The organism is Psychrobacillus sp. FSL K6-2365 (assembly GCF_038003165.1).
Taxonomy (GTDB): domain Bacteria; phylum Bacillota; class Bacilli; order Bacillales_A; family Planococcaceae; genus Psychrobacillus; species Psychrobacillus psychrodurans.
Genome location: NZ_JBBOOO010000001.1, coordinates 2,998,917 through 3,460,289, shown reverse-complemented (window position 1 = coordinate 3,460,289; position 461,373 = coordinate 2,998,917). Strand labels below are relative to the sequence as shown.

Genomic DNA, 461,373 nt, shown 5'->3' with positions numbered 1-461,373 from the left:
AAGAAATCTTTGCAGCTAAAGGAAAAGGTGTTATGTATGTTAGATATCATGGCTATGCAGAGATGGATATTCTTTTAAAAAATGTCGCTCAGCAAATTAGATTAATAGGAGAGTAATACTTTTATAAATTACGATTCAAACTTGGAGGTATTTAGATTAATAATCGTCATAAATAAAAGCTCAAAACAAAAGCCTAGGGTATTTTCTTATAAAAAATTATTCTAATTTTACTACAGAATTTTAAATTAATGGTAGGTTATAAAATGCAAAGAGGTGGTGAAAATAGAAACAATGAATAAACAATTAGAAAATGAGATTACTATTCAAAAAAAAATGGTGGATGACCTTTCAAAGTATGAGAGTGGAGAAGTTGTTAATGATGAATTGCCACAGCTGGCAAACCCCAAACATTTGACAGAGTATATGAAAGAAGTGCTGGGTGATTGTAGGGAAGATTTGCAAGTCGCACTTTGTATAATCGATCTCGACCATTTCAAACGCTATAATGATTTTCACGGTTGTATAGAAGGAAATCGTTGTTTACAACAAGTCAGAAATTGTATTAAAACAATTTCAAGCGACAGACAAGGGTTACTTCTTCATGCTGATGGAAATGAATTTATTTGTTTTTTAACCGATATTAGTGCAGCAGTGTTTGTTCAATTGGGAGAGTCTTTAAGAGCCGCCGTTGAACAATTAAGCTTACTATTTTGTTGGGAGCAGCATTCTTTTCAAGTGACTGCTAGTGTGGGTGGTGTTCATGGTTTAAGGGGTAGCTTTAAGGACGAAGCTGAAATGTTTTCTATAGCATATGAAGAGTTATATAAAGCCAAATCTAATGGACGTAATAATGTGAAAATTAAATTCCAATGATTAAAGTTACTAGATTATATAGAAATCTAGTAACTTTTTTTGTCTCTACTACTAGGACAGGGATATTAGCAGAAGGTTAAGTTAAATGGTTTGTTCAAACAGGAAGATAGGATTATGAAAGCTCGTTGAACCTAGAACAGCATTTCTTTACTTTTTGGCGCATTCCTCTACGACTTTTTATGGTAGCTCAATTGACTTTTATAAAAGGACAGAAAGAAGGAAACCTTGCTCGTTGGAGAAGGGTTTTCTTCTTTGTAATTTATGAGGAAGATGCAAATCAACAATTTCTTTCCTCATCGGTAGGAAAAAAATTTGCCTTTATCTAAATTCAATGAAGGCTTAAGATTATAAGTATGAACAAATAGTTCAAATTTTGTTTATTTTCTAATACTTTTAACGCAGGTTATTTTGGTCTTTTAAAGTGCCAGACCTTTGAATACCTCGGACGCTCAGAGAATATGTAGAAAAGCCAAAGAACTAGAGGGTGGGATAAGAGTGCTAACCATAAGAGGGTTTAGGTTATTAACAAAGCTTTTAGAAGCCAGTGGTCCTATATATCTGAAGGATTTATCTGAAGAGTTTAATGTAAGCACGAGGATGATTAAATATGAAATGGATGACGTGAAAAAATGGCTCTGTGAGCAAGGAGGAAAAGTATTTTCACAACCAAATAAAGGGATTTGGCTTGATTGTGACGAGGAAAAACGATTAGCAATTATTCATGCCTTACCGGAAGTTGAAAGAAATAATGTTTATCTGAACCAAGAGGCCAGAGTAGGAAAAATGATTTTGTATATGCTGGTGAACACTGGATATGTAACTGCGGCTACTTTTTCCGAACAACTAGATGTAAGTCGAAATACTTCATTAAATGATATTAAACAAATGGATGAATTGCTCCGACCATGGAATATAGAGTTAGAAAAAATGCGCGGGACTGGTTATAAGTTAATAGGGGAAGAACTTTCGCTAAGGCTGCTGTTTGAACATTTGATCCATGCTGATTTGACGAATAATGATGTATATAAAATTATGAGTCGAGTAACAAGACGAGATGATTTAAGTGGTGGGGTGCAAATGATTAAGGATATACTTCCAATTTATAAAACTATTGAAAAGCAAATGGCTGAGTTAATTTCTTCCACACCCAAACATGTACTCTATGAATCAGAGGTATTGAGAATATTATTCCGACTTACCATCTCGATTACTCGTATGAACGCCGGATTTACGATGAAAGATTATCGGATTTTAAATAAAGCAGATCACAATGATTTAACAGTTCAACTAATGGAAAAGGTGTGTCAACAAATGCAGTATCCTTTGTTTGAAGAGGAATACCGCTATGTGTCGGGTGAAAGTGATAATGATCTCAATCAAATCGACATACTAAAGGTGACAAAAGAAATAATTCAGTATGTGAGTGAAATACAAGGTATTCACTATCATAAGGATCCAAAATTGTTTAATAATCTGTTTGCTCATCTTTCTCAGCGTTTCCAAAAAGGTGAAATCAATTTTACAGAGATTAATCCTTTTACGAAAGAGTTAAAGAGAGAATATTCAGCTCTATTCACAACCATACAGAGTGCATGCCAATTGTACCTTACACCTCAAAAAATTTCAGCGCCTGATTCATTTATATCATTAATAGTCCTCCATTTCATCGTCTCTTTTGAAAAGAAATTTGATCAAAAAGGTAAAATTCGTACTTTATATGTTTGCTCTACTGGAAAAGGTGTTGCACGCCTTATTAAAAATCGTGTTGAAAGAGAAATTTACGATATCGAAATCGTTAAAAATTGCTCGATTATGGAAGTAGATGAAATTTGCATACAAGAAGAGGTCGATTTCATTATTAGTGTCTTTCCGATTGAAACAGCTCTTCCGTTAGTAATCGTAGATTCCCTGCCAAGTAAGAGGGATATTGAAAACATTAAAAATAAAGTGAAGGAATTACTTCGATTTAAAAATTTTCAATTCAATAACTTGCTAGAAAGTACTGAGGAGAAAATTAGTGATAAAGATAATGAATTTATCAGTCAAGAAATTATCTTAAAAGGGTTTGAGGTTAACCAAGAAATTCAGTTAGCTTTTATAAATGAGATAAGTGAGTCAAAGAAGCAGGCACTCATGCTGCATATTTCTTTAATGGTCCATCGCTACTATTTCGATAAACAATACGATAACTATTCCTATTCAATAAACAACACTTATGACGTAGAGAATATTAAAACGATAAAAAAAATTTTAGATACACACGAATTACAGGTTCACGAAGCAGAGATTTATGCAATACTACATTATTTAAAATAGCTGGAGGTGTTCTTGTGCTAGAAGAAATCATCATAAAAAATGGGATTGTCATAGATCCAGAACAAGACACAATTGAAGTGAAAGAAATTGGTGTACGAGACGGGTTATTAGTAGCACCTCAAGATATAAGTTCTTCAAATGTAAAATATATCGATGCTGAAGGCTGCTATGTTTCTCCTGGTTTCATCGATATGCATGTGCATATCTTTACAGAACACACAGAACTAGGAATTGAGGCAGATCTTGTTGGTATTGAGCAAGGAGTTACAACAGTAGTGGACGCTGGGAGTTCCGGGTATTCAGATTACTCGACTTTTAAGGAAAAAGTAATTAAACCGAGTCGAACGGAAGTTCTTTCATTTCTTAATATATCACGAAAAGGCTTAACTAACGGCTTATCTGAACTTGCCAATCTGGAAGATTTAATGAGTTTGGGAGAAGCGAAAGAGATTTTTGAAAAGGAACCAAGCATCGTGGGGTTGAAAGCACGTATGAGTGGGAGTGTTGTTAAAAACAGAGGCATTAAACCTCTTGAACATGCTCGTATGGTAGCAGATCATATAAACGTTCCAATTATGGTCCATATCGGAAACCCACCTCCAAATTTGGAAGAAATCTTTCCTCTTTTACGTAGAGGAGACATTGTGACGCATGCATTTCATGGGAAAAAATATGGAATTTTAAATGCAGAAGGTTTACTGATCCCAGAAGCGATGGAGGCTTTAAAGAAAGGCATATTATTTGATATTGGACACGGCACCGATAGCTTCAGCTATGAAACTCTGATGAAGTTTAGAGATAAATACGATGATTCGTTTACAACCAGTACTGATATCTATCTTAAAAACTATCAAAACCCTGTTGGTAGCCTGATGAATACAATGTCCAAGTTGTTGGAATTAGGGATTCCCTTAATGGAAGTTGTGAAAACGGTTACATCGAGAGCAGCAAGGTCTCTAAGGGCAAGTGATATAGGGTCGTTAGCTTTAGGGACTACAGCCGATATCACGATTTTTAAAAAGATAAAACAACGAACGATATTAACTGACTCTATGGGAGTAGAACTAGAGGCGAGTCAAATACTCAAACCACACATGGTACTGAAAGATGGGAAGGTTGTACAACTATGAATACACAAAATTTAAAAGAGCAAGAGATAATCAGTAAAAGCGGGAATCCAGATTTATGCATAGATGTTTTAACGTATTCAAAAGATTTTTTAGAGTCTAAAAAAGTTCTCATGACAGTACCTCAATGGCTTTCATTTGTTTCACATATTTCTGGAATGGTTTATCGCTCAACGAATGAAGAACCAATTCAGTCGGTGGAAAAAGAAATATTTAATGAAGTCTCGTCAGAGTCTATTGAGATGGCAAGTGAAATTTGTAAGCAACTTAGTAATTTACATGAAGATGAAAAATATCTTTTATCAATTCACTTTGAAGCTGCAAAACTAAATGAAGAATAAATAGGAGGAATGTGTGATGAGCAAAGTTATTGTTGTGATTGGTGATCGATTGGGAAAAGGGCAAAATGTTGGGAAAGGCGTAGAGGCAGCAGGGGGCATTGCTATCGTTATTAGTGGAATGGCTGCTGATATGAAACTAGGTGACAAGATGAAGGAAGAGAATGCAGACTTGGGCATTTCTTTTTGTGGCAGTGGAGGAGCAGGAGCTATTACAGCACAGTCAAAGTATGGTTACCCAGCACAATACGGTATGCGTTCCATTGAAGAGGGGTTAACAGCTCTTAGGGAAGGTAAAAGAGTACTTGGTTTTGGGTTTAACGACTCTGAAGAGTTAGGAAGAAGACTAACAGAAGAGTTAGTAAAAATAAGGGGGTAATTTTATGAAAAATGTTATTGAGACAAAAGTACGTACCGAGGGCAAAGGTGATTCGAAAGAAAAAGCACTGAACATTGCCCTAGGCAATATTCAGAAAAAAGTTATGAAAGATTATAAGGGAAATATGATTATTCGGATTGAGCCTATTGACGTCGACGTTGTAGAGGCGAAAGAATTTTCGTATATAGAACGCTTTTTGTTCTTCTTTTTTCCACGAAAAAGAAGCAAATACAGTGTTGTATTAGATGTAAAGATAAATTTATTTCTTTTGAATGTAGAGGAAATCAATTTCAACAAGGTGGAACAAAAAAATAATATAAAAAGTCACGCAATGGGAAGTCTTTTTCCAAAATAAAAGGAGGAATGAATAGTGGAATTACTAGTGATTATCATTAAGTCAATCATCATTGGAGGATTTGTTGGCTTTGGTGTTGGTGCTGGTGCAGCTCGGATGTTTCATGCTCCAAGTTCACAAGGTATGGGCGCATTTCGGACTCTGGGAGAGCTAAATGCATGTGCGGGGGATGCTGCGTCACATTTTTCTTTTGGTTTAGGATTCTTTTTTAATGCTTGGGCATCTTCTGTTGGTGCTGGTGCATTCACGCAGGATGTGGATCATCGAATCATACCAAACTGGGCAGCTGCATTATTAATGAGAAAAGGAAAACGTCCAGAGGATACATTGCATAATCCGAAGAAGATGGCAATTACGGGAGCTATTATCGGGATACTCGTTGTTTCATTCTTAAATTCAACAGCATCGGCAATTCCTGAATCACTGCAAGCAATTGCACTAAAAGTATTAGTACCTGCGGCGAACTTGCTTATCAACCCTGTAATGCCAGTTATCTTCTGGTTAGCAGCTTTGGATTCTGGTAAACGATCTGGAATCTGGGGAACAATTTTCGGTGGAGCAGCACATTTGGTCATGGGAAATGCAGTTCCAGGTGTTGTTTTAGGGATATTAATAGGTAAAGGTGTAGATGACGGCGGTTGGAACAAGATTACGAAGACGTTATTGGTTTCTGTAATTTTACTGTTTGTATTAAGTGGGTTTTTCCGAGGATTTGATATTGCTTTTCTCCAAGGATTTAATCTAGAAGCACCTGAATGGTTGATCGATTTACACAAATTAATCGGATATGAGGTGAAGTAAATGGGTGGGAACAATGAAATTAATATGAAGAGTTTTTGGTATGCAGATTGGTCATTTCCACTTTTGGTAGCCCTATTGTCTTCAGGAGTATTTGCTGGTACACATATGTACTATGTATATAAAATTGGGGCATTTAATGATGTGGCGATTGTTGCGATGCTTGAAGTAGGTCTACAAGGAGGGGGCTATGGAGTTGCAGCAGCATTTGGAGCTAGTTTCCTATTTGCACGTATTCTAGAGGGTTCTCTTGTTGGGATTTTAGATATTGGCGGAGCTATCCAAACGGGAATAGGAATTGGAATACCAGCTATACTTCTAGCTTCAGGGATCACTGCACCACTTGAAAACTTCACACTATCTTTACTTACTGGAGCAGTTTTAGGACTTGCAATTGGTTATACAGTCATAGTAATTCGTAAATTTACAGTGGGGCAATCTAATTCCACTTTTGGTGCAGACGTAATGATGGGGGCGGGGAATGCATCGGGAAGGTTCTTAGGACCTTTAATCATCATTTCCGCAGCATCGGCGTCAATTCCAATCGGAGTTGGAGCTATTGTTGGAGCCGCAATTTTTTATGCTGGAAAAAAACCAATTGTAGGTGGTGCAATAATAGGAGCAATGCTGTTAGGTGCATTTTTCCCAATTTCATTAGACTGAGGTGAAAAAGATGGATGTTTTTACACGATTAGGTTTAAAGCAGGTGATTAATGCGAGTGGAAAAATGACGGCTCTCGGAGCATCAGCTGTGAGTGAGGAAGTTGCGCAAACATTGAAAGAGGCCTCGCAGAATTATGTAGATATAGATGAAATTATGGAACTAACAGGGACAGTGATTGCTGAAGTAACAGGGGCTGAGGATGGCTGTCCAACAAGTGGTGCAGCAGCAGGAATAGCGATTAGTGTTGCATCAGTGATTGCTGGTACTAATCTGACACATATTGAAAGATTACCATATTCAGATGGATTGAAAAATCAAGTGATTGTTCAAAAAGGACAGCAAATTCATTTTGGAGCAAGCATTGCACAAATGATCAGTTTAGGTGGAGGCAAAGTAGTAGAAGTAGGTCAAGCAAACAAAGTAGAAGCAGAACATATCGAAGAAGCCATTAATGAACATACGGCCGCACTTATGTATATTAAGTCTCATCACGCTATTCAAAAAGGTATGCAGTCAATTGAAAAAATGATTGAGATTGCAAAAAAGTATCAAATTCCTTTTATTATGGATGCTGCTGCGGAAGAAGACTTTCAGAAGTATATTGCGATGGGTGCAGACATCGTTATATACAGTGGCGGTAAAGCATTAGAAGGCCCAACATCGGGGTTTATTTGCGGTAAAAAAGTATTAATGGAAGCATGTAGGAAGCAATACAAGGGGATTGGACGACCCATGAAGATTGGAAAAGAAGGAATTGCCGGTTTGATGGTGGCGTTGAAACAGTATTCTCACAAAGATGAAAATATCGAGCTTCAAATTAGTAGAATGAAATCACTTTGTGAAGATTTAAATGGGGTTCCTGGTTTAACATGCATGATTAAACAGGATGAGGCAGGACGAGAAATTTACCGGGCAAATATCGAGGTGAACAGTAAGGAAGCAGGCATGGACGCAGCTGAATTACTGCATGCTCTAGAATCAGGAAATCCAGCCATCTATTTACGCCATCACTATGTGAATATCGGAATATTATCAGTTGATCCGAGACCTTTACTTAAAGGACAAGAAGAAACTATTGCAGAGAAGATTAGACTAATATTAGCTCGAGGAGTGAGATAATGCCATTTAAACATCGTGTTATTTTTAATGTATTAGCGAAGGATTTAAAAAATGCAAAGGAACTAGTGCAAATTGCTGGAGACCGTGTATTAGTCGGAGTGATGGTCAAGAACTTCCCGACAGAAGAGGCTGCTATCCAATTAGTAAAAGAATTCAAAGGAAATAATATCCCAGTATCGGTTGGGTTGGGTGCAGGAGACCCAGCGATGTGGAAAAAAGTGACCGAAGTGTCTGTAGCAACTCTACCAGATCACATCAACCAAGTGTTCCCTGCATCGGGTTATACGCTTGGAAGATTGGAACAAACTACAGAAAATGTTCCTCTGATCAACTCGATGATTGAGCCAACTGGCACTCCTGGGCAAGTATATATTTCCACAGGTCCATTGAGTTCTGCTCACCGCGAGAAGGTTACTTGTGAACTAGCCGCAACGATGATTGCTGAAATGGGGATTCCGTCCATTAAGTTTTATCCGATCGAAGGAGTAAAGTATCTCGATGAATTAGCAGAAATGACGCAGGCTGCATCAAAAGTAGGTATTAAAATCATTGAGCCAACAGGTGGAATTGACTTAAGTAATGTCCATGAAATTGTACAAATATGTCTCGAAAACGGTGCAGAACTTGTCATCCCACACCTTTACTCATCCCTTATTGACAAAGAAACGGGTGAAACTAAATCATCAGCGATGAAACAATTAGTGGAGCTAGAGTGGTAAAGATTTCTGTATAAGTTTGCGTAAGGAAATGGCTGGTGATGAAATAACATACGGCTGTTGCTCGGCTTAGGTACTGATGAATTATCAAAGAGTGCTTCCCCAATATTGATGTCCGTAACTCGTCAATGGAAGAAAAGGGATTTTAAACTGCTTGCAATAAGAGTGATTCAACTGGAAACTTTCGAAATTTAATTTTTTAACAAAATCTAGTTAATAAATGGTAAAATACAATAAAAATTAAATAAAGGAAGATAAAATATGTGCATTCAAAGAGCTACATTAAATGAGCTTGATTCACTGACGGAACTTTTTGATTTATATAGATTGTTCTATAAACAAGAATCGAATCTTGAAGGTGCGAGAGCTTTTTTAAAAGAAAGATTAGTAAAAGAAGAATCAGTAGTTTTCATAGCCTATGATGAGAATAGTCCAGTTGGTTTTGTACAGTTATATCCATCATTTTCTTCCGTAAGTATGAAACAATCATGGATCTTAAATGATCTATATGTGAAAAAGAGTGCACGCAATAATGGATTTGCAGAAAAATTAATAAAAATGGTCATTAATTTTGCAGAGGAAACAGATGCAAAAGGAATTTTACTTGAGACGGATAAGGAAAACATTCCAGCACAAAGACTTTACGAAAAAATTGGTTTTATAAGAGATTCAAATTACTATTACTATTTTTCTATTTAGCAAATTATTTAATGGCCTAAAATGTGAAAATTATATTCAAATGATGAAAGCTACTTGGGGTTGAAAACCAGTAGCTTTTTTATATTTTTTTCAAAGGAAATTCAAAAGCTTGTGCCGAATATAATAGAGTAGATTAAGAGTGGGGGAGACAGAAAATGGAATCTGCATTTGAAATGTTTTCAGCTGTTCATATAACTTCAATGATTACCTTGTGTTTTCTAATCCTTCTTTTATTTTATAATAGGAATAGATGGACTATTCAACAACAGAAAGTCCAATTCATGGAACGATTTTTCGCTCTTACTTTATTCATAATGGATGGTTGTTATTATATATGGCTTGTTCAAACAGGAAGATGGGATTGGGGTAACTCATTACCATTAGAACTATGCAGTATTAGTTTGATTATAACAATTGTTTTGCTTTGGACTGGAAAAAAGAAGCTTTATTCATTTGTTTTTTTCGCTGGTATTGGAGGAGCAATCCAGGCAGTTGCAACACCTGTTTTGGATTTAAACTTTCCTCATTTCAGGTTTTTCCATTTTTTCTATACGCATTTTGGAATCATTTTAACCGCGCTTTATTTTACTTGGGTGAGAGGTTACAAGCCAACCTTTAAAGGCGTTATCCAGACGATGATTACGTTAAATGTATTGCTACCATTCCTATTTTTTATAAACTTTTTAGTGGAAGGCAATTATATGTTTTTACAGGAAAAGCCAAGAGGTGGAAGTTTGTTGGACTTTTTAGGGCCCTATCCATGGTATATTTTATCACTAGAATTAGTTGCGTTTATTGTATTTAGCTGTTTATGGCTTTTGTTTAAGGAGCGTAACAAGCAAGGGGAGGGTGTAAATGTTAAATAATCCAACGACCTTTTCTGAATGGTTAACACCACATTCCATAGAGTGGTATCAACAGCTCTCAGAGTTACAGCGTATTTATAAATATACTTGGAACTCCAGCATTACTAAGCCCAGCGGAGAGTCTATTTTTGATGAAGAAGTATCAAAAATGATAAAAAACAAAAGAGTTCTAGATGTTGGTTGTGGACATGGTGATTTTACTAAATTTTGTAGCTCGATTGCAAAACAGATTGTAGGATTTGATGTAACTGAAAATTTCTTAGAAGTTGCTAAGGTGAATGAAAAGTCGAACCTTACATTCATTGTTGGAAATAGCAAACAAGGATTACCTTTTGAGAAAAATGAGTTTGAATGTGCATACACTCGAAAGGGACCTACATCTGCTTATCCAGCCCTTACAGAAGTAGTGATGAAGGGAGGATCAATTCTTGGACTTCATCCAGGTGATGGAGCAGCAAAAGAACTACCTCTAATTTTTCCAAATCTATTTGACTACTCTTTTGGTACACCAATACTAAATAAAATAAATCAACAATTGGAGATTAGTAGCTTCACTTCCATTGAACTGGAGCATGTAACAAGTATAGAATATTTGCATTCTCCTATCGATGTATTAAAGTTACGTTGCTTTGGTCAAAAGACATCTATTTACGAAAGGCTAAAGGAAGAGGATTTATCGAAAGTAACTAAAATATTTGATGAAAATAGTACAGAGCAAGGCCTAGCTGTAACTAATTCTTTCTATATCATTCGTTTAATTGTTTAGACGAATCGAGTGTTTTATATATTTCTGGTAGGGAACAGAAAATAGAAGACACTTAAGTAGGAGGAATAATTATGAGCAAAACTATTTTTATTACTGGTGCTGGAAGCGGACTTGGAAGAGGTGCAGCAATTGGACTTGCTAAGAAGGGTCATCGTTTAATCGCTACAACAGAAAACACTTCTCAAAAAACAGACCTATTACGAGAGGCCAATGAATTAGGGTTAAAGATGGAAATATTCAAGATGGATATTACGAACGAACGTGACCGTGCACAAATGGAAGATTATGATTTTGATATATTTGTTGCAAATGCAGCTATCAATGAAGGTGGACCGTTAGGAGAAGTACCGATGGATCGATTTCGTGCATTGTTTGAGGTGAACGTTTTTGCTACGTTAGAAACTGTACAAATTGCTGCTAAAAAATTCGTAAAGCAGGGCAGTGGGAAGATTGTATTTATGAGTTCCATTGCAGGTGTATCAGCAACACCATATGTAGGTCCATACACTGCTACAAAGCATGCAATCGAAGGAATTGCCAAGACCCTGGAAAAAGAGTTAAAAGAGTTTGGAGTGCAAGTGGCAACGATTAACCCAGGACCATATAATACAGGATTCAATGATAGAAGTGCAGAAGAAAAATATAAATGGTACAATGAAGACAGTAATTTTACTAACAAGGAAGATATGCAAAAACAAGAAGCACAATTAGAAAACCAATTTGATCCTAAAGATATGATTGAAAAAATGATAGATATCATACCTGCAGATCATCATAAATTTCGCACTATGCATCCAGAAGAAACTGAACAGCAAGCTAAGAAAGCTCAACAAGAATGCTGGGATATGGAAATTTAGAATCTTTCATATAGGAGGTAGAGCTAACCAATACATCGGTGCTCTACTTTTTTTATGTAAATAGGTTAAGATGTTTAGGTAATTGGGTTTTAAAAAAATTTTAATACATAAAGAAGAGGGGTTACGATATGAACTTATTTAAAAAATCGGGTTGGAGCAAAGTTATTCTAGTTATGTTAAGTATTATTATACTTGGAGCATGTTCGGATGAGGAAACACCAAAAGAAACAGATACGCCAGGTAAACAATTAGCAATAATAAAGAATTATGAACTTTCTACCAGAAATCTTGTTTTGGATGAGGTTGAATGGATAGAGGAATCGGACAAAGATAGGATTAAGGAGTTAGGGCTGGACGTGGAGAAGGACTTACCAACTGGTTTTGTGATGTATAATGAAACAAACGAAGAATCTACTATGAAAGTAGCCGAGGATGCAGAGTTCTTACTTGTTAATCAAGAGAATCCCTCGGAGCCTAGAGTAGTTGATGAGAAGGAATTTATCACCTACTTACTTGGTGTCAAAGGACCTTATTATGTGACAGTTGAAGATGATGTAGTAGTGAAAGTTGAAGAGAAATATATGCCATAATGGTGGAAAAGCACTCGAGTTACTGTTTAGAAACAGTAACTTGAGTGCTTTTTTGTTACGAGTATATAGATGTTAGGAATATGGGCTATTTTTAGATTTTATGGGCAGTGGTAATAGTTTTATGGGTTATATTGGTGACTTTATGGGCGATACCGTGATTTTGTGGCGGATAACAGCAGTTTAAGGGCTAATTCCACATTTTTATGGGCTATCTCCGGATTATATAAAAAACATCGTGTTCAAAATCACAGCTACAAGTGATTTAGAACACTTTTTAGTATGTGCTTTATTACTAGAATAGAAGTAAGAAGAAATACAAGGAGGACGAAATAGATGGGATTCAAAAATGTAAAAGAACAGAAGGAATCTTATAGTGGAGCATTATTTGCCTCTCTCGTTTTTGTTGGAGTACCGATTATTTTATGTATCGTTCTACTACTAGTTTTATATATGGATAGAGTTTGATAGGAGGAGAAACTGTATGAAAATGCATCGCTCAGAAGAGATTTGGCTAATTATTGGAGTAGCAATTTTAGTTATTTCGATGGCAATCACCGGATATCAAGCTTTCGCTTTGGATATGGGGACACCTAGTGGACTAGAGACAATAGATCCACAGAAAGTTGATGAAACAGCACCTTTTGATAAGCCTGGTGTTTATAAAACGGGAGACAATGAATATGAGGTCGTTATGACCCTACAAATATTCTCTTTCACTCCAATGGATATCGAAATTCCAGCAGGAGCAAAAGTAACTTTTGTCATGACATCTAAGGATGTTGTACATGGTTTCCAAGTGGCAGGCACTAACTTAAATGCAATGGTAACACCAGGGCATATCCAAAGGGCAACACAAAACTTTGATGAAGCCGGTGAATATTTAGTTTTATGTAATGAGTATTGTGGAGCGGGACATCAGATGATGAGTACTACGATCACAGTTAAATAGAGGAAGGAGGATCATCATGGAGGCAGTAGCAAAGAAAACAATGAAACAAAAAGTAAATAACGTGTTAGGAGCCAATCCTCTGGATGCACGATTTTCTATTGCACTTTTTATAGTAGCGTTTATCGCGTTTTTTATCGGAGGAGTATTAGGTTTGCTTCAAGGTCTTAACCGTGCTGGAATATTAGAATTACCAACATGGCTAAATTATTATCAAGTACTTTCAGCACATGGAGTATTATTAGTTCTTGTGTTTAGTACAACATTTACTATTGGATATTTTTATGCAGCATTATCTCACACATTAGGAGGATTACTTTCAAAGGTTAGAAAACTTGGATGGATTGGCTTTGGATCAATGGTAGTTGGGGTTGTCTTTGTTGCAACAACTATTATCATGGGTGATGCATCTGTTATGTATACGTTCTATCCACCTATGGCAGCATCTGGTTGGTTTTACGTTGGATTAGTATTTTTGGTTATAGGTATTTGGCTATGCGCTTTTAGTGCATTCATCAATGTGGCCGACTGGAGAAAGAAACATAAAGGACAGCATATTCCTTTACTCGCATTCTTTGCAGTTGGTGTGTTTGTGCTTTTGTTCTTCGGTAGTATAGGCGTAACAATTGAAGTATTAATGATTATTCCTTGGGCATTTGGTTGGACAGATACGATTAATGTTTTATTAAGTCGCACGCTGTTCTGGAGTTTTGGACATACGTTAGTAAATATTTGGTATCTGACCGCAGTATCTACTTGGTATATTGCTATACCTAAAATTATTGGCGGAAGACAATGGAGTGACACGCTCACTCGACTAGTTGTAATACTATTAGTAGTTTTAAATATTACTGGTGGATTCCATCACCAAATTGTCGATCCAGGAATTACTGAAGGTATTAAATTCATGCATGTATTTATGAGTCTATCTATTGGATTCCCTTCATTAATGACTGCATTTGCAATGTTTGCGATATTTGAACGCTCTGGTAGAAAGAAAGGTGCGAAAGGTCTGTTAGGCTGGATTAAAAAATTACCATGGGGCGATGTTCGATTCCTCGCACCAATGATCGCGATGATAGCTTTTATACCCGCTGGAGCCGGAGGTATTGCTCAAACAAATAACCAACTAAACACTGTAGTACACAATTCAATGTGGGTTGTAGGTCACTTCCACTTAACTCTAGGGGTTACGGTTGTATTATCATTCTTTGGAGTTGCTTACTGGTTGATCCCTCATTTGACTGGACGTGTTCTTACACCTCAAATGAATAAATTAGGGGTAATTCAAACATTAGTTTGGACAGTTGGTATGGCATTAATGTCTGGGGCTATGCACTATGTTGGCCTATTTGGTTCTCCAAGAAGAACTTCGTATACAACTTATGGAGATAATGCAACAGCTTTAGGATGGGATCCTTACTTATTGCTGCTAGCAGTTGGTGGTACATTGTTAATGGTTGGTGTCGTGCTAATGGTCTACATCGCATTCAATCTAATGTTCTTTGCACCAAAAGGACAAACGGAATTCCAAATCGCGGAGCCAGAGGAAAATGCTGCGCCAACACCGAAATGGACAGAACGCTGGACATTATGGATTGTCCTAATGATTTTAGTAGTTTCCATGGCATACGTAATTCCGGTGGTAGATATGATTGTAAATGCACCACCAGGATCACCACCATTTAGAACTTGGTAAAACGTAGTAGAGATAGTCTTTGAAGGCTATCTCTTTATTAATAAATATAAGGTTGTGATTGTTATGAAGAACAAACAATACAATTCAATAGCAATCTTTGTTGTCCTATTATTCGGAGCAATTTTATTTTATATCGGAACAGACGGATTTACTGCATATACAGTTGAAACTGCCAGAGTGAATAAATTAATGGAGGAAAATCGAGTTTTCCCTGAGGTTACATTAGAAGATAGCAAAGAAAGAGTATATTCCTTTTCAGAATTCGAGGGAAAATATGTGATGCTAACATTTATATACACTGCTTGCTCCGATGTTTGCCCACAATTAGAATTCAATTTAGCTGAGGTATATAAACAAATTCCACCCAAGTATATAGGTAAGGATATCGTCTTTTTAAGTATCAGCTTTGATCCAAAGAATGATGACCCGGCAACTCTTGAGAAGTATCGCTATTATTTTGATAGCGATGGTGAAACATGGAGACTGGCGAGAATCTCAGACCAGCAGCAGTTAGATGGATTACTGATGGATTTTGGAGTGACTGTCATCCCTGATGAAAACGGCAACTTCCAGCATAATTCTGCCTTTTATCTAGTAGATCCAAATGGAATTTTAGTCGAAGTGATGGATTATGAAGAAATTGAAATAGCGGCGGATAAAGTAAATTCTATTCTCGAATCGAAAGTGGGGGAGTAGTTTGAAGTACGGACTAGTCCTATATATTTTCTTGATGCTACCACCTGTTGCGAATTTAGCAGAATCAGTTATGGCTATTCATATGCATATGCAAATGACGTTGTTTGTTGTCGTTGGTGTACTAATGGCTCCACTTTATCAAAAGAAATTCCCTAGATTCTTTGAAAGATGGAATAGTAATGGGGTACCAGGTATTCTTCTCTTTATGGTGATACTCGGTTACTGGTTGCTTCCGAGAACGATGGATGAAGCACTGTCGATACCCGCAGTCGAACTATTTAAATTTATAAGCTTACCATTTTTAGCTGGAGTTCCATTACGAGACAGCTGGGGAAAACTAAGCAACCTAGGAAAAAATACATTATATGTTCTACTGAGTGTGATTTTTGGGGTCATGGCATGGGTATACATCGCATCACCCGTACAGCTATGCAATAATTACTTAATCATCGAACAAAAAACACTAGGCTGGGGCTTCGTATTTTTTGCAGTTAGTATTATGATTTATTTCATCTCAACACTGATAATTGATCCCTCTGATTACGAATGAAAATTCGGACAATTTGTGTATCAAATTGTCCTTTTTATATTGGATGGATTTCGAAAATACGTGAGAAATTGAAGATTATGCGAAAGTTCGAGTCATTTATGAGAAAACTCCTCTCATACGTAGTGCACCATCGTTTATCCGAGAAAATCCCTATCTTATCAGGCGGACTTGCGATTTGCGAGAGTGACCTTGCTATTTAACAGGTTGAACTTGCTATTCTATTGACTAAACTTGCGATTCTCCTATTTTCACAAAATCCCTAAAATAAAAATAGACTTGCCCATCAAGAGCAAGTCTATCCCTGACCTCTTCTATAACAGCTCTTTCGCTAGGTCACTCATTTTACTCGGACTCCATTCTGGCTCCCATACGAGATTTACCTCGACCTCTCCAACTTCTTCTAGTTGACTGACTCGGTGTTTAACTCCATTTGTAATACTGTCATGCATGGGGCAGCCGGGGGTAGTGAGCGTCATAGTTATTATTACATTGTTGTTCTCATCTGAACATACTCCGTAAACCAACCCTAAGTCCACGATATTAATACCTAACTCTGGATCGACAACATCATATAATGATTGTTCTACCAATTTCCCGTAAGACATTTATAAGAACTCCCTTCCTAAATGCTATCTAAATAAAATACGAATGATGGAAAATGCATATAAAAAGGATGTTACAGTTAGCAATGCTTGGAAAGTCAAAACGACTAAACTGATTTGTAATAATGCTCCTGTAGCCAATCCAATAATACTAACGACAAACAAACTAAATAATACAACGCTCATTTTTTCGTCAATCATATCCTTCATCGTTGGAACTTTTTCTTTACCGATTTTATCTGCGTATTTATGTGTCCACCATAGAAACGGTACAATCTTATACAAGTATCCTAAAATACTAAATATAATCCAGCTCATTACGTAAAGAAATATTAACCAGCTCCAAATGGATGAATCATTTATTCCAAACAGACTGAGTATTAAAGCAAGAGAATGAATTACTAGACCGTTTCCTATCGCAATTACCGAAAATGCAAAAGGCTTATCTAATTTCTTCTTTAAGCGTTTAAGTAAAATTGCTCTCATATCTAAGACAAAAAAAGAGAAACCGATAAAAAGAAATAGCCAGCCGATTGTAGTTAGTGCATCCAAATCAACCCAAAAGGACACAATTAGTATAAGCAGTCCGAACACATAGGTTGAGAAGGAAAGACTAGTCCATTTCAATGTAAATCCGTGAGAAAGGCTAAACATGGGCACTAACTTGTAAGAGAAACCGAATATTAAAAGTGTAAACCATCCTGCTACACCTAACGTAATATGAGAATATAGAATTGAATGATGGCTTTCTATTCCACCGTAGGCAATATTCCAAGCGAGTACAAAGCCTGCCAGAATAGTGAGGGCAAAGCTCGAAACAGCTGCAATGACGAAAAATGAAATCATATTTCTCTGTTTTTGTTTACTGATTGTCATAGCCATTTGGATGATAAATAAAGTAATACCAAAGATTGTTAGGATTCCTCCATAAATTGCGGATGTAGGCTTAAATCCAAGAGTTAGAGTAAGGCTAGTTATTCCTACAACTGTAATTACAAATTGGAGACAGCCCAGTTTTTGATTCCAAATTGGAGTTAAAAATGCAACGGGAACTAATTGATACATTGCCCCCATAGAAATCATTACTGCAAAGCCAAGCAACAGGAAATGTGCACCCATCCATGAACTAGGAAGTCGAAATTGACTCGATACTAACAAATCACTATTCAGCAAAAGAACACCTTGTGCTACAACAAAAGCTATTAATGCATATAAAATAAATGCTAATGGAAGTTTAATATTTGTATCCGATTTTAAACTTGTTGTTTTCATGTTATTCACCAGACTTTGTAATTGTAATTTTAAAGCTTCCATCTTCTAGTGCTTCTGTGTTATGTAAATAGCCAAGGTCATTTAACTCTTCATATAAAAACATTGGTCTACGATCATTAATAATAGTAATTGTTTCACCTACATGTATGTTTTCTAGCTTTGTTAATGTGCGCATCATTGGCTGCGGTGGTTCTAAGCCACGATTATCAAGAATCACTGTTATCCACTTCTTTCTGTATATAAGTAGTTTGCCAATGTTTTTTCTCTAGCTTAATCACTTCGTAGACGAATCCTTTTTTACTTAATAGTTTGTGCAATGGTATGGGATTGAATGGTGCATGAAGCACGAAAATCTGACCAGGCTTTAACTGTTTAACCGCTCCCATAATCTTGTCAAAAGGCTCTTTTTTAAGTAATAAATCCTCTCTCACGTCAAGCTCCACAATCTTTTGCATGTCCATAGTATCCCACCTTTATGTTGTTAACTATATGATAATCATTTTCAATTAACGATGTAGTGAGCTACGTCACTTAATGTAAAAAGGCTTAAGAAAGTCAGTATAAAGTTTATTATTAAAAAGGAATTAGATGCTATTAGTAGAATGTAATAGAGAATGTTCAATGAGTAAGTAGGTAGATCTATTTAACTACAACTGTGAGGGGGGCTTTTTATCAAATTAAAATTAACGATCGGCATCATATGTTTAATGGTTTTATGGGGGTGCACACAAAAACAGCTAATATCGGATGAAACGATTCGTATTGGAGTTATTGGCGATAATCTAGAAAAATTTGAGTATTCAAATGTCACTTATGAATCTTTAAAGGTTGAGGAATTGCTTACAAATGACGAATTGAAAACGAAGTATAATTTTCTAATGATTAGTAACGAACATTTTAATACTGTATCAGATAGTGATTATATATCTCGTTTTGACAGTATACAGATGCCTATTTTATTTGTTGATTCAACAAAAGGTTGGATGCCCTTTATTAGCCCACTAAACATGCAAATGCCTAAATTATATAATGAATATAACGATGAACCGTTTAAGAAATCAATCGTTTCAACTTATGAACTTTCAGGAGTGTTTAGTGGAATATCATTTCAATATGCAACAGATGAAAAATTATCACAAGAAGAATTTGAAGAACTAGCGACTTTTATTTCAGATAATAAGCTTGCGAAAGTGGAGTCCTAAACTTTTCAATTTTTGGGGGTAAAAATGCCAATCTTTCAGTCAATGAATAAAAAATATAGCAACGCAATTGGGTGGGTTAAAGAAAATTCATATGGAATAGATTCATTATCAGAATGTGGTATGGATCATTTTGAGTTTTTAGAACAAGTTCTTAAAGATAAGCGGATAGTTTGGCTTGGCGAAAATGGTCATGGAATTGCAGAGCATTCCTTACTAAAGACTAAACTGATAAACTTCCTATACCATAGAATGGGATTCAAAGTAGTGGCATTTGAAAGTGGATTAAGTGAATGTTATAGCTCTAACTACATTAAAGATAAACTTACAGTTAACGAACTAATGAGTAAGTCCATTTTTTCATTATGGAAAACAGAAGAAACATTACCATTGTTCCAACAAATAAAAGAGAGTGACGACTTAAGACTTATAGGCTTTGACTTTCAGCCATCCAGCAAAGAGAACTTACTTTTAGATTTCCTTGAAAGTATCGATATTAATTTCACATTAGAATTTAAAGAGCATATCAACAAGCTAGACTATATGTTAATAGATTGGTATAGGAATATCGGAAAATATAAAGCGACAAGAAAAAAAGTTCCAAAAGATATTTACACTAGTTTTCAAAAAGATAAAAAAGTGCTCTTTGACCTCATTACTCAGTTAGATATAGAGCTAGAGACTTGGAAAGAAGAATTTCATCGCAAAGACTTATATGTTCCATATATTGTAATTCAAAAGTTATTAGATAATAAACGGAAATTTATAGATAGATTAGACGCTAAACACGGGGATTACTTAAAATTTCGAGATCAAATAATGGCGGAGAACATAGAATGGATTTGCAATAAATTATATCCAAATGAAAAAATAATCATTTGGGCGCACAATACTCATATTTATAAAAACATTCAATCATTATATAGCTACAAGCCAATGGGTTCTTTAATGAGTCCTAATCTAACCAGTCAATCATATTATCTTGGTCTGTTTATGTATGAAGGAAATGCAGCTTTAAATAATGGTAGCGTTTATGAGTTAAGAAAACCTCCTAAGAAGAGTTTGGAAGATTATATGAATCATAGTCCCTCTCCAGCATCATTTCTAGATTTTTCTTGCGTTTTACCAAATGAATCTAATAAATGGATTTTTAATAAAACGATTATTATGGAATCAGGAACGATGCAACAGATAATTACTCCTGCAGAGCAACTAGACGGAGTATTCTTTACAAAAAAAGTATCACCACCTCGTTATATATAAATGTTTGCTGCAACGAAATTTTACTAAGAAATGGAGCAGAATTAATGACTACTGAAATCATAAAACAAAACAAGCAAAGTTGGGATGTGGTAGCTCACCATTTTAATGGAGTAGATGCTTTGCCTAATTATGGTCCCTTTGCGCAAACTGAAAAGGAATTAGGATTATTAGAAGACGTGGCAAACAAGAGAGTACTGGATATTGGTTGCGGAAGCGGACACTCATTATTGTATATGGCGGAAAGAGGGGCTAGCGAACTATGGGGAGTCGACCTTTCTGAGAAGCAGATTAAGACTGCGGAGAAAACGCTAAAAGGTTTAGAAACTCATTTATTTTGTTCCCCTATGGAAGTTGATATTGGATTGCCGAAATTGTATTTTGACTGTGTGTACTCTATTTATGCAATTGGATGGACTACTGATTTGACTACTACCTTTAGATTAATTTATTCCTATTTGAAGCAAGGAGGAAGCTTTGTATTTAGTTGGGATCATCCGTTATATCCTCATATAGCCAGTCAAAATGGGCAACTTAGTCTTAATGGTTCATACCAGGAGGAAGGAGTAACAACATATCCGAACTTCAAAGGTGAAGATGCTCCGATGGTAATTCCTAAAAGAAAGCTAAGTACCTATATAAATGAATTGATAAAAGTAGGATTCACGATTGACTCTGTAATAGAAAGTGATGTATCAGTAAATTATGAAACGGTTCCAGAAGAAGTATCTGATCGATATTATTCTTTATATAAAGCAAAGAGATTCCCGACTACTATGATTATTAAAGTCATAAAAAAGTAGTTTAAGATTCGCAATAAGTTCACTTTATATTTTCATACGATTGTAGGTGCATTAGATCTGATTCTTTTAACAGTAACTAACATCAAATATTATGAAACTATTGAAGTTAGTTCAGGTTATTTGCTACCATTCTTTGGGTTTATTTCTTACGTTTTCTTATATAAATTATCTGGAAAATAAAGCTGGTGTTAGTAAAAAAGTTATTTGGATCAGATCTATTTCGTCAATCGTTATATTGCAGTTAATTTCAAAGGTATTTTTTTTAAATATGTCAATTTCTAATAATCATAAAAAAGGCATCCAATTAATTTGGTTGCCTTTTTGTCTTAAAACAATTCATCTTTTAATTTGTCCATGTTCAAAATAATATTTCCTGCTGGATCAGAGCTTATTAGTTTTGACTTTTTTAAAGAAGTAAGAGTTCTGCTAACTGTTTCGCGGCTCGAGCCGATCATATTCGCTAAATCTCGGTTTGTGAACTGCGTTGTGAAAATATAGTGATTGTCATCACATTTCTTCCCATGACTTTTTACTAAGCGTAATAATAATAGAATAATTTGCTCGTATGTATTATGTAACATTTTTTCTTCTAAACGATTTTGTAAGTCTACGATTTTATCTCCGAGTATTCGGAAAATCTTTACACAGATTTCTGGATTAGTTTTTAGAAATTCCTCAAACAAATGAATAGGTATATATATTAAAATTGCATCCTCTAATACCTCGGCATGAGCGGGATAGGTGCCTTTTCGAAAGAATCCCATATGAGGAAACATTTCACCTTCGCCGAGAACATTGACGATTTGTTCTTTTCCTTGCATATCCGTACGATATATTTTTATCTGCCCTTGATGAATAAAGTAAACATTAGTTAGTGGATCGTCTTGCATAAAAATATGTGTTCCTTGGCGATATAACCGATTCTTTGCTAAGTCAAGTATTGGTTCTATTTCTGCATTGGTCAAATCTTTAAATAAGGAAAACCGTTGTAGAAGTGCTTGTATCGATTCTACGTTCATATAGCTCATCCTTTCCTTGCGATTGTCCTTTTCATTGTACCATCAATAGTTTCTCTTTGGAGACCAATGACAAGTGATTAAAATCATAGGGGATATGTGTTTATCCTCACTTCAGTTTAGAATGGTAAGCATTATGATATGAACAGAATCAAAAATATTGGAGGGAAACTAAAATGAGTAATATTCAATTTGCAGTAAAACTAAACGCACCAGATATTGAACCAAGAATTCGTCATCCTAGAATATTTGAAGCATTTGATGCTTTACAGTCTGGAGAGTTTTTGGAGCTTTCTAATGACCATGATCCAAAACCATTGCTCTATCAATTTATGATGGAACGTGAAGACACATACACATGGGAATATATCGTAAATGGTCCTGATCATTGGAGAGTCGCTATCGGCAAAAAATAATATTTCACTTAGAGATCCTAGAGAGAGCTATTTCGGGATCTTTTTGTTTATTATTTGTCATATCTTCCTATTTTTTATGTGAATAATATCACTTCGGATTAAAAGTGAAAATGTTAAAATCCAAGTATAAGTTAACTTACGGTCATTTTAGGAAATAAATTAGGAGGGAATAAGTATGTTTTCAAGAGATTATAATGAAAATCCATTTATCGTTATCTGGGAGTTAACCCGTGCATGTCAGCTTCATTGTTTACATTGTCGTGCAGAGGCTCAGCATCATAGACACCCATTGGAGTTAACATTAGATGAAGGGAAAAAGTTAATAGATGATATTTATGAGATGGAAAATCCATTGCTTGTATTTACAGGTGGGGATCCTTTGGAACGACCGGATGTATTTGATATTGCAGAGTACGCTATTAAAAAAGGAGTCCGTGTATCTATGACTCCATCAGCTACTCCAAATGTAACGAAAGAAGCAATGCAAAAGGCAAAAGATATAGGACTAGCTAGATGGGCTTTTAGTATAGATGGTCATTGTGCTGAAGTTCATGATCACTTTAGAGGTACAACTGGATCGTTTGATTTGACGATGAAGGCTATCGAATATCTAAATGAATTAGAGATGCCTTTACAGATTAATACCGTTATTTCAAGGTATAACTATGAATACTTGGATGAACTAGCAGAAATGGTGGAGAAGCTTAATTGTGTCCTTTGGAGTGTGTTCTTCTTAGTTCCAACTGGTAGAGGGAAAGAAACAGATATGATCTCACCCGCAGAGCATGAAAAAGTGTTTAGATGGCTTTATAACCTCTCTAAACGTGTGCCATTTGATATTAAAACAACTGCAGCACAGCATTATCGTCGTGTAGTTATTCAACAAAAACTACGTGAACAAAAAGGATTGAGCGATGAAGATCATATTTTCTATGAAGATGCATTGACTATGGGGGATACCGGTAAAATTGATGGATTGGGTCGAGCGCCAAAAGGAGTAAACGATGGAAATGGCTTTGTTTTTATTTCGCATACAGGTGATGTTTTCCCAAGTGGACTACTCCCGATAAAAGTTGGGAATGTCCGTCAAACACCATTAGCAAATATTTACCGTAATTCTGATGTATTCCAAAACCTTCGGAATCCCGATAAATATAAAGGGAAATGTGGAGTGTGCGAGTACAATAAAGTGTGCGGAGGATCCAGATCCAGAGCATACAATCTAACAGGGGATTATATGGAAAGCGAACCATACTGCGTGTATATTCCACAGTCCATGCGCAAGAAAAAAAAGCAACCATCCGTATAACGTGAAGACAAGTAATAGAGGAAAAGCTATTACTTGTTTTTGTTTTGTATGTGTCTAAAATCTGGGCAAGGGCAGACTAAAAAGAGTAATATAGGTATATTAGTCTGAAAAATAAATTATTAATTGAACACAGAATAGAGGGGAAGAAATGGATATATCTTTTAAAACTACAGAAGGTAGATTTAATTACCGAGTGGCGGGTTTAATAATGAAGGATAACAAGTTGCTAATTATGCAAGATAAAGGTCAGCCATACTTTTATGTTCCAGGTGGACGTATTAAAATGAACGAAAAAAGTGAAGATGCAGTGAAGCGTGAAATTCAAGAAGAGCTCGGCGTTGAAGTGAACGTAAACCGTATGCTTTGGATAAATGAAAATTTTTTCAAAGAGGTGACTTATGAAGAACAATTTCATGAAGTTTGCTTCTTTTATTTGGTAGAGTTAAAAGATAATGAACACCTCAAAGGCAATGAATTTGTAGTTGATGAGGAAGGGAAGATACATACGTATTATTGGAAAACACTTGATGAAATTAAATATATTAATCTATATCCACAGTTTTTAAGAGAGAAAATAGCAGACCTGCCTTTACATATAAATCATATTGTGGAAACTTGAAATAAGGTAAGTCACTACTATATGGGAGAGAATCTATTGATGAAAATTAAAGTGAAGCGTAGTGAATTGCAGAGTAACGACGATATCTGGAATGCTATTTTATCTGTTTATGGAGAGTATGATTTCCCAACAAAGGATGAGAAACTGAATGATTTTTTCATTTTGTTTAATTATTATTGTGAGATTGAAAGTGGAGGACATGAATGCTTGTTCAATTGGTTTTCAAAAGATATAGAGGAAATGGGTATTCAAACGTACTTAAATAGATTAACGAAAATGCTTCGTAAAGTGGGGGCTCCTGAATATGCAAAAATTGAAATGAATTATTTAGAGGAACTGTGGAGATTATTTTTAGCAGTAGAAAGTAGTGGAAGCGAAGAATCTTACTATGAATACTTGGAAGCAGAATTTTATATGCTCATTGAAAAAGCAGATGGTGAATATAGAAATTTAGGAGATAAATTAAGTGAAAGACTAAGTATTTATGCAACAGCTATTTACACGGAGATGCTTGAAATAGTGGAATAATAAAAAACGCTGAATATTCTCAGCGTTTTTATTAGGGTTTGGCATTAAGGAGATATTTCTATTTATTAATAAGTCGTCACTTTAGTAAACTTTTGCAATGTATAAATCCAACGTTGCCACCAAGTAAAGTTATCTTGGAACTCTTTCAACTCTACTGTGTACATAGCATCTTCATTATTCCAAAGTCGTTCAAAATAGCTTTCCATTTCTATTACTAACTCGCTATCATTTGGCGCAATTACCTTTAAATTATTTTCTAGATTATAATCGTCTAATGTTCTTTCGGTGTAGTTAGCGGAGCCATTCGAAATAATCGTATGCTCATCCGATTGAATCCAAATTGCTTTTGTATGATATTGACCGATAACGGTATTATACCAACGAACATTTAACTTTCCTTTCGTGTCTTCGACCATTTCCTGTACGACTGGACGATTTGGAAGTCCGGATTTTTGCTGGCCAAATGAATTTTCGTTTGGGTCGAGTATCATATTTACTTCTACACCACGATTTGCTGCATCAATTAGTGCATTAACGATATCTCGTTTAGCAACAAAAAACATCCCAAGCCAAATTTTGTCTCCCTTTTTTGTTGCTGCTAAGTCCCCAAGTAACGAATCAAGGATCTTTTTCTCAGTTAAATACTGAACTTTATACTGTCCGCCAGTTTCTTTCGTATCAACACGAGGCAATTTTGGTCCCCCTGAAAACAAAGAAACAGCTTCCTCTGATTTTAAAATATCATTTATAATAGGACCAGTAACTTTCAAAGCAATATTTCCATGAAATCCACTTGCATCATGAGGGTTAGAAGACGTTACCATAGCTTCTTTCTCCGTTACTACAGCCTTCCGATGATTGGCCTTCACATTAAGTAATGTCAAATAAGAGGCAACCGTCATCTTTGGTGCTTCACTTGCCATCGCATTCGAAATCCAGCCCTTGCCACCGAAGTCAAACCATTGGAAAAAAGTACGATAAATCCCCGAATAGACGGGTGTAGAATCTCGCAAAGGATCTAATTCGGTATAAACAATTTCTACGCCAGCTTCCCTCATTTTCTGAAACCATTTATTTTCATAGGATCCATAGCCTTTGTTCAATGGGTCAGTGATAAATATTACAGGCATTCCCGGATGATCTATCTTTTTTTGAGCTAATGTTGAAGACAAAGTATCAGCGATCTTAGGAAAATCTTCCTTTTCATCGTAAAAGCCATCAACCAAGAAAAAATCTACTACAACAAAATCCTCAGCCTCCTCGATCATGTTATATACTTCTTCAAATATATAGTTTTCGTGTATGATGCCAGTTCCTTTTCTGTCCTGTGCATACGTTAAATCAGTTATCATTTCAACTGAATCCGTATTATGTACCTCTCCTTTAAAGGAAAGTCCTTCTGGTAAAGGTTTATATGTATGCCACAGTATCACAGCAATATAAATAAGCGCAAATACACCTAAGGAACCCATCACGATTCTCTTTCTTTTACTCCATGGCTTGCTTTTCTTTTTAGCCATTTTTCTTCCCCCTACTAATTCTCTTTTTAAGTGCTTTTCCCCTATATAGATGAATACAAACCACTTATAGTAAACCACGTTGATATTGGTTATGAATATGGGAGTTGGTTCCATATATAACAATTAGTTCTGGATATTTATGTTAAAATAATAATAATATATTGTGAAAGTTCGCACTTAACCGAAGTTGGTGTGAATTAAAAAGGAGGAAATTATCTTGATAGTGGAAGATGCAAAAGAAACTCTATTGCTGAATAGCGACAAAAATTTTAAAGCATTGTTAGAAATTATTGAATCTGTACCTAGTAGAAAAAGAGGTATTCCTATTGAAACTCAAGATAGAGATAAGAATTTTCGTGATGTATTAATGCATCTGTATGAATGGCATGTAATGCTTGAAAGATGGTATAGAGAAGGTATGGATGGAGATATTCCTTTTATGCCAGCACCTGGTTATAAATGGAGTAATATCAAGCTACTTAATATGCAAATTTGGGAAAACTATCAAGATGTAACATTAAATCAAGCTATAAAAAAATTGAAGTTGAGCCATGAAAGAGTAATGGATTTAATTAGGTCACATACCCATGAAGAAATCATAACTAAAAAATTCTATAAGTGGACGAAAACAAGTAATTTATACAGTTATTTTGCAGCAAATACTTCCAATCATTACATTTGGGCTATAAAAAAATGTGAAGTAATTGCAATCTATTTAAAAGATGAAGAAGAGGACAAGCTTGTTAAATAATGCAATATCTAATGGTGCTTTACTTCAAGTTCAATAAGTAGTAGCACCTTTCTTCATTATTAATCTAATTGGCGTAGGTTAGTTGAAGAGTGTTTTTTCTTGTGTTCAACGATTGGGCAAGATAATGAAATTGCAAACTTATGTAATCATAGGGAGGAAGTATTATGTATTTAGTTTTATCAATTGTTCTAAGTACCATTTTAGGTGTTGTTCTAGTTTCTTTAGGTACATATATAGCTGGATTCATTGCTTTCGGAATTATTGTAGGCTGTTTGTTTAGAGGCCTGTATTTACTAAACGACATACGCAAGATCCTTGACAGTTCACCTAAAAAAGACAAAGTTCAAGCAGCATATGAAAGTTATTTGAATGAGAGGGATAATGGTATCCATTGAAATTATCAGCTATGAATGCTCTCGTTGAACAAGTGGCGACATTGTACGAATAGCTTTTCTTGTTGAACTAACCGGGTAGTTTAGTTCAAGAGTGTTTTATTAACTTGCATCGATACATAGATTGGGTTGTTTGAGGGAGGTTTTTTGAATGAAATTTTTTGTAGATGATGACCATTGGGATGTAATGGGCTATGTAGAGGAATTAAAGAAACTATTACCAAGATTTAATAAAGAGACATCAAATTTTTTGAAAAACCATTCATTTCATGATGGAAAGGTTGTTTCTCTTACTGTATTGAATCAAGAAAATGCGAAAACAAAGGACCCGACCGCAATTAAAATGGTTATTGATCAATATGAAGAGGGCGCGGGGATATATGAAATACACTGGTTAAACGTCCGCAAATTTCTAATGGATTTTGATATTACACGAAATGTTTACGGTAATAAGCCAAATAAAATTGTTTTCGGCGGTAAAAAGGGACTTGATGATTGGGGTTACGATGAAATTTTACTGTTGAGTAAGAAAAAATTACAACATGAGATTTTTTTATTTTCACAGACAAAAATACTTATACATTGCTCGGATATTAAGATTAGAAAAATAAAATCTTAGGAAACAAGCTGATCTTATTAAATGCTATGTTAAAGGCAAGGATTGACTTTTAAATATAATAAGTTATCTAATATCACGGCAGGTTAGTGAAAGAGGAATTAAAAAATGAGAATAGAATACAAACATTGAGGATTAGGATTCTTATCAATTATTCAACTTTAAATTATTTTAGGGGAGCGAATGACATTAATATTAATCAAAATGTAAAAACGTCGGGTGCGTACGTTTTATACAGGGGGTTGTTCATTTTTCAGGTTGGGCCAACAGAAGAATCAGATAACCTTGGAGTAGTTAGACTTGGTGGGCATAAAGAATTTGAAGAAACCGCATTAGAGACAGCTAAGCGAGAAGTTTTTGAAGAGGCTTCAATGAAAATAACTCCAATAAATTCTCCAATAACTTATCATATAAGTGAGTGGGGAAATAAGTCCTCCATATTACGTTTAGGCGAGGAAACAGCTCCAATTTTAATTAAAGGAAATGAGCAGGAATCTTTATCCATAATGTATCTTTCCTACTCTGAAGATGAACCAAATCCTTCTTCCGAAACAAATGGACTTCTTCTATTAACTCAAGAAGATGTTCATCTTATCTGTAATAATAAAATTACTTTAAATGATTTTATTAAACAAAATGGAAAAGCGATATTAAAAGAAAATATAAATAGAGATTTATTTTTAATACCTTTTCCTCAATTATTATTTCTTTCAAAATTGTTAAAAGAACATCAAGATTTATTCATCATAAAATAATATTAATTAAATGAGAATTTAGCTAAGCAGCAGTTTTGGTACCCCTCGCTGTGTTAATGATCAACAAGCCTTAAGACAGCAGTAAATTTAATATGCAGCTGTAGGCAAGCTTCATTTAGCAATTATAGTTCCTACCAAAAAGAACCTACATACAATTTCAAGTTTCAAACAAAATTATCTGTATGACTAGTATCTTCAAACAGTTCAAAATAAATTAAAGTACAGAATATTCAATTTAACTTGAAACTTCCCTATAAATCTAGCGTATTAAAACAATACAGAGAAATTTAATCAATGATTTAAGGGGGAATTATGAAAATTTTAAGTCTGTCCATACAAAAGTATATACTGGGTGTCGTTGGGATTATTTTATTGAGTTGTGCACCAATTCTCTTTACTCTAGGAAATCTTCTCAATTTTAAATTGTTTTTTAAAGAGTTTGGTAGTGTATGTAAGGCTTTGATAACCCCTGCTGAATGGCATCTCAGTTACTTAGAGATAACAACAATGGAAATGATTCCGTTTTCTTTAAGTAGTTACTTTAATGGGCCATATCTATACTCTATGGCAATATTAGTTCTTGCTTTATTATTGTCTCTATTCGTATCGTTCTTTTTTGCTGTAATGACGACAATTAGCAAAGGACCATTTAAAAGAGTTATGTCACATTTTTCTGAACTTTTAATAGCCATTCCTGATTTCTCTTACATATTTATTTTTCAAATTGCTGTGGTACAGGTTTATTTAATTACTGGCTACCGTTTTGTATCTTTTTATAGTTTAGGTGGAGAGGTAGTTTACGTTGCACCTATTCTCTGCTTATCTATTGTGCCGACTATACTATTTTACAAACTTTTCGTAGCACTGTTCGCGGAAGAGATAGAGCAGTCTTATGTAGCGCTGGCAAAATCTAAAGGGTTATCGAAAATGGAAATTTTGATAAGACATTGTACGTCAAATGTCTTAAAAAGTATCTATCATCAATCAAAATCAATCGTTTGGCTTACTTTATCTTCATTATTAATTATTGAACATCTTTTTGGTATTCAAGGAATTCTCTACTATTTACTCAATGATTTTAGTCCAAAGGGTATAACCTTTATATTAATTTCCATTTTCACTCCATTTTATATTTTTTATCAAATAGGAGAAAGAATAGTAAATAAGAAGGAAATGGAGCGAAATGCACTTTTTGAGAAAATGCAGGTGCCTTTATTAGACAAAAAACAATGGAAATCTATCTACCTTGTGAAATATAAAAAGAGTTTTAAGGTAAAACTCAATCCTTTTAATAATTTTATCTATAAGACTCCACTGTTCATTTTATTAACCTTGTTAACAATAAGCCTTGGATATTTCTTTATATATGATGATCATATTGAACAGGTTAATTTTGTCTATAATGAAACAGGAAAAATTGTGAGTAGAGCTCCACACCCACCTTCTTCAAACATGATATTCGGTACAGACACATATGGCTATTCTATACTCCAACAGCTATTAGTTGGTATTAAGTATACAATTCTCTTAACATTGATTATTGCGACCATTCGTGTAGTAGTTGGATATGTCTTTGGGGTTATATATGTTTTCTTTTTAAACGGAAAAGGCAGAAAAATTATCAACTCTATAGCTGATGGTATGCACTTTTTACCTCTGACATTACTAGTGTTTATTTTGCTTGCACCAGTCTTGACCACTTCTACGGGAACCTGGGATACAACTCTTGGGGAAAGATTATTTATTCAAATAATGATCATGTCCGTTATTGTATTACCGGTAACAACTAGCCTCATTGGAAATGAAATGAATGATGCACTGAAAAAGGAGTATGTACAAAGCTCGGTGGTTATGGGGGGCTCTCTCATTTGGATTATTATCAAACATTTGAACCCCCAATTATGGAATAAGCTTTTATTGTATTGGACACAACATATGGTTCAAGTTCTACAAATGTTTGTCCATTTAGGTATATTATCTATTTTTGTTGGGGGTGCAAGACGTTATCCAGACTCTCCTTGGCGTTTAGTTCCCGAAATATATGAACTATCAGGAATGATTTCTATTTCAAGGGAAGTATTTATGACGAAGCAATATTGGATGATTATTCCTCCTATTTTTGTATTTATGCTATTGATATATTGTTTTAATAAGTTAGCAGAAGGAATAGCAACCAAAGACTCGATAAAAGTTCCGGAAAAGAAACAAAATAGAAAGACATTAATGGTAAATGAAAAAACAGAAGTATTGACGAAAAAAACAACTTTTCCACGTGATTATAGTCGCATTTTTAATAGGCTGAAGTGATATCTTTTTTGTATCTCCTTAAATCTCTTTTGTTTTATCGATACTCTTAATGTTTATCGCTAGGGGGTGTTTAGTTGAACAATTGGCTACCTTTATGGCTAAAGATACTGCTTTTAGAGTAGACGTAAGAATGTTAGGAGCAATTTACTATGAAGCTAGAAGACTTGGAGAGCTTAATTGAGGGGGATTTTTCAATGAAAGATTATGGGGATAATTTATTTAAAGGTACAGCTTGGTATTATTCACGATATAGACCATTATATTCTTCAGCTTTAATTAGATATTTAAGATTTAAGTTTTCTCTAGATGGGAATGGCAACATGCTAGATTTAGGTTGTGGCGATGGGCGATTATCACTAAGGTTCTCTGATTGGTTTGAACAAGTAGTAGGGTTGGATAGTGAGCCTGAGATGATTCAGGAGGCTGAAAGAATCAGTAAGGAAATTAGAGGTAAAAATACAGAGTGGTTAATTGGTGATGTGGAAGAGTATAAACGTAATAATAACATGACCTTCAGACTTGTAACTATTGCAAAGGCATTTCACTGGATGGATAGGCCACGGGTTCTTGATAGTTTATACGAAATGATAGTTGATGGTGGGGGGATAGCTATTATAGATAATTACTCTCCTAATGAAGTACTTCTACCTTGGCAACAGACAGTTCAAGAGGTTGTAAAACAGTGGTATGGGAATGAAAGAAGAGCAGGTAATATTACATACAGTCATCCAACAGTTAGCCATGAGGAAATTATATCAAGATCAAAGTTCGAACTAGAAATTCATCAACTACCTTCATATGAGCAGATATGGACATTGGACTCTATAATCGGAAATCACTATTCTACTTCTTTTGGTGCTAAACGATTTCTAGGAGAAAAAGTTGATTTATTCGAGGAACATTTAAAAGATGAATTATTAACTATTGATAACAATGGTGTGTTTAAAGAGCAAATAAATACTTCGGTCAAGCTTGCTCTAAAAACCGTATAAAGAGTACTTTGTTCAACTAACGGCGTGCATTAGTTAAACATGTGGCTGCCTGAAAGGGTAAAACCATATATATATTTAAGAAAACAGCCATAATTAAAAGAGGAAGGAGTGAGCTATATGCCCATAAAAGTAAAAGTAACTTTATATGCTGTTTTAATAATTACGGCCATACTTATTGTACTAGGCATTATAGCAACCTTTAATCCCGTGGGCACAACTCTCTTTAGGTATTATTAGAAATGCCCAGACAGTAAGGAGATACGTGGAACAGATTATAATTTGTGAATACTTGTTAATGAAAAATAGAATTAGTTCATGCAATAATGTACTGATTTAGAACTCCAATTTCCGTTATGTCAACGATATAAGATACTATCTAATAATAAGAAAATCCCAGTACACCCTAAGAGGATATACGTGAAAATCCTAAATGCTTTTTGATTGAGATGTTTAAATAGAACTTGTCCTATTATCAATCCTATAAATACAACAGGAATAGCATATAAGCTTGAGCGCCAAATAATCATATCTGTTCCAGCTAAAAACATCTGAGAAATTAGACTAATGAAATATATAAATAAATAGAATGCTAGTGTTGTGGCTCTTGTTCTTTCTTTTACTGATTTTGTTCCAGCAAAATATATCAATAATGGTGGTCCCGGCATACCAATACTTATTGTTAAGAGACCAGATAATCCACCAATAATATAATCTCTTACTGTAGTTGATTTAAAACTAATATTTAAAATTAGCAACAAAGTTAAGATCAATAAAATGATACTAATGACTATTTTAAAAGTACTAATATCAATAGATATATAAATTAACCCACCAAATGGAATACCAATAATGCTTCCTAAAACCAACTTTTTCAATAAATGTTTATCTATATCCTTCTTAATTTTCATTATTAAAGCACAAGAGATAATTAATGAAAGGATAATATTTATTTGGATAGCTTCATGAGGGTTAAATATCATCAATAAAAACGGTGTGGCTAAAATCGAAAATCCAAATCCAGTACTTGTTTGTAAAATGGATGCCACGAGTATAATAAAAATATATACATAGAAATTTTCCAAAGTTATACCTCCTATAAGAATACGACAATATTCGATTCTACTAAACTTTATCAAATAATGATAGGTAAATACAGAAGGAGGAGAGAGAGGATACATCCGGAATGTGATACTGGCGTTCAACTATATTGTGTAATAAAAGATAAGAAGCTTATTCATCTAATAGGAGGTTTTTCGAGAATATAAATATCCTTTTTAAAAGTGAAATAAAATCTAATAATCTATTAAGATAGGATTTGGTACATAAGATGGAAGAAAAAAAGGTTAGTTGGCTAGAGTTATTTTATGATTTGCTAATTGTAGCTGCCATTGCTACTGCAACTCATGTTTTGCTTCATGTTGAAAATGGGTATATCCATTCAGACTATTTATTAAAATTTGTATTGATTTTTATTCCCATCTGGTGGGCTTGGGTAGGACAGACGATGTTTATCAATCGTTTTGGGGAAGATTTATTTCATCACCGTATATTTTTAATTCTTCAAATGTTCTTTGCGCTAGTAATGATTGCGAGTTTGTCGGTAGATTTCGATTCGTATTATAAATCTTTTTTAATAGGTTACATTGGGCTTAGGTCATTAATTGCAATTCAATATCTTGTCGTACAACGGTCAGAAGTAGGGACTCGAAAGAAAGCTGCACTCTTTTTTGGAAAATACTTTTGGGTTGGCATTATAATTTCATTGTGCTCCGTCTTTTTTGACTCATGGATTAGATATCTTATATTGTATACAGGTATTTTTGTGGATATTTTAATCCCAATTATTGGACGGAAGCGATTAGTGAAGGTGCCTACAAATACAGCTCATTTATTAGAACGATTTGGTTTATTTACTATCATTTTGTTCGGTGAAACACTAGTTAGTACGCTTTCTGGAATCCAACCGAAACAAGGAGATTGGAATTCTATATTATTTACTCTTGTTTCATTTATTTTGATCATATCAATGTGGTGGCAATACTTCGATAATTTGGAGAAGAAAGTCGATAAATCTAAAAAAACAGCGGGTCAAATGATTATTTATGGTCATCTATTCATTTTAATGTCCTTGAGCATGATCGCAGCGTCGATAAGATTATTGTTTTTACATGAGGTTAATTATTATTTTATTTTATTTTTTGTTTTTGGATCAGTATTACTCTACTTCTTATCAACTTCATTTGTTTTTCATCAATATAGGCATAAGGAACAAAGACTAAAAGTTTATCATTTAGGTTTATTTTTAGGTATTTTATTCGGTTTTCTCATTATTAATCTAATCTTTACAGTACCTACTATTTTAATTATGGGAGAACTAGTTATATTTTTTGTTATCTATGCTAAGTTAACAACTTGATAGAATTTTCTTGCAATCTCAAATTGATTTGATTTGTAGTTTACTATAAAATATAGAAAAAATGAGGTGTTATAAAATGAGCTACCGGGAGTATAAAGGGGAAGAAATTACAGTCTATTTCGATGGAGATATTTGTAAACACGCTGCTGAATGTGTTAAAGGATTACCAGAAGTTTTCAATGTAAAAGCTAGGCCTTGGATTTCACTTGAAAATGTAGATGCTAAAAAAGTGGCTGAAGTTATTAATAGATGTCCAAGCGGTGCATTAAAATACGAAATGTGAGGAGGGAATAAGCTTGCTGGAAATAAAACAAGGTAGTCAGTCATTTTATATTGGCGATGAGAAAAATAGTGAAGCAGAAGTCCATTTTGTTCGTGCAGGGGAAACTAGAATTATATTAGATCATACCCATGTGGCAGAACATTTAAGAGGAAAAAATGTAGGACAACAATTAGTAAAAGCTGCTGTTGAATATGCAAAAAAAGAAAAATTATATGTAACTCCACTATGTCCTTTTGCAAAAGCTGAGTTTGACAAGAATCCTGAATATCAAAAATTAGTAGGTTAATAACCTGTAAAGCAGAGAAGTAAATTAAGTTACTTCTCTTTTTTATATTATTTAGAAGTTTAATTAGAATTGGTACTTCTATGAATGGTTTGAGATATTCTTTACAGCATCTGTTGATCATACATTTAATTTTTATTGTTTGTATAAATTAAATGACTCTGCTTTCCCATCATATTTAACAGTCAATTTAACAACATCAATTTTAGGATGGCTAAAGTCATGCTATGAAAATAAATCAGATATTATTTATGGGATACTACCATTCGTAGAAGATTCTTCTTCTGAAATAGTAACAATGTTTACGTTTGGGAGTGGAACAACAAACAGGGAAAGAGAAGCATACTTTGTAGGTTGGGAAATCGTGCAATACATATTAGGAGAGGGAGTAACATTTAAAGAAATAGCAAGTATACAAGAAAAAGATATATCCAATTATTTACGTGAAGTCTATCCATTATTTAACTAGCATGTGCTTTACTTCAATGAAGAAGTAAAGCTTTTTTCTCTTATTAAACTAACGCAACAGTTTTGTGGAAATAGGAATCTCTTTTTCTTATTAAACTATGATTTTGGAGGTTGATGGGATGGTAAAGTTGAAATATTTTGGAGGGGGCTTAGTTGTACTAGCTTTGTATGGATTTATTTGGTTCGTAAACCCGGCAAAAGAACAAGTAAACCAATTGGAAAAACAAATGAGTCAACAATACTTTTACGCAAATTATTTACTGAGGGATACGGTCGATGAGCTTCTCGAATGGGACTTTAGTAAACCCTTAACAAGTGAAGACGAAGAATATTTAAGCGAACTTTCCGTTCAGTTACAATACATTACGGGTCTGACTTTTAGTGGGAATATGGTACATCAAGAATGGAGAAATCGAATGAATGATATACATGATTATTTATATAATTATTTGTACACCCATTCATTGTTAGAAGAAGATGTTGCTGATTTACGTCAGGTACTGCAAGCAACTCGTTTTATTACTATGGATTTTAATGATTTTATTGAGAACACTCAAGACTTTTATGACGGGATGCATGATGAAGAACATGAAATGGTCGAAAGAGTTAAAAGTCGTCTAACCACACAATATTAATCATATTGAAAGTAAGACTTCCTTTATTGAACTCACCATAAAATGCTTAGCTTTATACAATCGGATCTTCCCATATTTATACTTGATAAGCAACAATACTACTTAACAAATCCTATGATTTTTGAACACGTAATGGTATCTGAAGAAATTAATTTCAAATAGAGGTTGCTAGAATTACTTGGGCTTTTAAGTATGGTTTGTTTGATAACAGGAATCTTTAAATTTTTAACTCTGGAGAAGTAATTTCATAGAACCGAACGTACAATTCTCCATGAATAAAATGTTTATTGAATCATTTTTAAGTGCTTTATCCCTTAACTAAAGAGTATAAACCATCCTAAATACTACTCTTTTTAGTATTTAGGGTATTAAGTATGAGGATGACGCCTTTTTATTTATAACAAAAGGAATGCTGAATTTTTATATTATTTAGAAAACTTATTGACAGAAAATTTATAACGTTTTAAAATAACTTTAGTGATAAATTAAAGTGTCACTTCAAAATTATAAAAGGGGAGGTTTATAATGGATAAAAAACAAACAAACCGTATCTTAATTGCAAGTTTAGTAGGTAGTTCTATCGAGTGGTTTGACTATTTTCTGTATGGAACTATGGCGGCTCTCGTATTTAACCAACTGTTCTTTGTCAATGAGGATCCGACAGTGGGACTTTTATTAGCATATGCATCATTTGCTCTATCCTTTTTCATCCGCCCATTCGGAGGGATAATTTTTAGTCACATTGGTGACCGTATTGGGCGCAAAAAAACACTTGTCATTACTTTAACCTTAATGGGAGTTGCTACTTTCGCAATGGGGTTATTACCAACGTATGAAGCAATTGGTGTAGCAGCACCAATCTTACTGATTACGCTACGTTTAATCCAAGGATTAGGGATTGGCGGCGAGTGGGGAGGTGCGCTACTTTTAGCTACAGAGTATGCGCCAGCCGAAAAAAGAGGGTTTTTTGGTAGTATTCCTCAAATGGGCGTAACTATTGGGATGATGATGGGTACTCTTGCATTATGGATCATGACTTTACTACCTGAAAACTCATTTATGACATGGGGCTGGCGTGTGCCATTTATTTTAAGTGCACTATTAGTTATATTTGGTTTATGGATCCGTAAAGGTATTGATGAAACGCCTGAATTTAAAAAGGTAAAAGAATCTGGTGAAATTCCGAAGTTACCAATTGTGGAAACTCTAAGATACTACTGGCGTGAAGTATTAATTACCATTGGTGCAAAAGTGGTTGAAACAGCACCGTTTTATATTTTTGGTACGTTTGTAGTATCGTATGCTACAACCAATTTAGGATTCTCACGATCTTCTACGTTAGCTGCAGTTATGATTGCTACTGTAGTTACAACAATTTTAATTCCTATTATGGGGAGTTTGTCAGATAAAGTTGGTCGTAAGAAATTGTATATTACTGGATCAATAGGTATGATCGTTTACGCATTTCCGTATTTCTGGTTAATACACCAAGGTTCAGTGGCAATGTTAATTATCGCAACAGTTATTGGACTGGGAATCATCTGGGCACCAATTACAGCAGTACTTGGAACTATGTTCTCTGAAATTTTCGATGCAAAAGTTCGATATACAGGCGTTACATTAGGTTATCAAATCGGTGCTGCGGTAGCGGGCGGTACAGCACCACTTGTTGCAACTGCATTACTAGCAAAATTCGATAATTCCTATGTCCCAGTGGCAATTTATATTATCTTTACTGCACTTATTTCTCTTGTAGCAATTTGGGCTGTCAAGGACCGAGGTCGTCAACAAGAAGATATAAACAGAAAAGTTGTAGCAAAAGAGAGTCGCGCGTAAGCGACTCTTTTTTTCTAATCCGATAAAAAATATTGGTAAATCGAGAGGTAATACGTTTTCGTTGAACTTTGAACTTTGAACTTTGAACTTTCTGAGAACCTGATTTCTAGAATTTAGAGAGGAATAAAATACCTAGTGAAATTACTGATTGCAATTGATAAATATAATACTCTGAGTGGCATATTGGAAGGAAGATTAGGTAGAAAACTAGAAAAAGAGAATTGTATTAATTCTCTACTTTTCATTTCAATAAACAATGAAAAAGGGATATCTGAGGAAAAAAATCCAATACTGGACAATATTCTAAATAAAATTATCATCGAAACTACACAATACTGAAACTTATGCAAAGAATTTTACTACAAATCAAGTTGGTAAAAGCAACACAGAAATGATAAATCCACTTAACTAGTACATGGAATTGCATTAAGATATATTAAAAGTTAGTAGAGCTCAATCATATTCTAAATTGTCTACCTTTTAGACGATATTACAAGAAAACGTATCGTCTTATCTGAATAGTTATACCAGTAATGAGATTTTTTTGCATTGAACATAATGGATTGCTGTTCCTGTAATTCTTGTTTTTCCTCTTCTATAACAACGGTCAGTGTTCCCTCTAAGACAAATATAAACTCGTGTCCACCATGGGATAATGCATTTCCCTCGTTTTCGCCTGGTTGAAGCGTTACTAAAATAGGTGCATATGATGCTTCCCACTGACCGCATGATAAATCCTTATAATAGAACTGCTGTCTCCTTTTATCTAGCTCCTTTGTGTTCATATTTTCTGGGAAAAACATCGTTGGGTTCACATTTAATGCATCTGCAATTTTTTTTAGTGATTCAAGTGTAACACTCGATTTCCCACGTTCTACTTGCGATAGGAAGCTTATAGAAACACTGGTTTGTTCTGCAAGCTCTTTTAAGGTTAGCTTACGTTCTTTTCTTATTGCTTTTAAAATATTTCCAATTGAATGAGAAGTCATCTATCATTCTCCTTAGCTTTTATGTATATATTCATCATACAACAATTCAGTTTATTCATTCAATTTTAATTTCCTTTAGTATATTGACAGAAAATTTAAAAATGTTAAAATAAGTATAAGGTGAAAATTGAAGTGTCACTTTAATTTATATTCTAAGAGACTTGTAGATGCTAAAGATATTCAACTAAATGACGTCAAAGAAATGAGAAAAGACTAAATTACATAACTCATCTTTGTATTCGAGGGTGAGTTTTTCATCATTGGAGGAGTACATAATGTTAGTAGTGAATGAAAAACAAATTATGAGCACATATAGTATGAAAGAAGCTCTACAAGATGTGGAAGAAGTGTTAAAGGCAAAAGTAGCAGAGAAAATTTCAAACCCACATCGAACAGTTCTCGAATTTCCACAGCATGAAGCATCTGCACTGTATATGCCAAGTGCTGATTTGGTGGAGGAAGTAACAGCAGTGAAGGTAGTAACGATTTTTCCAAACAATCCATCCAATGGTAAATCAACAACTCAAGGGGTTGTATTATTATCGGATGCTAAAAATGGGGAGCATGTGGCAATGTTGAACGCCTCTTATTTAACGCGTTTACGTACAGGCGCATTGAGTGGTATTGCGACAAAATATTTGGCTAGAAAAAATGCTAAAGTATTGACAGTTATTGGAACTGGGGCTATGGCTTTCGAACAAGCTTTAGGTGTCCTTGCTGTTCGAGAGATAGAACGTATTATTTTATTTAATCGTACTGCCGAAAAAGCACAGAAATTCGGAGAGAAGTTAGCAAACTTTGGTGTTAGGGTTCCATTTGAAGTAGTGGTAGATGTATCGATTGCTGTTCGTCAGGCGGATATAATTTGTTGCGCGACTCGTTCCAACGACCCGGTATTTAATGGAGAGGATCTTCAGCCTGGAACGCATATCAACGGTGTAGGTTCCTATTTACCCCATATGCTGGAGATGGATGTGACAACTATCAAACGTGCTTCCAAAATAATTGTAGATGATTTAGCTGGAGTGAAGGATGAAGCTGGTGAACTTATGCATGCTGAAAAAATTGGCGAGTGGTCATTTAATGATGTGCAAGGTGAAATCGGACAGCTTGTTGTAAGAGACGTAACTGGTCGTGAAAATGAGGAAGAAATCACCTTGTTTAAATCAGTAGGAGCAGCTTATTTTGATTTGGCAGTAGCTAAAGGTGCATACGTAAAAGCCAAAGAACAAAATATTGGAACAAATATAGAAGTTTGATGAAAACTCGAAACTGTCTCAGCAATGAGGCAGTTTTTTATTGTTGAAAAAATAATTTAATAGGGGGTTTTATTTTATTATTAAGTGGAACGATAGCATTGTTGACATGGTTTTTGGTTCATGGTAAAATTACTTTGAATTAAAGATACTTAAATTAAAGATAAAATATTGGAGGAATATATATGAATCACTTAAAAGGTCTGCACCATGTTACTGCAATTACAAGTAGTGCCGAAGAAAATTACAAATTCTTCACTAATGTATTGGGGATGCGACTTGTTAAAAAGACAGTAAACCAAGATGATATTCAAACTTATCATTTGTTTTTTGCAGATGATGTCGGTGGAGCTGGTACGGATATGACATTCTTCGACTTCCCGAATATTCAAAAGGGGACGCATGGCACTAACGAAATATATCGTACTGGTTTCCGTGTACCAACTGACGAAGCATTAGATTATTGGGTAAAACGTTTTGATCGATTAGATGTGAAGCATACCGGTATCCAAGAGCAGTTTGGAACAAAGGTACTGTCATTTGTAGATTTTGATGAGCAACAATATCAGCTAGTATCAGACGAAAACAATAAAGGGGTTGCAGCTGGAACACCATGGCAAAAAGGTCCGATTCCACTAGAGTATGCTATTACTGGTCTTGGTCCAATTACTATTCGAATTGCTGAATTTGACTATATGAAAGAAGTGCTTGAAAAGGTTTTATTGTTCAAAGAAATAGGACAAGAGGAAGCATTTCACTTATTTGAAGTAGGAGAGGGTGGTAATGGTGCTCAAGTGATAGTGGAGAAAAATATTATTCTTCCACCAGGACGTCAAGGGTTTGGAACAGTTCACCATGCAGCATTCCGAGTAGAAGATAGAGCTGTGCTAGATGAATGGACAAATCGTATGGAAAGCTTCGGATTCCAAACTTCCGGATTCGTCGATCGTTTCTTTTTCCAATCATTATATTCAAGAGTTGCGAACGGAATACTATTTGAATTTGCAACTGATGGACCAGGATTTATGGGAGACGAACCATATGAAACACTTGGAGAAAAATTATCATTGCCTCCGTTCCTAGAACCAAAACGTGAACAAATTGAAGGGTTAGTTCGTCCAATTGATACAGTACGCAGCACAATTGAGTTTATAAAAGAATAATAACAAAGTGAGCCGCTTCCTTTAGGAGGCGGTTTTTCTATGAATTAAACTAGCGTTTTTGGAATAAATATCCTTTTAGCGAGTAAATAACCAATGGGAGCAAGTAAATCCGTTTCGAGAGCAAGTAACATAGCAAAGAGAGCAAATAAAGGTCCCGCATGCGCAAGTAAACAGTTGGTTAGAGCAAGTAACGACTAACTTTTATGGACAATACGAGCAGAGCATAAGCGTCGATTTTCACAAACCCAAAATTTTTTCGCAAAATAGAGTATTCTATGGCTTTATCTTCATGTTTTTAGGGTAAACATGGTTGGAAGTAAATATAGTAGAAGAAAGGAGGGAAGTGAGTTGATTCGTTTTGAAAATATTACGAAAGTGTTTCCAGATGGAACAAAAGCTTTGCAGAGTGTCACTTTAACAATTCCGAAAGAGCAATTAGTGGTCATCATTGGACCAAGTGGATGCGGTAAAACTACGCTTCTAAAACTTATCAATCGAATAGAAACTCCTACCTCTGGTGAAATTTATGTAGAGGAAAAAGCTATCTCTAGTGTAGATCCTGTTGAACTGAGGAAGACAATTGGATATGTTATTCAACGAATTGGTTTGTTTCCACATATGACCATAGAAAGAAATGCTGCGCTTGTTCCAAATTTAAAAGGGTGGCCAAAGGAAAAAACGATAACACGTATTCATGAATTAATGAATATGGTAGGACTTGAACCAGATCAGTTTTTGCGTAAATACCCACTTGAATTAAGTGGGGGTCAGCAACAACGAATAGGTGTCGTGAGAGCCTTAGCTGCGAATCCGGATATAATATTAATGGATGAACCATTTAGTGCATTAGATCCGATAAGTCGCGAACAATTACAAAATGAGATAAAGCACTTGCAAGAAAAGATCAACAAAACAATCATCTTTGTTACGCATGACATTGATGAGGCATTAAAAATAGCAGATATGATTGTCGTCATGAAAGATGGCATGATCGAGCAAGTTGCTACACCTACACAGATAATAGAAAATCCTATTAATGACTTCGTGAAAAACTTTATTGGAATAGAAAGAATCAATCGGAAAAAGTCTATTGGAAAAAGGGAACTACAGGACTTTGCGTCTTTTTTTGATAGCGAATGGGAATCATTCTATATAGAGGTCGATGCTTCTATGTTAGTGGAAGAAGCTATCGCTTTATTAGAAAATGAAGGTGCAAAGGGACTGCTAGTAAAGCACAGCAACGAGGTGCTAGGCTTTGTAAATCAATCTATACTTCTTCGAGCAATGCTTGCAAAGGAAGAGGTGGTATAAGTGAGTAACTTTATAGATACAATTCAAAGTCGTTCAGATTTAATACAAGAGGCGTTTATGCAGCATATTTACTTATCCTTTGTTGCTTTAGCTATCGGTATTGCAATTGCATTACCTTTAGGTATATTAGTTGCAAGGTATCGTAGAATAGCTGAGCCAGTTATAGGAATCACCGCAATCTTTCAGACAATACCAAGCTTGGCGCTATTCGGTTTCCTAGTTCCGTTAATAGGGATTGGCGCTAAAACAGCTTTGATTGCCTTAATCATTTACGCCCTCTTACCTATTTTACGTAATACATATACTGGTATTTCAAATATTGATGAATCTATGATTGAGGCTGGAAGAGGAATGGGTATGACGAAGAGTCAGCTTCTTTGGCAGATTGAATTTCCACTTGCTCTACCGTTTATAATGGCAGGTATTCGAACTGCCACAGTTCTGACTGTAGGAATTGCTACACTGGCAACATTTGTTGGAGCAGGAGGGTTAGGGGATGTAATTTACCGTGGATTGCAATCTTACAATAATTCGCTTGTTTTAGCTGGAGCATTACCCGTTGCATTATTAGCAATTTTGTTTGATCTGATATTAAAATGGATTGAAAAAAAGGCTACACCAAAAGGAATGAATACTGGAGGATGATGGGATGAAAAAGTTAATGGGGATAGTGGGACTTGTAGGAGTTTTGCTTTTAAGCGCTTGCTCGGATTCTGAGGAAACATTAGTAATTAGTGGGAAACCGTGGACGGAGCAATTTATACTACCTCAGATTTTAGGGCAATATATTAAAGAGAAAACTGATATTAATGTGGAATATAAAGAGGGGCTAGGAGAAGTAGCAATTATGACTCCTGCTTTGGAAAAAGGCGATATTGATCTATACGTGGAGTATACTGGCACAGGTTTAAAAGATGTGTTGAAGGAGGAATCTGAGGTAGGAGAGAGCTCAGATATTGTGTTGGAAAAAGTTAGAAAAGGTTATGAGGAACAGTTTGAAGCTACGTGGTTAAGTCCACTTGGTTTTGAAAATACGTATACATTAGCTTATACAAAAGATAATGAGTACAGTGCAGAAACTTACTCTGATTTAGTGGAGGCTTCCAAAACTGGAGGTATGATATTTGGGGCACCTCATGCATTTTATGAAAGAAAGGGAGATGGTTTTGACGATCTAATAAACACGTATCCATTTGTTTTTTCGGAAACACAAAGCCTAGATCCAAATGTAATGTATGAAGCATTGAAAAACGGAGATGTCGATGTTATACCAGCGTTTACGACTGATGGACGTATCGAACGATTTGATTTGCAAACGACAAAGGATGATTTAGGGTTTTTCCCTAAGTATGATGCAGCTCCAGTCGTGCGTATGGATGCTCTAGAAAAGTTTCCCGAGCTAGAGGATGTGCTAAACGAGTTAGCAGGTAAAATATCCGAAGAAGATATGCTAAAGATGAATGCTAGAGTAGATATTGACGGTGATAAACCAGAGGATGTAGCTCATGACTTTTTAGTTGAGAAAGGATTAATAGAAGAATAAAAAACACCCGGTTCTAGCTTTCTAGAATCGGGTGAAATTATTTAGAGGAGCGTTTTGAAATTTAGTCTTTTATTTAAAGCAAGCATAATTGGAATACCAACTGCTAGAACGACGAATTCACCAGCTGCAACTGTTAACCATGTATACAAGAATGGTATATCAAACCAAAGCATTAATTCAAATGCTATAATACACATTGTAAATGTAAACAGAATGGTATTGATAGCCAAACGTGCAAAGTTTCCTTTGACATATTTAGTAGCAAAAATCGTTAATGATAACGTAATAATAGAATGTGCTACTCCGAATGTAAGGTCGTAGGCCATCATTGGAGAGAACAGATTAGTGATGAATACTCCTAATACAATTCCAAAAAAGTATTTTTTATTAAATACGATTAAGTGATTAAACATCTCCGCAATACGAAACTGTACTGCACCAAATGCAAAAGGAGCCACTAGTAGAGATACCGCGACATAAAGAGCGGCAATAACACCAGTTACTGCTATAGTCTTTGTTTTCATTTTATTCATTTCTCCTTAGTTTTTTTCCGTGGGAGGTTCTCGAACCACGTTAGTTTTCACAAAGAGTTATTTTATGCGAATTGTTATCAACTGTCAAGGGAAATTGTAATATATGAATATTGTTATCCTATGATAGAATGGAACACAGCAACGAAAAGGAAGGTTTTTTATGAGAAAGATAGTAATGACAATTTGTATTTGTATAGTATTTTTGCTTTCTGGTTGTACTATAAATCAGCAAACGAACACGACAATTGAAACGTCTCAGACACCTGTAGGGACTAGTAATAAAATGAAAGTCCATTTTCTAGATGTAGGACAAGGTGACTCTATATTAGTACAATCCCCAAATGGAAAAAATCTACTAGTTGATGGAAGTACAAAAGATGCTGGAAAAGAAGTAGTTGCTTATTTAAAATCGCATGATGTCGAGAAACTCGATTATGTAGTAGCGACACATCCAGATGCTGATCACATCGGCGGACTTATTTCCGTTTTGAACTCTGTCTCTATAAAAAACTTTGTGGATTCAGGTAAAGTACATACCTCTCAAACGTATGAGGAAATGCTTCAGCTTATTTTAGATAAAAACATACCGTTCATTGTGCCGAATATTGAAGATACGATTCCCTTAGATGATGATTTAGATATTACTGTTTTAAATGTTGGAGAAGAATCAGATGATAATAATGAAGCATCTATTGTCTTAAAAATAACTTATGGGGAAGTTTCATTTTTATTGATGGGGGACGCAGATATTCGTATAGAGAAAGAAATACTAGAGCGGTCGAACGTAAAGTCAACTGTATTGAAAGCAGGACATCATGGTTCTGACACGAGTAGCTCGGAAGATTTTATACAGGCAGTAAAACCAGAAGTTACAATTCTTAGCTATGGGAAAGATAATTCTTATGGACACCCAGATGCAGAAGTCAAGTCAAGGTTGGAGCGGATTAGTTCACAAATATATGGCACTGCAGTAGTTGGCAATATAGTCGTGGAAACAGATGGAGTAGATTATAACGTATTGACAAATGGAAACGTAGAACCAACTGAAATTGCTGATACCGTAACTGAAGGGATTAATATTTCAAGTAAAGACCTCCGAGGTGAAATAGTAGGCATTACCAATTCTGGTGGTACTACTGTTAGTTTGAAGGATTGGCAATTAGTTTCCGTAGCGGGCAATCAAACATTCAAGTTTCCAAACATAAGCTTACTGGCTGGGGAGACGATTTACGTCACAAGTGGTCCGAAAGCAAAAGAAGGTTCGGGCTATTTGAAATGGACGACTGGACAAATGTGGAGAAACGATGGGGATGCAGCTACATTATTAAATAGCAAAGGAGAGGTTGTGAGTGAATTTGAATAAATACACGTTAGACCGTTTCGAAGGGGACTTTGCAGTCTTTTTGAAATACCCAAATGAAACCGAGAGCCTTCAAATCCATTGCTCTGATTTAAAGTCTAAGCTAAATCAAGGGGACATAGTGAATATTTCAGTAATACAAGATAAATATGAAATTGAGCTACTTAGTGAACAAACAATGGACCAGAAGGAAAGGGTCGGCCAATTACTTGAACGATTAAAAAAAAGAAAGTGAGCGAAATTACACTATGTAGGTTTTTAAAAAATTCTACTTGTATTAAAATAGTAAGTAGCGCAACTTGGAGGTGAGCAGAATGGCAAAAAGTATAAAATTGCTAGACAGTGCAACGCCTCATGCAAAGCCTAATGATGGAAAGGCGATCTTTGTATGAGAAGCTATAAATTAAATTATATCGCCATTTCATAATGTTGGCTTTGCACCTTATTTAAATAGTTAAAAATAAGGAGCGAGCGTAAAATGACATATATCAAGGCAACTTCCGTTTTACCTGAGGAGCTAGTGAAGGAAATTCAAAAGTATATTCAAGGGGAAACAATTTATATTCCTAAACCGGGAAAAACTTATAAACAATGGGGAACAGTTTCAGGTGAAAGGAAACGTATTGATGAGCGAAATAATTCTTTAAAGAAAGCGTATAGAAATGGTGTTTCTATGGGACAGCTTGCAAATGAGTATTATCTTTCGGTCGAAACTGTTAAGAAAATTGTCTATACAAAGTAAAAGTATATACTGGTAGCTCCTTTAGGGGCTATCAGTTTTTTTGTATTCATATGGTGAAAACAATTACTAATCATCTTATCCGTTTATTAATCAATTATTATTCGATACAATTGGACTAACGAAAATAATTGTGAATGGAGAGGTAAATATGAATCCTTTCATTAGAAGTGATCAATACAACTTTATCAAAAAACAGACACAGGCATTGGTAAATGGACATGCAACAGTAAATGATCGCGGAGTATTAAATGCCCTAAGAGCACTGTCATTAGAGAAAGTACTTGGGCTATTTGAGGAATCTACAGAAGCTCAAAAAAACCTATTGAAAGCAATTGTAGAAATAAAAGAAAAATTAGAAGCAGAAAGTTTTCTAGAAACCCTAAAGCCTTATGTTATCCCCTTTAAAGAGATAAGCGAGACTGCTATCAAAAAGATTTTTCCGAAAGCGAAGAAACTCAAAATTCCTTCATTAGAGAATATAGACTTTAAAGAATTATCTTATTTAGGCTGGTTGGATAAAGGGTCCAATAAAAAATTTCTTGTTATTGAATACAAAAATAAATTAGTAGGAATTTCTGGGGGTTATAAAAACTCCAATAAAAAAGGGATTTGTGCATTATGTAATCGAACTGAAGAAATTGGAATGTTTACTTCTTCGGTCAAGGGCATGACTCAGGATGCATTTATAACGCGAGGAAATTATATTTGCCAAGATAGTCAAAAATGTAATGAGAACATCATTTCCTTGGACAAATTAAATAAATTTGTAGAGCTAATTGAAAATAAATAAATTAAGAGGGATTATATGGAGCAGGAGCTACTAAAAGTATTTGACGAGCAGCATCAGCAAATAGGTGTAGATACCCGAGAGGAAATTCATCGTCTTGGATTATGGCATGAAACATTTCAATGCTGGTTCATTGGTAGTCATGAAGGAAAACAATATGTTTACTTACAATTACGCAGCAACTTGAAGAAGGATTATCCGGGATTGTTGGATATTACTGCCGCGGGTCATTTATTGGAAAGTGAAACAGTTTTTGATGGGATACGCGAGGTAAAAGAGGAGCTTGGAATTGATATCCTTTTTGAGGAATTGTATTCACTTGGTGTTATAAAATACTCTGTTACGACGGATGATTTAATAGATAATGAATTAGCCCATGTATTTTTATACGACTGCGCATTGGATTGGGAACAATTTACGCTACAGGTTGAGGAAGTGTCTGGCGTAGTAAGAGTGGAAATAACTCAATTTGTGAGTTTATGGCAGAGTGAAATAGAGGAAATAGAGATAATCGGTTTCGAGGTAGAGGAAGATGGAACAAGAAGACCAATTCATCAAATGGTTGATAAAGAGAGCTTTGTACCACATGAACAATCCTACTATGAAGTAATATGCGAAGAAATGATATCTTTTACATCAAAAAACCAACTTTCTAGTTAAGAAAGTTGGTTTTATCTATATCTAACTCCAGCACAAGTCGATGCTTGCACGTTTCTATTATTCTAAGATTTTAACTTTGACACTTTTACGACCCCATTTATAGGCTTCGCTTTTCGATGAAAAAAATACATCTATTTTATTCCCTTTGATAGCACTACCTGTATCTCCAGCTACTGCGTATCCATAACCTTCGACATAAACTTTGGTGCCAAGTGGAATTACTTTTGGATCTACTGCGATGACTTTTACATCTGGATTGCGTTTTAGGTTAATACCTGTGCTAGTGACACCAGAGCATCCGTTACAAGTTGCTGTGAATGCACTTGCAGAGACAACAATCTCTTTAACTACTTTATCCTCTGTTGTTCTAGAGGGAGTTTTCTTTTTCTTCGCAGCAGTAGCCGCTTTTGAAGAAATTTTTAAGCTTTGATTGAGTTTGATCGTATCTGATTTTAGATTATTCCAAGACTTTAAAGTTGATACAGACACTTTGTGTGTTTTAGCAATTTTATACAAAGTATCTCCTTTTTGTACAGTGTATGTTGAAGATGCGGCTAGGCTTGTGCTTGTCCCGCTAACCAATAGTGCAAATGTGATGATGAGTGTCCAAAGAATTCTTCTCAAATACTCTACCCCTTGCTTTTTCAGTCTAAGCACATCTTACCAATACTTTGTTACGAGAATATTACGACAACTTGGCAATGTCATTACAAATCTTAATAATTTTACAAACCTAAATTAACATTAGTAGATTATAGTCTATTAAAGAGATTGACGATTTATACCAATGTAATTAAAAATTATAGCCCATAAACTTTTCAATATAGCCCATAACTCCACTCTATTAACCGATAAATTGAAAAATAGCCCATTAGTTTCTAAATTTAGCCCATAACCGCTCACTAATAGCCCATAAAATAAACGACATAGCCCTTAACTCATCCCACACACTTATATAACATTAAAAAGAGCCTCACTAGTTTTCGCTAGAAAGGCTCTCACTCTATCATCTTAATACTACACTTCAATCTCACCATCGAAGACACTTACTGCAGGACCTGTCATATATACACCTTCATCGGTATAGCGTATGATAAGTTCCCCGCCTAGTAATTTTACGGTAATATCGGAATCTTTGTCGCAGTTACCATTTAAAACTGCCGCAACGACTGCAGCGCATGCCCCAGTTCCGCAGGCAAGCGTTTCTCCACTACCGCGCTCCCATACGCGCATATGAATAGTCTTACGATTCTCTACAGAAATAAACTCTGTATTTACACTTTCCGGGAAAAATGAGTGTTGCTCAAATTTTGGACCAATTAATGGTAAGTCTACCAACATTGGATCTTCCACAAAAATAACACAGTGAGGATTGCCCATAGACACTGTTGTGATGTGATATGTTTTGTCTTCCACTTGAAGGGGGAAGTTTATTAACGGATTTGTTTCCTTTGATTGGACGGTTATAAGTGCAGGTTCTAAAATGGCTTTGCCCATGTCTACTTTGGCAGAATTCATTTTGCCATTTTCGATATAGAGCTCAATCGTTTTAACGCCACTAAGGGTATCAATTGTTAACACTTCTTTTGTAGCGATATTATTATCGTACACGTATTTAGCAACGCAGCGGATAGCATTTCCACAAATTTTCCCTTCACTGCCATCTATGTTAAACATTCGCATCTTTGCATCTGCAATATCGGATGGACATATTAATACTATCCCATCCCCACCAATTCCAAAATGGCGGTCAGATATATGCTGGCTTAGTGTATTAGGGTCATCGATAGTATGCTCAAAACAGTTAATATAAATATAATCATTTCCGCAGCCATGCATCTTAGTAAAAGGTATTTTCATCTTCAGCGTAACTCCTTTTTGGCGCAATCTTCTTATTTGCCCGCATATGTAAAAGCCCGAACGGTTCGGTCATTAAAAAACCCGAACTGATGGAATTTTCACTTTTATCTTATTATAGCATAGGGGGCAATGAGAAAATACGTTATGGAGTTTTACTATTAAACGTGTCCCCACCTTGAATTGTTCCTTTTTCATAACCTTTATAAAACCAACCTTTACGTTGTTCAGAGGTCCCATGTGTGAAACTTTCTGGAACAACATAGCCCATAGCTTGTTTTTGAAGTGTGTCATCACCAACAGCACTTGCAGCGGTCAATGCTTCATCTAAATCTCCTTCTTCCAGATAGCCCATTCCTTGGGCATGCTTCGCCCATACTCCGGAGAAATAATCTGCTTGAAGCTCAAAGCGGACAAGGTACTTATTGAATTCTTCTTCACTTAGCTTCTGTCGAAGAGGCATAACTTGTTCAGTTGTCCCAAGTAAAGTTTGAACATGGTGGCCAACTTCATGTGCAATAACATAAGCCATTGCAAAATCGCCAGGAGCATTGAACTTCGTTTGTAGTTCCTGATAGAAGCTTAGGTCGATATATAATTTTTGATCACCTGGACAATAAAAAGGTCCAACTGATGCACCAGCTGCTCCACATGCAGAATCGACACTATCTGTATATAACACTAAAGTCGGCTCTATGTATTCCATTCCATTTTCTTGGAATATTTTAGTCCAAACCTTTTCAGTATCAGCTAGTACAACAGAAACGAATTCGGATAGTTCTTTTTCTTGTTCAGTTTCCTCATACGGAACATTGCTTGATTGATCTGTTGTACCAAGATTTCCAATCAAATCATCAGGGTTTCCGCCAAGTAAGGAAATGATGATAACAATGATTAAACCCAAGCCTCCGCCGACTCCGGCAATAGCTTTTCCACCACTCATACCCCTGCGGTCTTCTACATTAGAACTACCAGCTCTACCTCTCCATTTCATCTAACACACTTCCTCTTCCATTACAGTTTTATGTATATTGTTTTTATACCCAAAATTTTTCAAATTAGACATTCATTGTGGACAGATTGCTTTATAATGAATAAAAAGGGGGATTTGTCATGCTTAAAAAACCAAAAATGCTAAAAGCTGGAGACAAGGTGGCGACGATTAGTTTGTCATGGGGAGGAGCTGGGGAACCAGATCTTCGTTGGAGATATGAACAGGGAATAGGAAGATTACGCGACGTTTTTGGATTGGAAGTTATAGCGATGCCAAATAGCTTAAAGGGTGGAGACTATTTATACGAAAACCCACAGGCTCGTGCAGAGGATCTAATGAATGCATTTAAGGATCCTTCCATTAAAGGTATATTTTCTAATATTGGTGGTAGCGAAAGTATTCGATTATTACCATATATTGATTTTGATGTAATTCGAGATAATCCAAAAGTATTTATAGGCTATTCGGACTCCACTGTAACGCATCTATTCTGTCATAAAGCAGGAATATCCTCCTTTTATGGACCAGCTATATTAATGGATTTCGCAGAAAATGTAGAAATGCATGAATATACGGTAGAGGCTTTGAAGAAGACTTTGTTCTTGAGTGGTCCAATAGGTGAAGTGAAACCTGCAACAGAATGGACAAGTCAAAGATTAGAATGGATTGTTGAAAATAAAGATAAAAAACGTCAAATGAATCCAAATAATGGCTATGAATTATTACAAGGTTCAGGAGTAGTACAAGGCAGATTAATCGGAGGTTGTATCGAAGTTTTAGAATTTGCTAAAGGTACATCGCTTTGGCCGGCAGAAGAATATTGGAAAGATAGTATTTTATTTTTTGAAACGTCTGAAGAGCTTCCAACACCTGGAAATTTAGAGTATTGGCTACGCAATTATGGCACGCAGGGAATTCTTCAGCAAGCGAAAGGAATAATTTTTGGTAAGCCTCAAAATGAGAAGTACTACGAGGAATACAAGGATTCCATTCGTTTAATCATGAAAGAGCTTTCCTTAGATAATCTACCAATTTTATATAACTTGAACTTTGGACATACGGAACCTAAATTTGTGCTGCCATATGGGGCAAAGGCGGAGATTAATTGTGAAAATATAACGTTCTCTATTCTAGAAAGTGGAGTGGAGTAAACAATGTCCTCTTATATCGTAATAGGTGGCGGGATTCTAGGGGCGTCGACTGCGTACCATCTTGCAAAACGAAATGTGAGAGTTACGCTAGTAGATCGCCAGGATATGGGCCAGGCATCAGCTGCAGCTGCGGGGATAATTTGCCCATGGATCTCTCAACGAAGAAATAAAAAATGGTACACATTAGTAAAAAATGGAGCGTACTACTATAAACAACTTGTAGAGGAATTAGAAGCTCTAGGAGAGACTTCTACAGGTTATAAAAAGGTGGGGGCCATTGCTCTTCAAAATGATCCGAAAAAATTACAGAAAATGCTAGAGCGTGCGTTGGAAAAAAGAGTAGATGCGGCTGAAATTGGTGAACTGAAAATATTATCACCAGAAGAAACTAAGGAGCATTTTCCTCTAATTTCAGAAGACTTCACTTCTTTATATGTAGAAGGTGCTGCACGAGTGGATGGCGGTGCAATGCGTGATGCATTGATAAGTGCTGCCAAAAAACTAGGGGCGGAAGTAATTTATGGCAATGCTTCGATTTCGAATGGTATTTTAATAGTGGATGGTCAACAAATGGAAGCTGATGCCATCGTTTTAACTGCAGGTGCATGGGGCAATGAGATACCTCAGGAGCTTGGTGTTAATATGAAAGTTAGTTTTCAAAAAGCACAAATCATGCATTTTCAAGTGAATAATTTGTATACTGGAGAATGGCCGGTTGTCTTGCCACCAACAAATCAGTATTTATTGACCTTTGATAATGGCAAGGTTGTGGCTGGATCTACATACGAAGAAAACACTGGTTATGATGCCAATGTGACAGAAGCAGGTAAGAAAGAGCTTCTCAAGAGTGCTGTAAGTATCGCTAGTTCACTTAATAGTGCTTCTATTGCAGAGGTACGAGTGGGGTTTAGACCATATACACCAGACTTTCTTCCGGTAATTGGAAAGTTACCTGACTATGAGTCCATTTATTTCTCCAACGGATTAGGGGCATCAGGTTTAACAGCAGGACCTTTTGTTGGTGCTGAGTTAGCTAGATTAATCTTAGGGGAAGAAACAGTTTTAGATCTAACTGATTATGCACCAATATAAAGATAGATACGGGGGATGGGATTGTGAATTATTCACAAGTAGAAGAAGTAAACGATATGACTGTGGTTGAGGCTTTAGAAAAGAATTTAGCTATTATTCGATTTGATTTAGATCGCCGTGTAGCTTACGTTAATGAAAATTTTGCAAAAGAAATCGGCTATACTGCAAGTGAGTTAATGGGGAAACAGCATAGAGATTTATGTTTTCCAGCTTTCGCAAATAGTCCAGAATATGAAAAGTTTTGGAAGGATTTATTTGGTGGGAAAAACTTTCAAGATAAGGTGGAGCGTAAAACAAAACAAGGTAATAGTGTTATGTTAGAAGCGACTTATATGCCGATATTCGGCTCTGCTGGAAAGGTGCTCGGAGTTACTAAAGTTGCAACAAATGTAACGGAACGTCATGAAATATTAATGAGCGTGACTGAAGAATTGAAAGAGATGTCCATGGAATTAAGTACTCGCGCAGAGGTTGGAACAACTAGAAGTGAGGAATTATTGCAGCGAATTGATGAAATTGCAATTGGTTCAAAAGAAAATACAGATACTTTGCAAAGCTTACAAGTACAAGCAGATTCGATTCGAGGAATCGTCCAAACAATTCGAGAAATCGCGGCTCAAACGAATTTACTTGCACTGAACGCGGCTATAGAAGCAGCACGGGCAGGAGAGCATGGACGTGGGTTTAATGTTGTTGCCCAGGAAGTACGTAAATTAGCGGGAAGAGTAGAGAACTCAATCGTAGAAGTACGTGAAAACATCGAAGGAATAGCGAAGCAAGTAGAGAAAGTAACGACTAGTAATAGTAATTCTCAGACTAGTATAGAAAAAAGCCAGGAAGAAATACGTTCTGCTTTGGAGGAATTCAAAGACATCTCATCGGCAGCAATAAAATTAGAAAGCCAAACGGCAGAATTTGTGAAGCTGATTTAAAGTTGTCATAATGTATTTTCTCACTCCAATCATGCTAAAATAGTTGAGGTATAGGAGGTGCAACAAATGAGTAAATATCTCATAGGGTATATTGAAATTGAACGACAAATAGATTTCTACTATCAAATGAAACAGGTTGAAAAACAATTCGAACTTCATTTATCAATGGAGGGGTTCGTATCTGATCGACATAAGTTTAAATTACAGCATGTACATGATGTATCTCATAAGCCATTCTCATTTGGAGGCGGCTTATTATACCTTCACACAAATCAAGGTGTTTTTCCATTCCAAATTCAAGAAAATCCAACTAGCTTTATACAAGGCTTTAAGTCACTGAAAACTGAACACTCGTGAACATCTACGTTTTAGTAAAGCGTGGATGTTTTTTTGTGTCACTGATATTGCGAGTATAAGACTTCCGCCCGTGCTTATAGAGGTGTGTCACGGGCGGACACGCACTGTGTCTGGGCGCATGAAGTGAAATTGCGGGCGTAGGACTTCATTGGGAGCATAGTAATTTTAGGAGAGTTGATACATTATGCTACTTCAAATGAAAGTGGCCAAAGTTATAGTTTGCGACTGAATTTTATGAATCATTGAACATATTTGAGGGTGATTGTAAATAGGGATAAGCGTGCTATAATGAGAAATATTCAAATAGCAACAACTCGTATAATAGCAGGGATATGGCCTGCAAGTTTCTACCAGCTTACCGTAAACAAGCTGACTATGGGTGGCGATGAAATACTTGGTTTATGGCATTATTGTCATAATCTATTTTATTTCGATTCGACTTTTTTAGCTCGAATGACATTGCTCCACTCCATAACTGAGTGGCTGCAATATCATTCGGGCTTTTTATTTGTCCAAATTAAAACTGGAGAGGGAATGATTAATTATGAAATTACTACAAGATCAAATTATTAAAAACGGTAAAGTTTTATCAGAAAATGTATTAAAAGTAGATACTTTTTTAAATCATCAAATCGATCCTGTATTAATGCAAGCAATAGGTAATGAGTTTGCTGCACGTTATAAAGATTCTGGAATCACTAAAATACTAACGATTGAATCTTCAGGTATTGCACCTTCTATGTTTGCAGGACTTACATTAGGGGTTCCAGTTGTATTCGCAAGAAAGCGTAAATCGTTAACTCTTTCTGACAATCTATTTACTTCGAAGGTGCACTCTTTTACTAAAGGAGAAACGAATGATATTTCAGTTTCTAAGGATTTTATTAATAAAGAAGATACGGTACTAATCATTGATGATTTCTTGGCTAATGGACAAGCTGCATTAGGTCTTTTAGATATTGTAAATCAAGCAGAAGCAGAAACTGCAGGTGTTGGGATAGTTATTGAAAAAGGTTTTCAGCCTGGTGGAAAACTTATTCGTGATAAAGGTATTCGTGTAGATTCACTTGCCAATATTAAATCATTGTCAAACGGTAAAGTTGAGTTTTTTGAGGAGGAAACGATAAGATGAATAGCGCTTTAAAAAACACTGCGCTCGGTATTCAGCATGTCCTTGCCATGTACGCAGGAGCGGTAATTGTACCATTAATCGTTGGGGGAGCAATTGGTCTATCGACAGAACAGCTTACGTATTTAGTAGCTATTGATATATTAATGTGTGGTGTGGCAACCATTTTACAGGTTATAAGTAACCGGTTTTTTGGAATAGGGCTCCCTGTAGTATTAGGATGTACATTCACTGCAGTTGGACCAATGATCGCTATAGGTGAGGATTACGGGGTTTCTGCTATTTATGGAGCAATTATTGTTTCTGGTGTAGTTGTTATATTAATAAGTGGATTTTTTGGGAAGCTTGTAAAGTTTTTCCCTCCCGTTGTAACTGGTTCTGTTGTAACTATTATTGGAATTACGTTAATACCCGTTGCTATCAATAATATGGGGGGCGGACAAGGAGCAGAAGACTTTGGTTCCGTTTCTAACATTCTGCTAGCATTTGGTACCCTTCTATTTATTGTATTGTTATACCGCTTCTCTACAGGTTTTATAAAAGCTATTTCTACTTTAATAGGGATTGTTGGTGGAACAATTGTCGCAACATTTATGGGGAAAGTTGACTTTTCTCCTGTGCGAGATTCAGACTTTTTCCATATGATTCAACCATTCTACTTTGGTACCCCAACTTTTGAAGCTTCACCTATTATTACAATGACTTTAGTAGCGATAGTATCGTTAGTCGAATCGACTGGAGTGTACTTTGCACTCGGTGATATGCTTGGGAAGAAAATAGAAAAAGAGGATCTAACAAAAGGCTATCGTGCGGAAGGAATTGCCGTGGTATTAGGTGGTGTTTTCAACTCATTCCCTTATACAACGTTTTCTCAAAACGTAGGGCTTATGCAAATCTCAGGTGTTAAGACGAAAACAGTTATTTATATAACTGGAGCAATGCTTATCGTACTAGGCTTCATCCCTAAGATTGCTTCTCTTACAACAATCATTCCTGAGTCCGTGTTAGGTGGGGCAATGATTGCTATGTTCGGGATGATTGTAGCACAAGGGATAAAAATGTTAAGTAAAGTAGTATCTGATACTGAGGATAATTCGATGATAATAGCATGTTCAATTGGTATTGGTCTTGGTGTAACAGTGGTTCCTGAATTATTTGCTGAGTTACCAAAGAACATGAAAATATTGACGAGTAATGGGATTGTAGCAGGAAGCGTGACCGCAATCGTTTTAAATATCGTCTTTAACATGATTCCAAGAAGAAAAATTTCATAACTTTCTAGAGACTACGAGGGAGATAATCCTTTGTAGTTTTTTTATTTAGCTGTGTATAGTGTACTTCCTAGCTATTTTCTCCATACTAATGGAAGAGGTGATAAAAATGACAATTGTACGTCTTGGATATGTTGCGATGAGTATGGAACTAAAAAATGCTTCCCCATCCAAAACAATGACATTCTCTCAATTTCAAAAATACAGAGATCGTGAAGCTGCAATTTCTAAATTAGAACAGATTGCGCTGGCTAATTTAGAAAATACGCATAGACTTCTTAAACATAATATGTTTAGTGAAATTCATTTTTATCGCTTAACTTCTCGGTTAATACCGTTAGCCAACCATGTAGATCTTCCCGATTGGGATTTTATGATACCGTCGATAAAAGAAAAGCTAAATGAAATAGGTGAGTTTACGAGAAAACATAATATGAGAATTGATTTTCATGCAGACCATTTTGTTATACTGAATTCCTCCAAACCAGAAGTATTAATTAATTCATTAAAAACATTAAATATGCATTATTTGCTGTTAAAGGAAATGCAGATTGATCCTACACATCGCTGTGTTCTTCATATCGGTGGTAACTATAAAGATACAGAAAAATCATTGGAACGTTTTATAAATAATTGGAATGATGTTCATAGCTCCATTCAAAAGATGATCATACTAGAAAACGATGATACTTCTTTTACATTTGAAGATACCCTTTATTTGTGCGAAAAATTAAAAGTTCCGCTTGTTTTTGATTATCATCATCATCTTGCCCATCACCGAAACAAAAATTGGGAAGATAATTGGAGTCGAGCAGTGGCAACTTGGGGTGAATCTCCCCTGCCTATCAAAATGCATATTTCTAGCCCCAAAAATGAAGCTGAATTTCGTCATCATTCGGACTATGTGGATGTGAATATGTTTTTCCACTTTTTAAGAGAAATCAAGGGAACGGTTTCGCAGATTGATTGTATGATTGAGGCAAAAAAGAAGGATGAAGCTTTGTTTTTCTTAATCGACGAGATTAAAAAAAGGAAAGATGTTGAAATGATTGATGGTTCCTCTTTTTATTTAAAGTGATCAAATCCCGTCGAATTAAGGATTTATGAATCTCGAAAATTTTTCTTCGAGGTGGATATAGACACCAATGAAGGCATTTTTTCATACTATACTTTGGGGTGAAAAAAATGCCAAGAATAGCTTACCGAAGTAAAGACGTGGATTTAATGGCTAGGATGATGAGAGCAGAAGCAGAAGCTGAAGGACAGCAAGGAATGTTATATGTTGGAAATGTAATTGTTAATCGTGCTAACGCAGATTGTTTAGACTTTAAAGATGTAAGAACAATCGAAGATGTCATTTTTCAAGTACAAGGAAATAACTATTCTTTTGAAGCTGTTCAAAAGGGGAATTTGTTTTATGAAAGAGCGAGAACTGTTGAAAAAAGATTAGCAAAAAAGGCCCTAGATTATTGGAGAGACCATCCAGCGAAGTTTGCTCTTTGGTATTTTAATCCATATGGTCCATGCCCTCCGACATGGTACGATCAACCTTTTACAGGTCAATTTAAACAACATTGTTTTTATGAACCAGTAGCTGGAACATGTGAAAGTGTTTATAGGGGATAGGGAGCAAGAGCCTTACTACATTGTTTAATGTGGTGAGGTCTTTTTATGGGCGATTGTAATTGGTTTATGGGCTATAATCGAAAAATTATGGGGTATATCGGTATGTCTATGAGCTATAGTCGAAACATAAGGCTATATAAAGAGATTTATGGCCTATATTAGCCATCCGAAAGTAATCAATCATTCTTCAATTAGGTTGAGCTCAAATAAAACAGCTATTTCGTAAAACGAAATAATGTGATAATATAGTTTAATCTAGATACGAGTTGTGAGGAAAAAATGATGAGAATAAGAGATTGGGATCGTAGTTTGAAGGTCCGTTTATTTGGAGAGTTTTTTAGTAATTTAAGCTTTTGGATGGTATTTCCCTTTTTAGCGATTTATTTTGCTGATGAATTTGGAACGAGTATGGCAGGGATACTATTGGTAGCATCGCAAGTATTTTCGGTTGGAGCAAATTTAATCGGAGGATATTGTGCGGATAGGTTTGGTAGAAGAACGATGTTATTTTTCTCTGCAACAGCAGAAGGATTAGCATTTATTTTATTTGCTTTTGCAAATTCGCCTTGGTTCGATTCACCGATGCTCAGCTTTGTGGCCTTTACGATTGCAGGTATGGCTGGTTCCTTGTATCATCCTGCAAGTCAAGCAATTGTCGCAGATGTTGTGCCGGAGAAAGACAGAAGTACAGTATTTTCGGTGTTCTATACGTCTATTAATATTTCAGTAGTTATAGGACCTATAGTAGGAGCAGTATTATTCTTTAATTATCGTTTTGCTCTTCTATTGGTTTCAGGTATTATTTTCTGTTTGGTAGGATTGGCCATTAGATTTTTAACAGAAGAGACATTACCTACGGATGTACGAGCACAAATGGCAAGCGGCTCTAATAATTGGATGCAGATTATCGTCAAGCAGGTTAAAGCCTATGGATTAATAGTAAAGGATAAAGTTTTTTTCTTATTTGTCATTGCTGGTATTTTGTTAGCACAAACATATATGCAATTGGATATGCTTATACCAGTTTATATGAAAGAGGCTATCGATAAGCAGGTGCTTGGTAATTTGTTTAATAGAGAATGGGCTGTAACTGGAGAAGGATCGTTCGGTATTCTACTTTCGGAAAACGGATTGTTAGTAGTGTTATTTACAGTGTTTGTCACTAGATGGATGACGAAGTATCCGGAGAAGTGGGTGTTCTTTCTATCCTCGTTCTTATATGCAGTGGCAATGCTGATCTTCCCAATGACAGCGAACTTCTGGGTCTTCCTCATTGCAATGGCAATCTTTACATTAGGCGAATTAGCAACGGTTGGGTTGCAGGAAAGTTTTGTTTCAAAATTAGCACCTGACGATATGCGAGGACAGTATTTTGCAGCGGCAAGTTTGCGCTATACCATTGGTAGGACGATTGCACCTTTAGTATTTCCGCTAGTTACATGGATTGGGTTTACGTGGACATTTGTTATACTAGCAGCTTTAGCATTACTGAGTGGATTCATCTATCTGCTAACGTTTAAAGAATATAATAAACGTAATAAAGGGATGGTATTATAATACAAACTTCAATCAGTAGGAGTGTCATTCCTTTGGGTTTAATAAGGAACTTAGGCAACACCGGGTTGTGAGGTATCGCCTGAGTGACCAATATCTTGTGCTCGGGCCTTAATGAACAGTAGAATGACTACACTATGATTCAGAAGGCACCTAGTGCAGGGTTAAATGCCTGTTGATGCGTTATAAATTGGACAAGGGGTGTTCTCTTAATGAGAACACCCCTTGATTTTGTATAGGTATAACATAACTTTTGAATTTTAAATTTCATCCCGAAAAGCTCGGGGAATAATTTCCATGAAAGAAACACTTTCAATGCCGCGGTAAATTGTTCCACTGGTTGCCTTCTAACCTAAGCAACGTAAACCCTACCTTCTTTTACGTCCTTGCGACCCTGTAGCCGCTCCAGTGTGAATAAGTATTATCAAAAACACATATAGCAGAATGCCAATATCTAAAAACTATGCCGTACCAAATGTTAACTATTGAATTATCTCATACAAAAATATAAATGTCAAATATGGTCAAAAATTAGGGAATAAAATGATATACTATTTTAATCAAAACTGGGTAAAGTGGGTGAAGAAATGGAACAGTGGGATATTGTAAATGGGTTCAGAGAAAAAGTAGGAAAGACATGGATAAGAGGAGATGAAATGAGTGAAGGAGATTTTCATCAGGTAGTACATATTTGGATCATGAATAAAAATGGCCAGTTTCTAATTCAACAGCGACAGCCATGGAAAATAGGATGGCCAAATATGTGGGACTGTTCTGCTGCAGGTTCTGTTTTAATGGGTGAGACTAGTGAAATGGGTGCTATTCGTGAAACTAAAGAAGAATTAGGCATTGAGTTACAAATGGAACATGCAGAGGTGATATTTACTATAAAATTCTCTCGTGGTTTTGATGACCATTGGCTAGTAAAACAAGATATTGATGTGGAAAAATTAAATCTGCAATACGAAGAGGTAGCAGATGCAAAATGGGCAACAGTTGATGAAATACTTGAGCTTGTCGAAAGAGGAGATTTCATCCCATATCATATTTTAAAACCACTGTTTGAGATTAGCAGGTCATCTATTTCTCTAAGGAAGGCTAACTTAACAGATGCTGCGGAGTTATTTGCGATACAAAAAAAAGTTTTTCAACCTGTTTATGAAAAGTATCAGGATCATGACACAAGTCCAGTCTTTCAATCGTTCGAAAGATTTACAGAACGACTAAAAACAGGGGATTACTATAAGATTTATGAAGATGATTTATTGGTAGGAAGTGTTCACGTTTATCCGAAGTCCCCTGGTATTATGCGTTTACATATGATCAATATTTTACAACAGTTTCAAGGGAAAGGGATTGCTCAAGAAGTAATGAATCGATTAGAAAGTATATATCCTGAAGCGGAGAACTGGGAGTTAGATACTATAAAACAGGAACAGAGAAATTGTTATTTATACGAGAAGATTGGCTATATCCAAACTGGGGATGAATGGAAAGTAAATGAGAAAATGACCCTTGTTCATTATAAGAAGTCAATTGGATTTAACCATCTGAAACCAATTTCAACATGAATGGACTTAAAATTTAGCTGTGTAATATTAAATGGGTATTAACAATTTTTGTTATATGACGATACTTATTAGTGGGAAGTTTTTTTGTCTTCCGTGTCTAAAGTAGGTGAAATGTTATAAGTTAAAATACCTATTTAAATGAAGATGAAATTCAACTTTTTCATATTTTAATAAGGAAGTGTTAATAAATTATGGCAGAAGGAACTTACACAATGAAAGTAAATGTCGCGGAAAAGACTGTTGATATGACGGTGAGTGGGACTTTTACTCCTGAAAAAGCTAAACAATTTGTTGATGATTATCAGCTTAAGTTATCATCAGTTAATACAAGTGAATTCGTTCTGGAATTTGATTGCAGAGATTTGGACGTAGTAACAAAAGAAATGATACCAGACCTTGAAAATTGTTTAGCACTATATAAATCTTCTGGATTTAAGAAAGTAGAAGTAGGTATTAAGAAAAGTGCTATAATCTCCATGCAATTAAAACGTTTGGCGAGTAATGTAGGGCTAACTCAGTTTGAAGTAGTTCAAAAATATTAATACTTGCAAAAAGGTAGGAAGCTAGTTATAGGATCCTGCCTTTTTTATTTGATATTTACAAGAATCAATTTCATAAAGAATATTATATAGTTAAATCCGAACAAAGCTGATTTCCGCTCTAGGAGGACGCTTTCCGCGGGCCCGACTTCAATCTCCTCGTCACTAGGAAAACATATGCTCCTGTGGTTACTCGTCGCAAAGACATTGTCAAACAAAGTTCGACCAATGTCCTTCCTGCGGGGCTTTCAGCTCGCGCAGTTCCCGCTGGAGTCGCCGCCTGCCACTCCAATAAACGGGATCGCTTTTTAAAAAAACGAATAATATATTGCGATATTAAGTATACATTCGTATTTTTTAATGAAACAAGTAATTATGAAATTGACTCACATAGCAAAGATTATAACTTTAAAACACGAATAATGATTAAGTTAAGAAAATAAGATTTGTATTTCAGTATAATACTAAAATTAATTAGTGAGGTTTATTACAACTATGACTAACGTTAGAATAAAAGCGGTTGATGTTTACCATGCGAAAAAACAAGTAGATAATGACGTTTACCTTGAACATTTTAAAAAACAAGGAAAAGATATTACAAACTTCTTGAATATTATGGGCAGAAAAAAGCGTTATATCATTAATAATCTTAAAGAAAATACTATTACGATGGCGATTGAAGCGACAAATCAGGTGTTGAAAAAAGCGGGATTAAAAGGTAAGGATATAGATATGATTGTTTTTTCTACACAAGTACCAGAAGTGACTGTTCCAACCAACGCTATGTTCATTCATAATGCTATTCAAGCAAAAAAAGGAACTGTTATTTTTGATATGAACGCAAATTGTGCCGGTATGACGATAGCAGTTGAACAGGCATCACGATATATGAAATCTAATCCACATGTTAATACAGCACTTGTAGTAGGTTCTGATTATCTTTCATTAGTGGCTGATCCAACGGATGCAATGACTTATGCTAACTTTGGGGATGCTTCTTCTGCAATTATTTTAGAAAAAACTGAGAGCGATATAGGATTTGTAGACGCGATGTTTGAAGTGGACTCAAGTAACCGAAATAATATCTTATATCCACAAAAGGGACTATCTCAAACAATTAAAGCAGGTGAAAGTGCAGAATCCATGCTTTGGCTACCATTTGACGGAACAATGTCACTCCCTTATACGTATGAAATGTTTGAATTCATTTTAAAAAGAAATCAACTTAAAATTGATGATGTTGATGTTTTTTGCTTATCTCAATTTGCTAAAGTTAATATGGATGAAATTCAAAAACATTTTGATATACCCGAAGAAAAGGTTATTTATGTAGGAGATAAGTATGGTTATACTGGTACAAGCAGTCCATTTATTGCCCTTCATGAGGGAATCGAATCTGGAAAGATAAAGCGTGGAGACTTAATATTGTTTTGGACAATTGGTGGAGGGCACGAGTTCATTACTATGTTATTTAAATACTAAAGTAAAATGCAGCGGCAAAGATGCCCACTATGAAAAGCCAAAGAACTGAATTTTCACTAGAACTACAATTTGCCAAGAACATAGAAGCAGGCTATCTCTATATAAGAGGTAGCCTGCTTTGTTATCCAACTGTTACTGCAGAGAAAAATTCATTGTAAAGGGCACGCAGTATTTTGTTCTCATTGCTTTCATGAACTCCAAAAGAAAGGCTAACCTCTGAGGAACCTTGGTTAATCATTTCAATATTTGCGCCAGTGTTTGCTATGGCAGATGCAGCACGAGCTGCAAGTCCAGTGCTATTATTCATACCCTCTCCTACAATAACAATCATCGAAAAATGGTGTCGGAAATGTGCATCATCTGCATTAAGTTCATTCAATACACGATTCATAATACGTTCTTCTTTTTCTGCGTCTAATTGATGACTGCGCATGATAACGGAAATGTCGTCTAACCCCGATGGAGTGTGTTCATATGAAATATGCTCCTCTTCTAGAATTTGGAGCAACTTACGACCAAAGCCGATTTCTCGGTTCATCAAATATTTACTTACATATAAAATAGAAAATCCGTTATCAGCAGAAATCCCAGTTACAGGGCGCTTGTTAGCTTTACGTTTAGCTACTATCTTCGTACCGGGAGCTGATGGGTTATTTGTATTTTTAATACATACTGGAATTCCACTTTTGTATACCGGCATTAGGGCTTCATCATGGAAAACGGAGAAGCCTGCGTAAGAAAGTTCGCGCATTTCTCGGTAAGTTATTTCTTCGATTTCGGCAGGATGGTTTACTACTTTAGGATTAGCACAAAATACAGAATCGACATCAGTGAAGTTTTCATATAAATCCGCTTTGACCGCAGCAGCAAGGATAGAACCAGTGATGTCAGACCCTCCACGATCGAAAGTGCGTAGAATTCCGTTTGGTGTAAATCCAAAAAAACCTGGGAATACAACAACACCAGAAAGGTTGTTTAATGCATGTAGATTATCATATGCCAAAGATAGAGCTTGAGCTCGTTCAGGAAAATCGTTTACAACTAATCCAGCAGTCTTCGGATTAACATATTGAGAGTCAAGTCCAATGCTAGTGAAATAAGTAGAAATTAGCTTTGCATTGTTGTCTTCTCCACTTGCTTTAATATTGTCTATAAATAATTCAAGAACGCTTTGGTCCTCTCTGATACGTGCTCGTAAGTCTTCCTCAATGACGTCACAAATGGTCTCATCTAGCGCTAGCCCCTGTGCAATTTCTTTATAACGATTCACTACTTGGCAGAGTTTTTCTTCTACTTCTTCATTATGTATTGCGGCAACGGCTAATTCTATTAGTAAGTCTGTTACTTTTTTATCAGCATCGTAGCGTTTACCAGGCGCAGACACAACAACGAATTTTCGAGATGGATCTGCTTTAACAATTGCTGCCACTTTTTTTATTTGGGCTGCGCTTGCTACAGACGTTCCGCCAAATTTGCTTACTTTCATCTAATCAAATCCTTACTTTTTTATTATATTTGTACTTATGGAATAAACAAATGGTTTTTTACAGTGTACAAATTATATCGTTAGAGGTCAATAACATTGTAGTTATTTCTTTAATTTTATTTTTTCAATACGAACTTTAAATTGAAATTTAATATTAGTGTTCGTACTTGGCGGTATAATTAGTATATTAAAATTAATTTCATTGTTTTTATTATTAGAACACGAATTATAAAAATATAAAATATTTTTTTGAATGAGTGAAAATGCATAAAATCAATGTTTTTGGAATGTAAAAGAAAATGGTAGCGTTTACAAATTTTTTAACTATATTGACAATTCAATTGATGGTAAGTATGATGGTTTTAATTCAATAAAGCGTAAACAATATTGACGGAGATAGACTGTACTTGTTGAGATCTTAAGAGAGCTGATGGTTGGTGTAAATCAGTGGTTTCGTTTGTAGGGTAGCACTCTAGAATTGGTGGACTGAAACAGAGGATTTAGGTTCATCCGTAAATGCGCGTTAAGCATACTAATTGAGAATCTGCGAGATGATTGCAGTAAAATTTGGGTGGTACCGCGTGAGTTATTATAAGCTCTTCGCCCCTTACATAATTGTAGGGAGTGGAGGGCTTTTTTATGTTTTCAAAATAAGGGGGAGAATCATAATTTGTCTGAGGTAAGTATTCGTACAAAAATATTGTAGTAAAAGGAGAAGATTAATATGACATTCAATATTCTAATCAGTGATCCACTAAGCGAAGATGGTATTTTTCCTTTAAGAGAAGCAGAAGGATTTAATATTGTTGTAGATACCGCCCTAACTCCAGAACAACTAGGTGAAAAAATTGGTGAGTTTGATGCATTACTAGTTCGTAGCCAAACCCAGGTTACTCGTGAAATTATTGAAAAAGGATCTAACCTAAAAATTATTGGTCGTGCTGGAGTTGGAGTGGATAACATCGATTTAACAGCTGCAACAGAGCGCGGTATCATCGTAGTTAATGCACCTGATGGAAATACAAATTCAGCAGCAGAGCATTCTATCGCTATGCTTATGTCACTTGCACGTAATATCCCACAAGCTTTCCATTCTTTGAAAAACAAAAAATGGGATCGTAAAACATTTATCGGTGTAGAAGTGAAGAACAAAACTCTAGGTGTCCTGGGTTTCGGAAGAATCGGACAAGAGGTAGCTTTCCGTGCAAAAGGCCAACGTATGAATGTAATTGCATATGATCCATTCCTAACTGCTGAAAAAGCAGAAAAATTAGGTGTTCAATTTGGATCTGTAGAGGATGTCATTAAAGCTGCAGATTTTATAACAGTTCATACACCACTATTAAAGGAAACTCGTCATTTAATTAATAAAGAAGCTTTTGAAAAAATGAAAGATGGTGTGCAAATTATTAACTGTGCACGTGGTGGGATTATCGATGAGGATGCTTTATACGATGCAATCGTGGCGGGTAAGGTTGCAGGAGCAGCACTAGATGTATTTGAGGAAGAGCCATTTGTAGAACATAAACTTTTAACGCTTCCACAGGTCATTGCAACACCTCATTTAGGTGCTAGTACGGTAGAAGCACAGGAGATTGTGGCAATCGATGTATCCTATGACGTAGTAAGCTTCCTACAAAATGGGACAGTGAAAAATCCTGTTAACCTTTCTTCTGTACCAAAAGATGTCCTAGCTAAAATTGAGCCATTCTTCAATCTAGGTGAACAATTAGGTTCCTTCCTAAGCGATCTTGCAGAAGGAGTGCCAGAGGAGGTTAATATTACTTATTCGGGAGAATTGGCAAATTTAGATACTCGCCCATTATCACGTAATGCTATAAAAGGACTATTAAAAAGCAAATTAGGCGAATCAGTTAATGATGTAAACGCGAAATTCCTTGCAGACCGTTTGGGTATAACTATAAACGAATTAAAAACTTCAAAGTCAAAAGGATTTACAAGCTTAATCACGGTTGAAGTGAGAACGGCAACTGGAACGAGAAAAGTTGCAGGAACATTGTTAAACGGTCTAGGTGGTCGTATCGTACGTGTAGATGACTTTATCGTAGATGTAATTCCATCTGGTTACTTATTGTTCATCCGCCATAAAGACCAACCGGGTGCTATTGGTCGCGTAGGAACATTGCTTGCTTCGGAAGGTATCAATATCGCAGCGATGCAAGTGGGTCGTTCTGAAGTAGGTGGGGATGCGATTATGATGATTTCTATTGATAAGCATGTAGAAAAGTCTGGCATTGAACAGCTTAAAGGATTGGAAGACATCTTTGATGCAACACCTATTGATCTATAGGTGAACAGAGTGTCTTAGGTTGTTTTTTATACGATGATAAACATTAAAAAAATCTGACTCTCGGACAAGTGATTGTCTTGGAGTCAGTTTTTTTATGCTTTGTGATTTCCGTTTCATGAGGACGTTTTCCGCGGGCGAGGCCGAGCTTCCTCGTACGCTACCACCTGTGGGGTCTCGACTTTCTCGCTTATTCCGCTGGAGTCGCCACATTCCACTTCCATCAATAAGTGTGTAGTCTTCCCTACAATCAAAGACAAATCTATGGATCAGTTCTTAAAGGACTGGGCGTCTTTGTGCCTGGTTTTTCTTGTTATGCGAGCAGCGTCAATAGTTCGTGTAAATTCTCAATTGTATATGTAGGCTTTACTTCTTCACTGATAGGTTTTCCTTCGCGGTTGATCCAAACGGATTGCATACCCACCTTAGAGGAACCTAATATGTCGGTCATTAGATTATCACCGACCATCAATACTTCATCTGCCGTTAATCCAGTAATTTCTAATGCATGTTCAAAAATGGCTGGATCAGGCTTCCCTTTACCGAATGCTCCAGAGATGAGTATATGGTCAAAATAGGGAGATATTTCCGGTGTGATTTCCAATTTGATATTTTGTAAGCTAGGTGAGCCGTTTGTCATTAATAATAATACATATTTGCCTTTCAACTGGTCTAAAACTTCATAGGTATCTTCATATAAAAATGGGCTTTCTTTGCGCATTTTTGGGAAATATTCTGCTAGCTCTTTGCCTAAATCTTCATTTTCAATCCCCAACTTTTCTAATCCCGAGGTCCACGCTAATTGTTGATAAGCGGGTATGGTGGATTTCATTTTTTGGAAATCCTCTGAAGGGTCGTCAAATGTTCCCCATAGTCCTTCGAAAGGGTTAATACCGATCATTTGAGTGAATGGTCTTGTTTCATATGTATCGTACAATGCGCTTGCTTCTGCACGAACGGATTGTTCTAAAGCAAGTGGATCGACATTAACCTGTGTAGCAGCATAAGAACATGTTTTTTGAAATGCGACGGATACACTTTTGTTATCCCATAGTAAAGTATCATCTAAGTCAAAGAAAATTGCTTTTTTCATTATCTGAATCCTCCAGCACGTATTTGATTATTACTTTACCGTACTAAAGAGGGGTTGTCACTAGAACGGAATCATTTTTTCTAGAATTCCACCTTCCCGTATAATTCCTTCTATATCTTTGATGGTAATTGGAAAGTAGGGGAAGCCGTATACGTATGGAGTCCATTCATACACTTGAAAATAAATGACAAGGGAGTGATCAGCGATGTAAAAGTCTTGGTCACTACGTATTTGTGTAAAATCCTCTAAGAGGGGCACATCCCACTCTACCATTTTCTTTTCAATCATTTCAGAGAGAACTTTCACATAATTGCTATCCGGCTTAAACAGGTCGTTAAGTACATACTGTTTGCCAGTCTTGACATCGAAGGTGAGAGATTTGGTAATTGTAAGACCGTGTGCACCTCCTGTAAATGAATAGACAGTCAAACTTAAGCTCAGAACTCCTCGCTCATTTGTTTTAATCTCATAGGTGCCGACCATTTCTACTAAATGTTCACTGTAAAATCCTTGTTCTATTAAAAGCTTGTTTAGTGCATGAATAATATCTGCATTTATCTTTTTTTCTACTGCTGGATGAGGTAAGTTAGTTACAATAGGATAATAAACGTTAATACTTGGTGAACTTTTCTTAATATATTTCGTTTCTATACGAACAGGTAGATCCAAGGCAAACAACCTTTCTTAAGAAGTAATAATTAATGATATGAGTGGGAGAGTAATCATATGTTTTTAAATAGAGTATCCCTTTTCAAAGAGCCACAAGTGGAAAGTCAATATCCTTTCACAATTCCAGCTATTAGTAACTTTGAAAAACTAGAGTTAACCTCTCCTGTAACTTTTTTTGTGGGAGAGAACGGGACTGGAAAGTCCACTTTATTAGAGGGAATTGCAGATAAATGTGAATTTAATACCGCTGGAGGTAGCCGCAATAATTTATATGATGTGGACGCTGCAGAAAGTGCACTTGGGAAATACCTTAGACTTTCCTGGATGCCAAAAGTTACGAATGGTTTCTTTTTAAGAGCAGAATCCTTTTATCAATTTGCTTCACATATTGACCAACTGGAAAGAGACAATCCTGGTCGGGGTGTCCTTGATAGCTATGGTGGTAACTCTCTTCATGAGCAATCACATGGAGAATCTTTTCTATCTTTGTTTCTAAATCGCTTTAATGGACAAGCTATCTACCTTTTAGACGAGCCTGAAGCAGCATTATCACCGCAGAGGCAATTGGCATTTTTACGTATAATGCATGATTTGATCAAAGAAAATAATTGTCAATTTATCATTGCTACTCATTCACCAATAATATTAGGCTACCCAGAAGCGACAATCCTAAGCTTTGATGACGATGAAATTGAGGAAATCGACTATGAAATGACAGGTCATTATCAAATTACAAAATATTTTTTAGACAATAGGGAAAAATTTTTAGAAGAGTTATTTGAAGGTGAGTAGATGTATGTAATCATAAATTATCTAGATGATATGTTATTTTTTATAGGGATTGCATTTCCATTGATCGTCGTTTGGCGACTGTTTCGTTGGAAAAAGAGAGGGTTCCAGCTAAAAGAGTTTTTACATGAGCTTGGCATTTTAGTTTTTTTCTCTGTGCTTGTTGGTTTATTTTCACAAACAATAATACCAAAAATAGGTGAGGTGCCTGCCTATACCACTGGGGTCAATTTAGAGTTGTTTCGTGTTGTGAAAGAAACGTATAATGCGATTGTATACCTAGGATTTTGGCAACCTTTTTATATTAACTTTCTTGGTAATATAATTCTTTTTATACCTATTGGTTTTCTGTTACCCCTACTCTTTAGTAAAATGGAGTTTTTCATTTTTCCTATATTGACAGGTCTATGCATATCTTTATTTATTGAGATAATGCAGCTTCCTCAAAGCAGGAGCAGTGATGTCGACGACTTATGGTTAAATACGCTCGGTGCTTTTCTTGGCTATCTATGCTATTTCTTTATTCGCAAAGCTTTCCCATCATTTACAAAGGCTTTTAAAAAAAGTTTATGAAAGCTAAGAATGGGTAAATAGATAATTGTAATAACATTGTAAGGAGACATTCAGTATGATGAAAATTAGAGAATCAAAAACAGAGCAAAAACGGGATGAAATTATTGAAGAGTTTGTAAACAAAGGTATATTTAAAATTGATGGAAGACAACTATATGAGTTAAATTTTTATGAATTAATGAAAGAACATACAACTGAAGATGAAAGGAAATAAGTGCCTTTTCTAAAGGGCACTTTTTTTGAGAAAAAAGTAAGTCCAATGTATTATCTATAAACAATAGTCGATATAAAAAATATGGTACACTTGACTTAAATACGGATAAGGTGGAAACAAAATTGACTTTTATAACTAATTTAAACGAGACATTACAGAAAAAATGGCAGGATGCAAATTTTACATCTCCAATGCCTATACAATCTAAACTAATTCCACATTTCTTGGACGGCTCTGACGTAGTTGCAGAATCACCAACAGGAACTGGGAAAACACTAGCTTATGTGCTTCCAATCTTGCAGAAGGTTGATCCGGCCAAGAAACAAATACAAGCAATGGTGATCATTCCTTCTCAAGAACTTGGTATGCAAATTGTGGAGGTATTCCGTGAATGGGTTAAAGATACTAATATCTCAGTTGCCCAATTAATCGGAGGAGCAAATATTAATAGACAGATTGATGTTCTTAAAAAGAAGCCAACAATTGTTGTCGGAACTCCTGGTAGATTACAAGAGCTAGTAAAAACTAAAAAACTAAAAATGCATGAAATAAACATCGTTGTTTTAGACGAAGGGGACCAACTTTTAAGTAGAGAGCATCGTACAACTGTTAAAAGCTTAGTCGATGCAACAGTTGAAAGTCAGCTGATTGTGACTTCTGCAACTATTACGGAAGAAATAGAATTAGTTGCAGAACGTATGATGAAGAACCCGGTTCGCATTCAAGTATCCGCAGAGGACATTCCTTCGCAAGGTGAAGTTGTCCACAGCTTCGTGAAGACTGAACCTCGCGATAAAACCGAATTACTGCGCAAGATTTCTTATTTAAAAGGAATGCGTGGCCTTGCATTTGTAAATAGTCTAGATCAGCTTTTAATGAAAGACGCTAAACTTGCATACAGAGATGCACCGATTGTGTCTCTTCATTCAGAAATGAAAAAGGATGAACGAAAGAAAGCATTGGATGATTTTAAAAGCGGTAAGGTGAGTTTACTAATCGCTACGGATGTGGCAGCAAGAGGCTTAGATATTTCTGGTCTAACACATGTTATTCATGTAGATGTACCGCATTCAGTTGAACAGTATTTACATCGTTCAGGGCGCACTGGTCGTGCGGGGGCTGATGGAGAGGTTATGACATTGTTAACTTATGCCGATGAAAAGACTTTTAAAAAGTGGACAAAAGAGCTTCCTAAAAAACCAGTTCAAAAAGTTTGGTACCGTGGTGAATTAATCGAAGGATCGTCTAAAACTATCAGTCAAAAGGGGAAATAATGATGGATTTTCAACAAAAGCTTGAAGAGTATGCAGAATTAGTAGTAAAGGTTGGTCTGAACATACAGCCAAACCAACCACTACTTATAAATACGACAACGGACACAATCGATTTTACACGGTTAATAGTGAAAAAAGCGTATGAGGCTGGCGCGAAACGAGTTGACGTAAACTATACAGATGAAGTAAATGCACGTGCATTTTATGATTATGCACCTGATGAAGCGTTTAATGAATTTCCTAAATGGGCTGCTATGCAGCGTGATGAACTAATCGAAAATAAAGGTGCATTATTATGGATTGATGCAGATAACCCAGACTTATTAGAAGGCGTTTCGATTGACCGTATTTCTAGCTTTCAAAAGGCAAGTGGCAAAGCGTTAGAGAATTATCGTAAAGCAGTTATGAATGATGTTATTACTTGGTCTATCGTTGCAATGCCTTCAGAAAAATGGGCTGCAAAGGTATATCCAAACCTAAAGCCGGAGGAACAAATGCAAGCACTTTGGGAGTTAATATTCCAGGTTGTACGCATAGGAGAAGGAACAGCAGTTCAAAAGTGGAAAGAACATATTGATAACCTTGAAAGTAGAGCAACTCTACTAAATAATATGCGCTTTAAAAAGCTGCACTATAAAGCAGAAGGAACAGATATTCAAGTTGAACTTCCGAAAGAACATATTTGGATGTCAGGAGCAAGTAAAAATGGTCAAAACGTTCCGTTCATTGCTAATATGCCAACAGAAGAAGTATATACTGCACCACTTAAAACAGGAGTAAATGGCTATGTGAAAAATACAAAGCCTTTCGTCTATCAGGGAAATGTAATAGATGATTTTACTCTGACTTTTGAAAATGGAAAGATTACTTCTATAAAAGCTGCTACTGGTGAGAAGCTATTACAAGAGCTTATTGGAACAGATGATGGAGCGAAGTATTTAGGAGAAATAGCTTTAGTGCCACATAAATCACCTATTTCCGCTTCAAATGTATTATTCTTTAATACATTATTTGATGAAAATGCCTCTAACCATTTTGCTATAGGGGAAGCATATCCTACATGTGTTGAGGGTGCTCGTGGTTTAACTCAAAGTGAATTAGAACAAATGGGTATTAACACATCCATTGTACATGAAGACTTTATGATAGGTAGCGGGGACATGGACATTATGGGAGAACTAGCAGATGGAACAATGGAGCCTATATTCATAAAAGGTGCATGGGCTTTTTAAGGAGTTGGTCAGCTTGAAAAAATGGGTCTGTACTTTAATTATTCTAGTTGTTTCATTTGGAACTATCACAGTAAATGCCAAGGGCTCCGAAGTTTATATTGCGATTGGAGATTCCCTAGCAGCAGGACAAACACCGAATCGAGCTATAGATACCGGCTATACAGATTTAATAGCACAGAAGCTAACTAGGACTGGTCAACTTGCATTTTATTCAAAAGCGTTGGCATTCCCAGGTTATACAACTGCAGATGTGCTTACTAAGGTTCAAACGGACGAAGCAAAGAAAGCGTTGAAAAACGCTACATTAGTCACAATATCAGCGGGAGCCAATGACTTACTGCAAATGGTGCAAGTGAATTCATCAAGTGGTTCTATTGCTTATCAGCAACTCCATGCTGATTTTGCATTAAATAATGTACGAAAAAATATAGAGCAGATTATTAAAGAGGTACAGGCAATCGCACCAAAAGCCAAAATTTATGTAATGGGTTATTATTTTGCCTATCCTCATGTGAGAGCATCTCAAAAGGAAGGCATAAAAAAAGAGCTAGACCGATTGCATACAATTTTAAAATCGGAGTCTGAGATCAATGGTGCGACATATGTGTCTGTGGAAGAACCATTCGGTGTAAATGCTACTAAGTTATTACCAAATCCCGCAGACGTCCATCCAACGATGGAAGGATACCGTATAATGGCAAATGCATTCTTTTCGCAATACAACAGTGGATTAGTAGTTACACATAACGAATTGCCAACACCTAATCCGCTTACTTTTGAACAAATTTTGAATGCATCTAAAGAACAAGAGAAATCTCCTGTTTCAAAATCAGTTGAAATGGACCAATACTATTCTTTATCAGAAATGAAGCCATTAATTTAGTATTTTGAATGACTTAGTTGTTCATAAGAATTTGGACCTTACCCAATGTTTTGAATAAGTTGATGAATGTTGTGCGAACCTAAAAAAGCTGTCCTCCAAATCAAAAGAGGACAGCTTTTTAACGTACATTTTTTTTAGATTTTATGACTTTACGTATAATAGGATAAACAATTGGTGCCAATTTAATTGCTGTTTTGACTAGGTTTTTTACTTTCATCGGTATCGCTCCTTGGTTTTCGATATTAATAGTTATGTACCCTCAAACTCCAATACATAAACTCTCTCTTTATCGTAAAACTTTAATGCCTTGGACTATATTCCAAATCATTACTATTACATATACGAGCATGTAAATTGCGATAAGTATTAAAGGTCCGGCAGCCATCCATAGGGAAGGTTGTTCATTAAATCCCGATGCAACGGGGGTGAAGCTTGTAAAAACACTAATGAATAAAATTATTAACAATATTACAGGTATAATGTGGGAAATTAATGATTTTTTCGCATGATATTTTACATTAGAATCTTGTGATACAAAATAAACAATAATAGGCAATAAAAAAGGAGCAAACAATACACTAAAATAAGAAAGTGCTGATAAAATTTTAGGGTTATCCAGTCTATTCAACCTCCTTTCCTCAATTTTTAACGAAATACTCAGCTATATGTTTCATTTCTTAAATAAGGAAACTAAAATATTCTTGTAATTTTCCAGAGAGGAAATAGATACATATTCTTTTACACCATGCCAATCCCCTCCACTTGGTCCAAACTCAATTGCACCTGCTCCAGCTTCCGCGTAGAAGCGAGCATCGGCAGCTCCATGCTGCCCAAATAATACAGCAGGTTTTCCGATGAACTGTGAAGTAACATGTGCAATACGTTCGATAAAAGGATTAATGGCTTCAGTAGTTACTGCAGGAGCAGTCGCTTGAATCTTAAATTCACTTTTAGGGAATTTCTCTGCCAACTTTTTAATCTCTGAAGTAATACTCTGCATATTCTGTCCAGGAACAAAACGAAGATCATAGCTTATTATACATTCATCGGGAACAACGTTATAGCGATCACCTGCTTGTATTTTCGCCAAGTTTAAGGAAGGATAATCATAGAACTCATTGCTTGCAGTTAAAAAAGAGAGAGTGCGTAGTTGTTGGTCAAACAGAAAAGCTTGCTCAATTGCATTTTTTCCTTCCCATGGACGGCTACCATGACTAGGTTTACCTTTCAGTATTACATCAAACTGAATAATTCCTTTTGCCTGTAAACCAATTTGGAGGTGGGTAGGCTCGCCGCATATAACAAAGTCACCAGTATATCCTTGATCAACTAAAAACTTGGTAGTTTTACCGTCGGTTTCCTCATCCGTTACAATATGAAGCTGAATTTTTTTAGTAAGACTTTTAGATTCTTTAGAAAGCTCGTAAAAAGCTTGCATCATCGCAGCAACTCCTGCTTTCATATCAGCAGTTCCTCGACCATATAAAAGATCACCTTCTATAAATGGCTCGAATTGCTCTGGGTTACCTGGAACAACATCTACATGCCCATTCCAAATCATACATTCATCACCAATTCCTATTTCTGCCACTAGCATCAATTTTCCCTCATGCTGTAAGACAGTTGTATGAATTCCACGTTTTTCTAGCCAACTTTCACAGAATAATAAAGCATTATTTGCACTTTCGATTGTGTCACTTTTGATACGTACCAGATCTTTTAGTAATGTAATCATGTGAACATCTCCTTTTGCATATATTTATTTCATTAGTATAACAAATGAAACAAATAAGGTTGCATTAGGCATTTTATTCAGATACAATGAATTCGAACTAAATAATTCAAACCACAAGGGGCGCCACAATAGTGGCTGAGATAGTACCCTTTGAACCTGTAAGTTAGTGCTTGCGTAGGGATGTGGATGGAAACTGACAATCGCGCGATGTCTGGGTCTATCCCGGGGTCGTTTTTTTGTGGTCAAAAAAGGGGATTGTCATGAAAAATCAACGTGTATTAATATTAATGGAAATCGCTATTTTTGCGGCGTTAGGATATGTTTTAGATATGATTGGCTTTGGAATGCCACAGGGCGGCTCCGTAACATTCGTACTTGTACCTGTTATTTTAATGGCCTTTCGTCGTGGTATAGTTGCAGGTCTTGCTACTGGATTTTTAATAGGTGTGCTACAAGTGGTAACAGGGCGATTTTATGCAGCGCCATTATCATTTGAAATAGTTATTGCACAGGTTGCAATTGATTATTTCATCGCCTTTATGGTTGCAGGGTTCGCTGGGTTTTTAAGACCTGCATTTTTACAGGCATTTGAACAAAAAGATAAAGTGAAAATGATTACAGCGGTTGTCTTAGGAGCATTAATAGCTGCTTTTCTTCGTTATTTAGCACATGTGACTTCAGGTATTCTATTCTTTGGTGAATTTGCTGGCAATCAAAACGTCATTTTGTATTCATTAATCTATAATTCTACTTATATGATTCCTGTATTTTTAATTGCTGCTTTCATTTGTTCCATTTTATTTGTTAAAGCTCCGCGCCTTGCACTGCCGAATTCTCACTAAATATGATATGATTAGAGTACATTTAGTGAAGAAGGGATCTTGTTAAGATGATTGTACAAACTGACGAAGAGTTAGTGGCATTAAAAAAAATAGGGCGTATTGTTGCAGAAGTAAGAGATGTGATGAGGGCTGCAACTAAACCTGGTATTACAACGAAAGAACTGGATGAGATTGGCGGAAAGTTATTTACAGAGCATGGTGCGATTTCTGGACCAAAGGGTGAATATGATTTTCCAGGATATACTTGTATCTCCGTCAACGAAGAAGTTGCTCATGGTATCCCGGGTTCTCGCGTAATTCAAGAAGGCGATATTGTGAATATTGATGTGTCTGGATCTTGTGATGGATATTTTGCAGATACAGGTATTTCTTTTGTTGTTGGTGAGGGATATGAAGAGAAAGAAAAATTATGTGCAGTGGCAGAGAGTGCATTTGAACGGGCTATGTTGAAGGTGAAAGCAGGCTCTCGTTTAAACCAAATCGGAAAAGCGGTTGCTAGAGAAGCTAAAGATAATGGCTTGCATGTTATTATGAACCTAACTGGGCATGGTATTGGAAAATCGTTACATGAAGCTCCACAACATGTCTTGAATTATTATGATGCATGGGATCCTACGATATTAAAAGAAGGAATGGTTTTAGCGGTAGAGCCGTTTATTTCTGCAAAGGCAGAGCATATTGTAGAATCTGGTGATGGTTGGACATTTGTAACTCCCGATAAATCGTTAGTAGCACAGATTGAGCATACAATTGTTGTAACAAAAGGTGCTCCTATATTATTAACTAAATTAGACTAAAACAAAACGCCTTCGAAATTTACTTTTTCGAAGGCTTTTTTTAAATTAAGAATATGGATTAACATACTGCGGATTTCCGTGGGCGTTGAAGTTTTAGGAGAGTGGCGGATAGGCAATACGTCATAATATTAACAAAAAAAGGGATGCTTAGTTGTGATTCACAACTAAGCATCCCTAAAAAGTTTTAACTTTAAAGGGGTCTTGTGCTTTTCTTAAAGAATATAATCCCCACGATTAGGACGCAGCTTAGAAAAATGGATGCTGCGGTTAGGAGTAGTTCGCTAAAGTTGTGGTGAATTGCAACTCCAATGAAAGTCCAGATAAAAACAATTGGCATAAGACGGTCGAAATAATGATAACGAAAATGAAGAGCTATAGCTGTCGCAATGGTTAAGAAAATAACTCCCCAAAGTGATTTTGTCATACCAAATCCATCAAATTCATAAAACGTTAGGAGATAAGATAGGTTTGTGAAGAAACTGATAAATGTCCAACCTAAAAGGAAGGAAATTGGCAATCGATTTTTTCGACTTAAATCATCTAAAGGATAGGTTAGATACAATTTAAACAAGCAGCTTAGTAAGACTGTGAGAAAACCAAAAGTGTATCCAAACAGTTCGTAATGCCAGCTTAATATACATAAAATATATATCACAGAGGCTATTCCGTATAATAGAATACGCTTCGTAGGTATAGGACGAGAAGATTTATAATCCTTCATAATATTCCAAATCCACCAAGCTAATAATATAAAAATAACAATCCATATGTAAAACACATAATTTGCTGGAGTAAAAAATACGGGAAGTCTGTTGAATATTTCGCCACTAGTTTGACCATTTATGGGTAGTAAAATAGATAATAGTTTAACAATTACAGTAGATATAAAAAATAACATTAAAAGGATTATTTTAAACATTCAGCTGCCTCCTTCTATTTAATAAGTATACCTTTGATATATAGCAACAACAAATTAGAATTATGAATGTTATGTGACGAAAATCAAACAATCTGTATTAGAAAAACATGATATACTAGAATTCTAAAATAATTGTCAATATAGGAGGAATATTTAGATGATTGAACAAACTTATCCGGTTGTCTGGGATCTCGATCGCTTTTTTGAAGGGGGAAGTAACTCACCATCTCTAAGAAGCCATCTGGATAAAGTAAAAGAAAAGCTAAGCAGCTTTGAAACTATACTAAAAGACTTTGATTCACCAACATCTATTGCCGATGTCTCAAATATCGAGAAAATGGTTAATGAGCTAAAAGATATAGCTACTAATTTATCAGAGGGTGGAGCAGTAATTGGGTGTTTTTTAGCACAGGATACAACGGATAAGCAGGCAGCATTGTTACAGGGCGAGGTAGGGTCGCTATACGCTAAGTTCTCTTCTCAAATGCTAACCATTCAACAAGTGCTAAGTAAAACGAAGGAAACTGTGTGGGAGGAACTGCTTCAAACGACTGAACTCTCTCCTTTTGCATTTGTGTTAAATGAATGGAGAGATGAAGCAAAGCGAATGCTCTCTGAAAAAGAGGAAGACATGATTACGACACTTGGAGTGGATGGCTATCATTCATGGGGTCAACTTTATGATTTACTAGTCGGTGATATTCGCATTAAACTTACTATAGACGGTGAACAAAAAGAAATGTCGGTTGGTCAAGCAAATAATCTTAGTTCCCACGAGGATGCAATGATTCGTAAAGAGTCATTTGAAGCGTTAGAAGCTGCTTGGACAGATAAAGAGGAGTTCTTTGCGAAAACACTAAATCATATTGCAGGCTTCCGTCTTGCAATTTACGAAAAAAGAGGATGGGATTCAGTTTTAGAGGAGCCTCTTCATATTAATCGCATGAAAGAAGAAACACTAAATGCAATGTGGGGTGCTATCTCGAAAAATAAAGCTCCATTCGTAGAATACTTAAATAAAAAATCGGCAATGCTAGGCGAAAAACAAATGCATTGGTATGACTTAGATGCACCAGTTAGTACTTCTACAGAGAAAATGGATTATCAACAAGGTGCGGAGTTTATATTAAAGCATTTTAAAGAATTTGGACCGAAATTAGAATCATTTTCAAGAAATGCATTTGAAAAGGGTTGGATAGAGGCAGAGGACCGTCCAAACAAACGTCCGGGAGGATTTTGTACAGGAATGCCTGTATCAGAGGAATCACGTATTTTCATGACGTATAGTGGATCAATGTCCAATGTCTCTACATTAGCTCATGAATTAGGTCACGCCTTCCATTCATACGCTTTAAGACCAGTACACTGGATGAATCGTCAATATGCAATGGGTGTTGCTGAAACTGCCTCTACATTTGCCGAAATGATTGTAGCGGATGCTGCAGTAAAAGAAGCAAAAACAGATGATGAAAAAATTGCTTTACTGGAAGATAAAATTCAACGTAGTGTAGCATTTTTTATGAATATCCATGCTAGGTTCTTATTTGAAACTAGATTTTATGAGGAACGTAAAAATGGAATTGTTTCTGCTGCACGACTAAATGAATTAATGGAGTTAGCCCAACAAGAAGCATATGGTGATGCATTGGATACAATACATCCGCACTTTTGGGCATCAAAGTTGCATTTTTATATTACGGAAGTACCTTTTTACAACTTCCCTTACACATTTGGTTACCTATTCTCTTTAAGCATTTATGCAAAAGCTATAAGCGAAGGCGCAAACTTTGAGGAAAAATATATTGCTTTATTGCAGGACACAGCAGTAATGTCAGTAGAAGATTTAGCGATGAAACATTTAAATGAAGACATTACACAGGAAGCATTTTGGCTAAAAGGTATTGATCTGTGTATTCAAGATGTGAGTGAGTTTATCCAATTAACTAACGCAAAAGGGTGAAGGTGTTTGATTTATCTAGAAGGAGATACATGCTATTTACGAACATTAAATACGAAAGATGCACCAGCCCTAGCAGATCTTACTTATCGTAATAAGATGTATTGGTCCGTTTATGAACCCCTGCATCGGGATGATTATTACACAACTTCTGTTCAACGGGAGAAGATTCGTGAATCTCTCACGTTATCGAAGGAAAAAAGAGAATATAGCTTCGGTATTTTCGAACCTCAAACAGAAAGAATGATTGGTAGTGTATCACTATACAGTATTAAGAGAATGCCATTTTCAAGTGGGCTTATTGGATATTCCATGGATGAGCTTTATATTGGAAAAGGGATTGCTTCTGAAGCAGTTCACCTAGTAAAAATCTTTGGATTTGAGCACGTCCAATTAAATCGTATCGAAGCATATGTATCTCCGCATAATAACGGCTCTATTAAAGTTTTAGAAAAAAACGGTTTCATGCAAGAGGGACTTCTACGAAAACTGCTTTATATCAATGGTAAATGGCAAGATCATTATATATATGCATCCTTAACTGAAGAGCATTGAAAGGGCAAGAGTATACTTGAGAAATTTAAAAACGTCTTATTCATGAACAATGAATAAGACGTTTTTTATACTATTCATGTCGATTTCCCGGGAAATAATTTATTTTTTGTCGACATTACCGTCTGTCAATAAATCTAATCGACCAGTTTCAGGGTCAATAATTAGTCCGTGAACTGGAATTTCAGGAAGCATAAGTGGATGATTTCGAATCATTTCTACACTATGTAATACACTGCTTTCTACGTTAGAAAAACCTTCTAACCATTTTTCTAAGTTCACACCGGAATTATTTAGGATATCTAATACACGTGGATCTACTCCTCGAGTAATCATTTTATCCATAATTTTATCGGTTTGTATAGCACTCATACCACAGTCATGATGACCAATTACATAGATTTCATCGGCTTGTAACTCATAAACAGCTACGATAAGGCTCCGCATAATTCCACCAAATGGATGGTTAATGATTGCTCCAGCACTTTTAACTATTTTTACATCACCATTTTTAAAATTCATGGATTTTGGGAGCATTTCTGTTAACCTAGTATCCATGCAAGTTAAGATAACAATACGTTTATTTGGAAACTTGGTAGTTAAAAAAGGTTCATATAGTTTGTTTTCCACGAAGTGATCATTGTATTTTAAAATCTCATGTAAGCTTGGCATAGTATTCCTCCTTTAGGTTGTAATTATATTTTATAGGAAATGAAAGATAATTGCTTTACTTAATACTTGAACCTGACTAAAATTAGACTTTTGCTGAGAAGGACTTTCGACAAGAGCTCATAGTGACTACCTTGGAGAGGCATAGGGAGCATAGAACAGCTTGCATTCTAAATATAAAGAGCTATTACACCTTCCTAAACATTTACCTGCTTGGCACAAGAAGTTACTTGCTGAGGTTGATCTTTTATTAGTATTTGTGATTAAATACTACTTACTTGCGGAACTTTTATGGAGTTTATAATAATTAGAATGCAACATAATCTATAAGTATGTAAAAAGCAAGGGAGTTGTTCGCCATAGTGGACAACTCTCTTGCTTTTATAGTAGAGATAACTTTATTCGAAAGAGAAATAAACCAAATTTCAATGAATAAAGTTCCACTTTATTTTGCTAGTTTTTGTTTTCGGTCTGATACAAAGAAGGATTTTCCTGTCCCTATAACCACGGACTGTAATGGCTCAGGTGCTAGATGAACTGGTACTTCAATGACCTGGGTTAACCACTCGGAAATATCCTTTAGTAATGCTCCACCACCAGTTAATATTACTCCATGGTCAACTATATCTCCTGCAAGCTCAGGAGGGCAGGTTTCTAGTGTTGCGCGTATTGCTTCTAAAATAGTTTCCAATGATTCAGATAGAACACCCTGTATCTGAGTAGAAGATAAATGAATAGTCTTAGGTAATCCACTAACTACATCTCTACCGGTAGCTTGCATTTGTTCTACTGCATGAGGAACCAATGCATGTCCTATAGTCATTTTGATATTCTCAGCAGTGGCTTCACCAATAATAACATTGTACTCTTTTCGAACAAAGTGAATAATTGCTTCATCCATACGATCTCCAGCTGCCTTTACTGTATGGGACGCTACTACTCCACCAAAAGAAATAATGCCAACTTCTGTCGTGCCACCGCCAATGTCTACAATCATACTTGCGACAGGCTCATCTACTGGAAGACCAGCACCGATTGCTGCAGCTACGGGTTCTTCCATTAATTGAACATCTTTTGCTCCACTTTGTCTTACAGCATCTTGTATAGCTCTTCTTTCTACAGAAGTTGCACCAGATGGTGTACATACAATTACAGTCGGTTTTCTTAAAGAAGTACCAAGTTTTTTCCCTGCTTTTTGCATTATAAGTTTGAGTAGTTGTGTTGTAATGTCAAAATCGGCAATTACTCCATCCTGTAATGGACGTATTACCTCGATTGAAGTAGGTGTTTTGCCAATCATTTTTTTTGCTTCTTCACCGAAAGCTACGATTTCACGCGTTTTAGTATTAACTGCTACTACTGTAGGTTCATCTATTAATAAGCCTTTGCCTTTTGTATAAACTAATGTATTTGCTGTACCTAAATCTATTCCAATATGTGAGTTTGAAAACATTTGTCTTCCTCCTATTCCAATCATACTTAGTAATTATAATAGATAAATAGTAGGTTGCCATTTGTAACATAATGGAAGTTTACATATATTTCAGAGTATCTTAGGTCATTTGAAATAGTATAGCGCGATAAATTGAACGAATAGTAATAGTTTGTCATCCAAATGTAATAGAAATGAAGTTAATTTGAAAAGAAAAAGAGAAGAGATATCAAATAAAAAAAACAACCGTCAGCATACTCGACGGTTGTTTTATGAGTTATTGAAAAGGTTTTGGATCTATTGTAGATGCATCTTTAGAATTCATACCTTTTCCAAAGTAATGCAAAATTACATAGCCTACGATTCCCATAATTGCAGTAAAACCAAGCACTGTAACTGTGTATAAAGCCATTTTATAACACCTCACTTGTTTTCTTGTATTTATTATAACGTAAAAATGAAAGAATTGTAACTAGAAATATATAGAATTTAAGTTAACAATATTAAAATGCCCAGTTTCCATTTCGGAATATTGGCTCTGAAGTTCCATCTTCTTTAATACCGTCGATATCCATTTTTTCTGAACCAATCATGAAATCTACATGTGTAATACTTTCGTTTAAGCCATTTTCTGCTAATTCTTCGCGACTCATTTTCTTGCCGCCTTCTATACAGAAAGCATATGCACTACCGATTGCTAAATGATTAGAAGCGTTTTCGTCAAATAATGTGTTATAAAATAATAGATTCGAGTTAGAGATTGGTGAGTCATGTGGTACTAGTGCTACTTCACCTAAATAGTGTGACCCTTCGTCCGTTGCAACTAAGTTCTCAAGCACCTCTTGACCTTGTTCAGCTTCCACTTTTACAATGCGACCTTGTTCAAATGTAATAGTGAAGTTATCAATAATATTCCCGCCGTAGCTCAATGGTTTAGTGCTTGCTACATAACCGTTAACACCTGTTTTTAATGGAACAGAGAATACTTCCTCCGTTGGCATGTTAGCCATAAAAGAAAATCCTTTTTCGTTTGTGCTACCAGCCCCACACCATAGATGTCCCTTTGGTAATTCAATCGTTAAGTCTGTACCAGGAGCTGTATAATGAAGTTTTTTATAATTTTTCTCGTTTAGATAATCTACCTTTGTATGTAGAAGATTATCATGTTCAATCCATGCTTCTGTTGGATTTGCGACATCCGCACGCACTGCTTGGAAAATTGCTTCCCAAAGGGCAGGTACTTGTTCTTCCTCAGGTAATTTAGGGAATACCTTCTTAGCCCACTCTGTAGATGGAGATGCTATTACTGACCAACTGATTTTGTCCGATTGTACATATTGACGATATTTGCTTAATGCTTGACCCGCAGCCTTTTGGAACGCTGAAATTCTAGAGGAATCCACTCCTTTTAAAAGGTCAGGACTTTGACTAACAACGCTTATAAATGCAGCTCCGCCTTCTGCTAACAATTCTTTTTCTTGTGCTTTCCAAGAAGGAAAGAAATCAAATGAGTCCCCAGGTGCAAGTTCATAGCGTAATCGTGTGATTTCATCATCTGTTAAATCTACGAATACTTGTTTAGCCCCAGCTACATACGCTTTTTTAGTAATCAATCGAACTAATTCAACGCTATCAGTGGAAGCTGCAATAAATAAATTCTGTCCTGGTTGAATATTCACTCCTACTTCTACAACAAGAGAAGCATAGTTTTCTAATTTTGTATTAAAAGATGTCATATGGATACTTCCTTTCTATTATTATCTTCATAGTATCAGTTTTGCGCTTGTATTATCAATATTCAAATTAGTCGATAAGTTAAATTTTGTTCATAATTCGAAAATTTAATATAGTCAATCGGTAGATTATTATTAAAAAAATATGAATATAGCCGAAATAAAGGAAAGAAATAGAATGTGGGGGAAGTTGAATGGATAAGTCTACAGTATTCGGTTTAATAATAGGGTTTGTTTCATTATTAGTTGGGATGGTTTTAAAAGGTGTTACATTGGGTGCATTATTAAATCCTGCAGCAATCTTAATCATCATTTTCGGTACGATTGCTACAATAGTTATTGGATTTCCAATGGCAGAATTAAAAAGAGTACCTAAGATATTTGGAGTTATTTTTAAAGAAACAAAACTAGTACCAGATGTGGAAGTAATTAAAATGTTCTCAAGCTGGGCAGATTTAGCAAGAAGAGAAGGATTATTGGCACTTGAAAGTAAGTCAACAGATGTAGAAGATCCATTTTTAAAAAACGGTCTTACGTTAGCAATTGATGGACAAAATGCAGATTATATTAGAGATGTACTTACAGAAGAAATTGACGCACTAGAGGAAAGACATTCAGGTGGTGCTCAAATTTTTACTCAAGCGGGGACATATGCTCCCACACTTGGTGTACTTGGAGCGGTAGTAGGTTTAATAGCTGCCTTAAGTGATATGAGTGATATTGATAAATTAGCACATGCAATTTCTGCAGCCTTTGTAGCGACTCTATTAGGTATATTCACTGGGTATGTTTTATGGCATCCATTTGCGAATAAATTAAAACGTAAATCTAAACAAGAAATTAGACAAAAGACAATGATGCTAGAAGGTATCCTTTCAGTATTAGAAGGAGATTCTCCACGAGTTATTGAACAAAAATTAGCTTCCTATCTATCTATGTCAGAGCGTAAAAAAGTATTGAATGAAAGCGGGGAGGCTGGCCTTGGCAAAGAAGCATAAAAAACATAAGCATGAGGAAGAAGTAAGTGAAGCCTGGCTACTTCCGTACTCCGATGTTTTAACATTATTACTAGCCTTATTTATCGTATTATTTGCTACTAGTTCTGTAGACCAACAAAAATTGGAACAAATGTCTCAAGCGTTCAACGAAGTCCTTAATGGTGGAACCGGTATTTTTGAACAGCCATCTCCTTTGGAAGTGCCAGATGCTCCTGATGATTCAGGTCAGGGAGAAGATGGAGAGAGCACTGCATATATGGAAGACCAGCAAGCACTCTCCGAAATTCAAGATAGTGTGGATGAATATATAGCAGTAAATGCGCTAGAAAAACAGTTTGTTACTAAACTAACCGATGAAGGCTTACTTGTTACGATAAGAGATAGTATATTATTTGATACTGGCGAAGCAGAAGTAAAAGGTGAGTATCGTTCAATTGCTGAAGATATCTCCGATTTGCTTGTATTTGATCCTCCTAGAAATGTCGTTATCACTGGCCATACAGATAATATTCCTATCTCTAGTAGTGAATATTCTTCCAACTGGGAGCTAAGTGTAATGCGATCAGTTAATTTCCTGAAAATATTAGCAGGAAATAATACGATAGATCCGCTATATTTTAGTGCGAAAGGTTACGGTGAATTTAGACCTGTAGCTTCCAATGATACTCCAGCAGATCGGGCAAAAAATAGAAGAGTTGAAGTATTGATTCAACCACGCGTTCTAGAGGATGGTACTTTAAACGACCAACCTGAATAATAATAAAGACTGGCAACCGAAAGATGGTTGTCAGTTTTTATTTGACTTTATAAAACAAAAGTTTATAATTAAAACAAATGTTCAATGAGAAGAGAGGTGTAAGCAAATGAATACAAAAGAAGTGAGTATTTTAAAGTACCTGCGAGAAAATCCATATGCATCTCAAATGGAAATAGCAAACGAACTCAAAATGTCTAGACCGGCAGTTGCCAATATTATTTCCCAATTGATAAAAAATGGGAACATCACAGGAAGAGCTTATATTTTACCTGAGAACAAAGAAATTATTTGCATAGGTGGAGCCAATGTAGATAGAAAGTATACGGTAATCAATAAGCTCCAAATGGGTACTTCTAACCCTACATCTAGCATACAAAGTGTTGGAGGAGTTGCAAGGAACATTGCGGAAAATTTAGGTAGATTAGGACAAACTGTACGTTTATTATCAGTTGTTGGAACAGACATGGAATATGAAGCTATTGAAAAAGCCTCTAATAATTGGATGAATTTATTTTCCATTGAAAAGTTACCAAATTACACAACTGGAACATATTCGGCAGTGCTAGATTCAAGTGGAGAAATGCTTCTTGCCCTAGCAAATATGGATATCTATGAACAGTTGACTGTAGATTATTTGAAAAAACATGAAACACATTTAACGAATTCTCAGCTCATCATTATAGACATGAACTGCTCGAAAGAAGTGATTGAATATATCCGAACTGTTTCTATCGGACATAATATACCACTTGCTTTAATACCTGTATCCTCACCTAAAATGGATAGAATGCCTGATTCATTAGAGGGCATTGGATGGTTAATCGCAAACAAAGATGAAGCAGAAATGTATTTAGGTATAAATATTGTGGATAAAGGATCATGGGAAGAAGCAACAAGATTATTTGTCCAAAAGGGGATTTCCCATGTAGTTATAACCTGGGGTAGTGAGGGCATAATGTACGCAGGTAGTGACATGGAAACTTCCTATTTTCCAGCAATTAAGGTAGAGGATGTAATTGATGTCACTGGTGCAGGGGACGCATTTGTTTCCGCTACTTTATATGCTTGGTTGAATGGTGAGGATATTGTAACGACCATAAAAACAGGCATGATAAACGCAAGTAAAACTATTCGCTCCAGCGATACGGTAAGAACTGAGCTTTCTCGAAATAATTTAACTAATGAGATGGAGGAAAATAAAAAATGAAACAATATATCACTTATTCAGAAGAAGTAGCAAAAGGAATGCAAGAAGGAAAGGCAATCGTTGCGCTAGAATCTACAATTATCTCTCATGGTATGCCATACCCGCAAAATGTTGAAACTGCTAGAAAAGTAGAACAAATTGTGCGTGATAATGGTGCAGTTCCAGCGACTATCGCTATTATGGACGGAAAGATTAAAATTGGTTTATCCGATGCAGAATTAGAAACGCTAGGAACAAGTAAAGATGCAAGAAAAACTTCTAGAAGAGATCTTGCTTACGTTGTATCTTCAAAAGAAATTGGTGCAACTACAGTAGCAACAACGATGATTTGTGCAGAAATGGCTGGTATTAAGTTATTTGTTACCGGTGGAATTGGCGGTGTACATAGAGGCGCAGAAACGACTATGGACATCTCAGCAGATTTAGAAGAACTATCAAATACTAATGTTGCAGTAGTTTGTGCAGGTGCAAAATCTATTTTAGATATTGGTTTAACTTTAGAATACTTAGAAACTAAAGGTGTTCCTGTTGTAGGTTTCCAAACAGATTCTTTCCCAGCATTTTATACAACGACAAGTGAATTTGATGCAAACTTCCGTTTAAACAATGAAAAAGAAGTAGCAGAAATGTTGAAAGCTAAATGGGATCTTGGGTTAAATGGTGGAGCAGTAATTGCTAATCCTATTCCTACAGAACATTCATTGGAAGAGTCTTATATTAATACGATTATCCAAACTGCTCTACAGGAAGCTGAAGAAAATGGTATAAAAGGGAAAGACGTAACTCCATTCTTGTTAGGAAAAGTAAAAGAACTAACAGAAGGTAAATCTTTAGAATCCAATATCGAACTTGTTTATAATAATGCTCGTGTTGGATCTAAAATTGCAGTTGAATTAAATAATCTATAAGAAAGAAGGCTATCTATTGTCAGTAAAGATGACAATAGATAGCCTTTTATTAGTATTCAATTCTATAAATTAAGGCTGTGAATTCATGAGCGTTTGGTAAAATTATCCCCTTCCGCAAGTAAAAGGTAATGATCCGCAAGTAAATAAAGGGTTAGAGCAAGTAAATCATTCACGACAGTAAGTAAGTCATAGATGGAAGCAAGTAAACAATGGGTTAGAGCAAGTAACGAAAAATAGAATCCATTAAGCTATTATAAATAAGCAGGTACAAGAGTCTCCAGTGCATAAAGTCAGTGTTCCTGGTAATACGATAGTGATATAACTGTTATATTATAAAGGTTGTCCCAAAAAACGTATATTTTATATACAAAAAATGGTTAGTCGTGATGTTATTCACGACTAACCATTTTTAATGAACATGATTCTGGACTTATTTTCTTAAGTTTCCTAGTTCAGATGCAATTGCTTGCATTTCACTTGGGCTAAAAGTATCTCTTTTTTTAACCATTTCGTATAAGTAAACAAGATCATCATATTGTGTTGCATTGAAATCCTCTGATCTCATTGCATCTACATTGACCATACGAAGTTTCTCTTTAATTGTTTCAATCATATACGTGACATTTTCTGCTGAGGGTTGTGATAAATTCATTCGTAGTAACCTGCCTTTCATACATTAGAATTAATCATTTCACGCTAAGCCTGCAATGTCAAACACTAAATAGATTTTGCTGCCTCTTTTTCTTCTTTTAATTTCTCTTGAATTTTTTTCGTTTCATAAATAATTACACCAGAAAGTCCTAGTAGTCCTATTAAGTTAGGAATAGCCATTAATGCATTAGTTATATCTGAGAAAGTCCAGATTAAATCTAATGAAACAACAGATCCTACAAATACCATCAAGACAAAAGCAATACGATACACAATTAGAAGAGAAGGGTTTTTGAATAAATATTGGAAACATTTTTCTCCGTAATAAGCCCAACCAATTATCGTAGATGAAGCAAAGAATATCAACCCAATTGCTACTACAATTGGTCCGAAGTCACCTAAGAAGTGTCCAAACGCTCCAGTTGTAATTTCATTTGCAGCTAAATTTTTGTCTGTATATATTCCAGACATGACAATTGTGATACCAGTAATTGAACAAATGATAAATGTATCAAAAAATACCTGAGTCATCGAGATAAGCCCTTGGCGACCAGGAAGGTCTGTTTTTGCCGCAGCTGCAGCAATAGGAGCAGAACCTAAACCAGCCTCATTTGAGAATACCCCACGAGCAATACCATATCTAATAGCAGCACCGATTGCTCCACCTGCCGCAGCTTCAGTTGAAAATGCCATCTTGAAAATGGTTACAAATGCTTCAGGAATAGCTGTAACATTTAAAATCATAATAATTAATCCAGAAACAATATAGAAAACCGCCATTACAGGAACAAAAATCGCAGTAACTTTACCAATGGATTTAATACCACCTAGAATAACTAAAGCAGCAAAAATAGTTAATACAATTCCAGTTATCCATGTATCAACTCCAAAAGTATTATTTACAACTCCTGCAACAGAATTGGATTGTGTTCCATTTCCGATACCAAATGCTGCCACTGCCCCAAAAATTGCGAATAAAACAGCCAACCATTTTTGTTTTAAACCATGCTCTAAATAGTACATAGGTCCGCCGGCCATTTCACCATTGGCATCTTTAACACGATATTTAACAGCTAGTACCGCTTCTCCATACTTTGTTGCCATTCCAAAGAATGCTGAAATCCACATCCAAAATATTGCCCCAGGACCACCTAGAACTACCGCAGTGGCAACCCCAACTATATTACCAGTGCCAACCGTTGCGGCCAATGCTGTAGTGAGAGCCTGAAACTGAGAGATATCTCCTTCTGCAGACTTATCATGATTTTTGGAGAAAACTTGCTTCAATGCAGCAGGTAACAAGCGTAATTGTAAAATTCCTAAACGCAACGTTAAATAAATACCAGTACCTACTATTAATACTAAGAGTGGAATTCCCCATAAAAAGGATGATACCGTTCCTAAAAACTCATTCAATTGTTCCATCAACATTACCCCCTATGTTATTGTCTAAAAAGAAATCTATCATCCTTTCATATTATTTACCCTTGTTACAATATTCGTAAAATTCAGTGTGCTAGTCAAGACTATTTTTTAAATAAATGAAAATATTGTTTGATTCTATTTTGGTGAGGGTATAATTAAAGCATCTATATAGTTAAACTTGGAGGTAATTTGGATGAGTGAAAATAAATTTTTAAAAGGTATTATATGTGGTGCAGTTGTTGGTGGAGCTCTAACAATGCTTGACAGAAAAACAAGAGATTCAGTTATGAACAAAACAAGATACATTCGAAATGAAATTCAATATTACAGTAAAAATAGGGAAGAATTAAAAACAAATATCGAACATCAAGTAACAAAATGGAAATCGGTCTATGATCAGTTTTCATCAGATGCAATGTATTTAACTGAAAAAGTGAACGAGGCAAAGGAAATCACCCCTCAGGTTAAAACATTATTAACAGATACGAAAGATGCATTTTCTCAATCAAAAGAGGAGTACAAATCAATTGTAGTTCCAGAAAAGGAAGAAAAAAGTATTTTTGAACCAAAAAAGTAATCATTGCACAGAAAGGAGAGGATGGAGTGAAAGATATTCATGAGAAAAAAGATAATAAAAAAACTTCATCCTCAAGCCCCAGCTGGTTCGAGAAGTTAAAATTTCTAAATATAAAAAAGAAGAAAAAGAAGGAAGAAGTGCATCATGATCTTACTACATGGTCTGGTTACATAAAGCATTTAATACTACATATTCAGAAAACGGATATTGCAGGCTTTGCAGCACAATTAGCCTATTTCTTCCTATTATCCCTATTTCCATTATTAATTTTTATAATAACCTTATTACCGTACTTAAACTTAGACGAGGCACAAGTCTTTCGTCTCTTAGAAAACTATGCACCACAGGAAGTATATATTCTTATTGAGGAAACATTGACTGAAGTTTTGGTGAGTAGGAACGGTGGGTTACTATCTATCGGGATTATTGGTACGATTTGGTCTGCTTCAAATGGGATGAATGCAATTGTAAAATCTTTAAACCGTTCATATGCACTTGAAGAAACAAGACCCTTTTTCATCGTCAGACTATTATCTATCGTATTTACGTTATTAATGATTATGTTATTTATAGTAGCGCTAGTATTACCGGTATTCGGTCAACAAATTGGTACAATTCTATTTTCATACTTTGGTTTTGAAGAAAGCTTTGTAAAGCTTTGGAATAATTTAAGATGGACGATTAGTCCCTTAATTATGTTTGTGGTATTAATTGCATTGTACTGGATAGTTCCAAATACAAAATTATTCCTAAGAAGTGTATTACCAGGAGCTGCTTTTGCAGCATTTGGTTGGATTATCGTATCATTAGGATTCTCGTTCTATGTTAGTAATTTCTCTAACTATTCTTCTACGTATGGAAGTATCGGAGGGATTATTGTATTAATGTTATGGTTATATATTTCTGGCATCATTTTGTTGGTTGGTGGTCAGATAAATGCAGTTATGCAGGAACGTAAAATAGCTTTAGAAAAAAAGGAAACAGAAGGACGCGTCTAACCGACGTCCTTCTGTTTTTGTTTAAAGATTAACAAGGTATATAAAAAAGTCCAGTGAATACAGGGCTCATGGAGCATGAGAGAAAATAATACTGTGATTTCCGTTCCAGGGGGTCAGTTCATGCGGAGTCTCGAGACTTTCTCGCTGTCCCGCTGGAGTATCCACCTTACAATCTAATCAAACGGCGGGTAGTACTCCACTAGAAGATTTGGAGAAGCATATGGCTTAGATGATAATATTAGTCAAAGCAAATATAGGGATAAAATGATTGGTAATCGCTGATGAAATAGAAATACTATTTTTCGATGATAGAGGAAAGCAGACAATTTTATTCTACTAGTGGAAATAAAGAAAAATAGGGAGTGTTTACATACTAAAGAAGCGAAGTAGCAACAGAAATTGTATCTTCTGGCGCTTACCTATGAATAGGAAAGTATCTTTTCTCTAGTTATCCAAAAACGCACTAACCTGTTTCTAATTATTGTAGAAGAGCTAGGGACAGGCAACCGCCATAAGATTACCGAAAAAGTGAGTATTGTTTGTGACAGCTGTCACAAACAATACTCACTACAAATTCACTAGGTAATACTATAGCAAAACGGCGGTCTAAAGCACTTCGGAAACGATTGGAACAGGTTTTAACCTACAAAGATCGGCTATTTTTTAATTCTCTTAAATATTCCTATTGAGCATTCGCAATCCATTTAATATGACTAATATTGTACTGCCTTCATGACCTATTACCCCTAACGGCAGGTCTACTACTTGAAGGAAATTCGAGACGATTAAAAGTGCGATTATAGTTATTGAAAAAATGATATTCTGCTTAACGATTCGACGCATTTTACGTGACATTTTCACTGCATATGCAATTTTAGACAGATCATTTTTCATAAGAACGATATCTGCAGTTTCTAGTGCAACATCTGTTCCTTCTCCCATGGCAAATCCTGTTGTTGCTGTTGCAAGTGCAGGAGCATCATTGATACCATCTCCAACCATTCCAACAAAGCCATGTTCCTTAAGTAACGCTTTCATATGCTTCACTTTAGTTTCTGGTAGACACTCGGCAATATATTGATCAATTCCAGCTTCTTTTGCGATAACACTTGCCGTTTTGTTATTGTCACCTGTAAGCATCACTGTTTTAATTCCTAGTGCTTGGAGCTGCTTAATCGCGATTTTTGTTTCCTCTCTGACTGTGTCTTTTAAGGCAGCAACAGCAGCAATTCCTTTTCCATCTCGCATGAAGATGACAGTTTTCCCTTCTTCTGTAAGGGTAGAAGCAATTCCGTTATGAAAGGTAAAGGCATCGTTTTTATTAACAAAATCAGGTTTTCCTACTAATACTGATTCTCCGTCAATTGTAGCTTGTATTCCAAATCCAGGTTTATCTTCAATATGGATTAGTGGAACAGATCCTACACCTTCAATTTTTGCAAAAGCTGTAATTGCTATGGCTAGAGGGTGATTGGATTGTCCCTCGATAGTTGCTAGTGTTGTTAAGGTTGACATTCTATCTAAATCTGGTCGTACTAAGAAGTCTGTAACGACTGGCTTACCGGTAGTTAGAGTACCAGTTTTATCCAATGCAATTGCATTCATTTCACTGATGTTTTCCAGATGTACTCCGCCTTTGAATAATATACCAACTTTAGCACCGTTCGAAATTGCTGCTAAAGTGGCTGGCATAATAGATGCTACGAGAGCACAAGGTGAAGCCACTACCAATAAAACCATCGCTCGGTAAAATGTTGTGTTCCAGTCCCAATCAAGTAAAAAGTGAGGAAGGAAAAGCATGAATGCTACTGAAATTAAAACAATTTTCACGTAGGTACTTTCAAAGCGTTCAATAAACTGTTGAGCAGGAGATTTTTCATCCTGAGCTGTTTGCACAAGATTAATGATCTTTTGGAAAAGTGAGTCCTCATTTTCCTTTGTCATTTCCATCGTAATAGCACCGCTCATATTAACTGTTCCAGCGAATAGTTCATCATGTAACTGTTTAGTTACAGGAATAGATTCACCACTAATTGCGGATTCATCAATTGCAGTATTGCCACTTACAATTTTCCCATCTGCGGGGATTCGTTCACCGGGTTTTACAATAAGTTGATTACCTACAACTAACTCGCTCACCGAGATTCGTGAAGTAGTGCCATCATTATTTAATCGTAATGCCTCTTCAGGCTGAAGTTCCATGAGGGATGAAATTTCCTTTTTGCTTTTATTCATTGTGTACGTTTCAAGAGCACCACTTACTGCAAATATAAAAATTAGGATTGCTCCTTCTGTCCAATAGCCGATGATAGAAGAGCCTATTGCTGCTAGTATCATCAGCAACTCTACATTTAACTCTTTTTCTTTAAATGTTTCTACTAAACCTTCTTTGGCTTTTGCATACCCACCTATTACAAATGCTAGTAAATAGAAAATGATCGATGCTGTTTCTTGCTGTGCGTTACTTAATAGCCATGCTATAAGGATCAGTACCCCAGAAAAAAGTGCTGCTACCAATTCCACATGAGACATTAAATTCGAAAGAAATAGTGGGTTAGATTTTTTATTAGTTATCGTTGTCATATAAAAACCTCCTTGATAATGAATTTCAATATTAATAGTCCTTATAAATGAAGAAAATGGACTTCCGAATAGGAAACCCACTTTATATTCATTACTAATTTATAATTATTATAATCTAGCGGTTTTTATAAGTCAACAGATTGAATTAACTTTAAAAAAGCTTAATATTAGTTCGAAGCGAGCGCATTGATGCAGAAACAAGAGAACATTTTTCGCAAGCAATAACAAAGCCTCCTTGACTTGTATTTTTTTGTCAGGGAGGCTTAGTGCTAATACTATTTTGTTTTAATCGCAATATTTTACTTTAGACAATACAATTGATTAAAATTTGTTATTTAATATTTTGTTTTAATTTCATAAGTACTTATGAAATTAACTGAATCACATTAGCTAAAAACTTTTTCTTTATAGGCAGAAAGCTTTTCTAATGAAGACTTGTCCACGTCAGCATGTAAGCTATTTCCATGAGAGTCCATTGTTACAACTGCTGTGAATTTCTCAACACGAAGATGCCACATTGCTTCAGGGATTCCAAATTCCATCAGATCCACACCATCTACACCTTTAATACAATCTGCATAATACTGAGCAGCGCCGCCAATTGCATTTAAATAAACTCCGCCATGTTCGGAAAGAGCAGCAAGTGTTTTTGGACCCATTCCACCTTTTCCGATAACTGCACGGATGCCGAATTTTTTCATAATATCACCTTGGTAAGGCTCTTCACGTATTGACGTAGTTGGACCTGCAGCACGTACATGCCAATCACCAGCATCATCTTTTTGCATAACTGGACCACAGTGATAAATAATTTGTCCATTTAGGTCAACTGGTGCATCATGGCTCATCAAGTGGTGGTGTATTGCGTCACGACCAGTATACATACGACCAGTTATCGATACGACATCCCCAACCTGTAGTTCACGAATTTGTTCTTCTGTGATAGGAGCTTGTAATTCCACTATTTTTTTTGGAGCTTCTTCTGAGGATTGGTCCTTGAACTCAATTTTCTCTCCATCTTGGTAATGCCATTCGATAATTTCACCAGTTGTTGGGTTAATATTAATCGCCATACGACGATACGCCCAACAATTGTAAGCAACAGAAACATAGAAGCTAGCAGGGATACGGTGCATGACGCCAACTTTACAGCCTAGTAAAGTCGCTTCACCACCGAAGCCCATTGTACCAATACCTAATGTGTTAGCTTTTTCAACTATATATTGCTCTAATTTTGCTAGATCAGGATTTGGATTAGTATCTTCCACATGACGGAATAATTGTTCTTTTGCTAAATCATAGCCAGAAGAACGGTCACCACCGATTCCAACCCCGATGAATCCAGCAGAACAGCCTTGTCCTTGGGCCTGATAAACAGAATGTAGAATACATTTGCGAATCCCGTCTAAGTCACGCCCAGCACGACCTAAACCTTCTAATTCAGTTGGTAGGCTATATTGAATATTTTTGTTTTCACAGCCGCCACCTTTTAAAATTAGTTTCATTTCGATATAGTCTTTTTCCCACTGCTCAAACTTTACAACAGGGAGCCCGTCTCCTAAGTTATCTCCACTGTTCGCACCAGTTAAAGAGTCAACTGCATTAGGACGAAGCTTTGCATCTTTAGTAGCTGTAGCTATAGCGCGCTTAATAGCAGCTTTAATTTCTATTTGGTTAACGCCAATAGGTGTTTTAATCTTGAAAGTTGGTAAACCAGTATCTTGGCAAATAGGAGAAACATTATCATCGGCCATTTGAATATTATTTGTAATCGTATCCAGACTCATCGCAGCACGTGTTCCAGCATTTTCTGCTGCTTTTGCCTTTTTGATCGCACGACGAACATCTTTCGGTAAATTTGTAGAAGTTTCGGTAATCAAATCATAAATACTTTTCTCTAATTGCTCCAATTGCATGATGCAAACGCTCCTTTGATATGTATATAGGTAACAAACATTACAAGTATACTATTTTATTAGGATGAAAAAAAGAGTTGTCGGGGGAATAAATACTTGAGAATACGCTTTTGTGGTAGATGCGACACCGGAAAATTCATTCATCCATCCACATGAGAAGCGTAGTCATCCACGCACGGACCCATCGAACGCCGGAGGAACTGTAGTAGCGCCCGAGCGTTGTGGTTATCCGCTCGAGAATGGCAGTCATCCGCCCGCGAATCCGTCGAGCGCCCGAGGAACAGGAGTATGCGCCCGAGCGTTGTGGTTATTCGCTCGAGAATGGCAGTCATCCGCCCGCGAATCCGTCGAGCGCCCGAGGGAACTGTAGTATGCGCCCGAGCGTAGTGGTTATACTCACTAGAATGGCAGTCATCCGCCGGCGAATCCATCGAGTGCCCGAGGAACAGGAGTATGCGCCAAAGCGCAGTGGTTATCCGCCCGAGAACAGTAGTCGTACGCCAAAAACAAAAAAGATCGGAATGAAGTCATTCCGATCTTTTCGATTATTCTTTTGTGTTTTTAAACTGCTCCATTTTTAATTCAAGGTCATCCATCATTTGGATTAGACGGTCTATATCTTCAAGTTCAGTTGTCTCGGGCTCGATTGTGTCTAATACTTCTAAAAACATTTGTAGTCGATCTTTTAAATAGGATACTTGTTGTTCTGGATTTGAAATATGATTACCCACAGAAAAACACCTCACTTTATATGTATAGGATAAAGGAATTTTCAAAGAAAAGATAGGTCTAAAGAGTTAATTTAATGATTTGTGTATTTACAATCTTTACAATATTCTGTTTATATGATAAATTATCTTTAAGATACATAGAAGGGAGGCCGTAGTGAATAGTCGACCATTCTAATCAGTAGAAGGAGGGTGTTTAGACATTTCACCGGCAAACAAGCCGAAAATGCAGTTATGAATATACAAGTGAATAGTAGTTATATGTAACGGCTCAGTCCACTATCTTAAAAAGATACCGGCTGAGCCTTTTGTTGTGTAAATATTTATATTAACAAGACCTATTCTCTGCTAAACTAATGCTATTAGATAATTAGTTTGGATAAAAAGAGGTATTACTATGCATGAATTTACAGTAGAAGAAAAAAAACGTTTCAGAATTTTAGTCATTATTGTTTCCATATCTGGTTTTTCACAAGGAATGTTGCTACCTTTAATATCTGTTATTTTTGAACAAGACGGGATTAGTGCCACCTTAAACGGGTTGAGCGCTACTGGATTATACATAGGTACATTATTAATTTCTCCGTTTATGGAACCTCCATTGCGAAAATTTGGCTATAAGCCGATTATTATTATCGGTGGGCTTCTTGTTATTGTCTCCTTAATGCTATTCCCTTTGTGGAAAAGTGTAGCGTTTTGGTTTGTTTTGCGGTTATTGATCGGAATTGGTGATCATGCACTTCATTTTTCTACGCAGACTTGGATTACTAGCTTTTCCCCACAACATCGATTAGGTAGAAATATAGCTATTTATGGATTATCGTTTGGAATTGGTTTTGCGGTAGGACCTCTATTCGTGCAGTTGGTCGAAATTTTTGAAGGTTTACCATTCATTATTTCGAGTATTCTTTGTTTATGCGCTTGGGTCCTTGTGTTCTTCATTAAAAATGAGAAGCCAGAAGTTTTTACTGATAGTGCCTCGTTATCAGGGACATGGAAACGCTTTGGAGCAGCACTTGCAGTTGCTTGGATAGCATTTATACCCCCTTTTAGCTATGGCTTTTTAGAATCCTCTTTAAACGCAATTTATCCTGTGTATGGACTTCGAAATGCCTTGGAAATTAAAGATCTATCTTTTATACTTGCAGCCTTCTCTATAGGCGGTGTCGTTTCACAGCTACCGTTAGGAGTATTAAGTGACCGTATCGGTAGAAGAAAAGTGCTTATATTAGTACTAGCATGTGGTGCATTGACCTTTGGGGTAGCTAGTATGTTCGAAACCTCCGCTCTAGTAGTAGGAAGTTTGTTTTTTATAGCAGGTATATTTGTAGGTTCAACATTTTCACTTGGTATTTCGTATATGACCGATTTAACACCAAAAGAATTATTACCAACAGGTAATCTATTGTGCGGAATATTTTTTAGTTTAGGAAGTTTGTCGGGACCTTTCTTAGGTGGTCTATTTATTCAACTATTTGATGGATTAAGCTTCTTAGTTCTTATAGCACTATTGTTAGGCTCATTGTCATTTCTCATATTCATCTCAAATCCACAGAAGGCAGGTAAATTGCTATGAAGCAACATTCCTCTAAGTTAGGAAATAAAATCACACTATATTTTGTCATTGGAATACTTGTACTTGTGGCATTATTCATCTCTGTCCTTATATATAATACGAATAACACGGTCAAGGATACATTAGGGCAAAATGGTATAAATATAGCACAAAATATAGCTACGTTAGTTGATACCACAGCCTATGAAGAATTTAAAAAGAACCCTGAACAAAATGAAAAGTATTGGGAATTAAGAGAAGAATTGAATGATTTACTAATACAAAATGGGGTTATGTATGCTTATGTTACAGATGTTCCTAACAAAGGAGAAACTGCAACTATTATTGTTGATGCTGCAGACAAAAATGACGATAGCGCTTATTTGCCAGGAGATATAAGTGAAGGAACGGATTATAAAGCTGTAGAAGGTGCATTAAATGGAACTGGAAGCTACACAGATATAGTGGAGGATGAAGTATATGGGGAATACTTGTCATCATATGCTCCTTTAAAAAACGAAGCAGGAGAAACAATTGGAATTGTAGCAGTTGATATTTCTGCAGCAGATGTCCAAGTAATTCAACAAAAAAGCTTAAAAGAATCTGTTCCCTTTTCTTTGATAATGGTAATTCTTTTAGGGGCAATCATTTCTTTTATACTCTTTCGTTATATTGGAAATGCATTGAAGCCATTAACAAAAATGCAAGGTGCTTCTTCTAGTATTGCAAATGGAGACCTCCAGGGGGCTGAGGAGATATTAAAAACTGTTTCTTTAAAACAGAATAATGAAATATCGGATTTTGCGAAATCATTTCGAAAATCAATTGGACAATTATCCTCTATTCTAACAAATATGAATGGAACAGCAGGTTCACTATTAAAAGTATCTGATGAATTAGAGGAAGTAATGAAGTCAGTTAGAACTTCAAATGATGAAATATCTGAAAGTATTTATAAAATAGCTTCTGGTTCTGAAGTACAGAAAACAAATAATGATGAAGCATTAACAGCTATGGAAGAAATGACTATTGGTATCCAGAGAATTGCCGATTCTTCTACATCAGTAGCCACATCATCCAGTGACATGACAGAACTTGTTACTACAAGTGCAACAAATTCCAAGTCAGTCGTTCAACAAATTAAAAACGTGGAAGCTTCTGTACTTGCAACTGAAAAACATGTAAAAGATCTAGGGGATAAATATCATTCCATTGAAGAGATGGTTTCAGTTATTACTGGTATTGCCGATCAGACGAATCTTCTTGCATTAAATGCAGCAATTGAAGCTGCTCGTGCAGGTGAAGCAGGTAAAGGCTTTGCAATTGTTGCTGACGAAGTTAGAAAACTTGCAGAAATGTCGAGGAACTCTGCGGAAGAAATTCGTAATCATATACAAGGATTCCAAACAGTAACAGTTCAAGCTCTCGAAGAAATGGCTAAAAGTGCAGAAGATGTTCAGAATGGGTCACTAGCTGTGGAAGAAATCGGAAACGACTTAAATAAGGTGCTCAAATCTGTACTACATGTAAATGAAGAAGTACAGGATGTTTCCGCAGTAACAGAACAAATGTCTGCAAGCTCTGAAGAGGTTCTTGCATCAATGGAGCAGGTTGCAGCTATTGTAAATGAGGCAGTAGAACAGACGAAAACTGTGGCAATATCAGCGGATTACCAAGTATCTACTGTTGAAAATTTAGATAAAACCATTCAAACTTTACAACAATCAGCCGATGAGCTTCAGAAAGCAATTTCCCAATTTAAACTGTAATAACAAAAATACTAAGAGTTGTTCTATTTAGGAACAACTCTTAGTATTTTTTAATTATGTAACTTTTCTGTTAATAATACGTATAACTAGTAGAATATACGGCTTCAAAAAATGAGGTGAAAGTCATGTTGAAGATTAATACCGAAAAGAAATACAGATATAGATATATGCTTATATACTTCTTTATAGTTGTTTTTGGGATTGTCACATATTCGTTAGATTTATATCCAGGAGGACATCAAATAGAATATTTTAGTGATACGCAATCAATTACAATAACTAAAAAAGACATTTTTCACTCTGAGCAATATAAGATTGATAAAACAGAGATATCTACATTAAAAGTCGCACTTATAGAATACGAACTTACTTTCCTTAAAGAACTTTGGCTTTTTGGTATTTTCGTAATTGGCATGTTGTTCGTTAACCTTTTAAGCTTACTTGATCAAGATAAGATTAAACTTACACTATTAATTTATGCTATTTATATCATTATCTTTATAGTTGGTTTTTTTGTATATATAAACAGGTTAAATTTTATGAATGAAGTGATGGGGAAATTAATAGTCTGAAGAAAATTACAAAATTTAATATACAGATTTGTTAGATGTCTACGAGAAACTAAATTTTGTGATTAAAAAAAGAAGCACTAGACTCTCATAAAAGGGAATCTTAGTGCTTTGTTTCTTGAAGTGGTGGAATTCTCAGTGAATCTATAGTATAAATAGAAGAATATACCATTTAAATAAAAAGGAGGAATTATATTATCTTTAATGGGTAGGAACTCACTTATATACATATTTATTAATTCTATATTTTATTGACATATATTAGATAAAGGAAGGAAATGAGATTATCAGATGGAAGCAAATGAACTTAAAAAGATTTTAAATGAACTAAAAAGTGGAGAAAGAACTTGGGAAACAGCACAGGAAGACATGATTGTTTACTCAATGCTAGAACATATAGGTTCTACTGATGGTGAACTAAGAGATCAACTAATCTACAGCATGTTTTATCAATTAATAATAGAAAAGAAATTACTAGGGCCTGAACTTCTAACGGAATTATTGGAAGTGGCGTTAAATGATTTGTTATACAAAGGAATTGGAGAGAAGGAAACAGATACTGTTTTTACGAGATCTTTTACTACTCTTTTGATAGCACTTATCCTATATAGAGATAACGAAAATGCTTTTCTTGACCAAAATATGATACTAAGAGTAAAAGATAACTTGATTTATTATATTAATCTTGAAAAAGACTTAAGAGGCTATGTACCAGGTAAAGGTTGGGCTCATAGTATTGCGCATGTAGCAGATACTTTTGATGAACTGGTAAAAAGCAACAAAGTAGATTCAGAACACTTTGGAGAAATGTTAAATGCACTATGGAACAAATTATTTGTTTTCGATAGTGTTTACATACACGAAGAAGAGGAAAGAATTTTAATTCCAATATTGGAAATGCTCGAACGAGGTTTGAAAATAAAAGAAATAGAGTTACTGATACAACAAATACCAAACGAGTTAAAAAAGAAAAAGAGTATAATTAAGGAAGAAGAATATTGGTTCCTGTACGCGAACTGTAAGTTATTTTTAAAAAGCTTCCTTATTAAAGTTCAAAAAATACCCAAATTAGATCCTTTGAAAAAAAGTATAGAAGATTGTCTTAAATCAGATTGGAATCTTCTATCGTGATGGTGAGGACAGACATGTCAGGAAGTCTGTCCTCATCTTCACTTTAATTTTTTATGGTTTTAACACAAATTTAATACTTTCGTCCTCATGATCGTGGAAAGTTTTATAAGCATCACTTGCCTTATCTAGTGGTACACTATGCGTAATAATTTCTTTCGGGTCAAATTCGCCATTCGTAATTTTATCAAACAATAGAGGCATATAATGAATGACGGGTGCCTGTCCCATTTTTAGCGATACATTCCTTTCGAAAATATTTCCTAATGGGAACATATTATATAATGATCCATAAACACCAGTTAATTGAATCGTCCCAAATTTTCTTACTGCATTTATTCCTATATCAATAGCACTTAGAGTTCCACCTTGGAGCTTTAACTTTTGCTCTACTTTTTCGACCATCGACATTTTACCGTCCATCCCTACACAGTCAATGACAACATCTACTCCTCCATTGGTGATCTCTTTAATATGGGAGCCCATATCTTTATATTGTTCAAAATTGTAGACTTCGACGTTATTCATCTTCACAGAGTGCTTTAAACGATAATCTAAGTGATCAACTGCAATTACTCGTTTTGCACCTTTCATCCACGCAAATTTCTGTACCATTAAACCAACAGGACCTGCACCTAAAACTGCAATTGTGTCTCCTTCTTTCATGCCTGAGTTTTCAACACTCCAATATGCTGTTGGAAGAACATCTGATAGGAACAACAATGACTCATCCTCTAGTTCACATGATTCCGGTATTAAGAAAGGCATGTAGTTTCCATAGGGGACTCTTAAATATTCAGCCTGTCCACCTGGGAAATTACCATAACGTTCGGTGTAACCAAGATAAGCACCGGAGTCTAAGGCTGGATTATCATTTGAATTATCACACTGACTTTCCATCTCATTTTGGCAATAAAAACATTCTCCACATGAAACATTAAAAGGAATAACGACTCGATCACCTTTTTTAACTTTTGTTACCGCTGGTCCAACCTCTTCCACGATACCCATTGGCTCATGACCAATAACAAAGTCCTTTCGAGTAGGTATTCCACCTCTATAAATATGGAGATCAGATCCACAAATAGCCGTAGTAGTAATACGTACTAGAATATCATCCTGTTTCTCCAGTTTTGCATCTGGAACTTCTTTTACTTGAATATCTTTAGCTCCTTGAAATGTGACTGCCTTCACTTAAACTCCTCCTTTAGTTAAATGTTCACACTATTGATTCCCTTAACTTCTTCAAATAAAACGTGTCATACTATATTTAGGTTAAGTGGATTGACTCTGTGGTGCACCCCACAGTTTATAATAAAAAAAAGGGAGGCACAGAATGTATAAGATTAGTGAATTTGTCAACATAACTGGGTTAAGCAAGGAGACCTTACGATACTATGCAGAAGTTAAATTACTCGAACCAGCTTATATTGATCCACTCAATAATTACCGGTACTACGATGATGGCAGCTATTTTCTAGCCATCCTCTTAGTGAAACTGAGAAGTTTTGGATTTACTATACAAGAAATGATTTCTGTAATGGACGATAAATCATTTGCTAACCTTGAAAAAATATTACAGCAAAAAAGAAGTACAATATTGCTTCAAATAGATAATCTAACAGCCAAGTTAGGTGAGCTAGATGAATTTTTAGAATCAGGAAGGGAGAATGATTAATGATTAAATGGAGTGAAGAAACAGAAATCAAGGCAAACATCGAAAAAGTATGGAGCTTATTTATGGATAAAAACATACATAAGATTATGGATAAGGTGGAGGAGCACGTTCTTATAGAAAAACAGGAGAATGAGGTTGGCGCAAAGCATAGACAAAGTTACCGTGAAGGGAAGCGAGTAGAGACATATATCGTGGAAACAATGGCATATGAAGATCAACCAGATAAAAAGCACAAAAAAATAAGCTTTGTATTAGGGAAAGCGTTTGAAATTACGTTTAGTTTTACTTTATATAAATTGAATGATAATTATACAAAATTCATTTATGAGGGTCAAAACAAAGGCATAAATTTTGTAGGACGAGCAATGATGAAACTTGGTAGTGAGAAAAGTAATAATAAAGTGGTTGAAGAATTTATCGAAAGAGTGAATCGAGAAGCATTGAAGCTATAAAACCAGAAAAGCTGTCGGAAGAGTTTAATTCTCTCCGACAGCTTATATTTATTTTAATTCTAATAGCGTTACCGCTTCGACATGAGCAGTTTGAGCGAACATATCAACGGGTTGAATATACTTGATGTTGTATACATCTTTAAGCGCTGCTAAATCCTTTGCAAGTGTGGACGGGTTACATGAAGTGTAAACAAAGCGTTTTGGTTTAATATCTAATAACGTTTTTAACAGTTCATCATCTAATCCTGCACGAGGTGGATCAACTGTTAATACGTCAGGAATGAAACCTTCGCTTTTCCACTTTTGTAACCAATGCTGTGCTGTACCATGAACGTATTTTGTGTTTTTAAAACCATTTCGTTTAGCATTTTTTTTCGCGTCTTGAATAGATTCCTGAACGATATCCATCCCGCGAACTTCTTTTGCATTTTTGGCAAGCCAAAGTCCTATTGTACCAACACCACAATAAGCATCTACAATTGTTTCTTCACCTGTGAGTGCTGCTGCTTTTTCAATTTCATTGTATAAATGAACTGTTTGTTCCGGATTCAATTGGAAAAAAGCTCTAGCAGATAAGTCAAAAGCTAGTTCTCCAAGTTTTTCATGAATCGTTTCTTTGCCATGTAAGTTAAATGTCGTATCTCCAAATACCAGAGAAGTATCCTCTGGATTAATATTCTGACTAATGGACACAATATTAGGGTCGATTGCTCGTATTTTTTGAACTAGTTCTTCTTTATGTGGCATTTTCTTTTGAGTTGTTACAAGTGTAACTTGAATTTGTCCAGTTTTCATACCAGTACGAACGACAATCGTACGGACGATTCCTTTAGAATTTCTACCATCGTAGATAGAAATCTTCAGTTCTTCCAGGAATCTTTTTATTTCATTCGTAATATGGGTAGTGGCTGGCTCTTGAACCGAACATTCGTTAATATCGATTAACATATTGGATTCTTCAGCGTATAACCCCGCAATAACTTTATCGCCTAATTCTCTCACTTGGAACTGACTTTTGTTACGGTAATTCCATGGGTTTTCCATACCGATAGTTGGTCTTACATCAATTGTCGGAGCCAGGTCCTTCACATAACGTTCTAAAGCTTGTAATACTAAATCTCTTTTAACATGTAGCTGACTTTCATATGTCATATGCTGCAGCTGACATCCTCCACAAGCTTCATATACCGGGCAGGGGGGATTAACACGATGTGGAGAAGATTCTCTTAATGTTTTAATTTCCGCTTCGGCATACTTAGGGTTTACTACTGTAACCTTTGCAGTTATTACCTCTCCTGGAAGCGCTCCTTTTACAAAAACAACATTGCGCTTAAAAAATCCAACGCCTTCTCCGTTAATACCAAGTCGTTTAATCGTAAGGGGAAATTCTTGTCCTATTTCTATAACTGATTTTTCACTCATAACTTCACGTCCTTTATAATCTTCTTTCTATTATAAAGTAGTTTATTCAGGAAGCAAAGTAAGCGGAATATCCAGATTATTTATGATTAAATCATCCAGAGTACCAAATGAATAACCCATTTTTCTAGCCTCTTTGATGAACATCGGTAAGCCTTCTGCATTATCTGGTGAAACGGTATGCATTAAGATAATTGCACCAGGATGAATTTGGGACATTAATTGATCATAGGCATATTTGCCACCTTTTTTCTGATCCTTATGCCAATCAATAAATGCGACAGACCAAAATATATGTTGATGTCCTATTTCATTAGCAGCCTCAAGTACTTGTTCATTAAAAATTCCTTCAGGTGGACGAGTTACAGTAGTTCTTGTTAATGAAGTTAATTCACTCAGACGTTTATCAAATTTTTGTAATTCTTTTTGAATCCCTTCCTTGGAGAGCTTTGCTAAATTAGGGTGACCATAAGAATGGTTGCCGATTTGGTGGCCATCAGTAATCATACGTTTTACTAAAGGAGTAGCACTCTCTAAATAATGACCGGTCAGGAAGAATGTTGCTTGAATCCCTTCTGCTTTTAGGGTGTCCAAAATACTTTCGGTATAGCCGTTTTCATATCCATTATCGAATGTAAAATACAGTACTTTTTTATCCGCAGGACCTTTATAGATTGCACCATGCTTTTTAAGCATAGCATCCATTTCTCCACCAGCTTCAGCTTGCTGTTCATCAGTCGCCTTTTTTAAGCCCCAATGGATTTCCTCTGCTTGTGCAGAAAAAGGTTGATACACCAATCCAATACTTAAAATAATCGTAGCAATAATAATTCCTACAAAATGAGATTTCCACATAAAAACGCAACCTTTCTTTTTTAGTAGGTTGCGCCAATAGGAGTTAGTTATTCACTTATAAATATCACGCAATGCACTTTCCAAATTTGGCAAATAGAACGAATAACCTTCTTCTAATAATACTTGTGGGATAACATGCTGACCTTCTAACACGAGTTGGCTTTTTTCTCCTAATGCAAATTTTAAAGCGAAGGATGGAATAGGGAAATAATTTGGCCTTTTTAATATGGCAGCTAAAGTTTCTCCAAAATCATTCATCTTTTTTGCGTGTGGTGCTGTGATATTGAATGGACCATTAATAGGATTCTCTATTGCAAAAAGTAATGCACCTGCAACATCTTTTACATGTACCCAAGACATCCAATTATCTCCGGTCCCAACTGGTCCACCAACAAATAACTTATAAGGTAGTGCCATCAATGGAAGTGCACCTTCTGATTTTCCTAAAATAATTCCAAATCTACCGTAAGCAACCCGAATCTGAAGCTTGTTAGCACCTTGAGCTTTAAGTTCCCAATCTCGAACTGTGCGAGCCAGGAAGTCTGTTCCAATTTCATTGTTCTTTTCGGTGTATCTCGCACTAAGAGAGGCTGGATAGATGCCAATTGCACTCGCATTTACTAGAACTTTTGGTTTTACAGTTAAAGCATTTAGAATTCGGAGCACTTCATCTGTCGTTTTCATCCGACTATCGTAAATTTTCTGTTTTTGTAATTCTGTCCAACGTCCATTATTAATGGACTCACCAGCTAAATTTACAAAAGCATCGACGCCTTCTAACTGCTTTTCGGGATTTGCATTTTCCGAAAGCCACTGTACATAAGTTATGCCACGTTCTGTATTATCTTGTTTTGACCGAGTTAGAATAAATACTTCATGTCCTTTTTGTAAAAGTAAATCTGTTAGTTCTCTTCCTACAAAGCCAGTTCCGCCAGTAATTGCGATTTTCATTTGTCTCCAGCCTCCTTCTTAGCATTATCATAACAGTTCAATCATTTATCACCAACCAACTTATCGGTTATAATTGAGGAGTAGAGAAATGGAGAGATTTATATATGCCGGTTATTACTAAAATTGCACGACAAACAAACAATAACGAACGGTATAATTTATATTTGGATGAAAAGTATGCATTTAGTTTAGATGAAGCAGTACTGATCAAATATCAACTATCTAAAGGAAAAGTTATCGAAGAATTTACATTAGATGAAATTGTTTTTGATGATGAAGTTAGAAAGGCATTTAATAAAGCAATTAACTTTTTAAGCTATCGTATGAGAAGTGAGCATGAAGTAAAACAGAAACTTCTGCAAAATGAGTTTGGCGAAGCTGTCATACTGGAAGCAATTCGTAAGTTATATGAGTTTGGCTTTCTAAATGATGAAAGCTTTACAAAAGCATTAGTGGAAACTCAAAAGAGAAACAGTAAAAAAGGGCCTACTGCAATTCGTCAGGAATTAAAGAAAAAGGGAATTGAAAAAGATTTACAAGAGAAAGTACTAGGTGACTATTCAGAAGAAGAACAAGTAGGTATCGCGGTGACTTTGGCAGAGAAGATTATCAAACAAAGTCAAGATAAGACACCAAGACAAATTAAACAAAAGGTTCAAGATACACTGCAAAGAAAAGGATATAATTTTACTATAATCTCCCAAGCCCTTTCTGCCTTCGAATTAGAAAAAAAGGAAGAGGAATGGATCGAAATTATTGCTACCCAGGGAGATAAAATTTGGCGGAAATATGCCTCGAAATATAATGGGAATGATTTACGAAGACGTGTAAAGCAAGCGTTGTATCAGAAAGGATTCCCAGCAGAACAAATAGATCTTTATATTGAAAAAAAGGAGTTGGAAGACCAGGATGAGTGAGAAAAAATATAGTGATATGACTGTTCCAGAACTACGAACAGAGATTGGCAATTTGAAAGAAAAATCACGTAAAGCTGAACAACTAGGTATGGTAAATGAGTACGCAGTGTATGAAAGAAAAGCATTGATGGCCCAAGCCTTTTTAATAGACCCTGCTACTATTAAACAAGGAGAGATGTATCGTATAGTTGGAGATCCAGGAGTGTTTTTTCAAGTGGAATACTTGAAGGGTAGATTTGCATGGGGGTATAGATTAGGCGGAGATAAATATGAGGAAGCCTTACCAATCTCGATGTTAGAATCCTTAGAGGAAGGAAAATAGTATGCAAACAAAAATAGATGAATTAACTTTCGCACTAATTGAGAAGAATGATAAATTATCTGCAGCAAAAGCAAGAGCGTGGATAGAGCTTCTATGGTCAGATTTTGAATCCTCGTATGCAAAGGCCGGATATGATTATAAAGGTGCTGCTGTCACGGAAATGGTCATTAGAAAATGGATAGATGGCTATGGGGAGCAGTTGCATGAATTTGCAAACACGAATGAGAAGTATAAGCATTTATTAGAAACCGATGACTTTACCAATTAAAAACGCTAGGAAATACACCCTAGCGTTTTTCTTACGGATTAAGTATATTAATATTCAGTATGAATATTGGTTTTACAGAACTTTTAAGAATGACCGTTTCAGGTGGACGCTTTCCGTGGAGTGAGCAATGAGCTATCACCGTCGCTACGCGTCGCTGTGATAGCTCATCTGTCTCACTCGTCCCACTGGAGTCGCCACCAACTCCAGTGGGAATAGCGCGAGCTGAAGACCCTGGACAGAGCGTAGCGAAAATCTTTTTTGCGACGAGCTTGCGCAGGAGCAAGGGAAGCGGCTGAAGCCGTGCCCACAGAAAGCGTCCGCTCGGAGCGGAAATCAACGGTATATCTACATTTCGAAATAAGTGAAAAGTAAAAATTTACTTACTGTTAGTTATGTGGCATGAAATCTAACTTTTTGTGTAGCTTGTCTTCGCTAAAAATCCAACCAGTGTAAGAATTGACTATTTCTAGGTCCTCATTCAAGTGGGCTACAGCTACAAATGGATAATAGTCATTACTACGATAACGAAGATCAATTAACCTTACTTCATAAATATGATCAAATTCAGTGATCTCCCATCGATATATAGGAGAAAACGAAGTAAAGGCACTTAAGTTTTTATCCTTTAATGCTGCTTTTACTAAATCAGATTCGGGAAGCGGTTTACGTTCGAACTTATCATAAATAGTGATGGATCTACCGTATGCTCGTCCGACATAATGATGTGTTTTTGAAATTGCGGCTACTCTCCATTGTAGAAATTTCATCGTTGGTGCGACGATAATTTCATCTGCATCGGGAATAGTATGCTTTACAGAATTTTTTACGGCATGCTGTACAGCAAAACGTGAAATATAGTAGACGACTATAATGGAGTACATAGTAAGAAAGGTTGGAACAGGATTTAAGCCAAACATCCAAAGCAGTAGACCAACCACATGAATGCCAAATATAATTGGATCAAATGTATTAATAACCCCTAATGCAACCCATTTCCTTGAAAATGGTCTTAATGCTTGAGTTCCATAGGAATTAAATATATCAACAAAAACATGCACAAACACTGCTAAAAAGGTCCATAACCATAGATGCAGCAAATTGGCTTCTGGCAAAATAAGCCATAACACACCTGCTATTAGGATTGGCCATAAAATAACGGCAGGAATGGAGTGGGTAATCCCGCGATGATGTCGAATATAAACAGCATTATTACGTAATTTCAGAACAGTATCTATATCAGGGGCTTGTGAGCCTATGATTGTACCTGCTATTACTGCAGTCGTTGTAAGAGTACTACCAGCAACTACGGGGTCAATAAGAGATAGACCACCTAGTGCAATACCCATAACGACATGTGTACCTGTGTCCATACAACCAGCTCCTTTAGGATTACAACTAACTACATCTTAAAATAGATTTATTAAAAAACAAAGACACTACTATTCATATACCCATATTTATTGTCAATAATCGCAAGGAAGGATTTTACAGTGAACGAATTATATAAAGAGCAGGTTAGAGATTCTTTAGTTTCATGGTTTTTAGAAGAAAAACGTGATTTACCTTGGAGAAACACAACGGACCCATATAAGATTTGGGTTTCCGAAGTTATGCTTCAACAGACTAAGGTAGATACGGTTATTCCTTATTATGAAAGATTTATCGCAAAATATCCTTCGCTTGAATCACTAGCTTACGCAGACGAAGGTGAGTTATTAAAAGAATGGGAAGGACTGGGATATTATTCACGTGCTCGTAACCTTCAGACTGGAGTTAAAGAAGTCGTAGAACAATATGGAAGTGTTGTTCCGTCTACCAGAAAAGAAATTTCCAAGTTAAAAGGTGTAGGTCCATACACAGCTGGTGCTGTTCTTAGTATTGCTTATGGAGTCCCAGAACATGCCGTAGATGGAAATGTCATGCGTGTACTTTCTCGACTATTATTAATAAAAGAAGATATTGCGAAACCGAAAACAAAGAAAATATTTGAAGAGGCAGTGATGGATTTAATCGATTCTGAAAATCCTTCTGCATTCAACCAAGGACTTATGGAGCTCGGTGCAATAATTTGTACACCGACTAAACCAAAGTGCTTATTATGTCCTGTAAGAGAAAACTGCTCTGCATTTTTTGAGGGCATACAGGATGAACTGCCAGTAAAAACAATCCAAAAGAAGACGAAAATACATAAAGTAAAAACGGTCGTTGTACGAAATGGGAATGGCCAAATTTTACTGGAAAAACGACCTTCTAAAGGTTTACTCGCGAATATGTGGCAGTTTCCAATGGTAGAGCTACCAACGCCTAACCATACTGTAGAAGAGGTTGTCGAACATGATTACGGTGTAGCAATAACAAAAGGTCCGTCAATTATTGAATTTAAGCATGTTTTCTCTCATTTGGTATGGGAAATGGAAAGCTTTGAAGGAGTTTTAATAGAAGAAAAAGAGCTACCATCACAATGTAATTGGTTAACTATTGAAGAAGTAAATCAACAACCAATGCCAGTTCCAATGTTAAAAATATGGAATGCTTGGAAAGAAGGGGAGATTTCAGATGACAACAAGTAAAGTTGCTTTAGTTACAGGTAGTAGCAGAGGTTTAGGGAAAGCTATTGCTATTGAACTTGCCAAAAATGGCTATGATATCGTCGTAAACTATGCGAGAAGTAAAACTGCTGCCGTTGAAACAGTAAAGGAAATAGAAGCTTTAGGAAGAAAAGCACTTCTAGTGAAGACGAATGTAGGAGATGTTGAAAAGATAAGAGTCATGTTCCAAACCATCAAAGAAGAGTTTGGTCGATTAGATATTTTTGTTAGCAATGCAGCATCCGGTGTATTACGTCCTATTATGGAGCTTGAGGAGACACACTGGGACTGGACAATGAATATTAACGCAAAAGGGTTTCTCTTCGGTGCCCAAGAGGCGGCAAAGTTAATGCCAGAGGGTGGTAAAATATTAGGAATCAGTTCTCTAGGATCTATTCGCTATTTAGAAAACTATACAACGGTTGGTGTATCAAAAGCTGCTATAGAGTCACTAACAAGATATTTGGCAGTAGAACTTGCTCCTAAAGGTATTGTAGTAAACACTGTTTCAGGTGGTGCACTGGACACGGATGCGCTCAAGCATTTTCCAAATCGTGAAGAATTACTAGAGGATGCACGAGTGAATACACCTGCAGGACGAATGGTAGAAATCGAAGACATGGTAAAAACTGCAATGTTCTTATTATCAGACGACGCATCCATGATTCGTGGACAAACAATTATTGTAGATGGTGGAAGATCGATAAAAATGTAAGAGCAAGTCAATTGATTTTCTAACATGAATTGGTGTAATGAAGTCTCGCTATCTAAGGTATAGGTGCAAATGCAAATGTGCGCCTTCCAAGTCGCAAGAGAGCTAAGGTACGGAGCGACTCATCCTTGAAAGCTCATGCGCAGCACAAAGCCGGGCAGAAATTTCTTTATTGCTATTATTTTATTATCAAATAGGCTCAAGTTGTATGAATAAAATTTCACTACCTGCACATGATAGTTATGTACGGAGGTGAAAAATCCATGAAGAATAACAGAAACCAGCAGAACCGAAACCAAGAGTTTGCTTCTGAAACTGATATTCAAAAAGTTAAAGAACAAAATCGTCAAGCAGAGTTGAAAAAACAACAAGCTAGCGGTGCACAAGCAAATCGTTCTTCTAACCGAACTAAATAACATGGATTCACCAAAAATCAGCGAGGGTAAAAATACCCTCGCTGATTTTTTTACTATAGTTTTTTACAGTGAATTGCTATAATAAGAAAATAAGTATAAAAATTCTAAATTTGCGCTTGACCCCGTATTAACGAGCACTAGGGCTTCCACTTAGAAAGGGAGGTATTTACCTGCTTGTAAAAACCCGAATGGTCAACTAACAATCCGTGGGAAAATAGAAAATTTCCACGGATTAAGTTTCACTTGATGAAAAGGTGGCTAAATCATGGCGATTCCAAACGAAGGAGAAACTATTCAAATTCACAGCTACAAGCATAATGGCCGAATCCACCGTGTCTGGCAAGAAACGATGGTTTTAAAAGGAACCAAAAATATTGTAATAGGGGCAAATGAACGGACACTTGTAATTGAATCAGATGGTAGAACTTGGATTACAAGAGAACCTTCTATTTGCTACTTTCATGCGGAATATTGGTTTAACATTATTTGTATGCTAAGAGAAGATGGTGTATACTATTACATCAACATGAGTTCTCCGTTTGTCTATAACAATGGAATGCTAAAGTACATTGATTATGATTTAGATGTGAAGGTATTTCCTGATATGACCTACACAATTCTAGATGAAGACGAATACGAGCAACATAAATTAGAAATGAAGTATCCAGAAGAAATTGATGGCATTCTAAATCGTAATGTTGAGAAACTCATTTCTTGGATCAAACAAAGAAGAGGTCCATTTGCACCAGATTTTATCGAGGCATGGACAAGTCGTTATCATTTTCAAAAACAGTTGAATGAGTAGTTAGAGAGAAACCTGTTGAAAACATGCAACAGGTTTTTCTCATGGTAGAAAGGAGTTTTAAAATGAGTACGATGAAGAGATATATGCAATTTGTAAAACCGTATAATTTTCAAATTTTCTTAACGATAGTGATTGGGATTATTAAATTTGCAATTCCATTATTTATTCCAATTCTTATTAAGATTGTAATCGATGATATTATCGGAGCAGATTCATTAACAAATGATGAAAAACTAACTCAATTATTTTATTGGCTTGGAGGGACTGCATTAGTATTTCTAATTGTTCGTCCACCAATTGAGTATTATAGACAATATTTAGCACAGCTAGTAAGTAATAAAATATTGTTTGATATACGTAAAAAAATGTATATGCATTTACAAAAGCTAAGCTTGAAATATTATTCAAATACACGTGCTGGGGAGGTTATTTCTCGAGTTATAAACGATGTGGAGCAGACGAAAAACTTTGTCATGATTGGTTTGATGAATGTCTGGTTGGATTTAGCGACTATATTAATCGCTATCGGAATCATGTTAACAATGAATGTAAAGCTTACTTTAGTCACGTTACTTGCATTTCCATTTTATGCGTTCAGTGTAAAATACTTCTTCGGAAGGTTAAGGGACTTAACGAAGGAGCGTTCGCAAGCTTTAGCGGGGGTTCAAAGTTATTTACATGAGCGTGTACAAGGCATGAGTATTATTAAAACGTTCACGTTAGAAAAACATGAACAAAGATTATTTAATGAAACAAATGGAGAGTTTCTAGATGCAGCAGTAAAACAAACAGTTTGGAATGCAAAAGCATTTGCTGTAGTTAACACGATTACAGATATTGCGCCTTTACTCGTTATCGCTTATGCAGGTTACGAAGCTATCCACGGAAGACTTTCAGTTGGTACGATGGCTGCATTTATTGCGTATATTGAGCGTTTATATAGCCCATTAAGACGTTTAGTCAATTCTTCTACAACATTAACTCAGTCATTTGCTTCTATGGATCGTGTATTCGAACTAATGGATGAAGAGTACGATATTATCGATAAAAAAGGAGCTTCTACTTTAGGAATCTCTAGTGGTGAAGTGACATTTTCAAATGTTTCATTTCAATATGAAAAAGCTGGACAGATGATTTTAGAGGATGTCGACTTCCGTGTGAATGCTGGGGAAACAGTGGCTTTTGTAGGTATGAGCGGTGGAGGAAAGTCAACTATTATTAGCTTAATACCTCGGTTTTATGATGTCACTTCTGGACAAGTACTAATTGATGGTAAAGATGTTCGAGATATCACTATTGAATCGTTAAGAAAGCAGATTGGTATAGTGCTTCAAGATAATATACTTTTTAGTGACTCAGTCAAATCTAATATTTTAATGGGAAAACCAGATGCTACAGATGAAGAGGTAATGGAAGCAGCAAAAGCTGCAAATGCGCATGACTTTATCATGGAACTACCGGGTGGATATGATACTAAAGTTGGGGAACGTGGAGTGAAGCTATCAGGAGGTCAAAAGCAACGAGTTGCTATAGCACGAGTATTTTTAAAAAATCCACCTATTTTAGTTCTAGATGAAGCAACTTCTGCATTAGATTTAGAGAGTGAATCTTTAATACAGGATTCATTAGAGAGACTAGCTTCAAATCGTACGACTATTATTGTAGCTCACCGTTTATCTACTATTACTCATGCAGATAATATATTTGTTATTGAAAATGGTAAAGTAATGGAGCACGGATCGCATTCCCAATTAATGAAACAAAGAAATATTTATCATAATTTATTCCAAATCCAACAACTTGATAAAGAATAGTTATTCAAACATCTTATAAGTGTTTCTACAGCTTATAAGGTGTTTTTTTCGAACTTAAGAATATAGCACAGTCTTGTGATTTTTCAGAAAAGTATTGCATGTATGAATTTTTTGTGTAAAATATCATTTATAGTATATAAGTTAGAAGATTTGTAATTTTTGTGAAAAGAGGGAACATCATGGGAGAACGACAAACAATTTTAGAAGTGAAAGATCTTCAAACGTCCTTTTTCACAGATGATGGTGTTATTCCATCCGTAGATCATATTGATTTTCATGTTAGAGAAGGCGAAATTTTAGGCATTGTTGGGGAATCAGGTTGTGGAAAAAGTGTGACATCTCTTTCTATTATGGGACTAGTTCCTAGTCCACCTGGAAAAATTACTAGCGGTCAAATATTGTTTGAAGGTAAAGACTTAACAAAGTTTTCGGAGAAAGAAATGCGTAAAGTTCGTGGGAACGATGTTGCGATGATTTTCCAAGAGCCGATGACATCTTTAAATCCTTTGTTTACAATAGGAAATCAATTGCTAGAGGCGATTACCTTACATAAGAAAGACTGGAATAAAAAGAAAGCACATGCAAGAGCTGTGGAAATGTTAAAACTAGTTGGCTTACCGAGAGCAGAAGAGCTTATGAATGACTATCCACATCAGCTCTCCGGTGGAATGAGACAAAGAGTAATGATTGCTATGGCCTTAGTCTGTGATCCAAAGCTTTTAATAGCTGATGAACCTACTACAGCTTTAGATGTAACAATTCAAGCTCAAATACTAAAGTTAATGCGTGAGTTAAATGAACGACTCAACACAGCAGTAATTTTAATAACTCATGATTTAGGGGTAGTGGCTGAAACTTGTGAAAGAGTTGTAGTAATGTATGCAGGAAAAGTAGTAGAAGAGGGAACTGTGGATACAATTTTCAACAACCCTCAGCATCCGTATACAAAAGGGTTAATCGCTTCTGTTCCAGATATGCGTTATAAAAAACAAAGACTTTACTCTATTCCTGGTAGTGTTCCAAAACCTGGATCCATCAATCAAGGCTGCAGGTTTGCTGCCCGCTGTGAATTTGTATTTGGAAGATGCACGGAGGAAAATCCTCCACTATATGAAACAACGGAAGGTCATAAAACAAGATGCTTCTTATACGATGAGAAGGAGGTTTTGGCAGATGACAGAGCCGCTGTTAAAAGTTGAAGGTTTAAAAAAGTACTTTCCAGTCCGTTCAGGATTGTTAGGAAAGCATACGGGGAATGTGAAAGCTGTTGATGATATCTCTTTTTTTGTAAATGAAGGAGAAACCTTGGGCATTGTTGGTGAATCTGGATGTGGTAAATCTACCACTGGCAGAATGCTTATGAGATTACTAGAACCTACTGAAGGAAAAGTGACATTTAACGGAAAAGAGTTAACGAATATTTCCAAGGATGAAATGAGAAAGGCTAGACGTGAAATTCAAATGGTATTCCAAGATCCATACGCATCTTTGAATCCTCGTCATACGATTGAAAAGATTTTAATGGAGCCTTTAATTGTTCATAATATTGGAGACCCAAAAAGTCGGAAAAAGAAAGTACATGACTTTCTAGAAATCGTTGGTTTAAGTAGCTACCATGCAAAACGTTATCCACATCAGTTTAGTGGAGGACAACGTCAGCGGATAGGAATTGCAAGGGCTTTGATGACTAATCCGAAGTTAATAATAGCGGATGAGCCAGTATCTGCTCTCGATGTTTCGATACAGGCGCAGGTTTTAAATCTCATGCAAGATTTACAGAAAGAGCTAAAGCTTACCTATATATTTATAGCACATGATTTAGGAGTAGTTCGTCATATCAGTGATCGTGTAGGGGTAATGTACTTGGGTAGAATGGTAGAACTCGCTACAAGCGAATCAATGTATGCTGAACCTTTACATCCTTATACAAAAGCTTTGCTTTCTGCGGTACCGGTTCCAGATCCAGAATTTAAACGTGAACAAATTATTTTAGAAGGAGACATTCCAAGTCCCTCAAATCCACCTACTGGGTGTACCTTCCATACAAGATGTCCTTTTAAAATGGATATTTGTGCGAAGGATGTTCCACAATTACAAGAAGCTAAAACTGGTCATTTTGTTGCGTGCCATTTATACAATGAGCAACTGCAACATTGATAATAAATATTATGGAGGGGTCCAAATGAGTAAATCGAAATTATGGTCATTTTTGCTACTGATGTTCGTTGCACTTACTGTAGTACTTGCTGCGTGTTCATCTGACGATTCATCAGACGGCGATACAAAAAAAGATAATGACGAGGGCACGACAGAAACTGCTGAAGAAAAAGTATTAGTCTTCGGTCGTGGGGGTGACTCGGTTACACTAGATCCAGCAGGTGCTACGGATGGTGAATCGTTTAAAGTTACACAAAACGTATTAGAAACACTATTGAACTTTGGTGAACAAGATACAACTATTAATGAAGGATTAGCTACAAAATGGGAGCCATCTGAGGATGGACTTACTTATACATTCACACTTCGTGAAGGAGTAAAATTCCATGATGGAACAGACTTCAACGCAGAAGCAGTAGTGAAAAACTTTGAACGTTGGGCAAATGGTTCCGAAGATCTTTTCCCGTATTATAAGTCTATGTTTGGAGGATTTGCTGGTGACGAAAGCCGCGTAATTGATTCAGTTACTGCTGAAGGAGATTACACAGTTATCTTTAAGCTTACTCGTGCTCAAGCACCTTTCTTAAAAAATATTGCAATGAGTCCTTTTGCAATTGCAAGTCCGACTGCATTTGAAGCAGCTGGCGACAAATTTGGTGATAGCCCAGTTGGTACTGGACCATTCAAATTTGTAGAATGGAAACGCAATGATTCTATTACTATTGAAAAGAATGAAGAGTATTGGAATTCAGAAGAGCCTAAATTGGATAAAGTTGTTTTCCGTGCAATTCCAGACAATTCTGCACGTTTGAACGATCTTCTAACTGGAGCAATAGACTTAGCTGATGGAGTAAATCCTTCAGATGGAAATACAGTTGAATCAGAAGCAGCGTTACAATTGTTCGAGCGTCCATCTATGAATGTTGGATACCTTGGTTTAACAAGCACTCGTCCACCGTTTGATAACCAAAAAGTTCGTCAAGCTGTAAACTATGCAATTGATAAACAAGCGATTGTTGATGCTTTCTTTGAAGGGCGCGCAGAAGTAGCCAAAAATCCTATGCCATCAACAATAAGCGGATACAATGATGATATTCCTGGATACGAATATGATCCAGAAAAAGCGAAGCAATTATTATCAGAAGCTGGTTTTGCAGACGGATTTGAAATGGAACTATGGGCAATGCCTGTTCCACGTCCATATATGCCAGATGGAGCAAAAGTTGCAGAAGCTATCCAAAAGAACTTAGCTGATGTTGGCATAACTGCTAATATCGTATCTTATGAATGGGCTACTTATTTAGAAAAAGCTAAAAATGGAGAAGCAGATGCATTCTTATTAGGTTGGACAGGTGATAATGGAGATGCAGATAACTTCATCTATGTGTTACTTGACGAAGATAATATCGGAAGCAATAACTATAGCTACTACAGTAACGAAGAGACACATAAGCTTTTAATCGAAGCACAAACAGAAGTAGACGAAGAGAAACGTAATGAACTATATAAACAAGCGCAAGAGATTATTTTTGAGGATGCTCCATGGGTTCCACTTGCACACTCAACACCTTTACTAGCGGGAGATGCAGAAATAACTAATTTCTTCCCACATCCAACTGGTTCTGATAGATTAAACAAGGTCGACTTTAAGTAATATGCTTAAGGGGGGAGGTCTTCGTGATTTCTCCCCTTTCTTTATTTTAAATTAGAGAGGTGAAGAAAATGCTTCACTATATCGGTAAACGTTTACTACAATTGATACCCGTATTACTTGGTATGACATTTGTTGTATTCATGATCATACGAGCAATTCCTGGTAATCCAGCTCAAGTAATTTTAGGACAATTAGCATCTAAAGAAGCGATAGAAGCATTGGAGATTAAACTAGGCTTAAATGAGCCTTGGTATACACAATACTTTGACTACTTAATCGGTCTCTTAAAAGGTGATTTGGGTGAATCTATGCGAACTGTTCAACCGGTTGCTGAAGAGATTTGGCCATATTTAGCTGCAACAATGGAGCTTGCTTTCTTTGCGATTATTATAGCCGTAATTATTGGAGTGAATGCAGGTATTATATCTGCTTGGTTCCAAAATTCCTGGTTTGATTATATGGCAATGATTTTAGCGCTAATTGGTGTATCTATGCCAATCTTCTGGTTAGGTTTGATGGAACAATGGATTTTTGGTGTTGAATTGCAATGGCTTCCAACGACTGGTCGAGAAGAAGTCCGGGATCCCATTAATTCCATCACTAGCTTGTATATTGTCGATACAATTATACAGGGAAGATTCGATCAACTTGGTACTGTATTAAAGCATCTAGTGCTACCAGGTATTGCATTAGCTACAATTCCAATGGCAATTATTGCACGTATGACTAGATCGAGTATGCTGGAAGTAATGAGAGCAGATTATGTTCGTACTGCTAGAGCAAAAGGTCAGAAAATGTTTTTTGTTGTATATAAACATGCATTAAAAAATGCAATCATACCGGTATTAACTGTAATTGGTCTGCAAACTGGACTCTTACTTGGAGGCGCTATTTTAACAGAGACTATATTTGGCTGGCCGGGAATCGGACGGTATATATACGAAGCTATTTCGTTCCGTGATTATCCTGTTATTCAGTCTGGTATACTGGTTGTCGCTTTTATATTTGTAATGATTAATTTATTCGTAGATATTTTGTATGGGTTAGTAGATCCGAGGATCAAATATGATTAAAAGGAGGAATAGATATGTCCGAAATGGTTCCGAATTCGACAAATGATCAAGTAATAGCACCTAAAGAAACGTCGACCGGTCCTTGGCGAGATGCATGGCGAAGTTTCCGTAAAAATAAAGGAGCACTTGCAGGAGCAGGGATTGTCTTATTCTTCGTATTTTTAGCATTTGTTGGTCCTTGGCTTGCACCACAAGGTATTAATGAGCAGCTTTTAACTGATCGCTTAAAACCACCATCTGGTCAGTACTGGTTCGGTACGGATGATTTTGGTCGGGATATATTTTCTCGGATTATTCATGGAGCTAGAATTTCTTTAGTAGTAGGATTTTTCTCGGTTATTGGTTCTGTAGTAGTCGGTAGTATTTTAGGTATTGTTGCAGGTTACTATGGGAAATGGATAGATATGATTATTTCAAGAATTTTTGATATTATGCTAGCTTTTCCAAGTATACTATTAGCAATTGCCGTAGTATCTGTTTTAGGGCCATCTTTGCAAAATGCGTTGATCGCTATTGCGATTATTAATATCCCTAACTTTGGTCGACTAATACGTTCGAAGGTTCTAAGTATTAAAGAAGAGGAGTACATAACATCTGCTAAAGCTATTGGGATGAGAGATATTCGAATTTTATTTTCTCATATTTTACCTAATTCAATGGCACCGGTTATTGTTGCAGGTACACTTGCAATTGCATCGGCCATTATTGAAGCAGCTGCATTAGGGTTCTTAGGGCTGGGTGCTCAGGCACCAGCTCCTGAATGGGGAAAAATGCTTGCGGATGCTCGTATGTATTTAAGAAATGCTCCGTGGACAATGATTTTCCCAGGACTTGCAATAATGTTAACAGTAGTAGGATTTAACTTGATGGGCGATGGACTCCGAGATGCACTAGATCCTAAGATGAAAAATTAAAATGATGCCACTTAGTATATTTGCTAAGTGGCATGTTTTATGAAAAAAACTATAAAATTTTGTTAACAATGAACCTAGTGTATTTAGCATAATAGTTTGTAGGCGATGGACAGGCAAGACTTATAAGATTCCGTGAAAATAGAGGCTGGTTGTGACGTTAGTCACGACCAGCCTCTATTAAAAATCAATCAATAAAAATATAGCCAAAAATCTGTCCGAAGCCTTTCGTAGACGATAAAAACAGGCTTTAAACTAAATGGATACTTGCCATTTTCTAATAAGGTGTTTCTTCAATCTGAACAGTTAGTTCTTCACTATGAAAGTTTTGATATGATGTGATCAGTTTATCCACATGTTCTAATTGTTCTTCATATTTTAAAATAGCTGATAGTAAATGTAAGAGGTGGTAGGAGGAAAACTCTTCTTCCATTTGCGTAATGGTAATTTGCTTGACGAAAATATCCATTACCTCTTGTCTTTGTAAAAATGCCTCCGAGTCGTTCTCCTCAATATGCTCTGGTCTTAATTTACCAATGAATTTTAAATGAAGCTGTTCATGATAGGTTAAAAGAGTATCCAATCTTTCCTTTATCATCATCCGAAAATGTTCTGGTAGATCAGTTAATTCATGCTCATGGTGATGTAATTTTTTGAGTACGTCTAAGCTTTTATAAGAAGTGGATATTAACTCGCGGTAAACAACTAATTTTCTACCCTTAGTGTGATTTGCTTTTTTTGTATACCCACGTTCTTCTTTAAAGAAAGAGTATAATTGATCGACTCTAACAAGTCTTTCCTTTAATTGATGAATTGTTTGTTTAGTTGATTGATGATCTGACGCCTGTCTAACTGCTATTCGTAGCCAACGGATTATTTCATCCTGCGTAAAGTGAATGGCATTGAAAAGTTTCTTTTCAAACTTAGGTGGCAAAAATACTAAATTCACAATAAATGCGGAGATAACTCCAACAAGCATTGCTGCAAATCGTAACAAAGCAAATACTAAAAAGTCGTCTCCCTGTATTTCCATAATCGCGATAACAGTTACTAAAGCGAGTGAGATAGTTTTCTCTAGCTTTAACTTGAGCATTAGTGTTATCGCAACTATTGCTGCAAATCCAACAGCTATATAATCATTTCCAAAAACCAAGGTGAAAACGACCGCAATGACAGCCCCTATTAAATTCCCTTGAATTTGCTCGGTTACTGTTAAATAGGACCTATAAATAGAAGGTTGAATGGCGAAAATGGCTGCTATTCCTGCAAAAACAGGAGTAGGAAGCTGAAGTAATTCGGCTAAGAATAAAGAGAACACAATTGCTACCCCAGTTTTAAATATTCGTGCTCCTAATTTCATTAAATCCTATCCTTTCGTAAAAACAGTGTACCTGATTATTAGAGTTCGGCAAAGGCATTATTAACTGCCTTTAGTGTTTCGTGAATATCTCTTTCAGTATGGGCGGTTGTTATAAACCAAGCCTCATATTTAGAAGGTGCTAAGTTAATGCCTTGGTTTAGCATTAGCTTAAAGAATTTCGCAAACATTTCACCGTCACTTGCTTCTGCTTGCACATAATTTTCTACCCTTACATCTGTGAAGTAAACGGATAGGGCTCCTTTAATCCGATTAATAGTAATGGTTACATTATTTTTCTTGGCAGCTTCTAGAATACCAGCCTCTAGAATTGCACCTAGTCTATCTAATTCATCATATAATCCCGGAGTTTGTAGAACCTCTAAACAAGCAATCCCTGCTTGCATTGACGCTGGGTTCCCTGCCATAGTTCCCGCTTGGTATGCAGGGCCTAGTGGTGCAACCTGTTCCATAATTTCTTTTTTGCCCCCGTAAGCACCAATCGGAAGTCCTCCACCAATTATTTTACCTAAAGCAGTTAAGTCAGGCGTTTGTTCTAACATCGTAGATGCCGCACCGTAATGGAAGCGGAATGCTGTAATTACTTCATCGTAAATGACTAATGCACCTTTGTCTTTTGCGATTTTATGAACTAGAGGAAGGAAACCTTCATTTGGCTCTACCATACCGAAGTTGCCAACGATTGGTTCTACTAAAATACACGCCAATTCCTCTCCCCATTTCTCCATTGCTTCCTCATAAGCTTTTGGATCGTTGAATGGAATAGTGATCACTTCTTTTGCGATAGACTGGGGTACCCCTGCAGAATCAGGTGTACCAAGTGTCGCTGGGCCAGAGCCAGCCGCAACTAGTACTAAATCGGAATGTCCATGATAGCAACCAGCAAATTTCATAACTTTTGTTCTACCAGTGTAGGCACGAGCAACTCGAATTGTTGTCATAACTGCCTCTGTCCCCGAGTTAACAAAACGAACTTTATCCATAGAAGGAATAGCATCCTTTAACATTTTGGCAAAGGTTACTTCATGTTTAGTTGGGGTACCATATAATAGACCTGTTTGTGCAGCTTTTGTGATGGCTTCCGTAATATGAGGATGTGCATGACCAGTAATTATAGGACCGTATGCAGCTAAATAATCGATGTATTTGTTGCCATCAACGTCATAAAAATAAGCACCTTCTGCTCTTTCCATTACGATTGGTGCTCCACCGCCTACAGCTTTATATGATCTTGATGGACTATTTACACCACCAACTATATGTTCTAATGCCTCTACTTGTATCATTTCTGATTGTGTTTGTTTCAATTTAATTGCCTCCGCTCAGTTTGTTTGCCGATAGAAAGTATACCTTTACTATCCAATTATTGTCTAGTGTATTTCTTCTTTAAGTTCTCTTTAATTGTAGACAATTATAAGGAAAAATGCTAAGAAAATTGAACATAGAGACTAACTTCGATACGATATATATAGGAGGGATTATGATGGAAAAACTAGAAGGCTTGATAGCACCTAACTTTTCGTTGAAAAATGAAAAAGGAGAAATTGTTTCATTAAAAGATTTTGCAGGAAAGAAGTATGTAGTTTTATATTTTTACCCAAAGGATGCTACACCAGGCTGCACAACAGAGGCATGTGATTTTAAAAATGCATATACGAGTTTCACTGATTTAAATGCAGTTATTCTTGGAGTTAGTGCGGATGATGAAAAGGCTCATACAAAATTTATAAATAAGCATGGCTTGCCATTTTCTCTTTTAGTGGATGATACGCATGAAGTTTCCGAAGCTTATGGAGTATGGAAGTTGAAAAAGAATTTCGGAAAAGAATATATGGGTATTGAACGTTCTACTTTTTTAATCGATCCTACAGGGACGATCGTAAAAGAATGGAATAAAGTCAAAGTCGATGGACATGTCGAGGAAGCACTACTTACATTAAGATCATTAGTGACTGAAGGGCAATAAGTATGAAAATATTGTTTTCTTTTTTACCAAAACAGGAGCAACAGGTTGAATTAATAAGAAAGTTTCCAAATGCAGAATTTGTATTTCAAAAAGGTCTAAATGAAGAATTATTAATATCATCACAAATTCTAGTTACTTATGGAGAGGACTTATATGCAAGTCATCTTGAAAAAGCTGAACAGCTAAAATGGATAATGGTTGCTTCAGCTGGACTAGAAAAAATGCCGCTACAGGAAATTGCAAATCAAGGTATTGTCGTTACTAACGTGCGTGGAATTCACAAAACACCTATGGCTGAAACAATTTTAGCTCATATACTTTCTATTAAAAAGTCACTGCCGTTAATCAATGAAAATCAGCGTAACGGGGAGTGGTCTAAGCGAGTATTCCCTAATGAATTATTAGGTTCTACTGCGATAATATTAGGTCCAGGTGCTATAGGAGGGGAAGTTGGTCGAATACTGATGGCTTTTGGGGTACATACTATTGGATGTAATAGCAGTGGACGCCCCGCTCCATTTATGGAAGAAGTAGTTACCTTTGATAAATTAAATGAAGTCTTGCCAAAAGCAGATATTGTTATTTCGATTCTACCCAGCACGACACAAACAGTTAGGCTAATCACATACGAGCATTTACAGTCTATGAAACCTACAGCGATCTTTATGAACTTTGGACGTGGAGATGTGGTGAATGAAGAACATCTAATACGTGCATTAAAAGAAGAACAAATTGCATATGCTGTTCTAGATGTATTTGAGAAAGAACCACTTACAGAGGGACACCCATTTTGGAGTATGAACAATGTTATCGTTTCTCCGCATGTCTCTAGTCATTCTTCTCAATATGTGGTGCGGGCATTGCAAATTTTTTCAAGGAATTTAAACGCTTGGTTGGATCAAAAGCCACTTGAGAATGAGATCGACTTGGAAAAAGGCTACTAATCTATGTATTTCTTTCCTAAGGATGTAATAAGTTTGACAGTTCATACATTTTTTAATTATACTTATTGTAACAATTATAATCAAAGAATGAATATGAAAAGAGGTGCATTGCGATGACGGAAGTACATTTAAGAGATGCTTTAGATACATTAAAATCGACTGGTGTACGAATTACGCCTCAACGCCATGCGATACTGGAATTTATTATCCAATCTATGTCACATCCCACAGCGGACGATATATATAAAGCACTAGAAAGTAAATTTCCTAGCATGAGTGTTGCAACGGTGTATAATAACTTACGTGTTTTTAGAGAAGCAGGACTTGTAAAAGAGTTAACCTATGGGGATTCCTCTAGTCGTTTCGATTTTGTTACAAACGATCATTATCATATGATTTGTGATACTTGTGGCAAAATAGTTGATTTTCATTACCCAGGATTAGATGAAGTAGAACATTTAGCTTCTCATTTAACTGGCTTTGAAGTAAGTTATCATCGAATGGAAATATACGGTGTTTGTCCAACATGTAAAGAACATGCAACTAAAGTCCAATAAGCAATACCGAGCGTAGAATGAGACGCTCGGTTTTTTTTATTTGGCTCTGTTAAGAAAAAGGTTAAACATTTTTGCTACATGATGGTTAATACTAGATGCTATTTTCAAAAGTTAGATGAGCAAAATTAAGTTATAACTAGATATACTATTACTCATAACCCAGACCAACATATAGTGATGGTCTATTTTTATGTCCAATTGTCAAAGAGATTTTGGAGGTGCAATTTGAAATGTTACACTTAAACTAAAGTGGAAAGTTAGGTTATTAAGAGTAGAAGGAATTGGCAACCTCTTTATAGAAGTATTAATTCTTAGCTAGTATTTAGGGGAGGGGATTCAATGAAGGTAGAAAAAATATATGGTGAATTACCTATATTAGAAACAGAACGTCTTATTCTTAGAAAAGTCACTTTAGAAGATATTGAAGATATGCATCTATATGGTTCGGATGAAGAAGTATCTAAGTATGTAACTTGGAATACCCACGAAACAATATCTGATACAACAAAATTTGTGGAATTTGTATTGAATAAATATGAAAACAAGCAGGTTTCACCGTGGGGAATTGAATACAAGGAAAATGGAAAGTTTATCGGGACTATCGATTTTGTGTGGTGGCAACCTAATCATAAAATTGCTGAAATCGGTTATGTTATTTCTAAAAACTATTGGGGAATAGGCTTAACTACTGAAGTAACAAAGGAAATCATAAAATTCGGTTTTGAGGAAATGGATTTAGTTCGTATTCAAGCAAGGTGTGATGTAGAAAATATCGGCTCAGCACGAGTAATGGAAAAAGCAGGAATGACTCTTGAAGGAGTAATTAGAAATGGTATATTTGTAAAAGGAAAACATCGAGATTTAAAAATGTACTCTATATTAAAAGAAGAGTTTTAATCATTCTGTAAAAAATGGTGATAAAATTTCTTTTTCAACCACCGGATGCTTTACTTCAAGTAGGAGTAAAGCCTTTTTTCTTATTGAAATAGTGATACAAGGGAGATAATTATGGGATATAAGTTTGAAATTATGACACAGGAACAAGCGGAAGAAATTGCATTTAATTGGCACTATGATGCTGAGTATTCTTTTTACGATATGATGGCAGATAAAGAAGATTTAGTTGAGTTCTTAGACTCCCAAAAACGAGGTGACTCAAATTTCATTGTTACTAAAGACAATGATATTATAGGTTTCTTTAGCTTTACTAAAGTAGCTATAAATACTATTGATATAGGGATAGGGTTGAGACCAAATCTAGTTGGTAAGGGAAACGGAATGGGATTTTTAAAAGCAGGGATAGATTTTGCTGAATCAATATATAAGCCCCAAAAAATAACGCTATCAGTAGCAACTTTCAATCACAGGGCAATAAAAGTTTATAGAAGAATTGGATTTGAAGAAGTTGATACTTATATGCAGGATACAAATGGAGATAGTTTTGAATTTTTGAAAATGGTTTATCAATGCAAAATTAGATAGTAGGTTTTATTCAACTAACTGGAGCTTTGCTTCTAGGTTGGGTAAAGCTGCTTTTTTTCTTATTGAACTATAGAAGCAAGTAAGTTGAACAAAGCAGTTTAGTTCAATAAGAGGTATTATTATACAACTGTCGAATTAGTTGTTACGTAGGGACAATTTAGTCCGCATTTGAGGGGGAGTTATGTTGAGAAAAATACTTCTTTTGCTATTTTCAATGATTTTACTTGCAGCTTGTTCAAATCAAGAAACTATTAAAGCTACTGGTGAGGGAAATTTATGGAATGCACATCTAATATACGAAATAACCGATACTCATCTTTTAGATAGAGGAGGAATTGAATATACAGGTGATGAGGAACTTCTATATGTCACTTATTCGGTAGTTACTGATGAAGGTGGACGTACTGGTGAAGTTGAGCCTCAAGAAGAACAAACAGCAATATCCTTTGGAACGAGCGGAGGGAATAATCCCCCGGCTACTAAAGATGAAGCAATTATATCGTTAAACCATGCTACTATTGAAATTACTTGGCGAACTAATACAGGTGAATATGAAGAACAAATTAACCTTAAAGTAAATTAGTACTGACGAAACTTTTATTGACATATTCGGTCTTCCACTAAGTGTGTGCAATAGATTGAGGGGGAGTGAAATCCTATCCCTTTTTTATTTTCCAAGAAGTTATCAAGGTATTAGTATAGAAATCACTGATTATTAAGGGGTTCGTTATGGAAATTTCTTTAATTAGACATGGTAAATCACAATTGATAGAAAATGACAAAATAATTTTTGCAGAGTTTAAGAAGTGGGTTGAAAAATATGACTTTAACGGAGTATTTGAAGAAACAATATATCCCAAAGTGACAATTGAAAAAGTAGCAGCTGCAAAGGTTGTAGTTACAAGTGATTTAAAAAGGTCTATTATCTCAGCAAGCTTATTAAAACCAAAAACAAAAACAATTTCTGATCCTTTATTTCGCGAAACAGAATTACCTACTCTCGCTAATCCAACAATATTATTTAATGTAAAATTAAAGCCAAATAACTGGGCAGTCATTTTAAGACTACTATGGTTTAGTGGCTATTCAATTGAATGCGAGTCTTTTAGCAAGGCGAAATTGAGAGCAAAGAAGGCTTCACAACAATTAATTGAATATGCCAATGAACATGAATCAGTAGTTTTAGTTGGTCATGGTTTTTTTAATATGTTAATCGCCAAGGAATTGCGAAAAATGGGTTGGAAAGGCAAAAGAAAAGCTGGTGCAAAGCACTGGAATTGTACAACATATTCTGCGTTGAACTAAAGTAGGGTTTCACAGCATTAAGAAGAGACTCTTATGTGATAACGGTACATTTTAGTTAATGGGCTACAAATGAAATTTTATAAATTTATATAGGAAATTAATTAATAATTGGAACTTCTATATGTGTTGAACGTATAAAAGTAAATTGATAGGTGAATGAAAAATAAGGAGTTGATAATCCTTGATATTTTACGCAGAAGTCCTACGCACAGTTTCAATAGTTATACTTATGATTAGTTCTTCTTTCTATCTTCGGCATTTGGTAAAAACCAAAAAACAACGGAAACTTTCAGTCTTTGAATTTACAATGTACGCAACCATTCAGATTGCATATATCCTCTTTGCAATTAGTTTATTGATTACTGTATTCGTTAAGTGATCGGGAAGTTTAGAAGAAATTGTGTATGTATAAAAAAATTGGTCGCATGATTTCTACGACCAATCTTGTAATGCTTATTTTGCAGGTTGCGTTCCAAGTCCGTCATCTAAAACAATAGGCTTGAATCCACTTTCTGCTGCTTCAAGTTTACGTTTAAGGCCCCAGAAGAATCCGATAATGATTATTACGGTTACTACTATAGCTGCTATATAAGAAGTTTGCATCGATAAGTTAAACCCAATTTTAGCATTGAAGATATACGTAAATGTAGCCATTGTGATGAATGTTGCAGGTATTGCTGCAATCCAGAAATTTTTCTTTTGGAGTGCTAGGTACATTGCGCCAACCCAAAGTGCAATTGCTGCTGTGGATTGGTTAGCCCAAGAAAAGTATCTCCATAGGATTGTAAAATCTACTTGCGTAAGTGCAATCGAAATGACAAACATAGGTATCGCTATAACGAAACGTTTTGATGCTTTCTTCTGTGCCATCCCGATATAATCTGCAATGATCATACGGGCACTGCGGAAGGCAGTATCTCCGGAAGTGATCGGCAGAACAACAACTCCTAATACAGCAATTGTTCCAACTACAGCTCCAAGAGTTGTTACAGATACTTCTTTAACAATACCAGCAGTACCTACTGTATTTAGTAATGTATTTAAATCTTGACCATTGAAAATTGACATTGCAGCTGCTGCCCAAATCATAGCAATTATTGCTTCTGCAATCATCATTCCGTAGAAGATATAACGTCCTTGAGACTCTCCTTGTGTTGTACGAGAAATTATTGGTGATTGTGTTGCATGGAATCCCGATAATGCTCCACAAGAAATAGTTAGGAACAACAATGGGAAAATAGGTAAGTTATCTGGATGCATATTTTGGAATGATAGTTCTGGAATAGTATATCCTTGAATCAATAAAGCTGCTCCGATACCTATAGCACTGATAAGTAAAAGTGCTCCGAAGATTGGATAGAAACGTCCGATAATCTTATCAACTGGTAATATAGTTGCTAAGATGTAATAAGCGAAAATAATAATAATCCAAACACCGACGGACATCCAACCTTTCGTCAAGTCGCCTAGAAGTGCTGCTGGAGAAGAGACGAAAACTGTACCAACTAAAACTAATAGTAATAGTGCGAAAACGTTTACAACATGTTTGAAAGCTTTTCCTAAAAACTTCCCAGCAAGATCGGGTAAATGTGCCCCTTTGTTACGTAAGGAAATCATTCCTGTTAAATAATCATGAACTGCCCCTGCAAATATAGCACCGAGAACAATCCAAAGAAAAGCGATTGGTCCGTATAGTGCACCCATAATTGGACCGAAGATAGGACCAACTCCAGCTATATTTAATAATTGGATAAGTGAGTTTTTGTTTTTAGACATTGGAACGTAATCGACACCATCGGCAAGTGTATAAGCAGGTGTTTTACGTTGTTCCTTCACACCAAAAACCTTTTCTACGTATTTACCGTACGTGAAGTAAGCTACTATTAACAACACGATGGAAACTAAAAAAGTAATCATTGTCTTCCTCCTAAACTAATTAGTGTTTACAATTATCAGTCTATTTTAAAAACTCATGTAATAGTTAATTTAGGTGTGAGATGTTAAATTTTCCGTTTAAGATGTATAAATATCACCTTTACATGTTGTGTTCCTACATTTCTAGCAGCTCCCTTAATTCCTTGACATAATTTCTGCTTAAAGGAATTTGTTCTGAAATCCCGTTTACACGAACATGATAGATACTTGAACTCCATGTAGAAACCTCCACAATTTGATGAACATTCACTAAAAAGCTTTTATGTGTCCGGAAAAAGTGGTGATTTGTTAGTTTTTCTTCTAACTCCTTTAATGTATATTTGGAGGTAAATTCTCTTTTTGCGGTTCGAATAACCGTTTCTCTGTCATTACGCGAAATATACAAGATAGAACTAGGTTCTATATAAATAATACGATCATCTTCGTGTACTGCGAGTTTAAGTATTGCAGAGGGTGATACGGATGTTTTTGTAGTTGAATGAATTCGAGTCATCGTCTCCTTTAACCGTTTTTCCTCAAATGGTTTTAATAAATAATCAAATGCATTTGTCTCAAAAGCATCAAGTGCATAATTTGGAAACGCTGTTGCGAATATAATTATAGGAGGTTTTTTCATCTGCTTCGTAATCCTAGCAAACTCTATACCGTTCATCCCAGTCATTTCTATATCGACAAACACAATATCTGGTTCATATTTAGCCACAAGGAGTAGTCCGCCTTCAGCAGAGTCTGCTTCTGCAATTATTTCTATTTCTTTATAAGTAGAAAGTAAGAAAGCTAGTTCTTCACGGCTAAATCGTTCATCATCAATAATAATTGTTTTATAGGTCATGAAGTTCTTTTCACCCCTTGTTCATCATCTTTTGGGATAAAGAAGTAAATCTCTGTCCCGTTATCACTGCTTTTAATAGTAAGTCCTTCTGAGCGGTGAATCATTTTTTTGAGTCTTTGATGCAAGTTATAGAGACCAATTCCTGTACCATTTTCAGATTCTACCTTATCACTTAGGAGGGTGGATCTTCTAGATTCATTCATCCCCTTGCCATTGTCTACTACGGAAATATGGATGTAATACTGTTCATATCTAATAGTGATTTGAATTAAACCATCTTTTTTAATCTTTTGTAGTCCATGCTTAAACGAGTTCTGTACCAAAGTAAGAATAGCCATCGGTGGAATTGAGTATCTGAGAGTGTTTGAATCAATGGAATATTTCACTTGAATCCGATCACCAAATCTTGCTTCTTCTATTAATAAATATGACTTGATGAGTTCGACTTCTTCTTTTAGTGTAACCAAACCAGCTGTTGAGCTTTCTACGTTCTGCCGTATATAATTTGCAAGTGAAATTAATAAGCTACGTGCACGATCAGGATTGGTACGTATTAGAGAAACGATTGTGTTCATTGCATTGAACAGGAAATGGGGATTAACCTGTGCCTGTAATGCTCGTATTTCAGCTTCTTTTGCAAGTTCCTGTAATTGATCTAGTTCAGATAATTCTAATTGGTGGCCAAACATGCTTGTTAATCCTTGGACAAGCTCTATTAAGGAAGGAGTTAGCAAATTCTCGTTATGTACATAAATTTTTAATGTAGCCACTGTTCTATTTTTAATCTTAATAGGGGCAATTATTGCAGCACCCAAAGAACAATTGGGATGATTACATAAAATTTCATTTTTCCCTATAGATAGCATGTGACCTGACTGTATAACTTGTCTCGTTGATTCGGTTTGAATAGGACTTCCAGAGCTGTGATGATTACTTTCCATACCGACATGAGCTAAGATGGTATCCTTATTTGTCATAGAAACTGCAAGAGATGCAGTTTTGGAATAGATTAACTCACATACTTTTTCAGCCGACTGGAAAGTTAAACCTCCTCTAAGATGATCTAATGTCGTTTCAGCAATTTGTAAAGCTTTTTGAGCGCCATTAGCCTCCGTTCTTTCGTCATCCTTTAAGACACTTCTTATTATAAGAATGAAAAGAGCAGAGCCAATGCCATTTGTTACAATCATAGGGACCATTATTTCTTTTACTAAAATAACGGCTTGAGAGTATGGATCGGCGACTAACAAAATGACAATCATTTGAATAGTTTCTGTTGCTGTACCAACTATTAGGGCAGTCCAAGGCGAGAGGAGAGTTTGTTTACGCAGCTTAGTTCCGATTAGACCTGCTATTAAACCAGCGAGAATGGTTGCAACTCCACATGCAACGGCTGTAAAACCACCAAGAAAGAAGCGGTGCACCCCAGCAATTACTCCCGCTCCAAAACCAATTCGGAACCCCCCCAGTAAACCTCCAACAACCACTCCGAGAACGCGAGAATTAGCAATAGCCTCTTCATTATTTAAAGCTCTAGACCAGCGATCTTCCGTATTTTCAAATGGATTTACAATAATTCCAGTATAAGTGCCTATGATTCCGAATAATCCGAATATTAAAGTGAGAACTATTCTCTGTTTTGTAGACATTTGCGTATGATAATCAAATAACTTTCGGAAAAACTTAAATCTCGTTAAGAGAAAAGCGATTGTCGCAATAATAGCTAAGCGCTCAATCAAAGAAACGATTAACAAATAATCGACCTCCTTTTATATTAAGTTTATTCTATACTAATAAGAGCATATAAAAAACACTTTGCAAAAAGCAAAGTGCTAAGTTATCTTTTTTTATTCAATGCTTCATCAAATTCTTTTCCTTCAAGATTCGGGTCTAGCGTTAATGGTTCTTTACAGTACATGCACATGTCTACTCTACCTAAAACTTTAGTATGTTTGCCGCAGTTAGGACATACAACTGGTACTGCTTTCGTGGATAATAATCCTATCCATCCATAGACTGCAGTACTTGCTAAAATAGATAGTAAACCTAGTGTCACGAAGATGGTAACTAATATGCCATTATCTTTAAAGAATATTGCACCATACATTATGATAAAACCAAAGAATATAAGTCCTAGTGCAAAGGAACGTATACGATTTATTTTGTTTTTATAGGGTTTCATTTTTCAACCTCCTAATTTCTACATACACTATATCATATTTTAGTATAAAGTTATGTTTAGAAACAATTATAGAAGGAAATCTAGAAAAGTTGTCGAAAATTTATAAGAAGAAGGAAATAAAGGAGGCTTCATTTTGGAAGCATTACTGAGACCGATTTATCAAGAAAGAGCCAGTGAACCTAATACGCTAGGTATTATTTTAGTAGAGAAAAGGGCAGAATTTAGCCCTATTACTGATATGTTTGATTCTATTTTATTTATCATAACGAAAGACTCATCTGTACCTGTATTCACAAAGCATTACACGTATGGAGATAAAAAAACTGCACTACATATAATAACAGAGAAGCAGCTAAGAAAGTGGCTACTATTGGGGACTAATCCGAAGATGGTGGATTGGTTGATCAATGGTCGTGTGGTATTTGATCGAAATGAATATGTGGAAAGTTTGAAGCAAGAGCTATACGTGTTCCCGATAAATGGTAGAAAAGCTCGTATGGGTATTGAGTTTGCTAAACTAACAAGAAGATACTTAGAAGGTAAATTATTTTTTGAACAACATAACTATTTAGATGCTTATAATCATATGGTAGATTCTTTACATCATTTGGCTCGACTTGCTGTTTTTGAAAATGGCATGCATCCAGAGGTGATGGTATGGAAGCAAGTAAAGCAATTAGATCCTTCTATTTATAAATTGTATGATGAGTTAATCTCAAGTGAGGAAACTTTAGAAAAAAGATTAGAACTTCTATTCCTAGCAAGTGATTTCTTAATCCATTCCCGTACAAAGGATGGAGCACAGCACATTGTAGAAGTATTAGGATTAAAAGAGTTTTGGACTATCCAAGAAATTCATGAGCAAGAAGAACTTAAAAACTACTCTGTAGATTTAGAGGTTTTCATCGAGTTTCTAATAGATAAAGGATATATTTTAATTGAAAAACAACAAACAAAAAGCAATGAAATCATGCACAGATACTACAAAGTAAGGATGTAGAAACAACACATAAAAACGGACAATTAAATTTGTTCGTTTTTATTGTTGACATATGATTTTATTTCGTGCTATTATAATAAGCGTCGTCAAAAGCAATACAAACTATTTCAAGTAAATAGAACGAAAAAGTTTTTGAAAAAACTTCTTGACACTTGGTTGATACGGTGGTAAATTAGAGAAGTCGCAAAAAACGACACAGCAAATTGAACATTGAAAACTGAACATGCAAAACGTTAAGAAATATAGCTTATCAACTAACTTTGTTAGTCTGATAGCAAAACAATTTTGACATCATTAAATGATGATGCCAGCAAAACAAAATGAGCTTTTAAACTAGTTCTATTTGTTGGATTTCGAGATGCAAGTAGTTCGAGGAAACAAGTGAGTGAAAGAGGGAGCGTACTAACGTACGTGACCGACTGAGCGAACGAAGTTGACGAAGAAATGCGCCGCATATCGGAAGCCAACTATTATGGAGAGTTTGATCCTGGCTCAGGACGAACGCTGGCGGCATGCCTAATACATGCAAGTCGAGCGAATGACGAAGAAGCTTGCTTCTTCTGATTTAGCGGCGGACGGGTGAGTAACACGTGGGCAACCTGCCCTGTAGATTGGGATAACTCCGGGAAACCGGGGCTAATACCGAATAATCCATTTCCTCACATGGGGAGATGTTAAAAGACGGCATCTCGCTGTCACTACAGGATGGGCCCGCGGCGCATTAGCTAGTTGGTGAGGTAACGGCTCACCAAGGCGACGATGCGTAGCCGACCTGAGAGGGTGATCGGCCACACTGGGACTGAGACACGGCCCAGACTCCTACGGGAGGCAGCAGTAGGGAATCTTCCACAATGGACGAAAGTCTGATGGAGCAATGCCGCGTGAGTGAAGAAGGTTTTCGGATCGTAAAACTCTGTTGTGAGGGAAGAACAAGTACGAGAGTAACTGCTCGTACCTTGACGGTACCTCATTAGAAAGCCACGGCTAACTACGTGCCAGCAGCCGCGGTAATACGTAGGTGGCAAGCGTTGTCCGGAATTATTGGGCGTAAAGCGCGCGCAGGCGGTCCTTTAAGTCTGATGTGAAATCCCACGGCTCAACCGTGGAAGGTCATTGGAAACTGGGGGACTTGAGTACAGAAGAGGAAAGCGGAATTCCAAGTGTAGCGGTGAAATGCGTAGAGATTTGGAGGAACACCAGTGGCGAAGGCGGCTTTCTGGTCTGTAACTGACGCTGAGGCGCGAAAGCGTGGGGAGCAAACAGGATTAGATACCCTGGTAGTCCACGCCGTAAACGATGAGTGCTAAGTGTTAGGGGGTTTCCGCCCCTTAGTGCTGCAGCTAACGCATTAAGCACTCCGCCTGGGGAGTACGGTCGCAAGACTGAAACTCAAAGGAATTGACGGGGGCCCGCACAAGCGGTGGAGCATGTGGTTTAATTCGAAGCAACGCGAAGAACCTTACCAGGTCTTGACATCCCGCTGACCGGCCTAGAGATAGGCTTTTCCCTTCGGGGACAGCGGTGACAGGTGGTGCATGGTTGTCGTCAGCTCGTGTCGTGAGATGTTGGGTTAAGTCCCGCAACGAGCGCAACCCTTGATCTTAGTTGCCAGCATTCAGTTGGGCACTCTAAGGTGACTGCCGGTGATAAACCGGAGGAAGGTGGGGATGACGTCAAATCATCATGCCCCTTATGACCTGGGCTACACACGTGCTACAATGGACGGTACAGAGGGTCGCAACCCCGCGAGGGTGAGCAAATCCCATAAAACCGTTCTCAGTTCGGATTGTAGGCTGCAACTCGCCTACATGAAGCCGGAATCGCTAGTAATCGTGGATCAGCATGCCACGGTGAATACGTTCCCGGGCCTTGTACACACCGCCCGTCACACCACGAGAGTTTGTAACACCCGAAGTCGGTGGGGTAACCCTTACGGGAGCCAGCCGCCGAAGGTGGGACAGATGATTGGGGTGAAGTCGTAACAAGGTAGCCGTATCGGAAGGTGCGGCTGGATCACCTCCTTTCTAAGGATAATATCGGAATACGAATTTTTATTCGTATCTTAACGTTTTGCAGTTCAGTTTTGAATGTTCATATTATATATGGAAATTCAAAGAGGGCCTATAGCTCAGCTGGTTAGAGCGCACGCCTGATAAGCGTGAGGTCGATGGTTCGAGTCCATTTAGGCCCACCATACCTTTTTAAATTTCGGGGCCTTAGCTCAGCTGGGAGAGCGCCTGCCTTGCACGCAGGAGGTCAGCGGTTCGATCCCGCTAGGCTCCACCAAATTATCTTATTTGCTCCTGCGATTATTTGTCGCGAAGGAACAAAACCATTGTTCTTTGAAAACTGGATAAAACGACATTGAAACAATAAACAACAAGAAATTCAAGTTATGATTATTTACGTAATCATGACGTGTAAGACTTTTTAACTTTTAGGTTAAGTTAATAAGGGCGCACGGTGAATGCCTTGGCACTAGGAGTCGACGAAGGACGGCACTAACACCGATATGCTTCGGGGAGCTGTAAGTGAGCTTTGATCCGGAGATTTCCGAATGGGGAAACCCACTGTTCGTAATGGAGCAGTACATTTGCGTGAATACATAGCGCATCTGAGACACACCCAGGGAACTGAAACATCTAAGTACCTGGAGGAAGAGAAAGAAAAATCGATTCCCTGAGTAGCGGCGAGCGAAACGGGAATAGCCCAAACCAAGAGGCTTGCCTCTTGGGGTTGTAGGACACTCTACATAGAGTTACAAAGGAATGAGTTAGACGAAGCGATCTGGAAAGGTCCGCAGGATAGGGTAAAAGCCCCGTAGTCCAAAATTCATTCTCTCTTGAGTGTATCCTGAGTACGGCGGAACACGTGAAATTCCGTCGGAATCCGGGAGGACCATCTCCCAAGGCTAAATACTACCTAGTGACCGATAGTGAACCAGTACCGTGAGGGAAAGGTGAAAAGCACCCCGGAAGGGGAGTGAAATAGATCCTGAAACCGTGTGCCTACAAGTAGTTAGAGCCCGTTAATGGGTGATAGCGTGCCTTTTGTAGAATGAACCGGCGAGTTACGATTACATGCAAGGTTAAGTTGAGAAGACGGAGCCGCAGCGAAAGCGAGTCTGAATAGGGCGAATGAGTATGTGGTCGTAGACCCGAAACCAGGTGATCTACCCATGTCCAGGATGAAGGTAAGGTAACACTTACTGGAGGTCCGAACCCACGCACGTTGAAAAGTGCGGGGATGAGGTGTGGGTAGCGGAGAAATTCCAATCGAACCTGGAGATAGCTGGTTCTCTCCGAAATAGCTTTAGGGCTAGCCTCAAACGTTAGAATCTTGGAGGTAGAGCACTGTTTGGACTAGGGGCCCATCCCGGGTTACCGAATTCAGACAAACTCCGAATGCCAATGATTTATGTTTGGGAGTCAGACTGCGAGTGATAAGATCCGTAGTCAAGAGGGAAACAGCCCAGACCACCAGCTAAGGTCCCAAAGTATTTGTTAAGTGGAAAAGGATGTGGCGTTGCTTAGACAACCAGGATGTTGGCTTAGAAGCAGCCATCATTTAAAGAGTGCGTAATAGCTCACTGGTCGAGTGACGCTGCGCCGAAAATGTATCGGGGCTAAACAAATCACCGAAGCTGTGGATTGATACCTTTGGTATCAGTGGTAGGAGAGCGTTCTAAGGGCGTTGAAGTCAGACCGGAAGGACTGGTGGAGCGCTTAGAAGTGAGAATGCCGGTATGAGTAGCGAAAGACGGGTGAGAATCCCGTCCACCGTATGACTAAGGTTTCCTGAGGAAGGCTCGTCCGCTCAGGGTTAGTCGGGACCTAAGCCGAGGCCGATAGGCGTAGGCGATGGATAACAGGTTGATATTCCTGTACCACCAAACCACCGTTTGAGTAATGGGGGGACGCAGAAGGATAGGGTAAGCATGCTGTTGGTTATGCATGTCCAAGCAGTAAGGTGTGAATGTAGGCAAATCCGCATTCTATAACATTGAGCTGTGATGGCGAGGACGTATGTCCGGAGTTCCTGATTTCACACTGCCAAGAAAAGCCTCTAGCGAGGTGATAGGTGCCCGTACCGCAAACCGACACAGGTAGTCGAGGAGAGAATCCTAAGGTGAGCGAGAGAACTCTCGTTAAGGAACTCGGCAAAATGACCCCGTAACTTCGGGAGAAGGGGTGCTCTTTTGGGTGCATAGCCTAGAAGAGCCGCAGTGAATAGGCCCAGGCGACTGTTTAGCAAAAACACAGGTCTCTGCAAAACCGTAAGGTGAAGTATAGGGGCTGACGCCTGCCCGGTGCTGGAAGGTTAAGAGGAGTGCTTAGCGCAAGCGAAGGTGCGAATTGAAGCCCCAGTAAACGGCGGCCGTAACTATAACGGTCCTAAGGTAGCGAAATTCCTTGTCGGGTAAGTTCCGACCCGCACGAAAGGCGTAACGATCTGGGCACTGTCTCAACGAGAGACTCGGTGAAATTATAGTACCTGTGAAGATGCAGGTTACCCGCGACAGGACGGAAAGACCCCGTGGAGCTTTACTATAGCTTGATATTGAATTTTGGTGCAACTTGTACAGGATAGGCAGGAGCCTTAGAGCCCGGAGCGCCAGCTTCGGAGGAGGCGTCGGTGGGATACTGCCCTGGTTGTATTGAAATTCTAACCCATACCCGTAACCCGGGTAGGAGACAGTGTCAGGCGGGTAGTTTGACTGGGGCGGTCGCCTCCTAAAGTGTAACGGAGGCGCCCAAAGGTTCCCTCAGAATGGTTGGAAATCATTCGAAGAGTGTAAAGGCAGAAGGGAGCTTGACTGCGAGACCTACAAGTCGAGCAGGGTCGAAAGACGGGCTTAGTGATCCGGTGGTTCCGCATGGAAGGGCCATCGCTCAACGGATAAAAGCTACCCCGGGGATAACAGGCTTATCTCCCCCAAGAGTCCACATCGACGGGGAGGTTTGGCACCTCGATGTCGGCTCATCGCATCCTGGGGCTGTAGTCGGTCCCAAGGGTTGGGCTGTTCGCCCATTAAAGCGGTACGCGAGCTGGGTTCAGAACGTCGTGAGACAGTTCGGTCCCTATCCGTCGTGGGCGTAGGAAATTTGAGAGGAGCTGTCCTTAGTACGAGAGGACCGGGATGGACACACCGCTGGTGTACCAGTTGTTCTGCCAAGAGCATCGCTGGGTAGCTATGTGTGGACGGGATAAGTGCTGAAAGCATCTAAGCACGAAGCCCCCCTCAAGATGAGATTTCCCATTACGCAAGTAAGTAAGATCCCTCAAAGACGATGAGGTAGATAGGTTCGGGGTGGAAGCGTGGCGACACGTGCAGCTGACGAATACTAATCGATCGAGGACTTAACCAAATTTTGTTTAACGTAACAATGTCGTTTATCCAGTTTTGAGAGTACAAAAAAGTATAAAAAAAGCTTGAATTAATTTCTAGTTTTGTTATAATAAATATTGTCTTTCAAATTAATAATGTCTAGTGATGATGGCGAAGAGGTCACACCCGTTCCCTTACCGAACACGGAAGTTAAGCTCTTCAGCGCCGATGGTAGTTGGGGGTCTCCCCCTGTGAGAGTAGGACGTCGCTAGGCTGTATTATTCCGAAGTAGCTCAGTGGTAGAGCAATCGACTGTTAATCGATCGGTCGTAGGTTCGAGTCCTACCTTCGGAGCCATTTTAGGAGAGCTGTCCGAGTGGCCGAAGGAGCACGATTGGAAATCGTGTAGGCGGGTTAAACTGTCTCAAGGGTTCAAATCCCTTGCTCTCCGCCAGATAAGTTTTCTACATAAAAGTATGGCCCCTTGGTCAAGCGGTTAAGACACCGCCCTTTCACGGCGGTAACACGGGTTCGAATCCCGTAGGGGTCACCATTTATTTCAATTAAGTTGACACAGAGATACGAAGCTTATCTTATGTAAAATTAGGAAAAGGCAGTAGATCAAGGAAGCAATTGAGAGAATGAAGGAGCGTACTTATGTACGTGACTGATTGAACGAATGAAGCTGAAGCAGAGATGCGAAGCTTATCGTAATTTTACCCAGGAGGATTAGCTCAGCTGGGAGAGCATCTGCCTTACAAGCAGAGGGTCGGCGGTTCGAGCCCGTCATCCTCCACCATTTCTTTAAGAAATAAATTAGTAAGCATTCTATTGTCGCGGGGTGGAGCAAATCGCTTTACGAAGCAAGCGATTAACATCGATGCAGGCGTCAGCCGAAGCAGGTGTCCTACTTTTTTCAAGCGTAGTATCCTGGTGTTTGTAAGTATATTATTGTCGCGGGGTGGAGCAGTGGTAGCTCGTCGGGCTCATAACCCGAAGGTCGCAGGTTCAAATCCTGTCCCCGCAACCAAATGGTCCCGTGGTGTAGCGGTTAACATGCCTGCCTGTCACGCAGGAGATCGCCGGTTCGATCCCGGTCGGGACCGCCATTTATTTTATTTGAGATTTGAGATAAGCAAGAGGATCGAGGAAGCGATTGAGTGATGGAAGGAGCGTACTAAAGTACGTGACTGACTGAACGAATGAAGCTGACAAAGAGATTCGCAGCCTAGCACAAATCGAAGTAGGCTCAGTAGCTCAGTCGGTAGAGCAAAGGACTGAAAATCCTTGTGTCGGCGGTTCGATTCCGTCCTGAGCCACCATATTTATACGCCGGAATAGCTCAATTGGTAGAGCAACTGACTTGTAATCAGTAGGTTGAGGGTTCAAGTCCTTTTTCCGGCACCACTATACTGGTGGGGTAGCGAAGTGGCTAAACGCGGCGGACTGTAAATCCGCTCCTTCGGGTTCGGCGGTTCGAATCCGTCCCCCACCACCAGTTTTTATTTAGGGGCATAGTTTAACGGTAGAATAGAGGTCTCCAAAACCTTTGATGTGGGTTCGATTCCTACTGCCCCTGCCAAATTATAAGTTAACTTTGAATAATGGCGGTTGTGGCGAAGTGGTTAACGCACCGGATTGTGATTCCGGCATTCGTGGGTTCAATTCCCATCAGTCGCCCCATATTCCTTAGTAGTTAGCTCTTTTTTTATTTGTGGCGGTCGTGGCGAAGTGGTTAACGCATCGGATTGTGATTCCGACACTCGGGGGTTCAATTCCCCTCGTCCGCCCCATTGGGGTATAGCCAAGCGGTAAGGCAATGGATTTTGATTCCATCATGCCCTGGTTCGAATCCAGGTACCCCAGTTTTTTGCGGAAGTAGTTCAGTGGTAGAACACCACCTTGCCAAGGTGGGGGTCGCGAGTTCGAACCTCGTCTTCCGCTCCATTACTTAATTATGGCGGCATAGCCAAGTGGTAAGGCACAGGTCTGCAACACCTTTATCACCGGTTCAAATCCGGTTGCCGCCTCCAAATTTTATAATAACTGCCTAGTAGTATTTTATTTTGCCGGTGTGGCGGAATTGGCAGACGCGCGGGACTCAAAATCCCGTATCCTCTGGATGTGTCGGTTCGACCCCGACCACCGGTATTATTATGTGTTTTGCGTCAATATACGTAAAATTAAAGACACCCATTAACACTGTTAAATCAGCGTTAATGGGTGTCTTTTGTGTAGAGAGAAAAAGAAAGAGTTTTGAACTGAACTTCCACATGCATCAAAAATAACCTAGTCCTAAAAGGAATTTAAGAGAAGGTTAAGTTGAATAAAAATCTGTATTACTGTCACAATATCTCTGGAGCCTCTATTAAAATGTTAACAATACGGTGATCATCGTATGATATACTTTAGTAAACATTTTGGAGGGTTATCCGCTTGAGTACTAATTTTGAAGTGAAAAGAAATACCCACCTTTCTAAGCAACAGGTATATGATGGTTTGATTGATCTGGATGCTGCTAATTACTGGATGCAGGGGCTTGTAGGTATTGAACGATTGGATGTTGGACTAATGCAAGTGGGCAGTGAGTGGAAGGAATCTAGAAAGATGTTTGGACAAGTGGCTACGGAACATTTTGAAGTTGTTGAACTCAATGAGCCAGATAAAATTGTTCTTCGCTGTGATGGTAAGAAAGGAACAACTGGTAAAGGAGAATATATTTTTACCTATAAAGTAACTTCATCTGATAACCTTACGGAGATAAAGTTAATCGGAGAAATAAAAGGTCTCACAGGCATAACTAAACTTTTTGGTAAAATGATGGCTGGCACCTTTAAAAAAGCTTCTGCAAAGGATTTAGACGCATTGATAGCATTTTTAGAGAGATAATTAGTAGCAGCAGTCTTTATATGTTTTAGTGAACTTTAGTTATAAAATCTGTTAACGGTCATGTAGGTATTATTCAAATCAATTTAGATTGAAAGTTATAACTAGTAAACACTATATTGAATTGATTTAATTTTCAATCTTTATTACAATGATGAAGAAGGTTTGCGAGTTTTGAATGGTACAAGGCTATTTAAATTTAAAATGAATTAAATTGGGGGAGAATTATGGGGAGATTAGTTCATTTCGAAATTCATGTGGATGACATGGACCGTGCAAAAAAGTTTTATGGAGAAATATTTGGGTGGACATTTGAAGACTGGACTGATTATGCGGGGCTTCCTTATTTTGGGGCTATTACTGGCGATGCAAGTCAGCCTGGTATTGATGGGGCTTTAATGAAACGTCAAACACCTCCACCAGGACAACATCAGCCTATGAATGGCTTCTCTTGTACACTGGGCGTGGAAGATTACGATTCAACGGAAACTAAAATACTAGAGTATGGTGGACAGGTGGCAATGCCAAAGTATGCTCTGCCTGGAATGGCTTGGCAGGGATATTATTCTGATACTGAGGGTAATGTTTTTGGGATTCATCAGCCTGATAAGAATGCAAAGTAAAATCTATAAAGTAAGGAAGCTTATTCCTGCGTTTGAGATTACTCTGATCTCGAACGCATTTTTAAATTTTTACAAGATTATTGTATGGATAACATGGCAAAAGTTATATATTAGAATAGTGAAGGTGATACATAGTGGATAAACTAAACAGAACAATTCTAGATGTTGATACATTTATTCTGAATTTACCAGATGATATTCAGAGCATTACAAAGGTTTTAAGAGAAATTATTTTAGCTGCTTCACCTGCTCTTGTAGAAGAATATAAATGGTCGATGCCTAACTACTCATATAAAGGGTTAGTTTGTTATCTACAAACAGCTAAAAAGCATGTTAATTTAGGTTTTCATAAAGGAAATGAACTTGTAGAAAAAGACATAAATAATTTATTACAGGGTTCGGGTAAAACAATGAGACATATTAGAATTACAAAAATGGAAGATATCCAATCAGAAACTTTTATCTCTCTTATTCAAACTGCTATTACCTTAAATGAAGGAGAATTTAATGACTAATTTTGATGAATTATCAACTGTGAGTGTAGGAATGCTAATAAGAAAGCCAGTGCATGAGGTATTCGAAGCTTTTATTGATCCAACTATTACGACAAAATTTTGGTTTACAAAGAGTAGCGGGAGATTAGAAAAAGGAAGATGTATTCGTTGGGAATGGGAGATGTACGGAGTTTCAGCTGAGCTCGATGTGAAGGAAATTGAACAAAACAAGCGGATTCTTATCCAATTTGATGATGAAACAACTGCTGAATGGCTATTTACCCAAAGAGAATCAGAAGGAACATTTGTCGAAATCAAAAATTATGGCTTCAAGGGTAATCTAACTGAAATAGCAAATCAAGTAATAGATTCAACCGGTGGCTATACAATTGTTCTTTGTGGCCTTAAAGCATTGCTGGAGCATAAGATAAAGTTAAATTTAGTCGCTGATAAGTTTCCTGATGCAAACGTGTAAAATTATGAAAAGCAGGCTCTTCTATAGAGGAGCCTGCTTTTCATAATTTGAACAAATGAACCACATTGCATTTCTTCGTACCTGTCTCAAAAGAGTAAAGCACTTTTTGGTTAGGTTTGGAGGCCATTATATAAAATTTATCTATGTTGATCTAGAAGAATCTGATTGCCATCTGGATCTTCGATTGTAAAATGTGTAGGTCCAACTGTAGTTTCATCAGCTTCGGTCTGAAATTTTATTCCTTTTTGTTTAAGCTGATTTTGAAGTTCACGAACGTCAGTGAAAGATTCTAGGTTTTCCGCGTTGCTATTCCATCCTGGATTAAAGGTTAAAATATTTTTTTCAAACATTCCTTGAAATAAACCGATAATAGTATCTTCATTTTTCATAATTAACCAATTTTGAGTGATCTCCCCTCCAAGAGTTTGAAAACCAAGTTTTTCATAAAAATCTTTTGAAGCATTAATATCTTTAACATTTAAACTTAAAGAAAATACACCTAGTTTCATGTTTCTCCACCTTTCACAATTAATAACTGAAAATTATATCAATTATAAGTATAGAGTATTCTAATAATATTTACTATAACAAAAAGGTTCACAAGATAGCTTAGTAAGCTTTCCTGTGAACTTATTTCTTATAAAGCTTATCTATCCGATAAACTGTTTTATAAGTTCGTTAAACTTTACTCGTTCTTCCCAGAAAAGCCCATGGCCGCTGTAATGAAAGGGTACGAGATGTGAATTTTTTATTGTTTGATTTAGTATTTGAGCTTGTTCATATGGGATCACCTTATCATGTACTCCATGAACGATTAATGTAGGGACTGATATTTTGGGGAGATCTGCATTGAGGTTTTCATCCCTCAAGGTGTTGATGATTGCTGCCGTAGACCAACCTGCTGCTTGTAATCCTAACCCAGTAAACCAATTAGAGAATGGAGCTGTAATATATTGAAAGAAAAAAGTATCTGTTACTCCTTGCATCATTTTGGGGCGGTCATTTAATGCTTCTGTAAGTAGAGTATTCGCAGTTTCCTTTGTAAATCCAGTGGGAGCCGCGGCATCTATTAAAATTAGTTTTGACACACCAAAAGCATGGCGAGCAGTATAGCGTATAGCGATTGCTCCTCCAGTCGAATGGCCGATTAGTGTAAAATTATCTAGTTGGAGCGTTCGGACTACGGCGTAGATGTCATCTGCTAGTCTGTCGTAATTGTAGCCATTCATAGGTTTATCTGATTTTCCAAATCCTCTCCAGTCTATACCAATGCAGCGGTATCCCATTTGAGGTAAGGCATCAAATTGATATTCAAATTGTTCATGACTTAATGGCCAACCATGTAAAAATACAATTGTCTTGCTTGCACTTGGATTAATATCCTCGACAAATAATTTTACTCCTTGTTCAACGTTTACAAAGTATCCCACATTAATTCCTCCATAAAAATAGAATTACTAGTATAAGATACTCAAAAGGAAACATATGAGTGAATGGCAAAATGTGTTCTACAAACACAAGTTACACAAGAAGAATCGTAAGTCTATTATCTCACCTCTTTATATAAAATAGAAAATTATTGGCATTCCTTAATCCACATTGTATTAAAGTAGGTTATTTGGTATATTATTAGTAATACAATCTGCGAAGTGACCAAGTAGATGAGAATTGTGAAACAGAAAGTATAGCAAACGCTGAGAGCTATATCACCACTTCTTGTTGAAACCTATCACGGAGATGTTATGCAAACATAACCGATTCGTTTTCGTTACCAAACGTTTAGAGGGCTTAAATTTTTTTGAGCTAAACTAAGGTGGTACCACGTCTATTCAGCACAGAGACGTCCTTTTACGAGGATGTCCCTGTGCTTTTTTAATTCAATTTAGCAGTTGGAAGTACTCCGCTAATCGAATTAAAATATCTAGTGGGTGATACAGACTTTGAAATGGGTAGTACACATTTTAAAATCTGTACGGACTAAGCCGTAGTGTAATGGATTGACTTAAATAGGAGGAATTTAGATGACAAATCAGCAACAAAATGATTTTACAAAATGGTATATCGACACAATTCAGAAAGCAGATTTAATGGATTACACTCCAGTTCGTGGATGTATTGCCTTTAAACCAGATGGCTTTGAAATTTGGGAGCATATTCAAGATGAAATGAACAGACGTTTTAAAGAAACAGGACATCGTAATGCCTATTTCCCTATGCTAATTCCTGAATCCTTTTTTCAAAAGGAGAAGGATCATATTGAAGGATTTGCTCCAGAGCTTCCATGGGTAACGGAAGCAGCTGGTGAGAAATTGGAAGAACGTTTAGCGTTACGTCCAACATCAGAAACGATGATTGGTCATTTGTATTCAGATTGGATTAAGAGTTATCGTGATCTGCCAGTGCTTATCAACCAATGGGCAAACGTGTTCCGTTGGGAAAAGAAAACTCTTCCATTCATTCGTACTTCTGAATTTTTATGGCAAGAGGGGCATACAGCTCATGTAGATGAAGAAGAAGCACGTAACGAAACAATGCAAATGCTTAACATCTATAAAGAGGTTGTAGAGGAGCTTTTAGCTATTCCGGTATATGATGGTCAGAAAACACCTTCCGAACGTTTTGCAGGAGCTGTAGATACATATTCTATCGAAGCTATGATGAAAGATGGTAAAGCTGTTCAAGCTGGGACATCTCATTACCTTGGGACAAAGTTTGCGGAAGCATTTGATATCAAATATTTAAACAAAGAAAACAAACATCAGCATGTGCATACAACATCTTGGGGTACATCAACTCGCTTAATCGGTTCGGTTATTATGGTACATGGTGACGAGCAAGGGCTTGTATTACCTCCACGTGTTGCACCAACTCAAGTAGTACTAATTCCTGTTGGTCCTTGGAAGAAAAATCCAACGATAATGGAAAAATTAAATGAGCTTTATGCAGCGTTAAAAGCAAAAGGTATTCGTGTACGTCTTGACGATTCAGACCAATCTCCTGGATATAAATTCAACGAGTGGGAGCTTAAAGGTGTACCAGTTCGTATTGAGTTAGGGCCTCGTGATTTGGAAAACAATCAAGCGTTAATCAAAGTACGTGATGAAGCTGAAAAAGTTTCTGTGGAGCTAGCAACAGCTGTTGAATGTATTGAAGGTGCGCTAACAACAATGCAAACACGCTTACTTGAAAAAGCTCGTGCATTCCGTGATGAAAACTCCCATACAAATGTAGATTCCCTAGAGCAGTTAAAGCAACATCTTACGGATTCAACAGAAAAAGGAGAAATTCCTGGATGGATTCTTGCAGGATGGTGTGGAGATGACGCTTGTGAAGAGAATGTGAAGAATGAAACTAAATTTACGACACGTAATATACCATTCAATCCACCAGCAGAAAAAGCAACATGTATCAACTGTGGTAAGGATTCTAAACATACGGTATGGTTCGGTCGTGCCTATTAATAATTAGAGATTAACAAAGAAAAATCAACCATTGTTTGCTAAATGGTTGATTTTTTATTCTAAAAAAGAGGATTATGAACACTATCAAAATCCCCTAGTTTTTTATTTTGATCCGGCTACCCAGTTCATACCCCAGCTGTATGCATTATCCATCTCTTTATGCCCTTTATAGTACTCTACTAGACGCTCAATTTTGAAAGTCTCATTATTTACATTTTCAATCATTGCAACTGCACACATAATTTGCCCATTTCTATGTTCATCTAGCTTAACCTCGATATTGGGGCCAGCAGGATATGATAATGTAATAACTCCATCTGCTTCTGCCCAATTAGCTACACCTTTATAGATGAATGAATATACGAGAATACGTTTAATATCGGATATCTTATTTCCATCGATTCTAAGGTTTTCTCCTCCAGATATGGAGCCAGTACGATCATCGCCATCGAGTTCGATATACGGGGATTGTTTTAGTGTGCCAAAAGCATTTCCTAAAGCCTGAATACACCCTTTTTCACCATTATTTAATTCATATAAACAGCCTAAATCTAGATCCACACCTTTAGATTTACCACCTAGTAAGGTGGTAAAGAAACCAGTAGATTTTGAGTTGATCTGTTGATTCCATTGGAGATTTACTAAGATTTCACCAATATTATTATTGTTGCTCTTAGTGAGATTAATAGATTGTCCTTTTTTCTTAAGTTCGATTTTGTTCAAGTTCACCATTAATATATCACTCCTCTTTTATTCAACTATATGCCATTTAAGGTTAAGCTAATATAGCAGATTCTTTAGATGGTAAGATTACAGGTTGTTCAATATGAGTTGCTCTCACTCCAAACTTAGGAAGAAGAGCCTCCACATGCCCATTTAGTAATAACTTTATAGCATAATAGGGAATATTAATATCTGCAAGGCAGCTAATATGCATTCCTCCACTCATGCGGGGATTGATCTCAAGTAGTTTTGGTATTCCATCTTTATATTTGACTTGAATGTTATACACATAAGGAAATTTATATTGTGCAGCCATTTTCTCAGCAATTTCGATTAATTCTCTATTATATTCAATCTCACGGATTCGTCCATTTCCTTTTTTTCGAGGTATAGCAACAAGCAAAGTGCCATCTGTATCAGCTAAACAATCAATACTATACTCATGGCCATCTAAATATTCTATTACCATTAGATCCGAGAAATGCTCCTGCGTTTTTAAAATTTTATAAGCTGTATCATAAGAAATCTTTTGGGTAGAAGTTGTATTGTATATAAATGGAATGGTATCAGCGATGTCATCTATAATACGGAAACCACTTGCTCCTTCTCCGATTACTGGCTTAATACATAGTTTCGTATCATCCTTACCCAAATCGGCATAAGCCTGTTGGAAACCTGCAGCATTATTTACTATTCTATATGAAGGAATAGTCACGATAAAATTCCCTACTTTTTCCTGGTCCTGTAAAGACCGATACATCGCTGCTTTATCGTCTATCATGGCCATTAAATCACCATCTGGGCAAACTAACACTTTCACACCAATTTTATTGAACTTGTCTAAGTGTTTAGAAATGAGTACATTCTCTTTTCGCGGTACAAAAATATGTATCTGATTTTGTAGACAATAGTCAATACAAAACTGAAGATAGTCTTCGCCCGTAATATCTGGTTCAGTACTAAATACATCACAGTAATTAAAATACACAGTATCCGGATTAGGATGTGTACCGTAAATAACAAATTCCTGTTGATCCGGATTATGGCGAATCAGCTCCATATAATGTGACACAGTGGAAAACCATCTATTGAACCAAATATTGAGTACCATTATTATTCTCCTTTACTTTTTAGGAACATAACCAATTAAACTAGTATCAAATTCTCCACCATGTATTTGCGTGAACATGGTAGCCATAGAGTGAAGTAATTTCTTACTTTCCTCAATCTCTAATGAAGGACGTAGAAATACGACTTGTAGAGCCTCTGTAGTATTTTCAGTCACAGCAGTTCGAACAGAATCTACAAATGGGCTACCAAATGGTCCTATGTCATCTTGAAGAGTAAGTATATTGTTTAATTTATTTTCTCTACCATTTAAACCGTTATATACTGTTTCTTTATTGCCAATTGTAAGTGTTACATCACCTTCAATTTTTGCCACATCATAGATTCCCATTGGAATTTCATATTGCATAGAGAAAAAGTTATTTACATCCACAGCGGAATGCATCGGTGTGATATAATTTTGTTTTGCAATCCTTCTGTACATAGCTTCCATTGAAGGTCTATAACGATTTGGATCAGCACCAAACTTTTTCCAAAGTGCTCTCCATTCTTTTATCCCATCGAAATCAGTTACGACTTTGTCATCTAGTTCAAAGAAAAGTTGCTCCTGAAATAATTGAAGACGTCCTTTAAGCATTTGAGGCGAAGAAGTAACAATAATTTTGGTATAATGAATAATGCCTATTTTAAAGGTAGGTTCTATTTCAACTATTGAATCATCCAGTTTTACTATCATATCAACCATCCTTACACTTATTTTCTTTAGTGTAGCATAAGAAAGGAGAACATTTGTGAATATCATTCAGTTTCAACAAAACCTCATAGATTACGCTGCATCCATTGGAATTGATAAAATTGGATTTACTTCTGTTTCTCCATTTCATGAATTAAAAAATAGATTGATCAGGCAGCAGGAATTAGGGTATGCTTCCGGATTTGAAGAATCTAATATTGAGAAAAGAGTGCATCCTAAGATGTTGCTTGAAGAATCAAGTAGTATCATATCTATAGCAATTGCGTACCCCTCCAAAATGAAGGATGCTCCACAAAGTGTGAAGGGGGCAAGACGAGGAATCTTTGCCCGTGCGTCATGGGGTATAGATTATCATACCGTTTTACGAGAAAAATTAGCACTTTTAGAATTATATATTTTAACTCATATTCCAGATGCAAAACTCCGTTCAATGGTTGATACGGGAGAACTTTCTGATCGAGCTGTGGCGGAAAGAGCAGGTATTGGATGGAGTGCGAAAAACTGCTCTATTATAACTCCTGAGTTTGGTTCCTATGTTTATCTCGGGGAAATGATTACGTCAATTCCTTTTGCTCCGAGTGAACAGATGGAGGAACAATGTGGTGATTGCCGGTTATGCTTAGATGTTTGTCCGACTGGAGCATTAATACAAGGCGGACAACTTAATGCACAGCGCTGTATTGCTTTTATCACTCAAACGAAAACAATGGTTCCAGACGAATTTCGTACGAAAATAGGAAATCGGATATACGGCTGTGATACTTGCCAAACAGTTTGTCCAAAAAACAAAGGGAAAGCTAATCTCCACCAAGAATCGTTTAAACCAGACCCAGAATTAGTGAAGCCTTTACTTTTACCTTTACTTAAAATGACGAATCGAGCGTTCAAAGAAACGTACGGTCATATGTCTGGTGCGTGGAGAGGGAAGAATCCGATCCAGCGAAATGCTATAATCGCATTAGCTCATTTTAAAGAGCAAGAAGCTGTTCCAACGCTTATAGATTTAATGCAAAATGATGCTAGACCAGTAATTAGAGGTACAGCTGCATGGGCTATAGGTAAAATAAATTCAAAAGAAGGCTTACTTGCCCTCAAAAAAGCTGAACAGCATGAACAAGTTGAAGAAGTTTTAAAAGAGATTCGAAAAGGATTAGAGTACTATACAATTGAGAACTAGGAAGTGGAGTAATTGAGTATTAATGTTGTTTTATATCAACCAGAAATACCAGCTAATACTGGGAATATAGCTAGAACTTGTGCGGGAACAGGTGTTAAATTACATTTAATCCGACCTTTAGGCTTTTCTACAGATGATAAAATGCTAAAAAGAGCCGGACTAGATTATTGGGAACATGTAGACATTACCTATTATGATGGACTAGATGAATTTTTTGCTGCACATCCATCTGGAGAGTATTATTTAATCACTAAATTTGGTGCTAAGCCACACACTACTTTTGACTTTAGTGATTCGGAAAAAGATCACTTTTTTATTTTTGGACGTGAGACAAAAGGTTTGCCACGTGAGTTTATCGACGCACACCCGGATCGTGCTTTACGTATTCCTATGAATGATAATATTCGTTCGCTAAATTTATCGAACACAGCTGCGATACTAATTTATGAGGCATTACGTCAGCAGAATTATCCAAATTTACACTAGAAAAGCGCAAGTGCTTATGTTATGGAAGTCAGTCTAAGATCTCGACATCGTGTCGCGACGACTGACTGAACCACATCCTGTGGGCCTCCGACAAGCGTTGGAAGAATGACGGTAAAAGCGTTCTGTGCCTTTATCCGACATTCTGAAACGACTCGAGGGGCGAGGCATGTAGCTAGACAGATAAAAAAACGGACGATGTCATAAAAGACTCGTCCGTTTTAAATAGATTATTTTTCAGATGCACCTGGTTTGTCGTCGTATCCAGCTTTGAAAATTGCAGCAAGGAACGAAATACAAACACCAAGAATAAGGATTAATTTCATATGGAGTGCCTCCTCTTTAGTATTCTGCACCTAGTATACCCTAAATTGTTTGAAAAAGAAATAAAGCGAAAAAATGAAATTTGACAAAAATCGTTCATTTGAATGTTGCAACCTTTCGAATATTCTACTAACATTAAGAAAAGGAGTGATTTTTGGAATGAATGAATTCAAAAATGGTCCAGAGAACGGTTCAATGGCAACTAACATGGAAGAAGTAAAGCAATTAGGAAAACAGATGGATAGAATGAGGGACAATAAAGAGCTAGAAGAAGATAATCGTGTATCTGATCCTGCTCAATCTGAAGTCACTTCTTCCATGAAGAAAAGAGAAAACGACTGATTTATATCAGTCGTTTTCCTCATAAGAAAGGATGAAAAAATTGACTTTAAATATACATTCAACGAAACAATTAGCAAACGGAATTGAGATGCCAAGACTTGGTTTAGGTGTTTATAAAATGACAGAACCAGATATTGCTATTCAAGCAATTACAGCTGCATTGGATTATGGTTATCGTCATATTGATACTGCAAGTTTGTACGCCAACGAAAAAGAAGTAGGAGATGCCATCCGAGCATCAAATGTTCCGCGCAAAGACATATTCATTACAACAAAAGTATGGAACACAGATCAAGGTTACGATCAAACACTCAGAGCATTCGAAAAATCTTTAGAGTTATTAGGAATGGACTACGTAGATTTATATTTAACGCATTGGCCAGTAAAAGAAACTTTTGTAGATACATATCGAGCGATAGAACGTCTATATGATGAAAAGCTAATACGTGCTACTGGAGTAGCGAATCATCATGCACATCATTTAGAGGCAATTGCTGCAAAAGCAAACATTAAACCAATGGTCAACCAAATTGAATGTCATCCGCGACTTACTCAGTTTGATCTACGTGAGTATTGTGAAGAGCAGGGAATAGCGATAACTTCGTGGTCACCACTAGCAAGAGGTCGAATACTAGAAGAGCCAACATTGAAACGGATTAGTACAAAATACAGTAAATCGACTGCTCAAACAATTATTAGATGGCATCTGCAACATGATTTAATCGTTATTCCTAAATCAGAAAATCCATCTAGAATCGCTGAGAATATGGATGTATATGACTTTGAGTTATCCTTCGAGGATATGAAAAATATTGATGCGCTGAATTTAAATGAGCGGACTGGTAAAGATCCAGATAATTTTAGTTTCTAATCCTGTTTCAGTGAACGCTCTCCATGTACGAGACAGAACCTCCTTGAATTAGTAAACTTCGGCTGGACATATATAGCCTTTGTCCCAATGTATACTCCAAGCAGATTCGACTTTCTCGCTATCCCCACTTCTTAAAAGCAACTAATAATTCAATAATCAACAGCACGGTAGTTTTTCTTCAATCAAGAAGGAAACTATCGTGTTTTTATATTATTGGAAAATATTACTCTTTAATGAAACCTATTACATATTTTAACGTATTAGTAATATAGTTTAATAAATATTAGATGAGGTCCCTTGATGAATATATTTTTTGAAAAAACTAATAAGAAAAAAAGTAGTACACCATTCATAATACTAAAACTGTTATTGCTAGGCTTGATGATTGCAATGTTAGTAATGGCCATTATAAACGGTATTGATATTTTCTATGTGAAGTTAGTGTTCGTGTTTGTAGGAATTAATTCCATCTTAGAAGGAATAGAAAGTTATCTACAGAAAGAAAGTAAGAAAATTATAGGAAGAGAAATAGGATTAGGGGTTTTGTATATCCTATTCGCAATAATCCTGCATTGATGAAAGGCAATTGGTTAGGAATCATTTCTAACGAATGATGAAATAAAGCATTAGAAGGTGATAAATATGAAACAGTGGAAAATGTTAAAGTCTGAATATGTTCATAAAAGCCCTTATGGAAATATTAGAAAAGATATATGTGAGCTCCCAAATGGGATTGTGATCAATGATTATTATGTAAATGAATATTCCGATTGGGTGAATGCAGTTGTGCTTACAAAAGAAAACCAAATGGTGCTTGTCGAACAATATAGACATGCTGGAAATGATAATTATTTTGAAATTCCAGCAGGAAAAAAAGAAAACAATGAGACAGACGAAGAAGGCATTATTAGAGAAATTAAAGAAGAAACTGGCTATGTTTCACATCTGAAACCTATTTTGTTAGGTGAATTTATGATAAATCCCGCCACACAAAATAACAAAATTAAAACCTTTCTTTTACAAGATGCAGTTAAACAATATGAACAAGATTTAGATGAAACCGAACAGATAAATATAAAGCTGATTGATTTTGAGTTATTAGGATCGCTAATAAAAACGAATGAGATTAAAACGCAGCTTTTCTCTGCGAGTGCTTATTATATGGCAAAAAACTTTTTGTCCGAAAGCTGATAAGAGTTTGATTTTCAAGTGAAATAACTTTGAGGAGTGATTTTTATTTCTAATTCAACGATATTGATTTTTTGTGTAATTGCTGGTGTATGTATCTTTGTCAATATTGTTCTTTGGGTTGTTTATAAGAATGAACCTAAGACTGATAAGGGATTTGCATTTCCTTATTTTCAGTTGAGCTATAGAAGAAGAATGCTTCGCACGCTATGGTCACTTCCAATTTACATCGTATGTTTCTTTATTATATACCGATATCCATTATGGCCCACTAATATAGTCATTGTATTCTTCAGCATTTGTATTATCGGAGAAGTTATCCAATTTTACTATAACTTCAATAAATGGAATAAAAATGAGAGGCATGCCTCAAGAGAAGAATTATGATGGATGAACAGGATCGTTTTGAAGTCAGTTTTCGCAATCCCATTGTTCGTATGTGGTTTTATATTGTACTTCCAACAGGGATTATTTCAGCTGTTTTATTTTTAGTTTTACCAAGGGAAACGCATGATGTTATTAGAATTGGGGGTTACATTATACTATGTGGCTTTTTTATTTGGACTTTCATTTATAAAAGAAAGGGCAGAAATAAAAAGGGGGGTAAGTAGAATGATAATACCTACGCATATTGTAGCAGTTGGGGGAATTGTTGAAAATGAGCAAGGAGAAATTCTTTTAGTAAAAACGCAGCATGGAGGATGGGTCTATCCTGGTGGACAAGTGGAAGTTGGAGAAAATCTAATAGATGCTTTAGTTCGAGAAGTAAAAGAAGAAAGTGGAATTGATATTGAAGTAGGTCACTTAATAGGAACCTATTCAAATACAGGAATCTATAAATGGTATGACGAAGTTACAGATGTGCCTACTAAAGTAATGTTCGATTTTGTAGGTAAGCCTATTGGTGGAGTGTTAAGTATCTCCGAGGAAACTTCTGAGAGTTGTTGGGTTAAGAAGGAGAGAGTACTAGAATTCATAACTGCCCCTGCTGTTAGAGCACGATACGAGGCATATGAAAGCTTTAATGGCGAGGTAAAATATATGGAGTATGTAACAAATCCTAAGTTTGAAGTGAAGTTGGATAAAAACATTTAAGTAGCTTTGTAAAAAATAATAATTTTTACAAAGTTTGATTAAAGTCATCTCCCCTTTTAGATTTCCTAGAAGTGAGATGATTTTTTTATTACACAGTAATACAATAGAAAAGACTAAAGGAGAATACCTAATGTTATTTATATCCATTGAAAAAGCAACCATAGCGGATGCAGAAAAACTTACAGAAATTATGAAAAGAACTTTTGATGAAGAAGTGAAAAAGTGGCTACCAAATCAAGATGATGTAATTGATTATAATATTCAGCCACCTGGATATTCTTCTATTGAAATGACTAAGTATATGATTAGGGAATTGGAGTATTTTAAAGTCTTAAAAGATAAAGAAATTATCGGTGGAGTTATAATAACTATTTCTGGTAGAAGTTTTGGGAGAATTGATCGTATTTATATTGACCCGAACTTACAAGGCAAAGGAATTGGTTCAAGAGTAATAAATTTGGTAGAGGAAAAGTATTATAATATAAGAAATTGGGATCTTGAAACATCAAGTAAGCAAATTAACAATCACTACTTTTATGAAAAAATGGGTTATAGAACAAACTTTGAGTCTGAAGAAGAATATGGTTATCTAAAGACGATAGAGATTTCATCAGAAAGTGAAAACTTAGTTGAAAATAAAAATATTTCGAGTATTCAATACGTGAATTGCGATATGACAAATACGGAGTGTTATGGAGTAAATTTAGAAGGAAGCTCATTTAGTAACAGTAATCTAATGAACAGTCATATTAGCAATTGTAATCTTAGTCACTCAAAGTTCCAAAATATTAATCTTAGAAATTCCCTGTATGCCGATTTAAATTTATCCAACAGTGAAATGATATTTGTCACTTTAGGCGGGGTTAATTTCATTGATACAAATCTGGGGGATGAAAATAAGGCAATCTCATTTGAAAGATGTGACCTTGAAGGCAGTAAACTTAGTAACTGTAATCTTAGAAATGTAGAAATACAAAAGTGTGACTTGACTGGTATGAAGATAGATAATATTCCAGTAGAAAAGCTTATTGAAGCTTACTCTAAATTGAATAAAAAATAAACAATAAACAATAGTATTATTTTTAGGATTTATGAGTTTCTATTCTTAATGAAGAAGATGGAATTGGAATTAAGAATATACTTGAAAAAAGCAGATGAGATGTGAAATCCCTCATCTGCTTTATTGTTTGTGCAACATTTTCCGTTATTCTATTCCTATTATCTTTTATCTTCAACAACTAGCACTTCGCCTGTTATTGGGTGGTTAAATTGAACTTTAAATGCATGTAGCTCATACATTTTAGTAGGTGTTTTTTTAGCTCCATATAGTTCGTCCCCTACAATTGGATGTCCTAAGTGAGCTAAGTGGACACGGATTTGGTGCGTCCGTCCAGTTTCTAAAATTGCATGTATTTTCGTGAACTGTTCATGCTTTCCTGCAATTTCATAATGAGTGATCGCATTTTGCCCAGATGGTGATACTCTTTTTCGAGTTGGATGGTGACGGTCGTTTCCAATAGCTGCTCGAATAGTACCATGCTGATTTTTTACTTGGCCTTCTACTATTGCTTCATAGGTGCGGACGATTGTTTTATTTTCCAACATTCGATCAAGCATACCTTTGACAAGTGGATTTTTTGCAATGACGATTAATCCCTTAGTGCCTTCATCGATGCGATGTACATGTTCCCCGTAATGATGACCTTTACTGTGTAAATAATTTGTTACGGTGTTCATAAAGGTATGATTTTGACCTTCTTCGTTTGGATGCGTGGATACACCACGTGGTTTAGAGGCAATTAGTAAATACTCATCCTCATACGTCACATACAAAGGGATTTGATCGGAAAGAAGATAGTTAGAGGATTCTCCTTCCCATTTAATGACAAGTACATCCCCTTTTTTGTTCGGAAGTTTCCATTGAAGAAGTTCTTCGTTCTTATTGCTCACGGCCTTTTGCATACGTAGTTCATGTATTAACTTTTTACCTAGCTTCCACTTTTCTTGGAAAAGACTGTCGATAGTTAAACCATCCTCTTGGATAGTATAAGTGAATGTATGAATCATTAATTTTCCCGCTCCTTTAAAAAAAGGGCCTGTCTACTCGACATGACCCTTTTGGTTATTTAAAAACGACTTCATCAAAGAACTCTTGAATCTGTTCATTAGAAATGGCGCCTTCTACTCTTACAACCTCTTTGCCATCTTCAAAATAAATCATTGTTGGTGTTGCTTGGATAAGGTAGTCATTCCATCCTTTTTCATATTCAAGTACATTATATTTGACGATTTCAATGTCATTTTTTTCAGCAAGTGGAGATAGACGTGGTGTCATTTCTTGACAATGTACACATTCTGGGCTGAAGAAATAAGCTGTAACAGGTTCCCCAGTAGCAATCTTTTTCTTCAAGTCTTCTGGTAAAATAATGTTCTGATAGTTTGGGTCATCGATAAGATCGATGGTAGATTGCTTTAAGTTGTCAGTATCGTATGGGTTATTAGCTAACGCATCCTTGTTTTTCTGAGAGTTTAAAACAAAGATTAATACAAAGATTGCAATAATAATACCACCAAATATAAGTAGTTTCTTCAAGTTATTTTTCCTCCTTGATGTTTCTCCACACAATAACACTTGTAATTGCGATTAAAATAAATGCAACTAGAGCTAAAAATGGAATTGTTATAAAGCCTGCATAGTTTATATATTCCCCTGTACAAGCAACTCTCCCACAAGCTGGTGCCGATTCTTGCATGAAAGTCAGTTTTTGAATGCTATAATGATAGGCAGAAATACATCCACCGATCACAGAGAATACAAGTGAGGTTACTGCGATTTTCGGATTCTTTTGAACGTATGCAACTCCCAATATTAGCACAAGTGGATACATGAGTATACGTTGGTACCAACATAGATCACAGGGTTCGTACCCTCTTATCTCTGAAAAATAGAGGGAACCTAACGTTGCAGTTAAAGCAACGGTCCACATAAATAATAGTAGATTTTCTATTTTTTTTGTCATATGAACTCCTTTAAATTACTTTGAACTCAAATTAAAGTATAAGGCTTCTTTAATTACATGTAAAATATTTTATCTGAAGTGAAAAGAGCTATATAATGAAAGTTACTTAATAAAAGAGGAGCCGATAAAATGACAGAGGAATTTGATTTATCTCAGTTTGAACAAAGTATGATTATAAGACAAATGTCTTTTTCTGATATAGAGTCAATTTTAGAAATTCAGCGTTTATGTTTTCCGGGTATGGATCCATGGAAAGTTGCCCATTTACGTAGTCACTTAACTATTTTCCCAGAAGGGCAGTTAGTTGCTGAGCTGGACGGAAAAGTAATTGGTTCTTGTTCAAGTCTTATTATTAATTTTGATGAGTATGATGACCGCCATTCCTGGTCGGATGTGACAGATGCAGGATATATTACAAACCATAATCCCGAAGGATATAACTTATACGGGATCGAGGTAATGGTACACCCAGAATATAGAAGAATGAAAGTTGGTCAACGTTTATATGAGGGTAGAAAAGATATTGCAAGACAATTCAATTTAAAATCAATAATTATTGGAGGGCGTATTCCAAACTATCATAAATTTGCGGATGAAATGTCACCAAGGGAATACGTAACGTCTGTTTCTCGCCATAAAATATATGATCCAGTTTTAACATTCCAATTAATGAATGGCTTTACATTGATGCGTATTAATCCTAATTATCTACCAGATGACAGAGCATCTGCCAAATATGCGACCCTGATGGAGTGGAATAATGTTGATTATATTCCACTTTCGAAACGTCATTTCAAAACGAGCTATCCTGTACGAATTTGTGCAGTGCAGTATATGATGCGTAAAATTAATTCATTTGAAGAGTTTGCTAACCAATGTGAATATTTTGTTGATGTGGCGTCCGATGCTCAATCTGATTTTGTTGTGTTTCCGGAAATCTTTACTACACAGCTAATGTCTTTCTTGAATGAACCATCACCAAGTCAGGCGGTTCGTAAATTGACGGAGTACACTCCGCAATATATGGAGTTGTTTTCAGATTTATCGATTCGTTACAATATTAATATTATTGCTGGCTCTCACTTTGTGGAAGAAGAAAATGAGGAAATATATAATATTGCTTATTTATTCCACCGAGATGGTGCAATTGATAAGCAATATAAAATCCATATTACACCGAACGAACGCAAATGGTGGGGAATTAGTGCAGGTGACTCCGTTCAAGTATTTGATACGGATTGTGGTAAAATTGCGATTCAAATTTGTTATGATATAGAGTTTCCAGAGCTTGCACGTATTGCAACAGATATGGGTGCGAATATTATTTTCTCACCATTTTGTACAGAGGATCGTCAAGGTTACCTGCGTGTTCGTTATTGTGCACAAGCACGGGCAATTGAAAATCAAATCTATACAGTTATTTCAGGGACAGTTGGAAACTTACCGCAAACAGAAAATATGGATATTCAATATGCACAATCTGCTATTTTCGCACCATCTGACTTTGAATTTGCCCGAGATGGTATTGTAGGGGAAACTGAGCCGAATGTAGAAATGGTTTTAATAGGAGATGTAGATTTAGAAATCCTACGACGTCAACGTCAAGACGGGACGGTCAAACAATTAAAAGATAGACGTCATGATATATATAGTGTCAATTATAAAAAATGATAGAGAGGGGTTAACAAGCATATGCGATATAGACAACTATTTGACCAATGGAATAACTTCTCAGAGCTAGAGTCAAATTGGAAGGAGGATCTTCAACTCCTAACAAAAGATGAAAAAAAAATGGAAGATGCATTCTACCGTGATTTAGAGTTCGGAACTGGCGGGATGCGAGGGGAGATTGGTGCTGGTACGAATCGTATAAATACGTATACTGTTCGTAAAGCGACCACTGGACTTGCTTCTTATATTAAAGGGGCTGGAGCAGAAGCGATGGAGCGTGGAGTAGTTATTGCTTATGATAGTCGTAGGTACTCTCCCGAATTTGCGCTGGAAGCAGCTAATACATTAGCATCTAATGGTATAAAAGCTTATCTATTTAATGAGCCTAGAACTACACCCCAGCTTTCATTTTCAGTAAGACATTTACATGCATTCATGGGAATAGTCATTACTGCAAGTCATAATCCTCCTGAATATAATGGGTACAAGGTTTATGGCGAGGATGGAGCACAGTTAAATCTAGAAGACGCCGAAGTAGTTATCCAACACGTAAATGATGCGGGAGATGCAATTCATATCGATCAAAGAAATCCAGATAAAAAATTAGTAATACAGTTAGATGAGATAATGGATCAAGCATATATGGATGCGTTAAAAACAGTTCAGGAAAATGGAGAATTCGCATCATCTTCTGGCTTGAAAGTAGTATTCACTCCTTTACATGGAGCATCTGGAAAAACGGTTAAGAGAATATTAAGTGAGGTTGGCTACGAGCACATCTCCTATGTAGAGGAACAAATGGAGCCAAATGGAGATTTCCCAACAGTGGAATCTCCAAATCCAGAAGAGCAGAGTGCTTTTGAATACGCTATTCAATATGGAGAGAAAAATGGTGCTGATATTCTAATAGCAGTCGATCCAGATGGTGATCGCGTAGGTATTGCTGTCAAAACTGCTTCTAAATATGAGCTTTTAACGGGCAATCAAACCGGGGCAATATTAATCGACTATCTATTGTCACAGCGTAAAGCAAAAGGGAATATACCGGCAAATGGGCGGGTATTTAAAACCATTGTTACTTCTGATTTAGGACGAGTAATAGCCGAATATTACGGTGTTAGTACAGAAGATGTATTAACTGGTTTCAAATTTATCGGTGAAAAGATTAAGAAATATGAAGAGACCAAAGAGTTTGAGTTTTTATTTGGATATGAAGAAAGTTATGGTTATTTGATAAAAAACTTTGCACGTGACAAAGATGCAGTACAAAGTGTGCTTGCGATAATAGAAGCTGCTTCCTATTATAAAAAACAAGGTAAGACTCTACTCGACGTATTATCTCATTTATATGAAAGACATGGTTTCTATTTGGAAGGACTCAGATCTGTTACGAAAAAAGGAGTAAGTGGAGCGAATTCAATTCAAAACTTACTTGAGCAGGTTCGTGTAAATAGAATTACGGAAGTTGCCGGAATTACTGTTCTTTCCCAAGAGGATTACTTGCACTCAGTTAGAACATTCACAGATGGCCGAGAAACAGAGGAAATATTCCTGCCAAAATCAAACGTTATTAAGTTCTTCCTAGCAGACGGCTCATGGGTTTGTGTGAGACCAAGCGGAACAGAGCCAAAAGTTAAATATTATTTCGGAGTGCTTAGTGGGTCAGAAGAAGAAAGTTCAAAAAAACTAAAAGCTTTACAAGATGATTTTTCATTGAAGATGAATCGTTATCTAGAAGAATAATAGAGAAACAGGAAAAGTGAACTTGCTTTTCCTTTTTTTTGGTGATGTTAAAGATAAAGGTTGATTTAAAATACACATATAAAATGAGCTTAGATATGTTCTCCAAACTCATTTTATTCTGATGTCTTTTTTTACTAAAGCACCTCGTTAGTTGAAGAACAAAGTACGTTAAAACATACCAAAAAAGTTCGTTCTTAATATTGAAATTACTAGTATTATGCCAAATACTAACTGACTCAAAGTAAAAATATATGCGTTTTTATTATCAGCATATTTCCATTCCATCAATGCTCGAACTGCCTCGGACAATATGATTAAACCGAATAATAAATACCATGGCTCTAAGAACCAAAGCCTTTCTGTATCATCTCGGTTGGCATTGAGAATAGATCCCAATATTATAAAAGCGATGAAAATTATTCTAATCGACCAATCAATTTTACTGTGTTTGTCATTGACGTGGTTATGTGAAAAACGCTTCTTTTTTTCAACTTTCAACCACTTTCTCATAACTAATTCAAAAATATAAAAAAATAACAAAATAATTACTATCATGAAAATCAACCTAAGCCAGAATGTCGATTCAATACCATACACAATAACATTACCTCCTATTCAGGATACTTATAGATATTATTCTACGGTTAATAATCGCAATTGTTTCACCCTGTGACATTGATTCAACAAGAAAAAAGAGATGCATTTCGAACCCATCTTCTATAACTAAAGCACACCGTTAGTTTAAGTACAAACCTTCAAAATATTTATAAAGTAATAATATACCTGATGAGTTTGTTAATCCTTTTCCTTTTTGGACAGTATATATAGCCATACAAATACTACTGTAATGATTGAAGTGATTATAGAGTATCTAAAAATATGAAAGAAAAACTCTGGATAAGGCGTTACAACAAATGAAGTCATCCCCTCAAAATCAGTTGTGCTTTCTTCTCTTTTCATAAAGACTATTAATAAGAAGAAAGATAAAATCAATGAATATATCCCTGTTTTCACTAAGATTTTCTCCATATAAAATCCCCCTAAAATGTAACGTTCTTAGCTCAATAGAGGTAGCTGAACAAAAACATTTGAGTTATTGTTTATTTTAATTTTAATATTACCATATTCGTCCTAATATACCTTATTCAACTAAACTGCTTAGTTAAAAAAAGGCTTTACTCCTTCTTGAAGTAAAGCACCCGTTAGCCATCCATGTAGCGCAAAATCAGCGCTACACCACAGAGAATGAAAATGGGGAAACCTGGGTATAGGATACTACTGCTGGGAGAGGAAGGTCGATGAACTATGGTGCCATAGAGCCCATCCGTTAGTCTGACTCCAACGACCACTTTGCATCACAGACTGTCGCTCCATTACGGGAAGCACTCATGGGAGATTAATCCTACTCTGGTTATTGCACCAGCCTGCCTTTATTCTAAGAAGAATGGAGTTGGTACATTATTTATTAATTAACTATATATTGACATTCCGAAGGCTCAGCCCTTTTTAAAAAAGTTTTTTCTGAGTCTCTTTTGTTATGCAATTTTATAGATATTGAGTGTTTTTTAATTTTCATGGGAGTGGAAGAAGGGTTAGCCATTGCAGAAACCTCTACCCATAATACTAAACGAATATATTACTCGGGATTTAAAGGATTAAACTATTTCTTCCTCTGACGGATAGCAAATTTAGCACCTAAATAGGCAATTATTAAAAAAAACATATTCTTTATACCATAGTCACCTGTAATAACCCCTAGTATCAACCATGAAACAATTAAACCGAAAAGAAACAAAAAAATTGATTTCAATATATTTCCCCCGTTTGAGTGTACAATTTTACTTATTCATATTGAAGTAAAGCACGCGTTAGTTTAAGTACACTATTTCACAAGTGTTTTATGTAAAATATCTCAAATTATCTTTTAAATTTTATCACAATATAAATTATGCAAGAAATCAGTGCAGTTAATCCATAAAAGAAAAAATTATTAATATTAAATAAGTAAGATACCCCATTTTCAGCTTCAATTAAATTTAGAATATTGTTTAATACACATAGAAACAAGAGAATAGAAGATAAAATAAATACTAATAAAAGTATACTCTGAAAAAATTTCATAATGGACTCCTTTTAATTCTACATAATGTAGTAAACTACATAACTTTGCTGCTTTTCTACCTCCACAATAATACTCTTTGTTGAAGTAAAGCACCTCGTTACTTTAAGTATAATCCTTCACAGTTTAATGGCTCCCTTTCGGGATAGCCACTTTTTTATTTGATTTATTGTTTACTAATAAAACATATCCTAAAATACAAGGAAATAAATATATTACTAACATCGTTTCATCTAAGAATTTAAGCATTTCGTAATCTTGGAAATAAAAATTTCTTCTTATATATGCAATGAAGTTTGGAATAAATAAAACCCAGTAAATAACTGTCATTATTATTAATTGTATTTTTGTAGCGAATATCAAGGTTAATATGAGAACAAAAGTTGTTAGTGCTGCTAGTAAAATGAAGGACTTTAACTCTTCCATGCTATAAGTGACTGGTATAGAGGTAGTCAATAATAGTTTCCTCAAAAAACAAAAAATGAGTAAAACTAATGAAAAGTATACACTTATTGTAAAAGTTATAATTTGACTAAGTTTCATTTATATATTCCCCCTTCGATGAACTACAATCTTTTTTCATACCTGTTCCTTAAAATAAAAAAACACTCAATTACTCAATTTCTTCTTCAACTAAATGCTGCGTTAGTTTAAGTGTAACATTTCACAAACTATATAACCTCACGAATAATCAACCCTTACCTTTAACATAGCCTTTTTTTTTCGAGGGGAAAATATAAATTTTGTACATTGAATTCAGTGGTCCAGGGATTTTGAAAAGTAATACAATAATACTGCTGATTTCCGTTTCAAGCGGACGCTTTCCGCAGGCACGGCTTCAATCTCATCGTCACTGCGAAAACGTATGCTCCTGCGGGGCTTTCAGCTCGTGCACCTGTCGCTTCGCTATCGGTGCAGAAAACAATTGCTGTTCCCGCTGGAGTCGCCACCTTAAGATTTAATGGTCTGGGCGTCTTTTTACCCGGTTTTTCTTGTTCGGTCAAAAGTATGATGTCCAGATCCTACAGTGAATAGTCGATAAGTGATAATATGGAATTAGATGAATTACATACTTGGAGGAGTTTACATGCTATCAAATGAACTCTCGAACATTGAACTACTAAAAGAAATAGCAGAATTATTAAATGAAGAAACTGAAATGGAAAAAATGCTACAAGGTGCCTTGCATAAACTATTAGAAGGTACATTATTTGAAACGGGTTGGATATTTTTTATTGATGAAAAAGGTAAGCAACAACTAATTGCACATGAAAATTTGCCGAATGCATTAAAGCAAAATGACTGTAGACATTTACAGAAAGGTGGATGTTGGTGTGTTTCAAGATTTCAAAATGGGGAGCTAAAAAAGGCATCAAATATTATAGAGTGTAAAAGAATTGTCAACGCAAGAAAAATGAGTAATGAAGATAGTGGCGGTATTACGCATCATGCAACAGTTCCGTTACAATCAGGGCAAGAAAGCTTCGGGCTATTAAATGTAGCGACACCGAATACTATACGGTTCTCAGAGGGAGAACTTGCGTTACTAGAATCTGTAGCCTTTCAAATCGGGTCAGCTATAAAGCGAATCTTCCTTACTAAACAGGAGCAGCAGGTAGCTCTTGTACAGGAGCGTAATAGACTTGCACGAGATTTACATGACTCGGTTAACCAATTGTTATTCTCTGTAACTCTGACTGCTCGCGGAGGAGTAGAAATGACGGAACAGCAGGAAATAAAAGATACCTTTAAAGAAATACAGTATTTAACGCAGGAAGCACTTACAGAAATGCGTGCACTCATATGGCAACTACGTCCAAAAGGATTGGAATCAGGTATTATCGAAGGTCTTAAAGGATACGGAGATATTTTAGGACTTTCATTGACAGTGAAGGTAAAGGGAGTTATTAATCTCCCTGCAATTATTGAAGAAACACTATTTCGAATTGCTCAGGAAGCACTTAATAATGTTCGTAAGCATTCTGGTGTACTTCAAGCAGAACTATATTTAACGGTTACTCCTACGGATGTTTTATTAGTTGTAAAAGATGAAGGGTGTGGTTTCCATATGAAAGAGCCTAAAAAACTACATTCAATCGGTTTACAAAGCATGAAAGATAGAGCAAATTTTGTTGATGGAACGGTGGATTGGGTAACGGAGTGGGAAAAAGGAACAGAAATATTAGTGCGGTTACCTTATTAGGGGGGAATAGTTATGATACGTGTACTAATTGCAGATGACCATCACGTTGTAAGAAGAGGATTAATGTTTTTTCTAAAAACGCAGAAGGATATGGATATTGTAGGCGAGGCTACAAACGGGAAAGAAGCTGTGCAGCTAACAGCAAATTTGAAGCCCGATGTCATATTGATGGATCTAGTCATGCCAGTAATGGACGGAATAGAAGCAACGAAACGCATTAAGGCTACAGACCCAGAGATTCAAATACTAATGCTTACTAGTTTCTCAGATAGAGATCATGTGATACCTGCCTTAAAAGCTGGAGCAGCGGGATATCAGCTAAAGGATATAGAACCAGATGACCTTGCCGATGCAATTCGAAAGCTAATGCGAGGTGAAAATACATTACACCCGGAGGCAACAACGCAGTTAGAAAAGGAGTGGGAGCCAGTTGTACCTAATCCTCACGAGGAGCATCCGTTAACTCCTAGGGAGCAGGATGTATTATCTGAATTGACAAAAGGAAAAAGTAATAGAGAAATAGCATCCTCATTGTTTGTAACCGAAAAAACAGTTAAAACGCATATTTCCAATATATTCGCCAAACTGCATGTTCAGGATCGTACACAAGCCGCCCTTTATGCAGTAAAACATGGTTTAACAGAACCAAGCGGACAGTAAAAAACACGGAGAATCGCAATGAGCATGCGATCCACCGTGTTTTTTTGTTAGTTCGATTCGTTGCGCATACAAACAGAGATACGCACGGAAATAAAACTCACAAATCTTCTTAACCATCACCAAGCGTGTCCATATTTGGTTCAATATGCACTAGGATAACGGAAAATGGCTTTACCTTCATTATACGTTGTTCTATTTCCTCTGTAATACGATGGCTATTCACAACATTTAAATTTGGATCTACTGTTACAGTGAGATCGACAAACATCAAATTTCCATGCATTCTCGCTTTAAAATCCGTTAGTTCATCAACACCCTCGACGAGTCTTACTATTGTAGACAAAGATTCGGCTTCCTCTACATTAAAGCCATCAGATAATGTGTAGGCTGCGTCATGAAAAATGGTATAGGCCGTATAGATAATGATTACCCCGACTAGTAGGGCAGTTATTCCATCTAAAATTGGAAACCCTAAAATAGATCCGACTATACCAATGGTTGCACCGATACTAACTAATGCATCTGATCGATTGTCATAGGCTGCAGCTTTTAAAGCAGCACTGTTTATACGATTTCCTAGCTGTAAATTATATCTATAGACAACATACATAATAATAGCACTAACTAATCCAACAATAGCGGTTAGAAGTGAAGGAGTTTCTTCAATAGGGTTAGCAAGATGTTGAATTGCTTGAATAAGTACTTGGATTCCGATAAAAGCCATGATGAACGCAGCTACAAGCGAAGCAATAGTTTCAGCACGTAAATGTCCATATTGATGATGACTATCGGGTGGTTTTTGAGAAATACGCAGTCCGATTAATATAGCGACAGAGGCAATAATATCTGTAAAATTATTTAGGCCATCTGCTTTTAAGGCCTCTGAAGATCCGATGATACCAATGGTTAGCTTAAGTGTACTCAACAGTAGATAAATACTAATACTTATCCAGGCACCTTTTTCCCCTTCACGTAAGTTTGTATATAGCTCCACAAAGTTTCCTCTTTTCAACAATTATAGACATAGGAAAACGACCCTCAAATGAGAGTCGTTTTATTATGAGCTATAATGATTTTGTTATTCAACTATAGGTTCTAGTTCTTCAACTGGAGGAGCAGATTTAATAATCTCTAAGTATTGAATGTGGTGCCCGTCAACCTCTTTGATCATGAAATCATAGCCTTGTTCTTGAATTTTTTCACCTTTAATTGTTTCGTAGCTTTTCGTCATAAACCAACCACCGATAGTATCAATATCCTCTTCATCGATATCGATACCTAGTAGGTCATTAACATTTTCGATTAACATCTTGGCATCAACAATATAATGATTTTCTTCTAACTTTTGAACTTCTGGAAGTTCATCAGTATCAAATTCATCACGAATATCGCCAACGATTTCCTCGATAATATCTTCTATAGTCACAAGTCCAGAAGTACCACCATATTCATCCATTAAGATTGCCATATGAATTCGTTCACGTTGTATCTTAAGTAATAAATCAGCAATTGGCATATTCTCAATAACTCGGATAATTGGTTGCATATAATCGCTTACGGGTGTTGTTGCATTTGTAGGATCTTTTATATATGCCGTTAATAGATTTTTCATATTAACAAGTCCAATAATATGATCTTTGTCCCCATCAGTTATTGGATATCTTGTATATTGTTCTACACCGATTAGCTGAAATACCTCATCTAACGTAAAATCTTTATCAATAGAAGTTATTTCCGTGCGTGGAACCATAATTTCTTTTGCAATGCGATCATCAAATTCGAAAATTTTATTTACGTATTTGTATTCGGCTTGATTGATCTCTCCGCCTTTAAAGCTATCAGAAAGTATCATACGAAGCTCTTCTTCGGAATGAGCAACCTCAGATTCTGAAACAGCATCTAAACCAAATACTTTAGTTGCTAGAAAACGTGCGGAACCATTCATACCGTGAATAACTGGATACATAAGTTTATCAAAAATGATAAGCGGTTTTGCTACTGCTAATGTAATTTGTTCAGACCTTTGAATGGCAAAAGTCTTTGGTGTTAACTCTCCTACAACTACATGAATATACGTTACAAGAGAGAATGCAATAATAAATGAAAGTAAAGAGGCAACACTCTCTGGGAGCTCAAAATAATTAAATGCCGGATGTAGAATCCGTTCAATTGTCGGTTCTCCAAGCCACCCTAACCCTAAGGCTGTTATGGTGATTCCAAGCTGACAGGCAGATAGATATTCATCCAGATTGGAAACTACTTTTTTGGCATTTATCGCCTTAGTGTTCCCTTCAGCAATAAGCTGATCAATTCTTGTAGTTCTTACTTTTACAATTGCAAACTCACTCGCAACGAAAAATGCAGTGAATGCGATTAAGACAGCAAACGCTGTCAATCGTATGGCTATGTCCAAATAATTACTTTGTCCCTAACCCAAATGAGGGGTAAGACAAAGTGTACACCTCCTGTTTTCTAAAAAATAGTTTATACGTTTAATAATAAAATATAAAAAAAGAAATTACAAATCTTTCTACTTTATATTGAGATATTCTGTTAACAAAATTTACAAAAACTTAATATATATCATCTCATATATATTAGATAATAGAGATTAATATATTGAGGAGGTTCAGATGAAAAACAGATATTTAGAAATACTTAAGGCGTCAACAAAACTTGGTTTAACATCATTCGGAGGACCAGCTGCTCATATAGGATATTTTCGGGACGAGTACGTCGATAAAAGAAAATGGTTAGATGACAAATTGTATGCGGATATCGTTGCTTTGTGCCAGTTTTTACCGGGACCAGCCTCCTCTCAAGTAGGAATCTCTATTGGATTGATAAGAGGCGGATTACTGGGAGGCATTATTTCATGGATTGGATTTACTATGCCATCAGTAATACTATTAATGTTATTTGCTGCATTCATTTCAAGTTCAGGATCATTTGATAGTGGATGGATCCAAGGGTTAAAAATAGTGGCGGTTGCTGTTGTTGCACATGCCTTAATGGGTATGCAAAAATCATTAGCTCCAGATAATATAAGGATTACGATTGCAATAGGATGCGCAATACTCACGTTACTTTTTCCTACTGCAGTTGGACAAATAGCAATTATTCTTATTGCGGGCATTTTTGGTTATTTCTATTTCAAAAATGCTTCAATCGATTCCGCTCCTGAGATGAAGCTAAGCTTTGGGAAAAAGACTGGACTAATTAGTTGGATATTGTTTTTTGTATTGCTTACTTTACTGCCTTTATTAAAGCCATTTGTACAATCTGTATACTATACAATTTTTGATACTTATTACCGAGTTGGATCTATTGTATTTGGTGGTGGTCATGTTGTATTACCGATGCTACAAAGGGAAGTAGATGTGTCTGCGGATATGTTCCTTACTGGATATGGAGCAGCGCAAGCTGTACCTGGACCATTATTTACAATCGCTGGTTTTTTAGGACAAATAACTGCTGGTACAGGTGGAGCATTGATCGCAGTTTTTGCGATGTTCCTGCCATCATTTTTATTAGTCATTGGCACATTGCCATTTTGGTCAATTATTCGTTCTAAAAAAGGGATTCAAGCCGCTTTAAAGGGAGTTAATGCAGCTGTTGTAGGTATTCTTCTTGCAGCACTTTATGATCCGGTATTCACGAGCGCTGTGAATAGTCCTATTGATTTTGTTATTGTTTTAATTACTTTTACACTTTTAGTTGTGTTTAAATTAGCACCATACAAAGTGGTTCTCATAAGTGTTGTGTTAGGTGCAATTGTTCATTCATTATAAAAATTCGAAAAGTATTGACAATTAAATTTTCGGTATGCTACTGTTAATATACACAAAAAAATGGAAATGGAGGTATGACAAAATGATTCGTTTAAAAAATAGCGTTGTTGACTTAATAATTTTTTCATACCTACCATTAGACCGGAAATGATTTAATAGCAGACTTTTACGTATTGTATTGTCTATTATTAAGCGCATTACCTCTATATGGGTAATGCGCTTTTTTATGTCTTTTTACTTCCAATTTTTGGTGAAAAAATATGAAAAGGAGTGTTGAATATGAATATTCAACGGACAAAGCAAATTTTATTAAAGGAATCTCTTGAAGGTGGATAGCTATTAAGTAATGTGTAGAAAGAAGAAAAGAGGGGTTATACAATGTTTTCTGTTTTATTTAAATTGAAATGGTTTTTTAAAGATCATTGGAAGCGTTATACAGTAGCAGTTAGTTTGTTAATAATTGCTAGTGCATTTGAGGTTTTGCCACCTTGGTTAGTTGGTGAGGCGATCGATGCAATTACTATGGGAGAAATGACAAAAGAATCCTTAATGCAATATGTACTCTATTTTGTTGGAATAATTATTATAGGTTATGGACTTAACTTTGTTTGGCAATATCAATTATTTGGTGGTTCGATCACAATTGAGCGTATATTGCGTTCAAAGTTAAATTTAAAATTTTTGAATATGACTCCTACTTTTTATGAAAAAAATCGTACGGGTGATTTAATGGCCCGTGCAACAAATGATTTGAATGCAGTAGCAACCACTGCAGGATTTGGGATTATGACATTAATTGATTCGACCATGTATATGGCTGCACTTATTCTTGCAATGGGCTTTCTAATTTCATGGAAACTTACTATTTTTGCAATATTACCAATACCTATTTTAGCTTTTATAATGCAATACCTTGGTAAGATTATTCACGAAAAATATATGGTTGCACAGGATGCGTTTGGGGATTTAAATGACCGTGTATTAGAATCGGTTGCTGGGGTTCGAGTAATTCGTGCTTATGTCCAAGAAAGAGCCGATGAACAGAACTTTGCTAATATGAGTGAAGAAGTTTATGAGAAAAATATGATTGTAGAACGAATTGATGCACTCTTTGGACCAATTACTAAAGTGGGAACTGGTATTAGTTATGTAGTTGCCCTAGGATATGGTGCTTATCTAGTATCAAAAGGTGAAATGACTGTTGGGAATTTAATCACTTTTAACGTGTACTTAGGAATGGCAATTTGGCCGATGTTTGCAATTGGTGAGTTAATCAATGTAATGCAACGTGGAAATGCATCGCTGGATCGTGTGCAAGAAACATTAAACTACGATCAAGACGTAAAAGACCCTATTTCACCAGTTCAGTTAAATAGTGTGGAATCAATTGGGTTTACGGATGTTGGATTCCAATACCCGTTGTCCCAGGTAAAAAACCTTCAAAACATTCGAGTGAAGCTACAGAAAGGTCAAACACTCGGGATTGTAGGCAAAACTGGTTCCGGTAAAACTACTTTTATGAAGCAGTTATTAAAGGAATATCCAATTGGAGCGGGGCAGCTAACAATAGGAGAAACTGCTATTTCAGCGCAAACGAAAGATCAGGTTCTCGAATGGATAGGATATGTTCCACAGGATCATGTTTTGTTTTCTAGAACGATTCGTCAAAACATTCTTTTTGGTAAAGAGGATGCGACGGAAGATGAGTTAGAAGAAGCGATTCGTCTAGCACATTTCCAAAAGGATCTAATGAATTTACCGATGGGCTTAGAAACGTTAGTGGGAGAAAAAGGTGTATCCTTATCTGGTGGACAAAAACAACGTGTATCCATTGCTCGTGCCCTTATTAAAAATCCAGAAATTTTACTGTTAGATGATTCTCTATCAGCAGTAGATGCAAAGACGGAAGCTAAAATTATCGAAAATATACAAAATGAACGTAGTGGAAAGACAACAATTATTACGACGCATCGATTATCGGGAATCCAACATGCTGACCATATAATCGTTTTGGATGAAGGTCTTATTGTGGAAGAAGGATCTCATGAAGAACTTCTGACACAAAATGGTTGGTACAAAGAGCAATACGATCGTCAACAGCTAGAGGGGGTGTCGTCATGAGTACAGGAAAACGACTCTACCATTATGCGTTATTTTACAAAAAGCCAATTATTCTCGGTATACTCTTTTTAACTATTGCGGTGTTTGCTGATTTAACAGGTCCATTTATAGCTAAGAAAATTATCGATGATCATATTACTGAAGGAGCTATTAATCTTCAGCCTATATTAATGTTACTGGCAGTCTATTTTGGTTTAGCAATTGTAACAGCGGTTTTTAGATATTTTATGTTTATCAATTTACAGATTGGTGCAAATCGAGTTGTTCAGAAGCTCCGAAATGATGTTTTCGGGCATATTCAAACGTTGCCAATACAGTATTTTGACAACTTGCCTGCCGGAAAAGTTGTAGCACGTGTAACAAACGATACAGAAGCAATTCGTAATTTATATGTGCAAGTATTATCTCAATTTGCGACTAGTATTATTTCTATTGCAGGGGTTTATGTTGCTCTGTTCATCTTAAATGTACAAATGGCTTTAATGGCACTATTCGTAGTTCCAATTGTGTATATTTGGATGATCGCTTATCGAAAGTATGCATCTAAATATAATCATGTAGTTCGTACAAAGATTGCCGATTTAAATGCTATGTTGAATGAATCTATTCAAGGGATGTCTATTATCCAAGCATTTAAACGAGAGAAGCAAATGGAACGTGAATTTGAGGAGATGAATGAAGAACATTATAGATATCAGAAAAAGTTACTTACTTTAGACTCAGCAACTTCATTTAACTTAGTAAGTGTACTCCGTACGATTATGTTTGTTATGTTCATCTGGTATTTCGGAAGCTTATCTATGGAGCCGAATGCAATCATTTCAGCTGGTATGCTTTATGCATTCGTAGATTATACGACTCGATTATTTAATCCGATTACAGGGATTGTTAACCAATTAGCTCAGTTAGAAAGATCATTGGTTGCTGGAACACGTGTGTTCCAATTACTTGATGAAACAGGGGAAGAAGTAAAAGATGAACGTATGAAACGATATGAAGGAAATGTGGAGTTTCAAAATGTTTCTTTTGCATATAAAGCAGATGAATATGTCTTGAAAAATTTGAACTTTGTTGCGAATAAAGGGGAAACTGTAGCACTTGTTGGTCATACAGGATCAGGTAAAAGTTCTATTATGAACTTGTTGTTCCGCTTCTATGATCCTTCAAAAGGGAGAATTTTAATAGATGGTACAGATATAACAACATTACCAAGACAAACAATTCGAGATCATATGGGTATAGTTTTACAGGACCCTTATTTGTTTTCAGGAACGATAGAGTCAAATGTCAGCTTAAGTGATCCGCGTATTACTCGAGAGACGGTTGAGGCCGCTTTAGAGGCTGTCGGAGGAGAACGGGTTTTGAAAAATCTAGAAAAAGGCTTGGATGAACCCGTTATAGAAAAGGGGAGCACGTTATCTTCTGGTCAACGTCAGCTCGTTTCCTTCGCTAGAGCCCTTGCATTTGATCCGGCTATTTTAATTTTGGATGAAGCGACATCTAATATTGATACGGAAACGGAAGAAATTATTCAACATGCAATGGATGTATTGAAAAAAGGAAGAACTACTTTTATCATCGCTCATCGACTTTCTACTATTAAGAATGCTGATCGCATTTTAGTACTAGACCGTGGAGAAATTGTTGAAAGTGGATCTCACGACGAGTTAATACAGCTACAAGGTCGCTATGAACAAATGTATAAATTACAAGCAGGAATATCTCAGCATGTATAACACATGCGGGGATATTCCCTTTTTTGTTTAATTTGTTATCCACCAGAGAAACCAAGCCATGCGCCCAAGCGAACTGTTTATAAGTCCGGGCCAACAATTATATATTGAAATTTTCTAACGATAATCGTATATTTAGTGTATCGAAATAAAAAAGAAGAGGTACAATATGATGGATTGGTTTGCAGGTTGGAAAAAAAGCATCACATCATTCAATAGAAACATCAAAATGTTCATGCTTGCAAATTTACTCATTCAAGTAGGAATGGGTGTATTTTTAGTTATGTACAATTTATATATAAAGGAACTTGGGTTTCCCGAAACATTGAACGGTAAAATTATCTCTATGACATCTCTTGCTTCGGCAATAATGTTAATCCCTGCTGGATATCTAAGTGACCGGCTAGGTAGAAAAGGAATTATTATTACAGGTGCTATAGTTGCTGCTGGTACCTTATTTTACAGAAGTTTAGTTACGGGGGAACAATCACTAATTTATGCTGCATTTTTTACTGGTTTGTTTATGGCATTAGTGCAAGTGTCTGGTGTTCCTTTTCTCGCTGAAAACTCGAAAGCCAGTGAACGAATGCATCTTTTTAGTATTCATTTTTCATTAATGACCATAGCAAGTGTTGTTGGTAGTCTCGGTGGGGGAGTGTTAGCAGATGCACTTCATATAATTGGTAATATTTCTACTGTAGATTCTATTATGTACGTACTAATTATTGGAGCAATTATTTTTACGATTGGAATAGTTCCATTATTTCAGTTGAAACCAATACAAATAGAGATGGATTCGGATGAACATACAGAAGAATCCGGTGGAAATACTCCAAGTGGTTTTAGAAAAAATCTAAAGATTATTGTGTTATTTGGAGTTGCGAATCTATTAATTGGAACAGGTTCCGGTCTTGTTATCCCTTACTTGAACTTGTACTTTTCTAACCGATTCGATGCATCGAACACATATATTGGACTAATCTTGTCGTTAGGGTCTGCGATGGCTGCAGTTGCGATGCTACTTGGGCCAGCCCTTGTAAAGAAGGTTGGGAAAGTAAAGGCATTAGTGATTTTCCAGCTACTCTCGATACCATTTTTGTTTATCACGGGTTATACCAATTCTTTAATCATTGCTTCTATTGCCTTTTTAATGCGCCAGGCCCTCATGAATGCTGGTAATCCTATTCAAAGTGCAATTGCAATGGACTTAGTACAGGACAAATATAAGGGGCTTGCCAATTCAGTAAATCAAATGGTTTTTAATGTGGGATGGGCAAGTACTGGGGCTATATCAACGGGACTTGTCATGACATTTGGCTTTTACTGGGGATATGCTTATACATTTACGATTACAGGGATTCTTTATATTATTGCATCTACCTATTTTTATATTTTATTTGGGCGAAAAAGTACCCTAGGTAAGAAACAAACATGAAAAAAGAAACATTCACGTTTGTTCTGATAAACGTGAATGTTTCTTACACGAGGACACCTCAGTCATACACATGAAAAAGCATTAGTTCATGTATCATTTTTTTCACTGTTTCTTCATCTGCTGGTGTTTCACCGAGCCATTTAATCGTTCCATCCGGTTCATATTCTGCGGCGTATCTTTGTTGTTTATAAAAAAAAGATACAGACCAACCTGGAAGTTGTTTGTTTTCATAGAGTGGTTTAAAGCTAAAGTGTTGTAGCAAGGATATCAACCTTTCATGTGAGTGAATTTGTTCGCATACACTAATATAAATGATTAGTGAAGGAGCATCGAATTGTTTAATGAACAGTTAAGGCAGGCCATACTTAATGAATATCAAGATTATCATTTTTATCGTTCTATGTATAAATTGACTGATGATCCGTATTTTCAAGGTTTTATCGAACATATTTATGAGGATGAAAAAAGTCATTACGAAATGTTCCAACAACTCTATTATATGCTGACCGGTACATTTGTACAAAACTTTCCGGAACCTGTTTTATGTACAGATTTGAATGATTGCTTAAAAAATGCGATTAAAGATGAATTAGAAGCAGCGGAGCTTTATAAGGAGATGGTCTTGCAAATACCAATTCAACAAGCCTATGCACCCTTATTTGTTGCGATGCATGACGAGACCGAACATGCAATACGTCTGACTACCTTGCTGCATTTATTGTAAATTCTTTTAGTGTTTGCCTATCCTCTGCTATAATAATCTAGAAGCTAGAGGAAAAAGGTGAAATTGATGGATTTTTTATGGACAATCACATTCATGGCGATAGTTGGAGCAGCTATTGGATCAGTAACTAATCACTTTGCTATTAAGATGTTATTCAGACCGCATGAGGCAAAATATATAGGCTCGTGGCGCATCCCATTCACACCTGGTCTGATCCCTAAAAGACGTGATGAGCTTGCAAAACAACTGGGTAATACTGTTATCCAGCATTTATTAACGCCTGATATCTTTAAAAAAAAATATTTTAACGAAGAAATGAAAAATAAAGCAGCTCATTTCTTAACGGAGCAACTGAACGATAAAATCTTTCAATCGGACAAAACGATAAATGATTGGTTGAAACTTGCTGGACTAGAAAGCGTGCCTACTATTGTAAAGAGTAAAATAGAAGAACAGGTGGACGTGCAATTTAGTCAATTAAAAACTAGATTTGAAAAAGAAACAATACGTCAGCTTGCACCAATTGATTGGCAGCAAAAAGCGGATACTAAAGTTGGGGAAATCGTTTCGTACATTCTACTTAAAGGTGAAGGTTTCTTTGAATCGGATGAAGGTAAGCAAACAGTAAAAAATCTTATTGATGATTTTCTGTCTACAAAAGGGACATTAGGTAATATGATTCAAATGTTCATGGGTGAATCTTCATCACTTGCTGGAAAAGTTCAACCGGAAATATTAAAATTCCTAAGAGCGCCAGGAACGAAAAATATGCTAGAAAAAATAGTAAGAAGTGAATGGGAGAAATTAAAGGATCGCCCACTTAATGAAATGATGGAAGGCTTTGACTTTGAGCCTATTGTTAAAAATGTTAAAGTATATTTGACAGAGCAGTTGGCAATCGAAGAAAGATTGAATTATAGTTTCATTCATTACTTCCCAGGAGTAACTGGATGGACCGAGTCATATCTTATTCCGAAAGTGACGACATTTGCATTCCAGGAAGCAGAAACAAAGCTAGAAGAAGTCTTGCGTAAAATGAAATTAGAAGATATGGTAAAAGAGCAAGTAGATACTTTCCCAGTATCTCGACTAGAAGAAATTGTTCTTGGTATTTCAAAGAGAGAGTTCAAAATGATTACCATTTTAGGTGGTGTTCTTGGTGGACTTATCGGTATTATTCAAGGACTAATTGTATTCTTTACTACTTAAACTAAAGGAGCTTACTAACATGATTAACATTTATGATGACATTAACAAATTAGAAAAAACTCTACGCCAAACAGATGAATTTTCCAATGTACAGACTGCAGTAGAATCTGTAAAAGCGGATGAAGAGGCTCTAACTTTATTCCAAAGTTTCCGTAAGGTTCAATTGTCATTACAAGAGAAGCAAATGAATGGAGAAGAAATTTCCGGAGAAGAGATTGAGTATGCACAAAAAACAGCTCAGCTCGCGCAAGGAAACGAAAAAATATTCCACATGCTTCAAGCAGAAATGGCTCTAAGTCAACTAATTGAAGAAGTAAATCGTGTTTTGATCAAGCCTGTTCAAGAACTTTATGAAGGCATCTAAGAAATAAACGTAAAGAACTTTTCCTATTACAGGAGAGGTTCTTTTTTGTTTTTTAATAAAGTATATTCAAAAGTACGTGTACACTAAGTTGTTGATAATTAATGATACCGCTATTATTTTCACTTCAGTCGCCGACTTCCGCTACAATCAATCAATTAATATCCTGCCTTTGTGATGAACACCTGAATGCAAGATTAGCTAAAGATACTTTTCATTGCAGTCGACCTACTAATTAGAAAAAGACCTTTAGTAGCTCAATTCTACACATTTAGGCTTTGAATTAGTAAATTACTATGGTAATTTTATCCTTTCCTCAAGTAAATCGCTATCTAGCAGAAGTAACTGGGGAAGAAGCACAAGTTAACTACAGAGTAAAGCAAGTAAAAATAGTAGAAGAGCAAGTAACCGCCATGCCAACGCAAGTAAATAGTTTTTGCTTTTTCAGCAGGACTTAAAAGTTTAATGGCGAATTTAATAGAAGAATGAATGACTATTCACTTACAAAGGGGAATGTATATGTATAATACTTTATTGTTAGAAAAAGAAGGCCGTATTGCGACTTTAACAATGAATCGTCCAGAAGCAATGAATTCGATGAATGGAGTGATGATGAGAGAGTTGGCAGAAAGCCTAGAATCTCTTCAATCAGACACATCTGTTCAAGTACTAGTTATTAAAGGAGAGGGGCGCGCATTTTCTGCAGGTGGAGACATTAAAGCGATGCTAGATAAAGAGAATCCTTTTGATATTGATGAAGCGATGACTTACCTCACTCGGATTGCTAAAACTTTATATATGTTACCACAGATTACTATTGCATCTGTACACGGGGCAGCAGCGGGATTAGGATTTAGTATGGTATTAGGCTGCGATATTATCATTGCGGAAGAAAACAGCAAGCTTGCTATGAACTTTATCGGAATTGGGCTAGTTCCGGATGGGGGTGGTCATTTCTTTCTAAAAGAAAGAGTGGGTATCCCAAAAGCAAAACAGCTTATGTGGAGCGGAAAGCTTTTCACTGGAATAGAAGCACAAAAAATCGGACTTGTGGATGAAGTTGCTTCAGATGGTTTAGGATCTGCAACTGCAGCTTCCTATGCACAAAAGCTAATTCAGTCACCAATTGCTGCCATGATTGCATCAAAAGAAATTTTACACGCAACAAAATTAAAAGAACTACAATCCGTTCTAGAAAGAGAAGCTGTTGCACAATCAGCAATGCGAAAAACGGAAGATCATCAAGAAGGTATTCAGGCTTTTGTTGAAAAGCGAAAGCCAGAGTTTAAAGGTAAATAAGTAAACAAAAGTGAGAAGGTCATTAAATTGATCTTCTTTTTTTGTTAAATTTGAAATTTATCTGAACTTTGTGTCGTCTGAAGGTGTAGTTATAGGTTATGAAGGAAAAAGGATTGAATTGGAAGTCTGCTATACCCTCTACTCTAATTATTAAAAACTGAGTGTAAAAAACGTTTTTTAAATATTCTTAATATATAATTTACTATGTTATAATTTTCTTAGTAATACAAGGAGGTTTACGTCCAATGGTAAAAAAATAAGATGAGGAAATCTTAAATTATTTTATTAATTTTAGAATAAGCATGTAGATTTTCTCTTTCATAGAATTATATCTAGAATAGAGGAGAAAGAACATGTTAAATAAATTCAGTGATACTATTTATTATTTACCTAATAAAGATGATAATGAAAGACCAACATTAGGGCTTGTATGTGGTGACCAATATAGTTTAATAATAGATTCGGGTAATTCTACCCAACATGCTAAAGACTTTTTACGAGAAATCGAAAAGCTAAATGTACCACCAATTAAATATATGGTCATTACCCATGCACATTGGGATCATATCTTGGGCATGAATGAATTTGATGCAATTGTTATAACTAATAGCCTAACAAGCGAGAAGATAAAAGAATGGAATAGTTATTCTTATGACGATATTTCACTTCAAAACAATGTGAATAATAACCAAATTAGTACTATGTGTATGAAAATCATACAAACTGACATGCCGAACAGAGACAACTGTATGTTAAAATCTCCTGAGATAGTCTTTGAAAATACACTAACTATTGATTTGGGTAATAAAGTTTGTATAATTGAAAAAATCAACAGTACTCATACAGATGACTCCACCATTATTTATATTCCTAATGAAAAGTTTATCTTTTTAGGTGATTGTGCATATGGTACAACTACAAATTCTCTATTTCATTACAAGCAATCTATGTTATTAAGTATGATTAAAGACATTCAAAAATATGATGCTGAAATGTTCCTCCTTGGTCACGAATCTATTTGCGATTTAAAGGAAATGAACATCTACTGGGAAGAGTTATCAGCATCTAGTGAAGCTGTTAAATCGCCTTCTCTAGAAAATGCTTTAGAATTCTTTAGGGTAGAAAACAATAGGGAGCCAAATGAGAATGAATTGTTTTTCATAAAAGCATTTGTGAATGATCATGTGATTCAAAAATAATAATTCTATAGAACTTATAGAACCATAAAATGAAAACAAAAGCCACCTCATTTAAATCCAATGAGGTGGCTTTTTTTAGATGTTTGAAAATATGAATATGATGATCATTTTTATACATGAAATAATACTAGTTTTCCAGAGCTATTTACAAGGCGATGTGTTTTATTGGCAAATCCTTTTTCTTCAATAATTGCTTCCCCTTTTTGTTTTGCTTCATCATCATTTTCGTACTCCCAAGTTTCTTCTATAATTAGTTCACCTGTTGGTTCAAACGCAGTAAATTTGTATGGTTTCATGACCAAAACACCCCTTTATTATTCTACTATATATTATACACAAAAGATTATGAAAATAAAATGTAAAGTAAGCTTGACAATATAAAATGGAGTAAAGTATACTTTACGTAAAGTTAACTTTACAGAGAAGGAGGATGAAATTGAAAAACTACGTTCGAGATAAACGGATGTCATTTGGAATGACACAGGATGAACTCTCAGAGAAACTTGATGTGTCTAGACAAACAATCATATCTTTAGAAAAAGGAAAATATAATCCTTCTATTAATTTGGCATTTAAGCTATCTAAACTTTTCAAATGTACGATCGAGGATATATTTATTTATGAGGAGGATGAAAAGGATGTATGAAGAATTTGATTTGTTTACATTTTTGATTGGTTTGCCACTAGGAATTATTATTACGGGTATTGTTTTTATGATCAATCGGAAAATTGGAAAGAAAAAGAGATGGTTTGATGAACGATACAATAGAATTCATGGAAGAGCGCGGTCCTATTCGTGGATAGCGACGACTATTGCAATCCTAGTTGTGTGGATGATTGTTATAGTAATGGAAGGTCCTGGATTGACCTTTTTCCTACTAACAGGCCTATGGGTAGTTCATATGGTTTCCTATTCAATTGGAGCAATTATTGCTAATCAAGAAAACTAAATAAGGAGGAATATAAAATGCAAAATACGAAAGTTGCACTAATTGTTTCATTATGCGCTTTAATTGTAATTCCAGGATTGTTTTTGATTGTTTCGTTGATTACAGGCCAATGGAAGTTTTTACTATTTAGTGTTCCTCCTGCTCTGTTTGCCGGATTAACTGGACTAAACTTAACTATACGGCAAATAAAAATAGAACGTAAAAGTGTATAATGATAAAGTAGGGGACTGTATACATTTAGTTGTATACAGTCTTTTCTTTATGATAAAATAGGAACAAATATTCTATTTTTGAATGGAGGGTACTTGATGGCAAGAATACGATTTCTACATGTGGCAGATTTACATTTGGATAGCCCTTTTAAAGGTATTTCCTCTATCGCTAAGAACAGATGGAAAGATATACGAGAAAGTACTTTCCAAGCATTTCAAAACATCATTAAATATGCGATTGAAAGTAAGCCAGATTTTGTTTTAATAGTCGGTGATATTTATGATGGAGAAAACCGTAGTCTTCGTGCGCAGCATTTATTTCAAAAAGGAATGGAAGCATTGGAAGCAGATAATATTCCAGTGTTTATCTGCTATGGAAACCATGATCATTTAAGTGGTAATTGGGCTCGTTTTCAATTGCCGTCAAATGTATATGTATTCGATGAGAAAGTTGAAACCAGAACTCTACAGTTAACTGATGGATTAGTACATATCACAGGGTTTAGCTATAAAGAGCGTCATATTCAGGAACCTATGCATAGCTTCTATCCTGTTGCAAAACCAGGTGAGATTCATATAGGGATGCTCCATGGTAGTGTAGAAGGTAATAATGAGCATGATGTATATGCGCCGTTTAGAAAAAATGATTTGCTAGAGAAAGGCTATCATTATTGGGCGCTAGGTCATATCCATAAGCGCCAACTTATCCATTCAGAACCACCAATTGTTTATCCTGGAAATACCCAAAGCAGGCATCGAAATGAAAAAGGAGTGAAAGGATTTTACGATGTGTCAATGCTAAACAATCAGGCAGATCTTCAATTTATTCCTTCATCTGCTTTCATTTATGAAGAGCTTTCTATTGATTGTAGCGACATGATCCACGCTAATGAATTGATCGAATTTATTCAAAATGAGTTGATAAGGTATAGTCAAATACATGGCTCTGCGATTATAGAGCTTACTTTAAATGGGATAACAGAGGATACGATTGAACTACTACAGTCAACTAATATTGCCGACTGGCTATCATTGATACAAGAGAGCCTAGAACTTGCTAACATCTTTTTAATAGTAAAGGATTTACACATAACTTCTCCAATTGAGCAGAGCACGGAATCAGCAATGCTGCTATCTGCTCTTAGTAATTGGGATACATCTGAATGGAAGCTAGCTTTAAAAGAACTTTATCAGCATACAAAAGGAAGCCGTTATCTACAGCCAATCGATCATAACTTTATCGAGGAAGTTCTAAAAGAAGCCGATTTAATAGTTTCCAAGGCTATTACAAGGGGGAATAACAATTGAAACTTGTAAAACTTCATATATATGGCTTTGGAAAACATGAGAATGTAGAAGTTGATCTGAACAATGGCATAAACGTGTTTTTTGGTGAGAATGAAGCAGGAAAGACTACCATCCAACAATTCATCTTGCATATATTTTTTGGATTTCCACAAAGGAATGCACAGTTACTTCGATATGAGCCGAAAAGTAATGCGTCCTATGGAGGTAAAATTCAAATCATAGATGATCACGGACAACCTGTAACTATTGAGAGAGTAAAGGGCAAAGCGAGTGGAGACGTTACTGTATATTATTCAGATGGTAGTCGGGGAGGAGAAAAGGAACTAGGTAGTATTCTGCACTCGTATTCCCGCACAGATTTTGAAGCTATATTCTCTTTTTCCTTACTCCAGCTACAAGGCTTTGAGAAGATGACAGAAGAAGAGTTAACGAGAACGTTGTTATCATCTGGAACGACAGGAATCGATACCTTAACTATCGTCGAGAATCAGTTTTTAAAAGATATGGGCGAGCTATTTAAGCCATCAGGTAGAAAGCCTCATATCAATCAGAAAATTGAAGAGCTTCGTGAATTAGAAACAACCTACAAGCATCAGTTAGAGGAAGTAGAAAAATATGAACCTTCTATTAAACGTCTTAACGAACTTGATACAATTATTGAGGAACTAAATCAACAAGAGTTAGAGATTTCTAAGCAGTTACAAAGATATTTGGAATGGAAACAACTGAAACCATTGAAAGAAAAAGAAACCAAATTAAACCGCGAGCTAGAATTAGTAAAGCATCAGTTTTTTCCCTCAGACGGCATCCGTAGATTTGAGTTAATAAAAGATAAATTGACTCAAAACCATATAGATATGGAGCAGTTGAAAAAAGAGTTGGATACTTTAACAATCCAGGAGGCTAACTTATCCACTCAGCAATTAGAGGAATTACTGTCCTTTCTAAATCGAGAAGCAGAATGGCATCAGCTTCGTTCCAAAAGAATACAAATAGAAGAAGAACAAAGTAAAACATTACAAAACCAAATGCAACAGCTAGCTTTGGTAGGAGTTGACTGGGAAAAAAGCTTATCACATATAGTACAAGCAGATGTTTCAATCCAACAAGAGGACAAACTAGTTACGATTCTTCAAACAGAAAAAAACTTGGAGCTCGAGCTACAGCAGGAAAAACGATTATTACAAATGAAGGAACAGGATCTTCTACAACAACAGCAAAGAGCAACAGAGTCAAAAAGAGTAAATAAAACTTCTTCGAACAAAACAGCTAATAGAATAATGTTAGGCATTATTGCTGCCATTTTCTTAATCGGGATAGTTATAGGGGTTACACAATCGAATTGGATGGTTGCTCTTACTGCAATTATTATTAGTGGAATTGTATATGTAGGCTTCAGCTTGATGATGAATTCGTTAAAACAACCAAATGATGTACAAACGTATGCCGAGTTATTAAAAAAGGAGCAGGAATCTTTACAGCAAGCCATTTCTACGTTAAAGCAAAAGGTTAATGAAATAGAACACAAGAAGCTGGATGTAACACAAAAAGTATCCGTTTTTTTAACTAGTTATCATATTAATGAACAATTATCACCAAGTCTATTGCCTGAACTTTTTAAGCGTCTACGGATGATTCAGGAGCAACAAATGCAACTAGACCAAATGGAAACAAAGCTCTATGAAGTACGTTTACAATTACAGGACCTGTACGAACAAGCACAGAGAAAAATCCATACTAAACTAGTTGAAGATATGCTATTTCACCAATTAAGAGAATCCTATTTAGAAGAAAAGAAAAAATCAGAAGACCAGGACTATAAAGAGAAAAAGATAACAGAACTCGAAAAGAGGCAGCAGGAGTTATTTTTCCAACAGCAATCATTTACCGAACAAATCCACACTTTGTATAATGAGGCTAATGCAGAAACCGAAAGCGATTATTATATGGCATATTCTATTTATGAACAAAAAGTAGAGCTAGAAAAGGAATTACATCATATTCACTTGCAGTTAGCTGGAAAACAAATAAATCTAGATGAATTTGAAAATGGATTTGAGGACGAGTGTAAGGGGAGATTACTTCATCTTCAGCAAAAAAGAAATGTCTACAATGATGAAAAAGCTACTTTATCCTATCAAACGAAGAAATTATTAGAAGATGAAGAGCAGAGTGAACAATTACAATTAATAGAACAGAAAAAAGCAGAACTACATGAACTTGTGAAAAAATGGGCTGCTCAAAAAGTAGTCGTTGAATCGATTAAACAAATGATGAGGCAGTTAAAAGAAGAGCGACTCCCAGAAGTATTAGAAAATGCACAGTATTATTTTCAACTGCTTACAAACAAATCGTATGAACAATTGATCCTATCACCAGAAGAAAGCTTTGAAGTCGTTAAAACTTCTGGACAGCGATTTAAAATTGCAGAGCTAAGCCAAGCGACAAAAGAGCAAGCGTATATATCCTTACGTGTTGCACTAGCAGTCTCTTTACAAAGTAAAGCACCCTTTCCAATAATAATGGATGATCCATTTGTACATTTCGATCGTGTCAGACTTCAACAAGTGGTACAATTAATGGCAGAGTTACAAAAAGAACACCAACTATTGTATTTTACATGTCATGACAATATGCAGTTTGTATGGGAAGATGCATTAGTCATACAAGTAGCGACATTATTACCCAGAAAGGTAGGGATTGTGAAATGAAAGGCATTACACAATTACGAGTAGGCGATCCAGTTGATCATTACTTACTTATCAAACAATCAACAAAAGGTGTAACAACCGTTGGGAAACCGTTTATGTCACTAATATTACAAGATAAGAGCGGAGATATTGAAGCAAAACTTTGGGATACGAACGACGAGCATGAAAAACTTTATGGTGCTAGTCAAATTGTTCGTGTTGGCGGGGAAATACAGGATTACCGTGGAAAGTTCCAATTGCGTGTAAAAAGTATTCGACCGGTAAAATCAGAAGAGCCCATTGCGATAAATGATTTAGTACCATCCTCTGAAAAACCAAAAGAAGAATTGATGGAGGAGCTTTTACAATACTTCTTTGAGATGAAAAATCCATTGATTCAACGTATTACAAGACATCTTATGAAAAAACATCAGACAGAGTTTATGACATTTCCAGCAGCGACAAAAAACCATCATGATTATGCTTCTGGACTAATCGATCATGTAGTATCTATGTTAAAGCTAGGTAAAGCATTGTGTGATCTATATCCAACGTTAAATAAAGACCTTCTATACGCTGGAATCATCTTACATGATATTGGTAAGGTCATAGAGCTCTCCGGCCCTGTAGCAACGACGTACACAATTGAAGGGAATTTACTTGGACATATTACGATTATGGTCAACGAAATTTCTAAAGCAGCAGAAGAGTTAGAAATAGAAGGAGAAGAAGTAATGTTGTTACAACATATGGTTCTCTCTCACCACGGTAAAGAAGAGTGGGGAAGTCCAAAACGTCCTGCACTTCGAGAAGCTGAAATGCTGCATTATATAGATAATATTGATGCAAAGATGAATATGCTTAATCGTGCATTAGATAAAACAAACCCTGGTGAATTCTCTGAGCGTTTATTTCCACTTGAAAACCGTTCCTTTTATAAGCCTACATTTGAATAAGAGTAAAAAGCGTAAAGGTATAACTGCCTTTGCGCTTTTCCTTTTTGTATGAAACTCAGGAAATAAAAAAAGTTGGTCATGACCGAAGTCACGACCAACTATTATGCTTGTCTTAATTATTTTTCATCTTCAGTTGCATCTGTTTTAGCTTCCGCATCTTTTGCAGGTGCTTCTGTGTCAGCTGCTGCTAAAAACTCATCTAATGCTGTTTTTAAATCTTTGTCTTTAATATCGATTTTAGCATCTTTCATCATTTTAGCTACTTTTGGCAACAGTGTAGTTTGGTCTGCTTTTTCTAGCTTTAATTCTTTTTCAATTTGTGCTTTTTTATCTTCATATGATTCTTCGATTGTACGTTTATCAGTTACTTCAATGATATGGTAACCAAAGCTGGATTTAATAGGTTCACTGATGACGTTTTTCTCTAAAGCAAATGCTCCCTTTAAGAAATCCTCATCCATTGGAGATGCTTTTGTAATCCAACCAAGATCTCCACCAGTCGTTTGAGCTGGCTCTTCAATGGAGTATTCCTTTGCAACTTCTGCAAAGTCTTTACCTGAGTCAATTTCAGCTTTAACTTTTTTAGCTGTTTCTTCGTCTTTCACTACAACGTGACGAACGTTAATTTCATCTTTGGTATTTTCATATTGAGCTTTAATTTCGTCTTCTTCTACTTTAACATCTTCTATTAAAGCTTTTTCTTGCAATAGGTTTAGTTCTAAGTATTTTTTGTATGAGTCTTCTGTATAGCCCTGTTGAGCGATCATCGCTTCAAAGTTTTCACCTAACTGTTTTTTATCAGCTTCTAATTGAGTGTTTACTTCATCTTTAGTAACTTCGTACTTATCTGCAAGTACTTTTTCAATCATTAGCAATTGGAACGCTTGATCACCGATAGATGATTTCATTTCCTCATACAAGTCATTCTGTGTAATATCTCCAACTTTTGATGTTGCAATTACTTCACTTTTGTCCGCTGAATCCTCGCTACAAGCTCCTAAAGCAAGAACAGATGCTGCAAGTGTTAATGTTAATACAGTTTTTTTCATGAAATTTTCTCTCCTAACTTCTTTGTGTTGCCAGTTGTTACTATAACATAAACGATATAAAAACAAAAATAGTTCCCGTTCATTTGCCTACCGATTATTAAAATTACCGCATAGGATACATGGAAAAGGAGGTGTTTTAAATGAGCGGACAATATAACGGTGGCGGATATAGCGGTGGATCTGGTTTTGCTTTGATCGTTGTTTTATTCATTTTATTGATCATTGTAGGTGCAGCGTTTATCTACTAATTTGACAAGTGAAACTAAGATCGCCTAAAAATCGATCTTGGTTTCGCTTAATTGGTAGTGTGAAAAAAAGAAATGACCCTAAATCATGCATATGATTTGGGTCCACTTTTTTTCTCTTAAACTGTATAAACTAGCTCAACATAAAAGGAAACAAGAAGAATCGTGATCAAAATATTGATCGTGCGAAAAATCTTCGGATGTTTCTCTTCCGGAATTTCTTTTGACATTACTAAAGCATATGTCATTCGGTTAATTTGTAGCAAATAAAATGCTGAGAATAGAACTAACGTGAATATAATCATGTCTAGACTCCCTTCATATACTAACTAAGCATAACAAACAATGAGGGGGATATACAAGTGTTACATATTGTTAATAGTTTGGTTCCGCTATTAAAATTTCGTACCCAGCATCTGTTTCTTCGATTAAAGCGCGCTTTGGTGATTTACTTAAATTTTTCGCATAAATTAGATCAATTAAGCAAATTCCACAATGATAAGCAAATAAAATAGTGAAATAGTGTGCAAAAATGGGAATTGTTAAAGCTCCGATAATAAGTAAGACATTAACAAATATAAATGGCGCCATTAAAATAAAAAGAAATCTACTCTTACAAATTGGTTCTATAATCCGTAAATGTAAAGTAGGGAAATATCTAAATTGTTTAATAACGATGAATTTTATTTTATCCCGATGACGAAACATTGGGATAAAGTGAAATAATTTATGAATTGGATAGAGTCCTAAAAATGCTATCACAAATATCCAAAAGTAATCATCTGATTTATGAGTGTTATTAATAATTCCTAATAAGGCATATGCAAATGAAAAAACTATTATAACTACTAAAGAGGATAGTATAAACAATCTCTCCAAACCATATTGTTTTCTCACATTAATTGTTTTCCAGCAGTGCAAGGTATGCAACTCCTATATATATAAATTTGATTTAGATACATAAGATAATCCTTTTTATACTAAAAAGCAACCTCTTTATTTGTAAATATTTATTAAACGCTTTCAAACCATAGATTATTCGCTTTTGGAACTGAATGTATCCTCGATATTTTTTAAAGATCTTTCGAAGATATCCATGAAATCATCCCCGTAAATATTGCGAATAACTGCAGTTACATCCATGAAATCAGGAAATTTCCCATATAGTTCTTTTATAGGCAGGGATCCTTCCAACACAGCATGCTGTGTCACATGGTAATTTTCGTACATCTCTTCTAAAAGTATTTTTCCTTTTTTTGTAACGTCTACATACGTATTACGTTTATCTGTATCTCTTTTAGAAAAAGAAAGTAGACCGCGTTCTTCCAATTTTTTTGAAAAGTTAAAAGCAGTCGAGACATGCATTACTCCAAACTTTGCTATATCTGAAATAGTTGCACCTTGTAGGTGATATGATATCCATAAAATATGATGCTCATTAATATTTAAGTCATAAGGTTTTATCCATGTTTGCCAATCTTTTTCTACTGCTTTCCAAAGTGCTTTAGATAGTTGAGCTATTCGCTGACTATACAGCATTGCTTCTTTCATCGTATAAAATTGATCTGCCATGTAAACCCTGCTTTCTGTATTTAATTCTTTCAAACATTATAGCAAGAAAGTATGTTAGTGAATACCAGTTTAAATAATATTATTATATTTATAATAAAAAGTACTATTAGTCACATTGAAAGTAGTTTAAAATTTCGCTATCAAGAAAAAAGAGGACATACCACTATTTGAAATTTTGAAGTATATCCTCTTTTATAAATTTCGCTTTCCATAAACCTAATGATCTATTTGTATTGGAGAATAGAATATATACAAAAAAAAGGGATGCTAGTTGGTTGTGACGGACGTCACAACCAACCAGCATCCCTAAAAATTTACTCGTTAATCGTATTAACAATAAGCCTGTCCAAAGCCCATAAAAAACGATAGAAACAGGTTTAGACCATCAGACCGCTTGCGAATTTCGTATTAAACAGTTGCTTCTTGTTTCTTTGGTAACTTTTTTTCTAGTTCTGCCATTGCTTCTTGAATAGATGAAATTTCTGCTTGAAGCTGCGTTTGTAAAGGTGCAGTTTCATTTTTCCATTGAGCAATACTAGATTTAAGGTCTTCAATTGTACTTGGAATTACTTCTTTTGAAGAATTCGTAAGGTTGTTTATCGAATTTTTCACACTTGCTAGTTGAAGCTTTATGTCTGAGAGCTTGTCCCGAAAATCGTTGGAGGAAGCCTTAAAGGAAGATCGAACTTCCATACCTGATTTTGGAGTGGTCATAAGTACAGTAGAAGCCCCAACTAGTAGACCAGTTGCAAGACCGTAAAATAATGGTGCTAGTTTCATAAAATTCACTCCTTTGCTTATATGTATTATTCCTTACCTTGTAATAATTAAAACATATTATTTTAGACAAAAAAAGCTTTCCTTCGAAAAGGAAAGCAGATAGTTTTTTATTTAAGCAGTAAGCGCAGTGTCAAAATTAGTCCGTTTAATCAAACTTCCAATAATCGGATAGATGATAAAGAATGCTATCGCATTGATAGCAATAGCCGGAAGTACTACAATAACGAATAATTCTTGGAAAATAGCACCTGCACCAAAAACAAAAATGGCAGTTGATAGGAAAACCGTACCAGATATTAGTGTTCCAATTCCTGTAAGGATTACTCCGACTGCTACCTTATTGGCTAATTTGTTTAATATTAATACAAGTCCTAGAAAAACAAATGCAGTTACAGCTTTATCTATGATATTTGGAACGAAACCTCCTGGAAAAGTAGAAAACAGTCCTGAAATAACTCCTGTTGTAATACCAAGCAAGAAAGTACTTTTTACATTAGGGAATAATAGTATCCCTATAAACATCATCGTAAGCATAAAATCTGGTTTCATCCCACCATTAATTCCTGGGATAATAATGTAAAGAACTGCTCCAACACCTACTAAAAGGGCCATTAAAACTAAATTCTTCGTATTCATTTTCTCATCTCTCCTCAGCTATTCTAAGCTCTGTTTTTTGTTTTCTTCTAACGTATCCTCATGATCGTTAGCAAGAAACTTATTTATGATTGTACGTTCTCTGGATCATAAAAGCAAGAACTACTTCTTCAATTTTTCATACAATTCTGCTGCTAAATTTTGAATGATCTCAGGGGTAAATGTTTTCTCTTTCGTAATCCAAGTTGGACGGAAGCCATCGGTTTGATCGTAGCGTGGGATAAAGTGTAAATGGAAATGGAATACGCTTTGCCCTGCAGGGGCACCGTTGTTGTTTAATAGGTTCATGCCTACTGGCCCGAAGCTTTCTTTAAGTACGCTCGCAATTTTTGGGACAACCTTGAATAAGTTGCTGGCTTCTTCTTCGGATAAATCATAGATATTTTCTTTGTGATTTTTAGGAATAATTAGCGTGTGACCCTTTGTTAGCGGCATTATATCCATAAAAGCATAAACATGGTCGTCTTCATAGATTTTTGCACTTGGGATAGAACCATCGATTATTTTACAAAAAATACATTCACTCATCATATACCCTCCAAATTCATCGTTATGAAAAGTTTAACATATAATAGGACAGGCTGTTGGATCATAGAAGATTTTTTGAAATTATTTTGGTAAACTTATAAATAAGAAGTGAGGTGCTAGAAATGACTGTATTAGAGGTCAAAGATGTAACAGGGGGCTATACTAGAAAGCCTGTTTTACATGATTTAAACTTTTCGATTGAAAAGGGAGAACTAGTAGGATTAATCGGGTTGAATGGTGCAGGTAAAAGTACGACCATCAAACATATTATCGGTACAATGAACGCGTTGAAGGGTGAGATACTTCTAAATGGTAAAACATTAAAAGAGGATCCAGCACAATACCGTACATCCTTTTCCTATATTCCCGAAACACCAGTCCTATATGATGAGTTGACCTTAAAGGAACATCTGGAACTAACAGCTATGGCATACAATTTAGATGAATCTGTTTTTGAAGCGAGAAAAGAGGCTCTTTTAAAAGAATTTCGTATGGAAAAAAGGTTGAATTGGTTTCCAGCTCACTTTTCTAAAGGAATGAGACAAAAGGTGATGATAATGTGTGCGTTCCTTGTGAATCCAGCGTTATTCATTATCGATGAACCATTTGTAGGGCTCGATCCTTTAGGTATCCAATCATTACTGGATCAAATGAAGTCAAGAAAAGATGAGGGAGCATCGGTATTAATGTCCACTCATATATTAACTACTGCGGAAAGATACTGCGATCGTATTCTTCTATTGCATAACGGGAAAATTCGTGCACAAGGGACAATGGATGATCTACGGGCGGCATTTCAAATGCCTGATGCGACACTGGATGATCTTTATATCGAAATGACGAAGGAACAGCAAAATGAACAATTTGCGTGAAGTATGGAGTAAACGTTTTTTATTTTATATAAATGAACTGCAAAAATACTTGAAGTATATTATTTCTGGGCATATTGCAATTGTTATTGTATTCGTAATAGGTGCTGCAGGGTATACGTATAGTGAATGGTTAAATACAGCTCCAAAGGATTTTCCCGCCTTTTTAGTTGTTTCCTTCATAGTCAGTATTTTAATAGCGTTAAGTACGCCAGTTACGTTGATGAAAAAAGCGGATAGTGTTTACTTTCTTCCATTAGAAATTAAACTAGGCGAATATTTGAAACATGCTCTAACTTGGACTTTCTTTTCTTCTATTGTTGTTCCGTTAGCAGCGTTAGTAGTTTCGATACCATTATTAACAAGAGTAGCGGGTTCCACATCAGGCGAAATTTTGTACTTCTTCGGTGCAATCCTTATATGGAAGTATTGGAGTATACAAACTGAGTTCCAATATCGGTGGGCATCCAATGGAAAAAATGTTTGGGTAGATTATTTCATGCGAATGTTTTTACTCTTTGCAGGATTGTATTTCTTGCTAAGCGGTAGTTATCTATTTTTACTTGCAGTCGTTATTATTCAAGTGCTGTATTTAATAGCTTGGAAGAGGAAAAAAGCAGAAGTGCCATTTCCTTTTGATCATTTCATTGAAGTGGAGCAGGCACGTATGATGCGTTTTTATCGTTTCGCAAATTATTTTACGGATGTTCCGCATATCCAAGGTATGACGAAACGAAGAAAATGGCTTGATATTCTATACAAACTTGCACCTTATGAACAAAAAAATACACAATTTTATTTGGTTTTGCGTACGTTTATCCGTACGAATGATTATTTTTATCTGTGGATTCGTCTTACAGCGCTAGCTATTGTTGGAGCAATTTTCATACCTTTTCCAATAGTTGCGATTATTTTTACTAGTGCACTTTCATTTGCTACAGTAATACAGCTACGTCAGTCTTTATCATCAGGGTACGAGTTCCGTATGGATCTGTTGTTCCCTATCAATGAAGGAGCTCGGACAAAAGCAATTAACCGCTTAATCCGAATTATCCAATTGATTCAGGCTATCCTTGTACTGGTCGTAATCTTAGTACAAGCTGGGGTTATAATGGATTTAATTCTTATTCCGATCATGATGATAATTGTTTCTGAATTGACTTTACGGGTTAGTAAAATATAAGCAATACGTGTTTTGGACTGACTTGCATACTGGAAGACAATAGAGAGGTGGATCGTGACTTTGAATCACGAACCGCCTCTTGTTCTGCTTCTATCAAAATAACCACTATTTTACTTTGAGAATAGTTGGCGAACTCACTGCTAGCTTGACGGATGAGGCAAATAGTAATATGGATCAAGTGAGTGATATTGTTGCCTTGCCGCATATAGATGATAGCGGAGTACAGAAGGGAGTCATTAGTTCTAAGAGAAAAAGTGATGATACTTTAACTCAACTTTTGACAAGTAAGCCAATTCAATATGAAGTGGTCAACAAAGTAGAAGAGGAATTCGATGATAGTGGTTTCCGCGAGCTCGATGGGTACTTTGAAGGTACAAACTTGCATTTGTTGATTATCTAAAACCGAATACAATTGTCAAAAAAGCAGTTATTTATGCTTGACTAAAATGAACCATGCTTTAACAGAGCTTTCTTTTACTGCGATTACTTCCAGTGTGAGCATGGCTAGTGCCGCAAAAAATTTAGAAGGATTTACTTATACCTTTGTCGAATGAAGGAAATTAGTGAGGAACAGGCAAGTAAGGTTATGTTCATGAAGAATGGAAGGATGATTGTATGAAAGTTATAAAATTGATAATGGTACTCGTGACTGTGATGTTGCTTACGGGATGCAGTAAGAAAGAAGACTTTACTGTCATTTCGCAATCTGATGTAGTTGGTAATAGTGATGTGTCTATTAAGGAAGTAAAATACGAAACTGATAAGATGTACACAAATTTTCCAGGTTTTAACGAAGCAGACTTAGAAAATGGCATGTATATGTTTAATACAAGTGATGGTGTCACGTATATATTATTTCATTCAGATGGGGTCCATTACTCTGATATATCGTTTAGTATCGAAGATAAGATTTTGCAAATAAAATACCAATCCGAAGTTGAAGAGGGCTTTGGTACGAATGTTATGTTTTTAGTAAAAAAGAAGGATGAAAATGCTTATGATACGATTGATTTACAAAACAATGGAGGGTCTGACCATTTTAATATGTCCTATTCATAATTGTTGGGTGCTAGGCACTCAAATCAGACACTCAAATAATTCATCTAGTTAAGACTACAACTAACAGTTCATAAAAAGTTTTATGGGAAGATAATATAAATTGTTTATTCGTGAATATTAAGATACTTATGAATAGGTTGGGTTCGATGTAGAACGCTATCATTTCTGAACACAGCTTACTTTGATAACGTGTTAAATAAAAAGGCTATGTTAAACGAAAGGGTTAATTTATCGTAAAATTCTATACCCTACATTTGGTTTAATGATTTTCACCTAAACTGGATATTTATGTTAAAATTAGGGTGGGTTTATGAAGAGATTAGCTGAAGGAGCGGTAAATCAGCATTCGTTAAAAAGGAGGGATTTTTTGAAAGATATAGAGTTGGAATATAAGGTAGTTGGTAGTGGGAAGTCTATTCTTATCCTAGAAACAGGGATAGGTGGTTCTTTTTATAATTGGTATCCTTTTATTCAAGAAATCCAAGAAGACTTTACGATTGTTATGTACCATAGGGCTGGATATGGAAATAGTCCAGTTTCAAAAGAACTTCGAACAACTAAAAATATTGCTGAAGAACTTTATGAACTTATAGATAGAATAGGTATCACTGAAAAATTTGTTCTAATTGGTCATTCTTTTGGAGGCTTATGTGTACAGCAGTTCTCAAAAATGTACTCTCACAAAATAAAGGGAGTGATCCTTATAGATTCTACATCATATAATTTTAACAAGTTATACAATCTTGATATACCTGTAATGAATTCCTTAATTTCAATAGATAAGATGGTAGAAAATAATATGGAGAACTCTAACAAATCAAAAGAGGAACTGAATATTAAATTCAAGAATATGATTGTTGAGTACGAAAATACTTTACCTTATAGCGAAGCAAAAGATTATGAGGAATTGATAACAAATCCCCTCTTCTTCAAGACAATTGCCAAAGAATTTGAAAACTGGGGAATTAGTAGCGAAAATATATTAGAACTGGGTGATTTTCCTAACATTCCACTAATAGTAATCACAAGAGATAAAGCAGTATCAGTAAAGGCTTTTGTTGAACATGACATACCTGTGGAAGAAGCAATTTTATATGAAGATACTTGGCGTGAGTTGCAGATAGAATTATCTCATTCGTCTAAGAAAGGCGAGTTAGTTATTGCTGAAGGAAGTGATCATGACATTCACATAGACAGACCTGATATTATAATTCAGTGTTTAAAAAGATTTTTATAACAATGAACTTCGTTCACTTTATTTTGTTGTTAACTTTTTAATAAAGCACTTCGTTAGTTAAATAAAGACCACAACAAAATTTTATTTTATATATTCAAATATTCTAATGTCTACCTCATCTATACATCCAACCTGTTCCTTTAAATTTTCACTCCAAGCAACCTTATCGTACCTAATAATGAGAATCTTCACAATTATAATTATAATGTTTCTATCAAAGTAATCTTCTCGCTAGGTTATGAAGAGAGAAGAAAAGTATTTTCCCTATGTTCCATAAAAAATCCTTATTCAATTAAACTGTTGCGTTAGTTCAATAAGAAAAAAAGGCTTTACTCCTTCTTGAAGTAAAGCACACCGTTAGTTTAAGAAGAAAAATTTTTGATTCGATTCAATAATCAATAGAAATTGCTATTTCAACTAAGTTTTCGGGAGTAACTTTATCTAAAACTTGCTTATTGATGCTTAGCATATACTGCCAATTTTCACTTTCAAAAACAAGCACGTTAAAGCCTGAAATAGTCATATAAGTGGCTTTATTCCCATTATTTAATTCAAAGGTTTTTAACACAGACTTCTCTCGTTTAGGAATACCGTACTTAATAGGTCGAACATCAATTTTATAATGATTTTCAGATGATAAATCACTGATAAATTCTACTTCAAATGAGTCATTGGTGTCGCCCTCTAAATCATTAAATCTCCCGAAATGATGAGTGAAGCTTATCGGGGGAACTCTAAGTGGCAGCTTTAGTCTTTGTTTAAAATGTTGTTCAAAATCCTTAGATGCTTCTTCCACAGTCTTATATCCGATTTCAGGATATATTACTTCATAAGGATTGGGCTTATTGTTTGCAGTTGCAAAGACGGTCAATAAAAATAACAAACAAAATGAAAGTAGGAATAGGGAAATAGTTCTGGTCATTTTTCTTCACCTCAATGTATCATTAGGTGTATTGTTTCCAGATTAATGAAAATTATTTAATTGACATTTCTTATTGAAGTAAAGGACCTGTTACCTATCACACAAACTGGGGCTGTGGGTAAAAATTACACTGACCATTTTTTAAGCATGGCATTTGGCTTCTTTGACAATGAACTATTTAATGATTATGCTGAAGCGGTCGCACTTGGTGTATCGTAAGATGATTATCTTGGAGATTTCTTTGACCATACAGATTTAGATTACCTCCATGGAGGTTGTATCTTTATTCCTGTTTTTGGCTTTAGGAAATTTCTTATCAAGTGATATTCCTTATGAATCACCGCTTTATATTTTTTGTACTATCATAGTTATTTTGCTTTCAATTTTAATCTCCACTCTATTTTATATAGCAGACTTATTAAAGGAAAAAAGTTATACTGTTACATAGAATTTTTTTATTGATGTACAGAGCAATTAGTGTAAAAGTCGAAAGTACCAGGTTCGTATTGAAATCCGAATTGTTTGGAAACCTGACATTTACACGCAAGAGAGGGAGCTTTAATTAGCTTCCTCTTCTTGTGTGGATTGATAAGTGGAGATATACGGTGCGCTTGTGAATAGATTTTGCTTATCCGCAACCATACTAAAGTCTAGGTTGACTGATTTTTCCCATACTTCGTAGCTGCTTGGTCCAGACCATTCCGACAAAATGATATATGTATCGGATTTGATAGGTTTAAGAACTCTAAGAGCGATAAACCCAGGGTCATTTTGAGCGGTTGGACTTAAATTTGTATATTTATATTCAAATATGGATTTCCCTTCGTCTGAAAGGGGTATATTGTGAAGGACGAAGTAACCTTTATGAGAGAACTGACCAGCAGACTCTAGAATTTCGTATTTTCTTGGCACTTGAAAAATGGTCTTGCTAGATGTTTCGTGGATAAGGACGGAGTTACCAGTCCCATGTAATAAGAAGAGCTCTTCTTTCTGGTATTTCTTTTTTATGGATTGCATAAACTCCGGTGTACCGGATGTCATATATAAATTCATTTGGATACCTCCCCTTTTCTTTTTACTATATCATTCCCATAATAGCTCTTTAAGAAACATATTACCTACCTAACTACACTGAAACAGGACAATTTTATGACAAATACACTATATGGCTATACTTTAGAAATAAGAACGTCTATAGTTGAAACGTATAGAAAATAGTACGTTTATATAATGAGAGGCAGGTTCCTTTAATGACTAAATTTAACGATACACTCCTTCGCGCAGCACGAGGAGAGCAAGTAGATCACACGCCAGTTTGGTTTATGAGGCAAGCTGGAAGATCACAACCTGAATATAGAAAAATAAAAGAAAAATACTCTTTAGAACAAATTACGCATGAACCTGAATTATGTGCTTATGTTACACGTTTACCAGTAGAAAATTATAACGTTGATGCAGCAATTCTGTATAAAGATATAGTAACACCGCTTGTTGGAATAGGCGTTGATGTAAAGATTAAAAATGGAGTTGGGCCAGTAATTTCAAATCCGATTCGTACAGTTCAAGATGTAGCAAATCTAGGTGATTTATCACCCGAAGATGATGTGCCATTTGTTTTGGATACGATAAAATTATTGACGACAGAGCAGCTGAATGTTCCATTAATCGGATTTGCAGGGGCACCATTCACTCTTGCTAGCTATATGATTGAGGGGGGACCTTCTAAAAGCTACAACAAAACGAAAGCATTCATGGTTTCTGAACCACAGGCTTGGTTTGCACTGATGGACAAGCTTGCTGATATGATTATCGTATACATCAAAGCGCAGGTTAAAGCTGGTGCGAAGGCTATTCAAATATTTGATTCGTGGGTTGGAGCGTTAAATGTAGCGGATTACCGTATTTTCATCAAACCAGTAATGACACGTATTTTCACGGAGCTTCGTGAAACAGGCGTTCCGCTTATTACATTCGGTGTTGGAGCTAGCCACTTAGCAATGGAATGGCATGATCTTCCTGTTGATGTGGTTGGGATTGACTGGCGTTTATCAATAGAAGAAGCTCGTGCAAAAGGATTAACGAAGCCGTTGATGGGGAACTTAGATCCATCCTATCTTATTGGTGATTGGGCAGAGATTGAGAAGCGTGCGAAAATTATCGTTGAGCAGGGTGTGGCACAGCCGGGGCATATCTTTAACCTTGGTCATGGTGTGTTCCCAGAGGTAGATCCCGATACACTAAAACGTTTAACTTCATTTGTACATGACTATAGTAAAGAACTAATAGCAGCAAAATCAAACTAAATTTTTATGAGGTGAATATGATGAAAAAAACAATGGGATTATTAGTTATGGCTTACGGAACCCCATATTCAGAAGCGGATATTGAACGATATTATACACATATCAGACATGGTCGTAAACCAAGTGATGAGCAGCTAGCCGATTTAACTGGTCGTTACGAAGCAATAGGTGGGATTTCACCGCTTGCTAAAATTACTGAAAGCCAAGCAAGAGGATTATGCGACCGTTTAAATGAATTACAAGATGAAATTGAATTCAAGTTATATATAGGTTTAAAGCATATCGAACCTTTCTTAGAAGATGCAGTTGCAGAAATGCATAAAGATGGTATTACAGAAGCGGTATCTATGGTATTAGCACCACACTTCTCTACTTTCTCTATTAAATCATATAATGGTCGTATTAAAGAAGAAGCAGAAAAGCTTGGTAACCTAAAAATAACTTCTATCGAAAGCTGGTACGATGAACCGAAATTCATTCAATACTGGAGTGATAAAGTAAGTGCAGCATTCGCAGAAATGACAGAGGAGCAACGCGAAAAAGCATGCTTAATCGTGTCTGCACACTCACTTCCAGAAAAGATTAAAGAGCTAGGTGATCCATATCCAGACCAATTGCAAGAAACAGCTGACTTAATTGCTGGGGCAGCAGGTGTGAAAAACTACGCAGTGGGCTGGCAAAGTGCTGGACAAACTCCAGAGCCTTGGATTGGTCCAGACGTACAAGATTTAACTCGTGAATTACACGAAGAAAAAGGATATACAACATTTGTTTATACTCCAGTAGGATTCGTAGCAGAGCATTTAGAGGTTCTTTACGATAATGACTATGAATGTAAAGTAGTATGTGATGATATCGGAGCGACATATGTACGTCCTGAAATGCCAAATGCGCAGGCACAATTCATCGACGCTATGGCTGATGTTGTTTTGAAACACTTAAAATAATATAATAAAGTCAATTTCATATTGAAGTAATTAGTAGTAAAATCCGAGCACAGTTGATTTCCGCTTCAGGCGGACGTTTCCGTGGATACGGCTTCAATCTCCTCGTCACTGCGTTCCTGCGGGGCTTTCAGCTCGTACTGCTCCCACTGGAGTCGCCGCCTTGCGCTTCAATCAACGAGATCCACCTTAAATAAACGGGTAATATTAAAAAAAATTGTACTTTATGATGAAATAAGTAATCATTAAATAAATTGACTCAATACTAGTTAGGTTAAATGTCTTAAACATCTTTCGGTGTTTAGGACATTTTTTTAATAATCTTGTGGCAAATGCTGTCAGTCGTACCCCTGGAACTGTAAGAAAAAGATTAAGAAGCTTTTTTTTCTGATAACTAGCGAAAAAACACTTTCATATTCGTAAAGAAAGTTTAGGAAGGACAATTTTGGGATCTCTAGCACTACTCTATAGAATAGATGTTATCTAATTTTATGTCTGATACTCTGTTACTAATTCTAACTATAGAGTACTACTCTTACAATGATTGAAGAGAAAGGTGGCGACTCCAGCGGGAAATGCGTTAGGTGAAGACCCGCAGCGAAGCGAGGAGGCTGAGGCAACGCCCGCGGAAAGCGTCCACCTGAAAACGGAAATCAGCACGCACTTACGTTTGTCTAGTGAAGCTATATTCGCTTTGTCAAACTCTAACTCAGTTTGGTGAAACTCAAAAAATTGAAATCTATTTCAAACTTTTTTCACATGTTCTAGTTATAATGGAAGAAATGGGGGTGGATAGGTGAAGAAGTTATATATACTTTTGTTACTTTGCATTATTGGAGGTTGTTCAGAGGCAAGCTTTCCAGCCATCCCCTCAGATACTGATTTTGTCGCTAGCTTGAATACTCTAGGTGGAAGCATTGATTTTATATCCAAAGAGGCTGAAATACTGGAAACTTGGGAGCTAGAGGAGGCTTATACTGGTTTTACATTAGTGACAGATGATTTACTTCTAGTTTATGGATATGGCGTTGAGAAAGCAGCGCTAATTGAATTGTCTACAGGTAAACAGATTGCTTCGATTACTGTAGGTGAGGGTACTACCTACGCGTATGTATATGAAGAAAAAATTTATATAGCAAATGGCCAGAGTAATACAGTTTCTCTCTACAATACCAAAGGAAAAAAACTACAGACTAGTTTCACTGGTAATTATCCAATGGCGATGATTTCTGATGGAAGTAATATTTTTGTTGTTAACTTTAAAGATGAGTTTCTATCTGTACTGACTATGGATTTGGAGCAAGTGGATGAATGGATGATTCCGACCTCTTCTCATGGCCTTTTTTTACAGGACAATGAGCTTTGGCTAGGTGGTCATGGTGCAGGAAGTAGTCCCAATCGCACCATTAAGAGGATTAACATAAAAACCGGTGAGCTTATTGGCGAAATTGAAGCTCCATTAATGCCTATCAATATGGCAAGAGCACCAAATAGGCACATTTTCAGTGTAAGTCATGGAAGTAGCATGGTATATGAAATATCAGAAACCGGTGAAGTTCTAAACTCCATGAAAGTTGGAGCAAACCCGTTTTGGATAAGTTCATTTGGAGATAATATGGTGCTTGCTGGCTATGATGATCATCAATTATATTTTATCCAATCTAATGAAATTATAAAGGAAATACAGGTCGGGAAAGGCCCATTCCAATTAATAGTAAGGGAGGTTAAATGATGCCGACAATATTAGTCGTAGATGATGAACGGGAAATGCGTAAGCTAGTTGAACTTCATCTACATGAAGCTGGTCATCATGTACTCCATGCAGATAATGGCGAAGTCGCAATAGAAATAGTGCAAACCTCTCAAGTGGATCTAATACTCCTAGATGTGATGATGCCGGGCATGAGTGGCTTTGAAGTTTGTAAGGAGATACGTATATTTTCCTCCGTACCGATTATCTTTCTAACAGCATTAGATGCTAAAACAGACTTAGTCAAAGGGTTGAAGCTTGGAGGGGATGATTATGTCATTAAACCTTTCACTGCTATCGAATTAATGGCTCGTATAAATGCTATATTTCGTAGGGCAGGTATTTATACTAAAACTGATCAATATAAAGCAGGTATTATTGAACATGATCTAATAGGTAGACAAATTTCAGTTAATCATGCAAAAATTCAACTAACATTAAAGGAATACGAACTCCTCTATATTTTTATGAAGCATGAAGGAAAAGTTTTTTCTAGGGAGCAGCTATTAGAACGAATTTGGGGACTAGATTATGAAGGCGGAACTCGTACTGTTGATACACATATTAAGACACTGCGGCTAAAGCTAGGAGAACAAGCAGCTAAATATATTGAGACTGTGTGGGGTATTGGATATCGCTTTGAGGTTTTGGAATGAAAAAGTTATCCGTAAAAATTTGGATGCTACTTCTTTTATTCATAGCAATCACGATAGTGTTCTTAGTAATATTCACTAATTTTCTATATGAGGAGCTTTATGTCGAGGATAAGGAAACTTCGATGGTGGAGATTGCAGAAAACTTGCAAAAAACGTATAAGGGTGGAGCGGTTACAAATGAGTTCATCAAACAGACAGAAGACTTCAATCGTTTTTCTGACGTAGAGGTTTTTACAGTTCGGAATCCTCGGGAACTTAGCGCTTGCTTGCCATTTGATGTAGACTATGAGACCTTAATTGGACATGAGGAACGTGCCCAGCTGATTGAAGGCGAGGCGGTTATTAAGCGAGGCTATGAGAAGAGGTTTAATAGAGAAGTTGTATCCGTTATTTATCCATTAGTTGATGAAAATAGGCTAGAAGGAATTATTTATGTATATGTACCATTAACGAAAATGACCGAAATGGCTTCGAAGGATGTAATTTTTTTATTGATAACAGTATCTTTTCTTCTACTTATAATGGCATGGGCCAGTTTGAAGACATTGCAAAAAGTGCTTGTTCCGTTAGATAAGCTTAAATTAGCAGCCAATGAAATGACAGCAGGAAAATACGAGACGCGAGTTGACATAAAATCCTCTGATGAAATTGGAGAACTCGCCAAAACCTTTAACCTAATGGCAACGTCTATTCAAGAAGAGGACGATAAAAAAAGAGATTTCTTATCTATTGTCTCTCATGAGCTACGGACTCCTATTAGTTATATAAAAGGGTATGGGGAAGCATTTGAACAGGAGCTCGTTCCAGAGGAAAAGAATAAAGAGATTTACACACTTATTGTGCAAGAGGCAAATCGAATGCAGAAACTGACAAATGATTTACTTACTTTAGCACGTTCTGAACAGCATCAAGAAATGGACATAACACCATTAGTATTATCAGAGGTTGTACGCGAGGTATTGCAACTCGTAAAAACATTGGCAGACAAGAAGCAAATCTCTTTTACTGTTACAATAGATGAGGAAACAATTCTAAGAGCAGATGAGCAAATGACTAAACAAATATTGATCAATATTTTAGAAAATGCTATTCATTATTCCCCTGTTTCATCCACCATCGAGATAGGAAATGAAATGACAATGAGCGAAACAACAATTTTTATAAAAGATCAAGGCTGTGGAATTGCACAAGAGCATTTGGCGCATATTACCGAAAGATTTTATCGTGTGAATAAGGCCAGAAGTCGTATAGATGGGGGAACTGGACTTGGCTTATCCATTGCCTCTCAACTTATCGAAATGCAAAAAGGAAAGCTAGTATTCACAAGTCAAGTAGAAAAAGGAACAACTGTTTATATAACATTACCAACTTGGGGGGATTCATTTTTATGAAGAAAACATTAGCAGTTCTTGTATTTGCAACTATGACACTGGTGGGTTGTGGAGATAAAGAAGCAACTGAAGGGGCATCATCAAGTCATAATGAAGGTACATTAGAAGAAGTAGTAGTAGACATTCAAACGGCTAAAACACTATCTGTAGAAGATGTTGTATTATCTGCAAAAGTAAGCCAATCGGATGAAGCAGTAGATGATGCTACTGTTGAATTTGAGGTATGGGAATCAGGTTTGCGTGAGGAAGGTCATATGGTAGAGGGAAATTTAACCGAGGATGGCGTGTATGAAGCGAATTACTCATTTGATCATGATGGAGTCTATTATATGTTTGCCCATACAAATGCAAGGGGACTTCATGTTATGCCGAAGCAGGAACTGATTGTTGGAGAACCGGATATGAGTAAAGTAATTCCGGATGAAAGTGATGATTCAATGAGTCATATGAATCATGAATAAAAGGCTTGCCAAAGAAATAAGATGAGTGTATTATAATGACTAGATGACCGAAATGGTTTTCTAGTCATTTTTTTTATAGGAGTTGAATAAGAATGGATCGTAGGCAGGAAATATTAGAGGCTGCGACAAAATCTTTTTCTCTTTTTGGCTATAAAGCTACTACGATGGAGCAAATAGCTAAAATAGCGAATGTTGGTAAAGGGACAATCTACACTTTTTTTGAAAATAAAGAAGTCCTTTTTCAAGAAATTGTCCTTCGTATTATTACAGAGATGAAACAAGAAGCGACAAAAGTGATTAAAGAAGATGCTTCTTTCCAAGAAAATGCGTATGCAGCCTTGATGAAAATGCTAGAATTCCGGGATACTCATCAATTGTTTGCTAAAATTATTGCGGAAGAACAGGAATGGAGAACGCCAGCGGTAAAGCAGGTGAAGGCGCAAATAGAGCAAGCCATTGTTTCTTTTATCAAACAGAAGATTGATAAGTATATGGATCTAGGAGAAGTTCGCCAGGTAAATAGTGAACTAGTTGCATATTTACTCTTAAAAGGGTATTTGGCGTTTGTTAACGACTGGAATTTAACTCACGAAAAACCTTTAACAGAACAGGAAATTACAGACTTTTTTCAAGACACTATTTTCCAGAGTCTCATTATTTGAGACTAATTTTTTGGAATGAAATGACTGATTGAACGAATTGGTCATACAGTATTAGGAGGAGTATTAATGATTAAATCAGAATGGAAAAGTATATTTACAAATAGGAAGCTACTCATTCCTATAATTGCAGTTTTGTTTATACCTGTAATGTATGCAGGAATGTTCCTATGGGCATTTTGGGATCCCTATGCAAATTTAAGTGATCTACCGGTAGCAGTAGTAAATGCCGATGAGGGTGCTGAGTATAACGATACTAGTTTAACTTTAGGGGATGACCTATCAGAGAAGTTAAAAGAAAGTGGACAGTTCAAGTTTGTTTCAGTTTCAAAGGAAGAAGCAGATAAAGGATTAGTAAATGAGGATTATTATTTATTAATTGAAATTCCAGAAAACTTTTCTCAACATGCAACAACATTATTAGACGAAGAACCTCAAAAAATGGTCATTACGTATAAAGCTAATGAAGGATATAACTTCTTATCCTCTCAAATAGGGGAAACCGCAATGGACCGAATTCGTGCGGAAGTAAATAAGCAAGTTTCAGCAACTTATGCGGAACAATTATTTGATTCTATTACGAAATTAGGTGACGGATTTGCTGAGGCATCGGATGGAGCAGGCGCATTAAAAGATGGAGCAGTAGAAATAAATACTGGCGCATCTGATTTAAAAGGCTACTTAGAACAGTTGGCAAGTAGTACAGTCGAACTTCGAGATGGCACTAGTACAGTTGTGGATGGTATTCAGAAAGCCGCAACTGGTTCAACCGATCTAAATAGTGGTTTATCCACACTTACAGATGGAACAAAACAATTAGCAGACGGTGTCAATCAAACTGCTACAGGTGCAGAACAATTGAACAGTGGGATTCAAACGTATACAAGTGGAGTAGCTAAACTTAATGAAAGCTATCAATTGCTAAGTGAAAAAGAAAAAGAATTAATAAACTCCTTAGCTACATTACAATCAAGTAGTGTAACTATAAATAATAGTGCAAATCAGTTATCCGAAGGTTCTACTCAGGTAACTGCTGGAATTCAAGCATTATCACAACAATTAAATCAATTATCAGCGTCATTACCAGCTGAACAGGCAGCACAACTAACAGAAACGATGAAACAGCTAGAAACTGGTAGTTCTTCAGTATCATCAGGTTTAGAAAAGCTGGCTAATGGTACAGCAGCCCTATCAAAAGGAACTACTCAAGTAAGTAGTGGAGCAGGACAGATTAGTGAGGGCTATAAACAAGCACAGCAGGGAATATCGCAATTGAATAATTCTTCAGGTGCATTAAAAGAAGGTTCAGCAAGCTTAGCAACAGGAACTAGTACTCTAGCTTCTAAGATGAACGAATTAGCAACAGGTGTGCAACAAGCATATGTAGGCTCCAACAATTTAGTAGCTGGTCTAAACGAATTAGCGGCTGGCTCAAGTCAGTTAAAAACAGGTACAGGAACATTAGCAGATAAATCTGGAGAGTTAGCAGATGGTTCATCTAAACTAACAGAAGGAACGGAACAATTAGCAGAAGGAACGGAAACTTTACAATCCAGCTTAATGGATGCTAGTGAGCAATCAAAAGAGGTTTCAGCAAATGATTCAACCTATGACATGGTAGCGTCACCAGTTGACGTGGAAGTTGAAGGAGTGAACGAAGTACCGAACTATGGTACAGGATTTACACCCTACTTCTTATCACTTGGATTATTTGTAGGTGCATTACTTATATCTATTGTATTTCCATTTGTCCAGTCGGCGATTAAGCCTACAGGCGGTGCATCTTGGTTTATGAGTAAGGTATCGGTATTAGGGATAGTTGGGATTATTCAATCTCTAGTAGTTGTAGCTATTGCTTTGTTTGCCTTGAAATTAGAGACACAAAGTGTAGGATTATTTATATTATCAACAATCATTACAAGTTTTACTTATCTAGCAATAGTCCAATTACTTGTAACGGTACTTGGTGATCCAGGTCGCTTTGTTGCAATTGTTATATTAATACTTCAATTGACAACTAGTGCTGGTACGTTCCCATTGGAACTAATACCACAGCCATTGCAAATCTTTAATAAGTTCTTACCGATGACTTATTCAGTGCAAAGCTTTAAAGCTTCCATTTCGACTGGAGACATAAGCAACTTCTGGTCAACTAACGGCGTGTTATTAGGATTTATGTTTGTGTGTCTTGCTCTAACTTTGGGGTATTTCATGCTAGTGTTCAAAAAACGTCACTCTAAAGAAACAGTTGAAGCATAATAATTTGAAGACGCTGGGACAGAACCCAAAAACAGCATTTTTCTCTGTGAGAAAAATGCTGTTTTTTTTGCTGTGCACAAAATTGATTTCCATTCCTGGGACGCTTTCCACGGGCGTGGCCTGAGCCTGTAGTCTCAGGCGTCACGCTATTCCCGTAGGAGTCGCCCTCCATTCCAGAATGGTGTGGAAACCCATTTTGATGGGATTGGGGCTTAGCAGATGTTCTGGGAATGATTGTTTAATATGCGGCATGTCCTAGCATAATGCGACCATTATTAGATGGTCTATTTTTATATCCAAAACATTAAGGTGATCTCAGATAAGAATTGTGAAATGTTACACTTACACGCTGCATTTTAGTTTAAGAAGGAAAAACTAATTATTTTCTAGAACAGCGGTAGTTTTGTTAAAGAAGCTTAATTTTATAGTATCAACTATTAATACCTAGTGATAAAATTAATTAATAGTCTTAATAATATTGATATGGGGGATTAAATGATGTTAGATACTCAAAAAATTAAGGAAATAATTAGGCATCGATATCCATTTCTATTAGTTGATAAGATTTTGGAATTAGAAGAAGGAAAAAGAGCGGTTGGTATAAAAAATGTGACAGCAAATGAGGAATTTTTTAACGGGCATTTTCCCAACTACCCTGTTATGCCAGGTGTATTAATTGTTGAGGCATTAGCTCAAGTAAGTGCAGTTGTGATGTTAACTAAAGAAGGAAACCAAGGTCGATTAGGGTTATTAGTAGGAATAGATAAATGTCGTTTTAAACAGCAAGTAAAACCAGGAGACCAACTTCGTCTTGAGATTGAAATCACTCGATTAAAAGGACCTATTGGAAAAGGCACAGGTATAGCTACGGTTGATGGGACATTAGTTTGCGAAACAGAAATAACATTTGCATTTGGTGATTAAAAACTCGTGCAATATATGGGTAAATTCGTTTTTCTTATTGAATTAACGGTGCAAGTTAGTTGAATAAGGATATTTCCTATTTTAAGCGAATAATAATTTCAAACATCTTAACACGAATACATGTATTGAAAATAACAGGAGCATGGGAGGTATCAGATATGAAAATCAATAGAATAGATCATGTGAGTATAAACGTAAATAATCTTGCAGAGGCTAAAGCTTTTTTTCTTGAGTTAGGACTTGAAGTGCATGCGGAATGGGAATTAGATGGTAAGCAGTTGGATAAAATTGTTGGGCTTAATGATGTTAAAACGGCATGTGTAGGAATGGGGATGCCAGATGGTCAAACATGGATAGAGCTAGTCAAATTTTGTACGCAATCAGACGAAAAAGACCTTGAGCTACCCTCTGCAAATACACTGGGTATCCGACATATTTGCTTTGCTGTTGAAGATATTGATGCTGTTGTTGCAAAATTGAAAAAGAGGGGTACGGAAATCTTTAGTGAGGTACAGCAATATAAAGAAACTTATAAGTTATGTTACGTTCGTGGTCCAGAGGGGATTATTTTAGAGTTGGCGGAGAAACTAGGGTAAATATTCAATGGACTTATAACAATTTATATTTCAAACTTAAAGATCTCTTATTAAATTATCGGATGCTTTACTTCAAGAAGGAGTAAAGCATTTTTCTCTTATTGAACTAATTGCGGCAGTTTAGCGGAAGATGAGTAATCCTACAAAACGGTGCACAGAATGTCGGATGAATACATACAATTCCTGCTATTCTATTGATGAAAGGAGGTCGTATAATGGATTCGCTTAAAAACATGAACGATGCAATGAAGTATATTGAGGAAAACCTAACTAATGAAATAGACTTCAAGATGGTGGCTATGCTGGCTCATTGTTCCGAATATCATTTCAAAAGAATGTTTTCTTTCCTTGCAGGAATTACATTGTCAGAATATATTCGCCGTAGACGACTAAGTTTAGCAGCATTTGAGCTAAATATCAGTAACATAAAAATTATAGATATTGCGATTAAATACGGATACAATTCACCGGACTCTTTTACTAGAGCTTTTCAACATTTACACGGTGTAACACCATCTGAAGCAAGAAACAATGGAAAGCAGTTAAAGGCCTATCCACTAATGACCTTTCAATTATCAATTAGAGGAGGAAGAGAAATGAATTATAGGATTGAGCAAAAAGAAGCATTCAACATAGTCGGTATCATGAAAAGAGTTCCTATTATCTTTGAAGGAGAAAACCAGGGAATTACAGAAATGTGGAAGTCTTTGACCATGGAAAAAATAGATCAACTAAAAAAACTCTCTAATGTTGAACCTTTAGGGATGATTCAAGCATCTACAAATTTTTCTGAAGGCCGCATGGAAGAAAAAGGGGAGCTTGATCAGTATATAGGAGTTGCAACTACACAAGAATTCCCCGAACAACTTTCAAAACTAGAAGTTCCTGCTTTAACATGGGTGATATTTGAATCAACAGGACCTTTTCCTAGTACGCTACAAGAAACTTGGGGAAGGATTTATTCCGAGTGGTTTCCGTCTTCCAGTTATCAAGTAACAGTAGGACCTGAGATATTGTCGATTAAAACTAAAGATCTAACTTCACCGTCTGTGAAGAGCGAAATTTGGATTCCAGTTTTGAAAAAATAAATTTAATTAAAGATAAATGAGCTGTTTTGGCAGCTCTTTTATTAATAGATGGGATGATTGTGAAAGTATACACTTAAACTAATGCGGAAGGTTAGTGTAACTCTAAAACAAGCGGTGCAGGTTAGTGAAGAAAATTATAATAACTAAAAAAGGAGATATTGAATGAAGAAAAAGATTAACATAGGTTCATTTATCTTATCAATAATTTGTATTTTATTATTTCTCCTTGTTTCATTTTCAGGTCTGATTGATTATTCCGTTATGGGTACACACCCTTTAACTCTGGTTTTATATATTACATTGCTAACTTTAATTTTAGGAGTATTAGGTTTTTCAGGTATTCATGATTGGAAGGGAATGGCGAGGAGTGTGACTACATTAATTATTACATCAGGGTTATCAGCGTTTTTGACTTTCGTTATTTTTTTTGGAAGTTTATAGATAACTAGGTGCTTTACTTCATGAAGGAGTAAGGCTTTTTTTATTGAACTAAACGGTAGGTTAGTTCAATAACAAATTATATGTTTATTGTATTGAGAATAAAGTACCTTTAACTTGACAATAAAATTACCTAAATTATAATGGATATTACAGACTCCTGAAGTCTTTAATTTTGAGAGAGGATGAAACATATTGCAATCAAATTGAGGAGGGATTTTTTTATGGAAAAGAATTTATTTAAACATCAAGTATGGAAGTATGCTTGGGATAATAATCCAAACAATTCTTTAAGAATTATGCAAAGACTAGGTCAAGGTAATTTTAAACAGAAGAGTTCAAAAAATGGGCGATATCATATGAAATAGATTAATAAATGTAAATAACATTTTTTTTACTTTAATTATAGATATAAAAGATCTTTTATGGTTGTTATAAAAATAGGGAGGTAATAAAATGAATGTATTTGATTGTATCGTTATTGGTGGAGGTCCATCTGGGTTAAGTGCTAGTTTAACTTTAGGTAGGGCTATGAGAAAAATTGCATTATTTGACGATGGAACGAATAGGAATAGAGTCACACATGAGTCACATGGATTTATTACTCGAGATAGGATAAAGCCGCAAGAGTTCAAAGAAATAGGCTTAAAAGAATTGGAAAGGTATCCATCCATATCATATTTTAAAGCAACAATTACTGAAATAATTAAGGATATAGATAATGATAGATTTATTGTCAAAACACATGATGGTCAGGAATGTGTTACAGAAAAGATTATGTTGGCTACAGGTATTCAAGAGGTATTTTCTTTTCAAAGTGTAAGAGATTATTATGGGAAAAGCCTTTTTAGTTGTCCTTATTGTGATGGTTGGGAGCTAAGGGATAAGCCATTAATTGTAATGGCAGAAAAAGAAGAGCATGCACTGCATATGGCTAAATTAATTTATAACTGGTCGCAGGATTTAGTTGTCTTAACAAATGGAGTTCAACTATCTAAAGATGGAGTTACAGAGTTACAAAAACGCAATATCAAAATTAAATCAGAGCCGATTAAAAACTTAATAGGTAATAATGGTTATCTACAAAAAATTGAATTTGTAACAGGAGAAACGATCTTTAGATCAGGTGGGTTTGTTGTTCCATCTTTTTATCGTCCGAATAAATTTGCTGAGATACTAGAGTGTGAAATTCAAGAAAATGGTACAGTTGTAACAGATGGTGTTGGTAGAACTACACAAAAGAACATTTATATTGCGGGAGAAACTGAAAAATCGGGACCATCCTCATTAATTATTTCTGCTGCCGACGGCAATAAAGCTGCCGTTTCCGTTAATACCGATTTAACTATGGAACGTTTTTGATAAAGTAATAATCTCCTCCCTTTAGTCAAACCGAGTGATTTTTAAAAAATGACATCAAAATACAATGAGTTGGAGATGCACTTTCCAGCTCATTTAAATGTGCATTTTGAATCAACCTTATCTTTAACGTAGACCTTTTATTATTAAAATTAGAGCAATAGAATCTTAAGTATTGCATATTTCATCAATTTATATTATATTAATTGATGTATCAATTATTGACGTGTCAATTAATATAATAAAAAGGAGTAACTACAATATGCTTAAATATCAAAAAACAAATGATTTCAATGAAATTGTATACGGTCGTCGTTCCATTAAGGTATATGACCCCTCGGTTAAAATCAGCCGTGAAGAAATGACCGAAATTATAGCTCAAGCTTCAAAAGCTCCATCTTCTATTAATTTTCAGCCTTGGAGATTTGTAGTCATTGACAGCGAAGAAGGAAAAGCAAAGCTTGCAACACTTGCTAAATTCAACAAGGATAAAGTATTAAGTTCATCTGCGGTGATCGCTGTCTTCGGTGACCGAAATAATTTTGATTATGCCGAAGAGATATTTAGCAAAGCGGTTCAACTTGGATATATGCCTCAAGAAGTTAAAGAAGCACAATTAAATTATTTTAAACCGTTTTATGAAAATATGTCCGATGAGCAAATGAAAGATATAGTTATGCTGGATGCAGGTCTTGTTTCCATGCAACTTATGCTAGTAGCTCGTTCATTCGGGTATGATACGAATCCTATCGGTGGATATGAGAAAGACAATATTGCTGAAGCATATGGTCTGGACAAAGAACGTTATATACCGATTATGTTAATTTCCATTGGTAAAGCCATTAATGAAGGTTATCAATCATATCGTCTGCCTGTCGATACAACTACGATCTGGAAATAAGATAGAACCTTTTGAATATAAATTGGTGGATAAGTTACCATTTCGAGTTGTACTTTAAAAAATTTTGTATTATATTTTATTGACAGGTCAATAATTGAGGATTCAATAAAGTAGTAGACACTCGTATATGTTGGCCACATAAAACTATTTAGGAGGTCAAATGATGCGTTGTTCACTATCTAATCATGAACAAATCTTACATCTGCTTAAAGGGCTTAATAATCAAATTAGCCCTAAATTTGAACGGTGCACAGGCATTAGCTCTTCACGCTATGAATTGCTACACCAGCTGTATGAAACAGATGAAATCAATCAGTCCACGTTGCAAAAAGCTGTTAATATAGATAGTGCTGCTATTACTCGCCATCTAAAACAACTTGAGGCAAACGGAATGGTCGCTAGACGAAGAAATCCTAACGATAATAGAGTGATATTTGTTCGTCTTACAGAGGAAGGGCGCAAACAAATTGTTGGTTACAAAAAAGAAAAGGTTAATTTCGTAAACCAAATGCTTCATGATTTTAACCAAGAAGAATTGGAAACCCTATCTGACATGCTTAATCGTATGCAAAATAACATAAGTGAATACTAGAATTTTTAACTTCAATTGAATAGGATCTTATCAATTGTAAGTCTTAAGTATAAATAATCTAACATAAAGGATGATAACTATGATTATAATTCATGCACATCTCCAGGTAAAAATGGATCAAGAACAAGCATTCTTGGAAGAAGCAAAAACACTTCTTGCAGCAACAAGAGCTGAAAAAGGTAATATTAGCTACGATTTGATGAAATCTACTGACCAAGATTATCATTATACAATGATTGAACTTTGGGAAGATGTAGAGGCTACTAAAGCTCATAATACGAGTGAACATTTCACAGCTTTCATTCAAAAAGCTCCGTCTTTTATGGCCGCACCGATGGTCCTAAAAGTATTTGACGGAGAACTTGTACAAGCCTAAATTTTATATTAAATACCAAACACCCCAAGGATTAAATCCTTGGGGTGTTTGTTTTTGTTCATATTTTATATGATAAAAAATCCCACTAGACAGGGGAGAATCTAGTGGGCAGTTCTTTCAATTATTAAAGTGTCGTGCATTTATCACAGTGGTTCCCGTAGCATTCATGTTGTTCTTCTATTGTTTCACCACATGTTGCACATTTCTTAGCGGGCAGGTTACGGAAAAATTCAATTACGTTTTCTAACATAGTTGTTCCACCTCCATCTGTTATATAACTGTTTTAATTGTTTTTATTGTAGTATAACACAGTTCGATTTGTCAACATATTAACTGAACTTTTGATAAAATAATTATAAAGGAGAGATGAACATGTATTTTATTGATAATAAAGGAATTACAGATCCACGTATTAACTTAGCAATTGAGGAGTACGCATTAAACACAATGGACGTTGAAAAGGATTCTTTTCTTCTGTTTTACATAAATCAGCCTTCTATTATTATTGGGAGAAACCAAAATACAATTGAAGAAATAAATACTGATTTTGTAGAGAAAAATGGCATTATCCCAGTACGTAGACTTTCTGGAGGGGGTGCTGTGTACCATGATTTAGGAAACCTGAATTATAGCTTTTTAACAAAGGATGACGGAGAGAGCTTTCGTAACTTTAAAAAGTTCACACAGCCTGTTATAGATGCACTTGCAAAAATGGGTGTAAATGCAGAGTTGTCTGGAAGAAACGATATTTTGGCTGAAGGGAAAAAAATCTCTGGGAATGCTCAATACTCTACTCGTGGACGTATGTTCAGCCATGGAACATTGATGTTCGATACAGAAATAGATGCTGTTGTATCTGCCTTAAAGGTAAGCAAAGAAAAAATTGAATCTAAAGGTATTAAATCAATTCGTAGTCGTGTTACGAATATAATCGAGCTACTAGAAAATCCAATGACAGTCGAAGAATTCCGTTTAGAACTTCTCGCTTCCATTTTTGAAGGGGAAGAAAATATACAATATTGGGAGCTAACAGAGCAGGACTGGGAGAATATCCATATGCTTTCAGAAGAGCGTTATCAACAATGGGATTGGAACTACGGTAAATCACCTAAATTCAATATGAAGCATTCGCACCGCTTCCCAGTTGGAGGCGTAGATGTTCGTTTAGATGTAAATAAAGGAATGATTGAAGAAGTGAAAATCTTCGGAGATTTCTTCGGTGTAGGTGATATGGCTGAAGTAGAACAGCTTCTAACTGGAAAACCGTACAGCAAAGAAGGAATCGAAGCTGCATTAACAAACATAGACGTCCCTAAATACTTCGGTGGTATTACAAAAGAAGAGCTTGTTCAATTAATTTATTAATAAATGGAAGAGAGTCTGACGTATGTTGGGCTCTTTTTTGATATGATAAAGTAAGAACTGTTTTTGTGGAGGAGGATTATTGTGACAACGCATCGTGTGTTAGTTGTAGAGGATGATCGAAAGATAGCATCTCTACTTGCAGATACTTTAAGGAAATATCATTACGAGGTGCATACTATAGAGGATTTTGAACAAATAGTGGAGGAGTTTACTGCGTTTGATCCTCATATTGTGTTGCTGGATGTAAATTTACCATCGTATGATGGATATTATTGGTGTCGCCAATTGCGCCAATTAACTACTTGCCCGATTATATTCGTTTCTGCTAGATCTGGTGAAATGGATCAAATATTTGCGCTAGAAAATGGTGGAGATGATTTTATCACGAAGCCTTTTCATTATGAAATCGTCCTAGCTAAAATAAGAAGTCATTTGAGAAGAACGTATGGTGAATATGCCGCGAAGCAGGAAGAAAGAGTTATCAAGGTTGGTAGGTTACAGCTTTATATGGAACGAATGGAGTTACATACCGTACATGGTGAAATTCCACTTCAAAAGAAAGAGTGTACGATATTAGAATTATTGCTAAAAAGCCATCCGAAGCTGGTGACTAGGGAGCAACTATTAGAGGAACTTTGGGATGACCAGTCATTCGTTGATGAGAATACATTAAATGTAAATATGACAAGAGTTCGAAAAAAGTTAAGTGACTATAATGTTTTGTCTACAATTGAAACTGTCAGAGGAGCAGGATACAGATTAATCCTGAGCTCGGAGGAGTCATAATATGATTCGATTGTTTATAAAGGAGCATTTAGTTTTTTTAGTTTTTCAGGTTTTATTAGTATTATTTGTAATGCTGCTATATTGGCTGGATGGTTTCCGAAATGTAGATACTGCGGTGTATTCCATTGTTATTACTAGTATATTGACCATGACCTTTTTAGGGACATTATTTGTAAAAAAGTATGCATTCTATAAGAAGATTCTATCTGTGCCTACTAAGATTGAGGTTGTATTGCAACGAGAGGCGCAGTCCCCGGAGATAAAACAAATCGAGAAGTATTTGCAGCATATTTATCGTTTGTATCAAAAGGAAGTACAACTTCTATATGCTAGGCAAAATAGACATTTACAATTTATGAATAGCTGGGTACATCAGATGAAAACACCTATTTCGGTTATAGAGCTGATGACTCAAGGGAATGATCAAGTAGATGCAGCTGGTGTTTCTGAAGAAATGGATCGACTGAAGCGTGGTCTGGATGCAGTTCTGATGAATGCTCGGTTAGATACATTTGAAGAAGATATGCAAATTGAACAAATTGATATAAAACAGCTTGTTATGGAAGTGGTATCTAGTAATAAGCGATTATTTATAGGAAGTCATGTATTTCCGGTTATATCTATTGAAAAAGATTGTACGGTTACTTCAGATTCGAAGTGGTTACGGTTTGTAATAGCTCAATTTTTAACAAATGCGATTAAATATACTTTTGAGGAAAACAAAAAGGTATACTTTGAAACTACCTTTGAACATAATCAGGTCATTTTATCCGTAAGAGATGAAGGAATTGGCATACCTGTCTCAGATATGAAAAGAGTGACAAGAGCTTTTTTCACTGGAGAAAATGGCAGGAAAACTGGTGAATCTACTGGAATGGGATTATATTTGGCACAGGAAATTTGTCATAGATTAGGGCATGAGATGAAAATAATATCAACAGTGGGAGAAGGAACGACAGTATCGATTGTATTTGAACAACAAGAAACTTCAGAACGAGGTGAGCTCGATGTCGATATTAACACTGGAAGAAATAACGAAGGTATATGAGGGGAAAGTCGCGCATTTAGCGATAAATCAACTAAGCTTCGAGGTAGAAAAGGGAGAATTCCTTGCAGTTATGGGTCCATCAGGTAGTGGGAAAACAACTCTACTCAATTTGATATCAACAGTCGATAGCCCAACTTCAGGAGATATGACGATTAATGGCTTAGATCCTATGAAATTGAAAAGCAATGATTTATCATTATTCCGGAGAAGACAGCTTGGCTTTGTTTTTCAGGACTTTAATCTACTTTCAGCATTAACTGTGGAAGAGAATATGGTATTGCCATTAACATTAGATGAACAGCCGATAAATGTGATGAAACAAAAAGTTAATAGTATAGCGGAACAGCTTGATATTACCTCTATTTTAGAAAAAAGACCATTTGAAATTTCCGGGGGACAAGCGCAAAGAACAGCAATTGGACGCGCTTTAATACATGAGCCTTCTATTATACTGGCAGATGAGCCAACCGGAAATCTGGATTCAAAAGCTGCAAAAGATGTGTTAGAACTGTTATCTAATGTCAATAAAAGAAGTAATACGACCATTATTATGGTGACACATGATCCGATTGCTGCAAGCTATTGTGATCGTGTTTTGTTTATAAAGGATGGCGAGTATTTTAATGAAATATATAAAGATGACCGAAGACAAACGTTCTTTCAACGTATTTTAAATGTCTTATCTTTACTGGGTGGAAATGTAAATGACCTTTCGACAATTCGCTTATAATAATGTCATTCGAAATGCACGTGTATATGCTGCATTCTTATTGGCGAGTATTTTTTCAGTTTTAGTGTTTTTTGTCTATTCAATGTTAATGTTTCATCCCAATATTGAAGATCAATTTTTACAGAATATCGCTTTTGGCGGAATGTTCATTGCACAGGTTATTTTAATAATATTCACTTTGTCTTTTTTATTTTATTCGATGAGTGCTTTTCTAGAGGCTCGTTCACAGGAATTTGGAGTCCTATTAAATTTAGGGATGGACAAGCGTCAGCTTAATCGGATGATTTTCTTAGAAACGATGATATTAGGGTTTATATCAACAACTGTAGGTATCTTTTTTGGATTTGCTTTTTCTAAGTTTTTCTTTATGGTTATTCGAGAGATGTTTTTACTTGATAATCTACCGTTATATTTGTCATGGAAGCCTTTTACATTGACTATTCTTGTATTTTTATCATTGTATATCATTATTTCCTTTGGTAGCTCAGTATTTATACGTAAAAAGAATATAATTCAGCTTCTAAAGGGATATGGTAAACAAAATGAACAAGAGGCTTATAGTAAGGGAAGGGCAGTATTAGGATTATTGCTGCTTTTCACTGCTTATAGTTTAGTTTTATTATCTCTTTTTCAAATTAAAGTATATATGAGCTTTATCATTATTTTCCTGGCATTGGTTGGCACTTATCTGTTCTATACAGATAGTGTTTTGTATTTGTTAGGAATTATTCGAAAGCGTAAGAATTTGTACTGGCATTCATTTCGATTGATAGCATTTGCAGAAGGTTCTATTAAAATAAGAGAAAATGCTCGAATGTTTTTCATAGTTACGGTTGTTTCGACAATAGCTTTTCTTTCAGTAGGTGTTGTAACTTCGTTTACTTCTTTTACAGCGCAATATAGGGAAATGAATCCGGTCAGTATTTTCTATTCAAGTAATTGGGATAATCCTTTTGAGGAAGAGCATGTGATGAAACTATCTCAGGAGCTTCAAAGGGAGGGGTTGTCTTATGACTTAGTTAAGCTCTCTGTAAAAAAACAAACTTCTTCTAATTTGCGTAGCCAAGTAAATCTTATAAAAGAATCGGAAGTAAATAGTTTAGCGGTTGCATTGAAAATTCCTTTGATCGACCTGCAAAATGGGGAAGCATTGATCATACCGAATAGACGTGAAGACTACGAAGGCTTAAGGATTGAAGACGAGCAAACGGTGCTAGAGGAAAGCAGTGTACCTATTCAGATTAAAGGAATCTATGATCGCTTGATATTCCCATCCATTGCCCTTAAAAATAGATCGTTAATCATTAGTGATGAGGATTACGAACTTATTACTGAGCCTTTATATGGATATGGCTTAAGGGAGTCAAACATAACATTTTATGCTTTTCATGTTTCCGAGTGGCTTCGCACGAAGGATGTCGGCACTGACTTAGACAGAATTATGACTCAAACCATGGGAACTTCAGATATAAATCCCAATGCTTACTATTTCTTTAATCCTGGCTTAAATTATTCTATCATCCGTGCTACATTCTCTTTATTGTTATTTACAGGTTTGCTTGTAGCAGCAGTATTACTGCTTGCAGCTGGGAGTTTTGTGTACTTTAAGCTTTATACAGATTTAGAGCGCGATAAAAAACAATATGATGTACTTCGTAGAATGGGCGTTACGGATCGAGAGTTAGTGAAAATAGTAAATCGCCAGTTAATTCCTCAGTTTTTCCTGCCTTGGGGATTGGCTATGGTGCATAGTACGTTTTCGTTTATGTTTTTACAAGCATTTTGGGTCGACTTAGCAGCAGTTTCCATAGCAATGGAAATGTTACTTGTATTAATAGCATTCACTATTATTCAAGTTTCTTATTTCTTTTTGATTCGTTGGAGATACATTTCCCATATACAATAGTGAAAAGAAGGTTACAGGAGTAGCCTTCTTTTTTGGGTATAAGAACTTTTTAATACGGCAAATGAACTAGTAGTAATTTTCTTCAGCAATTCTTAAAGTATGAAATTAAAGTATTTAGAAATAGAATATTAAATCTGATTAGCGCAAGTACTATAGCATATTCTAGTTTTTCTTGAATTGTCAAAACTTTTCTTATATAATGAATACGGGGATAATGAATGGTCATTCATTCAAAAAAAGATGGGAGACGAGAGTATGAGTTTAGTTTCACGTGTTCAACAGATTGCTAGTGAGCATCCGGAGAAGGTTGCCTATCATTTTATGGGAAAAGATACTACATACGCAGAATTCGATCAGTCAGTTGAGCTATTTGCAGGGGCATTAAAGTCAATTGGTGTGGATAAAGGCGATAATATTGGTTTTTTACTAGGGAACTCACCACATTTTTTAATTTCTTTATATGCTACTATGCGAATTGGTGCGACGGCAGTTCCGATTAATCCAATTTATTCGCCAGATGAAATCAGTTACATTGTAAAAAACAGTGATGCTAAGGTAATTATTGCTCTGGATGCATTATTGCCTTTAGTAGAGAAAGCCGCTGGAGTTTTCACTTCGGTTGAAAATTACATTATTTGTGAAACGCAGCCGGCTACTGTTCAAAAACTAGCTGATTTACCAGAAGAATTGAAGACAAAAGTGAAACCGTTTTCAATGATGATTTCTTCATCTATACTGGGTACTTCTGCAGCGGATACAGACCCAGATGATATTGCTGTAATCTTATATACTTCTGGAACTACTGGTCATCCAAAAGGTGCAATGTTAACATACAATAATATTTACTCTAATGCTCGTGATGTTGCAGAATACTTGAAGATTAATACAGAAGATCGTGTAATAACAACTTTACCTGTATTTCATGTGTTTGCACTAACAGTAGTTGTGAATGCGCCATTACTAATGGGGGCAACCCTTCTATTAATTCCAAGATTTACCCCACAAGAAGTGTTTAGTGTTGCAAAAGAGCATCAAGCAACAGTATTTGCAGGTGTTCCAACCATGTATAATTTCTTGTATCAATTCCCGGAAGCCAATGTAGAAGATTTTTCAAGAATTCGCTTAGCAATTTCGGGTGGATCTTCATTGCCAGTTGCACTGTTACATAACTTTGAAAACAAGTTCAATGTTCGTGTATCAGAAGGATATGGTTTGTCGGAGGCATCACCGGTAACATGCTTTAACCCAATAGACCGTGATCGTAAGCCAGGTTCAATCGGAACAAATATCGTAAATGTGGAAAATAAAATCGTCAATGAACTTGGAGAAGAAGTTCCAATAGGTGAGGTAGGAGAACTGATCGTTCGCGGACCTAACGTCATGAAGGGTTACTACAAGATGCCGGAAGAAACAGAAAGTGCAATCCGCGATGGCTGGTTATATACTGGAGATCTTGCAAGACAAGACGAGGAAGGCTATTTCTTTATCGTTGACCGAAAAAAGGATATGATTATCGTTGGTGGCTATAATGTATATCCACGTGAAGTAGAGGAAGTGCTATTTACACATCCTAGTATAGTTGAGGCAGCAGTTGTTGGAATTCCTGATCCAAACTTTGGAGAGGAAGTGCTTGCATTTGTTGTCAAAAAAGATCCTACGTTGACAGAACAACAGTTACAAGACTATTGTTCAGAAAAACTAGCAAAATATAAAGTGCCTAAGAAGATTGAATTCTTAGAGGAACTTCCTAAGAATACAACGGGTAAAATCCTACGACGCTCTTTAAAAGCACAAACAGTTTAAATGATAAATTTATCGCTCCTCATGTAATCTTGAGGAGCTTTTTTTATAGACTTTCATAGAAACTAGAAGGAAAAAGATTTCGAATGTCGAAATAAATAGAGAGAGTAGATTTAAATAGAGGGGGATTTTTAAATGATTAAAAGAAAACTAGAAGCAACCGATTTATTTGCAATACAATCGATAACAAATCCTGTGATTTCACCAAACGGAAAGGAGGCAGTTTTCATTCGAACGGAAATGCACAAAGAGGATAATAAATACTATGCTTATTTATATCACGTAGATATCGAAACGGATGAAATAACACAATGGACCCATTCGAAAGAAAAAGTGTCATCCCCTAAATGGTCAGCAGATGGGAAACAACTAGCATTTCTATCAAATCGTGATAAGAAAAATCAGATTTACATTATGTCAGCTAGAGGTGGAGAAGCAAAACGACTTACAAAATTTAAAGACGGTGTTTCTAGTTTTATTTGGTCTCCTTGTAGTAAAAAGATTTGGTTCTCTGCTTCCTTTAAAGACGGGGAAAGTTGGACGGACGATGCTGAAAAGGAAGATAAGAAACTACCGGAAGCTTATATTGTTGAAAAAATGAAATATCATAGTGATGGAGTAGGTTTGTTACCTAAAGATACAAACCGACAAATTGGATCTATCGTTATAGCATCTGGAGAAGTTAAAGCTTTTACAGATGGTACATTTAATCATAGTCTTCAGGCAATTTCTCACGATGGGAAAAAACTAGTAATCGGTGTGAATCGTGATGAAAATCAAGATTTTTCATTCCGTGAGCCTATATTATTAATCGACGTTGAAACGAAAAAAGAAACGGTAATTATTGAAGAAAGCGGATATTTTGGAGGAGCAACATTCTCAGCAGATGATCAATATATTGCCTTTGGAGGAATGCTTCACACATTTAAAAATGCAACACATGCAGAGGTGTATGTATATGAAGTGAGAACTGGCAAACTTCAAATACTTACTGAAGGTATTGATGCTCCAGTAGGGGATTATGCAGGAGCAGATATCCAACAAGGAGCAAGTGCACCTGATGTTGTTTGGACAGAGCAGAATCACCTCTATTTCCAACTATCCACAATGGGGGATGTACGTTTGTATTTCGCGTCTCTTGAAGGGGAGATTTACCCAGCAACACCGGAAAACGAGCATGTATATGGATACGATATTGCGGGTAATGGAACCTTTGCTCTTGCGACAATAAGTAATGCAATATTTCCCGGGGAATTATTTAAACTAAATTTGGCGACTGGTGAAAGAATTGCTCTCACTAAATTTAACGAAGAGTTGTTAAATGAAGTAGAGCTTGTCGAACCAGAAGCCATTGTGTATAAAGGCCTTAATGATTGGGATGTCCACGGTTGGTTAATGAAACCGACAGGCTACCAGGACGGAAATAAGTATCCACTTATTGTAGAAGTCCATGGTGGACCTCATACGATGTATGCGAATACATTTTTCCATGAGCTACAACTATTAGCGGCGCAAGGATATGGAGTTTTATATGTAAATCCACGTGGAAGTCATTCATATAGTCAACAATTTGTTGACGCTGTGCGCGGAGATTACGGTGGTGGTGACTATGAAGATATCATGGCTGGAGTAGATTATGTGTTGAAGGAAAATGATTGGATTGACAAAGACCGCTTAGGAGTAACAGGTGGGAGCTACGGTGGGTTTATGACAAACTGGATTGTAGGGCATACAAATCGCTTTAAAGCAGCGGTTACGCAACGTTCGATTTCAAATTGGATCAGTTTTTATGGAGTTTCTGATATTGGATACTACTTCACACCATGGCAGATTGGTACCGATATGACGGATATTGATAAACTATGGGATGCGTCTCCACTCAAATACGCAGCTAACGTAGAAACACCTTTATTGATATTGCATAGCGAAAATGACTATCGTTGTCCTATCGAACAAGGGCAACAGCTATATATTACGTTAAAAGTTATGGGGAAAGAGACAAGTTTCGTGCGTTTCCCGCAATCCGATCATAATTTATCTCGAGTAGGACTGCCTAATTTAAGACAAACACGACTTGATCAAATCACGAGCTGGTTTGCCAAATATATTGGTTAACAGAAAAAAGACCCCGTCATTTCGATAAGGAAATGACGGGGTTTTGTTGGATTGGATGATTCCGCCAAATAATTGGTCGAATCCAATATAAATTACTTTTTATGAAATCCTTTTTTATAATAGACAATCACTAATCCGATTATCCATATGGGACCTACTATTAGGGCGATACGTGTATCGGGGAAGTAAGCCATGAGACCAAGTACCAATACTAAAAAAGCTAGTGCTAAATAGGATCCTACTGGATAGAACAAAGCCTTATAGGAAAGCCTTGATACTTCTCCTTTTGTAAGTGTTTTACGGAATTTTAATTGAGATAATAATATAATTCCCCATGTCCAAACGGCTCCGAATGTCGAAATACTCGTTACCCAGATGAATACTTTTTCAGGAACTAAGTAATTTAATACAACCCCGACTAACAATAAAACCGCTGAAAATACAATAGCTTTTGAAGGTACTCCCGATCTGCTGATTTTAGAAAATGAATTAGGAGCTTGTTTCTGCTGAGCCAAATTAAATAACATACGCCCAGTGCTAAAAATACCACTATTACAACTAGATAGTGCAGCTGTAAGGACTACAAAGTTAATAATACCTGCTGCTGGACCGATACCAATTTTCTCGAACATTAAAACGAAAGGACTTCCGTTAGCTCCTATCTCGTTCCATGGATAAATAGACATTATTACAAACAGTGCCCCAACATAGAACAGTAAAATACGCCAAAACACCGTATCGATTGCTCGTGGTATCACTGTTTTAGGATTTTTTGCTTCTCCAGCAGTTACACCGATCATCTCCACACCTAAATACGCAAACATGACCATCTGTAGGGACATGAATATTCCAGTAACGCCATTTGGAGCAAATCCACCGTTCGACCATAAATTGCTTATGCCAACTGCTATTCCATCATTACCGAGACCAAAAAGAATTACCCCCAGCCCTACAAAAATCATTGCTAAGATGGCAATAATTTTAATAAGCGCAAACCAAAACTCAAACTCCCCATAAGCTTTAACGGCTATTAAGTTAATAAGTGTCATAATAACTAATGCGCCTAATGCCCATATCCATGGAGCTGTGTCTGGATACCACATTTGCATATAAACTCCTACAGCTGTAATCTCTGCCATACAGGTAACTACCCATAAAAACCAATAATTCCATCCTGTTATGTATCCAGCAAGAGGACCTAAATAATCCTTTGCATACCGACTAAATGAACCCGAAACAGGATTATGAACAGCCATTTCTCCAAGCGCTCGCATGATGATAAAAATAGCCATTCCCCCGACGATATAGGAAATCAGAATAGCAGGTCCTGCAAGTTGTATTGCCGTTGCTGAACCTAAAAATAGCCCAACTCCGATTGCTGCTCCTAATGACATCAAGGTGATATGTCGTTGTTCTAAACCTCGTTGTAATTGATTTCCACCCAAGCTATGTCACTCCTCGTTATTTAATACTGTAAGATAAAACTTTATCACAATAATGTGCATATTGGGAACAGTCTATCATACTGATATTGTGGTAAAATTATGTATACAAAGCATGATAGAATGGAGTTAAATGATGAAAGATGTAACGATTCGTCCTATTATCGAAGGAGAGCTTTTTAGACTATGGGAATTAAGTGCAAAGGAAGAAGCACCAGAGTGGAAAAAATGGGATGCACCTTATTATCCGCATATTCCTACAACATTAGAGAATTTCTTAGAAAAGAAAGATCAATTGATCCAGCAAGATGATATGTGGGGTATTTATGTAAATGGAGAATTAGTCGGTTCACTCTGTTACTACTGGGAGCACGAGGAATCCCTCTGGTTAGAAATGGGGATTGTCATTTATGAAGCCAATTTTTGGAGTGGTGGAATAGGCACAGAGGCACTTCGAATGTGGATTAATCATTTATTTAAAGAATTACCACTTGTTCGTGTTGGTTATACAACTTGGTCTGGTAATGAACGCATGATTAAAGTCGGTGAAAAGTTGGGTATGTCTATGGAAGCAAGACTACGAAAATGTCGTTTCTATAACGGAGTATATTATGACTCTATTCGAATGGGTTTATTAAGAGAAGAATGGGAAGAACGTGTATGACACCATTAGTTGAATTAAAGCAGCTGATGAAAAAGCATTGGGATGCTCAGAAAAAAAGTGAACTATTTTCTGATGTAACTACTACTATCGAACAACCAGAACGTATTGCCTTACTCGGTAAATCTGGGCAAGGTAAGAGTACGCTCCTACGCATTCTAGCAAAATTAGAATCTGTTGATAGTGGAACGATTTACTTCAACGGTCAATTAATGAGTGAAGTAGATAGTAGAATATGGCGTATGAACATATGCTATGTTGCCCAACAAGCTACAATGCTTCCAGGGACCATATTGGATAATTTAATGATCAGCAGTAAAATACATAATCGAACTTTTGAAGAAAGTTACGCAAGACAGTTGATAAAAGCAGTAGGGTTAGATCATTTAGACTGGGGGAAGCATGCAGGAGATTTATCTGGTGGGGAAAAACAGCGTATTGCTTTAGTTCGCTCGTTGCTATTACGACCGAAAATATTACTTCTTGATGAAATTACGGCTTCTCTTGACCAACAGAGTAAGGAATTAGTAGAACAGCTACTATTCAAACTCCATCAAAAAGAGAAGATAGGATTTATTTGGGTGACACATGATATGGAGCAAGCCAAAAATGTTAGTGAACGTATTTGGTATATGGAAGATGGGACACTTGCAAGTGATGTAAAGACGTCTGTGTTTTTAGACGACCAAGCGAGCTCTCCAACACAGGTGAAACTATGAGCCTGCTAGCATTAAGTTTTACTTTACTGTTTGTCATTATTACGATGCTAGTATCGGTTTGGCAAAAGCTTGACTTAGAGAAGGACATTGCAATCGGAACGGTTAGAGCGGCAATACAGTTACTTGCTGTTGGGTATGTTTTGCAGTTTGTATTCCAGTCAGAAAATATTCTATTCATTATCATAATCATTTGCGTCATGATTGTTGTCGCAGCATTTAATGCAGCAAAACGGGCAAAAGGAATGGAAGGAGTGATATGGAGAATTATTCTCTCTATTGCTACGATGGAAATCCTAATGATGGGACTATTACTAAGCTTGCAAATCATAGACGCAACACCACAGTACATCATCCCGCTAAGTGGAATGACTATTGGTAATGCAATGGTTGCGTGTGGATTGTTTCTAACACAACTAAAGCGAGAAACGGAAAGCTCTAAAGGGGAAATTGAAACCTTACTTTCACTCGGTGCAACTAGTCGCCAGGCTGTGCAAGATGTGTTAAAACGCTCCGTCAAATTCAGTATGATTCCGACAATTGATGCGATGAAAACAGTGGGACTTGTCCAATTGCCGGGAATGATGACAGGAATGATTATTGCTGGAGCAGACCCAGTCGAAGCAGTTCGTTATCAAATATTGATTATTTTTGTATTTACTAGTTCCTCAGCCATTACAAGTATGATGCTAAGTGTACTTTGTTATAAAAAATTATTTACAAAGGATCTACAATTGAAGGATTGGAGATAAAAAATAATGAAGCCAATACTAATTGAAGAAGCACCAACTAAAATAATTGTTAAATATGATTCTATCCCTTTTGAATTACCATTAAATATAAGAGAACAACATCAACAGTTTTGGAATGAGCAAGTAAAGATAAATCCTCATTTTCGTAATGGAGAAGTTTTTACTACTACCGAAATTTTTAAATCTCCTAAGGAATTACAGATCACGGTAGTAAAAACAGACTATAAACACTACTTATATACGATTCGTCACGAAAATACTGATTTTCCGTGTAAAGTAATTTTTACTTGTGCGGCTGTTATAACAAATGACCATTACATTGCATTCGGAAAAATGAACAAACAAACTTCAACACCAGGTCGCTTACAATTTACTGGCGGTGGTTTAGACGAGTCGGATTTAGATGGTTCGTTATTTAATTTGGAGAAAAGTATCGAAAAAGAATTGATTGAAGAAATGGGCATATCAATTAATGAGTCTTATACAAAATCTTTTAGACCAAAATTTATAAAGCGCGGAGGGAAAAATGATTTTGGGCTATCATATTTGAATTAAAGGTTGATTTAACTGCGGATGAATTACAAGTATTATTAGATAAACATAATAAGAGTATATTAGAAAAAGGTGACTTGCCAGAATTTAACGAGTTTCTGTTAGTTTCATTAGATAAAGAGAGTGTTCATTCCTTTTTACAAAATGATCATTCTTTAAAAGAGGAATACTTAGAGCCAATTTTGAAGAAATATATTAGTAATTAACTTTTATAAATTGGTGGTAAAGTGAGAGTAAGTAGATTGTATGTAAGAATGAGCAGGAATAGAAAGCGTTTCAAAAAAGCGAAACGAATTCTCGTTTTGCTTTTTGGTTGTTACACTGTTTTAATTTTTGTGAGCATTGAAATAGCTGTGCCAATAAGCGCACCTATTGTAATACAAATAAATACAAAGAAGAAACTCATTGATGCCCAACCGTCTAACTTAAAAAAGCTTACGACAGCGATTATAAATGATATTCCTATAAGAAGAACACTAGGTATCCAATAATTGTGGTAACTCTTTTTTCGAAGTATTGAAGATAATATGGTAACTATGATGATTTTAACTATAGTTATATAAACAAAGTTTTGCGAATTATATGAAAATCCATTCATTAATGCGGAGTGTTTAGCAATATATATACTAATTAAACTCTTTTTTGTGACTTGATACTTAAGAGGAAATATACCACAATCAAAAAAATCTAATGTAAAATAATCTACTACGACTAGGTGTGCTTTGAAGGTGGAGGGAAATAAATGAGTACTAACCAAAAGGCTCTTGAACTATTTGAACAAAATGAATATGAAAAGGCATTAAAACTTTTTCGACAAGCAGTAGAGGAATCAAGAAATATCCAATCATTAAATAATTTAGCTTGGATGTACAGTTACGAAGAAGAAGATGATCAAAAAGCACTTAAATTATTGAAAGAAGTAATAGAAATGAAGCCTGCTTCTTATTTTCCATACAATTTATTAGGGGAAATTAACCTTAGACAAAAACATTGGAAACTCGCATCGGATGCACTTTCAGAGGCAATTTCGATTCAACCATCCAATGAAGCTTATCAGAATTTAGCAGTTGCAAAATATTATTTAAAAGAATTAGAGGAAGCATCTGATTATTTCTTGCGTGTGGCAGGAAATTCGGATGTTGTTATGTTCAATCATATTAAATGTCTAATCGAGCTTGATAAGAAAACGGAAGCAAAAGAAAAACTAGATACTTTTAGTGAAGATGCAGATGACTTTATAGGAGAGGTGGAAGTTGCCGATTTGTATGTTGAGTTAGGCTGTTTTAAAGAAGCAATTCAGTGGTTTGAAAAGGGGTGGGAAGAATACTGGAAGACCCCTAATTGGGTAAGCCGGTTTGTCTACGCTCTATTTAAAACTAATAATAATCTCCGCATCAATGAGGTAATTCAAGAGTCTATTTTAAATAAAGCTGAAGAAATCCAATCTGCTCATGAAGAAGAGTGTGATGATAATTGGACAGAAAGCGATAAGGAAACACATATGAAAGAATTACTAGAAGAAAAGAATGAATATGAGAATATGGTTAACCGAATGTCATCTGGATATATTCCCTTAATAGAATTTGATCCTGCAACTACTGGGGCATGTTATTTGTTTGGATGCAAGAGACATAACCACCCTGATTATCAAGAATAGGTTAAATAAATCGTTATAGACACAAGTGATGCTTATCACTGCTGATAAAAAATACTTGTATTAAACTAAACACTATAAAAGTATGTCGGGTAAGGCCAGATTTTGCTCGACTAAGTAAGGGGTAGTGTTAAGATGAAAAAATCGGATTTACCAATTGTTTATTCATGTTCTGGGTGTTCCTCTGCAGCACAAACAGCTAACTTAATCGCTATAAGAATGGATCGCGAGAATATTGCAGAAATGTCTTGTATTGCAGGTGTTGGGGGAGATGTTAAGCCGTTAGTTCGGACTGCAAAATCAGGAAGAGAAATAATTGCTATAGATGGCTGTCCACTAGCCTGTTGCAAGCATTCTCTTGCAAGACATGATGTTCAACCGACTCATCATTTTTTACTAAACAACTTTGATGTTCCTAAAAAAATAGGTGCAGACCCAGACCCTAATCTATTTGAAAGTGCATACGCGAAAATATTAGAGTTTAGTCATTAATTTTCACTGTGCATCATAAGAAGACTAAGAAAAGAAGTAACTATTCAGGAAACAAAGGATAGATACTTCTTTTAATGTTGGGTAAGATCAGGAAGAAATGTATTAATATGAATATTCTATATATATTTAAGCCTATTTATAATATTATAATAAATGAGTCAATTTCATAATTAGTAGGTTTAATTAAGAACAAAAATTATTACTTTATTATTCGATTTAAAAGTTGAACCTACTGACTGATGCGGAAAGAGTAGCCTGTTTCTCTACGGTTTAGCTAGCATCGAGACACGAAAGTGCGTTGGAGATTCCAATGTTGTTCGGATTTCACTTTTTAATATTTTTTTCAAATTGACTTAAATAGAGATGGAAATGGGGAGTATAAATGGTTTGGAAAGCAGATATTGAGTTTGTTAGTAAAGATGGTTTTTATATAAGTACAGACAAAAAATACTTGGATATTGATATTATCTATAATTTTTTAAGTCAAGAATCCTATTGGCTAAAAGGAACTTCAAAAGAACTAGTAGAAGCATCAATTGACAACTCTATTCTATGCTATGGTGTTTATGATGGCGATCCAACTAAGGGTTCTCCAAAACAAATTGGTTTTGCTCGTGTTGTATCAGATCTTGTGCGATATTCTTGGTTAGGAGATGTCTTTATACTTCCTGAGTATAGGGGGAATGGTCTAAGCAAATGGTTAATGACTATTATTACGGAGAACCCGAAATTGAAAGGCACTAGTTTTCATTTGGCGACAAGAGATGCTCATACACTTTACGAACAATTTGGTTTCAAGTCTGTGGAGAAAAGTGAAGTAAGTATGTCAAGGCCACTTGATTGGGATTCTATTAATGCAATTTACAATAAGGAAATGGTTTAAATCTCTTATGTACAACATGCAAAATCCATTTCTTTCGCAATTGCTGTTTCATCGAGCATGGCATTTGCAACTCCTGTAACATCTCAACCAATGCGTTAGTAATGACCGCAGGAGGGTATAAATTCTTTGATTTTATCAAGGCGGGGATTCCCTTACAAATAGTTATATTCATCATCATGATGATTGCATTTCCAATTTTTCCCATTGTAATTCGAAAGGAGTTTCTCTTTAAGAGAGGCTCTTTTTGTTTGGAAATATTCTTCTCCAATCAAGTTGGAGTAATATCCATACCATGATTATTTCTAAACTGCTTTGGGGTTAAACCAGTATATTTTTTAAAAGTTTTTATAAAATAACTTTGATCGTTAAAATTTAGCCAAGTACTTATTTCTGAAATTGAATACTTCGTTAACTCTAATAGTCTTTTCGCTTCATCTATTCGTTGTCGTTGAATATATTCACTTACTGGTATACCAACTTCTTTCTTGAAAAGAGATGATAAATAATTAGGACTTAGACTACATATTTTGGCAAGTTGATCAAGTGTAATGTCCCCATACAGATGCTTATAAATATAGTCTTGGCATGTAGTTATTGTTGCAGAATACTTTTCTACATTCAATTGTCGTACTCGCTTTGTATAATCTATTATAGCTTCTTCCATTAAGTTCAATATCGTCTTTAGGCTTCTTAATTCCTCGATTTGTTGAATATAAAAATCACTTAAGGTAAATGCTGTTTCCTCATTTAAGCCGCCTTCAATAGCAGCCCTGCAGACAAGTGCAACTCCAGTTATCATTAAATTTTTTTCACTTCTCAAGCGATTTCGTTTCGATAATAAACCCAATTCTGCCTCACCAACAATAGAGTAATCAAAGGTATCTTTTAATTTATCTATACGTCCATTTCTAACATAATCAAGCAAAACTCGTTCATATGAAAGATTTGAATGAAAAATGAAATTTCTTCTCCCTTTGGAAAGCTCAAGTTCCAGTTCCTCGGATTCAATTATGATTACGTTTAAAGATTTATTATTTTGAAGAACAATCGTTTCATCTAACATTTTGCGGTAAGCTAAATAATAAACCAAGAGGCTAGCCGTTAGAAGTTTTTTCTTATCAATAATTGGTACGGCTTGATAGTAGTCAATGAGCTTCCCTTTGTTTGTATTTCCTTTGAAAATATCCAAAACTTTGCTGATTTCTTCATCTTCTATTTCTGATTCCAACGTAGGGCCAACAATAATTGACCCTAAAAAAAGATTATTTTCTTTAAGATTGATAAAGAAACAGTTCAGATTTGAATTCGAGAAGAAAATGGGGAAATCATGTGGATCCTCCTCATAACTATATAACCTAATCTGCTCTTTGAATTGCTCATAGTATGGATTGTTACGCAGTTCATTTTTTGAAAGTTCATATTCAAACTCACCAAATTGATTGACATAATAAACAGGGATTTGATGGATGTCATAAATGAGCTGACAAATATATTGTAAATCTTCTTTGAATATTTTCATCTATCTTATATTCTCCTCTCACTTTTTTTACCGTGTGTTTTAATAATATTAAAAAAGTACCATTATACGTAAAATACTACAATATATAATTCTTTACACGCAATAATATAGAGGATGTAAGATATTATAACTAAAGGGGAGCTAAACATGGAATTAACAAACAAGATTGCAGTAGTTACCGGTGCTGGAAGTGGAATTGGAAGAGCAAGCAGTTTGAAGCTTGCTCAAAACGGCGCAACTGTTGTATTAGTAGATTACAATAAGGAAACAGGGGAAGAAACATTAAAATTAATCAAAGAACAGGGCGGAGAGGGAATTTTCTTTCAAGCTGATGTATCTAAAAGTGAAGATGTGCAAAACTATGTAAATAAAGCGTTAGAAGTATATGGACAAATAGATATATTTTTCAATAATGCAGGTGTAATCCAAAGGTTCGCGCCTTTCACTACAGTGGAAGAATCTGAATTTGATCGTATTATGGATATCAATGTAAAAGGGGTCTTTCTAGGACTGAAATACGTGTTAAAAGTTATGGAAGAGCAAGGAAGTGGATCGATTATTAACACGGCTTCTACAGCTGGAATTCGCCCAGAGCATAGTGTAGCTGTATATTCTGCAAGCAAACATGCGGTTATAGGATTAACAAAGGGTGCTGCGTTAGAATATGCAAATAAAGGAATTCGGATTAATGCACTTTGTCCAGGTGGAGTTCAAACAGCTTTAACCGCTGGTGTTGCTGATCAGTTTGCAGAGGGTGGTTACATTCCAGAAGAGATTTCAACTATGAGAATCGGGCGATATGCTGAACCGAATGAACTGGCTGAAATGGTAGCTTTTTTAGCATCAGACAAAGCAAGTTATATGACTGGTTCGGTTGTTCTTGTAGATGGCGGTTTAACATTATAGTCTAGAATTTAAGTGTTTCTCTTTTAGCAATAAGAAATTAGAGACCTATTTCACCTATCAGGAAAAGGGTGAATTTTATTTAGTAAAGTTTCTGCTGGGTACAATATTCATCAAACTGACTACACATGCTGGAAGTTTGTTATTCAAATAATGTAAGGAGTTGCTGCGGCAATTCCTTTTTTTTATTCTTAAGAAAAACACATTTTGTATATAATATTCTTTCTTAATTAACATTTAATACTTTCTTAAGACTTTGTTTTCAGGGAGTTAAGTATTAAAGGATACAATATAATTACGTCGACGAATAATAAGTGTAAATTGATAACAGTAGAAATGCTGGATAATTTGGAGGAATTAAGATGAAAAAGCTATTAATATTACTTATTGCAAGTATAGGCCTACTTGGAGCCTGTCAATCAAAAACAAACGAGAATGAAAATGCTAAAAAAGAGGGAGAAACGCAAAGTAATGAAATTAAAACTGCAGAAGAGGAGAACAAGTCAGAAAATAAGGTAACAAATGGGCAAGAAATGGCTAGTATTCTTAGTGACACAAATTGGCAAGGAACAAAGGTTTATGATAAAAATAATAATGACTTAACAAAAGAAAACACAAACTTCATCGGTCTTGCTAAATATGATTTGAAAACAGGAAGATATGAATTTTTTGATGCTATGACAAGTGAAAGTCGTGGTGATAAAGGAACTTTCTTTATCACTAATGATGGGACGAAGAGAATATTAATATCAGAGTCGATGAATTACCAGGCTGTTGTTGATATAACAGAGTTAAATGAAGATGTTTTTACTTATAAAAGAATGGGCAAAGATGCTAACGGCAGTGACGTAGAGGTATTCGTTGAACATGTTCCTTATAAAGAGAAAGAACTTTCTTTTACTGATTCTGACAAGCAGTTGAACACTACTACTGGAGATATTGTTAAAGACGTTGATGGAGATAAAGTTTTAGGTAGTACACTTTGGAACGGAACAAAGGTATTAGATGAAGAGGGCAATGATGTAACAGAATATAATTTAATGTATATAAGTCTGGCAAAATTCGATGACAAAACAAATAAATATGAATTTTTTAACATTGAAACAGGAAAAAGTCGTGGTGATTATGGCTACTTCGATATTGTACACGAAAATAAAGTTAGAGCTCATGTTTCAGTTGGAGATAATAAGTATGGTGCCACTCTTGAAATTACCGAACTAAATAATAATAAGTTTACGTATAAAAGAATTGGTAAAGACAAAGATGGCAAGGATATAACCGTATTCGTTGAGCATGAATCTTATAAAGGTGACCTTAAACCAACATTTACTATATAGTTAAAGTGGAACGGTGATTTCCGTTCCCTTTTTAGGTTGGCACAGGAAGTTGCCACAAAACTTGGAGAATTTTTCCTATCAATACGACTATTTTTACTCTTAGGAGGGATTGCATGTCAATCCGTATGAGAATGTTATTATCCTATACAGCCATGTTAGTTGTAACAATGGGGCTTTTTATAATTAGTGGATTGTTGATGATTTTAGCGATTACAGGGGATATAGGTAGTGTAAAACATTTATTTGCAAATCATTACACGCATAAGCCGATAACAGCACAAGAAGAAAATGTGTTTTTGGACTTAAAATATTTAGCGAAAAAACAACCAAATCAATTATTAAATGAAGGTCCTTTAAAGTTATATGATGAGATGTTAAAAGATGTACCAGCTGGTCTTATTATCCGTAAAGGTGATGAAATGATTTATAAGACAGATACGCTAATCTCGATAACAAGTGCAAATGACCTTCCTTCCTTTGAGCCTTCCAATATAAATGTTAGAGATACGATCAGTTTTGGAAAATATTATTTTTCTTATGTTAAATTTGACTTTTATTATCAAGATAAAGAAGAAGGTAGCATATTTGTCATAAAAAAAGTTAGCCCATATGCAGCATTATCAAAGAATCTATTTCCTATATTAGCTGGTGTTTTACTCCTTTTATTAATTGTAACTAATGGAATACTTAATTACTTGGTTACTAGAAGTATCGCAAAACCTTTAGATTCATTGAAATTTGCGACAGAAGAAATAAGTGAAGGAAATTTAAACTTTAAAATGACTGCAATTACAAAGGATGAAATTGGACAGCTTAGTATGGCTTTTGAAGAAATGCGTCAAAAATTAAAAGAATCAGTAGACATACAGTTGAAATACGAAGAAAACCGTAAGGAACTTATTTCAAATATTTCTCATGATTTGAGAACTCCAATTACGGCCATAAAAGGATATGTAGAGGGAATTAAAGATGGGGTTGCTGATACTCCCGAAAAAATGGACAAATATCTTTCAACGATTTACAGAAGAGCGTCTGATATGGATTCCCTAATTGATGATTTATTTCTTTTTTCAAAGCTTGATCTTAGAAAGATCCAATTTAACTTTGAAGAAATTAATATTGTTCGTTATATCGAGCACTTCATTGAAGAACTAAGCTGGGATCTTGAAGAACAAGGTATCCAAGTACAATTAAATGTTCATTTGGATAATTTTCAAGAGTTGGTGATAGCTGATAGGGAAAAATTAAGGCGTGTTTTAGCCAATATTATTCAAAATTCCATAAAACATATGAAAAATGAAGAAAGGCTTTTACGAATTTCTGTAGCCCATAAAGGTGAAAATATGGAGATTATAATTAGTGATAACGGCAATGGGATTGAACCTACAGCTCTTCCGTATATTTTTGATCGATTTTATCGCGAGGATAGTGCGCGAAATGTTACAACAGGTGGAAGTGGTCTTGGTTTAGCCATTGCAAAACAAATTATTTGTGAGCACGGTGGAGAAATTTGGGCAACGAGTGAATTAGGTAAAGGAACGGACATTTACTTCACACTTAAATATGTCAAAAAAAGAGGTGAACGGATTGAAAAAAATTTTAATTATTGAGGATGACCCTAGCATTGGAGAATTACAAAGAGATTATCTTGTCATTAATGATTATGAGGTTAACCTAGTTGACTCAGGAAAGGTAGGTCTCGAACAAGCGCTTACGGTTGAATATGATTTGATAATTATTGATCTTATGTTACCCCATGTAGATGGTTTTGAAATTTGTAGACAAGTACGGGAAGTAAAGGATATACCGATTTTAATCGTTTCAGCTAAAAAAGAAGATATCGATAAAATTAGAGGTCTCGGTCTTGGGGCAGATGATTATGTGATTAAACCGTTCAGTCCAAGTGAGCTTGTTGCTAGAGTAAAGGCACACTTAGCGCGCTATGACCGTTTAAGTGGTAATAAGCAACAAGATAAACAAGAAATATGTATCAGAGGATTAAGAATTGATGAGACATCACGTAGAGTTTATGTAAATAATAGTGAAGTCAATTTAACCGGTAAAGAATTTGATCTACTAGCATTTCTTGCGAAACGTCCAAATCGTGTTTTTAGTAAGGAAGAACTTTTTGAGTTAATATGGGGACTTGAATTAACGGGAGATACTACGACTGTAACTGTCCATATCCGAAAAATACGAGGGAAAATTGAAATTGACCCTGCAAATCCTCAGTTTATTGAAACTGTATGGGGTGCAGGTTATCGATTTTCTGTGTAAATATGAAAAATACCTTATAGGAAGAGGAGAAAAAGGTGATTTTGAAAAAAGTATTACTTTTATTCATAATTCTATTCTTTTTAATAGGGTGTCAAAACACGAAAGAATCGAATGAAATTGACAATTCTCCAGAGGTAGATGGGGACAAAGTGAATGAACAATTTTTTCAAGCAGCAGAACATGGAAATGTCTCTAAGATTAAGAGTCTATTGGAGTCAGGGATAGATATAAATATTATAGACAATAAGGGTAGAACTGCAGTCATGACTGCAACTTATGCGGACGATCCAGAAACAGTAAAGGTCTTAATCGATTATGGTGCAGATCTAGACATTCAAGATGATATGGAAAACAATCCTTTTTTATATGCAGGAGCAGAGGGCTTCATAGAAATTTTAAGGATGACAATTGACGCGGGTGCTAATCCAAACCTTTTAAATAGATACGGTGGTACAGCACTTATTCCTGCTTCAGAACATGGCTATGTGGAAGTAGTAAGGGAACTTCTAGAGAACACCGATATCGATGTGAATCTTGTTAATAATTTAGGTTGGACTGCCATGATGGAAGCGATTGTTCTAAGCGAAGGTGGTAAGATACACCAGGAAACAATAGAGTTATTAATTGAACATGGTGCAGATGTGAACATATCCGACTCAAGAGGAGTCACTCCACTTCAACATGCGAAAGATAGAGGTTTTGAAGAAATTGAACAAATTCTCCTGCATGCTGGGGCGGAGTGATGAAGTTTTGGTAGCTATTTATATTAAATAGGTCTTTAACTGTTGTAAATATGGTTTTTGTAGACGCAGTCTGCTCTGGTGAAGTTGTTGTAATTTTGGGGTACTGTTATTACAAATACTTAATGGATAGGAGAAGAATATGGAAAACTATTGGATAAAAAACGTTCGACTAGAAAAAGGTTATAAATATGAAAATGGTGTAATTTCAAGCACTTTAACAGAGATCTGTCATATTCGAATGGAAGATGGCAAGATTAAGAATATTGTTCCTTTCGACACGAATATGAATGACGATCTAATAAAATATGATGCAAACCAAATGCTAATGCTACCAACTTTTAAGGAAATGCACATACATATCGATAAAACTTATTACGGCGGTCCATGGAAGGCAATACAACCAGCTACAAGTATTTTTGATAAATTCGATGAGGAAAAAGAACTACTGCCAAAACTTTTACCAACTGCCCAGTACAGAGCAGAAAAAATATTGGAGACTTTACTTGGTTTTGGTTCGACACATGTACGTACTCACTGTAACATAGACCCGGTTATTGGATTGTCAAATCTAGAAGCAACAATGCAAGCACTAGAGAATTTTTCAGGAAAGCTTTCCCATGAAATTGTGGCTTTTCCCCAACATGGACTTTTACGCTCTAATTCTGTTGCCCAAGTTAGACAAGCATTAAAGCAAGGAGCAACAATAGTTGGTGGTGTTGATCCAGGGAGTGTTGATGATAATATCGAAAAATCATTACAAACAATCATGGATATTGCAGTAGAAGCAAATGCAGGTATAGATATCCACCTCCATGACAGGGACACGTTAGGAATGTTAGCTATGAACCGTCTTGCAGATCTCACAGAAGAGGCGAAATGGCATGGAAAAGTAACCGTAAGTCATGCCTTTGGTTTTGCTGGAGAGTCGAGTGAAGGTTCTGCAGAACTTGCTGAACGATTTGCTAAGCTAGGTATATCAATTACCTCATCAGTACCTATAGGTAATCTTATTATGCCAATTCCAATGCTTCGAGAAAAAGGTGTGAAAGTTGAACTAGGAACAGATAGCCTCACAGATCACTGGTCTCCATTTGGCAATGGGGATAATTTAGAGAAGGCTGGACGTTTAGCTGAACTTTACCACCATGTTGACGAATTATCTCTATCTCAATCGTTAGGCTATATCACGGGAGGTATAACTCCTTTAGATAAGGAAGGAAATCAAGTTTGGCCACAAGTCGGCGATAAGGCAAGCGTTGTATTTGTTGATGCCAGCTGTTCAGCAGAAGCTGTCGCTAGAAGGTCGAAAAATCGAGTTGTTCTTTTCAATGGGAATATTGTTGCAGGATCATTTTAAAAAAACTCGTTAACCAAATTAGAACAAGTGGTTCATGTTAAAGAAATCTTCTCTATTGGTCTTATGTGCAATCCATAGATTTTTAATCACTTAACTCCCTCTGTGTGCTCATTGGAAATAACCCATCAAAATGACTCGCAGTTGGACAGGAACTCTTTGCTATAAATTGTATTCATCATCTAGATACGTGCAATTCCTAATTTTATCCCAGTGTAATAACAAAAGAGTTTCTCTATATATTAGAGAGGCTTTTTTTTATTTGACAATTTGCTGGAATATGATATAACTAATACTATTAAGCCTAATACAAAGTATGCAGGTAGGAATAATATGTTTCAAAAAGGGGTTCTAAAAATGGGAAGAGAATTTGTCAATATTTTTGATGGTTGGGCAGACTCTTACGATGCATCCGTTTCTGGTAAAGATCCTGAGTATCGAGATGTATTTAATGGCTATGAAACTATTTTAAATGAGGTAGCTCAACGTGTGTCTGGCACTATTATTGAATTTGGAACAGGTACTGGAAATTTAACTGCGAAGCTAATGGAAGCAGGCTTTTCGGTTATTGGTATCGAACCTAATATTAAAATGCTTGAAGTAACCGCTAAACGTTTTCCCTCTATTCAAGTAATTGATGGGGATTTACTTGAATTTAAAGTAGTAAATGAACATATAGATGCAATTGTAAGTACGTATGTGTTCCATCATTTAACAGATGAAGAAAAGGGTTTAGCTCTAAAAAAATATGCGAATCTGCTACCGAAAAATGGAAAGGTTGTTTTTGCAGATACTGTTTTTCTTACAGAGGCAGCTAAGCAAGCACAGATTTCTAAAGAAAGAAACCGTGGCTTTTTAGATGTAGTAGAAGACCTAGAAAGAGAATACTATACGACTATACCTATATTAGAAGAATTATTTACTGAAGCAGGGTTTCAAGTAGAATTTGTGAAAATGAATGATTATGTTTGGTTAATGGACGCAACAAAAAAATAAGGAGTGATACTCATGAAAAAAATGAATGTAGAAAGCTTTAACTTAGATCACACAAAAGTAGCAGCACCATTTGTACGCCTTGCAGGAACTAAAGTAGGAAACAATGGGGATGAAATCCTTAAATACGATATTCGTTTTAAACAACCAAATAAAGAGCATATGGAAATGCCAGGCCTCCACTCTTTAGAGCATTTAATGGCTGAGAATATCCGCAACCACACAGATCAAGTAGTGGATATTAGCCCTATGGGTTGCCAAACTGGTTTTTATTTGTCTGTCATCAATCATGACAATTTTGATGAAATCCTTGAAATTTTAGAAAAAACATTACAGGATGTTTTAAATGCAACAGAGGTTCCAGCTTGCAATGAAGTCCAATGTGGTTGGGCTGCAAGTCACAGCTTAGATGGTGCGAAAGAAATAGCTTCTGAAATGCTAGCTAAAAAAGATGAATGGCGTCAAATTTATATAGAGGAAGCATAATGAACATATTTAGTAGTGTGCAAGATTTAATAGGCAACACCCCCGTAGTGGAAATAAAACATATACCAATTCCTAATAATTGCCGAATTTTCGCCAAGTTAGAATATCTTAATCCTGGAGGCAGTGTAAAGGATCGATTAGGCTTGTCTTTGATTGAAGATGGAGAAAAGTCAGGAAAGCTTTTGCCAGGTGGAACAATAATTGAACCAACTGCAGGTAATACAGGGATAGGAGTTGCTTTGGCTGCTATTGGCAAAGGATATAAGGTTATTTTTGTTGTTCCACAGAAATTTAGTGTAGAAAAGCAAACACTGATGCGTGCATTGGGGGCTGAGATTGTAAATACAGATACAGCGTTAGGCATGCAGGGGGCTATAAAAAAAGCGGCTGAATTAGAAGCAGAAACACCAAATGCTTTCTCTCCTTCTCAATTCTCTAATCCTGCAAATCCAGCTACGTATACGAAGACATTAGGACCGGAATTATGGCGTGATTTAAATGGTGAAATTGACGTCTTTGTTGCTGGTGCTGGATCTGGTGGAACTTTTATGGGTACTTCAACATATCTAAAAAAGCAAAAAGAATCGATTAAAACTGTTATTGTTGAGCCGGTTGGATCTATATTAAATGGTGGAGAATCAGGGTCTCATGAGACAGAAGGAATAGGAATGGAGTTTCTACCGGAATTCATGGATACTTCGTATTTTAATGCAATCCATACCGTAAGCGACGAGGAAGCATTTCAACAATTAAGGGTACTATCAAAAAGTGAAGGTTTACTAGTCGGAAGCTCTTCTGGAGCTGCTTTTCATGCTGCAATGAAGGAAGCAGAGATAGCGAAAGAAGGAAGTCATATTGTGACGATTTTTCCAGATTCGAGCGAACGGTATTTAAGTCAGAAGGTTTATGAACTATTCAAGGAGGAATAATGATGCGCACTAAAACGAAATTAATACATGCAGGAATTGTAGGAGACGAAACAACTGGAGCAGTATCGACACCGATTTATCAAGTGAGTACGTATAAACAAGAGGCAGTAGGTAAATTCAAGGGCTATGAATATTCACGTACTGGAAATCCTACTCGTCATGCATTAGAAGTATTAATCAGCGAGCTAGAAGGAGGAGTTGCAGGGTTTGCTTTCGCATCGGGAATGGCGGCAACTAGCTCTGTTATGATGCTTTTTGGCAAAGGTGACCATGTGATATTAACAGATGATGTATATGGCGGGACTTTCCGTGTTATTTCTAAAGTATTGAATCGCTTTGGCATTGAAGCGACATTTGTGGATACTGGAGATATTTCGAATGTAGAAGCAGCGATTAAAGAAAATACAAAAGCGATATTCTTGGAAACACCTACAAACCCACTATTAAAAGTCACTGATATTGAGGAAATTGCGAAGCTTGGGAAAGAAAAAGGACTATTAACAATAGTAGACAATACTTTCATGACGCCATACTTCCAACAACCGATTGCACTCGGCGCTGACATTGTCGTACATAGTGCGACCAAATATTTGGGAGGTCATAGTGATGTTGTAGCTGGTCTTGTTGTTGTAAACTCTGACCAGTTAGCTACAGATTTGCATTTTGTGCAAAACTCTGTAGGAGCAGTACTTGGGCCACAGGATTCTTGGCTACTAATGCGTGGTATTAAAACACTGGGGATACGTATGGAAGAGCATAATGTAAATGCACAACGAATTGCAGAATTTTTGAATAATCATGAAGCTGTTTCTAATGTATTTTATCCGGGAATAGCGACTCATCCTGGACATGAGTTGATGAAAAACCAGACAACAGGATTCGGGGGAATGATTTCCTTTGACGTTGGAAGTGCTGAGAAAGCAGATGAGCTTTTAGCGAAGCTCCGATTCTTTACACTTGCAGAGAGCTTAGGTGCAGTGGAGAGTTTAATCTCAGTTCCTGCTCGAATGACCCATGCATCTATCCCAAGTGAGCGTCGTGCAGAGCTGGGCATAACAGATGGGCTTGTCCGAATTTCAGTGGGGATTGAAGATGTAGAAGATTTATTGGACGATTTAACGCAAGCACTAGCATAATTTAAAATGGGAGGCTGGGACAGAACCCCAAAACAGCATTTTTCTCTGTGAGAAAAATGCTGTTTTTTGCTGTGCACAAAATTGATTTCCATTCCAGGGACGCTTTCCACGGGCGTGGCCTGAGCCTGTAGTCTCAGGCGTCACGCTATTCCCGTAGGAGTCGCCCCTCCATTCCAATCAATTTTATTAAATATCCATTATTTAGTAAAGGTTTCTCCTTATCCAATAAAATTTCTACTTCTGTCCTAGCCTCTTTTTAAAAAATATGTATACAATGTCTTTCCAGTAGGGCTTTCAGCTCGTACTGTTCCCGCTGGAGTCGCCACATTACACTTCAATCAACTAAATGAGTAGTACTCAACAAGAAGATGGATCAGCATCTCCAAAACACCATATTTCTACTAACACTTGTAACTTCACTGAGGTGTAGGCGACCTTCTCTATCCACGATTCTTACCCTTTTTCTATGATATTTACAACAGAGCTACAGTTTGTGTTGGCAATGAGGGCTTACTAAAGACAGTTGTCTATATTTCTGTGACTAAAAAAAAATAGAAACATATGCTATAAGACGAAAAAGGAGAGGGTTCATGTCGGTCAAAGAAACGAGAAACATGCTGACTACATTTGCGGAAAGATGCGAAGATCAAGATGGGAGAGGCGTAGAGACATTACAACGAGAGATTATATGCGATCCAGTTATGAAGTTTTTTCCGGAGGTAAATTCTGAGGTCATCCAATATGAACTTTTAAAAAATGGTTTATTTGAACCAACTGAATGGAAATCTTTAAAGAAAATCTTGAGAGAATTAGATTCCAAAAGTATTTGGGATATCGTTAAACAAGAATATAAATATTTGCGAGAATTATGGGATGGTCCAAAGGTTTCTATTTATATTTTCCCGATTAGAAAAGAGGGTACTAAACGGCGCAAGGACTCCCCACGTAAAAACGGCATTGCCTATAAAAGAGTACTTTTTCTTTTCGTATCTTCTGATCTTACCAAAGAAGAGATTAAGGCATTAGTAGCACATGAGTATAATCATGTATGTAGATTACAATTTTTAGATTCTCTTCCTGCAGCCATTACCTTAGATGATTCAATAATTATTGAAGGACTTGGCGAGTTTGCGGTAAAGCAATTGTATGGTAAAAAGTGGATAGCGCCTTGGACGAATATGTATCGTTTAGAAGAGGTAAGTGAAATATGGCAAAGACATTTTGTTCCTGCCTTACAGATAAAAGGGGTTAAAAATCATCAACTCTACTTATTTGGAAACCCTAACACACCGTTTTCTAAATGGATTGGATATCATATTGGCTATCAAATTGTGTATTCATACAACAAAAATTGCGGCCCTTTTATTATGACAGAATTGCTCCGTAAATCCTCCGATGAAATCATAGCAGGCTCTGACTTTGCAATATGAGTTAAGTTATATATTTTCCCATATAAAAAAGCGTCATCTCTATATTTGGGTAGATGACGCTTCGTTTTTACTTTAGGCTTTACATATGTCATCCTGCCCATTATCTAAAATGATAATAGTTCAGAGGTTTCTCCTATGCTCAATTCAATAGTTTCGATAAATTTTTCGACTGTCGTTGTTAAGTAAGTATTCGACCGCCTAATAAATACGGTTTTAATTTCACTATATTTGGTCGGTAAAAAATGACATTGGATAAGTCCACGGGCTTCTAAGTGAGAAACTGCTGATTTAGGGATTAAGGTAATTCCCAAACCTGCGACGACACTGCTTAAAATTGTTTCTAACGTTCCGAACTCCATTACCTTACTAGGAACTATATTTTCATCTTTATACCAAGCTTCTAATCTTGCTCTATATCCACAACCTTTGTTAAAGCATAAAAATGGTTCGTTTTTCAGCAGTTCCAAGGAAGTTGTGTCTTTATTGGATATTAAAACTAGCTCCTCTTGAAAAACATCATGAGAGACAAGTTCTGGGTGAGGAATAGTTTCAGTGACAAATGCCCCGTCTAATCGATGATTTAATACTTCCTCTTGTAGCTTCTCTGTTACACCTGAGAAAAGAGACAGGTCTACTTCCTTATACTTTTTAGTAAAGGAAGATAAAATCATCGGTAGTTTAATAACAGTTTCGACTGTCCCAATTTCTAATTTACCAGACGGCTGTTCTTTATTTTGTACTACTTTTTTCATTTCCTTAGTTAGTGATAAGATTTGCTCGCAATATACTAATAACTTCTTTCCTTCAGGAGTTAAGCTCATGCCTCTATTATGTCGATTAAATAATGGTGTGTTTAGTTCTGCTTCAAGTTTTTTTATACGTGCCGTAATATTTGACTGAACATAACTAAGTTCTTTCGCAACCTCTGTGACGGTTCCTTTTTGAGCAACAAGTTGAAATATTTCTAAGTCTTTTAGCTCCATCTTGTAATCCCTCCTTTGTATATCTTATGGTATCACTAAAAGTGATATATAACATCAAAAATAATCATTTTACATGATAGACACTTTTGACGTTTAATAGGTAAGGGAATACGAGAAGGAGATTATTTATTTATGAAAAACAATATTTTTTTAGGAGCTTTTCTATGTTTTATCGCAAGTGTATCGTGGGGAGCAATGTTTCCAGTTGCACATCATGCTTTTACATATATTGATCCGTTTTACTTTACTATTTTCCGATATGGTGCAGTGGCTATTATTTTGGTCTTGTTTTTATTATGGAAGGAAGGACCAAAGGCATTTCGTATGGAGGGGAAAGGAATGCTATTATGGTTTTTCGGCACAATGGCATTTACCGTCTATAATTTACTTATTTTCTGGGGTGAAGATATACTTGGAGAACCAGGTGTAATGGTTGCATCTATTATGGAATCATTGATGCCTATGATCTCAATTATAATCGTTTGGTTATTTTATAGACGTCGTCCCTATTCATTTACATTATTATGTGTTGTTGTTTCTTTCGTTGGAGCGATACTTGTTATCACGAAAGGGAATATAGGAGCGTTTCTTTCTGCAACTAACAATATTATTCCATCCTTATTTATATTAATCGCAGTAGTAGGGTGGGTTGTGTATACGATGGGAGGAGACAAATTTAGAGGTTGGTCTGTCCTTCGTTACTCGACATTAAGCTGTTTGCTAGGTACGCTTTCAGCAGTAATCATTGTAGGAATAGCGACAATGATAGGTTACGTCTCTATACCGACAGTTGATACGGTTCAAGCAGTTACTCCTCATCTACTATTCATGATTATCTTTCCAGGAGTTATTGCCTTAGTAGGTTGGAATGTTGGAGTTAGTATTCTATCACCTTTAAATGCTTTGCTGTTTATTAATTTTGTTCCTGTAACGACGCTTGTTATTTCGAGTATTCAAGGAAACCACATATCTGCCTTTGAAATTATAGGAGTAGGATTTATCATACTGTCCCTTCTTGCTAATAATATTTTTGTACGGTTAATTCAAAAGAAAGAAACATTGCAAAGTGTAAAACAAAGTTTACAAGAAAGTATTTCCTAAATATAAAGCGTCTTTTTCTACAACAAAAATATTGTAGAAGAAGGCGCTTTTTTTTGAATTCTTGCGATATACTAGTTTTAGTGAAAAAAGGTTGGTGGAAATAATGTTTAAATACATCGGAGAAATATTGCTAGTTCTTACAGCGATAATTTGGGGTAGTGGGTTTGTAGCAAGTGCAGTGGCTTTGGAACACTATACTCCTTACCAGATTTTAGCTGGTAGGTTTTTAGTCGGAGCAGTTATATTAAGCCTTATATTCTTCAAGAAGCTGAATAAATTAAAGAAAAGTACGCTAATTAAAGGAGCATTATTAGGTATATTTTTATACATAGCTTTTGCTCTTCAAACAGTGGGTTTACAATTCACAACACCATCAAAAAATGCTTTTCTAACAGCTGTGAATGTGGTAATCGTACCCTTTATAGGATTTCTATTATATAAAAGAAAAATAGATATGTACGAACTTTCAGGTGCTCTTCTGGCTATTGTTGGTATTGCTATACTTTCTTTAAAATTGTCTTCTGACGTGAATGTAGGAGATTTATTGACTTTAGGCTGTGCGGTAGGTTTTGCTTTTCATATTTTTTACACAGCTAAATTTGTTAAGACAGAGGATCCTGTTGTGCTAACTATTGTACAAATGGTTACTGCCGCAGTAATTGGTTGCATCGTCGTGGTATTTAGAGGAGAGACAAGCTTTTCTATGGAATCTGAGGGTATGATGAATCTGTTATACTTAGGAATTTTCTCCACAACCATTGCTTTTCTAATGCAAACAGTGGCTCAAAAATACATAACAGAAACAAAGGCAGCAATTATTTTAGCTACTGAATCTTTTTGGGGCATGCTCTTTTCCGTTATCATCCTGAGCGAGATTATGACGAGCAGAATGATTATCGGCGCCTTGATTATTCTATTAGCTATTCTTATTTCAGAAACAAAAATGGAATTTATGAAAAAGGATAAAATAAAAACTGTCCCTTAACATTGTATTTTACAATATCTATAAGTACTGATGAGTCAATATTATAATTACGCGTTTCAATAAATGATAAATATCTGTGTGATATCACAATTTTTTATTCATTATAACCGAACTCGTTGCTTTCAGCAGTAATCAGGATTTTTCGGATTTTGATTTCTCTTCATGTATGAATCGTTACTTCTGGTAAAAGATAAGAGCGAATCTTAGTTGTTTACGATATGTTATCCCATATCGTCGCTATCATTCATACAACTAATGAAGGAGGAGTTAATCAGTGGGATTTATACATCGGCTTGCTTTAGCCCTCGTTATAATTGGTGCTATTAACTGGGGATTGATCGGCTTTTTTGAATTCGATTTAGTTGCATCTATTTTCGGTGGGCAGACTGCACTATTTTCTAAAGTGATCTATGCATTGGTTGGCATTAGCGGCTTAATCTGCATTCCACTTTTATTTAGAACGTCCGAAGAAGAAGAGTTTGGGACGAGCAGACAAAGTTCTCGAAATCTTCAATATGGAACTGAATTTGGGGAGGAACCTGAATTTAAGGACATAAATGAAGACACATCGAAAGAGAACGAGCTGAATAAGTAGCTAAAAAAGGATAGATAACTGCTGTAAATTTTTGCAGATTATCTGTCCTTTTTTATTTATAAGAAAATATGTAAAAATGTTCCGTGAACACTGGTGGTTCCTGTGAACACCGAGTTCAAGGCACTTTCAAGAATGAATAATCTTGATGATTTTCGTTTCAGGTGGACGCTTTCCGCGGGGTGAGCGATGAGCTATCATCGTCGCTTACGCGTCGATGTGAAATCTCATCTGTCTCACTAATCCCGCCGGAGTCGCCACCTTGCACTACAATCAATCAGTGTGTGGTACTTCACTAGAAGATTCAGCATAGCTTATCGCTTAGATGATAAGATTGGTCAAATTTTAGAGGGAGAAAGTAGATTGTCTTTTACACTAGTGGAAGTATTTGCCCCATTAGTCATGACCAGCTGCTCTAAAAAACATTGGGTAATCAGACTGGGCAACTTTTTTCCTGGTTTTTCTTAAGAGATAGGAAAGTATATAAAAATTTCCTGTGAACACCGAGTTCAAGGCACTTTCAAGAATGAATAATCTTGATGATTTTCGTTTCAGGTGGACGCTTTCCGCGGGGTGAGCGATGAGCTATCACCGTCGCTTACGCGTCGATGTGAAATCTCATCTGTCTCACTAATCCCGCCGGAGTCGCCACCTTGCACTACAATCAATCAGTGTGTAGTACTTCACTAGAAGATTCAGCATAGCTTATCGCTTAGATGATAAGATTGGTCAAATTTTAGGGAGGGATCAAATTATTTTGTAATCGCTTTTGCATTTGAAATGCGATAATCCAATGGACTGGCGACTTTTTGTCTGGTTTTTCTTCAGGAATTTTTATTGATATATCTGTTAATTCTGATATTAAGGAATATGTGTGTGGTATACTAGAGGAAATAGATTGATAAACTCATGGGTGGTTGGCACCTGCTTTGTTCTTTCTGTCAAAGAGTTATAGACAGAGAGGGGGTGCTGCTTTTGACTGTTTTCGAATCGCTTGTAATAATGATTAGTTTTTCTTCGCTACTTGTAGCTCTTATTACACTTAGCTTTTCAATGACACGAAAAAAGTAATCCACCTATGAGTTAGCGCTCGGTTGGATTACTTTTGTCTGTCGTGCCATCCCCCTTGCAGGGAATCATTCTATTTGGCCGCTAAGATGGTTGCACATCTTAGCGGTTTTTATATTGTATCTGTTTTATGCATTTAGTATACCAACTTTTACACAGAGTAGCAAAGAAATCAAAAAATCTAACCCTATCATTAGTACTTATAATGGATAAATTTATTTCCCTTTAAAAACAGGTTTTCTTTTTTCAACGAAGGCTTGAAGTGCTTCTATACGATCTTCTGTAGGAATAGTTATTTCATATGCTTTTCTTTCGATATTTAAACCAGTTTGTAGGTCCACATTCATCCCATGCTTTACAGCAAACTTAGCTTGTTGTAAGGCAATAGGTCCATTTGCAAGCATCAGTGCAGCAAATGCTTCGGTTTCTTCCTGCAGTGTTCCTCTCGTTGTTACCTTTGTTACCAACCCATAGGAGAGTGCTTCTTCTGATTTTAGCCTTTTAGCAGTTAAAATTAGTTCTAATGCTTTTGATTCTCCGATAAGTCTTGGTAGACGTTGTGTCCCACCAGCTCCTGGTATTATTGCCAAACTTGTTTCAGTTAAACCAAGCTGAATATCATCAGAGGCAATTCTAAAATCACAGGCAAGTGCTAATTCTGTTCCACCCCCAAATGCATAGCCGTTTAGCATAGCTATTGTTGGTTGTGGAAGGTTTTCAATTGCAGTAAATACTTCTCCAATTTTGTATATATTACGTTTTACTTGTTGATCAGTTAATGTTTTTCGTTCCTTTAAGTCTGCACCTACACTAAATGACTTTTCTCCTGCCCCTGTGAAAATAACTACACGGATGTCTGGATTAATGCGAATAGATTCTGCAATATCTCCAAGTTCACGAAGCATCTCATAGTTAAATGCATTTAATGAGTCTGGTCTGTTTAAAGTGACATATGCTAAATTACCCTGTTGATTATAACGGATGTATTCCATGAATATTTCTCCCCTTTCGACTTTCTCTCCCCATTATCAAACATATCATGTTCCAAGTTTTCTGTCATCCATAGGAAATAAATAGAAAATATATCGATTTTCATGGAAAGATTTGTTATAATAGAAATACTGAATATTTATGGATTTGAGGAGTTTGTATGGATATTTTTGTGGCGAGACAACCTATCTTTACAAAAAAAGAGCATATTTTTGCTTTTGAATTATTGTATCGTGATAGTAGTACGAATGCTTTTCCTGTTATAGATGGCGATTTAGCAACTTTAGAGGTATTAACCCATTCATTTTTAACGATAGGTATAAATAATCTTGCGGGAGAAAAGTTGTGTTTTATTAATTTTACGGAAAATTTATTAGATAATACATTATTTGATAAACTTCCACCTAAACGTATAGTTGTGGAAGTTTTAGAGGATATTCCAATTACCCCTTCTTTAATTCAAAAGCTTAAATACATAAAAAAGTTAGGTTTTTTACTTGCTTTAGATGACTTTATTTTACATAAAAATATAAACTTATATGATGAGTTATTTAGTTTAGTTAATTTTATCAAAGTTGATTTTATTTTGAGTAAGCCTTCTGAGAGAAAAGTTATTGAAGAAATTGTGAAGAAAAATTATCCTCATATTGTACTTTTAGCTGAAAAAGTAGAGACGCGTGAAGAATTTTATGATGCCAAAGAGGCAGGATACGGATTGTTCCAAGGCTACTTCTTTGCCAAACCTGAAATTATTAAAGGGACTGATATTCCTGCTAATATGGCACAGTATTTCCGCATTATTAGTTTGCTTCGTAACCAAGTTTCCTCTATTGAGCAAATAGCAGAGGAAATCGAGCGTGATGTGTCCATTTCCTTTAAAGTTTTAAAAATCATTAACTCACCAGCCGCTAGAAAAAAATCTAAAATTCGTTCCATTAAACAAGCGGTAGTGATGTTGGGATTGGAAGAATTGAATCATTGGATATATGTATTAATGTTAAGAGAGTCGAAAGCAAATTCTAATGGAGATGGAATGGCTCTTATTGAAGCATCCTTATTCCGGGCCAAGTTTTGTGAGTTACTGGCTAAAAGACAGTTTTTACAAAACTCCTCTGAATATTTCCTAGTAGGTATGTTTTCTTTAATCGACACATTACTACACCGGAAGATGAGTCATTTACTTCAAGAACTTCCGCTTACGGATGAGGTAGTAGAAACGCTTTCTGGGAAAGCTACCGATATGACTCCTTATCTAGAGCTTTCCGTAGCTTGTGATGAAGTAAGATGGGATGACATAATTGCAGGTGCAGAGGCTATCGATATTGATCACGCTACATTAAACAAATATTATTTAGAAGCCCGTAGTTGGGCTATGGATATAATAGGTTAAGAACAACTGCCATTTTATAGATGGCAGTTGTTCTTTTTTTAGTGATTGTATTTTGTAGTTAAGATGGAAGATTTCCTGAAAATAGCCTCATTCCTATCCACTATTATTATTTTTTTGTAATTGTTTCATTTATATACCAATGACTCAATTGTTGCTTTTTTCGATAAAAGTAGTAAAATAAAAAACAGAACACACGTTCCTAATGAGGAGGAGTAGTTATGCCATTAATACCGGAAGAGGCAATTCCATATTTTGAAAACATGATCTATCTTCCAATGGTCCTGACTATCTTAGAAAAAGATCGAACTATTTTTGAAAAGGCTCCATTTAAATTGAAGCGTCCATACATCATTTTAGTGGAAGAAGCAGGAAAGCAAGTGCAGAAAGAACTAAAACAGACGCATATGTATATGAAGCGTCACAGTATGAAAGTTCTTCGAGGAGAAGGAGATGATATGTTCACAGAGTATGTATTTTTTCATGGAGGTTATGAAGAACATCGTCGTTACCTAAACGTTCGTCTCCGCAACAGAGTCGAAGAACTACTATCTATATATTTGGCTGTAGTAGAAAAACTTCGTTAGTACTGTGAGTCTTTTTGAAATTGTGGAATTTTAGTAATATAACCAGTATTTATCAGATGGCTCATCCGTTTTAGCAAATGCATATTTAGTATATTAGCAAATCCAACCTGTCTACTTATTGTCTGTGGAGATGAAGGTACAGTTATTTTTTGGCCATTTGTTAAAACGACTATACAACCATCTTTAGAAGGATAAAATGATTCTATTGCTCTAAAAGAGAACCAAACATTTAAATCCGATTTAGGAGAGAGTATTGGTATGAATATACACGGATTTCCAAAGTCATGAGCTATGAGAATCGGTAGCTTTAAATAGTTTCCAATCGCATCTCTCGATAATTGAGCAGTGTGTTGGAACGAAGAACCGTAAAAAGAGCAAGAGTGGCGAACGATATCAAAAGGCTTTTTACCTATTATATTTGATTCACCTGAAAAATTAGTTACTTTTGTAAATATCGTATTATTCACTACAATAGGTTGAAGTACAGCGGTTTCAAATGAAATAAAAAAAGATTTTTCTTCTACTTTTTTCGACATAAAAATCCACCCCTTTGTATTATATACCTCAATTATAGTTAATTTTGGAAGTAAATCAAGCATATATAACGAATTTTTAAAATATTCCTTATTTACTATCTAGTTGTAATTTTCTCAAAATGATTGCAAGTAGTTCGTTGCTTTTATATAATAGAAAAAAGACATCGGGGTGATGGAGATGGACAAACAATATTCATATGCAGATTTCTTAAAAGCAATGGGTCAAACGGGGAATGAAAGCTCTGCCGAAAAATTGTTAAACGAAATATATCTTGATATGTTTTTGAACATTATCCACCGGGAACAAAGTAGTAATCGTCTCTTTGCATTAATAGACGAAGCGCTAGATCGAAAAGATATGGCCGCATTTTTAGAGTATACAACAGCACTTCATCAACTAAACAGTCCAAGATAACAAAGTATTGCGAAAAAAACCACTTTCATTAGGAAGTGGTTTTTTTATATCACAAAATTCTATTTCTTTTGACAAAAAACTACGATAAGCTAGAGAAGTAAAGGTTTTCCACTATATGAGATAACAAGGGAGGAACAATAAATGAAACGTTATACGCTACTAGCATTATTCTTACTATTGCTTCTACCAACTATTGTCCAAGCAGAAGATAAGTGGAATATTAAAACGCTCGATAGCTATCAAGTATTATCAGATACCTCCAATGAATCTTCTATATTATTAGAAGGAACAACAGCGGTAGTATACGAAACGACAGGCTTAGTGGCTGGGTATTATCAAATTGATTTTAATGGAGTTCCAGGATTTATCTATAGTAATCAAGCGAGTGTTTTATTTGAACAGGAACAAATGAGTTTTAAGGTAGTCGATGAGCAAATCCCATACTATGTTATGAAAAAAGGGAAGCTTGTGCAAAAGGGCATAATATTAAAAGACGCAGTTTTAACTCGTACAAAAACTTCCTCAGTCTATCATTTAGTAGAAGTAGGTAAAGATGTCTTTTATATTCCTCTGGAGGGTACAATTCCTACTTTGAGTCCTTCTAATGATACTATAAAAAAAGCGACATATCCGATGAAACTATATAATCGTGTGGAGGTACCTGTTTACAATACACAGTCTATCCAAATTGGGACACTAACAGCCAATCAATCTGTGGATTTAATAGGAGTAGAGAAGAGTAATGGAATTATATATTTTCTAGGACAAGAGGCAAGGATAAATATGAATGATTTTGTCCACATGGATTTATTGCAACCGAAAAAAGTACTGAAGTATGAAGAAATGACATATCTACTGAATGTAATTGCAGCGTTATATCCTGAATTTACGAAGCTAGAGCAAATAGGTAAATCAGTAGAAGGTACTCCTATGTATGCGATGAAAATTGGAAACGGGAAAAAGGAAGTACTGCTGGATGGTTCCTTACATGCTCGTGAGCATATGACGACAAATGTGGTAGCAGAAATGATTGATACATATAGTATTCATTACGAAAATAAATCTGTTTATGGTGGATATAATGTTCGTCAGACTTTAGATCAAACTGCTATTTGGTTTATCCCTATGATGAACCCTGATGGTGTAAAACTTGTTCAATCAGGACCAACATCTATGAAGAATGGCGCACTTGCTACAAAGATTAATGGAAACTCTAATTTTAATAGATGGAAATCGAATATACGCGGGGTAGATTTAAACGATAACTTTGCCTCTGGTTGGGATAAGATCAAAGGAGGACAAAAGCAACCAGCATATATGGCGTATAAAGGACCGAGTGCTTTTAGTGAACCGGAGTCAAAGGCGTTTCGAGATTTCGTCAAGAAACATAAGTTTAAAACGTATATTTCTTATCACTCTTCGGGACAAATAATGTACTGGTTTAACTATCAAAAGACAGCAGAATCTAAGCGCGATCAAGCGCTGGCAAAAACATTATCGAAACTTACCGGTTATAAAGTAATGCCGCCTCAATATTTGCCAGGCTCTGGAGCATCTGCTGATTGGTTTATCCAGGAAACAAAAATGCCTGGTATTACATTAGAAATCTCTCCATATATTGGAGAGCAACCTGTACCTCTATCGAAGTGGGATGCAATTTGGAGACAAAACCATAAGGTAGGATTATATTTAGCACAAGAAGCATCGAAAAGATAAAAATAATGAAGTCGAAAGTCACTGGTATCAGTGGCTTTTTATTATATTTAAAAAACATATGTTCGTTTTAGTGGGAATCAAAAAAAGAGTATGTTAAACTGAAATTATTCAAAAAAATGGGAGGCTTATGTATGGAACAAACTTTTGACTTGCAAGCTCCGTATGAGCCAGCGGGAGATCAAATAGAAGCAATTAAAGAACTAGTAGAAGGGGTTAATGAAGGAAAAAGATATCAAACCTTACTAGGTGCGACAGGCACAGGTAAAACATATACTATTTCAAATGTAATTCAACAGATAAACAAACCGACATTAGTGATGGCACATAACAAAACACTAGCGGGTCAATTATATAATGAGTTTAAAGAGTTTTTTCCGAACAATGCGGTCGAGTACTTCGTTAGTTACTATGATTATTTTCAACCAGAAGCATATGTTCCATCAACCGATACATTTATAGAAAAAGATTCTAGTATTAACGAGGAGATAGATAAGCTCCGACATTCTGCTACTTCTTCTTTATTTGAAAGAAAAGATGTCATTATTATCGCATCAGTATCCTGTATTTACGGTTTAGGTAATCCTGAGGAATATAAAGAGATGGTCTTATCATTAAGAACCGGAATGGAAATAGATCGTAATCAGCTATTACGTAAACTCGTCGATATTCAATATGAACGAAACGATTTGAACTTCGTACGCGGAAAATTCCGTGTTCGTGGAGATGTAGTAGAAATTTTTCCGGCTTCACGTGATGAAAAGTGTCTTCGTGTGGAGTTCTTTGGAGATGAGATTGATCGTATTCGTGAAGTTAATGCGCTTACTGGAGAAATTTTAGGAGAACGTGACCACGTAGCTATATTCCCTGCGTCCCACTTCGTTACCCGTGAAGAAAAGATGAAGCTGGCCATAGCAAATATTGAAAAAGAACTAGAAGAACAGCTTGCGTATTTGAGAAGCGAGGATAAGCTTTTAGAGGCTCAGCGATTGGAGCAACGAACTAGGTATGATTTAGAAATGATGGAGGAAATGGGCTTTTGTTCAGGCATAGAAAACTACTCTAGACATTTAACATTAAGAGAAGCTGGAGCGGTTCCTTACACATTACTTGATTATTTTCCAGAAGACTTTTTACTCGTAGTAGATGAAAGTCACGTTTCATTACCTCAGGTAAGAGGAATGTATAATGGTGACCAAGCGAGAAAATCTGTGCTAGTAAATTACGGATTCCGATTGCCATCTGCTCTAGATAATCGCCCCCTTACATTTACTGAATATGAAAAACATATTAACCAAGCTATATTTGTTTCAGCAACTCCTGGCCCTTATGAGCTAGAGCATACACCGGAAATGGTGGAACAAATTATCCGTCCTACAGGACTATTGGACCCAGTCATAACGGTGAAGCCTATTGAAGGGCAAATAGATGATTTAATCAATGAAATACATGAAAGATCGGCTAAAAATGAGCGTGTTTTAATTACGACGTTAACGAAAAAAATGTCGGAGGATTTAACGGACTACTTAAAGGAAATCGGTATAAAGGTACAGTATTTACATTCAGAAGTAAAAACACTAGAGCGTACTGAAATTATTCGGGAACTTCGTTTAGGTACCTACGATGTACTAATAGGGATTAACTTGTTGCGAGAAGGAATAGATATACCAGAGGTGTCTCTAGTAGCAATATTAGATGCCGATAAAGAAGGGTTTTTACGTTCTGAACGTTCATTAATCCAGACTATTGGTCGTGCTGCTCGTAATTCTAATGGAGAAGTTATTATGTATGCAGATAAAATGACAGACTCTATGCGAAAAGCAATTGATGAAACGAAACGTCGCCGAACAATTCAACTGGAATATAACGAAAAACATGGCATCACACCAAAAACAATTCAAAAGAAAATAGGCGATGTTATCCGTGCATCACAGGTTGCAGAAGAGGAAGAAACATATGCACAACGCTTAATAAGCGGAAAACCATTAACGAAAGAAGAAAAGGCAACACTTCTAGAAAATCTAGAAAAAGAAATGAAAGATGCAGCTAAAGCACTTAATTTTGAACGAGCTGCAGAATTACGCGATGCAATTTTGGAACTGAAGCTGGAAGGGTGATAGAAGTTGAAAAATCAAGAAATCGTGATTCAAGGTGCACGTGCAAATAATTTAAAAAATGTAAGCTTGAAAATACCAAGAGATAAGCTAGTAGTCATGACTGGACTTTCTGGCTCTGGTAAATCCTCCTTAGCTTTCGATACAATTTACGCGGAGGGACAACGTCGATATGTAGAGTCATTATCAGCCTATGCACGACAATTTTTGGGGCAAATGGAAAAGCCAGATGTCGACGTCATTGAGGGACTATCACCAGCTATTTCTATCGATCAAAAAACGACGAGTAAAAATCCACGCTCTACAGTAGCTACTGTGACCGAAATTTATGATTATATGCGACTATTGTATGCGCGAGTTGGAAAACCAATATGTCCAAATCATGGTATTGAAATTTCATCTCAAACGATTGAACAAATGGTTGATCGCTTAAGTGAATATCCAGAAAAAACCAAGATGCAAGTGCTGGCACCAATTGTTTCAGGACGTAAAGGGACTCATGTAAAGCTTTTGGAAGAGATGAAAAAAGAAGGTTTCGTTCGTGTACGTATTAATGGAGAGTTAATCGATTTAGACGATGATATCAACCTAGATAAAAATAAAAAACATAATATTGAAGTTGTCATCGACAGAATTATTATGAAAGAAGGAGTTGCTGCAAGGCTTAGTGATTCTCTAGAGTCAGCTCTAAGAATTGCAGATGGCAAAGTTTTAATAGATGTTATGGAACACGAAGAAATTCTATTTAGTGAGCATCACGCCTGTCCGATATGTGGATTTTCTATCGGAGAATTAGAGCCACGAATGTTTTCTTTTAATAGTCCATTTGGTGCTTGTACTGATTGTGATGGACTTGGTACAAGGTTAGAGGTGGATCCAGATTTAGTTGTTCCAGACAAAAGCGTCACTCTAGCAGACGGAGCCATTGTTGCATGGCAGCCAACGAGCTCTCAGTATTATCCGAAACTCTTAGAGGCAGTATGTAAGCATTACAAAATAAAAATGAATGTTCCAGTTGAAAAATTGCCGATTGATCAATGGAACAAAATTATGTATGGGTCAGACAATGATAAATTCCGTTTTCGATATGAAAATGAGTTTGGACAAGTTCGAGATAGCATGATTTCATTTGAAGGCGTTCTTGCGAATATAGAGCGGAGATATAAAGATACGTCGTCCGATTATATTCGTGAGCAAATGGAAAAATATATGGAGCAGCATGACTGTCCTACATGTAATGGCTATCGCCTAAAAGAAGAAACACTTGCAGTTAAGATAAATTCCCTACATATTGGGGAAATTACTAAATACTCCATTGAAGAAGCAAATAAGTTTTTCAATGAGCTGAGCTTATCTGAAAAAGATATGCAAATTGCTCGTCTTGTGCTGAGAGAGATTAACGAACGTTTAGGTTTTCTGGATAATGTTGGACTAGATTATTTAACATTAAACCGTGCGTCAGGAACGTTATCAGGTGGGGAAGCACAACGTATTCGTCTGGCAACTCAAATTGGCTCAAGACTGACAGGGGTATTATATATTTTGGATGAACCATCTATAGGGTTACATCAACGAGATAATGATCGATTGATCGAAACATTAAAAAATATGCGAGATATTGGGAACACCTTAATAGTTGTAGAGCATGATGAAGATACAATGATGGCGGCAGACTATTTAATAGACGTGGGACCAGGTGCAGGAGTGCATGGCGGAGAAATAATCGCTGCAGGAACTCCTGAACAAGTGATGAAAAATAAAAAGTCTTTAACCGGACAATATTTAAGTGGTCAAAAGTTTATTCCACTTCCAGTGGATAGAAGAAAACCAGATGGTCGCTTTATCAAAATAAAAGGCGCTTCAGAAAACAACTTGAAAAATGTGAGTGTAGATATTCCATTAGGTGTATTTACAGCTGTTACAGGAGTTTCAGGATCAGGGAAAAGTACATTAGTAAATGAAATATTATATAAGTCATTAGCCCAGAAGTTAAACCGCTCAAGAGTGAAACCCGGCGTCAATAAAGGTGTCGAAGGTATGGAAATGCTAGAAAAAGTTATTGAGATTGACCAGTCTCCAATCGGTCGTACCCCGAGATCTAACCCAGCTACCTATACAGGAGTTTTTGATGATATTCGTGACCTTTTTGCAACGACAAATGAAGCAAAAGTAAGAGGATACAAAAAAGGTAGATTCAGTTTCAATGTAAAAGGCGGACGTTGTGAGGCCTGTCGCGGAGATGGGATTCTCAAAATTGAAATGCACTTCCTACCTGATGTCTATGTACCATGTGAAGTCTGCCATGGAAAAAGATATAATCGTGAGACTTTGGAAGTGCAATACAAGGGCAAGAATATTGCGGATGTCCTAAAAATGACTGCAGAGGACGGCTATGCCTTTTTCGAAAACCATCCGAAAATCAGTCGGAAGATAAAAACAATTGTAGATGTGGGACTTGGATATATGGAATTAGGGCAACCAGCAACGACTCTTTCTGGTGGTGAGGCGCAACGAGTGAAGCTAGCATCTGAATTACACAAGCGTTCTAACGGCAAGTCTTTTTATATTTTGGATGAACCTACTACAGGTCTTCATGTAGACGATATCGCAAGATTGCTAATAGTACTTCAACGTTTAGTAGATAACGGAGATAGCGTATTAGTGATTGAGCATAATCTGGATGTCATTAAAACAGCAGATTACATGATTGATCTAGGACCAGAAGGTGGAGATAAAGGAGGAACAATCGTTGCAGTAGGTACACCAGAGAAAATTATTGCATCGAAAGATTCATATACAGGGAAGTACTTGAAAACCATTTTAGAAAGAGATAGACAACGGATGGATCAAGTAGTAACTAAAGCGACTAAAAAGAAAAAAAGTCCCGTATCGACTACATGATGAAACTTTTTGATTTTTCAATCGTATATAGTAATGTAAGTAAAATGATTTATAGTATAAATTCATGAGGAGGCCTTTCACTATGCAAGAAGAACGAAAACGTATTTTAGATATGGTTGAAAATGGCACGATTACTGCACAAGAAGCTTTGGCATTACTAGAAGAGCTAGGAAAACAAACTACACCTGCAACACCGTTTGTACCTGAGGAAAAAGAATATAAAAAGTCACAAAACAATAATACCGATTTCGTGGAAGATTTGAAGCGCGACTTTAGCGTAATGGGTGAGCGATTCATGCAGTTTATGCAAGGCACAGTCGACAAAATGAAAGATTTTGAAATGCCATTCGGAGATCCAGTTACTTTTGAAGAACAATTCGTCAAAGAGGATGTAAATTTTACAGATATCTCTATTAATATTGCGAATGGTAAAGTTGAAGTTCACTCTACGGAAGAAGAGCATGTACGTGCTTCTGTTAAAGTGAAAACTTTTAGAAATTCAACAGAAGAAGAAGCAAAGGCACGTTTCCATGAAGAATTTATCTTCTCAACAGAAGGAAACAAATTACGCGTATATAGTGATATGAAAACAACTTCTGTCCAAGTAACGTTATATGTTCCAAAGAAAGAGTATAATTATATTTCTGCACGATTATTTAATGGTGAGTTCATCGCTAAAAATTTAGAGGCAAACTCATTCAAAGTGAAAACAACAAATGGTAAAGTGGAATTAGATGAATTGAAGTTTGAAAGAGCTGATATCGAAACGGTTAATGGATCGGTTCAAGTTCAGCAGGTTGAAGGAGAAACGATTGAAGTAGAAACGATGAATGGTCGTATTTACGTAGATGGTAAGCTCAAAGAAATAGAAGGTTCATCGGTAAGTGGACATGTTATTTTAACAACAAAAGATAAAGCAGCCCGCAAAATAGAAGGAACAGCAGTAGCCGGAACGGTCGAACTGTATATTCCAAAAGATGTTTCGATAAAAGGAGAAGCTACTTCTCAAATTGGTAAAATAGATGTTCAATTGGCTGATGTCACTCATCTGAACCAATCAGAGCAACTGTTAAACAAAAAAGTAGGATTCACAAAAGTAGTGGATTCAGAAGCTGTGCCTTTACGAGTATACGGTGATGCAAAAACAGGATCTGTTGTTGTTCGATATACAGTAGAAGGCGAATAAATAAAGTATTACTTCCATCATTTAGGATTTCTTCATCCCAATGATGGATAGTTAAACCAATAAAAAGTGGAGTGGGATATTATTCCCCTCCACTTTTTTATTTTGAAAAATAAGCATAGATAAATAAACCGGCCTCCACGCTTCGCCTAACTCTTTTCCCGCAGGAGGCGCTGACTTTCACTTCATGTGCACATTTCGAGTGTAAATCAACAAATAACTTTGGAAAAATTATCCGTTTCGCAAGTAAAAGGTAGAGTACCGCAAGTAAATATAGACGTAGAGCAAGTAGAGCGTCGTCGACTGCAAGTAAGTAACAAGTGATAGCAAGTAAACAATAGATGAGAGCAAGTAAAGATAAAATAAGGTCATCTTATAGGGTCGTGTACATACAAAATCATTACACCAGGCTCTTTGAATAATATGGATTGCATATTAAATGTAAGAAGGCTATCCAAAACCAACAGAAAACGATAGGAACAGGTTTTGCATCAAAAACCGGATTCTGGTTTTATAATATGCTTTTTCAAGTTTTTCCCTTGATTAACGCTTTTGCTGGATCCAACATAGAATTGCAAAAGCGATGGCTTTCGCACAGCGCTTTCTATATTCTATAGATTGTAATAAAGTTGATTCATTTTTATTCGTCATGAATCCACATTCCACTAACACTGCAGGCATTCGAGTATCTCGAACAACTGCAAAATCTGCCTTTTTTACTCCTCGGTTTGATCTTCCTGTAATAGAGCATACAGAGGTTTGGATTAACGAAGCAAGAATAATTGATTGCTCGGAAGGCTTCGTATAGGTAAAGGTTTCTATTCCACTAACGCTATTCCATGTGGTGCCATACGCGTTGGCATGGATAGAGATAAACGCGTCAACTCCCATTTTGTTAGCTAAATTGGTTCTCTCTTTAAGTGGAACATCTCTCTCCCTGTTATGACTATTCATAACTATCAGTCCAAAAGCAGTGAGTTCATTTTTTACAAACTGAGCAACCACCTCATTAAATTCAAACTCTTTCATTTTCCCATCTGGTGTTTGTTTTCCGATTGTGTCAGGTCCATGGCCTGCATCTAACATAATTTTCATCGAAAAAACCTCCTTTCTTCTTTTAAATAGAGAAGGAAAAGTTAAATGGATACAATTTAAGTTGTTAATCATGATAAAATAGATATTAGGTTTAAATTGTAGGACGAAGGGAGTTTAGGGGTATGTCTCATGTGACGACAAAGGATATTAAAGAACATTTGAATCTCACACTGATAAGTGGGAAAGAAGGCATCGGGCGTCATATTTCCGTAAGCGATATTTCTAGACCGGGAATTGAAATTGCAGGATATTTTACACATTATCCTTCAAATCGTATACAGCTTTTAGGGAAGACAGAGATTTCTTTTTTTGCTTTACTACAGCCAAAAGAAAAAAGTGAACGTATGAGGAAACTTTGTGCTCAGGATACACCGGTAATTATTGTTTCTCACGGAATGGAAGTGCCTCAGGAGTTAATCGATGCATCCAATGAAAGTTCAGTTCCTGTATTAACGACTAGTTTGCCTACGACAAGATTTTCAAGTATGCTCACAAACTTTTTAGAAAGTAGGTTAGCACCTTCTACTGCTGTACATGGTGTACTTGTAGATATTTATGGGGTTGGTGTGCTAATCACTGGAAAAAGTGGAGTCGGAAAAAGCGAAACGGCATTAGAGTTAGTGAAAAGGGGGCACCGTTTAGTAGCGGATGATTGTGTGGAAATTAGACAAGAGGGAGAGGATACGTTAGTTGGGAGTGCCCCACAGCTAATTGAGCATCTCTTAGAAATTCGCGGATTAGGCATTATTGATATAATGACATTATTCGGGGCCAGTGCAATTCGAAGCTATAAACGTATTACGCTTGTCATCGAATTAGAAATTTGGGATGAGAAAAAGACATATGACCGTCTAGGTCTCGAAGAAGAGAAAATGGAAATTATTAATACTGCAATTACAAAGCTAACTGTTCCAGTTCGTCCGGGTAGAAATATAGCAGTAATTATTGAAGTAGCAGCAATGAATCATCGATTAAAAAAGATGGGGGTAAATGCTGCAGAAGATTTCGCCAAACGTTTAAATGATGTTATAGAACAAAATGCAGAAGTAGATTATTAATAAATGTCTGAAGGGAGTTACATATGAGTTTATTACAAATAATTGATCCGGTAGCTTTTTCTCTAGGGCCGTTAGAGGTACGTTGGTATGGAGTAATAATTGCACTGGGTATAGTATTAGCATTTTTCGTGGCACAAAAAGAAATGGTAAAGAGAGGTTTCCATCCAGATTATTTAACAGATTTACTCATTTGGGCAGTTCCAATCGCTATTATTAGTGCACGTATTTACTATGTTATTTTTAAATGGGATTTTTATAGTCAAAATCCAGGGAAGATTATTGAAATTTGGAATGGCGGAATTGCGATTCACGGTGCATTGATTGGATCATTTATAACGGCCTATATTTTCACCAAAAAACGTGGCTCATCTTTTTGGAAGGTTGCCGATATAGTAGCGCCAAGTATTTTAATCGGACAGACTATAGGACGTTGGGGAAATTTCATCAATCAAGAAGCTCATGGCGGAGAAGTAACGAGAACTTTTTTAGAAAATTTAATGCTTCCAAATTGGATTATCGAGCAAATGTATATAGATGGGAAGTATTATCATCCGACATTTTTATATGAATCCATCTGGAACTTTGTAGGTGTTGTTATTCTAATATTACTTCGTAAAGTGAATTTGCGTCGAGGAGAAATGGTGTTATTTTACGCAGCATGGTACTCTATCGGGCGATTTTTCATCGAAGGGATGCGTACTGACAGTCTCTATTTAATAGGAGAATTACGAACTGCACAAGTCGTTTCTATTGTGACTATTGTAGTTGCTATTATTGTCTTTGTATATAGAAGAGTGAAGGTAAAACCCGTTATTCATTATCAAGATAAGTAAGAAAGCTGGGATAAGATGGGGACGTTGAAAAATGGACTGTTTGCTGGTCTTAAAACGACATGGACATTAAGCAAAGTAATTTTCCCAATTACATTAATCGTTGTGATTTTGCAATATACTCCTGTTCTACCTTGGATTATTGATATCATCTCCCCATTTATGGGGCTATTAGGACTTCGGGGAGAGGCTGCAATTCCTTTAGTGCTAGGTAATGCATTAAATTTATATGCAGGGATAGCAGGGATACTATCTCTGGAATTGACAGTTAAGGAAGTTTTCATACTAGCGACGATGTTATCCTTTTCTCATAATATTTTCATTGAAACTGGAGTCGCCCTTCGAGTTGGAGTGAAATTATGGGTTGTATTGGTTGTTCGCTTTGGTTTGGCAATTCTGTCTGCAGTCATTATTAACCTCGTGTGGCAAGGTGGAGGAGAGGTAGCGAAATATGGTGCGCTACAAGTAAGTCAGCAAGTTCCTGATGGATGGGGAGAAATTATTTTGTTTGGCTTACAAAAGGCGACGTTCGGCGTTATACAATTAGCGGTAATTGTCATACCGTTGATGGTAATTATTCAGTTTTTAAAAGACCGGAATTATTTACAAAAGTTTTCAGAAAAACTAGCTCCTTTTACGAAAATTATTGGTGTAAAACCAAACGCTTCCCTAACGCTTGTAGCTGGGCTGGTGATTGGACTTGCATATGGAGCAGGTGTAATGATTCAAGCAGTGCAAGAGGATGGAGTAAGTAAAAAGGATGCGACATTAGCATTTATTTTCTTAGTGGCATGTCACGCCGTGGTCGAGGATACTTTAATCTTCGTTCCGTTGGGAATTCCAATCTGGCCATTATTATTAATACGATTGCTAACTGCTTTCATATTAACGATAGTAGTTGCTTATGTTTGGAGGAAAGCGGAGCAAAGTAAACATAAGGAAGTGGTAATCCCGTGAAAAACTATAAAGCCCTACTTTTTGATTTAGATGGAACATTATTAGATACGAACGAACTAATTATTGAATCTTTTTTACATGTTTTAGGCGAAACATTTCCGGGGAAATATAGTCGGGAGACTGTCCTACCGTTTTTAGGACCCCCATTATTTGAAACATTTGATGCGATAGACCCAACTTTAACGGAGACTTTAACTGCTTCCTATCGTAAATGGAATCTGGAACGCCATGACCAAATGGTAGCTCCATTTGATGGAGTCGTAGAAACATTACGACAACTAAAAAAGGATGGCTATAAACTGGCAATTGTTTCTACTAAAAGACGGGAAATGATCGATAGAGGTCTAAAAATAATGGAATGTGAAACATTATTTGATACAATTGTTGGCTTTGACGATGTTACATATACAAAGCCTAATCCTGAGCCTATTCAAATAGCATTACAAAGAATTGGAACTAATAAGGAAGATGCGCTTATGATTGGCGACAATTTTCATGATATCGTAGGTGGGCAAAGAGCTGGAGTTGATACAGCTGCTGTAGCTTGGTCCATCAAAGGAGAAGCATTCTTGTCTACTTATAATCCTACTTATATGCTACATCGAATGAGTGACTTACTTGAAATAGCAAAAGGGCAGCGTGTATGAGGAGAACAGAACGATATCCTGTAAAAGGGGCAAATTCGCTTTGGCATGTGTATGATACTGTTCCATTTTGGAAAGTTATGAAGAACTTTATCTTTATTCAAGCCGCTAGATATTCACCTTTTTTAAGCTGGAAAAATTTTTTCTATCGTGTTTTTCTGAAAATGGAAGTTGGCAAAGAAACGTCTTTTGCCTTAATGGTAATGGTAGATGTAATGTTCCCAGAGCGTATTAAAGTAGGTGACAATTCCATTATTGGGTACAATACGACGATTCTTGCACATGAATATTTGATCGATGAGTATCGTATTGGAGATGTCATTATCGGTAATCGAGTACTGATAGGGGCAAATACGACAATTTTGCCAGGTATTACGATTGGGAATGATGCCATTGTTTCTGCAGCAACACTCGTCAATGCAGACGTTCCAGAAGGATGCTTTGTTGGAGGAAATCCAATGCGTATTATTTATACGAAGGAACAAATGCTAGAACGAAATAAAAAATAATGAAAAGCTATTCTACTTAGTGTTGAACTAAGAAGTATAGCTTTTTTTGATGAATAAAATCGGCGACGAGAAAAGTAATTAATAGTGGGGGTGAACTTGCGATTCGGAGCGACTATCTTGCGATTCAGATAATCTCGATAGAGAACTTGCGATTATCATGATTCATATTGCGATTAGCAGAGTTGAACTTGCGATTTGAACCACTGACCTTGCGATTCGAGGCGACTATCTTGCGATTCAAAAAATCCCAGTAGAGACCTTGCGATTTGCACGGTTTATATTGCGACTAGCAGAGTTGAACTTGCGATTTGGAGAGACTATCTTGCGATTTAGAAAATCCTAGTAGAGACCTTGCGATTCGCGGCGACTATCTGGCGATTAGCAATGTTAACCTTGCGATTTGAGACATCGACCTTGCGATTCGGAACGACCATCTTGCGATTCAGAAAATCTCCAAGGTGGTAAAGGACATGTTGACGAAAAGGTAAAAATAGTATAAAATTCAATTAATTCATCTTATTAGTTCTCTAGTGTGTTAAAGTAATGTAAGGGGTGTTCAAATGAGCAAAATTCAAATGTTCGAGAAGCCACTTGGAATGAGAGATTCATTTCCTGAAGTAAACGAACAAAAAGAATCTATACGATCGATTGCAAGGGATTTTATACGTACAAAAGGGTATGACTTTATAAAAACGCCTTCCGTGGAGTATTTTGAAACAATCGGAAAGGCTTCTGCTATTGATGAGTCTTCTTTGTTTAAATTAGTAGACAATCAAGGCGAGATGCTTGTATTGCGTCCTGATATGACGACTCCGATTGCTAGAATAGCAGCTTCTAAGTTATTAAAGGAAAAAAATCCGTTACGATTAGCGTACTATGCAGATGTATTTCGTGCACAACAACGAGAAGGTGGGAGACCGGCAGAGTTTGAGCAGCTAGGACTTGAACTTGTTGGGGATTTTAGCCCATACGCAGATAGTGAAATAATATATACTGCGATAGAACTATTGAAGGCTTTAGGGGTAGAAAGCTTCCAAATTACAATTGGACATGCTGAAATCCTAACTGCTTTCTTAACAAACAACACAGATAATACGAAACAGGTAGAAATGCTAAGACAATTATTAGTAGAGAAAAATTTAGTAGGTTTCTCACAAAAGTTAGAAAGCATGAACTTATTAGAAGAACAAAAAGAACGTCTTATGAAAATAATTGATTACACAATAGAGTCCAATACATTTACGGATTTCCGACAGTTCCTTAATGACGACCAACAATACCTAATTGATCAGGTGGAAGAACTTCAAAATTTATTAGAATTCCAATTGAATGACTTTTCGATTGTATCGTTCGATTTTTCATTAGCGAGTCATATGAGCTATTACACTGGTATGCTGTTTGAAATTCACGCTGCAGGAAGTGGATTCTCCATTGGGAATGGTGGACGATACGATGAGCTATTTAAAAAATTCGATGAAAAAGTTGGTGCTACTGGATTTGGAATTAGAGTAGATAGATTATTGGAGGTATTACCGAAACAAATAATAAAGGAAAAACATACACTTCTTTTATTTGATAGAGGGTCCTTTTCTAAAGCGAATGTATTAGCGGAAGCTAGAAGGAATGTATCGGAATACGTGACATTGCAATACATAGAAAGTGTAAATGATCTAGAAGCGTTTAAACAAATATTCGATGAAGTGGTTATCGTGTCCGAAGGTGGTTCTTTACGTGAATGAGTTAACAATTGCAATGCCAAAAGGTCGTATTTTTGAAGAAGCATATAAATTATTTGTGCAAGCGGGATTTAACTTGCCAGCAGAGATTAGTGATTCGAGAAAGTTAATCGTTGAGGCTCCAGATGAACGCATTCAATTCATATTGGCAAAACCGATGGATGTTCCTGTATATGTTGAACATGGTGTAGCAGACATCGGCATTGCGGGAAAGGATGTTTTATTGGAGCAGCACCGCGATGTCCATGAGTTATTGGATCTACATATTAGTAATTGTTATATAGCAACTGCTGGCATACCGAACACGAAAATGAATGAGATTGCTCCGCGTGTTGCAACAAAGTATCCAAGAATTGCTACAAACTTCTACAAGGAAAAAGGAGAGCAAGTGGAAATCATTGAGTTGAATGGCTCAATTGAACTCGCACCAATGATTGGTCTTGCAGATCGTATTGTAGATATTGTTTCCACTGGACAGACACTTAAGGAAAATGGCTTAGTTGAATATGAAAAGATTGTTTCTATCTCATCTCGATTGATCGTCAATCCTGTAAGCTATCGAGTGAAAAGTGAACGAATCAATATTTTCGTTGCACAATTAAAAAATGAATTGAACAAAAGGTAGGGAATCCTATGAAAATAGAAAAGCTTACAGATACAATTTCATTACTGCGTTCCGTTGAACAACCAGATCCAGATTATTTAATTACTGTTCGTGAGGTAATTGCGGATGTACGCCAGAACGGAGATGAAGCCCTTCTTCGTTACACGGAAAAATGGGATGGTGCCAAACTGGAGTCACTTAAAGTATCCAAAGAAGAAGTGGATGAAGCATACGCTAAGTTTGATAAACAATTGATAGGAGATTTAGAAGAGGCTGCAGCTAATATTAGAGCATTTCATACAGAGCAGGCTCGCAGTCAAATAGACTTTCCATTAGCTAAAAACTCATATATTCAATATAAAATTTCACCACTAGATGCGGTAGGTTTATATGTGCCGGGTGGAACAGCGGCTTATCCTTCTTCAGTATTAATGAACGCTATTCCTGCAATTGTAGCTGGGGTAGAAAGAGTGGTCATAGTATCACCACCAAATATGGAAGGGAATCTACCTGATTCTGTATTAGTAGCAGCACGTATTGCTGGCATTACAGAAATATATAAGGTTGGTGGAGCACAAGCAATTGCGGCTCTTGCCTACGGTACTGAAACAATTAAAGCGGTAGATAAAATAACAGGACCAGGTAATAGTTTTGTAGCACTTGCCAAAAGAGAAGTATTTGGCAGGGTAGCAATCGATATGATAGCGGGTCCTAGTGAAATAGCGATTATTGCAGATGATACAGCCTATGCGGATGAACTAGCGGCTGACCTTCTTGCTCAAGCTGAGCATGATCGATTTGCAAGTTCCGTATTAATCACAACGAGTACATCCCTTGCAAAGCAAGTGTCAAAAGAAGTAGAAAAACAATTAAAGCTTCTTCCTAGAGAAGAAATTGCTCGCAGTTCTATCGAAAACTTTGGGTGTATTTATATCGCTGAATCCATGGAACAAGCGGTAGCAGCAGTGAATGAGCTAGCACCGGAACATTTGGAAATTATTACAGAGAAACCCGAAGAACTAAGTCAAAAGATTAAGCATGCAGGAGCTATTTTCATTGGGAGATTCAGTAGTGAACCAGTAGGAGATTACTTTGCTGGTACGAATCATGTACTACCGACAAATAGCACGGCAAGATTTTCAAGTGGGTTAAGTGTGGACGATTTCGTGAAGAAAACAAGCATCGTCTATTATTCAGAAGAAATGTGGAAAGAACAATATCCTAAAATTGCCCGCTTAGCTAGACTAGAGCAATTAGAAGGACATGCTAGGTCTGTAGAGTCGAGGAGCTGGAAAAAGGAGGATTCAAAATGACAAATAAAAGAGCAGCGAAAATAGAAAGAATGACGAATGAAACAAAAGTATGGGTTGAAATAGACTTAGATGGTGAAGGAAAAGCGGAAATAGATACAGGTGTCCCTTTTATGGATCATATGCTGGACTTATTTACTAAGCATGGTTTATTTGATGCTTCTATTAAAGCTAAGGGAGATACATATATCGATGATCACCATACGACTGAAGACATCGGTATTGTTCTAGGGCAAGCAGTGAAACAAGCATTAGGAGATAAAATAGGTATTAAACGCTACGGAAATGCTTTTGTACCAATGGATGATGCACTAGCGCAAGTAGTAATAGATATTTCAAATCGTCCGCATTTAGAGTTCCGTGCACAATTCCCAACTCAAAAAGTTGGTAGTTTTGATACTGAGCTTGTACATGAGTTCCTCTGGAAATTTGCATTGGAAGCACGTATGAATGTCCATGTCATCGTTCATTATGGAGCAAACACACATCATATGATCGAAGCGATCTTCAAAGCGTTAGCTCGAGCGATTGATGAAGCTATTACAAAAGACGATCGAGTGAAGGGCGTTCCTTCTACAAAAGGTCTACTTACATAAGAAGGAGAGAATAATATGACGTCCATTCAAGTTTACCCAGCAATCGATATGAAAGGTGGGAAATGCGTCCGCCTGTATCAAGGGGATTATGAGCAAGAAACCATTTATGGCGATTCTCCATTCGAGATGGCTAAAAAATTTGCGGATGAAGGGGCAACTTGGATACATCTAGTAGATTTAGACGGTGCAAAAGACGGTGAGAAAATCCATGCTGGTGAAGTTATTCGTATCGCCAAGGAGCTGCCAGTTAGTGTGCAAATTGGTGGAGGAATTCGTACGAAGGATGATGTTCAATTTTATTTGAATAACGATGTAAATCGTGTAATTATAGGAAGTCTTGCTATTTCACAACCAGAATTAGTAGTGGGGTTAATAGAAGAATTCGGCGGTGATAGAATTGTCATCGGACTTGATGCAAAGGATGGAATGGTGGCTACACATGGATGGCTAGAAACCTCCACACAATCTGCCGTCGAAGTAGGACAGTATTTTGCTTCTAAAGGTGCTAAGCACGTAATTTTCACGGACATTGCAACAGATGGAACGCTTCAAGGTCCAAACTTAGTGGCAAATAAAGAACTAGCAGAAGAAACTGGACTATCTGTTATTGTATCGGGTGGAATAAGTTCCTTAGAAGATATTACAGCAGTAGCTAAATTAGCACAAACGACGACTGTTGCTGGTGTTATTACGGGTAAAGCATTGTACAATGAACGATTTACTCTAACTGAAGCTCTACAAGAAGCGGCCAAATAAGTACACAAGCATTCGTATACTTCGAATGAAAGAGGAGTAGAACAATTATGACTAATTTAACTTATGATGAAAAAGGCTTAATACCTGTAATCGTACAGCATGCCATTACAAGAGAAGTGTTAACACTTGCTTACATGAACGGGGTAGCCTATGCAAAAACAGTCGAAACTGGGGAAACTTGGTTTTTTAGCCGTAGTAGACAACAACTTTGGCATAAAGGGGAAACCTCTGGGAATACTCAAAAGGTAGTTTCTATTAAGTCAGATTGCGATTCGGATGCATTAGTAGTAGAGGTACTACCAACAGGACCAGCATGTCATACTGGAGAAGATACATGTTTTCATAATACATTAGAAAAACTAGATGACACCGTAGGATATAATACAATAACAACTCTCATCAATACTATAGAAGAAAGACAGCAGTCTATGCCAGAAGGTGCATATACGACGTACCTGTTTGAGAAAGGTGTAGATAAAATTTGTAAGAAAGTTGGAGAAGAAGCATCCGAAGTTATAATCGCTTCCAAAAATAATGATGGGGAAGAGTTGAAATGGGAAGCAGCAGATCTTCTTTATCATCTGTTAGTTCTTCTACAAAACCAACAAGTAAGCTTCTATGATCTACTGCAAGTACTGCAAAAAAGACATGATGCCAAAGCAGATAAAAAGTAAATATATGTGGTATACTGAAGGATATACTAATAAGGGACGTTTTTTTAAACGTTCCTTATTATTTTTCGGAGGATTATATTGAATAAAAAAAGTAAAAAAGTTCTTAGAGAAAATATAATTTCGTTTTTACCTACGGGTGAATACTACTATAAAAAAGCTTTAGATGAACTACAAAAAGAACAATATGAAAAAGCACATAAATATTTAAAACGAGCAGCAGAACTAAGTCCAAATGATCCCATGATATTACTACAGTACGCGATATTACAAATGGAAATAGATAATTTTGAACTAGCGCATGAGCTTTTGAGAAGTGCCCATGCAATTGACCATAACGAATCAGAAATTGTATTCTTTTTGGCGGAGGTAAATGCCCATCTAGGAAATTTTGTTGAAGCGAACAAATTCGCCCAAATGTATTTGGAGATGGATATCCAAGGGGAATACACGGAAGAAGCAATGGAGATTGTAGACTTCACGGAGCAAGAGGATGTGGTATCACTTCAGGTAGATACGCCTTCTGGTGAAGCGCTGTTTTTACAAGAAAAATCGAGACGATTGATGGAGCAAGGTAAGTTTGCTGAGGCGGTAGAATTATTAGAATCCATCGTAGTGGACCATCCAGATTTTTGGGCAGCATTCAATAATTTGGCACTTGCTTATTTTTATATTGGCGAAGAAGAACAGGCAAAGGCTTTGCTACATGATGTACTCAATGAAAATAGAGGAAATATCCACGCACTATGCAATTTAGCTGTGATTCATTACTATGAAAAAAATGAAGAAGAGCTGGAAGAAATCGTAGGATTACTAACCAAGATAAACCCTTATTTTGTTGAACATCGCTATAAGTTAGGTGCGACATTTGCGTTAATAGGCAAATATGAACAAGCATTTAAGTGGCTTAGAAGTTTACAACGAAAAGGTTTTGAAGGTGATCCAGGATTTTATTTTTGGCTTTCCCATTCGGCTTATTTTTCTGGGCATGAAGAGATAGCTAAAAATGCTTGGAAAGCACTATTGAAGCTAGATCCGGAAAAAGCTGGATTTGAACCGTGGCTACCAGTAAAAAGTGAATCTGATGAAGCTGCTTCTAAAATTCAAAAGGAATATATTTTAGAAAAGATAGAGCATAAGCATGTGAGTGAACGTATTTATGGATTTTATTTATTAGGAAAGTCTAAGCATCGTCAAGAAATTATTTCCCATCCTAAATGGATTGTTGTAGATGATCTAACAACGATGGAGAAACTATTCCTTGCTAATTCTTTAGGACATGATTTTGATGAAAAGTCTCCTGCAGAGAAAGCTTTTTTACGTGTTATTGCAGCAACAGACCTATTGTATGATAAATATAAGCCTTTAGAGCATGAAGATACATTTCTATTTCAAATGTGGTTTGTTCTAGTAGAACGTGGCTTAGAGAAAGCCTATGGATTCAAAAATCCACGTGCATTAGCAGCAGCAACGGAGTATATGTTTGAATCATCGCGCTCTAAAAATGTAACGAAAAAATATTATGCAGAGCAATATGGCATCACAACAAATACACTGACTAAATATATTAACGAACTGATGCAATTTTTGCCCCTTTTCGACTCCTAAGCAAAATAGTTGAAGCGTATGAAAAAATCCTATAGATTGAAGATAGTAGCAATGTAGGAGGAATCTAAATGACTGAAGATAAAATTTATGATGTAATTATAATTGGGGCTGGACCTGCAGGAATGACAGCTGCAGTATATACATCTCGTGCAAACCTTTCCACATTAATGATCGAACGTGGGATCCCAGGTGGACAAATGGCGAACACAGAGGAAGTGGAAAACTATCCTGGATTTGAAATGATCTTAGGGCCAGAGCTTTCTACTAAAATGTTCGAACATGCGAAAAAGTTCGGTGCTGAATACGCATACGGAGATGTTTCGGAAATTGTTAACGGTGAGGATTACAAAACAGTTAAAGTTAGTGGAAAAGAATATAAAGCGTTAGCAGTTATTATTTCCTCTGGTGCAGAATATAAAAAAATGGGTATTCCAGGAGAAACAGAGTTAGGTGGACGTGGAGTTAGTTACTGTGCAGTCTGCGATGGGGCATTCTTCAAACAGAAAAACCTTGTAGTTGTAGGTGGAGGAGACTCTGCTGTTGAAGAAGGTGCATTCCTAACTAAATTTGCGAACAAAGTAACCATCGTGCATCGTCGTGACGAGCTACGTGCGCAAAAAATTCTTCAAGACCGTGCGTTTGCAAATGAGAAAATTGATTTTATCTGGAATACTACATTAAAAGAGATTCATGGAAAAGATGGAAAAGTAGCAAGTGTTACTTTAGTGTCTACTGTGGACGGTACTGAAAGAGAATTTGAAACAGACGGCGTATTCGTATATGTAGGGATGCTTCCATTAACGAAACCTTTCGCGAATTTAGGTATTTTAAATGACGGTGGATATATTGTAACAAACGAGAAAATGGAAACAACTGTACCTGGGATATTCGGCGCAGGGGATGTTCGTGAGAAAATGCTTCGTCAAATTGTCACTGCTACAGGAGATGGAAGTATTGCTGCACAAGCTGCGCAACACTATATTGAAAATTTGAAAGACAAAACAATTACAAACGCTTAATTTAATTTTATCTTAACCGGATTGTAATAGTCTTGAAATAAATAAAGTGTATAGTAAAGAATATAAATTGACCCCCTTTTTATATAAGAAACATTTGGACAGGCTGTTTCGCGATTTTAATCGTGAAGCAGCCTCTTTTTATGAAATTTAATGTATAATATAATTTATGAAGATGAAAGATGCGGAGTGATGATTTGTGCAAAGAATAGCAAACCTACTCGTATGTAAAGATGATAAAGTTTTATTATTAAAAAAACCAAGAAGAAATTGGTATGTAGCACCAGGTGGTAAAATGGAGATGGGTGAATCTATTTTAGTTTCCGCGGTACGTGAATTTACAGAAGAAACGAATACAGTGCCTGTACAACCTCATTTAAAAGGAATATATACAATGGTCATAGAGGAAGATGGAAAGCGTATAGATGAATGGATGTTATTTACTTTTGTCGCTAAAGACATAAAAGGAATACCTTTCGAAGTAACAACAGAAGGTGTATTAGAATGGCATTCTGTCGAAGACTTACACCATCTTCCAATGGCTGAAGGCGATAGAACAAATCTATTATTTGCAGCTCAAGAAAAAGGTACACAATATGGAACATTTGTATATACACCTGATTTTTCTTTGATAAAGGAAACGATTCAGCAATCAACGGAGGGAGAATGAGCAATGGATAGTCTTCAAAAGCACGAAACGGAAGTTGTAATAATTACTGGAATGTCGGGTGCTGGAAAGACAGTGGCTATCCAAAGTTTTGAAGATCTTGGCTATTACTGCATTGATAATTTACCACCGGAATTATTGAGTACGTTCATCAAACTAATGATAGATTCGAATAAACAACCTCGAAATATTGCAGTTGTGATGGACTTGCGTGGTGGGGAAATGTTCCATTCTTTAGCAGACTCTGTTAATGAGCTACAGGAGACAACAACTGTTACGCCTAAATTATTGTTTTTGGATTCCGGTGATGAAGTATTGGTAAGAAGGTATAAGGAAACACGTCGTTCTCATCCGCTTGCAAACTCTGGATTACCTTTAGAAGGTATTAAAAAAGAAAGACAAATGCTCTCTGATTTAAAGGGGAGAGCACAATACATTTACAACACTTCCAAGATGAAACCTCGAGAACTGAGAGAAAAAATACAAGAAGAATTTTCTTCTAAAAGCAGTCAAGTATTTACTGTAAACGTTATGTCCTTTGGATTTAAGCATGGTATTCCAATAGATGCGGATTTAGTATTTGATGTACGTTTTCTTCCTAATCCATATTATATAGAAGAGCTACGCTTGAAATCAGGACTTAACGAAGAGGTATCCAGCTACGTATTAAAATGGGTTGACACTAAAACATTAATCGAGAAGCTAACGGATTTGTTCAATTTCATGATTCCTCAATACAAAAGAGAAGGAAAAACCCAACTAGTAATTGCATTTGGATGTACCGGAGGGCAGCATCGCTCTGTTACATTAGCAGAATACTTTGGAAAGTCATTGCGAGCAGAAGACAAAACCATTATTACGCATCGTGATGTCGTCATAAGAAAGGAATGAAGGAATGGAACCTACAAAACGCCGTAAAAAACTAGTTATACTCGGTGGAGGTACGGGTCTGTCTACGTTACTTCGTGGCTTGAAAAAATTTCCACTGGATATTACGGCAATCGTAACAGTTGCAGATGACGGAGGAAGCTCTGGGCGACTTCGCGATGAATATGATATACCACCTCCTGGAGATGTTCGAAATGTATTAGCGGCTCTTTCAGATGTCGAGCCATTAGTGGAGGAAATGTTCCAGTATAGATTTTCTCATTCAGCCGAATTGGAAGGGCATTCACTGGGGAATTTGATGCTAGCTGCATTAACATCCATAACAGGTGATTTTGCCCATGCCGTAACTGAAATGAGTCGAGTACTAAATATTCGTGGGAAAGTGCTACCGGCGGCCAATCAAATAGTAACTTTAAATGCTATATTTGAAGATCAAACGACCGTAAAGGGAGAATCTAAAATCCCGTGCTATGGCAAGAAAATTGAAAGAGTATTTATTACTCCTCCAGATGTGAAACCGTTACCAGAAACTATTAATGTCATTCGACAAGCTGATGTTATTGTTATTGGTCCAGGAAGTTTATATACAAGTATTTTGCCGAATTTATTAGTGCAAGATATACAAAAAGCGATTAGAAAATCTAAAGCGAAGAAAGTTTATATTTGTAATTTAATGACACAGGCTGGTGAGACTGGTAATTATTCGGCTTATGATCATGTAAGTGCATTGATCGAACATGTCGGTGAGAACTTCTTGGATGCTGTGTTAATAAGTAAGGAAGAAATTCCTGAAAATGTGAGATATTTATATAAACAAGAACAGGCATCTCCTGTTAGAATAGATATTGACCAACTAGAAAAGTTGAATATTGATATAGTAAAAAAAGACATTTCAGTCGTTCATGACGGTGCTGTTCGGCACGATGCAACGGAAGTAGCGAAATGGCTTGTAGAATACGCAGACGGGTTAAAAGTTTAACCGTCGAGGAGAAAGGGGGAAACGGAATATGTCGTTTGCTTCTGAAACTAAAAAAGAGATGACTCAGGAAGAGTCAGAACCTTGTTGTGCACGAGCAGAGCTTTCTGCACTCATACGCATGAATGGTTCACTTTCATTTAGCAACAAAATGTTAAGCTTAGACGTTCAAACAGAAAATGCAGCTATTGCTAGAAGACTATATACATTAATAAAATCGTTATACCCATATCAAGTTGAATTACTTGTTCGAAAGAAAATGAGATTGAAAAAGAACAATATATATATTTGTCGTATTCGCGAAGGGGCAAAAAACCTGTTAGAGGATCTTCAAATTTTAATGGATGGTTTTCAATTTGAATACTCCATTTCCAAAGAGCTTGTGCAAAAGAGTTGCTGTAAACGAGCTTATTTAAGAGGAGCCTTTTTAGCAGGAGGGTCGGTTAATAATCCGGAAACCTCATCTTATCACTTAGAAATTTATTCTTCATATAAAACACATAGTGATGCACTGGTAGATTTAATGAATGAATATGAACTGAATGCGAAAACAATAGAACGAAAAAAAGGGTTTGTCGCATATTTAAAGGAAGCAGAAAAGATTTCTGACTTCTTAAGTATTGTGGGAGCCCATAGAGCTTTACTGAAATTTGAGGATGTCCGTATCATTCGAGATATGCGAAATAGTGTAAACCGTCTTGTTAATTGCGAAACGGCGAATCTGAATAAAACAATCAGTGCAGCCATTCGCCAGGTAGACAATATTCGGTTTATCGAGAATTCTATCGGCTTAGATCAATTACCAGAAAAACTTCGTGAAATAGCTAGGTTACGAGTAGAGTATCAAGATGTTACACTAAAAGAACTAGGTGAAATGGTTTCTACTGGCAATGTGAGTAAATCAGGTGTAAATCACCGATTGCGAAAAATAGATGAAATAGCAGATGCGCTTCGCAATGGAGAGACAATTTAAAGAAATGGGGAGTAGACAATGGCAGAACAGCAGGTAGAAGTAAAATTATCTTCAGGACTTCAAGCAAGACAGGCTGCACTTTTTGTACAAGAAGCAAATCGTTATATCGCAGACGTCTATTTAGAAAAAGATACTAAAAAAGTAAATGCGAAGAGTATTATGGGAATTATGAGCTTGGCAATCAGCAAAGGAACAAAGGTAAGTTTAAGTGCTGATGGTTCCGATGCAAAGGAAGCAGTAGAAGCTCTAGCTAATTTCATCTCGAGTGAATCTTAAAAATGAACGGCCTCACTAGTCAATTTAGACGAAAGGGCGGTTTTTTTTATTTGAGAAAAAATGTGTCTTGAAGAGTAAAGACTATATAATATTCTGCTTATTTTCGTTTCAGGTGGCCGTTTTCCGCGGGCGAGGTTGAGCCTCCTCGGGCGGCGCTACGCTTCTTCCCTGCGGGGTCTCAACTTTCTCGCTTATCCCGCTGGAGTCGCCACCTTTCACTACAATCAATTAAGTGAGTAGTATCCAAATTGAAGATTTAGTATTGCTTTGTCTTGAACTCTTAACTAAGCTGAATTATCCAATATAAAGGAATTAGAAAGTATTTGCAGAATAACTATTTACATTGGGTGAAATAAACTGCTTACCATTCATTGAAGAGCAAAATAAGGTGGTGGTTGTATGAAAAATACTAAAAAAATATTCATTCTTGTGGTAATAACTCTCTTAATCTCAATTGTGTTAGTAAGAATTCAATTATCGAATAATATACAAATAGAAAACGTATTGACTGAGGAGTTTTTCAGAAGCGAAACTAGTTTAAGCATAGAGAAAATAAATAATTTAACTTTTACAGAAATTAATATATCTGAAAAAAATCAAACGGAAATTAAGGAACTATTTAAAGAACTGAAGCTAAAAAGAACGGATGATTCTTATTCTCCACTTGATGCAAAATACAGGATAGTATCAACATCGAATCCGGATGACCAAATGTATATATTTGTTGGTGAAAATAGAATTGTATTTCCCCATAAAATTAGTGCAGGGTATAGCATAAATAATAATGATGAGCTTATAGAGGAAATAGAAAAGTTATTGAATTAAGTATTTTCATAAAAAGGGTGTATCAAAATTTAGGTGAACCTTTTATGTAGAAATGGAAATATACCTTGTTTGTAAAGGAGATATGGATTGGAAAATATTAATAAACCAAATATCGCACTAATTTTAAAGTGCGCAAAGAGCACTTTTTCGTGCTATAACTAAAAATACAAAAGTTATTTACGCAAAAATTGAAAATAATAATCTTATTTGGAAAGTATATTTTGATGAAATTCCTACAGAGGAAGAAAAAGAAATGCTTAGTATAGCTGCGACAGAAATTATATGTGATTTTCCAGAGCTGATGAACAATATATTCACCATCCAGAACCAATAAACTTTAAAGATATTAAATATTATAATTGGCCATATACACGGTATTGATTGAGGATTAGATGCTTATAGTTAGTACCTAAATAAAAAATCAAGTACTATAAAAAACTCCCAAAGGAATATACCTTTGGGAGTTTAAATCAATTTATTATGATTTTTTCATTTCGCTACGATCGATAATGTGATCGATTAAGCCGTATTCTTTTGCGCGTTCAGCTGTCATGAAGTTATCACGATCTGTATCACGTGAAACGACTTCAATTGGTTGACCAGTGCGCTCAGCCATGATGTTATTTAATTTATCGCGTAAGAATAAGATACGTTTTGCAGCAATTTCGATTTCTGTTGCTTGCCCTTGTGCTCCACCAAGTGGTTGGTGAATCATTACTTCAGCATTTGGAAGCGCATAGCGTTTACCTTTTGTACCAGCTGTAAGTAGGAAAGCACCCATAGAAGCTGCCATACCGATACAAATTGTTTGTACATCAGGTTTGATGAACTGCATTGTATCGTAAATTGCCATACCAGCTGTGATACTTCCGCCTGGGCTATTAATATAAATAGAGATGTCTTTTTCTGGATCTTCTGCTTCTAGGAATAATAATTGAGCAACGATTGAGTTAGATACGTTATCATCAATACCACTTCCAAGCATAATAATGCGATCTTTTAATAATCGAGAGTAGATGTCATATGCACGCTCTCCACGATTAGTTTGTTCAATAACAGTAGGAATTAAATTCATCCTGATTGCCTCCTTCAAAGGTGGTTTAAATTAGTTAGTTACTGAGAAAGGTTCCCTCAGTTGTAACTTTATCATACACATTATGGTCAAGGAAGGTCAAATATTAAGCTTGAAAAAGTTCGCTTGAATTATATTCCTTCTATTTGTATAATAGATAAGTCGCTTGCCCTTGTAGTGTAATGGATAACACACAAGCCTCCGAAGCTTGGAATGTGAGTTCGATCCTCGCCGAGGGCATAAAGTAAAACTACCAACAGTGGGGATTTTTCATCCCCCACCTACTTTTCTCATAAAAGTGACGGTAGGTATAACAAGTTATGTAAAGCACCCTATATGCTTAGGGTGTTTTTTTGTTTTCTTTATTTCTTCTATCGTACGATACTGCATAAGACTCATGTCTAAAATGGAGAATTGGATCATCGGGTAATTCAATGCCTTTTCCAACGATAGTAGGGTCGAACAATAGGTTTTCTGTAGGAAATATTTTTTTATTAATTGTTAATTGACCGATTAAAATCTTTTGTCTGTCTGTTGGCCAAGTATCGGTAGGATCATCTGTTGCGTCTGTATCCTCTGCTAATCGAATAAATAACTCGAACGATACAGTTCCTTTATCGAGTCGTTTCTCTAAATCCTCACTTAAATAATTTGTGGACAAATTAATGCTGCTAAGGAAGGAAGATGATTTTTTCTCCTTTAAGGGACGCCACTCGTATTTTATGGCTTGCCGCTTACCTTCAGCATTCACAAGATAGAAAGCATGTATAGGATAATAATGCAGAGCAGCGTAACTAATAGGGGGTTGCTTTAGCTGTTCTTTTAGTGCGAGTAATGTTTTTTTATGTTCTGGGAAGGTAGTGAGAAGTTGTACAATTCCTAGACCTAGATCAATTGAATGAACCCCCGTTTTATGAGAGCCTAAAATTTTCAGCATTTCAATAAAAGTTTTTGGATCTTTTGTTATGAACATCGGAATGGTGGTACATACTTGATGACTAGTAGAACCATCTGGTTGATGAAAATGAATAGACATTCCTTTTGCCGGAGATAGGAAATCTGCTGCAGTAGGATCTGGTGGGCTATTAGAAAAACGGACTGTAGCGGGCACTGGTTCTGATTGAAGATGGGGTGCTGTTGTATAAGGAATTGCTTTCCCGTTTGGAGTAAAAACTGCTTCATAAAATTCGCCTTTTGCATGTGCACGACGATTGCCAGGGAATTTCCCTTGAAGCTGTTCCAACGTATTAATAGCATCTTGTGGTAGTGTATTGCTCATCAAAATCACCTCATTTTTTAGAATGCAAAGAAAGATATCATTTAATAATCATTACCACTGAATAAATTAACTAAACAATGAAGTACTGAAAAGTAGTCATTTGCAGCAAAAAGAATGCTCATCTTTGGAAAATCCAAACCTTTTTTATCTCCAATAATGTATTTACTTGCGATAGATGTTGGCTTACTTGCTCTTAAGTAAGAGTTACTTGCACTCTTTATCGGATACTTGCGTTCTGCTGAAGTTTACTTGCTTTAAGGAGGAGTTTACTTGCTAAACGGAAATTTCATCCAATTAGCATTCTCTCTTAACGATGATCACTCGGATACATGCTCTTCTTTTTATTAAGGAATAAAACAATGGATCCAATATTTAAAAGTAGTAATACATCAATTGAACATCATTACGGTAATTGAAACTTAAATTTCCTTATTCCGTAAATAATATTAGGTTTTGTATTTTCGAATTAAAGGTACAATAATACTATATTTACTGAAGAGGTGAGAGAGATGAAAAAGTTACTAGTGCCAATTATTATTGTCATTGTAATTATTGCTATTATTGCGGGCGTATTTATGGCAAGCTATAACGGATTTGTTGACAAAGAAGAAAATGTTAATAATGCGTATGCACAAGTGGAAAATCAGCTACAACGAAGAATGGATCTAATCCCAAACTTAGTTAATACTGTTAAAGGTTTTGCAGCACATGAAGAGGAAGTTCTTGGGAATATCGCAGATGCACGAACTAAGTTGGCAGGGGCTGGAACACCAGAAGAACAAGCTGAGGCGAATGATGAATTATCAGGAGCTTTGAGCAGATTATTAGTAGTTGTGGAGAATTATCCAGATCTTAAGGCGGACGCCAACTTTAAGCAATTGATGGATGAGCTTGCTGGTACAGAAAATAGACTATCTGTAGCTAGACAAGATTATAATACAGTTGTTTCGGATTACAATAAAAAAGTAAAGCGTATGCCAGGGAGTATAGTAGCTTCTATGTTTGGCTTTGATGAGAAAGAATACTTCCAATCAGCCGAGGGAGCGGAGGAAGCACCAGTAGTCGATTTTGAAGGAGATGGAGAGTGATGAAGAAAAGTGCTCGTGTCCTATCATTTGCACTTCTCCTCACTTCATTATTCCCATTATTAGCACTTGCTGAATCTAATTATCCAGCTGCTATACCTGGGGAACTATATGTCCAGGATTTCTATGATGTTCTCTCAGAAGAGCAGGAGCAGGAGATTGAAGCGCTTGGACAAAACTTAGAAAATGCTACTGGTTCTCAAATTGTTGTAATGACAGTCGAGTCTTTAGATGGACAGGATGTTGCGACCTATGCAGTAGATGTAATGCGTGGATATGGTATTGGTGATGAGGAAAAAGATAATGGGGTCCTATTAATCCTGGAAATGGATCCAAATAAAAGCGGTAATCGTGATGTTTATATTGGCGTTGGCTACGGTTTAGAGGGTGCCTTACCTGATGGAAAAGTTGGAAGGATATTAGATGAGTACACTTACCCTTTTCTAGAGCAAGGAAATGCACCGGGAGCTATCCTATCTACATATCAACTTTTATATAACCAGGTAGCTACTGAGTATGGTTGGGACGGCGAGTTGGCGAGTCCGGAGGAACCTTCCCCACTTGCAGGTTCTTCTGGTGGTGGATTCTCATTTCCTATGATTATCGTCGGCATAGTTGTTATTTATTTGATTATGCAGATGATGTCTGGAGGCGGTGGTGGTACCGGTTCAGGTAGAAGACGGGTATTCGGTCCAGGAGGCTTCGGTGGAGGTTTTGGCGGAGGCGGAAGAAGTTCTGGTGGTGGCTTTGGAGGTTTCGGCGGTGGTAGCTCTGGAGGTGGAGGAGCGGGTCGTAAGTGGTGAATGAAAAAAGCAATATCATTTTTGTAATTTCAGATTTAAAAACTAGCGTTAAAATTAGTTGATTCATGTTAAAAGTCTTTAAACAATAGGGCACTTCTTTCGTTTAGAATTTGGTAGTAGGATACTTAAATTTAAACAGAAGGTGTCCTTTTTTGATACTTGAAATTATGCAGGGATTTTCTTGATATAGAAGGGATAATAGTTGTCTGGAGTGAAGGCGGCTACTCCTAGGGGGCAAGCGCGTGGGAGAGACTACAAGCTCGACTCGTGCCCCCAGGAAAGCGTCCACCGTAACTGAAAACAATGGCTAAGAAGTATAAATAAAAATAAAGCAATTCAAATTTTGTGGGTTTTGTACCAACCTCTTTTCTTATTTTGGATCTCCGATTTATGTGATTACTTAAACTATTGTGATAAAGTAATATAATAGTAAAAAGTAATGTGTGGGGGATGTAGGATGAAACTAGTAGAGATCAACAAGGATAATTGGCTAAAAACGGTTCTTTTGACGACTAATGAAGATGGGAAGGCTACTGTAGTAGAAAAATTTGTAGCTTCCAATGCGCTGTCTATTGTGCAATCGATTTATGAAACTGGTTGGAATGTTAGAGGTATTCAGTTAGATGGTAAGATTATTGGCTTCACCATGTATGGATTAGATGAAGATACTAAGAATTACTGGATATGTCGATTAATGATTGATTACACCCAGCAGGGGAAAGGCTATGGTGGAAAAGTTATTCAATTGATCTTAGACGAAATGAAACAACTACATGATTGTAGATCAATTTATCTATCAACAGAGCCAGACAATGAAGTAGCCATAAAACTATACGAAAGCTTTGGATTCCAAAAAACCGGCAAGATGAATGAAGGAGAGGCCGAGTTTGTATTGAATTTATGAGTAGGATACATATCGATAAGAAAAACAAAAAACCAACAAATAAATGTTGGTTTTTTATTTGAAACCGAAATCCGATGCCGATTAACAGCACTACTCAGCCATTGGAGTAGGCGTCGATTAATCGCGTATTACTTCCCATTATCTCCAACAAATGCATTAAAGTTCTCTATTTTCACTCGAAGTTCTAAGCCCCCACCATCTTTAATTCCATTATAGCTCCCTATTTTTCCAGGCTCTGATGTAGATAATATAAATTCTTCTCTTAATGTATGAAAAATTTTCTCTCCTTGGCTATTTGTTAGGGAGACCTCTATCGTGGGGCGATAGATATTGGGATGTTCTTTCTCCTGTGCCATTTTGATGTTTTCTAGGTGCATTTCTATATCATTATCTATCAGATAATGATTATATTTGAACACCATAACTGAATTAACTGCTTTTGTGAGCATATCTTCAGTGAAGTACTCTCCAAAAGTGGTTGGATAATAATTCATTAAATCTTTATATTCCTTTGATTCTAGAAGTTGATCGTACTCTTCTTGGCTATCTGTTTTAGTTGTACTTTGAAGATTCCACCAATCGTCCATTAAGCGAGAAATCTCCATATTTGGACCATTGTATTCTCTTTCTAGCACTGCTGTAATAACTTCTTCATTGGATAGAGGCTGAGCTGTTTGTTCTGTCTCGGAGGGATTAGTATAAGTTATGAATAGAAAGGAGGCAATGGCTACAATTGCCAATGAAATAAAAGCTGGAATAATATTGCGTTTTTTCTTTGTTTCAATTCTACCCTTTAAGGCTATCCATGTATTATGCTTTGCTTCCTTTGAGCGCTCTACATCTTTCATTTCCTTAAAAAGCTTATCGAATTCTTTTAATGGTTCCATCTTCACGTCCTCCTTCCTGATGAAATTCCTTCTTAAGTGCCTCAAGTGCTCGTGTCATTTTCATCTTTACTTTTGCCTCTGTCCAGCCCAAAATATAGGATGTTTCTTGAATCGAACATTCTTGTATCTTGCGTAGCAGCAGCACTTTCTCCATGCCGGACAAGAAAGTAAATATAGCTATAAACTCTATCGCTATGCTCTTTGTATAGCTGTTCCATTTTCATCTTCTGACCTCCCCTTATTGCTATAGGCGAACGGATGACTGAAAAGTATCGCTATTACTGTATGTTAAAAACTAATTTGTATTAGAGTAATCATAACAAACGAATTTCTTTGTCAAAAAGACTATAATAAGATGTATAAAATGTTTTTTGGGGAGGGATAGTAAAATGATTGTCCATTTTTACACAAGACCAGGCTGTCATTTATGTGATGATGCAAGACTAATGTTGAAGCTTGTAAGGGAAGATGTTGTATTTGATATAAATGAAGTAAATATTGAAGAAGATGATGCACTGCATGAAAAATATATGCTGATGATTCCTGTCATCGTATTGGAAGACAAAGTTATACAATATGGACAAGTAGATTACGCGACTATTCTGGAAGCATTACTTTGACGGTAGTTAACAAGCTCAATCGCAAGATCTATTTTTCAAATCGCAATAAAGGAACTTATAATCGCAATATCCAAGGTGGAAACCGCAATATACGATAGGAGTATCGCAACAAAAGCCATTCATATAGATATACTAAAAGAATTTTTGGGAAAATTGAGCATTTTTAAGTTTCAAAATCTTGCTATTGGGAATATAATACTGTATTCTTAATTTAGAAATTAATTTTTTTTAAGTACATGGGACAAAAAATGTAGTGGTGGGACAAAAACGTCACAGGTAGTTGGGATGTGAAAAATGGATTCGTTATTACAGGCTCAGTTAAAGTTAATGCCTGAGATGAGTATCTTGTTACAGAAAAGATATCGAATACTTCAAATGATTCAATTATCTGCTGGGTCCGGCCGTCGAGTAATCGGTGAACTTTTAGGATTGTCGGAAAGAGAAACTAGAAAAGAATTAGACTTTTTGCGCAATCAAGGATTCATTGAAATATCGAGAGATGGAGCTAGTATAACTTCTTCTGGAAATGATTTATTGATAGAGCTTAAAGAAGTTGTACGAGAATGGTCTGGTAGATTGCAGCTCGAACAATCACTTGCAAGTTATTTAAATATAAAAGAAGTGATAATTGTTCCGGGAAATGTAGATACTAATACGAATACTGCGTTGCTCCAGTCAAAAGAAGCAGCAAAATATTTGGAAAGTATATTATCAGATGAGTCCATCATTGCTGTTACTGGTGGAACAACGATTGCTTCCATATCGAATTATGTTCATCAAACTGACAAGTGGAAGCAACTATTATTTATAGCTGCAAGAGGCGGGGTTGGTAAGGATGTTCGGCTTCAAGCTAACACAATAGCCTCGCTATTTGCGAACAAAATGAATGGTTCTTATCGAACATTATATATGCCAGATAGCTTAAGTGAAGAAGCTTATTCTACGATGAAAAATGAACCATTTATAAAAGAAATGATGGATTTATACGAACGAACTAATATCATCATTCATGGTATTGGGGACGCACTTGAGATGGCTCACCGAAGAAATTCTAGTGTAGAAGAAATGCAACGCTTGAAAGAAATTGGTGCAGTTAGTGAAGCTTTTGGGTATTACTTTAATAACCAAGGGGAAGCTGTACACAGAATTCGCACGATTGGTGTACAACTCAAGCAATTAGAAAATATGGAGCATCTTCTGGCAGTAGCTGGAGGCACAAAAAAAGCAAATGCTCTACTTTCATATTTTAAACAAGCACCAGCCCAAACGGTTTTAGTAACCGATGAAGGTGCCGCACAAGAAATGATGCAAATAATTGAACAAAACAACTAGGAGGAATTTAAAATGACAGTAAAATTAGCGATTAATGGTTTTGGACGTATTGGACGTAAAGTATTCAGAGAAGCTTTAGAGCAAACAGAGATTGAAGTAGTAGCGATCAATGACTTAACGGATGCTGCAATGCTTGCTCATTTACTGAAATATGATTCAGTTCACGGAATCTTCAATGCAGAAGTTTCTTCAGAAGGAGATTACCTTGTAGTAAATGGCAAAAACATTCGCGTATTCGCTGAAAAAGATCCTGCAGCATTACCGTGGAAAGAACAACAAGTAGATATCGTTATTGAGTGTACAGGAATTTTCAGTACAACTGATAAAGCTAGCAAGCATATTGAAGCTGGTGCTAAAAAAGTAATTTTATCACAACCTGCTAAAGACGATATGCCGACATTCGTAATGGGTGTAAATGCTGATCAATACAACCCAGCAACTGATCATGTAATTTCAAACGCTTCTTGTACGACTAACTGTTTATCACCAATTGCAAAAGTTTTACAAGATCAATTTGGTATCAAACGTGGAATGATGACAACAATCCATTCATACACAAATGACCAACGTATTTTAGACTTACCGCATAGCGATTACCGTCGTGCTCGTGCAGCAGCAGAATCTATGATTCCTACAACAACAGGAGCAGCTGCAGCAGTAGCTAAAGTACTTCCTGAGTTGAAAGGAAAATTAGATGGTATGGCAGTTCGTGTACCAACTCCAAACGTATCAATCGTAGACTTTGTTGCTGAATTAGATAAAAACGTTACAGTAGAAGAATTGAATGCAGCTTTAAAACAAGCTTCTGACAATGAGTTAAAAGGAATCTTGGATTATAATGAACTTCCATTAGTTTCTAGAGACTATAACGGAAATACAGCTTCATCTACAGTTGATGGACTTTCTACTATGGTACTTGAAGATAATTTAGTAAAAGTATTAGCATGGTATGACAATGAATCAGGATATTCTGCACGTTGTATCGACCTAGCACTACTTATGGCTAATAAAGGACTATAAGATTTTCGTATTTGACTAGGAAAGACACATAAGATGAATGTGGTTTTACGTGGCGAATCGATAGAATTACCTCTATAATAAAAGAGGGTAAAGGAGCCAGGGATTACCCCTAGCTCCTTTTTTTAACAGAATATCTGTCTGGCTACAGCGCCTAGCCCACAAGATGTGGGGCAGTAAGTGTTGCGACACGATGTCACGAACATAAATTGACGTCTAAAACCTAGGCGCTTGCGCTTTTCAGAAATATAAGGAGGCTTATCTCATGAAGGTAAAACAAACAATGAGCGATGTAGCTTTACAAGGAAAACGTGTATTTTGTCGTGTAGACTTCAATGTACCAATGGAAGATGGAGCAATCACAGATGATACGAGAATTCGTGCAGCATTACCAACGATTAATAATTTAATCGAACAGGGTGCTAAAGTAATTCTTGCTAGTCATATGGGACGTCCTAAAGGTGAAGTAAAGGAAGATTTACGTTTGACTAAAGTTGGAGAGCATTTAGCAAAACTTTTGGATAAGCCAGTAAAAAAACTAGATGAATCTATTGGAGGAACTGTAGAGAATGCAGTTTCAGCTATGAATGATGGAGACATCGTATTATTAGAAAATGTTCGTTTTCATGCAGGTGAAGAGAAGAATGATGCGGAGCTAGCAAAGTCCTTTGCAAAGCTTGCTGATGTTTATGTTAATGATGCATTTGGTGCAGCACATCGAGCACATGCTACGACAGAAGGTATCGCAAAATTACTTCCTGCGGTTTCAGGGCTATTGATGCAAAAAGAGTTAGATGTATTAGGCAAAGCTTTAGCAGATCCTGAGCGTCCATTTACTGCCATTATTGGTGGTGCAAAAGTAAAAGATAAAATCGGTGTAATTGATCATCTATTGGACAAGGTTGATAATATTTTAATAGGTGGCGGCCTTTCTTATACATTTACAAAGGCACAAGGGCATGAGATTGGTACATCTCTTTTAGAAGAAGATAAATTGGACCTTGCAAGAGGCTTCCTTGAAAAAGCAAAAGAAAAAGGCGTTTCTTTCTATTTGCCGGTAGATGTAGTAGTTGCAGATGAATTTTCAAAGGATGCTAACACAAAAGTAGTAGATATCGATCAAATTCCTTCTGATTGGATGGGATTAGATATTGGTCCAAAAACGAGAGAGCTATACGCGGACGTTATTAAAAATAGTAAGCTTATTATTTGGAATGGGCCTATGGGAGTATTCGAAATAGAAGCATTTGCTGAAGGCACAAAAGCTGTAGCAAATGCAATGGCTGAAACAGCAGGTTATACGATTATCGGAGGCGGCGATTCTGCGGCAGCTGTAGAAAAGTTCGAAGTCGGCGAGAAAATGGATCATATTTCGACTGGTGGAGGAGCTTCCTTAGAGTTTATGGAAGGTAAGGATTTACCAGGAGTTACTGCTTTAAACGATAAGTAATGGAGGAGATGTCATATGCGTAAACCAGTAATAGCAGGGAATTGGAAGATGTATAAAACACTTGGTGAGGCAAAGGAATTCGCGCTTCAGTTAAAAGAACTACAAGTGGATAGCACAAAAGTTGATGCAGTAATCTGTGCTCCAGCGCTATTTTTAGATCAGCTTGTTCAAGCGACAAAAGGTTCATTCATTTCTATCGGTGCTCAAACGATGCACGAGGAAAAAGAGGGAGCCTTCACTGGCGAAGTTAGTGGTCATCAGCTGAAAGATTTAGGAGTAGACTATGTAGTGATTGGTCACTCTGAACGTCGCCAGTATTTCAATGAAACAGATGAATCGGTCAATAAAAAAGTAAAATCTGCATTTGAAAATAGCTTAACACCAATCATTTGTGTAGGTGAAACATTAGAGCAACGTGAACAAAATGAAACAGAAACTATTGTTTCCAACCAAGTAATGGCAGCAATTGAAGGATTAACAGAAGAGCAACTGATCCAGTCCATTATTGCTTATGAACCTATTTGGGCGATTGGAACTGGGAAAACGGCTACTGCAGACGATGCAAATGACGTATGCCAAGCAATTCGTGAAACTATTTTAGATGGTTTTGGAGAAGAAGTGGCAAGTAAAGTTCGCATCCAATATGGTGGTAGTGTGAAACCTGAAAATATTGAAGAACTTCTTTCAAAGGAGCATATTGACGGTGCGTTAGTAGGAGGAGCAAGCCTGCAAGCAGATTCTTTTGTAAAACTATTGGAGGCTGGTGCAAATGCCTAAAAGTCCAGTAGCATTAATCATTCTTGATGGCTTCGGATTGCGTCATGAAACCTTTGGAAATGCGGTTGCTCAAGCAAACAAACCCAATTTCGATCGATATTGGAAAAGCTTTCCGAATGCAACACTTACAGCTTCTGGTGAAGCAGTTGGCTTACCAGAAGGTCAAATGGGTAACTCAGAGGTTGGTCATTTAAATATTGGTGCAGGTAGAGTAGTATACCAAAACCTAACACGAATTCATAAATCAATTCGTGAAGGAGAATTTTTCTTAGAACCTAAGCTTTTAGCAGCAATTGAGCATGTGAAGCAAACTGGTGGGAAATTACACTTGATGGGCTTACTTTCAGATGGTGGCGTTCATAGTCACTATACGCATTTATTTGCTTTATTGAAGCTTGCAAAAGAACAAGGACTAGAGGACGTATTTGTCCATGGCTTTTTGGATGGCCGCGATGTAGGACCTCGAACTGCGGTTGGTTATGTAGCAGAAACAGAGAAACAAATGAAGGATATCGGTATCGGAAGGTTTGCTTCCATTAGTGGTAGATACTATGCAATGGATCGGGATCGACGTTGGGAAAGAGTTTTAATAGCATATAAAGCAATTGTAGACGGGTTAGGTAGAACAGCAGAATCAGCAACAGCTGGTATATTAGCTTCTTATGAAGAGGATATTGTGGATGAATTTGTTGTTCCTTTCGTTATTGAAGAAGATGCGAAGCCTGCTGTAACGATTGATACAAATGATGCCGTTATTTTCTTTAATTTCCGTCCTGACCGCGCTATTCAATTATCGATGGCATTGAACACGCCTTCATTTGATAGTCTGCCTTTAAGTGATAAGCATCCAACGAATTTAAAATTTGTTACATTTACACATTATAGTGATGATGTTGTGGCAGATGTGGTATTCGAGAAAGCGGATCTCTACAACACAGTAGGAGAAGTTCTTTCAAAGCATGACAAAACACAATTACGTATTGCTGAAACAGAGAAGTATCCACATGTAACATTCTTTATGAGTGGTGGTAGAGAAGCAACCTTCCCAGGAGAAGAGCGTATACTGATCAACTCTCCAAAGGTCGCAACATATGATTTACAGCCTGAAATGAGCGCATATGAAGTAACAGATGCGCTGTTAGATGCAATTGCCAATGATCGCTTTGATGCAATTATCTTAAATTTTGCTAACCCCGATATGGTAGGACATAGTGGAATGCTAGAACCGACGATTAAAGCTATTGAAGCAGTAGACGATTGTTTAGGTAAAGTTGTCGATGCCATTTTAGCTAAGGGCGGACATGCAATTATTACAGCAGATCATGGTAATTCTGATGAAGTAACAACGATGGAAGGGCAACCAATGACAGCCCATACGACAAATCCTGTTCCTGTAGTTGTTACAGTTAAAAATGAAACACTAAGAAGTGACGGAATTTTAGCCGATTTGGCTCCAACCATGTTACACTTATTAGGGATAGAAACACCGCCTGAAATGACAGGTAAAACACTAATCGAAACGGAGAGTTAAAAATGCCAATTATTACACAAATTCAAGCACGTGAAGTATTAGATTCACGCGGTAACCCAACAGTAGAAGTGGAAGTATTTACAGAAAGCGGTGGATTTGGACGCGCAATCGTTCCGTCTGGTGCATCTACTGGTGAATATGAAGCAGTAGAACTTCGTGATGGTGACAAGTCAAGATATCTAGGCAAAGGTGTTTTAAAAGCAGTTGAAAATGTGAATAACATTATTGCAGCTGAATTAGAAGAGAATTACTCCGTATTGGATCAGGTAGAAATTGACCATGCAATGATCGAACTAGACGGAACTGAAAATAAAGGGAATTTAGGTGCAAACGCTATTCTTGGTGTATCTATCGCTGTTGCACATGCAGCTGCAGATTACTTAGATATTCCACTTTATCAATACTTAGGTGGATTCAACTCGAAACAATTACCAGTTCCAATGATGAATATCGTAAACGGTGGAGAACATGCGGATAACAACGTAGATATCCAAGAATTTATGGTAATGCCAGTAGGCGCAGAATCTTTCCGTCATGCACTACGCATGGGCGCTGAAATTTTCCATAGCTTAAAATCGGTATTAAAAGAAGCAGGATTAAACACAGCAGTTGGAGATGAGGGCGGATTTGCACCGAACTTAAAATCTAACGAAGAAGCTCTTTCTACTATTGTGACTGCGATTGAAAAAGCAGGATATAAACCAGGAGAAGAAGTACTTCTTGCAATGGACGTTGCGGCTTCTGAGTTATTCAACAAAGAAGATGGCAAATACCACTTATCTGGTGAAGGTGTTGTAAAAACTTCAGAAGAAATGGTTGCATGGTATGAAGAGCTTTGCGAAAAATACCCAATCATTTCAATCGAAGACGGTTTAGACGAAAACGACTGGGATGGTCATAAACTATTAACAGAGCGTTTAGGTAACAAAGTACAATTGGTTGGAGATGATTTATTCGTAACAAATACGAAAAAATTAGCTCAAGGAATTGAACAAGGTGTAGCTAACTCAATTCTTGTAAAAGTTAACCAAATTGGTACACTTACAGAAACATTTGATGCAATTGAAATGGCAAAACGTGCTGGTTATACAGCAGTTATCTCTCACCGTTCTGGTGAATCAGAAGATGTAACAATTGCAGATATCGCAGTTGCTACAAACGCTGGCCAAATCAAAACTGGTGCACCATCTCGTTCAGACCGTGTAGCAAAATACAACCAATTACTACGTATTGAAGATCAGTTATACGAAACTGCTCAGTACCTAGGCAAAGAAACATTCTATAACCTAAAAAAATAATAAAACGAAGCAGTTAGCGAAAGTTGCTAGCTGCTTTTTTTAATGCTAAAGAAAGTATAAAATTTCCTGAATTCAATGCTACTGCTGATTTCCGTTTCAGGTGGAAGCTTTCCACGGGCGTTGCCTCAGCCTCCTCGCTGCGCTGCGGGGTCTTCGCCTAACGCTTTTCCCGTTGGAGTCCCCACCTTTCACTTCAATCTATGTAGTGAGTATTTCTTAACGATAAGATTTAGCACAGGCTATCGTTAAGGTGAATGGATTATATTAAGTCTATGTAGGAAAATACAAACTTGTAATCGTTATTGTCTTCTATACTTGTTGAAGGAGTGAAAGAATAAAAATAGTGGAAAGATTTCCCGTTTCGCAAGTAAAGTATACTTGAGAGCAAGTATTTAAACTGTGAGCGCAAGTAAGTTATGGATGAAGGCAAGTAAACTTCTTGTGAACGCAAGTAACAGCCATACTGGAGCAAGTAAATAAACTACTAGGAACAATATAGAGGAGTCAGATTTTTTTAACTAAATATTTTGGCGATAGGTTGTCAATGTTCCTGTTTTTTGGTAAAATTATTTATGTTGTGAACGTTCTTATCAGGAGGTGGAATAAATGCACGCATTATTAATGACTTTACTTGTCATCGTTGCGATCGCATTAATCGTTGTTGTATTGTTACAATCAGGGAAAAGTGCTGGTCTCTCAGGAGCCATCTCTGGTGGGGCTGAACAACTTTTTGGAAAACAAAAAGCTCGAGGTATGGACTTAGTCTTACATAGAGTAACGATTGTACTTGCAGTTCTATTTTTTATATTGACTATTGCCGTAACTAAATTTTAATCCTAATCTTTTGATAGGATAATTTTTCTGGCGAGTGTATTATAGACCAAAGCCTTTTTGAATATAAAACAGATGCGAACCGCCTGACCGACTTCTGATTGGTTAGGCGTTTTCTTTTAAGTAAAATTATTTAAACATATCAATTTAATTTTAAAACAAGCATTCCGTTGATTTCTGCTTTAGGCGGACGCTTTCCGCGGGCACGGCTTCAATCTCCTCGTCACTACGAAAACCTATGCTCCAGCGGCGCTTTCAGCTCGCGCTATTCCCGCTGGAGTCGCCGCCTTACGCTTCAACCAACGAGAGCCGCTTAATAACGGAAGATTACATAAATATTTGTGTTTTATTTTTAAAATAAGTATTAATTACATTACATATGAAATATAAGACATTATTCGGGCATATTAAACTAATTAATGAAATAATTAGTATGGTGAATAATGCGAAAAGCTTATTATTGATGGAGGTTTTACATATGCGAATTTCAACTCCTAAGCCATTTTTCTTTGAAGCTGGAAAACGTGCCGTATTGCTGTTACACGGTTTTACTGGAAATTCCTCAGATGTTCGTATGCTTGGACGTTTTTTAGAAAAAAATGGATACACATCATTGGCTCCACACTACAAAGGACATGGCGTGCCACCGGAAGAGCTGTTGGAAACAGGACCACAAGACTGGTGGAAGGATGTTATGCGAGGATATGACCGACTAAAAGCAGCAGGCTATGAGGAAATTGCTGTTGCTGGATTATCACTTGGAGGAGTATTTTCACTGAAGTTAGGGTATACAGTACCTGTAAAAGGTATTGTCACCATGTGCTCCCCGATGACGATGAAGACGACGGATATTATGTTTGAAGGTGTACTAAAATACGCAAAAGAATATAAGAAATATGAAGGAAAATCCGAACAGCAAATAGAAGAAGAAGTAGAGGCTATTAGAAAAACACCGATGGAAACATTGGCTGAGCTAAGAGAATTTGTTTACAACGTCCGTGATCATGTAGATCATGTGTACGCACCGCTTTTAGTAACACAAGGGAATAAAGATAAGGTCATCGATATTACTTCTGCCAATTATATCTTTGAACAGGCAGAGTCCTTTGAGAAAAAACTAAATTGGTATGAGAACTCCGGGCATGTAATCACACTTGGCCCAGAAAAAGAACAATTACACGAAGATATATTAAACTTTTTAGAGTCGCTCGATTGGAATGTGTAAAACAGTTCAAATGTGCACACGCTGAAAAAGGAGGGATGTTAGATGGAAAACATGAAAGAACAATTACTCGAATTACTAAACACAGAAGAATATAAACCTTTAACAACAAAAGAGTTAGAACAGCATTTTAATCTGGTAGATGCAGATGATTTTAAAGAACTAGTGAAAACGCTTGTTCAAATGGAGGAGCACGGTTTAGTCGTCCGCTCTAGATCCAACAGATATGGGATTCCTTCCCGTATGAATCTAATAGTCGGGAAATTCATAGGACATGCAAAAGGATTCGGTTTCGTTACCCCTGAAGAGAGTGGAATGGATGATATATTCATACCGCCAACGGAAGTTAACGGTGCAGTCAACGGAGACAAAGTACTTGTACGAGTTTCTAAGGATTCATCGGGAGACCGCAGAGAAGGTTCTATTATTAAAATTACCCAACGTGGCATGACGCAAGTTGTTGGAACATTCCAAGACAATAAAGGCTTTGGATTTGTTATACCAGACGATAAGAAGGTCCCTATGGATGTATTTATCGCTAAAGGAGATACATTAGGCGCAATTGAAGGGCATAAGGTAGTCGTAGAAATTACCGAGTGGCCGAATGAAAGAAAATCCGCTACTGGGATGGTAACGCAAATCCTTGGTCACAAAAATGATCCAGGAGTCGATATACTTTCTATTATTTATAAGCATGGAATTACAATCGATTTCCCAGAAGAAGTGATTAACCAAGCAGAAGCTGTTCCAGATCAAATCGATGAGAAAGACTTAAACGATCGTAGAGATCTTCGAAATGAAGTAATCGTAACAATCGACGGAGCAGATGCTAAAGACTTGGATGACGCAGTAACTGTTACAAAAAATTCTGATGGTACATATAAACTTGGCGTCCACATTGCTGACGTAAGTCATTATGTAACGGAAGGATCTCCATTGGACCGTGAAGCATATGACCGTGGAACAAGTGTATATTTAGCGGACCGAGTTATTCCAATGATTCCTCATCGTCTGTCCAACGGAATTTGTTCATTAAATCCGCAAGTAGATCGTTTAACATTATCCTGTGAAATGATTATTGATGGTTCAGGTATGGTTACCTCTCATGAAATTTTCCAAAGTGTTATCCGAACGACAGAAAGAATGACCTATTCGGATGTATATAAGATTGTAGAGGAAAAGGACGCAGCGTTAATAGAACGTTATAAAGACTTAGTGCCAATGTTCGAATTAATGGCTGAGCTTGCAGAAGTTCTTCGTACGAAACGTGAGAGACGTGGAGCAATAGACTTCGATTTCCCAGAAGCAAAAATTATTGTCGATGAAGATGGCTGGCCAACAGATATTGCAACAAGAGAACGTACAGTTGCAGAACGTCTGATTGAAGAGTTTATGCTTGCTGCCAATGAAACAGTCGCTGAGCATTTTAAATGGATGGATGTACCTTTCATCTACCGTATTCATGAAGATCCAAAGCCTGAAAAACTAGAACGATTCTTTAATTTCTTAACGAACTTTGGAATAGTTGTTAAAGGTACCGGAAATGAAGTTCATCCAAAAGCGTTACAGGAAATTATCGAAAACATTGAAGGAATGCCAGAAGAACCGGTTATTTCTACAATGCTTTTACGTTCATTACAGCAAGCGAAATACTATGCTGAATGTCTAGGACATTTTGGTTTATCAACCGAATTTTATACACACTTCACGTCACCAATTCGTCGTTATCCGGATTTAATCGTCCATCGTTTAATACGTACTTACTTGGTAAATGAAGACGTGTCACAGCCTACCATTAATCATTGGGGAGCTATAATGGACGATATTGCAGAGCATACGTCTAAACGTGAACGTCGCGCAGTAGATGCAGAGCGTGATACTGATGCACTTAAAAAAGCGCAGTATATGGCTGACAAGATCGGTGAAGAGTTTGAAGGTATTGTTAGTTCCGTAACGAACTTTGGTCTGTTTATCGAGCTTCCTAATACAATTGAAGGTCTCGTACATGTTACGAATATGACCGATGATTATTATCGTTTTGACGATCGTCAAATGATGATGATTGGGGAACGTGCTGGTAAGCAGTTCCGTATTGGTGATGAGGTAACGGTTCGAGTATCTGCCGTAAAACCAGAAGAAGCCTCGATTGATTTTGAAATCGTAGGCATGAAAAAAGCGTTCCAACGTACTAGAAAAGAAACACCAAAAGTTATACACGCATCCAAAAAGGGCAGCGGTGGTTCTGGAAAAAGAGAACAATCTCAACCAGGCCCGAAAAAAGGACCAAAACAGAAACAAAAGTTTTACGAATCCGTTGCGAAAAAATCACAACGTCGTAAACGTCCAAAGAAAAAATAAAAGAGCGATGACCAAGTCGCTCTTTCTCAGTTTTTGAGGGGTGAATGAAATGGCTAAAAAGCATGACGACAAGGTACTTGCACAGAACAAAAAAGCAAACCATGATTATTATATTGAAGAAACAATCGAAGCAGGGATAGTTCTTCAAGGTACAGAGATTAAATCTATTCGTAATGGGAAGGTGCAATTAAAGGATGCTTTCATACGTATTCGTAATAACGAAGCATGGATCTCCAATATGCATATCAGTCCGTACGAGCAAGGAAATCGATTTAACCACGACCCGTTAAGAGCAAGAAAACTATTGTTACACAAAAAACAAATTAGTACGTTAATCGGCGAAACAAAAAGAGATGGCTATACCATCGTGCCGTTGAAAATGTACTTGAAAAGTGGCTATGCAAAAGTGTTAATCGGTGTGGGTAAAGGGAAGAAAGATTACGATAAACGGGATGTCTTGAAGAAAAAAGAGGCTAAACGTGATATTGAAAGAGCGTTTAAAGAACGTAATCAGTAAGTCTGTAACCATAACTGGTAGAATGTCTCACTTGAATTTTGACCATATTTGATGTATAGTAAGCTATGTAACTAAGCTTACATTTCATAAACGGGGACGTTATGGATTCGACAGGGATAGTCTGAGCTTGAGTTGCGCGTCGGAGGCTCGGCTCCGTAAAAACGGAACTTATAACAACAGGCAAAACAAACAACAACTTAGCATTCGCAGCGTAAGCTCGGATCTGCTTTATCTATCCATCGCCCATGTGGCTAGGTAGAGCTCAACTTTAGTGGGATACGGTAGCCAGTGCAACTTGAGCTGTCTGCAAGAGATTTCCAAGTTAGCGTACAGGACGCCCGCTTATCGGCATAATGCTACGCGAAACTTTAAATAGGTAAGATACACGCGTAGAAGCTTAAGTGTTAGAGTTTCTGGACGCGGGTTCAAATCCCGCCGTCTCCATATATTGAAATCATATGATTTCATACAGTGTCAAAACCCTTGGTATTCAAGGGTTTTTTCTTTTTGTCTATGTCATCTAGTTTCAATCAGTATCAATCGAACGTAGTCAAAAACGTAGTCACTAATTACATTTCAATATAGCTAGAGAACTTTAAAATTGCTTCATCTTTTGCTTTCTGTGTCACGTGTGTGTATACATCCATTGTTGTTTTTACATCACTATGACCTAAACGATCTTGTACTTCCTTCAAACTAGCACCCGCTTCGAATAATAATGAACAATGGGTATGACGTAAACCATGTGTTGTGATTTTACTTAGTTTGTATTTTTTTTGTATTTGGTCTATCCACTTAATAGTTTTTTGAGGCTTCACAAAATCATTTTTTTCATTACTAAATACAAGTTGTTTTGGTTGCATTGTATTAATTCCTAGAATGAAATAATCTTGCTTCTGCTTTTTCTTCCATTCTTTTAAGATTGCCATTGTCTTATCATCCATTTTAATTGTACGGGAATCACCTGTTTTTGTAGACTTTATATATAGTCTATTAAATTTACCTTCAGAAATGACCTTGTTGATACGCAGTTCGTTTGAAGTGAAGTTTAAGTCATTCCATGTAAGAGCCAGCGCTTCACCTTTACGCATTCCACTGAAAGCTAGTAAGCGGAATAGAACATAAGCTTTATGATTATTTTCCCGTTCTAAGCATGATAGGAACTCTTTAAGCTGCTCACGTGAGTAGAAGTTCTCTACTTTATCTTCATCTGCTCCTATAACCTTTTTAGAGTATTTAGTGGGCAAATCTATAAGGGCAAATGGATTTGTTTGTATATAACCACGCTTAATTGCAAAATCCAGCACCTTAGCAGCATAAGCTTTTACCATTCGGTACTTCTTTAACTTAGAGGCCCATTCATCCACATGCTTTTGACATACATCAACATGTATCTTTTCAATTTTATAAGTACCCATCTTAGGTAAAATATGATTTTTAAAGAGGCCTGTAGTTTTTACATATGTGCTTTCTTCCACAGTCTTCTCATATTGCTTCACCCATAGGTCGTAAACTTCTTGGTATGTTTCAGCACGTTGTTGTTGGTACGTACCATTTGCAACATCTAGCTTAATACGAGCTAATGCTAATTCCGCTTCCTTACGTGTTTTAAAGCCACGCTTCAATGTTCGCTTCTGTTTACCGGTTAGTGGATCAACACCTAAATAAGCTGGAAACTCGTATCGGGTCTCACCACTTTTCAGTTTATAGCTTTTGATTGGTGATACTTTTTTCTTTGCCATGATAATTCCTCCTGAATCAGTTGCGGGGGCAAATGATTAAAGAGAGGATTTACCTCTAGTGATATTATAATCTATCCTAAAGGTAAATCCTCATAAATTTATATTAAAAGCTATGATCTTCTAAAAAACGATCGATTTCTTTACGTGTCACACGTTTTATACCTTCTATTTCACACACTTGTAAACCCATTACACGGAACTTAATAAACGTGTTGTAGGAGACACCAGCGTACTTGGCTCCTTCTTTTAGTGATAGCCACTCACTATCCATAAACTGATGCTGTGTGGCTAGTAATGCCTTCTGAACAGCCTTCATTACTACTTCTTCTATATTTGTATTTATTAACTCTGCATTCATTTGTTATTGCTCCTCTTCATTTTAATCCCCGCAATGTTTTAATTGCTTACGAAGATTTATACGAGGATGGTGGAGGAGAGTTAAGTGGAAATAAAAATTCATATAAAAATGAGCTAGGAAATAAATTGAACTGCCCCCTGTCAAGTAGACAGTGGAAATAAATAAAAGACATTAGGCGGCTTTAACCCTGTATTCTAAGGGACTAAGGCCGCTTAATCTTTTTTGGTAATCTTTCAGTATTATAAAAATGAATATACTCATCAATATCTTCCTTCAACTCTTCAAACGTACTGTACTTGTTTAAGTAATACTTCTCACATTTCAATGTTCCCCAAAATCCCTCCATTGGTCCATTATCAATGCACCTTCCCACTCTTGACATACTCTGTACTATTTCTGCTTTCTCTATTTTCCTTTTAAATGTAGAGGAAGTGTATTGATATCCTCGGTCACTGTGAAGCAGTGGAGTTGCTCCTGTGTTAACTTCCAAAGCTAAATCGAGGGTTTTAAAAACCAATGAATTATTATTGGAAGTACCTATTACATAACTCACAATTGATCCATCATATAAATCCAAAATCGCACTCAAATAAGCTTTCTGTGAGACTCCGTATTTCATTTCGGTCACATCAGTTAGCCATTTTTCATTTGGCTTGTCGGAGTTGAATTTCCTGTTCAACACGTTTTCAGCCACATGCCGTGGTGTACTTGATTTATACTTCTTGCGCTTACATCGAATAACCGCCTGGATTCCAGCAATCTTCATCAGTCGGTAAACACGCTTATGGTTAATAGACTTCGATAAGGCACGTCTCAGATTCATCGTTATACGGCGATAACCATATATACCATCCACCTTATTGTGTAGGAGTAATATCTCCTCAAGAATTTCCTCATTCAACTTCTCATTTTCTGAAGGGGCACGATTAAGCCACTTGTAGTAGCCAGAGCGTTGAATTCTTGCAATCCCGCATATTAACACAATGGAAAATTTCTCTTTCTCATGAAGTTCCTGGATGGCTATATATTTATCGATTAATCGAGCTTGGCTTAAAGACGTCTCTTTCAACGCCTCCTTTCTAGTTCCTCCAACTTTTTTAAGAATGCAACTTCTGCACGAAGACACTCATTTTCCCGCTCTAACTTCTTCATATCACGCTGGTACTTCTCATCGGGAGTTAACTCTAGCTCTGCCTTAGTCCGGCCACGCTTGTCTTTAAGACCGTCTTCTCCTTCTTTCTCAAACTTCTTTACCCATTGATACACCTGTTGATAGGAAACATTAAACTGTTCCGATGCCTGATGATAATTTTTTCCATTCTGAAAGTAGTACATAACTATTTCCAAACGTTCTTCAAGTGCAGTGGACCGACCTTTAATCATAGAGTTATTCATCCTTTTCATCTCTTTTAAATCTCTATGATCATTATAAATCTTTATCCACCTTCGTAACACTGATCCACTGGAAATTTCGTACTTGCGTACAATCTCGGCTTGAGAATAGCCATTGGAAAGGTAGTCAAGGACCGCTGCCATTTTTACATCTTTAGAATACCTTTTCCATCCATCGGGATTATTAAGCCCATCCATTCCATATGTTTGAAATTGGTAAATCCATTCTTTAATTGTTTCGTCAGAAACATTGTATTGACGACAGAAGTCACTAATTGAAGTTTTTCTGTCCTCATAAGATACAATTACCTCATACTTTTGTTGTGCAGTAAAAGCACTTTTACCCATAGAAAAAAACCCCCAATAAAGGAAACAGATTTTTTATTATTTCATCTGTCTACCTTATTGGGAGCATATCAAATCTCCTAGCTTATTTTTTCTATTGTAAGTTTTTTACTTAAGAATCCGTTGCTTTAATAACTTCCTTATTATTCTACGTCTTTTGTTCATACTGTGCTTCAAATAACTTTGATTTGGAAACTATTAGTGATTTGTCTAATTCTCCATGTATTTAAACTCAGATATAACGTTAAAGTTCTTAACACAAATCCAAGAAAATAAAGTCTGTTTCCAAGGTTTTACCAAGAAAATGATTCTTAATGACGGTTCATATTCTGTTTAAGGAAGGGCTAAAGCTTGCTTTAGAGCCTTTAACCCGCTTTGAATCTAATCTAATTACCAACTTCAAAGGTTTAAAAAAGATGATAGAAAAAATCCAATCGCCTTCGTTAATAGGAATGATTGATGCAGTGGCAATGCAGTTAGCTGATGAAACGCCGGATGATTATTTTTCGATGTTGCCCGAGTTGAGTCACTTTCATTTAATAGATGGGGATGGCCAAAGTGATGCCCATTTATCTTTGGACGATGGTGTCCAAGACTGGCGAGAGCATTTAAAAAGCCTTCATAGCCATGGATATGAAGGAATTTGTACCTTGGAAATAATGGGTTCGGCTTATTATCAAGATCCTCAAACCGCACTTATGAACTCCCTTATAAAATTAAAAGAATTTAGAATCTAACCATTTGGAGGAACTCGTATGAACAATGGCGTACTAACTAGAAAGCTTGGTTTTTGGGCAGCTTTAGCAATTGCGGTCGGAACGACAATAGGATCGGGTATTTTTGTATCATCAGGAGATGTTGCCCGTGCTGCTGGAAGCCCTTCACTTTCAATTCTTGCTTGGGTAATAGGCGGGCTGATCGCCATTCCACAAGTTATGGTATTGGCCGAATTATCAACTGCCTATCCGCAAAATGGAAGCGGTTACGTTTACTTGAACAAAGCCGGGTGGCGGCCTTTAGGCTTCCTGTATGGCTGGGCAACATTTTGGGCTTTAGATCCTCCTTCTATTGCAATTATGGCGTTAGCGCTTGTTTCGTATATATCGACGTTTCTGCCATTTTTCGATGGTCTGCCTGGAAAGTTGCTTGGCATCGCCATTATTTTAGCTATTACTGCTATTCATTACCGCAGTGTCAAAGAAGGAGGGTTGTTCCAGGTTATTATTACAGTGGTTAAAATCGTTCCCTTTTTGATTGTTATCGGTTTAGGGTTAATGTATATGAATCCTGGGAATTTTTCATATACACCTCCTTCTGGATCGGGGCCAACAAGTTTAATCGGCGGTGTATCTGCAACTACTTGGGCTTACACAGGAATGGCCGCAATCTGCTTTATGGCAGGGGAATTCAAAAACCCGGGCAAGGTTCTCCCGCGTGCCCTAATCTCCTCCATCTTAATAGTTATGTCTTTATATACCTTGCTTGCGATTTGTGTTATCGGATTAATGCCTTTCGAGAGTCTTCTTGCTTCCAATGCGGCGTTGTCAGACGCTGTAAAGTTTATACCGGGACTGTCTGATATTGCTTCGTCATTTGTGGCGGTTACCGCCATTATTGTAATCTTGGGATCTTTGAGCTCATGCATCATGTTCCAGCCGCGCTTGGAATATGCGATGGCAAAAGACGGTTTATTCTTTCAACGTTTTGCGAAAGTCCATCCAAAATACGAAACGCCTAGCTTTTCGATTATTGTTCAAGTGACTTATGCATGTATTCTAGTTATGTTCAGCAACCTGACTGCTTTGTTAGGATATTTCACACTTATACAACTACTTATTAATATTATGGATTTTGCTGCGGTTTACAAATGCCGTAAAAGAGGAGATTATAAACCGGTTTATCGCATGCCAATGTGGAGAGCGACTACGATGCTGGCAATTCTGGGTGCCGCTTGGCTTGCATGGGGTACATTCACTTGGGCTCCAATTGAAGGCATGATTGCTGCCTTAATCGTTGTTGCAACAGGTCTACCCGTCTATTACTACTGGGAAAAGAAATACGGCGGCAGAACAAGCGAGAATACAGTAGCTTGGCAAGTTGAAGCAGAAAAAGTCAGTCCAGCTGAATAAGAAAGAAGAAATAAAAATAATTGTATAATTTGTTATACTAGACTATAATACAAGACATAACAAATTAGATATGAGGAGGAAAATAGTAATGCTAAAATATGATGAAGAATTATTTTTGAGGCTTGTCGAAGAAGAAGGCCTTGCTTACAGAGAACAAATTGAAAATTTTGTAGATGAGATTTGCAAGAAAGGATATAGCAATATTTTTTTGATCGGTGCTGGTGGAACGATTGCTATGATGTATCCTTACGAATATATTTTGAAATCTAATTCAACAATTGAAGTGCAGGTGGAAATAGCAGCAGAATTTATGGTGATGAACAATAAACGCTTTAGCAAAGACTCTGTTTGTATTTTCACATCCGTGTCTGGAACAACTGAAGAAACAGTCGCAGCGGCTAAACTTTGCAAGGAAAGAGGCGCTACTACGATTGCATTAGTAGCAGAGCCAAACACACCGCTAACTCAAGTTGTCGACTATTGCATCACGACTGGATCTGAAACACATTCGTTTGATACCTTCTTCATGCTTCTTTATATGGTAGTTTTCCGGTTCATGTATAATAACAATGAATTTCCGCAATATGAGCAATTTACAAACGAAGTTGCGTTGCTGCCAAAAGCGATTTTAAATTCCGTGAAGGCGTTTGATGCGAAAGCTGAAGAGTTTGCCAGTAGGCATAAAGATACCGATTATCATATGATGGTTGGTTCCGGTAACTTGTGGGGCAATACGTATTCCTACGCAATGTGCATCCTGGAAGAAATGCAATGGATTCATGCAAAATCGATTCATGCAGCCGAGTTCTTCCACGGAACACTCGAATTGGTTGTTGAAGACACGAGTGTCATTTTGCTGAAAGGCGAGGATGAGACTAGACCACTGATGGATCGTGTAGAGAGATTTGCTGAAAAAATTACAAAACAGCTTACTGTTATCGACACAAAAGATTTTGAAATGGAAGGAATCAGTGAAGAATTCAGAAAGCACTTTTCTGTCAGCATCAACTGGGCTTTATTAAGCCGGATCAGTGTTCATCTGGAGCGTGAAAGAAATCATCCATTAACCCTTAGAAGATATTACCGACAAATGGCATATTAAGAAACTGATGGGCGCTACTTTGTAGTGCTCATTCCTTAATAAGAGAGAAAGTAGGGGACTGATGAAAATTGTGACGGTCGGGGACAATTGCATGGATGTATATCAGCCAAATGATAGAGCATACCCCGGAGGAAATCCAGTAAATGTGGCAGTATATTTAAAGGGATTAGGCGCTGACTCCGCTTATATCGGCTGGGTAGGCTCTGATAAATACGGAGCCTTGATGAGGGAGAAAATCCAAGAAAAGGGTGTAAATATTACTCATCTTTCAAAGAAAGAAGGGAAAACGGCAGTCACACAGGTTGAGTTAAATGGAAATGACCGTTGTTTTGGAGACTATGATGAAGGTGTCATGGCTAGCTTCTTCTTAACGAGTGAAGAAGTAGATTTCGTTGGAACACACCAACTTGTACACGCAGGAATTTGGGGACATGTCGATAAAAAATATCCCCTTTTCAAAGAGATGGGTTTGCTTACTTCCTTTGACTTTTCCGATCAACTCGACCATGACTTGGTAAAAAGCTTATCGCCATTTGTAAACTATTCTTTTTTCTCATATACAAAGGACGATGACTATATCCGCCAATTATTAAAGAGTGTAAAAAATCAAGGATCTAAGATCGCAATAGCAACTTTAGGTGAGAACGGTGCCCTTGCCTATGATGGGAAACGATTCTATCGAAGCGAGATAGTGGAAACGGAGGTAGTAGATACAATGGGAGCGGGAGACTCTTTTATAGCAGGTTTCCTTTGTGGGATATTAAAAGGGTTTTCTATTGATGAATGCATGGAATTGGGATCTAAAACGGCAGCCAAAACAATTTGCTATTTCGGTGCTTGGTGACGGCCTTTGGAAATCTATGTATAATAGAGAATATATAATCTATTATGGATAAGGATGAGTAAGTATGAATTTAAATCCTTCAACTCCCCAGCCGTTATATATGCAAATAAGGCAAATGTTGAAGAATGATGTCCAACAGGGAAAATACAAACCAGATGAACAAATTCCAACTGAAGCTGAACTTTGTGAGATCTATAATGTAAGCCGTATCACAATCCGAAAAGCTATTGAGGAATTGGTGAAGGAAGGGACTTTGACGCGGGTTCCACGCAGAGGTACCTTTGTTACAACTAATAAATTCCACAATGAATTATTGTCTGTAAGCGGATTCTCAGAGTTTAGCCATCAATTAGGCATGATTCCGAACTCCCGTATTTTAAGAAGCGAAGTTATACCGGCATCGGAAGAAGTTGCAGGCCACCTTTTAATTGATGAAGGAAGTCCTGTTTTGGAGCTGGAGCGTCTCATGTATGTAAATGATCATCCGCTTTTTTATGATATCGCTCATTTTCCTTTAATTCGTTTTCCCGATTTAGAAAAGAAGATTGCAATGGATGAATCAACTTACAAAACCCTTTCCAAAGAGTATCAAACAGAAATTATTAGTAACGATAAAATCATTGATGTAATTGGTGCCACAACAGAATATGCAAAATTATTGGAATGTGACGTTGGTGCAAACTTGTTTAGAATTTTAAAGATTGCTTTTGATGCAGATGACGAACCTGTTCATCTTTCTACTTTTATGTGCGAAACAAACAAGGTGAATCTAACTATCCATCGGGCAAAATAAAAAAATGAAGCAAGTTTTGAGGTTTTTGATGGAAAGGGCATTATTCAGGCAGTTTAATAAAAGCAACCTGTCTTACACAATTAATATTGAAGCACAATTATTAAATGCTGGTATTTTGATATATATACCATTTCAGATACTTTAGATTTTAATGATTATACTTGTTTAAAAATGATTCATCATTATTAAGATTGCTTATTAATGTAGTCGTACCAAAGGTTTTCACGACAGGGAGTTTAAACGGGTGTTGCAAGAAAGATTAAAAAGCGAATTGCTCCTGATATATTTACGGTTTAAAAGTGTTCCTCTGTAATGAACAGTTCAGACTATTTTCTGCAAGAGAAATTTTAAAAATATGAGATATAAAAGATAGTAGAATTCTAACCTGTAAAAGTCGTTCTGAGTTACTCAGAACGGCTTTTCTATTCAGTCAACTTGTAATTTGGTCCATCACAAAATAACTTTAATATTATAATCTTCATGTTTTCGAGCGGAGTTGTACTCAATCCTCTTGCTCTTGAAAGAATTCAAATAACTTTTGTTTGCATAATTCTTCATAAACACCAACAAAGTAACCAGCGAGATTATAGACTTTCTTCTTTTTCGTATCATGTAAAGCAATTGTCAGTGCTTGATAACCAACACCTTCGTAAAACATTTGTTCCTGCGGGAGTAGCTGAATGATACGGTAAGTGAGACTTCGATAAACTTCGTATAAACTGCTGACTAATTGCTGATCAGCTCCCAGCATGGCGAAAACAGTAGACTTGAGGTGCTGGTAGAATGTAGGTTTTTTACTTGAGTTATCCACAGGACCTAGTGAACAGACGTTTTCTGTAGAATACGTATTATGTAATAATTCTTTTTTAGAGATTAAAGAGATATCGGTTTCTTTTCCCGAAATGATAGCCGAAACCCTTTGTGTGACTAGGTTCTCCTGCTCCCCCCGAACTGTCAAACTCGACTGGTCATTGAAAGGTAAAATGAATATAATATTAGCGCCATAGCCCTTAGAAACTCTTCGAATGGTCGGAATCTTTTTGATGATCAATAGCTTTACTAATTTACGTAGGGTTCTTCTAATCGCCGCCTCTGATTTATCCGACGCAACGCAAATCGTTGACACCTTCAAATGAGCAGCACCAGGAAACTTACAAGCATATTGCGCTACCAGAGACCAGTATATGTTTTTCTACATGCATATCCATTTCTGCAACTGTTTTAAAAGTTTGATAACCCATAAGATAACTAGTCATCTATTCCTTCCTCCCATTTCACGAATGATAAGTCGCTGTCATTAGTTAAATAGAAGTGTTTTGGAAGAAAGGATACATGAATGAGAGAGAAATTTCATTCATTATTATAATTATTTACTAATGTACTGCTAGTAATCACATTCTTTTAAAAGCCGAGAGGTTCATGTCCGGTTCTGAGAGGGGCTATTTTGGAGGCTCCGGTCTACTTGCCTTGTTTGTTGTTTCCAATATAAGAGCAAAGCTCAGTGGTCGGGAATTTCAGGAGAAGTCTTAACGATTCCGTTTAATTATTAATTAGTCAAATTCCATAATCGGGCGCAATTCTTTAAAAGAAATTGTGACTTTTTCAATCACTGGTTTTATTTTTAGATCCGAATAATATAATGCAATGGACTCTACTAATCTTTATTGAAATTTAACACTACATAATTCCACCCTAGTATTTAAAGTAATAAAACTAATATTGTAATATACTATTATAGATAGGTTAACATGTTAATTTATGTTTTATTCCAAGATCCATAGAATGATCAGTAAAAAATACAAGGAGTCCTAAAATGAAAAAGAAAATAAATTATTTAATCTTACTTTTAACAGCCATCTTTATAGTTGGTTGTACTAACGTAGAAGATGCATCAGTTATAGATAAAGAAACAGTTTCTCAAGAAGTAACAACAAATAATAGTGATACAGAAAAAACGGTAACTGAAGAATCAGTATCAGAAAAAACATCAACTCAGCCAAAAGAGGAACTGTTCAAAGGATATAAACTGATTGAAGTTGATGGTGGTGATTTGTCGGGACATCGCGAACCCAACGTCGTCGTGGACATTGGTTTTGAGGACCGAAAGAACTATTCTTTCACCAACGAATATGGCCAAGTAATCCGTGTCATAGCTGACGAAATCGTTCTACAAGATGACCGTACCGAACCTGTAACATCGTCGGGCAGATACTACTCCGATGAAGCAAAAGTTCCTGGTGTCGAGAGAGCGAATTTAGATGAAGGACATATTATTGCAGATTCTCTTGGTGGGGTATCAAACGCTTATAATATTACGCCACAAGATAGTACGCTTAATCGACATGGTGATCAAGCATATATGGAAGACGCTATTCGTAAAGCCGGTGGAGCTACTAATTTCGAAGCAATTATTACATATTCAAATACGGAAACGCAGATTCCTTCAAGTTATCAATATACCTATACTTTAAAGGGCAACGTAATCGTGGATACATTTGACAATGTGAACCCTGATGAAGTAAATGCATCCCTCGGTTTAACAGGAAGTGAACCTTCTGATTCGACTAGCTCAAACACAAGCGGTGATGTTTCTAGTGTTGATACAAACGGTAATGGACAGGTGACGATTAAAGAGGCAAAAGCAGCCGGTTTTAGTATGCCAATAATGAGTGATCATTGGTTGTATCCACACATGCAAGACAATGATAAGGACGGTATGGTAGGAGAGTAAGACCTTAGAGAGCAATTCTGAAAAATAATAAGTTAAATGGAATTAAAAATGTAATAAGCAAAAAAGGAGCAGGGATCAAATTCCCTTCTCCTTTATTTTTATTATATTTACTATTTTCTATACCCAATATACTCAGATGACTTGAAATTGTAAATTGGCTTTAGAATTTGTTTTACTTCAATAGTTTCCTTAGTGTTTTCAATAATTTCATTCATTGTCTTGTAAGCAAATGGAGATTCATCGATCGTGTCAATATCAACAGAAGTGGTGAATACATCTTTCATGGTTTCCTTAAAGTCTTCCATATTGAGAGTAGCCTTAGCCTTAGTTCGACTAAATATCCGCCCCGCTCCGTGAGGGCCCGAGTAATTCCAGTCTTCGTTTCCTTTCCCTTCGGCCAATAAAGAACCATCTCGCATATTGATGGGAATCAATACAAGTTCACCTTTTTGAGCTGATATTGCGCCTTTTCTTAATATCATATTATCTAGGTCAACATAGTTATGAACTGTATCTATTCTACCGACTTCTATAAAATTCATATTTTCTAAGATAACCTGTGCCATTGCTGCGCGATTCCACTTAGCATAATCCTGTGCTATTTTTAAATCGTGAAAGTATTCTTCCATTTGTAACCCTTCCAGATAAGATAGTTCTGCCGGAACAGTAACTTCTTTTGTTTTAAAAGATTGAATGGCTTTTTGTATTTCTTTTTGTTTTCCTTCTTTTTTCAAGTTCGCTATTATTTCTTTTAATTCTTCTTTATTGAATCTTAAAGTATCTATTGCACGTTTTTGGTGAAATCTTGCTACTTTAGCTCCTAAATGTCTAGAACCAGAGTGGATAACTAAAAAAAGTCTTCCATCTTCTGTTTGATTTACTTCGATAAAGTGGTTGCCACCACCAAGTGTACCTAGCGAAAGGGTAGCAGTATCAAGGGAGAAGGGAGCAATTACCTTAGAAAGTTCAATATTGGATGTAAATGAGTGAGGGTTCTGTCTAATACCTTGACCTGCTGGTACAAAGAGACGAATTACTTGATCAAGTTTTTCAAAATCTATATCTCTTTTCTGGACCTCCATACATAACATGCCGCAACCAATATCGACTCCTACTAGATTAGGAACGATTTTGTCTTTTATTTTCATGGTAGTACCAATAACTGCCCCTTTTCCTGCATGGCAGTCTGGCATAATACGTACATTACCACCCTTCACAAACTGCTGATCTAAGAATGTTCTAATTTGTTCAATTGTCACGTCATCAATATTTTCTGTAAATACTTTTGCATTATCAAATTTACCTTTAATTATTTTCATCGCTTCAAAACTCCTCCTTTTCAACTCCTATGTAACCATTCGGGTTCGGAATAGGAATCCCTTTTTCTTTTTTGCTACTTTAAAAAATAATAAAAAGCGTAGGGGGAAAAATACTTGCCTCCGCAATGTAAATTTATCAAACGTACACAATTTTATGTTAGCTAAAAACCTTCTAATCCAAAGCGAGAATTAGAAGGTTTTTAGAAGTATAATAGTAAATGGTATGCTCTACAAGAATAACTATTCCGATGTAACATTTCACTATAGTATATAGGATACTACAACAGATTAATGGAAATAAAAAAATAAAGAACATACGTGTGGTGTAATGAGAAGATAATAGCAGGTGACTCAAAAGGTGGTTGGCTCACTCCCATTTCGTGTTAGAGAAGGGCGGATTAAGTGCGCCACATCCTGTGGCAACATCCGCATGACCCGCATCGTGCGGGCCTGTGGTGCCGGTGACAGTATTTGAAGCATTAATGTTCGCAGGAACATTCGCAGCATTGATTGTATCAATTCTTTCATTTAACCATAAAAAATAACCCATCCTTGAGTTGAGTGCACTGATGGGTTATTACCTAATCAATAGTCAATCCCCTTGAAGGGAACCTGCTCCTGCGATTACTCGTCGCAAAAAGAATTTTGCTATTTTACTTGGCCGATTGATGCGCAAACATCAATTGGTCTTTTTTATTGTACTCTGATGTTAATGTTAATATACGTTTTTATACCTTTTTCAAGCATGATGGGTGCTAGGTACTCAAACAAGACTTTTACAACTTTACTTTATAAAGGTACTTTACAAGTTTCTGTTCTAGACTCAGTTTTGTCTTTTCGGGGATGGGCGAAGAAAGTACTTAATGAATTCATTTAAATTGTTTCAATTTAACCACTATTTTCCTTGGAAAGTAGTGTAAGAGTCACAGGTGATTTTATTATATTAATCCGTAAGGTTTATCTTTTCAAATATTGTAACTTTTCCCTTTACCTTCCTGATTAAAAATGGAATATTATAACTATTGGTAGTTTACTAGAGGAGGAGAAGAATGTTCACCTGTGGGGTAATAATGTATAATAAAGAATATTGTGAATTGATTATTTGTACATGCTCGATGAGGCAAATCCTATGAAAATATTGGATGTAGATTTATTTCAAGATGGGATACAGCGCAATATTACTATGTTAGATAGGCTAATTAGTGAAATGGAAGCAATTCATCATGCGGTGAATGGTCTAGTTCAGATGGAGGATCAACTTAAGGGAGCGGGAGGTAATGCCATCCGCTCTTTTTACCAGGAATGCCATTTACCGTTTCTTCACTTTTTCCAGTTGTTTTCTGAACAGTTTAAACAAGTGCTTAACCAGATGGAGGCAGCGCTTCATTCACTGGAACCTGATTCCTCCGGTTACATACTCGAAACATTCCTTGATGGAGAGCTAGAACAGGGACTTACGCTTATTGGTGAACTCACTGCTAGCTTAACAGATGAGGCAAATAGTATCATGAATCAAGTGAGTGATATTGTTGCCCTGCCGCATCTAGATGATAGCGGAGTGCAGGAGGGAGTCATTAGTTCTAAGAGAAAACGTGATGATACCTTAATGCAACTTTATGAATTTGATGCTCTCCAGACATTTGCACTAAATCCAATTGAACATGGTTTGCAGACGATGGACACGTGGCTGACGGATTTAGAAGGACTGTTTACGGACGGAGTCACAGACATAGATTTTCGATCGAACCAATGGGCTGCGATATCAATGAATAGTGGATTGAAGACGGCTATTGAACAACAGACCTCTCGGGTTAATGGAGGCCTAGAGTCCAGCAATCAGGAAAATCTGATAGGTACGGAAATCACGCCAGGAACGTTTCGGGCACTCGAGGGTAAAAAGACCAAGACAATCCATAGAGGTGCTTATGGAAGCTTTAACCTGTTAAAATTCCACCTGTACGAAAATGGTCTGATCATCAAAGAATACCAGCTTGGGACAAGCAAGCCAATTCAATATGTAGTGGTCAACGAAGTAGAAGAGGAATTCGAAGACGGTGGTGTCCGAGAGCTCGATGGGTACTTTGAAGGTACAAAACTTGCATTTGTTGATTATCTAAGACCGCATGCGATTGTCAAAAAAGGCTTCAAGCTCGCTTTTATCTCCGGAGCCAAGATATCTAAATATAAAGGGGATCTTTCTGTAAAGAAGACTCCTACGGTTGAAAACAAGTCTAAGGGTAGTGTGAATGGTAGTAAAGAGGCGGGAAATCCTAATAAGGTTACTGGTAAATATCAAGTTGGAGCATATAAAGATATTAAAGGAGTAGAAGGACTTGATGCTCATCATGCAGGACAGAAGGCAGCAATGAAGAAATTGGTAGATGATTATGATTTAAATACTGCACCCGCAATTAATGTTCCAAAGGTGGGGCACACCATTAAAGGACCTAATGGCATAGTTTCAAGAAGTACAAAAGGAATAGATAATCCTAGACAGTTATTGGCAAGAGATATTAGGGAACTTAGAAGAGTCTATGATGACATACCGAATTCAGATTTAAAAGAACTAATTGAATTAAATAAAAAAATGTATCCAGAAATGAGGAAATAAAATGAATGATATTTTTGTTAAATCACTTTATGAGTCTATCGTGAAAGATAACCTTCAACTATACAAAGACTTGTATGAAACAACGAATGTTACTTCTAAAACAGATGATTATTGGAAAAAGGCTATTGGTTTTTACGATAGTTTAACTGAGGAAAATAAAGATACATTAATAAAGATAATTGAACAAACTATGATTGATACTATTTCAACCATGCTAGGAGTAATTGATGGAAGTTCAACTTTAAAAGATTGTTCCTTAGAACCTAAATTACTGCTTGATTCTATTGATACGGAAGGAGAACTGCAAGATTCGTTTTTAGAATTCATAGAGGAAAGGGATAGTAACAGCTAATTCGATTTTTTATTACAAAGGTCTTTATAAAGAGCACAGTTAAAATATATATTAGTTTAAATGAATTCAATTACCTTGATTGGCTAAATGCCTTTCAAGGTTTCTTTTTTGTGGGGCTACCCAGTGCTGAACAAACCACTTTTTATTCAGATATTAGAAGAGGTATCACTTGTAACCCCTATATGGTGTTAGATCAAATCGTGATGGGTTTCAGGTACTCAAACAATAGAGACGTACAGTCCAGCCATCAGGAAAATCTGATAGGTACGGAAATCACCCCAGGAACGTTTCGGGCACTCGAGGATAAAAAGACCAAGACAATCCATAGAGATGCTTATGGAATCTTTAACCTGTTAAAATTCCACTTGTACGAAAATGGTCTGATCATCAAAGAATACCAGCTTGGGACAAGTAATCCAATTCAATATGAAGTGATCAACGAAGTAGAAGAGGAATCCGCTGATGGTGGCTTCCGAGAGCTCGCTGGGTACTTCGAAGGTACAAAACTTGCATTTGTTGATTAACTAAGACCGCATGCGATTGTCAAAAAAGGCTTCAAGCTCGCTTTCATCTCCGGAGCCAAGCCATTTAAATATAAAGGGAATCTTTCTGTAAAGAAGACTTCTACGGTTGAAAACAAGTCTAAGGGTAATGTGGATGGTAGTAAAGAGTCGGGAAACCCTAATAAGGGTATAGGAAATGGTTATCACTACTGGAATAAAACCACCCAATTTAAAAACGTGAAAGTTTACCAAAGAGATGATATTATAAATTCAAATATGAAAGACGCACGAGGTAGAACTAACCTTGAAAGGATGCATAAGGGATTAGCCCCACTTGGTCCAGATGGAAAGTCTATAAACCTTCATCACATGACACAAAGAAATGAAAGTTCGATAGCAGAGGTTACACAGACGTTTCATAAAGATAACAGTTCTGTAATTCACATCAATCCTAATACTATACCTTCAGGTATAAATAGGTCTGAGTTTAATAAATGGCGAACTGATTACTGGAAAAATAGAGCCAATGACTTTTAATGTTAAAGGGGAATGGAAATGAGTGTAGAAAATTATCAAAAAGCAAAGGAAATTATTGTGAGTGAAGAAGAGATTGCAGACTTTGTGGGTGGTCATACAGATGAATTAATTAGTTTGGCTGAAGAAAAATTAGGGTTAAAGTTTACTGGTTTATATCTTGATTATTTAAAGACATTTGGAGCAGGTAATTTCGGAGCACAAGAAATATACGGAATTATTAATGCTGATTTTGAAAATTCATCAGTTCCAGACGCTATATGGTACACTTTAACAGAACGAAGAGAAATTAATCTACCTAATAATCTACTGGTTATATATGATACAGGGAGTGACGAAATTTTTTGTTTAGACTATAATCAACTTGATGATAATGGTGAACCAAAAGTAGTATCTTTTGTACCTGGAGTTGACTTAGAGAGTCAAACATATGAAATAATAGCTAATGACTTTGGTGATTTTTTATTAGACTTAGTTAAGCTAGAAGTATAGATTTGAAAAACCTTGATTGGCTATATGCCTTTCAAGGTTTCTTTTTTATTGGGGGGCTATCCAGTGACGAATAGTTCACTTTTTATTCAGAGAATATGAGTAACTCTTGTAAGCCCTAAAGTATGTTCTTACAAATTATAAAGTACGTACAACACCTATAAAACGTATAACCTATTTAATGTATCCTAGCTATTAGAAGTAATCACAAAACCATCAGTTACCACCATCTATATTCTCCAATACTATACCTTTGCTTTCCCCCTGCCTTTTAAATTTTTCGCAACTTTTACGTACAAAAGAACGATTACTATGGCGAGAGGCTACTCCACCTCGATTAACTCCTGAATGTCGATGTCTAACACTTTGCATACTCTTTCTAATGTTGAGAGGTAAACTCTGTCCACATTGTCTGAACAAAGATGGCTTATTGTATTAGGGCGTAGCCCTGTCATTCGTGCCAATTCACGCTGTGAAAGGTCTCGTTCTTTAAGGATTTCCTTTAGCTTGATTGTAATAGGCATGGTACTTCCCTTCCTCTTATTCATGTTACCTTTTACGATACATCACAAACTTGTATCGGTAAAGGGGTTGATTGTATCGCTAAAGCCGCATACAATGAATTTATATTAATTATAGCGGCTAAGCGTTACGTTAATTGAGATTAGCGTAACGGAGGGGGAAAATACCATGAAAGTTATCGGATATATTCGAGTATCTACACAAGGACAAGCAAGAGATGGATACAGTCTTGCTTACCAAGAAGATGAAATCAAGACTTACTGTCAGACTCATGGATACACGCTTTTACGCTTGTTTAAGGACGAAGGTATCAGTGGGGCTAAGGTGGACGAAGAAGCGTTAGAAGTTGACAGATTAGGCTTTCAGGAGATGGTAAAGAGTGAAAATGACGAAATTCTTTATTACGAAGGTGGTATACCGACTAACTCTGCTTATATTTCAGAAATGAAAAAAGATTGGTCGAATGTTCCAGAATCAATTATGGAGTTCTACGAAAAGTTACATAATGGGTTTTATTATCTACCAAGTAGAGCTATGGGACTTGTACAAGTGGAACGCATTACTCATTTTGAGGGTCATGAATGGGGAATACTTGAAGAATTAGATGAACCATTAGGAATTAATATGTCTACAACATATGGATTTTTTGAAAATGGCATGGGGGGATATGTTGCTATAGATTTAAACAACTGTATTGGTGATGTAGCGACATTATGGTTTACCAATGATAAGCCTGAATATAATTTGAATTTCTGGGATATTGTCGATGAATGGATTGTAATAGGGCTTCAAGATAATTAAAAAATAATTTGGAAATGGCAATATTTTTTAGTCTACTACTCACAAAGTAATCTAACTCAGGTTATTCAAAATCAATAACTCATGAAGATTGTACCAAAGAATACTTTGTTTATGAAATGAAAAATAAGTATGATAACTGGGCGATACGACATTTTAAACTTACGAAATATTGTTACAGGGAACAAGCCAAAAACTTACGAAATTAAAAAGGCTCATGGGTTTACAGATAGAAATAGTAATGAGTTGCTTTGTATAGCTAACCATAAAGCACTTGGTTGATAGAGGTGAAGATGTAAGATATCTATCAATTCCAATTTATGAGGCAATACTTTAATGCCAAAAGTGTTACATTAAAAGCAAGGGGAACAAATGGCTTTTCTTTAGATGTAACAATATTAAATAAAAAGTAGGAGTGTATATATTTGAAAGAATTAATTAAAATTCTTCCTCCCCCAGAATTCCCACAAAAAACTGGAGATAAAGAACAATGGCGAAATTTTTTTGATACACTTGGTACGGAATTGCCTTCAGATTATGTGGAATTTATCGAAACTTATGGTACTGGTGGTATTGACCGATTTTTGTGGATATTAACTCCATTTGTAAATGATGATAATGTAAATTATCTTGGTAGGCAGAAGGAAATGACGGATGCTTATATTCAATCTAAAAAAAGTTATCCTCAATATTATAAACATGATGTTTACCCTTCAAACGGTGGCTTACTTCCTTGGGGATACACAGATAACGGTGATGAATTATACTGGTTAACCAATGGAGAGCCTGACGAGTGGGAAATTGTGGTGTATGAATCAAGATCACCTGAGAACTATACTTATTCAATTACAATGGTAGAGTTTTTATATCAAATACTAACGAAAGAATTAGTATGCAATGCTTTTCCAGATGACTTTCCAAGTGATGAAACTGCTTTTATTTCAGTAAAAGTTGAATAGTTTACTTTAACCTTGATTGGCTTATGCCTTTCGAGGTTTTTTTACTTATGAACTCTATGATTAAAAATCAATATCATTTTTGAGTCAAAAACTCATGATGGTTAGCAAACTTACGAGTTTGTTGCAGTGACATTTAAATAAAACAACCACACTTACTACTCGATTTAAATTTACACGATTATCTAAGACCGCATGCGATTGTCAAAAAAAGCATCAAGCTCGCTTTTATTTCCGGAGCCAAGATATCTAAATATAAAGGGGATCTTTCTGTAAATAAGACTCCTACAGTTGAAAATAAGTCTAAGGGTAGTGTGATTGGTAGTAAAGAGGAGGGAAACCCTAATAAAGGTACGGGTAAAGCAGCTACCAAGCAAACTATTAAGCAAAACGAAGTTACTACTTATAAGGATTTTGTTGATAGGTCTGTTGTTGGGGATAATTTAGAAGGGCATGAAGTTTGGCAACATGCAAATCTGAAGGCGAACGGTCTTGCTACTAATAGACTTTCTACTGAAGCATCGAAGAACAATCCAGTAATAGCGTTAGAGCGTGAACAACACAAGCTTATAAATAAAGTACAAAGAGGTATTGACGCAACCAATCAATTACCATTAGATAATATTACAAGTAATTCTAAAATTTTGCGAGATGCTGGTATTTCAGAAGATATTGTAAACGATATTACAAATAAAGCGTTAAATCATATGAAAAATACTCTAGAATAAGGAATGATAAGATGCAAAATGAATTAAAACAATTAATGATGAAGTTAGAAAAATCAATTATGAATGAGGATTTTATTGATGTTACATATGATGTTGTTGAAGAAATAGAAGAAAGGGAGGATGCTTTTGAAGCTATTCTGCCCATTTTTAAGTTGATGGAAAAATATCCAAATATAAATTTCGGTAGACCTGGGCCTCTTGTGCATTTTGTTGAAAAATTTTATAAAAATGGATATGAAGAAAAGCTTGTTGAATCACTCAAAAGGGAACCTACACAACATACTGTTTGGATGTTAAATAGAGTTATCAATGGTTCTCAAGGGGACAGAAAAGCATATTTTATAAATGTATTGGATAATATTATTGCGTTTCCTAATCTTGATGAAGAAATTGTATCACTTGCTAGCCATTTTAAGTCTTTACATGAATAAGTATTAAGTTAAAACTTTAATTTTCTTGGCACTGACTATCCATTTGCAGAGCGGAATAAAATACCCTATTATGCAGCCAATTGACGGTATTAAACCGGCGATTGGCTTATTAATTTCATTTGTATCATGAATCAAGTGAGTGATATTGTTGCCCTGCCGCATCTAGATGATAGCGGAGTGCAGGAGGGAGTCATTAGTTCTAAGAGAAAACGTGATGATACCTTAATGCAACTTTATGAATTTGATGCTCTCCAGACATTTGCACTAAATCCAATTGAACATGGTTTGCAGACGATGGACACGTGGCTGACGGATTTAGAAGGACTGTTTACGGACGGAGTCACAGACATAGATTTTCGATCGAACCAATGGGCTGCGATATCAATGAATAGTGAATTGAAGACGGCTATTGAACAACAAACCTCTCGGGTTAATGGAGGCCTAGAGTCCAGCAATCAGGAAAATCTGATAGGTACGGAAATCACGCCAGGAACGTTTCGGGCACTCGAGGGTAAAAAGACCAAGACAATCCATAGAGGTGCTTATGGAAGCTTTAACCTGTTAAAATTCCACCTGTACGAAAATGGTCTGATCATCAAAGAATACCAGCTTGGGACAAGCAAGCCAATTCAATATGTAGTGGTCCACGAAGTAGAAGAGGAATTCGAAGACGGTGGTGTCCGAGAGCTCGATGGGTACTTTGAAGGTACAAAACTTGCATTTGTTGATTATCTAAGACCGCATGCGATTGTCAAAAAAGGCTTCAAGCTCGCTTTCATTTCCGGAGCCAAGATATCTAAATATAAAGGGGATCTTTCTGTAAGGAAGACTCCTACGGTTGAAAACAAGTCTAAGGGTAGTGTGAATGGTAGTAAAGAGGCGGGAAACCCTAATAAGGTTACGGTAAAACATTCAAAGGATAAGATTATTTACCCTAGTAAACCACATACAAATAAAACTCCAGGACACTGGGAAGCAATGGTAGATAAAGCTAAAGAATTGGCTAATAATGATAATATAAGTAAAGTCTATTTAAATAAAGGTCTTTCAAATGAAATACCTGGAATTAAACCGAACCGAAGACCAGACATAATGGTTGTTCGAAGAGATGGGAAAATTGATCAATATGAGGTTCCAAGTAAAACTGATAATATAGAAGACTTGATTGAAAGAATGCAAGATAATCAAATGCTCTTGAAAGATAGGGCTGGAGATATATTTATTTTACCCCCAAAAAAATAATGAAAGATGAGGTTATATAATGGTAGAGAGGTTAACAACGTCCGTAGTATTATATGGCGAAATTGATTCCGTAGATTCTAAAAAGTGGTTAGATTTTTATAACTATGTATCGAATTTTATTAAGTCAATAAATTTGGTTCCAAATTATATGGCCCTTTCCAGTAAATCAATTAAAAGTAGCAAAATTTCTTCTGTTAAAAGATTAGAAAAGAACTTATTTAAAGCAGTAGAAAGTAAAGAAGAAATTTCGTCGTTATCTATATATAGCCTTCCAGATAATTTTGAAACAGCTGCTTTTGACTATAATGCATATATATGTAGGACTACTAGATTAAAATATTCACATATAATAGTTACAATACCTATTGAGATATTTGAAAAAATAGATCATAAAGAATTTATAATGGGATTAAAAAATTTTATAGACTTTAAAGATGGTGAAATATTTAATATGTCAATTTTGGAGAGTCCTCAATTATACGCTTCTAAAGCAAATGCTCCATCAACATTTAAAACTTTAGAAGTGACTGCAAATATATAAAAACTATTGTGCCTTGATTGGATTACCTTTCAAGGTTTCTTTTTTGAGGGGCTAATGGGATATGGGACCGATCCACCATGCGGTGAATGGTCTAGTTCAGATGGAGGATCAACTTAAGGGAGCGGGAGGTAATGCCATCCGCTCTTTTTACCAGGAATGCCATTTACCGTTTCTTCACTTTTTCCAGTTGTTTTCTGAACAGTTTAAACAAATGCTTAACCAGATGGAGGCAGCGCTTCATTCACTGGAACCTGATTCCTCCGGTTACATACTCGAAACATCCCTTGATGGAGAGCTAGAACAGGGACTTACGCTTATTGGTGAACTCACTGCTAGCTTAACTGATGAGGCAAATAGTATCATGAATCATGAGTGATATTGTTGCCCTGCCGCATCTAGATGATAGCGGAGTGCAGGAGGGAGTCATTAGTTCTAAGAGAAAACGTGATGATACGTTAAACCAACTCTATGAATTTGATTCTACCCAGACATACGCACTGAATCCTATAGAACAAGGTTTGCAGACGATGGACACGTGGCTGACAGATATAGAAGGACTGTTTACGGACGGAGTCACGGACATAGATTTTCGATCGAACCAATGGGCTGCGATATCAATGAATAGTGGATTGAAGACGGCTATTGAACAACAGACCTCTCGGGTTAATGGAGGCCTAGAGTCCAGCAATCAGGAAAATCTGATAGGTACGGAAATCACGCCAGGAACGTTTCGGGCACTCGAGGGTAAAAAGACCAAGACAATCCATAGAGGTGCTTATGGAAGCTTTAACCTGTTAAAATTCCACCTGTACGAAAATGGTCTGATCATCAAAGAATACCAGCTTGGGACAAGCAAGCCAATTCAATATGAAGTGGTCCACGAAGTAGAAGAGGAATTCGAAGACGGTGGTGTCCGAGAGCTCGATGGGTACTTTGAAGGTACAAAACTTGCATGCGATTGTCAAAAAAGGCTTCAAGCTCGCTTTCATCTCCGGAGCCAAGATATCTAAATATAAAGGGGATCTTTCTGTAAGAAAGACTCCTACGGTTGAAAACAAGTCTAAGGGTAGTGTGATTGGTAGTAAAGAGGCTGGAAACCCTAATAAGGGTATAGATAAAGCTAGACCATCATGGAGACAATCTGAAATTGATGTGGAGAAGGATTTCCCAGAGTATAATGCTCAAAAGTCTTTTAAAGATGGTAAAGAAGTACCTTATGGAGAAAAAGGTAGTTCTAGACCAGATTTGTATCAGACTGGGCATAGCATAGAGGTGAAAAATTATAAGATTACTACTTCAAGCGGACGGAGTAGATTGGTTAATAACGTGTCAAAACAGGTAGAAAAAAGATTAAGCGAATTACCTAACAGTACAAAACAGTCTGTTATAATTGATATTAGAGGACAGAATGTATCAGATGAAATACTAGATGAATTGTATGAAAAGATTATGAATAAAACAAATGGTAAAGTAGATATAAGATTTAAAACGAATTGATTGAGGTGAGAGAAATGGCTGTGGGATTTAAGGTGAAATATTATTGGTATCAAGTTGGGCATGGTGATTTCGTACATTCTTTTTTCTCTACAATAAGCTATCATTTAGAGCAAAATGGATGGGGAAATGAATTTCCCTATTTATTAAATGACCTCTATAACGGAAAACTTGAAAATAAGAATATTGATAGTGCAATAAATGAATTAGAAGAAATAAAAAAGAAATTACAGAATTATAGTCCATCACAAGTAATATGGGATATTGAAGACCTATCTAAAAGACCACCTTGGGGTGATAATATTAGTAAGGATATCACAAACTTATCTAATTACTTTGTCACAAGTGAGGGAGAAGACTTAATAGGTATGTTAATGAAAGCATTAGAGAAAGGACTAAAAACTAATTCAGATGTTTATATAGAAAGTTTATAAGTAATATCCTTCGATTAATGACCTTGATAAACGTATGAACTATATCAAGGTCATTTTTTATTTGAAAGTGATACGGAGTGTCGTATAAACGGTTTTATTTATAAAATAATGTTATACCTTTTGTAAGCCCTATAATGTTTTGCTGAATAATAAAGTGCGTACAAATACTTTAAAATGTATGCCTTATTTACTCCTTATTATGTTAAGCAAATACCATAATATTATCAGTTACCACCATTTCTATTCTTCAAAGCCATACCTTCGCTTTCTCCCTGCCTTTTAAATTTTTCGCAACTTTTACGTACATAGAACGATGATAAGGTACCTGAAGATGATATATTAAAAGCTGAACAAAGAATGGACATCAGTTTTTCAAATGATTTAAAACAGCTATATTTAGAAGTTGGATATGGTTTTATTAAAGGTCAAAGTGCTAATTCAATAAATAGAATATTGGGACCAGGGGCTGTAGCAGATATTAGATTAAGAGAAGGTATTTTTTAATTTGACCCAGATTTAGATGAACTTTTTGATGATGAAGATAAACTAATTTTTTTGGAAGTAAACGAGGGTGTTTATATTTCAATAGATTTACAATTAGTTAATAATCCAATACTTTATTTCGATATTCAAATAGCTGAATCGTTAGAGGATTTTTTAAAAAAATTTCTCAATAATAATGAATATTATATAGATTTAATTGAGGATTAGGCTTAATTGGTAGAAGAAGTAAAAAATAATTGACCTTGATTGGCTATGAAATGCCTTTCAAGGTTTTTTACTTTATTTGAATCATCTACTGTTAAGTAGACAAAGACAAAGACAAAGACAAAGAGAAAATGATTAAATTGAAAATCGAAAGATCATGATGGTTGTACCAACCTTTTAGAACGTGCTATATGTCGCAGCTTCTAGAGGGGAATTAGCAATTGTTAAAAAACTAATAGAACTTGGTATAAATGTGAATGTCCTTGGAAAAGTTTATGGTAAAATTCCCAAATGAGCATCAAGCTGGTATTCATGGAGCAGGTTCACCAGCAAGTACACTATTTAAAGGAGGTAAAAAATAATGAGCTATGAATTTATTAAGGCAAACCAAGCAAATAGTTTTTATCCAGTGACTGAAAACGAAATAAAAGAGGTTGAGAAGGAACTTGATTTAAAATTTCCTAAGGAGTTAGTTAAATTTTATATAGAGGTTGGCTACGGATTTATTAAAGGTTCAGAGTTTAATATTAATCGTATTATGGACCCATATTCAGTAAGGGATTTTCGATTAAAAGTTAATGATTTTGAGTTTTATCCCGACATAGAAATCTATCATGAATTTGAGAATAACAAACTAATATTTTTTGAGGGCAGTGAATCAGCTTTAATGTCAATAGAATTGAATGAAAATAATAGAAATGCAGTTTACTATTATGATATTCAAATTGCGACTTCTCTTGAAGAATTTTTAAGAAAGATAGAAGAAAATGATAAATATTACTTGGAGTTACTAGCTGATTAAAGAACGATAATAAAACATACCTTGAATGGTTTTCGACTTTCAAGGTTTTTTTCTTTCATTTATATTAAAATAATTGGTATTTGAGTGAGACAAAAAGAAAATAATTTGTTTGAGAATCGAGAGCTCATGATGGTAGTACCATCAAGGCATTATGTTTTAATACTTGGTTTGTGAAAATAATACGATAATTAGGCGAGATGACATTTTATATGCAGGAATTATTGCCTCATCAAGGTAGACATCCGAACGCATATCATGAATATGTGTTAGACAGGATAAATGAATATGATGCTATTGCACGTGGGAATCAAGAAATTTTTTTAGAGCTATTTGAAGGTTTAAAGAAAGAAGTCAGGGAAAATCCCGATATGCTTTACAAGAGTATTGGTTAAGTAAAAAATAGGTAGGGGATACAGATGAAATTTTATAAGTTAAGCATAGAAGTTTCGGGTGAAAATGATATAGTTTGTCATTATAAGGATGATTTAGGTATTCAACAATATGAATTTAAAACTGGGCAGCCGTTTAATAGATGGGATGGTAGTTTTAAATTTTACTATGATAAAAGTGAAGGAGAAATGCCTACAGACTATCTTGCAAATGATATGGGATGGTTTGTGGTATCTAGTAGATTGAAAACTATTATGGAAACTTTGAATACAAGAATTGAGTACTTTCCAGTTGACATTGTTGAGTTGAAAAGTGGAGATAGTTTAGAAGGATATTATATTGCTAATATTCTTAAAGTCGTTAATGCACTATGTCTAGAAGAATCAGACTACCGTGAAATACAGACTAAAAGTGTTGGGACGGTATATAATGTACGAAAATATGCAATTTATGAGAGTAAAGTAGAAAATAGTGATATTTTTAAATTGGGAAATAGACAGGAAATACCTATTTTTGTTTCAGAAATATTTAAAAAAGAAATTGAAAATAATGAATTAACAGGTATGGAATTTTACGAAATTAAAGCTATCTAAATTTTAGAATAGGAATTTTTCACTAGAATATATCTGAATTAATTAAGATGTTCGAAAATAATGACTCCATGAAGGTAATACCATCATGGAGTTTATTTCTATAGGATTGGTAAGAGAAAGTACGAGAAATGTTCGATTTGGCATTTTACATGTTATCGGTACTTACTGCAAAAACAATAAAATAACGAGATTGTAAAAGCTCTTAGTGCTAAAGGTGATAAAGATACGGATAAATAAAGATGGTGAATAGAAAGAAAGTGAGAATTTTATGTGTGAGACAATAAGAGAATGATTTTTGAAAATCAAGAGCTCATGAAGGTAGTACTATCCTGGAGTATCGTATTAATACTTGGACAGTAAGAAAAGTACGATAGTTAGACGAGATGGATATTTTCATAGAAGAAGTAGTTATGACATGGCATAATTAACAAACTAACGAGATTGACAACGCTCGTGGCGATAAACAAGAGATCCTAGCCAATATAATAAGGTTTCGCCTAAGGAGAGAATTTTAAAAAATGTATCCAGAAATGAGGAAATTAAATGAATGATATATTTGTTAAATCACTTTATGAGTCTATCGTGAAAGAGAACTTTCAACTTTACAAAGACTTGTATGAAACAACGTATGTTACTTCTAAAACAGATGATTATTGGAAAAAGACTATTGGTTTTTACGATAGTTTAACTGACGGAAATAAAGATACATTAATGAAGATAATTGAACAAACTATGATTGATACTATTTCAAACATGCTAGGAGTAATTGATGGAAGTTCAACTTTAAAAGATTGTTCCTTAGAACCTAAATTACTGCTTGATTCTATTGATACGGAAGGAAAACTGCAAGATTCGTTTTTAGAATTCATAGAAGAAAGGGATTGTAACAGCTAATTGGATTTTTTATACAAAGGTCTTTATAAAGAGCACAGTTAAAATTAAATAGTTTAAATGAATTCAATTACCTTGATTGGCTAAATGCCTTTCAAGGTTTCTTTTTTGTGGGGCTACCCCCAGTGCTGAACAAACCACTTTTTATTCAGATATTAGAAGAGGTATCCCTTGTAACCCCTATATGGTGTTAGATCAAATCGTGATGGGTTTCAGTTACTCAAACAATAGAGGCGTAGAGTCCAGCAATCAGGAAAATCTGATAGGTACGGAAATCACGCCAGGAACGTTTCAGGCACTCGAGGGGAAAAAGACCAAGACAATCAATAGAGAAGCTTATGAAAGCTTTAACCTGTTAAAATTCCACCTGTACGAAAATGGTCTGATCATCAAAGAATACCAGCTTGGGATAAACAATCCAATTCAATATGAAGTGGTCAACGAAGTAGAAGAGGAATTCGAAGACGGTGGTGTCCGAGAGCTCGATGGGTACTTTGAAGGTACAAAACTTGCATTTGTTGATTATCTAAGACCGCATGCGATTGTCAAAAAAGGCTTAAAGAGCGCTTTTGTCACCATAACCAAGCCATTTAAGTATAAAGGGAATCTTTCTGGTAAGAAGACTACTACGGTTGAAAACAAGTCTAAGGGTAGTGTGAATGGTAGTAAAGAGGCGGGAAGCCCTAATGAGGGTACGGGTAAAGAAACTTATCAACATCTAAAGGACTATAAGAATAATAAATATTTTCCTCGGAGTGTAGAGTATAATGCAGGTAAAGATGGCACAGGTTTTAATTACAAAGTATATTAAAGAGGAGATATTAATTGGGATATGGTCCGAACAAAAGTTGCTAAAAAAGGTCGCGGGTTAACAAATGCTGAAGCATCTGGGAAATATGGACTTGCTCCTATTCTTGATGATGCAGATAGTGTTGCAACATTGCATCATTCACAACAAAAGGGTGTTGGACCATTATATGAAGCTTCAACTAGGTACCATAATATCAGTATTGCTAAAAGAGCTCCACTACATCCTTGTAAAGGAAAGTTAAACCCATTTTATCCAATGGATGAGACAACTAGAGGGGCATTTCAAAAAGTAGATTCTATTAATTATTGGAAAATACGAGGAGAAGAAGCTTTAGGAGGAAAATAATATGAGTATTTTGCCTGAGAGACTAGATGAAGTTCTGGAAGAAGAAATATATAAACGTGAAGATAGCAAACTAGTACAGGATGCTTTAATAAGGCTAGGTGTAAACGCATCAGATACTTTCCAAGAATTTTATATCCAATATGCAGGACCCTTTTGGGAAGAACATGTACCCTTGAATTACTAGATATAGCAAATGAAGAAAATAATATTGAATCATACACACTCATTTCTAGAAAAGAACATGGTTTTCCGAAGCAATATCTTGTATTAAGTGAAATGTCAGCAAATGCTGTATTAGTGCTGGATACTGTAACAGATAAAGTTTATATAGTTAATTTTGAGGGTGGAGATGAACTGCTTTTAAAAGGAGAGTTAAAAGAAACTTGGTCATCGTTTTTTGATTTCTTGAAGGCATATTTTAATTGTTAATTAATGTTCAATAAAAGATAATTCATAGACACTTAAAACCTTGATTGGTAATATGCCTTTCAAGGTTTTTTAACTTATGAACTCTATGATTAAAAATCAATATCATTTTTGAATCAAAAACCAATATCATTTTTGAATCAAAAACACTCATGATGGTTAGCAAACTTACGAGATTGGTTGCAGTGACATTTAAATAAAACAACCACACTTACTACTCGATTTAAATTTACACGATTATCTAAGACCGCATGCGATTGTCAAAAAAGGCTTCAAGCTGGCTTTTATTTCCGGAGCCAAGAGTTTTACAATATATAAAAAGGGGATCAGGTACAGCCTGATCCTTTTTTTTTGTATTTGTTAATTGTTTCTGACACAGGGACCGAATTTTATTGACTTTGTACATACATATTTTATACAATTGTAACTCGACTGAAATTTTAGAAAGTTTAGGGGGGAGTATCATAATGAGCAATATATATGAAGAGGAATTAAAGAGATTGCAGGAAGTTTTATCTACACTGGATGATCGAATACACAAGCTAGAAAGTATTCCAGTTTATCACGGGGATAACTATACTGAGCAAGTACTTGAAAGTATGAGGGAGTTAAATCGGCAAAACTTACGAATTGGTGTACAAGAGCCATACTTTGGTCGGTTAGATTTTAGGGAGGATGGCCATTTAGAGCCAAATCCATTATATATTGGGAAAGTCGGTGTTTCGGATGAGGAAGCGAAGAAGCCAATAGTTATTGATTGGCGAGCACCAGTTGCGAGTATGTTTTACTCCTTCAATGGCGGAGAGGAGCTGGCTTATTATCAATCGCCTGATGGATTGGTAGAGGGAGAAGTGTATTTAAAAAGAAACATAGCCATTCGTAAACGAGAGCTAGAGCGTGTTGTTGATACGTATGTAAAGGGGAGTGAAGATGTATCCCTGACAGACGAATTTCTCTTATACCGATTAGGTGAAAATAAAGATAATAAATTAAAAGATATCGTTTCAACGATACAATCTGAGCAAAATGAAATTATCCGAGCTGAGAAAAATATACCGTTATTGATCCAAGGGGTTGCAGGGAGTGGGAAAACAACTGTCGCTTTACATCGCCTTGCTTTTTTGATATATGAATATCGTGAACAGCTACAAGCAGATAGAATGATCATTTTCGCTCCAAACAGTTTGTTTTTAGACTATATTTCTGATGTACTTCCTGAACTGGGAGTAGGAAATATTAAACAAACAACTTTTCCAGAGTGGGCGTTAAGTCTTTTAGATAATACGGTGAAATTAAAACATCCAGAAGAAAAGTTAAATGAAGCTTTTTCCATGAATCGAGACAATCATAAAGTTATGCAGGGTAAATTAAAGGGGTCAATCAAGTTTAAGTCATTTATTGAAAGAAGTCTCATTCAATTTGAAGAAAATCTAGTACCAACAACTAATCTCGAACTATGGGATCAAGCTGTGATAACAGTAGATGAAATTAAGAAGTGGTTATTGGTTGAATATAAGCATTATCCATTAACAAAGCGCAGGGAACGATTAGTTGCACGAATCAAGCGTTGGATAGAGATAGAACTTAAAAAGGTCGAAGGAACCGATGAGAAGAAGCTATTGAAAAAAGAAGCGAACAATAGATTGAATGTATATATGAAGTTTTGGCCAAAAATGAGTGCATTATCATTTTATACATCTTTGATGAATCAAAAAGAAATAATAGAATTATTACCTGAAGCACTTGTCCAAGAAACAGCGAAGAATTGCCAAAAGAAAGAAGTAAATGTAGAAGATTTAGCACCACTCGTCTATATTTATCATCAGCTAACAGGAATAGAAGGCAAACAAAAATTTCATCATGTTGTGATTGATGAAGCACAAGACTTTTCGCCGTTTCAAATTTCTATACTGAAAGAGATTACACAAGGTAATTCTTTTACTATTTTAGGTGATTTATCTCAGGCAATCTATAATTATCAGGGAATAGAGGACTGGAATGACTTTAAAGAAGTGTTTCAAGAAACGGGTTATTATGAACTGACGAGAAGCTACCGTTCTACAAAGGAAATTATCGAATTTGCCAATGAGGTCATTAAGCATGCCGAAGTTCCCGTGGGACTTGCAACACCAGTTTTTCGTAGCGGTGAAAAAGTGAAAGTGATTGCTACAGATGATCAAATTACTGAAATCATTAAGGTACTTCATGATTTACAAAAAGAAAATCTTAAGACGATTGCGATTATTGGTAGAACAGAAGCTGAATGCCGTTCCATACATATGCAGTTACAAATAGCAGGGATTGACGTGAACGTCATTGAAGCAAATCAAAAGAAATACGAAGGTGGTATTTCTGTAGTTCCTGTGTATTTAGCTAAGGGATTGGAATTTGATGCAGTGTTACTTATAGATGTGGACGCAAGTCACTATAAAGATTCAAAGTATGATGCCAAATTATTATACGTAGGCTGCACGAGATCACTCCACGATTTACGTATTTTCTATTCAGGTGAAGCTTCTCCATTAATTCAAGGAATACCAAAAGAATTTTACGAAAGTAATTAATAGATCTTTGAAGAAGATTACTCAGTTATATGTTAGAGGACCATCTTTTTTGCATTAATTTAGCGAGAGTAGTTGGTCTTCTTGGAGAAACTGTAACTTTTTAAAACCATGTCCTTGTGTCAGAAACATTCATGTTAATTCAAACAAACGTCAATCTTGTGATTTATATATATCATTACTAAAAGTTCAAGAACATTAGAGTTTCGCAGAATCGTTCATCAACATCCGCATGAGCCGTATTGTGTGGGCCTAAGGTGCCGGTGACAGTATATCGAAGATTATTGTTCGCGGTAACTTTCGCAGCGTTGATTGTATCAATTCCTTCATTTAACCATAAAAAAAACCCATCCTTGAGTTCACTCCGATGGGATAAGACCTATTCAATAGCCAATCCAATTGAAGGGAACCTGCCTCCTGCGATTACTCGTCGTAAAAAGGATTTGACTATTATATTGGACCGTTCTATGCGCAAACATCGAATGGTCTTTTTTATTGTACTCTGAGATTAGTTTTAATATCCGTGTTTATTTGGTGCTAAATACTAAAATAATTCAGAATTCAATAACAACCTGGTACTTTTTGCCAAGTTTCTGTCAATAACCTATGTTTCAATCCAGTTTCCTCATGTGTATCCATCATATGGTTATACTGGGTTACTTTTGTGATTTCAATTATTTTTTATATAGATTACGATAAACACCTAGGTTGTTAAGACCTAGCAAACAATTAACCTTAGGGGGAACTTAGTAAGATGAATAAAAAGACGGTAATTAATGTACTTAGCGCAACAGTTATTGCAGCATCAGCATTGACAGCAGCGGCACCAGCTCAAGGTGCTTCTAATTTAGATGCCTTAGTGCAAAAGGCAGTTAACGCGGGTACAGTTTTAAAATGGGCGATTTCTTTAGAAGGTTCTGCAGATGGTACTACTCGTCCATATCCTGAATATAATGCAGCTAAAAAAGCTCGTGATGCTGCTGTTGTAGCTGTAAGTAAGTCACCAGCTGCACAAAAGAAAGTATATATGGATAAAATTGGAAAGGATGTAAATATTCATATCACCCGTACAATGCAGTACATAGATGCTATTACAGCCGGTGAAAAAATGCAAGATAAACAAACTGTTCTAGAAGCACAAATTGAAAAAGGTCTAATTGTTGATGAAACGGAGAAAGCGTATCATGAATTATCAAATGAAATTCGTAAACAAGCGATTCTTTTAGATCGTGTATACGGTAAATCAACACGTGATGCGATCCGTGACCAATACAAAGAGGCTGCTCAAGATGTACGCGACAGTGTTATGCATGCCGTAACTGTTAAAATGAAACTCGATTTAGCAAATGCAGCTCTTGAAGCTAACAATATGGATGAAGTTGAAAAATATTTAGCTCAAGCGAATGAAAACATTGGTCAAGTTCAAAATGCTAAAATGAAAGCTACATTAATTGCCTCAATTGAAGCAGTAGAAGCTGGGTTAACTCCAGTAGTTAAATCAGTTCGTGGTGCGAATGCTAAAGAACTAGTTGTTGTTTTCAATAAAGCTGTTAACAAAACAGAAGCTGAAAAAATAGCTAATTATTCTTTAGAAGGCGAAAAATTTACTAAAGCTGTTCTTTCAGAAGATGAAAATACAGTTACATTAACAACAAAAGATGAATTAAATGTAAACAATGCAAAATTATCAATTGCTGCTATCCCTACTAAGGCTGACGATAAGGTTAAAACAGAAGCACATAATACATTATTCACTTTTGCTGACAAAACTGCACCAGTTGTAGCTTCTGTTGAAGCAAAAGGAACTACAGCGAAAATCACTTTTGCTGAACCAGTTCAATCCGAAGGTACAGTTAGCTTAAACGGTGCTGTAACAAGCAACTATACTGTGTCTGAAGACAACAAAACAGTAACAATAACAGGTGTAGAAGCTGAAAAATCTTACAAAGTTGCAATTGTCGGTGCAAAAGACTATGCGAACAATGTGGCAAATCCAATATCTTTAGACTTTACAGTTGAAAAGCCAGTCGTGGATGAAGTAAAACCAAGTGCAACTGTATCAGTTTTAAATAATGAAATAATAATTGATTTTACAGAAGAAGTAACAGTTGGCACGGTAAAAATCAATGGTACAGACTATGCAAATAAATTAGTTCAAGATGCGGATGATAAAACAAAATATGTTTTAGATGCACAAACAGCTGGAGCTCTAACTGGAGTTAACTTCTTAAATAATGCGCAAATTATTGTTGAAGGATTTAAGGATAAAGCTAATAATGTTGGTGAGAAAGTTTCTGTTACTGGAACTCTAACAGCAGATAAAAATGCACCTTCATTTGTTTCTGCAAATGTTAACGGTGATAGTAATAAAATCTTATTAACATTTGATGATGCTGTATCTAAAGGGAATCTTGAAGCAGCGAACGAGCTAGTTCTTAAAGTAAAAGATGGAGTACACCAAACAAACAGTGTAGTTGATTTAACAGCAACTGGCACTGCAAATATTGCCTATGGATACGATTTAGATGGAAAAGATGGAGTTAAAGGCAATGAAAAGAATATCGTTGCGATTGACTACACTCTTGTAAAAGATTCAACGTATTCATTCGAACTAGCAGGTAAGGTTGTTGAAGATCGTTATGGAAATCAAGTGGCTGACACTCTAACGTTTACAGTTACTGGAATTGAACATGTACAAGCACCTGCTCAACCTGAAGCTACAGTAGTACTTTCAGATGTAAATGTATCAGGTAAAGTACTGACTGTTAAGTATAATGAAGATATGAGTGATTCTGCATTAGTAGCATCAAATTATAAATTAGGTGGAAAAGCTCTAACTGGCGATGCACAGCTTAAATTTGTAAATGATAGAAAAACAGTTGAAATTACTTTACCAGAGGGTTCAATTACAGCTAACGGAACTTATGTATTTGAAGTTACTAGTGTAACAGCTAAAAATGGCAATACTTTATTAAATAACAAAGCTACTTCAAATGAAGCACTGACTGAAAATATTGCTCCAGTAGCTTCTAACATAACTGTTCTTAATAGCAAAACTTTTACAGTTAGTTTCTCAGAAGCTATTAATAATGCTGTTGCTAATACAGTGACAGGCGTGAATGTTGAAATCGATGGCAAGAAAGTAACACCTGCATCAGTTTCTGCTGCAAATGGACAATTAACTGTAACAACAACAGCAGACTTTGCTTTAAATGCAGCTATTTCTGTTGAATTCAACTCAACAACGAACCTTGTTGACGCTAACGGAAACGCAGTAAAACAAGGCATTGTTTCTAAATAAGGATTAATGGAACAGGTACCTTGTGCGGTTGATAATAGATAACAAGATATTTACACATTTTAAAAAGCCTCTAATTCAAATGAATTAGAGGCTATTTTCTATTTGAGCTTATACTAACCTGGTTTAGGATAAAGTTTTAAAACTATCTCTTGCATACTAATCTTTTATTTAATTAGTCGAACTAGGGCATCTTTTATCTTAATTTTTGCTTTCTCATCCACTGTGTTGCAACCCATTTTTCACCAGTTATAACTGGTGCTCCACCATGTAAAGTTAAATCGTTTAGGTTTTGCTCGTTATAGAAATACTCGAAATAAACGGCCATACCTTTTTTGGGTGTTACTGAAAAGTTCAGTTTAGGAAAAAAAGTTTCCCCGCCTTGTTCTACGTCGTTTAAGTACATAACGAGTGTACTAATTCTATTATTGCTTGCTACTTTACTTGTTGATGAAAAGAAATCATGATGAGCTTTATATTCCTGACCAGGGGTATACCGAAGAATTTGAAGACCTTCTCCATGTTCAATTGGGATATTCATAATAGATGAGACCCTTTTTTCGACTCTGGCTATAATTTCATTTTCACTTTCTTCCAAAAACATACTACTACTTGTTCTCAGTTCATTTTCTTCTCGTGTCGTTCCAATTTTTGAACGTTTCATTTTGTCCTTAGACAATCTGACTAGTTCATCGCATTCCTCGTTACTTAAAACATTGCCTAAAATCACTATCAGTGGCTCCTCTAATCTAGTGACTATGTCAATCTCTCTATCTGTCATTATTTTGTTCCCAGCGTGATCAAATATAGTTTGCTCTTTATTCTTCGTTATCAACTTGAAACCACCCTAAACTATTAAATTTTCAAAACTAGTACGTTTACTTTTCGTAATATTTTATGTGAAAATGATTTTTCTTTTACTTCAATTAATTGAATAAAAAGGCAAATTGTTATGGTTTATTTTGGAATTAATTTCAATTTATTTTATCATACTATTTTTATAAATCTAAAATATGAGAATATTGTAACAATATATTTTACAGCAATAGTTGTTGGTTGAGGATGAAAATAGCTATAAATAAATTCGCTTCATTGGTTCTAATAAAATACTTCATGTATGCTTAAGATAGAGAATTAACAAACCTTGTCTGGTATCGTACCTTATAGAAGAATGGTCACAAATAAGAGAAAGATGTGCCAAATATAACCTCCCTTTTATTTAATGCCATACTACAGAAATCTGTTTAATGAGGAGGATGCTCATGAAATGCGGAGCGAAATGCTTTATAGTTGAGGCTGAAATTAACGGTAAAGTGCAAACAATACCCGTGACAGCGAGAACTTCAATACAAGCTAGAAAAGTTGTATCCCTCGAGTATAGTGATCAATTAAAGATTATTGGCGTGAAGGTTAACAAAGATACACTGTGACCTATATCCAGTATATAAATCAGGAGGTGTTAGGGATGAGCGAAAACGTAGAAGATAATATGGTGAAGGAAATAATTTTAGATAATACATTAATCAAAGTGAATCACTATGAAGAAGAAAAAGTAAATGGTTTACACCAAATTTCAGTCGTATTTGATGTAACAAGTGAAGATTATCATGATATTGCTACTTTACTGTATAGAGGTACTTTTGAAGTTACTGTTCCGGACGCTGTTTTATTTTTCCGAGGAACGATTATTAATTACTCTACATCCATTACTAACCTATATGAGGAAGGGCAAGTTGGAGAATATAAGCTGAGTTTGCTGGAGACGGAGATATAAGAAGGGGGAATGGACAGTTGAAGTTAAGTATTCTAGATCAATCACCGATCTCTTCAAATCAAACAGCCAAAGAGGCTCTGGATGAATCGTTGAAGTTAGCACAGGCCGGAGAGGCCCTAGGTTATACTCGCTATTGGGTTACGGAACATCATGACTTACCTGGGTTAGCAAGCTCAGTTCCTGAGGTGATTTTAAGTTATATCGGGGCAAATACAAAAACAATTCGCATTGGTTCGGGAGCTGTTTTATTGCCTCATTATAAACCGTTTAAAGTTGCAGAAATTTATAATACACTCGCTACTTTATTTCCTAATCGTATTGATGTGGGTATAGGACGTGCTTCAGGAGGATCAGCTGAAGTAACGAATGCTTTATCGGATAACTTTTTACAGAACGTCTATAAAATGCCTAGCTTAGTGAAAGATTTACTCCATTTTCTAGATGATGATTTTCCAGCTGAACAGGAGTACTCTAAAATTTCTGCTACACCAATTCCAGAGGTGTCACCGCTACCCTGGCTGCTTGGGACTAGTAAAAAAAGTGCTTTACTTGCTGCGGAAAATGGGATTGCTTATGCATTCGGTCAATTTATGAGTAACAATGATGGGATTTCTATTATTCAGGATTACCTAGATGCTTTTACTCCTAGAAAACAAGGACAAACAGCTCAAGTTATCATAACCGTTTCAGTCATTTGTGCAGAAACAACTGAAAAAGCAAATGAAATATCATTAAGTGCACTCATCTGGGAACTGCAAAAAGCTAAAGGTGAAGGTGGTAGGGGAATTCCTTCTATAAAAGAAGCAATGCAATATAAGTTGGACGATCGAGAGAAAGATACATTCGATAAAATGAAAAAGAACATAATCATCGGTAATCCGCAGGTAGTAAAACAGAAATTAATCGAGTTGCAAGCTACATTCAAAGCAGATGAAATCATGCTAAGTACCATTACATATTCTGCTGAGGATCGAAGAAATTCATATAAGCTAATAGCAAATGAATTGCTTATGGAAGATTAATCAGGTTAGTGCAGTTACCCAGTATGTATTAAGTGAACTACAATCAAGGTAAGCGCCAAAAATGCCCGTGAAGTTAATACTTCACGAGCATTTTATTTATGTTCAATGAAGGTACAGGGGTTTCTTATTACTTTCCGCTTTGTGTAAGAATCATCTGATTTTTGGCAATGTCCTTTAAGCGGACAGCTTCGGCAACGTGAATTGGTAGGTTTTCGTCAATATTGATAGTGAAAGCTTGGTCGAGAATTTGTTTTTTTAGCTGTGCTACTGTTTCACATGTTGTGTGGAAGGTATTATATACGACCCCATATTGCATATAGTGATGGGTGTCGCTACCTGCGACTACCGGTTTATTTATTTGTTTGCTGAGCGCTTCTAAATCGGCGCAATTTTGTTTGATGCCACGGCTATATAAATCCTTGCCATTTAAATCGATAGCGTCGAGCTGACCAAGAAGTGCAGGGTCTAGATCTATTAAAGGTGTGCTTTCTCTAAACGGATGTGCTCCAATTACCAGCATGTCAGGATAAATCGCAGTTAACTGCAAAAGTGCAGCAAAGGGAATGAATTGTCGCTTGGTCTCATGACTATTCAGTGCCTCACGTAGTGCACGAATTTGTCCAAGCTCTCCTATGCACAATATATGACCGACCTCTCCGATATCAACCTCCATACCTGGAAATACCTTTAATCCCTCCATTTCATAATAGTGACCATTATAATGATAGTGCTCATCTAATGTACGATAAACGTCTGCAAAGTTTTTCGTATTAAAATGCTCTGTAATAGCAATCGCGTCCAATCCGCGCTGTACGGCAACCTTCACCATTTCCTGAAAATATGCTAAAGAAAAATCAACCTTTTTAGATAACTTTGCATGCGTATGAAGATCTATATTCATTGTTTTCTCTCCTTAAAGTATAAGTTGTAGGCAGTGTACTATCACTACATAGCACACTGTTAATAGTAGGAACAGCCAGTCCATTTGTGATGTTTGTAAGTAATTTGTTTTCATCCTTAATACACGCTTATCCTTTGCAGCATAGCTAAAGCCTTTAATTTCTAACGCTTCCACTGTTGTGCGGGAGCGTTTAGCGCTGTTTAAAATGAGCGGATAAAACGATTTAATAAGCATCGTGATATAATAATAAATTTTCCGAAAGTAGAGCACACCATTCTTACTTGGTGCTAATCCACGTAGGCGATATGAAAGTATAATCTGCTGAAATTCCTCTAGTAATGTAGGTAAAATTCGATAGGCATACGCTACACTAAATGAAAACTGAGCTGGCGCACCCAGACGGAGGAGTGCATCGCTAAATTTCTCCGGATTAATGCTTGAAAATACAGTCACGCTTGCTAAAGATATAACAGCAAGTTTAATGGAGAGCCAAAACATTGGTGCAACAATACTCAAATCTCCACCAAATAGGAGCGCAATAAAGCCGAGGAGTAGTATTTCACCAGCTAGACCAACTGCAAGAACAGTCAAGATTAAAGGACTTACCCGAGCGATAACCGTTAAAATGACCATGAATAGCAAGTAACCAACTAGTGTAACATGCTCATAAATAAACCAAGGCACAATCGCAAAGTAGCCATACCATGCCAATAAAATGCGTGGGTCGAGCTGTGTGAAGAAACTTTTTTCGGTACTAAAAGCCGTACGCAGCAATTCCTGTTTGATATATTCTAGTGAAATCTTATCCTCTAGTTTTTTAACCCATTCCAACGTGCACACCTCGCTCTAATTGCTGTAAATAGCCGGCTATAAATTGGCTAACCGATGAACAATAAGGTAGACTAAGCGCCGTTGTAAGCTGTACAACTTGAGGGGCTCTAATATGACCAGCAGCCATAATGCCGTGGTTTTGGAAAATGCGCTCGCTCGTATCATCAGCTAGTATACAGCCATTCGATAGTACAACGACACGGCTAGACCATTCTGCTACTAGCTCCATATCATGTGTTGCAATGACAATTGTCTGAACATATTTCTTCAGCTCCAGTAGCATGGTAAGAACGTGCTGCTTCGTAGCGATATCGAGATTTGCAGTAGGCTCATCCAACAATAAAATTTTAGGGCGCATTGCAGCACCTATAGCTAACGAAACACGACGCTGCTGTCCACCGCTCAAAAGCCGAGCATCTTGATCCTGTAAATCAACTAGCTCAAATGTTTCCAATAATTCATCCACATAGGTTTCATAATCATTAACTTTGCGTGATTTTAAATAGAAGCTAATTTCCTTCCGCACACTATCCTCAATAAACATTTCTTCTGGGTTTTGAAAAATAAAACCCACATCTTGAGCTAGTCTTTCAGGCATTGCGCGTGCAATTAATTGCTCCTGAATGTACATTTCTCCACTTGTCGGTCGAACAATACCTGCAATGACCTTCAACAAAGTGGATTTCCCTGCGCCGTTATTGCCGACGAGTGCGATATGCTCATGCGTAGAAAGCTCTAAAGAGATATTTTGTAACACGAGTTTATTGTTCTCAAGCCTTTGGTTATAGGCTAACTCAATATTGTTGAGCTGTACCATTGGCTTTGTATGCTGGGCTATATGATGCACAGTAGCCTGCTGCTTCCACGGACTAGCTTCAAATTTTTGGATTGACTGCTTTAAGGTAACAGGGTATGGCTGCTTTAGCTGTAGGGAATGAGCGATTTGCGTAACCTGTGGTGGGAAAATATTCCGTTCCAATAATTCCTCTACGCAATTGAGAGCAGCAACTGTTTCTTTCTTCCATAGAACCTGACCCTTATCAAGTAGCATCACATGACTACAATACTCCGCAATAAAATCAGTATGATGCTCGATTACAACAATTGTCATACCGTAGTCTGTATGAAGTTTTTTTAATACTTCATAAATTTGCTCTGCATGATGTGGGTCGAGCTGTGCAATCGGTTCGTCAATAACTAATAGTTTTGGTCGCATTGCAATTGCACCGGCAAGTGCTAATAAGTGCTGCTGACCGCCACTTAGGCGCCAAATGAATTCGTTCTTTACATCGAGAAGGCCAGTAACTTCGAGAGCCCATAAACCACGCTCTTTATAATCGTCCAGTCCATAGTTCAAGGGCATAAAGCAAGCATCTTCTAAAGCGGTAGGGCGTAGCAATTGGTTTTGAAAATCCTGATACACATAGCCAATTGACTGGGAAAGGGTGACGACATCAGTTGTAGTAGTACAAACTCCGTCTAAAGTCACTTGTCCCGTATAATCTCCAACGTAAAAGTGTGGGATTAGCCCATTGAATGCCTTACATAATGTCGATTTTCCAGATCCATTGCCACCGATAATTGCTAGAAATTCCCCTTCATTAATTGTGCATGTGAGATCCTTTAATATAAATTTTTCTTCCCCAGGATATCGAAAGGCCAAGTCTTGGCAATCTATTAGTGGTTTAAGAGAGGTCATGTGAATCTTCCCGTCCTTTTTTCATCATTAACCAAAGCGTTATACAAACACATATAACAGCGACACAAATAACTCCCCAAATAACCCCAATGCCGTAAGTATCTACAAACTCAGGCTCCCAACTCCCTAAGTTGAAGTCCATTTCAGATAACAAAGCAATCCCAAATGCTAACAGGGAAAGAAGGGTACTCACGATTAAAAATTTTGGTGTAATTACATTACTCACTCGGAAATTGGTAGCAGTTCGTGGCTTTAATCCGAGCAATGGCTCTACTTTACCGTAAAGGCGTGGCACTAAGTAAAGTGCAGGTAAAACTGTAAATAAAGTACCTGTTAATAAAAGATCCGTTAAAAACTCGACACCCTCCACAATGAAAATACTTTCTGCAAGACCAGGTACAGCCTCGAATTCTTCTACTCCAATGACAACTTTTAAAATATCTACAATTGTACTTAGAACAAGGAATAGTCCATAGCCTAAAATCGCCCCTACAGCGACCTGTGCTTTGCTTTTCGGATTTCGAACAAGCAAGCCGCCTACAATCATCCCAACTGAGAATAAAATGAATTTCTCGATTTCACCAATGCCACCAAACTGTCCAAGCATAAGTTCACCAAAAATAATTTCTCCAGTTGCAGCCCCGATTGCTGCGTAGAAAGGGTGGAACAACATACAAAGTGCTAATGGAATAAATGCAAAACAATCAATTTGGAGTTCAATCGGACCGAGCTGAACAGATGGTATCAATTCTGTAAACATGTTACTTAATCCATAAAGCGACATAGACAAAATAAAGATCATCATTTTTTGAGACTGTGTAAAAGTTGCTTGTTCTTTTAACATATAAATCCTCCTCTAATATTTTGAATTTATAGTCAGTATGAAGGTGCAATGTAAATGATTGATTACTAGAGTATTTTTGATTTGTAAATTTTCAAAATAATCATAAATGAAAAATATTTTTCATTTATACTATATAAAGAGGTGATGGATATGAATAATCAACATAACTTTTCTGATTTTACAAAAAGTGAGCGAAAAATAGCCGACTTCATTGAAAAAAATAAGAATGCTGTCATGTATTTAAACGAAACGGAGCTAGCGTCCACTCTAGGGAGCAGCAATGCCACACTCTCCCGATTTTGGCGTAAAATTGGATACCGAAATTTTAAGGAGTTCAAGAAACGATATTTAGAGCAGCAGGTGATCACTCCGAAAACAAAATTTGAACGTATTTTGGCAAAGGTAGAGGACAATGGAAAGTCGCTTCAACAATCGATATTCGATTTTGTACAATACCAGCTAACAGATACACTTGAACATATCGACGAAACGCAAAGTCAAATTTGTGTTAAGCGTATAGCTACATGTCGCAAGCTCTTTATATATGCACCAACCTCATCAACGGGGTTAGGCTTTTTACTGAAACATCGGCTAATGCGTTTCGGAATTGATGTAGTAATATTAGCGAGCTATGATCAGGAGCTTTTTGAGCAAATTCTACATTTACAAGAAAATGATTGTGTATTCGTATTTGGCTTTGTGAAGCTGACGAGGGAAGCGGCGATTTTACTGGATCATGCGAAAGAAATCCAGAGCCATAGCATAGTTCTTACCGATAACCTCGTGCATGAATTTCAAACACGTTGTACGCAAACTTTCTATGTGAACCGCGGCGATTTAGAGGAATTCCACTCTATGGTAGCAGCTACCTTTTTTATCGAACATTTAATCGTCTCATTAGGTCAAATGAAAAGTGAGAAAGCATTGGGCAATCTAGAGTATTTGAATAATTTACGTGAAAAATATAAAAATGGGAGGTAAGGGGAAGAATACGCTTGTCTTAATGTTCTAAGTGAACAACACCCATGATTAAATTAAATGTAAGCCACATATGAAAATGCTCAGGAAGTTATTAACTTCACGGGCATTTTTTCGTTCGTTAATTAGTTTCATAATTACTTAATCCAATTAATACTTTTTAGTCTTTTTTAGAGAGGTCGATCCAGTTGAGTGGAGTGGGAGGAGGCGGCTCCAGCCTCCAGCGGAAACACTGTAATTAAAATATTGTTTTAAATTAAATAATAGTGTATTATACACAGTATAATATAGTGTACGACGCATAGTATAAAGTAGTGAGGTGAAATATGGAAAAATTGCTAGGTTCATTAATAACTGAGTTACGCAGAGGAACATTGACACTTGCTGTATTGAGTCAGCTCCGAACACCGCAATATGGATATTCATTAGTGCAATTACTAGAAGAATCGAGTGTTACCATCGAGCAAAGTACCTTATATCCTTTGCTTCGCCGATTAGAAAAACAAGAATTAGTTGAGAGCAGCTGGGATACAACGGAGAGCAGACCAAGAAAATATTACGTATTAAGCGAATATGGTGTTGAGATTTTGGAGCAGCTAAAAGCCGAGTGGGAAAAATCAACGAAGGAACTTCAAAACTTATTAAAAGGAGATGTGGGGAATGCAACTGATTGATATTTATATACAGGAAGTGACGCGAAGACTTCCGGAAAAAAGTCGTGGTGACATCGCTCTTGAATTAAGGTCAACTATTGAAGATATACTCCCAGAAAATTACTCGGAGAAAGAAGTGAAAGAGGTTCTCAAAAATCTAGGAAATCCAGCATCACTTGCTAGTGAATACTCGGAACGACCGATGCATTTAATAGGTCCAAGATATTTTGATATGTATACGACTCTTTTGAAAATAGTTACACCAATCGTGGCGATACTAACATTTTTTGTTTTTATTGTGGAAAATATCATAACTTATGGTGGAGAAGAAGACATTGTTAGCGGTAGTATTAACGTAATCATACTGATTCTAGGGCATGGTACTTGGAGTATAATCAGTGCAGTGATTCAGACTTTCTTTTGGATTACGCTCGTTTTTGCTATTTTGGAGCGCACGGATACTTCGAAGGAAAAATCACCGCTTACACCGGGTTGGACAGAATGGACACCTGATGATTTAAAAAGTCTTCCACTTATTTCAAAAGAGAAAAAAATATCCACGTTAGATATTTTTGGCAGCCTGTTGTGGATTGCCATTTTTATCGGAGTCTATTTTAATGCTAGTCATTTAATAGGTATTTATGAAAAAGTACAAGGCAAAATACAGCTAATTATCCCTACATTCAATCAGGAAGTATTACAATCCTTTTGGCTAATTATAATAGTTGCTTTAATAATAGAAATTGCTTTTGTATTTTATAAACTAATCGCTCGTCAATGGACATCTAAATTGGCAATTATGAATACGGTTAGAAATATAGTCTCTACCATTGTATTTATCGTTATTAGTAGTACTGATCAGCTTATAAATGATGAGTTTTATATGTATATAGAGGATTTGTTGAATTTATCATTTGAACTAAAAAACTCTGTCATCATCATTAGTATTGTGCTGTGGTTATTCATTGGCATTCTCGATATTGTGCAAGGATTTAGAAAAGGTAAGACGAAATTGTAATCTCCCCTGTGTAAGAAACATTCATGTTAATTCAAACAAACGTGAATGTTGTAATTTTCACGTTTGTTTCTTACACAGGGAACCGGAGGTCTATTCATGTATTTCCTTAGAAGCATATTTAAAAAGGTGAGCTTCAAGCAGAAAATCTTTTTTACTGTACTCCTATGTTGTTTTATAGGTTCAGTTATTTTTGTTTTTAATAACCACTCTTTCTATGAACGCCCACTAGTTAAAGTAGTAAAAACCACTATAGAAGATGTGGCGAAAGTAAATAGTGTAAATGGTATTGAAGATAAATTATATACACAGCATATTATTGCTGAATTAAGAAATGGTGAGAATAAAGGCAAGGAGATTCACTTGATAAATGAATACTCCCTATCTAAAGCCTATGACCATGAGTTTCAAATTGGAAATGAATTATTTATAAAAATTGATGAGCAAATGGAAAAAGATACGGAATTAACTGGGACCATTCTGGAAGTTAAGCGTGATAAATATTTGTTGCTAGTTGGATGGTTATTTATTTTTATATTGTTGATAGTAGGTAAAAGGCAGGGGCTATTTTCATTCATTAGTTTAGCTTTTAATGCTGTAATATTATCATTTGCATTGGATATCTACATCCAAACCTCCAATCAAAGTCTATTATGGATTTGCGGGATTAGTGTAATTATATTTACGGTTGTTTCTCTTTTACTAGCTAACGGCTTAAACGATAAAACCTATGCAGCGATTATAGCAACTTTGCTAGGAACTTTTATTTCATTGTTGATTACATACCTGGTTCTATTAATAACAGGAGAAAAGGGGCTTCGATATGAGGAAATGCAGTTTATCACCCGCCCATATCGGCTAGTTTTTATGGCAGGGCTGTTCCTCGGTTCTTTAGGGGCTGTGATGGATGTAGCTATTACCATGTCTTCTTCAATTTTCGGATTGTATGAGAAAAATAATGACATCACAGTAAAAGCACTTATAACTTCAGGAATGGAAATTGGAAAAGATATTATGGGAACGATGACTAATATTTTGTTTTTTGCCTATGTAAGTGGTTCGATTCCCACTCTTGTTTTGTATTTTAAGAACGCCGCTCCGTTTGGTTATACGCTTTCCCTAACTCTTTCGTTGGAATTGGCTCGTGCGTTAGCTGGAGGAATCGGAATTGTGTTAACCATTCCTATTGGTCTCTATACGACATTATTTTTCGTGAATAGAAAGAGGGCAAGACAATGAATGTATTAGTGCTACTTGCAGGGATACTACTCTTCTTGATGACACTTATTGGAGGGAGAAAAGGAGTACGATCTTTTTTCGCTATATTTTTCAACTTTGGTGTCATCATGATCACGGTCGTTTTGATGAACGATCCGACTATTGATCCAGTGATATTAACAATAATTGCTTGTGTAGTAATTAGCTGTATCAATCTTTTCTATATTAATGGAGTGAACAGCAAAACAAAAACAGCTTTTCTCTCAACGATTATCTGTACCGTTATCTTACTTTTGTTTATAATCTTTATCACTAACAAGGCAATGATCCAAGGATTCGGGGAAGAAGAAATAGGGGAACTTGGAATGTTCTCTTTATTAGTAGAAGTGGATTTTGTGAAAATTACTGTATCTGTAATTATTATGAGTACGATTGGTGCTATAACCGATACAGCCATAGCCGTTTCATCTCCTATGCGAGAAATCCATTTTCATCATCCGAACATTACACGAAAAGAATTGTTTCTTTCGGGATTAAGTATTGGTAGAGATATATTAGGAACAAGTGCAAATACACTGTTTTTTGCCTTCTTTGGAGGTTATTTAGCATTACTTATATGGTTTAAAGATTTATCTTATTCTATAGGGGAAGTTGTAAATTCCAAGATCTTTAGTTCTGAAATGATTACCATCCTTTGTGCTGGAATTGGAGTAACACTGGTTATCCCAATTACCACGTGGATTACGGCTTACTTTTTTGTGAGAAACAAAGAAAATAGCTAAGGATATTAGATGAAAGTACCCTTATGATGGGTATGCATTAAAATACAACATATTTAACCTCCAAACTATTTAGTTTGGAGGTTTTCTTTGTAGTCTACCCTGTGTAAGAAACATTCATGTTAATTCAAACAAACGTGAATGTTTTAATTTTCACGTTTGTTTCTTACACAGGGAACATTAAGTTTAAATTTCTCTTAAAGAATATATTGACATGTTACCCAAAAAACATTAAATTTAAATGAGAATGATAATCAATATTATTTCATTGTATATGAGTATATTTAAGCATTAATAGAAATTATACATTTTAATATAGTTGATAATTTTATAGAAGAGGAAGGGTTACATATGCAAAACAAAAAATCTTTTATACTAATGCTTGCAATGGCTATTTTCGCTATTTTAGTACTAGTAGGATGTTCAGATGAGTCATCAACTAAAGAGGTAGATAGCAAAGAGAAAGATACTTCAACTGAAACTGAAAAAGCAACTGAAACAGAATCACAATATCCGATCACTATTAAACACGCATTAGGTGAAGCAGTGCTTGAAAGTAAACCAGAGCGTGTTGTAACGATACAATGGGCAAACCACGATATCGCTTTAGCACTTGGTGTTGTTCCTGTTGGTTTTTCAGCAGCAAACTTCGGTGTTCAAGATGATAGTGGTTTATTACCATGGACGAAAGAAAAGTTAGATGAACTTAAAGTTACAGAACCAAACGTTTTTCAAGATACGGATGGTCTAGATTTTGAAGCCATTTCAGATGCAAATCCAGACGTAATTCTTGCTGCATACTCAGGTATTACTCCAGAAGATTATGAAACATTAACACAAATTGCACCAGTTGTAGCTTATCCAACTTCACCATGGACAACTACTTGGCGTGAACAGGTTGAATTTAATGCAGCAGGAATGGGAATGAAAGAAGAAGGCGAACAATTAATTAAAGACACAGAAAACTTAGTTGCTGAAAAATTAAAAGCTTATCCACAAATCGAAGGCAAAAAAGTAGTATGGGTTAACTTCTCAGCGCAAGATTTATCACAATTACACATTTATACACCAGTTGATTCACGTGTAGCGTTTTTAGAGGAATTAGGGCTAACAATTCCTGAAAGCATTTCATCATTAATTACGGATCCAAAAAGCTACTCATTAAATTTAAGTACAGAAAATGTGGAAGCTTTGTTTGATGCAGATATCATCGTTGGATATGGTGATGAGGAATTATACAATACAATTAAAGCGGATCCTTTACTTGGGAAAATTCCTGCAGTTGAAAGAGGTTCTGTAGCGTTTATTACAAGTGATACTCCATTGGTAGCAGCTGGAACTCCAAATCCACTTTCTATCGCATATACAATTGACGAGTACCTAGAACTAATCGGAGGAGCTATAGACAAAATCAATGAATAGCACCACTGATTCCAAGAAGAAGCGATTAGATTTACATTTTCCAAAGCATTTTACGATAATTTTGGTAATTGCGATTATATTGCTAGTTGTTAGTATCATTACCTCGCTAATGTTAGGGGCACGGGTTGTAAGTTACCAAGAGTTAATGGATGGCTTATTTTATACAAACCAAGATTCATATGGCGCAAACGTAGTGCGCAAACGAATTTCCCGTACTATTTTTAGTTTATGTTGCGGTGTTGCCTTAGGAATTGCAGGAGTGCTGATGCAAGCAGTTACGCGCAACCCATTAGCAGACCCTAGTATTCTAGGAGTAAATACAGGGGCAACCTTATTCGTAGTATGTGGTATAACATTTTTCAATATCACAACAGCGGGGGAATATATTTGGTTAGCTTTAATCGGAGCGAGCATTACAGCAGTTTTCGTTTTTGGAATAGGTTCAATAGGGCGTGGTGGTGCTACGCCTATAAAGTTACTATTAGCAGGGGCTGCAACAAGTGCAGCTCTTTCTTCACTTGTAACCGCAATTATCATTCCAAGCGCCTATGCCCAAGATCAGTTTAGATTTTGGCAAGTGGGAAGTGTTGGGTCAGGAAACTGGGATTCCATCAAGATTTTTATCCCGTTTTTAATCGTTGGACTCTTCATCGCGTTTCTTTCAGCACCTGCTTTGAATGCTTTAGCCTTAGGGGACGATGTGGCAACTAGTTTAGGTATACGACCTGGTGTACTTCGTTTTTTTGCGATTGTTGCTGGTGTTGTTTTATGTGGGACTGCTACTGCATTAGCAGGTCCAATCGGATTTATAGGTCTCTTGGCAACTCATGCTATGCGTTTTGTCATCGGGCCGGATTTACGCTTCTTAATACCTATGTCAGCACTAGCAGGAGCAATTATTTTAACGTTCTCTGATGTTGTTGGTCGACTTATAGCTAGTCCCGGAGAGCTCGAAGTTGGTATTCTTACAGCGTTTATTGGTGCACCAATACTCATCATTTTAGCTAAGAAATCGAAAGTGCGGTCATTATGAAAAATCAATCTGTTGAAGTTAATTTTATTATGGAAGGTATGCGTCGGAGAAAACGACGATGGCTTTTTGTTACGACGCTCCTCGTCATTTTAGCAGGAGTGCTTTGCTGTGCAATGCTGTTGCTTGGCAATACAATTTATCCAATACATATTGTTGTCCGCTCCCTATTAGGAGAAGAGATTTCGGGAGCCAATTTTGCGGTAAATACTATTCGGCTTCCTAGAATGTTAGCAGGGGTATTTGCTGGGTTTGCTTTCGGTGTTGCAGGATATGTTTTTCAAACGATGCTGCGAAATCCTTTGGCAAATCCAAATATTTTAGGGATTACTTCTGGTTCTAGTGTAGCAGCGGTATTTTGTATTACTGTTCTTCATTCGAGTAATTCAGTGATATCTATTGCAGCAGTTATAGGCGGTTTACTTACTGTTATTGCTATGTATTTATTAGCCCGTGGTGGAGCATTTTCTATTGGTCGTATAATCATTATTGGGATTGGTATTCAAGCGATGTTAGATGCCGTCATTTCTTTTTTATTGCTTAAGAGTGCTCAACAAGATATTGCAGGAGCTATTAGATGGCTCGGTGGTAGTTTGAATGGCTCTAAAATGAGCGAGTTACCTCCATTAATATTAGTTGTCTTACTTTTCACACCTGTAATTATTATATTTGGGAAGCAATTAAGTATTCTAGAGCTCGGTGAGCAAATGGCTTCTTCTCTTGGAGTTTCAACCGATAGAATGCGTATTATTTTAATAGTAAGTTCAGTTTTTATGATTGCTATTGCAACAGCAACAACGGGACCAATTGCCTTTGTATCATTTTTAGCGGGACCAATCGCAAATCGACTAGTTGGTGTTAGCTCATCTAATACTCTTCCAGCAGGGTTAGTAGGGGTCAATCTTGTCTTATTTGCGGATCTTATTGGGCAATTTGCATTTGAATATAGATTTCCTGTAGGTGTTATAACTGGATTGCTAGGGGCTCCGTATTTAATATATTTACTAATCCGTATGAACCGAAAAGGGGAATTGTAATGGGGAACACACACAGTTTTCGAGCCGATAAATTGTTTTCTGGCTATGACAATAAAACAATTATTCAAGGAATTGACCTTGAAATACCTAAAAATAAAATTAGTGTAATTATTGGTGCAAATGGTTGTGGAAAATCTACTCTTCTTAAAACGGTGGCTAAGCTAATTAAGCCTTCAGAAGGTGATGTTACGCTCGATGGTAAAGCTATAAACAAATATCCACCTAAGCAATTAGCACGTATTTTAGGTATACTTCCACAATCACCTGTTGTTCCAGAAGGGATTACTGTAGCCGATTTAGTTGGAAGAGGACGGTTTCCACACCAATCCTTGTTTAGTGGGTGGTCGAAGAAGGATTATAAGGCAGTAGAGGAAGCAATGGAGTTTATGAATATTACTGAGTTTGCTAATCATGACATCGATGAGCTATCCGGTGGTCAAAGGCAGCGCGTTTGGATTGCCATGGCGCTTGCACAGCAAACGGATATTTTACTCCTTGATGAACCAACCACGTTTCTAGATATCACATATCAAGTAGAAATTTTAGATTTACTTACTAGTCTTAATCGGAAGTATGGTACTACCATAGTTATGGTACTTCATGATATCAATCTATCTGCTCGTTATGCAGATTATATATTTGCACTTCATAAAGGTGAGCTTGTTGCAGAGGGAAAACCATCAGATGTCATAACAACTGACTTGGTAAAATCGATTTTTGACTTGAATTGTGTTGTGATACAAGATCCAATCTCAGATACACCTCTAGTTATACCAAAAGGTCGCTATCATGTGAAAAGTTAATAAAAGTAAGAAGACCAGTTGAACTAACTACTGGTCTTTTTTATATGCGGGAATGAACTAGTGTAAAAAACAGTTATTTAGTAAGTAAGTCAATTTCATAATTACTTGTTTCATTTAAAAGTACGAATGTTTACTTAATATCGCAAATATATTATTCGTTTTTTTAGCGATCCCGTTGATTGGAGTGGCACGCGACGAGTAACCGCAGGAGCATATGTTTTCCTAGTGACGAGGAGATTGAAGCCGTGGCAGCTGAAAGAGTCCGCCTAGAGCGGAAATCAGCGTTGTTCCGATTTAACTATATAATATTCTTTATGAAAGTGATTCAAGTAAAACTAAATTGAATTGACGCTTTTAATGGTTGTCATATACAATAGTAAATGAAAGTGATAATCATTATCATTTGTTTGTTTGCAAACAGAGAAAACCAAAAACGAGGGAGGAACCTCTAGTGAATGAAAATTTTATAATACTAGAAATGTTTAAACAAGAAGTATTCTGTTGCTGTCCGGGACAGAAACACCAACATATCATTGAGTTCCATCAAGGTGATGTTTGGACAATAACAAATGAGCAGAAGTACGATGATGTTCTAGGATGGTATCTTCTAGTGGCCGTTAATAGAGAGTTTCAATTTCTAATTCAAGTGGATGATATCGAGAAACTGTTTAGCGAAGGTAGAATTTGCTCCATCTTGGACTTGGAACTAAAAATTATTCATTTGAATCATCAAGTGAATAAAGCCCTCGATGAACATGATAAGGAGTCATTTAATTTATATGCAAATGAACTCAGCAACGCTAAGAAAGTCATCGATAATAGATATATCTCTGTAGGTATACAAGCATTTTAAATAAAAGAATTAATGAATACTCGTCTAAATATTATGAGTAAAATATAAAAAAATATGTACTTTTAAACAACTGGATCCGAACGTCTCCAACAATTGCTAATAATAATTATCTCCATTATGGCAATCATAATTCTTGGAGGTGAAGGAAAATGGCAAATAACAATAACAACAAGCTTCCAAATGAAGCTCAAACAAATGCACAAGAAGTTAGAAAACAAAACGCACAATCTGCTCAAAAAGCTCAACAAAACGGACAAGGTGCATCGCAAAACATGTTTAATGAATTTGGTTCGGAATTTGGCGTATCAATTGAACGTCAAACAAATGTCCAAGAAGTTAAACAACAAAATGCTCAAGCAAATCAAAAAGCACAACAAAATGGACAAGGTGCATCTCAAAACTTGTCTAGTGAATTTGGTTCAGAATTTGGCGTATCAATTGAACGTCAAACAAATGCTCAAGAAGTGAAACAACAAAATGCTCAAGCTAATCGTAAAGCACAACAAAACGCTAACAACTTTAAGAAATAACAATTAGAGTTTAAAAACGCTGGGAGTTAAAATCCCCAGTGTTTTTTTATTTGGACTGGTAATAAGAATGCTAAATTATTTCTAACAAAAAATAACAATGCAAAATTCTAAAAATTTGTGCTAAAATAAAATATCAGTTTAATTAAAGTTAAAATAAGTATATATTATTTGACTGGGAGAAATTGATATTTTCATTTTTAATCAAAAATTTGGGGGAAAGTATCATGAAAAACTTATTAGTTAAATGGAATCAAGTAAGCCTTGTAAAAAGGATTGTTGTCGGTATTATTATCGGTGCGATCCTAGCTTTAACTGTTCCAAGTGGAGCAAGTTGGATTTCCATTTTGGGGTCTTTGTTTGTAGGTGCATTAAAGGCAGTTGCGCCAGTATTAGTATTATTTATAGTAATGCATGCGATTGCTGTACATAAAAGTGGTAAGAAGACGAATATGAAATCTATTCTTGGGCTGTATGCTCTTGGGACATTCCTTGCTGGAGCTGTCGCTGTAGTTGCAAGTTTTCTGTTTCCAATTACGCTAACACTGACAACCGGTGTAGATGATCTAACTCCACCTGAAGGTATTGCTGAAGTAATTGAAACCCTGCTATTTAATCTAGTTGCGAATCCAATTGATGCAATAGTTAATGCTAATTATCTAGGTATATTAATATGGGCAGTCGTTCTTGGACTTGCGTTAAAAAATGCAAATCAACAGACAAAAGACATGTTGGGTAATTTTTCAGATGCAATCACAAAAGTGGTACAATGGGTGATTAATTTAGCGCCGCTGGGTATTATGGGGCTTGTATTCGATGCTATTGTAACTAGCGGTCTCTCTGCTTTGCTTGATTATGGTAGGTTAATATTAATATTAGTAGGGTGTATGCTGTTTATCGCACTTGTAGTGAATCCATTAATCGTATTCTTCTATACACGAAAAAATCCTTATCCAATTGTATTTATGGTTTTAAGAGAAAGTGGTATTACGGCATTCTTTACACGTAGTTCCGCTGCAAACATTCCAGTAAATATGAAAATATGTGAAAAACTTGGCTTAGATGAGGATACTTATGGAGTTTCAATTCCTCTTGGTGCTACTATTAATATGGCTGGTGCAGCAGTTACTATTGCAGTGCTGACTCTTGCAACAGTAAACACGCTAGGTATTGAAGTTGACTTCTTTACTTCACTGATTCTTGTAGTTGTTGCAGCTGTCTCAGCAGCAGGTGCATCGGGTGTTGCAGGTGGATCACTTTTACTTATCCCACTAGCATGTAATTTATTTGGTGTTCCAAATGATATTGCGATGCAGGTAGTTGGTGTTGGTTTTATCATTGGTGTAATTCAAGATTCTTGTGAAACTGCATTGAATTCATCTTCTGACGTATTGTTCACGGCTACCGCGGAGTATGCTAAAGAGCGTAAAGAAGGTAAAGTAGTTACGATGAATTCTTAGGATCTACAAAACTAGTAGGAAAACGATAAAATCTAATTATTTGTCCTAATGTCCATAAAACTATTAATTTGATTGATTGTGATACATTAAATTTTAAAGCCACGATTACCGAAGATGATTCGGTGATCGTGGCTTTTTTGGTGTAATAATATATCCGTCTGGTTGATGACGTTGTTTAGATAATGAAATATATTCTTATATTGACATTTCCTCCTAAAATAACTAGTATTAGAAAGTGATATTGATAATCATTATCAATTATTTTTTGATCTTTTTTTCCTATTTCCTGATACATATTATTTTTATTTAACAGGATATATACGAATAGAAATTATTGAGTAGAGGATAGTAAGTTCCAGATATAACTAAAAATTAGTTGAGAAAGTCAGAGAAAGGAAGATCTATATATGACAGTGTTGAATATAGACCATGTAGCTATTGGTTATTCAAACTCACTTATTGTTGAGGATTTAAGTGTAACTATTCCTAAAGGAAAAATAACAACTATTATTGGACCAAATGGATGTGGCAAATCCACATTATTAAAAGCTATTTCCAGGTTGTTAAAAACTCAAGGCGGTAATGTATACCTTGATGGGCGAGCGATTCACCAGCTTCCAACGAAGGAGGTGGCAAAACGAATGGCGATTTTGCCACAATCCGCTAATGCACCAGGTGGTTTAACAGTATTTGAATTGGTTTCATACGGTAGGTTCCCACATCAAAACGGCCTTGGCAATTTTAAAAAAGAAGACTATGAGCATATTCATTGGGCAATAGGTGTAACGGGGTTGAATGAGTTTAAGGATCGTCCTGTTGAAGCATTATCAGGTGGACAAAGGCAGCGAGTTTGGATTGCGATGGCCCTTGCACAGGGGACTGAAATACTCATTCTTGATGAGCCGACAACCTATTTGGACTTAGCGCATCAGCTAGATGTTTTGTTGCTTTTACAAAAACTAAATGAAGAGGAGGGCCGAACAATTGTAATGGTCCTTCATGACTTAAATCACGCTTCACGTTTCTCAGACTATATGATTGCAATGAAGAAAGGCTCATTAATAGAGGAGGGAAGTCCTGAAGAAGTCATGACTCGCCTAAATTTACAGCGTGTGTTTAATATCGATGCAAGCATGGCGACATGTCCTTTTAGTAATAATCCTATATGTCTATCCTACCAACTCTATCAGAAGAGTGAATGAATGCTTATTCCGTTAAGAGGAATAGAAGAAGGTATCATGTCATAAAACAAAAAGTTATTTTTTAGGATAAAGGAGGGAAAGTATGACTACCTTAACAGAAGGATCTGCAGATATAGAAAAATTAGAAGAAATTAAAAAACATTCACATCCCCTAATAGCAATTTTTATTTTATTTGGAGGTATGGCTGCTTTAATAATTGCAATTGCCCTATCTATATCTTTTGGTGCAGCTGATATTAAATTAGTTACTGTCTGGACGGCCGTGTTTAATTTCAATCCAGAAATTACGGCACATCAAATTATAAGAGATATACGTATGCCACGTGTTCTAGGTGCTGCGATGGTTGGATCGTCCTTTGCGGTAGCAGGTGCTTTAATGCAAGGAATGACGAGAAATCCACTAGCTGACTCGGGTCTTTTAGGTTTAAATGCAGGGGCTTCATTTATGCTTGCTTTGTGTTTTGCATTTCTTCCGGGTCTTCCTTATATGTATTTAATCATGTATTCCTTTTTAGGTGCTGGTCTCGGTGTTCTCATTGTTTACGGTGTAGGTTCCTTGTCACGTGGAGGTTTAACACCTATGCGTCTGGTACTTGCTGGAGCAGCTGTTAGCGCATTGTTAGGTGCTCTTAGTGAAGGTATTGCTCTGCATTTTAAAATAGGTCAAGATCTAGCATTTTGGTATGCAGGAGGGGTATCAGGAACTAAGTGGATTAATCTTCAAATTATGTCCCCATGGATTATTGTTGCGATGCTAGGTGCTGTGATGTTATCTCGATCTATTACTTTGTTAAGTCTTGGCGAAGAGGTGGCTATAGGTCTTGGTCAGCGAATAAAAACTATTAAGGTGCTTGGTATGATTATAGTTTTAGTTTTGGCTGGAGCTGCTGTATCAGTAGTAGGTGCAGTAGGTTTTGTAGGATTAATAGTACCTCACCTTACCCGATCTTTAATAGGTCATGATTACCGCTGGATTATTCCTTGCTCGATTGTCCTTGGAGGTCTTTTAGTTGTATTAGCAGATTTAGCAGCAAGAATGATTAATCCTCCTTATGAGACACCGATTGGTGCATTGATAGCATTAATCGGAGTTCCATTCTTCCTTTATCTTGCTAGAAGAGGAGGTAAAGAACTTTGAAAGAACGGACATATATGACAGATAGCCAGCGGAAAACAATGAAGAAAAACCTTTTTATAATCAGTCTTCTTTTTATCCTTATAGTTATAGCTTTTATAATTAGTATGAATACAGGGTTTATAAGATTATCCCCTATTGAAGTCATTCAAACTTTGTTTGGATATGGAAATGAGAAACAGCATCTTATTCTTTTTGAATTTCGACTGCCAAGAATAATAATCTCTGTACTGGTTGGTATGGGACTAGCTGTATCTGGATGTGTTTTACAAGGAATCTCTCGTAATTCCTTGGCTGATCCTGGAATATTGGGGATTAATGCAGGGGCTGGCCTAACTGTTATACTCTTTATCTCTTTTTTTCCATCAACTACTGCTGCACCAGTATTTTTACTTCCAGTCTTGGCATTCTTAGGTGCAGGAATAACAGCAACCATTATTTATACACTAGCATATAAACGTAATGAAGGAATTTCACCTATGAGGCTAATACTCACCGGAGTAGCGGTTGCCGCAGGGATAAGTTCTGCAATGATAGTTTTAACACTTCGTCTAAGCCCAGAGAATTATCATTTTGTAGCAACTTGGTTAGCAGGCAGTATCTGGGGATCGAATTGGATGTATGTCCTTTCTTTGCTGCCATGGATTATAGTTTTAATCCCATTTGTATTTTCAAAGGCAAGAGTACTAAATGTATTGAATTTAGGAGATTTAGCTGCTACTGGGCTAGGAGCATCCATTGAAAAAGAGCGACGTATATTGTTAGCTTCAGCAGTTGGATTAGCAGGAGCAAGTGTATCCATCAGTGGGGGAATAGGTTTCGTCGGTTTAATAGGACCGCATCTAGCCCGTCAATTAGTTGGATCTAGACATCAATATTTAATACCAGCTTCAGCGTTGACTGGAGGTCTTTTGGTTCTTATTGCTGATACTATAGGGCGTTGGATATTGCAACCTTCAGAGATTCCAGCAGGAATTATAGTTGCAGTTATAGGGGCACCTTATTTCCTTTATTTACTCTCCAAATTAAAAGATTAAAGAACAGAATAGAATAACTTAGTTTTATTTTTTGTTATAAACAGATTGGAATTATTTGTATTGACTTCCGCTATCACAGTTGATAATATTGAAAATGAAAATCATTATCAATTAGAAAGGGGATATATAAATAAAATATAGTAATTGTTGAATGCTCGTGATACTATCTGCCATTTTATTATTGAGCGAAAAACCTGTCGGTGCTACGAAGGTCGACCTCTAGAATATACATAATTATTAATTTAAAACTTAAATTAGAGGCTGACTCTGCGTCTACATAGATGTCAGAAATAGTCTCTTTTTTTGTAGACTGACTTATCAAAATATCAATTTCAAAATAAATATCATAGAGGAATGTGATAGACATTGTTAAAACGTTTTTTTTCTTACTATCAACCATATAAAAGTCTATTCATTCTAGACTTTTCCTGTGCAATCATCGCTGCTGTTTTGGAGCTTGCTTTTCCGCTTGCTGTTAACCGCGTAGTGGATGATCTATTGCCAAGTTCAAATTGGAATTGGATTCTGTGGGGATGTATTTCGTTATTTGGGATATATATTATTAGTGCGGTACTTCATTATGTTGTCACTTATTGGGGACACAAACTGGGGATTAATATTGAGACTGATATGCGTAAAGAGCTATTTACACATGTCCAGAGATTGTCGTTCGGTTTTTTTGATAACAATAAAACAGGTCATTTAGTTTCTAGAATGACGAATGATTTAATGGATATCGGTGAAATTGCGCACCATGGACCTGAAGATTTATTTATCGCAATTATGACACTTACAGGTGCATTTGCTTTAATGTTCTCCATAAACTCGCAATTAGCCGTCCTTACATTCGTTATTGTTCCACTAATTATTTGTTTATCCTTATATTTCAGTAAAAAGATGACTGTAGCATTCAAACGCTTTTTTGCTGATATAGCTAATTTTAATGCACGTGTAGAAAATAATGTTAGTGGAATGCGAGTTGTTCAAGCCTTTGCTAATGAAGAGCATGAAATTGCTCAGTTTAATGAAAGCAATAGTCGTTTTCGTAAGTCTAAATTAGTAGCCTATAGAATTATGGCATGGAATTCATCCGTTAGTTATATTCTTATGAAAGTTGTCACTTTGTTCGTTTTACTTTGTGGGACTTGGTTCGTTATTAATAAGCAAATGACATACGGAGAGTTTATTGCATTTGTTCTCTTATCAAATGTATTTTTAGGACCTATTCAACAAATTAATGCTGTAATTGAAATGTATCCAAAAGGAATTGCTGGATTTAAGCGTTATGTTGAAATGCTTGAAACAGAACCAGATGTAGCGGATGCCCCTGATGCAAGTGATGTTAAGCATTTAAAAGGAAATATAAAGTACAGAGATGTGTCGTTTAGCTATGAAGGGAAAGAGAATGTCTTAGATAACATCAACTTAACGATTCGTGCAGGTGAAACAATAGCTCTTGTTGGACCGTCTGGTGCAGGAAAAACTACTATTTGTAGCCTGTTACCCCGCTTTTATGATATTAACAGCGGTTCGTTAACAATTGATGGTATTGAAATTAAACAAATGACACTTAAATCTCTTCGGTCTCAAATTGGAATTGTGCAACAGGATGTTTATCTCTTTGATGGAACCATTCGAGAAAATATTGCTTATGGTAATTTGGATGCTTCTGAAGATGAGATATGGGAAGCAGCAAAAAGAGCCCAGTTAGAAGACATTATTCTTTCTCAAACAGAGGGGATGAATACATTGATCGGAGAGCGCGGAGTTAAACTGTCTGGAGGACAAAAACAACGCCTTTCAATTGCTCGTATGTTTCTTAAAAATCCATCTATTCTTATTTTAGATGAAGCGACATCTGCACTTGATACTGAAACAGAGGTAGCGATTCAACATGGCTTATCTGAATTATCTCAAGGGCGTACAACACTTGTTATAGCACATCGTTTAGCAACGATTAAAAATGCAGATCGCATAGTTGTTGTAACTGAGAATGGGATTGTGGAACAAGGGAATCATGATGAGTTATTAGCAGTGAAAGGAGCTTATAAAAGACTTCACCTAGCTCAGTTTGGGGTTTAATAGGAAAAAGAAAATAGATAGTAAGGGAAAGATACAATGGAAGAGTATGACGTAATGTTTGTTGGACTCTTTAAAGTGGCTTGTGAGAGATATAAGGCACAGGAACGATACATTATTAACTCTCTATAGTAATAATCCAAATTAAAAAAATAGGTCACTATCCATATGTTAGTGGTAGTGACCTATTTTAAATTCCTAATAATCTATTACAAAGCTGAGAGGAGTATAACCTTGATCAATAACACATTAGAAAAAATACAATTACTACCCCATACATTTTATATACCTATAAGTTTAAACAGTATAAATGAATTCATGGATAGCAATTTGGAAGAAAACGATCCACACCCTAAAATTCTAATCGTATTTGGTGGGAGCGGAATAGTTAGTCTAAATGAAAAAGAACATGCAGTATCACGTGGTAGTATATTACTTTGTGATTCCTTCTCGGTACTAGAGTATCAACAAAAGTCCTGTACTACATCTCCTCTTCAGGCTATTCTAATAGGTTATCGTTGCATAACTACAGATGGTTCCCAGCCTCAGACAATAGAGAGTTATCAGCCAATTAAACAGACAGCCAAAATCATTAGGCTGGCAAAAGAATTTGAAAACGCCTGGAGGTACCGAAGTAGTAGAGGACCATTCTATATACAACAGATGTTCATTGAACTCTTAACCGAAATACATGGAGAGTTAATAGAAAATAAACAGTCCATTAGTACATGGATGGATCAAGTAATAAGTTACATTGATACTCACTATGAAGAGGATTTGAGTCGAGAGAAGATGGCTACCCTTGTACAGGTAAGCCCAGAGCATTTATCCCGTGCTTTTCGTAAGAGCACAGGTCGAACGTTTAGTGAATATCTATCCTTAATAAGAATTCGGGAATCTCAAAAAAGACTATTATATGAGATGCCTAAATTAGATGATTTAGCACAGGAGGTCGGCTACAAAGAAGGGACCTATTTAAGTAGAAAATTCAAGCAAGTGGTCGGTCTTTCTCCGACTTCTTATCACAATAAGCGCAAGAGAGTGGTAACGCTTAATACCAATCATACTGCAAGTTTATTAGCGTTAGGTATTACTCCTGAACTTGGTGTGTACTCCACCTGGATGGAGAGAGTTAATCCAGTGAAAACAGAGCAAAAGCTAAATATATGGAAAAATAGTGAAGCATTAATATATGAGAAAATCGCTGCTGTTAATCCTGATTTAATTCTCGATTATAAAACAACAAAAGAAAACAAATCTTTGTTATCATTGGCTCCGATGGTTACCCTTCCTTTTATGGAAATGAGCTGGCGAGAACAATTTCGGCTTATAGCTGATATTGTGGAAAGACAGCAGCAAGCGGAGGAATGGCTTAAGGATTACGATAGAATGGTATGGAGTTTCAATCAGAAACTAGATTGTAAGCTTGGAGAACGAGGGACAGCTGTTGTATGGGAAATTGGTACAAACTCGGCTTTCTGTATTAATAGTAGCCATGGTAGAGGTAGTCAAATCATATATGAAGATTTCGGATTTAGTTTACCGATTACACTACTAAATCACGGTATAGGAAATCGGGGCTACATTGAGGTGGAAATCGAAGCAATTAAAGATTATCCTGCTGATTTCGTCTTTATCACAGGAATGCCTTTAAATAAAGAGGGAATAGAGCGTATGAACCGCCTATTTCAGTCATACTCATGGATGAGCATGGAAGCATTCAAACAAAATCATGTTTATTTGATAGATAAATCAGATATATTCTTCGGCTATGACCCGTTATCATCCCATGCACAGATACATGAATTAATGAGATTATTGACATCATAAAAATGTATGGCAAGAGATTACTTTAGTGCATAGACACTATTGTAAAGACAACTTACAATAGTGAATGAGAATGGTTATCAATAATGGATGTGGAGGTTTTGAAGTTGAGTTTAAATAAAGACGTTTATAAAAAGAAAAAGATAGGGTTAATTTCTATTTTTCTACTTTTAGTATTACTTCTTTCCGCTTGCGGAAAGACGACAACAGCTGTAGATATTAATAAAGAAGAAACTACCGAAAATACAGGGACTACCAAGGATGACAAAATGAAAAAGATTTCCACAGTAAATGGAGAGATTGAAATTCCTGTTAACCCCCAACGTATAGTAGCAGAAGAATACTTAGGTAGTCTAATTGCATTAGATGTTATTCCGGTGGGTGCACCTGAACTTACGATCAACAATTATTATTTCAAAGATGATCTTACAGGTGTTTCGGATACTGGGGTGTATGGAAAACCATCCGTTGAAAATATCCTTGCCCTTAGTCCAGACCTTATTATTACAGCAAATGGTGACAACTACGAAATGCTAAGTAAAATAGCACCTACTATAGTTATACCGTATGGTGATTTAAAAGGAGTTCATGAAGAGCTAACTTATTTCGGAAACTTATTCGACAAACAAGAGGAAGCGGAAGCATGGCTACTAGATTACGATGACCAAATAGCGGATGCCAAGGCAAAAGTCGATGCTGCAATACCAGTAGATGCAAGCTTTTCTATTATGGAGGATGGCGGTAAGACAACATGGGTATATGGTGATAACTTCGGACGGGGTGGACAGCCAGTATATCAGGCTCTAGGACGTAAGCCACCTGCTAAGGTTGCGGATGAAATAATGGAGAAACAGTGGGCTGAAATTTCGGAGGAAATTATACCAGATTACTCTGGCGATTATATTATTATGACTTCTAACAATCGTACAGTTGAAGACTTTAAGGCAGATCCTGTCTGGGGAAGTCTTCCAGCAATTAAAAATAATCATTTCTATGTTTGGCCAGAAGAACGTTCATGGTATTATGATCCAATTGCGGTCCTTGCTCAGTTGGAAGAACTAACTACTTGGCTTACAAATCTTGAGAAATAGAGATGTAACTCTTGCATAGTATCAAAAGCTTTTTACTATTCCTGCTACTGATAGTAAATCTGTGTGTGCGAGTAAGATATAATGAAATCGAATTCATATAAAAAAAGCATTATCTCCAAAGAGATAATGCTTTTTTTCTAAAGAATTCTTTGTTCCTAAAGAACTCTTGCGGGTTTGGCACCCATTGATGTCGACTAATATAGTAATCAATAGTATGGATGTCAAATCGTATTTGTTGTTAGTAATCTAGTATAGCACAGATATTTACTAAAAACAATATTTCTTTGTAAAGATTGTACAAGGATACTCCAAGTGGTGGTATAATAACACATTAAGGTGGATTTAAAATTCATAAATCTAATTGAACGGAAGTCTCTTAATGTTTCTTCCAGTACTTAAATAATTACACCATCGGAGGTGTCGAGTTGAATAAAAAATGGACGATAGATCAAATACGAGACTATGTTAGTAAAAATTCAGAATGTACTTTACTTTCAAAAGAATATGTAGGGTATTCACAAAAGCTACTATTCAAATGTTCATGTGGAACTAACTTTGAAAAAACATTAACGAAGTTTAAAGGCAGCAATCAGAAAAAATGTTCTAATTGTTTAGAACCTAGACCATCCCGTTAAATTTTGTGAGGGATAATAAAGTCGCTCCACATTTTGAGAAATCAGAGGTGGGGCGACTTTATATTTTCTGCGCTTTTAGGTAATTTCTAAAACTGGTTATCGGGATGTAAGTTATTTTGCATAAGTTCCTGTACTTTGCCAACCTGTTCTTTAGAGGCAAGTTCGGTCTTGTACCATCCTTTATTTTCCATTATCTCAAAAAGTAGATAATGGTTTGAGCTCGCATTATCAAAAACTTGCTTATAAATTTCCCTTAGCTGCGGATGTTTAGTCTCTAATAAGGTGTTGCTGATGCTTCGGCAGCGTCCCTTCTCTAACTCCAAACAGAGCTGGAGCATTTCTCGGTCTGTTAAACCGCGTTCTGCGATATTATTTGGCATACTATATCCACCTTTTGCAATTATTGAATGTTGTTTGTTCGGTTAAAGTATTGGGATAGGTCCGCTATTTTTAACTGGTGTTTTTCTGCTATTTCTTCGAGTGTTGTTCTTAACTCCTGGTCTGAACATTGTGCTGCACACCAGTTCATCGTTTTTGCGGTTATCACCTCTGAACGGATTTCATCCTCCATAAATGCCAATTCTTTCATCGTTAGAACGGTCATCTTATTTCACCTCCAACCAACATAATGTATAGTCAGTATTATTTGTATTGAGTTATTTTAACCTTTTATTATTCTGTTATTAGGAGAAAATAGAGAGATTAAGTTAGTCCATCCCTACATTGAAACTCATCATACTTCTTCATCTCAGCAATCGTTCCTTCCATTTCATCTAAATAATCAGCAAATAGCTGATCCTTATCCACTTCAATGAAACTTTGTTTATCAATAGAGTTAAGTAAAGCAATAATTGCTTTAAATTTTAGGTCATCTAAAGATGGTATTTCTGGTTTTCCTTGAATTTGACCGCTGACGACTAGCTCTTTATTGTCATTTTCCAAACTAAATCTAAATGTTTCTATAGGGTTCATCTCCAACTCAAATCCCTCCTTATATTATTAATATTTCCAAAATAGCTTTTTTTACTCAAATAATGTTCTATTACTACTAGAGGTGGCACAGCTATTCAATCAAAAGGAGGTAGTTAAGATAGGTGCACAACTAGCATAGGAAAATAGTTTTTCACAAGAGTATAAAAACAGTGGACTTGGTTGTACATCTTCAAATTAAAAAATGCTTCAAGCACAGTGTCGAGTAGTTGGGGAAATAGGTTAACAATAATTGGTCTTATGGAATACAACATTACATATAGTTAAATAATATAGAAACCGGTTTATAAGAATTTTCTAAAAATTCATTGATTTTATTTTTAAAACGATTATAATGATAATTGAAAGCGCTTCATATTTTGGAAAACCTGGTTTATTACTTATTTTTTTTACTTTTATGGAAACCGGTTTCTATAAAAATATGAAGCAATACGACACCGAAGATGCAGATACTTGATGGACTAAATTAAAGATTGGAGGGCGTTTGGAGATAGGGTGGTTTTACTGGTATAAAAACTATTAAACTATTAAATTTCAGGGGGAAATCATAATGAAATTAAAAAAACTGCTAATCGCTTCACTATCCATTTTGTTCATATTTATCGTTGCAGCGTGTTCTTCCGATAATTCATCTGATGATTCAGATGAAGCGGGTGGAGATGGAGAAAAAATCACTTTAGATTTTTGGCTGTTTGGTGCTACCGGGTATGAGGAGCTTGTCAAAGAGTATGAGAAACAAAATGAAAATATAAAAATTAAAATAAAAACTTCAGAAACAGCAGATCACCATAACAATTTATTTACAGCACTTTCTGCTGGTAGTGGTGCGCCGGATATAGCTGCACTTGAGCTTGACCAACTCGATCGCTTCCGCGATGCACAAGACCGCTTTGTGAATCTATATGATATGGGCGCGGATGATGTGAAAGGTGAATATTTGGACTGGAAATGGGAAATTGCAGAGAATGATGATGGCAAGTTCCTAATGGGCCTTCCAACTGATATTGGTCCTAAGGGTCTTTACTACAGACTAGATGTATTTGAAGAAGCAGGTTTACCAACAACTCCCGAAGAGGTTTCTGCTTTAATCGCAACTCCTGAAGATTTTAAGGAAGCTGCTATTCAAATAAAAGAAAAAACTGGTAAACCTATGGTTGCTAGTATGGAAATGATGTACCGAGCACAGTTAGATGCGTTAGAGGAAAGTTATTTTGATAAGGAAGGTAACCTATTGATAGAAGAAAGTGGTAATGGAGTTAAAGAAGCGTATGACTTAGCTATCGAAATGAACGAACTTGGTTTGGTCGGAAATTATGCAATGTGGTCCGCTGAATGGGCAAGTGGAGTTGACAATGGAGACTTTGCAGTGGAATTAGGAGCTGCTTGGTTCAAAGGGTGGATGGAATCGAATGCTCCTGAAGCTACTGGAGAATTTAATATAGCTACTTTACCGACTGAGTACAGTGGAAACTGGGGTGGTTCTTACATTTCTATCCCTAAAGAAACAAAACATGCAGAAGAAGCATATGAGTTTGTAAAATGGTTGGTTTCACCTGAAAACCAATTAGAATCTTTTAAGAGTAATGGTCTTTTCCCTTCTGCACCTGCTGTATATGATATGGCTGAATTTAAAGAAGCAAGCGATGATTATTTTGGTGGGCAGTCGACACAAACAGTGTTTGCCGAGTCTGCACAAAAGATTGGAAAGGTATACAAAGGGAAGGATTATACAAGCGTACACGATGAAATTCTTGCTGCTTTAGTTAACTCACAGGACGGAGCAGATGCAGAGAAAGAATGGACTGAAGCTATCAAGCGTATTAAAACTAAACTAGATCGCTAAAGTTGAGAAAGTGAATGACATATTCGGCGGTTTTACCCGCCGAATATACTCTGTATGTAGGTAGGAGGACGAGTGTATGGTTTCTTTAGATGAAAAACATCAAAAAAGACGAAGGAAAGGTTTTTCATCGCAAGAGATGAAGGAGATGCTTTCGGGGTATTTATATATATCACCTTTTTTTATCATATTTGCGATTATTGGTCTCTATCCGGCAATATTTAGTTTAATCCTAGCATTTCAAAAATGGAATGGCATGGGAGAAATGGAGTTTGTCGGGTTAAGTAATTTTCAGGTAATACTAAGTGATCCGTTATTTTGGAAATCTGTTTACAATACAATTATTCTTGGGTTAATGGGGACTGCTCCTCAACTTGTCATTGGGCTAATCTTGGCTTTTTTATTGAATCTGTCTTACTTACGTTTCAAAGCTTTTTTTAGAGTAACTATTTTTATGCCATATATTACTTCAATGGTAGCGGTTGCTTTAGTATTTAGTGTATTTTTTAGTAACAATGAAACGGCTTTAGTGAACTATATTATTGGTCTATTTGGATTTGACCCGGTCAGCTGGAAGACCTCTGAATGGGGAGCTAAAATAGCGATTTCGACAATGGTTTTTTGGCGCTGGCTTGGTTACAACACGATCATTTATTTAGCGGGTATGCAAAGTATTCCGAACGAACTATACGAAGCATCTAGAATTGATGGAGCTAGTATTTTCCAACAGCTTCGATATATTACGATTCCGTTACTGAAACCATTTATTATACTGACGGTATTCTTTTCGACAGTTGGAGCGATGCAATTATTTACGGAGCCAACTGTGTTTCTAGGTAATACTGCTTTTGCAAGAGATGAAGCAATGACAGTTGTTATGTATTTATATCGCGATGCGTTTAGGTTATCTTCCTTCGGGACGGCATCTGCAGCTGCTATTGTTCTGCTGTTATTCATCGTAGTTGCCTCTGCTTTTAATATGATGCTCACTAAAAGACTCGGTAAGGATGGGGGGAAACATGTGTGAAAAGTGATGTAGGAAGTAAAAAGTGGGGCATTGGACGTATTGGAATGTACTTGTTTTTAACGGTAATATCGCTCTTTTCGTTATTCCCTTTTTACTGGATGTTCGTTATGTCCACGAGTCATAGCTCTGCATACAATTCAATTCCCCCGGCGATGGTTCCAGGTGATCAGTTGAAAGAGAACTTCCAAAAAGTATTGGATATGATTCCGTTTTTTCAGTCCATGTTTAATACATTGATCGTCTGTCTTACTGTAACTATTGTTGTATTATTTATAAGTTCGTTAGCTGGATTTGCATTTTCTAAATTAAAGTTTCCAGGGAAGAATATTCTTTTCTTCGCTATATTATTCACTATTATAATTCCGCCTCAACTAGGATTAATACCGCAGTATTTATTAGTTGCAAAAGCGGGATTATTGGATCATTTATTTGCAGCGATGGTCTTGTTTTTCTTAAATCCTTTAGGAATATTTTTAATGAGACAATATGTAAGTGAATCTGTGCCTGAAGAATTGATAGAAGCAGCAAGACTTGATGGTTGTTCTATATTCAGGATATATCGCAGTATTGTACTGCCTATCATTTTACCTGCTTTTGCAACGCTTGGAATTATTGTGTTTACCTCTGTTTGGGGAGAGTTCTTATGGCAATTTACGGTGCTGCGAGATCCTGAATCCTACACAATACAAGTTGCATTAGCATCATTGAATAATACATTTAAAGTAGATTTTGGTATGCTGCTGTCCGGTGTGTTCTGGGCTACGATACCATTGCTTATAGTGTTCTTACTGTTCAACAAACTGTTTATATCGAGTATTGCCGAGGGATCGGTTAAATAATAGTAATCAGCACATGGAATATGAGGGATGTAAAATGACTTTAACTATACGTGATATTGCTCAAATGGCGGGTGTCTCAAGAGGCACTGTCTCTAAGGTAATCAACAACTATGATGGTGTAAGTGAACAAACAAAGCGTAAAGTACTAGAAGTTATCGACAAAACTAATTATCAACCTACTTTTTCCGCAAAGTCCCTAGCGACGAAGAAATCTAGTCTAATTGGGCTGATATACGCGGGGAAGATAAACGTAGAGTTTAACCATCCCTTTTTCAATGAGGTTATATCATCTTTTCAAAAAACACTTGGTGCAATGGGTTATGATATTATCATTTTCTCCAATGAGATGTTTGATAAAGAAAATGTCGATTACTTAGCGAGAACAAGACATTTTCGTTTAGATGGCTGTCTAATAATCGCGGGTGAAGAAGTAGAGGATGCAGTGTCGAAGTTGGATGAAAGTGATGTCCCTTGTATGGGGATTGACCTTGAACTGACCGGGCAAAATTCTAGCTACGTTATGACAGATAACTATAAGGTGTCTCAGCTTGCAGTAGAATACTTGTACTTAAACTCCGTTAGAGATGTTGGTTATATTGCTGGGAAAGAAAGTTCTGAAATATCAAATCAACGATTAGAGGGATTTCTACAGACGATGAATCAATTCGGTATGCCGGCTAACCCTATATGGATTAAGCATGGGAACTTTTTTGAATCGAGTGGATACGAAGCAATGGAAGAAATTCTGCAGGGTGAATCTTTACCAAAAGCAATTATAGCTGCTTCTGATATGATGGCGCTAGGTGCAATGAGAGCGATAAAGGACTATGGACTTCGAATTCCACAAGATATTCAAGTGATAGGATGTGATGATGTTGAGGCTTGTCGATATATGGAGCCTGCTCTAACAACTATTAAACAAGATAAACAGAAAATTGGTAGATTGGCAGCCATTAAGTTAAACGATTTGATAAATGGAGTAACTGGCTTAAGGCCGTCACTCGTTGATCCGGAGTTGGTATTGAGAAATTCTTCCGGTGTTATAGGCGAAGCGTCGAAAGAACGATAAATGAAGGGTGGATTATAAATGGCGAATATAAAGTTTCCAAAGGATTTTAAATGGGGGGCGGCAACAGCATCTTATCAGATTGAAGGTGCAGCAAACGAAGATGGCAGAGGTGTCTCGATATGGGATACTTTTTCTAAAACACCGGGGAAGGTACATAATGGAGACACTGGTGATATTGCCTGTGATAGCTACCACCGATATGAAGAGGATGTAGATTTAATACATGATCTAGGGGCTGATGTGTACCGCTTTTCAGTTGCTTGGCCAAGGATCTTTCCAACTGGTACAGGAGAAGTGAATCGAAAAGGAGTCGACTATTATCACAAATTAGTAGACTCGATGTTAGCTAAAGGCATTGAACCGATGTGTACGTTGTATCATTGGGATTTGCCACAGGTGTTACAGGATAAAGGTGGTTGGGATAATCGGGAAACAATCGAGGCATTTGTCCAATATGCGGACTTTATGTTTAAGGAATTTAATGGGAAGATAAAAAAGTGGATAACTATTAACGAGCCTTGGTGCTCATCTTTCCTATCCAATTATATTGGAGAACATGCTCCTGGTAATCAGGATCTACAGCTAGCTACCGATGTTGGCCATCACTTATTAGTTGCACACGGTCTTGCAGTGAAACGTTTTAGAGAAAGTAATGTAGAGGGTGAAATTGGATACGCTCCAAATGTTACTTGGTTTGAGCCTTACAGTACGAAAGAGCAAGACGTAGATGCGTGTAATCGAGGAAACGCTTGGAATTTAGAGTGGTTCTTTGATCCAGTGTTTAAAGGGAGCTATCCTCAATTCATGTTAGATTGGTTTAAAGAAAAAGGTGCTGTTCCAACTATTTTAAATGGGGATCTAGAAATAATATCGCAACCAATTGATTTTTTAGGGGTAAATTATTACACCGGCAATGTAGGGCGCTACAAGGAAAATGAAGGGTTATTCGATTTAGAAAGTATAGATATGGGATATGATAAAACAGATATTGACTGGTTTATCTATCCAGAAGGTTTCTATAAAGTTCTAGTTAAAATTAAAGATCTTTATGGTAGTGTGCCAATCTATATTACAGAGAATGGTGCTTGCTATAATGATGAACCAGAGAATGGTAAAGTCGACGATCATAAAAGAATTGACTATATAAAGACACACCTGACAGCTTTAAAACGAAGTATGGATTCTGGTGTTAATATAAAAGGGTTCTTATACTGGTCCCTATTGGATAACTTTGAATGGGCATTAGGGTATAGTATGCGTTTCGGTATTGTACATGTGAATTACGAAACATTAGAAAGAACAAAAAAGGATAGCTATCATTGGTATAATGAAACGATTAAAAAAGGTGAATTTGAATTATAATCTTATAATGAAGAGGCAAACACTAGGCAGACTATGTGTTTGCCTTTTTTGGTGAGAGCAAGTAAAAGAGTGACCGCAAGTAAAAGAAGCGACCGCAAGTAAATATGGAGCTAGAGCAAGTAAAAAAAACGACCGCAAGTAAATATGGACCTAGAGCAAGTGAATCCATTGCGTCCGCAAGTAAATCCCGGATGGAAGCAAGTAAACGATAGGTGAGAGCAAGTAAAAAAAACGACCGCAAGTAAATATGTGGCTAGAGCAAGTAAATCCTTTGCTTCCGCAAGTAAATCCCGGATGGAAGCAAGTAAACGATAGGTGAGAGCAAGTAAAAGAAGTGGTCGCAAGTAAAAATGGACCAAGAGCAAGTAAATCCTTTTCGTCCGCAAGTAAATCCCGGTTAGAAGCAAGTAAACGAGGGGTGAGAGCAAGTAAAAAAAGCGACCGCAAGTAAATATGTGGCTAGAGCAAGTAAATCCATTTCGTCCGCAAGTAAATCCCGGTTAGAAGCAAGTAAACGATAGGCGAGAGCAAGTAAAAGAAGCGACCGCAAGTAAATATGGACCTAGAGCAAGTAAATCCTTTTCGTCCGCAAGGAAATCTCAGTTGGGAGCAAGTAAACGAGGGGTGAGAGCAAGTAAAAGAAGCGACCGCAAGTAAAGTTGGACCAAGAGCAAGTAATCCATTGCGTTCGCAAGTAAATCCCGGATGGAAGCAAGTAAACGATAGGCGAGAGCAAGTAAAAGAAGCGACCGCAAGTAAATATGGACCTAGAGCAAGTAAATATGGACCAAGAGCAAGTAAATCCTTTACGTCCGCAAGTAAACTCCGGTTAGAGGCAAGTAAACGATGAACGAGAGCAAGTAAAAAAAATGCAAGTCTGTGTCCGAAGGAACTTCACACATGATAATCATAGGTTTGACTTCAAAGAGGCTTCCTGCGCCTTCCATATGAGAATTGTATTTAATAAAGTTTCCAGTGTATGATAGCAATTACCATTGAAGGATTTTAGGAAGTTTTATAGAATGTTATCGGAATAGGAATTTAAGGAGGTTTTGCAAAATGGATTTCATCGCTACATTATTTAATTCGCATTATGACTTATATATTCGTTTAGGTGTAGCAACTTTTATAGGGTTTTTTATTGGTCTAGAGCGAGCGATAAAAAATAAACCAGCTGGTATTAGAACGCATATTTTAGTATGTTTAGGATCGACCTTAGCTATGGCATTGTCGTCACTAAATCAAGGGGCGTATATGGATCCGATGCGTTTAGCTGCACAAGTAATCAGCGGTATTGGTTTTCTTGGAGCAGGTGTAATATGGTTAGATAAGGATAATGTAAAACGAGGACTTACAACGGCAGCGAACCTTTGGATTACTGCTTGTGTAGGATTAACCATTGGGTATGGTGCGTACGATTTAGCACTCATAACGGTTGTATTAATGTTCATTGCGATGAACTTACCAAAAGTAGCGGTTAAAATGGGCATTCTTCCTGTTCGAGGAACAGAAGAAGAGGATAGCGATGGGGAATGAAATTAGATAAATACATGATAGAAAAACTGTCATCACGCTGAAGAGCTGTGTAGGCAGTTTTTTTATGTGTAAATATAATTTTTGTAAGAAAAGTGCTTTAAATAAGGGGAAGTGAAGACTACTAAACTAAAAATAAAATATATTCAGAAAATTGTGTTGACAAATTTTCAGATTTGAATAGAATAAATAATATAAACGATGTTACTTTTTCTAACATAGAAAGATAGAAAATGTAACATCTCACAAAAAGGAGAGATGACAATGGAGGATGTAATGTATTTAATGAACAGCTTGTGGACAATGATAGCTGCAATTTTAGTTATATTTATGATTGGTGGATTTATATTACTGGAAGCTGGTTCGACTAGAATGAAAAATGCTGGTCATGTTGCCGGTAAAACCATATTCACATTTGGTTTAGCATCAATGGTGTTCTGGGCAGTAGGTTATGGATTTATCTTCGGGGGAGATGCGAACTTCTTCGTAGGTATGACAGATTTTTTCTATAGTGGAGAAATTATTGAGGGAGCAGGTCTTGCAACAACCGTTTTCTTTGTTTTCCAACTAGCATTTGCTGGTATTGCTGTAACTATCGCATTAGGTGGATTTGCTGAACGTGCAAAATTATCGGCATACGTAATTTTCACAATACTTTTTGGAATAATTGTTTACCCTGTAATTGCCCACTGGATTTGGGGTGGAGGTTGGTTAGCTGAACATGGCAAACAGGATTTTGCAGGATCAACGGTAGTTCATTTAACTGGTGCGATGGCTGCACTTGCTGCAACAATAATTCTTAAACCAAGAATTGGGAAGTTCAATAAAGACGGTTCATCAAACAATCTTGCTGGACATAACCAAGTTTATACAGCTTTAGGAGTACTCATCCTTTGGGTAGGTTGGTTTGGGTTTAATGCTGGAAGTACGGTATCTGTAGATGCTGCTTTTTTTGGATTTGTAGCATTAAATACAACACTTGCCGCTGGAGCAGGAGCTGTTGCAGCCACCCTTATTTCATGGGTTGTATTAGGTAAATCAGATATCCCAACGATTTTAAATGGAGCTTTAGCTGGATTAGTTGCCATTACTGCTTCCTGTGCATTCGTAGACGTTTGGGCATCTGTTGTCATTGGTTTAATCGCTGGAGTATTAGTTTTCTATAGCGCTAGATTTTTTGAAAAGAGAAAAGTCGATGATCCAATTTATGCGTTATCTGTTCATGGAGCTGCTGGAGTATGGGGAACATTATCTACTGGTTTCTTTGCTACACCAGAGCTTGCATCCGTTGGTAAAGCAGGATTATTTTATGGAGGCGGACTAGATCAATTAGGTGTTCAGCTAATGGGTGTTGTGTCTTGTGGTTTATTTGCTTTCGTAGTTTCCTATGCTATCCTTTTTACAATGAAAAAAGCTATGGGTGGTATTCGTGTAACGGAAGAAGAGGAACTAATGGGTCTAGATATGAGTGAACACGGCAACTATGGTTATCCCGAACAAATGGTTTTAGAGGAATCAAAATCACTTAATTAAATAAAAAAAGCCTCTGAAATTGGGAGGCTTTTTACATAAAAGGGCGTGTACTTGTGGAAACGTATGAATCTATTCGGAACTGGAAGGAACTAAATATTACAAACTTCCTAGATGACATCGTTTCTCTCAATGATTTTCATGATCAGGTGATGATTAAAGTTTTGGAAGAAGCGATTAAGAAAATAGGTTCACCTCCATGTGACTTTTCTTGGTTTATAACAGGCAGTGGGGGGCGATTAGAACAAGGATTAATAAGTGATCAAGATCATGGAATTGCCTATGAAATAGCTAATGATGAAAATGATGTGTATTTTCAGGTGTTTGGAACAGAAATTTCTAATGGTCTTTATGAAGTGGGCTATCCTTATTGCGAAGGTAAAGTTATGAGTTCTAATCCAGAGTGGTGTAAATCCTATGAAGGTTGGAACAAACAACTTCATGATTGGATGGTTGACGAAAGCTGGGAGTCCATGCGTTTTCTTCAAATCTTTTATGATGCCAGAGTGCTTCATGGAAAGGTAGGAATTATCCATCAGTTGAAAACATCCATATATGATTACCAATTACAACATCAAATTTTACTAAGTCGATTTACTGCTAATGTAGAACATATAAAAAATGTAATTGGTCCAGTTGGTCAGTTATTGTTGGAAAGACATGGTTTATACCAAGGTTGCGTAAACTTAAAATACTCTGGATTCCTACCATATGTAAATGCTGTTCGACTCCTTTCAATAAGAGAGGGAATAGTAGAAACTTCAACTCTAGTTCGGATGAGTTATCTGATTCAAATGAAAGAGTATACATGCTTACTAAAAAATAGTGAAAGAAATTTTTCGGATCTATTAAAATATCGTTTGTCATTAACTCAAGTGAAAAGCTATTCAGATACTCATTATTTACAGTTTGATAAACTGAGCAAAATCGAACAGAAAGATATTAAACGTATTATTAAAGGCGGAATTAACTTACATCGTGAAGTGATTGCTTTGATGAAAAAAGGTGTTCGCCATGGCATTTGAACCGTTCATGCAAATACTCAGAGGCATTCAAGGAAAACGTACGAATGTTGGCATAGGTGATATTCAAAGTGCCCAGCAAATGGCTTTTTTAAGAAACCTGCAAAAAGAATTGAAAAAAGAGGATTCACTAGAAATCCCTTTAGATGAGCTTAAAATTGTCGTGTTCGATATTGAGACAACTGGCTTTAATCCAGAGCAAGGAGATGATATTATCTCCATTGGTGCCATTAAAATGCATGGCTCTTCTATACGAGAGGATGATACTTTCTACTCGCTTATATACTCAGAGAAAGAAATTCCTTTGGATATTGTAGAACTGACAGGCATTACAAATGAACAATTGGAGGATGCTAGTCTAGTTGGGGATGTACTAATTGAATTTCTTCAATATACAAAAGACTGTACACTTGTAGCACATCACGCTAATCACGAAAGAAATTTTATGCAATTCACTAGCAACAAAGTATTCCGCACACCTTTTAGAAATCGGATAGTTGATACATCTTTTCTTTATAAAATTGCTGAGCCCAAAATACAACTAAGTTCGTTAGAAGACTTGTGTGAACATAACAGCATTCCAATAGTAGGCCGACATAATGCATTAGAGGACGCAAGAATGGCGGCTAAGCTTTGGAGTATTTATATAGAAAAAGTTAAAATGCTTGGCTGTGAAACATTGCAGGATGTATACGAAAAGTTTGCAAGAATTTAAAAAGCACTACAGGTTAAATTTTCCTGTTGTGTTTTTTTGTTTGTGGAGAATTTTTTCTGTAGTTAATATACTAGCGCACAATCTTCATGAATAATATGCTCTACCCCATAAACTGTAAAAAACAGTTAGAATAACTTGTCCTAAGTACATAGAATTTAGTTCTTTTTTAAGGGGTATACTGAATATACTTTTTAGTACCTTGCTTTCTACAATATTATTAAAAGGAGAACAGCCCCTGGAGAGTATAGATCATACATTAACTCAATTACATGACACGCCTTTTTTTTATCGACGTTTTGCCAAACGAGCTTTAGACGTATTAGCTAGTTCCTTATTACTTTTTTTATTGTTTCCAGCTCTTATTTGTTTGTCCATAATTTTATTCATCTTTACAGGTGGTCCCGTTTTCTACAAGCAAAACAGGGCAGGGTTATATGATCGACCTTTTATCATCTGGAAGTTTCGAACAATGCAGACAGAGGGTATGGAGTCAAGCTCACACCAGTACGAATGGAAAGACGAAGTCCCGCAAGATTTTTCCTTTACAACACCGCCAACATTAACGATCACTAAGCTTGGGAAAATATATCGAAAATATAGTATAGATGAGATCCCACAGCTTTGGAATGTCTTAAAAGGTGAAATGAGTTTTGTAGGTCCAAGGCCAGAAATGATTGAAATTACTAATCATTATTCTCCTATCCAAAAGAAGCGTTTATTAGTAAAGCCTGGCATCACGGGGTATGCCCAGGTCCATGGTCGATCAGCAATCACCCATGGGGAAAAAGTTAACTATGATTTATATTATGTTAAGCATTGCTCTCTGTTTCTTGACCTGAAGATAGTGATACGAACGATATTTATAGTGATTATGGGAAAAGGGGCTTGGTGAGAGCTGGAGAGCCATGTCATTTTGACTTCTAAAAAAGGAACCCATATATATAAATTCCACCAGCACAATAAAGATTAAAATTGTGACATTTACACTCTGCTATTAAAAATTCCTTGTCTCTAACTTCTTAGAAATCTTATTCTACAAGCATTTGCATTATTAAAACGTATCAGTAGGGGCTAAGTCTTGCTAATATGTGGATTTAGGAAGGGGTGTAAATGATTGATTGTTAATGAAAGGCTTCGGGAAATTGATATTGTGAGAGGGATCACTATATTCTTGGTAGTTCTAGGGCATACTGGGGCTGCCGAGGTTTCGGAAGGATTAGTATCAGAAATACTAAGAGGTTTTAGAATGCCGTTATTTTTTATGGTTTCTGGCTATCTATTTAGTTCTTCAAAATATCTTGGAAATACTAAAAAACTAGTAATCGACAAAACCCGAACCTTGATTATACCTTATATCTCCTTCTGTTTCTTGTCAGCAGGAATATGGATTTTGTTACTAATTTTAAATAAACAAGAAATAGCATGGGGGCAACCCTTAATAGGGATGCTTTATGGAAATGGTAATTGGATAGTTGAAAATACTCCAATCTGGTTTTTGGTTTGTTTGTTTAGTGCTTTTATCATTTTTAATATTATTTTAAAGATTTCCATAAGATTATCTTTATTAAGTAAGACAGTTCTATTTATTGTTCTAGGTGTAATCGGTTATGGAGTGAGTAGAATAATCTGGATGCCCTGGAGCTTTGATATTGCTTTGGTAGCACTGTTATTTATGTATATTGGAAATATCCTAAAGGAGAAGCGCATTTTATATAATCATAAAATGATGTTAACACTTACTAGTATTTCTTTATGTATGTTTATTGCTGTGTTAATTTTTAATGTGCCTGCGGATATGAATAATAGAGTATATGGAAACGTCTTCTTGTTTTATATAGGAGGTATTTCTGGTAGTTTATTAATTTTGTTTATTTCCAAATATCTACTAACCAAAGTAAAACTAATTTACTCCGTACTCTCGTATTTGGGAAGACAATCTATACTAATTTTGGGTTTGCATTTCAGTGTAGGTTTTTATTTTGCTGATTGGCTAGCATATTTAACGAGGTTAAATAGTTCTTTGTTTATAGCGTCTATTGCGATTTCAATTTCTCTTTTGATGGGATTGGCAATAGATAGGATACCAATTTTCTCATTTTTATTTAAAGGAACGACTATATCAGTTGTAAAAATCTCTCCAATTTCTCAACAAAGTATGTTAAAACAGGTAAAATGATTTAATAAAGGAATATTAAATAATTATAATGAGAAGAAAGTCTTGAAAAAGGCGTTCTTTTTTTTTGCGTCAGGTATGGCGACTATCTAGGTGGTGATAGTCCAAAGTGGGGGTACACTTATGTTTATTATCTACTGCAGCTTACAAATTAATATAAATTTCAAATTTCCCATTATTCTTCATGAATTGCCGTCTGGATCAGTTAAACAGATTTGTTTTATATTATCCTCTTTAAGTTTTTCCTTTATCGTATTTAATTGAATTCGTTCTATTGGGTTCCGTGATCTGGGGTAACTTTACGAATTAAACCCTAAGCTCAATGTTTCGTTTAGCCTCAGTTTCGATAGTGCGGGACGAACGAATTCTATTCATTTAACAATAAATGTAAAAATGCTTCTTATAGATTTTTTGATCAGCCTTATTTCCAGAATATACTACAAATCCTAGTTCTTCTAAATCTAGACTATCAATATATGGATCAATTACTCTCACAGGATTCTCTTCATTTACAAAGTCATCCAAGTGTTGGGTTGAAGGTTTATTCGATAACGATATTCACCTCCACTAAATGCCATCTAATCAGCTCCCTTAAATTTATAAAAATTGTTAGACAGACTCACGTACGTTTGTATGAGAGGGGCGGAAAGTTATTAACTTTCCCTTCTACTCGATTGATATTTGTACTTAATCATATCAAGGATCGAAACTAAAACGAAGGAACTTATAGTGTAGCGCTTATTTTTGAAACGATTAACTTGTCCCAAAACAAAATTATTAGTTCTTTTTTAGTATAGTCCGTGAATATACTCTTTTAGTAGCTTTAATTAAAGGAGTCTGCTATGTGGAAAGTGTAAAGGAATTTGAGTTGCATCAATATAATCATTACCTAAATCACCGTGTTGGTAAGTGAATTCGGGATATATTATAGAAATATATTATGGAGACCCCGACCTGAAATAATAGAAATTAAGAATCATAATTCAATTAAACAAAAGAGACGTTTACTTGTAGGACCTGGAATCAGGAGTATGCTCAGATTTATGGGAGGGATTAGGCATGGAGAAAAAATCGTACATGATTTGTACTACTTACAACACTACTTTTTTTAATTAGATTTAAAAACTGTAATTCGAACCACTTTACTAGTTCTACTAGGAAAAGGAATCTATTAAATATATAAATAATGTAGGAAGAAGAGATGATGATTATGGGGGGAGAAGGAGTGAATGATTGTTGATATTCATAATCATGTCTTACCAGGACTAGATGATGGCCCAGAGTCTTTGGAAGAGGCAATTCTACTTGCTGCTAACGCGGTTGCTAATGGTGTAACACATATTATAGCCACTCCTCATCATAGAAATGGTAAATTTACTAATTCATCAAACGTAATAAAAGAGAATGTTGTTAATTTATACAGAGAGCTTTCCCAAAAAAATATTCGTGTAAAAATACTTCCAGGACAAGAAATATATTTATATAAGAACATTCTCGATGATATAGACGTAGACCTTATAACTTTAGCTAACAGTAGAAAATATCTATTAATAGAGCTACCAAGAAATTACCTCCCTACAGATACATTTGAGGTTCTTTATAAAATACAGCTTAGAGGATATATTCCAATCATTGCGCACCCAGAAAAAAACTCCGTACTTAGAAAGGACAATCAAAAGCTTTACGAATTGGTAAGTAAAGGTGCTCTTATTCAAATAACAGCAGCAAGTTTGGTTGGTGTCCATGGAAGATGTTTAAAAAGGTACACCAAGATTTTAATAAAACACAATTTGGTACACTTCATCTCTTCGGATGCGCACCATTATAAAAAGCGTCCATTTTTATTAAAAGATGCTTATCAATATGTCGGGAAAAAGTATTCGGAAAATCTTGTTGCTTATTTTATTGAAAATGCAAAACATGTAGTTTTCGGTACAGATATTCAAGCGTTGCAACCAATAAGTTTTAATAAAGATTATAAGTTAATAAGCTATAGTTAATACTTTTTGGTATGTCTGAACAGAAAGGATCATGACTCTTATGGAGGAAACATTTAGTCTACAAGAACTATTAAAAATAATGAAGAAACGTCTTGTACTCATAATAAGTATCTTCGTTCTAGCAGTATCGATTACAGGAGTGATTAGTTACTTCTTTTGGACACCAATTTACGAAGCATCAACACAAATTCTTATTAATCAGAAAGAGCTCGATCAAAATCTATATAGCAGCCAAGACATAGAAACGAATCTTCAATTAATAAACACATATAATGTCATTATTAAAAGCCCAGTTATTCTTTCAAAAGTGATCGATAATTTGGATCTAAGTATTACTCCAGAATTACTAAATAAGAAAATAACCGTGAGTAATGAGCAAAATTCACAAGTTATTAACGTTAGTGTAGAAGATCCAGAATTACAAAAAGCAATAGATATCGCCAATATGACTGCCGAAGTCTTTCAAGAGGATATTAGGACATTAATGAACGTAGATAATGTCAATATTCTTTCCATGGCAGCAAAATCAAAAAATGGTCTTCCTGTTAAACCGATTCCACTACTTAACATGGCAATAGCTGCAGGAATTGGATTAATACTTGGTATTGGAATAACCTTTCTAATAGAGTATTTGGATACTACTGTAAAAACAGAGCAGGATATTGATGATTTATTAGAGTTACCTATTCTCGGACTCATAAGTCCAATCTCCTACAAACAATTAAAAAGAAAAGAAAAAATTATTAATCTCAATAGAAAGAGGGAGATCTAAGTTTGTTTAAAAAGAAAAAAAAAATGAAACAAATAGCAACAAGAAAGCTAGTTACATCTGTTGCTCCGACCTCAATTATTTCCGAGCAATTCCGAAAAGTTCGTACGAACATCAATTTCTCGATGGTAGAAAATGAGCTTCAGACGCTTCTTTTTACTTCTACATCCATTGGAGAAGGAAAGTCTACAATAGCAGCAAATGTTGGAATTGTTTTTGCACAAGAAGGAAAAAAAGTGCTTCTCGTCGATGCAGATTTGAGAAAACCGACAATGCATTATACTTTCCATAAGCCAAACTCACCAGGTTTAACTAACTTATTGTCAAGTCATTGCAGTCTTGATCAAGTAGTTAAAGAATCAGGGATTGATGGATTATATCTAATTACCTGTGGTCCGATACCTTTCAATCCTGCAGAACTTCTGAGCTCGACTTCTATGGATATTTTTATAAAGGAAGTAAGAGCAAAGTACGACATAATAATTTTCGATGCCCCACCAACCCTTTCAGTTTCAGATGCGCAGATTCTTTCAAATAAATGTGATGGCACTATTCTAGTTATTAGCTCAGGGGAAGCGGAAAAAATTGATGTTTTAAAAGCTAAAGAAGCTTTGCTAAGTTCAAAAGCAAATATAATCGGGACAATCTTAAATAACTATAAAATTGACAAGAATCATTACTATTATCAATATTACGGTTAGTGGAGAGTATTCTATCAAAGAAAGGGAATATTTATTTTGAATATTAATAGTAAAAAAGTGAAGCAAATTTCATTTCAACTACTATTTATTACTATCTATGTACTTTTTCTTTTTATTCAAGATAAAACTTTTTTCTTTTTGCCGATAAGTATAATCTTCTTCATGACTGTATATAAAATATATCGTTCTAGATTTAATACAATAAGTGAAATTTTCGTTGTATTGCTAATATATTCTATTCCAATATCATTTTTTAATATCTTTGGTATGTCATATGGTTCGTTTCCCTTATCTTGGTTTAATCTCTTTTTTCTTCTATTTCTATTTTCATTCATTGTAAATAAGTCTATATCAAGCATTATGTTGAATAGACTTTCATTAGTTTCTATTATGTATAGTTTATATTTATGCTTATTGATTTTAATATCTTTCGACAAAATAGATGCGATCCACCAATTAATAAATTTAATAATGTTTATAGTAACAATTACTTTAGTAAACAATAAAAATATTTCTATAAATAGTAGAGATTTCTTAACAATTTTTAGTGATGTAACCTTTTTTGTATCTGTGGCAGTGATTTTCCAATATGGATATTTTTTATTTTCTGGAAACATTATTGGAAACATAATGTTCTTTTCGTCAAGGCTTGCTATTGGTTATTTATTTAGTGATTTCAGCTTTTTGTCTATATATTTAGCATCTGGTTTATTAATAATTATTTTAACGAACAAGAGATACTATTTACATTATTATTTTCCAGTTATATTTATAGCTTGTATTATTACATCCGCAAGAACAGGAATCGTAGCCCTTGCAATCATTTATGTTGTGATTCTTATTATTAAATCTTTAAAACATTTAACTAGTAATCCTTTAAAATACTTTTTCTCATTATTAATAACACCCGCTATTTTATTATTTCTATTATTTATCATCAAGCAATTTAGACCTAATGATTTTAATCTTTCCTCTGGCAGATTTGAAAGCTATATTTCTAGTTTTCACCTATTAAAGGAGAACTGGGCTTTAGGATTGGGACTAGGAGTCGGTTCCTACTCGATAAATACAGGACAAGTTATTCCACATAATATTTTTATTCAATTTTTAGTTCAAACAGGTGTTTTAGGTGTTACTTTCCTAATTATCATTCTTTCATTGATAACTATTAATATTTATCAAAGCAATAGAAAATATCTTTGGATTTGGTTTTTAATTTTATTAGGCGCTCAATTTATTCCAGATATATTTCATTCAAGATTTATTATTGTTGTTGCAATTATTTTATTGTCAAACAATACTTCTACCAAAAAGGGAAAGGATGACTAGTTGGAATTGGTGACCGTTATTATAACTGTTTTTAATAAAGAGAAGGATTTAAGTAGTTCAATAAAAAGTGTTTTGAATCAAAGTTATCAAAACTTAGAGATAGTAATTATCAATGATGGTTCAACTGATCGTAGTGAGGAGATAATCCTAAACTTTCAAGTAAAAGATTCTAGAATCAAATATATCAAACAAAAAAATCAAGGTGTATCCGCTGCAAGAAATACCGGAATTGAGCTTGCGCAAGGAAAGTATCTTAGTTTTCTAGATGCGGATGATTATTTTGATCCATTCTTTATAGAAAAAATGGTTGGGAAAATAGGGAAATGCACCGCTTGTTATTGTGGTCATTATTTTGTCTATCCAGATAATAGAAAAAAAAAGAGTTGGCAAAATTTTTTGAAAGGGGATGTTTTAGAAGAATATCTACTAAATAAATGTAGTCCTCATACAAATTCTTGGCTAATTAGCAGGGATTTTTTAATGTTAAATAACCTCTTTTTTGAGGTGGTTCTGGACTGGGGAGAAGACATGCTGTTCTTCGCCAAGCTAATGGCATTAAATACAGAACTACAATGTGTAGAAGAATACTTGACGTTTTATCGACTAGGCGTTAGTGATTCCTTAAGTACTACTGATATTAACAAGATTAATAAAGATATATTATGGCTAAATATGTATATGAAGTTTTTAAATGAGACAGATATAGATATATCTAGAAAGCAGAGGGTTTTAGAGTCAATTAATAATTATAGACTACCAGCTTTAGTAGTTTATCAATTATGGTCAAATAGAAACTTACTTAATAAAGATGATTTCTCACTTGTTCACAATGAAATGGAGCGGTACATTCATAATATTAAATTAAACAATGGGCTAAGAAGTATTAAATTATACATCTACAGCTTATTTTTGAAGTTTCATATAATTAAGTTGAAAGGACGTTTGATGTGAGAATTCTTCATATAATTCCTCATCTTGATAGCGGGGGAGCAGAGAAAATGCTAGTTGATATTGTAGAAGAAATGAAAAAACTAGATTTATCAATTGAAGTCCTTGTTCTTTCTGATAAAGATGATATTTATAGTGAAAAAATAAGGAGTTTGGATATTCCTGTTCATTTTAGTCCTGTTAATATAGTCTATCATCCTCTGCAATTCTTTATAGTAAGAAAGTTTTTAAAGAAAAACTTCGACATTGTGCACACTCACCTGTATGCACCACAGCTTTATGCAGCACTTGTTCAAAGATTTATAAATGTTAATACGAGTTTCATAACAACTGAGCATAATACTCATAATAGGAGAAGGGAAGCAAAGATATTCAAGTTATTGGATAACTGGATGTATAAAAAATACACCAAAATAATAGCAATTTCTGAAGGAACAAAAATAGAATTAAACAATTATCTTTCAAATACGTATGATAAAACACTCATTGTTTCAAATGGAATTCGTTTAGAACATTATATAAATGCGGTACCTTTAAAACGTGAAAGTCTTATTACAAATTATCTTGAAAATGATAAATGGATTATTATGGTTGCTGCAATGAGGGACCAAAAAGATCATGAAACATTAATTAGGGCATCAAAGCTTCTACCCCCAAATTATCATATCCTTTTAGTTGGCGAGGGAGAAAGATTTAGCAAAGTTAAAGAATATGCAAAGAAATATGAAGATAATAAAATTCATTTTCTAGGTAGGCGTTTAGACGTTCCTTCAATATTAAAGACTTGTGATATTTTTGTCTTAAGTTCCAAATGGGAAGGATTCGGATTAGTCGCAGTAGAAGCAATGGCTGCTGGCTTACCACTAATTGTAACAAATGTTCCCGGTCTTAGAGAAGTAGTAGACGGAGTAGGAAGATTTTTTGAAGTAGGTGATGAAGAGGAACTCGCGAAACAAATTTTAAATACAGCAAACGAAACGATTGATGAGAGTAAAATTAGCAACATAAGGAAAGAAAAGTTTCATTTATATAGTATAGAAAATACGGTTTCTAATTACTTAGATGTTTACTTAGAAGCAACAGGTAATGAAGGGTAAAATAAAATCTGCGTTTAAATCTCTATTTAATTACTTCAAAAGAAGTTTACTAATATAGCTCTATAAATATAAAGAAAAGAAGGACAAACCATTGAAACCATGAAAAAGACAGCCGTTCTTTTGATGATTATCGCTGTTTTATCAAAAGTATCCGGATTTCTGCGCGATATAACACTATCCTTTTTTTACGGTGCTACTTCTACTAGTGATGCTTATATCATTTCAATTACAATTACATCCGTATTATTCAATCTTATCATTTCAGGGATATCAACTGCATATATCCCAATGTTTAAACAAATTGAGCATGAAAAAGGTCATCAATCGGCATCCATTTTTACAAATAATCTAATTAATATTGTGTTGTTAGTTACAACAGCTGTCATTGTAATGGGATTTCTTTTTTCAAATATATTAGTAAAATTATTCGCTTTAGGTTTTGACGGGGAGACACTAAAAACTACAGTACTCTTCACTCGTATTGGATTAGTAGGTATATATTTTACAAGTCTAACCCAATTCTTCACAAGTTATCTACAACTGCATGGAAAATTCACCATACCCGCTATGATTGGTTTTCCTTTCAATATCATTATTATCCTTTCAATTGTTATAAGTTCTTCTCAATCGAATATTATGATTTTGGCGATTGGGAGTGTTTTAGCAGCTGTGATTCAAATGTTTTTTTTAGTTCCTTCATTAAGCAAAACAAACTATCGATATACTCCAATTTTACAGTTTACAGATAAGAATATAAAGAAAATGGCTGGGATCGTTTTTCCCATTATGATCGGTATATCCATCGACCAAATAAACTTGATGGTTGATAAAACACTTGCATCCAAGTTAGTGGAAGGGGGAATTTCCGCTTTGACGTATGCCAGTAGACTGAATGATTTTGTTCAAGGTATTTTTGTACTTTCATTCGTAACGGTAATGTTTCCTCTTATTTCGAACATGGCAGCTAAAAAAAATACAGAAGACTTTAAGGCATCTATTAGTGAAGTTATTTCTAGTGTGATCCTCATTGTTGTACCTGCAAGCATTGGAATAATGATTTTAGCAGAACCTATTATTAGAATGCTTTTTGGACATGGACATTTTGACGACCGAGCAATTGATATGACCTCTCATGCGCTGTTTTTTTATTCTATCGGGATGATTGGTTATGGTTTTCGTGAAATTTTAAATCGAACATTTTATTCCCTTCAAGATACGAAAACACCTATGTATAATGCATCTTTGTCAGTAGTCTTAAATATTGTTTTAAATTTCATATTATCTTCTTATATGGGAATCAGTGGACTTGCACTTGCAACGAGCATTTCTGCACTTTTTTGTTCTACTCTTTTAGTTATCAAGCTTCGAAAAAAAATTGGATCGTTCGGTTTAAAAGGGAACTTTATCACTTTTATGAAAGTAATTTTTGCTGCAACTGTAATGGGGATTATTGTATATGTAATGAATGAATATGTATTAACCGGTTGGAATGCTTTATTTAAGATGACGGTAGTCATCTTTACTGGAAGTGTTATCTACTTCATTCTAATTATTCTACTAAAAGTGAAGGAGTCAAAATTATTTCTAAACTATTTGCGGAAGATAATTCATTTATAAAAAGAAAATAAATTATTTATTGGAATGGGGAGAGCTTCTGAAAACATGGAATTAATAACGATATCATCGCTAGAACAACTGAATCAATTTCGGGAAGATTGGTCCTTTATTTTGGAGGAGAACCAAAATACAAATCCATTTATCGAATTTGACTGGGTATATGAATGGTGGAGACATTTAGGAAGAGAGAGTAATGTGGAGATTATTACCGTTTTGGATAATGAAGAAATAATTGCTTTTTTCCCATTTATGTATGATAAAAAGGGATGGTTATACAAATATAGTTTTATCGGGTTTGGTCAGGCAAATTATATGAATTTTATCGGATACGATCATTCATTGGGGCTTGCAATCGAATTTGTTATAGATGGCATTATTAGTAAAAGAAAGCACGTTCTATTTAATATGCATGGGTTATTAAATAGTTGCGCGACACCTGGAACTCTTGAAGCATATTTACGCAAGAAAAGTATATCCTTTTCAACCCATTGCGTTATTACACCATTTATAAATTTAGATAAAATACAAATGGATGAATATTTAAAGAAAAGACAAAAGTTGCATCGCCTTAATAGAGGGGAAAAAAAGTTGCTGGAAAACGCGGATATGGAAGTGTTGAAAATCGGAGCTGAAAAAATGGATGCAATTTTTCAACTCCATGAAAAGAGATGGAAGAAAAAACACGACACTAGTGGTTTTACCAATCAGAAGGAGAAGAACTTCTTTAGAAGTTTAACACAACTTCAAGGTGGACCAGTCAATATAGAATTAGATGGACTATATATTGATGATAGAATGATTGCGTTTAACTACGGTTTCAGATGTCGAGAAAGATATGTGAGTTATGTATTAGGATTTGATGATGACTTTGAAATTTTTAGCCCTGGTAAAATTCTTGAAAAGGAAAAAATTCTTCAATGTAGTAAGAAAAAAAATAGTATCTTTGATTTGAGTATCGGATATGAGGCATATAAGTTTGAATTGAATACAGATGTCGATTTCACAATCAAAATGATATTTTCGTCTAGAACTCTTTTAGCTAGGACAGCTCGTACTGTGATCTCAATGAAAGAAAGGGTAATTCATCGTATAAAACAGAACCAAAAAATAGTTTTGTATAAACGAAATAAAATAGGGAAAATGTTATTTGTTCTGAAAAACATTTTGAAAGCAGAAAAGTCCAAAGAGGCATGGAATGAAATATCTTATTTCCTATTAAAAATTAAAAAGTTTTTATTTGAATGGGAGCGATATAGAATTTATGAGATGCCAAGAAAGAATGGTCCCGAAATAGAAAATGATAGTTTTGTAGCATTATCTTTAAAGAATGCTATTCAAAACGATGAAATAGGAAAATATCATATGAAAAAGATATGTACGAAAATATACGGTGCCTACAAAGGATATTATAAGTCAAATAATTTACCTTTTGAGTCGGTGTTCTGGATAAATGAAAGAGTCATTCGAATAAATGAAATCTCCTTTTTAAAAAACTTTAAAAAAAAGTCAGTGTTTATAGAAAATTGGAAACCTGAAAATCTTAGGGAGATTTGTTCTTTTGTAAAAAAGCAAAATAAAGCCAATACAATGTTTGTATGCGTGAAGGAAAACTCTAAAAAAAAGATAATTGCGGTTGAAAGTTTAGGATTCACTATAGATGAAAGGGTTTTCAAAAGGACGATTTTGGGTTTTAGCAAGACAATTATCTACTAGGTTTGAACTTTTGTAGTTTCTCTAATATAGAAAATGAGGGATAGTGGATGAGAATTGTTCAACTAATCACACATATGAATGAATTAGGTGGAGCTCAAGTGCATGTCCGTGATTTGGCTAGACAACTTGCAAAGGATGGTCATACGGTGACTATTGTTTCTGGTGGGGAAAAGAAAGTTCCGAAGGATTTAGTTGTACCTTCCATCACTTATGTGCATAGTAAGTTTTTAATACGTAATATTCATCCGATAAAAGACTTTATAGCATTATTAGATATAAGGAAAAAAATAAAAAAATTGCGTCCAGAAATTGTAGCCATCCATTCTTCAAAAGCCGGAATACTAGGAAGGATTGCTTGTTGGTCGCTGCGTATTCCTTTTGTATTTACTGCGCACGGTTGGTCATTTACAGAGGGTGTGGAAAAAAAGCAGCAACGCTTTTATAGGAAAGTTGAAAGGTGTATCGGAAAAATAAGCTCAACCGTAATTACTGTTTGTGATCATGATAGAAATTTAGCATTAAAACATCAAGTGCTTCCATTTGCAAAGATAAAAACAATTCATAATGGTGTAATTGATACGAAAAATGCAGGGCTAGAAAAAGGGAACAGGGAATTTGTGAATATTTTGATGGTTGCTCGTTTTGAAAAACCTAAAAAACAACAAGAACTGTTAGAGGCGCTTATATCACTAAAGGACTTGAATTGGCATATGATTTTTGCTGGTGATGGGAGCTTGAAACAGAAAACTGCTCAATTTGTACTGGAAAATAATCTAGGTCATAAAGTAACTTTTCTAGGTAATCATTCAAACGTTTCGGAGTTATTAAACGAGGCGGATATTTTTGTTCTAAACTCTTCTTGGGAAGGCCTTCCTTTAAGTATTTTAGAAGCTATGGCACAGGGAGTTCCCATTATTGCGTCCAATGTCGGTGGAGTGAAAGAGGCTGTTAGAAATGGGGAAAATGGATTTTTAATACATGAAAACTTACAAGAGCAACTATCCCTATTAATAGAAGGGGAGTTACTTCGCAAAAAAATGGGAGAGAAAAGCCGAGAAATCTATGAGGGTATTTTCACGTTTGAAAAAATGTATCAAAAAACACTAAATACTTACTACAACATAACTGTAATGGGGGAGAAAAATTGAAAGTATTAGTAACTGGAGCAGCTGGATTTATCGGTTCCTACGTAGTACAGGCATTATTAGAACAACGATTTACTGTCGTTGCTGTAGATAATTTGTCAACGGGTAAGCAAAGTAATCTTTCATATGATACACAGTTTTATGAAATAGATATAACAAATAATGACATAGAGCGTATATTTGAATATGAGCGACCAGATTATGTCATTCATTTAGCTGCCCAATCCTCCGTATTTGAATCAATGATAAAACCAATGGAAGATTGCCAATCAAACTTAGTTGGTACACTTAATATTCTGCGTTTCTCCAAACAGTATAATGTGAAAAAGTGCATATTTGCATCGACAGCTGCAGTATACGGAAATCCCACTACTTTACCTATTAAGGAAGATTCAAAACTCGCTCCTTTATCTTTTTATGCTTTGTCCAAGCTCTCTGCAGAAAAATATGTTCAATTATATGAAAAGTTATTTGGTCTAAAAAGTTGTATATTACGATTTTCAAATGTATATGGTCCGCTGCAAGCAGGCGGGGTAATTACAAAATTTCTTGACTGTATAATTAATAGAAAGAATCCAGTCATATTCGGTGGCAATCAAACAAGAGATTTTATATATGTAAAAGACGTTGCAGCCGCTTGCGTTCAATCATTAATAGCAGATCAAACAGGTGTATTTAATATTAGTTCCTCCACCGAAATATCTATTCAACAAGTTTACGAGCAATTATCAGAACTTACTGATGTGAAATCAAAGCCAAGCTATGATTCTTTAGGAGAAGGAGAGATTGTAAGAAGTATTCTCTCAAATAAGAAGGCTATTTTCACCTTTGAGTGGGAGCCATCGTATAGTTTTGTAGCAGGCTTAGAAGAAACTATTCATCACTATACTCAGTTAAAACAAATCTAGTCGAAAGGGGATTGTGTGGAGCATATTCTGATTAACACCTACAAGCATTTTAGTTTACACGAAAAAGAATGGTCAGCTATTTTGGAAGCGAATGAAAATACAAACCCGTTTTTAGAATATGAATATGTTTATAATTGGTGGACTTCTTTAGAAGTAGGTAGAAAGGTAGAAATACATGCAGTTAAAGATAATAACAGAGTCATTGCGTTTTTCCCGTTCGAAGTGAAGAAAACAGGGGGTGTGCATGTTTTTTTCTTTTTGACACTTTTTGAAAATCAAGTAATGGATTTGATTGTTAAAAAAAGTGATGCCAGTCGAACTATAATGTTCTTATTTGATTCCATTATAAATGAACGTAAGCAAATTGTATTTCAGTTAAATGAATTAAAAGAAAGAGGAAAAACATTTTTAAAACTCTCTGAGTATTTAGTAGCGAGGAATATCAAAGCTAAAGATGTTAACAAAAAATTAAAGATGATATATGATGAGTTACCTAATTTAGAAACACCTGGAGACAATCAAAGTTATAGTTATAAGCATGATGGTATATCATTAATTTTTTCAACGAATACGGTCCGTTCTCTTCTATATAGAAATTTTTTATGGGTAAAAGAAGTGTATTTTTCAAGAAAGAGTTAAAAGAATGAAATTCTAATCATATAATTTACGATATGCGATGTCTTACACGGTGATTTTAATTGTAGGTTAGTTTGTCCATCGTTAAGGTCAATTAAAATGAAGGAAGGGTGAGGTACTGGGAGCTCTAATTGTTTCTTTAGATATGGAGCTAAACTGGGGAGTACATGATGTGTTTACACTTGAAGAGTATGGAGGAAATATACTTGGGGCTCGTCTAGCCATCCCAGGGATTCTGCAGCTGTTTCTCAAGTATGATATTCACGCTACTTGGGCAATTGTTGGAATGCTTTATTGCGAAAGTAAGAGAGAACTTTTGACCAAACTAGAGGATTTAGATTTTCCATATGAAAAGGATGCATTTTCTCCAAAGTCTAACTTATGGCAAGTTGGAGAAGATGAATTACAGGATCCTTATCATTATGGGCTCTCACTTATTGAAGCGATTAAAGCAGTACCCAATCAGGAAATTGGAACACATACGTTTTCTCATTATTATTGCTTAGAAGATGGGCAACAAATAGGGAATTTTGAAAAGGATTTAAAAACGGTTGTTCAACTAAAGGAAAAGATTTCATCTTTAGTTTTCCCACGAAATCAAACGAATATCGATTATTTAAACGTATGCAAGAAGTATGGAATCACTGCTTATCGCGGCAATGAAGAAAGTTGGATTTATGGAGCATACACAAGTAAAACAAACACAATGACCAAAAGAATTCTGAGATTAATAGATGCATATGTGAATATATCAGGGGAACATACTTATAGCTTGAAGAATATCGAGACAGATCCAATTGTCAATATTCCTTCTAGTCGCTTTTTAAGACCTTATAGTAGCAAATTTTCTTTTTTAGAGAAACTTCGTCTTCGCCGAATTAAAAAGGGATTGACTAAGGCTGCAAAGAAAAATGAACTCTATCACTTATGGTGGCATCCACATAATTTTGGGAGAAATACAAAGGAAAATCTACAGTTTTTAGAGGAAATCTTAAAGCATGTAGATTACCTGAAGCATAAGTATAACTTTCAAAGTATGCATATGAGGGATGTTACAGAAGTTTTAAAAATTATTGCGTCAAAAGTAGTTGAAAAAAGCTACTACTTCCCGTTTATTGTTGTTTTTTAATATCTATAGTTTTAGCTTTAAAACTAATAAAATTTAGGGGAATTATTCATTAGAGTCGATAATTTTATATCAAGATGAATAGAGGATCATGTGTGCAACGTGATCCTCTCTAAGATTTCCTATGATATATCTAAACAAAACAAGTTACTTCACGCCATATTTCCGTTCAAGTTGAAAAAGATCGGCATCTTCGTTTCGATTACCTGTTATTAAATCTTTTAAAATATGTGAACCTAGCATGCTATATACAGTACCATTTCCGCCATATCCAAGTAAGTAAAACTGATTTTTTTTAGTCGGGTGCTCACCAATGAATGGAATATTATCAATAGATTCGCCAAAGCTTGCGGCATATGCATAATCTATCTGAATATCATAGTCAGGGAAAAGCTCTTTCGCTTGCTGTAATAAATTTTCGGTTCGTTGCTGAATTAGTTCATCTGATTGAGGTGCTTCAGGCTTATCCTCATCCAAACCCCCAACAATTAGTCTTCCGTCAACTGCTGTGCGAATATATAAATAAGGACGCTTTGTCTCCCATATTAACGCTTGTTCGTACCAATCACTAAATTCTGCGATTCGATTGCTGACAAATGCATAAGAGCGGTTAATATCAGCTCCGACCCGCTCACCCACGGGAGTAGTTTCATAACCAGTTGTGTATATGATATTGCTAGCATACAAAGGGTGTCTGTTAGTACGGATATCTAAAGAATCGTTATCCTCAAATACATCTATTACCTCCGTGTATGGAAATAAATGTACACCTAACTCCTCTAATTTAGAAAGTATCCCGTGGACAAACTTGAGTGGATTAATCTCCGCATCACCATAAGTTACTAAGGCGCCATGTTTGGTAAAAGGCATTTTTTCTGCCATTTCATTTCTTCCCCAATAATCACATGGAAACCCATAATTTATTAATGTATCATATTCAGCTTTTATTTTTTCTACATCGTTTTCGTCGCTCGCATAACATATACTTGGTCTTCGTATGAAGTCTACTTCAATTGGTAATTTCCTTGCAATTCGTTCAAGATCATCCATTGCTTCATAACAGAGCTGATAAAAGCGAACAGCATCTGTTTCTCCGATTTGGCCGATGAGTTCGTGCAGCATAATATCATTGGAGTATTGTAGAAGGCCAGTATTCGCACTTGAACTTCCTGTTGCCAACTCACGCTTATCAACTATAGCAACCTTAAGTCCACTTTCTGCTAATGCAAGTGCAGTAAGCGTTCCAGATATTCCCGAACCAACTATTACAACATCGTATATATCTAGTTTTTCAGAAGTAGTTTTAGGGGTGAAGGGTATTGTAGTAGTTGGCCAATAAAGAGAACCATTATGTATATTCATCTATTCATACTCCATTCTATTAGTTTCCAATTTATATACCCCCTATTTAATAGATTGAATCTACTCATGTTATAATAAGTTAACTTTAAAAAAAGGGTGTTTAAAATGACTCAGGAAAAACCACATGTATTAGTAATAGATGGAATGGCATTATTATTTAGATCGTTTTTTGCAACAGCAATGTCTGGCAATTTTTTTAAAAATGACAAAGGAATTCCAACAAATGCCGTGCAAGGGTTTGCTCGCCATGTATTGGCAGCACAAACTTTAATGCAACCGACCCATATGGCAGTTTGCTGGGATAAAGGGATGCTTACATTTAGAAATGAGCTATATGATGGCTATAAAGCAAACCGTCCCAAGCCAGCCGAAGAGCTTATTCCTCAATTTGATATGGCGCAGGAATTATCAGAGCATTTGGGATGGATGAACTTTGGGATAGCTGGAATGGAAGCGGATGATACGATTGCATCCATTACGCATAAATGGAAGGAAGACGCGAGGTTTACAATAGTTAGTGGAGATAAGGATCTTCTGCAATTACTAGAGCCTTCTACGGAAATTGCATTCACTAAAAAAGGGTTCACCATATATGATGTATACAATGAAGCTCGTTTTCTTGAAGAATACGGCATTTCTCCATTACTTTTCCCAGATGTGAAGGCATTTATGGGAGATTCTAGTGATGGCTATGCAGGTGTGAAAGGAATAGGTCCGAAAACCGCACTACAGCTTGTCCAAACTTATGGAACAGTCGATAAAGTATTGGAGGCACTGCCACTTTTGAAAGCAGGTCAGCGAACGAAAATCGAGACCGATTTGGAGATGTTAAAACTCTCCAAAGAGCTAGCTACGATTCGAAGAGATGTACCGATTGGAGCAGAGCTAGAACATTTATTAATTAAAGATATACCATCGGCGAAGCATGATTTTTTATATGAACATGGTTACACTATCTTAGCAAGACAGCTTCAAAAATAGTTATTCTCCGATCGGAGTAATTTGAATAAACGTAAGGATCGAAGCATTTTCTGAATAGTGAACTCTTCTAATTTGACTGGGACGGTTTCTACCTCCATTGTCATGGAGGATTAGGACCAGTTCACTATTTACGATTTCATAGCCAATAAGCGGGACCCAGTGGTAGGAGAAAGTGAAACTTTTATTCCACTGTAGCGAAAAGTATTTGTCAAACTTTAATGCGACGGGTCTTCCATTTTTCAACTCGTTTAATGCTACTTGGAGTGTGCATTTATTTACTTTCCAATTTGGTCCGAGCAATTTACGCATGTTACGAATAAAACGGTAGGTAAATAACCCAATGCGTGTTCCTCCCAATTTTTTATATAATTCATTAGGCTGATAAGGATTTGCATTAGTGAACAAAAAATTTAACAAAACATAAGCAGTAACTGGGCCACAAGCAGAAGCACGATAATTTGCTTGAATCGACGTGTCATATTGAGAGTAACCTTGAACTGGCAGTTGTGTTTTCATATCAGACCTCCGGGTACAAAGAGTTTTTCCTATTTAAATATGGGAAAAACTTTTTTGTTTTTTTGGAAATAATTTGTATTTGTATTTTCAAAATTGTTTACCTAATCTATAATACAATTTATCACAATCGATAAAAAAAGGGGGAATCGTATGATTCGTTTACTTCAAATAGAAGACTTGACACAGGCGGCAGATATAGCAGCACTTGCATATCCCGGGATGCTAATACAGTCAGATGAAAAGAAAAAAGAATTCATAGAGCGATTAGCAACTGAACAAAAAAAAGATAATGGTATAGAGTTTTTCGGCTGTTTTGATGAACAGGGTGAGCTTCTAGGGATATTTCGTGTAAATGATTTTGAATGTAATATAAATGGAAAGTTTCAACGCATATTTGGTATTGGAATGGTTGCTGTCCACTTATTACATAAAAAAGAAAAAGTGGCGTTTCAACTCTTATCTTATTTTCATAACTACGCTAGACAAGAAAATGTGGCGCTTGTCTCACTCTATCCCTTTAATCCTAGTTTCTATCGGAAAATGGGCTATGGCTATGGACCATTAAGATATGAATTTAAGTTTAAACCAGGCGAAATGATTGCGGACGGCAATAAAAGTAAGGTGAAATTTTTAACACCATCGGATGAAGATGCCATCGTTTCTTTATACAATGAATACGCTCAAAATAATCATGGAATGTTAAAAAGGACTTGGAAGGAAAAGGAGTATATTAAAACAAGAAAAACATATTATGTTGGTGTAGAAGAAGAAAACTGTTTAGTTGGGGCACTAGCTTTCACTTTGGATCCAGTAAAGGACAGTCATTTTCTACATCAACATATGATTATCCACGAATGGATTTGGAGTAATCCAAGTGCCTATAAGCAACTTGCTTCTTGGGTAAGTTCACAACAGGATCAAGTAGATCGAGTTATTTTCCGTACGAATGATCAATCATTTGTATACAGTCTTTTTAATCCATTAAATGATTCAAATCATGTAATTCCGAGCGTTTATCATGAAGTGGCTACTACCGGTTCAGGGATTATGTATCGAATAACAAATATACAATCATTTGTTAATGGAACTAATTTTAATGGACTAGGAAGACCGCAGGAAAATACACAGATTTTGTTGGAAATAGAGGATTCATTTATTACTGAGCAGCACGGGGTATATAAATTATCATACAGTAGAGAACGATGGGAAATTCAAAAAGTTGAAAAAACGCATGAACAAGCGGGTATTACAATTGGAATACATGATTTAAGTTCTTGGTGGATGGGTTCTGTAACCTTAGAGTCACTATATAACTATGGGGAAGCAAAAGTGCATCAATTGGAACCTAAAATGTTAGATGAGTGGTTTAAACCGAGGAATGGACCTATTTGTTTTACAGCTTTTTGAGCTATTCATAATGGTTAAGGGATAACGGAGAGTCGCTATAGTATATGCGGCTCTCCGTTATATTTATTTAATACCGATGAACTGATTTGATTCAACTAAAATTTTGTTTAATGCCTCACGGAAGCTTTTATATGTCTCAATATCCACTTGAATACTAGCATGAACAATTTCACGGATAAAACGCGGATTAAAACCAACATAAATTGGTCGAATTCCCATTAATCGAAGTGAGCTGTTCAAATTTGTAATAGACATGGCAAGTTCATTGTAATCGAAAGCTTCTACATCTTCTACATTAACCCCAGTAAAATCAAATACTGCTTGTTCAATTTCTTTATGATCTCCTATGTACTGGAGAGTTTTCGTCTGAATATTTTCAAAGCGCTCCCTAAACATATAGCCTGCAATAGGAATTAAGATGGTTTTAGGAACGATAGATGGAATAATAGGAGTAGAAATTGTCTTAATAATTCGCTCATAATAAGCGAGTTTTTCTTTTAATGCAATCATTTCTTGTTCGTGTGACATATAAAGAAGCACCTCTGTTTTTTTCTTATTATAACGATTACAAATACTTGGCCCCAATTAAAAAAGAAAAGGCTGCTTCCGAAAGAAACAGCCATTCTATACTATTAGTTTTGTGCATCTAAAAATTCAGTAACAGTGCTCCTGCGCACAGCTCGTCGCAGTATAACATTTAGATGCTTTGACTTATAGATACTATTTTACTTAGTTTTGTGCATCTAAAAATTCTGTTACTTGCTCAGGAGATTTTGCATTTGCACTATGAAGGTGAGCTTTTTTCTCGCCGTTTTGGTAAATAAGAAGACTTGGAATTCCCATTACCTCATATTTTTCCGCAACTTCCGGAAGTTCATCACGGTTTACTTCGTACCAAGTATATTGGTTATATTTTTCGACTATTGGATCAATGAACATTTCCATACGACGACAATCAGGGCACCAACCAGCTTCAAATTTTACTAATACTTCTTTGTCCCCAGAAATAATCTCGTTGAATTGTTCAGTAGTTGTAATTTTTTGCATGTTTTTATACCTCCTATGACTTTGTTTACAGTTTACACTGTTTCTTATGTTGGAGAAAGAAAAAAGAATTATTTATTCATTTTATTATTGCGAAAATTTAAATATTGTTCTAAACTAATAGACATAGAGATTGCTTCTATTTTTTTTGTTATCAAAATGAATGAGTATTCATTCAAGACGAAGGGGAGGCTGTGCACGTGACATATCAAATTAAAAAGGCAGCTGTTTTAGGTTCCGGAGTAATGGGCTCAGGAATTGCTGCTCACTTAGCGAATATTGGTATACCTACATTATTATTAGATATCGTACCTAAAGAAGTTAGTAAAGATGAAGAAGCAAAGGGAATAACTTTAGAGCATCCAGCAGTAAGAAATAAATTTGCAGAGACAGCTATTCAAAAATTGTTGAAGCAAAAACCGGCACCACTTACTGCTAAGAAAAACCTACAGTTAATAACTGTTGGAAACTTAGAGGACGATCTTGAAAAATTAAAAGACGTGGACTGGATTATCGAAGTTGTTGTTGAAAACTTAGAAGTTAAAAAAAGCTTATATGAAAAAATAGATGCAGTTCGTAAGCCTGGAACAATCATTAGCTCTAATACATCGGGAATTAGTATTAATGCAATGGTGGAAGGGCTCTCAGAGGACTTTGGAAAGCATTTCTTAGGAACACATTTCTTCAATCCTCCACGTTATTTGAAGCTATTAGAAGTAATTCCTGCAACAACTACTGCTCCTGAAGTTGTAGAGTTCATGAAGCAATTTGGGGAAGATGTGTTAGGAAAAGGTGTTGTAATTGCAAAGGATACTCCGAACTTCATAGCAAACCGTATAGGGACATATGGTTTACTTGTAACATTGCGTGAAATGCAAGCTAGAGGTTATTCCGTTGGAGAAGTAGATTCTGTTACAGGGCCACTAATCGGTCGACCGAAGTCAGCCACGTTCCGTACATTAGATGTCGTTGGTTTAGACACATTTGCACATGTTGCGAAAAACGTATATGACCAAACATCTGGTGAGGAACAAAAAGTATTTGAAGTGCCTGCATTTATGCAAAAAATGCTTGAAAACAAATGGCTAGGAGCTAAATCTGGGCAAGGTTTCTTCTTAAAAGAAGGTAAAGAAATCAAAGAACTAAATCCTGAAACACTTGAATATGAGGCAATGAAGAAGTTGAAAACGCCTTCAATGGAAATGGCGAAGCAACAAAAAGGTCTTGCAGCAAAAGTGAAAACATTAACTTATGCAAAAGATAGAACTGGTGAATTACTTTGGAGTATTTTAAGTCCTACATTAATCTATTCAGCTCAGCTTCATGGGGAAATTGCAGATGATATAGTTGCGATTGACCAAGCGATGAAATGGGGATTCGGTTGGCAACAAGGTCCATTTGAAATATGGGATGCAATCGGTGTAAATGAATCAGTTGAAAAAATGACAGCAGAGGACTTGGAAGTTCCTGCATTCGTCCAATCATTATTGGATAAAGGATTTACATCTTTCTATAAAGAAGAAAATGGTGATCAATACTATTTCGATGGATCTGATTATTCATTAGTTTCCGTAAACGAAAAGGTAATTGACTTAAAAAGGTATAAGAAGAAACATGGTGTTATTAAATCTAATTCTGGTGCAAGCTTAATAGATTTAGGTGATGGAGTTGCATTGCTTGAATTCCATTCGAAATCGAACTCTATTGGTTTAGATATCCTTCAAATGATTAGCTTTGCCGTAGATGAAGTAGAAAAGAACTTCAAGGGCCTTGTCATAGGTAACCAAGGTAAAAACTTCAGTGTTGGGGCAAACCTAGGAATGATTTTAATGGAAGCACAGGACGATAATATTTTCGAATTAGATTTTGTTGTTCGTCAATTCCAAAATGCAATGTTGAAGATTAAATACTCTGCTAAACCAGTAGTAGTTGCTCCATTTGGAATGACATTAGGTGGTGGAGCAGAAACTTGCTTACCTGCTGCTCATATCCAAGCATCTTCTGAGACATATATGGGATTAGTAGAAGCTGGGGTTGGTCTTATCCCTGGTGGAGGAGGTAACAAAGAGCTTTATATTAAGCACTTGAAGGGACTTCCAAACGGTGTTGAGATAGATTATCTTACAGTTGCAAGCAAAGTATTTGAAACAATTGCAATGGCAAAAGTTTCAACCTCGGGTGAAGAAGCGCGTGAAAATAACTTCTTGAATTTTGTAGATGGAATTAGTGTAAATCCTGATCATTTAATATACGATGCGAAACAAGTGGTATTAGCTCTTGCAGAAGGCGGATATAAAGCACCGATTCGTGAAAAAGTACCAGTTTCTGGATCTCCAGGATATGCAGCACTTATTTTAGGAGCAGAAGGTATGCTTTTATCTGGATATATTAGTGAGCATGATTTGAAAATTGCTAAAAAGCTTGCTTATGTTATTGCAGGTGGAGAAGTTCCATACGGTACTTTAGTCGACGAGCAATATTTACTGAACTTGGAGCGAGAAGCTTTCTTAAGCTTAGTTGCTGATCCAAAATCTCAAGCAAGAATGCAACACATGCTAGTGAAAGGCAAACCATTACGCAACTAATCTTGCATAAAGGTAAAGGAGGAAAACTCATGCGTGAAGCAGTCATAGTAGCAGGGGCAAGAACGCCAGTAGGTAAAGCGAAAAAAGGATCTCTAGCAACAGTGCGTCCAGATGATTTTGGGGCACTGGTTGTAAAAGAAACATTACTAAGAGCGGGCGGTTATGATGGTCCGATTGATGATTTTATATTAGGATGTGCAATGCCAGAAGCAGAGCAAGGGATGAACGTTGCTCGTAATATTGGTGCATTAGCAGGTCTACCAGATACAACACCAGCGATTACAGTAAACCGTTTCTGTTCATCTGGTCTACAATCAATTGCATACGGAGCAGAGCGTATTATGTTAGGTCATGCCGAAGCGATAATCGCTGGTGGGGTGGAGTCTATGAGTATGGTTCCAATGATGGGTAATACGATTCGTCCGAACGCACATCTAGCACAAACAGCCCCTCAATACTACATGGGAATGGGCCACACAGCTGAACAAGTGGCAACTAAGTATAGTATTAGTCGTGAAGATCAGGATGCATTTGCAGTAAGATCACATGAACGAGCAGCAGCCGCAATTGCAGCAGGAAAGTTCAATGATGATATTGTCCCAGTAGAAGTTATAAAGCATTTTGTAGACGAAAACAATAAAGCACAGCAGAAAAAATTCATGTTTGAAATGGATGAAGGTGTACGTGTAGGAACTACAGTAGAAACACTTGCTAAATTACGTCCTGCATTCAATGTTCGCGGATCAGTAACAGCAGGTAATGCTTCACAAACTTCAGATGGAGCAGGTGCTGTATTAATCATGGATCGTGAAGTTGCAGAAGCACAAGGATTAAAGCCGCTTGCGAAATTCCGTTCATTTGCAGTTGGGGGAGTACCACCAGAGGTAATGGGAATCGGACCAATTGTAGCGGTACCAAAAGCATTAAAACTTGCAGGATTATCAATCGAAGACATTGATCTTTGGGAAATCAATGAAGCATTTGCTTCTCAATCTATTCAAGTTGTTCGTCACTTAGGTATAGATATGGAAAAGGTGAATGTAAACGGTGGAGCAATTGCATTAGGCCACCCACTTGGAGCTACGGGAACTATCTTATCATTGAAAATGATGAGTGAATTGAGACGTCAAGGAAAGCAATTTGGAGTTGTTACAATGTGTATCGGTGGTGGAATGGGAGCTGCTGGAGTGTTCGAATTACTTTAAAAAAAATATAAACTAGGGGGAATATACATGAACGAATTAAAAGATGCAATTAAAGGCGGAGCATTTTTAGTTGAAGACTTAGACGCAAGTCGCATATTTACACCAGAGGATTTTAATGATGAGCAAAAGATGATTGCGAAAACGACGGAAGAGTATGTAAAAAATTCGGTACTTCCAGTAGTAGAAAACTTGGAACATCATGAATTTGACCACTCTGTACGTTTATTAAAAGAAGCGGGAGACCTTGGCTTACTTGCAGCTGATATTCCTGAAGAGTACGGCGGAATTGGCTTAGACAAAGTTTCCTCTGCACTTATTGCAGAAAAAATGTCTGTAGCTGGTGGTTTTTCTATAACACACGGTGCTCATGTAGGAATTGGTACATTACCAATCGTTCTTTTTGGTAATGAAGAGCAGAAACAAAAATATCTTCCAAACTCAGCATCAGGTGAAAAAATTTCTGCCTATGCATTAACTGAGCCAGGTTCAGGGTCAGATGCATTAGGAGCAAAAACTACTGCGAAATTAAATGCAGAAGGTACACACTATGTATTAAACGGTGAAAAACAATGGATTACAAATGCTGGATTTGCAGATGTATTTGTTGTTTACGCTAAAGTAGATGGAGACAAATTCACTGCATTTATCGTAGAAAAAACATTCCCTGGAGTTTCTGTTGGGGCAGAAGAGAAGAAAATGGGGATTAAGTCTTCTTCTACTCGTACACTAATCCTAGAGGACGCTCAAGTTCCTGTAGAAAACCTATTAGGGGAAATCGGTCGCGGTCATATTATCGCATTCAATATCTTAAATATTGGTCGTTATAAATTAGGGGTAGGTACAATTGGTGGATCTAAACGCGCATTAGAATTAGCAATTTCTTATACAAATCAGCGTCAACAATTTAAGACACCAATCTCTTCCTTTAATTTAACGAAAAACAAACTGGCTACTATGGCATCTAAATTGTATGCAACTGAAAGTTTAATATACCGTACTGTTGGTTATTTTGAAGAGCGTATGAGTCAATTGAGTGCAGAAGAGCAAAAAGACGGCAAAGCAATTGCTGCTTCAATCGCTGAATATGCAATTGAATGTTCTATCAACAAAGTAGTAGGATCTGAGGTTCTAGATTATATCGTTGATGAAGCTGTTCAATTACATGGTGGTTATGGATTTATGCAAGAGTATGAAGTAGAGCGTATTTACCGTGATTCGCGTATTAACCGTATTTTCGAAGGAACAAATGAAATTAACCGCCTAATCGTTCCAGGAACATTCCTGAAAAAAGCGATGAAAGGTGAATTACCACTTCTTCAAAAGGCTCAAGGCTTACAAGAAGAGCTATTAATGATGATGCCAGAAGAGGTTGGTACGGAAGCTCTTGCACAAGAAAAAGTATTAGTAGCTAATGCGAAGAAAATTGGCATTCTAGTTGCTGGTCTTGCTGCACAACCTTTTGGTACAAAGTTAGAAGCAGAACAAGAAGTACTTGTGAACATCGCTAACATAGCAAATAACTTATTTGCAATGGAATCAGCAGTTCTACGTACAGAAAAAGCAATTGGACGTGATGGAGAAGAAAAAGCAGCACAAAAACTTCTTTATACACAAATCTTCACACAAGAAGCTTTTATTGAAATCGAACAGGCAGCAAAAGAGACACTTATTGCATCTGTAGATGGAGATAATCAACGTATGATGATTTCCGCTTTACGTAAATTAACACGCTACACACCATACAATGTTATTGAGAAAAAACGAGAAGCATCCGTTAAACTAATCGAAGCAGAAAAATACGTTCTTTAATCAAATAAACGAAAAAGCCGATTCTAGTAGATCGGCTTTTTTATTTATCCCTAATTAATAATAATACAGTTGATTTTCGTTGCAAGCGGACGCTTTCCGCAGGCGAGGCCGAGCCTCCTCGGGACAATGGGATTCCGTTCACAAATTAACGACACACGATGTATTAAATCTTTCGTATTTATGAATCCTCCCTGTGGGTCTCGACTTTCTCGCTTATCCTGCTGGAGTCGCCGCTTTCCACTACAATCAATTAAGTGTGTAGTCATTATTCATCAATTAAAATCAAGCCTTTATGAAAAACACGTTAAATATGCAGGGGCATCTAAAGACACTATCAATTGCAGTCGACAAATTGAGTGGAAAGCAACTATTAGTCATTCAATTCTACAGATTTTGGCTGTGAATGAGTAATGAAATTTAGTAAAATTATCCACTCCGCGTGTAAAAGGTAAAAGTCCGCAAGTAAATATAGGCCTAGAGCAAGTAAATCGTTTACGACCGCAAGTAAGCCACAGAAATGAGCGAGTAAACAATAGGTGAGAGCAAGTAAAGATAAATTAAGACCAAATCATTCATTAGATATAAGGATATTTATGCATCTTGAGTATATAAAATCAGTCTTCCTGTTGATATAGAATACAGAGGATTGCATGCAATGTAGAGGCTCTGGATTTGTTATCAAAAATTTTTAATTAGGGCATTTCTTATGGATTTCTTCAACTAATAAAAAAGTATACGACATAAAAATAGACGGTATCTATCGTATAGAGTAGCGTTAGAGCCCCCGAAATTGTATCTTCGGGGGCCTGCTCCATGAATAGGAAAGTAGCTTTTCTCTAGTTATCCAAAAATGCACTAACGTGTTTCTAGAAGTTGTAGAAGAGCGACGGACAGATAAGCGCCATAAAATTACCGAAAAAAATGATGCTGGTTGGTTGTGACGGACGTCACAACCAACCAGCATCACTAAAAATTCAATCGGCAATAATATAGCAACAAGTTAGTCCAGAGCATTTCGGAAACGTTGGAAACAGGTTTTGAACTTAAAGGGTGGGCATTTTTTTTGAGTCTTAATTTCTTAATTCGAGGTTGAATCCTTAGTCACCGTTCAAAATGATTGCTCATCTCTTACACTATTATGTATGATAAAAAGAAAAAGGTGGTACAACATGACTATTCAATATTATGGCTATCCTAAATGTACAACGTGTAGAAAAGCGAGCAAATGGTTAAAGGACAATGATATAGAATACATAGACAACCATATAGCTGAAAATCCTCCAACTAAAGATTTGCTTCAAAAAATGTTCGAAGTAAGTGGCTTAGAACTCAAAAAATTCTTTAATACTTCTGGTATGAAATATCGAGAACTTGGTCTAAAAGACAAGCTTCCAACGATGTCAGAAGATGAGCAATTAGCCTTGCTTGCTTCTGATGGAATGCTTATTAAACGTCCAGTTGTTTTTGATGGTGAAAAATTAACGCTAGGCTTCAAGGAACAACAGTTTGAGGATGTTTGGAAGACTTCTTAAAGTCACTTGTTTTTACTATAAAAATATGTGAATATAGTAGATGAATGTATTATTAATGGAGAGGGGTATATATATGAACGCACCTAAAGATTTAAAATACTCAGCAGAGCACGAATGGGTAAAGACTGAAGGCGGAAATATCCGTATCGGTATTACTGAATTTGCACAATCAGAGCTTGGAGATATCGTGTTTGTCGAGCTTCCACAAGTCGGAGATGATATTAAAGCAGGAGATCCATTTGGTAGTGTAGAGTCTGTAAAAACTGTATCTGAACTGTATGCACCAATAAGCGGTAAAGTAGTAGATGTAAATACAGAATTAGAAGATAACCCTGAATATGTAAACGAATCCCCTTATGAAAATGCATGGATGATTGTTGTAGAGCCAGCTGATGTAACGGAAGTCGATGGTTTACTTTCTCCAGAAAAATACGAAGAATTAATTTCAGAATAATTATGAAAACGCCGCTTAATGTCGGCGTTTTTTTCATATAATATTGGAAAGGGCATAGTTGGGAGAGATGCTGAATGGCTATTGTCTTTAGTGAAAAAATAATTATAGTTGAGGGAAGATCAGATAAATTAAAGCTTTTAAAATTACTTGATGAATCAACAGAAATTATTTGTACAAACGGAACGATATCCAATGTAAAGCTAGAAGAGATTTTAAGTCCTTACGACGGTATTCCTATTTATGCGTTTTTAGATGCGGATAGATCAGGCGAGCAAATTCGCTCCATCGTCAGGAAAGAATACCCTGAAGCTATTCATCTATATACCAATCCAATGTATTGTGAAGTGGCGACTACACCGTTCAAAGTTTTGGCATCTATATTAAAAAGTGTTAATATAAAAGTGAAGAGACAATATTTACTTTAGGATGATGTAATGTGAATGAATGGACACTTGAACAGTGGAACGACCATAAGAACAGTGGACAGCTTACAATGTTCTATATTTATACACCCTTATGTGGAACATGCCAAGTTGCAAGTAAGATGATGCAAGTTGTACAAGAGATGATGCCTTTTTCAATTGGCCAAGCAAATATTAACTATCTAGAGAATTTTGCAATGGATTATCATATTGAAAGCGTACCATGCCTGATAATCGCTAAAGGTGGAACTGTATATAAAAAGATATATGCATTTCAATCAGTTCCATTTATATTAGAGACAATAAAAAGTATTGACGAGCAAGTAGTCGTGTGATAACATTCGATATACCAACAAATTAAATAGTGTTACTCTTATTAAGAGTGGTGGAGGGAAGTGCCCTATGAAGCCCGGCAACCGTCATGTAAATGAAATGGTGCCAAATCACGCAAAGCTGTTGCTTTGGGAAATGAGAGAATGGATGAACGTTATTAAAATAAATAACTTAAAACCCTTCTGCTCTTTTGCAGGAGGGTTTTTTTAGATAGAAATGGGAAGTATATGTATTTACATAGTAACTGTTGACTCATTGAGTAGTTTTAAAATGCAGGATTAAAAATTCATACAATATTTCTTGAAGATAGATAGGCAATTGAGCATTTCGTAGAAAGGTGGCAAGTTTCCCATGATTAGTTTAAATAATGTTTCGAAAAAATTTAGCACGAAACAAGGTACAATCGTTGCAGTTGAAGAGGTGAATCTTGACATAAAGAAAGGTGAAATTTTCGGCATCATTGGATACAGTGGTGCAGGAAAGAGTACACTTATTCGATTATTGAATGGATTAGAAAAGCCAACTTCGGGTCAAATTATCGTCAACAATCAAGATATTACTAAGATAAATGAAGTGAAGCTTCGTCAAGTAAGACAAAAGGTAAGTATGATTTTCCAACACTTTAATCTGTTATGGTCAAGAACGGTTGCGGAAAATATTGCTTTTCCATTAGAAATTGCTGGTGTTCCACAAGCACAACGTTCTTCAAGAGTAGAGGAACTAATTGATTTAGTTGGTTTAGAAGGTCGCGGACATTATTATCCTTCACAGTTATCAGGAGGACAAAAACAACGTGTCGGAATTGCGCGGGCATTAGCCAATCGTCCAGAAGTGCTTCTCTGTGATGAAGCAACCTCTGCGTTAGACCCAGAAACTACAGACTCAATTTTAGACTTATTAGTTAGTATCAATGAAAAATTAGGGCTGACAATTGTTTTGATTACCCACGAGATGCAGGTTATTCAAAAGATTTGCGGTCGTGTTGCAGTAATGGAAAAAGGTCATGTAGTAGAAGAAGGAAAAGTACTAGATGTATTCCAAAACCCGCAACAACCTATTACAAAACGTTTTGTCTCGCAAGTAAGTGATTCCAATAAAGCAATACAAACAATACAGCATTTAAAAGAGCTATATCCAAATGGCAAGCTGATAAAGCTAGTATTTGTTGGAGAGCAAACAGAACAACCAATATTGTCGAGACTTATTAAGCAATTTGATTTAGAAGTCAATATTGTCCAAGGTAATATTTCGCATACACAAAATGGCGCATTTGGTACCTTAATCCTTCAACTAGAAGGAGATGCATTATTGGTGGATGAGGCAATCCGCTATATACATGAACAAAAAGTAAATACAGAGGTGATCAACAATGATTAATGATTTATTTCCTAATGTTGATTGGCCAAAAATGTGGGAAGCAACCGTTGAAACATTATATATGACTGCAGTATCTACTATACTGACAGCAATTATTGGGCTAGTGCTCGGTCTTTTACTTTTCTTAACTAGTCCTCATCAAGCATGGGCGAACAAGTTAGCGAACTGGTTAACAGGAGCTTTCGTTAATATATTCCGTTCCATTCCATTTATTATTTTGATTATTTTATTAATCCCATTAACGAAGTTTTTAGTTGGAACAATGCGTGGGCCAAATGCTGCATTCCCAGCTTTAGTTATTGGAGCTGCTCCATTTTACGCTCGTATGGTGTTGATAGCTCTACGAGAAATTGATAAAGGAGTACTAGAAGCAGCTAAATCGATGGGCGCTAAAACTTCTACTGTTATTTGGAAGGTTCTATTGCCAGAATCTATGCCCGCATTAGTATCAGGTATTACGGTTACGGGGATTTCACTAGTTGGTTATACAGCTATGGCCGGTATTATCGGTGCTGGGGGACTAGGAACGCTAGCATTCTTAGATGGATTCCAAAGAGGTAGAACAGATGTAACACTTGTTGCCACAATACTAATATTAATCATGGTATTTATAATTCAGTGGATAGGCGATTTAATTACTACAAAAATAGATAAACGATAATAGGTGTAAACGAGAGTACTCGATCACATAGAAAACATAGGTAAAAAGGGAGAGATTTGAAAATGAAGAAGTTATTAGCTGGAGCTTTATTATCAGTGAGTGCATTAACACTTGCAGCGTGCGGAGAAGAAGAGGGTAGTAAACTTGTAATAGGTGCATCGAACGTACCTCATGCAGTTATATTAGAAGAAGTTAAACCAATTCTTGAAGAACAAGGAATTGAACTTGTTGTAGAATCGTATCAAGATTATGTATTACCAAACAAAGATTTAGATTCAGGTGACTTGGATGCGAATTATTTCCAACATATCCCTTACTTTGAGTCACAAAAAGCTGATTTTGGATATGATTTTGCTAACGCTGGTGAAATACATATTGAACCAATCGGTTTATATTCTAAAAAATACGGTTCTATTGAAGAGCTTCCAGAAGGTGCAACAATTCTAATGAGTAACTCTGTTGCAGATCACGGTCGTATTCTTGCTATGTTAGAAGCAAAAGGACTAATTAAATTAGCAGATGGTGTTGACAAAACAAAAGCTGAAGTGAAAGACATCGTTGATAATCCTAAAAATCTTGAATTTGACGCTAACTATGAATCAGCACTGATGGTTCAGTTATATGAAAACGAAGAAGGCGATGCAGTATTGATCAACTCTAACTACGCAATAGACGCTGGTATCAATCCATTAGAAGATTCTATTGCAATTGAAGAATCTAATGAATCTCCATATGTGAATATCATTGCTGTAAACTCAGGTGATGAAGACAATAAAGAGATTAAAGCTTTAGTAGAAGCATTGAAATCTGAAGAAATTCAAGACTTCATCCTAAGCGAGTGGGGCGGATCGGTAGTACCAGTAAAATAATAATATTATTTGAGGAAACAGACATCTTCGGGTGTCTGTTTTTTTTTGTGCAGGCGAATGGCGAAAGCCCAAAAGGAAGTCGCAACCGCCCGCTCGAGTATTTTAAGCGCCCGAACCAACCTGCTATCCGCCCGGGGGTAGGACGAACGCCTGAGAGGAAGTCGCAACCGCCCGTTCGAGTATTCTAAGCGCCCAGGCCAACCTGCTATCCGCCCGGGGGTAGGACGAACGCCCGAGAGGAATTCGCAACCGCCCGATCGAGTATTCTAAGTGCCCAGGCTAACCTGTTATCCGCCCGGGGTAGGACGAACGCCCGAGAAGAAGTCGCAAGCGCCCGATCGAGTAGTCAAAGTGCTCGAGCCAGTCTGGTATCCGTCCAGCAGAAACTGAGCACTAAAAAGAGTCAATACCGCTTTTCAAGCATTCTTTATTCACCAATCTGCACAATAAAAAAATTTAGTCTAGAAAAGACTAACTATTCGTGATATTGTGTTGAAGAGGTGATGATAATTTGATAATTAAACCGTATTTCCCTTCAAAATATGTAGCAAGAATGTCTGATTTAATAGAAAGACTTTCTCCGCAACATCCACAATATACAAGAATTTCTAAAGAGATAGGTGCTATTAAAGCAGGAGATTATGGTGAAGAGGTTATTTACAAAGTGCTAGAGCAAATGAAAATTCCATATAGATGTTATATTTTTCACAAGGTGTTTCTCTTTGCGGAATTTGCATTTGAATTAGACTTCCTGATAATAACCCCATATGGAGTAGTAATTCTTGAAGTAAAAAACATCATTGGGGAATTAGAGTTTTCGACTAATCCATCACAACTTATCCAACGAAAAGAGGATGGAAGAATAACTAAATATCCTTGCCCCGCAAATCAGTTGAATGAATATAAATATCAACTTTCTCAGTTCTTCCTCCAGTATAATATTTCAGTCCCAATTCATGGTGTAGTAATCTTTGCGTCTCGTAATAGTTTTGTTAAACATTCAGTCAGCGGCGTTAAAATAATGTATAGGAATGAAATGCGTTCCTACCTACGACATTTCCCCGAAAATAGTTCAACCCTAAGTCAAAAAGAAATGGAGAAAATAAAAGAAGTAATTCTAAGAAGTACCTATTCGCCTCCATCCATTCCTCTTATCGAACATTTCTCAATTTCACTTAAAGATTTAAAGCTCGGAGTAAAATGTGAAAGCTGCGGATTTATTGGAATGCAGAAAATAGCCCGAACTTGGTATTGTCCTACTTGTAAAGAAAACAATTCATATGCACACAAAAAAGCAGTTTCCACTTATTTTTCGCTCTGTAAAGAAACTATTACTAATAAAGAATGTAGAGAGTTTCTACTTTTAAACAACAGGTATGAAGCAAAAAGAATTCTATCAAGCTCTGACTTAGTAAAATACGGAAAAGGCTCTAATACTTACTACACGAACTACAGTTCAAAAAAATGTTAATAGAATATTATGTATACTACTAATCCTATTCACTTTAATAAGTGACTGTGCTAAAGTGTATAAATGTTATTAATAATACATTTGTGCATATGAGGAGGACATCTTATGAAGAAGTTTGGGTTATTGCCGCGAATAGTGATAGCGATAGTATTTGGTGTTTTATTGGGACTAGTTGTCCCTAAAATAGTGGTAGAGATAATGGCTACTTTTAATAGTATTTTTAGTGCCTTTTTAGGGTTTATTGTTCCTTTCATTATTATTGGGTTTATTGTTCCAGGGATAGCTAAGCTTGGAAAGGGTTCTGGTAGATTACTTGGTATTTCTACGGGAATTGCCTATTTATCTACCATTGTAGCAGGCTTGATAGCATTTTTTGTCGCATCAAATTTACTGCCTAAGCTTATAGGTGGTAAAGAGAGTGTTAAGTTAGAGAATCCGGAAGAATTTTTAATTGGGGGCTTATTTGAAATGCCGATACCTCCGATGATGGATATAATGACAGCATTAGTTTTCTCATTCATTATGGGGATTGGGATTTCCAAACTAAAAGGAAACATGTTACAAAATGCATTTGAAGAGTTTAGCGAGATTATTGAGAAGGTAATCTCTTATGTTATTATCCCATTATTACCGATACATATTTTTGGAATCTTTATGAATATGGCGTACGGTGGACAAGTGGCTAAGGTTTTATCGGTTTTTGGAGTCGTGTTTGTCATGATTATTGCGCTGCATCTTGTCATGCTTTTATTACAATATACAGCAGCTGGTACGGTAACTGGGAAAAACCCTTTGAAACTCTTAAAAACAATGTCCCCAGCTTATTTTACAGCTTTAGGTACACAGTCATCAGCTGCAACAATTCCGGTGACGCTAAAGCAGGTACAACAAACTGGTGCATCTGCTAAAGTGACAAACTTTACGATTCCTCTATTTGCAACAATTCACTTGTCAGGTAGCACGATTACACTTGTCTCTTGTTCAATCGGTGTATTGCTTATAAATGGACAGGATATTATGCTATCTTCATTTGCACCTTTTATATTTATGCTTGGTGTAACGATGATTGCAGCTCCTGGAGTTCCAGGTGGAGCAGTTATGGCGGCACTGGGATTATTGGAAACAATGCTTGGATTCAACGGGGCAATGATTGGATTAATGATTGCACTATACATTGCACAGGACAGCTTTGGAACGGCGACAAATGTAACTGGTGATGGAGCACTTGCGATTATCGTAGACAAATTTTCAAAAACTGCATAAGTTATTAAAGAAATATGTTTAAGACCCAAATAGTTGGGTATATAAATGATGAACTTAAAAACAGAGAGGGATGATTCATTATCAGTTCGGAAGACTTACCTTATACAGAACAGATGGACCACGCATTTAGAGGAGTACATGGTTTTGGATATGATGAATTGAGACAAAGTCAAGAACTAAGATTGCAAGTTGAAAACAAACGGCAAGAGGATCATGAAAAATGTATGCAATTAGCGGCTAAACTTGATGCCCAAGCATTTAGGGGATAATATACAAGAATCCACGGAGAATTTCTTCGTGGATTCTTTTTGTTTTCACTAGCTTCATAGTGAAATCGATTCTCATTTAGACTATTCTTAATGAAAATAAAGAAAGATTACTATTTACCTAATAATTTCGTTGTAAAGTCAAGAGAAAACAGGAAATCTGTATATTCTACAATATTAAATAGAATATGCTCCAAAAGATTTGCAAGGTACTTCAGTTTGGGTTAAGATTAGAATGATAATAAATTAGAATGGTTATACATTCATATTTACTTAATGGAGGTTATTAAATGTCGACTTTAGTTATTAAAGATTTACACGTTGAAATAGACGGTAAAGAGATTTTAAAAGGTGTTAATTTAACAATTAATACGAACGAAATTCACGCAGTAATGGGTCCTAATGGTACAGGTAAATCTACTTTAGCTTCTGCTATTATGGGTCATCCAAAATATGAAGTTACATCTGGTTCAATTGAATTGGACGGAGAAGATGTTTTAGCAATGGAAGTAGACGAACGTGCTCAAGCTGGTCTATTCCTGGCGATGCAATATCCAAGTGAAATTACTGGAGTTACAAATGCTGATTTCCTACGTTCAGCGATTAATTCACGTCGCGAAGAAGGCGATGAAATCTCTTTAATGAAATTCATTCGCGAGCTTGATAGCAAAATGGAATTTTTAGAAATGGATTTAGATATGGCACAACGTTATTTAAATGAAGGATTCTCAGGCGGGGAGAAAAAACGTAATGAGATTCTTCAATTAATGATGTTGCAACCTAAATTTGCTATTTTAGATGAAATTGACTCTGGTCTTGATATTGATGCATTAAAAGTTGTTTCTAAAGGTATCAACGAAATGCGTGGAGAAGGATTCGGAAGCTTAGTAATCACTCACTATCAACGTCTTCTTAACTACATCACGCCAGATCATGTACATGTAATGATGCAAGGTCGTGTAGTTAAATCCGGTGGTCCTGAACTTGCTCAAAGATTAGAAGCAGAAGGATACGAATGGGTAAAAGAAGAGTTAGGAATTGAAGACGAAACAGTTGGACAAGAAGCATAAGAAAGGGGACGAATCAGCATGACGGTTGAAACAAAATTGGCATTAACCGAGCAAGATATTCGCTCCTTTTCAGAAGGTAAGCAAGAACCAAGCTGGATGACAGAACTTCGTCTGAAAGCATTTGGTGAACTTGAAACACTTCCGATGCCAACACCAGACAAAACAAAAATTACTAATTGGAATTTCACAGAGTTTCCAGTTCATACTGTAGATAGCAGTAAATTTACTTCTTTAAACGAACTACCTGATGAAGTGAAAGCAGTTGTAAATGCGGATGAACAAAAAAATATTTACATCCAGCATAACAATACACCTGCATTTCTTTCATTATCAGAAGATCTAAAAGCTAAAGGTGTTATCTTAACTGATATATACACTGCAATTCGTGAGCATTCTGATCTTGTTCAACAATACTTTATGACCGACGGTGTCAAAGTAACAGAACATAAATTAACTGCACTTCATGCTGCATTATTAAACGGTGGTGTATTCTTATACGTGCCTAAGAATGTTGTAGTAGAAGAACCAATTCAAGTTATTTATTTACATGACGATAAAGCAGCTTCACTTTTCAATCATACTTTACTAGTAGCGGATGAAAATAGTTCTGTAACTTATGTAGAGAACTATTTGTCTACTGTTGAACATGCAGAAGGTTTAGCTAATATCGTGACGGAAGTTATTGCTAAAGACAATTCAAAAGTTACATTTGGAACTGTTGATGTTCTAGCAGAAGGATTTACAACATACGTTAATCGTCGCGGTGTAACAAGTCGTGATGCGGTTCTTGAATGGGCACTTGGTATGATGAATGACAGTGATACTATTTCTGAAAATACAACACATTTAGTTGGAGATAACTCAGAAGGTCATGTGAAAATGGTTGTTGTAGGTCGCGGTAAACAAAAACAAAACTTTACAACAAAAGTAATTCATTGGGGCAAACATACAGAAGGTCAAATCCTTAAGCACGGAGTTATGAAAGAAGAAGCATCATCTATATTCAATGGTATTGGTAAAATTGAATACGGTGCGACTAAGTCTAATGCTGAGCAAACATCTCGTGTATTAATGCTTAGCGAAAAAGCACGTGGAGATGCAAACCCAATTCTTTTAATCGATGAAGATGATGTAACAGCAGGTCACGCAGCATCAGTTGGCCGAGTAGATCCACTTCAGTTGTACTATTTAATGAGCCGTGGTATTTCTCAACATGAAGCAGAGCGTCTAGTAATTCATGGATTCCTTGCTCCTGTAGTTAACGAATTACCTATTGAAGGCGTGAAGAAACAGCTGACGGAGGTTATTGAAAGGAAAGTTCGCTAATGCTCAATACTAAAGAGATTCGAAGCTATTTTCCGATTTTAGATCAAGAGATCAATGGTCATCCATTAGTCTATTTAGATAATGGTGCTACTTCTCAAAAACCTATTCAAGTGATAGAGGCTATTAAAAAGTATTATGAATTTGAAAACTCGAACGTGCATCGTGGAGTTCATACGCTTGGTAACAGAGCAACGGACAGTTACGAAGGAGCACGTGAAAAGGTACGTAAATTCATAAATGCGAAGTCTACTAAAGAAGTTATTTTTACACGTGGTACAACAACCGCTATTAATACGGTGGCGCAGAGCTATGGCCTTGCTAACCTAAAAGAGGGCGACGAAATTGTTATTACACATATGGAGCACCATTCCAACATTATCCCTTGGCAACAATTAGCTAAGAAAACTGGTGCTGTATTAAAATATATTGATTTAGAAGCAGATGGTACACTTTCTTTAGAAAAGGTTAGAGAAACAATTACTAATCAAACAAAAATAGTGTCTATCGTTTATGTATCGAACGTATTAGGGACAATGAATCCAATAAAAGAAATTACGCAGATTGCACATGAGCATGGAGCAGTAATGGTAGTTGATGGAGCGCAAGCTGCACCTCATCTAAAATTAGATGTTCAAGCTCTTGATTGTGATTTCCTTGCATTCTCTGGACACAAAATGTGTGGACCTACCGGTATAGGGGTACTATACGGGAAAGAAGCATTACTGGATAAAATGGAGCCAATCGAATTTGGTGGGGAAATGATTGACTTCGTAGGATTGTATGATTCTACATGGAAAGAGCTTCCTTGGAAATTCGAAGGCGGTACTCCAATAATTGCTGGTGCCATTGGTCTTGGAGCTGCAATTGATTTCTTAGAAGAAATTGGCCTAGATGAAATTGAAAAGCATGAACATGAGTTAGCTGCTTACGCTATGGAAAAAATGTCTACTATTGATGGTTTATCCATCTATGGACCCGTTGATGCTGCTAAGCGCGCTGGAATTGTTACATTCAATTTAGATGATGTGCATCCACATGATGTTGCAACAGTATTAGATATGAGTGGAATTGCAGTTCGTGCAGGACATCATTGTGCGCAACCGTTGATGAAATGGTTGCAATGCGTGGCAACTGCTCGTGCTAGTTTCTATATATACAATTCAGAAGAGGATATAGATCGTCTAGTTACTGGATTGCTTTCAGCAAAGGAGTATTTTAACGATGTCTTCTAATTTAGATCAACTTTATCGCCGTGTCATTATGGATCACTATAAAAATCCTCGTAACAAAGGAAGTATTGAGGATGGAGCTTTGACAATTGATATGAATAACCCTACTTGTGGGGACCGCATTCATTTAACACTTCAAGTGGAAGATGGCAAAATTCAGAATGCGAAATTTGATGGAGAAGGATGTTCCATCTCGATGGCATCTGCATCTATGATGACACAAGCAGTTAAAGGAAAGACTGTAGAGGAAGCTTTACAGCTTTCTACAACTTTTTCAGAAATGATGCTTGGGAAAGATTACGATGATTCTATTGAACTTGAAGATATAGAAGCATTAAGTGGTGTTTCTCAGTTTCCAGCGCGTATCAAGTGTGCAACACTAGCGTGGAAAGCAATGGAAAAAGGCGTCTCAGAAGAAACAGAATAACAGACGAACGGAGGAAATACGATGGCTAAAAAAATGCCTGAAATTGGTGATTATAAATATGGTTTCCACGATAAAGACGTATCCATTTTCCGTTCTAAACGTGGATTAACGAAAGAAATCGTGGAAGAAATATCACGTATGAAATCAGAACCACAATGGATGCTAGATTATCGCTTAAAAGCTTTAGAAATTTTTTACTCAAAACCTATGCCTCAATGGGGTGGAGATTTAGGGTCATTAAACTTTGATGAAATTACTTATTATGTTAAGCCTTCAGAACAAACAGAAACTTCATGGGATGAAGTGCCAGATGAAATCAAAGCTACATTTGATAAATTAGGTATTCCAGAAGCGGAACAAAAATATCTTGCAGGTGTTTCTGCACAGTATGAATCAGAAGTTGTATACCACAATATGAAGCAAGAGCTTCAAGATTTAGGGATTGTATTTAAAGATACTGATTCTGCACTTCGTGAAAATGAAGATATTTTCAAAAAGCATTGGGGTACAGTAATTCCTTCATCAGACAACAAGTTTTCTGCACTTAACTCAGCAGTATGGTCGGGTGGATCATTTATCTATGTACCACCAGGCGTTAAAGTGGAAACACCACTACAAGCATACTTCCGAATTAACTCTGAAAATATGGGTCAATTCGAACGTACGTTAATTATTGTAGACGAAGGCGCTTCTGTACATTATGTTGAAGGATGTACTGCTCCTGTTTACACAACAAACTCACTTCATAGTGCGGTTGTTGAAATTATCATTAAAAAAGATGCTTATTGCCGTTATACAACAATCCAAAACTGGGCAAACAACGTTTATAACTTAGTTACTAAACGTGCAGTTTGTGATGCAAATGCAACGATGGAATGGATTGATGGAAATATCGGATCAAAATTAACGATGAAATATCCAGCAGTTATCCTAAAAGGTGAAGGCGCTCGTGGTATGACTCTTTCTATCGCTATTGCTGGTAAAGGTCAACATCAAGATGCTGGTGCGAAAATGATGCACTTAGCTCCGAATACTTCATCCACTATTGTTTCTAAATCTATTTCGAAACAAGGCGGTAAGGTAACATACCGTGGTATCGTTCATTTTGGACGTAAAGCTACTGGTGCTCGAGCAAACATCGAATGTGATACATTGATCATGGATAATCAGTCTACTTCTGATACAATTCCTTACAACGAAATCTTGAACGATAATATTTCTTTAGAGCATGAAGCGAAAGTTTCTAAAGTATCTGAAGAACAATTATTCTACTTGATGAGTCGTGGTCTTAGCGAAGAAGAAGCAACAGAAATGATCGTAATGGGCTTCATCGAACCATTTACAAAAGAACTTCCAATGGAATATGCTGTAGAAATGAACCGTCTTATCAAGTTCGAGATGGAAGGCTCTATCGGTTAATCCATTTATATAAATACAGCAAGGTGTACAATTCACCTTGCTGTATTTTTTTATTTGTTTGTTTTAACTGAGATAGGATAGGACTAGGTAAAAAATGTCCATACTTAGTAAAATTAGTTTGAAATAGTTTTATAAGTGGTACTTTAAAAATAAGACAACTTGTATAGTTCTATACAGAAAGGAAAATTGAAAATGATTATATTCGAACGAGAAAAGAGCTATATTATGGTTGCTCAAAATGATCATGCAAAAGTTTCAAAGGATATTGCTCAAAATTGTAAAGAGGATTACTTTTTTTCTCCAAATCGAAAAAAAGAAGTGATACTTGCAGTTGGAGAACATGACAGAGGTTGGATTGAGCCAGATACTTCTCCGATTTGGAATGATAAAAAGGAAATACCTTACTCTTTTATTGATTATCCTACCGATCTCAAAATTTCTTTTTATAAAAAAGGACTGGATGAGGTAGAGGAAATGAGTAATTACGCTGGTCTATTATGCAGTTTACATTATTCCTCCTTCATTCAGGATGCTGATGAATCAGTAGTGAAAGAATTTTGGGAAGAAGAAAAGCAAAGACAGAATCGAATTTCAGATGAATTGGGTATAATAGAAGACGAAGATATGAAGGAAACGATGATGTATCATTTAGATTTATTGAAGTTTTCGGATTTCATTTCCCTTTATATTTGTTTGCATGAACCTGGAGACAACAAGAACAAACATCCCTTTTTCCAAAACGGCTTTCCACAGCTATTCCTTTTTGCCACAGATAAACCCATCATTGCTCATTGGGAAAGTAAAGAAGCTGTGTCGCTTTCGTTTTCCCCTCTAAATGGTGAAACAGAAGTGGAGCTGCCTTATAAGGAAGTAATGAAAGAGCAAATAGATAAAGATGGTATCCTACAGGCATATAAAGACACCCTTTTTTCTACAAGAAAAGTGATGTTTAAATAAGATGAATAACACAAAAAAACCAGTCATTTGACTGGTTTAACAATATAAATTAAATCATGACAACAAATTGAGAAGCAAAAGATTGTTCTTTTTCAATTTGGATTGCTTGAATTTTGGCCACTTCTTTTTTTCTTGTCGTTGCACAATCAGCTAAATTGAGCTGATCAATTGTATTATTATCAATTAAATTTGCTAGAAAATCGGCGTCCTTTAATGCACTATTTAATCCAAAAGCTCCTGTTGGTGTCATTGTATGAACTGCATCACCGATTAATGCGAGGCCTTTTTTACCCCAATTTTCACTAGTGCTACTATACACATCTAATACAACGAAATCCTTCCAGGATTGAATATTTTCACGAACGGTTTGTTCAAGTTCTGGAAACGCAAGTATCAGTTGTTCGATAAATGGCGTAAAGGGCTGTTTTCTTAGAGAAACAAAGGAGCCTTCTTCAATATTCCAACCGATCTGAATGTATCCATTTACTTGTGTAAATAATGATATTTGTTTATCTTCAATCAGCGCCATTTTAATAGTCGGTTCCCAATTTTTTGGTGCAGGAATTCTTGCCCAAAGCAAATCGAAGCCATGTTTACGGATAGTTACAGCTAGATCTGCTTGTTTTCGAACGGTCGAATTACGACCATCTGCACCAATAACAAGTTCACTTTCAATGATTATTATTTCTTCATTGCGTGAAGCTTTGACGCCGGTGTATGTTCCTTCTTCATCTTGTAGTAGTTTATCTACTTTCGTGCTCAGCATTAAATGGAAGGTTGGGTATTGCTCCGCTGCTGTTATTAGTACTTGTAACAAATGTGCTTGTGGTACATGAATGCCGAGATGTCCTATAGCTGAATCTGCTAAAATTGTTTTATATAACTCACCATTCTGCCAATACTCAAGTTTCTCCATTCTCAAAAGCCCTAGCTTCTCGACTTCGTCAAATAAATTATATTTTTTTAAAATCGCTTCGCCTTCTTCATTTAAATGCTCTCCACGAAACGTCTTACCAATTTGATTTGTTCGCTCTATTAATACAACGGAAACATTCTTTCTAGCCAACAAATAAGCAAGAAGTGCTCCCCCTGGACCTGCACCTACGATACATACATCAACTTTCACGATATTAATTCCTCTCTTTGTTTCTAATTAAATAAGCAAAATGGGTCATTCATATTATCATATGTATATTTTAGCGAAACAAAAGCTTATAATCCATCTTTTCAAGGCTAAATACAATGTTCGTCAGCGAATATCCGACTAAAATAAGAAAATAAGGGTATTTATATATCTGAAGTAAACTGAATGGTATGATATTATTGAATAAATAGCGAGGTGATGAAATGATTCAAATCGGTCTAACTGGTTGGGGAGATCATCCGGACTTGTACGTGTCATCTGGTAAGGAAAGATTACAAGATTATAGTTCACACTTTCCCATTGTGGAATTGGATGCGGCATTTTACGCAATTCAACCAATAAAAAATAGCTTAAAGTGGATTAAAGAAACACCTGATAATTTTCAATTTGTGGTGAAGTGTTATCAGGGAATAACTGGTCATTTGCGTGGAGATTTTCCTTTTAGTTCGCTCGAGGAAATGTTTGAATTGTATCGACAGTCGATTTTGCCATTTAAAGAAGCAGGGAAATTATCGATGATACTTGCTCAATTTCCACCTTGGTTCCAATGCAATAAGGAAAGCGTACAATATATACGGAAAGTTAGAGAAGAGTTAAAGGATTTCGATGTGGTTGTTGAGTTTCGACATCAATCCTGGTATGCTCCTGAATTCAGAGCTTCCACACTTCAGTTTTTGAGGGAGAATCATCTTCATCATAGTGTTTGCGATGAACCACAGGCTGGTGAGGGGAGTATACCTTTAGTTCCTATTGCAACAACAAACAAGGTACTCGTAAGACTGCATGGCAGAAATACATATGGATGGGTGAATCCAGGCAATAACGTTAAGTGGAGAGAAGTAAGGTACTTATATGATTATAATAATGAAGAACTTTCTTCTATTAAAAATGTTTGTGAGGATTTAGAGAAACAAGCAACTGAGGTTATTGTCTTATTTAATAATAACTCTGGTGGCCATGCGGCAAGCAATGCAAAAACATTCCAGCACATGCTAGGAATAGATTTTGAAGGGCTTGCTCCAAAACAATTAGATTTATTTGAAGGAGATTTTTAAATGGAATGGCTTATACTTGCAGTTAGTGGTCTTTTCTCAGGAATTGTCGGTGCTTTGGTTGGTCTTGGTGGAGGGGTTATTCTAGTACCTGCTACACTGTTTTTTGGAGCGACTCTTGGCTTGATACCAAATATTACACCTCAGAGTGTTGTGGGCTTATCTGTTATTATGATGATATTCACAGGATTGTCCTCTACACTATCTTATATGAAGAACAAAACGGTCGACTTTAGAAGTGGGTTTATTTTCTTTATTGGTAGTATTCCTGGGACAATATTAGGGGCGTTTGTGAATAAGGGCTTGGATTTACCTTCTTTTAACTTATATTTTGGTATTTTACTTGTTATCTTATCCACTTTGTTATTAGTTCGAGATCGTTTAAAGCCAGTTCGATGGTTTGTGGAAAATGGGAAAAAGAAAACCTTTAATGATGGAAATAATTCATATGTTTACGGATATCCAATTTGGTTTGCATTATTATTAACTTTTGGCGTTGGATTTGCATCAGGTCTATTTGGTATAGGCGGAGGTTCTATTATCGTACCAGCAATGATTTTATTATTCCTATTCCCCCCACATGTAGCAGTTGGTACATCTATGTTTATGGTATTCTTATCAGCAATGGTAAACTCTGTTACGCATATATCATTAGGCAATGTACCTTGGTTGTATACTATTCCAGTAATTCCTGCTGCATATATTGGAGCAAAAATAGGAGCAAAGCTAAACAAAAAGCTGAATTCTGATACACTTGTTTTGGCTTTACGTATTGTACTTCTATTATTAGGTATACGTTCTATTTTAGATGGACTACTTTAACTTTATTCATCTCTATAAGTAGTGAGATGTATGCAAAGTATATACAAGTGACAGTGATGGTTCACAAACTAATGGTCTTTGGCGGATGTAACTATTTTTAAAGAAATTATCGAGCGAGCTCAATAAAAATCTGGACGCAAATATGCCAATTCTTATTTGATTAAGGTGGGTGAAGAATGAGAGAGACGATTTATATATACCATACAAATGACTTACATAGTCATCTAGAAAATTGGCCAATTATTCATCAATTTCTCAATGATAGACGGAAAAACCATAGTTCAGAAGCTTCCTATTTAACGTTAGATATTGGGGATCATTTGGATCGGTCTAATATATTTACAGAAGGTACTCTTGGTAAGGGAAATGTACAACTGTTAAATGACGCTCAATATGATTATGTAACGATTGGAAACAACGAGGGAATCACCTTAAGTCATAATGACTTGGAAGCGTTATACATAGATGCTAATTTTGAAGTGATCGTATCCAATTTTACTGATTTGGAAGGGAATATTCCTACATGGGTATTACCGTATAAAATACATGTGACACCAACAGGCATTAAAATAGGAATTGTTGCGGCAACTGCAGATTATGGCATTTATTATGAAAAGTTAGGTTGGCATATTCAAGATCCGATTCCACGTCTGAAAGAGGTATGTACTATACTTCGTCCACAAGTGGATGTACTTATTTGTATGTCTCACTTAGGAATGTCACAGGATGAAATAATTTCTTTGGAAATTCCACAAGTAGACTTGGTTTTGGGGTCACATACACATCACGCCTTTGAAGAAGGTAAGGTTATAGGGGATTCGTTGCAAGCAGCGACAGGTAAATTTGGTATGAATGTTGGACTTGTAACGTTGGAGTTTGATCATGTGAAAAGGGTTATCCAATCTAAGAAAGCGGTATTAATTCGAACAGAAACATTGCCAGTTCCCTCTAACGCAAGTGATACGCAGTTAGCTTGGGAAAATGAAGGAATAGCTGAAATGTCTAGTATTGCTTTCTACAATCCTTTCAGATTAAAGAAGGAATGGTTTATGGAATCCGATTTATCTCATTTTTTTGGAAAAGCATTACTTTCCTTTACTAATGCAAACTGTGCTATGTTTCCGGCGGGTATCTTCTTAAAGGATCTTCATCAGGGGCCAATTACTGCAAGGGACTTACACCAATGTTTGCCTCACCCGATTAATCCATGTGTTATTACATTAACTGGAGCAGAGCTACTCGAGGTTATTCGTACGGGAAAAAATGAAAAATGGCCAAAGCTTGAAGTAAAGGGGCTAGGGTTCAGAGGGAACTATCTTGGAGCAATCCTATATGAACAGCTTAAAGAGCTGGAAGATGGAACTGTGTTAGTCAATGAAATACCACTTGAAATCGAGAAAATCTATACATTGGCAACTTTAGATATGTTTACTTTCGGTTACTTTTTTCCTTCATTAAAGTTCGCTCCAAAACAATACTTTATGCCTGAAATGATTCGTGATATCGTGAAATGGTATGGACAGCAAGAAAAAAATGAATATAAGTCATGAAAGTCCTCCTCCTTACATATGTAGTAATTAGGAGGATTGTTTTTGTTCTATAGAAAGAAAAAAAAACGATTTGCTTTCTTTACTAATCAGCGTAAAATAGCTATTTTTTTAACTGCTTTCTTGTTATCAGTTGGAGGTCTCATCTATTATATTAATGAGCAGTTGACTACTACCTATCTACAATATGCAGAAGTTCAAACGAATAAAATAGCATCTATGGTAATCAATAAAGCGATTAACTCAAGAATTTCCAATACGCTCGATGTAAATGACATAATCGAAGAGGTTCCTTCAGATAGTACCACAATGGTAACTACACGATTTAATACAGAAATAATTAATCGTGTATTGGCTGATACAAATCAATTAGTTCAGGCCCATTTGGAGCAGGCTGAGCAGGGGGACTTTTCAAGCCTACCTTACTTAGATGACATCGAGTACGATAAACAAACGATGGAGGATCAAGGTGGAGTCGTATTTTTCGTGCCAATGGGGCAAGCGACGAATATTCCCCTTATCGGTAATTTAGGCCCGAAAATTCCAATACGCTTTCACGTCATCGGTAATGTACAATCGAATGTAGTACCTTCGATTACAAAATTTGGTATTAATAATGCGTATGTAGAAGTCAATATTCACATTAAAGTAAATGTACAAATAATCGTTCCTCTAGCAAGTAAAATGAGTACAGTTGAACAGAGTATACCTGTTGCAATGGGGATTGTACAAGGCCAGGTTCCTTATATATACACAGGTGGCGATGGTGATGCAGCTCCATCAATAGAAGTTCCACTACCATTACCAGAAAAATAAAAAACCTTAAAATTATAGTATTTACTGCTATACTAGTGGAAATGAATAAGAATAGGTAGAGGCCGCATGACTTAAGAGTAGTTTACAGGAGAATGACAACTGTGATTGTAAACGGAAGGAAGTTATGCCGAAATTAGATGCTGATCGTCGAGACAAATCTAGTTGGGGTTATTTTGAACAAAAATAACACTGTCATTTATACACTTGTATAAATGGAGAGCTACAGAGTATAAAATTTATGCTTAAAATTTTAACTAAAAGCCAACCTATATATACATTAGGTTGGCTTTTTATATTTAGGAGGATTTGTTTTGGAAAATACGATATTTTCGATTTTACCGCCACTGCTAGCGATTGTAATGGTGCTTGTTACGAAGAGAGTTTTATTATCATTAGGGGTCGGAATCGTTTCGGCAGCTTTATTAGTAGAAAGTTTTTCGCCAATTGACTCATTAAACATTCTTTGGGATTCCTTTATCACATCGTTTTGGGAAAATGGATTGAATGTGTACAATATCTTTATATTATCTTTCATATTAATGCTAGGCGTAATTACCGCCATTGTCAGCTTATCAGGTGGAAGTACCGCCTTTGCAGCATGGGCTGTTAAACGTATTAAAACAAATCGTGGATCTAAGCTATTAACAGTCTTTTTAGGAATTATTATTTTTGTAGATGATTATTTTAATGCACTTGCTGTTGGACAGATTGCACGTCCAATTACAGATTCACATCGAGTATCACGTGCAAAGTTAGCTTATTTTATAGACTCTACATCAGCACCAATTTGTGTAGTTTCTCCAGTTTCTAGCTGGGGAGCATTTCTAATAAGTCAGTTAGGTGTTATTTTTGCTACTTATGCAGTAACAGACTATACACCACTTCAGGCATTTCTGATAATGGCCCCGATGAATTTCTATGTTATTGCTGCTCTTGCAATGGTATTTTTTATAGCATGGACAGACAATGACTTAGGTGAGATGAAAAAACATGAAAAACGTGCAAAAGAAACAGGAGTGCTTTTTGATCCAAATAAATCTAATCCAGGTGATTTACAAGGTAATTTCCCGGAAAATAATTATGGAAAAGTGAATGATTTAATTTTACCGATTTTATCATTAATAGCTGTTACACTAGCTTCAATGTTTTGGACAGGGTACCAGGCTTCAGGTAAAGTGATGAACTTATTTGTTATTTTTGAGAACACAGATGTACCACTTTCATTATTTATAGGTGGAATCGTATCGAGTATATTAGCAATACTATTATACACTCGTCAATTCAAACAAAATCCAGAAGCGAATGTTGGGTTGTTAGGGAAAGCAGTTATTTCTGGTATTAATTCAATGTTACCGGCTATTTGTATTTTAATATTTGCTTGGTCACTTTCATTTTTAATCAATGCACTGGGGACTGGTGAGTTTTTAGCTAAAATCGTTACAGAAAATAATATTCCAGTAGGGATAATCCCATTCCTACTATTTGTTTTAACAGCATTTATGGCTTTCGCAACTGGTTCATCATGGGGGTCGTTTGGGATTTTACTGCCAATAGGTGCAAGCATCATTATGGTAGTAGAGCCAGAATTACTACTACCTGTTTTAGCAGCAGTTTTAGCAGGTGCAGTATTTGGAGACCATTGTTCGCCTATTTCTGATACAACCATTATGTCTGCAACTGGTGCAGGCGTTAACGTAATTGACCATGTAATGACCCAGTTACCTTATGCAATTGTTAGTGCAGTCATTGCTGCAATTGGATATTTAGTATTAGGTCTTACTGGTTCCGTTATCTTTGGATTTATAACGGTAGTCATCATCCTTATCTTATTATTCTCTATATGGAGTCTTAAAAGTAAAAGAGTAGTTTAGCAATTTTAATATTGGATGTCTCTGGTAATTGTATGGTTGTTTGCAATTAAATAATATGTTACATTGACAACAGTGTAGTTAGTTTATTTAGAATGGGGTCGAGATGAAATGACATCGTGTAAACCAACGAAAACAGAGTACCAAAGAAAACCAGAGTGGCTAAAAATTAAGTTAAATACGAATGATGAATACAAAGGTCTTAAAAAGTTAATGCGTGAAAATAATCTAAATACAGTATGTGAGGAAGCAAAATGTCCAAATATACATGAGTGTTGGGGTTCACGTAGAACAGCTACATTTATGATTTTAGGAGCTATTTGTACACGTGCATGCCGTTTTTGTGCAGTGAAAACTGGACTACCTAATGAGTTGGATTTGGCTGAACCAGAAAGAGTTGCTGATTCGGTTGTTATTATGAATCTAAAACATGTTGTAGTAACAGCAGTTGCTCGAGATGATTTAAAAGATGGTGGATCTGAAGTTTTTGCTGAAACTATCCGTGCGATTCGACGAAAAAATCCTTTCACTTCAATAGAAGTTTTACCTTCTGATATGGGTGGGATTGAGCAGAATATCCGTAATATTATGGATGCAAAACCTGATATTCTTAACCATAATATTGAAACCGTTCGTAGACTTACTCCAAGAGTTCGTGCAAGAGCAAAATACGATCGATCCCTTGAATTACTGCGTCGAGCAAAAGAAATGCAACCAAGTATTCCGACAAAATCTTCGTTAATGTTAGGTTTAGGGGAAACACATGAAGAGATAATAGAAGTGATGGATGACCTTCGTGCTAACAACGTAGATATAATGACGATCGGTCAATACTTACAACCTAGCAAAAAGCATTTACCAGTTCTTAAATACTATACCCCAGCCGAATTTGGAGAATTGCGCAAAATTGCCATGAGCAAAGGATTCTCACATTGTGAAGCTGGTCCACTTGTTAGAAGTAGTTATCACGCAGATGAACAGGTTAACGCTGCGGCTAAGCAAAGACAATTGCAAGGTGAGGAACTTCTAGCTACTCCAAATAGCTAATGGATGGTGATTAAATGATAGTTGCAGAAGGCTTTACTTATGAGATTATAGAAGATTTTCGTGAGGCATTTAAAGAAGAAGCCTTTTTAGATCGTTACAGTGAAATCTTAACTAAATACGATTATATTATGGGCGATTGGGGTTATGGTCAGCTTCGTCTTAAAGGTTTTTTTGAGGATCGTAGTCACAAAGCTACATTTGATACGAAAATAGGGACGATGAAAGATTATTTATATGAATACTGTAACTTTGGCTGTGCCTATTTTGTCGTGAAGAAAATAGGAGTAGCCCCGAAAGTAGTTCCTGTAGAAACTATAAAAGAAGTAAACGAAAACCTTGAGCAAGATCAATTATGATCTGCTTAAGGTTTTTTTGTTGTTGGAAGATGTTTGATGTATGGGCGCTTCTCTCACATTTATGGGCTATAGCACGAGGCTTAAGGGCCAATATAGTAAGTTTATGGGCTATCAGCTGATAATTACAAGCTAAGACATAGTTTAAGGGCTATTTTGGAGTTTTTTAGGGCTATCTGCAAGTCCGAAGTGTAAGGAAACACAACTAGCCTCCTCATATTAACTTAATAACTCGCGTAAATAATCTCTTAATTCCAGCGCTTCTTCTTCTGATCTATTAAATACATGCTCCAGATAGCCTGGTTCGTCCACATCATCGGGACCGATTATAGCTGCCCGTCCATATTGTATATCCATCACGAGTACTTTTCCAAAAAAACGAGAGCTTTGGGAAATAGCTAAATCATATCTTTGGGATTCCCCTGTAAAACCTACAAATCGTGTTTTGGTATCCTCTACATCATCGTACAAATAAAATCGTTCCACTAGTGACACTCCTTCCTACCATAGAATTATGGTACTATAGAATAGGAGTATATATCAACTGAGCAACTATTAGGAGGCTTTTCAATGTATTTTGTAGATAGAAAAAAAATTGCTTTAACATTGGCACATATGAACCAGTTGTTAAACATTATAGAGACAAAAAAAGATTGGCAAGCAGATGAAGTATCCAAATTAGCGTTCGAGCGAATTGGTCAAAATATTATTGAATCTGTTATCGATGTAGGGAATTCGATGATCGACGGATTTATTATGCGTGATCCAGGTGGGTACGATGATATTATCGATATTTTAACAGATGAAAAAGTTATCACCGTTGAAATGGACGGCCCTTTAAAAGAAGTTATAAATTTTAGAAAAGTACTTGTTCGTCAATTTTATGCGGTAGATCACAAGCAATTAGAAGGAATTCTCGTCAAGAATTTACAATACTTAAAGGAATTTCCTAAAGCTGTAGAAACATATCTAATAGACGAATTAGGACCAGTTTCAGCTTTTTTACCTGAGGATTCTAATGTTAAATTATAAAGCATATTTTATTGATTTAGATGGAACTGTCTATAGAGGTAAAACGCCAATTCATGAAGCTGTGGAATTTATACATTATTTACAAAGCAATGAGATCCAGCCTTTTTTTGTTACAAATAACTCTTCTATGACGCAAAAGCAGCTGCAAGAAAAACTAGCTATTATGGATATTCATGTAGATACTGAACATATTATTTCATCTTCTATTGCTGCAGCAAATTATATTAGCGAGTATATACCGCACAAAGAAGTTTTTATGATTGGTGAACTTGGATTAGAAGATGCTCTTAAATCGAGAGGTATTTCGATTACTAAAGGTATGGCAGATGTTGTCGTTCTTGGAATTGATCGTGACATTAATTATGAAAAGCTGGCTACTGCCTGTCTTTCAGTTAGAGCTGGAGCAGCGTTTCTATCAACAAATAGTGATCATGCTTTCCCTACAGAAATAGGGTTTTTGCCAGGTAATGGGGCTTTTACAAAGTTAGTCGAGTATTCTACTGGAGTCGAGCCTTTGTATATGGGAAAACCTCAGTCATTTATGTTAGAGTTCATACAAAAACAGTATGGCTTCAACAAAGAAGAGATGGTTATGATCGGAGATAATTATCAAACAGATATTTTAACTGGAATTCATATGGGGATTGATACAGTGCACGTGAATAGTGGGGTAAATAGTACAGCAGAAGTAAAGCTTCAAGCGGAGCAACCTACCTATTATTTGGAATCATTAAGTGAATGGACAAAATAAAAAGACTGAAGCACAAAGCCTCAGTCTTTTAAAATAGAGGATTGTCCTCTATATATTGATAAATCTTTGCAACAAGTTCGCTTGGGGTATTTGCTTCTACAACCTCTCCATTTACAATGGCAAATAAAGTTTCAGAACAGAGGGAGCAATAACTCAAGCAACCATACTCTAACACATCTAAATTAGAGTCCTGTTCTAATATATCAAAAGCTTCTTGGGACCCGTTTGCAAGGTTGCTTATACAAAATTCAACCATAGGATTCACAGCTGTTCACCTCACTACATGGTCATGCTACTCTTTTTTAAAGAGAACGTCAATTAAGATGTTCTATTGTGAAATGTATCACAATCTATTATAATTTGAGATGACATTAAATTTAAGGGAGAATATTATGCGAAAATTAGTATTGTTAGGTGGGGGATATGGAAATATGCGAATATTACTTCGCTTATTACCAAATAATATTCCTGATGATGTAGAAATTACTTTAATAGACAGAACACCATTTCATAGTTTAAAGACTGAATTTTATGCTCTAGCTGCTGGAACATCTCCGGATAGTGGTATTCGAGTAGCCTTCCCAGAAAACGAAAAATTAAAAGTTACCTACGGAGAAATTATAGAAATTGATGTAGAAAGCAAACAAGTCTTACTAGCTGATGGTCAAGCGATTTCTTATGATGATTTAGTAATTGGACTTGGATGTGAGGACAAATATCATAACGTACCTGGAGCAGATGAGTTTACTTATAGTATTCAAACGATAGGGCGTTCAAGAGATACTTACAATAAAATTGGGGGACTAGCTTCTGGTTCTGTTGTAGGTATTGTGGGAGCGGGACTTAGCGGAATAGAACTTGCAAGTGAACTTCGTGAAAGCCGTCCAGACTTGTCAATCAAGTTATTTGACCGCAGTCCGCGTGTTTTAAGAGACTTCCCAGAAAGATTAAGTAATTATGTACAAAAATGGTTTGATAATAACAATGTAGACGTAGTTAGTAATTCTAACATTACAAAAGTAGAGCCGAACAAATTATACAATCACGAAGAAGTAATTCCTGTAGATGTAGTTGTTTGGACTGCAGGTATTCAACCAGCAGCGCCTGTAAGAGCACTACCAGGTGAAAAAGATAAAACAGGTCGTGTTATTTTAACACAATATCATGATTTACCAAGCTATCCGAATGTATATGTCGTTGGAGATGCTGCATCTCTACCATTAGCGCCAAGTGCACAATTAGCGGAAGAACAAGCTGAGCAAATCGTCAAAGTACTTCAAGCACGCTGGAAAGATGCACCGCTTCCAGAAAAGATGCCCGAAATCAAACTAAAAGGGTTCATGGGCTCTCTAGGGAAAAAACAAGGATTTGCATACTTGGCAGACATCTCAGTTACTGGAAGGATCGCACGTTTGATGAAATCTGGCTTACTTTGGATGTATAAGCGTCACAACGGGTAAAATATAATGTAATTATGTAGGTATCATTATACCTATAGTTTAGGGACCTTCTCTTAATTGAGAGGGTCTTTTTTTATTTGGATAAATTTGCTTCTTGATAAAATAAGACTGAAATTCTGTATCTATTAAAAATAGTGCGTGATTCGAGCAGTTTCCCCTTTGCGGATTGTTGCATATGCTGATATGAAATAGTTTTTAAGTAAAGGAGGTATATATATGAGTAATTTACCTGAGAAACCAGAGAAAATTTCTAATAAAGTCGTTGATTTGCTAGTAAACAATGCTTTCCGAAAAAATGGTGTCGATATCGAGAGTGTAAAGGGAAATTTGTTAGATGAACAAAAACAAGAAATTAAAGAGTTGTTAGAAGAGTTGACCCAGCAAGTGGAAGCATTTGTTAAACAAAAACCAAACAAGTAATAGAGTTGAAATGAATATTCTTTTATTCTAAGACGCCTAAGATTAGGCGTCTTTCTATTTGAAAAAATTAACTTTGCCGTTCCTCATAGATTAGGAAATGCATATCTTGCAATATAGAAAAGAAAAGGGGGTGTAGATATGTCAAGTTATAATTGTGGAAATCCAGATTGTAGGAAATGTAAGCAAAGAAATAACCAAGAGTCTGCAGAAGATATGAGATATAGAAATGAAGAAAATGTTCAAGATACTTCCGAAAATAATGATGCGGTAACTAGGGAAAGTCTAGATGCAACAGTTGGGCAAGGGGCCGATCAAATTTCAATCTTAGATCAAGAATCTGATGAATTAATATGGATTAAAGATTCATGCAACGTCGTAGTACAAACGACAGATACTCAAGCAGCAGTTTCATTACAAGTAGGCTTGCAGTTAGCTATTGCATTAGTAATCAGTATTACAATCGGTGATAGTGACCGTGGACAAACGATAACACAAGAGTTATTTCAACAATTCAATTCAGAACAAACAAATAGACAGAGAATCTATATTGATAATTCAAAAGATGTAAATATCACAACTACTGATATCGACTTAGCTGTAAATATTGAGGCTATGCTTCAGATATTACTTGCATTAGTTGTCAAATTAGATGTTCTTTAATCGATGTTCTTAACTTTAAAACGAATAGAGGTGAATGATATGGAGAATAGAGAAAGATGGAGAGCACTGGATTATTGTGATAATAATAACAATGCGGTCGATCCGCAAGAGAGTGTTCAAGATGCTGAAATTGAGCAAAATTCATTTGAAGTAATTATCATTAGGGATTCAGAGGGTGTTAATGTAAACACGACAGATACACAAGTGGCTGTTTCTTTACAAATAGCGATTCAAGCAGCTATAGTGGCAGTTATCATTGCAACTATCGGAGATTCTGAACAAAGTAGAGCTGTGGTTCAAGACATTAAGCAATTTACAAAGAGTAGACAACGAAACACTCAAAGAACTATTGTTGAAGGATCCAGAAATGTGACAGTTACTACGACTGACATTGATGTGGCGGTTAACATTCAAGCTTCACTTCAAATCCTTGTAGCAATAATTGCAAAATTAGATATTTTATAATGGAATAGACAGAAACAATGATAATGGATATATATTTTTTGTGAGAAATAACTATACAATCCTCGGAGAAGTTATGCGTAAAGATAATAAACATTACTTTAAGAAGTAGGGAAATACTTTGAAAAAGTTCGAAATGCTCTAGATCGAGCGTTTCGAACTTTTTTGTGCATTAGGAAACAATAAAATCAGTAGCATGTGGATGGATTTCTATTCAAAAGTGATTCAATTCTAGGTCCAATCATGCCTAATGGAAAAAGCTGCTAGAACGTTTGATATTGAATCATTCTGTATAGCCATATTTCTCAAGTGCAGCATAGACTGGTTTTAATTGAATATAGCCTTCTCCAATCATTTCATCATTAACCATCACAAGTGGATAAAAGAACTCATCCTCGGCAATTCGATTGGCAATAAGTTGTTGTCGCTCATTCTCAATTGGCTTTTCGATATCGATATAGCTGAAAGTAACTTGGTGATTTGGAAATTTACGGTCGATGGCTGCTTGTAGCCATTCATATGTATCCTTAGAAGATGGTGCATTTACGCAACTTGCGCATACGACATCTGCTCCATAAACTTCTATATTTAAAGATTGAAACGACATAATGGTGACCTCCTTAGAATTCTTTATTGGATTTTTTCCTTCCTTCACATTATAATGATTATAGCGAAAGGAGTCGATAGAAATGACTGATACAATGAATGAACAAGTTCAAGAAGTTTTAGATAAATTGCGTCCATTTTTACTTAGAGATGGTGGAGACTGCGAGCTTGTCGATATTGAAGATGGTATTGTAAAACTACGCCTTCTAGGGGCTTGTGGCAGTTGCCCAAGTTCAACAATTACACTTAAAGCCGGTATTGAGCGTGCACTTTTGGAAGAGGTTCCAGGAGTAGTGGAAGTAGAACAAGTATTTTAAATTATAAAAAAGAAGCCTTTTATAGGGCTTCTTTTTCTTTTTGAGCACGAATCTCTTGCCAACGGTCTTTTGCCATTTCAATAATGGTTGGTTCTATGGACGTATTTTGTTTCTCAATTACTTTAGAGAAGTAACGAGTAGCATATTCAATATCACCGATTTTCCTTGATAACTCCGCTATTAAATAGAGCATTCGAGTTTCGGACATTTGTGTGCCATTGTAGTCATCATTTGAATAGGAATCAGCATAACGATCCCGAGCGATTTCCATGAATCGAATTTCTTCTTCGTGCTTACCCTGTATGCGGTATAACCAGGCTATACGGATTGCAAAACCTGCCATAGTTACAAATTTTTCTTTTTTCAGTGTTCCAGAAAGAATTCCTAGTTTATATCCCATAATTCCCTCTTCAATCGTTCGTTCATTGCCAAGCGATCGAGTTGTCCATTTATTGGAAATTTGTTCTTGGATTATTTCCTTTGCCCCAGGCGCAAAATATTTTGTGAAGTCATCTGTAAATGAAAATCCACAATGCTCACAAACAAAAATGTTGTATAACAAAGGGTTTACTTCTTTGTTTTCATATATAGGCTGAAAATCCGAATTGTGAGATACAACTTTTATGAATTTTGAACGAACCTTTGTTGTTTTGAACTTTTGTTTGCAATGTAAGCATTCAATGTCTTTTTGATAATAGGGAGTCAGTTCCATCTTTAGTCCTCTTTTCACTCAACCACGTTATAGTTCTATTATACTTGATAAATGTCTTGAAAGCTAAGTAAATATTCAAGCGGTTTTCCTTGTCTAGATAGTAAAAACATTGATATGATATAAATAAGAAAGGAAAGGTGATTCAGATGACCGAAGTAGTTATTTTATCTGAAGCGGCAGCTTACCGTGTAAAAGAAATGATGACGCATAACGGAGAAGAAGGCTCTGCCCTTCGTGTTTCAGTAAATGGTGGTGGATGCAGCGGTCTTTCTTATGGAATGGGATTTGAAAAAGAAAAACAGCAAGAAGATATAGAGCTTCATCAGCACGGAATAGATATCGTAGTTTCAACCGAAGATGCCTCGATACTCAATGGAACCACAATCGATTATAAGGAGTCATTAATGGGGGGCGGGTTTACAATAGAAAACCCAAATGCTATTGCTTCTTGTGGTTGTGGAACATCATTCAGAACAGCTAAAAAAGAGGGTACGCCTGAAAGTTGTTAATATATGAAAGAACATTTTCTGTTATAGGAAATGTTCTTTTTTAACGAAATTATATGAAATTCCTGCTGCTATATCAGTGATTATAGTAATTTAAGAAGTAAAAAATATCGCTTATTTTGGTTTTTCTTTTATTTTTTGTAAGAATTTGATCAGTTGAATTATAGGTCTATTGAGGCTCAATCACAGTATTTTCAGACCTTTACAATAAAATAACATTGTATTGAAATCATATGAGAAAAGGTCTAATATAGGAAGTAAGAGTTTTTGTCGAACACTAGACAAAGATGAAGAGTTTAATGATGTATATTATGTGTCATAACTTTTCTCAAAAAATATAAAAAGGTGGTTGCGATCTTCGTGAAAAGACCAACAATTCTAGTATTAGGTGCAGGATATGGTGGATTATCTACAGTAGTAAACCTTCAAAAATTAGTAGGTGCAAATGAAGCCGATATTACATTAATCAATAAAAATGATTATCATTACGAATCTACTTGGTTACATGAAGCTTCAGCTGGTACATTACGTCCAGATCAAGTTCGTTATGATGTGAAAAGTGTAATCAATTCTAGTAAAGTAAACTTTGTGAAAGCTACAGTCGATGCTATTGACGTGAATACTAAAAAAGTTACAACGAGTGCTGGTGAGTATACATATGACTACTTAGTTATTGGTTTAGGCTTTGAAGGTGAAACATTCGGTATCCCTGGCTTAGATAAATATGCACTTTCAATTGCTAATGTAAATGCTGCACGTCAAATTCGTGATCATATTGAATATCAATTTGCAACATGGTCAACAGAAGAAGTACAAGATGATACTCGTCTAACAATCGTAGTAGGTGGAGCTGGATTCTCAGGTATTGAATTCTTAGGTGAATTAGGTAATCGTGTTCCCGAACTTTGTAAAGAATACGATGTGCCAAAAGATAAAGTTCGTGTAGTTTGTGTAGAGGCAGCTCCAATGGTATTACCAGGATTTGATCCGGAGTTAGTTGAATATGCAGTTAGACAATTAGAAGCTAAAGGAATTGAATTCTCTATTGGAACTCCAGTAGTTGAGGCAACTCCAGAAGGCGTTAAAATTAAAAAAGGCGAAGAAGAATTCGAATTCATTAAAGCTGGTACTGTAGTATGGGCTGCTGGGGTTCGTGGTAATCGCTTAATCGAATCATCAGGTATTGAGAATATGCGTGCACGTGTTAAAGTAGAAAAAGATATGAGAGCTCCTGGATTCCCAGATGTCTTCATCGTTGGGGATTGTGCTCTAATGATCAATGAAGCTGTTAACCGTCCATACCCACCAACAGCTCAAATTGCAATGCAACAAGCAGTGACTGTCGCAAAAAATATTGTAGCGCTTATGAATGATACTCCGACAGAAGAATTTATACCAAGTTTAAAAGGAACTGTTTGTTCTCTTGGAGAACATGATGCAATTGGAGATGTAATGGGAAGAAAACTTACAGGTACAAAAGCATCAATCATGAAAAAAGTAATAGATAATCGTGCACTTTACATGATCGGCGGAATTCCTCTAGTAGTGAAAAAAGGTAAATTCAGTTTATAATTAGAAGAAACTATTGTAGCCCTCACTTTTTTAAAAGTGAGGGCTTTTCTATGAAATGAAAATATAAAATTTTTCATTCTATAAATTTAGTATTTACAAAATAAAGAAGCATTCTCACAGTTGAACTTAAATTATCGTATATTTGTGTTAAGCATATTAACTCTTTACAAATTATTTTGTATGTGATATATTATCTGAATATTACAAAAAGGTGTAAAAGGAGACGATTAATATGACAAGAATGAAAACTGAGACAAAAAGTGCACATTGCCCATATTGCAAAGGGGAGGGCTACTTTCAACTTCGATTAGGTGGATCTGAAACATGTAATTGCTGTAATGGATCAGGAAGAAAGTGAACAAGATATGACAAAAAAGTGAAAACAAATATGTTGATTGAATACTAACCTCCGTTAAGGTAAACTATTTACAGATGTTACGGAGGTTATATAATATGGAGTTTATGTTAGTTCAAATGATACTTTCAGTTGTTATATTTTTTGTCATGTTTTTTGGAATCGCCTTCCTACTGAATATGTTACTACGTATGACATGGTTTATGGCAATTCTTTATCCGATTGTTGTGGTGCTAATCATAGATGAAGTTGGATTTTTTGATTATTTTACAAAGCCAGGGTCTGCTTTTTCTGCTTTAGGGGAAAAAATTGTTTCTCTTCATGCTGCTGATATTATTATTTTAGCTGGCGGGCTTGTTGGTTCAATTGCTGCAGGATTTGTCATAAAATATTTAAGAAAAAATGGATATCAAATGTTTTAATAGAAAAGGATGGCTCAATTGAGCCATCCTTTTCTTATTGTATAAAGTTATAAATTACAATGGAAATTAGTATACCAGTTATGGCACCCATGAAAACTTCAATAGGTTTATGACCAAGTAAGGTCTTAAGTTCTTCCATCTTTTCTTCATTTTTCTTATGTGACCAATCTTTTGTTTGCTCTACAAATAATTGGAAGTCTAGTCGCATTTGATTGATCATAATTGCTTGCTGACCTGCCTGAAAACGAACACCTGTTGCATCGAACATAACAATTACTGCAAAAACTGTAGCTACTGCAAACAAGGGGGAACCAAGCCCGGTTTCAAAAGCAATAGCGGTACACAGAGATGTAACAGCAGCAGAGTGAGAACTAGGCATTCCACCAGTTGAAGTGAATAAAGACCAATCCAATTTTCTCGTCACTAAAAAGTGAATAGGAATTTTGACGAATTGTGCAAATATAATAGAAAAAAGAGCAGCCATAAGTGGAGTATTTTGGAGGATTGCCAAAGTAGACACCGCCTTTCATTTGTACTTATATTATAGATAGTATAACATACTCCTACTAGTCGAAAAATAAGTAAGGTTCCTATATAATAAAATTATATCGAAAATAGTAGGGGGAAAAATGATGATTATCCATACAAATGAAGTATTATTTGAAGAAGTACAATCTGAAACACTTGTAGTTGGGGTTTCTAAGCATGTAGAAAATACACCAAAATGGGATACTTTTTTAAATAGCTTTGGAGAGCATATTGGGGACTGGGTAAAAAGTGGGGATATATCTACAGAGTTAAAGAAAATCGTCAAAATTCCAGTTTCAAACCATGAGTCAGTAAAAAGAGTTTTATTTGTTGGGATCGGTGATCGAAAACAATTAACACAAGAGAAAGTACGAGAAGCATTTGGTCTTGTGGGGAAAGAATTACTAACTAGTAAACCAGAGTCACTAGCAATATGGCTACCTTCATTTACTTCTGAAGCTATAGTTGTAGCAGATGTAGCTTATTTAGCAGCTGAAGGAATTGGGATGGGTTCATTTACATATGAAGGATATAAAACTACTTCGAATGTTCCGGACTATTATTTACCTTCTATCGAGCTCTTAATGGATGAAGAAGATGATGAAGTCGTTTCATATTTTGAAGTAGGTACTATATATGCAGATGCTGTAAATGAGGCAAGAATTCTTGTTAACACACCTGGTAATGTATTAACTTCGACACAATTAGGTGAATATGCAAGAGAGCTTGGTGAAACATACGGATTTGAAACCGAAATCCTTGGGAAGAAAGAGATTGAAGAGCTTGGTATGGGCGCACTTCTTGCTGTAAATCAAGGCTCTGTTGAGGAACCAAGACTTATTGCTTTAAAATATCAAGCAACAGATGATTGGACTGATGTTGTAGGGTTAGTAGGGAAAGGTATCACATTTGACACAGGTGGTTACTCTATTAAAACTAAAACTGGAATAGTTGGAATGAAAGGCGATATGGGGGGAGCAGCAGCTGTTTTAGGTGCAATGCAAATTATTGGAGAGCTTCGTCCAAATAAAAATGTCATTGCTATTATTGCTTCTACAGACAATATGATCTCAGGCAATGCTTTTAAACCAGATGATGTTATTACATCAATGAGTGGGAAAACTATTGAAATTTTAAATACAGATGCAGAAGGACGCTTAGTTTTAGCAGATGCTGTAACATATGCTAAGCAACAAGGAGCTAACTATATTGTGGATGTTGCAACGTTAACAGGCGGTGTTATTACAGCATTAGGATACGATAAAACAGGTGCTTTAACGAATAATGAAGAATTTTTCGAAACCTTCATGGAATCATCACTAGAAACAGGAGAGTTCGTTTGGAGACTGCCACTAACTGAAAACGATAAAAAACGTATTCGCAAAAGTGATGTAGCAGATTTAAACAATTCACCTGGTGGAGATGGTCATATGATTTTCGGTGGTGGATTTGTAGGGGAATTTGTAGAGGAAACTCCTTGGATTCACCTGGACATTGCAGGTACATCCGATACAAAAGCAGCTCATGACTTTGGTCCAAAAGGCGGTACGGGAGTTATGGTACGTACGCTTGCTACTTTAGTAGAAAGAATGGCTGACGAAGAATAGGCGAAACACTTATAGGTTGCTTCCCTAAACGCATACACTGTGTTGAAAGGGGGAGCAACATGCCAAGAAGATATAATAGAGGTAATTATTGGGGAGGTCCTTTTATAGGTTCGTTTGGGGGACCATTGTTAGGTAGTTTTGTGGGAGGTCTTTTAGGTTCTTCTCTTGGAAATTATGGAGGGTATAGACAGCCGTTTCCATTTTACCCGAATCCATATCCAAACTATTATCCATATACGCCATTTCCTTACCAACCATTTTACGGTGGTTTTTACTAGGAAAAGTGTATCTAAAAAAGCTGTTGTGTCCACGGTTATTTCGTGGATACAGCAGCTTTTTAAAAGAATAAAAGTGTACATAGAAATGCTCCGTGAGCACTGGGTTCAGAGAACATTAAATTATGAATTACAGCTGATTTCCGTTACAACGCATTTTCATGCTTCGCAGTTTCTCTTTTATACTGTGAACACTTACTACTTCTTTTTATTTCTACTCCTTTTTCAAAAGTTGCAGGAGTGGGATGGATAGACAAACGCCATAAGATTACCGAAAAAGGATGCTGATTAGTTTTGTCGGACGTCACAACCAACTGGCATCCCTGAAAGTTCAATGGATACTTATATAGCAACAAGTCGGTATTAAGCATACTAAAACGCTAGAAACAGCTTTTGACCTTAAAGGACAGGGTGCCCTTTTCCGGTCTTTTCTTTTTTATTATGGTTGGTCAAATAGTAGAAACCAGTACAAGCTCTGATTTTTAGTCACTTTCTATTAGTCAATCAAGTTCAGAAACAGTTACAAATGTATAACCTTCACTAGTCAAATATGCAAGCACACTTTCTAAACCTTGGGCAGTTGATAAATGAATATCGTGCATTAAAACGGTGCTTCCATCATGGACACTACTCTTCACAGATGTTAATAGATGATTGGCATCACGGTACTTCCAATCTAGTGTATCGACATCCCATAGCACAACGGGTAGGCTCAAAATGTTCATTAAGTCATCATTAAAAGCACCGTAGGGAGGACGGAAAACAGTAGGTTCTTGTCCAGTGGCCTGTTCGATAATGTTATTAGTTCTAGAGACTTCTTCCGTGATTAGGTTCGTCGTCATATTGGTCAAATTTGCGTGAGTCCAAGTGTGGTTGCCTAGCTCATGACCAGCTTCCAATACATCTACAGCTATTTCTGGATAGAATTCAACTCTACTGCCAAGCATGAAGAAGGTTGCTTTAGCATCATACTTTGCTAAAGTTGCAAGAATCTTAGGTGTAACTTTAGGATCTGGGCCATCATCAAAAGTCAAAGCTACTTGTTTCGTCTTTGCATTTCCAATTTGTACGTCAACTTGAGTAGAAGTCTCATCATTACTGTTTTGTTCTACTTCAACTTCTTCAGAATCTTCTTCAACAGAAGGTTTCGGCAATACATCTTTTGTGTCAATTGGTTTAAAAGGTGCTACTAGTTGTTCAGACAGCTCGGCAATAGGAACGGCAATAATAGGTGCGCCTGCAGAGCCATTTGCTATCTCGTACTCTTCAAAATACATAACAAGTGTATCCTCTATTAACGCAAATTCCTTAAAGTTACTCCATTTTGGTTCGGTAGCCAGCATCATTTCTTCTTCCAGTATTTTATCTTTAAGGCTAGGGTCTTTCTTAATATTGTCTCGTACAAGTGATGATAGTTTGATAAGTTTAGATTCATCATGACCAAATAAATCATCAATCTCTATAACTTCCCCGGAAGCTGTACGGAGATGCGTGGTGTGAAAACTTGTGTATCCATTCGCTCCCCCTATATATGTACCTGTAACCATTACAAATGAATAAGAACCTGATGTGTGTGGGAATATTTCAAATGCGATGTTCAACTCTCCTGGAGCTTTACTACCAATTCGTTTATTTTCTTGCATGGCGATTAAATAAGTATCTAGTTGTTCATCTATGTAATTTTTTATCTGTGTATTAAATGATTCTACCTTACTATGTGGATATTGTATTGAATAAGGGGAATATTCATCATTGGACACCTCCGTTTTAATAAGTATTCCTGGAAAAGCCGATTCTATAGTCGATTCCTCTTTTGTTATTTCTGGAGATTTTTTGTTGTCGGTTGTAGATTGTTTTGCATTACTCTTTGTTGAGTAACTGAGGAAGATGAGGCTTATGCTTAGAAGTGCAATCATACTAATAAAAGCAGCATCAATCCATGGTTTTCGATGTTTGTAACGTGATTTTTTCATAATTAGATCTCCTTTCATTAATTAGACGTGTAGCTTGATATAAAAGTTTGCTAAAACAATCAAATAAAAGCATGTTTTGAAAAAAAATTCAAAACATGCTCTTTAGATTTGTTTTTTATCGTTACCTATTTAAGTTTTTCTCTTTTCTTTTTAATCACTTCGGCTAAATCGTCTCGTACTGTTTTATCGGATAATTTTACACCAGACAGGTAAGCTGCACGACCCATCATATGACCTCCAACAGGTCCCGTTATGAATATAAAAACAATCCCTAGTAAAATACGGGAATTGAAATGGCCTTCAATTAACCAAAAATGAAGAAATACCCCTAGTAATATACTCATAACCCCTAAAGTTGCGCTTTTTGAAGCAGCATGGGCTCGAGAGAATGCATCTGGTAGGCGTATTAAACCAATAGCAGTAACTAAGATGAATATGGTCCCAAAAGTAATGGTAGCAATAATAAGTGTATTAGCTATTACGGTCACGTTGAATGATTTCTCCCTTCTCCGTGAATTTAGAAAAAGCTACAGTTCCAATAAAGGATAGAACTGCTAGTAACAAGATAACCTCTAAGAAAAAGACTGTATCAAACAGAATGGATATTAGCCCAATCAGCGTTATAAGTCCTACTCCTATAGCATCCAGTGCAATAACACGGTCTGGAGTAGAGGGACCTTTCACTAAGCGATAAACAAAGGCTAAGATAGATAAACTAATTAACACTACTATTATCCATAGAAAGGTTATCATGATCTACTCACCTCCAAAATGGCTTTTTCAAATGTATTACGAATGGAATCTACTGCTTCATCGATATCTTCAAAATCTAATGAGTGGATATAGAGTGTTTTATTGTCATCTGAAATATCAATAACTACTGTACCGGGTGTTAAAGTGATCAAACTAGATAAAAGGGTAATTTCCCAATCTTGTTCGAGTACAGTCGGCATAGCAAAGATTGCTGGACGAATAGGCATTGTTGGTTGCACGATTAACTTCAAAACAGAGAGGTTGGACAACAAAAGTTCCTTTAGAAAAAGGCTAGCTAACTTTATGACAGCCCATATCCGATCCATATAAAATCTAGAGCTAAAGGATTTACGAAGCATGAAGAGCATTAGTAAACCAAGTAAATAACCGACAATAAATGTCGTAGGCTTAAAAGAAACTGATAAGAACATCCAAGTAAGCCCGATTAATACATTCAATAAAATTTGGAAAGCCATATTATTTCACCCCTTCGAATACAGCATCAATATATATAGAGGGATCGAGGAGTACATTTGTCGCATCAGTCATAAAAGGCACTAAATACTCTGCACCAACACCATACAGGACAGTAAGAATTGCTAATGTGATGGCTGGAGCTAATAAATGACGGTACTTTTCCTTACTAATAAGATGTTGTCCTTTTTCTTCACCCCAGAATGCGTAAATGAAAATACGAATTGCTGAGAGGAGAACTAGAAGACTGGAAGCTAGAATGAAGATGCTTTGCCACAAAAGATCTCCTTCAAATCCACCTTGTACGATTAATAGTTTCCCTATGAAACCACTTAGGGGAGGAATACCGGCCAGTCCAAATGCAACAATTAAGTAGACCCAAGCGAGCAAGGGATAACGCTTCATAAGACCGCCCATTTTACGTAAATCCGAGGTTCCTGTTATCTTAATAATAATTCCTATTAGCAGGAACAGTGCGCCTTTAATAAGAATATCATGGATTAAATAAAAGACAGACCCCATCATTCCACTTTCATTCATCACAGAGGCTCCAAACAATATAACACCTACAGCTATGACGATGTTGTATATAATAATTTGCTTAACATTAAAATAGGCTAAAGCTCCAATACAACCTACTACGATAGTTAAAATGGATAGTATCATTAACAAGTTATGCGTATACCCAACATCAGTTGTGAAAAACAGTGTATAAGTCCGCATAATTGCATACACACCTACTTTAGTAAGCAATGCACCAAATAATGCAAGCACTGGGATAGGCGGTGCTCCATACGATCCTGGCAACCAGAAAAATAAAGGAAATATACCACCTTTAATCCCAAATACGATGAGAAAAAGTACCGCTATAACTGTTACAATTCCAGATGGTCCTATCTCTGCTAGCTTCACAGAAATGTCTGCCATATTTAGCGTTCCAACTACTGAATATAAATAACCAACTGTTATAACAAACAACGAGGAAGATACAATATTAACGATTATGTATTTAATTGATTCTTTTAACTGAATCTTTTCTCCTCCTAAAACGATTAAAACGTAAGAGGACATTAATAACACTTCAAAGAATACAAACATATTGAAAATATCGCCGGTAGTAAATGCACCATTTACACCTGTAAGCATGAATAATATAGCAGGATAATAGAATGCTTTTTCACGTTCCTCTTCTATAGAAGTGAAGCTATACCACACAACAAATAGTGCGATGAGTAGGGAAGAAGTAACCAATAGTGCAGAAAACATATCAGAAACCATTGTAATTCCAAATGGAGGTGCCCAGCTACCTAATGTAAGTGCTTGTACACCATTTACTTTTACTTTATAAAGTAAGGCAATAGAAGAAGCTAAAGCAAAGGCCAAACCTATCATCGTTACAACTCGCTGAGCTTTCACTTTTTTAGGGAAAAGTAGTAGAACAGCAGCAAACAGAAAAGGAATTAGGACAGGGAGTAATAATAAGTTAATCATTGTCTTCATTTCCTTTCATCAAATCCATATTGTCAGTACCAACAACTTTGTATGCACGATAAGCTAACACAAGCGAAAATGCAGTTACTCCAAAGCTAATTACAATTGCGGTTAAAATAAGAGCCTGTGGTAATGGATCTGCATAATCGGTAATTCCTTCTGCTAAGACTGGAGCAGATTCCCCGCCTAATCCACCCATTGTCAGTAACAGTAAATGTGTACCATGACTTAGCAAACCAGTGCCAATAATTATACGTAACAAGCTTCTAGAAAGTATTAAATAGACGGCAGCCATAAATAGAAAGCCGATTAAAATGGACATGAGGATCTCCATTATTCATCTCCTCCTATCATTTGGATGATGTTCATCGTAACTCCTACCACTACTAGGTATACGCCTGTATCAAAAAACATAGCAGTGTGGATGGAGGTTTCCCCAAGTAATGGTAAGTTAAAGTAATCATATACATGAGTGAAGAATGGAACATTGAAGAAAATAGAACCTGCTGCAGTCAACAATGAAATTATTAATCCGATAGCAGTAATTACTGTGTAATTGACCGGTAACATGTCCTGTACCGTTTTCAAATCAAAAGCTAGCATTAGCAAAACAATCGCGCTAGACATGACTAATCCGCCTACAAATCCTCCGCCAGGTGTATAGTGACCTGCAAAAAAGATATGGATGGAGAATAGAAAGATGATGAAAAACACTACTTTTGTAGTCGTTTGAATAATTAGATCATTTGTCTTCAACTTTTCTATCTCCTTTCTTTTTTGCTAGTTGCACCGTAATCATCCCGATAATCCCAAGTGACGCGATAGTAAGTACACCAATTTCAAATAATGTATCAAAGCCACGGTAATCTACTAGAATTACATTTACGATATTTCCACCACCAGCTTCTGAATATACAGTTTCCTTGTAGTATCCAGATATGGACTCGACTAACTTTTGTGAATGAGAAGCGATTGCTATTAACGTAACCATGATCCCTACACCTAAAGCAATTAGGAAATTATTCAATCGGAAACGGCGATCTTCTTTCCCTTTTTCATACTTGTTCATCTTAGGAAGATGATAAAAAGCACCTAAAAATAGTGCAACTGATACAGTTTCAATGACTAACTGAGTTAATGCTAAATCTGGTGCCTTAAATATGATATAAAATAAAGCGACTGTATATCCAACTGCTCCAAGAGCAATTATTGCTGTTAATCTTGACTTGGTTACCAAAATAGTAACAGTGCTAATTATCAATATAAGAGAAATTAACACTTCAAAAAATTTAATTGGCGCCAAATTAGTTAAATCCATTACGAATGCATTTTTTATCCACATTGTAAGTGCTAATAAAATGATTAACGCTGCGAACATATAGATTAAATACGACCGAATAGATCCAGTCATATAACTGGAAGATAGTCGGTTTGCGCCTTTGTCTGAAAGATTCATCAGGCCATTGTAAAATCTATTAAGTGATATTTTAGCAGGTATTCTTTCATATACTGGAGCCCATTTGTCAATCGTTTTATATAAGATGAAACCGATTAAAAAGACGCCTAATGTCATATACAATGCCGGTGAGTCAAAACCATGCCATGCTTTAATCTTAAATCCAATATCTGCTGGAACTTGATATGCAAGTGGCTGAATGGCAGCTACAGCTGGCTTGATAAACAAACTACTGAAGTAGTTAGGAACAAAGAATATTACTATCACAAGTATTGCTAATATACTTGGAGACACAAGCATCCCCCAAGGGGCTTCGTGTGCTTTTTTAGGTAAAAGCTCAGGCTTATGCTTTCCTCGGAATGTATGGAATACGAAGTACAAGCTATACACAAAAGTGAAAACGCTAGCAATCCAAGCAACAATAGGAAACAGAATCCACCAAGATTCCAAAGAATGAACGTTAAAATGCTGCAAGGAAAGAGTAGCATCTAAAAACATTTCTTTACTTAAGAAACCATTAAATAGTGGAATTCCAGCCATAGAAAAGCTGCCAATCATAGCTATAGTAAAGCTAATAGGCATCAAGCTCATCAATCCGCCGAGTTTACGAATATCTCGTGTACCCGTTTCATGATCAACAATACCTGCAATCATAAACAAGCTACCTTTAAACGTTGCATGGTTCATTAAGTGGAATATTGCTGCAAAAGTAGCGATCGTAAAGGTAGTGACTAGAGTTCCGGTAACGTGATAGGAGATAGAACCAATACCAAGCAAGGACATGATTAACCCAAGCTGACTTACTGTTGAGAAAGCTAGTATGGCCTTTAAATCTGTTTGTTTTACAGCAAAGACAGAACCCCAAAATAATGTAAGTAATCCTACTCCAGTTACGAGCCAAACCCAAACTTCTGATAAAGCAAATATTGGTGTGAATCTTGCAACTAAGTATAAGCCTGCTTTAACCATTGTTGCAGAATGCAAATATGCACTAACCGGAGTTGGTGCTTCCATTGCATCCGGTAACCAAATGTAAAAAGGAAACTGAGCTGACTTTGTAAATGCTCCAATTAATACGAGAACAAGTGCCCAAACAAAGAACTCATGGCCAACAAGAATTGGAGCCTGATCGATTAATTCACGAATTGAGAACGTTTCTCCCATAATTCCAAGTAATACGAATCCACCCAACATCATTAAACCACCGAATACAGTGATCATCATCGATTTTAAAGCTCCAAATCGAGAACGATCCTTTGTATACCAATATCCGATAAGTAGGAAGGATGAAATAGAAGTTAATTCCCAGAAGAAATATAAACTTATGAGATGATCTGATTGAACAACTCCTAGCATTGCACTCATAAACAATAATAGGTAAACGTAGAAGTTACCTAGTTTCTCCTTCTCTTTATCCAAATAAAAGATAGAGTAAAGAACAACTAGTGCACCTATTCCAGTAATGAGCAATGAAAAAAGCAAACTTAGCCCATCTATGTATGAAACTAATGAAATATCCAATGATGGAACCCAAGATAACTCTTCTATGTATGTGTTACCATCCATAACAGTTGGTATATAGGTGCCGTAAAAGAATACTAAAACAAGTGGAACAAGTAGTACAAACCAACCTGTATGAATATTAGAAACTTTCTTGAACAAAAAAGGAATCACTAGCGCTATTATTATGGGCAAAAAAATTGCGAAAATTAGGGACAAGGAAATCCTCCTCTCGATTAAATAAGGTTTAATGTACCCTAAAATTATAACCCAAATAAGCAATGATTGCATGGAAAGTAATACAGGCTATTGCATATAGTCTCTTTCTTTCGTTATGATATTTAGGATTAGTTAAATAAGTAGAACATCGTATTTTTAATTGTCATAAAGAATTCACTTGCTTCAACAATTGTCGAACAAAAAAGAAAATATAACAGTAAGCAAATTAAAGGAGCATTTATGAAAAACCCTTATGTTTTTGGCTTTTTACCACTAATAACAATAGTATTATTTAGTTTATCTTTCGCTACATTTACGATGAATAAAGTTATAGATCTTTTTAAGGTAATTGGTGTTTACGGGGGAATGAGAGAATTTCTGTCTGATCTGGAACTAAAACTGTTTTTGCTGATCATACTGGTATTAATTTATTTTATGGTTTTTTCTGCATTGAAACTAATTGCAGAGACAATTCATGAAATTGGTATGTTATTTTTCTCCAAGGATTATGAAGGGAAAACTATGTCGCAGGCTCGGGGAGGCTTTGTAATCTTTTTTGTTGGAGCTGTTATCTCTCTAGTTGGATTTCAATCAATACAACTATTACTAATTGTATTTTTGTTAACTACTTTTATCTACTTTGTTTATGTAGTTTATAAATTAAGCAGTTCGATGAGTCTTGTCGGTACTCTTGGTATAGTCATGTTTGAAATCATTATTTGGAGTCTCTTCATCGCGCTTGTTATTTATATAATTATCAAGTTATATAATGGGATAGTTGCGAGTCTACCATTTCTTTAAGTTTTTTGAAAATTCGCCATAGGGAGAAGAGTCATCAACGCATAGCGGTTGTGAGGTCTCATCTATATCACTCATCCTGCGAGCGTCACCATGCTTAATGTGAATTGTATTAAAAACTCCACCTCAAGACTTAAGTGTGGTGTCTACCTTGATTTATGTAAATGCGATAGTAACTACCTTTTATCATAGCTTTATATCTATTTTAGTATTGGAGGGTAATCTTGAAGTTTAGAATGGGGGAGGGGTCTAGTGAACAGATTAGCAATTATAACTGTAGGAAAAACGCATAGTGGCAAAACGACATTTGCGAAAGCGCTAGAAAAAGAGCTTCTCAACTCAGTTGTGATTGATCAAGATAATCATGCGGAATTCCTGCATACATATTACCAATCATTATTGCCCCAGCAAGGGAGTAATACGATTAAATATGCACTTACACAGACGATTGTTCATCATGCGGTTTATGAGACTAATTGCCATCTAATTCTTTGCAATTCCAATAGAAATCGTAAAGGCCGTATAAGCCTAATTGATTATTATCAAAGCAAAGGTTTTACTTGTATTCTTGTGAATTTTGAAATACCAGATCATATTTTGGAAGAGAGAATCTCTGAAAGTATGCGTAGTACAAGTATATTAAGGACCGCCTCTACTTTTGACGAAGTACTTTCTAGGCAGCAGGCAGAGACCAATACAGGTGATATAATAGCACCAAGTGAACATGAAGCAGACCATTTATTTGTTATTAAAATGCCTGATGAAGTTCGGTTTGTTATTCGAGAAATTGTAGGATTTGCTTAAGATTAAAATTAGTGGGTGTCAGAAATAGTTAGCATTCATTAAATAAGCAGTGAAAACATACTAACATTAGTAGCACAAACCAAGGCCATGGTTTGTGCTACTATTTCTTTATAGTAGAAGTGAAGAAAAGCCGACCAAGGAGAAACCTTTATTAAATAATGGATATATAATAAAATTGATTGGAATGGAGGGGCGACTCCTACGGGAATAGCGTGACGCCTGAGACTACAGGCTCAGGCCACGCCCGTGGAAAGCGTCCCTGGAATGGAAATCAATTTTGTTCACAGCAAAAAAACAGCATTTTGTTCACAGCAAAAAAACAGCATTTTTCTCACAGAGAAAAATGCTGTTTTGGGGTTCTGTCCCAGCCTCTTTCTTTTCATTAAGAGTGGCTTTTTTTCTTTTCACTAATTTCACAAAAGACACTAATCTTTTTCCTAAAGTTGTAGGCTGGCGAAGATAAAATTACCGAGAAATGAAAGTCAGTCACGACCAACTTGCAAAAAACAAGTTGGTAAGAAGATAGCAACAAGTCTATCCTAAGCCCTTCGAAAACGATAGAAACAGGTTTTTCTTAATTCATTATTTGGTTAAATATTTTATGGTGAATCTTTTTAGATTCTATTGGCTTCATATTTTTCGGCATATCATAGCCAATCCATACTGCTGCTGTATAAGTATCGGTAAGACCTGTAATCCAGTAGTCATAAAAGTCATTTGTTGTACCTGTTTTAGCCCCAACATAAGATGACCTAACGTTAATCCCTTTGCCAGTTCCGTTAACTACAACATCTGAAAGTAAATCTCTCATTATATTTACAGTTTTAGGGGACCATACTTCTATCTTTTCTTCTTTCCATTCATATAAAGTATCGCCATTCTTATTCGTAACTTTGCGAATAGCATGAGCGGGTTTATACATTCCGTCAATAAAACTTGTGTAAGCATCCGCCATCTCAAGTGTGGTTACTCCATTTGTTAAACCACCTAGAGCTGCAGGGTAAGTATGGTCACCCTCTATTAAATGGTTGAACTGGAATTGGTCTAGCTTCGCAAATGCTTCCTCAATTCCAACAGTTTGTAATAGGCGCACTGCTGGGGTGTTATGACTAAAACGAAAAGCTTGTTTTAAGGAGACATTTCCATATACGGACCCCCCATAATTTTGCGGACAATAACTCGCAATACATAATTTACCGCCACTTATTTCATTGTTTGGAGTTAAAGATGTCATTTCAAAAACAGGACCATAAACTAGTAATGGTTTTAAAGCAGAACCAGGTTGTCGTACAGCTTGATTAGCCCGGTTAAAATCAAACTTTCGATAATCTCTACCACCAAACATGCTAACAATTTCTCTTGTTTCATTATTAATAACAACAGAGGCAGCCTGTAAGTCTTTAGTGTTTTTTAAAAGGTTATCAATATATGAGACATCCTCTTTTTGTTTGTTAGGGTCTAATGCGGTATGAACGACTAGCCCTTGAGAAATTACTTCATTCACGCGAGTTTGTAATTCATTTTTATGAAACACTGCTTGCTGCTCATTGGAAGCCGATTCGATTTTCTCTTGAAATCCCTCGCTAATACTGATCAAGGACTTTAGTTCGTCTAATACGTACGTACTATAGACAGGGTACAATTGTGTCTTTGTTTTTGTTTGAAGAACAATAGGCTCATTTTTTAACATATTCCCATGCTCTGTAGAAATTTTATCGTTTTTCACTAAAATATCAATCAACAATTCTTGCCGCTTTTTAGTTGCTTCAAAATTTTTCAATGGGTTATATACACTGGGGTTATTTGGAATAGCGCTTATAAATACTTGCTGCGCTTCAGTTAATGCATTTAACGGTTTTCCAAAATAATAGGTTGCGGCTGCGCCAATTCCATAAACCTTGTTGCTAAAGTATATTTCGTTTAAATAATTTTCTAGTATTTCCTCTTTGTTAGATTGTTTTTCCATCTCGTAGGCGTAGACTAGTTCAGTGACTTTACGTTCATATGTTTTTTCTGTTGACAAGTAACGTAACCTTACTAATTGCTGAGTGATTGTACTCGCACCCTGGTCGCTTGAATTCGCTGCTGCATTTGCAAAAACAGCACGAAAAATCGCACTAAAATCAAAGCCAATATGATTATAAAATTCTACATCTTCACTTTGAATCAGTACCTCTTGAACGAAGAGGGGGATGGATTCTAATGGCAAGGGATCTCGCCACTCGACATAATCCTCCGAAAAAATTACCTTATCTTTATCTAAAAGAACGATAGGCGAAGTAATTGCTGGTGGATTAAGGGGAATAGCCCCTTTCAAATCTTCTTTAAACTCAGAGGCAGTTAAAATCTCACTATGGATAAACGAATATAAAATCCAAATGAGAGGAAAGCAAAGAAGAACGATAATATATCCGATTGCTTGTCGCATAAACTTGCACTCCAATTCCAATAATCTTATAAGAAAAGCGCAAGCACCTAGGTTTGTCCTGGATTAAGGGACACCACAAGTTGGAAGCCATCCGATGGTCTAGGGGCTGGGGCTGGACAGTAGTAAAAAGAATATTATTCTTTTCTAATAAAAAGAATAGCACACTTTCGGTATTGAAAGTGTGCTATCTTCACGATAATTTTGCATGCATTTCTTCTTCTATCAATACATCCTCAAAATCTTTTCGAGGTTTCTTTCTAGCAAAGTAGATGATTGTAAATGCGATTAAGAACAATGCACCGGTAACAAAAAAGACTGATGAAATACCGATATACCCACTTATAAAGCCTCCAAACATTGGCCCGATTATATTACCTAAAAAGCGGAAACTTGTATTATAGCCCATTAGTTCACCTTGAACCTCAATCGGGGCTTCTCTTCGTATTAAAGCCGTAGTAATCGGTATTAATCCACCTGAGGCAATGCCGAATAAGAACCGTAGAATTATTAGTTGCCATAGTTCTGACACGAATGCCTGAGGAATGATAAACACAAAGGCAAGAATTAGAAGGAAGGATAATATCTTCTCATATCCAATCGAATCACCGAGCTTCCCCCAAGTTCTAGCAAACAATAGACTTCCGACTCCGGTCGCACTAAAGGTTACACCAGCGAGAAGTGCAACTTCCTTAGAGTCAGTTAATTGAGAAACATATAAGGATAAGAGAGGTTGAATACTAAACAGTCCAATTTGTATCAACGAAGAAATCATTAGAACATTTAGGACGAGACGGTGATGAAATATACTTGAAATAACAGTCTTTCTAGAATATTCGTGGTCACCAGCTTTTTTCTCTTTTCGAATCTCATGTATACCCAAAAGTACGATTAACGCCGCAATAGAAACAGCTGTTGCTGTAATAATGAATGTGTATTGGAAACCGAATGTATCTGCTAGAAATCCACCAATAATAGGACCGAAAAGAGTACCAGAAACACTTCCCATCTGTAATGTACCCATCGTTTTTCCAGCGATATTCTTTGGAGTTTGGGAGCTTATAAAGGCCAAGGAGGTTGGGATAAATCCAGTAACGATTCCCATAAATAAACGGAGGACAAAGAAGGCTTCAACAGAATTAACAAACCCCATTAGCAAGACACTTAGAGCAATCCCAAATCCATTAATGATAAGAATTGGTTTATACCCGTATTTATCTGCGATTCTTCCCCAGATAGGTGACATTAAAAATGCAGACACAAATGTAGCTCCGAACACTAGTCCAGACCACTTTTGCACATAAGCCTCGGAGAAATCTCCCATCGTATTTATATATAATGATAAAAATGGCATTATCATCGTCATAGTGGCAGAAACTAGAAAGATAGAAAACCACATGATCGTAAAATTTCGTTTTTGTACGCTCATTGAAATCCCTTCTTTCTATGGTAGCGTAACTGTTCTATTTCTATTATAGAACATTTAGTGGGTCGAAGAAAGTTAGATACTTTGTCACTGAATTATGGTGTATTGTTATGGTAAACTAATTTGGGGTGAATAATTCATGAAAAAAATATTATTACTAATAGGTATAGCAACAACTATTTGCTTTTTAAGTGCGTGTGGAACAGATGATTCTAACGCACAGAAGGAAGAGGTAGAAAAAGAGGATTCTACTGTAAATTCTGATACCCAACAAGAAGGAGAGAAAATAATGTATCCACAACTTTCAAAAGAGATTGCTTCAAACGAAGCTTTAGTAACAATGAATACATCAATGGGACCAATTAAGATAAAATTATTCCCTGAACTAGCACCAAAAACAGTGGAGAATTTCTTAACACATGCAGAAAACGGTTATTATGATGGAATGATATTTCACCGAATTATTCAAGATTTCATGATTCAAGGTGGAGATCCAACTGGTACTGGTATGGGTGGAGAAAGTATTTACGGAGCAGAATTTGAGGATGAGTTTTCCATGAATCTTTTTAATTTAAGAGGGGCTCTTTCAATGGCAAACGCAGGACCAAATACAAATGGTAGTCAATTCTTTATCGTTCAAGCTTCTGAACCACCTGCAACAGCACAGCAAATGATCGATGGTGGATGGCCAAAGGAAATTGCTGAAGCATACGAAAAAATGGGTGGTACGCCTCATCTTGATCAAAAACATACAGTATTTGGACAAGTAATTGAAGGTTTAGATATAGTAGACCAGATGGCAGCAGTTGAGACTGATGCAAATGATAAGCCAGTTGTTGATATTACTATAGATTCAATCGAAGTTGTTCAGAAATAATTAGAGGAGTGTAAATATGTTCTCGTTTTTACATCTAGCTTTTTTATATTTTCCAGAAGATAAATCGGAATATATACCTGTAGTAATAGAATTAGTTGTTTTAATGATTATATGCGTGCTCGTTTTTAGATGGCTGCTAAAAAAATCTAAAAAAGATGCAGAAAAAGCAAAAGTTTTAGAAGAAAGAATTATGCAAGCAAAACAAGATAAACCTAAATGAAAGTTTCCATTATGATAATAGAAATACTAAAAGACCTTTCGTGATGGAGGGTCTTTTAGTGTGTCAATTTTAATAGATAAGCTTCACAAGATCACCGAAAAAAGAGAGGTTGATCGTGATATTCATCACGATCAACCTCCTGATATCCCGCGTAGCACTTCGAAGACAGTAAAAAATAGGTTTAATTCTCTTAAAGAGTGCATACGCTTTTCTTAAAGTAGATATTGTTATTCATATTATGTCTATTGCAATGATTTTACGAAACGGGCAACTCCATCTTCTACAGTAGAGAGGGGACAAGCCACATTCATCCGTAAAAATCCATCTCCAGCTTTTCCATACTTAGAACCAGGCTCTAAAGCGAGTTTTCCAACTGATAAAAGGCGATCCATCATTTCTTTTTCTGAAAGGCCAGTCCCACGATAATCGATCCAAAGTAAATATGTACCCTCTGGTTTGGAAACCTTTATGCCATCTAATCTCGAGAGGTTTTCTACCACGTAATCCATGTTTACTGTCAATACTTCTAACAGTTCCTCTAGCCAAGGATTCCCCTGTTCGTATGCTGTTTGGAGTGCTGTAAGAGAAAATATATTTAATCCCATATATCCACGGTTCATCTCAAGATTTTCTAAAACCTTCCGTTTTTTCTCATCGGGAACAACCATAGTAGCAGCTTGAATTCCTGCTAGGTTAAATGTTTTTGTAGGTGCTAAAAAAGTTATGATGTTATTTGGATCTGCCGCCACTTTAAGCATTGGTATATGCTTATTTGGTTCGAAAATAAGATCGGAGTGAATTTCATCTGACAAAATTAAAACATTATATTGTTGACAAAGTTTAGCTATCTTTGTTAAGTCTTTTTCGCTCCATACCTTTCCACCAGGATTATGTGGATTACATAAGATAAAAGCTTTCACATCATTTTTTAAACAGTCTTCAAATGATTCCCAGTCCATCTCGTAGGAATTATTCTTTTCTAATAACTGACTAGTGACTACTTTTCTACCTAAATTTGTAGGTACACTCATGAATGGAGGATATACCGGCGTATGGATAAGAACTTTATCCCCAACTTCAGTGAATGCTTCAATAGCTTCTGCTATTCCAGGAATGACCCCATGAAGAAACAGAATCCATTCATTTTTTATAGTAAGTTGATGCTTTTCAGCTACCCAATTAGTAAGAGATGATTTTGTTTCTTCAGGCGCCATGGAATAACCAAATACTGGATGTTCCATTCGTTTATGTAGCGCATCAATGATAACGGATGGGATGGCAAAATCCATATCCGCTACCCACATAGGTAGTACCTCCGAAGCATCGTTGATAGAATATACTTGCTCTAACATATCCCATTTGGCTGAATATGTATTTCGGCGATTAAAAACAGTAGAAAAAATAGACAAAGTAATTTCCCCTTTCAATTTGTATTTATTATGTTATTATAACCCTATCTAATAAAACTAGTAAGGTGAAAATAAATGGACACAATTGAGATGAATAGAAGAGCAGTTTGGACATTACAACAATGGGACCCATTTCACATTGGAGAAAATGCCTATGAAACAGAAACTGCAGACGTAGTCGCATATTTGCAAAATATTGATCACCCATCTGAATTGGCAAAACGAATTCAGGAAATTTATGAACATTCTTTTGAAGAATGGATTCCTTTAGAAAAATGTGTGGATATATCTTATAAACTAATAGCGTTAAAGTATGAAATGAAATGTATTATATAAAACGAAAAAGCTTTCGGTTTTTAAACCGAAAGCTTTTTTTATAAATTAAACTTCTTGAAGACCGTCTAATAAGTTAGAAGCTGGAACTTCAAGTGCATTCGACAATTTCAATATTGTTTGTACTGATGGAGTTTCTGCGCCTGATTCATAGGCTTCTAACTTTCCAGTACCAATTCTTGTTTTTAATGCAAGAGTTTCTAGCGTAATGTTACGCTCTTCTCTTAATTGACGTAATTGCTCATGTAAATCTTTCTTCATGATTCCATCCACTCCTGTCTTAATTATTATTATATTATAACACAATTCTTCGTAGAACTTTTGATATTATTGTCAGAAAAAGTACAATTTTTACATTAATAACTTCAAAGCACCTTGAATAAAAACGATGATTATTGCAAGCGGAGCGACAAAACGTACAATAATATACCAAGAATTTAATAAAAAATTATTCATTCTAAGCTCATGGATTAGCATGGACTTAGAAAAATGGAAACCAGCAAATAATGAAATAAATAATGCTCCTAACGGTAATCCGATACTACTTGTAAGGAAGTCAGCGAAGTCAAAGATGGACATACCTAGGATATCGACGTCTGATAGTACACCAAAAGATAAGGCACTTGGAATTCCAACTAAGAAGATGAGGAATCCGTATACCCAGGCTGCTCGTTTCCTTCTATCATATTTTGATTTGATCCCAATTGATACAATTATTTCTAACATGCTGATAGAAGAAGTTAGTGTAGCAAACAAAAGTAATATGAAAAATAAAATTAAGAAAAATTGACCAAAAATAATCTGCTCGAATACTGCTGGAATTATTATAAATGCTAAGCCAGGTCCTGCGTCGGGGGAAAAGCCTAATGCAAACACTGCCGGAAAAATAACGAGCCCTGCCATAATAGATATTCCGATATTCAAGACAGATACACTCATTGCCGACGATCCCAGTTTAGTTTCTTTCGGTAAGTAAGATGCATAAGTAATCATTCCAGAAACACCAACACTTAAAGAGAAGAAAGCCTGACCTAAAGCAAGTAAAGCAGTTTCCCATGTGAAGTATGACCAATCTGGTACGAATAAAAACTTAATCCCTTCGATAGCGCCATCTAAAGTAAGAGACCGAATTGCTAAAATAACAAAGAAAATGAGCAGGATTGGCATCATCCATTTACTGGCTTTCTCAATTCCACCCTTGATCCCACCCGCTACAATCCAAATAGTGAGTAGAATGAAAGTGGCCTGAGCAATTACAACCTCCCATGGATTTGAGATAACTGTATTAAACAAGTCATTAAAGAATGTTTCATTATTCCCATTTAAACTAAATGTAACAGCGCGGAACAAATAAGATAAGATCCAACCACCAACAACACTATAGAATGATAATATGATAAAAGAAAATGCAAAACCTGCCCAACCGATTAAAAACCAAGGTTTTCCAGGTGCCAGTTTTTTAAAGCCACTAACAGCATCTGCTTGGCCTTTTCTTCCAATTACAAATTCAGCAAGCAAGATAGGTAGACCAATAAGAAAAGTACATAGAATAAACAAAATTACGAATACACTACCTCCATTTGTACCCGCCATATATGGAAATTTCCAAATCGCACCTAGTCCAATTGCACTTCCGGCTGCCGCTAATATAAATCCAATTTTAGATCCAAAATGATCTCGGTTTGTCACGAGAATTCCTCCTTTAATAGGACTGTCTTATTGTACACGAGGACTTATAGAAAATGTAAACTGATTTGTGAAACAATCTAGAACAATCTTTCGTATCATCAGTAGAGTAAAGAGAAAGAGGGAGGATTATGTTAGAGCTTGAGTTAATAGAACGAGCACAACAGGGGGACAAAGCAGCATATACAGAACTTATACATATACATCACAGGACCGTTGAAAAGTTTGCATTTCAGTGTGGCGTTCTGGTTCATGACATTCCGGATGTAACTCAAGAAGTTTTCGTGAAGCTATACCGATTTTTACATCAATTTCAGCGTGATCGGTTTACCACGTGGTTATACAAAATCACATTAAACACCGCTAGAGATTATTACAGAAAAGAAACAAAGGAAAAAGAAAAGAGTCATAAGCTAAATACAGGAATAAAAGAAACTTATATGTCTAAATCCGCAGAAGATCGAGTTTTAGTATTTGAAGAAGACCGCGAACTCCATAAAGCCATTCAATCACTCGATGAAAAATATCGTCATCCTATCATTATGTTTTACTTTCATGAATTATCCTATGAACAAATTGCAGAAGTATTAAATGTACCCCTATCGACGATAAAAATACGTCAATTGAGAGCTAAGGCATTATTAAAATCAGCGTTACAGTTGAATGGAGGAGTTAGACATGGACGATAAACAATTAGAAGAACGCCTAAACCTTTTAAAGTCATCCTATGATCGCTTGCCTTCATCTGTAGATACTGAAGAGATTCTACAGAAAATAGAAAATGAAAATAATATAGCTCCAGTTGAAAATAAAAGTAAAGGATCCAAATGGCAACGAATTACTGTGTGGGCAGTGAGTATTGCAAGTGTGTTTGTCATTGGGATATTGGGAACGACTTACCTAAATGACTCAGATGATTCAATTACTAGGAATGAAAATTATAGTGATAAAGAGATTGAGAAACTTAAAAAACGATATAATGACGAACGATTAAAACGTCAAAAAATTCTACATATGAATGAGGTAGAATTTAATACTTTAGGATTTGTGCAGTACGCTGATAATATTTTCACGTCACAAATAGACCCAGGTACTTTAGAAGGGGAAAATGATAATATATCTATTAGTGAAGCTTATGATTTAGCTATTGAGGGATTAAATCTACCTTCAGAAATGATAGAGATAGCTAAAAAATCAGGTAAAGTTAATAGTAAAGAAAGCTCCTATTTTGTGGATGATTTTGTCACTAAAACGGAGCATTTGATCTTCTACTATGAAGAAATCATTCGAAACAATGAAGAAGTACTTCATACTATTGCAAAACATGATGGAAGACTAAGTGAGCATATTATGATTGCCAATCGTTATAATCTCCCAAAAGAAATACAAAGCATGATTGAAGTATTACCTAAGGAAGGATTAAAATTAGCAGTTAATGTAGATGGAACAAAATTTCAAATTTTACCTGACTGGGTATTATTTACAAGAGATCTTTTCGCAGTTTTAGATGAGAATGAAGCAAGGTATTTAGCGCTTTACAACTCAATTCCTGCCTCTGATGGATTATCCAAGCTAATGGAGGAAAAGGAGTTATCTCTACTAGGATATTATTTAGCAGATATTGAATTTACTTTACTAAATACAAGTGAAAATACGGCTATGCATTCGCTCTTTGAAAATTATTACTTTGAACTTGCTCAAATGATTGTATTCCCATCGGATGAAGGTGATATCTTAAATGAAAACAGTAAAATTAATATGGATATCCGGAAGGCCTGGGAGTCGTTAGTAAATATTCCTGGTGCATCACCATTAGCTGCTTTGATGGAGCCAGTCGTCGCTTCAATGAAATCAAATGATTGGACATATAATGAGATTTATAAACAGTTAGACATAGAGCAACTGCGAGATTTTTACCTCTTAGCTTTAGATAATAAATTAGAAACCAACAAATTAGACTGGATTGCTATATTACCTGACGAAGTAGAGAAAAGCTTAGTTACTCCCTATTCAAGGTATGGAATACATGAGTTATATAAAAAATTTAATGAGAACCTGAATCCGTTAATCTTACACGGAGTAGGACCAGTAGATATCATACTCCTATATCACTATGCTGATGAGCAAGATAACCATGAAATGATGTGGGAGTTGATGACTAGTGCTTTTAAAAATCAGTATGATAAAGAAGAATTTTTAGAAAATCCAGTGCTTCAAAATATTATTCGTGAAAGCTCTAAAAATCTCTACTTTAATAAAGACTATTTAATCCAAGATGATGAATATATAAAGACTTATATTGGACAGGAAAAAGAAAATCAAATCAGCTACGATTTACTTCTCCGCCTTGAAAGTGATGATATTTGGAGGATTCAAGGGATAGAGGATTATTTTGTAACAAACGCAACTGTAGTGGACGATGAATTTGTTCAGCGAGTGCATGCATTATATAAGTCGTTTGCAGGAACACATGATCAAACAGCATTAAAGGAGGCCACACCTGAGGAAATTGTGGGATTGTATTACTACTCAATTCAGCTAAAGGATTACGAAACGCAATACGAGTTGTATATAAAAGATGATACACAAATACAAATTCCAAAAGATGAATATCTAAATGGAAAGCATCAGGTTATTGATAATATTAAACTTGAATTTAAAGAGCTGGAGTTTATACAAAATGCTGCGGACTATGGAGTAGTAATCTTAACGAAACAATCCGATAGACGGAGTTCTGATGAGAATGAGGTAATTGGATTTCAACTCATCAAAACGGAAAATGGATGGCGACCGCCCTTTATGCCTATACAGTGATTTTTGCCGTTATACTTCCTACTATGTTATAATTTAACATGACTATAACGTATATAAGAAAGTAGGAACGAAATTATGACTCAAAATTATAAGGTAGGAGATGTTGTCACGGGTAAAGTTACAGGGATTCAGCCATACGGAGCCTTTGTTAGTTTAGATGAGCAAACACAAGGCCTAGTGCATATTTCAGAAATAACATACGGGTATGTAAAAGAAGTGGAAGAATTTTTAACTGTAGGGCAAGAGGTAGAGGTGAAAATTCTAGAAATTGACGATGAAGCAGGGAAAATTAGCTTATCAATGCGAGTACTTCAAGAAAAGCCAACACTACCAAAACGTGATGATAGACCTCGGAAATCACTTCAAGATCGCGTAGATGAACATGATGAGGAAGGATTTAATACATTGAAAGAAAAATTAGCCGACTGGATTAAAAAATCGGCACTATAAAAGGATTTATACAGTGATGAAAACCACTGTATAAATCTTTTTTGCTTTTAGATAATTGGGGAATTTATCCGTTTAGCAAGTATATGCTACTCATGAGCAAGTATTAGAAGTTAGAGAGCAAGTATTTTAACCATTAGTGCAAGTAAACCAGAATGGAGAGCAAGTAAATAACAAGTGGAAGCAAGTAAACGTAGATTTGGGTTAGCGGTAAGAGCAAATCACGACCAACCCTGAAAAAGTCCAAGCCTTACTTCTTCATCTTACGTATCCTGTATTGCAAATTTTGTCTGCTCATTCCGAGGGCTTCGGCAGCTTTGGTAATATTCCCATCGAATTTATCTAAAGCTTTTTGCAGATAATACATTTCTGCAGAACGTAAATACTCATCAAGTGGAACTAATTCCTTATCAGAAGTAATAACAAAATCCTCTGCTTTTCCTAGAGTCTCGTTAAAATCCTGAACCTTCATCTTAAAGTGTAGAGGCAACATATCAAACTTTAAAATTTGCTCAGTAGTTACCATTGAGCTTATTTCATCCAAAAGTAATTCCAATTCTTTTAGATTTCCTGGCCATTCATACATTAAAAAAGCTTGGATAACATCGTCATCAATTTCATTAATAGTGGAGCCATAGCGATTTAAATATCGATTAAAGTAATCATACGTAAAGGGTAAAATATCCTCAGTTCGTTTACGTAAAGGAGGAATGCTTATTGTTACCTGGGCGAAATAATAATATAATTCCTTGCTTAACTTATTAGTGGATATAAGATCTACCGGATCATCGCCAATACTTGCAATGTATAAATTTTGTCGTGCTTCGTTTGAAGTAAGAATTTGCAACAGTTCATTTTGTAAATCGAGGGATAATAAATCAATTCTTTCACAAAATATTGTACAGTGCGAGATATCAGAAAGCTCTTTTTGAAATTTGTTTATTAAAAAACTATCTGAGCTATGGCAAAAAAGAGAGATAAACTGTTTATTTACAGGCGAAAGCTGATTGTGAATACCTTCAGCTATTAAATCCTTGCCAGTACCAGCTTCTCCAACTAAGAGAACTGGCATTCTTACATGTGCTGCTTTAACCGAGCGTTCTAATACTTCCTGCATATCCGTCGAAACAGCAGTAATGCTAGAAAGGGTGATTGCCTCATTGTATCGTTTTAAAGGCTGATAAATTAGTCTTTCTAAAGCAGTTATATCACGAGAAAATTCAACTGCCCCTATAAGTTTTTCATCTTGCCATATAGGGTATGTATCATTAATAGTGGTTATTTCCTGACCATTTCGATTCCAGTAGGTCTGTTTAGCACGTAAAACTGGTTCCCCACTATGTAAAACTTTTAATAATGTACTCTCTTGTTGTTCAAATTGGAATAGTTCAAATATGGAACGGTCGACAACATCTGTTAAATTTAGCCCTTCAATTTCTTTCATTTTTTCGTTGTAAATAATCGTTTTGCCGGATAAGTCGACAGCGTGAATGCCTACTGCTACTTGCTCAGTTGCAAATTTATAAAACGGCAGAAAATCTTTTATTTGTTCGTCCAAATGGCTCACCTCAAAAAAATATTTCACATTTTAGAATTTTTTACTTGAAAAACGCAACAATCTTTTGCATTATTATATATGTAAACTAAAAGAAACTGCAAATTTTTTTTGCGCCCAAATTAAAGGAGGATATACATTTGATACCTTACAAACATGAAGCATTCACAGATTTTTCAAAAGAAGAAAATAAAAAAGCAATTCAAGAAGGCTACAAAGTAGTTGATGCATACCTAGGAAATGATTTTCCATTAATCGTTGGTGGGGAACGTATTACTACAGAAGCTAAAATAAAATCTTATAATCCAGCAAAAAAAGAAGAACTAGTTGGTGCTGTTTCAAAAGCATCAAAAGAAATTGCTTCTAAAGCTATGGATATTGCAGATGAAACATTCAAAACTTGGAAAAAAGTAAAACCTGAAATACGTGCAGATGTTCTTTTCAAAGCTGCAGCAATCATTCGTCGCCGCAAATTTGAATTCAGCGCATTATTGTCAAGAGAAGCAGGGAAAACTTGGGTCGAGGCTGACGTAGAAGTTGCTGAAGGAATTGACTTCTTAGAATATTATGGTCGCGAGATGTTACGTATAAAAAATGGTGCACCAGTTGAAAGTCGTCCAGGCGAATATAACCAATATAACTATATTCCACTAGGTGTTGCTGTTGTTATTTCACCTTGGAACTTCCCATTTGCAATCATGGCTGGTACTACTGTTGCTGCTATGGTAGCAGGTAACACTGTACTATTAAAGCCGGCTTCTACAACTCCAGTTGTTTCCTATAAATTTGTAGAGGTATTAGAAGAAGCGGGTATGCTTCCAGGAGTAGTTAACTTCATCCCAGGTTCTGGTGCTGAAATTGGTGATTTCATGGTAGAACACCCACGTACGCGTTTAATCAGTTTCACTGGTTCACGTGATGTAGGTCTTGGAATCGTTGAAAAATCTTCTAAATTAGCTCCAGGGCAAATTTGGATTAAGCGTTCTATTCTTGAAATGGGTGGTAAAGATACAATTATAGTGGATAAAGAAGCTGATTTAGAATTAGCAGCCCAATCTATCGTGAAATCCGCGTTTGGATTCAGTGGTCAAAAATGTTCTGCATGTTCACGTGCAGTAATCGTAGAAGATGTTTACGATACTGTATTAAACCGTGTAGAAGAATTAACAAACGCTTTAACAGTTGGTATTCCTGATAAGGATGAGCATTTCGTTGGTCCAGTTATTGATGGTGCTTCATTCAAAAAAATTATGAGTTATATCGAAATTGGTAAAGAAGAAGGTCGTCTGATTACTGGTGGTACTGGTGATGATTCTAAAGGATTCTTTATCCAACCAACTGTAATTGCTGATCTATCTCCAACAGCACGTATTATGCAAGAAGAAATATTCGGACCAGTTGTCGGTATTTCTAAAGCAAAAGATTTCGATGAGGCGCTTGAAATTGCTAATAATACTGAATATGGTTTGACAGGAGCTGTTATTACAAACAACCGTTTAAACCAAGAAAAAGCGCGTGAAGACTTCCATGTTGGTAACTTATACTTTAACCGTGGATGTACTGGTGCTATTGTTGGGTACCAACCATTCGGTGGATTCAATATGTCTGGTACAGATTCAAAAGCTGGCGGACCAGATTATGTACAACTTCATATGCAAGCAAAAACAACATCTGAAATGCTTTAAGATTTTCAAGGCAGACTTGATTTAAAGTCTGCCTTCATTATAAATAAAAGGGGTAATGAGTGAATGACTATTTCATCACAAGTGATTGAGCAAACGAACAAATTTGGTGCAAACAACTATAACCCACTTCCAATCGTAGTATCAGAAGCTGAAGGGGTTTGGGTAAAAGATCCTGAAGGCAACAAATACATGGATATGCTATCAGCATATTCGGCAGTAAACCAAGGGCATCGCCATCCAAAAATTATTCAAGCGTTAAAAGACCAAGCTGATCGTGTAACTTTAACTTCTCGTGCCTTCCACAATGATCAATTAGGTCCTTGGTATGAAAAAGTTAGTGAGTTAACAGGAAAAGATATGGTATTACCAATGAATACTGGTGCAGAAGCAGTTGAAACTGCATTTAAAGCAGCTCGTAGATGGGCATATGATGTTAAAGGCGTTGAAGCTGACCAAGCAGAAGTAATTGCTTGTAATGGAAACTTCCAC

At 36.1% G+C, this 461,373-nt stretch carries 471 protein-coding genes, 19 tRNA genes, 3 rRNA genes, 1 other RNA gene, 4 pseudogenes, 5 riboswitches and 2 other annotated features (2 of these 505 running past the window's edge); of the genes and pseudogenes, 386 read left to right on the top strand and 112 right to left on the bottom strand.

All coding sequences use genetic code 11. The features are described from left to right. From MKY29_RS17485 to MKY29_RS17385, 21 genes are all read left to right on the top strand, one after another. Positions 1–116 carry the final stretch of a DUF2812 domain-containing protein gene (locus MKY29_RS17485; protein WP_241598401.1) on the top strand. 1,075 nt of this gene lie to the left of the window's left edge, so the window shows 116 of its 1,191 coding nt (coding positions 1,076–1,191); the start codon falls outside the window, past its left edge; it ends in the stop codon at positions 114–116. A 175-nt stretch (positions 117–291) separates the two neighbouring features. Beyond that, a complete protein-coding gene (locus MKY29_RS17480) occupies positions 292–873 on the top strand; it encodes a GGDEF domain-containing protein (protein ID WP_340880384.1) in 582 nt (193 codons plus the stop codon). Positions 874–1,368: 495 nt separating this feature from the next. Next, the gene (locus MKY29_RS17475) at positions 1,369–3,189 is read left to right on the top strand and encodes a BglG family transcription antiterminator (protein ID WP_241598403.1); all 1,821 of its coding nucleotides are present in this window, start codon (positions 1,369–1,371) and stop codon (positions 3,187–3,189) included. 14 nt (positions 3,190–3,203) lie between these two features. Further along, positions 3,204–4,319, top strand: coding sequence for an amidohydrolase/deacetylase family metallohydrolase (locus MKY29_RS17470; RefSeq protein WP_269915752.1), 1,116 nt, complete (start codon positions 3,204–3,206; stop codon positions 4,317–4,319). Further along, positions 4,316–4,657 carry a PRD domain-containing protein gene (locus MKY29_RS17465; RefSeq protein ID WP_093495155.1) on the top strand — a complete coding sequence of 114 codons (342 nt, stop codon included), beginning with the start codon at positions 4,316–4,318 and terminating at the stop codon, positions 4,655–4,657. The genes MKY29_RS17470 and MKY29_RS17465 overlap by 4 nt, the downstream gene beginning before the upstream one ends. A gap of 16 nt (positions 4,658–4,673) precedes the next feature. Then, entirely contained in the window at positions 4,674–5,033 is a 360-nt protein-coding gene (locus tag MKY29_RS17460; RefSeq protein WP_093495154.1) for an SFCGS family glycine-rich protein, read from the top strand. A 4-nt stretch (positions 5,034–5,037) separates the two neighbouring features. Continuing rightward, a complete protein-coding gene (locus MKY29_RS17455) occupies positions 5,038–5,388 on the top strand; it encodes a DUF4312 family protein (protein WP_090568180.1) in 351 nt (116 codons plus the stop codon). 15 nt (positions 5,389–5,403) lie between these two features. Next, the gene (locus MKY29_RS17450; protein ID WP_093495152.1) at positions 5,404–6,189 is read left to right on the top strand and encodes a DUF4311 domain-containing protein; all 786 of its coding nucleotides are present in this window, start codon (positions 5,404–5,406) and stop codon (positions 6,187–6,189) included. Next, positions 6,190–6,849, top strand: a complete 660-nt coding sequence (locus MKY29_RS17445; protein WP_340880383.1) for a DUF4310 family protein — start codon at positions 6,190–6,192, stop codon at positions 6,847–6,849. It abuts the gene before it with no gap. Between the two features lie 10 nt (positions 6,850–6,859). Continuing rightward, positions 6,860–7,969: a DgaE family pyridoxal phosphate-dependent ammonia lyase gene (locus tag MKY29_RS17440; protein ID WP_093495151.1), complete on the top strand. Its 1,110-nt coding sequence runs from the start codon at positions 6,860–6,862 to the stop codon at positions 7,967–7,969. Continuing rightward, positions 7,969–8,688: a KDGP aldolase gene (locus MKY29_RS17435; protein ID WP_340880382.1), complete on the top strand. Its 720-nt coding sequence runs from the start codon at positions 7,969–7,971 to the stop codon at positions 8,686–8,688. The genes MKY29_RS17440 and MKY29_RS17435 overlap by 1 nt, the downstream gene beginning before the upstream one ends. A 258-nt stretch (positions 8,689–8,946) precedes the next feature. After that, on the top strand, positions 8,947–9,384 hold the full coding sequence (locus MKY29_RS17430; protein WP_340880381.1) for a GNAT family N-acetyltransferase: 438 nt from the start codon (positions 8,947–8,949) through the stop codon (positions 9,382–9,384). Between the two features lie 155 nt (positions 9,385–9,539). After that, positions 9,540–10,250: a YwaF family protein gene (locus MKY29_RS17425; protein WP_340880380.1), complete on the top strand. Its 711-nt coding sequence runs from the start codon at positions 9,540–9,542 to the stop codon at positions 10,248–10,250. Continuing rightward, positions 10,240–11,016: a class I SAM-dependent methyltransferase gene (locus MKY29_RS17420; protein WP_093495147.1), complete on the top strand. Its 777-nt coding sequence runs from the start codon at positions 10,240–10,242 to the stop codon at positions 11,014–11,016. Before MKY29_RS17425 ends, MKY29_RS17420 begins: the two co-directional genes overlap by 11 nt. A gap of 71 nt (positions 11,017–11,087) precedes the next feature. Continuing rightward, a complete protein-coding gene (locus MKY29_RS17415) occupies positions 11,088–11,873 on the top strand; it encodes an SDR family oxidoreductase (protein ID WP_340880379.1) in 786 nt (261 codons plus the stop codon). Between the two features lie 128 nt (positions 11,874–12,001). Continuing rightward, entirely contained in the window at positions 12,002–12,463 is a 462-nt protein-coding gene (locus MKY29_RS17410; protein WP_093495145.1) for a hypothetical protein, read from the top strand. 333 nt (positions 12,464–12,796) lie between these two features. Next, positions 12,797–12,928, top strand: coding sequence for a hypothetical protein (locus tag MKY29_RS17405; protein WP_269915753.1), 132 nt, complete (start codon positions 12,797–12,799; stop codon positions 12,926–12,928). 16 nt (positions 12,929–12,944) lie between these two features. After that, positions 12,945–13,412, top strand: a complete 468-nt coding sequence (locus MKY29_RS17400; RefSeq protein WP_093495144.1) for a cytochrome c oxidase subunit II — start codon at positions 12,945–12,947, stop codon at positions 13,410–13,412. A 16-nt stretch (positions 13,413–13,428) separates the two neighbouring features. After that, positions 13,429–15,108 (top strand): cbb3-type cytochrome c oxidase subunit I, encoded by a 1,680-nt coding sequence (locus MKY29_RS17395; protein WP_340880378.1) that lies wholly within the window; start codon positions 13,429–13,431, stop codon positions 15,106–15,108. Between the two features lie 63 nt (positions 15,109–15,171). Then, positions 15,172–15,804 carry an SCO family protein gene (locus MKY29_RS17390; RefSeq protein WP_241598417.1) on the top strand — a complete coding sequence of 211 codons (633 nt, stop codon included), beginning with the start codon at positions 15,172–15,174 and terminating at the stop codon, positions 15,802–15,804. Between the two features lies 1 nt (position 15,805). Next, positions 15,806–16,354, top strand: coding sequence for a hypothetical protein (locus MKY29_RS17385; RefSeq protein WP_340880377.1), 549 nt, complete (start codon positions 15,806–15,808; stop codon positions 16,352–16,354). Positions 16,355–16,665: 311 nt separating this feature from the next. Here the strand turns inward: MKY29_RS17385 and MKY29_RS17380 are convergent, their stop codons facing one another. The 4 genes from MKY29_RS17380 to MKY29_RS17365 are packed head-to-tail and all read right to left on the bottom strand — an operon-like array spanning position 16,666 to position 18,689. Beyond that, positions 16,666–16,959 (bottom strand): metal-sulfur cluster assembly factor, encoded by a 294-nt coding sequence (locus MKY29_RS17380; protein WP_093495141.1) that lies wholly within the window; start codon positions 16,957–16,959, stop codon positions 16,666–16,668. 24 nt (positions 16,960–16,983) lie between these two features. Continuing rightward, on the bottom strand, positions 16,984–18,228 hold the full coding sequence (locus MKY29_RS17375; protein WP_241598418.1) for a hypothetical protein: 1,245 nt from the start codon (positions 18,226–18,228) through the stop codon (positions 16,984–16,986). Position 18,229: 1 nt separating this feature from the next. After that, entirely contained in the window at positions 18,230–18,445 is a 216-nt protein-coding gene (locus tag MKY29_RS17370; protein WP_241598419.1) for a DUF2249 domain-containing protein, read from the bottom strand. Continuing rightward, positions 18,435–18,689, bottom strand: a complete 255-nt coding sequence (locus MKY29_RS17365) for a DUF2249 domain-containing protein (RefSeq protein ID WP_336285524.1) — start codon at positions 18,687–18,689, stop codon at positions 18,435–18,437. Before MKY29_RS17365 ends, MKY29_RS17370 begins: the two co-directional genes overlap by 11 nt. Positions 18,690–18,935: 246 nt before the next feature. Between MKY29_RS17365 and MKY29_RS17360 the strand changes: the two genes are divergently transcribed. Genes MKY29_RS17360 through MKY29_RS17350 form a run of 3 tightly spaced genes read left to right on the top strand, consistent with a single transcriptional unit; the run spans position 18,936 to position 21,490 of the window. After that, positions 18,936–19,430 (top strand): hypothetical protein, encoded by a 495-nt coding sequence (locus MKY29_RS17360; RefSeq protein ID WP_340880375.1) that lies wholly within the window; start codon positions 18,936–18,938, stop codon positions 19,428–19,430. Between the two features lie 42 nt (positions 19,431–19,472). Continuing rightward, positions 19,473–20,690, top strand: a complete 1,218-nt coding sequence (locus MKY29_RS17355; RefSeq protein WP_340880374.1) for an erythromycin esterase family protein — start codon at positions 19,473–19,475, stop codon at positions 20,688–20,690. A 44-nt stretch (positions 20,691–20,734) separates the two neighbouring features. Beyond that, on the top strand, positions 20,735–21,490 hold the full coding sequence (locus MKY29_RS17350) for a class I SAM-dependent methyltransferase (protein ID WP_340880373.1): 756 nt from the start codon (positions 20,735–20,737) through the stop codon (positions 21,488–21,490). A 326-nt stretch (positions 21,491–21,816) separates the two neighbouring features. Here MKY29_RS17350 and MKY29_RS17345 read toward each other — a convergent pair whose 3' ends face one another. Further along, positions 21,817–22,509, bottom strand: a complete 693-nt coding sequence (locus MKY29_RS17345; protein WP_093495135.1) for a Crp/Fnr family transcriptional regulator — start codon at positions 22,507–22,509, stop codon at positions 21,817–21,819. A 173-nt stretch (positions 22,510–22,682) separates the two neighbouring features. On the opposite strand from MKY29_RS17345, the gene MKY29_RS17340 reads away from it, so the two are divergent. The 4 genes from MKY29_RS17340 to MKY29_RS17325 all read left to right on the top strand — a co-directional run bounded on the left by MKY29_RS17340 (position 22,683) and on the right by MKY29_RS17325 (position 25,378). After that, a complete protein-coding gene (locus MKY29_RS17340) occupies positions 22,683–22,922 on the top strand; it encodes a DUF2249 domain-containing protein (RefSeq protein ID WP_093495134.1) in 240 nt (79 codons plus the stop codon). A gap of 175 nt (positions 22,923–23,097) precedes the next feature. Beyond that, positions 23,098–24,231, top strand: a complete 1,134-nt coding sequence (locus tag MKY29_RS17335; RefSeq protein ID WP_241598422.1) for a TIGR04053 family radical SAM/SPASM domain-containing protein — start codon at positions 23,098–23,100, stop codon at positions 24,229–24,231. A 148-nt stretch (positions 24,232–24,379) separates the two neighbouring features. Further along, complete coding sequence (locus MKY29_RS17330; RefSeq protein WP_241598428.1) at positions 24,380–24,850, top strand: NUDIX hydrolase; 471 nt, start codon at positions 24,380–24,382, stop codon at positions 24,848–24,850. A gap of 36 nt (positions 24,851–24,886) precedes the next feature. Then, complete coding sequence (locus MKY29_RS17325; protein ID WP_241598429.1) at positions 24,887–25,378, top strand: DMP19 family protein; 492 nt, start codon at positions 24,887–24,889, stop codon at positions 25,376–25,378. A gap of 65 nt (positions 25,379–25,443) precedes the next feature. On the opposite strand, the gene MKY29_RS17320 is transcribed toward MKY29_RS17325, so the two are convergent. Then, positions 25,444–26,898 (bottom strand): phospholipase D family protein, encoded by a 1,455-nt coding sequence (locus tag MKY29_RS17320; protein WP_340880372.1) that lies wholly within the window; start codon positions 26,896–26,898, stop codon positions 25,444–25,446. Between the two features lie 217 nt (positions 26,899–27,115). On the opposite strand from MKY29_RS17320, the gene MKY29_RS17315 reads away from it, so the two are divergent. From MKY29_RS17315 to MKY29_RS17290, 6 genes are all read left to right on the top strand, one after another. Next, positions 27,116–27,649: a ClbS/DfsB family four-helix bundle protein gene (locus MKY29_RS17315; RefSeq protein ID WP_241598430.1), complete on the top strand. Its 534-nt coding sequence runs from the start codon at positions 27,116–27,118 to the stop codon at positions 27,647–27,649. A 164-nt stretch (positions 27,650–27,813) separates the two neighbouring features. After that, complete coding sequence (locus MKY29_RS17310; RefSeq protein ID WP_090568265.1) at positions 27,814–28,044, top strand: hypothetical protein; 231 nt, start codon at positions 27,814–27,816, stop codon at positions 28,042–28,044. A gap of 148 nt (positions 28,045–28,192) precedes the next feature. Then, positions 28,193–28,660, top strand: a complete 468-nt coding sequence (locus tag MKY29_RS17305; protein WP_093495129.1) for a hypothetical protein — start codon at positions 28,193–28,195, stop codon at positions 28,658–28,660. A gap of 185 nt (positions 28,661–28,845) precedes the next feature. Then, a complete protein-coding gene (locus MKY29_RS17300; RefSeq protein WP_093495239.1) occupies positions 28,846–29,412 on the top strand; it encodes a DNA mismatch repair protein MutT in 567 nt (188 codons plus the stop codon). A gap of 312 nt (positions 29,413–29,724) precedes the next feature. Continuing rightward, positions 29,725–31,719, top strand: coding sequence for a hypothetical protein (locus MKY29_RS17295; protein ID WP_340880371.1), 1,995 nt, complete (start codon positions 29,725–29,727; stop codon positions 31,717–31,719). Between the two features lie 194 nt (positions 31,720–31,913). Continuing rightward, positions 31,914–32,711 (top strand): class I SAM-dependent methyltransferase, encoded by a 798-nt coding sequence (locus tag MKY29_RS17290; RefSeq protein ID WP_093495128.1) that lies wholly within the window; start codon positions 31,914–31,916, stop codon positions 32,709–32,711. Positions 32,712–33,067: 356 nt separating this feature from the next. Here the strand turns inward: MKY29_RS17290 and MKY29_RS17285 are convergent, their stop codons facing one another. Continuing rightward, the gene (locus tag MKY29_RS17285; RefSeq protein ID WP_093495127.1) at positions 33,068–33,793 is read right to left on the bottom strand and encodes a sulfite exporter TauE/SafE family protein; all 726 of its coding nucleotides are present in this window, start codon (positions 33,791–33,793) and stop codon (positions 33,068–33,070) included. A gap of 245 nt (positions 33,794–34,038) precedes the next feature. On the opposite strand from MKY29_RS17285, the gene MKY29_RS17280 reads away from it, so the two are divergent. The 6 genes from MKY29_RS17280 to MKY29_RS17255 all read left to right on the top strand — a co-directional run bounded on the left by MKY29_RS17280 (position 34,039) and on the right by MKY29_RS17255 (position 38,632). Next, positions 34,039–35,127 carry a low temperature requirement protein A gene (locus MKY29_RS17280; protein WP_093495126.1) on the top strand — a complete coding sequence of 363 codons (1,089 nt, stop codon included), beginning with the start codon at positions 34,039–34,041 and terminating at the stop codon, positions 35,125–35,127. 76 nt (positions 35,128–35,203) lie between these two features. Next, positions 35,204–35,410 (top strand): (4Fe-4S)-binding protein, encoded by a 207-nt coding sequence (locus MKY29_RS17275; protein ID WP_241598440.1) that lies wholly within the window; start codon positions 35,204–35,206, stop codon positions 35,408–35,410. A 13-nt stretch (positions 35,411–35,423) separates the two neighbouring features. Continuing rightward, complete coding sequence (locus MKY29_RS17270) at positions 35,424–35,696, top strand: GNAT family N-acetyltransferase (protein WP_241598444.1); 273 nt, start codon at positions 35,424–35,426, stop codon at positions 35,694–35,696. A gap of 139 nt (positions 35,697–35,835) precedes the next feature. Next, positions 35,836–36,162 (top strand): hypothetical protein, encoded by a 327-nt coding sequence (locus MKY29_RS17265; protein ID WP_093495124.1) that lies wholly within the window; start codon positions 35,836–35,838, stop codon positions 36,160–36,162. Between the two features lie 118 nt (positions 36,163–36,280). Beyond that, positions 36,281–36,796 carry a hypothetical protein gene (locus MKY29_RS17260; protein WP_093495123.1) on the top strand — a complete coding sequence of 172 codons (516 nt, stop codon included), beginning with the start codon at positions 36,281–36,283 and terminating at the stop codon, positions 36,794–36,796. Positions 36,797–37,321: 525 nt separating this feature from the next. Further along, entirely contained in the window at positions 37,322–38,632 is a 1,311-nt protein-coding gene (locus tag MKY29_RS17255) for an MFS transporter (RefSeq protein WP_093495122.1), read from the top strand. A 473-nt stretch (positions 38,633–39,105) separates the two neighbouring features. On the opposite strand, the gene MKY29_RS17250 is transcribed toward MKY29_RS17255, so the two are convergent. Next, positions 39,106–39,621 carry a helix-turn-helix domain-containing protein gene (locus tag MKY29_RS17250; RefSeq protein ID WP_093495120.1) on the bottom strand — a complete coding sequence of 172 codons (516 nt, stop codon included), beginning with the start codon at positions 39,619–39,621 and terminating at the stop codon, positions 39,106–39,108. A 275-nt stretch (positions 39,622–39,896) separates the two neighbouring features. On the opposite strand from MKY29_RS17250, the gene MKY29_RS17245 reads away from it, so the two are divergent. The 5 genes from MKY29_RS17245 (at position 39,897) to MKY29_RS17225 (ending at position 44,894) form a co-directional block, all read left to right on the top strand. Next, a complete protein-coding gene (locus MKY29_RS17245; protein WP_093495119.1) occupies positions 39,897–40,880 on the top strand; it encodes an ornithine cyclodeaminase family protein in 984 nt (327 codons plus the stop codon). 182 nt (positions 40,881–41,062) lie between these two features. Next, a complete protein-coding gene (locus MKY29_RS17240; protein WP_093495118.1) occupies positions 41,063–42,040 on the top strand; it encodes a ring-cleaving dioxygenase in 978 nt (325 codons plus the stop codon). Between the two features lie 348 nt (positions 42,041–42,388). Next, complete coding sequence (locus MKY29_RS17235) at positions 42,389–43,351, top strand: ABC transporter ATP-binding protein (RefSeq protein WP_093495117.1); 963 nt, start codon at positions 42,389–42,391, stop codon at positions 43,349–43,351. Beyond that, a complete protein-coding gene (locus MKY29_RS17230; RefSeq protein ID WP_269915755.1) occupies positions 43,352–43,996 on the top strand; it encodes an ABC transporter permease in 645 nt (214 codons plus the stop codon). A gap of 4 nt (positions 43,997–44,000) precedes the next feature. Next, on the top strand, positions 44,001–44,894 hold the full coding sequence (locus MKY29_RS17225; protein ID WP_093495116.1) for a glycine betaine ABC transporter substrate-binding protein: 894 nt from the start codon (positions 44,001–44,003) through the stop codon (positions 44,892–44,894). Between the two features lie 41 nt (positions 44,895–44,935). Here MKY29_RS17225 and MKY29_RS17220 read toward each other — a convergent pair whose 3' ends face one another. Next, positions 44,936–45,418 (bottom strand): QueT transporter family protein, encoded by a 483-nt coding sequence (locus MKY29_RS17220; RefSeq protein ID WP_093495115.1) that lies wholly within the window; start codon positions 45,416–45,418, stop codon positions 44,936–44,938. A gap of 9 nt (positions 45,419–45,427) precedes the next feature. After that, a riboswitch (PreQ1 riboswitch) is annotated at positions 45,428–45,472 on the bottom strand. A 115-nt stretch (positions 45,473–45,587) separates the two neighbouring features. Between MKY29_RS17220 and MKY29_RS17215 the strand changes: the two genes are divergently transcribed. The 5 genes from MKY29_RS17215 (at position 45,588) to MKY29_RS17195 (ending at position 48,976) form a co-directional block, all read left to right on the top strand. Beyond that, entirely contained in the window at positions 45,588–46,790 is a 1,203-nt protein-coding gene (locus MKY29_RS17215; RefSeq protein WP_093495114.1) for an MBL fold metallo-hydrolase, read from the top strand. Beyond that, entirely contained in the window at positions 46,777–47,022 is a 246-nt protein-coding gene (locus MKY29_RS17210) for a DUF3006 domain-containing protein (protein ID WP_340880370.1), read from the top strand. The genes MKY29_RS17215 and MKY29_RS17210 overlap by 14 nt, the downstream gene beginning before the upstream one ends. A 243-nt stretch (positions 47,023–47,265) precedes the next feature. Further along, on the top strand, positions 47,266–47,529 hold the full coding sequence (locus MKY29_RS17205; protein WP_090568295.1) for a CD3324 family protein: 264 nt from the start codon (positions 47,266–47,268) through the stop codon (positions 47,527–47,529). A 148-nt stretch (positions 47,530–47,677) separates the two neighbouring features. Then, the gene (locus MKY29_RS17200; RefSeq protein WP_093495112.1) at positions 47,678–48,319 is read left to right on the top strand and encodes a FusB/FusC family EF-G-binding protein; all 642 of its coding nucleotides are present in this window, start codon (positions 47,678–47,680) and stop codon (positions 48,317–48,319) included. A gap of 15 nt (positions 48,320–48,334) precedes the next feature. After that, positions 48,335–48,976: an NUDIX hydrolase gene (locus MKY29_RS17195; RefSeq protein WP_241598457.1), complete on the top strand. Its 642-nt coding sequence runs from the start codon at positions 48,335–48,337 to the stop codon at positions 48,974–48,976. 57 nt (positions 48,977–49,033) lie between these two features. Here the strand turns inward: MKY29_RS17195 and MKY29_RS17190 are convergent, their stop codons facing one another. From MKY29_RS17190 to ypfJ, 3 genes are all read right to left on the bottom strand, one after another. After that, positions 49,034–49,600 carry a 3D domain-containing protein gene (locus MKY29_RS17190; protein ID WP_093495110.1) on the bottom strand — a complete coding sequence of 189 codons (567 nt, stop codon included), beginning with the start codon at positions 49,598–49,600 and terminating at the stop codon, positions 49,034–49,036. A gap of 393 nt (positions 49,601–49,993) precedes the next feature. After that, entirely contained in the window at positions 49,994–50,836 is an 843-nt protein-coding gene (gene dapF / locus MKY29_RS17185; RefSeq protein WP_340880369.1) for a diaminopimelate epimerase, read from the bottom strand. 142 nt (positions 50,837–50,978) lie between these two features. After that, a complete protein-coding gene (gene ypfJ / locus MKY29_RS17180) occupies positions 50,979–51,827 on the bottom strand; it encodes a KPN_02809 family neutral zinc metallopeptidase (RefSeq protein ID WP_241598465.1) in 849 nt (282 codons plus the stop codon). 119 nt (positions 51,828–51,946) lie between these two features. Between ypfJ and MKY29_RS17175 the strand changes: the two genes are divergently transcribed. From MKY29_RS17175 to MKY29_RS17120, 12 genes are all read left to right on the top strand, one after another. Beyond that, a complete protein-coding gene (locus tag MKY29_RS17175; RefSeq protein ID WP_093495108.1) occupies positions 51,947–52,978 on the top strand; it encodes a S66 family peptidase in 1,032 nt (343 codons plus the stop codon). 3 nt (positions 52,979–52,981) lie between these two features. After that, complete coding sequence (locus tag MKY29_RS17170; protein WP_340880368.1) at positions 52,982–54,070, top strand: NAD(P)/FAD-dependent oxidoreductase; 1,089 nt, start codon at positions 52,982–52,984, stop codon at positions 54,068–54,070. Positions 54,071–54,093: 23 nt separating this feature from the next. Further along, the gene (locus tag MKY29_RS17165; protein ID WP_241598469.1) at positions 54,094–55,002 is read left to right on the top strand and encodes a methyl-accepting chemotaxis protein; all 909 of its coding nucleotides are present in this window, start codon (positions 54,094–54,096) and stop codon (positions 55,000–55,002) included. A gap of 66 nt (positions 55,003–55,068) precedes the next feature. Next, complete coding sequence (locus MKY29_RS17160; RefSeq protein WP_093495106.1) at positions 55,069–55,359, top strand: hypothetical protein; 291 nt, start codon at positions 55,069–55,071, stop codon at positions 55,357–55,359. 294 nt (positions 55,360–55,653) lie between these two features. Then, a riboswitch (purine riboswitch) is annotated at positions 55,654–55,755 on the top strand. A gap of 148 nt (positions 55,756–55,903) precedes the next feature. Further along, positions 55,904–56,491 (top strand): xanthine phosphoribosyltransferase, encoded by a 588-nt coding sequence (locus MKY29_RS17155; protein WP_241598471.1) that lies wholly within the window; start codon positions 55,904–55,906, stop codon positions 56,489–56,491. Beyond that, positions 56,488–57,762: a nucleobase:cation symporter-2 family protein gene (locus MKY29_RS17150; protein ID WP_340880367.1), complete on the top strand. Its 1,275-nt coding sequence runs from the start codon at positions 56,488–56,490 to the stop codon at positions 57,760–57,762. The genes MKY29_RS17155 and MKY29_RS17150 overlap by 4 nt, the downstream gene beginning before the upstream one ends. Before the next feature lie 106 nt (positions 57,763–57,868). Beyond that, on the top strand, positions 57,869–58,837 hold the full coding sequence (gene uvsE, locus MKY29_RS17145) for a UV DNA damage repair endonuclease UvsE (RefSeq protein WP_093495103.1): 969 nt from the start codon (positions 57,869–57,871) through the stop codon (positions 58,835–58,837). Between the two features lie 107 nt (positions 58,838–58,944). After that, positions 58,945–59,385, top strand: a complete 441-nt coding sequence (locus MKY29_RS17140; RefSeq protein ID WP_093495102.1) for a cell wall hydrolase — start codon at positions 58,945–58,947, stop codon at positions 59,383–59,385. 282 nt (positions 59,386–59,667) lie between these two features. Further along, positions 59,668–60,942 carry an MDR family MFS transporter gene (locus MKY29_RS17135; protein WP_093495101.1) on the top strand — a complete coding sequence of 425 codons (1,275 nt, stop codon included), beginning with the start codon at positions 59,668–59,670 and terminating at the stop codon, positions 60,940–60,942. Positions 60,943–61,526: 584 nt separating this feature from the next. After that, a complete protein-coding gene (locus MKY29_RS17130) occupies positions 61,527–62,510 on the top strand; it encodes a bifunctional NUDIX hydrolase family protein/GNAT family N-acetyltransferase (RefSeq protein ID WP_340880366.1) in 984 nt (327 codons plus the stop codon). A 191-nt stretch (positions 62,511–62,701) separates the two neighbouring features. Continuing rightward, the gene (locus MKY29_RS17125) at positions 62,702–63,052 is read left to right on the top strand and encodes a hypothetical protein (protein WP_090568336.1); all 351 of its coding nucleotides are present in this window, start codon (positions 62,702–62,704) and stop codon (positions 63,050–63,052) included. A 492-nt stretch (positions 63,053–63,544) separates the two neighbouring features. After that, on the top strand, positions 63,545–64,531 hold the full coding sequence (locus MKY29_RS17120; protein ID WP_340880365.1) for a ketoacyl-ACP synthase III: 987 nt from the start codon (positions 63,545–63,547) through the stop codon (positions 64,529–64,531). Between the two features lie 121 nt (positions 64,532–64,652). Here the strand turns inward: MKY29_RS17120 and MKY29_RS17115 are convergent, their stop codons facing one another. After that, entirely contained in the window at positions 64,653–66,017 is a 1,365-nt protein-coding gene (locus MKY29_RS17115; protein WP_340880364.1) for an aspartate kinase, read from the bottom strand. A 378-nt stretch (positions 66,018–66,395) separates the two neighbouring features. Beyond that, positions 66,396–66,628 (top strand) — a binding site (T-box leader). A gap of 113 nt (positions 66,629–66,741) precedes the next feature. On the opposite strand from MKY29_RS17115, the gene serA reads away from it, so the two are divergent. Further along, the gene (gene serA, locus MKY29_RS17110) at positions 66,742–68,328 is read left to right on the top strand and encodes a phosphoglycerate dehydrogenase (protein WP_093495097.1); all 1,587 of its coding nucleotides are present in this window, start codon (positions 66,742–66,744) and stop codon (positions 68,326–68,328) included. A 310-nt stretch (positions 68,329–68,638) separates the two neighbouring features. On the opposite strand, the gene MKY29_RS17105 is transcribed toward serA, so the two are convergent. Beyond that, on the bottom strand, positions 68,639–69,418 hold the full coding sequence (locus tag MKY29_RS17105) for an HAD family hydrolase (protein WP_340880363.1): 780 nt from the start codon (positions 69,416–69,418) through the stop codon (positions 68,639–68,641). 60 nt (positions 69,419–69,478) lie between these two features. Continuing rightward, positions 69,479–70,087 carry a DUF3298 and DUF4163 domain-containing protein gene (locus MKY29_RS17100; RefSeq protein WP_093495095.1) on the bottom strand — a complete coding sequence of 203 codons (609 nt, stop codon included), beginning with the start codon at positions 70,085–70,087 and terminating at the stop codon, positions 69,479–69,481. Positions 70,088–70,144: 57 nt separating this feature from the next. On the opposite strand from MKY29_RS17100, the gene MKY29_RS17095 reads away from it, so the two are divergent. The 6 genes from MKY29_RS17095 to MKY29_RS17070 all read left to right on the top strand — a co-directional run bounded on the left by MKY29_RS17095 (position 70,145) and on the right by MKY29_RS17070 (position 75,052). After that, positions 70,145–70,879 carry an AAA family ATPase gene (locus MKY29_RS17095; RefSeq protein ID WP_340880362.1) on the top strand — a complete coding sequence of 245 codons (735 nt, stop codon included), beginning with the start codon at positions 70,145–70,147 and terminating at the stop codon, positions 70,877–70,879. Continuing rightward, complete coding sequence (locus MKY29_RS17090; protein ID WP_093495093.1) at positions 70,880–71,449, top strand: VanZ family protein; 570 nt, start codon at positions 70,880–70,882, stop codon at positions 71,447–71,449. Between the two features lie 55 nt (positions 71,450–71,504). After that, a complete protein-coding gene (locus MKY29_RS17085; protein ID WP_241598488.1) occupies positions 71,505–71,663 on the top strand; it encodes a Fur-regulated basic protein FbpA in 159 nt (52 codons plus the stop codon). 122 nt (positions 71,664–71,785) lie between these two features. Continuing rightward, positions 71,786–72,937, top strand: a complete 1,152-nt coding sequence (locus MKY29_RS17080; RefSeq protein WP_090568361.1) for a DEAD/DEAH box helicase — start codon at positions 71,786–71,788, stop codon at positions 72,935–72,937. Positions 72,938–72,939: 2 nt separating this feature from the next. Continuing rightward, positions 72,940–74,169 (top strand): aminopeptidase, encoded by a 1,230-nt coding sequence (locus tag MKY29_RS17075; protein WP_340880361.1) that lies wholly within the window; start codon positions 72,940–72,942, stop codon positions 74,167–74,169. Positions 74,170–74,182: 13 nt separating this feature from the next. Continuing rightward, positions 74,183–75,052, top strand: a complete 870-nt coding sequence (locus MKY29_RS17070) for an SGNH/GDSL hydrolase family protein (RefSeq protein WP_340880360.1) — start codon at positions 74,183–74,185, stop codon at positions 75,050–75,052. Between the two features lie 286 nt (positions 75,053–75,338). On the opposite strand, the gene MKY29_RS17060 is transcribed toward MKY29_RS17070, so the two are convergent. Both MKY29_RS17060 and MKY29_RS17055 read right to left on the bottom strand, forming a co-directional pair. Beyond that, entirely contained in the window at positions 75,339–75,671 is a 333-nt protein-coding gene (locus MKY29_RS17060) for a DUF4870 domain-containing protein (protein WP_093495234.1), read from the bottom strand. A gap of 51 nt (positions 75,672–75,722) precedes the next feature. Continuing rightward, positions 75,723–76,787 (bottom strand): M20 family metallopeptidase, encoded by a 1,065-nt coding sequence (locus tag MKY29_RS17055; protein WP_093495089.1) that lies wholly within the window; start codon positions 76,785–76,787, stop codon positions 75,723–75,725. Between the two features lie 106 nt (positions 76,788–76,893). After that, positions 76,894–76,985: riboswitch (TPP riboswitch) on the top strand. A gap of 62 nt (positions 76,986–77,047) precedes the next feature. Here MKY29_RS17055 and thiT point away from each other — a divergent pair. Both thiT and map read left to right on the top strand, forming a co-directional pair. Next, positions 77,048–77,629: an energy-coupled thiamine transporter ThiT gene (gene thiT / locus MKY29_RS17050; protein WP_340880359.1), complete on the top strand. Its 582-nt coding sequence runs from the start codon at positions 77,048–77,050 to the stop codon at positions 77,627–77,629. 47 nt (positions 77,630–77,676) lie between these two features. Further along, on the top strand, positions 77,677–78,426 hold the full coding sequence (gene map, locus MKY29_RS17045) for a type I methionyl aminopeptidase (protein WP_093495088.1): 750 nt from the start codon (positions 77,677–77,679) through the stop codon (positions 78,424–78,426). A gap of 190 nt (positions 78,427–78,616) precedes the next feature. Here map and MKY29_RS17040 read toward each other — a convergent pair whose 3' ends face one another. Further along, a complete protein-coding gene (locus MKY29_RS17040; protein ID WP_340880357.1) occupies positions 78,617–79,345 on the bottom strand; it encodes a tryptophan-rich sensory protein in 729 nt (242 codons plus the stop codon). Positions 79,346–79,502: 157 nt separating this feature from the next. Between MKY29_RS17040 and MKY29_RS17035 the strand changes: the two genes are divergently transcribed. Next, a complete protein-coding gene (locus MKY29_RS17035) occupies positions 79,503–81,305 on the top strand; it encodes a M3 family oligoendopeptidase (RefSeq protein ID WP_340880356.1) in 1,803 nt (600 codons plus the stop codon). 6 nt (positions 81,306–81,311) lie between these two features. Then, a complete protein-coding gene (locus MKY29_RS17030; protein WP_241598495.1) occupies positions 81,312–81,857 on the top strand; it encodes a GNAT family N-acetyltransferase in 546 nt (181 codons plus the stop codon). Between the two features lie 99 nt (positions 81,858–81,956). Here MKY29_RS17030 and MKY29_RS17025 read toward each other — a convergent pair whose 3' ends face one another. The 4 genes from MKY29_RS17025 to MKY29_RS17010 all read right to left on the bottom strand — a co-directional run bounded on the left by MKY29_RS17025 (position 81,957) and on the right by MKY29_RS17010 (position 85,691). Next, positions 81,957–82,526 carry a beta-class carbonic anhydrase gene (locus MKY29_RS17025; RefSeq protein ID WP_090568385.1) on the bottom strand — a complete coding sequence of 190 codons (570 nt, stop codon included), beginning with the start codon at positions 82,524–82,526 and terminating at the stop codon, positions 81,957–81,959. A 442-nt stretch (positions 82,527–82,968) separates the two neighbouring features. After that, positions 82,969–83,976 (bottom strand): rod-share determining protein MreBH, encoded by a 1,008-nt coding sequence (gene mreBH / locus MKY29_RS17020; protein WP_090568387.1) that lies wholly within the window; start codon positions 83,974–83,976, stop codon positions 82,969–82,971. 256 nt (positions 83,977–84,232) lie between these two features. Further along, positions 84,233–84,367, bottom strand: a complete 135-nt coding sequence (locus tag MKY29_RS17015) for a hypothetical protein (protein WP_269915757.1) — start codon at positions 84,365–84,367, stop codon at positions 84,233–84,235. Between the two features lie 91 nt (positions 84,368–84,458). After that, complete coding sequence (locus MKY29_RS17010) at positions 84,459–85,691, bottom strand: aminopeptidase (RefSeq protein ID WP_093495085.1); 1,233 nt, start codon at positions 85,689–85,691, stop codon at positions 84,459–84,461. 191 nt (positions 85,692–85,882) lie between these two features. On the opposite strand from MKY29_RS17010, the gene motA reads away from it, so the two are divergent. The 4 genes from motA to MKY29_RS16990 all read left to right on the top strand — a co-directional run bounded on the left by motA (position 85,883) and on the right by MKY29_RS16990 (position 89,558). After that, on the top strand, positions 85,883–86,686 hold the full coding sequence (gene motA, locus MKY29_RS17005; RefSeq protein WP_269922350.1) for a flagellar motor stator protein MotA: 804 nt from the start codon (positions 85,883–85,885) through the stop codon (positions 86,684–86,686). Continuing rightward, positions 86,670–87,443 carry a flagellar motor protein MotB gene (motB, locus tag MKY29_RS17000; protein ID WP_093495083.1) on the top strand — a complete coding sequence of 258 codons (774 nt, stop codon included), beginning with the start codon at positions 86,670–86,672 and terminating at the stop codon, positions 87,441–87,443. The genes motA and motB overlap by 17 nt, the downstream gene beginning before the upstream one ends. A 106-nt stretch (positions 87,444–87,549) precedes the next feature. Beyond that, positions 87,550–88,650: a carbohydrate kinase gene (locus MKY29_RS16995; protein WP_340880355.1), complete on the top strand. Its 1,101-nt coding sequence runs from the start codon at positions 87,550–87,552 to the stop codon at positions 88,648–88,650. Next, the gene (locus tag MKY29_RS16990) at positions 88,647–89,558 is read left to right on the top strand and encodes a pseudouridine-5'-phosphate glycosidase (RefSeq protein ID WP_090568401.1); all 912 of its coding nucleotides are present in this window, start codon (positions 88,647–88,649) and stop codon (positions 89,556–89,558) included. Before MKY29_RS16995 ends, MKY29_RS16990 begins: the two co-directional genes overlap by 4 nt. 430 nt (positions 89,559–89,988) lie before the next feature. Here MKY29_RS16990 and MKY29_RS16985 read toward each other — a convergent pair whose 3' ends face one another. Together MKY29_RS16985 and MKY29_RS16980 are read right to left on the bottom strand one after the other, a co-directional pair. Continuing rightward, a complete protein-coding gene (locus MKY29_RS16985; RefSeq protein WP_090568404.1) occupies positions 89,989–90,210 on the bottom strand; it encodes a DUF1128 domain-containing protein in 222 nt (73 codons plus the stop codon). 65 nt (positions 90,211–90,275) lie between these two features. Next, positions 90,276–91,634 (bottom strand): alanine/glycine:cation symporter family protein, encoded by a 1,359-nt coding sequence (locus tag MKY29_RS16980; protein ID WP_340880354.1) that lies wholly within the window; start codon positions 91,632–91,634, stop codon positions 90,276–90,278. A gap of 193 nt (positions 91,635–91,827) precedes the next feature. Between MKY29_RS16980 and MKY29_RS16975 the strand changes: the two genes are divergently transcribed. Further along, positions 91,828–92,211 carry a YtxH domain-containing protein gene (locus MKY29_RS16975; RefSeq protein ID WP_340880353.1) on the top strand — a complete coding sequence of 128 codons (384 nt, stop codon included), beginning with the start codon at positions 91,828–91,830 and terminating at the stop codon, positions 92,209–92,211. Positions 92,212–92,237: 26 nt separating this feature from the next. After that, positions 92,238–93,209, top strand: a complete 972-nt coding sequence (locus MKY29_RS16970; protein ID WP_336285543.1) for a YihY/virulence factor BrkB family protein — start codon at positions 92,238–92,240, stop codon at positions 93,207–93,209. A 672-nt stretch (positions 93,210–93,881) separates the two neighbouring features. Here the strand turns inward: MKY29_RS16970 and MKY29_RS16965 are convergent. The 3 genes from MKY29_RS16965 to MKY29_RS16955 form a co-directional block, all read right to left on the bottom strand. After that, positions 93,882–95,792, bottom strand: a complete 1,911-nt coding sequence (locus MKY29_RS16965; protein WP_340880351.1) for a heavy metal translocating P-type ATPase — start codon at positions 95,790–95,792, stop codon at positions 93,882–93,884. A gap of 386 nt (positions 95,793–96,178) precedes the next feature. Continuing rightward, a complete protein-coding gene (locus MKY29_RS16960) occupies positions 96,179–97,708 on the bottom strand; it encodes a fumarate hydratase (protein ID WP_090568415.1) in 1,530 nt (509 codons plus the stop codon). A 545-nt stretch (positions 97,709–98,253) separates the two neighbouring features. Then, a complete protein-coding gene (locus tag MKY29_RS16955; protein ID WP_090568418.1) occupies positions 98,254–98,439 on the bottom strand; it encodes an SE1561 family protein in 186 nt (61 codons plus the stop codon). 394 nt (positions 98,440–98,833) lie between these two features. Here MKY29_RS16955 and MKY29_RS16950 point away from each other — a divergent pair, with 394 nt between their 5' ends. The 4 genes from MKY29_RS16950 (at position 98,834) to MKY29_RS16935 (ending at position 103,460) form a co-directional block, all read left to right on the top strand. Continuing rightward, on the top strand, positions 98,834–100,012 hold the full coding sequence (locus MKY29_RS16950; RefSeq protein WP_093495077.1) for an MFS transporter: 1,179 nt from the start codon (positions 98,834–98,836) through the stop codon (positions 100,010–100,012). Continuing rightward, on the top strand, positions 100,009–101,760 hold the full coding sequence (locus MKY29_RS16945) for a methyl-accepting chemotaxis protein (RefSeq protein ID WP_340880350.1): 1,752 nt from the start codon (positions 100,009–100,011) through the stop codon (positions 101,758–101,760). The genes MKY29_RS16950 and MKY29_RS16945 overlap by 4 nt, the downstream gene beginning before the upstream one ends. A 125-nt stretch (positions 101,761–101,885) precedes the next feature. Further along, positions 101,886–102,332 (top strand): hypothetical protein, encoded by a 447-nt coding sequence (locus MKY29_RS16940; RefSeq protein WP_340880349.1) that lies wholly within the window; start codon positions 101,886–101,888, stop codon positions 102,330–102,332. Positions 102,333–102,620: 288 nt separating this feature from the next. Then, the gene (locus tag MKY29_RS16935) at positions 102,621–103,460 is read left to right on the top strand and encodes a DUF2785 domain-containing protein (RefSeq protein ID WP_340880348.1); all 840 of its coding nucleotides are present in this window, start codon (positions 102,621–102,623) and stop codon (positions 103,458–103,460) included. A 51-nt stretch (positions 103,461–103,511) separates the two neighbouring features. Here the strand turns inward: MKY29_RS16935 and MKY29_RS16930 are convergent, their stop codons facing one another. Next, the gene (locus MKY29_RS16930) at positions 103,512–104,651 is read right to left on the bottom strand and encodes a zinc-dependent alcohol dehydrogenase (protein ID WP_093495073.1); all 1,140 of its coding nucleotides are present in this window, start codon (positions 104,649–104,651) and stop codon (positions 103,512–103,514) included. 142 nt (positions 104,652–104,793) lie between these two features. On the opposite strand from MKY29_RS16930, the gene MKY29_RS16925 reads away from it, so the two are divergent. Continuing rightward, the gene (locus MKY29_RS16925; RefSeq protein WP_090568442.1) at positions 104,794–105,135 is read left to right on the top strand and encodes a MerR family transcriptional regulator; all 342 of its coding nucleotides are present in this window, start codon (positions 104,794–104,796) and stop codon (positions 105,133–105,135) included. Next, positions 105,135–105,587, top strand: a complete 453-nt coding sequence (locus tag MKY29_RS16920) for an SRPBCC family protein (protein WP_093495072.1) — start codon at positions 105,135–105,137, stop codon at positions 105,585–105,587. Before MKY29_RS16925 ends, MKY29_RS16920 begins: the two co-directional genes overlap by 1 nt. A 48-nt stretch (positions 105,588–105,635) precedes the next feature. Here the strand turns inward: MKY29_RS16920 and rlmD are convergent, their stop codons facing one another. Genes rlmD through MKY29_RS16905 form a run of 3 tightly spaced genes read right to left on the bottom strand, consistent with a single transcriptional unit; the run spans position 105,636 to position 108,812 of the window. Continuing rightward, positions 105,636–107,009, bottom strand: coding sequence for a 23S rRNA (uracil(1939)-C(5))-methyltransferase RlmD (gene rlmD, locus MKY29_RS16915; RefSeq protein WP_340880347.1), 1,374 nt, complete (start codon positions 107,007–107,009; stop codon positions 105,636–105,638). A gap of 42 nt (positions 107,010–107,051) precedes the next feature. After that, positions 107,052–107,861, bottom strand: a complete 810-nt coding sequence (locus MKY29_RS16910) for a polysaccharide deacetylase family protein (protein WP_340880346.1) — start codon at positions 107,859–107,861, stop codon at positions 107,052–107,054. A gap of 51 nt (positions 107,862–107,912) precedes the next feature. Then, positions 107,913–108,812, bottom strand: a complete 900-nt coding sequence (locus MKY29_RS16905; RefSeq protein WP_093495069.1) for a TIGR01777 family oxidoreductase — start codon at positions 108,810–108,812, stop codon at positions 107,913–107,915. A 104-nt stretch (positions 108,813–108,916) separates the two neighbouring features. Between MKY29_RS16905 and recX the strand changes: the two genes are divergently transcribed. Genes recX through MKY29_RS16890 form a run of 3 tightly spaced genes read left to right on the top strand, consistent with a single transcriptional unit; the run spans position 108,917 to position 110,319 of the window. Further along, positions 108,917–109,729, top strand: a complete 813-nt coding sequence (gene recX / locus MKY29_RS16900) for a recombination regulator RecX (protein ID WP_340880345.1) — start codon at positions 108,917–108,919, stop codon at positions 109,727–109,729. After that, a complete protein-coding gene (locus tag MKY29_RS16895) occupies positions 109,722–110,051 on the top strand; it encodes a YfhH family protein (protein ID WP_090568460.1) in 330 nt (109 codons plus the stop codon). The genes recX and MKY29_RS16895 overlap by 8 nt, the downstream gene beginning before the upstream one ends. Before the next feature lies 1 nt (position 110,052). After that, entirely contained in the window at positions 110,053–110,319 is a 267-nt protein-coding gene (locus tag MKY29_RS16890) for a YfhJ family protein (RefSeq protein ID WP_090568464.1), read from the top strand. 386 nt (positions 110,320–110,705) lie between these two features. On the opposite strand, the gene MKY29_RS16885 is transcribed toward MKY29_RS16890, so the two are convergent. Continuing rightward, entirely contained in the window at positions 110,706–111,689 is a 984-nt protein-coding gene (locus MKY29_RS16885) for a metal-dependent hydrolase (RefSeq protein WP_340880344.1), read from the bottom strand. A 120-nt stretch (positions 111,690–111,809) separates the two neighbouring features. Here MKY29_RS16885 and mutY point away from each other — a divergent pair, with 120 nt between their 5' ends. The 10 genes from mutY to nikC all read left to right on the top strand — a co-directional run bounded on the left by mutY (position 111,810) and on the right by nikC (position 122,452). Beyond that, positions 111,810–112,889 carry an A/G-specific adenine glycosylase gene (mutY, locus tag MKY29_RS16880; RefSeq protein WP_340880343.1) on the top strand — a complete coding sequence of 360 codons (1,080 nt, stop codon included), beginning with the start codon at positions 111,810–111,812 and terminating at the stop codon, positions 112,887–112,889. Further along, the gene (gene fabL, locus MKY29_RS16875) at positions 112,876–113,622 is read left to right on the top strand and encodes an enoyl-[acyl-carrier-protein] reductase FabL (RefSeq protein WP_090568475.1); all 747 of its coding nucleotides are present in this window, start codon (positions 112,876–112,878) and stop codon (positions 113,620–113,622) included. The genes mutY and fabL overlap by 14 nt, the downstream gene beginning before the upstream one ends. A gap of 260 nt (positions 113,623–113,882) precedes the next feature. Then, the gene (locus tag MKY29_RS16870) at positions 113,883–114,035 is read left to right on the top strand and encodes a gamma-type small acid-soluble spore protein (protein ID WP_241598517.1); all 153 of its coding nucleotides are present in this window, start codon (positions 113,883–113,885) and stop codon (positions 114,033–114,035) included. Between the two features lie 265 nt (positions 114,036–114,300). Continuing rightward, on the top strand, positions 114,301–114,840 hold the full coding sequence (ntdP, locus tag MKY29_RS16865) for a nucleoside tri-diphosphate phosphatase (RefSeq protein ID WP_090568481.1): 540 nt from the start codon (positions 114,301–114,303) through the stop codon (positions 114,838–114,840). A 62-nt stretch (positions 114,841–114,902) separates the two neighbouring features. Next, complete coding sequence (locus tag MKY29_RS16860; RefSeq protein WP_340880342.1) at positions 114,903–116,654, top strand: ABC transporter ATP-binding protein; 1,752 nt, start codon at positions 114,903–114,905, stop codon at positions 116,652–116,654. Positions 116,655–116,833: 179 nt separating this feature from the next. Continuing rightward, positions 116,834–117,853, top strand: a complete 1,020-nt coding sequence (locus MKY29_RS16855; protein WP_093495065.1) for an ABC transporter ATP-binding protein — start codon at positions 116,834–116,836, stop codon at positions 117,851–117,853. Further along, a complete protein-coding gene (locus MKY29_RS16850) occupies positions 117,828–118,811 on the top strand; it encodes an ABC transporter ATP-binding protein (RefSeq protein WP_090568490.1) in 984 nt (327 codons plus the stop codon). Before MKY29_RS16855 ends, MKY29_RS16850 begins: the two co-directional genes overlap by 26 nt. A 25-nt stretch (positions 118,812–118,836) precedes the next feature. Further along, entirely contained in the window at positions 118,837–120,465 is a 1,629-nt protein-coding gene (locus tag MKY29_RS16845; RefSeq protein WP_241598524.1) for an ABC transporter substrate-binding protein, read from the top strand. 68 nt (positions 120,466–120,533) lie between these two features. Then, complete coding sequence (locus MKY29_RS16840; RefSeq protein ID WP_241598527.1) at positions 120,534–121,538, top strand: ABC transporter permease; 1,005 nt, start codon at positions 120,534–120,536, stop codon at positions 121,536–121,538. A 14-nt stretch (positions 121,539–121,552) separates the two neighbouring features. Beyond that, positions 121,553–122,452, top strand: coding sequence for a nickel transporter permease (gene nikC / locus MKY29_RS16835; protein ID WP_090568504.1), 900 nt, complete (start codon positions 121,553–121,555; stop codon positions 122,450–122,452). Between the two features lie 274 nt (positions 122,453–122,726). Here the strand turns inward: nikC and MKY29_RS16830 are convergent, their stop codons facing one another. Both MKY29_RS16830 and MKY29_RS16825 read right to left on the bottom strand, forming a co-directional pair. Continuing rightward, positions 122,727–123,809, bottom strand: coding sequence for an FUSC family protein (locus tag MKY29_RS16830; RefSeq protein ID WP_090568508.1), 1,083 nt, complete (start codon positions 123,807–123,809; stop codon positions 122,727–122,729). Between the two features lie 38 nt (positions 123,810–123,847). Beyond that, positions 123,848–125,134 (bottom strand): glutamate-1-semialdehyde 2,1-aminomutase, encoded by a 1,287-nt coding sequence (locus MKY29_RS16825; RefSeq protein ID WP_276517595.1) that lies wholly within the window; start codon positions 125,132–125,134, stop codon positions 123,848–123,850. 176 nt (positions 125,135–125,310) lie between these two features. On the opposite strand from MKY29_RS16825, the gene bcp reads away from it, so the two are divergent. The 7 genes from bcp to MKY29_RS16790 all read left to right on the top strand — a co-directional run bounded on the left by bcp (position 125,311) and on the right by MKY29_RS16790 (position 130,081). Then, the gene (gene bcp / locus MKY29_RS16820; RefSeq protein WP_090568515.1) at positions 125,311–125,793 is read left to right on the top strand and encodes a thioredoxin-dependent thiol peroxidase; all 483 of its coding nucleotides are present in this window, start codon (positions 125,311–125,313) and stop codon (positions 125,791–125,793) included. Between the two features lie 2 nt (positions 125,794–125,795). Further along, the gene (locus MKY29_RS16815) at positions 125,796–126,737 is read left to right on the top strand and encodes a D-2-hydroxyacid dehydrogenase (RefSeq protein ID WP_340880341.1); all 942 of its coding nucleotides are present in this window, start codon (positions 125,796–125,798) and stop codon (positions 126,735–126,737) included. A gap of 113 nt (positions 126,738–126,850) precedes the next feature. Beyond that, complete coding sequence (gene perR / locus MKY29_RS16810; RefSeq protein ID WP_139176021.1) at positions 126,851–127,294, top strand: peroxide-responsive transcriptional repressor PerR; 444 nt, start codon at positions 126,851–126,853, stop codon at positions 127,292–127,294. A 339-nt stretch (positions 127,295–127,633) separates the two neighbouring features. Next, positions 127,634–128,191 (top strand): GNAT family N-acetyltransferase, encoded by a 558-nt coding sequence (locus MKY29_RS16805; RefSeq protein ID WP_241598531.1) that lies wholly within the window; start codon positions 127,634–127,636, stop codon positions 128,189–128,191. Between the two features lie 111 nt (positions 128,192–128,302). Then, entirely contained in the window at positions 128,303–128,776 is a 474-nt protein-coding gene (locus tag MKY29_RS16800) for a GNAT family N-acetyltransferase (RefSeq protein WP_340880340.1), read from the top strand. A 184-nt stretch (positions 128,777–128,960) separates the two neighbouring features. Continuing rightward, positions 128,961–129,359, top strand: coding sequence for a hypothetical protein (locus MKY29_RS16795; protein WP_340880339.1), 399 nt, complete (start codon positions 128,961–128,963; stop codon positions 129,357–129,359). 146 nt (positions 129,360–129,505) lie between these two features. Next, a complete protein-coding gene (locus MKY29_RS16790) occupies positions 129,506–130,081 on the top strand; it encodes a histidine phosphatase family protein (RefSeq protein ID WP_340880338.1) in 576 nt (191 codons plus the stop codon). 453 nt (positions 130,082–130,534) lie between these two features. Here MKY29_RS16790 and MKY29_RS16785 read toward each other — a convergent pair whose 3' ends face one another. The 4 genes from MKY29_RS16785 to MKY29_RS16770 all read right to left on the bottom strand — a co-directional run bounded on the left by MKY29_RS16785 (position 130,535) and on the right by MKY29_RS16770 (position 135,030). Then, positions 130,535–131,998: a carbon starvation CstA family protein gene (locus tag MKY29_RS16785; protein ID WP_340880337.1), complete on the bottom strand. Its 1,464-nt coding sequence runs from the start codon at positions 131,996–131,998 to the stop codon at positions 130,535–130,537. A 133-nt stretch (positions 131,999–132,131) separates the two neighbouring features. Further along, positions 132,132–132,848: a LytR/AlgR family response regulator transcription factor gene (locus tag MKY29_RS16780; protein WP_093495052.1), complete on the bottom strand. Its 717-nt coding sequence runs from the start codon at positions 132,846–132,848 to the stop codon at positions 132,132–132,134. Continuing rightward, complete coding sequence (locus tag MKY29_RS16775) at positions 132,845–134,602, bottom strand: LytS/YhcK type 5TM receptor domain-containing protein (protein ID WP_340880335.1); 1,758 nt, start codon at positions 134,600–134,602, stop codon at positions 132,845–132,847. The genes MKY29_RS16780 and MKY29_RS16775 overlap by 4 nt, the downstream gene beginning before the upstream one ends. Before the next feature lie 83 nt (positions 134,603–134,685). Beyond that, the gene (locus tag MKY29_RS16770) at positions 134,686–135,030 is read right to left on the bottom strand and encodes a YgzB family protein (RefSeq protein WP_093495050.1); all 345 of its coding nucleotides are present in this window, start codon (positions 135,028–135,030) and stop codon (positions 134,686–134,688) included. Between the two features lie 133 nt (positions 135,031–135,163). On the opposite strand from MKY29_RS16770, the gene MKY29_RS16765 reads away from it, so the two are divergent. The 26 genes from MKY29_RS16765 to MKY29_RS16640 all read left to right on the top strand — a co-directional run bounded on the left by MKY29_RS16765 (position 135,164) and on the right by MKY29_RS16640 (position 145,837). Further along, positions 135,164–136,030: a nucleotidyltransferase-like protein gene (locus tag MKY29_RS16765; RefSeq protein WP_093495049.1), complete on the top strand. Its 867-nt coding sequence runs from the start codon at positions 135,164–135,166 to the stop codon at positions 136,028–136,030. Between the two features lie 469 nt (positions 136,031–136,499). Then, a 16S ribosomal RNA gene (locus MKY29_RS16760) occupies positions 136,500–138,054 on the top strand. Positions 138,055–138,147: 93 nt separating this feature from the next. After that, positions 138,148–138,224: transfer RNA gene (locus MKY29_RS16755), tRNA-Ile, on the top strand. 16 nt (positions 138,225–138,240) lie between these two features. Next, positions 138,241–138,316 (top strand) — tRNA-Ala (locus tag MKY29_RS16750). Between the two features lie 154 nt (positions 138,317–138,470). Continuing rightward, positions 138,471–141,399, top strand: a 23S ribosomal RNA gene (locus MKY29_RS16745). A gap of 118 nt (positions 141,400–141,517) precedes the next feature. After that, positions 141,518–141,633 (top strand): 5S ribosomal RNA (gene rrf / locus MKY29_RS16740). Together the 16S, 23S and 5S rRNA genes with 18 tRNA genes alongside form the textbook arrangement of a ribosomal RNA operon. An 8-nt stretch (positions 141,634–141,641) precedes the next feature. After that, positions 141,642–141,716: transfer RNA gene (locus tag MKY29_RS16735), tRNA-Asn, on the top strand. A gap of 5 nt (positions 141,717–141,721) precedes the next feature. Beyond that, positions 141,722–141,813: transfer RNA gene (locus tag MKY29_RS16730), tRNA-Ser, on the top strand. Between the two features lie 24 nt (positions 141,814–141,837). Next, a tRNA-Glu gene (locus MKY29_RS16725) sits at positions 141,838–141,912 on the top strand. 170 nt (positions 141,913–142,082) lie between these two features. Then, positions 142,083–142,158, top strand: a tRNA-Val gene (locus MKY29_RS16720). A gap of 156 nt (positions 142,159–142,314) precedes the next feature. Next, positions 142,315–142,389, top strand: a tRNA-Met gene (locus MKY29_RS16715). A gap of 3 nt (positions 142,390–142,392) precedes the next feature. Continuing rightward, positions 142,393–142,468 (top strand) — tRNA-Asp (locus MKY29_RS16710). Between the two features lie 137 nt (positions 142,469–142,605). Then, positions 142,606–142,681, top strand: a tRNA-Phe gene (locus MKY29_RS16705). Positions 142,682–142,690: 9 nt separating this feature from the next. Next, positions 142,691–142,766, top strand: a tRNA-Thr gene (locus tag MKY29_RS16700). Between the two features lie 7 nt (positions 142,767–142,773). Then, positions 142,774–142,857 (top strand) — tRNA-Tyr (locus MKY29_RS16695). Between the two features lie 10 nt (positions 142,858–142,867). Further along, a tRNA-Trp gene (locus MKY29_RS16690) sits at positions 142,868–142,941 on the top strand. Positions 142,942–142,966: 25 nt separating this feature from the next. Next, positions 142,967–143,042: transfer RNA gene (locus MKY29_RS16685), tRNA-His, on the top strand. A 34-nt stretch (positions 143,043–143,076) separates the two neighbouring features. Further along, positions 143,077–143,152: transfer RNA gene (locus MKY29_RS16680), tRNA-His, on the top strand. Between the two features lies 1 nt (position 143,153). Next, a tRNA-Gln gene (locus MKY29_RS16675) sits at positions 143,154–143,225 on the top strand. 6 nt (positions 143,226–143,231) lie between these two features. Further along, positions 143,232–143,306 (top strand) — tRNA-Gly (locus MKY29_RS16670). 12 nt (positions 143,307–143,318) lie between these two features. Then, positions 143,319–143,392 (top strand) — tRNA-Cys (locus MKY29_RS16665). Between the two features lie 35 nt (positions 143,393–143,427). Next, positions 143,428–143,510, top strand: a tRNA-Leu gene (locus MKY29_RS16660). Between the two features lie 285 nt (positions 143,511–143,795). Then, positions 143,796–144,248 (top strand): SRPBCC family protein, encoded by a 453-nt coding sequence (locus MKY29_RS16655; RefSeq protein WP_093496436.1) that lies wholly within the window; start codon positions 143,796–143,798, stop codon positions 144,246–144,248. A 224-nt stretch (positions 144,249–144,472) separates the two neighbouring features. After that, entirely contained in the window at positions 144,473–144,868 is a 396-nt protein-coding gene (locus MKY29_RS16650; RefSeq protein WP_093496437.1) for a VOC family protein, read from the top strand. A gap of 134 nt (positions 144,869–145,002) precedes the next feature. Further along, the gene (locus tag MKY29_RS16645; RefSeq protein ID WP_093496438.1) at positions 145,003–145,383 is read left to right on the top strand and encodes a DUF1801 domain-containing protein; all 381 of its coding nucleotides are present in this window, start codon (positions 145,003–145,005) and stop codon (positions 145,381–145,383) included. Further along, the gene (locus MKY29_RS16640; RefSeq protein ID WP_340880333.1) at positions 145,376–145,837 is read left to right on the top strand and encodes an SRPBCC family protein; all 462 of its coding nucleotides are present in this window, start codon (positions 145,376–145,378) and stop codon (positions 145,835–145,837) included. Before MKY29_RS16645 ends, MKY29_RS16640 begins: the two co-directional genes overlap by 8 nt. 137 nt (positions 145,838–145,974) lie before the next feature. Here MKY29_RS16640 and MKY29_RS16635 read toward each other — a convergent pair whose 3' ends face one another. Together MKY29_RS16635 and MKY29_RS16630 are read right to left on the bottom strand one after the other, a co-directional pair. After that, positions 145,975–146,346 carry a VOC family protein gene (locus MKY29_RS16635; RefSeq protein ID WP_241598925.1) on the bottom strand — a complete coding sequence of 124 codons (372 nt, stop codon included), beginning with the start codon at positions 146,344–146,346 and terminating at the stop codon, positions 145,975–145,977. Between the two features lie 141 nt (positions 146,347–146,487). After that, complete coding sequence (locus tag MKY29_RS16630) at positions 146,488–147,267, bottom strand: alpha/beta fold hydrolase (RefSeq protein ID WP_340880332.1); 780 nt, start codon at positions 147,265–147,267, stop codon at positions 146,488–146,490. A 205-nt stretch (positions 147,268–147,472) separates the two neighbouring features. Beyond that, positions 147,473–147,688, top strand: a binding site (T-box leader). Positions 147,689–147,858: 170 nt separating this feature from the next. On the opposite strand from MKY29_RS16630, the gene proS reads away from it, so the two are divergent. Beyond that, on the top strand, positions 147,859–149,298 hold the full coding sequence (gene proS, locus MKY29_RS16625; RefSeq protein WP_340880331.1) for a proline--tRNA ligase: 1,440 nt from the start codon (positions 147,859–147,861) through the stop codon (positions 149,296–149,298). 102 nt (positions 149,299–149,400) lie between these two features. Here proS and MKY29_RS16620 read toward each other — a convergent pair whose 3' ends face one another. The 3 genes from MKY29_RS16620 to MKY29_RS16610 are packed head-to-tail and all read right to left on the bottom strand — an operon-like array spanning position 149,401 to position 151,825. Next, positions 149,401–150,030 carry a TerD family protein gene (locus MKY29_RS16620; RefSeq protein WP_340880330.1) on the bottom strand — a complete coding sequence of 210 codons (630 nt, stop codon included), beginning with the start codon at positions 150,028–150,030 and terminating at the stop codon, positions 149,401–149,403. A 43-nt stretch (positions 150,031–150,073) separates the two neighbouring features. Beyond that, on the bottom strand, positions 150,074–151,132 hold the full coding sequence (locus tag MKY29_RS16615) for an ATP-grasp domain-containing protein (protein WP_241598931.1): 1,059 nt from the start codon (positions 151,130–151,132) through the stop codon (positions 150,074–150,076). 12 nt (positions 151,133–151,144) lie between these two features. Further along, positions 151,145–151,825 (bottom strand): B3/B4 domain-containing protein, encoded by a 681-nt coding sequence (locus tag MKY29_RS16610; protein WP_241598932.1) that lies wholly within the window; start codon positions 151,823–151,825, stop codon positions 151,145–151,147. A 55-nt stretch (positions 151,826–151,880) separates the two neighbouring features. On the opposite strand from MKY29_RS16610, the gene queG reads away from it, so the two are divergent. From queG to MKY29_RS16565, 9 genes are all read left to right on the top strand, one after another. Next, positions 151,881–153,020, top strand: coding sequence for a tRNA epoxyqueuosine(34) reductase QueG (gene queG, locus MKY29_RS16605; protein ID WP_340880328.1), 1,140 nt, complete (start codon positions 151,881–151,883; stop codon positions 153,018–153,020). 12 nt (positions 153,021–153,032) lie between these two features. After that, on the top strand, positions 153,033–153,506 hold the full coding sequence (trmL, locus tag MKY29_RS16600; RefSeq protein ID WP_090570269.1) for a tRNA (uridine(34)/cytosine(34)/5-carboxymethylaminomethyluridine(34)-2'-O)-methyltransferase TrmL: 474 nt from the start codon (positions 153,033–153,035) through the stop codon (positions 153,504–153,506). A 480-nt stretch (positions 153,507–153,986) separates the two neighbouring features. Next, complete coding sequence (locus tag MKY29_RS16595; protein ID WP_090570266.1) at positions 153,987–154,169, top strand: hypothetical protein; 183 nt, start codon at positions 153,987–153,989, stop codon at positions 154,167–154,169. Positions 154,170–154,200: 31 nt separating this feature from the next. Beyond that, positions 154,201–155,040, top strand: coding sequence for an aldo/keto reductase (locus tag MKY29_RS16590; protein ID WP_093496447.1), 840 nt, complete (start codon positions 154,201–154,203; stop codon positions 155,038–155,040). A gap of 300 nt (positions 155,041–155,340) precedes the next feature. Next, the gene (locus tag MKY29_RS16585; RefSeq protein WP_093496448.1) at positions 155,341–155,616 is read left to right on the top strand and encodes a hypothetical protein; all 276 of its coding nucleotides are present in this window, start codon (positions 155,341–155,343) and stop codon (positions 155,614–155,616) included. A 66-nt stretch (positions 155,617–155,682) separates the two neighbouring features. Beyond that, entirely contained in the window at positions 155,683–156,231 is a 549-nt protein-coding gene (locus tag MKY29_RS16580) for an NUDIX hydrolase (RefSeq protein WP_241598934.1), read from the top strand. Between the two features lie 383 nt (positions 156,232–156,614). Further along, positions 156,615–156,839, top strand: coding sequence for a hypothetical protein (locus MKY29_RS16575; RefSeq protein WP_340880327.1), 225 nt, complete (start codon positions 156,615–156,617; stop codon positions 156,837–156,839). Between the two features lies 1 nt (position 156,840). Continuing rightward, positions 156,841–157,323 (top strand): NUDIX hydrolase, encoded by a 483-nt coding sequence (locus tag MKY29_RS16570; RefSeq protein ID WP_340880326.1) that lies wholly within the window; start codon positions 156,841–156,843, stop codon positions 157,321–157,323. Positions 157,324–157,453: 130 nt separating this feature from the next. Beyond that, positions 157,454–158,383, top strand: a complete 930-nt coding sequence (locus MKY29_RS16565; protein ID WP_340880325.1) for a GNAT family N-acetyltransferase — start codon at positions 157,454–157,456, stop codon at positions 158,381–158,383. 158 nt (positions 158,384–158,541) lie between these two features. Here the strand turns inward: MKY29_RS16565 and MKY29_RS16560 are convergent, their stop codons facing one another. From MKY29_RS16560 to MKY29_RS16550, 3 genes are read right to left on the bottom strand one after another with little or no spacing between them, the layout of a single operon-like run. Continuing rightward, positions 158,542–159,390: an RluA family pseudouridine synthase gene (locus MKY29_RS16560; RefSeq protein ID WP_093496450.1), complete on the bottom strand. Its 849-nt coding sequence runs from the start codon at positions 159,388–159,390 to the stop codon at positions 158,542–158,544. 55 nt (positions 159,391–159,445) lie between these two features. After that, positions 159,446–159,916 (bottom strand): thioredoxin family protein, encoded by a 471-nt coding sequence (locus MKY29_RS16555; RefSeq protein ID WP_340880324.1) that lies wholly within the window; start codon positions 159,914–159,916, stop codon positions 159,446–159,448. Between the two features lies 1 nt (position 159,917). Continuing rightward, a complete protein-coding gene (locus MKY29_RS16550; RefSeq protein WP_090570240.1) occupies positions 159,918–160,343 on the bottom strand; it encodes a disulfide formation protein C in 426 nt (141 codons plus the stop codon). Positions 160,344–160,472: 129 nt separating this feature from the next. On the opposite strand from MKY29_RS16550, the gene MKY29_RS16545 reads away from it, so the two are divergent. Beyond that, a complete protein-coding gene (locus tag MKY29_RS16545) occupies positions 160,473–162,014 on the top strand; it encodes a carbon-nitrogen hydrolase family protein (RefSeq protein WP_090570238.1) in 1,542 nt (513 codons plus the stop codon). 21 nt (positions 162,015–162,035) lie between these two features. After that, complete coding sequence (locus tag MKY29_RS16540) at positions 162,036–163,757, top strand: phospho-sugar mutase (protein ID WP_340880323.1); 1,722 nt, start codon at positions 162,036–162,038, stop codon at positions 163,755–163,757. 168 nt (positions 163,758–163,925) lie between these two features. On the opposite strand, the gene MKY29_RS16535 is transcribed toward MKY29_RS16540, so the two are convergent. The 3 genes from MKY29_RS16535 to MKY29_RS16525 all read right to left on the bottom strand — a co-directional run bounded on the left by MKY29_RS16535 (position 163,926) and on the right by MKY29_RS16525 (position 166,332). Further along, positions 163,926–164,354: a DUF4181 domain-containing protein gene (locus MKY29_RS16535; RefSeq protein ID WP_340880322.1), complete on the bottom strand. Its 429-nt coding sequence runs from the start codon at positions 164,352–164,354 to the stop codon at positions 163,926–163,928. 198 nt (positions 164,355–164,552) lie between these two features. Next, positions 164,553–164,786, bottom strand: coding sequence for a hypothetical protein (locus tag MKY29_RS16530; protein ID WP_241598944.1), 234 nt, complete (start codon positions 164,784–164,786; stop codon positions 164,553–164,555). Between the two features lie 1,216 nt (positions 164,787–166,002). Then, a complete protein-coding gene (locus tag MKY29_RS16525; RefSeq protein ID WP_340880321.1) occupies positions 166,003–166,332 on the bottom strand; it encodes a hypothetical protein in 330 nt (109 codons plus the stop codon). A gap of 631 nt (positions 166,333–166,963) precedes the next feature. On the opposite strand from MKY29_RS16525, the gene MKY29_RS16520 reads away from it, so the two are divergent. Both MKY29_RS16520 and MKY29_RS16515 read left to right on the top strand, forming a co-directional pair. Further along, entirely contained in the window at positions 166,964–168,079 is a 1,116-nt protein-coding gene (locus tag MKY29_RS16520; RefSeq protein ID WP_090570232.1) for a GAF domain-containing sensor histidine kinase, read from the top strand. Positions 168,080–168,091: 12 nt separating this feature from the next. Continuing rightward, on the top strand, positions 168,092–168,739 hold the full coding sequence (locus MKY29_RS16515) for a response regulator (RefSeq protein WP_090570229.1): 648 nt from the start codon (positions 168,092–168,094) through the stop codon (positions 168,737–168,739). 109 nt (positions 168,740–168,848) lie between these two features. Here the strand turns inward: MKY29_RS16515 and MKY29_RS16510 are convergent, their stop codons facing one another. Both MKY29_RS16510 and MKY29_RS16505 read right to left on the bottom strand, forming a co-directional pair. Further along, the gene (locus tag MKY29_RS16510; RefSeq protein WP_241598948.1) at positions 168,849–169,733 is read right to left on the bottom strand and encodes a cation diffusion facilitator family transporter; all 885 of its coding nucleotides are present in this window, start codon (positions 169,731–169,733) and stop codon (positions 168,849–168,851) included. Between the two features lie 84 nt (positions 169,734–169,817). Further along, positions 169,818–171,152: a hemolysin family protein gene (locus tag MKY29_RS16505; RefSeq protein ID WP_241598949.1), complete on the bottom strand. Its 1,335-nt coding sequence runs from the start codon at positions 171,150–171,152 to the stop codon at positions 169,818–169,820. Between the two features lie 220 nt (positions 171,153–171,372). Here MKY29_RS16505 and chrA point away from each other — a divergent pair, with 220 nt between their 5' ends. The 4 genes from chrA to MKY29_RS16485 all read left to right on the top strand — a co-directional run bounded on the left by chrA (position 171,373) and on the right by MKY29_RS16485 (position 177,819). After that, entirely contained in the window at positions 171,373–172,530 is a 1,158-nt protein-coding gene (chrA, locus tag MKY29_RS16500; RefSeq protein ID WP_241598950.1) for a chromate efflux transporter, read from the top strand. A 378-nt stretch (positions 172,531–172,908) separates the two neighbouring features. After that, a complete protein-coding gene (locus tag MKY29_RS16495) occupies positions 172,909–174,651 on the top strand; it encodes an ABC transporter ATP-binding protein (RefSeq protein WP_241598951.1) in 1,743 nt (580 codons plus the stop codon). Next, complete coding sequence (locus MKY29_RS16490) at positions 174,648–176,387, top strand: ABC transporter ATP-binding protein (RefSeq protein WP_340880320.1); 1,740 nt, start codon at positions 174,648–174,650, stop codon at positions 176,385–176,387. The genes MKY29_RS16495 and MKY29_RS16490 overlap by 4 nt, the downstream gene beginning before the upstream one ends. A 169-nt stretch (positions 176,388–176,556) precedes the next feature. Further along, entirely contained in the window at positions 176,557–177,819 is a 1,263-nt protein-coding gene (locus MKY29_RS16485) for an MFS transporter (protein ID WP_340880319.1), read from the top strand. A 58-nt stretch (positions 177,820–177,877) separates the two neighbouring features. Here the strand turns inward: MKY29_RS16485 and MKY29_RS16480 are convergent, their stop codons facing one another. Beyond that, entirely contained in the window at positions 177,878–178,081 is a 204-nt protein-coding gene (locus tag MKY29_RS16480; protein ID WP_090570212.1) for a YheE family protein, read from the bottom strand. Positions 178,082–178,153: 72 nt separating this feature from the next. Between MKY29_RS16480 and MKY29_RS16475 the strand changes: the two genes are divergently transcribed. The 5 genes from MKY29_RS16475 to MKY29_RS16455 all read left to right on the top strand — a co-directional run bounded on the left by MKY29_RS16475 (position 178,154) and on the right by MKY29_RS16455 (position 182,611). Continuing rightward, positions 178,154–178,543, top strand: a complete 390-nt coding sequence (locus MKY29_RS16475; protein WP_090570209.1) for a ferritin-like domain-containing protein — start codon at positions 178,154–178,156, stop codon at positions 178,541–178,543. Between the two features lie 63 nt (positions 178,544–178,606). Beyond that, positions 178,607–179,752, top strand: a complete 1,146-nt coding sequence (locus tag MKY29_RS16470; RefSeq protein ID WP_093496463.1) for a DUF445 domain-containing protein — start codon at positions 178,607–178,609, stop codon at positions 179,750–179,752. Between the two features lie 19 nt (positions 179,753–179,771). Beyond that, the gene (locus tag MKY29_RS16465) at positions 179,772–180,116 is read left to right on the top strand and encodes a YlbF family regulator (protein WP_340880318.1); all 345 of its coding nucleotides are present in this window, start codon (positions 179,772–179,774) and stop codon (positions 180,114–180,116) included. 516 nt (positions 180,117–180,632) lie between these two features. Further along, the gene (locus MKY29_RS16460) at positions 180,633–181,412 is read left to right on the top strand and encodes an enoyl-CoA hydratase (RefSeq protein WP_418939837.1); all 780 of its coding nucleotides are present in this window, start codon (positions 180,633–180,635) and stop codon (positions 181,410–181,412) included. Between the two features lie 353 nt (positions 181,413–181,765). Further along, on the top strand, positions 181,766–182,611 hold the full coding sequence (locus MKY29_RS16455) for an MBL fold metallo-hydrolase (protein ID WP_093496459.1): 846 nt from the start codon (positions 181,766–181,768) through the stop codon (positions 182,609–182,611). A 110-nt stretch (positions 182,612–182,721) separates the two neighbouring features. On the opposite strand, the gene MKY29_RS16450 is transcribed toward MKY29_RS16455, so the two are convergent. Then, a complete protein-coding gene (locus MKY29_RS16450; protein ID WP_340880317.1) occupies positions 182,722–182,907 on the bottom strand; it encodes a YhzD family protein in 186 nt (61 codons plus the stop codon). 134 nt (positions 182,908–183,041) lie between these two features. Here MKY29_RS16450 and MKY29_RS16445 point away from each other — a divergent pair, with 134 nt between their 5' ends. The 6 genes from MKY29_RS16445 to yhaM all read left to right on the top strand — a co-directional run bounded on the left by MKY29_RS16445 (position 183,042) and on the right by yhaM (position 188,727). Beyond that, positions 183,042–183,257: a helix-turn-helix transcriptional regulator gene (locus MKY29_RS16445; RefSeq protein WP_418939845.1), complete on the top strand. Its 216-nt coding sequence runs from the start codon at positions 183,042–183,044 to the stop codon at positions 183,255–183,257. After that, positions 183,250–183,561, top strand: a complete 312-nt coding sequence (locus MKY29_RS16440; protein WP_340880316.1) for a hypothetical protein — start codon at positions 183,250–183,252, stop codon at positions 183,559–183,561. Before MKY29_RS16445 ends, MKY29_RS16440 begins: the two co-directional genes overlap by 8 nt. Positions 183,562–183,578: 17 nt before the next feature. Continuing rightward, positions 183,579–183,773 (top strand): hypothetical protein, encoded by a 195-nt coding sequence (locus MKY29_RS16435; RefSeq protein ID WP_090570176.1) that lies wholly within the window; start codon positions 183,579–183,581, stop codon positions 183,771–183,773. Positions 183,774–183,869: 96 nt separating this feature from the next. Continuing rightward, positions 183,870–185,081: a metallophosphoesterase family protein gene (locus tag MKY29_RS16430; RefSeq protein WP_340880315.1), complete on the top strand. Its 1,212-nt coding sequence runs from the start codon at positions 183,870–183,872 to the stop codon at positions 185,079–185,081. Next, positions 185,078–187,792, top strand: coding sequence for an ATP-binding protein (locus tag MKY29_RS16425; RefSeq protein WP_340880314.1), 2,715 nt, complete (start codon positions 185,078–185,080; stop codon positions 187,790–187,792). Before MKY29_RS16430 ends, MKY29_RS16425 begins: the two co-directional genes overlap by 4 nt. Next, complete coding sequence (gene yhaM / locus MKY29_RS16420; RefSeq protein ID WP_090570168.1) at positions 187,789–188,727, top strand: 3'-5' exoribonuclease YhaM; 939 nt, start codon at positions 187,789–187,791, stop codon at positions 188,725–188,727. Before MKY29_RS16425 ends, yhaM begins: the two co-directional genes overlap by 4 nt. Positions 188,728–188,843: 116 nt before the next feature. Here the strand turns inward: yhaM and MKY29_RS16415 are convergent, their stop codons facing one another. Then, positions 188,844–189,776, bottom strand: a complete 933-nt coding sequence (locus MKY29_RS16415; protein WP_093496581.1) for a peptidylprolyl isomerase — start codon at positions 189,774–189,776, stop codon at positions 188,844–188,846. A 140-nt stretch (positions 189,777–189,916) separates the two neighbouring features. Between MKY29_RS16415 and MKY29_RS16410 the strand changes: the two genes are divergently transcribed. Then, entirely contained in the window at positions 189,917–190,024 is a 108-nt protein-coding gene (locus MKY29_RS16410) for a YjcZ family sporulation protein (protein ID WP_093496580.1), read from the top strand. Between the two features lie 116 nt (positions 190,025–190,140). Here MKY29_RS16410 and MKY29_RS16405 read toward each other — a convergent pair whose 3' ends face one another. The 6 genes from MKY29_RS16405 to MKY29_RS16380 form a co-directional block, all read right to left on the bottom strand. Continuing rightward, the gene (locus MKY29_RS16405) at positions 190,141–190,326 is read right to left on the bottom strand and encodes a hypothetical protein (RefSeq protein ID WP_093496579.1); all 186 of its coding nucleotides are present in this window, start codon (positions 190,324–190,326) and stop codon (positions 190,141–190,143) included. Between the two features lie 70 nt (positions 190,327–190,396). Next, positions 190,397–190,942, bottom strand: coding sequence for a DUF3267 domain-containing protein (locus MKY29_RS16400; RefSeq protein WP_241598958.1), 546 nt, complete (start codon positions 190,940–190,942; stop codon positions 190,397–190,399). Positions 190,943–191,056: 114 nt separating this feature from the next. Continuing rightward, entirely contained in the window at positions 191,057–191,593 is a 537-nt protein-coding gene (locus tag MKY29_RS16395) for an HTH-type transcriptional regulator Hpr (protein ID WP_090570154.1), read from the bottom strand. Between the two features lie 408 nt (positions 191,594–192,001). Next, on the bottom strand, positions 192,002–192,373 hold the full coding sequence (locus MKY29_RS16390; protein WP_090570151.1) for a YtxH domain-containing protein: 372 nt from the start codon (positions 192,371–192,373) through the stop codon (positions 192,002–192,004). A gap of 111 nt (positions 192,374–192,484) precedes the next feature. After that, complete coding sequence (locus MKY29_RS16385; protein ID WP_090570147.1) at positions 192,485–193,009, bottom strand: tryptophan transporter; 525 nt, start codon at positions 193,007–193,009, stop codon at positions 192,485–192,487. A 120-nt stretch (positions 193,010–193,129) separates the two neighbouring features. Further along, complete coding sequence (locus MKY29_RS16380; protein ID WP_093496576.1) at positions 193,130–193,555, bottom strand: HIT family protein; 426 nt, start codon at positions 193,553–193,555, stop codon at positions 193,130–193,132. A 122-nt stretch (positions 193,556–193,677) separates the two neighbouring features. Between MKY29_RS16380 and MKY29_RS16375 the strand changes: the two genes are divergently transcribed. From MKY29_RS16375 to MKY29_RS16355, 5 genes are all read left to right on the top strand, one after another. Next, entirely contained in the window at positions 193,678–194,427 is a 750-nt protein-coding gene (locus MKY29_RS16375; protein ID WP_093496575.1) for an ABC transporter ATP-binding protein, read from the top strand. Then, positions 194,411–195,607: an ABC transporter permease gene (locus MKY29_RS16370; protein WP_340880313.1), complete on the top strand. Its 1,197-nt coding sequence runs from the start codon at positions 194,411–194,413 to the stop codon at positions 195,605–195,607. Before MKY29_RS16375 ends, MKY29_RS16370 begins: the two co-directional genes overlap by 17 nt. Positions 195,608–195,686: 79 nt before the next feature. Further along, complete coding sequence (locus MKY29_RS16365) at positions 195,687–196,007, top strand: T7SS effector LXG polymorphic toxin (protein WP_340880312.1); 321 nt, start codon at positions 195,687–195,689, stop codon at positions 196,005–196,007. A 215-nt stretch (positions 196,008–196,222) separates the two neighbouring features. After that, positions 196,223–196,666, top strand: a complete 444-nt coding sequence (locus MKY29_RS16360; protein ID WP_340880311.1) for a hypothetical protein — start codon at positions 196,223–196,225, stop codon at positions 196,664–196,666. Between the two features lie 310 nt (positions 196,667–196,976). Next, positions 196,977–197,903, top strand: a complete 927-nt coding sequence (locus MKY29_RS16355) for an alpha/beta fold hydrolase (RefSeq protein WP_340880310.1) — start codon at positions 196,977–196,979, stop codon at positions 197,901–197,903. Positions 197,904–198,291: 388 nt separating this feature from the next. Here the strand turns inward: MKY29_RS16355 and MKY29_RS16350 are convergent, their stop codons facing one another. Beyond that, positions 198,292–198,825, bottom strand: coding sequence for a hypothetical protein (locus MKY29_RS16350; protein WP_340880309.1), 534 nt, complete (start codon positions 198,823–198,825; stop codon positions 198,292–198,294). 60 nt (positions 198,826–198,885) lie between these two features. On the opposite strand from MKY29_RS16350, the gene MKY29_RS16345 reads away from it, so the two are divergent. Further along, positions 198,886–199,044, top strand: coding sequence for a hypothetical protein (locus MKY29_RS16345; protein WP_340880308.1), 159 nt, complete (start codon positions 198,886–198,888; stop codon positions 199,042–199,044). 339 nt (positions 199,045–199,383) lie between these two features. Here MKY29_RS16345 and MKY29_RS16340 read toward each other — a convergent pair whose 3' ends face one another. Then, positions 199,384–199,878: an antibiotic biosynthesis monooxygenase family protein gene (locus tag MKY29_RS16340; RefSeq protein ID WP_093496573.1), complete on the bottom strand. Its 495-nt coding sequence runs from the start codon at positions 199,876–199,878 to the stop codon at positions 199,384–199,386. A gap of 197 nt (positions 199,879–200,075) precedes the next feature. Here MKY29_RS16340 and hemE point away from each other — a divergent pair, with 197 nt between their 5' ends. The 17 genes from hemE to MKY29_RS16255 all read left to right on the top strand — a co-directional run bounded on the left by hemE (position 200,076) and on the right by MKY29_RS16255 (position 215,522). Then, a complete protein-coding gene (gene hemE / locus MKY29_RS16335) occupies positions 200,076–201,128 on the top strand; it encodes a uroporphyrinogen decarboxylase (protein WP_090570133.1) in 1,053 nt (350 codons plus the stop codon). Between the two features lie 17 nt (positions 201,129–201,145). Further along, on the top strand, positions 201,146–202,075 hold the full coding sequence (gene hemH, locus MKY29_RS16330; protein ID WP_093496572.1) for a ferrochelatase: 930 nt from the start codon (positions 201,146–201,148) through the stop codon (positions 202,073–202,075). 793 nt (positions 202,076–202,868) lie between these two features. After that, positions 202,869–203,804, top strand: coding sequence for a YncE family protein (locus MKY29_RS16325; RefSeq protein WP_340880307.1), 936 nt, complete (start codon positions 202,869–202,871; stop codon positions 203,802–203,804). Then, entirely contained in the window at positions 203,804–204,478 is a 675-nt protein-coding gene (locus MKY29_RS16320; protein WP_340880306.1) for a response regulator transcription factor, read from the top strand. Before MKY29_RS16325 ends, MKY29_RS16320 begins: the two co-directional genes overlap by 1 nt. Further along, on the top strand, positions 204,475–205,869 hold the full coding sequence (locus tag MKY29_RS16315) for a sensor histidine kinase (RefSeq protein WP_340880305.1): 1,395 nt from the start codon (positions 204,475–204,477) through the stop codon (positions 205,867–205,869). The genes MKY29_RS16320 and MKY29_RS16315 overlap by 4 nt, the downstream gene beginning before the upstream one ends. Further along, a complete protein-coding gene (locus tag MKY29_RS16310; protein WP_093496569.1) occupies positions 205,866–206,330 on the top strand; it encodes a FixH family protein in 465 nt (154 codons plus the stop codon). Before MKY29_RS16315 ends, MKY29_RS16310 begins: the two co-directional genes overlap by 4 nt. Before the next feature lie 92 nt (positions 206,331–206,422). Then, positions 206,423–206,992, top strand: a complete 570-nt coding sequence (locus MKY29_RS16305) for a TetR/AcrR family transcriptional regulator (protein ID WP_241598970.1) — start codon at positions 206,423–206,425, stop codon at positions 206,990–206,992. A 66-nt stretch (positions 206,993–207,058) separates the two neighbouring features. Beyond that, positions 207,059–209,248, top strand: a complete 2,190-nt coding sequence (locus tag MKY29_RS16300; protein WP_340880304.1) for a YhgE/Pip domain-containing protein — start codon at positions 207,059–207,061, stop codon at positions 209,246–209,248. A gap of 498 nt (positions 209,249–209,746) precedes the next feature. After that, on the top strand, positions 209,747–210,172 hold the full coding sequence (gene fabZ, locus MKY29_RS16295) for a 3-hydroxyacyl-ACP dehydratase FabZ (RefSeq protein ID WP_090570101.1): 426 nt from the start codon (positions 209,747–209,749) through the stop codon (positions 210,170–210,172). A 158-nt stretch (positions 210,173–210,330) separates the two neighbouring features. Then, the gene (locus MKY29_RS16290) at positions 210,331–210,768 is read left to right on the top strand and encodes a VOC family protein (RefSeq protein WP_340880303.1); all 438 of its coding nucleotides are present in this window, start codon (positions 210,331–210,333) and stop codon (positions 210,766–210,768) included. 215 nt (positions 210,769–210,983) lie between these two features. Next, positions 210,984–211,856: an AraC family transcriptional regulator gene (locus MKY29_RS16285; protein ID WP_340880301.1), complete on the top strand. Its 873-nt coding sequence runs from the start codon at positions 210,984–210,986 to the stop codon at positions 211,854–211,856. A 162-nt stretch (positions 211,857–212,018) separates the two neighbouring features. Next, positions 212,019–212,297, top strand: a complete 279-nt coding sequence (locus tag MKY29_RS16280; protein WP_340880300.1) for a hypothetical protein — start codon at positions 212,019–212,021, stop codon at positions 212,295–212,297. Between the two features lie 221 nt (positions 212,298–212,518). Then, on the top strand, positions 212,519–212,662 hold the full coding sequence (locus tag MKY29_RS16275; protein WP_340880299.1) for a hypothetical protein: 144 nt from the start codon (positions 212,519–212,521) through the stop codon (positions 212,660–212,662). Positions 212,663–212,750: 88 nt separating this feature from the next. Further along, the gene (locus MKY29_RS16270) at positions 212,751–213,656 is read left to right on the top strand and encodes an NAD(P)/FAD-dependent oxidoreductase (protein WP_340880298.1); all 906 of its coding nucleotides are present in this window, start codon (positions 212,751–212,753) and stop codon (positions 213,654–213,656) included. 259 nt (positions 213,657–213,915) lie between these two features. Then, positions 213,916–214,554: a nitroreductase family protein gene (locus MKY29_RS16265; RefSeq protein ID WP_340880297.1), complete on the top strand. Its 639-nt coding sequence runs from the start codon at positions 213,916–213,918 to the stop codon at positions 214,552–214,554. A gap of 163 nt (positions 214,555–214,717) precedes the next feature. Further along, entirely contained in the window at positions 214,718–215,146 is a 429-nt protein-coding gene (locus MKY29_RS16260) for a MarR family winged helix-turn-helix transcriptional regulator (RefSeq protein ID WP_093496559.1), read from the top strand. A 79-nt stretch (positions 215,147–215,225) separates the two neighbouring features. Then, positions 215,226–215,522, top strand: a complete 297-nt coding sequence (locus MKY29_RS16255) for a putative quinol monooxygenase (protein ID WP_340880296.1) — start codon at positions 215,226–215,228, stop codon at positions 215,520–215,522. Between the two features lie 124 nt (positions 215,523–215,646). Here MKY29_RS16255 and yhfH read toward each other — a convergent pair whose 3' ends face one another. Beyond that, positions 215,647–215,772 carry a protein YhfH gene (gene yhfH / locus MKY29_RS16250; RefSeq protein ID WP_093496558.1) on the bottom strand — a complete coding sequence of 42 codons (126 nt, stop codon included), beginning with the start codon at positions 215,770–215,772 and terminating at the stop codon, positions 215,647–215,649. 122 nt (positions 215,773–215,894) lie between these two features. Between yhfH and MKY29_RS16245 the strand changes: the two genes are divergently transcribed. The 7 genes from MKY29_RS16245 to MKY29_RS16215 all read left to right on the top strand — a co-directional run bounded on the left by MKY29_RS16245 (position 215,895) and on the right by MKY29_RS16215 (position 225,272). Then, positions 215,895–216,887: a lipoate--protein ligase gene (locus MKY29_RS16245; RefSeq protein WP_340880295.1), complete on the top strand. Its 993-nt coding sequence runs from the start codon at positions 215,895–215,897 to the stop codon at positions 216,885–216,887. Between the two features lie 81 nt (positions 216,888–216,968). Next, positions 216,969–217,673, top strand: coding sequence for a response regulator transcription factor (locus tag MKY29_RS16240; protein WP_093496556.1), 705 nt, complete (start codon positions 216,969–216,971; stop codon positions 217,671–217,673). Between the two features lies 1 nt (position 217,674). Beyond that, positions 217,675–218,721 carry a sensor histidine kinase gene (locus MKY29_RS16235; protein WP_340880294.1) on the top strand — a complete coding sequence of 349 codons (1,047 nt, stop codon included), beginning with the start codon at positions 217,675–217,677 and terminating at the stop codon, positions 218,719–218,721. Next, positions 218,681–219,451, top strand: coding sequence for an ABC transporter ATP-binding protein (locus MKY29_RS16230; RefSeq protein ID WP_090566614.1), 771 nt, complete (start codon positions 218,681–218,683; stop codon positions 219,449–219,451). Before MKY29_RS16235 ends, MKY29_RS16230 begins: the two co-directional genes overlap by 41 nt. Next, positions 219,426–221,357: an ABC transporter permease gene (locus MKY29_RS16225; protein WP_340880293.1), complete on the top strand. Its 1,932-nt coding sequence runs from the start codon at positions 219,426–219,428 to the stop codon at positions 221,355–221,357. Before MKY29_RS16230 ends, MKY29_RS16225 begins: the two co-directional genes overlap by 26 nt. Positions 221,358–221,612: 255 nt before the next feature. Then, positions 221,613–223,160, top strand: coding sequence for a fatty acid--CoA ligase family protein (locus tag MKY29_RS16220; protein WP_445677880.1), 1,548 nt, complete (start codon positions 221,613–221,615; stop codon positions 223,158–223,160). 132 nt (positions 223,161–223,292) lie between these two features. Next, positions 223,293–225,272 carry a S9 family peptidase gene (locus tag MKY29_RS16215; protein WP_340880291.1) on the top strand — a complete coding sequence of 660 codons (1,980 nt, stop codon included), beginning with the start codon at positions 223,293–223,295 and terminating at the stop codon, positions 225,270–225,272. Positions 225,273–225,364: 92 nt separating this feature from the next. On the opposite strand, the gene MKY29_RS16210 is transcribed toward MKY29_RS16215, so the two are convergent. Continuing rightward, on the bottom strand, positions 225,365–226,717 hold the full coding sequence (locus MKY29_RS16210; protein ID WP_340880290.1) for an amino acid permease: 1,353 nt from the start codon (positions 226,715–226,717) through the stop codon (positions 225,365–225,367). Positions 226,718–226,850: 133 nt separating this feature from the next. Here MKY29_RS16210 and MKY29_RS16205 point away from each other — a divergent pair, with 133 nt between their 5' ends. The 9 genes from MKY29_RS16205 to MKY29_RS16165 all read left to right on the top strand — a co-directional run bounded on the left by MKY29_RS16205 (position 226,851) and on the right by MKY29_RS16165 (position 232,424). Then, positions 226,851–227,378, top strand: a complete 528-nt coding sequence (locus tag MKY29_RS16205; RefSeq protein ID WP_241598986.1) for a GNAT family N-acetyltransferase — start codon at positions 226,851–226,853, stop codon at positions 227,376–227,378. Further along, positions 227,375–228,094 carry an ABC transporter ATP-binding protein gene (locus MKY29_RS16200; RefSeq protein ID WP_093496550.1) on the top strand — a complete coding sequence of 240 codons (720 nt, stop codon included), beginning with the start codon at positions 227,375–227,377 and terminating at the stop codon, positions 228,092–228,094. Before MKY29_RS16205 ends, MKY29_RS16200 begins: the two co-directional genes overlap by 4 nt. After that, a complete protein-coding gene (locus MKY29_RS16195; protein WP_093496549.1) occupies positions 228,091–228,843 on the top strand; it encodes an ABC transporter permease in 753 nt (250 codons plus the stop codon). The genes MKY29_RS16200 and MKY29_RS16195 overlap by 4 nt, the downstream gene beginning before the upstream one ends. Before the next feature lie 6 nt (positions 228,844–228,849). Beyond that, positions 228,850–229,398 (top strand): hypothetical protein, encoded by a 549-nt coding sequence (locus MKY29_RS16190; RefSeq protein ID WP_340880289.1) that lies wholly within the window; start codon positions 228,850–228,852, stop codon positions 229,396–229,398. 74 nt (positions 229,399–229,472) lie between these two features. Beyond that, positions 229,473–229,601 (top strand): hypothetical protein, encoded by a 129-nt coding sequence (locus MKY29_RS16185; RefSeq protein WP_340880288.1) that lies wholly within the window; start codon positions 229,473–229,475, stop codon positions 229,599–229,601. Positions 229,602–229,649: 48 nt separating this feature from the next. Beyond that, positions 229,650–229,886, top strand: a complete 237-nt coding sequence (locus tag MKY29_RS16180) for a hypothetical protein (protein WP_340880287.1) — start codon at positions 229,650–229,652, stop codon at positions 229,884–229,886. A gap of 251 nt (positions 229,887–230,137) precedes the next feature. Next, positions 230,138–231,052, top strand: a complete 915-nt coding sequence (locus MKY29_RS16175; RefSeq protein WP_340880286.1) for a tetratricopeptide repeat protein — start codon at positions 230,138–230,140, stop codon at positions 231,050–231,052. Positions 231,053–231,184: 132 nt separating this feature from the next. After that, positions 231,185–231,541, top strand: a complete 357-nt coding sequence (locus MKY29_RS16170) for a putative zinc-binding protein (protein WP_340880285.1) — start codon at positions 231,185–231,187, stop codon at positions 231,539–231,541. Between the two features lie 382 nt (positions 231,542–231,923). Then, entirely contained in the window at positions 231,924–232,424 is a 501-nt protein-coding gene (locus MKY29_RS16165; RefSeq protein ID WP_241598994.1) for a GNAT family N-acetyltransferase, read from the top strand. Positions 232,425–232,692: 268 nt separating this feature from the next. On the opposite strand, the gene MKY29_RS16160 is transcribed toward MKY29_RS16165, so the two are convergent. Next, on the bottom strand, positions 232,693–233,943 hold the full coding sequence (locus tag MKY29_RS16160) for a helix-turn-helix domain-containing protein (RefSeq protein WP_340880284.1): 1,251 nt from the start codon (positions 233,941–233,943) through the stop codon (positions 232,693–232,695). A gap of 147 nt (positions 233,944–234,090) precedes the next feature. Here MKY29_RS16160 and MKY29_RS16155 point away from each other — a divergent pair, with 147 nt between their 5' ends. The 11 genes from MKY29_RS16155 (at position 234,091) to MKY29_RS16105 (ending at position 245,531) form a co-directional block, all read left to right on the top strand. After that, positions 234,091–234,849, top strand: a complete 759-nt coding sequence (locus MKY29_RS16155) for an SDR family NAD(P)-dependent oxidoreductase (RefSeq protein ID WP_090566651.1) — start codon at positions 234,091–234,093, stop codon at positions 234,847–234,849. 359 nt (positions 234,850–235,208) lie between these two features. Further along, positions 235,209–236,183, top strand: coding sequence for a DUF4822 domain-containing protein (locus MKY29_RS16150; RefSeq protein WP_340880283.1), 975 nt, complete (start codon positions 235,209–235,211; stop codon positions 236,181–236,183). Between the two features lie 113 nt (positions 236,184–236,296). Continuing rightward, the gene (locus tag MKY29_RS16145; protein ID WP_340880282.1) at positions 236,297–237,793 is read left to right on the top strand and encodes a sensor histidine kinase; all 1,497 of its coding nucleotides are present in this window, start codon (positions 236,297–236,299) and stop codon (positions 237,791–237,793) included. After that, the gene (locus tag MKY29_RS16140) at positions 237,771–238,460 is read left to right on the top strand and encodes a response regulator transcription factor (protein ID WP_241598999.1); all 690 of its coding nucleotides are present in this window, start codon (positions 237,771–237,773) and stop codon (positions 238,458–238,460) included. Before MKY29_RS16145 ends, MKY29_RS16140 begins: the two co-directional genes overlap by 23 nt. 38 nt (positions 238,461–238,498) lie before the next feature. After that, the gene (locus MKY29_RS16135; protein WP_445677896.1) at positions 238,499–239,203 is read left to right on the top strand and encodes an ankyrin repeat domain-containing protein; all 705 of its coding nucleotides are present in this window, start codon (positions 238,499–238,501) and stop codon (positions 239,201–239,203) included. Positions 239,204–239,342: 139 nt separating this feature from the next. Beyond that, a complete protein-coding gene (locus MKY29_RS16130) occupies positions 239,343–240,560 on the top strand; it encodes an amidohydrolase family protein (protein WP_340880281.1) in 1,218 nt (405 codons plus the stop codon). A gap of 354 nt (positions 240,561–240,914) precedes the next feature. Then, positions 240,915–241,553, top strand: a complete 639-nt coding sequence (locus tag MKY29_RS16125; protein WP_340880280.1) for a class I SAM-dependent DNA methyltransferase — start codon at positions 240,915–240,917, stop codon at positions 241,551–241,553. A gap of 12 nt (positions 241,554–241,565) precedes the next feature. After that, on the top strand, positions 241,566–242,036 hold the full coding sequence (locus MKY29_RS16120; protein WP_241599005.1) for an S-ribosylhomocysteine lyase: 471 nt from the start codon (positions 241,566–241,568) through the stop codon (positions 242,034–242,036). Continuing rightward, positions 242,036–242,965 carry a PLP-dependent cysteine synthase family protein gene (locus tag MKY29_RS16115; RefSeq protein ID WP_340880279.1) on the top strand — a complete coding sequence of 310 codons (930 nt, stop codon included), beginning with the start codon at positions 242,036–242,038 and terminating at the stop codon, positions 242,963–242,965. Before MKY29_RS16120 ends, MKY29_RS16115 begins: the two co-directional genes overlap by 1 nt. Before the next feature lie 2 nt (positions 242,966–242,967). Further along, positions 242,968–244,101: a bifunctional cystathionine gamma-lyase/homocysteine desulfhydrase gene (locus MKY29_RS16110; protein ID WP_340880278.1), complete on the top strand. Its 1,134-nt coding sequence runs from the start codon at positions 242,968–242,970 to the stop codon at positions 244,099–244,101. A gap of 590 nt (positions 244,102–244,691) precedes the next feature. Beyond that, complete coding sequence (locus MKY29_RS16105) at positions 244,692–245,531, top strand: DUF2268 domain-containing protein (RefSeq protein ID WP_093495030.1); 840 nt, start codon at positions 244,692–244,694, stop codon at positions 245,529–245,531. A 104-nt stretch (positions 245,532–245,635) separates the two neighbouring features. On the opposite strand, the gene MKY29_RS16100 is transcribed toward MKY29_RS16105, so the two are convergent. After that, positions 245,636–246,514, bottom strand: a complete 879-nt coding sequence (locus tag MKY29_RS16100; protein WP_093495029.1) for a LysR family transcriptional regulator — start codon at positions 246,512–246,514, stop codon at positions 245,636–245,638. A gap of 132 nt (positions 246,515–246,646) precedes the next feature. On the opposite strand from MKY29_RS16100, the gene MKY29_RS16095 reads away from it, so the two are divergent. From MKY29_RS16095 to MKY29_RS22020, 4 genes are all read left to right on the top strand, one after another. Continuing rightward, positions 246,647–247,615: a DMT family transporter gene (locus tag MKY29_RS16095; protein WP_093495028.1), complete on the top strand. Its 969-nt coding sequence runs from the start codon at positions 246,647–246,649 to the stop codon at positions 247,613–247,615. Positions 247,616–247,718: 103 nt separating this feature from the next. Next, entirely contained in the window at positions 247,719–248,600 is an 882-nt protein-coding gene (locus tag MKY29_RS16090; protein WP_093495027.1) for a DMT family transporter, read from the top strand. A 274-nt stretch (positions 248,601–248,874) separates the two neighbouring features. Continuing rightward, positions 248,875–249,195 carry a DUF378 domain-containing protein gene (locus MKY29_RS16085; protein ID WP_090566692.1) on the top strand — a complete coding sequence of 107 codons (321 nt, stop codon included), beginning with the start codon at positions 248,875–248,877 and terminating at the stop codon, positions 249,193–249,195. A gap of 906 nt (positions 249,196–250,101) precedes the next feature. Next, positions 250,102–250,263 carry a putative holin-like toxin gene (locus tag MKY29_RS22020; RefSeq protein ID WP_416235946.1) on the top strand — a complete coding sequence of 54 codons (162 nt, stop codon included), beginning with the start codon at positions 250,102–250,104 and terminating at the stop codon, positions 250,261–250,263. A 212-nt stretch (positions 250,264–250,475) separates the two neighbouring features. On the opposite strand, the gene MKY29_RS16080 is transcribed toward MKY29_RS22020, so the two are convergent. Further along, positions 250,476–251,252 (bottom strand): enoyl-CoA hydratase-related protein, encoded by a 777-nt coding sequence (locus MKY29_RS16080; protein ID WP_241599018.1) that lies wholly within the window; start codon positions 251,250–251,252, stop codon positions 250,476–250,478. A 158-nt stretch (positions 251,253–251,410) separates the two neighbouring features. Here MKY29_RS16080 and MKY29_RS16075 point away from each other — a divergent pair, with 158 nt between their 5' ends. Together MKY29_RS16075 and MKY29_RS16070 are read left to right on the top strand one after the other, a co-directional pair. Then, positions 251,411–252,640: an EAL and HDOD domain-containing protein gene (locus MKY29_RS16075; RefSeq protein WP_090566698.1), complete on the top strand. Its 1,230-nt coding sequence runs from the start codon at positions 251,411–251,413 to the stop codon at positions 252,638–252,640. 218 nt (positions 252,641–252,858) lie between these two features. Beyond that, positions 252,859–253,224, top strand: a complete 366-nt coding sequence (locus tag MKY29_RS16070) for a hypothetical protein (protein ID WP_090566701.1) — start codon at positions 252,859–252,861, stop codon at positions 253,222–253,224. Here MKY29_RS16070 and MKY29_RS16065 read toward each other — a convergent pair. Then, a complete protein-coding gene (locus MKY29_RS16065) occupies positions 253,221–253,760 on the bottom strand; it encodes a competence protein ComK (RefSeq protein WP_241599022.1) in 540 nt (179 codons plus the stop codon). The two genes, MKY29_RS16070 and MKY29_RS16065, sit on opposite strands and share 4 nt — an antisense overlap. 178 nt (positions 253,761–253,938) lie before the next feature. On the opposite strand from MKY29_RS16065, the gene MKY29_RS16060 reads away from it, so the two are divergent. The 5 genes from MKY29_RS16060 (at position 253,939) to MKY29_RS16040 (ending at position 262,089) form a co-directional block, all read left to right on the top strand. After that, on the top strand, positions 253,939–254,175 hold the full coding sequence (locus MKY29_RS16060; protein ID WP_093495022.1) for an IDEAL domain-containing protein: 237 nt from the start codon (positions 253,939–253,941) through the stop codon (positions 254,173–254,175). Positions 254,176–254,316: 141 nt separating this feature from the next. After that, complete coding sequence (locus MKY29_RS16055) at positions 254,317–255,891, top strand: M14 family zinc carboxypeptidase (RefSeq protein WP_340880276.1); 1,575 nt, start codon at positions 254,317–254,319, stop codon at positions 255,889–255,891. Between the two features lie 131 nt (positions 255,892–256,022). Continuing rightward, positions 256,023–258,005 (top strand): excinuclease ABC subunit UvrB, encoded by a 1,983-nt coding sequence (gene uvrB / locus MKY29_RS16050; RefSeq protein WP_090566712.1) that lies wholly within the window; start codon positions 256,023–256,025, stop codon positions 258,003–258,005. Between the two features lie 6 nt (positions 258,006–258,011). Continuing rightward, positions 258,012–260,903, top strand: a complete 2,892-nt coding sequence (uvrA, locus tag MKY29_RS16045; RefSeq protein WP_090566715.1) for an excinuclease ABC subunit UvrA — start codon at positions 258,012–258,014, stop codon at positions 260,901–260,903. An 82-nt stretch (positions 260,904–260,985) separates the two neighbouring features. Continuing rightward, on the top strand, positions 260,986–262,089 hold the full coding sequence (locus MKY29_RS16040; protein ID WP_340880275.1) for a DUF4097 family beta strand repeat-containing protein: 1,104 nt from the start codon (positions 260,986–260,988) through the stop codon (positions 262,087–262,089). Positions 262,090–262,629: 540 nt separating this feature from the next. On the opposite strand, the gene MKY29_RS16035 is transcribed toward MKY29_RS16040, so the two are convergent. Further along, entirely contained in the window at positions 262,630–263,181 is a 552-nt protein-coding gene (locus MKY29_RS16035) for an N-acetylmuramoyl-L-alanine amidase (RefSeq protein WP_340880274.1), read from the bottom strand. 122 nt (positions 263,182–263,303) lie between these two features. Here MKY29_RS16035 and hprK point away from each other — a divergent pair, with 122 nt between their 5' ends. The 19 genes from hprK (at position 263,304) to MKY29_RS15940 (ending at position 280,081) form a co-directional block, all read left to right on the top strand. After that, entirely contained in the window at positions 263,304–264,239 is a 936-nt protein-coding gene (gene hprK, locus MKY29_RS16030) for an HPr(Ser) kinase/phosphatase (RefSeq protein ID WP_093495018.1), read from the top strand. A 23-nt stretch (positions 264,240–264,262) separates the two neighbouring features. Beyond that, complete coding sequence (gene lgt, locus MKY29_RS16025; RefSeq protein ID WP_093495017.1) at positions 264,263–265,072, top strand: prolipoprotein diacylglyceryl transferase; 810 nt, start codon at positions 264,263–264,265, stop codon at positions 265,070–265,072. A gap of 15 nt (positions 265,073–265,087) precedes the next feature. Continuing rightward, a complete protein-coding gene (locus MKY29_RS16020) occupies positions 265,088–266,026 on the top strand; it encodes a nucleoside recognition domain-containing protein (RefSeq protein WP_093495016.1) in 939 nt (312 codons plus the stop codon). Further along, a complete protein-coding gene (gene ppaX, locus MKY29_RS16015; protein ID WP_340880273.1) occupies positions 266,023–266,673 on the top strand; it encodes a pyrophosphatase PpaX in 651 nt (216 codons plus the stop codon). Before MKY29_RS16020 ends, ppaX begins: the two co-directional genes overlap by 4 nt. Further along, positions 266,670–267,179, top strand: a complete 510-nt coding sequence (locus tag MKY29_RS16010; RefSeq protein WP_211895171.1) for an acyltransferase — start codon at positions 266,670–266,672, stop codon at positions 267,177–267,179. Before ppaX ends, MKY29_RS16010 begins: the two co-directional genes overlap by 4 nt. Before the next feature lie 560 nt (positions 267,180–267,739). Continuing rightward, on the top strand, positions 267,740–268,918 hold the full coding sequence (locus MKY29_RS16005; protein ID WP_340880272.1) for an ATP phosphoribosyltransferase regulatory subunit: 1,179 nt from the start codon (positions 267,740–267,742) through the stop codon (positions 268,916–268,918). Continuing rightward, positions 268,911–269,540, top strand: a complete 630-nt coding sequence (gene hisG, locus MKY29_RS16000) for an ATP phosphoribosyltransferase (protein WP_093495013.1) — start codon at positions 268,911–268,913, stop codon at positions 269,538–269,540. The genes MKY29_RS16005 and hisG overlap by 8 nt, the downstream gene beginning before the upstream one ends. A gap of 8 nt (positions 269,541–269,548) precedes the next feature. Further along, a complete protein-coding gene (gene hisD, locus MKY29_RS15995; protein ID WP_340880271.1) occupies positions 269,549–270,832 on the top strand; it encodes a histidinol dehydrogenase in 1,284 nt (427 codons plus the stop codon). Next, complete coding sequence (hisB, locus tag MKY29_RS15990) at positions 270,829–271,425, top strand: imidazoleglycerol-phosphate dehydratase HisB (protein WP_241599034.1); 597 nt, start codon at positions 270,829–270,831, stop codon at positions 271,423–271,425. Before hisD ends, hisB begins: the two co-directional genes overlap by 4 nt. 15 nt (positions 271,426–271,440) lie before the next feature. Next, entirely contained in the window at positions 271,441–272,181 is a 741-nt protein-coding gene (hisA, locus tag MKY29_RS15985; protein ID WP_340880270.1) for a 1-(5-phosphoribosyl)-5-[(5-phosphoribosylamino)methylideneamino]imidazole-4-carboxamide isomerase, read from the top strand. A gap of 47 nt (positions 272,182–272,228) precedes the next feature. Beyond that, positions 272,229–272,855 carry a bifunctional phosphoribosyl-AMP cyclohydrolase/phosphoribosyl-ATP diphosphatase HisIE gene (gene hisIE / locus MKY29_RS15980; RefSeq protein WP_340880269.1) on the top strand — a complete coding sequence of 209 codons (627 nt, stop codon included), beginning with the start codon at positions 272,229–272,231 and terminating at the stop codon, positions 272,853–272,855. A 78-nt stretch (positions 272,856–272,933) separates the two neighbouring features. Beyond that, positions 272,934–274,460, top strand: a complete 1,527-nt coding sequence (locus MKY29_RS15975; protein WP_090566753.1) for a tetratricopeptide repeat protein — start codon at positions 272,934–272,936, stop codon at positions 274,458–274,460. Positions 274,461–274,528: 68 nt separating this feature from the next. Further along, positions 274,529–275,479: a thioredoxin-disulfide reductase gene (trxB, locus tag MKY29_RS15970; protein ID WP_093495009.1), complete on the top strand. Its 951-nt coding sequence runs from the start codon at positions 274,529–274,531 to the stop codon at positions 275,477–275,479. A gap of 196 nt (positions 275,480–275,675) precedes the next feature. Then, entirely contained in the window at positions 275,676–276,146 is a 471-nt protein-coding gene (locus MKY29_RS15965; protein WP_090566759.1) for an NUDIX hydrolase, read from the top strand. Between the two features lie 3 nt (positions 276,147–276,149). Next, complete coding sequence (gene rapZ, locus MKY29_RS15960) at positions 276,150–277,034, top strand: RNase adapter RapZ (protein ID WP_090566762.1); 885 nt, start codon at positions 276,150–276,152, stop codon at positions 277,032–277,034. A 4-nt stretch (positions 277,035–277,038) separates the two neighbouring features. Beyond that, complete coding sequence (locus tag MKY29_RS15955; protein WP_093495008.1) at positions 277,039–278,010, top strand: gluconeogenesis factor YvcK family protein; 972 nt, start codon at positions 277,039–277,041, stop codon at positions 278,008–278,010. 28 nt (positions 278,011–278,038) lie between these two features. After that, complete coding sequence (gene whiA / locus MKY29_RS15950; protein ID WP_093495007.1) at positions 278,039–278,980, top strand: DNA-binding protein WhiA; 942 nt, start codon at positions 278,039–278,041, stop codon at positions 278,978–278,980. 18 nt (positions 278,981–278,998) lie between these two features. Further along, complete coding sequence (locus tag MKY29_RS15945; protein WP_090566768.1) at positions 278,999–279,256, top strand: HPr family phosphocarrier protein; 258 nt, start codon at positions 278,999–279,001, stop codon at positions 279,254–279,256. 399 nt (positions 279,257–279,655) lie between these two features. Then, positions 279,656–280,081, top strand: coding sequence for a hypothetical protein (locus MKY29_RS15940; RefSeq protein ID WP_340880268.1), 426 nt, complete (start codon positions 279,656–279,658; stop codon positions 280,079–280,081). Between the two features lie 478 nt (positions 280,082–280,559). Here the strand turns inward: MKY29_RS15940 and clpP are convergent, their stop codons facing one another. Continuing rightward, positions 280,560–281,156 carry an ATP-dependent Clp endopeptidase proteolytic subunit ClpP gene (clpP, locus tag MKY29_RS15935; protein WP_090566771.1) on the bottom strand — a complete coding sequence of 199 codons (597 nt, stop codon included), beginning with the start codon at positions 281,154–281,156 and terminating at the stop codon, positions 280,560–280,562. Between the two features lie 165 nt (positions 281,157–281,321). Here clpP and MKY29_RS15930 point away from each other — a divergent pair. Then, positions 281,322–281,393: transfer RNA gene (locus tag MKY29_RS15930), tRNA-Arg, on the top strand. 100 nt (positions 281,394–281,493) lie between these two features. Here the strand turns inward: MKY29_RS15930 and MKY29_RS15925 are convergent. After that, on the bottom strand, positions 281,494–282,432 hold the full coding sequence (locus tag MKY29_RS15925; protein WP_340880267.1) for a catalase: 939 nt from the start codon (positions 282,430–282,432) through the stop codon (positions 281,494–281,496). A 509-nt stretch (positions 282,433–282,941) separates the two neighbouring features. Here MKY29_RS15925 and MKY29_RS15920 point away from each other — a divergent pair. From MKY29_RS15920 to MKY29_RS15910, 3 genes are all read left to right on the top strand, one after another. After that, positions 282,942–283,520: a LemA family protein gene (locus MKY29_RS15920; RefSeq protein ID WP_340880265.1), complete on the top strand. Its 579-nt coding sequence runs from the start codon at positions 282,942–282,944 to the stop codon at positions 283,518–283,520. Continuing rightward, complete coding sequence (locus MKY29_RS15915; RefSeq protein ID WP_340880264.1) at positions 283,520–284,320, top strand: TPM domain-containing protein; 801 nt, start codon at positions 283,520–283,522, stop codon at positions 284,318–284,320. The genes MKY29_RS15920 and MKY29_RS15915 overlap by 1 nt, the downstream gene beginning before the upstream one ends. Before the next feature lie 457 nt (positions 284,321–284,777). Continuing rightward, positions 284,778–285,224, top strand: a complete 447-nt coding sequence (locus MKY29_RS15910) for a GNAT family N-acetyltransferase (protein WP_340880262.1) — start codon at positions 284,778–284,780, stop codon at positions 285,222–285,224. A gap of 128 nt (positions 285,225–285,352) precedes the next feature. On the opposite strand, the gene MKY29_RS15905 is transcribed toward MKY29_RS15910, so the two are convergent. Then, positions 285,353–286,111 carry a hypothetical protein gene (locus MKY29_RS15905; RefSeq protein ID WP_340880261.1) on the bottom strand — a complete coding sequence of 253 codons (759 nt, stop codon included), beginning with the start codon at positions 286,109–286,111 and terminating at the stop codon, positions 285,353–285,355. Then, positions 286,086–286,265 (bottom strand): sigma factor-like helix-turn-helix DNA-binding protein, encoded by a 180-nt coding sequence (locus tag MKY29_RS15900; protein ID WP_340880260.1) that lies wholly within the window; start codon positions 286,263–286,265, stop codon positions 286,086–286,088. The genes MKY29_RS15905 and MKY29_RS15900 overlap by 26 nt, the downstream gene beginning before the upstream one ends. Before the next feature lie 235 nt (positions 286,266–286,500). Here MKY29_RS15900 and MKY29_RS15895 point away from each other — a divergent pair, with 235 nt between their 5' ends. The 12 genes from MKY29_RS15895 to ssrA all read left to right on the top strand — a co-directional run bounded on the left by MKY29_RS15895 (position 286,501) and on the right by ssrA (position 299,511). Continuing rightward, positions 286,501–286,731: a glutaredoxin family protein gene (locus MKY29_RS15895; protein ID WP_241599053.1), complete on the top strand. Its 231-nt coding sequence runs from the start codon at positions 286,501–286,503 to the stop codon at positions 286,729–286,731. Positions 286,732–287,025: 294 nt separating this feature from the next. Further along, positions 287,026–288,063 (top strand): sugar-binding transcriptional regulator, encoded by a 1,038-nt coding sequence (locus MKY29_RS15890; RefSeq protein ID WP_090566792.1) that lies wholly within the window; start codon positions 287,026–287,028, stop codon positions 288,061–288,063. A 12-nt stretch (positions 288,064–288,075) separates the two neighbouring features. Further along, on the top strand, positions 288,076–289,083 hold the full coding sequence (gap, locus tag MKY29_RS15885) for a type I glyceraldehyde-3-phosphate dehydrogenase (protein WP_090566796.1): 1,008 nt from the start codon (positions 288,076–288,078) through the stop codon (positions 289,081–289,083). 280 nt (positions 289,084–289,363) lie between these two features. Beyond that, positions 289,364–290,530 (top strand): phosphoglycerate kinase, encoded by a 1,167-nt coding sequence (locus tag MKY29_RS15880; RefSeq protein WP_445677895.1) that lies wholly within the window; start codon positions 289,364–289,366, stop codon positions 290,528–290,530. A 15-nt stretch (positions 290,531–290,545) separates the two neighbouring features. Continuing rightward, a complete protein-coding gene (gene tpiA, locus MKY29_RS15875; protein ID WP_090566802.1) occupies positions 290,546–291,307 on the top strand; it encodes a triose-phosphate isomerase in 762 nt (253 codons plus the stop codon). Beyond that, positions 291,300–292,838, top strand: a complete 1,539-nt coding sequence (gene gpmI / locus MKY29_RS15870) for a 2,3-bisphosphoglycerate-independent phosphoglycerate mutase (RefSeq protein WP_241599058.1) — start codon at positions 291,300–291,302, stop codon at positions 292,836–292,838. The genes tpiA and gpmI overlap by 8 nt, the downstream gene beginning before the upstream one ends. Positions 292,839–292,840: 2 nt before the next feature. Further along, positions 292,841–294,136, top strand: a complete 1,296-nt coding sequence (gene eno, locus MKY29_RS15865; RefSeq protein ID WP_090566807.1) for a phosphopyruvate hydratase — start codon at positions 292,841–292,843, stop codon at positions 294,134–294,136. Between the two features lie 606 nt (positions 294,137–294,742). Next, positions 294,743–294,970, top strand: a complete 228-nt coding sequence (gene secG, locus MKY29_RS15860; RefSeq protein ID WP_090566811.1) for a preprotein translocase subunit SecG — start codon at positions 294,743–294,745, stop codon at positions 294,968–294,970. A 475-nt stretch (positions 294,971–295,445) separates the two neighbouring features. Further along, positions 295,446–296,192, top strand: a complete 747-nt coding sequence (locus MKY29_RS15855; protein WP_269921779.1) for an alpha/beta hydrolase — start codon at positions 295,446–295,448, stop codon at positions 296,190–296,192. A gap of 42 nt (positions 296,193–296,234) precedes the next feature. Beyond that, positions 296,235–298,547, top strand: coding sequence for a ribonuclease R (gene rnr, locus MKY29_RS15850; RefSeq protein ID WP_340880258.1), 2,313 nt, complete (start codon positions 296,235–296,237; stop codon positions 298,545–298,547). Between the two features lie 49 nt (positions 298,548–298,596). Further along, complete coding sequence (gene smpB / locus MKY29_RS15845; RefSeq protein WP_090566820.1) at positions 298,597–299,064, top strand: SsrA-binding protein SmpB; 468 nt, start codon at positions 298,597–298,599, stop codon at positions 299,062–299,064. Between the two features lie 92 nt (positions 299,065–299,156). Continuing rightward, positions 299,157–299,511: a transfer-messenger RNA gene (gene ssrA, locus MKY29_RS15840) on the top strand. Positions 299,512–299,633: 122 nt separating this feature from the next. Here ssrA and MKY29_RS15835 read toward each other — a convergent pair. The 3 genes and pseudogenes from MKY29_RS15835 to MKY29_RS15825 all read right to left on the bottom strand — a co-directional run bounded on the left by MKY29_RS15835 (position 299,634) and on the right by MKY29_RS15825 (position 302,904). Next, positions 299,634–300,806 (bottom strand): site-specific integrase, encoded by a 1,173-nt coding sequence (locus MKY29_RS15835; protein ID WP_340880257.1) that lies wholly within the window; start codon positions 300,804–300,806, stop codon positions 299,634–299,636. A 103-nt stretch (positions 300,807–300,909) separates the two neighbouring features. Beyond that, positions 300,910–301,164: a DNA-binding protein gene (locus MKY29_RS15830; protein WP_340880256.1), complete on the bottom strand. Its 255-nt coding sequence runs from the start codon at positions 301,162–301,164 to the stop codon at positions 300,910–300,912. 171 nt (positions 301,165–301,335) lie between these two features. Beyond that, a pseudogene (locus MKY29_RS15825) lies at positions 301,336–302,904 on the bottom strand (IS3 family transposase). Positions 302,905–303,215: 311 nt separating this feature from the next. Between MKY29_RS15825 and MKY29_RS15820 the strand changes: the two are divergent. The 5 genes from MKY29_RS15820 to MKY29_RS15800 all read left to right on the top strand — a co-directional run bounded on the left by MKY29_RS15820 (position 303,216) and on the right by MKY29_RS15800 (position 307,769). After that, complete coding sequence (locus MKY29_RS15820) at positions 303,216–303,638, top strand: TIM barrel protein (protein WP_340880255.1); 423 nt, start codon at positions 303,216–303,218, stop codon at positions 303,636–303,638. 18 nt (positions 303,639–303,656) lie between these two features. After that, positions 303,657–305,030, top strand: a complete 1,374-nt coding sequence (locus MKY29_RS15815) for an amino acid permease (protein WP_090566848.1) — start codon at positions 303,657–303,659, stop codon at positions 305,028–305,030. An 88-nt stretch (positions 305,031–305,118) separates the two neighbouring features. Further along, complete coding sequence (locus MKY29_RS15810) at positions 305,119–306,132, top strand: SIS domain-containing protein (protein WP_340880254.1); 1,014 nt, start codon at positions 305,119–305,121, stop codon at positions 306,130–306,132. Positions 306,133–306,193: 61 nt separating this feature from the next. Then, complete coding sequence (frlD, locus tag MKY29_RS15805; protein ID WP_340880253.1) at positions 306,194–306,976, top strand: fructoselysine 6-kinase; 783 nt, start codon at positions 306,194–306,196, stop codon at positions 306,974–306,976. Between the two features lie 64 nt (positions 306,977–307,040). Beyond that, positions 307,041–307,769 carry a GntR family transcriptional regulator gene (locus MKY29_RS15800; protein ID WP_090566857.1) on the top strand — a complete coding sequence of 243 codons (729 nt, stop codon included), beginning with the start codon at positions 307,041–307,043 and terminating at the stop codon, positions 307,767–307,769. Between the two features lie 502 nt (positions 307,770–308,271). Here the strand turns inward: MKY29_RS15800 and MKY29_RS15795 are convergent. Next, positions 308,272–308,901 carry a hypothetical protein gene (locus MKY29_RS15795; RefSeq protein ID WP_340880252.1) on the bottom strand — a complete coding sequence of 210 codons (630 nt, stop codon included), beginning with the start codon at positions 308,899–308,901 and terminating at the stop codon, positions 308,272–308,274. Between the two features lie 681 nt (positions 308,902–309,582). On the opposite strand from MKY29_RS15795, the gene MKY29_RS15790 reads away from it, so the two are divergent. Then, complete coding sequence (locus MKY29_RS15790; protein ID WP_340880251.1) at positions 309,583–310,500, top strand: DNA/RNA non-specific endonuclease; 918 nt, start codon at positions 309,583–309,585, stop codon at positions 310,498–310,500. Positions 310,501–310,610: 110 nt separating this feature from the next. On the opposite strand, the gene MKY29_RS15785 is transcribed toward MKY29_RS15790, so the two are convergent. Then, a complete protein-coding gene (locus MKY29_RS15785) occupies positions 310,611–311,819 on the bottom strand; it encodes an RtcB family protein (RefSeq protein WP_340880250.1) in 1,209 nt (402 codons plus the stop codon). Between the two features lie 1,129 nt (positions 311,820–312,948). Here MKY29_RS15785 and MKY29_RS15780 point away from each other — a divergent pair. The 5 genes from MKY29_RS15780 to MKY29_RS15760 all read left to right on the top strand — a co-directional run bounded on the left by MKY29_RS15780 (position 312,949) and on the right by MKY29_RS15760 (position 316,311). After that, positions 312,949–314,430, top strand: a complete 1,482-nt coding sequence (locus tag MKY29_RS15780) for a ribonuclease YeeF family protein (protein ID WP_340880249.1) — start codon at positions 312,949–312,951, stop codon at positions 314,428–314,430. Position 314,431: 1 nt separating this feature from the next. Next, on the top strand, positions 314,432–314,782 hold the full coding sequence (locus MKY29_RS15775) for a transposase (protein ID WP_340880248.1): 351 nt from the start codon (positions 314,432–314,434) through the stop codon (positions 314,780–314,782). Positions 314,783–314,964: 182 nt separating this feature from the next. Continuing rightward, positions 314,965–315,306 carry a hypothetical protein gene (locus MKY29_RS15770; protein ID WP_340880247.1) on the top strand — a complete coding sequence of 114 codons (342 nt, stop codon included), beginning with the start codon at positions 314,965–314,967 and terminating at the stop codon, positions 315,304–315,306. Positions 315,307–315,435: 129 nt separating this feature from the next. Further along, positions 315,436–315,822 carry an HNH/ENDO VII family nuclease gene (locus MKY29_RS15765; protein WP_340880246.1) on the top strand — a complete coding sequence of 129 codons (387 nt, stop codon included), beginning with the start codon at positions 315,436–315,438 and terminating at the stop codon, positions 315,820–315,822. An 18-nt stretch (positions 315,823–315,840) separates the two neighbouring features. Then, a complete protein-coding gene (locus MKY29_RS15760) occupies positions 315,841–316,311 on the top strand; it encodes an SMI1/KNR4 family protein (RefSeq protein WP_269921750.1) in 471 nt (156 codons plus the stop codon). A 320-nt stretch (positions 316,312–316,631) separates the two neighbouring features. Here the strand turns inward: MKY29_RS15760 and MKY29_RS15755 are convergent, their stop codons facing one another. Further along, a complete protein-coding gene (locus MKY29_RS15755) occupies positions 316,632–316,832 on the bottom strand; it encodes a helix-turn-helix domain-containing protein (protein ID WP_269921749.1) in 201 nt (66 codons plus the stop codon). A 166-nt stretch (positions 316,833–316,998) separates the two neighbouring features. Here MKY29_RS15755 and MKY29_RS15750 point away from each other — a divergent pair, with 166 nt between their 5' ends. The 21 genes and pseudogenes from MKY29_RS15750 to MKY29_RS15655 all read left to right on the top strand — a co-directional run bounded on the left by MKY29_RS15750 (position 316,999) and on the right by MKY29_RS15655 (position 334,282). Beyond that, positions 316,999–317,631 (top strand): recombinase family protein, encoded by a 633-nt coding sequence (locus MKY29_RS15750; protein ID WP_340880245.1) that lies wholly within the window; start codon positions 316,999–317,001, stop codon positions 317,629–317,631. A 422-nt stretch (positions 317,632–318,053) separates the two neighbouring features. Further along, positions 318,054–318,587 carry an SMI1/KNR4 family protein gene (locus tag MKY29_RS15745; protein ID WP_340880244.1) on the top strand — a complete coding sequence of 178 codons (534 nt, stop codon included), beginning with the start codon at positions 318,054–318,056 and terminating at the stop codon, positions 318,585–318,587. Positions 318,588–318,898: 311 nt separating this feature from the next. Further along, a complete protein-coding gene (locus MKY29_RS15740) occupies positions 318,899–319,312 on the top strand; it encodes a hypothetical protein (RefSeq protein WP_340880243.1) in 414 nt (137 codons plus the stop codon). 11 nt (positions 319,313–319,323) lie between these two features. Next, positions 319,324–319,743 (top strand): hypothetical protein, encoded by a 420-nt coding sequence (locus MKY29_RS15735; protein WP_340880242.1) that lies wholly within the window; start codon positions 319,324–319,326, stop codon positions 319,741–319,743. Between the two features lie 126 nt (positions 319,744–319,869). Next, positions 319,870–320,985 carry a T7SS effector LXG polymorphic toxin gene (locus MKY29_RS15730; RefSeq protein ID WP_340880241.1) on the top strand — a complete coding sequence of 372 codons (1,116 nt, stop codon included), beginning with the start codon at positions 319,870–319,872 and terminating at the stop codon, positions 320,983–320,985. Positions 320,986–321,004: 19 nt separating this feature from the next. After that, entirely contained in the window at positions 321,005–321,526 is a 522-nt protein-coding gene (locus tag MKY29_RS15725; protein WP_269921744.1) for a hypothetical protein, read from the top strand. Between the two features lie 61 nt (positions 321,527–321,587). Beyond that, positions 321,588–321,902, top strand: coding sequence for a T7SS effector LXG polymorphic toxin (locus tag MKY29_RS15720; RefSeq protein ID WP_340880239.1), 315 nt, complete (start codon positions 321,588–321,590; stop codon positions 321,900–321,902). 34 nt (positions 321,903–321,936) lie between these two features. After that, entirely contained in the window at positions 321,937–322,536 is a 600-nt protein-coding gene (locus MKY29_RS15715) for a T7SS effector LXG polymorphic toxin (protein ID WP_340880238.1), read from the top strand. Further along, positions 322,451–323,023: a hypothetical protein gene (locus MKY29_RS15710; RefSeq protein WP_445677897.1), complete on the top strand. Its 573-nt coding sequence runs from the start codon at positions 322,451–322,453 to the stop codon at positions 323,021–323,023. Before MKY29_RS15715 ends, MKY29_RS15710 begins: the two co-directional genes overlap by 86 nt. A gap of 14 nt (positions 323,024–323,037) precedes the next feature. Continuing rightward, the gene (locus tag MKY29_RS15705) at positions 323,038–323,454 is read left to right on the top strand and encodes an immunity 70 family protein (protein ID WP_340880882.1); all 417 of its coding nucleotides are present in this window, start codon (positions 323,038–323,040) and stop codon (positions 323,452–323,454) included. 318 nt (positions 323,455–323,772) lie between these two features. Beyond that, positions 323,773–324,165 (top strand): annotated as a pseudogene (locus MKY29_RS15700) (SMI1/KNR4 family protein); the annotation flags it as partial. A gap of 278 nt (positions 324,166–324,443) precedes the next feature. After that, positions 324,444–324,524 (top strand): annotated as a pseudogene (locus tag MKY29_RS22015) (hypothetical protein); the annotation flags it as partial. Beyond that, entirely contained in the window at positions 324,524–324,964 is a 441-nt protein-coding gene (locus MKY29_RS15695) for an SMI1/KNR4 family protein (protein ID WP_340880237.1), read from the top strand. The pseudogene MKY29_RS22015 and the gene MKY29_RS15695, both read left to right, overlap by 1 nt. A gap of 197 nt (positions 324,965–325,161) precedes the next feature. Continuing rightward, complete coding sequence (locus MKY29_RS15690) at positions 325,162–325,356, top strand: AHH domain-containing protein (RefSeq protein WP_340880235.1); 195 nt, start codon at positions 325,162–325,164, stop codon at positions 325,354–325,356. A gap of 24 nt (positions 325,357–325,380) precedes the next feature. Continuing rightward, complete coding sequence (locus MKY29_RS15685; protein ID WP_340880234.1) at positions 325,381–325,947, top strand: imm11 family protein; 567 nt, start codon at positions 325,381–325,383, stop codon at positions 325,945–325,947. A 543-nt stretch (positions 325,948–326,490) separates the two neighbouring features. After that, a complete protein-coding gene (locus MKY29_RS15680) occupies positions 326,491–326,841 on the top strand; it encodes a transposase (RefSeq protein WP_340880233.1) in 351 nt (116 codons plus the stop codon). Positions 326,842–327,022: 181 nt separating this feature from the next. Next, a complete protein-coding gene (locus MKY29_RS15675) occupies positions 327,023–327,649 on the top strand; it encodes a hypothetical protein (protein ID WP_340880232.1) in 627 nt (208 codons plus the stop codon). Between the two features lie 21 nt (positions 327,650–327,670). Further along, entirely contained in the window at positions 327,671–327,994 is a 324-nt protein-coding gene (locus tag MKY29_RS15670; protein WP_340880230.1) for a hypothetical protein, read from the top strand. Position 327,995: 1 nt separating this feature from the next. Beyond that, positions 327,996–328,423: pseudogene (locus tag MKY29_RS15665) on the top strand (SMI1/KNR4 family protein). A 464-nt stretch (positions 328,424–328,887) separates the two neighbouring features. Next, complete coding sequence (locus MKY29_RS15660) at positions 328,888–330,984, top strand: HelD family protein (RefSeq protein WP_340880229.1); 2,097 nt, start codon at positions 328,888–328,890, stop codon at positions 330,982–330,984. Between the two features lie 751 nt (positions 330,985–331,735). Next, a complete protein-coding gene (locus tag MKY29_RS15655) occupies positions 331,736–334,282 on the top strand; it encodes an S-layer homology domain-containing protein (protein ID WP_340880228.1) in 2,547 nt (848 codons plus the stop codon). A 193-nt stretch (positions 334,283–334,475) separates the two neighbouring features. On the opposite strand, the gene MKY29_RS15650 is transcribed toward MKY29_RS15655, so the two are convergent. Then, a complete protein-coding gene (locus MKY29_RS15650; RefSeq protein ID WP_241599531.1) occupies positions 334,476–335,060 on the bottom strand; it encodes a 2OG-Fe(II) oxygenase in 585 nt (194 codons plus the stop codon). Positions 335,061–335,541: 481 nt separating this feature from the next. Between MKY29_RS15650 and MKY29_RS15645 the strand changes: the two genes are divergently transcribed. From MKY29_RS15645 to MKY29_RS15635, 3 genes are read left to right on the top strand one after another with little or no spacing between them, the layout of a single operon-like run. Beyond that, entirely contained in the window at positions 335,542–335,709 is a 168-nt protein-coding gene (locus tag MKY29_RS15645) for a hypothetical protein (protein ID WP_241599378.1), read from the top strand. A 59-nt stretch (positions 335,710–335,768) separates the two neighbouring features. Beyond that, positions 335,769–336,053: a DUF3219 family protein gene (locus MKY29_RS15640; RefSeq protein ID WP_241599532.1), complete on the top strand. Its 285-nt coding sequence runs from the start codon at positions 335,769–335,771 to the stop codon at positions 336,051–336,053. Between the two features lie 17 nt (positions 336,054–336,070). Then, a complete protein-coding gene (locus MKY29_RS15635) occupies positions 336,071–337,075 on the top strand; it encodes an LLM class flavin-dependent oxidoreductase (RefSeq protein WP_340880226.1) in 1,005 nt (334 codons plus the stop codon). Between the two features lie 127 nt (positions 337,076–337,202). Here MKY29_RS15635 and MKY29_RS15630 read toward each other — a convergent pair whose 3' ends face one another. From MKY29_RS15630 to MKY29_RS15615, 4 genes are read right to left on the bottom strand one after another with little or no spacing between them, the layout of a single operon-like run. Further along, positions 337,203–337,976, bottom strand: coding sequence for a PHP domain-containing protein (locus tag MKY29_RS15630; protein ID WP_241599384.1), 774 nt, complete (start codon positions 337,974–337,976; stop codon positions 337,203–337,205). Positions 337,977–337,988: 12 nt separating this feature from the next. Continuing rightward, positions 337,989–338,807, bottom strand: a complete 819-nt coding sequence (locus MKY29_RS15625; RefSeq protein WP_340880224.1) for an energy-coupling factor transporter transmembrane component T family protein — start codon at positions 338,805–338,807, stop codon at positions 337,989–337,991. Next, a complete protein-coding gene (locus MKY29_RS15620) occupies positions 338,794–340,506 on the bottom strand; it encodes an ABC transporter ATP-binding protein (RefSeq protein WP_340880223.1) in 1,713 nt (570 codons plus the stop codon). Before MKY29_RS15620 ends, MKY29_RS15625 begins: the two co-directional genes overlap by 14 nt. Next, positions 340,493–341,350 (bottom strand): cell division protein FtsQ, encoded by an 858-nt coding sequence (locus MKY29_RS15615; protein ID WP_340880222.1) that lies wholly within the window; start codon positions 341,348–341,350, stop codon positions 340,493–340,495. Before MKY29_RS15615 ends, MKY29_RS15620 begins: the two co-directional genes overlap by 14 nt. Positions 341,351–341,500: 150 nt before the next feature. Between MKY29_RS15615 and MKY29_RS15610 the strand changes: the two genes are divergently transcribed. From MKY29_RS15610 to MKY29_RS15520, 19 genes are all read left to right on the top strand, one after another. Then, complete coding sequence (locus tag MKY29_RS15610) at positions 341,501–342,331, top strand: MurR/RpiR family transcriptional regulator (protein ID WP_241599392.1); 831 nt, start codon at positions 341,501–341,503, stop codon at positions 342,329–342,331. Between the two features lie 323 nt (positions 342,332–342,654). After that, positions 342,655–343,002 (top strand): PadR family transcriptional regulator, encoded by a 348-nt coding sequence (locus tag MKY29_RS15605; protein WP_090566900.1) that lies wholly within the window; start codon positions 342,655–342,657, stop codon positions 343,000–343,002. Beyond that, positions 342,989–343,999, top strand: coding sequence for an HAAS signaling domain-containing protein (locus MKY29_RS15600; RefSeq protein WP_340880221.1), 1,011 nt, complete (start codon positions 342,989–342,991; stop codon positions 343,997–343,999). The genes MKY29_RS15605 and MKY29_RS15600 overlap by 14 nt, the downstream gene beginning before the upstream one ends. Positions 344,000–344,095: 96 nt before the next feature. Beyond that, complete coding sequence (locus MKY29_RS15595; protein WP_340880220.1) at positions 344,096–345,235, top strand: YibE/F family protein; 1,140 nt, start codon at positions 344,096–344,098, stop codon at positions 345,233–345,235. Next, entirely contained in the window at positions 345,232–345,996 is a 765-nt protein-coding gene (locus tag MKY29_RS15590) for a YibE/F family protein (protein WP_340880219.1), read from the top strand. Before MKY29_RS15595 ends, MKY29_RS15590 begins: the two co-directional genes overlap by 4 nt. Positions 345,997–346,344: 348 nt before the next feature. Continuing rightward, complete coding sequence (locus MKY29_RS15585) at positions 346,345–347,415, top strand: iron-siderophore ABC transporter substrate-binding protein (protein WP_090566912.1); 1,071 nt, start codon at positions 346,345–346,347, stop codon at positions 347,413–347,415. After that, complete coding sequence (locus MKY29_RS15580; protein WP_340880218.1) at positions 347,408–348,448, top strand: FecCD family ABC transporter permease; 1,041 nt, start codon at positions 347,408–347,410, stop codon at positions 348,446–348,448. The genes MKY29_RS15585 and MKY29_RS15580 overlap by 8 nt, the downstream gene beginning before the upstream one ends. Then, positions 348,445–349,482, top strand: a complete 1,038-nt coding sequence (locus tag MKY29_RS15575) for a FecCD family ABC transporter permease (protein WP_340880217.1) — start codon at positions 348,445–348,447, stop codon at positions 349,480–349,482. The genes MKY29_RS15580 and MKY29_RS15575 overlap by 4 nt, the downstream gene beginning before the upstream one ends. Beyond that, positions 349,482–350,285 carry an ABC transporter ATP-binding protein gene (locus MKY29_RS15570; RefSeq protein WP_340880216.1) on the top strand — a complete coding sequence of 268 codons (804 nt, stop codon included), beginning with the start codon at positions 349,482–349,484 and terminating at the stop codon, positions 350,283–350,285. The genes MKY29_RS15575 and MKY29_RS15570 overlap by 1 nt, the downstream gene beginning before the upstream one ends. A gap of 451 nt (positions 350,286–350,736) precedes the next feature. Further along, complete coding sequence (locus MKY29_RS15565; RefSeq protein WP_340880215.1) at positions 350,737–351,138, top strand: hypothetical protein; 402 nt, start codon at positions 350,737–350,739, stop codon at positions 351,136–351,138. A 149-nt stretch (positions 351,139–351,287) separates the two neighbouring features. Then, the gene (locus MKY29_RS15560) at positions 351,288–351,668 is read left to right on the top strand and encodes a gamma-type small acid-soluble spore protein (RefSeq protein WP_090566928.1); all 381 of its coding nucleotides are present in this window, start codon (positions 351,288–351,290) and stop codon (positions 351,666–351,668) included. 224 nt (positions 351,669–351,892) lie between these two features. Continuing rightward, the gene (gene sstT, locus MKY29_RS15555; RefSeq protein ID WP_093494945.1) at positions 351,893–353,125 is read left to right on the top strand and encodes a serine/threonine transporter SstT; all 1,233 of its coding nucleotides are present in this window, start codon (positions 351,893–351,895) and stop codon (positions 353,123–353,125) included. A gap of 407 nt (positions 353,126–353,532) precedes the next feature. After that, positions 353,533–354,327 carry an ABC transporter ATP-binding protein gene (locus tag MKY29_RS15550; protein ID WP_241599410.1) on the top strand — a complete coding sequence of 265 codons (795 nt, stop codon included), beginning with the start codon at positions 353,533–353,535 and terminating at the stop codon, positions 354,325–354,327. 82 nt (positions 354,328–354,409) lie between these two features. Then, the gene (locus tag MKY29_RS15545) at positions 354,410–355,465 is read left to right on the top strand and encodes a FecCD family ABC transporter permease (protein WP_340880214.1); all 1,056 of its coding nucleotides are present in this window, start codon (positions 354,410–354,412) and stop codon (positions 355,463–355,465) included. Positions 355,466–355,503: 38 nt separating this feature from the next. Next, positions 355,504–356,499, top strand: coding sequence for a FecCD family ABC transporter permease (locus MKY29_RS15540; RefSeq protein WP_445677894.1), 996 nt, complete (start codon positions 355,504–355,506; stop codon positions 356,497–356,499). Between the two features lie 366 nt (positions 356,500–356,865). Next, positions 356,866–358,581 carry an ABC transporter ATP-binding protein gene (locus tag MKY29_RS15535; RefSeq protein ID WP_340880213.1) on the top strand — a complete coding sequence of 572 codons (1,716 nt, stop codon included), beginning with the start codon at positions 356,866–356,868 and terminating at the stop codon, positions 358,579–358,581. Positions 358,582–358,812: 231 nt separating this feature from the next. Further along, the gene (locus MKY29_RS15530; RefSeq protein ID WP_340880212.1) at positions 358,813–360,408 is read left to right on the top strand and encodes an AraC family transcriptional regulator; all 1,596 of its coding nucleotides are present in this window, start codon (positions 358,813–358,815) and stop codon (positions 360,406–360,408) included. 104 nt (positions 360,409–360,512) lie between these two features. Beyond that, positions 360,513–361,496, top strand: a complete 984-nt coding sequence (locus MKY29_RS15525) for an ABC transporter substrate-binding protein (RefSeq protein WP_340880211.1) — start codon at positions 360,513–360,515, stop codon at positions 361,494–361,496. Between the two features lie 425 nt (positions 361,497–361,921). Continuing rightward, positions 361,922–362,131 carry a hypothetical protein gene (locus tag MKY29_RS15520; RefSeq protein WP_090566947.1) on the top strand — a complete coding sequence of 70 codons (210 nt, stop codon included), beginning with the start codon at positions 361,922–361,924 and terminating at the stop codon, positions 362,129–362,131. 86 nt (positions 362,132–362,217) lie between these two features. On the opposite strand, the gene MKY29_RS15515 is transcribed toward MKY29_RS15520, so the two are convergent. The 3 genes from MKY29_RS15515 to MKY29_RS15505 form a co-directional block, all read right to left on the bottom strand. Beyond that, positions 362,218–362,511, bottom strand: coding sequence for a spore coat protein (locus MKY29_RS15515; protein WP_090566950.1), 294 nt, complete (start codon positions 362,509–362,511; stop codon positions 362,218–362,220). Positions 362,512–362,531: 20 nt separating this feature from the next. Beyond that, positions 362,532–362,735 (bottom strand): hypothetical protein, encoded by a 204-nt coding sequence (locus MKY29_RS15510; protein ID WP_340880210.1) that lies wholly within the window; start codon positions 362,733–362,735, stop codon positions 362,532–362,534. A gap of 98 nt (positions 362,736–362,833) precedes the next feature. Further along, entirely contained in the window at positions 362,834–363,109 is a 276-nt protein-coding gene (locus MKY29_RS15505) for a hypothetical protein (RefSeq protein ID WP_093494942.1), read from the bottom strand. A 562-nt stretch (positions 363,110–363,671) separates the two neighbouring features. Between MKY29_RS15505 and MKY29_RS15500 the strand changes: the two genes are divergently transcribed. The 15 genes from MKY29_RS15500 to MKY29_RS15430 all read left to right on the top strand — a co-directional run bounded on the left by MKY29_RS15500 (position 363,672) and on the right by MKY29_RS15430 (position 379,701). Further along, positions 363,672–364,964: an ABC transporter substrate-binding protein gene (locus MKY29_RS15500; protein ID WP_090566958.1), complete on the top strand. Its 1,293-nt coding sequence runs from the start codon at positions 363,672–363,674 to the stop codon at positions 364,962–364,964. Between the two features lie 76 nt (positions 364,965–365,040). Then, on the top strand, positions 365,041–365,988 hold the full coding sequence (locus MKY29_RS15495) for a carbohydrate ABC transporter permease (protein WP_093494941.1): 948 nt from the start codon (positions 365,041–365,043) through the stop codon (positions 365,986–365,988). A 44-nt stretch (positions 365,989–366,032) separates the two neighbouring features. Beyond that, the gene (locus tag MKY29_RS15490) at positions 366,033–366,827 is read left to right on the top strand and encodes a carbohydrate ABC transporter permease (protein ID WP_090567268.1); all 795 of its coding nucleotides are present in this window, start codon (positions 366,033–366,035) and stop codon (positions 366,825–366,827) included. Positions 366,828–366,861: 34 nt separating this feature from the next. Next, the gene (locus tag MKY29_RS15485) at positions 366,862–367,896 is read left to right on the top strand and encodes a LacI family DNA-binding transcriptional regulator (protein WP_093494940.1); all 1,035 of its coding nucleotides are present in this window, start codon (positions 366,862–366,864) and stop codon (positions 367,894–367,896) included. A gap of 18 nt (positions 367,897–367,914) precedes the next feature. Then, positions 367,915–369,258 carry a GH1 family beta-glucosidase gene (locus tag MKY29_RS15480; protein WP_241599422.1) on the top strand — a complete coding sequence of 448 codons (1,344 nt, stop codon included), beginning with the start codon at positions 367,915–367,917 and terminating at the stop codon, positions 369,256–369,258. Positions 369,259–369,940: 682 nt separating this feature from the next. Further along, on the top strand, positions 369,941–370,108 hold the full coding sequence (locus tag MKY29_RS15475) for a hypothetical protein (protein WP_340880209.1): 168 nt from the start codon (positions 369,941–369,943) through the stop codon (positions 370,106–370,108). 209 nt (positions 370,109–370,317) lie between these two features. Next, a complete protein-coding gene (locus MKY29_RS15470; protein ID WP_090566971.1) occupies positions 370,318–370,794 on the top strand; it encodes an MgtC/SapB family protein in 477 nt (158 codons plus the stop codon). A 261-nt stretch (positions 370,795–371,055) separates the two neighbouring features. Then, positions 371,056–372,324, top strand: a complete 1,269-nt coding sequence (locus MKY29_RS15465) for an ammonium transporter (RefSeq protein WP_090566973.1) — start codon at positions 371,056–371,058, stop codon at positions 372,322–372,324. Positions 372,325–372,377: 53 nt separating this feature from the next. Then, positions 372,378–373,346 carry a DUF294 nucleotidyltransferase-like domain-containing protein gene (locus tag MKY29_RS15460; RefSeq protein ID WP_093494938.1) on the top strand — a complete coding sequence of 323 codons (969 nt, stop codon included), beginning with the start codon at positions 372,378–372,380 and terminating at the stop codon, positions 373,344–373,346. Next, positions 373,336–374,058 carry an exonuclease domain-containing protein gene (locus tag MKY29_RS15455; protein WP_340880208.1) on the top strand — a complete coding sequence of 241 codons (723 nt, stop codon included), beginning with the start codon at positions 373,336–373,338 and terminating at the stop codon, positions 374,056–374,058. Before MKY29_RS15460 ends, MKY29_RS15455 begins: the two co-directional genes overlap by 11 nt. A 199-nt stretch (positions 374,059–374,257) precedes the next feature. Next, the gene (locus tag MKY29_RS15450; RefSeq protein ID WP_340880207.1) at positions 374,258–374,950 is read left to right on the top strand and encodes a sugar transferase; all 693 of its coding nucleotides are present in this window, start codon (positions 374,258–374,260) and stop codon (positions 374,948–374,950) included. Positions 374,951–375,172: 222 nt separating this feature from the next. Then, the gene (locus MKY29_RS15445) at positions 375,173–376,234 is read left to right on the top strand and encodes an acyltransferase family protein (RefSeq protein ID WP_241599434.1); all 1,062 of its coding nucleotides are present in this window, start codon (positions 375,173–375,175) and stop codon (positions 376,232–376,234) included. A gap of 1,226 nt (positions 376,235–377,460) precedes the next feature. After that, on the top strand, positions 377,461–378,231 hold the full coding sequence (locus MKY29_RS15440; RefSeq protein WP_340880206.1) for a tyrosine-protein phosphatase: 771 nt from the start codon (positions 377,461–377,463) through the stop codon (positions 378,229–378,231). Between the two features lie 40 nt (positions 378,232–378,271). Then, complete coding sequence (locus MKY29_RS15435; protein WP_340880205.1) at positions 378,272–379,003, top strand: YveK family protein; 732 nt, start codon at positions 378,272–378,274, stop codon at positions 379,001–379,003. A gap of 2 nt (positions 379,004–379,005) precedes the next feature. Next, complete coding sequence (locus tag MKY29_RS15430; protein WP_276517609.1) at positions 379,006–379,701, top strand: CpsD/CapB family tyrosine-protein kinase; 696 nt, start codon at positions 379,006–379,008, stop codon at positions 379,699–379,701. Between the two features lie 116 nt (positions 379,702–379,817). On the opposite strand, the gene MKY29_RS15425 is transcribed toward MKY29_RS15430, so the two are convergent. Continuing rightward, positions 379,818–380,060 (bottom strand): hypothetical protein, encoded by a 243-nt coding sequence (locus MKY29_RS15425; protein WP_340880204.1) that lies wholly within the window; start codon positions 380,058–380,060, stop codon positions 379,818–379,820. A 112-nt stretch (positions 380,061–380,172) separates the two neighbouring features. Between MKY29_RS15425 and MKY29_RS15420 the strand changes: the two genes are divergently transcribed. The 9 genes from MKY29_RS15420 to MKY29_RS15380 all read left to right on the top strand — a co-directional run bounded on the left by MKY29_RS15420 (position 380,173) and on the right by MKY29_RS15380 (position 390,223). Beyond that, entirely contained in the window at positions 380,173–381,030 is an 858-nt protein-coding gene (locus tag MKY29_RS15420; RefSeq protein ID WP_340880203.1) for an O-antigen ligase family protein, read from the top strand. Positions 381,031–381,039: 9 nt separating this feature from the next. Then, positions 381,040–381,981 (top strand): glycosyltransferase family 2 protein, encoded by a 942-nt coding sequence (locus MKY29_RS15415; protein WP_241599446.1) that lies wholly within the window; start codon positions 381,040–381,042, stop codon positions 381,979–381,981. Then, a complete protein-coding gene (locus tag MKY29_RS15410; protein WP_241599449.1) occupies positions 381,978–383,075 on the top strand; it encodes a glycosyltransferase in 1,098 nt (365 codons plus the stop codon). The genes MKY29_RS15415 and MKY29_RS15410 overlap by 4 nt, the downstream gene beginning before the upstream one ends. A gap of 99 nt (positions 383,076–383,174) precedes the next feature. Then, positions 383,175–384,692, top strand: a complete 1,518-nt coding sequence (gene murJ / locus MKY29_RS15405; protein WP_340880202.1) for a murein biosynthesis integral membrane protein MurJ — start codon at positions 383,175–383,177, stop codon at positions 384,690–384,692. Between the two features lie 213 nt (positions 384,693–384,905). Next, positions 384,906–386,405, top strand: a complete 1,500-nt coding sequence (locus MKY29_RS15400; RefSeq protein ID WP_340880201.1) for a GNAT family N-acetyltransferase — start codon at positions 384,906–384,908, stop codon at positions 386,403–386,405. 47 nt (positions 386,406–386,452) lie between these two features. After that, positions 386,453–387,553, top strand: coding sequence for a glycosyltransferase family 4 protein (locus MKY29_RS15395; RefSeq protein WP_340880200.1), 1,101 nt, complete (start codon positions 386,453–386,455; stop codon positions 387,551–387,553). Further along, the gene (locus tag MKY29_RS15390; protein WP_340880199.1) at positions 387,550–388,458 is read left to right on the top strand and encodes an NAD-dependent epimerase/dehydratase family protein; all 909 of its coding nucleotides are present in this window, start codon (positions 387,550–387,552) and stop codon (positions 388,456–388,458) included. Before MKY29_RS15395 ends, MKY29_RS15390 begins: the two co-directional genes overlap by 4 nt. A 15-nt stretch (positions 388,459–388,473) precedes the next feature. Beyond that, positions 388,474–389,097 (top strand): hypothetical protein, encoded by a 624-nt coding sequence (locus MKY29_RS15385; protein WP_340880198.1) that lies wholly within the window; start codon positions 388,474–388,476, stop codon positions 389,095–389,097. Positions 389,098–389,239: 142 nt separating this feature from the next. Further along, positions 389,240–390,223, top strand: a complete 984-nt coding sequence (locus tag MKY29_RS15380) for a polysaccharide deacetylase family protein (protein WP_241599463.1) — start codon at positions 389,240–389,242, stop codon at positions 390,221–390,223. Positions 390,224–390,367: 144 nt separating this feature from the next. Here the strand turns inward: MKY29_RS15380 and MKY29_RS15375 are convergent, their stop codons facing one another. Continuing rightward, the gene (locus tag MKY29_RS15375) at positions 390,368–391,582 is read right to left on the bottom strand and encodes an NAD(P)/FAD-dependent oxidoreductase (protein ID WP_340880197.1); all 1,215 of its coding nucleotides are present in this window, start codon (positions 391,580–391,582) and stop codon (positions 390,368–390,370) included. A gap of 105 nt (positions 391,583–391,687) precedes the next feature. Between MKY29_RS15375 and MKY29_RS15370 the strand changes: the two genes are divergently transcribed. Continuing rightward, positions 391,688–392,563, top strand: coding sequence for a 5'-3' exonuclease (locus MKY29_RS15370; RefSeq protein WP_093494926.1), 876 nt, complete (start codon positions 391,688–391,690; stop codon positions 392,561–392,563). Here the strand turns inward: MKY29_RS15370 and MKY29_RS15365 are convergent, their stop codons facing one another. Continuing rightward, positions 392,564–393,079, bottom strand: a complete 516-nt coding sequence (locus tag MKY29_RS15365; protein ID WP_340880196.1) for a C39 family peptidase — start codon at positions 393,077–393,079, stop codon at positions 392,564–392,566. A gap of 150 nt (positions 393,080–393,229) precedes the next feature. Here MKY29_RS15365 and MKY29_RS15360 point away from each other — a divergent pair, with 150 nt between their 5' ends. Beyond that, positions 393,230–394,486, top strand: coding sequence for a GNAT family N-acetyltransferase (locus MKY29_RS15360; protein WP_340880195.1), 1,257 nt, complete (start codon positions 393,230–393,232; stop codon positions 394,484–394,486). A 63-nt stretch (positions 394,487–394,549) separates the two neighbouring features. Here MKY29_RS15360 and MKY29_RS15355 read toward each other — a convergent pair whose 3' ends face one another. Further along, the gene (locus tag MKY29_RS15355; RefSeq protein WP_093494923.1) at positions 394,550–395,014 is read right to left on the bottom strand and encodes an STAS domain-containing protein; all 465 of its coding nucleotides are present in this window, start codon (positions 395,012–395,014) and stop codon (positions 394,550–394,552) included. A gap of 201 nt (positions 395,015–395,215) precedes the next feature. After that, positions 395,216–395,581 carry a thioredoxin family protein gene (locus MKY29_RS15350; protein WP_269915744.1) on the bottom strand — a complete coding sequence of 122 codons (366 nt, stop codon included), beginning with the start codon at positions 395,579–395,581 and terminating at the stop codon, positions 395,216–395,218. Positions 395,582–395,775: 194 nt separating this feature from the next. Between MKY29_RS15350 and MKY29_RS15345 the strand changes: the two genes are divergently transcribed. The 19 genes from MKY29_RS15345 to MKY29_RS15255 all read left to right on the top strand — a co-directional run bounded on the left by MKY29_RS15345 (position 395,776) and on the right by MKY29_RS15255 (position 416,205). Further along, positions 395,776–398,115, top strand: coding sequence for a 3-hydroxyacyl-CoA dehydrogenase/enoyl-CoA hydratase family protein (locus MKY29_RS15345; RefSeq protein WP_340880876.1), 2,340 nt, complete (start codon positions 395,776–395,778; stop codon positions 398,113–398,115). Positions 398,116–398,144: 29 nt separating this feature from the next. Continuing rightward, positions 398,145–399,320, top strand: coding sequence for an acetyl-CoA C-acetyltransferase (locus tag MKY29_RS15340; RefSeq protein WP_241599468.1), 1,176 nt, complete (start codon positions 398,145–398,147; stop codon positions 399,318–399,320). Positions 399,321–399,347: 27 nt separating this feature from the next. Beyond that, positions 399,348–401,129 (top strand): acyl-CoA dehydrogenase family protein, encoded by a 1,782-nt coding sequence (locus MKY29_RS15335; RefSeq protein ID WP_340880194.1) that lies wholly within the window; start codon positions 399,348–399,350, stop codon positions 401,127–401,129. Positions 401,130–402,298: 1,169 nt separating this feature from the next. Continuing rightward, the gene (locus tag MKY29_RS15330; protein ID WP_090567034.1) at positions 402,299–402,661 is read left to right on the top strand and encodes an arsenate reductase family protein; all 363 of its coding nucleotides are present in this window, start codon (positions 402,299–402,301) and stop codon (positions 402,659–402,661) included. A gap of 73 nt (positions 402,662–402,734) precedes the next feature. Then, positions 402,735–403,115 carry a glycine cleavage system protein GcvH gene (gene gcvH, locus MKY29_RS15325; RefSeq protein WP_090567037.1) on the top strand — a complete coding sequence of 127 codons (381 nt, stop codon included), beginning with the start codon at positions 402,735–402,737 and terminating at the stop codon, positions 403,113–403,115. A gap of 74 nt (positions 403,116–403,189) precedes the next feature. Then, positions 403,190–403,540: a toprim domain-containing protein gene (locus tag MKY29_RS15320; RefSeq protein WP_090567040.1), complete on the top strand. Its 351-nt coding sequence runs from the start codon at positions 403,190–403,192 to the stop codon at positions 403,538–403,540. A gap of 11 nt (positions 403,541–403,551) precedes the next feature. Beyond that, positions 403,552–403,872, top strand: coding sequence for a thioredoxin family protein (locus MKY29_RS15315; protein ID WP_090567043.1), 321 nt, complete (start codon positions 403,552–403,554; stop codon positions 403,870–403,872). A 35-nt stretch (positions 403,873–403,907) separates the two neighbouring features. Beyond that, positions 403,908–404,012, top strand: a riboswitch (SAM riboswitch). A gap of 209 nt (positions 404,013–404,221) precedes the next feature. Further along, positions 404,222–405,247 carry a methionine ABC transporter ATP-binding protein gene (locus tag MKY29_RS15310; RefSeq protein ID WP_093494919.1) on the top strand — a complete coding sequence of 342 codons (1,026 nt, stop codon included), beginning with the start codon at positions 404,222–404,224 and terminating at the stop codon, positions 405,245–405,247. Beyond that, positions 405,240–405,908, top strand: a complete 669-nt coding sequence (locus tag MKY29_RS15305) for a methionine ABC transporter permease (RefSeq protein WP_090567049.1) — start codon at positions 405,240–405,242, stop codon at positions 405,906–405,908. The genes MKY29_RS15310 and MKY29_RS15305 overlap by 8 nt, the downstream gene beginning before the upstream one ends. 62 nt (positions 405,909–405,970) lie before the next feature. Beyond that, on the top strand, positions 405,971–406,777 hold the full coding sequence (locus MKY29_RS15300) for a MetQ/NlpA family ABC transporter substrate-binding protein (protein WP_093494918.1): 807 nt from the start codon (positions 405,971–405,973) through the stop codon (positions 406,775–406,777). Positions 406,778–407,330: 553 nt separating this feature from the next. Further along, a complete protein-coding gene (locus MKY29_RS15295; RefSeq protein ID WP_276517611.1) occupies positions 407,331–408,248 on the top strand; it encodes a nuclease-related domain-containing protein in 918 nt (305 codons plus the stop codon). A gap of 105 nt (positions 408,249–408,353) precedes the next feature. Further along, entirely contained in the window at positions 408,354–409,511 is a 1,158-nt protein-coding gene (locus tag MKY29_RS15290) for a dicarboxylate/amino acid:cation symporter (RefSeq protein ID WP_241599474.1), read from the top strand. A 113-nt stretch (positions 409,512–409,624) separates the two neighbouring features. Beyond that, positions 409,625–409,780, top strand: a complete 156-nt coding sequence (locus MKY29_RS15285) for a hypothetical protein (RefSeq protein ID WP_241599477.1) — start codon at positions 409,625–409,627, stop codon at positions 409,778–409,780. A gap of 287 nt (positions 409,781–410,067) precedes the next feature. Then, entirely contained in the window at positions 410,068–410,847 is a 780-nt protein-coding gene (gene sufC / locus MKY29_RS15280; RefSeq protein ID WP_090567061.1) for a Fe-S cluster assembly ATPase SufC, read from the top strand. Positions 410,848–410,865: 18 nt separating this feature from the next. Continuing rightward, the gene (sufD, locus tag MKY29_RS15275; protein WP_093494915.1) at positions 410,866–412,173 is read left to right on the top strand and encodes a Fe-S cluster assembly protein SufD; all 1,308 of its coding nucleotides are present in this window, start codon (positions 410,866–410,868) and stop codon (positions 412,171–412,173) included. Then, the gene (locus MKY29_RS15270; protein ID WP_340880193.1) at positions 412,173–413,405 is read left to right on the top strand and encodes a cysteine desulfurase; all 1,233 of its coding nucleotides are present in this window, start codon (positions 412,173–412,175) and stop codon (positions 413,403–413,405) included. The genes sufD and MKY29_RS15270 overlap by 1 nt, the downstream gene beginning before the upstream one ends. Beyond that, positions 413,395–413,829 (top strand): Fe-S cluster assembly sulfur transfer protein SufU, encoded by a 435-nt coding sequence (gene sufU / locus MKY29_RS15265; RefSeq protein WP_093494913.1) that lies wholly within the window; start codon positions 413,395–413,397, stop codon positions 413,827–413,829. Before MKY29_RS15270 ends, sufU begins: the two co-directional genes overlap by 11 nt. A 21-nt stretch (positions 413,830–413,850) precedes the next feature. Beyond that, entirely contained in the window at positions 413,851–415,248 is a 1,398-nt protein-coding gene (gene sufB, locus MKY29_RS15260; protein WP_090567075.1) for a Fe-S cluster assembly protein SufB, read from the top strand. 192 nt (positions 415,249–415,440) lie between these two features. Continuing rightward, positions 415,441–416,205 carry a DUF3891 family protein gene (locus tag MKY29_RS15255; protein WP_340880192.1) on the top strand — a complete coding sequence of 255 codons (765 nt, stop codon included), beginning with the start codon at positions 415,441–415,443 and terminating at the stop codon, positions 416,203–416,205. A 49-nt stretch (positions 416,206–416,254) separates the two neighbouring features. Here MKY29_RS15255 and MKY29_RS15250 read toward each other — a convergent pair whose 3' ends face one another. After that, positions 416,255–417,334, bottom strand: coding sequence for an FAD-dependent monooxygenase (locus MKY29_RS15250; RefSeq protein ID WP_445677893.1), 1,080 nt, complete (start codon positions 417,332–417,334; stop codon positions 416,255–416,257). A 218-nt stretch (positions 417,335–417,552) separates the two neighbouring features. Between MKY29_RS15250 and MKY29_RS15245 the strand changes: the two genes are divergently transcribed. The 7 genes from MKY29_RS15245 (at position 417,553) to MKY29_RS15215 (ending at position 424,857) form a co-directional block, all read left to right on the top strand. Then, positions 417,553–418,404: a DUF72 domain-containing protein gene (locus tag MKY29_RS15245; RefSeq protein WP_340880191.1), complete on the top strand. Its 852-nt coding sequence runs from the start codon at positions 417,553–417,555 to the stop codon at positions 418,402–418,404. Further along, positions 418,405–419,223 carry a sulfite exporter TauE/SafE family protein gene (locus tag MKY29_RS15240; RefSeq protein WP_093494909.1) on the top strand — a complete coding sequence of 273 codons (819 nt, stop codon included), beginning with the start codon at positions 418,405–418,407 and terminating at the stop codon, positions 419,221–419,223. It abuts the gene before it with no gap. Between the two features lie 176 nt (positions 419,224–419,399). Then, on the top strand, positions 419,400–420,773 hold the full coding sequence (locus tag MKY29_RS15235; RefSeq protein WP_340880190.1) for a bifunctional metallophosphatase/5'-nucleotidase: 1,374 nt from the start codon (positions 419,400–419,402) through the stop codon (positions 420,771–420,773). Between the two features lie 42 nt (positions 420,774–420,815). After that, on the top strand, positions 420,816–421,586 hold the full coding sequence (gene yunB / locus MKY29_RS15230) for a sporulation protein YunB (RefSeq protein ID WP_093494907.1): 771 nt from the start codon (positions 420,816–420,818) through the stop codon (positions 421,584–421,586). Between the two features lie 48 nt (positions 421,587–421,634). Continuing rightward, positions 421,635–421,817: riboswitch (Lysine riboswitch) on the top strand. A gap of 80 nt (positions 421,818–421,897) precedes the next feature. Continuing rightward, complete coding sequence (locus MKY29_RS15225) at positions 421,898–423,457, top strand: Na+/H+ antiporter NhaC family protein (protein ID WP_340880189.1); 1,560 nt, start codon at positions 421,898–421,900, stop codon at positions 423,455–423,457. Between the two features lie 108 nt (positions 423,458–423,565). Continuing rightward, entirely contained in the window at positions 423,566–424,501 is a 936-nt protein-coding gene (gene lipA, locus MKY29_RS15220) for a lipoyl synthase (RefSeq protein ID WP_093494905.1), read from the top strand. Between the two features lie 14 nt (positions 424,502–424,515). Then, entirely contained in the window at positions 424,516–424,857 is a 342-nt protein-coding gene (locus tag MKY29_RS15215; protein WP_093494904.1) for a YutD family protein, read from the top strand. A 216-nt stretch (positions 424,858–425,073) separates the two neighbouring features. Here the strand turns inward: MKY29_RS15215 and MKY29_RS15210 are convergent, their stop codons facing one another. Beyond that, positions 425,074–425,340, bottom strand: coding sequence for a DUF3055 domain-containing protein (locus MKY29_RS15210; protein WP_090567105.1), 267 nt, complete (start codon positions 425,338–425,340; stop codon positions 425,074–425,076). 84 nt (positions 425,341–425,424) lie between these two features. Here MKY29_RS15210 and MKY29_RS15205 point away from each other — a divergent pair, with 84 nt between their 5' ends. Together MKY29_RS15205 and MKY29_RS15200 are read left to right on the top strand one after the other, a co-directional pair. Further along, positions 425,425–425,886 carry a DUF86 domain-containing protein gene (locus MKY29_RS15205; RefSeq protein ID WP_241599490.1) on the top strand — a complete coding sequence of 154 codons (462 nt, stop codon included), beginning with the start codon at positions 425,425–425,427 and terminating at the stop codon, positions 425,884–425,886. After that, on the top strand, positions 425,873–426,637 hold the full coding sequence (locus MKY29_RS15200; RefSeq protein WP_340880188.1) for a TIGR01457 family HAD-type hydrolase: 765 nt from the start codon (positions 425,873–425,875) through the stop codon (positions 426,635–426,637). Before MKY29_RS15205 ends, MKY29_RS15200 begins: the two co-directional genes overlap by 14 nt. A gap of 28 nt (positions 426,638–426,665) precedes the next feature. Here MKY29_RS15200 and MKY29_RS15195 read toward each other — a convergent pair whose 3' ends face one another. Continuing rightward, a complete protein-coding gene (locus MKY29_RS15195; RefSeq protein WP_340880187.1) occupies positions 426,666–426,902 on the bottom strand; it encodes a YuzB family protein in 237 nt (78 codons plus the stop codon). Positions 426,903–427,029: 127 nt separating this feature from the next. On the opposite strand from MKY29_RS15195, the gene MKY29_RS15190 reads away from it, so the two are divergent. From MKY29_RS15190 to MKY29_RS15175, 4 genes are all read left to right on the top strand, one after another. After that, positions 427,030–428,097, top strand: a complete 1,068-nt coding sequence (locus tag MKY29_RS15190) for an NAD(P)/FAD-dependent oxidoreductase (protein WP_093494901.1) — start codon at positions 427,030–427,032, stop codon at positions 428,095–428,097. A gap of 216 nt (positions 428,098–428,313) precedes the next feature. After that, on the top strand, positions 428,314–428,517 hold the full coding sequence (locus MKY29_RS15185; protein ID WP_093494900.1) for a spore coat protein: 204 nt from the start codon (positions 428,314–428,316) through the stop codon (positions 428,515–428,517). Between the two features lie 138 nt (positions 428,518–428,655). Then, entirely contained in the window at positions 428,656–429,177 is a 522-nt protein-coding gene (locus MKY29_RS15180; protein ID WP_269915738.1) for a spore coat protein, read from the top strand. Positions 429,178–429,216: 39 nt separating this feature from the next. After that, positions 429,217–429,642: a spore coat protein gene (locus MKY29_RS15175; protein WP_241599498.1), complete on the top strand. Its 426-nt coding sequence runs from the start codon at positions 429,217–429,219 to the stop codon at positions 429,640–429,642. Positions 429,643–429,922: 280 nt separating this feature from the next. Here MKY29_RS15175 and MKY29_RS15170 read toward each other — a convergent pair whose 3' ends face one another. Further along, the gene (locus MKY29_RS15170) at positions 429,923–430,246 is read right to left on the bottom strand and encodes a YuzD family protein (protein ID WP_340880186.1); all 324 of its coding nucleotides are present in this window, start codon (positions 430,244–430,246) and stop codon (positions 429,923–429,925) included. Positions 430,247–430,328: 82 nt separating this feature from the next. On the opposite strand from MKY29_RS15170, the gene MKY29_RS15165 reads away from it, so the two are divergent. Then, positions 430,329–430,562, top strand: coding sequence for a NifU family protein (locus MKY29_RS15165; protein ID WP_090567122.1), 234 nt, complete (start codon positions 430,329–430,331; stop codon positions 430,560–430,562). A gap of 19 nt (positions 430,563–430,581) precedes the next feature. On the opposite strand, the gene MKY29_RS15160 is transcribed toward MKY29_RS15165, so the two are convergent. Next, positions 430,582–431,274: a DUF2225 domain-containing protein gene (locus MKY29_RS15160; RefSeq protein WP_340880185.1), complete on the bottom strand. Its 693-nt coding sequence runs from the start codon at positions 431,272–431,274 to the stop codon at positions 430,582–430,584. A 146-nt stretch (positions 431,275–431,420) separates the two neighbouring features. Here MKY29_RS15160 and MKY29_RS15155 point away from each other — a divergent pair, with 146 nt between their 5' ends. The 4 genes from MKY29_RS15155 (at position 431,421) to MKY29_RS15140 (ending at position 434,129) form a co-directional block, all read left to right on the top strand. After that, positions 431,421–431,783 (top strand): HesB/IscA family protein, encoded by a 363-nt coding sequence (locus tag MKY29_RS15155; protein ID WP_093494896.1) that lies wholly within the window; start codon positions 431,421–431,423, stop codon positions 431,781–431,783. A 357-nt stretch (positions 431,784–432,140) separates the two neighbouring features. After that, positions 432,141–433,352, top strand: a complete 1,212-nt coding sequence (locus MKY29_RS15150) for an NAD(P)/FAD-dependent oxidoreductase (RefSeq protein ID WP_090567135.1) — start codon at positions 432,141–432,143, stop codon at positions 433,350–433,352. Positions 433,353–433,593: 241 nt separating this feature from the next. Continuing rightward, a complete protein-coding gene (locus MKY29_RS15145; RefSeq protein WP_416235978.1) occupies positions 433,594–433,710 on the top strand; it encodes a YuiA family protein in 117 nt (38 codons plus the stop codon). 95 nt (positions 433,711–433,805) lie between these two features. Continuing rightward, a complete protein-coding gene (locus MKY29_RS15140; RefSeq protein ID WP_090567138.1) occupies positions 433,806–434,129 on the top strand; it encodes a YuiB family protein in 324 nt (107 codons plus the stop codon). Between the two features lie 34 nt (positions 434,130–434,163). On the opposite strand, the gene MKY29_RS15135 is transcribed toward MKY29_RS15140, so the two are convergent. Beyond that, entirely contained in the window at positions 434,164–434,640 is a 477-nt protein-coding gene (locus MKY29_RS15135) for a divergent PAP2 family protein (RefSeq protein WP_241599503.1), read from the bottom strand. A 121-nt stretch (positions 434,641–434,761) separates the two neighbouring features. Between MKY29_RS15135 and MKY29_RS15130 the strand changes: the two genes are divergently transcribed. Beyond that, positions 434,762–436,264 carry a leucyl aminopeptidase gene (locus MKY29_RS15130; protein WP_241599505.1) on the top strand — a complete coding sequence of 501 codons (1,503 nt, stop codon included), beginning with the start codon at positions 434,762–434,764 and terminating at the stop codon, positions 436,262–436,264. A 59-nt stretch (positions 436,265–436,323) separates the two neighbouring features. Continuing rightward, positions 436,324–436,542, top strand: a complete 219-nt coding sequence (locus tag MKY29_RS15125; protein ID WP_090567147.1) for a hypothetical protein — start codon at positions 436,324–436,326, stop codon at positions 436,540–436,542. A gap of 497 nt (positions 436,543–437,039) precedes the next feature. On the opposite strand, the gene MKY29_RS15120 is transcribed toward MKY29_RS15125, so the two are convergent. From MKY29_RS15120 to MKY29_RS15085, 8 genes are all read right to left on the bottom strand, one after another. Further along, entirely contained in the window at positions 437,040–438,512 is a 1,473-nt protein-coding gene (locus MKY29_RS15120; RefSeq protein WP_340880184.1) for a polysaccharide deacetylase family protein, read from the bottom strand. Between the two features lie 125 nt (positions 438,513–438,637). Next, positions 438,638–439,000: a monovalent cation/H(+) antiporter subunit G gene (mnhG, locus tag MKY29_RS15115; RefSeq protein WP_269923211.1), complete on the bottom strand. Its 363-nt coding sequence runs from the start codon at positions 438,998–439,000 to the stop codon at positions 438,638–438,640. After that, positions 438,984–439,265, bottom strand: coding sequence for a Na(+)/H(+) antiporter subunit F1 (locus tag MKY29_RS15110; protein ID WP_093494892.1), 282 nt, complete (start codon positions 439,263–439,265; stop codon positions 438,984–438,986). The genes mnhG and MKY29_RS15110 overlap by 17 nt, the downstream gene beginning before the upstream one ends. Continuing rightward, entirely contained in the window at positions 439,262–439,741 is a 480-nt protein-coding gene (locus MKY29_RS15105; protein ID WP_093494891.1) for a Na+/H+ antiporter subunit E, read from the bottom strand. The genes MKY29_RS15110 and MKY29_RS15105 overlap by 4 nt, the downstream gene beginning before the upstream one ends. Position 439,742: 1 nt before the next feature. Then, complete coding sequence (locus MKY29_RS15100) at positions 439,743–441,230, bottom strand: Na+/H+ antiporter subunit D (RefSeq protein WP_340880873.1); 1,488 nt, start codon at positions 441,228–441,230, stop codon at positions 439,743–439,745. Beyond that, positions 441,223–441,564 (bottom strand): Na(+)/H(+) antiporter subunit C, encoded by a 342-nt coding sequence (locus tag MKY29_RS15095; RefSeq protein ID WP_090567165.1) that lies wholly within the window; start codon positions 441,562–441,564, stop codon positions 441,223–441,225. Before MKY29_RS15095 ends, MKY29_RS15100 begins: the two co-directional genes overlap by 8 nt. Then, the gene (locus tag MKY29_RS15090) at positions 441,564–441,986 is read right to left on the bottom strand and encodes a Na(+)/H(+) antiporter subunit B (RefSeq protein ID WP_093494889.1); all 423 of its coding nucleotides are present in this window, start codon (positions 441,984–441,986) and stop codon (positions 441,564–441,566) included. The genes MKY29_RS15095 and MKY29_RS15090 overlap by 1 nt, the downstream gene beginning before the upstream one ends. Continuing rightward, complete coding sequence (locus MKY29_RS15085; protein WP_340880183.1) at positions 441,973–444,405, bottom strand: Na+/H+ antiporter subunit A; 2,433 nt, start codon at positions 444,403–444,405, stop codon at positions 441,973–441,975. The genes MKY29_RS15090 and MKY29_RS15085 overlap by 14 nt, the downstream gene beginning before the upstream one ends. Positions 444,406–444,645: 240 nt before the next feature. On the opposite strand from MKY29_RS15085, the gene MKY29_RS15080 reads away from it, so the two are divergent. Then, entirely contained in the window at positions 444,646–445,206 is a 561-nt protein-coding gene (locus MKY29_RS15080; RefSeq protein ID WP_093494887.1) for a DUF5366 family protein, read from the top strand. Positions 445,207–445,455: 249 nt separating this feature from the next. Further along, entirely contained in the window at positions 445,456–446,007 is a 552-nt protein-coding gene (locus tag MKY29_RS15075) for an AAA family ATPase (RefSeq protein WP_241599509.1), read from the top strand. A gap of 574 nt (positions 446,008–446,581) precedes the next feature. On the opposite strand, the gene MKY29_RS15070 is transcribed toward MKY29_RS15075, so the two are convergent. Together MKY29_RS15070 and MKY29_RS15065 are read right to left on the bottom strand one after the other, a co-directional pair. Further along, the gene (locus MKY29_RS15070) at positions 446,582–448,435 is read right to left on the bottom strand and encodes a transglycosylase domain-containing protein (RefSeq protein WP_241599511.1); all 1,854 of its coding nucleotides are present in this window, start codon (positions 448,433–448,435) and stop codon (positions 446,582–446,584) included. A gap of 190 nt (positions 448,436–448,625) precedes the next feature. Next, on the bottom strand, positions 448,626–449,861 hold the full coding sequence (locus MKY29_RS15065) for an MFS transporter (RefSeq protein ID WP_241599513.1): 1,236 nt from the start codon (positions 449,859–449,861) through the stop codon (positions 448,626–448,628). Positions 449,862–449,997: 136 nt separating this feature from the next. Between MKY29_RS15065 and MKY29_RS15060 the strand changes: the two genes are divergently transcribed. Further along, a complete protein-coding gene (locus MKY29_RS15060) occupies positions 449,998–450,735 on the top strand; it encodes a peptidylprolyl isomerase (RefSeq protein ID WP_093494883.1) in 738 nt (245 codons plus the stop codon). A gap of 16 nt (positions 450,736–450,751) precedes the next feature. After that, positions 450,752–450,955 carry a hypothetical protein gene (locus MKY29_RS15055; protein ID WP_241599515.1) on the top strand — a complete coding sequence of 68 codons (204 nt, stop codon included), beginning with the start codon at positions 450,752–450,754 and terminating at the stop codon, positions 450,953–450,955. Between the two features lie 242 nt (positions 450,956–451,197). On the opposite strand, the gene MKY29_RS15050 is transcribed toward MKY29_RS15055, so the two are convergent. Continuing rightward, complete coding sequence (locus tag MKY29_RS15050; RefSeq protein WP_241599518.1) at positions 451,198–452,364, bottom strand: MalY/PatB family protein; 1,167 nt, start codon at positions 452,362–452,364, stop codon at positions 451,198–451,200. Between the two features lie 75 nt (positions 452,365–452,439). Between MKY29_RS15050 and MKY29_RS15045 the strand changes: the two genes are divergently transcribed. Next, complete coding sequence (locus tag MKY29_RS15045; RefSeq protein ID WP_090567194.1) at positions 452,440–452,700, top strand: DUF1871 family protein; 261 nt, start codon at positions 452,440–452,442, stop codon at positions 452,698–452,700. 45 nt (positions 452,701–452,745) lie between these two features. Here the strand turns inward: MKY29_RS15045 and MKY29_RS15040 are convergent, their stop codons facing one another. Continuing rightward, a complete protein-coding gene (locus tag MKY29_RS15040) occupies positions 452,746–452,958 on the bottom strand; it encodes a helix-turn-helix domain-containing protein (protein WP_090567197.1) in 213 nt (70 codons plus the stop codon). Between the two features lie 90 nt (positions 452,959–453,048). After that, the gene (locus MKY29_RS15035; protein ID WP_241599520.1) at positions 453,049–454,386 is read right to left on the bottom strand and encodes a sodium-dependent transporter; all 1,338 of its coding nucleotides are present in this window, start codon (positions 454,384–454,386) and stop codon (positions 453,049–453,051) included. Positions 454,387–454,514: 128 nt separating this feature from the next. Here MKY29_RS15035 and MKY29_RS15030 point away from each other — a divergent pair, with 128 nt between their 5' ends. The 3 genes from MKY29_RS15030 (at position 454,515) to yugI (ending at position 457,647) form a co-directional block, all read left to right on the top strand. Then, positions 454,515–455,072, top strand: a complete 558-nt coding sequence (locus tag MKY29_RS15030) for an RNA polymerase sigma factor (protein ID WP_241599521.1) — start codon at positions 454,515–454,517, stop codon at positions 455,070–455,072. After that, positions 455,062–457,197, top strand: a complete 2,136-nt coding sequence (locus tag MKY29_RS15025) for a hypothetical protein (RefSeq protein WP_340880182.1) — start codon at positions 455,062–455,064, stop codon at positions 457,195–457,197. Before MKY29_RS15030 ends, MKY29_RS15025 begins: the two co-directional genes overlap by 11 nt. Before the next feature lie 75 nt (positions 457,198–457,272). Beyond that, entirely contained in the window at positions 457,273–457,647 is a 375-nt protein-coding gene (yugI, locus tag MKY29_RS15020; RefSeq protein WP_090567210.1) for a S1 domain-containing post-transcriptional regulator GSP13, read from the top strand. A 247-nt stretch (positions 457,648–457,894) separates the two neighbouring features. On the opposite strand, the gene MKY29_RS15015 is transcribed toward yugI, so the two are convergent. After that, entirely contained in the window at positions 457,895–459,202 is a 1,308-nt protein-coding gene (locus MKY29_RS15015; RefSeq protein WP_090567212.1) for a sigma 54-interacting transcriptional regulator, read from the bottom strand. A gap of 137 nt (positions 459,203–459,339) precedes the next feature. On the opposite strand from MKY29_RS15015, the gene pruA reads away from it, so the two are divergent. Together pruA and MKY29_RS15005 are read left to right on the top strand one after the other, a co-directional pair. Next, positions 459,340–460,884, top strand: coding sequence for an L-glutamate gamma-semialdehyde dehydrogenase (gene pruA, locus MKY29_RS15010; RefSeq protein WP_090567215.1), 1,545 nt, complete (start codon positions 459,340–459,342; stop codon positions 460,882–460,884). 63 nt (positions 460,885–460,947) lie between these two features. After that, positions 460,948–461,373: the 5' portion of an ornithine--oxo-acid transaminase gene (locus MKY29_RS15005; protein ID WP_093494879.1), read on the top strand. Its footprint extends 768 nt past the window's final position; 426 of the gene's 1,194 nt are visible here — the first part of the coding sequence; its start codon is at positions 460,948–460,950; the stop codon falls past the right edge of the window.

Bases quoted from the DNA above. Each gene is read 5' to 3' on its own strand.
- MKY29_RS16285 (WP_340880301.1), top strand. From the start codon at position 210,984: ATGGATTCGCTTAAAAACATGAACGATGCAATGAAGTATATTGAGGAA.
- MKY29_RS15375 (WP_340880197.1), bottom strand. From the start codon at position 391,582: ATGAATATACATAATGGTTCTCTTTATTGGCCAACTACTACAATACCC.
- MKY29_RS15730 (WP_340880241.1), top strand. From the start codon at position 319,870: ATGAATCAAGTGAGTGATATTGTTGCCCTGCCGCATCTAGATGATAGC.
- MKY29_RS15125 (WP_090567147.1), top strand. From the start codon at position 436,324: ATGCCAAGAAGATATAATAGAGGTAATTATTGGGGAGGTCCTTTTATA.
- hemH (WP_093496572.1), top strand. From the start codon at position 201,146: ATGATGAAAAAAACAATGGGATTATTAGTTATGGCTTACGGAACCCCA.
- MKY29_RS15155 (WP_093494896.1), top strand. From the start codon at position 431,421: ATGACCGAAGTAGTTATTTTATCTGAAGCGGCAGCTTACCGTGTAAAA.
- MKY29_RS16075 (WP_090566698.1), top strand. From the start codon at position 251,411: ATGGATATTTTTGTGGCGAGACAACCTATCTTTACAAAAAAAGAGCAT.
- MKY29_RS16230 (WP_090566614.1), top strand. From the start codon at position 218,681: ATGTCGATATTAACACTGGAAGAAATAACGAAGGTATATGAGGGGAAA.
- sufC (WP_090567061.1), top strand. From the start codon at position 410,068: ATGTCGACTTTAGTTATTAAAGATTTACACGTTGAAATAGACGGTAAA.
- MKY29_RS15725 (WP_269921744.1), top strand. From the start codon at position 321,005: ATGGTAGAGAGGTTAACAACGTCCGTAGTATTATATGGCGAAATTGAT.
- MKY29_RS16635 (WP_241598925.1), bottom strand. From the start codon at position 146,346: ATGAAACTAGGTGTATTTTCTTTAAGTTTAAATGTTAAAGATATTAAT.
- MKY29_RS15310 (WP_093494919.1), top strand. From the start codon at position 404,222: ATGATTAGTTTAAATAATGTTTCGAAAAAATTTAGCACGAAACAAGGT.
- MKY29_RS15890 (WP_090566792.1), top strand. From the start codon at position 287,026: ATGGATTCGTTATTACAGGCTCAGTTAAAGTTAATGCCTGAGATGAGT.
- MKY29_RS17170 (WP_340880368.1), top strand. From the start codon at position 52,982: ATGTCCTCTTATATCGTAATAGGTGGCGGGATTCTAGGGGCGTCGACT.
- MKY29_RS16530 (WP_241598944.1), bottom strand. From the start codon at position 164,786: ATGGAGAAAATCTTAGTGAAAACAGGGATATATTCATTGATTTTATCT.
- MKY29_RS15065 (WP_241599513.1), bottom strand. From the start codon at position 449,861: ATGAGCGTACAAAAACGAAATTTTACGATCATGTGGTTTTCTATCTTT.
- MKY29_RS17435 (WP_340880382.1), top strand. From the start codon at position 7,969: ATGCCATTTAAACATCGTGTTATTTTTAATGTATTAGCGAAGGATTTA.
- MKY29_RS15330 (WP_090567034.1), top strand. From the start codon at position 402,299: ATGACTATTCAATATTATGGCTATCCTAAATGTACAACGTGTAGAAAA.
- MKY29_RS15920 (WP_340880265.1), top strand. From the start codon at position 282,942: ATGAAAAAGTTACTAGTGCCAATTATTATTGTCATTGTAATTATTGCT.
- MKY29_RS16595 (WP_090570266.1), top strand. From the start codon at position 153,987: ATGAATGAATTCAAAAATGGTCCAGAGAACGGTTCAATGGCAACTAAC.
- MKY29_RS16360 (WP_340880311.1), top strand. From the start codon at position 196,223: ATGAAAGTTATAAAATTGATAATGGTACTCGTGACTGTGATGTTGCTT.
- MKY29_RS16450 (WP_340880317.1), bottom strand. From the start codon at position 182,907: ATGAAACCATACAAATTTACTGCGTTTGAACCAACAGGTGAACTAATT.
- MKY29_RS15680 (WP_340880233.1), top strand. From the start codon at position 326,491: ATGAATGATATATTTGTTAAATCACTTTATGAGTCTATCGTGAAAGAG.
- MKY29_RS16270 (WP_340880298.1), top strand. From the start codon at position 212,751: ATGAATGTATTTGATTGTATCGTTATTGGTGGAGGTCCATCTGGGTTA.
- MKY29_RS17375 (WP_241598418.1), bottom strand. From the start codon at position 18,228: ATGAAAACAACAAGTTTAAAATCGGATACAAATATTAAACTTCCATTA.
- MKY29_RS15245 (WP_340880191.1), top strand. From the start codon at position 417,553: ATGATTCAAATCGGTCTAACTGGTTGGGGAGATCATCCGGACTTGTAC.
- MKY29_RS16960 (WP_090568415.1), bottom strand. From the start codon at position 97,708: ATGCAATTGGAGCAATTAGAGAAAAGTATTTATGATTTGATTACCGAA.
- MKY29_RS16990 (WP_090568401.1), top strand. From the start codon at position 88,647: ATGAAACAATATATCACTTATTCAGAAGAAGTAGCAAAAGGAATGCAA.
- MKY29_RS16115 (WP_340880279.1), top strand. From the start codon at position 242,036: ATGAACATATTTAGTAGTGTGCAAGATTTAATAGGCAACACCCCCGTA.
- MKY29_RS17240 (WP_093495118.1), top strand. From the start codon at position 41,063: ATGAATCACTTAAAAGGTCTGCACCATGTTACTGCAATTACAAGTAGT.
- MKY29_RS16580 (WP_241598934.1), top strand. From the start codon at position 155,683: ATGAAACAGTGGAAAATGTTAAAGTCTGAATATGTTCATAAAAGCCCT.
- MKY29_RS16300 (WP_340880304.1), top strand. From the start codon at position 207,059: ATGATTAAATCAGAATGGAAAAGTATATTTACAAATAGGAAGCTACTC.
- MKY29_RS17115 (WP_340880364.1), bottom strand. From the start codon at position 66,017: ATGAAAGTAAGCAAATTTGGCGGAACGTCTGTAGCAAGCGCAGCCCAA.
- MKY29_RS17155 (WP_241598471.1), top strand. From the start codon at position 55,904: ATGAAATTACTACAAGATCAAATTATTAAAAACGGTAAAGTTTTATCA.
- MKY29_RS16305 (WP_241598970.1), top strand. From the start codon at position 206,423: ATGGATCGTAGGCAGGAAATATTAGAGGCTGCGACAAAATCTTTTTCT.
- MKY29_RS17085 (WP_241598488.1), top strand. From the start codon at position 71,505: ATGATGAAAATTAGAGAATCAAAAACAGAGCAAAAACGGGATGAAATT.
- motA (WP_269922350.1), top strand. From the start codon at position 85,883: ATGGATAAGTCTACAGTATTCGGTTTAATAATAGGGTTTGTTTCATTA.
- MKY29_RS15620 (WP_340880223.1), bottom strand. From the start codon at position 340,506: ATGACCTCTCTTAAACCACTAATAGATTGCCAAGACTTGGCCTTTCGA.
- MKY29_RS15360 (WP_340880195.1), top strand. From the start codon at position 393,230: ATGATTCGTTTACTTCAAATAGAAGACTTGACACAGGCGGCAGATATA.
- MKY29_RS17150 (WP_340880367.1), top strand. From the start codon at position 56,488: ATGAATAGCGCTTTAAAAAACACTGCGCTCGGTATTCAGCATGTCCTT.
- ypfJ (WP_241598465.1), bottom strand. From the start codon at position 51,827: ATGAAATGGAGAGGTAGAGCTGGTAGTTCTAATGTAGAAGACCGCAGG.
- MKY29_RS16275 (WP_340880299.1), top strand. From the start codon at position 212,519: ATGGAAAAGAATTTATTTAAACATCAAGTATGGAAGTATGCTTGGGAT.
- MKY29_RS16540 (WP_340880323.1), top strand. From the start codon at position 162,036: ATGCGATATAGACAACTATTTGACCAATGGAATAACTTCTCAGAGCTA.
- MKY29_RS16010 (WP_211895171.1), top strand. From the start codon at position 266,670: ATGAGGAGAACAGAACGATATCCTGTAAAAGGGGCAAATTCGCTTTGG.
- MKY29_RS16545 (WP_090570238.1), top strand. From the start codon at position 160,473: ATGACAGAGGAATTTGATTTATCTCAGTTTGAACAAAGTATGATTATA.
- MKY29_RS15130 (WP_241599505.1), top strand. From the start codon at position 434,762: ATGATTATCCATACAAATGAAGTATTATTTGAAGAAGTACAATCTGAA.
- hemE (WP_090570133.1), top strand. From the start codon at position 200,076: ATGACTAAATTTAACGATACACTCCTTCGCGCAGCACGAGGAGAGCAA.
- fabL (WP_090568475.1), top strand. From the start codon at position 112,876: ATGACAACAAGTAAAGTTGCTTTAGTTACAGGTAGTAGCAGAGGTTTA.
- smpB (WP_090566820.1), top strand. From the start codon at position 298,597: ATGGCTAAAAAGCATGACGACAAGGTACTTGCACAGAACAAAAAAGCA.
- MKY29_RS15830 (WP_340880256.1), bottom strand. From the start codon at position 301,164: ATGAATGCAGAGTTAATAAATACAAATATAGAAGAAGTAGTAATGAAG.
- MKY29_RS15165 (WP_090567122.1), top strand. From the start codon at position 430,329: ATGACTGATACAATGAATGAACAAGTTCAAGAAGTTTTAGATAAATTG.
- MKY29_RS15180 (WP_269915738.1), top strand. From the start codon at position 428,656: ATGTCAAGTTATAATTGTGGAAATCCAGATTGTAGGAAATGTAAGCAA.
- MKY29_RS16155 (WP_090566651.1), top strand. From the start codon at position 234,091: ATGGAATTAACAAACAAGATTGCAGTAGTTACCGGTGCTGGAAGTGGA.
- MKY29_RS15660 (WP_340880229.1), top strand. From the start codon at position 328,888: ATGAGCAATATATATGAAGAGGAATTAAAGAGATTGCAGGAAGTTTTA.
- MKY29_RS15045 (WP_090567194.1), top strand. From the start codon at position 452,440: ATGGACACAATTGAGATGAATAGAAGAGCAGTTTGGACATTACAACAA.
- MKY29_RS17200 (WP_093495112.1), top strand. From the start codon at position 47,678: ATGAATCCTTTCATTAGAAGTGATCAATACAACTTTATCAAAAAACAG.
- MKY29_RS15030 (WP_241599521.1), top strand. From the start codon at position 454,515: ATGTTAGAGCTTGAGTTAATAGAACGAGCACAACAGGGGGACAAAGCA.
- MKY29_RS16800 (WP_340880340.1), top strand. From the start codon at position 128,303: ATGGGATATAAGTTTGAAATTATGACACAGGAACAAGCGGAAGAAATT.
- MKY29_RS17410 (WP_093495145.1), top strand. From the start codon at position 12,002: ATGAACTTATTTAAAAAATCGGGTTGGAGCAAAGTTATTCTAGTTATG.
- uvrB (WP_090566712.1), top strand. From the start codon at position 256,023: ATGGAACAAACTTTTGACTTGCAAGCTCCGTATGAGCCAGCGGGAGAT.
- MKY29_RS15140 (WP_090567138.1), top strand. From the start codon at position 433,806: ATGGAGTTTATGTTAGTTCAAATGATACTTTCAGTTGTTATATTTTTT.
- MKY29_RS16840 (WP_241598527.1), top strand. From the start codon at position 120,534: ATGCTTCACTATATCGGTAAACGTTTACTACAATTGATACCCGTATTA.
- MKY29_RS15305 (WP_090567049.1), top strand. From the start codon at position 405,240: ATGATTAATGATTTATTTCCTAATGTTGATTGGCCAAAAATGTGGGAA.
- MKY29_RS17305 (WP_093495129.1), top strand. From the start codon at position 28,193: ATGAAATTTTTTGTAGATGATGACCATTGGGATGTAATGGGCTATGTA.
- MKY29_RS17460 (WP_093495154.1), top strand. From the start codon at position 4,674: ATGAGCAAAGTTATTGTTGTGATTGGTGATCGATTGGGAAAAGGGCAA.
- MKY29_RS16435 (WP_090570176.1), top strand. From the start codon at position 183,579: ATGCAAAATACGAAAGTTGCACTAATTGTTTCATTATGCGCTTTAATT.
- ntdP (WP_090568481.1), top strand. From the start codon at position 114,301: ATGGCGATTCCAAACGAAGGAGAAACTATTCAAATTCACAGCTACAAG.
- MKY29_RS16315 (WP_340880305.1), top strand. From the start codon at position 204,475: ATGAAAAAGTTATCCGTAAAAATTTGGATGCTACTTCTTTTATTCATA.
- MKY29_RS16195 (WP_093496549.1), top strand. From the start codon at position 228,091: ATGAGCCTGCTAGCATTAAGTTTTACTTTACTGTTTGTCATTATTACG.
- MKY29_RS15120 (WP_340880184.1), bottom strand. From the start codon at position 438,512: ATGAAAAAATCACGTTACAAACATCGAAAACCATGGATTGATGCTGCT.
- MKY29_RS16920 (WP_093495072.1), top strand. From the start codon at position 105,135: ATGATTAAATGGAGTGAAGAAACAGAAATCAAGGCAAACATCGAAAAA.
- MKY29_RS16005 (WP_340880272.1), top strand. From the start codon at position 267,740: ATGAGCAAAATTCAAATGTTCGAGAAGCCACTTGGAATGAGAGATTCA.
- clpP (WP_090566771.1), bottom strand. From the start codon at position 281,156: ATGAATTTAATTCCTACTGTTATTGAACAAACTAATCGTGGAGAGCGT.
- MKY29_RS15215 (WP_093494904.1), top strand. From the start codon at position 424,516: ATGATAGTTGCAGAAGGCTTTACTTATGAGATTATAGAAGATTTTCGT.
- MKY29_RS16405 (WP_093496579.1), bottom strand. From the start codon at position 190,326: ATGATTATATTCACGTTAGTTCTATTCTCAGCATTTTATTTGCTACAA.
- MKY29_RS15515 (WP_090566950.1), bottom strand. From the start codon at position 362,511: ATGCCAAATAATATCGCAGAACGCGGTTTAACAGACCGAGAAATGCTC.
- fabZ (WP_090570101.1), top strand. From the start codon at position 209,747: ATGTTAGATACTCAAAAAATTAAGGAAATAATTAGGCATCGATATCCA.
- MKY29_RS15480 (WP_241599422.1), top strand. From the start codon at position 367,915: ATGGCGAATATAAAGTTTCCAAAGGATTTTAAATGGGGGGCGGCAACA.
- MKY29_RS15600 (WP_340880221.1), top strand. From the start codon at position 342,989: ATGCAACTGATTGATATTTATATACAGGAAGTGACGCGAAGACTTCCG.
- MKY29_RS15590 (WP_340880219.1), top strand. From the start codon at position 345,232: ATGAATGTATTAGTGCTACTTGCAGGGATACTACTCTTCTTGATGACA.
- MKY29_RS16200 (WP_093496550.1), top strand. From the start codon at position 227,375: ATGACACCATTAGTTGAATTAAAGCAGCTGATGAAAAAGCATTGGGAT.
- MKY29_RS16095 (WP_093495028.1), top strand. From the start codon at position 246,647: ATGAAAAACAATATTTTTTTAGGAGCTTTTCTATGTTTTATCGCAAGT.
- MKY29_RS17405 (WP_269915753.1), top strand. From the start codon at position 12,797: ATGGGATTCAAAAATGTAAAAGAACAGAAGGAATCTTATAGTGGAGCA.
- yhaM (WP_090570168.1), top strand. From the start codon at position 187,789: ATGAAAGGCATTACACAATTACGAGTAGGCGATCCAGTTGATCATTAC.
- MKY29_RS17175 (WP_093495108.1), top strand. From the start codon at position 51,947: ATGCTTAAAAAACCAAAAATGCTAAAAGCTGGAGACAAGGTGGCGACG.
- MKY29_RS16265 (WP_340880297.1), top strand. From the start codon at position 213,916: ATGCTTAAATATCAAAAAACAAATGATTTCAATGAAATTGTATACGGT.
- MKY29_RS16065 (WP_241599022.1), bottom strand. From the start codon at position 253,760: ATGTCGAAAAAAGTAGAAGAAAAATCTTTTTTTATTTCATTTGAAACC.
- MKY29_RS15205 (WP_241599490.1), top strand. From the start codon at position 425,425: ATGTATTTTGTAGATAGAAAAAAAATTGCTTTAACATTGGCACATATG.
- MKY29_RS16980 (WP_340880354.1), bottom strand. From the start codon at position 91,634: ATGGAACAATTGAATGAGTTTTTAGGAACGGTATCATCCTTTTTATGG.
- MKY29_RS15550 (WP_241599410.1), top strand. From the start codon at position 353,533: ATGACAGTGTTGAATATAGACCATGTAGCTATTGGTTATTCAAACTCA.
- MKY29_RS16320 (WP_340880306.1), top strand. From the start codon at position 203,804: ATGCCGACAATATTAGTCGTAGATGATGAACGGGAAATGCGTAAGCTA.
- MKY29_RS15575 (WP_340880217.1), top strand. From the start codon at position 348,445: ATGAAAAATCAATCTGTTGAAGTTAATTTTATTATGGAAGGTATGCGT.
- MKY29_RS17455 (WP_090568180.1), top strand. From the start codon at position 5,038: ATGAAAAATGTTATTGAGACAAAAGTACGTACCGAGGGCAAAGGTGAT.
- MKY29_RS16490 (WP_340880320.1), top strand. From the start codon at position 174,648: ATGAGTACAGGAAAACGACTCTACCATTATGCGTTATTTTACAAAAAG.
- MKY29_RS17350 (WP_340880373.1), top strand. From the start codon at position 20,735: ATGACTACTGAAATCATAAAACAAAACAAGCAAAGTTGGGATGTGGTA.
- MKY29_RS15355 (WP_093494923.1), bottom strand. From the start codon at position 395,014: ATGTCACACGAACAAGAAATGATTGCATTAAAAGAAAAACTCGCTTAT.
- MKY29_RS17055 (WP_093495089.1), bottom strand. From the start codon at position 76,787: ATGATTACATTACTAAAAGATCTGGTACGTATCAAAAGTGACACAATC.
- MKY29_RS16385 (WP_090570147.1), bottom strand. From the start codon at position 193,009: ATGAATACGAAGAATTTAGTTTTAATGGCCCTTTTAGTAGGTGTTGGA.
- MKY29_RS17425 (WP_340880380.1), top strand. From the start codon at position 9,540: ATGGAATCTGCATTTGAAATGTTTTCAGCTGTTCATATAACTTCAATG.
- MKY29_RS16890 (WP_090568464.1), top strand. From the start codon at position 110,053: ATGCAAACAAAAATAGATGAATTAACTTTCGCACTAATTGAGAAGAAT.
- MKY29_RS15490 (WP_090567268.1), top strand. From the start codon at position 366,033: ATGTACTTGTTTTTAACGGTAATATCGCTCTTTTCGTTATTCCCTTTT.
- recX (WP_340880345.1), top strand. From the start codon at position 108,917: ATGCCGGTTATTACTAAAATTGCACGACAAACAAACAATAACGAACGG.
- hisB (WP_241599034.1), top strand. From the start codon at position 270,829: ATGACAAATAAAAGAGCAGCGAAAATAGAAAGAATGACGAATGAAACA.
- MKY29_RS15540 (WP_445677894.1), top strand. From the start codon at position 355,504: ATGAAGAAAAACCTTTTTATAATCAGTCTTCTTTTTATCCTTATAGTT.
- MKY29_RS16855 (WP_093495065.1), top strand. From the start codon at position 116,834: ATGGGAGAACGACAAACAATTTTAGAAGTGAAAGATCTTCAAACGTCC.
- MKY29_RS17120 (WP_340880365.1), top strand. From the start codon at position 63,545: ATGACTAACGTTAGAATAAAAGCGGTTGATGTTTACCATGCGAAAAAA.
- rlmD (WP_340880347.1), bottom strand. From the start codon at position 107,009: ATGAGTGAAAAATCAGTTATAGAAATAGGACAAGAATTTCCCCTTACG.
- MKY29_RS15055 (WP_241599515.1), top strand. From the start codon at position 450,752: ATGTTCTCGTTTTTACATCTAGCTTTTTTATATTTTCCAGAAGATAAA.
- tpiA (WP_090566802.1), top strand. From the start codon at position 290,546: ATGCGTAAACCAGTAATAGCAGGGAATTGGAAGATGTATAAAACACTT.
- MKY29_RS15900 (WP_340880260.1), bottom strand. From the start codon at position 286,265: ATGGAGAAAGTGCTGCTGCTACGCAAGATACAAGAATGTTCGATTCAA.
- MKY29_RS17390 (WP_241598417.1), top strand. From the start codon at position 15,172: ATGAAGAACAAACAATACAATTCAATAGCAATCTTTGTTGTCCTATTA.
- lgt (WP_093495017.1), top strand. From the start codon at position 264,263: ATGAGTTTATTACAAATAATTGATCCGGTAGCTTTTTCTCTAGGGCCG.
- MKY29_RS15770 (WP_340880247.1), top strand. From the start codon at position 314,965: ATGGTGTTAGATCAAATCGTGATGGGTTTCAGGTACTCAAACAATAGA.
- MKY29_RS15785 (WP_340880250.1), bottom strand. From the start codon at position 311,819: ATGAAAATAATTAAAGGTAAATTTGATAATGCAAAAGTATTTACAGAA.
- MKY29_RS16215 (WP_340880291.1), top strand. From the start codon at position 223,293: ATGATTAAAAGAAAACTAGAAGCAACCGATTTATTTGCAATACAATCG.
- MKY29_RS15190 (WP_093494901.1), top strand. From the start codon at position 427,030: ATGCGAAAATTAGTATTGTTAGGTGGGGGATATGGAAATATGCGAATA.
- MKY29_RS17215 (WP_093495114.1), top strand. From the start codon at position 45,588: ATGAGAAAGATAGTAATGACAATTTGTATTTGTATAGTATTTTTGCTT.
- MKY29_RS16225 (WP_340880293.1), top strand. From the start codon at position 219,426: ATGACCTTTCGACAATTCGCTTATAATAATGTCATTCGAAATGCACGT.
- MKY29_RS17075 (WP_340880361.1), top strand. From the start codon at position 72,940: ATGGATTTTCAACAAAAGCTTGAAGAGTATGCAGAATTAGTAGTAAAG.
- MKY29_RS16410 (WP_093496580.1), top strand. From the start codon at position 189,917: ATGAGCGGACAATATAACGGTGGCGGATATAGCGGTGGATCTGGTTTT.
- MKY29_RS17015 (WP_269915757.1), bottom strand. From the start codon at position 84,367: ATGGCTTTATACACAGTTACAGTGCTTGGTTTTACTGCAATTATGGGA.
- MKY29_RS16935 (WP_340880348.1), top strand. From the start codon at position 102,621: ATGGAAGCAAATGAACTTAAAAAGATTTTAAATGAACTAAAAAGTGGA.
- MKY29_RS16355 (WP_340880310.1), top strand. From the start codon at position 196,977: ATGAAGAGATTAGCTGAAGGAGCGGTAAATCAGCATTCGTTAAAAAGG.
- sufU (WP_093494913.1), top strand. From the start codon at position 413,395: ATGTCTTCTAATTTAGATCAACTTTATCGCCGTGTCATTATGGATCAC.
- MKY29_RS16940 (WP_340880349.1), top strand. From the start codon at position 101,886: ATGTTGAAGATTAATACCGAAAAGAAATACAGATATAGATATATGCTT.
- MKY29_RS17420 (WP_093495147.1), top strand. From the start codon at position 10,240: ATGTTAAATAATCCAACGACCTTTTCTGAATGGTTAACACCACATTCC.
- uvsE (WP_093495103.1), top strand. From the start codon at position 57,869: ATGACAATTGTACGTCTTGGATATGTTGCGATGAGTATGGAACTAAAA.
- MKY29_RS16170 (WP_340880285.1), top strand. From the start codon at position 231,185: ATGAAAAAATCGGATTTACCAATTGTTTATTCATGTTCTGGGTGTTCC.
- MKY29_RS16570 (WP_340880326.1), top strand. From the start codon at position 156,841: ATGATAATACCTACGCATATTGTAGCAGTTGGGGGAATTGTTGAAAAT.
- MKY29_RS16110 (WP_340880278.1), top strand. From the start codon at position 242,968: ATGCGCACTAAAACGAAATTAATACATGCAGGAATTGTAGGAGACGAA.
- MKY29_RS15295 (WP_276517611.1), top strand. From the start codon at position 407,331: ATGTCTGATTTAATAGAAAGACTTTCTCCGCAACATCCACAATATACA.
- MKY29_RS17135 (WP_093495101.1), top strand. From the start codon at position 59,668: ATGAGAATAAGAGATTGGGATCGTAGTTTGAAGGTCCGTTTATTTGGA.
- dapF (WP_340880369.1), bottom strand. From the start codon at position 50,836: ATGAAAATACCTTTTACTAAGATGCATGGCTGCGGAAATGATTATATT.
- MKY29_RS15420 (WP_340880203.1), top strand. From the start codon at position 380,173: ATGTTTATAGTAACAATTACTTTAGTAAACAATAAAAATATTTCTATA.
- MKY29_RS16870 (WP_241598517.1), top strand. From the start codon at position 113,883: ATGAAGAATAACAGAAACCAGCAGAACCGAAACCAAGAGTTTGCTTCT.
- MKY29_RS16180 (WP_340880287.1), top strand. From the start codon at position 229,650: ATGAGCAGGAATAGAAAGCGTTTCAAAAAAGCGAAACGAATTCTCGTT.
- MKY29_RS15605 (WP_090566900.1), top strand. From the start codon at position 342,655: ATGGAAAAATTGCTAGGTTCATTAATAACTGAGTTACGCAGAGGAACA.
- MKY29_RS15905 (WP_340880261.1), bottom strand. From the start codon at position 286,111: ATGGAACCATTAAAAGAATTCGATAAGCTTTTTAAGGAAATGAAAGAT.
- trxB (WP_093495009.1), top strand. From the start codon at position 274,529: ATGACTGAAGATAAAATTTATGATGTAATTATAATTGGGGCTGGACCT.
- MKY29_RS15835 (WP_340880257.1), bottom strand. From the start codon at position 300,806: ATGGCAAAGAAAAAAGTATCACCAATCAAAAGCTATAAACTGAAAAGT.
- hisD (WP_340880271.1), top strand. From the start codon at position 269,549: ATGAAAATAGAAAAGCTTACAGATACAATTTCATTACTGCGTTCCGTT.
- MKY29_RS15340 (WP_241599468.1), top strand. From the start codon at position 398,145: ATGCGTGAAGCAGTCATAGTAGCAGGGGCAAGAACGCCAGTAGGTAAA.
- MKY29_RS16090 (WP_093495027.1), top strand. From the start codon at position 247,719: ATGTTTAAATACATCGGAGAAATATTGCTAGTTCTTACAGCGATAATT.
- MKY29_RS15370 (WP_093494926.1), top strand. From the start codon at position 391,688: ATGACTCAGGAAAAACCACATGTATTAGTAATAGATGGAATGGCATTA.
- sstT (WP_093494945.1), top strand. From the start codon at position 351,893: ATGAAAAACTTATTAGTTAAATGGAATCAAGTAAGCCTTGTAAAAAGG.
- MKY29_RS15645 (WP_241599378.1), top strand. From the start codon at position 335,542: ATGAAATGCGGAGCGAAATGCTTTATAGTTGAGGCTGAAATTAACGGT.
- mreBH (WP_090568387.1), bottom strand. From the start codon at position 83,976: ATGTTTTCAAACTCACATATTGGAATAGATTTAGGTACAGCAAATACA.
- MKY29_RS16235 (WP_340880294.1), top strand. From the start codon at position 217,675: ATGATTCGATTGTTTATAAAGGAGCATTTAGTTTTTTTAGTTTTTCAG.
- MKY29_RS15880 (WP_445677895.1), top strand. From the start codon at position 289,364: ATGAGCGATGTAGCTTTACAAGGAAAACGTGTATTTTGTCGTGTAGAC.
- MKY29_RS17480 (WP_340880384.1), top strand. From the start codon at position 292: ATGAATAAACAATTAGAAAATGAGATTACTATTCAAAAAAAAATGGTG.
- MKY29_RS16395 (WP_090570154.1), bottom strand. From the start codon at position 191,593: ATGGCAGATCAATTTTATACGATGAAAGAAGCAATGCTGTATAGTCAG.
- MKY29_RS15585 (WP_090566912.1), top strand. From the start codon at position 346,345: ATGCAAAACAAAAAATCTTTTATACTAATGCTTGCAATGGCTATTTTC.
- MKY29_RS15110 (WP_093494892.1), bottom strand. From the start codon at position 439,265: ATGATAACCTTTCTATGGATAATAGTAGTGTTAATTAGTTTATCTATC.
- MKY29_RS17310 (WP_090568265.1), top strand. From the start codon at position 27,814: ATGTATTTAGTTTTATCAATTGTTCTAAGTACCATTTTAGGTGTTGTT.
- MKY29_RS16780 (WP_093495052.1), bottom strand. From the start codon at position 132,848: ATGACCTATAAAACAATTATTATTGATGATGAACGATTTAGCCGTGAA.
- MKY29_RS15820 (WP_340880255.1), top strand. From the start codon at position 303,216: ATGACGGTTCATATTCTGTTTAAGGAAGGGCTAAAGCTTGCTTTAGAG.
- rnr (WP_340880258.1), top strand. From the start codon at position 296,235: ATGGAAAACATGAAAGAACAATTACTCGAATTACTAAACACAGAAGAA.
- MKY29_RS15630 (WP_241599384.1), bottom strand. From the start codon at position 337,976: ATGAATATAGATCTTCATACGCATGCAAAGTTATCTAAAAAGGTTGAT.
- MKY29_RS16020 (WP_093495016.1), top strand. From the start codon at position 265,088: ATGGGGACGTTGAAAAATGGACTGTTTGCTGGTCTTAAAACGACATGG.
- MKY29_RS16105 (WP_093495030.1), top strand. From the start codon at position 244,692: ATGTCGGTCAAAGAAACGAGAAACATGCTGACTACATTTGCGGAAAGA.
- MKY29_RS15810 (WP_340880254.1), top strand. From the start codon at position 305,119: ATGCTAAAATATGATGAAGAATTATTTTTGAGGCTTGTCGAAGAAGAA.
- gap (WP_090566796.1), top strand. From the start codon at position 288,076: ATGACAGTAAAATTAGCGATTAATGGTTTTGGACGTATTGGACGTAAA.
- MKY29_RS15320 (WP_090567040.1), top strand. From the start codon at position 403,190: ATGGCTATTGTCTTTAGTGAAAAAATAATTATAGTTGAGGGAAGATCA.
- MKY29_RS16975 (WP_340880353.1), top strand. From the start codon at position 91,828: ATGAGTGAAAATAAATTTTTAAAAGGTATTATATGTGGTGCAGTTGTT.
- MKY29_RS15735 (WP_340880242.1), top strand. From the start codon at position 319,324: ATGCAAAATGAATTAAAACAATTAATGATGAAGTTAGAAAAATCAATT.
- MKY29_RS17335 (WP_241598422.1), top strand. From the start codon at position 23,098: ATGTTTTCAAGAGATTATAATGAAAATCCATTTATCGTTATCTGGGAG.
- MKY29_RS16350 (WP_340880309.1), bottom strand. From the start codon at position 198,825: ATGACCAGAACTATTTCCCTATTCCTACTTTCATTTTGTTTGTTATTT.
- MKY29_RS17290 (WP_093495128.1), top strand. From the start codon at position 31,914: ATGAAAGATTATGGGGATAATTTATTTAAAGGTACAGCTTGGTATTAT.
- MKY29_RS17395 (WP_340880378.1), top strand. From the start codon at position 13,429: ATGGAGGCAGTAGCAAAGAAAACAATGAAACAAAAAGTAAATAACGTG.
- MKY29_RS15440 (WP_340880206.1), top strand. From the start codon at position 377,461: ATGATTGTTGATATTCATAATCATGTCTTACCAGGACTAGATGATGGC.
- MKY29_RS17125 (WP_090568336.1), top strand. From the start codon at position 62,702: ATGGCAGAAGGAACTTACACAATGAAAGTAAATGTCGCGGAAAAGACT.
- perR (WP_139176021.1), top strand. From the start codon at position 126,851: ATGACGGAAGTACATTTAAGAGATGCTTTAGATACATTAAAATCGACT.
- MKY29_RS17095 (WP_340880362.1), top strand. From the start codon at position 70,145: ATGTTTTTAAATAGAGTATCCCTTTTCAAAGAGCCACAAGTGGAAAGT.
- MKY29_RS16440 (WP_340880316.1), top strand. From the start codon at position 183,250: ATGTATGAAGAATTTGATTTGTTTACATTTTTGATTGGTTTGCCACTA.
- MKY29_RS16520 (WP_090570232.1), top strand. From the start codon at position 166,964: ATGCTATCAAATGAACTCTCGAACATTGAACTACTAAAAGAAATAGCA.
- MKY29_RS16055 (WP_340880276.1), top strand. From the start codon at position 254,317: ATGAAACGTTATACGCTACTAGCATTATTCTTACTATTGCTTCTACCA.
- MKY29_RS15040 (WP_090567197.1), bottom strand. From the start codon at position 452,958: ATGAAGAAAGATTTACATGAGCAATTACGTCAATTAAGAGAAGAGCGT.
- MKY29_RS15760 (WP_269921750.1), top strand. From the start codon at position 315,841: ATGAGTGTAGAAAATTATCAAAAAGCAAAGGAAATTATTGTGAGTGAA.
- murJ (WP_340880202.1), top strand. From the start codon at position 383,175: ATGAAAAAGACAGCCGTTCTTTTGATGATTATCGCTGTTTTATCAAAA.
- MKY29_RS15200 (WP_340880188.1), top strand. From the start codon at position 425,873: ATGTTAAATTATAAAGCATATTTTATTGATTTAGATGGAACTGTCTAT.
- MKY29_RS16770 (WP_093495050.1), bottom strand. From the start codon at position 135,030: ATGAAACCCTATAAAAACAAAATAAATCGTATACGTTCCTTTGCACTA.
- MKY29_RS16035 (WP_340880274.1), bottom strand. From the start codon at position 263,181: ATGAAAATTATGTTAGATGCAGGCCATGGACCTGACACAATCGGAAAA.
- MKY29_RS16860 (WP_340880342.1), top strand. From the start codon at position 114,903: ATGAGTACGATGAAGAGATATATGCAATTTGTAAAACCGTATAATTTT.
- MKY29_RS16165 (WP_241598994.1), top strand. From the start codon at position 231,924: ATGGTTTGGAAAGCAGATATTGAGTTTGTTAGTAAAGATGGTTTTTAT.
- sufD (WP_093494915.1), top strand. From the start codon at position 410,866: ATGACGGTTGAAACAAAATTGGCATTAACCGAGCAAGATATTCGCTCC.
- whiA (WP_093495007.1), top strand. From the start codon at position 278,039: ATGTCGTTTGCTTCTGAAACTAAAAAAGAGATGACTCAGGAAGAGTCA.
- MKY29_RS16620 (WP_340880330.1), bottom strand. From the start codon at position 150,030: ATGGTGAACTTGAACAAAATCGAACTTAAGAAAAAAGGACAATCTATT.
- MKY29_RS15300 (WP_093494918.1), top strand. From the start codon at position 405,971: ATGAAGAAGTTATTAGCTGGAGCTTTATTATCAGTGAGTGCATTAACA.
- MKY29_RS16390 (WP_090570151.1), bottom strand. From the start codon at position 192,373: ATGAAACTAGCACCATTATTTTACGGTCTTGCAACTGGTCTACTAGTT.
- MKY29_RS17260 (WP_093495123.1), top strand. From the start codon at position 36,281: ATGGTAAAGTTGAAATATTTTGGAGGGGGCTTAGTTGTACTAGCTTTG.
- eno (WP_090566807.1), top strand. From the start codon at position 292,841: ATGCCAATTATTACACAAATTCAAGCACGTGAAGTATTAGATTCACGC.
- MKY29_RS15675 (WP_340880232.1), top strand. From the start codon at position 327,023: ATGGTGTTAGATCAAATCGTGATGGGTTTCAGTTACTCAAACAATAGA.
- MKY29_RS16280 (WP_340880300.1), top strand. From the start codon at position 212,019: ATGAAGAAAAAGATTAACATAGGTTCATTTATCTTATCAATAATTTGT.
- MKY29_RS17280 (WP_093495126.1), top strand. From the start codon at position 34,039: ATGGAAGAAAAAAAGGTTAGTTGGCTAGAGTTATTTTATGATTTGCTA.
- MKY29_RS16485 (WP_340880319.1), top strand. From the start codon at position 176,557: ATGGATTGGTTTGCAGGTTGGAAAAAAAGCATCACATCATTCAATAGA.
- MKY29_RS17140 (WP_093495102.1), top strand. From the start codon at position 58,945: ATGCCAAGAATAGCTTACCGAAGTAAAGACGTGGATTTAATGGCTAGG.
- MKY29_RS15495 (WP_093494941.1), top strand. From the start codon at position 365,041: ATGGTTTCTTTAGATGAAAAACATCAAAAAAGACGAAGGAAAGGTTTT.
- hprK (WP_093495018.1), top strand. From the start codon at position 263,304: ATGTCTCATGTGACGACAAAGGATATTAAAGAACATTTGAATCTCACA.
- MKY29_RS16850 (WP_090568490.1), top strand. From the start codon at position 117,828: ATGACAGAGCCGCTGTTAAAAGTTGAAGGTTTAAAAAAGTACTTTCCA.
- MKY29_RS16885 (WP_340880344.1), bottom strand. From the start codon at position 111,689: ATGGACACAGGTACACATGTCGTTATGGGTATTGCACTAGGTGGTCTA.
- bcp (WP_090568515.1), top strand. From the start codon at position 125,311: ATGGAAAAACTAGAAGGCTTGATAGCACCTAACTTTTCGTTGAAAAAT.
- thiT (WP_340880359.1), top strand. From the start codon at position 77,048: ATGAAAAATCAACGTGTATTAATATTAATGGAAATCGCTATTTTTGCG.
- MKY29_RS16465 (WP_340880318.1), top strand. From the start codon at position 179,772: ATGATTAACATTTATGATGACATTAACAAATTAGAAAAAACTCTACGC.
- MKY29_RS16640 (WP_340880333.1), top strand. From the start codon at position 145,376: ATGACTAATTTTGATGAATTATCAACTGTGAGTGTAGGAATGCTAATA.
- lipA (WP_093494905.1), top strand. From the start codon at position 423,566: ATGACATCGTGTAAACCAACGAAAACAGAGTACCAAAGAAAACCAGAG.
- MKY29_RS17160 (WP_093495106.1), top strand. From the start codon at position 55,069: ATGAGTAAATATCTCATAGGGTATATTGAAATTGAACGACAAATAGAT.
- MKY29_RS16515 (WP_090570229.1), top strand. From the start codon at position 168,092: ATGATACGTGTACTAATTGCAGATGACCATCACGTTGTAAGAAGAGGA.
- MKY29_RS15060 (WP_093494883.1), top strand. From the start codon at position 449,998: ATGAAAAAAATATTATTACTAATAGGTATAGCAACAACTATTTGCTTT.
- sufB (WP_090567075.1), top strand. From the start codon at position 413,851: ATGGCTAAAAAAATGCCTGAAATTGGTGATTATAAATATGGTTTCCAC.
- MKY29_RS16790 (WP_340880338.1), top strand. From the start codon at position 129,506: ATGGAAATTTCTTTAATTAGACATGGTAAATCACAATTGATAGAAAAT.
- MKY29_RS15685 (WP_340880234.1), top strand. From the start codon at position 325,381: ATGAAATTTTATAAGTTAAGCATAGAAGTTTCGGGTGAAAATGATATA.
- MKY29_RS16245 (WP_340880295.1), top strand. From the start codon at position 215,895: ATGTATTTTATTGATAATAAAGGAATTACAGATCCACGTATTAACTTA.
- MKY29_RS15435 (WP_340880205.1), top strand. From the start codon at position 378,272: ATGGAGGAAACATTTAGTCTACAAGAACTATTAAAAATAATGAAGAAA.
- MKY29_RS16430 (WP_340880315.1), top strand. From the start codon at position 183,870: ATGGCAAGAATACGATTTCTACATGTGGCAGATTTACATTTGGATAGC.
- MKY29_RS15650 (WP_241599531.1), bottom strand. From the start codon at position 335,060: ATGACAGATAGAGAGATTGACATAGTCACTAGATTAGAGGAGCCACTG.
- MKY29_RS16965 (WP_340880351.1), bottom strand. From the start codon at position 95,792: ATGACAACGATAACTAATAAAAAATCTAACCCACTATTTCTTTCGAAT.
- MKY29_RS17340 (WP_093495134.1), top strand. From the start codon at position 22,683: ATGAGTAATATTCAATTTGCAGTAAAACTAAACGCACCAGATATTGAA.
- MKY29_RS17195 (WP_241598457.1), top strand. From the start codon at position 48,335: ATGGAGCAGGAGCTACTAAAAGTATTTGACGAGCAGCATCAGCAAATA.
- MKY29_RS15750 (WP_340880245.1), top strand. From the start codon at position 316,999: ATGAAAGTTATCGGATATATTCGAGTATCTACACAAGGACAAGCAAGA.
- yhfH (WP_093496558.1), bottom strand. From the start codon at position 215,772: ATGTTAGAAAACGTAATTGAATTTTTCCGTAACCTGCCCGCTAAGAAA.
- MKY29_RS15345 (WP_340880876.1), top strand. From the start codon at position 395,776: ATGGGCTCAGGAATTGCTGCTCACTTAGCGAATATTGGTATACCTACA.
- MKY29_RS15955 (WP_093495008.1), top strand. From the start codon at position 277,039: ATGGAACCTACAAAACGCCGTAAAAAACTAGTTATACTCGGTGGAGGT.
- MKY29_RS17035 (WP_340880356.1), top strand. From the start codon at position 79,503: ATGATTGAACAAACTTATCCGGTTGTCTGGGATCTCGATCGCTTTTTT.
- MKY29_RS17360 (WP_340880375.1), top strand. From the start codon at position 18,936: ATGGTTTTATGGGGGTGCACACAAAAACAGCTAATATCGGATGAAACG.
- MKY29_RS15335 (WP_340880194.1), top strand. From the start codon at position 399,348: ATGAACGAATTAAAAGATGCAATTAAAGGCGGAGCATTTTTAGTTGAA.
- nikC (WP_090568504.1), top strand. From the start codon at position 121,553: ATGTCCGAAATGGTTCCGAATTCGACAAATGATCAAGTAATAGCACCT.
- MKY29_RS16190 (WP_340880289.1), top strand. From the start codon at position 228,850: ATGAAGCCAATACTAATTGAAGAAGCACCAACTAAAATAATTGTTAAA.
- MKY29_RS15595 (WP_340880220.1), top strand. From the start codon at position 344,096: ATGTATTTCCTTAGAAGCATATTTAAAAAGGTGAGCTTCAAGCAGAAA.
- MKY29_RS16290 (WP_340880303.1), top strand. From the start codon at position 210,331: ATGAAAATCAATAGAATAGATCATGTGAGTATAAACGTAAATAATCTT.
- MKY29_RS17365 (WP_336285524.1), bottom strand. From the start codon at position 18,689: ATGGACATGCAAAAGATTGTGGAGCTTGACGTGAGAGAGGATTTATTA.
- MKY29_RS15105 (WP_093494891.1), bottom strand. From the start codon at position 439,741: ATGGCTTTCCAAATTTTATTGAATGTATTAATCGGGCTTACTTGGATG.
- MKY29_RS15580 (WP_340880218.1), top strand. From the start codon at position 347,408: ATGAATAGCACCACTGATTCCAAGAAGAAGCGATTAGATTTACATTTT.
- MKY29_RS16445 (WP_418939845.1), top strand. From the start codon at position 183,042: ATGAAATTGAAAAACTACGTTCGAGATAAACGGATGTCATTTGGAATG.
- MKY29_RS17205 (WP_090568295.1), top strand. From the start codon at position 47,266: ATGACATATATCAAGGCAACTTCCGTTTTACCTGAGGAGCTAGTGAAG.
- MKY29_RS16830 (WP_090568508.1), bottom strand. From the start codon at position 123,809: ATGAAATTAGGAGCACGAATATTTAAAACTGGGGTAGCAATTGTGTTC.
- MKY29_RS16120 (WP_241599005.1), top strand. From the start codon at position 241,566: ATGAAAAAAATGAATGTAGAAAGCTTTAACTTAGATCACACAAAAGTA.
- MKY29_RS15755 (WP_269921749.1), bottom strand. From the start codon at position 316,832: ATGCCTATTACAATCAAGCTAAAGGAAATCCTTAAAGAACGAGACCTT.
- MKY29_RS15800 (WP_090566857.1), top strand. From the start codon at position 307,041: ATGAATTTAAATCCTTCAACTCCCCAGCCGTTATATATGCAAATAAGG.
- MKY29_RS16785 (WP_340880337.1), bottom strand. From the start codon at position 131,998: ATGATTACTTTTTTAGTTTCCATCGTGTTGTTAATAGTAGCTTACTTC.
- MKY29_RS17400 (WP_093495144.1), top strand. From the start codon at position 12,945: ATGAAAATGCATCGCTCAGAAGAGATTTGGCTAATTATTGGAGTAGCA.
- MKY29_RS16340 (WP_093496573.1), bottom strand. From the start codon at position 199,878: ATGAATTTATATATGACATCCGGTACACCGGAGTTTATGCAATCCATA.
- MKY29_RS16370 (WP_340880313.1), top strand. From the start codon at position 194,411: ATGAACAATTTGCGTGAAGTATGGAGTAAACGTTTTTTATTTTATATA.
- MKY29_RS15945 (WP_090566768.1), top strand. From the start codon at position 278,999: ATGGCAGAACAGCAGGTAGAAGTAAAATTATCTTCAGGACTTCAAGCA.
- MKY29_RS15705 (WP_340880882.1), top strand. From the start codon at position 323,038: ATGGCTGTGGGATTTAAGGTGAAATATTATTGGTATCAAGTTGGGCAT.
- MKY29_RS17275 (WP_241598440.1), top strand. From the start codon at position 35,204: ATGAGCTACCGGGAGTATAAAGGGGAAGAAATTACAGTCTATTTCGAT.
- serA (WP_093495097.1), top strand. From the start codon at position 66,742: ATGACATTCAATATTCTAATCAGTGATCCACTAAGCGAAGATGGTATT.
- MKY29_RS15235 (WP_340880190.1), top strand. From the start codon at position 419,400: ATGAGAGAGACGATTTATATATACCATACAAATGACTTACATAGTCAT.
- MKY29_RS15640 (WP_241599532.1), top strand. From the start codon at position 335,769: ATGGTGAAGGAAATAATTTTAGATAATACATTAATCAAAGTGAATCAC.
- MKY29_RS16460 (WP_418939837.1), top strand. From the start codon at position 180,633: ATGTATAATACTTTATTGTTAGAAAAAGAAGGCCGTATTGCGACTTTA.
- MKY29_RS17040 (WP_340880357.1), bottom strand. From the start codon at position 79,345: ATGTTTAAAATAATCCTTTTAATGTTATTTTTTATATCTACTGTAATT.
- MKY29_RS16040 (WP_340880275.1), top strand. From the start codon at position 260,986: ATGCAAGAAGAACGAAAACGTATTTTAGATATGGTTGAAAATGGCACG.
- MKY29_RS17255 (WP_093495122.1), top strand. From the start codon at position 37,322: ATGGATAAAAAACAAACAAACCGTATCTTAATTGCAAGTTTAGTAGGT.
- MKY29_RS17295 (WP_340880371.1), top strand. From the start codon at position 29,725: ATGAAAATTTTAAGTCTGTCCATACAAAAGTATATACTGGGTGTCGTT.
- MKY29_RS16495 (WP_241598951.1), top strand. From the start codon at position 172,909: ATGTTTTCTGTTTTATTTAAATTGAAATGGTTTTTTAAAGATCATTGG.
- MKY29_RS16375 (WP_093496575.1), top strand. From the start codon at position 193,678: ATGACTGTATTAGAGGTCAAAGATGTAACAGGGGGCTATACTAGAAAG.
- MKY29_RS15185 (WP_093494900.1), top strand. From the start codon at position 428,314: ATGAGTAATTTACCTGAGAAACCAGAGAAAATTTCTAATAAAGTCGTT.
- MKY29_RS16255 (WP_340880296.1), top strand. From the start codon at position 215,226: ATGATTATAATTCATGCACATCTCCAGGTAAAAATGGATCAAGAACAA.
- MKY29_RS16220 (WP_445677880.1), top strand. From the start codon at position 221,613: ATGAGTTTAGTTTCACGTGTTCAACAGATTGCTAGTGAGCATCCGGAG.
- MKY29_RS16310 (WP_093496569.1), top strand. From the start codon at position 205,866: ATGAAGAAAACATTAGCAGTTCTTGTATTTGCAACTATGACACTGGTG.
- MKY29_RS15070 (WP_241599511.1), bottom strand. From the start codon at position 448,435: ATGCGACAAGCAATCGGATATATTATCGTTCTTCTTTGCTTTCCTCTC.
- MKY29_RS15025 (WP_340880182.1), top strand. From the start codon at position 455,062: ATGGACGATAAACAATTAGAAGAACGCCTAAACCTTTTAAAGTCATCC.
- MKY29_RS16590 (WP_093496447.1), top strand. From the start codon at position 154,201: ATGAAAAAATTGACTTTAAATATACATTCAACGAAACAATTAGCAAAC.
- MKY29_RS15775 (WP_340880248.1), top strand. From the start codon at position 314,432: ATGAATGATATTTTTGTTAAATCACTTTATGAGTCTATCGTGAAAGAT.
- MKY29_RS16125 (WP_340880280.1), top strand. From the start codon at position 240,915: ATGGGAAGAGAATTTGTCAATATTTTTGATGGTTGGGCAGACTCTTAC.
- MKY29_RS17415 (WP_340880379.1), top strand. From the start codon at position 11,088: ATGAGCAAAACTATTTTTATTACTGGTGCTGGAAGCGGACTTGGAAGA.
- MKY29_RS15915 (WP_340880264.1), top strand. From the start codon at position 283,520: ATGAAGAAAAGTGCTCGTGTCCTATCATTTGCACTTCTCCTCACTTCA.
- MKY29_RS16455 (WP_093496459.1), top strand. From the start codon at position 181,766: ATGTTAAATAAATTCAGTGATACTATTTATTATTTACCTAATAAAGAT.
- MKY29_RS16060 (WP_093495022.1), top strand. From the start codon at position 253,939: ATGGACAAACAATATTCATATGCAGATTTCTTAAAAGCAATGGGTCAA.
- MKY29_RS15425 (WP_340880204.1), bottom strand. From the start codon at position 380,060: ATGCTTGATATAGACTTATTTACAATGAATGAAAATAGAAATAGAAGA.
- gpmI (WP_241599058.1), top strand. From the start codon at position 291,300: ATGCCTAAAAGTCCAGTAGCATTAATCATTCTTGATGGCTTCGGATTG.
- MKY29_RS17225 (WP_093495116.1), top strand. From the start codon at position 44,001: ATGAAAAAGTTAATGGGGATAGTGGGACTTGTAGGAGTTTTGCTTTTA.
- MKY29_RS16415 (WP_093496581.1), bottom strand. From the start codon at position 189,776: ATGAAAAAAACTGTATTAACATTAACACTTGCAGCATCTGTTCTTGCT.
- MKY29_RS16650 (WP_093496437.1), top strand. From the start codon at position 144,473: ATGGGGAGATTAGTTCATTTCGAAATTCATGTGGATGACATGGACCGT.
- MKY29_RS16845 (WP_241598524.1), top strand. From the start codon at position 118,837: ATGAGTAAATCGAAATTATGGTCATTTTTGCTACTGATGTTCGTTGCA.
- MKY29_RS15545 (WP_340880214.1), top strand. From the start codon at position 354,410: ATGACTACCTTAACAGAAGGATCTGCAGATATAGAAAAATTAGAAGAA.
- MKY29_RS15720 (WP_340880239.1), top strand. From the start codon at position 321,588: ATGGGACCGATCCACCATGCGGTGAATGGTCTAGTTCAGATGGAGGAT.
- MKY29_RS17090 (WP_093495093.1), top strand. From the start codon at position 70,880: ATGTATGTAATCATAAATTATCTAGATGATATGTTATTTTTTATAGGG.
- MKY29_RS15470 (WP_090566971.1), top strand. From the start codon at position 370,318: ATGGATTTCATCGCTACATTATTTAATTCGCATTATGACTTATATATT.
- MKY29_RS16925 (WP_090568442.1), top strand. From the start codon at position 104,794: ATGTATAAGATTAGTGAATTTGTCAACATAACTGGGTTAAGCAAGGAG.
- MKY29_RS22020 (WP_416235946.1), top strand. From the start codon at position 250,102: ATGGGTGGTTGGCACCTGCTTTGTTCTTTCTGTCAAAGAGTTATAGAC.
- MKY29_RS16175 (WP_340880286.1), top strand. From the start codon at position 230,138: ATGAGTACTAACCAAAAGGCTCTTGAACTATTTGAACAAAATGAATAT.
- MKY29_RS17380 (WP_093495141.1), bottom strand. From the start codon at position 16,959: ATGTCTTACGGGAAATTGGTAGAACAATCATTATATGATGTTGTCGAT.
- MKY29_RS15395 (WP_340880200.1), top strand. From the start codon at position 386,453: ATGAGAATTGTTCAACTAATCACACATATGAATGAATTAGGTGGAGCT.
- MKY29_RS15080 (WP_093494887.1), top strand. From the start codon at position 444,646: ATGAAAAACCCTTATGTTTTTGGCTTTTTACCACTAATAACAATAGTA.
- MKY29_RS16615 (WP_241598931.1), bottom strand. From the start codon at position 151,132: ATGGTACTCAATATTTGGTTCAATAGATGGTTTTCCACTGTGTCACAT.
- MKY29_RS17465 (WP_093495155.1), top strand. From the start codon at position 4,316: ATGAATACACAAAATTTAAAAGAGCAAGAGATAATCAGTAAAAGCGGG.
- MKY29_RS17440 (WP_093495151.1), top strand. From the start codon at position 6,860: ATGGATGTTTTTACACGATTAGGTTTAAAGCAGGTGATTAATGCGAGT.
- MKY29_RS15285 (WP_241599477.1), top strand. From the start codon at position 409,625: ATGGACCACGCATTTAGAGGAGTACATGGTTTTGGATATGATGAATTG.
- MKY29_RS16160 (WP_340880284.1), bottom strand. From the start codon at position 233,943: ATGAAAATATTCAAAGAAGATTTACAATATATTTGTCAGCTCATTTAT.
- map (WP_093495088.1), top strand. From the start codon at position 77,677: ATGATTGTACAAACTGACGAAGAGTTAGTGGCATTAAAAAAAATAGGG.
- MKY29_RS16560 (WP_093496450.1), bottom strand. From the start codon at position 159,390: ATGATTCATACATTCACTTATACTATCCAAGAGGATGGTTTAACTATC.
- MKY29_RS16130 (WP_340880281.1), top strand. From the start codon at position 239,343: ATGGAAAACTATTGGATAAAAAACGTTCGACTAGAAAAAGGTTATAAA.
- MKY29_RS15910 (WP_340880262.1), top strand. From the start codon at position 284,778: ATGAAACTAGTAGAGATCAACAAGGATAATTGGCTAAAAACGGTTCTT.
- MKY29_RS16995 (WP_340880355.1), top strand. From the start codon at position 87,550: ATGAATACAAAAGAAGTGAGTATTTTAAAGTACCTGCGAGAAAATCCA.
- MKY29_RS15255 (WP_340880192.1), top strand. From the start codon at position 415,441: ATGATTATATTCGAACGAGAAAAGAGCTATATTATGGTTGCTCAAAAT.
- MKY29_RS17245 (WP_093495119.1), top strand. From the start codon at position 39,897: ATGTTAGTAGTGAATGAAAAACAAATTATGAGCACATATAGTATGAAA.
- MKY29_RS15485 (WP_093494940.1), top strand. From the start codon at position 366,862: ATGACTTTAACTATACGTGATATTGCTCAAATGGCGGGTGTCTCAAGA.
- hisA (WP_340880270.1), top strand. From the start codon at position 271,441: ATGACGTCCATTCAAGTTTACCCAGCAATCGATATGAAAGGTGGGAAA.
- MKY29_RS16205 (WP_241598986.1), top strand. From the start codon at position 226,851: ATGAAAGATGTAACGATTCGTCCTATTATCGAAGGAGAGCTTTTTAGA.
- MKY29_RS17430 (WP_340880381.1), top strand. From the start codon at position 8,947: ATGTGCATTCAAAGAGCTACATTAAATGAGCTTGATTCACTGACGGAA.
- secG (WP_090566811.1), top strand. From the start codon at position 294,743: ATGCACGCATTATTAATGACTTTACTTGTCATCGTTGCGATCGCATTA.
- MKY29_RS17010 (WP_093495085.1), bottom strand. From the start codon at position 85,691: ATGACATCTTTTAATACAAAATTAGAAAACTATGCTTCTCTTGTTGTA.
- frlD (WP_340880253.1), top strand. From the start codon at position 306,194: ATGAAAATTGTGACGGTCGGGGACAATTGCATGGATGTATATCAGCCA.
- MKY29_RS17220 (WP_093495115.1), bottom strand. From the start codon at position 45,418: ATGAAAACAAAGACTATAGCAGTAACTGGTGTTATTGCCGCTCTTTAT.
- MKY29_RS15610 (WP_241599392.1), top strand. From the start codon at position 341,501: ATGAATAATCAACATAACTTTTCTGATTTTACAAAAAGTGAGCGAAAA.
- MKY29_RS16895 (WP_090568460.1), top strand. From the start codon at position 109,722: ATGAGTGAGAAAAAATATAGTGATATGACTGTTCCAGAACTACGAACA.
- MKY29_RS16815 (WP_340880341.1), top strand. From the start codon at position 125,796: ATGAAAATATTGTTTTCTTTTTTACCAAAACAGGAGCAACAGGTTGAA.
- MKY29_RS16950 (WP_093495077.1), top strand. From the start codon at position 98,834: ATGCATGAATTTACAGTAGAAGAAAAAAAACGTTTCAGAATTTTAGTC.
- MKY29_RS15290 (WP_241599474.1), top strand. From the start codon at position 408,354: ATGAAGAAGTTTGGGTTATTGCCGCGAATAGTGATAGCGATAGTATTT.
- gcvH (WP_090567037.1), top strand. From the start codon at position 402,735: ATGAACGCACCTAAAGATTTAAAATACTCAGCAGAGCACGAATGGGTA.
- yugI (WP_090567210.1), top strand. From the start codon at position 457,273: ATGACTCAAAATTATAAGGTAGGAGATGTTGTCACGGGTAAAGTTACA.
- MKY29_RS16910 (WP_340880346.1), bottom strand. From the start codon at position 107,861: ATGTGGAAATCTCATTTTGTAGGAATTATTATTGCTACGATTATTTTA.
- MKY29_RS17025 (WP_090568385.1), bottom strand. From the start codon at position 82,526: ATGCCAAGCTTACATGAGATTTTAAAATACAATGATCACTTCGTGGAA.
- MKY29_RS16070 (WP_090566701.1), top strand. From the start codon at position 252,859: ATGCCATTAATACCGGAAGAGGCAATTCCATATTTTGAAAACATGATC.
- MKY29_RS16145 (WP_340880282.1), top strand. From the start codon at position 236,297: ATGTCAATCCGTATGAGAATGTTATTATCCTATACAGCCATGTTAGTT.
- MKY29_RS17130 (WP_340880366.1), top strand. From the start codon at position 61,527: ATGGAACAGTGGGATATTGTAAATGGGTTCAGAGAAAAAGTAGGAAAG.
- MKY29_RS15170 (WP_340880186.1), bottom strand. From the start codon at position 430,246: ATGTCGTTTCAATCTTTAAATATAGAAGTTTATGGAGCAGATGTCGTA.
- MKY29_RS15175 (WP_241599498.1), top strand. From the start codon at position 429,217: ATGGAGAATAGAGAAAGATGGAGAGCACTGGATTATTGTGATAATAAT.
- MKY29_RS16945 (WP_340880350.1), top strand. From the start codon at position 100,009: ATGAAGCAACATTCCTCTAAGTTAGGAAATAAAATCACACTATATTTT.
- MKY29_RS16150 (WP_340880283.1), top strand. From the start codon at position 235,209: ATGAAAAAGCTATTAATATTACTTATTGCAAGTATAGGCCTACTTGGA.
- MKY29_RS17345 (WP_093495135.1), bottom strand. From the start codon at position 22,509: ATGAACGTAGAATCGATACAAGCACTTCTACAACGGTTTTCCTTATTT.
- MKY29_RS17250 (WP_093495120.1), bottom strand. From the start codon at position 39,621: ATGACTTCTCATTCAATTGGAAATATTTTAAAAGCAATAAGAAAAGAA.
- MKY29_RS17355 (WP_340880374.1), top strand. From the start codon at position 19,473: ATGAATAAAAAATATAGCAACGCAATTGGGTGGGTTAAAGAAAATTCA.
- MKY29_RS16260 (WP_093496559.1), top strand. From the start codon at position 214,718: ATGCGTTGTTCACTATCTAATCATGAACAAATCTTACATCTGCTTAAA.
- MKY29_RS15895 (WP_241599053.1), top strand. From the start codon at position 286,501: ATGATTGTCCATTTTTACACAAGACCAGGCTGTCATTTATGTGATGAT.
- MKY29_RS15240 (WP_093494909.1), top strand. From the start codon at position 418,405: ATGGAATGGCTTATACTTGCAGTTAGTGGTCTTTTCTCAGGAATTGTC.
- MKY29_RS16100 (WP_093495029.1), bottom strand. From the start codon at position 246,514: ATGGAGCTAAAAGACTTAGAAATATTTCAACTTGTTGCTCAAAAAGGA.
- MKY29_RS15925 (WP_340880267.1), bottom strand. From the start codon at position 282,432: ATGAGCAATACACTACCACAAGATGCTATTAATACGTTGGAACAGCTT.
- rapZ (WP_090566762.1), top strand. From the start codon at position 276,150: ATGGATAGTCTTCAAAAGCACGAAACGGAAGTTGTAATAATTACTGGA.
- MKY29_RS16380 (WP_093496576.1), bottom strand. From the start codon at position 193,555: ATGAGTGAATGTATTTTTTGTAAAATAATCGATGGTTCTATCCCAAGT.
- MKY29_RS16575 (WP_340880327.1), top strand. From the start codon at position 156,615: ATGGATGAACAGGATCGTTTTGAAGTCAGTTTTCGCAATCCCATTGTT.
- MKY29_RS15365 (WP_340880196.1), bottom strand. From the start codon at position 393,079: ATGAAAACACAACTGCCAGTTCAAGGTTACTCTCAATATGACACGTCG.
- MKY29_RS15780 (WP_340880249.1), top strand. From the start codon at position 312,949: ATGAAAATATTGGATGTAGATTTATTTCAAGATGGGATACAGCGCAAT.
- MKY29_RS16610 (WP_241598932.1), bottom strand. From the start codon at position 151,825: ATGATAGTAAAACTGGATGATTCAATAGTTGAAATAGAACCTACCTTT.
- MKY29_RS15790 (WP_340880251.1), top strand. From the start codon at position 309,583: ATGAAAAAGAAAATAAATTATTTAATCTTACTTTTAACAGCCATCTTT.
- proS (WP_340880331.1), top strand. From the start codon at position 147,859: ATGACAAATCAGCAACAAAATGATTTTACAAAATGGTATATCGACACA.
- MKY29_RS17445 (WP_340880383.1), top strand. From the start codon at position 6,190: ATGGGTGGGAACAATGAAATTAATATGAAGAGTTTTTGGTATGCAGAT.
- MKY29_RS17105 (WP_340880363.1), bottom strand. From the start codon at position 69,418: ATGAAAAAAGCAATTTTCTTTGACTTAGATGATACTTTACTATGGGAT.
- MKY29_RS15100 (WP_340880873.1), bottom strand. From the start codon at position 441,230: ATGATTAACTTATTATTACTCCCTGTCCTAATTCCTTTTCTGTTTGCT.
- MKY29_RS16985 (WP_090568404.1), bottom strand. From the start codon at position 90,210: ATGAATTTATCACAACCCTCAGCAGAAAATGTCACGTATATGATTGAA.
- MKY29_RS15160 (WP_340880185.1), bottom strand. From the start codon at position 431,274: ATGGAACTGACTCCCTATTATCAAAAAGACATTGAATGCTTACATTGC.
- MKY29_RS15570 (WP_340880216.1), top strand. From the start codon at position 349,482: ATGGGGAACACACACAGTTTTCGAGCCGATAAATTGTTTTCTGGCTAT.
- MKY29_RS15655 (WP_340880228.1), top strand. From the start codon at position 331,736: ATGAATAAAAAGACGGTAATTAATGTACTTAGCGCAACAGTTATTGCA.
- MKY29_RS16080 (WP_241599018.1), bottom strand. From the start codon at position 251,252: ATGGAATACATCCGTTATAATCAACAGGGTAATTTAGCATATGTCACT.
- MKY29_RS15695 (WP_340880237.1), top strand. From the start codon at position 324,524: ATGAGCTATGAATTTATTAAGGCAAACCAAGCAAATAGTTTTTATCCA.
- MKY29_RS15560 (WP_090566928.1), top strand. From the start codon at position 351,288: ATGGCAAATAACAATAACAACAAGCTTCCAAATGAAGCTCAAACAAAT.
- MKY29_RS16905 (WP_093495069.1), bottom strand. From the start codon at position 108,812: ATGAAAATCGCAATTACTGGCGGAACTGGCTTTGTAGGAAGAGAACTA.
- MKY29_RS15145 (WP_416235978.1), top strand. From the start codon at position 433,594: ATGAAAACTGAGACAAAAAGTGCACATTGCCCATATTGCAAAGGGGAG.
- MKY29_RS16550 (WP_090570240.1), bottom strand. From the start codon at position 160,343: ATGACAAAAAAAATAGAAAATCTACTATTATTTATGTGGACCGTTGCT.
- MKY29_RS16805 (WP_241598531.1), top strand. From the start codon at position 127,634: ATGAAGGTAGAAAAAATATATGGTGAATTACCTATATTAGAAACAGAA.
- hisIE (WP_340880269.1), top strand. From the start codon at position 272,229: ATGACTAATTTAACTTATGATGAAAAAGGCTTAATACCTGTAATCGTA.
- MKY29_RS15690 (WP_340880235.1), top strand. From the start codon at position 325,162: ATGACATTTTATATGCAGGAATTATTGCCTCATCAAGGTAGACATCCG.
- MKY29_RS15270 (WP_340880193.1), top strand. From the start codon at position 412,173: ATGCTCAATACTAAAGAGATTCGAAGCTATTTTCCGATTTTAGATCAA.
- MKY29_RS15465 (WP_090566973.1), top strand. From the start codon at position 371,056: ATGGAGGATGTAATGTATTTAATGAACAGCTTGTGGACAATGATAGCT.
- MKY29_RS15095 (WP_090567165.1), bottom strand. From the start codon at position 441,564: ATGGAGATCCTCATGTCCATTTTAATCGGCTTTCTATTTATGGCTGCC.
- MKY29_RS16585 (WP_093496448.1), top strand. From the start codon at position 155,341: ATGAATATATTTTTTGAAAAAACTAATAAGAAAAAAAGTAGTACACCA.
- chrA (WP_241598950.1), top strand. From the start codon at position 171,373: ATGAAAAACAGATATTTAGAAATACTTAAGGCGTCAACAAAACTTGGT.
- MKY29_RS17320 (WP_340880372.1), bottom strand. From the start codon at position 26,898: ATGGCTAAAAAGAAAAGCAAGCCATGGAGTAAAAGAAAGAGAATCGTG.
- MKY29_RS15455 (WP_340880208.1), top strand. From the start codon at position 373,336: ATGGCATTTGAACCGTTCATGCAAATACTCAGAGGCATTCAAGGAAAA.
- MKY29_RS15500 (WP_090566958.1), top strand. From the start codon at position 363,672: ATGAAATTAAAAAAACTGCTAATCGCTTCACTATCCATTTTGTTCATA.
- MKY29_RS15670 (WP_340880230.1), top strand. From the start codon at position 327,671: ATGGTCCGAACAAAAGTTGCTAAAAAAGGTCGCGGGTTAACAAATGCT.
- MKY29_RS16565 (WP_340880325.1), top strand. From the start codon at position 157,454: ATGTTATTTATATCCATTGAAAAAGCAACCATAGCGGATGCAGAAAAA.
- MKY29_RS15815 (WP_090566848.1), top strand. From the start codon at position 303,657: ATGAACAATGGCGTACTAACTAGAAAGCTTGGTTTTTGGGCAGCTTTA.
- MKY29_RS17330 (WP_241598428.1), top strand. From the start codon at position 24,380: ATGGATATATCTTTTAAAACTACAGAAGGTAGATTTAATTACCGAGTG.
- MKY29_RS15940 (WP_340880268.1), top strand. From the start codon at position 279,656: ATGAAAAATACTAAAAAAATATTCATTCTTGTGGTAATAACTCTCTTA.
- MKY29_RS15510 (WP_340880210.1), bottom strand. From the start codon at position 362,735: ATGACCGTTCTAACGATGAAAGAATTGGCATTTATGGAGGATGAAATC.
- MKY29_RS15380 (WP_241599463.1), top strand. From the start codon at position 389,240: ATGGAGCTAAACTGGGGAGTACATGATGTGTTTACACTTGAAGAGTAT.
- MKY29_RS15710 (WP_445677897.1), top strand. From the start codon at position 322,451: ATGGGTACTTTGAAGGTACAAAACTTGCATGCGATTGTCAAAAAAGGC.
- MKY29_RS15615 (WP_340880222.1), bottom strand. From the start codon at position 341,350: ATGTTAAAAGAACAAGCAACTTTTACACAGTCTCAAAAAATGATGATC.
- MKY29_RS15855 (WP_269921779.1), top strand. From the start codon at position 295,446: ATGCGAATTTCAACTCCTAAGCCATTTTTCTTTGAAGCTGGAAAACGT.